This is a genomic window from Marivivens sp. ABH4_498, from assembly GCF_056160585.1.
Genome location: NZ_JBSWXL010000001.1, coordinates 1 through 453,356, shown reverse-complemented (window position 1 = coordinate 453,356; position 453,356 = coordinate 1). Strand labels below are relative to the sequence as shown.

At 56.0% G+C, this 453,356-nt stretch carries 453 protein-coding genes, 8 tRNA genes, 1 other RNA gene and 1 riboswitch (1 of these 463 running past the window's edge); of the genes, 254 read left to right on the top strand and 208 right to left on the bottom strand.

Annotation, left to right across the window (positions count from 1 at the left end; genetic code table 11):
- Positions 1–450, top strand: partial view of a 5-formyltetrahydrofolate cyclo-ligase gene (locus ACXAGA_RS02310; RefSeq protein ID WP_475115896.1) — the 3' portion only. Its footprint begins 108 nt before the window's first position; only the last 450 of its 558 coding nucleotides appear in the window; its start codon lies beyond the left edge, outside the window; the stop codon is at positions 448–450.
- Here ACXAGA_RS02310 and ACXAGA_RS02305 read toward each other — a convergent pair.
- Positions 447–1,298: an AraC family transcriptional regulator gene (locus ACXAGA_RS02305; RefSeq protein WP_475115895.1), complete on the bottom strand. Its 852-nt coding sequence runs from the start codon at positions 1,296–1,298 to the stop codon at positions 447–449. The two genes, ACXAGA_RS02310 and ACXAGA_RS02305, sit on opposite strands and share 4 nt — an antisense overlap.
- 127 nt (positions 1,299–1,425) lie before the next feature.
- On the opposite strand from ACXAGA_RS02305, the gene rpe reads away from it, so the two are divergent.
- The 5 genes from rpe (at position 1,426) to ACXAGA_RS02280 (ending at position 5,624) form a co-directional block, all read left to right on the top strand.
- The gene (rpe, locus tag ACXAGA_RS02300; RefSeq protein WP_475115894.1) at positions 1,426–2,115 is read left to right on the top strand and encodes a ribulose-phosphate 3-epimerase; all 690 of its coding nucleotides are present in this window, start codon (positions 1,426–1,428) and stop codon (positions 2,113–2,115) included.
- Positions 2,116–2,316: 201 nt separating this feature from the next.
- Positions 2,317–3,231: a UDP-2,3-diacylglucosamine diphosphatase gene (locus ACXAGA_RS02295; protein ID WP_475115893.1), complete on the top strand. Its 915-nt coding sequence runs from the start codon at positions 2,317–2,319 to the stop codon at positions 3,229–3,231.
- Between the two features lie 6 nt (positions 3,232–3,237).
- Complete coding sequence (locus tag ACXAGA_RS02290) at positions 3,238–4,362, top strand: ceramide glucosyltransferase (RefSeq protein WP_475115892.1); 1,125 nt, start codon at positions 3,238–3,240, stop codon at positions 4,360–4,362.
- 3 nt (positions 4,363–4,365) lie between these two features.
- Positions 4,366–4,950, top strand: a complete 585-nt coding sequence (locus tag ACXAGA_RS02285; RefSeq protein ID WP_475115891.1) for a DedA family protein — start codon at positions 4,366–4,368, stop codon at positions 4,948–4,950.
- On the top strand, positions 4,947–5,624 hold the full coding sequence (locus tag ACXAGA_RS02280) for a glycosyltransferase family 2 protein (protein ID WP_475115890.1): 678 nt from the start codon (positions 4,947–4,949) through the stop codon (positions 5,622–5,624). The genes ACXAGA_RS02285 and ACXAGA_RS02280 overlap by 4 nt, the downstream gene beginning before the upstream one ends.
- Here ACXAGA_RS02280 and ACXAGA_RS02275 read toward each other — a convergent pair whose 3' ends face one another.
- Entirely contained in the window at positions 5,625–6,320 is a 696-nt protein-coding gene (locus ACXAGA_RS02275; protein WP_475115889.1) for a glutathione S-transferase N-terminal domain-containing protein, read from the bottom strand. It abuts the gene before it with no gap.
- Between the two features lie 145 nt (positions 6,321–6,465).
- Here ACXAGA_RS02275 and mscL point away from each other — a divergent pair, with 145 nt between their 5' ends.
- Positions 6,466–6,894 (top strand): large conductance mechanosensitive channel protein MscL, encoded by a 429-nt coding sequence (gene mscL / locus ACXAGA_RS02270; protein ID WP_475115888.1) that lies wholly within the window; start codon positions 6,466–6,468, stop codon positions 6,892–6,894.
- Between the two features lie 67 nt (positions 6,895–6,961).
- Here mscL and ald read toward each other — a convergent pair whose 3' ends face one another.
- Complete coding sequence (ald, locus tag ACXAGA_RS02265) at positions 6,962–8,074, bottom strand: alanine dehydrogenase (RefSeq protein ID WP_475115887.1); 1,113 nt, start codon at positions 8,072–8,074, stop codon at positions 6,962–6,964.
- 120 nt (positions 8,075–8,194) lie between these two features.
- Here ald and ACXAGA_RS02260 point away from each other — a divergent pair, with 120 nt between their 5' ends.
- Positions 8,195–8,668 (top strand): Lrp/AsnC family transcriptional regulator, encoded by a 474-nt coding sequence (locus tag ACXAGA_RS02260; protein WP_475115886.1) that lies wholly within the window; start codon positions 8,195–8,197, stop codon positions 8,666–8,668.
- Here ACXAGA_RS02260 and ACXAGA_RS02255 read toward each other — a convergent pair.
- Both ACXAGA_RS02255 and rpsU read right to left on the bottom strand, forming a co-directional pair.
- Entirely contained in the window at positions 8,665–9,567 is a 903-nt protein-coding gene (locus ACXAGA_RS02255; protein ID WP_475115885.1) for an alpha/beta hydrolase, read from the bottom strand. The two genes, ACXAGA_RS02260 and ACXAGA_RS02255, sit on opposite strands and share 4 nt — an antisense overlap.
- A gap of 120 nt (positions 9,568–9,687) precedes the next feature.
- Entirely contained in the window at positions 9,688–9,894 is a 207-nt protein-coding gene (gene rpsU / locus ACXAGA_RS02250) for a 30S ribosomal protein S21 (RefSeq protein WP_086451606.1), read from the bottom strand.
- Between the two features lie 105 nt (positions 9,895–9,999).
- Between rpsU and ACXAGA_RS02245 the strand changes: the two genes are divergently transcribed.
- Positions 10,000–10,677, top strand: a complete 678-nt coding sequence (locus tag ACXAGA_RS02245) for a COQ9 family protein (RefSeq protein ID WP_475115884.1) — start codon at positions 10,000–10,002, stop codon at positions 10,675–10,677.
- Positions 10,678–10,687: 10 nt separating this feature from the next.
- The gene (locus ACXAGA_RS02240; RefSeq protein WP_475115883.1) at positions 10,688–11,668 is read left to right on the top strand and encodes an NAD(P)H-quinone oxidoreductase; all 981 of its coding nucleotides are present in this window, start codon (positions 10,688–10,690) and stop codon (positions 11,666–11,668) included.
- On the opposite strand, the gene ACXAGA_RS02235 is transcribed toward ACXAGA_RS02240, so the two are convergent.
- Positions 11,665–12,300, bottom strand: a complete 636-nt coding sequence (locus tag ACXAGA_RS02235) for a ribonuclease T2 family protein (protein WP_475115882.1) — start codon at positions 12,298–12,300, stop codon at positions 11,665–11,667. The genes ACXAGA_RS02240 and ACXAGA_RS02235 overlap by 4 nt on opposite strands.
- Positions 12,301–12,432: 132 nt before the next feature.
- On the opposite strand from ACXAGA_RS02235, the gene ACXAGA_RS02230 reads away from it, so the two are divergent.
- Positions 12,433–13,191: a DUF1013 domain-containing protein gene (locus tag ACXAGA_RS02230; RefSeq protein WP_475115881.1), complete on the top strand. Its 759-nt coding sequence runs from the start codon at positions 12,433–12,435 to the stop codon at positions 13,189–13,191.
- Between the two features lie 54 nt (positions 13,192–13,245).
- Here the strand turns inward: ACXAGA_RS02230 and recR are convergent, their stop codons facing one another.
- The 4 genes from recR to ACXAGA_RS02210 are packed head-to-tail and all read right to left on the bottom strand — an operon-like array spanning position 13,246 to position 16,334.
- Entirely contained in the window at positions 13,246–13,839 is a 594-nt protein-coding gene (recR, locus tag ACXAGA_RS02225) for a recombination mediator RecR (protein WP_475115880.1), read from the bottom strand.
- 3 nt (positions 13,840–13,842) lie between these two features.
- Positions 13,843–14,187 (bottom strand): YbaB/EbfC family nucleoid-associated protein, encoded by a 345-nt coding sequence (locus tag ACXAGA_RS02220; protein WP_086451612.1) that lies wholly within the window; start codon positions 14,185–14,187, stop codon positions 13,843–13,845.
- 3 nt (positions 14,188–14,190) lie between these two features.
- Positions 14,191–14,601: a hypothetical protein gene (locus tag ACXAGA_RS02215; RefSeq protein ID WP_475115879.1), complete on the bottom strand. Its 411-nt coding sequence runs from the start codon at positions 14,599–14,601 to the stop codon at positions 14,191–14,193.
- On the bottom strand, positions 14,577–16,334 hold the full coding sequence (locus tag ACXAGA_RS02210; RefSeq protein WP_475115878.1) for a DNA polymerase III subunit gamma/tau: 1,758 nt from the start codon (positions 16,332–16,334) through the stop codon (positions 14,577–14,579). Before ACXAGA_RS02210 ends, ACXAGA_RS02215 begins: the two co-directional genes overlap by 25 nt.
- 135 nt (positions 16,335–16,469) lie before the next feature.
- Here ACXAGA_RS02210 and ACXAGA_RS02205 point away from each other — a divergent pair, with 135 nt between their 5' ends.
- Positions 16,470–16,820, top strand: coding sequence for a DUF6404 family protein (locus tag ACXAGA_RS02205; protein WP_475115877.1), 351 nt, complete (start codon positions 16,470–16,472; stop codon positions 16,818–16,820).
- Positions 16,821–16,834: 14 nt separating this feature from the next.
- On the opposite strand, the gene ffs is transcribed toward ACXAGA_RS02205, so the two are convergent.
- From ffs to ACXAGA_RS02180, 5 genes are all read right to left on the bottom strand, one after another.
- An RNA gene (gene ffs / locus ACXAGA_RS02200) (signal recognition particle sRNA small type) lies at positions 16,835–16,931 on the bottom strand.
- Positions 16,932–16,963: 32 nt separating this feature from the next.
- On the bottom strand, positions 16,964–17,551 hold the full coding sequence (locus ACXAGA_RS02195) for a thermonuclease family protein (protein WP_475115876.1): 588 nt from the start codon (positions 17,549–17,551) through the stop codon (positions 16,964–16,966).
- A 91-nt stretch (positions 17,552–17,642) separates the two neighbouring features.
- A tRNA-Glu gene (locus tag ACXAGA_RS02190) sits at positions 17,643–17,717 on the bottom strand.
- 54 nt (positions 17,718–17,771) lie between these two features.
- Positions 17,772–18,200: a DMT family transporter gene (locus ACXAGA_RS02185; RefSeq protein WP_475115875.1), complete on the bottom strand. Its 429-nt coding sequence runs from the start codon at positions 18,198–18,200 to the stop codon at positions 17,772–17,774.
- Positions 18,201–18,203: 3 nt separating this feature from the next.
- Positions 18,204–18,662 carry a DMT family transporter gene (locus ACXAGA_RS02180; protein ID WP_475115874.1) on the bottom strand — a complete coding sequence of 153 codons (459 nt, stop codon included), beginning with the start codon at positions 18,660–18,662 and terminating at the stop codon, positions 18,204–18,206.
- Between the two features lie 145 nt (positions 18,663–18,807).
- On the opposite strand from ACXAGA_RS02180, the gene ACXAGA_RS02175 reads away from it, so the two are divergent.
- The 4 genes from ACXAGA_RS02175 to ACXAGA_RS02160 all read left to right on the top strand — a co-directional run bounded on the left by ACXAGA_RS02175 (position 18,808) and on the right by ACXAGA_RS02160 (position 22,251).
- A complete protein-coding gene (locus ACXAGA_RS02175) occupies positions 18,808–19,719 on the top strand; it encodes a lipid A-modifier LpxR family protein (RefSeq protein WP_475115873.1) in 912 nt (303 codons plus the stop codon).
- Positions 19,720–19,836: 117 nt separating this feature from the next.
- Positions 19,837–20,910, top strand: a complete 1,074-nt coding sequence (locus ACXAGA_RS02170; RefSeq protein WP_475115872.1) for a Hint domain-containing protein — start codon at positions 19,837–19,839, stop codon at positions 20,908–20,910.
- 156 nt (positions 20,911–21,066) lie between these two features.
- The gene (rpsD, locus tag ACXAGA_RS02165; RefSeq protein ID WP_475115871.1) at positions 21,067–21,687 is read left to right on the top strand and encodes a 30S ribosomal protein S4; all 621 of its coding nucleotides are present in this window, start codon (positions 21,067–21,069) and stop codon (positions 21,685–21,687) included.
- 114 nt (positions 21,688–21,801) lie between these two features.
- Entirely contained in the window at positions 21,802–22,251 is a 450-nt protein-coding gene (locus ACXAGA_RS02160; RefSeq protein ID WP_475115870.1) for a hypothetical protein, read from the top strand.
- Positions 22,252–22,277: 26 nt separating this feature from the next.
- Here the strand turns inward: ACXAGA_RS02160 and ACXAGA_RS02155 are convergent, their stop codons facing one another.
- The gene (locus ACXAGA_RS02155) at positions 22,278–23,330 is read right to left on the bottom strand and encodes a bifunctional transcriptional activator/DNA repair enzyme AdaA (protein ID WP_475115869.1); all 1,053 of its coding nucleotides are present in this window, start codon (positions 23,328–23,330) and stop codon (positions 22,278–22,280) included.
- A gap of 120 nt (positions 23,331–23,450) precedes the next feature.
- On the opposite strand from ACXAGA_RS02155, the gene hisC reads away from it, so the two are divergent.
- From hisC to ACXAGA_RS02140, 3 genes are read left to right on the top strand one after another with little or no spacing between them, the layout of a single operon-like run.
- The gene (gene hisC, locus ACXAGA_RS02150) at positions 23,451–24,536 is read left to right on the top strand and encodes a histidinol-phosphate transaminase (protein WP_475115868.1); all 1,086 of its coding nucleotides are present in this window, start codon (positions 23,451–23,453) and stop codon (positions 24,534–24,536) included.
- A complete protein-coding gene (locus ACXAGA_RS02145; RefSeq protein WP_475115867.1) occupies positions 24,536–25,456 on the top strand; it encodes a prephenate/arogenate dehydrogenase family protein in 921 nt (306 codons plus the stop codon). Before hisC ends, ACXAGA_RS02145 begins: the two co-directional genes overlap by 1 nt.
- A complete protein-coding gene (locus ACXAGA_RS02140; RefSeq protein ID WP_475115866.1) occupies positions 25,453–26,271 on the top strand; it encodes an extensin-like domain-containing protein in 819 nt (272 codons plus the stop codon). The genes ACXAGA_RS02145 and ACXAGA_RS02140 overlap by 4 nt, the downstream gene beginning before the upstream one ends.
- On the opposite strand, the gene ACXAGA_RS02135 is transcribed toward ACXAGA_RS02140, so the two are convergent.
- Positions 26,268–27,191, bottom strand: a complete 924-nt coding sequence (locus ACXAGA_RS02135; RefSeq protein ID WP_475115865.1) for a DUF2125 domain-containing protein — start codon at positions 27,189–27,191, stop codon at positions 26,268–26,270. The two genes, ACXAGA_RS02140 and ACXAGA_RS02135, sit on opposite strands and share 4 nt — an antisense overlap.
- Before the next feature lie 46 nt (positions 27,192–27,237).
- Between ACXAGA_RS02135 and ACXAGA_RS02130 the strand changes: the two genes are divergently transcribed.
- From ACXAGA_RS02130 to ACXAGA_RS02120, 3 genes are all read left to right on the top strand, one after another.
- Positions 27,238–27,786, top strand: coding sequence for a gamma-glutamylcyclotransferase (locus ACXAGA_RS02130; RefSeq protein ID WP_475115864.1), 549 nt, complete (start codon positions 27,238–27,240; stop codon positions 27,784–27,786).
- A gap of 143 nt (positions 27,787–27,929) precedes the next feature.
- A complete protein-coding gene (locus ACXAGA_RS02125; protein WP_475116217.1) occupies positions 27,930–28,997 on the top strand; it encodes a biopolymer transporter ExbB in 1,068 nt (355 codons plus the stop codon).
- Positions 28,998–29,000: 3 nt separating this feature from the next.
- Positions 29,001–31,160 carry a peptidoglycan -binding protein gene (locus ACXAGA_RS02120; RefSeq protein ID WP_475115863.1) on the top strand — a complete coding sequence of 720 codons (2,160 nt, stop codon included), beginning with the start codon at positions 29,001–29,003 and terminating at the stop codon, positions 31,158–31,160.
- Here ACXAGA_RS02120 and ACXAGA_RS02115 read toward each other — a convergent pair.
- The 3 genes from ACXAGA_RS02115 to gloB all read right to left on the bottom strand — a co-directional run bounded on the left by ACXAGA_RS02115 (position 31,147) and on the right by gloB (position 35,386).
- Positions 31,147–32,037: a M23 family metallopeptidase gene (locus ACXAGA_RS02115; protein ID WP_475115862.1), complete on the bottom strand. Its 891-nt coding sequence runs from the start codon at positions 32,035–32,037 to the stop codon at positions 31,147–31,149. The two genes, ACXAGA_RS02120 and ACXAGA_RS02115, sit on opposite strands and share 14 nt — an antisense overlap.
- A gap of 65 nt (positions 32,038–32,102) precedes the next feature.
- Positions 32,103–34,442, bottom strand: a complete 2,340-nt coding sequence (gene clpA / locus ACXAGA_RS02110) for an ATP-dependent Clp protease ATP-binding subunit ClpA (RefSeq protein ID WP_475115861.1) — start codon at positions 34,440–34,442, stop codon at positions 32,103–32,105.
- Positions 34,443–34,624: 182 nt separating this feature from the next.
- A complete protein-coding gene (gene gloB, locus ACXAGA_RS02105; RefSeq protein WP_475115860.1) occupies positions 34,625–35,386 on the bottom strand; it encodes a hydroxyacylglutathione hydrolase in 762 nt (253 codons plus the stop codon).
- Positions 35,387–35,447: 61 nt separating this feature from the next.
- On the opposite strand from gloB, the gene ACXAGA_RS02100 reads away from it, so the two are divergent.
- The 7 genes from ACXAGA_RS02100 (at position 35,448) to ACXAGA_RS02070 (ending at position 41,843) form a co-directional block, all read left to right on the top strand.
- A complete protein-coding gene (locus ACXAGA_RS02100) occupies positions 35,448–36,215 on the top strand; it encodes a methyltransferase domain-containing protein (RefSeq protein ID WP_475115859.1) in 768 nt (255 codons plus the stop codon).
- A gap of 288 nt (positions 36,216–36,503) precedes the next feature.
- Positions 36,504–37,064, top strand: a complete 561-nt coding sequence (locus tag ACXAGA_RS02095; protein WP_475115858.1) for a F0F1 ATP synthase subunit delta — start codon at positions 36,504–36,506, stop codon at positions 37,062–37,064.
- Complete coding sequence (atpA, locus tag ACXAGA_RS02090) at positions 37,064–38,602, top strand: F0F1 ATP synthase subunit alpha (protein ID WP_475115857.1); 1,539 nt, start codon at positions 37,064–37,066, stop codon at positions 38,600–38,602. Before ACXAGA_RS02095 ends, atpA begins: the two co-directional genes overlap by 1 nt.
- A gap of 25 nt (positions 38,603–38,627) precedes the next feature.
- Positions 38,628–39,500: a F0F1 ATP synthase subunit gamma gene (locus ACXAGA_RS02085; RefSeq protein ID WP_086451634.1), complete on the top strand. Its 873-nt coding sequence runs from the start codon at positions 38,628–38,630 to the stop codon at positions 39,498–39,500.
- A gap of 18 nt (positions 39,501–39,518) precedes the next feature.
- Positions 39,519–40,943: a F0F1 ATP synthase subunit beta gene (atpD, locus tag ACXAGA_RS02080; protein WP_086451635.1), complete on the top strand. Its 1,425-nt coding sequence runs from the start codon at positions 39,519–39,521 to the stop codon at positions 40,941–40,943.
- A gap of 11 nt (positions 40,944–40,954) precedes the next feature.
- Complete coding sequence (locus ACXAGA_RS02075; RefSeq protein ID WP_475115856.1) at positions 40,955–41,383, top strand: F0F1 ATP synthase subunit epsilon; 429 nt, start codon at positions 40,955–40,957, stop codon at positions 41,381–41,383.
- Positions 41,384–41,492: 109 nt separating this feature from the next.
- A complete protein-coding gene (locus tag ACXAGA_RS02070) occupies positions 41,493–41,843 on the top strand; it encodes an H-type lectin domain-containing protein (protein WP_475115855.1) in 351 nt (116 codons plus the stop codon).
- Positions 41,844–41,899: 56 nt separating this feature from the next.
- Here the strand turns inward: ACXAGA_RS02070 and ACXAGA_RS02065 are convergent, their stop codons facing one another.
- From ACXAGA_RS02065 to ACXAGA_RS02025, 9 genes are all read right to left on the bottom strand, one after another.
- On the bottom strand, positions 41,900–42,916 hold the full coding sequence (locus ACXAGA_RS02065) for a ribose-phosphate pyrophosphokinase (protein WP_475115854.1): 1,017 nt from the start codon (positions 42,914–42,916) through the stop codon (positions 41,900–41,902).
- Between the two features lie 231 nt (positions 42,917–43,147).
- Complete coding sequence (locus ACXAGA_RS02060) at positions 43,148–43,546, bottom strand: hypothetical protein (RefSeq protein WP_475115853.1); 399 nt, start codon at positions 43,544–43,546, stop codon at positions 43,148–43,150.
- A gap of 79 nt (positions 43,547–43,625) precedes the next feature.
- Positions 43,626–44,672, bottom strand: coding sequence for a threonine aldolase family protein (locus tag ACXAGA_RS02055; RefSeq protein ID WP_475115852.1), 1,047 nt, complete (start codon positions 44,670–44,672; stop codon positions 43,626–43,628).
- The gene (locus tag ACXAGA_RS02050) at positions 44,672–45,139 is read right to left on the bottom strand and encodes a YcgN family cysteine cluster protein (RefSeq protein WP_475115851.1); all 468 of its coding nucleotides are present in this window, start codon (positions 45,137–45,139) and stop codon (positions 44,672–44,674) included. Before ACXAGA_RS02050 ends, ACXAGA_RS02055 begins: the two co-directional genes overlap by 1 nt.
- Complete coding sequence (locus ACXAGA_RS02045; RefSeq protein WP_475116216.1) at positions 45,132–46,070, bottom strand: bifunctional riboflavin kinase/FAD synthetase; 939 nt, start codon at positions 46,068–46,070, stop codon at positions 45,132–45,134. The genes ACXAGA_RS02050 and ACXAGA_RS02045 overlap by 8 nt, the downstream gene beginning before the upstream one ends.
- Before the next feature lie 37 nt (positions 46,071–46,107).
- A complete protein-coding gene (locus ACXAGA_RS02040) occupies positions 46,108–46,551 on the bottom strand; it encodes a MaoC family dehydratase (RefSeq protein ID WP_475115850.1) in 444 nt (147 codons plus the stop codon).
- A 93-nt stretch (positions 46,552–46,644) separates the two neighbouring features.
- Positions 46,645–47,517 (bottom strand): TIGR01459 family HAD-type hydrolase, encoded by an 873-nt coding sequence (locus tag ACXAGA_RS02035; RefSeq protein WP_475115849.1) that lies wholly within the window; start codon positions 47,515–47,517, stop codon positions 46,645–46,647.
- A 63-nt stretch (positions 47,518–47,580) separates the two neighbouring features.
- Positions 47,581–48,054, bottom strand: a complete 474-nt coding sequence (locus ACXAGA_RS02030; RefSeq protein ID WP_475115848.1) for a GNAT family N-acetyltransferase — start codon at positions 48,052–48,054, stop codon at positions 47,581–47,583.
- A 58-nt stretch (positions 48,055–48,112) separates the two neighbouring features.
- Positions 48,113–49,033 (bottom strand): manganese-dependent inorganic pyrophosphatase, encoded by a 921-nt coding sequence (locus ACXAGA_RS02025; protein ID WP_475115847.1) that lies wholly within the window; start codon positions 49,031–49,033, stop codon positions 48,113–48,115.
- Positions 49,034–49,169: 136 nt separating this feature from the next.
- Here ACXAGA_RS02025 and ACXAGA_RS02020 point away from each other — a divergent pair, with 136 nt between their 5' ends.
- Positions 49,170–49,838 carry a DUF2161 domain-containing phosphodiesterase gene (locus ACXAGA_RS02020; protein ID WP_475115846.1) on the top strand — a complete coding sequence of 223 codons (669 nt, stop codon included), beginning with the start codon at positions 49,170–49,172 and terminating at the stop codon, positions 49,836–49,838.
- Here the strand turns inward: ACXAGA_RS02020 and ACXAGA_RS02015 are convergent.
- Complete coding sequence (locus ACXAGA_RS02015) at positions 49,789–50,814, bottom strand: TraB/GumN family protein (RefSeq protein WP_475115845.1); 1,026 nt, start codon at positions 50,812–50,814, stop codon at positions 49,789–49,791. The genes ACXAGA_RS02020 and ACXAGA_RS02015 overlap by 50 nt on opposite strands.
- A 252-nt stretch (positions 50,815–51,066) precedes the next feature.
- On the opposite strand from ACXAGA_RS02015, the gene groES reads away from it, so the two are divergent.
- The 3 genes from groES (at position 51,067) to ACXAGA_RS02000 (ending at position 53,943) form a co-directional block, all read left to right on the top strand.
- Positions 51,067–51,354 carry a co-chaperone GroES gene (groES, locus tag ACXAGA_RS02010; protein ID WP_086451646.1) on the top strand — a complete coding sequence of 96 codons (288 nt, stop codon included), beginning with the start codon at positions 51,067–51,069 and terminating at the stop codon, positions 51,352–51,354.
- 40 nt (positions 51,355–51,394) lie between these two features.
- Complete coding sequence (gene groL, locus ACXAGA_RS02005; protein ID WP_475115844.1) at positions 51,395–53,032, top strand: chaperonin GroEL; 1,638 nt, start codon at positions 51,395–51,397, stop codon at positions 53,030–53,032.
- A gap of 68 nt (positions 53,033–53,100) precedes the next feature.
- Positions 53,101–53,943, top strand: a complete 843-nt coding sequence (locus ACXAGA_RS02000) for a DMT family transporter (RefSeq protein ID WP_475115843.1) — start codon at positions 53,101–53,103, stop codon at positions 53,941–53,943.
- 12 nt (positions 53,944–53,955) lie between these two features.
- Here ACXAGA_RS02000 and ACXAGA_RS01995 read toward each other — a convergent pair whose 3' ends face one another.
- The 7 genes from ACXAGA_RS01995 to ACXAGA_RS01965 form a co-directional block, all read right to left on the bottom strand.
- Positions 53,956–55,425: a mannitol dehydrogenase family protein gene (locus tag ACXAGA_RS01995; protein ID WP_475115842.1), complete on the bottom strand. Its 1,470-nt coding sequence runs from the start codon at positions 55,423–55,425 to the stop codon at positions 53,956–53,958.
- A 126-nt stretch (positions 55,426–55,551) separates the two neighbouring features.
- Positions 55,552–56,556, bottom strand: coding sequence for an ABC transporter ATP-binding protein (locus tag ACXAGA_RS01990; RefSeq protein WP_475115841.1), 1,005 nt, complete (start codon positions 56,554–56,556; stop codon positions 55,552–55,554).
- Between the two features lie 12 nt (positions 56,557–56,568).
- The gene (locus ACXAGA_RS01985; protein WP_475115840.1) at positions 56,569–57,399 is read right to left on the bottom strand and encodes a carbohydrate ABC transporter permease; all 831 of its coding nucleotides are present in this window, start codon (positions 57,397–57,399) and stop codon (positions 56,569–56,571) included.
- A gap of 10 nt (positions 57,400–57,409) precedes the next feature.
- Positions 57,410–58,273: a carbohydrate ABC transporter permease gene (locus ACXAGA_RS01980; protein ID WP_475115839.1), complete on the bottom strand. Its 864-nt coding sequence runs from the start codon at positions 58,271–58,273 to the stop codon at positions 57,410–57,412.
- Positions 58,274–58,390: 117 nt separating this feature from the next.
- Complete coding sequence (locus tag ACXAGA_RS01975; protein WP_475115838.1) at positions 58,391–59,695, bottom strand: ABC transporter substrate-binding protein; 1,305 nt, start codon at positions 59,693–59,695, stop codon at positions 58,391–58,393.
- A 244-nt stretch (positions 59,696–59,939) separates the two neighbouring features.
- Positions 59,940–60,899, bottom strand: coding sequence for a sugar-binding transcriptional regulator (locus tag ACXAGA_RS01970; protein ID WP_475115837.1), 960 nt, complete (start codon positions 60,897–60,899; stop codon positions 59,940–59,942).
- A gap of 15 nt (positions 60,900–60,914) precedes the next feature.
- Entirely contained in the window at positions 60,915–61,562 is a 648-nt protein-coding gene (locus ACXAGA_RS01965) for an HAD family hydrolase (protein ID WP_475115836.1), read from the bottom strand.
- Between the two features lie 101 nt (positions 61,563–61,663).
- On the opposite strand from ACXAGA_RS01965, the gene ACXAGA_RS01960 reads away from it, so the two are divergent.
- The 9 genes from ACXAGA_RS01960 (at position 61,664) to ACXAGA_RS01920 (ending at position 72,742) form a co-directional block, all read left to right on the top strand.
- Positions 61,664–62,725 (top strand): dipeptidase, encoded by a 1,062-nt coding sequence (locus ACXAGA_RS01960; protein ID WP_475115835.1) that lies wholly within the window; start codon positions 61,664–61,666, stop codon positions 62,723–62,725.
- A 184-nt stretch (positions 62,726–62,909) separates the two neighbouring features.
- On the top strand, positions 62,910–64,133 hold the full coding sequence (hemA, locus tag ACXAGA_RS01955; RefSeq protein ID WP_475115834.1) for a 5-aminolevulinate synthase: 1,224 nt from the start codon (positions 62,910–62,912) through the stop codon (positions 64,131–64,133).
- An 87-nt stretch (positions 64,134–64,220) separates the two neighbouring features.
- Positions 64,221–64,308, top strand: a riboswitch (glycine riboswitch).
- 108 nt (positions 64,309–64,416) lie between these two features.
- Entirely contained in the window at positions 64,417–65,544 is a 1,128-nt protein-coding gene (gene gcvT / locus ACXAGA_RS01950; RefSeq protein WP_475115833.1) for a glycine cleavage system aminomethyltransferase GcvT, read from the top strand.
- A 24-nt stretch (positions 65,545–65,568) separates the two neighbouring features.
- Positions 65,569–65,928, top strand: coding sequence for a glycine cleavage system protein GcvH (gcvH, locus tag ACXAGA_RS01945; protein WP_086451658.1), 360 nt, complete (start codon positions 65,569–65,571; stop codon positions 65,926–65,928).
- 93 nt (positions 65,929–66,021) lie between these two features.
- A complete protein-coding gene (gcvP, locus tag ACXAGA_RS01940; RefSeq protein ID WP_475115832.1) occupies positions 66,022–68,862 on the top strand; it encodes an aminomethyl-transferring glycine dehydrogenase in 2,841 nt (946 codons plus the stop codon).
- A gap of 221 nt (positions 68,863–69,083) precedes the next feature.
- Complete coding sequence (locus tag ACXAGA_RS01935; RefSeq protein ID WP_475115831.1) at positions 69,084–69,797, top strand: Crp/Fnr family transcriptional regulator; 714 nt, start codon at positions 69,084–69,086, stop codon at positions 69,795–69,797.
- 87 nt (positions 69,798–69,884) lie between these two features.
- Positions 69,885–70,976 (top strand): carboxynorspermidine decarboxylase, encoded by a 1,092-nt coding sequence (locus ACXAGA_RS01930; RefSeq protein ID WP_475116215.1) that lies wholly within the window; start codon positions 69,885–69,887, stop codon positions 70,974–70,976.
- A gap of 57 nt (positions 70,977–71,033) precedes the next feature.
- On the top strand, positions 71,034–72,278 hold the full coding sequence (locus ACXAGA_RS01925) for a saccharopine dehydrogenase family protein (protein WP_475115830.1): 1,245 nt from the start codon (positions 71,034–71,036) through the stop codon (positions 72,276–72,278).
- A 68-nt stretch (positions 72,279–72,346) separates the two neighbouring features.
- The gene (locus ACXAGA_RS01920; RefSeq protein ID WP_475115829.1) at positions 72,347–72,742 is read left to right on the top strand and encodes a PaaI family thioesterase; all 396 of its coding nucleotides are present in this window, start codon (positions 72,347–72,349) and stop codon (positions 72,740–72,742) included.
- Between the two features lie 15 nt (positions 72,743–72,757).
- Here ACXAGA_RS01920 and ACXAGA_RS01915 read toward each other — a convergent pair.
- The 9 genes from ACXAGA_RS01915 to ACXAGA_RS01875 all read right to left on the bottom strand — a co-directional run bounded on the left by ACXAGA_RS01915 (position 72,758) and on the right by ACXAGA_RS01875 (position 81,149).
- A tRNA-Glu gene (locus tag ACXAGA_RS01915) sits at positions 72,758–72,832 on the bottom strand.
- A 90-nt stretch (positions 72,833–72,922) separates the two neighbouring features.
- Complete coding sequence (gene recJ / locus ACXAGA_RS01910; RefSeq protein WP_475115828.1) at positions 72,923–74,671, bottom strand: single-stranded-DNA-specific exonuclease RecJ; 1,749 nt, start codon at positions 74,669–74,671, stop codon at positions 72,923–72,925.
- Between the two features lie 83 nt (positions 74,672–74,754).
- On the bottom strand, positions 74,755–75,717 hold the full coding sequence (gene glpX / locus ACXAGA_RS01905; protein WP_475115827.1) for a class II fructose-bisphosphatase: 963 nt from the start codon (positions 75,715–75,717) through the stop codon (positions 74,755–74,757).
- Between the two features lie 211 nt (positions 75,718–75,928).
- Entirely contained in the window at positions 75,929–77,215 is a 1,287-nt protein-coding gene (locus ACXAGA_RS01900) for a homoserine dehydrogenase (RefSeq protein ID WP_475115826.1), read from the bottom strand.
- 75 nt (positions 77,216–77,290) lie between these two features.
- On the bottom strand, positions 77,291–77,509 hold the full coding sequence (locus ACXAGA_RS01895; protein ID WP_475115825.1) for a hypothetical protein: 219 nt from the start codon (positions 77,507–77,509) through the stop codon (positions 77,291–77,293).
- A gap of 81 nt (positions 77,510–77,590) precedes the next feature.
- Positions 77,591–78,502, bottom strand: coding sequence for a pirin family protein (locus ACXAGA_RS01890; RefSeq protein ID WP_475115824.1), 912 nt, complete (start codon positions 78,500–78,502; stop codon positions 77,591–77,593).
- Between the two features lie 99 nt (positions 78,503–78,601).
- Positions 78,602–79,186: a TadE/TadG family type IV pilus assembly protein gene (locus ACXAGA_RS01885; protein WP_475115823.1), complete on the bottom strand. Its 585-nt coding sequence runs from the start codon at positions 79,184–79,186 to the stop codon at positions 78,602–78,604.
- Positions 79,186–79,731 carry a TadE/TadG family type IV pilus assembly protein gene (locus ACXAGA_RS01880; protein ID WP_475115822.1) on the bottom strand — a complete coding sequence of 182 codons (546 nt, stop codon included), beginning with the start codon at positions 79,729–79,731 and terminating at the stop codon, positions 79,186–79,188. Before ACXAGA_RS01880 ends, ACXAGA_RS01885 begins: the two co-directional genes overlap by 1 nt.
- Positions 79,732–79,742: 11 nt before the next feature.
- Positions 79,743–81,149, bottom strand: a complete 1,407-nt coding sequence (locus tag ACXAGA_RS01875) for a TadE/TadG family type IV pilus assembly protein (protein WP_475115821.1) — start codon at positions 81,147–81,149, stop codon at positions 79,743–79,745.
- A 413-nt stretch (positions 81,150–81,562) separates the two neighbouring features.
- Here ACXAGA_RS01875 and ACXAGA_RS01870 point away from each other — a divergent pair, with 413 nt between their 5' ends.
- A complete protein-coding gene (locus tag ACXAGA_RS01870) occupies positions 81,563–82,948 on the top strand; it encodes a Glu/Leu/Phe/Val family dehydrogenase (RefSeq protein WP_475116214.1) in 1,386 nt (461 codons plus the stop codon).
- A 33-nt stretch (positions 82,949–82,981) separates the two neighbouring features.
- Here the strand turns inward: ACXAGA_RS01870 and choV are convergent, their stop codons facing one another.
- From choV to choX, 3 genes are all read right to left on the bottom strand, one after another.
- Positions 82,982–83,995, bottom strand: coding sequence for a choline ABC transporter ATP-binding protein (gene choV, locus ACXAGA_RS01865; protein ID WP_475115820.1), 1,014 nt, complete (start codon positions 83,993–83,995; stop codon positions 82,982–82,984).
- Complete coding sequence (choW, locus tag ACXAGA_RS01860; protein ID WP_475115819.1) at positions 83,995–84,828, bottom strand: choline ABC transporter permease subunit; 834 nt, start codon at positions 84,826–84,828, stop codon at positions 83,995–83,997. The genes choV and choW overlap by 1 nt, the downstream gene beginning before the upstream one ends.
- A 96-nt stretch (positions 84,829–84,924) precedes the next feature.
- Positions 84,925–85,842, bottom strand: coding sequence for a choline ABC transporter substrate-binding protein (gene choX / locus ACXAGA_RS01855; RefSeq protein ID WP_475115818.1), 918 nt, complete (start codon positions 85,840–85,842; stop codon positions 84,925–84,927).
- A 92-nt stretch (positions 85,843–85,934) separates the two neighbouring features.
- On the opposite strand from choX, the gene betI reads away from it, so the two are divergent.
- Genes betI through betA form a run of 4 tightly spaced genes read left to right on the top strand, consistent with a single transcriptional unit; the run spans position 85,935 to position 91,147 of the window.
- Positions 85,935–86,516 (top strand): choline-binding transcriptional repressor BetI, encoded by a 582-nt coding sequence (betI, locus tag ACXAGA_RS01850; RefSeq protein WP_475115817.1) that lies wholly within the window; start codon positions 85,935–85,937, stop codon positions 86,514–86,516.
- Complete coding sequence (betC, locus tag ACXAGA_RS01845; RefSeq protein WP_475115816.1) at positions 86,513–88,027, top strand: choline-sulfatase; 1,515 nt, start codon at positions 86,513–86,515, stop codon at positions 88,025–88,027. The genes betI and betC overlap by 4 nt, the downstream gene beginning before the upstream one ends.
- A 1-nt stretch (position 88,028) precedes the next feature.
- Positions 88,029–89,489, top strand: coding sequence for a betaine-aldehyde dehydrogenase (gene betB / locus ACXAGA_RS01840; protein WP_475115815.1), 1,461 nt, complete (start codon positions 88,029–88,031; stop codon positions 89,487–89,489).
- Positions 89,489–91,147 (top strand): choline dehydrogenase, encoded by a 1,659-nt coding sequence (gene betA, locus ACXAGA_RS01835; RefSeq protein ID WP_475116213.1) that lies wholly within the window; start codon positions 89,489–89,491, stop codon positions 91,145–91,147. Before betB ends, betA begins: the two co-directional genes overlap by 1 nt.
- A 31-nt stretch (positions 91,148–91,178) precedes the next feature.
- Here betA and ACXAGA_RS01830 read toward each other — a convergent pair whose 3' ends face one another.
- Positions 91,179–91,634, bottom strand: a complete 456-nt coding sequence (locus ACXAGA_RS01830) for a hypothetical protein (RefSeq protein WP_475115814.1) — start codon at positions 91,632–91,634, stop codon at positions 91,179–91,181.
- Between the two features lie 169 nt (positions 91,635–91,803).
- Between ACXAGA_RS01830 and ACXAGA_RS01825 the strand changes: the two genes are divergently transcribed.
- Entirely contained in the window at positions 91,804–92,052 is a 249-nt protein-coding gene (locus ACXAGA_RS01825; RefSeq protein WP_475115813.1) for an HP1242/YdcH family protein, read from the top strand.
- On the opposite strand, the gene ACXAGA_RS01820 is transcribed toward ACXAGA_RS01825, so the two are convergent.
- Together ACXAGA_RS01820 and ACXAGA_RS01815 are read right to left on the bottom strand one after the other, a co-directional pair.
- A complete protein-coding gene (locus ACXAGA_RS01820; RefSeq protein ID WP_475115812.1) occupies positions 92,053–93,450 on the bottom strand; it encodes a helix-turn-helix domain-containing protein in 1,398 nt (465 codons plus the stop codon).
- Positions 93,451–93,502: 52 nt separating this feature from the next.
- Positions 93,503–94,714, bottom strand: a complete 1,212-nt coding sequence (locus ACXAGA_RS01815; RefSeq protein WP_475115811.1) for a multidrug effflux MFS transporter — start codon at positions 94,712–94,714, stop codon at positions 93,503–93,505.
- Positions 94,715–94,896: 182 nt separating this feature from the next.
- Between ACXAGA_RS01815 and ACXAGA_RS01810 the strand changes: the two genes are divergently transcribed.
- From ACXAGA_RS01810 to scpA, 7 genes are all read left to right on the top strand, one after another.
- A complete protein-coding gene (locus ACXAGA_RS01810; RefSeq protein ID WP_475115810.1) occupies positions 94,897–96,429 on the top strand; it encodes an acyl-CoA carboxylase subunit beta in 1,533 nt (510 codons plus the stop codon).
- 25 nt (positions 96,430–96,454) lie between these two features.
- Positions 96,455–96,790 carry a hypothetical protein gene (locus ACXAGA_RS01805; RefSeq protein ID WP_475115809.1) on the top strand — a complete coding sequence of 112 codons (336 nt, stop codon included), beginning with the start codon at positions 96,455–96,457 and terminating at the stop codon, positions 96,788–96,790.
- Positions 96,791–96,979: 189 nt separating this feature from the next.
- Entirely contained in the window at positions 96,980–97,348 is a 369-nt protein-coding gene (locus ACXAGA_RS01800) for a hypothetical protein (protein WP_475115808.1), read from the top strand.
- Between the two features lie 335 nt (positions 97,349–97,683).
- Positions 97,684–97,890, top strand: coding sequence for a hypothetical protein (locus ACXAGA_RS01795; RefSeq protein ID WP_475115807.1), 207 nt, complete (start codon positions 97,684–97,686; stop codon positions 97,888–97,890).
- A 96-nt stretch (positions 97,891–97,986) separates the two neighbouring features.
- Complete coding sequence (locus ACXAGA_RS01790; RefSeq protein ID WP_475115806.1) at positions 97,987–99,987, top strand: acetyl-CoA carboxylase biotin carboxylase subunit; 2,001 nt, start codon at positions 97,987–97,989, stop codon at positions 99,985–99,987.
- A gap of 100 nt (positions 99,988–100,087) precedes the next feature.
- Positions 100,088–101,113 carry a hypothetical protein gene (locus tag ACXAGA_RS01785; protein WP_475115805.1) on the top strand — a complete coding sequence of 342 codons (1,026 nt, stop codon included), beginning with the start codon at positions 100,088–100,090 and terminating at the stop codon, positions 101,111–101,113.
- Entirely contained in the window at positions 101,088–103,214 is a 2,127-nt protein-coding gene (scpA, locus tag ACXAGA_RS01780) for a methylmalonyl-CoA mutase (RefSeq protein ID WP_475115804.1), read from the top strand. The genes ACXAGA_RS01785 and scpA overlap by 26 nt, the downstream gene beginning before the upstream one ends.
- A 36-nt stretch (positions 103,215–103,250) precedes the next feature.
- Here the strand turns inward: scpA and ACXAGA_RS01775 are convergent, their stop codons facing one another.
- The 3 genes from ACXAGA_RS01775 to ACXAGA_RS01765 are packed head-to-tail and all read right to left on the bottom strand — an operon-like array spanning position 103,251 to position 106,340.
- Complete coding sequence (locus ACXAGA_RS01775; RefSeq protein WP_475115803.1) at positions 103,251–104,282, bottom strand: ABC transporter substrate-binding protein; 1,032 nt, start codon at positions 104,280–104,282, stop codon at positions 103,251–103,253.
- Positions 104,279–105,676, bottom strand: a complete 1,398-nt coding sequence (locus ACXAGA_RS01770; RefSeq protein WP_475115802.1) for a sensor histidine kinase — start codon at positions 105,674–105,676, stop codon at positions 104,279–104,281. Before ACXAGA_RS01770 ends, ACXAGA_RS01775 begins: the two co-directional genes overlap by 4 nt.
- Positions 105,669–106,340 (bottom strand): response regulator transcription factor, encoded by a 672-nt coding sequence (locus tag ACXAGA_RS01765; RefSeq protein ID WP_475115801.1) that lies wholly within the window; start codon positions 106,338–106,340, stop codon positions 105,669–105,671. The genes ACXAGA_RS01770 and ACXAGA_RS01765 overlap by 8 nt, the downstream gene beginning before the upstream one ends.
- A gap of 194 nt (positions 106,341–106,534) precedes the next feature.
- Here ACXAGA_RS01765 and ACXAGA_RS01760 point away from each other — a divergent pair, with 194 nt between their 5' ends.
- From ACXAGA_RS01760 to ACXAGA_RS01750, 3 genes are all read left to right on the top strand, one after another.
- On the top strand, positions 106,535–107,521 hold the full coding sequence (locus ACXAGA_RS01760; RefSeq protein WP_475115800.1) for a Bug family tripartite tricarboxylate transporter substrate binding protein: 987 nt from the start codon (positions 106,535–106,537) through the stop codon (positions 107,519–107,521).
- A 79-nt stretch (positions 107,522–107,600) separates the two neighbouring features.
- Positions 107,601–108,032 (top strand): tripartite tricarboxylate transporter TctB family protein, encoded by a 432-nt coding sequence (locus ACXAGA_RS01755; protein WP_475115799.1) that lies wholly within the window; start codon positions 107,601–107,603, stop codon positions 108,030–108,032.
- A gap of 10 nt (positions 108,033–108,042) precedes the next feature.
- The gene (locus ACXAGA_RS01750) at positions 108,043–109,575 is read left to right on the top strand and encodes a tripartite tricarboxylate transporter permease (RefSeq protein WP_475115798.1); all 1,533 of its coding nucleotides are present in this window, start codon (positions 108,043–108,045) and stop codon (positions 109,573–109,575) included.
- A gap of 58 nt (positions 109,576–109,633) precedes the next feature.
- Here the strand turns inward: ACXAGA_RS01750 and ACXAGA_RS01745 are convergent, their stop codons facing one another.
- On the bottom strand, positions 109,634–111,823 hold the full coding sequence (locus ACXAGA_RS01745) for a primosomal protein N' (RefSeq protein ID WP_475115797.1): 2,190 nt from the start codon (positions 111,821–111,823) through the stop codon (positions 109,634–109,636).
- A gap of 89 nt (positions 111,824–111,912) precedes the next feature.
- Between ACXAGA_RS01745 and fsa the strand changes: the two genes are divergently transcribed.
- The 4 genes from fsa to ACXAGA_RS01725 all read left to right on the top strand — a co-directional run bounded on the left by fsa (position 111,913) and on the right by ACXAGA_RS01725 (position 115,114).
- Positions 111,913–112,566, top strand: coding sequence for a fructose-6-phosphate aldolase (gene fsa / locus ACXAGA_RS01740; RefSeq protein WP_086451693.1), 654 nt, complete (start codon positions 111,913–111,915; stop codon positions 112,564–112,566).
- A gap of 179 nt (positions 112,567–112,745) precedes the next feature.
- A complete protein-coding gene (locus ACXAGA_RS01735; protein WP_475116212.1) occupies positions 112,746–113,453 on the top strand; it encodes a DUF484 family protein in 708 nt (235 codons plus the stop codon).
- Positions 113,450–114,376, top strand: coding sequence for a tyrosine recombinase XerC (locus ACXAGA_RS01730; RefSeq protein ID WP_475115796.1), 927 nt, complete (start codon positions 113,450–113,452; stop codon positions 114,374–114,376). Before ACXAGA_RS01735 ends, ACXAGA_RS01730 begins: the two co-directional genes overlap by 4 nt.
- A 39-nt stretch (positions 114,377–114,415) precedes the next feature.
- Complete coding sequence (locus ACXAGA_RS01725; RefSeq protein WP_475115795.1) at positions 114,416–115,114, top strand: CDP-alcohol phosphatidyltransferase family protein; 699 nt, start codon at positions 114,416–114,418, stop codon at positions 115,112–115,114.
- Here ACXAGA_RS01725 and ACXAGA_RS01720 read toward each other — a convergent pair.
- A complete protein-coding gene (locus tag ACXAGA_RS01720) occupies positions 115,111–115,536 on the bottom strand; it encodes a GNAT family N-acetyltransferase (RefSeq protein WP_475115794.1) in 426 nt (141 codons plus the stop codon). The genes ACXAGA_RS01725 and ACXAGA_RS01720 overlap by 4 nt on opposite strands.
- A gap of 62 nt (positions 115,537–115,598) precedes the next feature.
- Positions 115,599–118,496: an isoleucine--tRNA ligase gene (ileS, locus tag ACXAGA_RS01715; RefSeq protein ID WP_475115793.1), complete on the bottom strand. Its 2,898-nt coding sequence runs from the start codon at positions 118,494–118,496 to the stop codon at positions 115,599–115,601.
- A gap of 315 nt (positions 118,497–118,811) precedes the next feature.
- On the opposite strand from ileS, the gene ACXAGA_RS01710 reads away from it, so the two are divergent.
- The 4 genes from ACXAGA_RS01710 to ACXAGA_RS01695 all read left to right on the top strand — a co-directional run bounded on the left by ACXAGA_RS01710 (position 118,812) and on the right by ACXAGA_RS01695 (position 121,840).
- Positions 118,812–119,210, top strand: a complete 399-nt coding sequence (locus ACXAGA_RS01710; protein ID WP_475115792.1) for a cupin domain-containing protein — start codon at positions 118,812–118,814, stop codon at positions 119,208–119,210.
- A gap of 38 nt (positions 119,211–119,248) precedes the next feature.
- Entirely contained in the window at positions 119,249–120,481 is a 1,233-nt protein-coding gene (locus ACXAGA_RS01705) for an MFS transporter (RefSeq protein ID WP_475115791.1), read from the top strand.
- Positions 120,482–120,486: 5 nt separating this feature from the next.
- Positions 120,487–121,365, top strand: a complete 879-nt coding sequence (locus ACXAGA_RS01700; RefSeq protein ID WP_475115790.1) for a 50S ribosomal protein L11 methyltransferase — start codon at positions 120,487–120,489, stop codon at positions 121,363–121,365.
- A gap of 271 nt (positions 121,366–121,636) precedes the next feature.
- Positions 121,637–121,840 carry a hypothetical protein gene (locus tag ACXAGA_RS01695; protein WP_475115789.1) on the top strand — a complete coding sequence of 68 codons (204 nt, stop codon included), beginning with the start codon at positions 121,637–121,639 and terminating at the stop codon, positions 121,838–121,840.
- A gap of 55 nt (positions 121,841–121,895) precedes the next feature.
- On the opposite strand, the gene ACXAGA_RS01690 is transcribed toward ACXAGA_RS01695, so the two are convergent.
- A complete protein-coding gene (locus tag ACXAGA_RS01690; RefSeq protein WP_475115788.1) occupies positions 121,896–122,126 on the bottom strand; it encodes a DUF1127 domain-containing protein in 231 nt (76 codons plus the stop codon).
- Between the two features lie 287 nt (positions 122,127–122,413).
- On the opposite strand from ACXAGA_RS01690, the gene ruvC reads away from it, so the two are divergent.
- The 17 genes from ruvC to ACXAGA_RS01605 all read left to right on the top strand — a co-directional run bounded on the left by ruvC (position 122,414) and on the right by ACXAGA_RS01605 (position 137,614).
- The gene (ruvC, locus tag ACXAGA_RS01685) at positions 122,414–122,923 is read left to right on the top strand and encodes a crossover junction endodeoxyribonuclease RuvC (RefSeq protein ID WP_086451704.1); all 510 of its coding nucleotides are present in this window, start codon (positions 122,414–122,416) and stop codon (positions 122,921–122,923) included.
- Complete coding sequence (gene ruvA / locus ACXAGA_RS01680; protein WP_475115787.1) at positions 122,920–123,579, top strand: Holliday junction branch migration protein RuvA; 660 nt, start codon at positions 122,920–122,922, stop codon at positions 123,577–123,579. Before ruvC ends, ruvA begins: the two co-directional genes overlap by 4 nt.
- A 3-nt stretch (positions 123,580–123,582) precedes the next feature.
- The gene (gene ruvB / locus ACXAGA_RS01675) at positions 123,583–124,599 is read left to right on the top strand and encodes a Holliday junction branch migration DNA helicase RuvB (protein ID WP_475115786.1); all 1,017 of its coding nucleotides are present in this window, start codon (positions 123,583–123,585) and stop codon (positions 124,597–124,599) included.
- Between the two features lie 31 nt (positions 124,600–124,630).
- On the top strand, positions 124,631–125,248 hold the full coding sequence (locus ACXAGA_RS01670) for a hypothetical protein (protein ID WP_475115785.1): 618 nt from the start codon (positions 124,631–124,633) through the stop codon (positions 125,246–125,248).
- A complete protein-coding gene (gene ybgC, locus ACXAGA_RS01665) occupies positions 125,245–125,634 on the top strand; it encodes a tol-pal system-associated acyl-CoA thioesterase (RefSeq protein WP_475115784.1) in 390 nt (129 codons plus the stop codon). Before ACXAGA_RS01670 ends, ybgC begins: the two co-directional genes overlap by 4 nt.
- Positions 125,635–125,776: 142 nt before the next feature.
- Positions 125,777–126,451: a protein TolQ gene (gene tolQ / locus ACXAGA_RS01660; protein WP_475115783.1), complete on the top strand. Its 675-nt coding sequence runs from the start codon at positions 125,777–125,779 to the stop codon at positions 126,449–126,451.
- A 3-nt stretch (positions 126,452–126,454) separates the two neighbouring features.
- Positions 126,455–126,925: a protein TolR gene (gene tolR / locus ACXAGA_RS01655; protein WP_475115782.1), complete on the top strand. Its 471-nt coding sequence runs from the start codon at positions 126,455–126,457 to the stop codon at positions 126,923–126,925.
- 4 nt (positions 126,926–126,929) lie between these two features.
- Entirely contained in the window at positions 126,930–128,093 is a 1,164-nt protein-coding gene (locus ACXAGA_RS01650) for a hypothetical protein (protein ID WP_475115781.1), read from the top strand.
- 147 nt (positions 128,094–128,240) lie between these two features.
- Positions 128,241–129,566, top strand: a complete 1,326-nt coding sequence (tolB, locus tag ACXAGA_RS01645; protein ID WP_475115780.1) for a Tol-Pal system beta propeller repeat protein TolB — start codon at positions 128,241–128,243, stop codon at positions 129,564–129,566.
- Positions 129,567–129,643: 77 nt separating this feature from the next.
- The gene (pal, locus tag ACXAGA_RS01640) at positions 129,644–130,174 is read left to right on the top strand and encodes a peptidoglycan-associated lipoprotein Pal (RefSeq protein WP_475115779.1); all 531 of its coding nucleotides are present in this window, start codon (positions 129,644–129,646) and stop codon (positions 130,172–130,174) included.
- Between the two features lie 20 nt (positions 130,175–130,194).
- Positions 130,195–131,019, top strand: a complete 825-nt coding sequence (gene ybgF / locus ACXAGA_RS01635; protein WP_475115778.1) for a tol-pal system protein YbgF — start codon at positions 130,195–130,197, stop codon at positions 131,017–131,019.
- Complete coding sequence (tilS, locus tag ACXAGA_RS01630; RefSeq protein WP_475115777.1) at positions 131,010–132,284, top strand: tRNA lysidine(34) synthetase TilS; 1,275 nt, start codon at positions 131,010–131,012, stop codon at positions 132,282–132,284. The genes ybgF and tilS overlap by 10 nt, the downstream gene beginning before the upstream one ends.
- Positions 132,285–132,355: 71 nt before the next feature.
- Positions 132,356–134,254, top strand: a complete 1,899-nt coding sequence (gene ftsH, locus ACXAGA_RS01625) for an ATP-dependent zinc metalloprotease FtsH (protein WP_475115776.1) — start codon at positions 132,356–132,358, stop codon at positions 134,252–134,254.
- Entirely contained in the window at positions 134,251–135,033 is a 783-nt protein-coding gene (locus tag ACXAGA_RS01620) for a methyltransferase domain-containing protein (protein ID WP_475115775.1), read from the top strand. Before ftsH ends, ACXAGA_RS01620 begins: the two co-directional genes overlap by 4 nt.
- Positions 135,034–135,633 (top strand): MOSC domain-containing protein, encoded by a 600-nt coding sequence (locus ACXAGA_RS01615; RefSeq protein WP_475115774.1) that lies wholly within the window; start codon positions 135,034–135,036, stop codon positions 135,631–135,633.
- A 169-nt stretch (positions 135,634–135,802) separates the two neighbouring features.
- Positions 135,803–136,696 (top strand): bifunctional methylenetetrahydrofolate dehydrogenase/methenyltetrahydrofolate cyclohydrolase FolD, encoded by an 894-nt coding sequence (folD, locus tag ACXAGA_RS01610; RefSeq protein WP_475116211.1) that lies wholly within the window; start codon positions 135,803–135,805, stop codon positions 136,694–136,696.
- Positions 136,697–136,834: 138 nt separating this feature from the next.
- The gene (locus tag ACXAGA_RS01605) at positions 136,835–137,614 is read left to right on the top strand and encodes a LytTR family DNA-binding domain-containing protein (protein ID WP_475115773.1); all 780 of its coding nucleotides are present in this window, start codon (positions 136,835–136,837) and stop codon (positions 137,612–137,614) included.
- Here the strand turns inward: ACXAGA_RS01605 and pdeM are convergent.
- Positions 137,580–138,227: a ligase-associated DNA damage response endonuclease PdeM gene (pdeM, locus tag ACXAGA_RS01600; RefSeq protein WP_475115772.1), complete on the bottom strand. Its 648-nt coding sequence runs from the start codon at positions 138,225–138,227 to the stop codon at positions 137,580–137,582. The two genes, ACXAGA_RS01605 and pdeM, sit on opposite strands and share 35 nt — an antisense overlap.
- Before the next feature lie 42 nt (positions 138,228–138,269).
- Positions 138,270–140,675 (bottom strand): ligase-associated DNA damage response DEXH box helicase, encoded by a 2,406-nt coding sequence (locus ACXAGA_RS01595; protein ID WP_475115771.1) that lies wholly within the window; start codon positions 140,673–140,675, stop codon positions 138,270–138,272.
- Positions 140,676–140,768: 93 nt separating this feature from the next.
- Between ACXAGA_RS01595 and meaB the strand changes: the two genes are divergently transcribed.
- From meaB to ACXAGA_RS01570, 5 genes are all read left to right on the top strand, one after another.
- Positions 140,769–141,758: a methylmalonyl Co-A mutase-associated GTPase MeaB gene (gene meaB, locus ACXAGA_RS01590; protein WP_475115770.1), complete on the top strand. Its 990-nt coding sequence runs from the start codon at positions 140,769–140,771 to the stop codon at positions 141,756–141,758.
- Between the two features lie 144 nt (positions 141,759–141,902).
- Positions 141,903–142,184, top strand: coding sequence for a 50S ribosomal protein L28 (gene rpmB / locus ACXAGA_RS01585; protein WP_086451719.1), 282 nt, complete (start codon positions 141,903–141,905; stop codon positions 142,182–142,184).
- A 217-nt stretch (positions 142,185–142,401) separates the two neighbouring features.
- Positions 142,402–142,719 (top strand): hypothetical protein, encoded by a 318-nt coding sequence (locus tag ACXAGA_RS01580; protein WP_475115769.1) that lies wholly within the window; start codon positions 142,402–142,404, stop codon positions 142,717–142,719.
- A 39-nt stretch (positions 142,720–142,758) separates the two neighbouring features.
- The gene (locus ACXAGA_RS01575) at positions 142,759–143,235 is read left to right on the top strand and encodes a copper chaperone PCu(A)C (protein ID WP_475115768.1); all 477 of its coding nucleotides are present in this window, start codon (positions 142,759–142,761) and stop codon (positions 143,233–143,235) included.
- 111 nt (positions 143,236–143,346) lie between these two features.
- Positions 143,347–144,480 carry an MFS transporter gene (locus tag ACXAGA_RS01570; RefSeq protein ID WP_475115767.1) on the top strand — a complete coding sequence of 378 codons (1,134 nt, stop codon included), beginning with the start codon at positions 143,347–143,349 and terminating at the stop codon, positions 144,478–144,480.
- On the opposite strand, the gene ACXAGA_RS01565 is transcribed toward ACXAGA_RS01570, so the two are convergent.
- The 3 genes from ACXAGA_RS01565 to ACXAGA_RS01555 are packed head-to-tail and all read right to left on the bottom strand — an operon-like array spanning position 144,446 to position 145,793.
- Positions 144,446–145,099 (bottom strand): DUF2306 domain-containing protein, encoded by a 654-nt coding sequence (locus ACXAGA_RS01565; RefSeq protein WP_475115766.1) that lies wholly within the window; start codon positions 145,097–145,099, stop codon positions 144,446–144,448. The two genes, ACXAGA_RS01570 and ACXAGA_RS01565, sit on opposite strands and share 35 nt — an antisense overlap.
- A gap of 34 nt (positions 145,100–145,133) precedes the next feature.
- Positions 145,134–145,346 (bottom strand): helix-turn-helix transcriptional regulator, encoded by a 213-nt coding sequence (locus ACXAGA_RS01560; protein WP_475115765.1) that lies wholly within the window; start codon positions 145,344–145,346, stop codon positions 145,134–145,136.
- A gap of 3 nt (positions 145,347–145,349) precedes the next feature.
- Positions 145,350–145,793, bottom strand: coding sequence for a hypothetical protein (locus tag ACXAGA_RS01555; protein ID WP_475115764.1), 444 nt, complete (start codon positions 145,791–145,793; stop codon positions 145,350–145,352).
- 169 nt (positions 145,794–145,962) lie between these two features.
- Between ACXAGA_RS01555 and ACXAGA_RS01550 the strand changes: the two genes are divergently transcribed.
- Complete coding sequence (locus tag ACXAGA_RS01550) at positions 145,963–147,255, top strand: ABC transporter permease (RefSeq protein ID WP_475115763.1); 1,293 nt, start codon at positions 145,963–145,965, stop codon at positions 147,253–147,255.
- Positions 147,248–147,925, top strand: coding sequence for an ABC transporter ATP-binding protein (locus ACXAGA_RS01545; RefSeq protein WP_475115762.1), 678 nt, complete (start codon positions 147,248–147,250; stop codon positions 147,923–147,925). Before ACXAGA_RS01550 ends, ACXAGA_RS01545 begins: the two co-directional genes overlap by 8 nt.
- Here the strand turns inward: ACXAGA_RS01545 and ACXAGA_RS01540 are convergent, their stop codons facing one another.
- Positions 147,926–148,363 carry a CBS domain-containing protein gene (locus ACXAGA_RS01540; RefSeq protein WP_475115761.1) on the bottom strand — a complete coding sequence of 146 codons (438 nt, stop codon included), beginning with the start codon at positions 148,361–148,363 and terminating at the stop codon, positions 147,926–147,928.
- A 192-nt stretch (positions 148,364–148,555) separates the two neighbouring features.
- On the opposite strand from ACXAGA_RS01540, the gene ACXAGA_RS01535 reads away from it, so the two are divergent.
- From ACXAGA_RS01535 to ACXAGA_RS01525, 3 genes are read left to right on the top strand one after another with little or no spacing between them, the layout of a single operon-like run.
- The gene (locus tag ACXAGA_RS01535; RefSeq protein WP_475115760.1) at positions 148,556–148,924 is read left to right on the top strand and encodes a c-type cytochrome; all 369 of its coding nucleotides are present in this window, start codon (positions 148,556–148,558) and stop codon (positions 148,922–148,924) included.
- Positions 148,925–148,977: 53 nt separating this feature from the next.
- Positions 148,978–149,187, top strand: coding sequence for a TIGR03643 family protein (locus tag ACXAGA_RS01530; protein WP_475115759.1), 210 nt, complete (start codon positions 148,978–148,980; stop codon positions 149,185–149,187).
- A gap of 42 nt (positions 149,188–149,229) precedes the next feature.
- Positions 149,230–149,520 carry a hypothetical protein gene (locus ACXAGA_RS01525; protein ID WP_475115758.1) on the top strand — a complete coding sequence of 97 codons (291 nt, stop codon included), beginning with the start codon at positions 149,230–149,232 and terminating at the stop codon, positions 149,518–149,520.
- Positions 149,521–149,534: 14 nt separating this feature from the next.
- Here the strand turns inward: ACXAGA_RS01525 and ACXAGA_RS01520 are convergent, their stop codons facing one another.
- Both ACXAGA_RS01520 and parE read right to left on the bottom strand, forming a co-directional pair.
- Positions 149,535–150,131: a hypothetical protein gene (locus ACXAGA_RS01520; protein ID WP_475115757.1), complete on the bottom strand. Its 597-nt coding sequence runs from the start codon at positions 150,129–150,131 to the stop codon at positions 149,535–149,537.
- Positions 150,128–152,086 carry a DNA topoisomerase IV subunit B gene (parE, locus tag ACXAGA_RS01515; protein ID WP_475115756.1) on the bottom strand — a complete coding sequence of 653 codons (1,959 nt, stop codon included), beginning with the start codon at positions 152,084–152,086 and terminating at the stop codon, positions 150,128–150,130. Before parE ends, ACXAGA_RS01520 begins: the two co-directional genes overlap by 4 nt.
- Positions 152,087–152,250: 164 nt before the next feature.
- Between parE and ACXAGA_RS01510 the strand changes: the two genes are divergently transcribed.
- A complete protein-coding gene (locus ACXAGA_RS01510; RefSeq protein ID WP_475115755.1) occupies positions 152,251–152,790 on the top strand; it encodes a hypothetical protein in 540 nt (179 codons plus the stop codon).
- On the opposite strand, the gene ACXAGA_RS01505 is transcribed toward ACXAGA_RS01510, so the two are convergent.
- Positions 152,753–153,625 carry a LysR family transcriptional regulator gene (locus ACXAGA_RS01505; RefSeq protein ID WP_475115754.1) on the bottom strand — a complete coding sequence of 291 codons (873 nt, stop codon included), beginning with the start codon at positions 153,623–153,625 and terminating at the stop codon, positions 152,753–152,755. The two genes, ACXAGA_RS01510 and ACXAGA_RS01505, sit on opposite strands and share 38 nt — an antisense overlap.
- A gap of 131 nt (positions 153,626–153,756) precedes the next feature.
- On the opposite strand from ACXAGA_RS01505, the gene ACXAGA_RS01500 reads away from it, so the two are divergent.
- On the top strand, positions 153,757–155,109 hold the full coding sequence (locus ACXAGA_RS01500) for an MATE family efflux transporter (RefSeq protein ID WP_475115753.1): 1,353 nt from the start codon (positions 153,757–153,759) through the stop codon (positions 155,107–155,109).
- Here the strand turns inward: ACXAGA_RS01500 and ACXAGA_RS01495 are convergent.
- Together ACXAGA_RS01495 and ACXAGA_RS01490 are read right to left on the bottom strand one after the other, a co-directional pair.
- On the bottom strand, positions 155,106–155,519 hold the full coding sequence (locus ACXAGA_RS01495) for a hypothetical protein (RefSeq protein ID WP_475115752.1): 414 nt from the start codon (positions 155,517–155,519) through the stop codon (positions 155,106–155,108). The two genes, ACXAGA_RS01500 and ACXAGA_RS01495, sit on opposite strands and share 4 nt — an antisense overlap.
- A 12-nt stretch (positions 155,520–155,531) precedes the next feature.
- Positions 155,532–156,734 (bottom strand): pyridoxal phosphate-dependent aminotransferase, encoded by a 1,203-nt coding sequence (locus ACXAGA_RS01490; RefSeq protein ID WP_475115751.1) that lies wholly within the window; start codon positions 156,732–156,734, stop codon positions 155,532–155,534.
- Positions 156,735–156,811: 77 nt separating this feature from the next.
- On the opposite strand from ACXAGA_RS01490, the gene ACXAGA_RS01485 reads away from it, so the two are divergent.
- From ACXAGA_RS01485 to ACXAGA_RS01475, 3 genes are all read left to right on the top strand, one after another.
- Positions 156,812–157,204: a helix-turn-helix domain-containing protein gene (locus ACXAGA_RS01485; protein ID WP_475115750.1), complete on the top strand. Its 393-nt coding sequence runs from the start codon at positions 156,812–156,814 to the stop codon at positions 157,202–157,204.
- Positions 157,205–157,206: 2 nt separating this feature from the next.
- Positions 157,207–157,479 (top strand): succinate dehydrogenase assembly factor 2, encoded by a 273-nt coding sequence (locus ACXAGA_RS01480; RefSeq protein ID WP_475115749.1) that lies wholly within the window; start codon positions 157,207–157,209, stop codon positions 157,477–157,479.
- Positions 157,480–157,578: 99 nt separating this feature from the next.
- The gene (locus tag ACXAGA_RS01475; protein WP_475116210.1) at positions 157,579–158,091 is read left to right on the top strand and encodes a MarR family winged helix-turn-helix transcriptional regulator; all 513 of its coding nucleotides are present in this window, start codon (positions 157,579–157,581) and stop codon (positions 158,089–158,091) included.
- A 40-nt stretch (positions 158,092–158,131) separates the two neighbouring features.
- On the opposite strand, the gene ACXAGA_RS01470 is transcribed toward ACXAGA_RS01475, so the two are convergent.
- The 3 genes from ACXAGA_RS01470 to ACXAGA_RS01460 form a co-directional block, all read right to left on the bottom strand.
- Positions 158,132–158,560, bottom strand: coding sequence for a VOC family protein (locus tag ACXAGA_RS01470; RefSeq protein WP_475115748.1), 429 nt, complete (start codon positions 158,558–158,560; stop codon positions 158,132–158,134).
- Positions 158,561–158,624: 64 nt separating this feature from the next.
- Positions 158,625–159,962, bottom strand: a complete 1,338-nt coding sequence (locus ACXAGA_RS01465; RefSeq protein WP_475115747.1) for a tetratricopeptide repeat protein — start codon at positions 159,960–159,962, stop codon at positions 158,625–158,627.
- Between the two features lie 51 nt (positions 159,963–160,013).
- Positions 160,014–161,021 (bottom strand): hypothetical protein, encoded by a 1,008-nt coding sequence (locus ACXAGA_RS01460; RefSeq protein WP_475115746.1) that lies wholly within the window; start codon positions 161,019–161,021, stop codon positions 160,014–160,016.
- 195 nt (positions 161,022–161,216) lie between these two features.
- On the opposite strand from ACXAGA_RS01460, the gene thyX reads away from it, so the two are divergent.
- On the top strand, positions 161,217–162,125 hold the full coding sequence (gene thyX / locus ACXAGA_RS01455) for an FAD-dependent thymidylate synthase (protein WP_475115745.1): 909 nt from the start codon (positions 161,217–161,219) through the stop codon (positions 162,123–162,125).
- 172 nt (positions 162,126–162,297) lie between these two features.
- Entirely contained in the window at positions 162,298–162,735 is a 438-nt protein-coding gene (locus ACXAGA_RS01450) for a BLUF domain-containing protein (protein ID WP_475115744.1), read from the top strand.
- A 2-nt stretch (positions 162,736–162,737) separates the two neighbouring features.
- Here the strand turns inward: ACXAGA_RS01450 and ACXAGA_RS01445 are convergent, their stop codons facing one another.
- Positions 162,738–162,947 (bottom strand): cold-shock protein, encoded by a 210-nt coding sequence (locus tag ACXAGA_RS01445; protein ID WP_475115743.1) that lies wholly within the window; start codon positions 162,945–162,947, stop codon positions 162,738–162,740.
- Positions 162,948–163,126: 179 nt separating this feature from the next.
- Here ACXAGA_RS01445 and ACXAGA_RS01440 point away from each other — a divergent pair, with 179 nt between their 5' ends.
- The gene (locus ACXAGA_RS01440; protein ID WP_475115742.1) at positions 163,127–163,456 is read left to right on the top strand and encodes an arsenate reductase family protein; all 330 of its coding nucleotides are present in this window, start codon (positions 163,127–163,129) and stop codon (positions 163,454–163,456) included.
- On the opposite strand, the gene ACXAGA_RS01435 is transcribed toward ACXAGA_RS01440, so the two are convergent.
- Genes ACXAGA_RS01435 through ACXAGA_RS01420 form a run of 4 tightly spaced genes read right to left on the bottom strand, consistent with a single transcriptional unit; the run spans position 163,392 to position 165,825 of the window.
- The gene (locus ACXAGA_RS01435) at positions 163,392–163,958 is read right to left on the bottom strand and encodes a DoxX family protein (protein WP_475115741.1); all 567 of its coding nucleotides are present in this window, start codon (positions 163,956–163,958) and stop codon (positions 163,392–163,394) included. The two genes, ACXAGA_RS01440 and ACXAGA_RS01435, sit on opposite strands and share 65 nt — an antisense overlap.
- On the bottom strand, positions 163,945–164,646 hold the full coding sequence (locus tag ACXAGA_RS01430) for an HvfC/BufC family peptide modification chaperone (RefSeq protein ID WP_475115740.1): 702 nt from the start codon (positions 164,644–164,646) through the stop codon (positions 163,945–163,947). The genes ACXAGA_RS01435 and ACXAGA_RS01430 overlap by 14 nt, the downstream gene beginning before the upstream one ends.
- Positions 164,639–165,469 carry an MNIO family bufferin maturase gene (bufB, locus tag ACXAGA_RS01425; protein ID WP_475115739.1) on the bottom strand — a complete coding sequence of 277 codons (831 nt, stop codon included), beginning with the start codon at positions 165,467–165,469 and terminating at the stop codon, positions 164,639–164,641. The genes ACXAGA_RS01430 and bufB overlap by 8 nt, the downstream gene beginning before the upstream one ends.
- Before the next feature lie 53 nt (positions 165,470–165,522).
- On the bottom strand, positions 165,523–165,825 hold the full coding sequence (locus tag ACXAGA_RS01420) for a BufA1 family periplasmic bufferin-type metallophore (RefSeq protein WP_475115738.1): 303 nt from the start codon (positions 165,823–165,825) through the stop codon (positions 165,523–165,525).
- A gap of 352 nt (positions 165,826–166,177) precedes the next feature.
- Between ACXAGA_RS01420 and ACXAGA_RS01415 the strand changes: the two genes are divergently transcribed.
- Positions 166,178–166,546 (top strand): hypothetical protein, encoded by a 369-nt coding sequence (locus tag ACXAGA_RS01415; protein ID WP_475115737.1) that lies wholly within the window; start codon positions 166,178–166,180, stop codon positions 166,544–166,546.
- A gap of 18 nt (positions 166,547–166,564) precedes the next feature.
- Here ACXAGA_RS01415 and thrS read toward each other — a convergent pair whose 3' ends face one another.
- The gene (gene thrS, locus ACXAGA_RS01410) at positions 166,565–168,511 is read right to left on the bottom strand and encodes a threonine--tRNA ligase (RefSeq protein ID WP_475115736.1); all 1,947 of its coding nucleotides are present in this window, start codon (positions 168,509–168,511) and stop codon (positions 166,565–166,567) included.
- Positions 168,512–168,665: 154 nt separating this feature from the next.
- Between thrS and ACXAGA_RS01405 the strand changes: the two genes are divergently transcribed.
- The 3 genes from ACXAGA_RS01405 to ACXAGA_RS01395 all read left to right on the top strand — a co-directional run bounded on the left by ACXAGA_RS01405 (position 168,666) and on the right by ACXAGA_RS01395 (position 171,488).
- Positions 168,666–169,943 carry an MFS transporter gene (locus ACXAGA_RS01405; RefSeq protein ID WP_475115735.1) on the top strand — a complete coding sequence of 426 codons (1,278 nt, stop codon included), beginning with the start codon at positions 168,666–168,668 and terminating at the stop codon, positions 169,941–169,943.
- Entirely contained in the window at positions 169,936–170,676 is a 741-nt protein-coding gene (locus ACXAGA_RS01400; RefSeq protein ID WP_475115734.1) for an alpha/beta hydrolase, read from the top strand. The genes ACXAGA_RS01405 and ACXAGA_RS01400 overlap by 8 nt, the downstream gene beginning before the upstream one ends.
- A 104-nt stretch (positions 170,677–170,780) precedes the next feature.
- Positions 170,781–171,488, top strand: a complete 708-nt coding sequence (locus ACXAGA_RS01395; protein ID WP_475115733.1) for an alpha/beta fold hydrolase — start codon at positions 170,781–170,783, stop codon at positions 171,486–171,488.
- 9 nt (positions 171,489–171,497) lie between these two features.
- Here ACXAGA_RS01395 and phaZ read toward each other — a convergent pair whose 3' ends face one another.
- Positions 171,498–172,787 (bottom strand): polyhydroxyalkanoate depolymerase, encoded by a 1,290-nt coding sequence (phaZ, locus tag ACXAGA_RS01390; protein WP_475115732.1) that lies wholly within the window; start codon positions 172,785–172,787, stop codon positions 171,498–171,500.
- 102 nt (positions 172,788–172,889) lie between these two features.
- Between phaZ and ACXAGA_RS01385 the strand changes: the two genes are divergently transcribed.
- From ACXAGA_RS01385 to ACXAGA_RS01370, 4 genes are all read left to right on the top strand, one after another.
- Entirely contained in the window at positions 172,890–174,692 is a 1,803-nt protein-coding gene (locus tag ACXAGA_RS01385; protein ID WP_475115731.1) for a PHA/PHB synthase family protein, read from the top strand.
- 168 nt (positions 174,693–174,860) lie between these two features.
- Entirely contained in the window at positions 174,861–175,310 is a 450-nt protein-coding gene (locus tag ACXAGA_RS01380; protein WP_475115730.1) for a phasin family protein, read from the top strand.
- A 132-nt stretch (positions 175,311–175,442) separates the two neighbouring features.
- The gene (phaR, locus tag ACXAGA_RS01375; protein WP_475115729.1) at positions 175,443–175,994 is read left to right on the top strand and encodes a polyhydroxyalkanoate synthesis repressor PhaR; all 552 of its coding nucleotides are present in this window, start codon (positions 175,443–175,445) and stop codon (positions 175,992–175,994) included.
- 97 nt (positions 175,995–176,091) lie between these two features.
- Positions 176,092–177,057 (top strand): LysR family transcriptional regulator, encoded by a 966-nt coding sequence (locus ACXAGA_RS01370; protein ID WP_475115728.1) that lies wholly within the window; start codon positions 176,092–176,094, stop codon positions 177,055–177,057.
- Positions 177,058–177,100: 43 nt separating this feature from the next.
- Here ACXAGA_RS01370 and ACXAGA_RS01365 read toward each other — a convergent pair whose 3' ends face one another.
- From ACXAGA_RS01365 to secG, 13 genes are all read right to left on the bottom strand, one after another.
- Positions 177,101–178,291, bottom strand: a complete 1,191-nt coding sequence (locus ACXAGA_RS01365; protein ID WP_475115727.1) for a DegT/DnrJ/EryC1/StrS family aminotransferase — start codon at positions 178,289–178,291, stop codon at positions 177,101–177,103.
- Positions 178,292–178,373: 82 nt separating this feature from the next.
- Positions 178,374–179,705 carry an NAD(P)/FAD-dependent oxidoreductase gene (locus ACXAGA_RS01360; protein ID WP_475115726.1) on the bottom strand — a complete coding sequence of 444 codons (1,332 nt, stop codon included), beginning with the start codon at positions 179,703–179,705 and terminating at the stop codon, positions 178,374–178,376.
- Complete coding sequence (locus ACXAGA_RS01355; RefSeq protein WP_475115725.1) at positions 179,672–181,033, bottom strand: glutamine synthetase family protein; 1,362 nt, start codon at positions 181,031–181,033, stop codon at positions 179,672–179,674. Before ACXAGA_RS01355 ends, ACXAGA_RS01360 begins: the two co-directional genes overlap by 34 nt.
- Complete coding sequence (locus tag ACXAGA_RS01350; protein ID WP_475115724.1) at positions 181,030–181,716, bottom strand: type 1 glutamine amidotransferase; 687 nt, start codon at positions 181,714–181,716, stop codon at positions 181,030–181,032. The genes ACXAGA_RS01355 and ACXAGA_RS01350 overlap by 4 nt, the downstream gene beginning before the upstream one ends.
- A gap of 4 nt (positions 181,717–181,720) precedes the next feature.
- The gene (locus tag ACXAGA_RS01345) at positions 181,721–183,055 is read right to left on the bottom strand and encodes a glutamine synthetase family protein (RefSeq protein WP_475115723.1); all 1,335 of its coding nucleotides are present in this window, start codon (positions 183,053–183,055) and stop codon (positions 181,721–181,723) included.
- A gap of 162 nt (positions 183,056–183,217) precedes the next feature.
- Positions 183,218–184,024: an ABC transporter permease gene (locus ACXAGA_RS01340; protein WP_475115722.1), complete on the bottom strand. Its 807-nt coding sequence runs from the start codon at positions 184,022–184,024 to the stop codon at positions 183,218–183,220.
- Positions 184,021–184,905: an ABC transporter permease gene (locus tag ACXAGA_RS01335; RefSeq protein ID WP_475116209.1), complete on the bottom strand. Its 885-nt coding sequence runs from the start codon at positions 184,903–184,905 to the stop codon at positions 184,021–184,023. Before ACXAGA_RS01335 ends, ACXAGA_RS01340 begins: the two co-directional genes overlap by 4 nt.
- Before the next feature lie 75 nt (positions 184,906–184,980).
- Entirely contained in the window at positions 184,981–185,706 is a 726-nt protein-coding gene (locus ACXAGA_RS01330) for a transporter substrate-binding domain-containing protein (RefSeq protein WP_475115721.1), read from the bottom strand.
- A gap of 121 nt (positions 185,707–185,827) precedes the next feature.
- Positions 185,828–186,598 carry an ABC transporter ATP-binding protein gene (locus tag ACXAGA_RS01325; RefSeq protein WP_475115720.1) on the bottom strand — a complete coding sequence of 257 codons (771 nt, stop codon included), beginning with the start codon at positions 186,596–186,598 and terminating at the stop codon, positions 185,828–185,830.
- A gap of 134 nt (positions 186,599–186,732) precedes the next feature.
- Positions 186,733–187,170 carry a tellurite resistance TerB family protein gene (locus ACXAGA_RS01320; RefSeq protein ID WP_475115719.1) on the bottom strand — a complete coding sequence of 146 codons (438 nt, stop codon included), beginning with the start codon at positions 187,168–187,170 and terminating at the stop codon, positions 186,733–186,735.
- 42 nt (positions 187,171–187,212) lie between these two features.
- Complete coding sequence (gene rlmJ / locus ACXAGA_RS01315; RefSeq protein ID WP_475115718.1) at positions 187,213–187,995, bottom strand: 23S rRNA (adenine(2030)-N(6))-methyltransferase RlmJ; 783 nt, start codon at positions 187,993–187,995, stop codon at positions 187,213–187,215.
- Between the two features lie 44 nt (positions 187,996–188,039).
- A complete protein-coding gene (locus tag ACXAGA_RS01310) occupies positions 188,040–189,683 on the bottom strand; it encodes a CTP synthase (protein WP_475115717.1) in 1,644 nt (547 codons plus the stop codon).
- 171 nt (positions 189,684–189,854) lie between these two features.
- Complete coding sequence (secG, locus tag ACXAGA_RS01305; RefSeq protein ID WP_475115716.1) at positions 189,855–190,199, bottom strand: preprotein translocase subunit SecG; 345 nt, start codon at positions 190,197–190,199, stop codon at positions 189,855–189,857.
- Positions 190,200–190,333: 134 nt separating this feature from the next.
- Here secG and ACXAGA_RS01300 point away from each other — a divergent pair, with 134 nt between their 5' ends.
- The 4 genes from ACXAGA_RS01300 (at position 190,334) to ACXAGA_RS01285 (ending at position 194,421) form a co-directional block, all read left to right on the top strand.
- Positions 190,334–190,894 carry an N-acetyltransferase family protein gene (locus tag ACXAGA_RS01300; RefSeq protein ID WP_475115715.1) on the top strand — a complete coding sequence of 187 codons (561 nt, stop codon included), beginning with the start codon at positions 190,334–190,336 and terminating at the stop codon, positions 190,892–190,894.
- A gap of 113 nt (positions 190,895–191,007) precedes the next feature.
- Entirely contained in the window at positions 191,008–192,303 is a 1,296-nt protein-coding gene (locus ACXAGA_RS01295; RefSeq protein WP_475115714.1) for an adenylosuccinate synthase, read from the top strand.
- Positions 192,303–192,527: a DUF2842 domain-containing protein gene (locus ACXAGA_RS01290; RefSeq protein WP_475115713.1), complete on the top strand. Its 225-nt coding sequence runs from the start codon at positions 192,303–192,305 to the stop codon at positions 192,525–192,527. Before ACXAGA_RS01295 ends, ACXAGA_RS01290 begins: the two co-directional genes overlap by 1 nt.
- 247 nt (positions 192,528–192,774) lie before the next feature.
- The gene (locus tag ACXAGA_RS01285; RefSeq protein WP_475115712.1) at positions 192,775–194,421 is read left to right on the top strand and encodes a BCCT family transporter; all 1,647 of its coding nucleotides are present in this window, start codon (positions 192,775–192,777) and stop codon (positions 194,419–194,421) included.
- Between the two features lie 78 nt (positions 194,422–194,499).
- Here ACXAGA_RS01285 and ACXAGA_RS01280 read toward each other — a convergent pair whose 3' ends face one another.
- Positions 194,500–196,395: a hypothetical protein gene (locus ACXAGA_RS01280; RefSeq protein ID WP_475115711.1), complete on the bottom strand. Its 1,896-nt coding sequence runs from the start codon at positions 196,393–196,395 to the stop codon at positions 194,500–194,502.
- A gap of 150 nt (positions 196,396–196,545) precedes the next feature.
- Between ACXAGA_RS01280 and ACXAGA_RS01275 the strand changes: the two genes are divergently transcribed.
- A complete protein-coding gene (locus ACXAGA_RS01275; RefSeq protein WP_475115710.1) occupies positions 196,546–197,190 on the top strand; it encodes a thiamine diphosphokinase in 645 nt (214 codons plus the stop codon).
- Here ACXAGA_RS01275 and ACXAGA_RS01270 read toward each other — a convergent pair.
- Positions 197,187–198,560 (bottom strand): L-serine ammonia-lyase, encoded by a 1,374-nt coding sequence (locus ACXAGA_RS01270; protein ID WP_475115709.1) that lies wholly within the window; start codon positions 198,558–198,560, stop codon positions 197,187–197,189. The genes ACXAGA_RS01275 and ACXAGA_RS01270 overlap by 4 nt on opposite strands.
- 205 nt (positions 198,561–198,765) lie before the next feature.
- Between ACXAGA_RS01270 and rpiA the strand changes: the two genes are divergently transcribed.
- From rpiA to ACXAGA_RS01240, 6 genes are all read left to right on the top strand, one after another.
- Complete coding sequence (gene rpiA / locus ACXAGA_RS01265; RefSeq protein ID WP_086451776.1) at positions 198,766–199,554, top strand: ribose-5-phosphate isomerase RpiA; 789 nt, start codon at positions 198,766–198,768, stop codon at positions 199,552–199,554.
- Positions 199,555–199,643: 89 nt separating this feature from the next.
- Positions 199,644–200,999, top strand: a complete 1,356-nt coding sequence (gene gor / locus ACXAGA_RS01260) for a glutathione-disulfide reductase (protein ID WP_475115708.1) — start codon at positions 199,644–199,646, stop codon at positions 200,997–200,999.
- A gap of 75 nt (positions 201,000–201,074) precedes the next feature.
- Positions 201,075–202,226 carry an FtsH protease activity modulator HflK gene (hflK, locus tag ACXAGA_RS01255; RefSeq protein WP_475115707.1) on the top strand — a complete coding sequence of 384 codons (1,152 nt, stop codon included), beginning with the start codon at positions 201,075–201,077 and terminating at the stop codon, positions 202,224–202,226.
- Positions 202,226–203,095, top strand: a complete 870-nt coding sequence (hflC, locus tag ACXAGA_RS01250; RefSeq protein ID WP_475115706.1) for a protease modulator HflC — start codon at positions 202,226–202,228, stop codon at positions 203,093–203,095. The genes hflK and hflC overlap by 1 nt, the downstream gene beginning before the upstream one ends.
- Positions 203,096–203,293 (top strand): DUF2065 domain-containing protein, encoded by a 198-nt coding sequence (locus tag ACXAGA_RS01245; protein WP_475115705.1) that lies wholly within the window; start codon positions 203,096–203,098, stop codon positions 203,291–203,293.
- Positions 203,294–203,454: 161 nt separating this feature from the next.
- Entirely contained in the window at positions 203,455–204,864 is a 1,410-nt protein-coding gene (locus ACXAGA_RS01240; RefSeq protein ID WP_475116208.1) for a Do family serine endopeptidase, read from the top strand.
- A 45-nt stretch (positions 204,865–204,909) separates the two neighbouring features.
- Here ACXAGA_RS01240 and ACXAGA_RS01235 read toward each other — a convergent pair whose 3' ends face one another.
- On the bottom strand, positions 204,910–205,443 hold the full coding sequence (locus ACXAGA_RS01235; RefSeq protein ID WP_475115704.1) for a peptidoglycan-binding domain-containing protein: 534 nt from the start codon (positions 205,441–205,443) through the stop codon (positions 204,910–204,912).
- Positions 205,444–205,590: 147 nt separating this feature from the next.
- Here ACXAGA_RS01235 and ACXAGA_RS01230 point away from each other — a divergent pair, with 147 nt between their 5' ends.
- Together ACXAGA_RS01230 and ACXAGA_RS01225 are read left to right on the top strand one after the other, a co-directional pair.
- Positions 205,591–205,914, top strand: a complete 324-nt coding sequence (locus tag ACXAGA_RS01230; RefSeq protein WP_475115703.1) for a 2Fe-2S iron-sulfur cluster-binding protein — start codon at positions 205,591–205,593, stop codon at positions 205,912–205,914.
- On the top strand, positions 205,914–206,609 hold the full coding sequence (locus ACXAGA_RS01225; protein WP_475115702.1) for an FG-GAP repeat domain-containing protein: 696 nt from the start codon (positions 205,914–205,916) through the stop codon (positions 206,607–206,609). The genes ACXAGA_RS01230 and ACXAGA_RS01225 overlap by 1 nt, the downstream gene beginning before the upstream one ends.
- Here ACXAGA_RS01225 and ACXAGA_RS01220 read toward each other — a convergent pair.
- Positions 206,595–207,365 (bottom strand): adenosylcobinamide-GDP ribazoletransferase, encoded by a 771-nt coding sequence (locus tag ACXAGA_RS01220; protein WP_475115701.1) that lies wholly within the window; start codon positions 207,363–207,365, stop codon positions 206,595–206,597. The genes ACXAGA_RS01225 and ACXAGA_RS01220 overlap by 15 nt on opposite strands.
- A gap of 77 nt (positions 207,366–207,442) precedes the next feature.
- Between ACXAGA_RS01220 and cobT (ACXAGA_RS01215) the strand changes: the two genes are divergently transcribed.
- On the top strand, positions 207,443–208,459 hold the full coding sequence (gene cobT, locus ACXAGA_RS01215; RefSeq protein ID WP_475115700.1) for a nicotinate-nucleotide--dimethylbenzimidazole phosphoribosyltransferase: 1,017 nt from the start codon (positions 207,443–207,445) through the stop codon (positions 208,457–208,459).
- Here the strand turns inward: cobT (ACXAGA_RS01215) and ACXAGA_RS01210 are convergent.
- Together ACXAGA_RS01210 and ACXAGA_RS01205 are read right to left on the bottom strand one after the other, a co-directional pair.
- Positions 208,456–210,396 (bottom strand): monovalent cation:proton antiporter-2 (CPA2) family protein, encoded by a 1,941-nt coding sequence (locus ACXAGA_RS01210; protein ID WP_475115699.1) that lies wholly within the window; start codon positions 210,394–210,396, stop codon positions 208,456–208,458. The genes cobT (ACXAGA_RS01215) and ACXAGA_RS01210 overlap by 4 nt on opposite strands.
- A gap of 91 nt (positions 210,397–210,487) precedes the next feature.
- On the bottom strand, positions 210,488–212,671 hold the full coding sequence (locus tag ACXAGA_RS01205) for a hypothetical protein (protein WP_475115698.1): 2,184 nt from the start codon (positions 212,669–212,671) through the stop codon (positions 210,488–210,490).
- A gap of 206 nt (positions 212,672–212,877) precedes the next feature.
- On the opposite strand from ACXAGA_RS01205, the gene ACXAGA_RS01200 reads away from it, so the two are divergent.
- The gene (locus tag ACXAGA_RS01200; protein ID WP_475115697.1) at positions 212,878–213,594 is read left to right on the top strand and encodes an SIMPL domain-containing protein; all 717 of its coding nucleotides are present in this window, start codon (positions 212,878–212,880) and stop codon (positions 213,592–213,594) included.
- Between the two features lie 29 nt (positions 213,595–213,623).
- On the opposite strand, the gene ACXAGA_RS01195 is transcribed toward ACXAGA_RS01200, so the two are convergent.
- The gene (locus ACXAGA_RS01195; RefSeq protein WP_475115696.1) at positions 213,624–214,613 is read right to left on the bottom strand and encodes a hypothetical protein; all 990 of its coding nucleotides are present in this window, start codon (positions 214,611–214,613) and stop codon (positions 213,624–213,626) included.
- Between the two features lie 151 nt (positions 214,614–214,764).
- A tRNA-Tyr gene (locus ACXAGA_RS01190) sits at positions 214,765–214,848 on the bottom strand.
- A 142-nt stretch (positions 214,849–214,990) separates the two neighbouring features.
- Between ACXAGA_RS01190 and rlmB the strand changes: the two genes are divergently transcribed.
- On the top strand, positions 214,991–215,764 hold the full coding sequence (gene rlmB / locus ACXAGA_RS01185) for a 23S rRNA (guanosine(2251)-2'-O)-methyltransferase RlmB (protein WP_475115695.1): 774 nt from the start codon (positions 214,991–214,993) through the stop codon (positions 215,762–215,764).
- Between the two features lie 210 nt (positions 215,765–215,974).
- Entirely contained in the window at positions 215,975–216,394 is a 420-nt protein-coding gene (locus ACXAGA_RS01180; protein WP_475116207.1) for a CoA-binding protein, read from the top strand.
- Between the two features lie 31 nt (positions 216,395–216,425).
- Here ACXAGA_RS01180 and ACXAGA_RS01175 read toward each other — a convergent pair whose 3' ends face one another.
- The 4 genes from ACXAGA_RS01175 to hisF form a co-directional block, all read right to left on the bottom strand.
- The gene (locus tag ACXAGA_RS01175; protein WP_475115694.1) at positions 216,426–216,746 is read right to left on the bottom strand and encodes a delta-class carbonic anhydrase; all 321 of its coding nucleotides are present in this window, start codon (positions 216,744–216,746) and stop codon (positions 216,426–216,428) included.
- Positions 216,737–217,111: a delta-class carbonic anhydrase gene (locus tag ACXAGA_RS01170; RefSeq protein ID WP_475115693.1), complete on the bottom strand. Its 375-nt coding sequence runs from the start codon at positions 217,109–217,111 to the stop codon at positions 216,737–216,739. The genes ACXAGA_RS01175 and ACXAGA_RS01170 overlap by 10 nt, the downstream gene beginning before the upstream one ends.
- A 292-nt stretch (positions 217,112–217,403) precedes the next feature.
- Positions 217,404–217,715, bottom strand: a complete 312-nt coding sequence (locus ACXAGA_RS01165) for a phosphoribosyl-ATP diphosphatase (protein WP_475116206.1) — start codon at positions 217,713–217,715, stop codon at positions 217,404–217,406.
- Positions 217,712–218,470, bottom strand: a complete 759-nt coding sequence (gene hisF, locus ACXAGA_RS01160; protein WP_475115692.1) for an imidazole glycerol phosphate synthase subunit HisF — start codon at positions 218,468–218,470, stop codon at positions 217,712–217,714. Before hisF ends, ACXAGA_RS01165 begins: the two co-directional genes overlap by 4 nt.
- A 73-nt stretch (positions 218,471–218,543) precedes the next feature.
- Between hisF and ACXAGA_RS01155 the strand changes: the two genes are divergently transcribed.
- Positions 218,544–219,296: an SDR family NAD(P)-dependent oxidoreductase gene (locus ACXAGA_RS01155; protein ID WP_475115691.1), complete on the top strand. Its 753-nt coding sequence runs from the start codon at positions 218,544–218,546 to the stop codon at positions 219,294–219,296.
- Here the strand turns inward: ACXAGA_RS01155 and queF are convergent.
- From queF to hisA, 5 genes are all read right to left on the bottom strand, one after another.
- Complete coding sequence (queF, locus tag ACXAGA_RS01150) at positions 219,293–219,757, bottom strand: preQ(1) synthase (RefSeq protein ID WP_475115690.1); 465 nt, start codon at positions 219,755–219,757, stop codon at positions 219,293–219,295. The two genes, ACXAGA_RS01155 and queF, sit on opposite strands and share 4 nt — an antisense overlap.
- Positions 219,758–219,769: 12 nt before the next feature.
- Positions 219,770–220,477, bottom strand: coding sequence for a 7-carboxy-7-deazaguanine synthase QueE (gene queE, locus ACXAGA_RS01145; RefSeq protein ID WP_475115689.1), 708 nt, complete (start codon positions 220,475–220,477; stop codon positions 219,770–219,772).
- Positions 220,474–220,827 (bottom strand): 6-carboxytetrahydropterin synthase QueD, encoded by a 354-nt coding sequence (gene queD / locus ACXAGA_RS01140; protein WP_475115688.1) that lies wholly within the window; start codon positions 220,825–220,827, stop codon positions 220,474–220,476. The genes queE and queD overlap by 4 nt, the downstream gene beginning before the upstream one ends.
- Complete coding sequence (gene queC / locus ACXAGA_RS01135) at positions 220,827–221,528, bottom strand: 7-cyano-7-deazaguanine synthase QueC (protein WP_475115687.1); 702 nt, start codon at positions 221,526–221,528, stop codon at positions 220,827–220,829. Before queC ends, queD begins: the two co-directional genes overlap by 1 nt.
- A 134-nt stretch (positions 221,529–221,662) precedes the next feature.
- Complete coding sequence (hisA, locus tag ACXAGA_RS01130; RefSeq protein ID WP_475115686.1) at positions 221,663–222,385, bottom strand: 1-(5-phosphoribosyl)-5-[(5-phosphoribosylamino)methylideneamino]imidazole-4-carboxamide isomerase; 723 nt, start codon at positions 222,383–222,385, stop codon at positions 221,663–221,665.
- A 140-nt stretch (positions 222,386–222,525) separates the two neighbouring features.
- On the opposite strand from hisA, the gene ACXAGA_RS01125 reads away from it, so the two are divergent.
- Positions 222,526–222,912, top strand: a complete 387-nt coding sequence (locus tag ACXAGA_RS01125; protein WP_475115685.1) for a DUF2147 domain-containing protein — start codon at positions 222,526–222,528, stop codon at positions 222,910–222,912.
- A gap of 41 nt (positions 222,913–222,953) precedes the next feature.
- On the opposite strand, the gene ACXAGA_RS01120 is transcribed toward ACXAGA_RS01125, so the two are convergent.
- From ACXAGA_RS01120 to ACXAGA_RS01085, 8 genes are all read right to left on the bottom strand, one after another.
- Entirely contained in the window at positions 222,954–223,109 is a 156-nt protein-coding gene (locus ACXAGA_RS01120; RefSeq protein ID WP_475115684.1) for a hypothetical protein, read from the bottom strand.
- 222 nt (positions 223,110–223,331) lie between these two features.
- Positions 223,332–223,973 carry an imidazole glycerol phosphate synthase subunit HisH gene (gene hisH, locus ACXAGA_RS01115; RefSeq protein ID WP_475115683.1) on the bottom strand — a complete coding sequence of 214 codons (642 nt, stop codon included), beginning with the start codon at positions 223,971–223,973 and terminating at the stop codon, positions 223,332–223,334.
- Positions 223,970–224,557, bottom strand: coding sequence for an imidazoleglycerol-phosphate dehydratase HisB (gene hisB, locus ACXAGA_RS01110; protein ID WP_475115682.1), 588 nt, complete (start codon positions 224,555–224,557; stop codon positions 223,970–223,972). Before hisB ends, hisH begins: the two co-directional genes overlap by 4 nt.
- A 147-nt stretch (positions 224,558–224,704) precedes the next feature.
- Positions 224,705–224,779, bottom strand: a tRNA-Gly gene (locus ACXAGA_RS01105).
- Positions 224,780–224,804: 25 nt separating this feature from the next.
- Positions 224,805–224,879, bottom strand: a tRNA-Gly gene (locus ACXAGA_RS01100).
- Between the two features lie 76 nt (positions 224,880–224,955).
- Complete coding sequence (locus ACXAGA_RS01095) at positions 224,956–225,348, bottom strand: rhodanese-like domain-containing protein (protein WP_475115681.1); 393 nt, start codon at positions 225,346–225,348, stop codon at positions 224,956–224,958.
- A 92-nt stretch (positions 225,349–225,440) separates the two neighbouring features.
- The gene (locus tag ACXAGA_RS01090; RefSeq protein ID WP_475115680.1) at positions 225,441–228,887 is read right to left on the bottom strand and encodes a pyruvate carboxylase; all 3,447 of its coding nucleotides are present in this window, start codon (positions 228,885–228,887) and stop codon (positions 225,441–225,443) included.
- Between the two features lie 136 nt (positions 228,888–229,023).
- Positions 229,024–230,514, bottom strand: coding sequence for an MDR family MFS transporter (locus ACXAGA_RS01085; protein WP_475115679.1), 1,491 nt, complete (start codon positions 230,512–230,514; stop codon positions 229,024–229,026).
- A 124-nt stretch (positions 230,515–230,638) separates the two neighbouring features.
- Between ACXAGA_RS01085 and ACXAGA_RS01080 the strand changes: the two genes are divergently transcribed.
- A complete protein-coding gene (locus tag ACXAGA_RS01080; RefSeq protein WP_475115678.1) occupies positions 230,639–231,193 on the top strand; it encodes a MarR family winged helix-turn-helix transcriptional regulator in 555 nt (184 codons plus the stop codon).
- Positions 231,194–231,252: 59 nt separating this feature from the next.
- Positions 231,253–233,928, top strand: a complete 2,676-nt coding sequence (locus ACXAGA_RS01075; RefSeq protein WP_475115677.1) for an ATP-dependent helicase — start codon at positions 231,253–231,255, stop codon at positions 233,926–233,928.
- Here ACXAGA_RS01075 and ACXAGA_RS01070 read toward each other — a convergent pair.
- Positions 233,925–234,527 (bottom strand): LysE family translocator, encoded by a 603-nt coding sequence (locus ACXAGA_RS01070; RefSeq protein WP_475115676.1) that lies wholly within the window; start codon positions 234,525–234,527, stop codon positions 233,925–233,927. The two genes, ACXAGA_RS01075 and ACXAGA_RS01070, sit on opposite strands and share 4 nt — an antisense overlap.
- Before the next feature lie 73 nt (positions 234,528–234,600).
- On the opposite strand from ACXAGA_RS01070, the gene ACXAGA_RS01065 reads away from it, so the two are divergent.
- Positions 234,601–235,053 carry an Lrp/AsnC family transcriptional regulator gene (locus tag ACXAGA_RS01065; RefSeq protein WP_475115675.1) on the top strand — a complete coding sequence of 151 codons (453 nt, stop codon included), beginning with the start codon at positions 234,601–234,603 and terminating at the stop codon, positions 235,051–235,053.
- Positions 235,054–235,466: 413 nt separating this feature from the next.
- On the opposite strand, the gene ACXAGA_RS01060 is transcribed toward ACXAGA_RS01065, so the two are convergent.
- Complete coding sequence (locus ACXAGA_RS01060; RefSeq protein WP_475115674.1) at positions 235,467–235,676, bottom strand: DUF1127 domain-containing protein; 210 nt, start codon at positions 235,674–235,676, stop codon at positions 235,467–235,469.
- Positions 235,677–235,954: 278 nt separating this feature from the next.
- Here ACXAGA_RS01060 and ACXAGA_RS01055 point away from each other — a divergent pair, with 278 nt between their 5' ends.
- The 9 genes from ACXAGA_RS01055 to murD all read left to right on the top strand — a co-directional run bounded on the left by ACXAGA_RS01055 (position 235,955) and on the right by murD (position 246,831).
- Complete coding sequence (locus tag ACXAGA_RS01055) at positions 235,955–237,016, top strand: Mrp/NBP35 family ATP-binding protein (RefSeq protein ID WP_475115673.1); 1,062 nt, start codon at positions 235,955–235,957, stop codon at positions 237,014–237,016.
- A 692-nt stretch (positions 237,017–237,708) separates the two neighbouring features.
- The gene (locus ACXAGA_RS01050) at positions 237,709–238,209 is read left to right on the top strand and encodes a division/cell wall cluster transcriptional repressor MraZ (RefSeq protein WP_475115672.1); all 501 of its coding nucleotides are present in this window, start codon (positions 237,709–237,711) and stop codon (positions 238,207–238,209) included.
- A complete protein-coding gene (gene rsmH, locus ACXAGA_RS01045; RefSeq protein WP_475115671.1) occupies positions 238,209–239,177 on the top strand; it encodes a 16S rRNA (cytosine(1402)-N(4))-methyltransferase RsmH in 969 nt (322 codons plus the stop codon). The genes ACXAGA_RS01050 and rsmH overlap by 1 nt, the downstream gene beginning before the upstream one ends.
- Positions 239,177–239,524, top strand: coding sequence for a cell division protein FtsL (ftsL, locus tag ACXAGA_RS01040; RefSeq protein WP_475115670.1), 348 nt, complete (start codon positions 239,177–239,179; stop codon positions 239,522–239,524). The genes rsmH and ftsL overlap by 1 nt, the downstream gene beginning before the upstream one ends.
- Positions 239,521–241,302 (top strand): peptidoglycan D,D-transpeptidase FtsI family protein, encoded by a 1,782-nt coding sequence (locus ACXAGA_RS01035; protein ID WP_475115669.1) that lies wholly within the window; start codon positions 239,521–239,523, stop codon positions 241,300–241,302. The genes ftsL and ACXAGA_RS01035 overlap by 4 nt, the downstream gene beginning before the upstream one ends.
- An 18-nt stretch (positions 241,303–241,320) precedes the next feature.
- Positions 241,321–242,805 carry a UDP-N-acetylmuramoyl-L-alanyl-D-glutamate--2,6-diaminopimelate ligase gene (locus ACXAGA_RS01030; RefSeq protein WP_475115668.1) on the top strand — a complete coding sequence of 495 codons (1,485 nt, stop codon included), beginning with the start codon at positions 241,321–241,323 and terminating at the stop codon, positions 242,803–242,805.
- The gene (locus tag ACXAGA_RS01025; RefSeq protein WP_475115667.1) at positions 242,805–244,250 is read left to right on the top strand and encodes a UDP-N-acetylmuramoyl-tripeptide--D-alanyl-D-alanine ligase; all 1,446 of its coding nucleotides are present in this window, start codon (positions 242,805–242,807) and stop codon (positions 244,248–244,250) included. The genes ACXAGA_RS01030 and ACXAGA_RS01025 overlap by 1 nt, the downstream gene beginning before the upstream one ends.
- A 3-nt stretch (positions 244,251–244,253) precedes the next feature.
- The gene (gene mraY, locus ACXAGA_RS01020) at positions 244,254–245,336 is read left to right on the top strand and encodes a phospho-N-acetylmuramoyl-pentapeptide-transferase (RefSeq protein ID WP_475115666.1); all 1,083 of its coding nucleotides are present in this window, start codon (positions 244,254–244,256) and stop codon (positions 245,334–245,336) included.
- A 94-nt stretch (positions 245,337–245,430) separates the two neighbouring features.
- Positions 245,431–246,831: a UDP-N-acetylmuramoyl-L-alanine--D-glutamate ligase gene (murD, locus tag ACXAGA_RS01015; protein ID WP_475115665.1), complete on the top strand. Its 1,401-nt coding sequence runs from the start codon at positions 245,431–245,433 to the stop codon at positions 246,829–246,831.
- On the opposite strand, the gene ACXAGA_RS01010 is transcribed toward murD, so the two are convergent.
- From ACXAGA_RS01010 to ACXAGA_RS01000, 3 genes are read right to left on the bottom strand one after another with little or no spacing between them, the layout of a single operon-like run.
- Positions 246,824–247,327 carry an NUDIX hydrolase gene (locus tag ACXAGA_RS01010; RefSeq protein WP_475115664.1) on the bottom strand — a complete coding sequence of 168 codons (504 nt, stop codon included), beginning with the start codon at positions 247,325–247,327 and terminating at the stop codon, positions 246,824–246,826. The genes murD and ACXAGA_RS01010 overlap by 8 nt on opposite strands.
- Positions 247,324–248,217, bottom strand: coding sequence for a hypothetical protein (locus tag ACXAGA_RS01005; RefSeq protein WP_475115663.1), 894 nt, complete (start codon positions 248,215–248,217; stop codon positions 247,324–247,326). Before ACXAGA_RS01005 ends, ACXAGA_RS01010 begins: the two co-directional genes overlap by 4 nt.
- A 52-nt stretch (positions 248,218–248,269) precedes the next feature.
- The gene (locus ACXAGA_RS01000; protein WP_475115662.1) at positions 248,270–249,448 is read right to left on the bottom strand and encodes a BaiN/RdsA family NAD(P)/FAD-dependent oxidoreductase; all 1,179 of its coding nucleotides are present in this window, start codon (positions 249,446–249,448) and stop codon (positions 248,270–248,272) included.
- A gap of 144 nt (positions 249,449–249,592) precedes the next feature.
- Between ACXAGA_RS01000 and ftsW the strand changes: the two genes are divergently transcribed.
- The 13 genes from ftsW (at position 249,593) to ACXAGA_RS00935 (ending at position 265,221) form a co-directional block, all read left to right on the top strand.
- Positions 249,593–250,759 carry a putative lipid II flippase FtsW gene (ftsW, locus tag ACXAGA_RS00995; protein WP_475115661.1) on the top strand — a complete coding sequence of 389 codons (1,167 nt, stop codon included), beginning with the start codon at positions 249,593–249,595 and terminating at the stop codon, positions 250,757–250,759.
- A 2-nt stretch (positions 250,760–250,761) separates the two neighbouring features.
- A complete protein-coding gene (gene murG, locus ACXAGA_RS00990; protein WP_475115660.1) occupies positions 250,762–251,862 on the top strand; it encodes an undecaprenyldiphospho-muramoylpentapeptide beta-N-acetylglucosaminyltransferase in 1,101 nt (366 codons plus the stop codon).
- A complete protein-coding gene (gene murC, locus ACXAGA_RS00985) occupies positions 251,859–253,262 on the top strand; it encodes a UDP-N-acetylmuramate--L-alanine ligase (protein ID WP_475115659.1) in 1,404 nt (467 codons plus the stop codon). Before murG ends, murC begins: the two co-directional genes overlap by 4 nt.
- Before the next feature lie 3 nt (positions 253,263–253,265).
- On the top strand, positions 253,266–253,532 hold the full coding sequence (locus ACXAGA_RS00980; RefSeq protein WP_475115658.1) for a DUF2484 family protein: 267 nt from the start codon (positions 253,266–253,268) through the stop codon (positions 253,530–253,532).
- An 8-nt stretch (positions 253,533–253,540) separates the two neighbouring features.
- The gene (gene murB, locus ACXAGA_RS00975) at positions 253,541–254,482 is read left to right on the top strand and encodes a UDP-N-acetylmuramate dehydrogenase (RefSeq protein WP_475115657.1); all 942 of its coding nucleotides are present in this window, start codon (positions 253,541–253,543) and stop codon (positions 254,480–254,482) included.
- 95 nt (positions 254,483–254,577) lie between these two features.
- A complete protein-coding gene (locus tag ACXAGA_RS00970; RefSeq protein ID WP_475115656.1) occupies positions 254,578–255,492 on the top strand; it encodes a D-alanine--D-alanine ligase in 915 nt (304 codons plus the stop codon).
- Complete coding sequence (locus ACXAGA_RS00965) at positions 255,480–256,370, top strand: cell division protein FtsQ/DivIB (protein WP_475115655.1); 891 nt, start codon at positions 255,480–255,482, stop codon at positions 256,368–256,370. Before ACXAGA_RS00970 ends, ACXAGA_RS00965 begins: the two co-directional genes overlap by 13 nt.
- Entirely contained in the window at positions 256,370–257,704 is a 1,335-nt protein-coding gene (gene ftsA, locus ACXAGA_RS00960; RefSeq protein ID WP_475115654.1) for a cell division protein FtsA, read from the top strand. Before ACXAGA_RS00965 ends, ftsA begins: the two co-directional genes overlap by 1 nt.
- A 176-nt stretch (positions 257,705–257,880) precedes the next feature.
- Positions 257,881–259,491 carry a cell division protein FtsZ gene (gene ftsZ, locus ACXAGA_RS00955; protein WP_475115653.1) on the top strand — a complete coding sequence of 537 codons (1,611 nt, stop codon included), beginning with the start codon at positions 257,881–257,883 and terminating at the stop codon, positions 259,489–259,491.
- 162 nt (positions 259,492–259,653) lie between these two features.
- The gene (gene lpxC / locus ACXAGA_RS00950; protein ID WP_475115652.1) at positions 259,654–260,571 is read left to right on the top strand and encodes a UDP-3-O-acyl-N-acetylglucosamine deacetylase; all 918 of its coding nucleotides are present in this window, start codon (positions 259,654–259,656) and stop codon (positions 260,569–260,571) included.
- A gap of 116 nt (positions 260,572–260,687) precedes the next feature.
- The gene (locus ACXAGA_RS00945) at positions 260,688–261,542 is read left to right on the top strand and encodes an outer membrane protein assembly factor BamD (protein ID WP_475115651.1); all 855 of its coding nucleotides are present in this window, start codon (positions 260,688–260,690) and stop codon (positions 261,540–261,542) included.
- A 15-nt stretch (positions 261,543–261,557) separates the two neighbouring features.
- Complete coding sequence (gene recN / locus ACXAGA_RS00940) at positions 261,558–263,216, top strand: DNA repair protein RecN (RefSeq protein ID WP_475115650.1); 1,659 nt, start codon at positions 261,558–261,560, stop codon at positions 263,214–263,216.
- Positions 263,217–263,535: 319 nt separating this feature from the next.
- Positions 263,536–265,221: a chloride channel protein gene (locus ACXAGA_RS00935; RefSeq protein WP_475115649.1), complete on the top strand. Its 1,686-nt coding sequence runs from the start codon at positions 263,536–263,538 to the stop codon at positions 265,219–265,221.
- Here ACXAGA_RS00935 and ACXAGA_RS00930 read toward each other — a convergent pair.
- The 5 genes from ACXAGA_RS00930 to cobS all read right to left on the bottom strand — a co-directional run bounded on the left by ACXAGA_RS00930 (position 265,218) and on the right by cobS (position 270,866).
- A complete protein-coding gene (locus ACXAGA_RS00930) occupies positions 265,218–265,559 on the bottom strand; it encodes a DUF427 domain-containing protein (protein ID WP_475115648.1) in 342 nt (113 codons plus the stop codon). The two genes, ACXAGA_RS00935 and ACXAGA_RS00930, sit on opposite strands and share 4 nt — an antisense overlap.
- A gap of 60 nt (positions 265,560–265,619) precedes the next feature.
- On the bottom strand, positions 265,620–267,395 hold the full coding sequence (locus ACXAGA_RS00925) for an aminopeptidase P family protein (protein ID WP_475115647.1): 1,776 nt from the start codon (positions 267,393–267,395) through the stop codon (positions 265,620–265,622).
- A gap of 27 nt (positions 267,396–267,422) precedes the next feature.
- The gene (gene cobT, locus ACXAGA_RS00920; RefSeq protein WP_475115646.1) at positions 267,423–269,294 is read right to left on the bottom strand and encodes a cobaltochelatase subunit CobT; all 1,872 of its coding nucleotides are present in this window, start codon (positions 269,292–269,294) and stop codon (positions 267,423–267,425) included.
- A gap of 67 nt (positions 269,295–269,361) precedes the next feature.
- A complete protein-coding gene (locus tag ACXAGA_RS00915) occupies positions 269,362–269,706 on the bottom strand; it encodes a hypothetical protein (protein WP_475115645.1) in 345 nt (114 codons plus the stop codon).
- A gap of 188 nt (positions 269,707–269,894) precedes the next feature.
- Positions 269,895–270,866 (bottom strand): cobaltochelatase subunit CobS, encoded by a 972-nt coding sequence (gene cobS, locus ACXAGA_RS00910; RefSeq protein ID WP_086452015.1) that lies wholly within the window; start codon positions 270,864–270,866, stop codon positions 269,895–269,897.
- Between the two features lie 175 nt (positions 270,867–271,041).
- Between cobS and ACXAGA_RS00905 the strand changes: the two genes are divergently transcribed.
- Positions 271,042–271,542: a hypothetical protein gene (locus tag ACXAGA_RS00905; RefSeq protein WP_475115644.1), complete on the top strand. Its 501-nt coding sequence runs from the start codon at positions 271,042–271,044 to the stop codon at positions 271,540–271,542.
- Here ACXAGA_RS00905 and ACXAGA_RS00900 read toward each other — a convergent pair whose 3' ends face one another.
- Positions 271,543–272,175 carry a J domain-containing protein gene (locus ACXAGA_RS00900; protein WP_475115643.1) on the bottom strand — a complete coding sequence of 211 codons (633 nt, stop codon included), beginning with the start codon at positions 272,173–272,175 and terminating at the stop codon, positions 271,543–271,545.
- A gap of 78 nt (positions 272,176–272,253) precedes the next feature.
- Between ACXAGA_RS00900 and ACXAGA_RS00895 the strand changes: the two genes are divergently transcribed.
- Entirely contained in the window at positions 272,254–272,508 is a 255-nt protein-coding gene (locus tag ACXAGA_RS00895) for a BolA family protein (protein WP_475115642.1), read from the top strand.
- On the opposite strand, the gene ACXAGA_RS00890 is transcribed toward ACXAGA_RS00895, so the two are convergent.
- Complete coding sequence (locus tag ACXAGA_RS00890) at positions 272,509–272,826, bottom strand: DUF4177 domain-containing protein (RefSeq protein WP_475115641.1); 318 nt, start codon at positions 272,824–272,826, stop codon at positions 272,509–272,511.
- Positions 272,827–272,952: 126 nt separating this feature from the next.
- Complete coding sequence (locus ACXAGA_RS00885; RefSeq protein ID WP_475115640.1) at positions 272,953–273,381, bottom strand: c-type cytochrome; 429 nt, start codon at positions 273,379–273,381, stop codon at positions 272,953–272,955.
- A 170-nt stretch (positions 273,382–273,551) separates the two neighbouring features.
- Between ACXAGA_RS00885 and idi the strand changes: the two genes are divergently transcribed.
- From idi to ACXAGA_RS00870, 3 genes are all read left to right on the top strand, one after another.
- Positions 273,552–274,061, top strand: a complete 510-nt coding sequence (gene idi / locus ACXAGA_RS00880; RefSeq protein WP_475115639.1) for an isopentenyl-diphosphate delta-isomerase — start codon at positions 273,552–273,554, stop codon at positions 274,059–274,061.
- Between the two features lie 70 nt (positions 274,062–274,131).
- Positions 274,132–274,686, top strand: a complete 555-nt coding sequence (locus ACXAGA_RS00875; RefSeq protein ID WP_475115638.1) for a sigma-70 family RNA polymerase sigma factor — start codon at positions 274,132–274,134, stop codon at positions 274,684–274,686.
- Positions 274,683–275,021 (top strand): hypothetical protein, encoded by a 339-nt coding sequence (locus ACXAGA_RS00870; protein ID WP_475115637.1) that lies wholly within the window; start codon positions 274,683–274,685, stop codon positions 275,019–275,021. Before ACXAGA_RS00875 ends, ACXAGA_RS00870 begins: the two co-directional genes overlap by 4 nt.
- Before the next feature lie 472 nt (positions 275,022–275,493).
- Here the strand turns inward: ACXAGA_RS00870 and ACXAGA_RS00865 are convergent, their stop codons facing one another.
- Together ACXAGA_RS00865 and gatB are read right to left on the bottom strand one after the other, a co-directional pair.
- The gene (locus tag ACXAGA_RS00865; RefSeq protein WP_475115636.1) at positions 275,494–275,712 is read right to left on the bottom strand and encodes a hypothetical protein; all 219 of its coding nucleotides are present in this window, start codon (positions 275,710–275,712) and stop codon (positions 275,494–275,496) included.
- 161 nt (positions 275,713–275,873) lie between these two features.
- Positions 275,874–277,385, bottom strand: coding sequence for an Asp-tRNA(Asn)/Glu-tRNA(Gln) amidotransferase subunit GatB (gene gatB, locus ACXAGA_RS00860; RefSeq protein ID WP_475115635.1), 1,512 nt, complete (start codon positions 277,383–277,385; stop codon positions 275,874–275,876).
- 169 nt (positions 277,386–277,554) lie between these two features.
- Here gatB and ACXAGA_RS00855 point away from each other — a divergent pair, with 169 nt between their 5' ends.
- On the top strand, positions 277,555–278,145 hold the full coding sequence (locus ACXAGA_RS00855; RefSeq protein WP_475115634.1) for a transglycosylase SLT domain-containing protein: 591 nt from the start codon (positions 277,555–277,557) through the stop codon (positions 278,143–278,145).
- Between the two features lie 30 nt (positions 278,146–278,175).
- On the opposite strand, the gene pepN is transcribed toward ACXAGA_RS00855, so the two are convergent.
- A complete protein-coding gene (gene pepN / locus ACXAGA_RS00850) occupies positions 278,176–280,725 on the bottom strand; it encodes an aminopeptidase N (protein ID WP_475115633.1) in 2,550 nt (849 codons plus the stop codon).
- 110 nt (positions 280,726–280,835) lie between these two features.
- Here pepN and ACXAGA_RS00845 point away from each other — a divergent pair, with 110 nt between their 5' ends.
- The 3 genes from ACXAGA_RS00845 to ACXAGA_RS00835 are packed head-to-tail and all read left to right on the top strand — an operon-like array spanning position 280,836 to position 282,609.
- Positions 280,836–281,009 (top strand): hypothetical protein, encoded by a 174-nt coding sequence (locus ACXAGA_RS00845; protein WP_475115632.1) that lies wholly within the window; start codon positions 280,836–280,838, stop codon positions 281,007–281,009.
- A 5-nt stretch (positions 281,010–281,014) separates the two neighbouring features.
- Positions 281,015–282,469: an FAD-binding domain-containing protein gene (locus ACXAGA_RS00840; RefSeq protein WP_475115631.1), complete on the top strand. Its 1,455-nt coding sequence runs from the start codon at positions 281,015–281,017 to the stop codon at positions 282,467–282,469.
- Positions 282,469–282,609 (top strand): DUF2256 domain-containing protein, encoded by a 141-nt coding sequence (locus tag ACXAGA_RS00835; protein ID WP_475115630.1) that lies wholly within the window; start codon positions 282,469–282,471, stop codon positions 282,607–282,609. The genes ACXAGA_RS00840 and ACXAGA_RS00835 overlap by 1 nt, the downstream gene beginning before the upstream one ends.
- On the opposite strand, the gene ACXAGA_RS00830 is transcribed toward ACXAGA_RS00835, so the two are convergent.
- Positions 282,598–283,062 carry an SRPBCC family protein gene (locus tag ACXAGA_RS00830; RefSeq protein ID WP_475115629.1) on the bottom strand — a complete coding sequence of 155 codons (465 nt, stop codon included), beginning with the start codon at positions 283,060–283,062 and terminating at the stop codon, positions 282,598–282,600. The genes ACXAGA_RS00835 and ACXAGA_RS00830 overlap by 12 nt on opposite strands.
- 146 nt (positions 283,063–283,208) lie before the next feature.
- Between ACXAGA_RS00830 and ACXAGA_RS00825 the strand changes: the two genes are divergently transcribed.
- Together ACXAGA_RS00825 and ACXAGA_RS00820 are read left to right on the top strand one after the other, a co-directional pair.
- On the top strand, positions 283,209–283,982 hold the full coding sequence (locus ACXAGA_RS00825) for a gamma-glutamyl-gamma-aminobutyrate hydrolase family protein (RefSeq protein ID WP_475115628.1): 774 nt from the start codon (positions 283,209–283,211) through the stop codon (positions 283,980–283,982).
- Positions 283,983–284,043: 61 nt separating this feature from the next.
- On the top strand, positions 284,044–284,730 hold the full coding sequence (locus tag ACXAGA_RS00820) for a D-lyxose/D-mannose family sugar isomerase (protein ID WP_475115627.1): 687 nt from the start codon (positions 284,044–284,046) through the stop codon (positions 284,728–284,730).
- Positions 284,731–284,757: 27 nt separating this feature from the next.
- Here the strand turns inward: ACXAGA_RS00820 and ACXAGA_RS00815 are convergent, their stop codons facing one another.
- The 4 genes from ACXAGA_RS00815 to kynU all read right to left on the bottom strand — a co-directional run bounded on the left by ACXAGA_RS00815 (position 284,758) and on the right by kynU (position 294,412).
- Entirely contained in the window at positions 284,758–290,253 is a 5,496-nt protein-coding gene (locus ACXAGA_RS00815) for a Hint domain-containing protein (RefSeq protein ID WP_475115626.1), read from the bottom strand.
- Positions 290,254–290,451: 198 nt separating this feature from the next.
- Positions 290,452–292,677, bottom strand: a complete 2,226-nt coding sequence (locus tag ACXAGA_RS00810) for a xanthine dehydrogenase family protein molybdopterin-binding subunit (RefSeq protein WP_475115625.1) — start codon at positions 292,675–292,677, stop codon at positions 290,452–290,454.
- Positions 292,678–292,680: 3 nt separating this feature from the next.
- Entirely contained in the window at positions 292,681–293,145 is a 465-nt protein-coding gene (locus tag ACXAGA_RS00805) for a (2Fe-2S)-binding protein (protein ID WP_475115624.1), read from the bottom strand.
- A 73-nt stretch (positions 293,146–293,218) separates the two neighbouring features.
- Positions 293,219–294,412 (bottom strand): kynureninase, encoded by a 1,194-nt coding sequence (gene kynU, locus ACXAGA_RS00800; protein WP_475115623.1) that lies wholly within the window; start codon positions 294,410–294,412, stop codon positions 293,219–293,221.
- A gap of 92 nt (positions 294,413–294,504) precedes the next feature.
- On the opposite strand from kynU, the gene ACXAGA_RS00795 reads away from it, so the two are divergent.
- From ACXAGA_RS00795 to ACXAGA_RS00780, 4 genes are all read left to right on the top strand, one after another.
- On the top strand, positions 294,505–294,957 hold the full coding sequence (locus ACXAGA_RS00795; RefSeq protein WP_475115622.1) for a methyltransferase family protein: 453 nt from the start codon (positions 294,505–294,507) through the stop codon (positions 294,955–294,957).
- A gap of 130 nt (positions 294,958–295,087) precedes the next feature.
- Entirely contained in the window at positions 295,088–296,659 is a 1,572-nt protein-coding gene (locus ACXAGA_RS00790) for a Re/Si-specific NAD(P)(+) transhydrogenase subunit alpha (protein WP_475115621.1), read from the top strand.
- Between the two features lie 13 nt (positions 296,660–296,672).
- Positions 296,673–298,106: an NAD(P)(+) transhydrogenase (Re/Si-specific) subunit beta gene (locus tag ACXAGA_RS00785; RefSeq protein ID WP_475115620.1), complete on the top strand. Its 1,434-nt coding sequence runs from the start codon at positions 296,673–296,675 to the stop codon at positions 298,104–298,106.
- 174 nt (positions 298,107–298,280) lie between these two features.
- Positions 298,281–298,856 carry a YceI family protein gene (locus ACXAGA_RS00780; protein WP_475115619.1) on the top strand — a complete coding sequence of 192 codons (576 nt, stop codon included), beginning with the start codon at positions 298,281–298,283 and terminating at the stop codon, positions 298,854–298,856.
- Positions 298,857–298,909: 53 nt separating this feature from the next.
- Here the strand turns inward: ACXAGA_RS00780 and ACXAGA_RS00775 are convergent, their stop codons facing one another.
- The 6 genes from ACXAGA_RS00775 to ACXAGA_RS00750 all read right to left on the bottom strand — a co-directional run bounded on the left by ACXAGA_RS00775 (position 298,910) and on the right by ACXAGA_RS00750 (position 303,185).
- The gene (locus tag ACXAGA_RS00775) at positions 298,910–299,767 is read right to left on the bottom strand and encodes an energy transducer TonB (protein ID WP_475115618.1); all 858 of its coding nucleotides are present in this window, start codon (positions 299,765–299,767) and stop codon (positions 298,910–298,912) included.
- Complete coding sequence (locus ACXAGA_RS00770) at positions 299,764–300,153, bottom strand: ExbD/TolR family protein (RefSeq protein WP_475115617.1); 390 nt, start codon at positions 300,151–300,153, stop codon at positions 299,764–299,766. Before ACXAGA_RS00770 ends, ACXAGA_RS00775 begins: the two co-directional genes overlap by 4 nt.
- Positions 300,154–300,157: 4 nt before the next feature.
- Positions 300,158–300,538: an ExbD/TolR family protein gene (locus ACXAGA_RS00765; protein ID WP_475115616.1), complete on the bottom strand. Its 381-nt coding sequence runs from the start codon at positions 300,536–300,538 to the stop codon at positions 300,158–300,160.
- Positions 300,538–301,179, bottom strand: a complete 642-nt coding sequence (locus ACXAGA_RS00760) for a MotA/TolQ/ExbB proton channel family protein (protein ID WP_475115615.1) — start codon at positions 301,177–301,179, stop codon at positions 300,538–300,540. The genes ACXAGA_RS00765 and ACXAGA_RS00760 overlap by 1 nt, the downstream gene beginning before the upstream one ends.
- 136 nt (positions 301,180–301,315) lie before the next feature.
- The gene (locus tag ACXAGA_RS00755; protein WP_475115614.1) at positions 301,316–302,500 is read right to left on the bottom strand and encodes a cytochrome b/b6 domain-containing protein; all 1,185 of its coding nucleotides are present in this window, start codon (positions 302,498–302,500) and stop codon (positions 301,316–301,318) included.
- Positions 302,501–302,591: 91 nt separating this feature from the next.
- Positions 302,592–303,185: a pseudouridine synthase gene (locus tag ACXAGA_RS00750; RefSeq protein WP_475115613.1), complete on the bottom strand. Its 594-nt coding sequence runs from the start codon at positions 303,183–303,185 to the stop codon at positions 302,592–302,594.
- Between the two features lie 289 nt (positions 303,186–303,474).
- Between ACXAGA_RS00750 and ACXAGA_RS00745 the strand changes: the two genes are divergently transcribed.
- The 5 genes from ACXAGA_RS00745 to ACXAGA_RS00725 all read left to right on the top strand — a co-directional run bounded on the left by ACXAGA_RS00745 (position 303,475) and on the right by ACXAGA_RS00725 (position 309,368).
- Positions 303,475–304,647 carry a type III PLP-dependent enzyme gene (locus ACXAGA_RS00745; RefSeq protein WP_475115612.1) on the top strand — a complete coding sequence of 391 codons (1,173 nt, stop codon included), beginning with the start codon at positions 303,475–303,477 and terminating at the stop codon, positions 304,645–304,647.
- Between the two features lie 134 nt (positions 304,648–304,781).
- Complete coding sequence (locus tag ACXAGA_RS00740) at positions 304,782–306,065, top strand: DUF3422 family protein (RefSeq protein WP_475115611.1); 1,284 nt, start codon at positions 304,782–304,784, stop codon at positions 306,063–306,065.
- Positions 306,066–306,132: 67 nt separating this feature from the next.
- The gene (locus ACXAGA_RS00735; RefSeq protein ID WP_475115610.1) at positions 306,133–307,296 is read left to right on the top strand and encodes a M20 aminoacylase family protein; all 1,164 of its coding nucleotides are present in this window, start codon (positions 306,133–306,135) and stop codon (positions 307,294–307,296) included.
- A 101-nt stretch (positions 307,297–307,397) separates the two neighbouring features.
- Positions 307,398–308,096 (top strand): phosphatase domain-containing putative toxin, encoded by a 699-nt coding sequence (locus ACXAGA_RS00730; protein ID WP_475115609.1) that lies wholly within the window; start codon positions 307,398–307,400, stop codon positions 308,094–308,096.
- 81 nt (positions 308,097–308,177) lie between these two features.
- A complete protein-coding gene (locus ACXAGA_RS00725; RefSeq protein WP_475115608.1) occupies positions 308,178–309,368 on the top strand; it encodes a 3-deoxy-D-manno-octulosonic acid transferase in 1,191 nt (396 codons plus the stop codon).
- Here ACXAGA_RS00725 and moaA read toward each other — a convergent pair.
- Positions 309,365–310,366 (bottom strand): GTP 3',8-cyclase MoaA, encoded by a 1,002-nt coding sequence (gene moaA, locus ACXAGA_RS00720; protein WP_475115607.1) that lies wholly within the window; start codon positions 310,364–310,366, stop codon positions 309,365–309,367. The two genes, ACXAGA_RS00725 and moaA, sit on opposite strands and share 4 nt — an antisense overlap.
- Before the next feature lie 109 nt (positions 310,367–310,475).
- Between moaA and ACXAGA_RS00715 the strand changes: the two genes are divergently transcribed.
- On the top strand, positions 310,476–310,922 hold the full coding sequence (locus ACXAGA_RS00715) for a D-galactarate dehydratase (protein WP_475115606.1): 447 nt from the start codon (positions 310,476–310,478) through the stop codon (positions 310,920–310,922).
- Here ACXAGA_RS00715 and ACXAGA_RS00710 read toward each other — a convergent pair whose 3' ends face one another.
- Genes ACXAGA_RS00710 through glmU form a run of 4 tightly spaced genes read right to left on the bottom strand, consistent with a single transcriptional unit; the run spans position 310,923 to position 315,368 of the window.
- Positions 310,923–311,603, bottom strand: a complete 681-nt coding sequence (locus ACXAGA_RS00710; protein WP_475115605.1) for a DNA alkylation repair protein — start codon at positions 311,601–311,603, stop codon at positions 310,923–310,925.
- The gene (locus ACXAGA_RS00705) at positions 311,603–312,196 is read right to left on the bottom strand and encodes a GNAT family N-acetyltransferase (RefSeq protein WP_475115604.1); all 594 of its coding nucleotides are present in this window, start codon (positions 312,194–312,196) and stop codon (positions 311,603–311,605) included. The genes ACXAGA_RS00710 and ACXAGA_RS00705 overlap by 1 nt, the downstream gene beginning before the upstream one ends.
- The gene (glmS, locus tag ACXAGA_RS00700; protein ID WP_475115603.1) at positions 312,193–314,010 is read right to left on the bottom strand and encodes a glutamine--fructose-6-phosphate transaminase (isomerizing); all 1,818 of its coding nucleotides are present in this window, start codon (positions 314,008–314,010) and stop codon (positions 312,193–312,195) included. Before glmS ends, ACXAGA_RS00705 begins: the two co-directional genes overlap by 4 nt.
- A gap of 2 nt (positions 314,011–314,012) precedes the next feature.
- Positions 314,013–315,368 (bottom strand): bifunctional UDP-N-acetylglucosamine diphosphorylase/glucosamine-1-phosphate N-acetyltransferase GlmU, encoded by a 1,356-nt coding sequence (gene glmU / locus ACXAGA_RS00695; RefSeq protein WP_475115602.1) that lies wholly within the window; start codon positions 315,366–315,368, stop codon positions 314,013–314,015.
- A gap of 117 nt (positions 315,369–315,485) precedes the next feature.
- On the opposite strand from glmU, the gene ACXAGA_RS00690 reads away from it, so the two are divergent.
- The 28 genes from ACXAGA_RS00690 to ACXAGA_RS00555 all read left to right on the top strand — a co-directional run bounded on the left by ACXAGA_RS00690 (position 315,486) and on the right by ACXAGA_RS00555 (position 341,013).
- Complete coding sequence (locus ACXAGA_RS00690; RefSeq protein WP_475115601.1) at positions 315,486–316,148, top strand: HAD-IA family hydrolase; 663 nt, start codon at positions 315,486–315,488, stop codon at positions 316,146–316,148.
- Between the two features lie 39 nt (positions 316,149–316,187).
- A complete protein-coding gene (locus ACXAGA_RS00685; protein WP_475115600.1) occupies positions 316,188–317,393 on the top strand; it encodes a DegT/DnrJ/EryC1/StrS family aminotransferase in 1,206 nt (401 codons plus the stop codon).
- The gene (locus tag ACXAGA_RS00680; RefSeq protein ID WP_475115599.1) at positions 317,390–317,893 is read left to right on the top strand and encodes a hypothetical protein; all 504 of its coding nucleotides are present in this window, start codon (positions 317,390–317,392) and stop codon (positions 317,891–317,893) included. The genes ACXAGA_RS00685 and ACXAGA_RS00680 overlap by 4 nt, the downstream gene beginning before the upstream one ends.
- A gap of 75 nt (positions 317,894–317,968) precedes the next feature.
- On the top strand, positions 317,969–318,457 hold the full coding sequence (locus ACXAGA_RS00675; protein ID WP_475115598.1) for a hypothetical protein: 489 nt from the start codon (positions 317,969–317,971) through the stop codon (positions 318,455–318,457).
- Positions 318,458–318,686: 229 nt separating this feature from the next.
- Positions 318,687–319,052 (top strand): NADH-quinone oxidoreductase subunit A, encoded by a 366-nt coding sequence (locus ACXAGA_RS00670; RefSeq protein WP_086451975.1) that lies wholly within the window; start codon positions 318,687–318,689, stop codon positions 319,050–319,052.
- On the top strand, positions 319,052–319,576 hold the full coding sequence (locus ACXAGA_RS00665) for a NuoB/complex I 20 kDa subunit family protein (protein ID WP_475116205.1): 525 nt from the start codon (positions 319,052–319,054) through the stop codon (positions 319,574–319,576). Before ACXAGA_RS00670 ends, ACXAGA_RS00665 begins: the two co-directional genes overlap by 1 nt.
- 9 nt (positions 319,577–319,585) lie before the next feature.
- Complete coding sequence (locus tag ACXAGA_RS00660; RefSeq protein ID WP_475115597.1) at positions 319,586–320,194, top strand: NADH-quinone oxidoreductase subunit C; 609 nt, start codon at positions 319,586–319,588, stop codon at positions 320,192–320,194.
- A 3-nt stretch (positions 320,195–320,197) separates the two neighbouring features.
- Positions 320,198–321,094, top strand: coding sequence for a sulfotransferase (locus ACXAGA_RS00655; RefSeq protein WP_475115596.1), 897 nt, complete (start codon positions 320,198–320,200; stop codon positions 321,092–321,094).
- Entirely contained in the window at positions 321,094–322,308 is a 1,215-nt protein-coding gene (locus ACXAGA_RS00650; protein ID WP_475116204.1) for an NADH-quinone oxidoreductase subunit D, read from the top strand. The genes ACXAGA_RS00655 and ACXAGA_RS00650 overlap by 1 nt, the downstream gene beginning before the upstream one ends.
- A 21-nt stretch (positions 322,309–322,329) precedes the next feature.
- Positions 322,330–322,611, top strand: a complete 282-nt coding sequence (locus ACXAGA_RS00645) for a hypothetical protein (RefSeq protein WP_475115595.1) — start codon at positions 322,330–322,332, stop codon at positions 322,609–322,611.
- A gap of 49 nt (positions 322,612–322,660) precedes the next feature.
- Positions 322,661–323,797, top strand: a complete 1,137-nt coding sequence (locus ACXAGA_RS00640) for an NADH-quinone oxidoreductase subunit E (RefSeq protein WP_475116203.1) — start codon at positions 322,661–322,663, stop codon at positions 323,795–323,797.
- 170 nt (positions 323,798–323,967) lie between these two features.
- Entirely contained in the window at positions 323,968–324,711 is a 744-nt protein-coding gene (locus tag ACXAGA_RS00635) for a hypothetical protein (protein ID WP_475115594.1), read from the top strand.
- Between the two features lie 8 nt (positions 324,712–324,719).
- Complete coding sequence (locus ACXAGA_RS00630) at positions 324,720–324,944, top strand: DUF5337 domain-containing protein (RefSeq protein WP_086451969.1); 225 nt, start codon at positions 324,720–324,722, stop codon at positions 324,942–324,944.
- 3 nt (positions 324,945–324,947) lie between these two features.
- Positions 324,948–326,228: an NADH-quinone oxidoreductase subunit NuoF gene (gene nuoF / locus ACXAGA_RS00625; RefSeq protein ID WP_475115593.1), complete on the top strand. Its 1,281-nt coding sequence runs from the start codon at positions 324,948–324,950 to the stop codon at positions 326,226–326,228.
- A gap of 389 nt (positions 326,229–326,617) precedes the next feature.
- Positions 326,618–327,016, top strand: coding sequence for a DUF5333 domain-containing protein (locus ACXAGA_RS00620; RefSeq protein ID WP_475115592.1), 399 nt, complete (start codon positions 326,618–326,620; stop codon positions 327,014–327,016).
- A gap of 353 nt (positions 327,017–327,369) precedes the next feature.
- The gene (gene nuoG, locus ACXAGA_RS00615; RefSeq protein ID WP_475115591.1) at positions 327,370–329,391 is read left to right on the top strand and encodes an NADH-quinone oxidoreductase subunit NuoG; all 2,022 of its coding nucleotides are present in this window, start codon (positions 327,370–327,372) and stop codon (positions 329,389–329,391) included.
- A gap of 50 nt (positions 329,392–329,441) precedes the next feature.
- Positions 329,442–329,783, top strand: coding sequence for a hypothetical protein (locus tag ACXAGA_RS00610; RefSeq protein ID WP_475116202.1), 342 nt, complete (start codon positions 329,442–329,444; stop codon positions 329,781–329,783).
- A gap of 10 nt (positions 329,784–329,793) precedes the next feature.
- A complete protein-coding gene (gene nuoH / locus ACXAGA_RS00605; protein ID WP_475115590.1) occupies positions 329,794–330,831 on the top strand; it encodes an NADH-quinone oxidoreductase subunit NuoH in 1,038 nt (345 codons plus the stop codon).
- 2 nt (positions 330,832–330,833) lie between these two features.
- Positions 330,834–331,328: an NADH-quinone oxidoreductase subunit NuoI gene (gene nuoI / locus ACXAGA_RS00600; protein WP_475115589.1), complete on the top strand. Its 495-nt coding sequence runs from the start codon at positions 330,834–330,836 to the stop codon at positions 331,326–331,328.
- Positions 331,325–331,738, top strand: a complete 414-nt coding sequence (locus ACXAGA_RS00595; protein ID WP_086451962.1) for a carboxymuconolactone decarboxylase family protein — start codon at positions 331,325–331,327, stop codon at positions 331,736–331,738. The genes nuoI and ACXAGA_RS00595 overlap by 4 nt, the downstream gene beginning before the upstream one ends.
- On the top strand, positions 331,735–332,343 hold the full coding sequence (locus ACXAGA_RS00590) for an NADH-quinone oxidoreductase subunit J (protein WP_475115588.1): 609 nt from the start codon (positions 331,735–331,737) through the stop codon (positions 332,341–332,343). The genes ACXAGA_RS00595 and ACXAGA_RS00590 overlap by 4 nt, the downstream gene beginning before the upstream one ends.
- A 40-nt stretch (positions 332,344–332,383) precedes the next feature.
- On the top strand, positions 332,384–332,689 hold the full coding sequence (nuoK, locus tag ACXAGA_RS00585; protein WP_086451960.1) for an NADH-quinone oxidoreductase subunit NuoK: 306 nt from the start codon (positions 332,384–332,386) through the stop codon (positions 332,687–332,689).
- Positions 332,690–332,695: 6 nt separating this feature from the next.
- Positions 332,696–334,816, top strand: a complete 2,121-nt coding sequence (gene nuoL, locus ACXAGA_RS00580) for an NADH-quinone oxidoreductase subunit L (RefSeq protein ID WP_475115587.1) — start codon at positions 332,696–332,698, stop codon at positions 334,814–334,816.
- On the top strand, positions 334,816–336,369 hold the full coding sequence (locus tag ACXAGA_RS00575; RefSeq protein WP_475115586.1) for an NADH-quinone oxidoreductase subunit M: 1,554 nt from the start codon (positions 334,816–334,818) through the stop codon (positions 336,367–336,369). The genes nuoL and ACXAGA_RS00575 overlap by 1 nt, the downstream gene beginning before the upstream one ends.
- Positions 336,370–336,381: 12 nt before the next feature.
- The gene (gene nuoN / locus ACXAGA_RS00570; RefSeq protein WP_475115585.1) at positions 336,382–337,815 is read left to right on the top strand and encodes an NADH-quinone oxidoreductase subunit NuoN; all 1,434 of its coding nucleotides are present in this window, start codon (positions 336,382–336,384) and stop codon (positions 337,813–337,815) included.
- Positions 337,805–338,566 carry a biotin--[acetyl-CoA-carboxylase] ligase gene (locus ACXAGA_RS00565; RefSeq protein WP_475115584.1) on the top strand — a complete coding sequence of 254 codons (762 nt, stop codon included), beginning with the start codon at positions 337,805–337,807 and terminating at the stop codon, positions 338,564–338,566. Before nuoN ends, ACXAGA_RS00565 begins: the two co-directional genes overlap by 11 nt.
- Positions 338,567–338,575: 9 nt before the next feature.
- A complete protein-coding gene (locus ACXAGA_RS00560) occupies positions 338,576–339,349 on the top strand; it encodes a type III pantothenate kinase (RefSeq protein WP_475115583.1) in 774 nt (257 codons plus the stop codon).
- Complete coding sequence (locus ACXAGA_RS00555; protein ID WP_475115582.1) at positions 339,346–341,013, top strand: ribonuclease J; 1,668 nt, start codon at positions 339,346–339,348, stop codon at positions 341,011–341,013. Before ACXAGA_RS00560 ends, ACXAGA_RS00555 begins: the two co-directional genes overlap by 4 nt.
- Positions 341,014–341,042: 29 nt before the next feature.
- Here ACXAGA_RS00555 and ACXAGA_RS00550 read toward each other — a convergent pair whose 3' ends face one another.
- Complete coding sequence (locus tag ACXAGA_RS00550) at positions 341,043–341,666, bottom strand: hypothetical protein (protein ID WP_475115581.1); 624 nt, start codon at positions 341,664–341,666, stop codon at positions 341,043–341,045.
- On the bottom strand, positions 341,666–343,072 hold the full coding sequence (locus ACXAGA_RS00545; protein ID WP_475115580.1) for a DEAD/DEAH box helicase: 1,407 nt from the start codon (positions 343,070–343,072) through the stop codon (positions 341,666–341,668). The genes ACXAGA_RS00550 and ACXAGA_RS00545 overlap by 1 nt, the downstream gene beginning before the upstream one ends.
- 259 nt (positions 343,073–343,331) lie before the next feature.
- Here ACXAGA_RS00545 and ACXAGA_RS00540 point away from each other — a divergent pair, with 259 nt between their 5' ends.
- The 3 genes from ACXAGA_RS00540 (at position 343,332) to ACXAGA_RS00530 (ending at position 345,424) form a co-directional block, all read left to right on the top strand.
- Complete coding sequence (locus ACXAGA_RS00540) at positions 343,332–343,934, top strand: hypothetical protein (protein ID WP_475115579.1); 603 nt, start codon at positions 343,332–343,334, stop codon at positions 343,932–343,934.
- Between the two features lie 155 nt (positions 343,935–344,089).
- Positions 344,090–344,710, top strand: a complete 621-nt coding sequence (locus tag ACXAGA_RS00535) for a hypothetical protein (RefSeq protein WP_475115578.1) — start codon at positions 344,090–344,092, stop codon at positions 344,708–344,710.
- A gap of 69 nt (positions 344,711–344,779) precedes the next feature.
- Complete coding sequence (locus ACXAGA_RS00530; RefSeq protein WP_475115577.1) at positions 344,780–345,424, top strand: hypothetical protein; 645 nt, start codon at positions 344,780–344,782, stop codon at positions 345,422–345,424.
- On the opposite strand, the gene ACXAGA_RS00525 is transcribed toward ACXAGA_RS00530, so the two are convergent.
- The 3 genes from ACXAGA_RS00525 to ACXAGA_RS00515 all read right to left on the bottom strand — a co-directional run bounded on the left by ACXAGA_RS00525 (position 345,421) and on the right by ACXAGA_RS00515 (position 349,343).
- Positions 345,421–347,028, bottom strand: a complete 1,608-nt coding sequence (locus ACXAGA_RS00525; RefSeq protein WP_475115576.1) for a peptide chain release factor 3 — start codon at positions 347,026–347,028, stop codon at positions 345,421–345,423. The two genes, ACXAGA_RS00530 and ACXAGA_RS00525, sit on opposite strands and share 4 nt — an antisense overlap.
- A 45-nt stretch (positions 347,029–347,073) precedes the next feature.
- Entirely contained in the window at positions 347,074–348,264 is a 1,191-nt protein-coding gene (locus ACXAGA_RS00520; RefSeq protein ID WP_475115575.1) for a methyl-accepting chemotaxis protein, read from the bottom strand.
- 80 nt (positions 348,265–348,344) lie between these two features.
- Positions 348,345–349,343 carry a Hint domain-containing protein gene (locus ACXAGA_RS00515; protein WP_475115574.1) on the bottom strand — a complete coding sequence of 333 codons (999 nt, stop codon included), beginning with the start codon at positions 349,341–349,343 and terminating at the stop codon, positions 348,345–348,347.
- Positions 349,344–349,573: 230 nt separating this feature from the next.
- On the opposite strand from ACXAGA_RS00515, the gene ACXAGA_RS00510 reads away from it, so the two are divergent.
- A complete protein-coding gene (locus ACXAGA_RS00510; RefSeq protein WP_475115573.1) occupies positions 349,574–350,659 on the top strand; it encodes an ABC transporter ATP-binding protein in 1,086 nt (361 codons plus the stop codon).
- Here ACXAGA_RS00510 and ACXAGA_RS00505 read toward each other — a convergent pair.
- Positions 350,613–351,293 (bottom strand): helix-turn-helix transcriptional regulator, encoded by a 681-nt coding sequence (locus ACXAGA_RS00505; RefSeq protein ID WP_475115572.1) that lies wholly within the window; start codon positions 351,291–351,293, stop codon positions 350,613–350,615. The two genes, ACXAGA_RS00510 and ACXAGA_RS00505, sit on opposite strands and share 47 nt — an antisense overlap.
- A 161-nt stretch (positions 351,294–351,454) precedes the next feature.
- On the opposite strand from ACXAGA_RS00505, the gene tatA reads away from it, so the two are divergent.
- From tatA to ACXAGA_RS00485, 4 genes are read left to right on the top strand one after another with little or no spacing between them, the layout of a single operon-like run.
- Positions 351,455–351,646, top strand: coding sequence for a twin-arginine translocase TatA/TatE family subunit (gene tatA / locus ACXAGA_RS00500; RefSeq protein ID WP_475115571.1), 192 nt, complete (start codon positions 351,455–351,457; stop codon positions 351,644–351,646).
- Positions 351,647–351,670: 24 nt separating this feature from the next.
- Positions 351,671–352,129 carry a Sec-independent protein translocase protein TatB gene (gene tatB / locus ACXAGA_RS00495; RefSeq protein ID WP_475115570.1) on the top strand — a complete coding sequence of 153 codons (459 nt, stop codon included), beginning with the start codon at positions 351,671–351,673 and terminating at the stop codon, positions 352,127–352,129.
- Complete coding sequence (gene tatC, locus ACXAGA_RS00490; RefSeq protein WP_475115569.1) at positions 352,126–352,971, top strand: twin-arginine translocase subunit TatC; 846 nt, start codon at positions 352,126–352,128, stop codon at positions 352,969–352,971. Before tatB ends, tatC begins: the two co-directional genes overlap by 4 nt.
- Positions 352,968–353,810 (top strand): ATP-binding protein, encoded by an 843-nt coding sequence (locus ACXAGA_RS00485; protein ID WP_475115568.1) that lies wholly within the window; start codon positions 352,968–352,970, stop codon positions 353,808–353,810. The genes tatC and ACXAGA_RS00485 overlap by 4 nt, the downstream gene beginning before the upstream one ends.
- A 29-nt stretch (positions 353,811–353,839) precedes the next feature.
- Here ACXAGA_RS00485 and ACXAGA_RS00480 read toward each other — a convergent pair whose 3' ends face one another.
- The 17 genes from ACXAGA_RS00480 to infC form a co-directional block, all read right to left on the bottom strand.
- Positions 353,840–355,042, bottom strand: a complete 1,203-nt coding sequence (locus ACXAGA_RS00480; protein ID WP_475115567.1) for a LysM peptidoglycan-binding domain-containing protein — start codon at positions 355,040–355,042, stop codon at positions 353,840–353,842.
- Positions 355,043–355,088: 46 nt separating this feature from the next.
- On the bottom strand, positions 355,089–355,727 hold the full coding sequence (locus tag ACXAGA_RS00475) for a protein-L-isoaspartate(D-aspartate) O-methyltransferase (RefSeq protein WP_475115566.1): 639 nt from the start codon (positions 355,725–355,727) through the stop codon (positions 355,089–355,091).
- Complete coding sequence (gene surE, locus ACXAGA_RS00470) at positions 355,724–356,509, bottom strand: 5'/3'-nucleotidase SurE (protein ID WP_475115565.1); 786 nt, start codon at positions 356,507–356,509, stop codon at positions 355,724–355,726. Before surE ends, ACXAGA_RS00475 begins: the two co-directional genes overlap by 4 nt.
- 144 nt (positions 356,510–356,653) lie before the next feature.
- Positions 356,654–357,307 (bottom strand): SDR family NAD(P)-dependent oxidoreductase, encoded by a 654-nt coding sequence (locus tag ACXAGA_RS00465; protein WP_475115564.1) that lies wholly within the window; start codon positions 357,305–357,307, stop codon positions 356,654–356,656.
- A gap of 45 nt (positions 357,308–357,352) precedes the next feature.
- Positions 357,353–357,610, bottom strand: coding sequence for an amidophosphoribosyltransferase (locus ACXAGA_RS00460; protein ID WP_475115563.1), 258 nt, complete (start codon positions 357,608–357,610; stop codon positions 357,353–357,355).
- A gap of 188 nt (positions 357,611–357,798) precedes the next feature.
- Entirely contained in the window at positions 357,799–359,268 is a 1,470-nt protein-coding gene (purF, locus tag ACXAGA_RS00455; protein ID WP_475115562.1) for an amidophosphoribosyltransferase, read from the bottom strand.
- Between the two features lie 102 nt (positions 359,269–359,370).
- Positions 359,371–359,925 (bottom strand): CvpA family protein, encoded by a 555-nt coding sequence (locus tag ACXAGA_RS00450; protein WP_475115561.1) that lies wholly within the window; start codon positions 359,923–359,925, stop codon positions 359,371–359,373.
- A 10-nt stretch (positions 359,926–359,935) separates the two neighbouring features.
- Positions 359,936–361,312, bottom strand: coding sequence for a DNA repair protein RadA (gene radA / locus ACXAGA_RS00445; protein ID WP_475115560.1), 1,377 nt, complete (start codon positions 361,310–361,312; stop codon positions 359,936–359,938).
- Between the two features lie 43 nt (positions 361,313–361,355).
- Entirely contained in the window at positions 361,356–361,811 is a 456-nt protein-coding gene (locus tag ACXAGA_RS00440) for a paraquat-inducible protein A (RefSeq protein ID WP_475115559.1), read from the bottom strand.
- Positions 361,811–362,557, bottom strand: coding sequence for an ABC transporter ATP-binding protein (locus ACXAGA_RS00435; protein WP_475115558.1), 747 nt, complete (start codon positions 362,555–362,557; stop codon positions 361,811–361,813). Before ACXAGA_RS00435 ends, ACXAGA_RS00440 begins: the two co-directional genes overlap by 1 nt.
- Positions 362,554–363,327, bottom strand: a complete 774-nt coding sequence (locus tag ACXAGA_RS00430; RefSeq protein WP_475115557.1) for an MlaE family ABC transporter permease — start codon at positions 363,325–363,327, stop codon at positions 362,554–362,556. The genes ACXAGA_RS00435 and ACXAGA_RS00430 overlap by 4 nt, the downstream gene beginning before the upstream one ends.
- A complete protein-coding gene (alr, locus tag ACXAGA_RS00425) occupies positions 363,324–364,361 on the bottom strand; it encodes an alanine racemase (protein WP_475115556.1) in 1,038 nt (345 codons plus the stop codon). The genes ACXAGA_RS00430 and alr overlap by 4 nt, the downstream gene beginning before the upstream one ends.
- 43 nt (positions 364,362–364,404) lie before the next feature.
- Positions 364,405–365,895, bottom strand: coding sequence for a replicative DNA helicase (locus tag ACXAGA_RS00420; RefSeq protein ID WP_475115555.1), 1,491 nt, complete (start codon positions 365,893–365,895; stop codon positions 364,405–364,407).
- A 159-nt stretch (positions 365,896–366,054) separates the two neighbouring features.
- The gene (locus ACXAGA_RS00415; protein ID WP_475115554.1) at positions 366,055–366,729 is read right to left on the bottom strand and encodes an orotate phosphoribosyltransferase; all 675 of its coding nucleotides are present in this window, start codon (positions 366,727–366,729) and stop codon (positions 366,055–366,057) included.
- 15 nt (positions 366,730–366,744) lie between these two features.
- Positions 366,745–367,794: a dihydroorotase gene (pyrC, locus tag ACXAGA_RS00410; RefSeq protein ID WP_475115553.1), complete on the bottom strand. Its 1,050-nt coding sequence runs from the start codon at positions 367,792–367,794 to the stop codon at positions 366,745–366,747.
- Between the two features lie 43 nt (positions 367,795–367,837).
- On the bottom strand, positions 367,838–368,782 hold the full coding sequence (locus ACXAGA_RS00405; protein WP_475115552.1) for a hypothetical protein: 945 nt from the start codon (positions 368,780–368,782) through the stop codon (positions 367,838–367,840).
- A 287-nt stretch (positions 368,783–369,069) separates the two neighbouring features.
- The gene (gene infC, locus ACXAGA_RS00400) at positions 369,070–369,585 is read right to left on the bottom strand and encodes a translation initiation factor IF-3 (RefSeq protein ID WP_475115551.1); all 516 of its coding nucleotides are present in this window, start codon (positions 369,583–369,585) and stop codon (positions 369,070–369,072) included.
- A 222-nt stretch (positions 369,586–369,807) separates the two neighbouring features.
- Here infC and ACXAGA_RS00395 point away from each other — a divergent pair, with 222 nt between their 5' ends.
- From ACXAGA_RS00395 to ACXAGA_RS00380, 4 genes are all read left to right on the top strand, one after another.
- Positions 369,808–370,791, top strand: a complete 984-nt coding sequence (locus ACXAGA_RS00395; protein WP_475115550.1) for a hypothetical protein — start codon at positions 369,808–369,810, stop codon at positions 370,789–370,791.
- A 168-nt stretch (positions 370,792–370,959) separates the two neighbouring features.
- Positions 370,960–371,036, top strand: a tRNA-Asp gene (locus ACXAGA_RS00390).
- Positions 371,037–371,068: 32 nt separating this feature from the next.
- A tRNA-Asp gene (locus ACXAGA_RS00385) sits at positions 371,069–371,145 on the top strand.
- A gap of 97 nt (positions 371,146–371,242) precedes the next feature.
- Positions 371,243–371,464 (top strand): RND transporter, encoded by a 222-nt coding sequence (locus ACXAGA_RS00380; RefSeq protein ID WP_475115549.1) that lies wholly within the window; start codon positions 371,243–371,245, stop codon positions 371,462–371,464.
- An 89-nt stretch (positions 371,465–371,553) separates the two neighbouring features.
- On the opposite strand, the gene ACXAGA_RS00375 is transcribed toward ACXAGA_RS00380, so the two are convergent.
- Positions 371,554–372,930: a M20/M25/M40 family metallo-hydrolase gene (locus ACXAGA_RS00375; protein ID WP_475115548.1), complete on the bottom strand. Its 1,377-nt coding sequence runs from the start codon at positions 372,928–372,930 to the stop codon at positions 371,554–371,556.
- A gap of 184 nt (positions 372,931–373,114) precedes the next feature.
- On the opposite strand from ACXAGA_RS00375, the gene hemA (ACXAGA_RS00370) reads away from it, so the two are divergent.
- From hemA (ACXAGA_RS00370) to ispG, 3 genes are all read left to right on the top strand, one after another.
- The gene (hemA, locus tag ACXAGA_RS00370) at positions 373,115–374,338 is read left to right on the top strand and encodes a 5-aminolevulinate synthase (RefSeq protein WP_475115547.1); all 1,224 of its coding nucleotides are present in this window, start codon (positions 373,115–373,117) and stop codon (positions 374,336–374,338) included.
- Positions 374,339–374,449: 111 nt separating this feature from the next.
- Positions 374,450–375,640: a helix-turn-helix domain-containing protein gene (locus tag ACXAGA_RS00365; protein ID WP_475115546.1), complete on the top strand. Its 1,191-nt coding sequence runs from the start codon at positions 374,450–374,452 to the stop codon at positions 375,638–375,640.
- A gap of 79 nt (positions 375,641–375,719) precedes the next feature.
- Positions 375,720–376,841 (top strand): flavodoxin-dependent (E)-4-hydroxy-3-methylbut-2-enyl-diphosphate synthase, encoded by a 1,122-nt coding sequence (gene ispG, locus ACXAGA_RS00360; protein ID WP_475115545.1) that lies wholly within the window; start codon positions 375,720–375,722, stop codon positions 376,839–376,841.
- Positions 376,842–376,910: 69 nt separating this feature from the next.
- Here the strand turns inward: ispG and ACXAGA_RS00355 are convergent, their stop codons facing one another.
- Positions 376,911–377,651 (bottom strand): DsbA family protein, encoded by a 741-nt coding sequence (locus ACXAGA_RS00355; RefSeq protein ID WP_475115544.1) that lies wholly within the window; start codon positions 377,649–377,651, stop codon positions 376,911–376,913.
- Positions 377,652–377,777: 126 nt separating this feature from the next.
- Here ACXAGA_RS00355 and ACXAGA_RS00350 point away from each other — a divergent pair, with 126 nt between their 5' ends.
- Positions 377,778–378,926, top strand: a complete 1,149-nt coding sequence (locus ACXAGA_RS00350; protein ID WP_475115543.1) for a pyridoxal phosphate-dependent aminotransferase — start codon at positions 377,778–377,780, stop codon at positions 378,924–378,926.
- On the top strand, positions 378,923–380,143 hold the full coding sequence (locus tag ACXAGA_RS00345) for an N-acetylmuramoyl-L-alanine amidase (RefSeq protein WP_475115542.1): 1,221 nt from the start codon (positions 378,923–378,925) through the stop codon (positions 380,141–380,143). Before ACXAGA_RS00350 ends, ACXAGA_RS00345 begins: the two co-directional genes overlap by 4 nt.
- Here ACXAGA_RS00345 and ACXAGA_RS00340 read toward each other — a convergent pair.
- On the bottom strand, positions 380,137–380,757 hold the full coding sequence (locus ACXAGA_RS00340; protein ID WP_475115541.1) for a class I SAM-dependent DNA methyltransferase: 621 nt from the start codon (positions 380,755–380,757) through the stop codon (positions 380,137–380,139). The genes ACXAGA_RS00345 and ACXAGA_RS00340 overlap by 7 nt on opposite strands.
- Positions 380,758–380,913: 156 nt before the next feature.
- Between ACXAGA_RS00340 and ACXAGA_RS00335 the strand changes: the two genes are divergently transcribed.
- From ACXAGA_RS00335 to ACXAGA_RS00325, 3 genes are all read left to right on the top strand, one after another.
- Positions 380,914–383,421: a penicillin-binding protein 1A gene (locus ACXAGA_RS00335; RefSeq protein ID WP_475115540.1), complete on the top strand. Its 2,508-nt coding sequence runs from the start codon at positions 380,914–380,916 to the stop codon at positions 383,419–383,421.
- A gap of 92 nt (positions 383,422–383,513) precedes the next feature.
- Positions 383,514–384,641 (top strand): peptide chain release factor 2, encoded by a 1,128-nt coding sequence (gene prfB / locus ACXAGA_RS00330; protein ID WP_475115539.1) that lies wholly within the window; start codon positions 383,514–383,516, stop codon positions 384,639–384,641.
- A gap of 128 nt (positions 384,642–384,769) precedes the next feature.
- Positions 384,770–385,549 (top strand): DUF2189 domain-containing protein, encoded by a 780-nt coding sequence (locus ACXAGA_RS00325; protein ID WP_475115538.1) that lies wholly within the window; start codon positions 384,770–384,772, stop codon positions 385,547–385,549.
- A gap of 56 nt (positions 385,550–385,605) precedes the next feature.
- Here ACXAGA_RS00325 and ACXAGA_RS00320 read toward each other — a convergent pair whose 3' ends face one another.
- The 4 genes from ACXAGA_RS00320 to bcp form a co-directional block, all read right to left on the bottom strand.
- On the bottom strand, positions 385,606–386,100 hold the full coding sequence (locus ACXAGA_RS00320; protein WP_475115537.1) for a bactofilin family protein: 495 nt from the start codon (positions 386,098–386,100) through the stop codon (positions 385,606–385,608).
- Positions 386,090–387,391, bottom strand: coding sequence for a DUF5930 domain-containing protein (locus ACXAGA_RS00315; RefSeq protein WP_475116201.1), 1,302 nt, complete (start codon positions 387,389–387,391; stop codon positions 386,090–386,092). The genes ACXAGA_RS00320 and ACXAGA_RS00315 overlap by 11 nt, the downstream gene beginning before the upstream one ends.
- A gap of 192 nt (positions 387,392–387,583) precedes the next feature.
- Entirely contained in the window at positions 387,584–388,405 is an 822-nt protein-coding gene (locus ACXAGA_RS00310; RefSeq protein ID WP_475115536.1) for a ferritin-like domain-containing protein, read from the bottom strand.
- Positions 388,406–388,466: 61 nt separating this feature from the next.
- The gene (gene bcp / locus ACXAGA_RS00305) at positions 388,467–388,940 is read right to left on the bottom strand and encodes a thioredoxin-dependent thiol peroxidase (protein WP_475115535.1); all 474 of its coding nucleotides are present in this window, start codon (positions 388,938–388,940) and stop codon (positions 388,467–388,469) included.
- A 93-nt stretch (positions 388,941–389,033) separates the two neighbouring features.
- Here bcp and ACXAGA_RS00300 point away from each other — a divergent pair, with 93 nt between their 5' ends.
- The 6 genes from ACXAGA_RS00300 (at position 389,034) to lpdA (ending at position 398,394) form a co-directional block, all read left to right on the top strand.
- Positions 389,034–392,318 carry a DUF3971 domain-containing protein gene (locus ACXAGA_RS00300; RefSeq protein WP_475115534.1) on the top strand — a complete coding sequence of 1,095 codons (3,285 nt, stop codon included), beginning with the start codon at positions 389,034–389,036 and terminating at the stop codon, positions 392,316–392,318.
- 8 nt (positions 392,319–392,326) lie between these two features.
- On the top strand, positions 392,327–393,376 hold the full coding sequence (queA, locus tag ACXAGA_RS00295; protein WP_475115533.1) for a tRNA preQ1(34) S-adenosylmethionine ribosyltransferase-isomerase QueA: 1,050 nt from the start codon (positions 392,327–392,329) through the stop codon (positions 393,374–393,376).
- 153 nt (positions 393,377–393,529) lie between these two features.
- On the top strand, positions 393,530–394,789 hold the full coding sequence (locus tag ACXAGA_RS00290; protein WP_475115532.1) for an MFS transporter: 1,260 nt from the start codon (positions 393,530–393,532) through the stop codon (positions 394,787–394,789).
- On the top strand, positions 394,786–395,364 hold the full coding sequence (locus tag ACXAGA_RS00285; protein WP_475115531.1) for a DUF924 family protein: 579 nt from the start codon (positions 394,786–394,788) through the stop codon (positions 395,362–395,364). The genes ACXAGA_RS00290 and ACXAGA_RS00285 overlap by 4 nt, the downstream gene beginning before the upstream one ends.
- Before the next feature lie 57 nt (positions 395,365–395,421).
- A complete protein-coding gene (locus tag ACXAGA_RS00280; protein WP_475115530.1) occupies positions 395,422–396,882 on the top strand; it encodes a sensor domain-containing diguanylate cyclase in 1,461 nt (486 codons plus the stop codon).
- Positions 396,883–396,999: 117 nt separating this feature from the next.
- A complete protein-coding gene (gene lpdA / locus ACXAGA_RS00275) occupies positions 397,000–398,394 on the top strand; it encodes a dihydrolipoyl dehydrogenase (RefSeq protein WP_475115529.1) in 1,395 nt (464 codons plus the stop codon).
- Positions 398,395–398,445: 51 nt separating this feature from the next.
- Here the strand turns inward: lpdA and ACXAGA_RS00270 are convergent, their stop codons facing one another.
- On the bottom strand, positions 398,446–398,802 hold the full coding sequence (locus ACXAGA_RS00270) for a rhodanese-like domain-containing protein (protein ID WP_475115528.1): 357 nt from the start codon (positions 398,800–398,802) through the stop codon (positions 398,446–398,448).
- A gap of 183 nt (positions 398,803–398,985) precedes the next feature.
- Between ACXAGA_RS00270 and uvrA the strand changes: the two genes are divergently transcribed.
- Positions 398,986–401,841, top strand: coding sequence for an excinuclease ABC subunit UvrA (gene uvrA, locus ACXAGA_RS00265; RefSeq protein WP_475115527.1), 2,856 nt, complete (start codon positions 398,986–398,988; stop codon positions 401,839–401,841).
- A gap of 107 nt (positions 401,842–401,948) precedes the next feature.
- On the opposite strand, the gene ACXAGA_RS00260 is transcribed toward uvrA, so the two are convergent.
- Positions 401,949–403,448: a CoA-acylating methylmalonate-semialdehyde dehydrogenase gene (locus ACXAGA_RS00260; protein WP_475115526.1), complete on the bottom strand. Its 1,500-nt coding sequence runs from the start codon at positions 403,446–403,448 to the stop codon at positions 401,949–401,951.
- Positions 403,449–403,554: 106 nt separating this feature from the next.
- Here ACXAGA_RS00260 and ACXAGA_RS00255 point away from each other — a divergent pair, with 106 nt between their 5' ends.
- From ACXAGA_RS00255 to coaD, 3 genes are all read left to right on the top strand, one after another.
- Complete coding sequence (locus ACXAGA_RS00255) at positions 403,555–404,424, top strand: LysR family transcriptional regulator (protein ID WP_475115525.1); 870 nt, start codon at positions 403,555–403,557, stop codon at positions 404,422–404,424.
- Positions 404,425–404,479: 55 nt separating this feature from the next.
- Positions 404,480–404,914 (top strand): CBS domain-containing protein, encoded by a 435-nt coding sequence (locus ACXAGA_RS00250; protein WP_475115524.1) that lies wholly within the window; start codon positions 404,480–404,482, stop codon positions 404,912–404,914.
- 65 nt (positions 404,915–404,979) lie between these two features.
- Positions 404,980–405,471 (top strand): pantetheine-phosphate adenylyltransferase, encoded by a 492-nt coding sequence (gene coaD, locus ACXAGA_RS00245; protein WP_475115523.1) that lies wholly within the window; start codon positions 404,980–404,982, stop codon positions 405,469–405,471.
- Here the strand turns inward: coaD and ACXAGA_RS00240 are convergent.
- The 4 genes from ACXAGA_RS00240 to gap (ACXAGA_RS00225) form a co-directional block, all read right to left on the bottom strand.
- Positions 405,440–406,084, bottom strand: coding sequence for a MarC family protein (locus ACXAGA_RS00240; protein WP_475115522.1), 645 nt, complete (start codon positions 406,082–406,084; stop codon positions 405,440–405,442). The genes coaD and ACXAGA_RS00240 overlap by 32 nt on opposite strands.
- A gap of 166 nt (positions 406,085–406,250) precedes the next feature.
- Entirely contained in the window at positions 406,251–406,610 is a 360-nt protein-coding gene (locus tag ACXAGA_RS00235; protein WP_475115521.1) for a hypothetical protein, read from the bottom strand.
- Between the two features lie 140 nt (positions 406,611–406,750).
- Positions 406,751–407,752, bottom strand: coding sequence for a type I glyceraldehyde-3-phosphate dehydrogenase (gene gap, locus ACXAGA_RS00230; RefSeq protein ID WP_475115520.1), 1,002 nt, complete (start codon positions 407,750–407,752; stop codon positions 406,751–406,753).
- Positions 407,753–408,034: 282 nt separating this feature from the next.
- Complete coding sequence (gap, locus tag ACXAGA_RS00225) at positions 408,035–409,036, bottom strand: type I glyceraldehyde-3-phosphate dehydrogenase (RefSeq protein ID WP_475115519.1); 1,002 nt, start codon at positions 409,034–409,036, stop codon at positions 408,035–408,037.
- 210 nt (positions 409,037–409,246) lie between these two features.
- On the opposite strand from gap (ACXAGA_RS00225), the gene ACXAGA_RS00220 reads away from it, so the two are divergent.
- Complete coding sequence (locus tag ACXAGA_RS00220; RefSeq protein WP_475115518.1) at positions 409,247–410,215, top strand: DUF808 domain-containing protein; 969 nt, start codon at positions 409,247–409,249, stop codon at positions 410,213–410,215.
- A gap of 28 nt (positions 410,216–410,243) precedes the next feature.
- On the opposite strand, the gene ACXAGA_RS00215 is transcribed toward ACXAGA_RS00220, so the two are convergent.
- Positions 410,244–411,260, bottom strand: a complete 1,017-nt coding sequence (locus tag ACXAGA_RS00215) for a hypothetical protein (protein ID WP_475115517.1) — start codon at positions 411,258–411,260, stop codon at positions 410,244–410,246.
- A gap of 78 nt (positions 411,261–411,338) precedes the next feature.
- Positions 411,339–413,357, bottom strand: coding sequence for a transketolase (tkt, locus tag ACXAGA_RS00210; RefSeq protein WP_475115516.1), 2,019 nt, complete (start codon positions 413,355–413,357; stop codon positions 411,339–411,341).
- A gap of 235 nt (positions 413,358–413,592) precedes the next feature.
- Between tkt and ACXAGA_RS00205 the strand changes: the two genes are divergently transcribed.
- The 3 genes from ACXAGA_RS00205 to ACXAGA_RS00195 are packed head-to-tail and all read left to right on the top strand — an operon-like array spanning position 413,593 to position 414,802.
- Positions 413,593–414,096 carry a hypothetical protein gene (locus ACXAGA_RS00205; protein WP_475115515.1) on the top strand — a complete coding sequence of 168 codons (504 nt, stop codon included), beginning with the start codon at positions 413,593–413,595 and terminating at the stop codon, positions 414,094–414,096.
- On the top strand, positions 414,096–414,467 hold the full coding sequence (locus ACXAGA_RS00200) for a cell division protein ZapA (protein ID WP_475115514.1): 372 nt from the start codon (positions 414,096–414,098) through the stop codon (positions 414,465–414,467). Before ACXAGA_RS00205 ends, ACXAGA_RS00200 begins: the two co-directional genes overlap by 1 nt.
- Positions 414,464–414,802, top strand: a complete 339-nt coding sequence (locus ACXAGA_RS00195; RefSeq protein ID WP_475115513.1) for an MliC family protein — start codon at positions 414,464–414,466, stop codon at positions 414,800–414,802. The genes ACXAGA_RS00200 and ACXAGA_RS00195 overlap by 4 nt, the downstream gene beginning before the upstream one ends.
- 51 nt (positions 414,803–414,853) lie before the next feature.
- Here ACXAGA_RS00195 and grxD read toward each other — a convergent pair whose 3' ends face one another.
- The 5 genes from grxD to ACXAGA_RS00170 form a co-directional block, all read right to left on the bottom strand.
- A complete protein-coding gene (gene grxD, locus ACXAGA_RS00190) occupies positions 414,854–415,216 on the bottom strand; it encodes a Grx4 family monothiol glutaredoxin (protein WP_475115512.1) in 363 nt (120 codons plus the stop codon).
- 10 nt (positions 415,217–415,226) lie between these two features.
- Complete coding sequence (locus ACXAGA_RS00185) at positions 415,227–415,463, bottom strand: BolA/IbaG family iron-sulfur metabolism protein (protein WP_475115511.1); 237 nt, start codon at positions 415,461–415,463, stop codon at positions 415,227–415,229.
- A 65-nt stretch (positions 415,464–415,528) separates the two neighbouring features.
- On the bottom strand, positions 415,529–416,011 hold the full coding sequence (locus ACXAGA_RS00180; RefSeq protein WP_475115510.1) for a hypothetical protein: 483 nt from the start codon (positions 416,009–416,011) through the stop codon (positions 415,529–415,531).
- Between the two features lie 35 nt (positions 416,012–416,046).
- On the bottom strand, positions 416,047–418,206 hold the full coding sequence (gene purL / locus ACXAGA_RS00175) for a phosphoribosylformylglycinamidine synthase subunit PurL (RefSeq protein WP_475115509.1): 2,160 nt from the start codon (positions 418,204–418,206) through the stop codon (positions 416,047–416,049).
- A 253-nt stretch (positions 418,207–418,459) separates the two neighbouring features.
- Positions 418,460–419,368: a LysR family transcriptional regulator gene (locus ACXAGA_RS00170; RefSeq protein WP_475115508.1), complete on the bottom strand. Its 909-nt coding sequence runs from the start codon at positions 419,366–419,368 to the stop codon at positions 418,460–418,462.
- A 210-nt stretch (positions 419,369–419,578) separates the two neighbouring features.
- On the opposite strand from ACXAGA_RS00170, the gene ACXAGA_RS00165 reads away from it, so the two are divergent.
- The 11 genes from ACXAGA_RS00165 to ACXAGA_RS00115 all read left to right on the top strand — a co-directional run bounded on the left by ACXAGA_RS00165 (position 419,579) and on the right by ACXAGA_RS00115 (position 428,555).
- Positions 419,579–420,454 carry a lysophospholipid acyltransferase family protein gene (locus tag ACXAGA_RS00165; RefSeq protein WP_475115507.1) on the top strand — a complete coding sequence of 292 codons (876 nt, stop codon included), beginning with the start codon at positions 419,579–419,581 and terminating at the stop codon, positions 420,452–420,454.
- Positions 420,454–421,266, top strand: a complete 813-nt coding sequence (murI, locus tag ACXAGA_RS00160) for a glutamate racemase (RefSeq protein WP_475115506.1) — start codon at positions 420,454–420,456, stop codon at positions 421,264–421,266. Before ACXAGA_RS00165 ends, murI begins: the two co-directional genes overlap by 1 nt.
- 67 nt (positions 421,267–421,333) lie before the next feature.
- Positions 421,334–422,362, top strand: a complete 1,029-nt coding sequence (gene argC / locus ACXAGA_RS00155) for an N-acetyl-gamma-glutamyl-phosphate reductase (protein WP_475115505.1) — start codon at positions 421,334–421,336, stop codon at positions 422,360–422,362.
- 5 nt (positions 422,363–422,367) lie between these two features.
- Entirely contained in the window at positions 422,368–422,826 is a 459-nt protein-coding gene (ccmE, locus tag ACXAGA_RS00150) for a cytochrome c maturation protein CcmE (protein ID WP_475116200.1), read from the top strand.
- A gap of 45 nt (positions 422,827–422,871) precedes the next feature.
- The gene (locus tag ACXAGA_RS00145; protein ID WP_475115504.1) at positions 422,872–423,483 is read left to right on the top strand and encodes a holin-associated N-acetylmuramidase; all 612 of its coding nucleotides are present in this window, start codon (positions 422,872–422,874) and stop codon (positions 423,481–423,483) included.
- Positions 423,474–424,016 carry a holin family protein gene (locus tag ACXAGA_RS00140; RefSeq protein WP_475115503.1) on the top strand — a complete coding sequence of 181 codons (543 nt, stop codon included), beginning with the start codon at positions 423,474–423,476 and terminating at the stop codon, positions 424,014–424,016. The genes ACXAGA_RS00145 and ACXAGA_RS00140 overlap by 10 nt, the downstream gene beginning before the upstream one ends.
- Complete coding sequence (locus tag ACXAGA_RS00135; protein ID WP_475115502.1) at positions 424,006–424,209, top strand: pseudouridine synthase; 204 nt, start codon at positions 424,006–424,008, stop codon at positions 424,207–424,209. The genes ACXAGA_RS00140 and ACXAGA_RS00135 overlap by 11 nt, the downstream gene beginning before the upstream one ends.
- Positions 424,210–424,281: 72 nt before the next feature.
- Positions 424,282–426,270, top strand: a complete 1,989-nt coding sequence (locus ACXAGA_RS00130) for a heme lyase CcmF/NrfE family subunit (RefSeq protein ID WP_475115501.1) — start codon at positions 424,282–424,284, stop codon at positions 426,268–426,270.
- Positions 426,267–426,923 carry a cytochrome c-type biogenesis protein gene (locus ACXAGA_RS00125; protein WP_475115500.1) on the top strand — a complete coding sequence of 219 codons (657 nt, stop codon included), beginning with the start codon at positions 426,267–426,269 and terminating at the stop codon, positions 426,921–426,923. Before ACXAGA_RS00130 ends, ACXAGA_RS00125 begins: the two co-directional genes overlap by 4 nt.
- 66 nt (positions 426,924–426,989) lie before the next feature.
- The gene (locus tag ACXAGA_RS00120; RefSeq protein WP_475115499.1) at positions 426,990–427,766 is read left to right on the top strand and encodes an enoyl-CoA hydratase-related protein; all 777 of its coding nucleotides are present in this window, start codon (positions 426,990–426,992) and stop codon (positions 427,764–427,766) included.
- Between the two features lie 72 nt (positions 427,767–427,838).
- Entirely contained in the window at positions 427,839–428,555 is a 717-nt protein-coding gene (locus ACXAGA_RS00115) for a hypothetical protein (protein ID WP_475115498.1), read from the top strand.
- Positions 428,556–428,589: 34 nt separating this feature from the next.
- Here the strand turns inward: ACXAGA_RS00115 and gltA are convergent, their stop codons facing one another.
- Both gltA and gltX read right to left on the bottom strand, forming a co-directional pair.
- Positions 428,590–429,885, bottom strand: coding sequence for a citrate synthase (gene gltA, locus ACXAGA_RS00110; RefSeq protein WP_475115497.1), 1,296 nt, complete (start codon positions 429,883–429,885; stop codon positions 428,590–428,592).
- A gap of 93 nt (positions 429,886–429,978) precedes the next feature.
- Positions 429,979–431,382 (bottom strand): glutamate--tRNA ligase, encoded by a 1,404-nt coding sequence (gene gltX, locus ACXAGA_RS00105; protein ID WP_475115496.1) that lies wholly within the window; start codon positions 431,380–431,382, stop codon positions 429,979–429,981.
- Between the two features lie 71 nt (positions 431,383–431,453).
- Here gltX and ACXAGA_RS00100 point away from each other — a divergent pair, with 71 nt between their 5' ends.
- On the top strand, positions 431,454–433,490 hold the full coding sequence (locus tag ACXAGA_RS00100) for a ComEC/Rec2 family competence protein (protein ID WP_475115495.1): 2,037 nt from the start codon (positions 431,454–431,456) through the stop codon (positions 433,488–433,490).
- Here the strand turns inward: ACXAGA_RS00100 and lexA are convergent.
- From lexA to ACXAGA_RS00070, 6 genes are all read right to left on the bottom strand, one after another.
- On the bottom strand, positions 433,484–434,173 hold the full coding sequence (gene lexA, locus ACXAGA_RS00095; protein WP_475115494.1) for a transcriptional repressor LexA: 690 nt from the start codon (positions 434,171–434,173) through the stop codon (positions 433,484–433,486). The genes ACXAGA_RS00100 and lexA overlap by 7 nt on opposite strands.
- Positions 434,174–434,256: 83 nt before the next feature.
- Positions 434,257–435,429: a molybdopterin molybdotransferase MoeA gene (locus ACXAGA_RS00090; RefSeq protein ID WP_475115493.1), complete on the bottom strand. Its 1,173-nt coding sequence runs from the start codon at positions 435,427–435,429 to the stop codon at positions 434,257–434,259.
- Positions 435,426–435,896: a cyclic pyranopterin monophosphate synthase MoaC gene (moaC, locus tag ACXAGA_RS00085; protein WP_475115492.1), complete on the bottom strand. Its 471-nt coding sequence runs from the start codon at positions 435,894–435,896 to the stop codon at positions 435,426–435,428. The genes ACXAGA_RS00090 and moaC overlap by 4 nt, the downstream gene beginning before the upstream one ends.
- The gene (gene trpC, locus ACXAGA_RS00080; protein ID WP_475115491.1) at positions 435,896–436,702 is read right to left on the bottom strand and encodes an indole-3-glycerol phosphate synthase TrpC; all 807 of its coding nucleotides are present in this window, start codon (positions 436,700–436,702) and stop codon (positions 435,896–435,898) included. Before trpC ends, moaC begins: the two co-directional genes overlap by 1 nt.
- Before the next feature lie 9 nt (positions 436,703–436,711).
- The gene (gene trpD / locus ACXAGA_RS00075; protein ID WP_475115490.1) at positions 436,712–437,728 is read right to left on the bottom strand and encodes an anthranilate phosphoribosyltransferase; all 1,017 of its coding nucleotides are present in this window, start codon (positions 437,726–437,728) and stop codon (positions 436,712–436,714) included.
- Positions 437,725–438,312 (bottom strand): aminodeoxychorismate/anthranilate synthase component II, encoded by a 588-nt coding sequence (locus tag ACXAGA_RS00070; protein ID WP_475115489.1) that lies wholly within the window; start codon positions 438,310–438,312, stop codon positions 437,725–437,727. The genes trpD and ACXAGA_RS00070 overlap by 4 nt, the downstream gene beginning before the upstream one ends.
- Positions 438,313–438,468: 156 nt before the next feature.
- On the opposite strand from ACXAGA_RS00070, the gene ACXAGA_RS00065 reads away from it, so the two are divergent.
- On the top strand, positions 438,469–439,938 hold the full coding sequence (locus ACXAGA_RS00065; RefSeq protein ID WP_475115488.1) for a divergent polysaccharide deacetylase family protein: 1,470 nt from the start codon (positions 438,469–438,471) through the stop codon (positions 439,936–439,938).
- 41 nt (positions 439,939–439,979) lie between these two features.
- Here ACXAGA_RS00065 and trpE read toward each other — a convergent pair whose 3' ends face one another.
- From trpE to fabI, 5 genes are all read right to left on the bottom strand, one after another.
- Positions 439,980–441,485, bottom strand: a complete 1,506-nt coding sequence (gene trpE / locus ACXAGA_RS00060; protein WP_475115487.1) for an anthranilate synthase component I — start codon at positions 441,483–441,485, stop codon at positions 439,980–439,982.
- Between the two features lie 11 nt (positions 441,486–441,496).
- A complete protein-coding gene (locus ACXAGA_RS00055; protein WP_475115486.1) occupies positions 441,497–443,335 on the bottom strand; it encodes a peptidylprolyl isomerase in 1,839 nt (612 codons plus the stop codon).
- A 157-nt stretch (positions 443,336–443,492) separates the two neighbouring features.
- The gene (gpt, locus tag ACXAGA_RS00050) at positions 443,493–444,005 is read right to left on the bottom strand and encodes a xanthine phosphoribosyltransferase (RefSeq protein ID WP_475115485.1); all 513 of its coding nucleotides are present in this window, start codon (positions 444,003–444,005) and stop codon (positions 443,493–443,495) included.
- A gap of 10 nt (positions 444,006–444,015) precedes the next feature.
- The gene (locus tag ACXAGA_RS00045; protein WP_475115484.1) at positions 444,016–444,630 is read right to left on the bottom strand and encodes a LysE family translocator; all 615 of its coding nucleotides are present in this window, start codon (positions 444,628–444,630) and stop codon (positions 444,016–444,018) included.
- Between the two features lie 5 nt (positions 444,631–444,635).
- Positions 444,636–445,442, bottom strand: coding sequence for an enoyl-ACP reductase FabI (gene fabI / locus ACXAGA_RS00040; RefSeq protein WP_475115483.1), 807 nt, complete (start codon positions 445,440–445,442; stop codon positions 444,636–444,638).
- Between the two features lie 161 nt (positions 445,443–445,603).
- Here fabI and pdxH point away from each other — a divergent pair, with 161 nt between their 5' ends.
- The 5 genes from pdxH (at position 445,604) to ACXAGA_RS00015 (ending at position 451,557) form a co-directional block, all read left to right on the top strand.
- Positions 445,604–446,209 (top strand): pyridoxamine 5'-phosphate oxidase, encoded by a 606-nt coding sequence (gene pdxH / locus ACXAGA_RS00035; protein ID WP_475115482.1) that lies wholly within the window; start codon positions 445,604–445,606, stop codon positions 446,207–446,209.
- 120 nt (positions 446,210–446,329) lie between these two features.
- A complete protein-coding gene (locus ACXAGA_RS00030; protein WP_475116199.1) occupies positions 446,330–446,866 on the top strand; it encodes a cold-shock protein in 537 nt (178 codons plus the stop codon).
- Positions 446,836–447,315, top strand: coding sequence for a DUF192 domain-containing protein (locus tag ACXAGA_RS00025; RefSeq protein WP_475115481.1), 480 nt, complete (start codon positions 446,836–446,838; stop codon positions 447,313–447,315). Before ACXAGA_RS00030 ends, ACXAGA_RS00025 begins: the two co-directional genes overlap by 31 nt.
- Positions 447,316–447,385: 70 nt before the next feature.
- Positions 447,386–447,462: transfer RNA gene (locus tag ACXAGA_RS00020), tRNA-Pro, on the top strand.
- 477 nt (positions 447,463–447,939) lie between these two features.
- Entirely contained in the window at positions 447,940–451,557 is a 3,618-nt protein-coding gene (locus ACXAGA_RS00015) for a vitamin B12-dependent ribonucleotide reductase (protein WP_475115480.1), read from the top strand.
- A gap of 123 nt (positions 451,558–451,680) precedes the next feature.
- On the opposite strand, the gene ACXAGA_RS00010 is transcribed toward ACXAGA_RS00015, so the two are convergent.
- Positions 451,681–452,613 (bottom strand): asparaginase, encoded by a 933-nt coding sequence (locus ACXAGA_RS00010; protein ID WP_475115479.1) that lies wholly within the window; start codon positions 452,611–452,613, stop codon positions 451,681–451,683.
- A 42-nt stretch (positions 452,614–452,655) separates the two neighbouring features.
- Positions 452,656–452,976, bottom strand: coding sequence for a chalcone isomerase family protein (locus ACXAGA_RS00005; protein WP_475115478.1), 321 nt, complete (start codon positions 452,974–452,976; stop codon positions 452,656–452,658).
- Positions 452,977–453,356 lie beyond the last annotated feature (380 nt).

Genomic DNA, 453,356 nt, shown 5'->3' with positions numbered 1-453,356 from the left:
GGTTACCGCGGTGTTCCTATCGCGGGCTACATGCCGATGCGTACCGAAATCGACCCGCTGCCCGCGATGGCCGAAGCTGCGGCCCATGGTCCCGTCTGTGTGCCCGTCATCATCGAAAATGACGCGCCATTACGGTTTCGCCAATGGGAACCCGATTGCGCATTGGAAACAGGGGCATTCGGCGCGCAAATACCCGTGGATGGGGACTGGATCGAACCTGAAATCGTCATCGTCCCAATGGTCGGTTTTTCCCGCGATGGCGGTCGGTTGGGATACGGCGGCGGGTTTTATGACCGCACGCTAGAATTGCTGCGGTCCAAACGTGCGACGTTGGCGATTGGTTTCGCATATGACGCGCAAGAGGACGCAGATCTGCCAATTGAGGATTGGGATCAGCCGTTGGACATGATCGTGACCGAAACGCGCATCATCGACGTGAAACGCGGTTAAATCGCTGGTTGGATCACATTGCGCTGTCTGGCGCGCCGGAACTGTGCAGGCGTTTGGCCGTGGTGTGCCAAAAATAGTTTATGGAAATGCGACAGGTTGGGAATCCCGCATTCCGCCGCGATTTCGCCGAGTGATTCCGAACTGCCGACCAATTGACGGGCCGCGTATTCCATGCGGATGCGGTTTACGTATTCGGATGGGCTTTGTTTCAAATACTGGCGGCACGTGCGGCTGACATGGGCATGAGCGCGCCCCGAAACCCGGACAAACCCTGCTGCGCCATCGCGGAACACCTCTGGATCGCGCACAGCGTGACAGGCGGTGATCAACCATGCGGGTGCAGAGTCGGCTATCGGCTGCACGTCCTCTAACAAATCCGTCAGCAATGGCACCAACAGCGCCGATGCGGTCAACGCGTTAGGCGTGCGCCGTTCCATCGCAACGGCGGCATGGTTCAACGTCGCAAGTTGCTGAATGGATAGCTGATATTCGGCGATTGTATCTGGCGCATCCCAAAAAAAATGCCCATCCAAATCAGGGTAATCGCGCCCCAATTCGGCAATGAATTGCGGGGCAAATGCGACGGATACGATCATCGCATCTTTGCCGCGGCCTTGGATCGCATGCGCCGCAGTCGGAGGCACAAAAATCAACGCGCCTTCGGTTAGGTCGTCCTGCGTGCCGTCCTGTTTGTAATGGCGGATTTTACCGTTCTGCACCCACAGCAATTCATAGAAATCGTGCTGGTGCAGCATTTTGGGTCGACTATTCGCTAAGGCCGCCCGCGTCAGTTGGACCGCAGTGCCATCAGGTAAAAACTCACTATGGCGAATATCAACAATTTCCATAGGTTGTATCTTAGCATGGATTCGGCGATCGGTCTTTAGCGAAATGCCGCAGGTGCAAACAAACGGGTGACGTGATCGCGATTTCTAGCTAGAAGGCGACACGCTGCTGTAAAAGGGACTACACGCTATGACGTTTGATCGCTCTATCAAGATTGCCCCATCGATCCTGTCCGCCGATTTCGCCAATTTTGGCGCTGAAATCCGCGCGATCGAAGATCAAGGTGCTGATTGGGTCCACGTAGATGTTATGGACGGCCATTTTGTGCCTAACCTGACATTCGGCCCACCCGCCGTCAAAGCGTTCCGCCCGCACGTCAAAACATTCATGGATGTGCACCTGATGATCGCGCCTGTTGATCAATATATCGAAGCCTACGCCGAAGCGGGCGCCGATATGATCACTGCCCATATCGAAGCAGGCCCGCACATTCACCGCACATTGCAAGCGATCAAGGCGCAAGGCGTCAAAGCAGGCGTTGCCCTAAACCCAGGCACCCCCGCCGAGGCTGTGGCCGACGTGCTGGATCTGGTGGACATGGTTCTGGTTATGACCGTGAACCCCGGTTTTGGCGGCCAGAAATTTATCCATTCGGGCGTTGATAAAACCCGCAAGGTCCGCGAAATGATCGGTGATCGGGACATCCATATTCAGATTGATGGCGGCGTGACCACTGAAACTGCGCCGCTGGTGGCGGCGGCTGGTGCCGATGTGTTGGTCGCCGGTTCCGCCGTTTTCAAAGGCGGGTCGGTCGATAAACCAGATGTCTATGGACAAAATATCAAAGACATCCGAACCGCTGCTCAGTCGGTTCTATAAACCAAAAGGTGCTTCGGCACCTTTTTTCATTTTTTAGCGACGGATTGATTTGGCTCGTTCGTATACTAACTGAACTGGTAGGGCCCCGTTTATTTTGTGTGGCCGATTTTATTCGAACAGTTATTTGGAATCGAGACGAAGTTGTCACATTCGGATGGTAGCGACCTGCGTAACGGACGAATTATTCGTGGAACCGCAGGCATGAACACGCAACGCGAAACTGAAATCCCCGCCCAAGTTATCCCCGCAGATTTGTTAGCGCGCGCGATGTCGCCGTTTTCCGATCAGGATGCTTTGAAATCGACGCAGTATCCAAACGCGCGGTATTTTCCGGTGTTGTTTATCTCTGACATGCATCTGGGCGCGCATAGTTGTCAGGCAGAGGCGTTGCTGGATTTCCTAAAATCCCATGTGGCCGATGCGATTTATCTGGTTGGGGATATTTTCGATAACTGGCGTCCGATGGGCGCCAATTGGAAACCAGCCCACCACGAAGTCGTTAACCTGCTGCTGGAACGCATGAAAAGCGGCGTGAAACTGATCTATACTCCGGGCAATCACGACGCCTTTTTCCGCAAATATTTCGGCGAATATTTCGACAATTTGATTGTGGCCGATCACGTGTACCACACGACAGCTGATGGCACCCGTTTTCTGGTGATCCATGGCGATTCCTGTGACGTGTTTGAACGCCGTGCACCCATTTTGTCGAAAATCGGCGCCCATTGCGAAAGCCTGCTGCGCTGTGTCCAATTGATGACGAACCACGTTTTGCGCGCATTCGACAAACCTGAATGGTCTGGTGTCGATCACGTTCTAAGCTACGCAAATTCAATGATCCGGTCGCAGGACCGTTTTCAGGAACGCCTGTCCGATCTTGCCGTTGCCCACAAAGCCGATGGGATCATTTGCGGCCATTTTCACCAATCAGCCCTGCATAGCGATTTTGGTGTGATCTACGCAAACTGCGGGGATTGGACTGAAAACTGCACGGCTTTGGCGGAAACAGACAGTGGTCGTTTGGTGATGATTGACTGGGCAGGGCATAGCGTTCGCGGGGTCTCTGGTGATACAGTTGCTGAAATCGAAGACACCCCAGCGACTGTTCAGGCCTAGCGTAAGATGACATTTTTGGAAATTCTGGCGTCAGGGACGGTGATCTCTGTCGCGGCGGTTCATGCGGCGACTGTTGGTGCATCAATCTGGGCTGTGCACCGCCCGTTGGCGCAAACCGACATTTCGGGCCAGCCAGGCGTGACGGTTCTGCGTCCTGTGTGTGGGTTGGAAAACAATCTGGCCGAAACGCTGCGCAGCACGTTCACATTTAGCTACGAAGGTGCGGTTCAGCTGGTTTTTTGCTGTGACGATGCCGATGATCCTGTCGTCCCTTTGGTCAACGACCTGATTGCAGAGTTTCCGAACGTCGATGCACAGCTATTGATTGGTCGCGATACCGTTAGTGGCAACCCGAAACTGAACAATCTGGTCAAAGGCTGGAATGCGACGCGTCACGATTACGTCCTGATGGCAGACAGCAATGTTTTGCTGCCGCATGATTACATTCAGCGGCTGTTTGCGCGTTGGACCCCAGACACGGGGCTAGTGACGTCGCCGCCTGTGGGTATCCGCCCAACAAACGCAGCGGGGCATCTAGAGGCTGCGTTTCTGAACACCTATCAGGACCGTTGGCAACTGACGTCGGATGTGTTCGGAAATGGATTTGCCCAAGGTAAAATTCTGTTCTGGCGCCGCGATGTTCTAGAGGCCGCAGGCGGGTTGGAAAAACTGGGCCGCGATATGGCCGAAGACGTGGCATCGACCAAAGCGGTGCGCGGGCAGGGCCTGCATGTGCGTCTATTGGGTGATCTAATGCCGCAACCGATTGGGGAGCGCACATTTAAAGACGTTTGGAAACGGCAAGTGCGCTGGGCCATGGTGCGGCGTATGGGGTTCCCTGCGCTATATGCCGCTGAAATACTGTCGTCCTCGGCTGTGCCGTTGATCTTGACCATCATTCTGGCGGCTGTTTGCGCGATCCCTTGGGGCTGCGTTTTGGCTTTGGCCGTGTTCTGGTTCGGATTGGAATGGCTGCTGGCATGGGCTGCGCGTTGGCCGCATGGGCTGCGTGATGTGGGCGCGATGATCTGGCGTGACGCGCTGTTGCCTGCCGTGTGGATCGCAGGATGGCGCGGCAAAGAATTTGAATGGCGCGGCAACGCGATGTCGTCGGACGATACGACGGGATAAGCCATGGATTTTTCGACGCTTCAGCAGTTGGTTCAGGACCACGGGTTATGGTTATTGGCGCCTGTATCTGTGATCGAAGGGCCCATCGTGACCGTGATCGCGGCCTATATGGCGTCGTTGGGATTACTGAACGTTTACGCTGTTTATGTGATCTGCGTATTGGGCGATCTGGTGGGTGATGCGATCATTTATTCGATTGGCCGTTTCGGTCCCAAAAGCCTGCCAGGCCGATGGCAAGTGCGTTTGGGCCTGAACCGAACCCGCCGCCGTGGGTTGCGGACCCATTTCAACGAAACGGGTGGCCGGACATTGATCATCGGCAAACTGACCCATTCGGCGGGGGCTGCGGTGCTGTTCGCTGCGGGCACTGGCAAAATGCCGATCGGGCAATTCCTGTGGTACAATCTATTGGGAACCTTGCCGAAAACGCTGCTGTTTGTCGTGTTGGGGTATGTGTTCGGCTATGCCTATTCGACGATTGATCATTATATTTTCCGCGCGTCGCTGATCCTGTTGGTCGTTGCGTTGGTCGGATTTGGCATCTGGTATTACTGGGGGCCGACAAAATCGCAGGAAGATGCGAAATGACGAAACTTAGCTGTATTATCCCCGCCTATAACGAACAAAGCCGTATCCGCGCTGTTCTGGATTCGGTCATCGGCCATCCGCATATCGACGAAATTATCGTGGTGGATGACGGGTCCGCCGATGGCACCGCCGAAGTGGTCGAATCCATCGACGGTGTGCGCCTGATCCGCATGCCTGAAAACCGCGGGAAAACATGGGCTGTGACCGTTGGGATCGAACAGGCGCAGGGCAGCCATCTGATGTTTGTGGACGCTGATTTGCTAGGGTTAGAACAATCGCATTTGACCGATCTGATCACACCCGTTGTGGGCGGGCATGCTGATATTTCGATCAGTCTGCGCACGAATGCGCCGCGCTTTTGGCATTGGATTGGTATCGATTACATCTCGGGCGAACGGGTGATGTCGCGCGATTTGCTGCTTTCGCGTATCGATGAAATGCGAGCGCTGCCGAAATTCGGGCTAGAGGTGTTTATGAATTCGCTGCTGGTGCGTGACCGTGCCCGCGTGGCGGTGGTGAAATGGCCCGGCGTTGAAAGCCCGTTTAAAAACGCGAAATACGGATGGCGTGCGGGCGTTGTGGCGGACGTCAAAATGATCCGCGATATGTGCCGCGCTGTGCCTCCGTGGGGGTTAGCGGCGCAGATTTACCAAATGCGCCGCCAACGGGTGTGATTAGACGGTAACTTCGACGCCGCGCTGAACCGCTGGGCGATCGTAGAAACGCTGTTCATAGGCTGCGACGTTTTTGTAGGTGTCGTATTCCAGAACGTCTTTGGCGTCATAGAATTCCAGCGTTTTCAGCCATGGGGCAATCGCCATATCCGCGATGGAATAATCGCCCGCGACCCAATCGCGGCCAGTTAGCTGCGTGTTTAGAACGTTCAGGATGCGTTTGCCTTCGCCGATGTAACGATTGCGCGCGGTCGGATCCTCCATCGAGGCGCCAGCGAATTTGTAAAAGAAACCCAACTGCCCGAACATTGGGCCCTGACCTGCCATTTGCCACATCAGCCACTGGTACACGGTGAATTTTTCAGACGCTGTGCTGCCCGCGAATTTGCCCGACTTTTCCGCCAGATATTGCAGGATCGCGCCCGATTCAAACAGGGTGATCGGTGCGCCGTCCGGTCCGTTCGGGTCTAGGATCGCAGGGATTTTGTTGTTCGGGCTGACCGACAGAAATTCGGGGCTGCGCATGATGTCGTCAGACAGGCCGCCGGTGGAGTGATATTCATATGCGATGCCCATTTCCTCTAACGCGATGGGCACCTTGCGGCCGTTTGGCGTGCCATAGGCGTAGACCTGCAAAATATCAGGGTTTTGTGCGGGCCAGCGTTTCGTCACTGGGAATTGGGATAAATCGGCCATGGTGCCCTCGTGCTGCAAATAAACATATAGGGGGAACTAGCGCGAAAAATACTCCATAGAAACCGCCGCAAACTGGGGTATGAGTGTGCATACCTGCGCAGCTGCGACAATTTGTGCAGGGATTGGGACATAAAGGGGCATTCAAATGCTGGAAGAATTCAAAAAGTTTATCGCCAAAGGCAACGTCATGGACATGGCCGTTGGTATCATCGTCGGTGCAGCGTTCACCGCAATCGTGAAATCCATGGTCGACGACCTGATCAACCCATTCATCGGTCTGATCATCGGTGGCATCGATTTTTCGAACCTATACGTCGTCCTAAGCGGCGACGTGCCTGAAGGTTCGAGCCTAGAGGCAGCACGCGAAGCAGGCGCTGCCGTATTCGCATACGGTTCGTTCCTGATGGCTGTGATCAACTTCCTGATCATTGCATTCGTTGTGTTCATGCTGGTTCGTCAGGTCAACGCGATCAAAGAAAAAACCAAAAAAGAGGAAGAAGCAGCGCCAGAGGCTCCAAAGGGTCCAAGCGAACTGGACGTTCTGCTGGAAATCCGCGACAGCCTGAAAAAATAAGGTTAACGCCACTCACGGAAAAGGCCCGCTAAATTGGCGGGCCTTTTTTGTTTGTCTGGGGCGCTGATTACAGCAGGGTCGCAGGATCGACGGTTTCGATACCCAACGCTTCGCCAACGGCGGCGTAGGTCAGTTTGCCGTCGTGGACGTTCAGACCGTTCAGCAGGTGTTTGTCGTCTTTGCAGGCCTGTTTCCAACCTTTGTTCGCCAGCGCGATCATGAACGGCAGCGTCGCGTTACCCAGCGCCAGCGTCGATGTGCGCGCAACAGCGCCCGGCATGTTCGCCACGCAGTAATGCATCACGCCGTCGACTTCGTAGATTGGGTCTTGGTGCGTTGTGGCTTTGGACGTTTCAAAACAACCGCCTTGGTCGATGGCGACGTCCACCAGAACAGCGCCTGGTTTCAGTTCGGACAACTGCGCGCGGCTGATCAGTTTTGGCGCGGCTGCACCTGGGATCAGGACGGCGCCGATGATCATGTCGGCTTCGCGGGCAAGTTCGATGGTATTTGCGGCCGATGCGTAAGCGGTTTTGAATTCTTTGCCGAATACGTCATCCAAATAGCGCAGACGCGGGATCGAACGGTCCAGAACGGTCACATCCGCGCCCATGCCAGCAGCAATGCGCGCCGCGTGGGTGCCGACGACACCGCCGCCAATCACAACCACGCGGCCCGGAGCGACGCCTGGCACGCCGCCCAATAGCACCCCGCGACCACCATTCGCTTTTTGCAGCGTGTAGGCGCCAACTTGTGGTGCCAAACGGCCAGCGACTTCGGACATTGGCGCAAGCAGGGGAAGACCGCCACGGTCGTCAGTCACAGTTTCATAAGCGATACAGGTCGCGCCCGATTCGATCAGGTCTTTGGTCTGTTCTGGATCTGGGGCAAGGTGCAGATAGGTGAACAACAGTTGGCCCTTGCGCAGCATTTTGCGTTCAACGGCCTGAGGCTCTTTTACTTTGACGATCATGTCGGCCTTGGCGAAAACATCCGCTGCGGTCGGCTGGATGGTCGCGCCTTCGGCGATGTAATCTTCGTCGGCAAAGCCAGCGCCGATGCCAGCGCCGGTTTCCACGATCACCTCGTGACCGTTAACGATTGCTTCGTGCGCAGCCGCTGGGGTCAGGCCGACACGGAATTCTTGGGGTTTAATTTCTTTCGGGCAGCCGATGATCATTGGAAGTCTCCTGTTGTCTTTCCAATAAGATCGCCCAGCGTTGACGCAAATGTTTGGACATTTGCATGATCATTGGTATTAATTTTCGAAGAATATTCGAATGATGATCGGTATAGCGCGATGAATTACCAAGAAGTCGGATTGGATTCGATAGATTGCCGAATCCTAGAGGTACTGCAAAAGGACGGCCGCCTGTCCAACGCGGAATTGTCCGAACGGGTGAACCTATCCGCATCCGCCTGCCATCGCCGTGTGCAGCGGTTGGAAAAAGACGGGTTTATCGTGGGCTATGTCGCGCTGGTCGATCCGCGTAAAATCGGGCGCAAGACGACCGTGTTCGTGGAAATCACCCTGTCGGGCCAATCGGACGAGGTGCTGAGCGCGTTCGAACGTGCGGTTTCACTGATTCCCGATGTGTTGGAATGCCATCTGATGGCGGGGTCTGCGGATTACCTGCTGAAAGTCGTGGCCGAAGACGCCGAAGATTTCGCCCGCATCCACCGCCGACATCTGGCGGGCCTGCCGGGGGTGCAAACCCTGCAATCGTCGTTTTCGTTGAAAAAGGTGCGCCAGACCACAGCGCTGCCAATCTAGTCGGCTGACTGGATATAGGTGGCAATCGCATTGGCTAAATCAGGGTGGAGCGGGATATTTGGATCGTAATACGTTGCCATAGGCTGGCCCGACACGTCTGGTTTCAGCATATGGGTCGCTGACGGCAGGACAACCAGTTGCGCATCTGGGGCGGCGTCGGTCAAATTTGTCGCGTCGATCATGGTGATCTGAATATCGCGATCCCCTTGGATGACGATCATCGGGCCGTTCCATCCAGCCGCCAGCGCGATGGGGTCAGTTGCAAACAGATCGATCATAAACGGCTGGATCGCTGGGGCAAAGAAACCGCGGAGCTCGGGTGGCATGTCGTGGCTTTCGACCAATATTCCGTCTGATAGCTGATCGATAACGTTTTGAATATCGGGCATGAATGGCGCGTTGTCTGGATTGGTTGCCAATTGTTCTAACAGGATTTCTGCGGGTTTTCGCCCAGGTGCGGCCAGCAATATCAGACCGCACAATGCCTCGGGCTGCTGGGTTGCCGCGATAAGACCGACCAACGCGCCTTCGGAATGGCCAGCGACCCAAATGCAATCCGCGTGTCGGGTCCCATAGTCGGCCCAGTTCAACACATCATCGGCATAGTCCGCCAAGGTGACGTTATTTGCGTCGGCGATAGCGTCTGCGCTGGAAAATAGCCCGCGTTTATCTATGCGGATCGACGGTATGCCGCGTTCAAACAGTTCTATGGCCAAAAGTTTGTATAGATCGCTGTTCAGCCCGCCCATCGGCCCGTTTCCATCGCGATCAATATTGCCAGAACCGGGAACGATGATGACCAAATCGTCGGCATCATCGACGGGTGTAAATTCACCGCCCAATGGTCCGTCGGGCCCGTCGATATAGACGGTTTCTGCCACTGCCACGGATCGAAGCAATGCAAACACCAATGAACATAGGAAACACAACCGAACCATGTTTGCACGATATCCGGTTCGCCCAATAAAAAAACCCCCGCTGAAAACAGCGGGGGTTAATTCATCGCAATGGGGTGCTAATTAAAGCAGACCTTCGCGTTGCAGCTTCTTACGAGCCAGTTTGCGCTGACGACGAATCGCTTCAGCTTTCTCACGGGCTTTCTGAACGGATGGCTTTTCGAAATGTTGCTTTAGCTTCATTTCGCGGAATACGCCTTCACGCTGCAGTTTTTTCTTAAGGGCACGAAGTGCCTGTTCTACGTTATTATCGCGAACACTAACCTGCATGTGGTTTTCACCACCTTTCTAAGTTGGATTTGCAAATAGTTGCAGGAGTGGCGCGTATAGCAAACCGTCCTAGATTTGTCTAGTGTACCCCCAAAGGAGACCGCCATGACCGATTTGCAGCAGCAATTGCTAGACGCGATTATTCCGAACGTAGTGTTTGATGGCTGGACAGATGCCGCATTTGAACGCGCCGCCGAAGATGTCGGCGTGTCCGTTCAGGCTGCACGCGCTGTTTGTCCGCGCGGCGCGACCGATCTGGCGGTGGCCTATCACAAACACGGCGATGACCTGATGCTGGCGCGGATTGCGGATGCCGATATGTCCGCCCTGCGCTACAGCGAAAAGGTCGCCGCCGCGATCCGTTTTCGGCTAGAGGTCGCGGACAAAGAATTGGTGCGCCGCGGCACGACGTTGTTTTCGCTGCCGCATTTGGCGCCTGTGGGCGGTCAGTTGATTTGGGGCACAGCTGACGCGATCTGGAATGCGCTGGGCGACACGTCGGACGATTATAACTGGTATTCGAAACGCACCATCCTATCTGGCGTTTATGGGTCATGCGTTCTGTTCTGGTTGGGCGATGATACGGGCGGAGAAGCCACCCGCGAATTCATCGACCGCCGTATTGAAAACGTGATGCAATTTGAAAAATTCAAAACCTCGGTTAAATCGACGCCCATTGTGGGGCAGTTTGCCAGCGGGTTGGAAAAAATGTTGTCGGGGATCAAACGCCCTTCGGCGGCGACGCGGGATGATTTGCCCGGTCGCTGGACGATAAACGATTAAGGATATTTCCATGACTGAAATGATGCGCGCGGTGGAAATCACCCAATCGGGCGGCCCAGACGTGTTGGCCCCGACTCAGCGTCCTGTGCCCACCCCGAACAAGGGCGAGGTCGTGATCAAAGTCGCCTACGCTGGCGTTAACCGCCCTGACGCGCTGCAACGGGCTGGCCTATACGCGCCGCCCCCCACAGCCAGCGATCTACCGGGGCTAGAGGCATCGGGCGTTGTCACGGCCGTTGGCGAAGGCGTCAAAGACGTTGAAATCGGCGACGAGGTATGCGCCCTGTTGCCGGGTGGCGGCTATGCCGAATATGTGGCGATCCCAGCCGCGCATTGCCTGCCGATCCCTGCGGGGATGTCGATGCGCGATGCGGCCTGTTTGCCCGAAACCTTTTTCACGGTCTGGTCGAATGTTTTCATGCGCGGCGGCCTGAAACGCGGCGAAACATTTCTGGTGCACGGCGGATCGTCTGGCATCGGCACGACCGCGATTCAGTTGGCCAAGGCGCGCGGCGCCCGCGTGTTCGCAACGGCAGGGTCGGACGAAAAATGCGCGGCCTGCGTCGATCTGGGCGCCGAGGCTTGTTTCAACTATCGCACCACCGAATTCGTGGACGAAATGAAAAAGCTGGGCCGCGCCAATGTCATTCTGGATATGGTTGGCGGGTCCTATATCGCACGCAATATCAAAGCCTTGGCGGATGAGGGCCGATTGGTCCAGATCGCATTCCTGCAAGGATCAAAGGTCGAAGTGAACTTGGCCGCGATCATGATGCGCCGCCTGACGTTCACAGGATCCACGCTGCGCCCGCAGTCTGACGCAGCCAAGGCCGAGATTGCCAAACAGCTGAATCACCACGTCTGGCCGCTGATCGCATCAGGTCAAATTGCGCCCGTGATTTTCAAAGAATTCCCACTGGAGCAGGCCGCCGCCGCCCACGAATTGATGGAAAGCAGCGCCCATATTGGGAAAATCGTTCTGGCGGTTTAACGCACCGGATCAAACAGCGCGTCATCCAGCGAACAGTCGCGGATGACGTCGCTGCCGCAACGGCGGAATTCCAGATCGGTGGTCAGGCAGATGCGGACCTCTTGGATATAACCAGAACGGCAGGTAACGGTGATTTCATCCGTGTCCAAACCTTCGTTTTGATCCATGAATGCCTCTTCGATCAGGGACGCGGGTAGGCTGACCTGATTGGTCAGTTTGCGGAAAGCCTGCGGGATGACAAAGGTTTCATAGGCTTCGCGGGCCAGTGCGTAATATTGCGTTGAATTCAGCCCCGAACAGACGCCGTGTTTGTTCCACTGATACCACGCCAAACCTGACGTCCCCATGATGTCGGCCATGTCGGATGTCTGGCGGCGGGTCGGGTTAGGGACGGTCGTCGGGCAATAGTCAGGCCAGCCGTTTTCATACTGCGGCCACAACCCGTGCAGAACCCATCCGAAATCTTCGCTTTCGTCGCATTGGGGGGAATCGCGGCTGTCGCCTTCTAGCGCGCACCAGTTTGGCGACCACGACAGCGCCATCACGTAATAATCGAAATCGCCTGCTGTCCCGTCCGCGATTGCAGCAGCAGGGGTTAGGGCAAGGCATAGCGCAGAAATCAGTCGTTTCATATTTGATCTTTTCTTAAAGGGTCAGCGCGACTATATAGGACCAGAGTTCCCCTACAATGTGAACTGGACTGGAAAATTCCCAGTCCGCCCTTAGCGGGGCAGCGGGGAAGATTTGCGTTAGGAGTAGCTGAGATGGCTGATAAACCGATTATGGCGAAAGCCACCGCTGTTTGGCTGATCGACAACACAACGATCAGCTTTAAACAGATTGCCGATTTCGTTGGCATGCACGAACTGGAAATTCAGGGCATCGCTGATGGTGATGTTGCGCCGGGCGTCAAAGGTTTTGACCCTGTTGCAAACAACCAGCTGACCCAAGAAACCATCGACAAAGCTGAACAGGATCCTCTGTACAAGCTGAAGCTAAAGTTTAACCCATCCGCAGCAGGCGAAGAAAAACGCCGCGGCCCACGGTACACTCCGCTGTCGAAACGTCAGGACCGTCCGAATTCGATCCTGTGGCTGGTGAAATTCCACCCAGAGCTGGCAGACGCCCAGATCGCGAAACTGGTTGGCACCACGAAACCAACCATTCAGGCGATCCGCGAACGCACCCACTGGAACATCCAGAACATGCAGCCGATCGACCCTGTTGCGCTGGGCCTGTGTAAACAATCCGAACTGGACGCTGCTGTTCAAAAGGCAAATGCGAAACGCGCTGCCGAAGGTACCGCAATGACCGACGATGAACGCCGCAAACTGGTGTCGACCGAACAGTCGCTGGATATGCCTGCAGAGCCGAAAATCCCTGCCGCTATCGCAGGTTTGGAAGCGTTCAGCCTGAGCGAAGACAACAACGACGAAGATCCACGCGGCGACGAAGATTTCGCTGATGCGGACAGCTTCTTTAACCTGCCAGGTGATGCTGGTGACGACGAAGACGACAAATAAGTCGTTGGATCGATGAATTAGAAAACGCCTCGCAATGTGCGGGGCGTTTTTTGTTTACAGGCTGCGGCGGGCGCGTAGGGCTGCGGTGATGGTGCCGTCGTCCAGATAATCCAATTCGCCGCCCACAGGCACGCCTTGGGCCAGCGATGTCACCGTCACATGGCCCAGTTGATCGGCGATGTAATGCGCCGTGGTTTGCCCGTCGATGGTGGCGGATAGGGCTAGGATCACTTCGGTCACGTTTTCGGATGTGACGCGGTCGATCAGTTTGGGGATGTGCAGGTCTTCGGGGCCGACAGCGTCCAGCGCGGATAGGGTCCCGCCCAGCACATGATAACGGCCGCGGAACACGCCAGACCGTTCCATCGCCCACAGGTCGGCCACGTCTTCGACCACGCAAATTTCGCCAGTGGCGCGGCGGTCGTCGTCGCAGATTTTGCAGATATCGGACGTGCCGATGTTGCCGCAGTTCAGGCATTCACGGGCGGATTGGCCGACGCGCATCATCGCGTCCGCCAATGGGATCATCTGCTGTTTGCGTTTCTTGATCAGATGCAAAACAGCACGCCGCGCCGACCGAGGCCCAAGCCCCGGCAGTTTGGACAAAAGACCGATCAGGTCTTCGATATCCTGTGGCCCGTCAGCCATAAATCAGAACGGCAGGTCCATGCCCGGAGGCAGGCCAAGTTCGCTGGTGATTTTTTCCATTTCCTGGCGCGACCGTTCGGATGCGCGCGACTGCGCGTCTTTGATCGCGGCCAAAATCAGGTCTTCGACCATTTCTTTGTCGTCGCCCGAAAAAATCGACGGGTCGATGTCCAGCGATTTCAGCTCGCCCTTGGCCGATGCCACGGCTTTGACCAGACCTGCGCCTGCTTCGCCGGTGACGGTGATGTTGTTCAGGTCATCCTGCATTTGTTGCATTTTGCCCTGCATTTCTTGTGCTTTTTTCATCATCTTGGCCATATCGCCAAGACCGCCCATACCTTTGAACATTGTCTAAACCCTTGGTTTTCTGATGCGCCGAATGGCGCGAATGATGGCAAACGCCGCAACGATCGCGGCAAATCCAGCGGACACATAAGGCGGAGCGATACAGCCTTCGGCGCGGGCCAATGCCCAAATGCCGTCCGTATCCGCCGCCCATAGCCGCGTTGATGTAAACATAAGCAGGAACGTCGCCGAAATCACCCCCAGCACCTGAAATGCGATGGGGCGGAAAAACGATCCGGGCAGCACGGCCAAAACCAGCAGCATTAGGATCGGGTTGGCAAATGTATACAGCGGTTCGGTCCAGATCGTGACCGCGCCTTTGTCGGCGTCCCACATGGGGCGCACGTATTGGCACACTTCTGCGAATGACGCGGTCGGGATCAGGGACAGGATCAATCCTCTTCGAAGGGGTCCCATTCGTCCTCTACTTCTTCCAATGCCTCTACGGCGGCTTCTTGTTGCAATTCTTTGGCGGTGCGAACCTTGGCGATCTTTGCCTTTGGGAACTGCGCCAGAACGGCCTGAACGATCGGCAGGGTTGCGGCCTCGGCCTTGCGGGCGTTGTCTGCGGCGATGTTCTGTTCGGTGATCGACGGTTCAGCGCCTTCGCTGACCAAAGTGATCACCCAACGGTTGCCTGTCCAACTTTGCAGGCGAGAGCCCAGTTTTTGCACCAAATCCTGCGGCGCGTTCGGGGCCAGATCACATTCGATCCGTCCGGGGCGATAGTCGGCCAGACGGATGAAATTTTCGACCTCGACCAGCAATTGCACATCGCGGTGTGCGCGGATCAGATCAAGAACAGACGCAAAGGTCGCATAGCGGGCCAGCGCATGTTCCGCCAACTGCGGTGCGGCGGATGCCATAGGGCCGGATGGGCCGCTGTGGGTTGGGGCAGGCGTGCCTGAATAGGCGTTTGTGTTGCCGCCGCCCGATGGCGCCATGCGCGGGCCGCCGCCGCCACCACCACCCGAAGGGGGCGGGGACGCGTTTTGCAGTTTGCGCACCAGTTCGTCGGGCGTGGGCAATTCGGCCACGTGGGTCATGCGGATCACGGCCATTTCGGCGGCCATCATCGCGTTTGGCGCTTGGGCGACTTCTTCGATCGCTTTTAGCAGCATTTGCCACATGCGGGTCAGAACGCGCATCGGCAATTGGCCCGCCATCGCCTGTCCGCGTGCGCGTTCATCGGGCGAAATGGTGGGGTCTTCGGCCGCGTCGGGCGTGATTTTGATGACGGACACCCAGTGGGTGATTTCCGCCAGATCGCGCAGGATCGCCATCGGGTCCGCGCCGTCAGAATATTGGGCCGATAGTTCGTTCAATGCCTCTGCCGCGTCGCCGCGTAGAATCATGTCGAACAGATCAAACACGCGGCCACGGTCGGCCAGACCCAGCATCGCGCGGACCTGTTCGGCGGTGGTTTCGCCTGCACCGTGGGAAATCGCCTGATCCAGCAGGGATGTCGCGTCACGGGCCGACCCTTCGGCCGCGCGTGTGATTAGGGCCAGCGCGTCTTCGGAAATTTGCGCGCCTTCGCCGCCTGCGATTTTCTTTAGCAGGCCGATCATCACTTCGGGTTCGATGCGGCGCAGGTCGAAACGCTGACAGCGCGATAGAACGGTGACGGGCACCTTGCGAATTTCGGTGGTCGCAAAGATGAATTTCACATGCGCTGGCGGTTCTTCCAACGTTTTCAGCAGCGCGTTGAACGCGCCGGTCGACAGCATGTGAACTTCGTCGATGATGTAGACTTTGTACCGGGCCGATGCCGCGCGGTAATGCACGCTGTCGATGATTTCGCGGATGTTCGCGACGCCCGTGTTCGATGCCGCGTCCATTTCGATGACATCGACGTGGCGGCCTTCGATAATTGCGGTGCAATGTTCGCACTGACCGCAGGGTTCTGTCGTCGGGCCGCCGTTTCCATCTGGGCCGATACAGTTCATGCCTTTGGCGATGATCCGCGCGGTCGTGGTTTTACCCGTTCCGCGAATCCCCGTCATGATGAACGCTTGGGCAATGCGGCCCGCGTCGAACGCGTTTTTCAGCGTGCGCACCATCGCGTCTTGCCCCACCAAATCGGCAAAGGTTTCAGGGCGATATTTGCGGGCGAGAACCTGATAGTTCTTTTGCGGGGCGTCAGTCATGGCGTCCTATGGATTCTGTCGTTGCGGGCAGAGTAGGGCCCCGCGCCGCCAAGGTCCACCACCGATCACCCATTTCGGGTTGATGTTGCGGGCGGGCGCGTCCAATCTGCGGCCATTAAAAATTAGGGACGCTGAATGACCACCTTTGACGAAAAATACGCCCGTGCTGTTGAAATTCTGGAACAGCAGGGAATTACCCGCACTGCTTATGAACCGCCCGTTGCACGCCTACTACGCCGTTTCGGCAAACCCGTGCGCCCACTGCATTTTATGGATTTGCAACAACTGGCCATTTTTCAGGGCGCAACATTCGGCGTGATGTGGGGCCTGTTCATGTGGGTCTTTATGTGGAGCCGCGGTTCCATGCCGATTTCGGTGATCATTTTCGCGATCATGGTCGCGGGCGTCACTTTTGGTTTGGGGTCGGCCTATGTAATCTTGCGCCGCGCAGCGCGCGCCGAACTGCCCAAATGGGATGATCTATAAGACAGGGGGGGTAAGGTGAGAGGCTGGACAACGACCCAAGCGGGGCTCGTTACGGCTGCTTCCTTCCGGACCTGACCGGGTTGGCGAGGCGCTCGCCCGCGCCAACCTCTCGATGCGTCAGATATGTGACATTGTCGATAAGATCAAGAGGTGGTTTCTTTCTCAAAGAATTTGCCACGATGCTTTGCATCGACGCGCCATAATTTCTTGCGCACGCCATCCTCTTCTAAGTGGCTGTATATGCCACCTGAAAATTTGGGCCAGTCCAAAGCTAAGCCACGTTTGACCATTTCAGCACTTAGGTCAGTGCCGTCTTCTAGGGTACATTTTGCGACTACACGATCATAGGATGCCTCGGGTAGTAGTTCTGCGATGACCTTTTGTCCTTTGCAGATCTTGACCAATTCAAATTTGGCCTTTTTTCCCCATGGGTGGTTCAGCTCAGGGGCATCGATACCGAAAAGCCTGATCGATTGACCGTTAATCCTAATCGTATCGCCGTCGACAACATAACACTTGCCGCTTAGGCGCGTGTCCACTGTTTTAGCTACAACTTTTGTTGTTGAGGTGCTGGCTGCTAAGTGCGTTTCGTTCTGACTTACCGTTGTTGTAACTGTCGTACGCGTTTCGCGGTAAGTCGTGATTTTTTTTGGCTGAACGTCTGGTTTGCGCTCTACTGGGTGTCCTTTGGCAAAATTGCGTCCAAGGAAATACAATAATTTTCTAAACATCGGCTCGCGGAAATTTATTCCAGATGAGAATGCAATGCCACGATGCTCTAATCAAGCGATCAATTAAATTTAGAGATATGCGGGGGAAAAGTGGCAGCCCGTAGGGGAATCGAACCCCTCTTTCCAGGTTGAAAACCTGGCGTCCTAACCGATAGACGAACGGGCCACTGTGTGTGAGGCGGCTTCTAATCTTGGTCGCGCGTCAGCGCAAGAGACAAAATCAATTCTTTTTGCGTCTGCCTAAAAAAATTCCTGTCAGGATCAGCGCAACGCCAGCCGTTCGCGCGATCGGGTTGCCGGCGTTTCCCAATATGATGTCCAGCACAACGCCTGATACCATTTGCCCCGCGATCACCAATACGGCGGTTTGTGCCGCCCCAATGCGGGCGATGATCCAGCTGCTGGCGGCAATGAAAATAACCCCGACCATACCGCCCGCATAGGCGATCAACGGCACGTCAAAGGCGTGCTGTGTCGGCATCAAGCCGCCAAAGATCAGGACGATCACGCATAAAAAGACAAAGCCGACCGCGTGATTCCAGAACGACGATTCCATTGCGCTGGTCGATAGCGCCAACCGCCCGTTAATCTGACGGCTAAGGCCGACCAAAATACCGCCCGCAAAGGCCATGATGGCAAATAGGATCATGGGCTATGCGTTCCCCATGAAAATGATGATCAGGCTGCCCAACACGATGCAGGCAAACGACAGCAGTTCGTTAAACGTCGGCATTCGCCGTTTTAACCCGAACAGCCCGATCATATCCGCGCCTAGCCCGAACACCATTTGCCCCGCCAAACCCAGTGCAATTGTGCCCGACAGGGCCAGCGGTGTGTTTACGGTGAACGACGTCAGTATGACCGTCACAGCGCCGGCCAAGCCCGCAAGATAGGCCCAAATGGGCGGTTTGCTGCGCTGTTCTTTGGGTTTGCGCCCCATCGCGACCAGCAGGACCAGTGCAGTCACCGTTCCAACGCCATGCGCGAGCCAAGACGAAAATAACGGCGTTGCGCCAGCTGCGGCCATGCCATTCAGCAATGTCATGATCGTCAGTAGACCGCCGATACCCAGTGCGATGATTGAGTAAAGTGGCACGTTTTTTGAATTCATAGTCAAATCTATGTCAGCCCGCCCCAGTCAATGCAACCTTTGAGTGCAAAAGGAACTGAATTTGCGGGCTTAACCTTTTCTTTGCCGAATTCTGGACATGATTAATGTGTACCTCGGTGCGGAATAATTCCGAATGGATGTCGCTATGCGCTGTATGTTTATTGCAATGACTTTGTCTGCCCTTGCGGGTTCGGCCGCAGCTGATGGCGCGTGGGCTGGATACAGCTATGTTGGTCAGGGGCGGTTGCTGAACAATGATTTCTTTGGCGACGGACATGATCGTTGGCGCACAGGCAGCTATCTGCTCGGTCTGGGGTTCGAAAATCCGCAGGCGCCGACAGCGATCCGTTCGCTAGAGCTGCGTCTGCGCGGCGAATCTATTGCGCCGCGCGGTGTCACGGGATCGATGGCGACAGATCGTGCTTATGCTGGAATTTGGTCAATGGGCCTGCATAGCCATCTAAACAACGAAAATACCGACCTAAGCTTTGGCGCTGATGTGGTCGTTGTCGGACCGCAAACAGGCATTTTGGGAATGCAGGAAACCTTGCACGACATTCTGGGTGCGCAACCGATTGATCAAAGCGTGAGTGACAATCAGGTCGTGAATGGTGTCTTTCCAACAGTCACAGCAGAATTGGGTCATGACTTTGTCGTTGGCAAAGGCGTGGCCGTGCGTCCATTCGGCGAAGCGTCCTATGGCGTCGAAGATTTCTTGCGTGTAGGTGTCGATGTGTCCATCGGCGACCAAGGGCAAGACGTTGTTTACGGGCGCGATCCCGTGACGGGCCATAGGTACAAGATCGGCGAATCTCATCAGACCGGTTTTGGCGTCATTCTGGGGGCCGATTATGCCTATGTGGATGACAGCGAATATTTTCCGCCGGATTTCGGCACGGTGATGGAAAATGAACGTCTGCGCGCACGGGCAGGGGTCGCGTGGCAATTTACGCCTGAAATGTCAGCCTATTACGGCATCACCTATTTATCCGAAGAATACGAAGGCCAGTCCGAAGGCCAGTTTGTGGGCTCTCTTAAACTCAATCTGAACTTCTAGCTGCAACACTTTGATATTTTTAAATCTAAAGGGTTGATTCGACGGCTTTCGCACGTCTAGATTGCCTACGTACCTGCGCGACAAAGACGCGGGACACATTGAAGGCATGAGGCAGGCATGAAAACGGGCTATCAAGGCACGTTTGTCATTTCCTGGTCGCAAAGTGAATTAGACGGCAGCTGGGCTGCGCCGATCGACCATCTAAGAGTCGGGGCGAGCTGGGCGTGGACAGGTGAGCCCATCCGTGTGGATGGCGCGAATTCTGTTTTGCTATTGGGCGAAGCGACCGGAGAGGCGGACATTAGAAAACGCGCGGCACAATCCGTGCGGCGTTTGTTATCGGCAGCAGTGTTGCCGAACGAAAAAGGTTTGGATGAACACCTCCAGGCACCTTTGTTCGAAAAAAGTTTCAATATCACCGATGGGCGGGGCACTTGGACGGTCACAGTGATCGATTTGGGTCGGTCGCGTCCGCCTTTGTTGATGTTTGTGGGCGAACTGCCACCGAAACACCGCGAAATGTGGGTGGTGTCGCACAACATCGATCTGGAACGCCCAGATCAGATCAGTGATGCACCGGGCGGCGTTATTTGTTTCACGCCGGGAACGACGATCCTGACAGACAGCGGGCCGCGTCAGGTGGAAACGCTGGTCGAAGGTGACCGCGTTCAGACCAAAGACAACGGCTGTCAGGAAATCCTGTGGATCGGAACCCGCCGCGTCACGGGCGCGCGCCTGTTTGCGATGCCGCATTACGCGCCCGTTCGTATGGCGGCAGGCGCATTGGACAAAGACGTCCCCGACGAAGGTTTGCTGGTGTCCCCAGATCACCGCATGGTTCTGAAAGGTCCGCGCGCCAGAGCGTTGTTTAATGCAGACGAAGTGTTGGTGACGGCCCGCGATCTTGTGAATGACCACAATATATATGTGGATCGTTCCGTGCGCGAAGTGACCTACATTCACATGCTGTTGCCATCGCACGAAGTGGTCTTTGCCAACAACGTCGAAACCGAAAGCTTTCACCCCGCCAGCGCCGCGCTGTCGCATCTGGGGGAAATGGATCGGACGCGTCTGTTTGATCGTGTGCCCGAATTGGGCGGCAACCCACAGGCCTATGGCGCATTTGCGCGCCGCGTGCTGACCTCTAGCGATGTTGCGATCCTTAGCCACGATTATGGAAGGCGCGTGTAATTGGGCTGTTGACTCTGACGCCCGCGCTTTTATAAGCCGCCCATTCATTGGTGTTGGTGGGCCCCGCAAGGGGATTCCTGTCATGGCTTCGGCCAAGAGGACAACGCCCTTCATAGTCGCCCGTTCGGGCGTCGTTAAAATCGAAGGATATCAGCTGTGACCAAACGCACATCTGCCAAGTACAAAATCGACCGCCGTATGGGCGAAAACATCTGGGGCCGCCCAAAGTCGCCAGTAAACAAACGTGAATACGGCCCAGGCCAGCACGGTCAGCGCCGCAAAGCGAAAATCTCGGACTTCGGTCTGCAGCTGCGCGCAAAACAGAAGCTGAAAGGCTACTACGGCGACATGACTGAGAAACAGTTCCGTCGTATCTACGCAGAAGCTGAGCGTGTAAAAGGCGACACCGGTGAAAACCTGATCGGCCTGCTGGAGCGCCGTCTGGACGCAGTTGTTTACCGCGCGAAATTCGTTGCGACCGTATTCGCTGCACGTCAGTTCGTAAACCACGGCCACGTTCTGGTTAACGGCAAGCCTGTGAACATCCCATCCTACCGCGTCAAAGAAGGCGACGTTGTAGAAGTTCGCGCAAAGTCCAAGCAACTGACCGTTCTGCTGGAAGCTGTTCAGCTGACCGAGCGTGATGTTCCTGACTACATCGAAGCAGACCACAACAAAATGACCGCGACTTTCGTTCGCACTCCTGGTCTGTCGGACGTTCCATACCCAGTTGTTATGGAACCGAACCTGGTGGTCGAATTCTACGCGAAGAACTAATCTTCGCCGATCTACAGAATCTCAGGAAAGGGTCGCCCGATTGGGCGGCCCTTTTCGTTTGCCGAGGGTCGATCCAGTGCTACCTTCATCCTAAAGTTGATTTTGGAGAAGAGTATGAAGGTTCTGATTTTCGGTGCGATCAGTGCGGTGGGTCTTATGGCTTGCACGATGGAGGGTGGGTCCACCATTTCAACGCGCAGCTATGCGCAGGTTTCGAATTCATTGGCGCAGGGCGCGGCGCAGTGTCTGAACGGGACCTTTGCAGCGTCCAGCATGACGACTGGCGGCGGCATGGTCAGTAATAGTGCATGGACTGTCGGTTTGGATACGTCGGTATCAACGTCGGGTGGTCAGACGGTTTTGACAACGCAGCGGACTTTGCTGACGGGCGCGATCGGCGCGGGGCCAGACAATACGGGCACTTGGGTTACCGCGACCGCATCGCCTGCCGCTGGTGGCGGGGCTGATTTGCAGGTGTCGGGCCGATGGGGATCCGAGCCCATTCAGCGGGCCATTCGTAGCTGGGCGAGCACGGGCCAAATTTCCTGTCCCAACATAGAATAACCCAAGCCGTCCCAAGGGGCGGCTTTCTATTTCTGGGCATAGGCGGCTTCGGTGGCGATCAGCGATTGTTTGCGCCAAAGCCCACCAGCATAACCGGTCATGGACCCGTCTGCGCCAATGACGCGGTGGCACGGAATAATCAGCGCGATTTGATTTGCCCCATTGGCCGCGGCAACCGCACGGACGGCTGTCGGGTTTCCGATGCTTTGTGCCAAATCGCCATAACTGACGGTGTGACCGGCAGGAATGTTGCGCAGGGCGGCCCAAACGGTCCGTTGAAATTGGGTGCCATAGGTGTTTGCCAACGGAACGGTGAATTGCGTTCGACCGCCCGCGAAATATTCCGCAAGTTCGGTTTCCGTTTGGTCGGTGATTGACGTCCGGCCAAATGACAACGCGTCGGTTTTCGCCAGTCGCTGTAGATTGGTAGCCAATGATTTGCGGTCGGGGAATTCCAACATGCGCAGCGCGGTATCATCCGCGATGGCGATCATCGGGCCCAGCGGCGTGTCTATGAAATCCACCTTTAGCGCGCTATCCGTCCGCAAATCGGCTGGCGACACCCCCAGCATCGCGGCAAAGCTGCTGCGGAAAGCCGCTGGGGAATCGTATCCTGCGTCTAATTGCGCCTCAATCACTTTGCCCCCTTTGGCCAATGTCGCGGCCCCTGTGCGCAGCCGCCGTTGCCGCGCCATTTGAATGAACGTCATGCCGAAATGACGGCGAAACAGGCGGCGGACCGTGGATGGATCCAGGCCCATGTCTGCCACGTCGCCTTCGGTCCAGCGTCTGTCAGGTTCGGTATCCAGCGTGGCCAATAGCCGCGTGATGACAGGGTCAGCTGCCGCGCTGGTGCCAATCGGATGGCACCGTTTGCAGGGCCGATACCCCGCCGCAGCGCAAGCGGCTGTTGTTTCAAAGAATTCACAGTTTTCCCGCAGCGGTTTTCGCGCGGGGCAGGTTAACCGACAGAATATCCCCGTAGACCGCACACCAACGAACGCGCGGCCCTCAAAACTGGGATCGCGGGCCAGTAGGGCGTCGTACAGGGTGTTGTCGTCTGGTAAAGTAAACAGCATGGGGCAATTATAGCGGCACAGTTGCACACATACCGCCTGAAAACGGGCAGCTAATCAACTGCGGTCTGGAAACGGCCCACCAGCAAGGGTAAGGAAGGGCACCAACCCAAGGGGCCTAAAATGACGAAATCGCCACAGCCACAGCCGGGCATCATGGACATCGCGCTATACGTCAGCGGTGAAAGCACGGTCGCTGGCAAATCGGATGTTCTGAAACTGTCGTCGAACGAAAATCCATTTGGATTTTCTGACTCTGTTCGCGATGCGTTTGTGCGGACGGTTGGTGAATTGCATCGTTATCCAAACACGGATCACGGCCCCCTGCGCCGCGCTATTGGCGAAATGCATAATGTTGATCCTGACCGCGTTATTTGTGGCGTTGGATCGGACGAAGTTCTGCAATTCGTGACCACCGCTTATGCGGGCGTGGGCGATGAAATCATCACCACCGAACACGGGTTTTCGATGTATCCGATTTTGGCAAAACAGGCGGGCGCTGTGCCTGTTACTGTCGCTGAAAAGGACCGCGTTGTAGACGTTGACGCCATTTTGGCCGCCGTCACCGATAAAACCCGTATCGTGTTTATCGCCAATCCAGCGAACCCAACGGGCACGATGGTTGAAAATGGTGAATTGATCAGATTGATCGAAAACCTGCCAACAGATGTGCTGTTTGTGCACGACGGGGCCTATACCGAATACGTCGATGATTTTGATGGCGGGCGCGCACTCGTGGATCAGTACCCGAATGTCATCATGACCCGCACGTTTTCGAAAATTTACGGGTTGGGCGGTTTGCGCATTGGCTGGGGCTATGCGTCCCGCGATATCATCGATGTGCTGAACCGTTTGCGCCAGCCGTTCAACCTAAGCCAGACCCAAATGGCCGCCGCCGAAGCCGCTGTTCGCGACCGCGCTTTTGTCGAAAAATGTCGGACCGAAAATGCGAAATGGCGGGCGTGGCTGACCAATGCGTTGCGTCAAATGGGCGTGGGCTGCGATGACAGCTATGCCAATTTTGTTCTGGCCCGTTTTGCCGACGCCGACGAAGCCGCCGCTATGGATGCCGCGCTAAAGGCCGATGGAATTATCGTGCGCCGCGTCGCGGGCTATGGCATCGCCGAAGGTCTGCGCATCACCGTCGGCGACGAAGCCGCCTGCCGCCGCGTCGTTCATGTTATTGCCACACAAAAGGGCGTGCGCTGATGGTCATGTACAACAAAGTCGCGCTGATCGGTTTGGGTCTGATCGCTGGGTCCATGTCGTTGGCAATGCGCCGCGGTAAACTGGCTGGCGAAATTGTCGGCTATGCCCGCAGCCAAGAAACCCGCGACATCGCGCGCGAAATCAACCTAGTCGATCGCGTCTGTGATACCGCCGAAGACGCTGTGAAAGACGCCGATCTGGTCGTTCTGGCCGTGCCCGTCGGCGCGATGGGCCCCGTGATGGAGGCGATCGCACCGCATCTGAAAAAAGGCGCGGTCGTGACTGACGTCGGGTCGGTCAAACGGTCCGTCTTTGACGCTGTGATCCCGCATATGCCCGAAGGCTGTCATTTCATCGGCTGTCACCCGATGGCGGGTACCGAGCATTCGGGGCCGCATTCGGGCTTTGCCACGTTGTTCGATAAACGCTGGTGTCTGGTCGTCCCACCCGAAGACGCCGATCAGGCCGAAGTTGACCGCATCTGCGATTTCTGGCGCGGGATTGGCGCGGAGATCGAAATTATGGAACCCGATCACCACGATCTCGTTTGTGCCGTCGTATCGCATGCGCCGCACCTGATCGCCTACACCATGGTTGGCGTGGCCGACGATCTGCGCCGCGTCACCGACCAAGAGGTCATTAAATTCTCTGCCGCTGGTTTTCGTGATTTCACCCGTATCGCTGCGTCCGATCCGACGATGTGGCGCGATGTGTTCCTAACGAACAAAGACGCGACACTGGAAATTCTGGGTCGCTTTACCGAAGAATTGTTCGCGCTTCAGCGCGCTATTCGGACGGGCGATGGGGATACTCTGTTCGACTATTTCACTCGTACCCGCGCCATTCGTCGCGGCATTATCGAGGCGGGTCAGGATACTTCGGCGCCGGACTTTGGCCGCACACCGACCAAATCGGAATGATCAAGGCGGGGGCGCTGATCTGTCTGGTCTTCTGGGCCAGTATTGCACAGGCCGAAGCGCCCGTAGACGCGCCCGCGCCCGCGGTGCGCCCGACGTCAGCACCGGAAGCGTTGCCACGTCCGTTCGCGCGGCCTGATGGGTTAATTGTTGCGCCGTCCACGCCGGAAACGGACAACGCGCGCGACAGTATGGCCGTCCCAGCTAGCCAATATGCGGTTGAAACGTCGGCTCCGCCGATGGCACGCACGGCTCGCGTCGAACGTCGCGCGGCCGAAGCGATCGCGGCCCGTGCGCGCGGCATGGTGTGCAATGATCCCGATATTCAGGGGGAATACATCGCGCCGATTAACGGGGCGGGGGCCTGCGGCGTGGATCAACCCGTGCGGCTGCGGTCTGTTGCTGGCGTGACCTTTAGTGACCGCCCGACGATCGATTGCACGACGGCTGTTGCGTTGAAAAACTGGGTAGAACGCAGCGCAATCCCCGCGATCGGCAGCGAAGGTGGCGGGTTAGAGCGGCTCAACCTGATGGGCCATTATTCCTGTCGCAACCGTAACGGAGCGGCGTCTGGACGATTGTCCGAACATGCTTTTGGTCGGGCGATTGATATCGGCGGTTTCAGGTTGCGCGACGGTAGTGTAATTTCCGTTCTAAATGGTTGGGGTACCCGCGCAGATGGTCGCCAGTTACGCGAAATGCACCGCGGAGCCTGTGGAATTTTTGGCACCGTGTTGGGGCCAGAGGCAAACGCCGCACATCGAAACCATTTCCATTTTGACACCGCCCGTTATCGCAGCGGCAGCTATTGCCGCTAACGCAGACGCGGGGCGGGGCCTAATGGGAACGGCCCCAGTTTGATTTGCCCACCAGCAAAGATCAGCGGCAAATTTACCCGCCCGTTTTCATCGGCCATCCCGCCAATCATCGCGCTGTATCCGAATACCGTTCCGCGATCGATCACGCCCGCGTCGGCCAGCAGCTTCACCAACATTTGCCAACCGCTGGCCGATAAATCGAGCCGTCCAGTTGGGGTGCCGAATGCGTCGATTTCCAGATCGCCAGCCACGGTCACATCCAATTCGCCCCAGTTCATTTGCAGCGGTGCAAATGCGATGGATTGCAGCGGGTTAGGAGCCTGATCCGTGGCCGACAACACGCGATCAAACGTGACCGTTCCGTCGAAATCGACCAGTTCAACGTTTTGTAGGTTCGGATTGTCGATGATTTGGGCGGGCAATTGAATGTCTGTGCCCGACGCGCTCAACGCATAAGTCGGCAGGTCGGTGCCCTGTAGGTCGATCATTAGCGCCCCGAACGCCATCTGCAAACGGCCAGTGATTTCGGCGTTTGTCATCTGGGTCCGCAGCGAGCCGATTTCGGCATTCGGGTTTAGGCGAAAACCAACATCGATCCATTGATCATCGGCTGATTGCGTGAAGCCTGCGATCGACACCGCGCCTGTGATATCTGCGCGAACGTGATTTGGCGCGAACAATGGGGTCGAAATGCCGATGTTTTCCACCGTTGTGCCGCTGCGAAATGACATGTCGGTAACGGTCGATCCGACGCGCAGCGGGTTCAGCATCCAACGCGGATCATCATGGGTCACCAGATCGCCGTTGGCCGATAAATCCGTTAGGACCGAGGTCGCCAATTTAGAATACCCATAGCTGCCCAGACCCCAAATCGTTGCATAGGCAATGCCCAACCCGATCACCCAACGACGTGCACCCATTTTCGGCCCCTTCACCTTTATTCTGAAACTGTTTAGTCAATGCGCTATGGATGAAAAAGAACAATCGCAGCTTTGGGTCTTTGGCTACGGATCACTTTTGTGGAATCCGGGATTTGATCCCGTCGAAGCGGTCCCCGCAACGTTGCCCGATTTCCATCGGTCGTTTTGTATGCTGTCCATCCACCATCGTGGCACGGTCGAACATCCTGGGCTGGTTTTGGCACTGGATGCACAGGTCGGCGCGCAGTGTACCGGCATCGCGTTCCGCGTTGCAGACCCCGACCGCGAAAAGGTCATCGCCGATTTGCGGGAACGCGAATTGGTATCATCGGCCTATTTGGAACGGGTGCTGCCGCTGACGCTGCGGGATGGGCGAGCTGTGAATGCGGTGACGTATATTATCGATCCCGATCATGAACAGTATTGCCATTTCCCGTTGGAAACTCAGGCGCAAATGATCGCATCGGCGGTTGGTGGTCGCGGGCCGAATGTTGAATATCTGGAACGTACGGCGCTGCATTTGATCGATATGGGGATCAAAGACCCCGATATGGAATGGCTCCTGTCTAGAGTAAGACTATTGTGTACCCAATAGGGGCATAATTCATTTGCGAACTGCCCTTTTGGCTGCATATGGTTGGGGGAACTGAATAAAGACGAGGAACCCAACCCGTGGTGGACATCAGGGAACCCGAGGCCGAGCCATATTTTTCGCAACCGACACGCCAGATCACCTTTATGATGATCGCGCTGGGTCTGATTTGTGCGGGCATCTATTTTGCGTTTTCGACGCTGGAATCCATATTCCTGTCGAACCCCTATCTGAACGGTTTGATCCTGACGGTCTTTGTGATCGGTGTTGTGTCCTGTTTCGGGCAGGTGGTTCAGCTGGTTCGGTCTGTCGGGTGGATCAAAAAATTCGCGCGTGATTTGGATGTGCAGGGCGCGCCTGTTTTGCTGGCGCCTTTGGCGACTTTGCTGCGGTCACGCGGGGCGCGGATGCAAATTTCCAGCACCTCGGCGCGGTCCATTTTGGATTCGGTTGCCAGCCGCATCGACGAAGACCGTGAAATCACCAAATACCTGGGAAATACGCTGATCTTTCTGGGGCTGCTGGGCACGTTTTACGGCCTTGCGACCACTGTTCCGGCGCTGGTCGACACGATCCGCAGTCTGAATGCGGACGAAGGCGCATCAGGCGCGGATGTTTTTGCCAAACTGCAGGTCGGATTAGAAAGCCAGCTGGGCGGCATGGGCACAGCGTTTTCGTCGTCATTGCTGGGTCTGGCGGGGTCTTTGATCGTTGGCCTGCTGGAACTATTTGCGGGTCACGGCCAGAACCGATTTTACCGCGAATTAGAAGAATGGCTATCGTCGATCACGCGGCTGGGCTTTGCCACCGGTGACGAAGGCGGGGTGGAATTTGCGGGCGGCGGATCGAATGATCAACTGGTCGCCCTGATCCGCGCATCCGAAGAAGGCCGGTTGCGCACCGACGAACAAATCGCCCAACTGAGCGCAACAGTTGCCCAATTGGCGGCGCGGATGGACGATCAGGACATCAGGCCTGCGTTGGCGCAAGCCGCCGCCGCGCAACAGGCGATGGCCCAAAAGCTGGCCGATAGCGGTGTGGATGGGATCGATGCCGAAAGCCGTATGCGCCTGCGGTCGATAGACGTCCAATTGCTGCGCATCCTAGAGGAGCTGTCGGCAGGTCGTCAGGAAACGATCACCGAATTGCGCGGCGAATTGGGCAATATCAGTCGCGCCTTGCGCCAGATGAAACGCAATTCGGGGCAGGAGTGATCTATGGCGATCTCTCGCCGCAGTACGAATAGGTTCAACGCGTCGATCTGGCCCGGTTTTGTGGATGCTATGACGGGGCTGTTGCTGGTTCTGATGTTTGTTCTGACCATCTTTATGGTCTTACAATTTGTGCTGCGCGAAAAAATCGAAGGCCAAGAAGATCGGTTAAATGAACTGACAGCCGAAGTGTCATCGCTTGCCCAAGCGTTAGGATTGGAACAGGTCCGATCGTCTCAGCTGGCTGGGCAGGTCGGGCAATTGACCACCGATCTGACGGCTGCGAATGATGAACGGTCCGCTCAGGCCGCATTGATCACCCGCCTGACCCAAGAACGCGACGCAAATGCCGCTGCGTTGGTCGAAGCACAGAACCGCATCACCGGATTTGAAGCGCAGGTCGCGGGATTGTTGTCGGATCGGTCTGATTTGCGGACCCAAGTCGCTGATCTGGAAACGGCCCGTGATACATTGATGTCACAGCAAGAAGCACTGAACCTTGCATTGGCCCAAGCGCGTGATGAAATCGACGCTGCTGCCGAAGAGGCGCGTTTGGCCGCTGCGCGCCGCGAAGCGCTAGAGGCGATGATCGCCGAATTGGAAACTGATAAATCGGATGCTCTTGCTTCGGTCGATGCGTTAGAGGCGCAGCAATTGGTTGATGCCGCCGCATTGGACAGCCTGCGCGAACGGTTGGCGAATGCGGATTCCGAAATCACAGCGATGACGCTGGCGTTGGAACAACAGCGCCGCCGCGCCGAAGAAATGCTCACGCTTCTTGCTGCGGCAGAGGCAGCACGTGATGATCTGGACATGCGATTGGCCGCGGCGTTGTTGGCGAAAACCCAGCTGGAAAATGATCTGACTAGCGCGCTAAGTGACGGTCAGGATTTAGATGCGCGGTTGCTGGCCGCATTGGATTTGCAGCGCACAACGAATGCCGATCTTGCCGCCGCCCAAGATGCACTGGCCGCCGCCGAAGCCTCTAATCAGGATTTGACCACCCGTTTGGCCGCTGCCATAGCCGCACAGGAATTGGCCCAAGGCGATTTAGAAGCGGCCCAGCAAGCGTTAGAGCAAGCACTGGCCGACGGTGACGCGGCGCAGTCCGATATTCAGGAACAATTGGCCGCCGCGCTGCTGGCGAAACAAGCCGCCGAGGCCGAATTGCAAGCAGCCCAAGATGCAGGCGCAGATGCGAATGCCGCGCGACTGACATTAGAGGAACGACTGGCCGAGGCATTGATCGCGCGTCAGGCTCTGGAACAGCAAGTGCAATCGCTGTCGGAAAATCGCAGTGAAACCGAAAATGATCGCGCCACGTTAGAAGCGCGTTTGGCCGAAGCTTTGGCCGCCCAAGCCGCGGCGCAGGCCAATTTGACCCAGCAAATGACCGAAGCTGAACGACAGGCGGCCCTGCTGGCCACTGCGAATGCGGCACTGGCCGAAGAAGAGGCGCTTTCGGCAGAAAGTCAGCGACAGATCGCGGCCCTGAATGCCAATGTTGCTGAATTGCGCGCGCAGGTCAGTCAATTGCAAAACCTGCTGAATTTGGCCGAAATCGCAGACAGCGATGCGAAGGTCCAAATATCGAATCTATCATCGCAGTTGAACCAAGCCCTAGCGCGCGCCGCCGCAGAAAGCCGCCGCCGCCTAGAGTTGGAAGAAGCAGAGCGCGCGCGCCTAGAAGCCGAAGCGCAAAATCTGGCGCGGTATCGTTCTGAATTCTTTGGCGAACTACGCAGCATTCTAGAGGGTCAGCAAGGTGTTCGCATTGAAGGCGACCGTTTCGTATTTTCATCCGAAGTTCTGTTTGCCCCCGGCAGCGCGACCCTGTCTGGCCAAGGCCAACAAGAGATCGCCAAGGTCGCCGATATTTTGCGCCAGATTTCGGACAGCATCCCCGATAATATCGATTGGATCATCCGCGTAGATGGCCATACCGATAATCTGCCGTTGTCGGGGCAGGGGGAGTTTGCGGATAACTGGGAATTGTCGCAGGCGCGGGCGTTGTCTGTGGTGCGCTATATGTCCCAAACCCAAGGCATCGCGCCAAACCGTTTGTCTGCAAATGGGTTCGGTGAATATCAGCCTGTGAATACAGACGACACGCCGGCCGCGCGTGCGCAGAACCGACGGATCGAACTGAAACTTACTGAACGGTGATGGTGACTGATTGGGTGTCGATGACCTGATCGCCGCGCGTGTGGGTGACGGTTCCAACGTAGGTGCCGCCGGTCCAGCCCGTGATCGGCGCACGTTTTCCACCCGCGCGGAACCACAGGGCTTGGGCGCGATCAATCACCACAGAGTTCGTGAAAATCGATCCGTGTGGCCCTGTGATATCGAAATCCATCGTATCACCCGCCAATCCGCCAAAGGCGTAGCCCCATAATACCATGTCCTGATAGGCCGATAGGGTCGGGCGGTCCGGCATGCCTTGTTTGATTTCGTCGTATGCGGGGACGTTTGGTGCAAACCCCGATGTGATGATCCCGCCCGGCGAAATCGGCGGTACATCGATCCATAGCGTATCATCAGCAATGCCGCAGGTGTCGGCGTTTGGCGCAAAGGGATCGATGACTTCGCCGTTTTTTCGAACCGACAGATGAACATGTGGGAACTGGGTCTGGCCAGACAATCCGACGCGTCCCAGAATTTGCCCCATCGCAACGCGGTCACCGCTGCGAACGGTCACTGATCCTTTCGCCAGATGGCAATACTGCGTTTCCCATCCGTCCCCATGGCTGATCACCACGCCATTGCCGCATTCACGGCCCGACACATCAGGCGCCGACGTGCCTGTCTGCAACACGTCATCCATATCATTGCGCACGCCGCGCACTGTACCGGGGGCAGAGGCGATGACGTCGACGCCTTGTGCCTGTTGGTTCAGCGACGATAGCGCGAAATCGGTGCCTTTGTGGGTGTCATAGGTCAGTGTGCCACAGGTGAAATCGCGGATTCCATCGGTCGCGTCCAGATCAACGAACTGTTGGATGTAACAATCGGTTTCCAGATCGCAGGCGATTGGTAGTCCCAAAAGAATATCCCCCGCCATGACAGGCATGGCGAGGGACGACAGTATAGCAGTCGCTAAGACGCGCATTACTCTGCGGTCAAAAGCGGTGGTTTGTTGCCAGACAGTTTGGCCTGTTCGGGCGGCAGGATTTGTAGATCCAGTTCGCCATCTTTCACAGCCACGCGGACAACGCCGCCTTTGGTCAGTTTGCCAAACAGCAACTCTTCGGCCAGAGGTTTTTTGATGTGTTCCTGAATGACGCGGCCCAGCGGACGCGCACCCATTTTCGCATCGTACCCTTTGTCGCCCAGCCAACCTGCGGCTTCGACGGTCAGTTCGATGTGGACGTTGCGGTCCATCAACTGTGCCTCTAGCTGCAGAACAAACTTTTCGACGACTTGCAGGATTACCTCTTTCGGCAATGGCTGGAACGGGATCACCGCGTCCAGACGGTTGCGGAATTCCGGCGTAAAGGTGCGTTCGATTGCGGCGGTGTCTTCGCCTTCGCGGCGATCGCGGCCGAAACCGATGGCTTCTTTGGCTTGCTCTGCCGCGCCTGCATTCGACGTCATGATCAGGATCACGTTACGGAAATCTGTGGTCCGGCCGTTGTGGTCGGTCAGTTTGCCGTGGTCCATCACCTGAAGCAGGATGTTGTAGACGTCAGGGTGTGCCTTTTCCATTTCGTCCAGCAACAGAACACAGTGCGGGTTCTGGTCGATGCTGTCGGTCAACATGCCACCCTGATCGAACCCGACATAGCCCGGAGGGGCACCAATCAGACGCGATACAGCGTGTTTTTCCATGTATTCGGACATATCGAACCGGATCAGTTCCACGCCCAGCGTATCGGCCAACTGTTTCGCGACCTCGGTTTTACCGACACCGGTTGGGCCTGCGAACAGGTAGTTACCGATGGGTTTTTCAGGTTCACGCAGACCAGCACGGGCCAGTTTGATCGCGGACGACAGGGCCTCGATTGCGGGGTCCTGACCGAACACAACGCGTTTCAGCGATTTTTCCAGATCCTTAAGAGTCTCTGCATCGTCTTTGCTGACGCTTTTCGGCGGGATGCGCGCGATTTTCGCAACGACGGCTTCGATCTCTTTTACGCCGATGGTTTTGCGGCGTTTGGATTCTGCGACCAGATGCTGCGCGGCGCCTGCTTCGTCGATGACGTCGATGGCTTTGTCCGGCAGTTTGCGGTCGTTGATATAACGTGCCGACAGTTCAACAGCCGATTTGATCGCATCAGCGGTGTAACGGATCGCGTGGTGATCTTCGAAGTAGGGTTTCAAACCTTGCAGGATTTTCACCGCATCTTCGACCGATGGTTCGTTCACGTCGATTTTCTGGAAACGACGGGACAAAGCACGGTCTTTTTCGAAATGCTGGCGGAACTCTTTATATGTGGTCGACCCCATGCAACGCAGTTTGCCGCCCTGCAACGCAGGTTTCAGCAGGTTGGATGCGTCCATAGCACCGCCCGACGTTGCGCCCGCACCGATTACTGTGTGGATTTCGTCGATAAACAGAACGGCGTCGGGGTGGTCTTCCAATTCGGTGACGACCGCCTTTAGGCGTTCTTCGAAATCGCCGCGGTAACGGGTGCCGGCTAGCAGCGCGCCCATGTCTAGGCTAAAGATCGTCGTGCCCGACAGGACCTCTGGCACTTCGTCGTTGACGATTTTGCGTGCCAGACCTTCAGCGATGGCGGTTTTACCAACGCCCGGATCACCAACCAGCAGAGGGTTGTTTTTGCGGCGGCGGCACAGAACCTGAATGCAGCGTTCGACCTCGTGGGCGCGGCCGATCAGCGGGTCTACGTCGCCTTTGCGCGATTTTTTGTTCAGATCGACACAGTATTTCGCCAACGCGGATTCGCGGTTTTCGCCGTTACCTTCGGGCGATGCCGACGAAGAAGAGGAGGAGGCATCTTCGTCATCTTCGGACCCAACGATGGGGCGGCTTTCGCCGAATGCAGGGTCTTTGGCGACGCCGTGCGCGATGAAATTGACCGCGTCGTAACGGGTCATGTCCTGATCTTGTAGGAAATAGGCGGCGTTGCTTTCGCGTTCGGCAAAGATCGCAACCAGAACGTTCGCGCCCGTCACTTCGGTGCGGCCCGATGATTGGACGTGGATCGCGGCGCGTTGGATCACGCGTTGGAACGCGGCTGTTGGGACTGCCTCGGAACCGTCGACGTCTGTGACCAGCGTGGACAGGTCCTCTTCGATATAATCTTCAAGGTTCTTTCGCAGCTCATCCAGATCCACGGCGCAGGCTTTCATCACGCGGGCGGCGTCTGGTTCGTCGATCAGCGCCAGCAGTAGGTGTTCAAGCGTTGCAAGTTCGTGGCGGCGCGCATTTGCTAATGCCAGTGCCGCGTGGATGGACTGCTCTAGAGTGGTCGAAAAAGATGGCACCTGCGTGCTCCTTTCTTTCGGGGGGTCTTTCGGGGCTTATGCCTCGTCCGACCGTGGCCTCCTAACCTTAATGATTGGTTTTCCGCGCCAACCTTCAAGGCCTATTTTATACATTCCTGTTACTTTCGCCTTCGTTGAGTCATTTACGGTACGTAAAAGCGAAATGTTTGGGCACCTATTCGTTAGAAGTTGTCCTTTCTGCTACGAATGGTTGCGAAACTCTCAACATCCGTTGCATTTTCCATGCCGACTGCACGTTTCAGGGACAGGTCATCTGCCCGCAGAAACGGATTTGTTTGTTTTTCATCCGATAAAACGGACGGGACTGTGGGGATGTTGGCCGCGCGGGCCGATTGGATGCGTTCATTTCTTTCTACCAGATGGGGATTGTCCGGTTCGATTGAAAGGGCAAAGCGCATATTTGATGCCGTGTATTCATGCCCGGAACACACGATCGTGTTATCGGGCAGGGCGCGCAGGCGCTGCATCGTCGTCCACATTTGATCTGGGGTGCCTTCAAACAGACGTCCGCAGCCCATGGCCATCAGGCTATCGGCGGAAAACAGGATGCCGCTGACAGGGAAATAGAATGCAACATGCCCAATCGTGTGGCCGTATACGTCCATGACGCGGCAGGGCTCTCCGCAGATTGTTAATTCGTCGCCGTCACGAACCTGTTCGGACAAATCAGGCAGGCGGTGCGCGTCGGCGGCGGCCCCGATAACCCGCGCTGTGCCGCGCCAATTATCCACGCCGTCGATGTGATCATGGTGGTGGTGGGTGATGAGGATATCCGACAGGGTCCAACCGCGGCGTTCCAGTTCTGCCTTGATCGGGGCAGATTCCGGCGCATCGATCAGGGCTGTTTCGCCTGTATCGTCATTATGCAGCAAAAATGCGTAGTTGTCGGTCAAACAGGGCACTGTGATCAAATTTAAAGGCATGGCATTGTCGTCGCGTTTGGGTAATCTACCTGTAGCGTGACCGATTGGACCAAGACCCGCAATGCATTTAGACGTGTTAGACCTGCGCAACTTTTATTACCGCAGCGCATTGGGGCGAGCCGCACAGAAAGTGGTGCGCGATCATTTGGTCGATCTATGGCCCGAAGCAACCAAACAAACTGTCGTCGGTTTCGGTTTCGCGGCGCCGTTGTTGCGCCCGTATCTGACCGACGCGCGCCGCGTTGTGGCGTTGATGCCTGGCCCTCAGGGGGTGATGCCGTGGCCGCCCGGGCAGCCGAACGTCAGCGTGCTGTGCGAAGAAGTGATGTGGCCGCTGGAAACCGGCATCGCGGATAAACTGGTGGTGATGCACGGGTTGGAAACATCCGAAAACCCCAGCGCGTTGTTGGACGAATCTTGGCGAGTACTGGGCCCCGGTGGCAAGGCTGTGTTCATTGTGCCAAATCGCGCGGGTTTATGGTGCCGTTCGGATCGTACGCCTTTTGGTTATGGGCGGCCTTATTCGCTGGGCCAGTTGGAATCGCAGCTCAAGCAGCACAACTTTGTTGTCGAACGGGCGAGCTCTGCCCTGTATCAGCCGCCGTCGATCCGCAAGATTTGGCGCAAGATGGGCGGGTTTTTGGAAAAGATTGGCCACGACATCCCGTATCTGGCCGCAGGTGGTGTTTTGATTGTCGAGGTGACCAAACAGGTTCCCGCGTCGCGCCGCCCAGGTTTGGGCGAGGCCGTGAAACGCCCCTTGCGCGTGTTAGAAGGCGTGAGCCGACCGGTCCGAGAGCCGGGACTGACCAGCGGGCGTCATACTTAAGTACGATATCCACAGATTCGTTCGGTTATGGGCCATTTTGTCTCAAGCGGATCAAAACCCCATAAATACGGGCCAAAAATTGGGGCGAATGGTCGCACGATATATATATGTGCGCATTCTACCCCCCAACAATCGATTTTCTTGACGCTAAGGCGGTTGCGACACGCATACCTGTCTGCTACATCCCCCGTGATTTTGGCGCCCACGTATAACGGGGGCCGTTCAAGCTGCCCGAACTGGATGTCTATTAGACATGTGGTGACGGCCCAAAACATCGGAAGGGTGGACGTGTCCGAACCAGCTTCGATTTCAACCAGCATTGCCTCGCGCTATGCTTCTGCAGTGTTTGACCTTGCCAAAGACGGCAATGCGATCGCTGCTCTTGAGTCCGATATTGATGCCATCGACGCTGCCTTGGCAGGCAGTGCAGAGCTGAACGCTCTGATCAATTCGCCGCTGTATAGCCGCGAAGAGCAAGCAACCGCCATTTCGGCGATTGCAGCCAAGATGGGTCTTTCGGAAATTTTTGCTAACACACTGAGCCTTCTGGCCCAGAAGCGTCGTCTGTTTGTGCTACCGCACCTGCTGTCGTCGCTGCGTGCTCTGCTTGCAGAGGAAAAAGGCGAAGTGACTGCCGAAGTGATCAGCGCAAAAGCACTGACCAAGACGCAGTCGGACAAACTAGCCAAAACTCTGTCGGCAAAAATCGGCAAAGACGTAAAAATTAATGCGACCGTTGATGACGCACTTATCGGCGGTCTTGTTGTTAAGGTGGGCTCGAAAATGATCGATACGTCGATCGCTTCCAAGCTCAGCGCTCTCCAGAACACCATGAAAGAGGTCGGATAATGGCGATCCAAGCTGCAGAAATTTCTGCGATCCTAAAGGACCAGATCAAAAACTTCGGTCAGGAAGCCGAAGTGGCCGAAATCGGCCGTGTGCTCTCGGTCGGTGACGGTATCGCACGCGTATACGGTCTGGACAATGTTCAGGCTGGTGAAATGGTCGAATTCCCAGGCGGTATCCGCGGGATGGCACTGAACCTTGAAGCTGACAACGTTGGTGTTGTTATCTTTGGTTCCGACCGTGAGATCAAAGAAGGTGACACTGTTAAGCGCACCAACTCGATCGTGGACGTCCCTGCGGGTGACGAACTGCTGGGCCGCGTTGTAGACGGTCTGGGCAACCCAATCGACGGCAAAGGTCCAATCAACGCGTCCAAGCGTCTGGTTGCTGACGTTAAAGCGCCTGGCATTATCCCACGTAAATCGGTTCACGAACCGATGGCAACCGGCCTGAAATCGGTTGACGCGATGATCCCAATCGGCCGTGGCCAGCGTGAGCTGATCATTGGTGACCGTCAGACCGGTAAAACCGCTGTTGCTCTGGACGCGATCCTGAACCAGAAATCGTACAACGAAGCTGCAGGCGACGACGAGTCGAAGAAACTGTACTGCGTATACGTTGCTGTTGGTCAGAAACGTTCGACCGTTGCTCAGCTGGTTAAAAAGCTGGAAGAAAACGGTGCGATGGAATACTCGATCGTTGTTGCTGCGACCGCTTCGGATCCTGCACCTATGCAGTTCTTGGCGCCATACGCTGCAACCGCGATGGCAGAACACTTCCGTGACAACGGCCGCCACGCACTGATCATCTACGATGACCTGTCGAAACAGGCTGTGTCGTATCGTCAGATGTCGCTGCTGCTGCGCCGCCCACCAGGCCGCGAAGCTTACCCAGGTGACGTTTTCTATCTTCACTCGCGTCTGCTGGAACGTTCGGCAAAGCTGAACGAAGATTTCGGTGCAGGCTCGCTGACCGCGCTGCCAATCATCGAAACCCAAGGTGGCGACGTTTCCGCGTTTATTCCTACCAACGTGATTTCGATCACCGACGGTCAGATCTTCTTGGAAACCGAACTGTTCTACCAAGGTATCCGTCCTGCTGTGAACACCGGTCTGTCGGTTTCGCGTGTGGGCTCCTCGGCTCAGACCAAGGCGATGTCGTCGGTAGCAGGTCCTGTTAAACTGTCGCTGGCTCAGTACCGCGAAATGGCTGCATTCGCTCAGTTCGGTTCCGATCTGGACGCTGCAACCCAAAAGCTGCTGAACCGTGGTGCACGCCTGACCGAGCTGATGAAACAGCCTCAGTATTCGCCACTGACCAACGCCGAAATCGTCTGCATCATCTTTGCAGGCACCAACGGCTACTTGGACGACCTGCCAGTTTCCGACGTTGCTCGTTTCGAAGACGCTATGCTGAACTTCCTGCGCAACAAGCGTTCGGACATTCTGGAGTGGATCGCAAACGAGGATCCAAAGATCAAAGGCGACGCTGCAGACAAATTGAAAGCGGCTCTTGACGAGTTCGCAGCAGACTTCGCCTAAGTTCACCGGATAAGGAGACAAGGCAGTGCCAAGTCTTAAGGACCTAAAAAACAGGATCTCGTCGGTCAAATCGACCCGCAAGATCACCAAGGCGATGCAGATGGTCGCGGCAGCAAAATTGCGCCGCGCCCAGGACGCCGCCGAGGCAGCACGTCCGTATGCCGAGCGTTTTAACGCTGTGGTATCGACGCTGGCCGCTTCGGTTGGTTCGTCCGACACTGCACCGCTGCTGCTGCGCGGCACCGGAAGCGATCAGGTCCACCTGCTGGTGGTCATGACCTCTGAACGTGGTCTGTGTGGCGGTTTCAATTCTTCGATCGTGAAGAAAGCACGCACACATGCGCTGGACCTACAGGCCCAGGGCAAAACGGTGAAAATCCTGACGGTTGGCAAAAAAGGCCGCGAACAGCTGCGCCGTGATTTCGGTGATCTGCTCGTCGACCACGTCGACCTTTCGGAAGTAAAGCGTATCGACTACGCAACCGCACGCGGCATTGGTCAAGACCTGCTGAAGCGGTTCGAAGCCGGTGAATTCGATGTTGCGACGATCTTCTTTGCGCAGTTCCAATCTGTGATTTCGCAGATTCCGACTGCTCAGCAGGTGATCCCAGCAAAATTCGAAGCAGCAGAAGACGCTGTTGTCGCCGACTACGATTACGAACCGAACGAAGAGGCCATTCTGGACGATCTGCTGCCTAGCAGTGTATCGACCGCGATTTTTGCGGCTCTTCTGGAAAACGCTGCATCCGAACAGGGTGCGCGGATGAGCGCGATGGACAACGCAACCCGCAACGCAGGCGATATGATCGACAAGCTAACCATCGAATTCAACCGTTCGCGTCAGGCTGTAATCACCAGCGAACTGATCGAAATTATTTCGGGCGCGGAAGCGCTCTAAGAACCGGAGTAACGAAACATGGCAAACGCAAAAGGCAAAATCACGCAGGTGATTGGCGCCGTTGTCGACGTGCAGTTCGAAGATGGCCTGCCGGCTATCCTCAACGCGCTGACCACCGACAACAACGGCAAACAGCTGGTTCTTGAAGTGTCCCAGCACCTTGGCGAAAACACAGTACGTACCATCGCTATGGACGCGACCGAAGGTCTAGTCCGTGGTCAAGACGTTGCAGACACTGGCGCACCGATCTCGGTTCCAGTTGGTAAAGCAACACTGGGTCGTATTTTGAACGTTGTTGGCGAACCAGTGGACGAAAAAGGCCCTGTAAACGCTGACGAGTTCCGCCCAATCCACGCAGAAGCACCAGAATTCGCTGACCAGTCCACTGGCACCGAAATCCTGGTCACCGGCATCAAAGTTATCGACCTTCTGGCACCATATTCCAAAGGTGGTAAAATTGGTCTGTTCGGCGGTGCGGGCGTTGGTAAAACCGTTCTGATCATGGAACTGATCAACAACATCGCAAAAGTGCACTCGGGTTATTCCGTGTTCGCAGGTGTTGGTGAACGTACCCGTGAAGGTAACGACCTTTACCACGAGATGATCGAATCGAACGTTATTAAGCCTGACAACCTGGAAGAATCGCAGGTTGCTCTGGTGTACGGTCAGATGAACGAACCTCCAGGTGCACGTGCTCGTGTTGCTCTGACTGGTCTGACTCTGGCAGAACAGTTCCGCGACGCTTCGGGTACTGACGTTTTGTTCTTCGTCGACAACATCTTCCGCTTCACTCAGGCAGGTTCCGAGGTGTCGGCGCTTCTGGGTCGTATCCCTTCGGCAGTGGGCTACCAGCCAACACTGGCAACCGACATGGGCGCGATGCAGGAACGTATTACTTCGACCAAAAACGGTTCGATTACGTCGATTCAGGCCGTGTACGTACCTGCGGACGACCTTACCGACCCTGCACCAGCAACCACCTTTGCTCACTTGGACGCGACCACCGTTCTTAACCGTGCGATCTCCGAGCTTGGCATCTACCCTGCTGTGGACCCTCTGGACTCCTCGTCCCGTATTCTGGACCCACAGATCGTTGGTGAAGAGCACTATCAGGTTGCTCGCGACGTTCAGAACATTCTTCAGCGCTACAAATCGCTGCAGGACATCATCGCCATCTTGGGCATGGACGAACTGAGCGAAGAAGACAAACTGACCGTGTCCCGCGCACGTAAGATCCAGCGTTTCCTGTCGCAGCCATTCGACGTTGCGAAAGTATTCACTGGTTCGGACGGTGTTCAGGTTCCTCTGGAAGATACCATTTCGTCGTTCAAGGCTGTTGTGGCTGGTGAATACGACCACCTGCCAGAGTCGGCGTTCTACATGGTAGGCGGCATCGACGAAGTTCTGGCCAAAGCCGAAAAACTGGCAGCTGAAGCTGCCTAAGGAGAGGCGTAATGGCTGATAACCTGCAATTCGATCTAGTGTCCCCTGAACGGAAGCTTGCTTCTGTTCAGGCCACCGAGATCCAGATCCCGGCCGCCGAAGGTGCGATGACGGCGATGGCTGGCCACGCGCCAACCATCACCACACTGCGCCCCGGCATCCTGCGGGTCGTTCATGCGGGTGGCACCGACGAATACGTCGTATCGGGTGGCTTTGCTGAAATCGGCGCTGAAAGCGTTTCGGTTCTGGCAGAACGCGCGTTGCCAACCGCAGAGGTAACCCAGGAAGCGTTCCAAGAGATGGTTGCAGAATACCGCGCCGCTCACGAGAAAGCTCTGGAGAACTTCAAGAACGAACCAGGTCCGGTTGACGATGCAGCCCGCCTGTTGGCCGATATGGTCGCAGTCGGTACGCACATGGGTCTGTCCTATCAGGACTAATCCGGCGTCACGGAGTGAAATTATGAAAGGGGGCCAAATTTTGGCCCCTTTTCTCTTATAAGGTGCAGAACCTAGCCGTAGTGTCCCAAAGTCAAGAGGCGCGTTGAGTATGAAGAAAATGCAAAATCACCTGATCGGCATCGATCAGGGCGAGGTTATTCTGTTTTCAGATTTTGAAAGCGGGGGGCCTATGTGGGCAGACGAAGGCCCGCGAGAGGTCAGCAAGATCGTCAAATTCTCATCCGCGTTTCGCAAAGAACCATCAGTGACGGTTCGGCTGGGGATGTTGGATATGTCCAATAAATCCTTCACCCGCTGGGATTTGCGGGCTCATAAAGTCACAGAAACACAATTTGAAATCCTGTTTCAGACGTGGGCGGATAGTAAAATTGCTCGTGTGCGGGTCGCTTGGCAGGCCATAGGCGAAGTGGCACATGACGACGATTGGGACATCTTCTAAACAAAACGCCCCGTTCTGATGAACGGGGCGTTTGTTATTTCAGCGGTGCGATCTGATTAGGTGTTGTACAGACCTTCGTAGATCGGAACCAATGTGTTGTCTTCGAACAGGGACGAAACCGAAGTCCCGTTCCACGTGTTCAGGATCGCCTGAGTGAACATCGGTGCGGTTGGCACGATGCGGATGTTTGGCGTTGCCAGAACAGCTTCGGTCGGTTGGATCGAATCTGTCAGAACCAGTGTTTTCAGGTGCGAATTCTTCACACGCTCGACCGCAGGGCCGGACATGACACCGTGAGAGATGTAGGCGTGCACTTCGGATGCGCCAGCGTCGATCAGATGCTCTGCGGCTTTGCATAGGGTGCCAGCGGTGTCGCAAAGGTCATCTACGATGATACATTTTTTGCCTTCGACCGAACCGATGACGGTCATTTCAGCAACTTCACCTGGCTTTTCACGGCGTTTGTCGACGATCGACAATGGCGCGTCGATGCGTTTCGCCAATTCGCGGGCACGGGCAACGCCGCCAACGTCTGGCGATACGACCATGATGTCGTCCATCGCGCCTTTGAAATGGTGTTTGATGTCCAGCGCAAAAATCGGCGCGGCGTACAGGTTGTCCACCGGCATATCAAAGAAGCCCTGAATCTGCGCTGCGTGCAGATCCATGGTCAGAACGCGGTCAACGCCGGCTTCGGCGATCAGGTTCGCAACCAGTTTCGCGCTGATAGGCGTGCGCGCTTTGGTGCGGCGGTCCTGACGGGCGTAGCCGAAATAAGGGATAACTGCGGTAATGCGGCCAGCCGACGAACGTTTCAGCGCGTCAGTGATGATCAGCAATTCCATCAGGTTGTCGTTTGCTGGATTCGACGTTGGCTGGATGATGAACATATCTTCGCCGCGGACGTTTTCGTAGCATTCGACGAAAATCTCTTGGTCGTTGAAACGTTCGACGCGGGCGTCGACCAGATCAACATTCATGCCGCGGTGCATGGACATGCGGCGGGCAATAGCAGTGGCAAGTGGACGGTTAGCGTTCCCCGAAATCAGTTTCGGTTCAGTGATCGTGGGCATGTGGCAGGGTTCCCCGGATGTGGCCCGTCTATGTGACGGATTCGTGACGCAGGGGTGCCGTAGCACAGCGGGGCCATTTGGCAAACATCTAGGAAATGAAATCGTTTCGATTTGTGCCAAACAGCGTCATGTTAGCGTTAGCACTTGGTGCGGGTCGCCATTGGTTGCTCAGACTGGTTGACGCAATTGCGATCGCGTCAACCAAAGCTTTGACTAATCACCGTTGCCAATTCATTTTCGTGGGTCGGATGACTCCAGCATTAGGTCAGGTTCTTGTCTGTCGATTTCTTCAAATAACTTTTCTTCGGCCTTGTTCAGGCGGGCGGCAACACGTTCGGCTTTTTCAAGTGTCTTATATTCACCAATTTTAACGCCGCCTTTTGAAACCACGGCAAATTTCCCATTCAACATTTTGCTTACCCAAAACGCTTTGTTTTCGCTCGGGTTCTTGATTGGGCTGTCGTTGTCACTTTCGTTTTCGCTGGTCAGAATTTTATTTAATTCGTCGGCTTTCTTTTGCGCTTCTTTGCGCGATTGATGACCTTCGCCGATCGCGTCAACGTCGTTCGTTGATGTGCGTGCGACCACGTAATGGCTATGGCCATCTGATTTTACGGAAAAAATAGGCATTACTCTTACTCCAATTACTCATCCAATTGTCAGAGTATGTCGGAGTGAAGTTTCTTCAGTAAGTAAGGTATGCCGGTAATTATCGTGCGATAATCGTCAAAAAAGCCTGCACATCGCCCATCGTTGTCGACCAGCTGGTGACGAACCGCCCGACCGCGGTGCCGTCTCCGTCAAAATTGGCGGTATCGGGCCATGGATAATAATGCGCACCATGGGTTAATCCGTGACGGTGCATGGCGCATGGCATTGAGGCAAAGACCATATTGGCGTCCGCTGGGTGGGCGAGAGTGACGCCGTCGATCTGCGACAGCCCCCGCGCCAGTTCTGCGCCCACAGCGTTCGCGTGGGTGGCAAGGTCGATCCACAGGCCATCCGTCACAAACGCGTCCATCTGCGCAGACAGGTAACGGTGTTTGGAAAACAGGTGCCCACCGCGTTTGCGGCGCAGTTCGAATTCCCACGCGCGTTTGGGGTCGAATATGATGACAGCTTCGCAGCCCATTAGGCCGTTTTTGGTGCCGCCGAACGATAGAACATCGATCCCCGCTTGCCACGTCATTTCGGCGGGCGTTGCGCCTGAAGCGGCGATGGCATTGGCGAACCGCGCGCCGTCCATGTGGCAGGGCAGACCGTATTCGCGGGCTACGGCCGTCAGGGCGGCAACCTCGGCCGCGCTATAGACAGCGCCTTGTTCGGTGACGTTGGTGATCGACACGGCGCCGCGTTGCATCCCGTGAACGCCGCCACAGCCTGTGGCGCTGATCACGGCGCGCAGGGTATCTGGTGTCATTTTGGCGTGGTCGCCGTCCACAAGCGCCAGTTTGCCGCCGTTCATATAGAATTCGGGGGCGCCGCATTCGTCCTCTTCGATGTGGGCGTTGCGGTGGCAAAAAACGGTTTGATAGGATGCGTTTAGGATCGACAGCGACAGCGCATTTGCAGCCGACCCCGTAGCGACCAGATAAACGGCGGCTTCGGGCGCGTCGAACAGGTCGCGGATTTTCGTGCGCAGGCTGTCCATGATGGGGTCGTTGCCATAGGACGGCATGTAGCCAGAGTTCGCCTTTGACAGGGCCTCCATCACTTTGGGGTGGACGGGGCTGGTGTTGTCAGAGGCGAAAAACATTAGATTGGCTCTTCTATTATGTGGTCTTCCCATTCATCGTCGCCGATTTCGGCTTCGGACACGGTGCGATATTGCATCGACACGCCGGCGGTGTGAACGGTGTCTGGCGATCCTGAAATCAGTGGATGCCAGTCATATAGTGTGTCGCCCTGATGCAGCAATTTATACGCGCAGGTTTCTGGCAACCAATACATATGGTCCAGAATGGTTTTGGGAGTCATGACGATGCATTCGGGCACGAATTGGTGGCGGATGGGGTACTGGCTGCATAGGCAGGTTTCGTCATCCAGCAGGCGGCAAGCCACGCGGGTCAGGGCAACCTGACCTGTGTCTTCGTCCTCTAGTTTGTTCAGGCAGCATTTGCCGCAGCCATCGCACAATGCCTCCCATTCGGGGCGAGTCATCTTGTCCAGAGGGATCTTTTCCCAGAATTTTGGGCGTAGGCCGCTGCGGTCGATTTTAGGCATTGCGCAGGATCTCTCGGGCCTGTTGGCAATCGGCGTCCATTTGGGTGATCAGCGCGTCCAGGCCGTCGAATTTCAGTTCGGGCCGCAGATATTCGACCAGCGCGACCGACAGATGCGTGCCGTATAGGTCGCCTTTGAAATCAAAGATAAAGGTTTCGATGTTGGGCACGTTGTCTTCGCCGAACATCGGGCGGACACCGATGGATGCGGCGCCGTTGTAGCTGCCTGCATGGGGGCCTTCTAGCACGTCGACTTTGACCGCATAGACGCCCAGTTTGGGCTGATGCAGGCCGGTGATCGACATGTTCGCGGTAGGGTATCCCAAATCGCGGCCACGTTGATCGCCACGGATTACGGGGCCTTCGATGCGGTGCAGGTGGCCCAGCATTTTTGCGGCATCCTGCGGGCGGCCTTCGGTCAGCGCGTTGCGGATGTTGGTCGAGGAAACTTCCTCTTCGAATTTTAGCAGGGGCGCGACAGTCACGCCGAACCCCAGTTCGTCGCCCAATTCGCGCAACGTATTCACGTCGCCCGCGCGTTTTGCGCCGAAATAGAAATCTTCGCCAACGACGACATGGACCAACCCCAGACGGTTCATGATCACATCCACAGCAAATTCGCGGGGCGTCAGTTTGGCCAATGCGGCGTTGAACGGCACTTCGTACAGTTTTTGAACGCCCAGTTTGCGCAGGCGATGCATCTTTGCTTCGGCGTTCATCAGGCGGAACGCGGGAGCATCAGGCGCAAAAAACTGGCGCGGGTGCGGTTCAAACGTCATCACGCCCAAAGGCGCGCCCGCATCGAATGCCGCCTTGCGCGCAAGGTCGATCACCGATTGGTGGCCCAGATGGACGCCGTCGAAATTGCCAATGGCCGCAGCAGCGCCGCGGTCATTTGGATCGATAAAGAGTGTGTCGCGGATAATACGCATGTGCGATGCGTAACGGCCCGCGCGGGCCGTTGCAAGGTCAGTCGAACTTACGCGACGGCGCAAGAACGGTTGCTTCGCCGATTAGCACCTTTTTGTTGTTCACAAGACAACGGGTTTCCATCACCACGCGGCGTTTTGCGTGATCGATGCCTGTGACTTCGACCTCGGCCAGAACCATGTCGCCAGGGCGCACAGGGGCCATGAATTTCAGGGTTTGACCCAGATAGACGGTGCCGTGACCCGGCAATTGTTCACCAATCACAGCCGAGATCAGACCAGCGGTCAGCATGCCGTGGGCGATGCGGCCTTCGAAAATGGTGTCTTGGGCGTAGTCATCGTCCAAATGCACAGGGTTACGGTCGGTCGATACTTCGGCGAATAGTTCGATGTCTCGGTCGGTCACGACCTTGCGCAACGACCGGACCATACCGATTTCGATGTCTTCGATGCAAATCGTGCCGCGGGGGGCGTTATCCAGCATGTCGCGCTCCATAAGGTAACAAACGATCCAGTATTTGGGTCAGGTTGAAACTTTATTACTTTGCGACTGCAGAAAAAACAACCCCCTTTGCGGTTAACGTAGGAACCCTATGGCGTAGGTTGGGTTCTGCATCTCTTTGGAAACATAGGATTTTAGCAGGTCTGCGTCGGGGTGTACTTTGGTCGCAGTCTCGGCCGCGGCCAGTCCGCCGGTGATGAACAGAGAATCATACCCTTCGCCTTCGGCGCCCAAGATGTCCGTTTTGATTCCATCGCCAATGCACAGGATGCGGGCCTGATCCGCGTTTGGATCGATCTGCGCCAGTCGGCGGCGGGCCAGATCATAGATGGGCGGATGGGGTTTGCCGAAATACAGGCTTTCCCCGCCCATTTCGGTATAAAGCTGCGCCAAAGCGCCCGCGCACCATTCGCGTTCTTCGCCGCGGTCGATGATGATGTCTGGGTTGAAACACAGCATCGGTAGGCCCATTTGTTTGGCCTGCAGGAATTCGGGGCGCATGACGGCTGGGTCAGCTTTGGTATCAAACGGGCCGCAGTTCACGATGCCTTCGGCTTCGTCCAATGGGACGATTTCCACCGATACGGGGTTTTCGACAACGTTGATCGGTTCGAACACGGTTTTGTCGCGCTCTTCGCCGATGAACCACACCTTTTTGCCAGCGGCACCTGTGTGCAACGCAACGCGGGCCGCATCGCCCGATGTGGAAATGGCGTCATAGCTGTCTTTGGTCACGCCAAAGCCGTGCATCTGTTCGGATACCAGATGCCATGCGCGCGGCGCGTTGGTGACGTAAATCACTTTGCCACCTTTGGCGCGGTAATCTTCCATGGCTTTGACGGCGTCAGGATAGGCGGTCAGGCCGTTATGCATGCAGCCCCATAGGTCCACAAACAGCGCGTCGTAATTGTCGGCGATTTCGGAAAAGGTTTCGATAATCTGGGTCATTGGTCGCCCCTTTGGTCAGGTTTAACCCCTGCCTATAGAGCGCCAATGTAAAAGAAAAGCGTCTTAGCCAAAGGCCTGCGGATAGCGCAGTTCTAGTGACTTAGCCTTGGCCGGACCCGCGACCAGCGTGTGATCGACAGGATAGGGCGATGTCAGCCCATCAGGCGCGGTGCGAAACCCGCAGCGGGCGTAAAACGCGGGATCGCCCAACACGACCAGCGTTTGGTTTGTCATTTTGGCCCATTCGGTAATCATGCCGACCATGCGGCGGCCGTATCCCATGCGCTGCACATCAGGGTGGATCGCGACAGGCGCCAAACACAGCCAGTTTTTAGGCGCGATCATTTTGGACAGGGCCAGATAGCCGATGATCCCATGTTCGGACGGTAGCACCATTTCGCCCGCCATTGCGCGGGATTTGCGCAGCTTGGCGATCAGTTTGACTTCGTCCTGACCGCCGAACGCATGGGCAAGCAAGGCGTCAACTGCGGGTTCTTCGCCGCGTTGCATTTCGCGCAGGAAATCAGGTGAAAACATCGGTGCCCCCAAATGAAAAAGGCCCGCGCGATGGCGGGCCTTTGGAAATAGTCAAACCTTACAGTTTCAGGTTTGGAATGATCTGTTTTTTGCGGGACATGATGCCCGGCAGAACAACGCTGTCGCCTTCTACGGTTGCGCCGAACGATTTTTCAGCAACGGTTTTCACCAGATCGTTTGGAACGAACAGAGTTGCTTCTTCGTTCAAGATGTCCACGACGAACAGCAGAACCTGATCAACGCCGTCTTCGGTTGCAACGGTGGTCATGGTGTCCATGATCGACGCTTTGCGGTCCAGAACCAGTTTCGGCGCGGTGGTTTCCAGAACCGATACGCGGAATTTGGTGCCTTCTACGGCGTATTCTTTGGAATCCATGCGGATCAGTTCAGCGTCCGAAAATTCCGAGATGTCGGATTTTGCTTCGAACATTTCCGATGCATATGCGTTTAGATCTAGGTTCAGTTCGGACGCCAGTTTTTCAGCCAGCGCTTTGTCCACGTCGGTGGTGGTCGGGCTGCGGAATTCCAGCGTGTCGGACAGGATGCAGGACAGCATCGCGCCTTTGATGTTGTCTGGCATTTTCGCAGCGTCGTCGCCCATCAGGTCGTGCATGATGGTTGCAGTACAGGCCAGCGGACGGATGGTGATGTCGATCGGACCTTTGGTTTCCAGACCGCCAACCAGTTTGTGGTGGTCGATGATCGCGGTGATGTTCGCGTCATTGATCGCGTCAGGCAGTTCGGCAGGGTTGTTGGTGTCAACGATGACAACGTCCTGATCCGCTTCTACGCCGGAAATGATCTCTGGCTTTTCAAAGCCCCATTTTTCAACAACGAATGCGGCTTCGGTGTTTGGTTCGCCCAGCAGGACTGCTTTGGCGTCGATGCCTTTAATTTCGTTCAGATACCAAGCCCAAATAATAGGAGAGCCGGTGGAATCGGTGTCAGGGGATTTATGGCCAAAAACAAGCGTAGTCATGGGAGGATGCCTCTGCGGAATAATGTTTCGCGGGCCTTATAGGGGGCGGTTGGGCGCTTGTCACCTGTCTGCAACGCCGCAAGGGGCGTAGAAATGGTCTAATTGCATGGGACAGGATGCCAAGCTAGGGGATGGTATGGCTGCAATCCGCGAAACTGACCTGTATCTGCCGCTCAAGTCCTATCTTGAGGCGCAAGGCTATGAGGTAAAGGCCGAAATCGCGTCGGCCGATGTTGTGGCGATCCGCGCGGGCGATGCACCTGTGATTGTCGAACTGAAAACGGGGTTTTCGCTGGCCTTGCTGCATCAGGCGGTGGCGCGGCTATCTGTCACGGATGCCGTCTATGTCTGCGTGCCGCGTCCCAAAGGGCGGGCAGGGTACAAGGCGATGTTGGCCAACATCAAACTATGCCGCCGTTTGGGGCTGGGTGTTCTGACGGTGCGGTTGCCTGATGGCGTGGTCGAACCGCACTGCGATCCCGTTCCCTATGCGCCGCGCAAATCCAAACCGAAATCCGCCGCGCTGATCCGTGAATTTCAGGCGCGTCAGGGTGATCCCAATCTGGGCGGCACGCGCGGCGGGATCGTCACGGCCTACAGGCAAGACGCCGTGCGCTGTGCTGCGCATCTGGCTGAACACGGCCCGACCAAAGGCGCGGCGGTGGCCAAGGCAACAGGCGTCACCCGTGCCACGGCAATTATGGCCGCAAACCATTACGGTTGGTTCGAACGCGTGGAAAAAGGGATCTACGCGATCACTCAGGACGGTTTGCAGGCAAATCCACGGCCCAAGGATGTGGGGTAACCGTCCACCCGTTCTGCGCCAGCAGGTTCAGCACGCCATATTCCCCCGGCAAATGTGCCGCCCCGAACAAAGCCAGCGTTTTGCCATTCGCGGCGGCCTCTTCGATCACGGGTATCCACGCGATGTTGCGGTCGACCAATAACTCTTGGGTTAAGGCTTCGAATGTTTCAGTGGCCTCTGGCGTGGTGCCGTCTGGCGTCAGCGCCAGCGCGGCGCGCGACAATTCCCAAACACGCGCGGTTTCACCGTTAAAATAGCTGTCCAGCGTGGACATGAATAACGCATTTTCAAATTCGCTACCGACCAGTGATAATTTCATCAGATCGATCTGATCTTCGACGGATGGCCCCGACAGGATTTCTAACGTTGTACGCCAATCCTCTAGGCTGGTCGTCGGGATGTCCAATGTGACCGCGTCCTGCATGACCATAGCGTCCAGTCCGTTCAGGCCATTTACAATATCCTGCATCGCGCAGGGCGGAGTGCCGATCATCACCAGCAGGTACCACGGCTGTAATCGGGCCGCCATCACCGTTGGTAACCCGCGTGCGATGGCGGCCTCCTTTATCAATTCCCACGTCGGTTCATCTACCAATTCGATCAAGGTCTGACCTTCGGGCAGCAATAGTTTCGACGGATCGGCAACCATTTCGGATTGCATGACCGCCTGATCGTCCAGCGTCATTTCCACAAGCAGATGATCAACCGTTGCCAGATCGTGTTGAACCATCCCGTTAATGAACGACAGGCGCGGGTCCCAGATGTGCACGGATCCCCACAGAATGACCTCTTTATCGTCCCGAGTCGCCTTCCACGTGATGCCTTGGGCGTATGGAATTGCGTCGACGGCCTGATCAACGGCTGCCAGCGTTTCCGCAGATAAATGGGTTTCTATGCCGTCGCCGATGCAAAACGCTTGCACGGCCACAGGGCAGGTTGAAATCAGAAATCCGGCTACGATCGCACGCAAGGACATCAATAAACTCCGATACTTATTGATTTTGCAGCATAGGGTTCAGCCCACCCTGCTGCCAGCGGCAATTTCCGCGCCCGCAGTGATCGGCGGTAAAATGACGAAAATCGGTTGGTTTTTTTATCAGGGGCCCTGTTGACAGGTCTGATTACGTTGCCTAACTCTTTGCCGTTAGCACTCGAACCGAGTGAGTGCTAATAGCCCCAGAGGAGGGGCTTGGTAACAGAAATTACAGATAGCTAGGGAGCTACCGAAATGGCTTTTAAACCGCTGCATGACCGCGTTCTGGTCCGCCGTGTCCAAAGCGACGAAAAAACTGCGGGTGGTCTGATCATCCCAGATAGCGCCAAAGAAAAACCAGCCGAAGGCCAAGTTGTGGCTTGTGGCGAAGGCGCACGCAAAGATTCTGGTGAGCTGATCGCAATGGCTGTGAAAGAAGGCGACACCATTCTGTTCGGCAAATGGTCCGGCACCGAAGTCACCGTTGACGGTGAAGAGCTACTCATCATGAAAGAAAGCGACATCCTCGGCATCATCGCCTGAGATCGCATCTTTTCACGAAAAATAAGTAAGGATTACAGCAATGGCTGCTAAAGACGTAAAATTCGGCACCGAAGCCCGTAACCGCATGCTGCAGGGTGTAAACATCCTGGCAGACGCAGTTAAGGTAACGCTGGGCCCAAAAGGCCGTAACGTTGTTCTGGAAAAATCGTTCGGTGCTCCACGCATCACCAAAGACGGTGTTTCCGTAGCAAAAGAGATCGAACTGGAAGACAAGTTCGAAAACATGGGCGCGCAGATGGTCAAAGAAGTGGCTTCGCGCACTAACGACGAAGCTGGTGACGGCACCACTACCGCAACCGTTCTGGCACAGGCAATCGTCAAAGAAGGTCTGAAGCAAGTTGCAGCTGGTCTGAACCCAATGGACCTGAAGCGCGGCATCGATCTGGCAACTTCGAAAGTTGTTGAGCAGATCAAAGCAATGGCTCGCGAAGTTGCAGATTCGGACGAAGTTGCACAGGTCGGCACCATTTCGGCAAACGGCGAAGCAACCATCGGTCGTCAGATCGCAGACGCTATGCAAAAAGTTGGCAACGACGGCGTTATCACCGTTGAAGAAAACAAAGGCATGGAAACCGAAGTAGAAGTCGTCGAAGGCATGCAGTTCGACCGTGGCTTCTTGTCGCCATACTTTGTCACCAACCCAGACAAAATGATCGCAGAGCTGGAAGACGCTGTCATCCTGCTGCACGAAAAGAAACTGTCGTCGCTACAGCCAATGGTTCCTCTGCTGGAATCGGTGATCCAGTCGCAAAAGCCACTGATCATCATCGCTGAAGACGTAGAAGGCGAAGCGCTGGCAACTTTGGTTGTGAACAAACTGCGCGGCGGCCTGAAAATTGCAGCTGTCAAAGCACCTGGTTTCGGCGATCGCCGCAAAGCAATGCTGCAGGACATCGCAATTCTGACCGGCGGTCAGGTCATCTCCGAAGACCTGGGTATGAAGCTGGAAAACGTCACCATGGACATGCTGGGTTCGGCTAAGAAAGTTCAGATCTCCAAAGACAACACCACCATCGTTGACGGCGCTGGCGAAAAGGCAGAGATCGAAGCACGCGTTGCACAGATCCGCACCCAGATCGAAGAAACTTCGTCCGACTACGACCGTGAAAAACTGCAGGAACGCGTTGCGAAACTGGCAGGCGGTGTTGCGGTTATCCGCGTTGGCGGCCTGACCGAAGTCGAAGTGAAAGAGCGTAAAGACCGCGTTGATGACGCACTGAACGCAACCCGCGCAGCTGTCCAAGAGGGCATCGTTGTTGGCGGTGGTGTTGCTCTGGTTCAGGCAGCAAAAGGCCTGGAAGGTCTGGAAGGCGTGAACGCTGACCAGAACGCAGGTATCGCACTGGTTCGTCGCGCACTAGAGGCTCCTCTGCGTCAGATCGCAGAAAACGCTGGTGTTGACGGTGCAGTTGTTGCTGGCAAAGTTCGCGAATCCGACGACAAAAACTTTGGTTTCAACGCTCAGTCCGAAGAATATGGCGACATGTTCAAATTCGGCGTGATCGACCCAGCAAAAGTAACCCGTACCGCGTTGGAAGACGCAGCATCGGTTGCTGGCCTGCTGATCACCACCGAAGCAATGGTTGCTGACAAACCAGCCAAAGAAGGCGCTGCACCAGCAATGCCTGACATGGGCGGCATGGGCGGCATGATGTAATCATCGCCAACCGGCAGTATAAGGACGGGGTCGCCATTTGGCGGCCCCGTTTTTCTTTGGGGGAATAGATGCCTTTTGTTGTGATCGCAGTCTTTGCTATTTGTGCGTTGGCTGCCAATTCGGTCCTAATTCGTATGGCCGTTGTAGATTTCGGCGCGGACCCTGCGCAGTTTGCTGTGGTGCGCGTGGCGGCAGGTGCGTTGGTGCTGATGTCGCTTGCGACCCGTGGGCGCGCAATGGAATGGCCCAAGCCGGCCCGCGTGGCCAAAGGCGCGGTTGCCTTGGCCGGATATATCATCGGGTTTTCGATTGCGTACCGCAGTTTGGATACGGGGCTGGGCGCGCTGATCCTGTTTGGATCGGTGCAGCTGACGATCTTTGCTGCCGTGGTGATCGGCGGCGCGTCTATTCATCGTTTGCAATGGGCCGGCACGGCCATCGCGTTGGGCGGACTGGCGTATTTGCTGCGGCCTGATGGATCGGATGTGTCTTATATCGATGTGGCGCTGATGATTGGCGCGGGTGCGGCGTGGGGCGCGTATACGTTGCTGGGGCGCGGAGCCTCTGACCCCATCCAGAACAACGCGGTGAATTTTGCCTTTGCGCTGCCTTTGGTTGCGCCGTTGTTATTGATTTCAAACGGTGAATTGGGGGCAGGGGGGCTGATCTGCGCCGTGCTGTCTGGCGCGATTGCGTCGGGCTTGGGCTATGCCGCGTGGTACACGGTTGTCGCGCGGATCGATGCGGCCACAGCGGGCATTGTGCAGTTGTCTGTGCCGGTGATCGCGGCCTTTGGCGGGCTGCTGATCGTGGATGAACCAATCACGTTGCGCCTGATGATCGGGGCTGCGTTGGTTCTGGGCGGTATCGCCGTATCGATGATCCCCCAGATGCGAAAACGGCGCCCGTAGGCGCCGATTTCTTTATGCGTTGATGTAGGCCGTCAGTGTCGCCGCGACGCCGTTTTCATACAGGCTATTCAATGCCTTGCTGAATGCGGCGACAAAGGTTTCGTTCTGCCCCAGATCGCCGAATACGGCGGTGTTTTCCAAGAACGCGGCTGGGCGTTCTTTGGCCTCTTCGGCGTATTCTTTTAGCGCGACATGGTTGTCATCGTTTGGTTCGATGACATTGCCAGCTTCGTCCACGCGGGTGCAGTAGCGGCACCACAAAGCGACCTCGAGAGCTAGGCCGTAGACATCCGCGCCATTGGCCAGCGCGTCGCGCAGGGTTGGTAGGATGAATTTCGGCTGGCGGTTCGATCCGTCCAGACATAGGCGCGGGATGGTGTCGCCAATTTCTGGGTTGGAAAAACGTTGGATGATCGTTTTGCGGTATTTTTGATAATCCACGCCTTCGATCGGGTCCAATGTCGGGATTACTTCGCGCTGTTCCAATGCGTCTAGCCAGCCGCTGATCAGCGGATCGGCCATCGCATCATGCACAAAGTGGTGACCCAGCAGAGCCGATGGATAGGCGATCGCCGCGTGGCCGCCGTTTAGAATGCGCAGCTTCATCAGTTCGTATTTCGCGACATCCGCCACAAATTCTGCACCGACTTCTTCCAATGCTGGGCGACCTTGGGGGAAGTTGTCCTCTAGCACCCATTGGCGGAATGGCTCGCACGCCACTGGGGCTGCGTCGCAGATGCCGAATTTGTCGCGCACCAGATGGCGTTCGCGTTCCGACGTTGCGGGCGTGATGCAATCAACCATCGAATTTGGAAATGCAACGTTTGCTTCGACCCATGCAGCGAATTCCGGATCGGACAGTTTCGCCAGACCAACGACGGTCTGTTTCGCAACGTGGCCGTTTTCCGGCAGGTTGTCACAGGACATCACGGTGAACGGCTGTTCGCCCGCGTCGCGGCGTAGGCGCAATGCCTTTAGGATCATGCCGAATACGGTCGATGGGTTGTCGGGGTTTTCCGCATCTGCCACGATATCGGGGTGCTGCGTGTCAAACCCATCGGTTAGGGCATCGACGTAGTAACCGCCTTCGGTGATGGTGGTAGAGACGATTTTAATCTGCGGGTTGGCCATCGCGGCAACGGTGGCGTCTGGGCAGATTTCAACGAAATCAGCCATGGACCCGATGACTTGCGCCGTTAGGCCCGATGGGTCCAGTTCGACGACGGTTGTCAGCCAATCCTGTTCCGCCAGAACATCGCGCATGCGTGCATCGCCCTGACGAACGCCGGCGCCTTGGATGGCCCAGTCGTGATCGCGCCCCAAAGCGAACAGACGGTCCAGATAAACAGCCATGTGGGCGCGGTGAAAGTTACCGATGCCAACGTGCAGGATGCCGCAGGTCAATCCGCTGCGGTCATATTTCGGAGCAGCAACATTTTGACCAAGGTCGGCCAAAGCTGCGGAGTTCAAGTTGATAGCCATAGTGTGCCATCCAATTACTGCCGCATCGACGCGCGCGCCTAGCGGTGGGGGGTCAACAAAACAGGGGCATCGCCCCCGCACGGGAAGGAGAGCCGCGCCAAACAGATCGGCGCGACCCAATTGCCCTTAGGCGATGCGCAGACCTGCGCTGTCAAAGCGGTGGATTTTGTCCGCTTGTGGGGTCAGGTAAACGGTGTCGCCGTGGCGCAGACCGAATTCGCCGTTCACGCGTACAGTCAATGTTTCTGCCAGACCAGTGTCATGAACGTGCAAGAACGTATCGGAACCCAAGTGTTCGGAAACGCCAACCTTGCCGGACCATGTGCCTTCGGTGGCCGATGCGTCCAGATGTTCTGGGCGGATACCGATGGTTGCAGCGTTGTGTTTGGCGGCTTCGTCGCCTTCGATGAAATTCATCTTTGGCGAACCGATGAAACCAGCAACAAACAGGTTGCGTGGTTCGCGGTACAGATCCAAAGGCGATCCCACCTGTTCGATGTTACCCGCGTTCAGAACAACGATTTTATCTGCCATGGTCATGGCTTCGACTTGGTCGTGCGTCACATAGATCATGGTGGTTTTCAGACGTTCGTGCAGTTCCGAAATTTCCAGACGCATGCCAACGCGCAGCGCCGCGTCCAAGTTCGACAGTGGTTCGTCGAACAAGAATGCCGACGGTTCACGAACAATCGCACGGCCGATTGCCACACGCTGACGCTGACCACCCGATAGCTGACCAGGGCGGCGATCAATGTAGCTGTCCAGGTTCAGAACTTCGGCGGCTTTGTTCACGCGTTTGTCGATTTCGGCCTGATCCATCTTCGCCATCTTCAAAGGGAAGGCGATGTTTTTACGCACCGACATATGCGGGTACAGCGCGTAAGACTGGAACACCATCGCCAGACCGCGTTTTGCGGGTGGCAGTTCGGTTGCGTCGTTGCCGTCGATGCGGATCTGACCCGAGGATACGTCCTCTAGGCCTGCGATCAGGCGCAGCAGCGTGGATTTACCGCAGCCCGATGGACCTACGAATACAACGAATTCGCCGTCTTCGATTGTCAGGTCCAGCGGAGGGATGACGTTTACGTCGCCAAAAGATTTGGTGACTTTATCAAGAGTAATGCGTCCCATATTCGTATTCCCTTACTTCACGGCGCCAAAGGTCAGGCCGCGGACAAGTTGTTTCTGGCTGAACCAGCCCATGATCAGGATCGGTGCGATCGCCATGGTCGAGGCAGCAGATAGTTTTGCGTAGAACAGGCCTTCGGGGCTGGAATAGCTTGCGATAAAGGCTGTCAGTGGAGCTGCTTTGGTGACGGTCAGGTTGATCGTCCAGAACGCTTCGTTCCAGGCGAGGATGATGTTCAGCAGCATTGTGGATGCGATGCCCGGAATGGCCATCGGCGTCAGGATATAGATGATCTCTTCCTTGAGCGATGCGCCGTCCATGCGTGCGGCTTCTAGGATTTCACCCGGAATTTCGCGGAAATAGGTGTACAGCATCCAGATAATGATCGGCAGGTTGATCAGCATGATGACCAGAACCAGCGCAACGTGGCTGTCCATCAGGCCCATTTTGGTTGCACCGATATAGATCGGGTACAGAACGCCAACTGCCGGCAGCATCTTTGTCGATAGCATCCACATCAGGATATCTTTGGTGCGTTTCGACGGGGTGAATGCCATCGACCATGCTGCAGGAATTGCCACGATCAGGCCCAGTACGGTCGACCCGACAGAGATGATGATCGAGTTCCACAAGAAGCTTGTGTAGTTCGAACGTTCCTGCACAACGGCATAGTTTTCCAGCGTCCAGTCAAAGAACAAGAAGATGGGCGGATCAGCGATGGCCTGACCTTCGGTTTTGAAACTGGTCAGGATGGTCCACAAGATCGGGAAAAAGATCAGCAGACCAATTGTCCATGCGATGGCGGTATTCAGCGCTTTTTGCTGTTTGGTAACAGAACGTGCCATTGTCGCCCCCTTAGTCCAGGTTTTTGCCGACGATGCGCATCAAGAAGATCGCAACGATGTTGGCAAGAATGATTGCGTATACGCCACCTGCAGAGCCCAGACCGACAGCTTGGCTTTCGATAATGCGCTGGAAAATCAGGTAGGTCAGAGTTTTGGTGCCAAAGGCGCCGCCGGTCGTCACGAAGATTTCTGCAAAGATCGACAGAAGGAAGATCGTCTGGATCAGCAGAACGATTGTGATTGCGCGGCTTAGGTGTGGCAGAATGATGTACCAGAAACGTGCCAGCGTCGGTGCGCCGTCCATTTCGGATGCTTCTAGTTGTTCACCGTCCAGCGATTGGATCGCGGTCAGTAGGATCAGCGTTGCAAACGGCAGCCACTGCCAACTGACGATGATGATGATGGACAGCAGCGACTGTTCGGACATCCATACCACCGGCTCTGCGCCGAAAAAGCGCCACAGGTGGGACAAAAGACCGTTGGTCGGGTCCATGAACATGTTCTTCCAAACCAGTGCCGAAACGGTTGGCATGACAAAGAACGGAGCGATGACCATGATGCGGACTATGCCTTGCCCCCACATCGGACGGTCAAGAAGCAGCGCAAGCAGGACACCAAAAACAATAGTGATGGCAAGAACGCCACCAACAATGATCAAAGTGGTAACAATGCTTGGCCAGAAAGAGCTACTGCTAATAAAGCGGGTATAGTTTTCGAACCCAGCGAAGCCTAGATCGCCGCCGCGCATTGGCCTGTAGTCGCGAAACGATAGGTACAGCGTGGCAGTCAGCGGAACGAGCATCCATCCCAGAAGGAGGGTGACCGCAGGCGCCATCATGAGGCGGGCAGCTGAGCGAGAGTGTTGTGTTGCCATGATACACTTCCTCTGTTGGCAGTAATGACACCACCTGAAAATTTATTGAGTTGTGCGGGGTGTTAGTAAAACACAGGGGGCAGCCATTGCTGACCGCCCCCTGCTTTGGAGGATTGCTTAGCGGTAGCCAGCAGCTTCCATTGCGTCGTTGGTGATCGCCTGTGCTTTTGCCAGTGCTTCTTCAACAGTTTGCTGACCTGCGTAAGCTGCCGAGAACTCTTGGCTTACTTCGGTTGCGATACCTGCGAATTCTGGGATCGCTGCGAACTGAACGCCAACGTATGGCGATTCTTCAACAGTCGAGTTCAGAGGATCAGCCGACAGGATCGAATCCAGGGTCATCTGAGCGAATGGAACTTCCATGTAGTTCGGGTTTTCGTACAGCGAGGTACGTGCGCCCGGAGGAACGTTTGCCCAACCTTCGTTCGCTGCTACCAGTTCGATGTAGTCGGTCGAGGTTGCCCATTCGATGAACTGTTTCGCAGCATCAGCTTTTTGCGAACCTGCTGGGATCGCCAGAGCCCATGCCCACAGCCAGTTCGAACGTTTGCCCAGGCCGTTGTCTGGTGCCAGTGCGAAACCGACCGAGTCAGCGACTTCGGAGTCGTTCGGGTTGGTTACGAAGGATGCCGCAACAGTTGCGTCGATCCACATGCCACATTTGCCTTGCTGGAACAGCGACAGGTTTTCGTTGAAACCGTTGGTCGCGTAACCGGCTGGGCCGGATTCATCCATCATGCCTTTGTAGAAGTTCAGGGTGTTTGCCCATGCTTCGGTGTCGAACTGAGCGTTCCAGTCCATGTCGAACCAGCGAGCGCCGAACGAGTTGGACATCGCAGTGATGAACGCGCCGCCTTCACCCCAGCCTGCTTTACCGCGCAGACAGATACCGTTGATGTCTGCATCACGGTCGGTCATTGCTGCTGCTGCTTCGCGGATGAATTCCCAAGTTGGGGCCGCTGGCATTTCCAGACCTGCTGCTTCCATCAGGTCGGTGCGGTACATAACCATCGACGATTCACCGTAGAATGGTGCCGCGTACAGGGTGCCGTCATAGGACAGACCACCAGCCATTGCTGGCAGGATGTCTGCAGCGTTGTATTCTTCGGACAGATCATCCAGCGGGACCAGCCAGCCGTTCGCGCCCCAGATCGGGGTTTCGTACATGCCGATGGTCATGATGTCGAATGCGCCACCGTTGGTCGAAATGTCGGTGGTTACGCGCTGACGCAGAACGTTCTCCTCCAGAGTGACCCACTCCAGCTCGATGCCGGTTTTCGCAGTGAAGTCGTCGTCCAGACCCTGCATGCGGATCATGTCGCCGTTGTTAACGGTCGCGATGGTCAGCGTATCTGCATTTGCTGCAACAGCAACAGAACACAGGGCAGTCGCGCCAAGAAGCGCGCGCACAGATTTATTCATGATTTTCCTCCCAATGCCCAAGTTTGGGCAATTGCTACGTTAGTGAGCAAATGTTCATCCATGCGGGGGTAATTTGTCAATACCCCTTATCCGCCGCACTGCCGCATTTGGGTAAGTGGTTGAATTAATTTATTTATTTTGTGTTTTTGGAAATATCGTTTTTATCTGGTCGACAACGAAATCAGGGGGCCGTCGATGTGTCGACGGCCCCCTGGCAATTGTAACGTCATGTAACAAATGGTTTTTAGCCGGCCAGAATCGCCTCGGCGGTAGATTCGTTGGTAAAGAGCCCGCTAATCAAATTACCGCGCAGTGCAGCACTGATTGCGCGTACCTTTGACGGACCGACAGCGACCGCTAGGAAATTGCTAGGGTGAACCGTTTTCAGCGGGGCAGAGGCAACGCGCGAATTGAACGCGCAGTCCAGAATTTCGCCGTTGTCGTCATAAATCCAGCTGGTGATTTCGCCCGCAGCACCCAAGGCCTGACATTCGGCCATTTCAGCGTCGGTTAGGAAACCGTCCACGTAAATAGGGGCTGTTTTATCCATCTGGCCAATGCCCACCAGCGTCAGATCCGCGTTTTCACACAGCGACAGCGTGTTACGCACGGCCTCTTGTTTGTGGAGCATCTGCAATTCTTCGGGCGATGTCGCAAGGCAAGGCAGCGGGTAGGGGTATTGCACCGCGCCCACGCGGTCGGCCAGTTGGATCGTCGCGTTATAGGGCGTTGCAGACCCGTCGGCCATCATGTTGCCCAACCGCGAAACGACACGGTGGTGGGGGCAATTCATGCGCGGGACTTGTTCAACTGTTGCCTTCAGCGCGCGGCCCGTGCCCAAGGCGATGATTTTGCCGTCTTTCGAATTTAGCGTGCGTTCCATGACGGCGGCGGCCGCGATCGCCGCGCCTGTCAGCAAATTCGGTGCATCAGGGTCGGACGGAACGATTTCGCAAAATTCGATACCGAACCGATCCTTGATCGCTTGGGCCAAATCCATGCAGCGGGCAATCGGATGATCTAAACGGACTTTCACCAGTTTTTCACTGACGGCCATCGCCACTAGACGCTGAGCCGACTGGCGCGACACGCCCAGTTTGCGCGCAATTTCGTCTTGGGTATTGCCCGCAACATAATACAGCCAACCTGCGCGTGCTGCGTCATCCAGACGGCTGGTTTCAGGGGTAAAGCGTCCGTTCGCCATGAGTGCCAATTCTACTTATTCTTTTCCAATCAGGTGCGCGAAATCCGACCATTTGTCAAAACATTGCACATCATGGGGTGGGCTGTACGGCATCCCGATCAGGTGGCTTGCACCGGTGTAGGCGTAGTGCTGCATTCCTGCTGCACGTGCAGCAATTAGGCCGGGTGGGCTGTCTTCGATCACCAATGCGCGGGATGGTTCAACGCCCATTTTTTCGGCCGCGAACAGAAACAAATCCGGCGCAGGTTTTCCGTTTTGAACCTGACTGGCCGTAAATACATTGTCGCCGAAAAAGGTTTTCAAACCAGTGAGTTCCAGCGACCGCGCAACACGTGGCGGACTGGATGACGTTGCCACGCAAAACGGTACGTCCAATGCGGCCAACACATCGGCAATCCCATCGGTTGTTTGCAACTGTGTTTCAAATCGCTGCAACAGCGAACTGCGGTACCGTTGTTCAAAGTCCGCGGGCAGTGGTTTGTCGAAACTTTCGCGGATGTTTTTTGCAACCGTAGGAAAGCTGCGCCCCAAACATTTTGTGCGTACATAGTCATAATCAATGTCGATTCCCAGAATCGCCAGTTCGTCGATCAAGGTATCAGCGCTGATGATTTCGCTATCGATCAACACGCCGTCGCAGTCAAAAATGATGAGGTCGAACATTGGGGCCTCTTGTGGTGGTCGGCTACGCGTATCACGAATGATATTGCGTTGCACATAGGCATCGTCGCGCTAGGGTGAGCGCGCAATATTTAGGTGATCCAATGACCAGCTTTTCTTTTTTCGACGGCCATAATGATTTTCTGTATCGGTATTATGCAAAAACCGCCGATCAGCGCCGCGCCATGTGGTTGACGGGCGAAGGTGCGCATCACTTAGATTTGCCTCGTATGCAAATGGCGGGATTTGCAGGCGGTTTTTTCGCCATTTGGGTTCCGTCCCCCGATGATGGATCTGGTCTGGATTTCGAAGCGTTAATGACAACGCTGCCATATGAATTGCCGCTGCCGCCGATGGTGGAGCAGGATGCAGCACTGCCCATCGCCATCGCCCAAGCCTCTTGTTTGCTGGAAATGGAACGTTTGTCGCAAGGCGCGTTAACCGTCTGCCGGACCGGGGAACAGGTATCGAAAACCGTTGCGAACCAAGGCGTCGCCGCGATCATGCACATGGAAGGCGCCGAAGCGATCGGAACTGACCTGTCGCAATTGCATCTGTGGCATCAGATGGGGTTACGGTCGCTTGGGCCGGTTTGGTCGCGGCCGACCCATTTCGGCGAAGGTGTGCCATTTGCATTTCCATCAACGCCCGATCATGGCGGCGGTTTGACCGCCTTGGGCAAAGATTTGGTGCGCGAATGCGATGCGCTGGGCATTTTGATCGACCTGTCGCACCTGAACGAAAAGGGGTTCGATGATGTGGCGGCGGTGTCATCGCGTCCGCTGATCGCGACCCATTCCAACGCGCACCACATCACGCCGTCCACCCGCAATCTGACCGACCGCCAGCTGCGGATGATTGCGGACAGCGATGGCATCGTTGGCGTCAATTTTGGCTGTGCGTTTCTGCGCGACGATGGTCAGCGCAATTCGGACACGGGGCTGGATGCTGTTCTACGCCATATGGATCACCTGTTGTCGATCCTTGGCGAAGACCGCGTCGCGTTGGGGTCCGATTTCGACGGGGCAGTGATCCCTGATGCGATTGGCGATGTTTTGGGCCTGCAGGATTTGGCCGAAGCAATGATGGCACATGGTTTTGGCACAGAACTGACCACAAAAATCACATCGCAAAACTGGATCGGGTTCTTGGCCCGTAACCTGTAATTTCATGATCCATGTCAAAGCCGTAACAACCCGCTCGGGGTAGCAAAGGGCCAATACACCATAAATCGGGGCTGCAACCTTAGACTTTTTGGTGTGGTGCCGCCTATGGGGGTGGACGTTAAACTACAGCCGAATGCACGAGGGGGAGCGATCCCGCGCGCGCACAGCAGACGGAGACTTTGACATGGATTATCAGACCTATTTCCGGTCGGAACTGGATCACCTACGCGAACAGGGTAACTATCGCGTTTTTGCTGATCTAGAACGTGAGCGCGGGAATTTCCCCAATGCTGACAATCACATCAAAGACGCCGTTCGCAAAGTCACCATCTGGTGTTCCAACGACTACCTAGGCATGGGGCAGCATCCAACCGTCCTGAACGCGATGCATGACGCGATTGACCGCGTCGGCGCGGGTGCGGGCGGGACACGCAATATTTCGGGCACCACGCACCACCACGTCCTGTTGGAACGCGAACTGGCTGACCTGCACGGCAAAGAATCGGCGCTGCTGTTCACGTCTGGGTACGTGTCGAACTGGGCCGCGCTGGGCACTTTGGCCGCGAAAATCCCGAACTGTTTGGTCATTTCCGACAGCCTGAACCACGCATCCATGATCGAAGGCATCCGCCATTCCAAAGCGGAACGGAAAATCTGGAAACACAACGATTTGGCCGATCTGGAACGTCTGCTGGCCGAACAGCCGTTGGACCGTCCGAAGCTGATCGCTTTTGAATCGGTGTATTCGATGGACGGTGATATCGCACCGATCCGCGAAATTTGCGATCTGGCCGATAAATACAACGCGATGACCTATCTGGACGAAGTCCACGCCGTCGGCATGTACGGCCCGCGCGGCGGCGGCATTGCCGAACGCGAAGGCCTGATGGATCGCCTGACCGTGATCGAAGGCACCTTGGGCAAAGCATTCGGCGTCATGGGCGGCTATATCGCCGCGTCCCGCGATCTGGTGGATTTCGTGCGGTCGTTTGCGTCTGGTTTCATCTTTACCACCGCGCTGCCGCCTGCTGTGGCGGCAGGGGCCTGCGCCGCGATCAAACATCTGAAAACGTCCCAAACCGAACGCGACAGCCAACAGGCCAAAGTGGCCGAGGTCCGCGCGCGTCTGGACGCCGCTGGCATCCCGCATATCGAAAACCCCAGCCATATTATTCCTGTGATGGTGGGCGATCCTGTGAAATGTAAATGGATTTCGGACGTGTTGATGGATCGCTATGGCATCTACATTCAGCCGATTAACTATCCGACCGTCCCCAAAGGCACCGAACGTTTGCGCATCACCCCATCGCCCGTGCACAGCGCGGCAGACATCGATCACCTTATCGACGCGCTGGACGAACTATGGGCGCAATGCCAGTCGGCGCAGATGCCAATGGCGGCCCAATAGCGACGCGCCTGTCGTTTTAAGACGCAAATGAATCGTGGATAGTCGCAATTCTGCTATTTACATAGCGGAAGAAGTTTCTTATCGGAAACCTACGTGCACGGGAGAGCGAGAAAAACTCGCGCCGAAGGAGCAACCGCCCCGGTAAACTCTCAGGCAAACGGACCGGCACGTGTAAAACTCTGGAGAGAGGCGCGAAAGCGTCCGCCGACGGGATAACGATCTCAGGCAACAAGGACAGAGGGGGCATCTTGGATCGGGTTCACGCCCGAAAGCTGTCTACGGGATGACCGATATGAAACGCACGGGGCTATACGACCTACACATTGAACTGGGCGCCAAAATGGTGCCTTTCGCTGGCTATGAAATGCCCGTCCAATATCCGTTGGGCGTGATGAAAGAACACCAATGGACCCGCGAACACGCGGGCCTGTTCGACGTCAGCCATATGGGTCAGGTCAACCTGCGTCCGAAATCGGGTGATGTGGCCGATGCGGCGCGGGCGCTGGAAACGCTGGTGCCTGTCGATGTTCTGGGTCTGGCCCATGGCCGTCAGCGGTACGCGTTTTTCACCAACGCAAAGGGCGGCATTCTGGACGATCTGATGATTGTGAACTTGAATGACGATCGTGCGCTGTTTCTGGTCGTAAACGCCGCCTGCAAAGATGCCGATATCGCACACCTGAGCGCCCACCTGTCCGATACCTGCGAAATCGAGGTTCTGACCGATCGCGCCCTGATCGCGTTGCAGGGTCCAAAAGCCGAACAGGCGCTGGCGCGTTTGTATCCAGCTGTGACCGACATGCGTTTCATGGATCACGCGTGGTTCGACGGCGATCAGGTTTGGGTGTCCCGTTCGGGCTATAGCGGCGAAGACGGTTTTGAAATCTCGGTCCCTGCGGCAGGTGCGGATGCGTTCGTCCGCCAGCTATTGGCGATGGAAGAGGTCGAACCGATTGGCCTAGGCGCGCGTGACAGCCTGCGGCTAGAGGCAGGTCTGTGCCTATACGGGTCCGATCTGGATGAAACCACGACCCCCGTTGCGGCGGATCTGAAATGGGCAATCCAGAAATCGCGCCGCACTGGCGACCGCGCGGGCGGTTTCCCTGGTGCGGATATTATCCTGAACGAATTTGAAAACGGTGCGGCCACCAAACGTGTTGGCCTACGCCCCGAAGGCCGCGCGCCGATGCGTGCGCAAACGCCTCTGTTTGATGCCGCCGAAGGTGGCGCCCAGATTGGCGAAGTTACCTCGGGCGCGTTTGGTCCATCCATTCAGGCGCCAATGTCGATGGGGTATATCCCGTCGGAACTGGCTGCCGAAGGCACCACCGTTTGGGGCGAGGTGCGCGGAAAACGCCTGCCCGCTAAAGTGACGGCTCTGCCGTTCCGTCCTGCTAACTATAAACGCTGAAGTTCCGACAGGAGACATAGGGACATGAAATACACCGAAGAACACGAATGGCTGCGCGTCGAAGGCGATCTGGTTGTTGTCGGCATTACCGAACACGCGACCGAACAGCTGGGTGATATCGTCTTTGTTGAACTGCCCGAAGAAGGCACCGAAGTCGCTAAAGACGACGAAGTTGTTGTGATTGAATCGGTCAAAGCAGCGTCCGACATTTTGGCACCGTTGGATGGCGAAATCGTCGAAGTGAACGACGTTCTGTCCGACAACCCCGCGCTGGTAAACGAAGACCCGTTGAACGACGGCTGGTTCTTTAAAATGAAGATCGAGGACCTGTCGGCCCTTGATGACTACATGGACGAAGCCGAATACAAAGATCACATCGGCTGATCCACTGACATCGCCCTGATGGGCATCTGAAACCTAATGCTGCGGCGGGGCGACCTGCCGCAATCGACCCTTTGTATCCAATAGGCTGCGATCATGTCCTTTAAACCGACCGACTACCGCCCTTATGATTTTGCGAACCGCCGTCACATCGGCCCCAGCCCTGCGGAAATGTCCGAAATGCTGGCTGTTGTCGGGGCAGATAGCCTAGAGGATCTGATCGATCAAACGATCCCTGCGTCCTTGCGTCAGGCCGAACCGCTGGATTTCGGCAAACCCAAATCCGAAGGCGAATTGCTGTATTTTCTGGGCGAAGTTGCCAAGAAAAACAAACAGATGACGTCTCTGATCGGGCAGGGGTTTTACGGCACGGTCACGCCGCCTGCGATCCAGCGGAACATTCTGGAAAACCCAGCGTGGTACACGGCCTATACGCCGTATCAGCCTGAAATTTCGCAGGGCCGACTAGAGGCATTGCTGAACTACCAGACCATGGTGTGCGACCTGACGGGCATGGAAATCGCCAACGCATCCCTATTGGACGAAGCCACCGCCGCTGCCGAAGCCATGACCATGGCGCAGCGGTCCGCCAAATCCAAAGCCAAAGCGTTTTTCATCGACGAAAACTGCCATCCGCAGAACATCGAGGTTATGAAAACCCGCGCCGCGCCGCTGGATATCGACATCATCGTGGGCAACCCAGATGATCTGGTCGCCGAAGACGTCTTTGCCGCGATTTTTCAGTATCCGGGCACCTATGGTCACGTCCGTGATTTCACCGCGCAGATGGACGCGCTGCACGCTGCCAAAGCGCTGGGCATTGTGATCGCCGACCCGTTGGCTCTGACCCTGCTAAAAGAACCAGGCGCGATGGGCGCGGATATCGCCGTGGGATCGACCCAGCGTTTCGGCGTTCCGCTGGGCTATGGCGGCCCGCACGCAGCATATTTTGCATGTAAAGACGCCTACAAACGGTCCATGCCGGGCCGTATCGTTGGCGTATCCGTCGATAGCCGTGGCGGCAAAGCGTTGCGCCTGTCCCTGCAAACCCGCGAACAGCACATCCGCCGCGAAAAGGCGACGTCGAACGTCTGTACCGCGCAGGCATTGTTGGCTGTCATGGCGTCGATGTATGCCGTGTTCCACGGTCCTGTTGGGCTCAAGGCGATTGCCCAGCGTATTCACCGCAAAACCGTGCGCATGGTGCGCGGGCTAGAGGCGGCAGGGTTCACCGTCGAACCTGATGCCTATTTCGACACCGTCACGGTCGAGGTCGGAGCGTTGCAAGCCACTGTCATGAAATCCGCGGTCGAAGAGGGCATTAACCTACGCAAAGTCGGCGAAACCAAGGTCGGCATCAGCCTAGACGAACGCACCCGCCGTTCGACGATCGAAGCCGTCTGGCGCGCCTTTGGCATCACCAAACAAGACGACGACCTGACCCATCACTATGTGATCCCAGAAAACATGGTGCGTCAGTCCGATTACCTGAACCACCCGATTTTCCACATGAACCGCGCTGAAACCGAAATGATGCGCTATATGCGTCGTCTGTCGGATCGTGACCTTGCGCTGGATCGCGCGATGATCCCGCTGGGGTCGTGCACCATGAAACTGAACGCGGCGGCGGAAATGATGCCGATCACGTGGCCCGAATTTGCGTTCCTGCACCCGTTTGCCCCTGTGGATCAGGCGGCTGGTTATCAGCAGATGATCGCGGACCTGTCGCAAAAACTTTGCGTCATCACGGGCTATGACGATATGTCGATGCAGCCGAATTCTGGCGCTCAGGGTGAATATGCGGGTCTGCTGACGATTTTGGCCTACCACCGCGCGAACGGTGACGATCAGCGCAAAATTTGCCTGATCCCGATGTCTGCCCACGGCACCAACCCTGCCACCGCGCAGATGTGCGGCATGGATGTGGTTGTGGTGAAATCAGCGCCGAACGGTGACATCGACGTCGCGGATTTCCGTGCCAAGGCGGAAAAGGCGGGCGATAAACTGGGCGCTTGCATGATCACCTATCCGTCCACCCACGGCGTGTTCGAAGAAACCGTTCGCGAAGTGTGCCAGATCACGCATGATTTCGGCGGACAGGTCTATATCGACGGCGCGAACCTGAACGCGATGGTCGGTCTGGTCAGACCGGGTGACATCGGCGGTGACGTCAGCCATTTGAACTTGCACAAAACCTTTGCCATTCCGCACGGCGGCGGCGGCCCGGGCATGGGCCCGATCGGTGTCAAATCGCACCTTGCGCCGTTCCTGCCGGGTCACCCTGAAACGGGCGGTATCACGGGGCCTGTGTCGGCCGCGCCATGGGGGTCTGCATCGATCCTGCTGATTTCGTGGGCCTATGTGTTGATGATGGGTGGTCAGGGCCTGACCCAAGCCACCAAAGTCGCGATCCTGAACGCCAACTACATCGCCAAACGGCTAGAGGGCGCTTTTGACATCCTGTTCAAAGGCACCAATGGCCGCATCGCGCATGAATGCATTCTGGACACGCGTCCGTTCAATGATGACCACCATGTCACCGTAGACGATATCGCCAAACGCCTGATCGATAACGGGTTCCATGCCCCAACTATGAGCTGGCCCGTCGCGGGCACCCTGATGGTCGAACCGACGGAATCCGAAACCAAGGCTGAACTGGACCGTTTCTGCGATGCCATGCTGTCGATCCGCACGGAAATCGACAAAATCGCATCGGGCACATGGCCTGCGGATAACAACCCGCTGAAACACGCGCCGCACACGGTCGAAGACCTGATTGGCGATTGGGACCGCCCCTATTCTCGCGAAGAGGCCTGTTATCCCGCCGGATCGTTCCGCGTGGACAAATACTGGGCGCCTGTGAACCGCGTTGATAACGTATGGGGTGACCGCAATTTGATGTGTATCTGTCCGCCGTTGGCCAACTACGCATCCTGATTTTTTGGACCCCCGGGGGCAGAACGCCTGCCGGGGTTTCCTTTTGGGTAAAGTTGACCTAACGTCAATTAAATCTTAACTTGGGGGTATTCCCCACTATGATTTTTTGAACAAACCTGTTCAATTTAAGGGGCAATAATCTTTTTAAATGTGAATTGGGCGCTCATTCTGTTCGGGGAGGGACTAGGCGTCTATGGGTGAATTTGTGTTAGGGGATTGATATGGTTGCATTAACCGCGATGGGAGCGGCGCAATTGAAAGGTCTGAAAAATACGCAACGGTTTCCGCAAATGATGCGGGCGCCGATTTTGGATGGCTTTACTGATTCGGAAAAATACGAAATCATCAACGACGCGCGGTTGCTGTTTTTCCGCGAAGCGGGTGATTTCCTACATCAAGACGTGGTTCCTGATGCGATGTACATCGTCGCACAAGGCCAAGCAGAGGTCATTTTCATCACCGACCGCGGCGCACGATCGCCGGTCCTGTTGGCCAATGTCGGAATGACCTTGGGCGTGACAGAAACGATTGGTGATTTGCCTTGCGCCGCGTCCTGCCGCGCCAGCGCGGGCACTTGCCTGTTGATGCTTGAAAAATCGACGGTTCAGCGGCTCATTCGTGATCTGCGGTTTTTACGCAATATCGCCCGCAACATGCACGAGGTGATGATCCGCTATAACAACTTCCGCGCAGCGGAAAAGGATCTGCCGGTGTCGCAACGCGTTGCGCATTATTTGTTGGAATTGCGCAACAGCGACAATTCGATCCGCCACAGTCAGGCGTTTCTGGGCGAAGCGGTCGGTTGTTCGCGCCAAACGATCAACAAAATCCTAGGACGCATGCGATCCTGCGGTGTGGTCACAATCGAAAAGGGTGTCATCCATATCGAAGACCCTGACGCGCTGAATCACTGGGCTGACCACGACGAAGGTTAATCGCGAAACAGGGTTGTCGGGTAGGGTCAAAGGCCCTATGTGGCGTGGTTCTAGGTTGCGTTTTTCTACGCCAGTGGGGGACACATGATCGACACGCCATATTACCTGATCGACAAAGCACGCCTGACGCCAAACATGGAAAAAATCGCGTGGTTACGCGAAGAGTCCGGTGCCAAGGCACTGCTGGCTTTGAAATGTTTTGCGACTTGGTCTGTGTTTGATTTCATGTCCGAATACATGGACGGCACCACGTCCAGTTCCCTGTTCGAGGTAAAGCTGGGCCGCGAAAAATTCCCCGGTGAAACCCACGCCTATTCCGTTGCGTGGAAAGACGATGAAATCGACGACGTTCTGGCCAATTCGGACAAGGTGATTTTCAACACCGTCGGCCAGCTGTCGCGTTTCAATGACGTCAGCCGCAATCACACGCGCGGTCTGCGCGTAAACCCAGGTGTGTCCACGTCAGGTTTCGATCTGGCCGACCCTGCGCGCCCGTTCAGCCGTTTGGGCGAACATGACCCCGCCAACATCGAACCTGTTCTGGATCAGATCACTGGGTTCATGTTCCACAACAACTGTGAAAATGCGGATTTCGAACGCTTTGACGCGATGCTGAACAGCATTGAACAGCGGTTCGGCCACCTGATCCGCCAGATGGATTGGATCAGCCTTGGCGGCGGTATCCATTTCACGGGCGAAGGGTACCCATTGGACAAACTGGCCGAACGTTTGAAACGTTTTGCTGGTCAAAACGACGTGCAGGTCTATCTGGAACCGGGTGAGGCTGCGATCACGAAATCGACGACGCTGGAACTGACCGTTCTGGACACGCTGCACAACGGTAAAAATCTGGCCATCGTGGACAGCAGCATCGAGGCGCACATGCTGGACCTGCTGATCTACCGCGAAAGCGCCAAAATGAACGAATCCGGCGATCAGGATTGGATGATCTGCGGTAAATCCTGCCTTGCGGGCGATATTTTCGGCGAATTCAAATTCGACGCCCCGCTAAAGGCTGGTGACCGCATCAGCATTCAGGACGCCGCCGGATATACGATGGTGAAAAAGAACTGGTTCAACGGCGTGAAAATGCCCGCGATTGCCATTCGCGAATTGGACGGATCGACCCGTCTGGTCAAAGATTTCACCTATGATGATTTTTCGGCTGCTTTGTCGTAAAACCTTGCCCTTGTGGGCGCAAACTCACTGAAACTGGACTGTAGGAGGTCTCTTGAGTTGAAACAGAACGTACTCATCATCGGCGCCGGTGGCGTCGCTCAGGTCGTAGCGCATAAATGCGCGCAAAATAACGATGTGCTAGGCGATATCCATATCGCGAGCCGGACCGTTTCCAAATGCGAAGCGATCCTTGAGTCCGTCCGTGAAAAGGGCGCAATGAAAAATGATGGCGTTCTAAAGGCTCATCAGGTCGACGCGATGGATACCGCCGCAGTGGCGCAGCTGATCCGCGACACAGGCGTTGAAATCGTGATCAACGTGGGGTCGGCGTTTGTGAACATGTATGTGCTGGATGCGTGCATCGAAACAGGCGTTGCCTATATCGACACCGCGATCCACGAAGATCCGGCAAAAATTTGCGAAACGCCACCATGGTACGCAAACTATGAATGGAAAAAACGCGATCTTTGCGCTGAAAAAGGCGTGACCGCGATTTTGGGCGCTGGTTTCGACCCGGGCGTCGTGAACGCATTTGCGCGTTTCGCTGTTGATATGATGGACGAAGTGAAATCGATCGACATCGTCGACATCAACGCAGGCAGCCACGGCAAATATTTCGCGACCAATTTCGATCCAGAGATTAACTTCCGCGAATTCACTGGCGTCGTCTACTATTGGGAAGACCAGCAGTGGAAAGAAACCACCATGTTCGCATCGGGCCACGATTGGGAACTGCCTGTCGTCGGCACCTGCCGCGCGTATCAGTCCGGCCACGACGAAGTGCATTCGCTGGCGGCGAACTATCCGCAAGCCGACGTGCGTTTCTGGATGGGCTTTGGCGATCACTACATCAACGTGTTCACCGTGCTGAAAAATCTGGGCCTGTTGTCCGAACAACCTGTTGTCACCGCCGAGGGCCAAGAGGTCGTGCCGCTGAAAGTGGTCAAGGCGGTTCTGCCTGACCCCGCATCGCTGGCTCCGAACTACACTGGTAAAACCTGCATCGGCGATTTAGTCAAAGGCACCAAAGACGGCAAAGATTACGAAGTCTTTGTCTACAACGTGGCCGACCACAAAGAGGCGTATGAAGAGGTTGGTAGCCAAGGTATTTCCTATACCGCAGGTGTGCCGCCTGTGGCTGCGGCGATGCTGGTTGCGACCGGTGAATGGGACGCCAAGACGATGAAAAACGTCGAAGAGCTGGACCCGAAACCGTTCTTTACCATTCTTGACCGCATCGGTCTGCCGACCCGTAAACGCGTTGGCGGCTTGCATGGCGTCGACACCGCCTGGAACGAATAACAACAAAAGGCGGGCCATGGCCCGCCTTTTTCGCTTGTGGTCGCTGGGGGCGCTGACATTCTGGCCCCATGGAAAAATTTGGTAGCGACAGTCCCTTTATTTCATTTCTTGGCCCCGACCTGATCGAATGGCGAGACGGGTATATTCAGGTCGGATTCGATTTGCGGCCCGAATTGATGAACCGCGCGGGCATTTTGCATGGCGGGGTGACATCAGCCATTCTGGACCACGTGGGCGGTATGTGCGGGTTATACAGCGATGACCCCGACAATCCCGTTTACGGCGTCACATTAAACCTGAACGTCAATTTCCTGTCCCCAGGCGGAACGGGCCGCGTGATTGCCACAGGCACCCGCGTGAAATCGGGGCGGTCGGTATTCTTTTCGGAAATGACATTGATGGACGGCGATACGCTGATCGCGACGGCAACGGGCGTGTTCAAATTGAACAAGTCACATCGTTGAAATATAAGGGAAAAGTGGCAGCCCGTAGGGGAATCGAACCCCTCTTTCCAGGTTGAAAACCTGGCGTCCTAACCGATAGACGAACGGGCCACTCTTGGTGTGAGGGGGCTTTTATTGTTGGTTCGGCCCAAGCGCAAGAGGGCAAATCATCTTTTTTCAAAAAATAATGAAATGGCCCGATTAGTCATGCGCTGGGGCGGCGTCCTCTAACCGTAATTGGACGGATTGGCGGCCTTGCCAGATGTTGATGTCCAGTTTGCCTGCCAGATGGAACCGTTTGCCGTTGTGCTGTTCCAACATTGGCCCCATCGGGCCATCGAATGCACCAAAGGCGATTCCGTCGATCCGTGTGCCCAGACCATCACCGAACGTGATTTTCAGGTGGTTCGCGCCAACCCGTTTCGCAAAATGGATCTGCATGTCGGGAAACGCGAATCTAGGGGCCGAAGCAGAGGCACCAAACGGCCCCGCCTGTTCGATCTGATTGACCAATTCTACCGTTGCCGCGCCGGGCATCAGCACGCCATCCAAACGCAGATCAGCGGGGCCGATTTTGTCCGCCCCCTGTTTCGCCAGAAGTTCGGCCAGACGGTCCATCGCGGGTTCCAGTTTGTCGCGCGCAACGGTCAGGCCAGCGGCCATTTTGTGCCCGCCGCCTTTGATCAGCAAACCTTCCATGGCAAGCTTTTGGATCGATGCGCCCAGATCAATACCAGCGACCGAACGGCCCGACCCTTTGCCGATGTCGCCGTCGAACCCGATGACGATGGCGGGGCGGTTTGTAGCCTCTTTCATGCGGCTGGCGACGATGCCGACAACACCGGGGTGCCAGCCGTCTTCGGCAGCCCAGACCAGCGGGGCGTCCAGCCCGCGCGCCTCGGCTTGCGCCATGGCTTCTTCGCGGACGGCGGATTCAATTTCTCGGCGGTCGCGGTTCAACTGGTCCAGTTGTTCGGCCAGAACTTGCGCTTCGCGCGGGTCATTGGTGGCCAGCAGTTTCGCGCCGATGTCGGCCTGACCAATACGCCCGCCCGCATTCACGCGCGGCCCCAGCAGGAACCCCAGATGATAGGACGTGGGCGCGTTGTCCATGCCCGCCACATCCGCCAGCGCGGTCAGGCCGATGCGGTCGCGGTTCGCCATCACCTTTAGCCCCTGACGCACGAACGCGCGGTTCACCCCGATCAGAGGCGCGACATCGGCCACAGTGGCCAGCGCGACCAGATCAAGGAACCCCATCAGGTTCGGCCCCTGCACACCTTTTTCGCGCAGCAGGCGGTTCACCTCGACCAGCATCAGGAACACGACGCCAGCGGCGCACAGATGGGCCAGTTCGCCCGTTTCGTCCTGACGGTTCGGGTTCACCACAGCCACGCAATCGGGCAGGGTTTCACCGCCCAAATGGTGATCCAACACAACCACATCCGCGCCTTTGGCGGCGGCAATTGGGCCGTGGGATAGGGTGCCGCAGTCCACGCAGATGATCAGGTCGTGGTTGGCTGCCAGTTGGGCCATCGCTTCGTCGTTGGGGCCGTAGCCTTCGTCGATGCGGTCGGGGATGTATAGCGTCGCGTTGCGGCCCATCATGCGCAGCCAGACGATCAACAGCGCGGCAGATGATCCGCCATCCACGTCATAGTCGCCGAAAACAGCAATGCGATCGTTGCGGTCCAGCGCCTGAATGAAACGGGTGGCGGCGCGGTCCATATCCAGCATTGATCGCGGGTCGGGCAGCATTTCGCGCAAAGTGGGGTTTAGAAACCCGTCGGCTTCGTGCGGTTCAACGCCGCGGCGGGCCAGCGTGCGGCACACAGGTGCTGGCAGGGCGGTGGCCTGTTCGATGGCTTCGGATAGGCGGTCAACCTCGATCGTGGGACCAACCCAGCGGCGCCCCGTGACAGAGCAATCTACATTCAGAAAAGACGTCATAGCCTGCTTATCCGCCATTCTGTGAAACTGTGCAACGGATAGCAAAAGGGCCGGTGCATGAACACCGGCCCCTATCGGCAACCTTAGACTGGGTTGCGGTATGTCATGCGGCGGATCGACCCTGTTTTCGACCGCATCAGGATCGTTTCAGTGGTCAGGAAACCCGGTTCGCGTTTGATGCCAGCCACCAGCGATCCGTCGGTTACGCCCGTCGCGGCAAAGATAACGTCGCCTTGGACCAATTCGTCGCGGGTGTAGACGCGGTCGAAATCGGTGATGCCTGCTTTGGTCGCGCGGCCACGTTCGTCATCGTTACGGAACAACAGTTTGCCGTAGAACTGACCGCCCATGCATTTCAGCGCGGCTGCTGCCAGAACGCCTTCGGGGGCGCCGCCGGAACCCATGTACATGTCGATGCCGGTTTTTTCGGCGTCTGCGCAGTGCATCACGCCAGCAACGTCGCCGTCGGTGATCAGGCGGATCGCAGCGCCCGTGGTGCGCAGTTCGGCGATCATAGCGTCGTGGCGTGGGCGTTCCAGAACGCAAACGGTGATGTCTTTGGCATCGCAACCCTTGGCCGCAGCCAGCGCATTCACGCGTTCGGCTGGGGTCATGTCCATGGTCACGGTGTCAGCGGCATAGCCTGGGCCAATCGCCAGTTTTTCCATGTAAACGTCTGGCGCGTGCAGCATGGTGCCGCGTGGGCCCATGGCGATCACGGTCAATGCGTTTGGCATGTCTTTCGCGGTCAGGGTGGTGCCCTCTAGCGGGTCCAGCGCGATGTCGACGGCGGGGCCTTCGCCCGAACCAACCTCTTCGCCGATGTACAGCATTGGGGCTTCGTCGCGTTCGCCTTCGCCGATGACAACCACGCCTTGGATTGCCAGTTTGTTCAGCTGATCGCGCATCGCGTTAACGGCTGCCTGATCTGCCGCTTTTTCGTCGCCGTGACCGATCAGGCCTGCCGAAGCAATGGCCGCCTGTTCGGATACGCGGGCAAGGCCCAGCGACAGCATGCGGTCGTGAAATTCAGGAATAGTCGCCATAATAGTGTCCCCAAGGTCAAATTCGGGGCCATGTAGGCGCAACGCTTTGGGGGGCTCAAGCCTGATGGCGCTAACGAACGCATTGTTCGCGCTAACGAAAATCAAAACCTGTCAAAGCGTATCAAAACGAATGCAATCTGCATCAAAAATGATGTTTTTATGATGCAGCCTTCCCAAAACGAAAAGGCCGCCCGTAGGCGACCCAATGTTGTTAGACCCGTTCGATCCGTAGGGCGATGGGCGTTCCATCGACAACGCCCGTGGCGGCGAAACCTTCGATGGCTTGGTCCAGTGCCTGACGGGTGATTTTATGCGTTACGATGACCACTGGAGCATAGGTGCCTTCTTCGTGGTCGTGCTGGCGCATGCGGTGGATCGATACGCCTGCATCGCCCAAGGCCGATGCGATTTTGCCCATGGCGCCGGGTTTATCCAGCAGGTTCAGGCGGATGTAATATGGCGCAGGCACGGCCGCGCGTGCCGATGGGGCCTGACGCAGCGAGGTTGCTGGCTGACCAAAGGTCGGGATCATCAGGCCGCGCGCGATATCGCAGACGTCGCCCATCACCGCGCTTGCGGTTGGGCCTTCGCCAGCGCCAGCACCGCGCAGAACGATCTGGCCTACGGCGTCGCCCTCTAGCACGACCATGTTCGTACCGCCGACCAATTGGCCCAGCGGGGACGTCGCAGGCACAAGGCAAGGCGACATGCGCTGTTCCAAACCGCGGCCCGTCATCTGTGCAACGCCCAGCAGTTTGATTTTGTAACCCATGTCGGCTGCGTTACGGATGTCTTCGATGGTGACGTTGCCGATGCCTTCCAGCTCGACTCCGTCGAAATCGACCTGAGTGCCAAAGGCAATCGACGACAGGATCGCCAGTTTGTGGCCCGCATCAATGCCGCCAACGTCCAGATTTGGATCTGCCTCTAGGTAGCCCAGACCGTCCGCTTCGGCGAATGCTTCGTCGTAGGACAGGCCAGCGTCTTCCATGCGGGTCAGGATATAGTTGCAGGTGCCGTTCATCACGCCGATGACGCGTTCGATGCGGTTCGCTGCCAGACCTTCGGTCAGGGATTTGATCACGGGGATGCCGCCCGCAACGGCGGCTTCAAAACGCACGGCAACGCCTGCGGCTTCGGCGGCTTCGGCAACGGATTGACCGTAATGGGCCAGCAGCGCCTTATTCGCGGTGACAACATGTTTGCCAGCGGCGATGGCGGCTTCGATCGAATCTTTGGCGGGGCCGTTTTCGCCGCCCATCAGTTCGACATAAACATCCACGTCATCGCGAGTGGCCAGTGCTACGGCGTCGTCTTCCCATGCGTAAGCAGACAGATCGACACCGCGATCTTTTTGGCTGCGGGCGCAAACGGCGGAAATCGTGATGTCGCGGCCAGTGCGTGCAGACAGCAGTTCAGCCTGATTTTGCACGATGCGGATCACACCGACACCAACAGTGCCAAGACCAGCAATACCAAGGCGAAGAGGCGACGACATATGAGGCTCCGTAGAATTCTTTGAACGGTCCGCTGTTACCCCGTCCGGCGACGCGGCGCAACGCGAACTACGTAATTAGGGGGTGGTATTGCGCAATGCGGCAGCGCGGGCACGCAAATTCGCGGCGCGCTGTTCCAGCAATGTGGTGTCTGTGGGCGCGGCAGAGGGGATCTGATCAAACGGAATAAACGACGGATAATCAGGCACAGTGACCGAGTCGTTCAGCGCATCCAGTTGCGGAAAATCCGCGCAAGCCGTCAGGGTCAAACAAAATAGAATAATGGAAAATCGCATGAACCCGTAACCACGTTGATGCGCGGACAATAAACGCGCGGGCAGGGCGGTCGCAAGGGGCGCAAAACGCGCCCCCGCAAATTAGTGGGCCGGTTTGATAAAGGTGCCGTTGCGCAGCTCTTTCATCGCTTGTTGAATTTCGGCCTGCGTGTTCATCACGATAGGGCCGTGCCAAGCAACGGGCTCTTCGATCGGTGCGCCCGAAATCAGCAGGAACCGAATGCCTTCTTCGCCAGCTTGGACCGTGACTTCGTCGCCGGTGCCAAAACGGATCAGGGTGCGGTTGCCCGACATATCGCGGATGTTGACCTCTTCGCCCATGACCTCTTTTTCCAGCAGAACGCCAGACGGGGCAGAGGCATCGGCAAAGGCGCCTTTGCCTTGGAATACATAGGCGAACGCGCGGCGGTAGGTATCGACCTTAAACGTCTTTTTCACGCCCGCAGGTACGAAAATATCCAGATACTGCGGATCAGCCGCGATGCCGTCCACAGGGCCGCGTTTGCCCCAGAATTCGCCAACGATGACTTTGACCCGAGTGCCGTCGTCATCGATGATTTCGGGGATTTCTTTGCCTTTGACGTCCTGATAGCGCGGCGCGGTCATTTTCAGGCTGCTGGGCAAATTCGCCCAAAGCTGAAACCCGTGCATCTGGCCCGCGATGTTACCTTTGGGCATTTCTTGGTGCAAAATGCCGGACCCTGCGGTCATCCACTGAACATCGCCCGCGCCCAGCGTGCCAGTGTTACCCAGACTGTCGCCGTGATCAACGGTGCCGTTCAGAACATAGGTGATGGTTTCGATGCCGCGGTGGGGGTGCCACGGAAACCCGCGGATGTAATCATCTGGATGATCGCCGCGAAAATCGTCGAACATCAGAAACGGGTCCAGCTCGCTTGGGTCCTGAAAACCGAATGCACGGTGTAGGCGGACGCCTGCGCCTTCCATGTGGGGCGTGGCTTTGCGGGTTTCTAATGTGGGTCTGATGGACATGGCTGTGTCTCCTTTGTCTATTAGACATAGGAAAACAAAAATGCACCGGCAATTGGTCAAACCCTTCGCCGGTGCACATGATGTCTGCGTAAACGCGCCTTAGCAGGTCGCCGAGGACGTGTTTCCAGTTTCGCTATCGTTCCAGCACACTTGCGCCGAATTGAAACGAGGGCGGGTTACGATCAGGTTTTCAAAGGTGAAATCACCCAGACCTACGTTGAATGCAGGTTCGTACGCCAACCAGTTTTCGACGACCAGAACCACTTCGTTATTTGGCATAACGGGCAGCTGATCTTCGATGCTGGTCAGTGTCGTTGCATCCATCGCGTTCACTTCGCCGCGGGTTTTCGACCAGCGGACTTCGTAACCGTTGTCGTCTGTGTAACGAACAACGCTGACGCGCAGGTCGGTATCCTGGTTCGACGTGGTCAGGAATTCGTGCAAACGGTACACCGCGTCCAGATAGCTAGGCGTGATATAGTTGGTTTCACGGCTTAGCTGGTCGCTGACTGTATAGGCGGCTTTGGCGGTCGTGCTTTGGACGCGGAATGCATCGAAATAAACGAACGTCGCCAGATAGGCCCAGCACAGGATCGGGAAAACCAGAACGGTTTCGACTGCGATGCCGCCTTCTTCGTTTGACAGGAACCGGCCCAGAAACGGGATATTCTTTAGGCGTTTCATTATAGCGGCTCCTTCACGAATGCGGACATTGCAACCAGCGCATATTCATCGCCGCTTTCGCGCGGGATTTTTGCGCCCAGACCGATTGTCGGGAACACAGGGTTGAACAAGGCGCATGCACGCACAACAACCATCTGGTTCGCGCCACCTTCGCTAAAGGCCGTCAGTGGCGCCGCAGGGTCATCACGGTCGATACAGTCTGGTGCACCCGGAATGTCGGTCCAGTTTTTCATGTCGACAGGGCGCATTTCGATCTTCAGCGACGTGTCACATTCAGGCAGCATACCGGCATAGTCGCAGATCGCGCCACGCAGGGTTGTGTGATCAACCGATGTCATGGTGCCGATGCGCACATCACGGATGGCCATATCCAGTCCGCGTTCCAGCATCACCTGACGTGCCATCAGGATGCCGGATTCGAACGCGGATAGCATTAGAACAAGGTAGATCGGAAAGACGAGCGCGAATTCGACAGTTGCCGAACCGCTTTCGTTCCGGGCGAACCGGCCAAAGGGCCGTGCCAAGAGTGAAAGGATATTGGTCATAATACGTCTCATTAGCGTGTCAGTTTCAGGTTATTGATCTGCGTTGCGATCGCCGAGAATGCCGACGAAATTTCAACGCCGTCTACGTCAAAGAAATGGCTGGGCGACGTTGCGCAGTTGCGCAGAACAGTGTTGCCCGCATCGGATGGAACTTCGAACCCGATGGTCCAGATGATGATGCCGTTGTCTTTGGCTGCCGAACAGATGTTAGACGTCAGCTGGTTCATCGTCGCAGCGTCGTATTTCCACCAGTAAAACTGCGAATGGTAACGGGAATCTACGTAGCGTTGCAGGTAGTACTGCAGGTTGTAGTTGTTCCAGTGGTTACGGTCGCTGTCACTGTCATAGGCCCAATCTTGCAGGCGCAGGGACGATGTGTTTTCGCCGTCGGACATCAGAATGATGAATTTCAGCGTTTCGTTGTCGTCGTAGCTGGCAGGACGTCCCGCAAAAGCGGAATCTACATTGCCTCGGCCAATCAGTCCGGCCAATTGCGGACGTGTCGATGGGTCCAGCAGGCCAGCGCCCCATTTCATACCCAGATGGATTGAGGTCTGAATGGTTCCGTTCAGCTGCGATATCTGGCTAAGCAGTTCGTTGCGGTCTTGGCTCCATGGGGTGATGGTCTGGTTCGAATAACGTGGGCAAACTGTGCGTGTGCGGTCGTTATTGCGGCCATCATATGCCCACTGGAAATGCTGAACTTGTTCATAACGCGAACCGCGCGACATCGAAGTGGTCGAAAAGTCGCCGTTATCGAATTCCAGACAGTGCGAATAGCTGTGCTGTTGGTTCACGTTGAACTGATTGAACAGATCTTCGCCTGCGCTGACGTGTTCCGAATATGGGATCAAAGAAACGGAAATCAGATCTTCGTTTGCATCGGCCAGAACGGTGTTCACGAATTCAGATGCTGCATTACGCAGGTTGCCGATGCGGTTGTTCGAATTCATCGAACCCGAAATATCCAACACCATCGAAATTTCGACTTTCGAGACGCGCTCTTCTGCCGTGGCGCTGGCCGGAACGGTCAGGCTTTCGTGGTAGGACGAACCTGGATTGGTGACAGCGGCCAGACCCGAAAACAGCATCGGTACTTCGACTGCAGCGGATGCAGATACTTCACTATAGTTCAGGCCTTCGTCGACTGTGGCATTTCCAACCAAAGCATCTGCTAGGTTGGCTTTGGCCATGTAGTCGGCGACGACTTCGTCGCGTGGCAATGATTGATCCAGGTCTGCCGCAGCCAAAACTGCGCGGTCCAGCGTTGCTTGTACGCGTGTTCGAGTGGTTTCAACACGCATGAAATCTACGGCCATGCCAGTGACCAATAGGATCATGATGAACACAAAAACCGCAAAGATGACCATGCTGCCATCTTCACGTTGACCAAACAACGTGAGCCGTTCCCGGATCATCCGGTTATGCCGGATAAGCTGAGCGCTCTTTTTTTCCATCTTCGAACCTTTCTTGGTCGATGTCAGTCTCCAATTGGTGGTTTTCCCACCTTATTGGGGTCCGTTATACCTATCCGAGAATGGCAAAAATGGGGCAGGATGGTGCCCAAATTGGTTTGTTTGTAAGGGGTTCGTATGTAATCGCCTGCGATTTGGGGGCATTGTTCGCAGCCACGCGACAAATGCGGCGTGGCTAAACTTATCCACACCCTTTGCCGTCTACGACTATACGGTGCTTCCGAGGGGAACGGGCGGACCGAGTCGGCCCTGCGAATCTGGACCGACATATCACCGTAGCAGGCTGAATGGAGGTTTTAGCCGTGAGTGTTAATAATACGTTAAACGAACCAGGTTTTCGCGAATCTGTAGAGATTATGTTCAATCGCGCGGTCGCGTTGATGGACCTGCCAACCGGCATCGAAGAAAAAATTCGTGTTTGTAATTCGACCTATACCGTCCGTTTTGGCGTGCGTCTGCGCGGTGAAATGCACACGTTCACGGGCTATCGGTCTGTTCATTCCGAACACATGGAACCGGTAAAGGGCGGTATCCGTTACGCCTTGGCCGTGGATCAGGACGAAGTCGAGGCGCTGGCTGCGCTGATGACCTATAAATGCGCATTGGTCGAGGCACCGTTTGGCGGATCAAAGGGCGGTCTGTGTATCGACCCGCGTGAATGGAACGAAGCCGAACTGGAACAGATCACGCGCCGCTTTGCGTTTGAATTGATCAAACGTGACCTGATTAACCCGTCGCAAAACGTGCCTGCGCCTGACATGGGGACGGGCGAACGCGAAATGGCGTGGATCGCGGACCAGTATCGCCGCATGAACACCACAGATATTAACGCCGCAGCCTGCGTGACCGGCAAACCGCGCAACGCAGGCGGCATCGCTGGCCGCGTCGAGGCTACAGGCCGCGGTGTGCAATACGCCTTGCGCGAATTTTTCCGCCACCCCGACGATATGGCCGCAGCGGGTCTGTCAGGCACTCTCAAGGACAAACGCGTCATTGTTCAGGGTCTGGGCAACGTGGGCTATCACGCAGCGAAATTCTTGCAAGAGGAAGACGGCTCGATCATCACCGGCATCATCGAACGGGATGGCGCGCTGTTTAACCCCAACGGTCTGAACGTCGAAAAAGTCCGCGAATGGATCGTGAAACACGGCGGCGTGTCGGGCTATCCCGATGCCACGCACCACGCCGAAGGCGGTTCCGTTTTAGAAGAAGAATGCGACATCCTGATCCCCGCCGCGCTAGAGGGCGTGATCAACATGGGCAATGCTGACCGCATCAAGGCCCCACTGATCATCGAAGCCGCGAACGGCCCCGTCACCGCGGGTGCAGACGAAGTGCTGCGCAACAAAGGCGTGGTTATCATTCCCGACATGTATGCCAACGCGGGCGGTGTGACCGTGTCGTATTTTGAATGGGTGAAAAACCTGTCGCACATCCGTTTCGGCCGTATGGGCCGCCGCCAAGAAGAGGCGCGCCACCAGCTGGTCGTCGATGAACTGTCGCGGCTGGATGAATATCTGGGCGATAAATGGTCGATGACCCCTGATTTCAAAGAAAAATACCTGCGCGGCGCGGACGAATTGGAACTGGTGCGGTCCGGTTTGGATGACACCATGCGGACGGCCTATCAGGCGATGCGCGAAATCTGGCACAGCCGCGACGATGTACAGGACCTGCGAACCGCCGCCTATCTGGTGGCCATCGACAAAGTTGTACAAAGTTATCGGGCCAAAGGTCTGTAAACTGAAAGGGGCCGCATCAGCGGCCCCTTTGTTTTAGCGTGACAGGCGGGTCAGAACGGACCCTTCGGTGATCACCCCGATGGGGGTGCCTGCCTCGATCACGGACAGTTCTTTTTCCGATTGCAGCTGCGCGATGATCGATTTGATCGGCGTTTCCACGTCCACAGGCGATCCGGTGCTGGACCCCGTTGTCATCACGTCGCGCGCTGTCAGAACGCCCAGAGGGTTCATATGCGCCACGAAATCCTGCACGTAATCGTTCACAGGGTTCGCGATGATTTCGCGGGCGGTGCCCGTTTGAACGATGCGGCCGCCTTCCATCAGGGCGATGCGGTTGCCGATTTTGAACGCTTCGTCCAGATCGTGAGACACAAAGATGATGGTGCGTTTCAGTTTCGATTGCAGGTCCAGCAGTTCGTCCTGCAATTTCGCACGGATCAGAGGGTCCAGCGCCGAAAACGGTTCGTCCATCAGCAGGATCGGGGCTTCGGTCGCGAATGCGCGGGCAAGGCCGACGCGTTGCTGCATACCGCCCGACAGTTCGCCCACCTTGCGTTCGGCCCAATCGGCCAGACCAACCAGTTCTAGCTGAGTGTCCACGGCGTCTTTGCGTTCGGCTGGCGTTTGACCGGCCAGTTCCAAACCCAGACCCACGTTTTCACGCACGGTCCGCCACGGCAGTAGGCCGAATTGCTGGAACACCATCGCCACGTTTTTCTGGCGAATGCGGCGCAGCTCGGCAGGTTTGGCGTGGGTGACATCGACGTGTGATTGCCCGTCCCATACCTTGACCGATCCGCGCACCACAGGGTTCAGCGCGTTCACCGCCCGTAGCAGGGTGGATTTGCCAGACCCCGAAAGGCCCATGAGCACGAGGATTTCACCTTCGGCGACAGACAGCGAACAGTCATGCACGCCCAGCACTTGGCCTGTGGCCTCTTGGATTTCAGGGCGTGTTTGGCCTTGGTCCATGAGGGGCAGGGCCACGTTGGGTTTTTCACCGAAAACGATGGATACGTTATCAAATTCTACGGCTGTTCTAGTCATTATTTACGCTCCATCCGTAGCATGCGGTCCAGAATGATCGCGACGACCACGATGACCAGACCCGATTCAAACCCTAGGTCGGTACGTACCTGACCCAATGCGCGCATCACAGGAACACCCAGACCATTTGCACCAACCAGCGCGGCCACAACGACCATCGACAGAGACAGCATGATGGTTTGGTTCAGACCTGCCATGATTTGTGGCAGGGCAGAGGGCAGTTCGACTTTCCACAGAACCTGACGGTTCGTTGCGCCGAATGCGCGTGCGGCCTCTAGCAATGCCTGAGGCGTGGAGGAAATGCCCAAATGCGTCAGACGGATCGGGGCGGGCAGAACAAAGATCACTGTTGCCAGCAGACCCGGAACCATGCCGATGCCAAAGAACACGATCGCAGGGATCAGATACACAAACGCAGGCAGCGTCTGCATCAGGTCCAACACTGGTGTCAGATAGCGATAGAATTTAGGGCGGTGCGCCGCATAGATGCCGATCGGCACGCCAACGCCCATACAAACCACACAAGACGACAGGACCAGCGTCAGGCTTTCCAGCGTTTCGTCCCAATAGTCTTGGTTCAGAATAAACAGGAAACCGATTGCCACAAACAGGCAGGTTTTCCAGCTGCGCTGCAGAACCCAAGTCAGCGCTACGAACAAAGCAATAATGATCAGCGGGTGGGGCCATTCCAGAACGGCCAGAATGCCGTCGATCAGGCTCTCCATCAGCCACGCAAGCCAATCAAAAACAAATTCAAAGTTATCTTGCAGCCAATCAAAGCCAGACTTGGCCAGTTTGCCTACCGGGATTTTATTGTCGGTCAACCAATCCACGTTTGGGTCTCCGTTGATGAATGCAGCCAGCCCGATGTCAGCGACGATCGGACGTAAACGAAAGGCCCCGCGAACGGGGCCTTTGTTAGGGGTGGATTAGTAACCGAAAGCTTCGGTCAGGGCGGCGGTCGCGTCGCCACCGTCCATGGTGGTCACGCCGTCAACCCATGCCAGTACGGCCTCTGGGTTCGACTGGATCCACGCCATGGTCGCCTCATCGGGGTCCATGCCTTCGTCCAGAATCTGGCCCATGATCATGTTTTCCATTTCCAGCGTGAAACCGATTTGGCTGAACAGTTTGCCGGTGTTTGGGCATTCTGCTGCGTAATCAGCGCGCGACAGAGTTTGAACGGTACCGATTCCGCCAAAGAATTCTTCACCGCCAGGCAGGTAGGACAGTTCAAAGTTCGCGTTCATTGGGTGCGGTGCCCAGCCCAGGAATACAACGTCTTCGCCTTTGTCGTAGGCGCGTGCAACCTGTGCCAGCATGCCCTGTTCGGACGATTCGATGACTTCCATACCGTCTAGGCCGGAACCGTCTGTTTCGGTCAGCGATACCAGGTAGGCGTTGCCTTCGTTGCCTGGTTCGATGCCATAGATTTTGCCGTCCAGTTCATCTTCGAATTTGTTGATGTCGGCAAAGTTCTGCAGACCTTTTTCAAAGGTGTAGGTCGGAACGGCCAGCGTGTAGACGGTGCCTTCTAGGTTGGTCGCCAGAACATCGATTTCGCCTGCTTCGACGTATGGGTCTAGGTTACCCGACTGCGCAGGGATCCAAGCGCCCAGGAAAATGTCCAGATCGTCCGATTCCAGCGACGCGTAGGTCACAGGCACGGACAGGATTTTCACGTCTACGTCGTAACCCAGTGCTTCCAGCACGTGTTTCGCGGTCGAAGTGGTGGTGGTGATGTCGGTCCAGCCCACGTCGGACATGGTGACGGTGCCGCAATCGGCGAATGCAGGCGCAGCTGCTGCGCACAGCGCGATAACGGACAGTGCAGATTTGATCTTCATTTTTTGTCTCCTGTTGGTCTAGATATTTTTGTTGATTGACGAGTCAATAAACAACCACCTAGGTTCGAATAGCAAGCAGTTTTGGAGATACTATGCCTAAAGTCGGGATGGAACCTATTCGCCGTGCGGCCCTGGTTCAGGCGACGATCGATGAGATCGGGGCCTCGGGCTCTTTGGATGTTACGGTCTCACAGATTGCCAAAAGGGCAGGTATGTCTTCGGCGCTTGCGCACCACTACTTCGGTGGCAAAGAACAGATTTTTCTAGCTGCAATGCGACATACTTTGGCCGTTTACGCCGCCGAAGTGCGCGGCGCGCTGGGCATGGCCGATGGCCCCCGCAGCCGAATCGAGGCGATTGTTCGCGCTGGATTCGGCACGACAAACTTCCGCCGAGAGGTCGTTTCGGCGTGGCTTAATTTTTACGTACTTGCACAAACTTCAGGCGAAGCGGGCAGGCTCCTGAACGTTTATCAGCGCCGTTTGCATGCGAATCTGTTGTACAACTTGCGCCCCTTGGTCGGCGACAAAGCCCAGGAGGTCGCCCAACGGATCGGCGGCCTGATCGACGGAATTTATCTACGCGAAGCATTGGGCACCTCGGCGCCCAACGGGTCCAAAGCGACCGCCTTGGTTCTGGCGGCGCTGGATTTGGAATTAGGACAGGGAAAATGACGAAACCAAACATTCTGATTATTATGGTCGATCAGCTGAACGGTACGCTGTTCCCTGATGGCCCTGCGGATTGGCTGCATACGCCGCACATCAAAAAACTGGCTGAACGGTCGACCCGTTTTCAGAACGCATACACCGGATCGCCGCTGTGTGCGCCTGCACGTGCGGCATATATGGCGGGCCAATTGCCCAGCCGTACCCGTGTGTATGACAACGCTGCCGAATATGCGTCGGACATTCCGACCTATGCGCACCACCTGCGCCGCGCGGGGTATCAAACGACCCTGTCAGGCAAAATGCATTTCGTCGGCCCCGACCAAATGCACGGGTTCGAAGAGCGCCTAACCACCGACATCTACCCCGCCGATTTCGGCTGGACCCCTGATTACCGCAAACCCGGCGAACGGATCGATTGGTGGTATCATAACATGGGTTCGGTCACGGGCGCTGGCGTTGCCGAAATTTCCAACCAGATGGAATACGATGACGAAGTCGCCTATAACGCGACCCGTAAACTGTATGATCTGGCGCGCGGTCATGACGAACGCCCATGGTGTTTGACCGTGTCGTTTACGCACCCACATGATCCCTATGTGGCGCGCAAAAAATACTGGGATCTGTACGAAGATTGCGAACATCTGGAACCGCAGATCGGTCCGATCCCTTACGAAGACTTGGACAATCACAACAAACGCATCATGGATGCAAATGATTGGCGCAGCTTTGATATCACGACTGAGGACGTTCGCCGTTCGCGCCGCGCCTATTTCGCGAACATCAGCTATCTGGATGATAAGGTTGGCGAAATCATGGATGTGCTGGAACGCACGCGCATGGCCGACAACACGATTGTTGTGTTTGTATCCGACCACGGCGACATGCTGGGCGAACGCGGCATGTGGTTCAAAATGTCATTTTTCGAAGGTTCGGCCCGTGTTCCCCTGATGATCGCTGCGCCGAATATGGAACCGGGTCTGATCACCGCGCCCGTGTCCACAATCGACGTTTGCCCGACCTTGTGTGATCTGGCTGGCGTGTCGATGAAAGCGGTCGAACCATGGACCGACGGCGAAACGCTGGTGCCTTTGGGGCAGGGGGTCGAACGCGTGTCACCCGTTCTGATGGAATACGCCGCCGAAGGGTCCTATGCCCCGCTCGTGTCGATCCGCGAAGGTGACTATAAATATACCCGCTGCAATTTGGACCCTGACCAGCTGTTCAATCTGGCCGAAGACCCTAACGAATTGCACAATCTGGCGGACGATCCTGCGCATTCGGAAACTCTGGCACGTTTGCGTGAAAAATCGCTGCTGCGCTGGGATCTGGATGCCTATGACGCTGCCGTCCGCGAAAGCCAAGCCCGCCGCTGGGTCGTTTACGAAGCCCTGCGCAACGGCGCGTATTTCCCATGGGATTACCAGCCGCTTCAGCTCGCCTCTGAACGATACATGCGCAACCACATGGACCTGAATGTGGTCGAAGAAAACCAACGCTACCCGCGTGGAGAATAATATGCCTTACGATACCCAACCCATCGCATCCCATTTCATTGACGGCGAATACGTCGAAGACACCGCAGGAGAGGTGATCGAGGTCATCTATCCTGCCACCGGCGAAGTCATCGCCAAAGTCCACGCAGCCACCCCCGCAATTGTGTACCGCGCGCTGGCATCGGCCAAAGCGGCCCATGCCGAATGGGCGGCAATGTCTGGCACCGAACGTGGCCGCATTTTGCGCCGTGCGGCGGATATCATCCGCGAACGTAACCACGATCTGTCGATTTTGGAAACCTATGACACGGGCAAACCGATGTCGGAAACCACCATTGCTGATGCGACTTCGGGCGCGGATGCGTTGGAGTATTTCGGCGGTCTGGCGGGCGCATTGACGGGCGAACATATCCCGCTGGCGGGCGGCGATTTCGTCTATACCCGCCGTGAATCGTTGGGTGTTTGCGTTGGTATCGGCGCGTGGAACTATCCAACCCAGATCGCATGCTGGAAAGGCGCGCCAGCGCTGGCCTGCGGCAATACCATGGTGTTCAAACCGTCCGAAGTCACCCCGCTATGCGCGTTGAAAGTCGCCGAAATTCTGGTCGAAGCGGGCGCCCCCAAAGGCGTTTACAACGTGATCCAAGGCATGGGCGCTGTTGGCGCATCGCTGGTCACTGACCCGCGCGTGGCCAAGGTGTCGCTGACGGGGTCCGTGCCAACGGGCAAAAAGGTATACGCCGCCGCCGCCGCAGAAATGAAACACGTCACAATGGAATTGGGCGGCAAATCCCCGATCATCATCTTTGACGACGCCGATCTGGAAAGCGCCGTATCGGGCGCGATCAATGGCAATTTCTATTCCACTGGTCAGGTTTGTTCCAACGGCACCCGCGTGTTTGTTCAAAAAGGGATCAAGGAAAAATTCCTATCCCGCATGGCCGAACGCATGGGCGACGCGGTGATTGGCGATCCGATGGATATGGAAACCACCATCGGCCCGATGGCGTCCGAACGCCAAATGCAAATCGTCGAAGGTTACATCGCCAAAGGCATTGAGGAAGGCGCGCGCCTGATCAAAGGCGGTAAACGTCTGGACAAAGACGGCTATTGGATTGAACCAACCCTTTTCGCCGATGTGACAGATGACATGACCATCGCCCGCGAAGAAATCTTTGGCCCTGTGCTGTCCGTTCTGGATTTCGACACCGAAGAAGAAGCCATGGAGCGCGCCAATGCCACCGATTTCGGTCTGGCGGCTGGCGTCTTTACCTCTGATCTGACCCGCGCCCACCGCGTTGTGGCTGGGTTCGAGGCAGGCACCTGCTACATCAACACCTATAACCTAGCCCCGGTCGAGGCGCCTTTCGGCGGGTCCAAAGCATCGGGTGTTGGCCGCGAAAATTCGAAAGAGGCGATCAACCATTATTCCGAGGTTAAAACCGTCTACGTGTCGATGAACCCATGCGAGGCTCCGTTCTGATGCAAGCTGATTATGTAATCGTCGGGGCTGGCAGCGCGGGCTGCGCCATGGCCTATCGCCTGTCCGAGGCAAGCAAATCCGTTATCGTCATCGAATACGGCGGAACGGACGCGGGCCCGTTCATCCAGATGCCTGGCGCGTTGTCGTATCCGATGAACATGAAAATGTACGACTGGGGTTTTCAATCCGAACCCGAACCGCATCTGGGCGGACGCCGCATGGCAACCCCGCGCGGCAAGGTGATTGGCGGATCGTCGTCGATCAACGGCATGATCTATGTGCGCGGCCACGCCAAGGATTATGAAACATGGTCCGACATGGGCGCGGCGGGTTGGAACTATGCCGATGTGCTGCCCTATTTCAAACGCATGGAAAATTGGGACAGCGGCGGACACGGGGGCGATCCAGATTGGCGCGGCAAATCCGGCCCGCTGCATGTGTCGCGCGGATCGCGCACAAACCCACTGACCCGCGCCTTTGTCGAAGCAGGCCGACAAGCGGGTTACCCCGTCACGGGCGACTACAACGGCGAACAGCAAGAAGGCTTTGGCCCGTTTGATTCCACGATCTACAAAGGTCAGCGGTGGTCGGCGGCGAATGCCTATTTGAAACCTGCGCTGAAACGCGAAAACTGCACGCTGGTGCGCGGCATGGCCGAAAAGGTCGTGATCGAAAATGGCCGCGCCGTTGGTGTTCAGCTGAACAAAGGCGGCAAATCCGAAATCATCCGCGCCAACGCCGAAGTCATCATTGCCGCATCGTCGATCAATTCGCCGAAACTGTTGATGCTGTCGGGCATTGGCTCTGCGGCGCATCTGGCCGAACACGGCATCGACGTGGTCGCAGATCGCCAAGGCGTGGGTAAAAACCTGCAAGACCATTTGGAAATGTACATCCAGATGGCCGCAACCCAGCCTGTGTCGCTGTACAAATACTGGAACCTGTTCATGAAGGGCGTCGTAGGCGCCCAATGGTTGTTCACCAAAACAGGTGTCGGTGCGTCGAACCAGTTCGAAAGCGCGGCTTTTGTACGGTCTCAGGCGGGTGTGGAATATCCTGATATTCAGTACCATTTCCTGCCCATCGCGGTCCGCTACGATGGCAAAGCCGCCGCCGAAGGCCACGGTTTCCAAGCGCACGTAGGCCCCATGCGGTCGCCGTCGCGCGGTGAAATCACCCTGCGCAGCGCCAACCCCGCCGAAGCGCCGAAAATCGTGTTCAACTACATGTCCCACGAAAAGGACTGGGAAGATTTCCGTAAATGCATCCGCCTGACCCGCGAAATTTTCGCGCAGGATGCGTTCAAACCCTATGCGGGCAAGGAAATTCAACCGGGCAAGGATTGCCAGACCGACGACGAATTGGATGATTTCACCCGCCAGCACGTCGAATCCGCCTACCACCCCTGCGGCACTTGTAAAATGGGTGCCAAAGACGATCCGATGGCGGTGGTTGATCCAGAATGCCGCGTGATCGGGGTGGATGGTCTGCGCGTGGCCGACAGTTCGATTTTCCCGCAGATCACCAACGGCAACCTGAATGCGCCGTCGATCATGACGGGCGAAAAAGCGTCGGATCATATTCTGGGCCGCACGCCGCTGGCCGCGGAAAATGCGATGCCGTGGATCAACCCGAATTGGGAAACATCACAGCGTTAAAGAAAAAGGGCCGCGATTGCGGCCCTTTGTTTTAGTAGGTTTCGACCAGCAGCTTTGCTTCGCAATAGCTGCCGTCTGTGGTGCCGACCCAGACATTATACAGACCATCCAGCCCGATCAGGTCCAGCATGGGATCAACGGTCATAACCGCCACATTCGCGTCGTCGTTATAGTGCCATTCGCCCATCGGATCATTCACCAGCAAAACGGTGTCGCAGTCGCTGACCGCACTGAAATTGATGGATAGGCCGTCCATTTCTTCGACGTTGAAACCAAAATCGGACGGAGTCGCGACCCAGCCCAATTCGCCCGGCCCGCAGTTTTCCAGATTGTTGTCGCCGCCTGCGATCACGTCAAACGCGGCCTCTACGCCCAGATCGTAACCGGTGAACCAATGCGTTTCCGTGGATGGCGAAAAATCGGGACAGTTGGCAAATGCGGTTGTGCCCATTGCGCAAAAAGCAATCGTTAGGATTTTAGAATACATATTTTACTACTTATTTTGTGTTTGAATGCCGGCAGGTTAAAAAACCAGCAGTGTCTGTTTAAGGGGAAATAATTGATCGGTCGGTCAAAAATGTGACTTTGATCAGGATCAATGCGAACCATGGGGTGCAGGCTAATCTGGTCTCAACGATTGGATAAAGGAGAGACTCATGTCCCACACACCACATCAGCTGCCCGACGAATTTCCAGAGTTTGCAAAAACACTGCAGGCGCTAAAACAGGTCGACGCGCATTTCGCAAAATTGGTCGATCAATATGACGAAGCGAACCAGAAAATCCATCTGGCAGAAACCAACGTCACCCCGATGGATGACATCGGAATCATCGAACTGCGCAAGGAACGCATGGCGTTAAAAGACGACATCGCCGCGCGTCTGAAATCGGCTGCAGAGGCCTGATTATTCGACCTTATACGGCAAAGTAGAACGCAAATTCGGATCAACGGTCAGGCGACGTTCCAATGGCGGCACTGACCGTTGGTGGCAATCTTTGCGTTCACAGATGCGGCAGGAAATGCCGATCGGTTCATAGGCGGCCGCTGAATCGATATCCATGTGATCGGCATAGACCAGCGATTTGGCGTGTTTGACTTCGCAGCCTAAGCCAATTGCAAATCGACGGGTGGGTGCGTGATAGGACCCGCCCGATTTTGTTGCGTCCCGCGCCAGACAGAAAAACCGCACGCCATCGGGGGTTTCAGCCAATTGGCGCAGCCAGCGGTTCGGGCTTTCGAATGCGCGGTGGACGTTCCACAACGGGCACGCGCCGCCGTAGCGGGCGAATTGCAGTTGCGTTGATGAATGTCGTTTGGTGATCGTCCCCGCTGGGTCAACGCGGACGAAATAGAACGGGATGCCTTTGTTCCCTGGGCGTTGCATCGTCGACAGGCGGTGGGCGACCTGTTCCACGGATGCCCCGAACCAATCGGCCAAACGTTCCAGATCGTGGCGGCAATCTTTGGCGGCGTCCAGAAAACGGCCATAGGGCATCATCGCGGCCCCCGCGAAATAGTTTGCAAGGCCCAGTTTCGCGATGGAACGCGCCTCGGGTGTTTGAAAACGGCCCAAATCCAATGTCGCCTCTAGCAGCGGGTCTTTGGTCAGTAGGGCCATTTGCAGGATCAATTGGAACGTCTGCGTTGCAACCGTCTGGCGGCGCGACAGAGTCAGGCGGCGGCTGTCTTTGTCGTAGTGGCGGATGGCATCCGTGTCGGCAAAGACGATGGAAATCCCGCGCGCCTCTAGCGTTTTGATCGCCATATCGCGGATGTTCAGCCCGCCCGCTTGTTGCGCGAAAATTTCGGCGGCGCGGTCGACAGCATCGATGTAATTGTCGCAATAGTGAAAGAAATCGCGCACCTCTTCCCAAGGGGAGGGCTGTAGGCGAGCGTCTTCGCGACCTAACGCTTCGTCCAAACTGGCAAGGCGTTCGTGCGTCTGTCGGTAGGCGGCATGTAGGTCCAACAACGCGCGGGCCAGCGCGGGCGCATTACTGGCCGCAAGTCGCAAATCTGAAAGCGACGGCGCGCTGCCTGTGAACACCGGATCGGCCAAGGCTTCTTTCATATCGGAAATCAGGCGGGCTTCGTCACCTGATTGCAGTTCGGTTACGTCGAACCCGAATTCTTGGGCCAGTGACAGAACCACCCCCGTTGAAATCGGGCGGTTGTTGTTTTCCATCTGGTTCAGATAGGGCAGGGACACGCCCAGTTTTTCGGCGAATGCCTTTTGAGTTAGGCCCAATCGCCCGCGCAATTCGCGCAGTTTTACTCCGGCATATAATTTCTGTACGGCCATGGGCGCACCTTTGCAGAATGGGTTAGCTGCAAAGTTACGTTTGCAAAGTCATTCAGGCAAGTGTGGCTTCGCGCCGCATGACTAAAAGAATGGATAGCAATGATAGGGCGCCGCAGGTCACCATAAGGATCGACAGCGGTAATTCGCCATAGTCTGGGTTCAGCATGGACCCTGCAAAGGCCGAAATCGCGGCGCCTCCGCCCATCATGATCGCTGCGCCCAAACCCGACGCGGTGCCCGCCAATTCGGGGCGCACGGACAGCGATCCCGCCGTAGCATTAGGCATCGTCAGGCCATTTCCCAGCCCCATGAATGTGATCAGTCCGAAAAATACCAGCGCGCTGGATAGGTCGAGGATGGACAGGATCATAGAAACGACCAACCCGAACAGTGTGACGCTGCACCCGATCAGGATCAGCAGATTGATACCCGCCCGAACCGAATATCGTCCTGACAGAAAATTCCCGACCAGATAGCCCGTTGTTGGTGCGGCCAATGCCAAACCTGTTTGCGTTGGTGTTAGGTGAAACACCACGCCCGCCACAAACGACGCGCCACCCAGCAGCGCATAGTAGGCCCCCGCGGTAAAGGTCGTGCAGGCGACATAGCCCCAGAAACGAACCGATCGGAACAGTTCGGGATAGTTCGCGGCCTGTTGGCGGAACGTCAGGCCGGTGCCTTTTGCGGTTTCACCCTGATCGAAATAGCTCAGCGACCAGATGCCAATCGCGCAGGCTGCTAGAAAGGTAAAGCTGGCCTGCCATCCCGCGACCTGATCCAATGCGCCACCTATGACTGGGCCGACCATTGGGACCACAGCCATTCCCATCGTCACATATCCCAATTTTGATGCAGCTTGATCGGTCGGGTAAATGTCGCGGATAACCGCACGGCTGATCGTCATGCACGCGGCGACCGCGGCTTGAACCATGCGGCACAGCAGGAAAACCCAAACGTTCGGCGCAAAAATGGCGGCAACAGTTGCGGCAATGAAAATGCCCAGCGACCACAACACGATGGGGCGGCGTCCATACCGGTCGGACAGAGGCCCGACGAACAGCATCAAAATCGCAGTCATCAGGAAATATCCCGACACTGCAAACTGCATCACGCTGTAATCTGTCGCAAAGTGCTGCGTCATCCCATTCAGGGACGGCAGGAAAATCGACATGTTCAAGGCTGAAATGCCCGCCAGCATAATAAGCGTAGACACATGCGGCGGCGTGTTTCGGTCCAATAATTTTATGGGTGCTGAAATGGTCATGGTGGATCGTTAGATCGTTTGGTCAAATCTGTCTATCAAGTTGGTTTCACAAACGCGTATTTGCATTTTTGCAAAAATCAAATGCTGCAAATGCAAAAATTTGCAAATTTGCCCATTTTCGTTTGCTCGGTAATTTTATTGCGTCTACAACGCTGTCAACGATCGTTCGGAAGGGAACCAATATGACCGATATTCTGGCTGAACTCCAAAACCGCCGTGACGTGGCCCGTTTGGGTGGTGGTCAAAAAAGGATCGACGCGCAGCACGCCAAAGGTAAGCTGACCGCGCGTGAACGTATTGAACTGCTGTTGGACGAAGGCAGCTTTGAAGAGTTTGATATGTTCAAAGCGCACCGCTGCACCGAATTCGGCATGCAGGAACAGCAAATTCCGGGCGATGGCGTTGTGACCGGTTGGGGCACAATCAACGGCCGTATGGTTTACGTATTTTCCCAAGACTTCACCGTGTTCGGCGGATCGTTGTCGGAAACCCACGCTGAAAAAATCTGCAAGATCATGGATATGGCCATGCAGAACGGCGCGCCTGTCATCGGTCTGAACGATTCCGGCGGCGCACGTATCCAAGAAGGCGTTGCATCGCTGGCAGGCTACGCAGACGTATTCCAGCGCAACATCATGGCGTCGGGCGTTGTTCCGCAGATTTCGGTGATCATGGGGCCATGTGCGGGCGGCGCGGTGTATTCGCCTGCGATGACCGACTTTATCTTTATGGTGCGCGACAGTTCCTACATGTTCGTGACCGGCCCTGACGTCGTGAAAACCGTGACCAACGAGCAGGTCACCGCCGAAGAATTGGGCGGCGCGTCGACTCACACCAAAAAATCGTCCGTTGCCGATGGCGCGTTTGAAAACGACGTCGAAGCGTTGGCTGAGGTCCGCCGTTTGGTCGATTTCCTGCCGCTCAACAACCGCGAAAAACCGCCCGTTCGTCCGTTCTTTGACGAAGTGGACCGTGTCGAGGATTCGCTGGATACGCTGATCCCCGATAACCCGAACACGCCTTACGATATGAAGGAACTGATCCATAAGATCGCCGACGAAGGTGATTTCTTTGAGATCCAAGAAGACTACGCCAAAAACATCCTGACCGGTTTCATCCGCATGGAAGGCCAGACCGTAGGCGTTGTTGCGAACCAGCCGATGGTTCTGGCGGGCTGTCTGGACATCGATTCGTCGCGTAAAGCGGCACGTTTCGTGCGTTTCTGTGATGCTTTCGAAATTCCAATCCTGACGCTGGTCGACGTTCCTGGTTTCCTGCCGGGCACGAGCCAAGAATATAACGGCGTTATCAAACACGGCGCGAAACTGCTGTTCGCCTATGGCGAAGCAACCGTTCCAAAGGTCACTGTGATCACGCGCAAAGCCTATGGTGGTGCCTATGACGTTATGGCGTCCAAACACCTGCGCGGCGATTTCAACTATGCTTGGCCGACTGCGGAAATCGCGGTGATGGGTGCCAAGGGCGCGGTTGAAATTCTGTACCGTAACGAATTGGGCGACCCTGACAAAATCGCGGCCCGCACCAAAGATTACGAAGACCGTTTTGCCAACCCGTTTGTGGCGGCTGAAAAAGGGTTCATTGACGAAGTGATCCAGCCGCATTCCACACGTCGCCGCGTTTCCCGTGCCTTCGCCAGCTTGCGCAACAAAAAGCTGACGAACCCATGGAAAAAGCACGACAATATTCCGCTGTAATTCAATGACGCAGCGGGCATGGAAAATGGTGCGGGATGGCGACACGCTGATTTATGGGCGGCGTTTTCCTGCACGTTTCGATGTCTCGGCGCAGTCGTCGTTTCCGATGCTGCGTCGCGGTCGACTGGCGATGCAAATCCGTCAGGACCTGTGGCGAGAGCTGCAATCCTTGCGTGGATTTTCCCCAGCGATCGAAGTTCGCACGATGGACGGAGGGGTTATCGTGCGGGCAGGAGGGTCGGTCGATGGCAGATTTCCGAAATCTTCCACGGCCGACCGTATCCAACAGCTGTTGGATGACCCGAAAAAACGTGTGCGTTGGATCAACAACGCGCGTCTGACTGAACAAACTGAAACCTGATTTGATTGACCCAATGATTGCCCTGATGACCATAGCCACACTCACCGCGCCGATCGGCGCGGGCTATGCCATGGCGGTTTGGTGCGATGGTGTTTCACAAATCCGCAGTGATGCGGCATATGGAACCAGAACAACCACCAAACATGGGGCAATTATGACCAAGTTTACACAAAACGGGGGGCGCGTCTGATGATCAAACATCGCGGTTTCCCATCCCGTTTCCCAGGCACCGAACACCAGTTCACCATCCGCCGCGCCAACCCCAAAGGCGTCACGCCGCTGAAAGCGCGCGAACGCTATCGCGACCGTAAATCCGTCGATAAAAAGGTCGATGGGGCGTTCATGGCGGCGCTATGGCACCATTTTGGTGATCAGGAATTCGAACGTGGCAATCTGGACGCTGGCCGTCTGAATTGGCTGCTGGGCCGCGAAGTCGTGCCTGCCGACCCCGAAAATTTCGACCCCGAAGATTACGAAGCGCTGCTGCGTATCGACGTGGACAAAGCGATGGTTTCGTTCCCCGAAGCCTTCGACCCTGACAACCCGATGTTCGACTAAGGGACCTTTGGGATGGTTTTGATCGGCATGAAATTGCGCAACGCATCGCCCGTTTGGCAGGAATTGGCCCACATTGGCCAGCCTGCAAACGATGGCCTATGCAGTGGCGCATCTTCGTGTCACGACGCAGGTATTCCGATGACGGCTTACCTCGTGTCGGAATGTTTTGGTTCAGACCAAACCCCTTCCTCATGTCGGTTCGGACGTCCCCAGACCGAACCGGCAGCGGGGAGGGCACATCATGTGCGCCCGCGGATCACGCGTATTTTTGTTGCAACCTCGGGTCAGAAGGCGAATTCTGAACCCAATGATAATGTAACAAAGGGCAGTACATCATGTTCAAAAAATTCTGGATCCTTCCAATCGTTGCGATCACGGGCCTGTCGGCCTGTCTGGACACCGATTTGGAACGCGGCTTTGCAGGTGCGGCCGCAGGCGCAATCACGGCTGACATTTTGGGCGCAGACCCCATCGTTGGCGCCGCGCTTGGCGGTACTGCGGGTGTCGTTTGTGACGACATGCGCGTCTCTGCCTGCCAATAAAACATTCGGCCCCTTTTTGGGGCGATCAAACCATCTGGACCGCCGTCGGGTGCATTGCACCCGCACGGCGGTTTTGCATTCAAAGGACCCTTGCAGATGTTCAAAAAGATCCTGATCGCTAACCGCGGCGAAATTGCCTGCCGCGTGATTAAGACCGCCCGCAATATGGGCATTCAAACGGTCGCTGTCTATTCGGACGCGGATAAGAACGCTCTGCACGTGCGCATGGCGGACGAAGCCGTTCACATCGGTCCGGCCCCTGCGAACCAGTCCTACATCGTGATTGATAAAATCATGCAGGCGATCAAAGATACCGGCGCCGAAGCGGTTCACCCCGGTTACGGTTTCCTGTCTGAAAACGCCAAATTCGCCGAAGCCCTAGAGGCCGCAGGCGTTGCATTCATTGGCCCACCAGTTGGCGCGATTGAATCGATGGGTGATAAAATCACGTCGAAAAAGATCGCTCAGGAAGCGAAAGTAAACACCGTCCCAGGCTACATGGGCCTGATCGAAGACGCGGATGAAGCCGTCAAGATTTCCAACGAAATCGGCTATCCCGTGATGATCAAAGCGTCGGCAGGCGGCGGCGGTAAAGGTATGCGTATCGCATGGAACGACCAAGAAGCCCGCGAAGGTTTCCAGTCGTCCAAAAACGAGGCCGCGAACAGCTTTGGTGATGACCGTATTTTCATCGAAAAGTTCGTCACCCAGCCGCGCCACATCGAAATTCAGGTTCTGGCCGATACCCACGGCAACGCGGTTTATCTGCACGAACGCGAATGTTCGATCCAGCGCCGTAACCAAAAAGTCGTCGAAGAAGCCCCTTCGCCATTCTTGGACGAAGCCACCCGCAAAGCGATGGGTGAACAGTCGGTCGCGCTGGCCAAAGCGGTGGGCTACGCATCCGCAGGCACCGTGGAATTCATCGTCGATGGTGACCGCAATTTCTATTTCTTGGAAATGAACACCCGTTTGCAGGTGGAACACCCTGTGACCGAATTGATCACCGGTATCGACCTTGTTGAACAGATGATCCGCGTTGCAGCAGGTGAAACCCTGCCGATGAAACAAGAAGACCTGAAAATCAACGGCTGGGCGATTGAAAACCGTCTGTACGCCGAAGACCCATATCGCAATTTCCTGCCGTCGATTGGTCGTCTGACTGCGTATCGCCCACCTGTCGAAGGCAAAACCGCAACCGGCGGCATCGTGCGCAACGACACGGGCGTGTTCGAAGGCGGCGAAATTTCGATGTACTATGACCCGATGATCGCCAAACTGTGTACATGGGGTGAAACCCGCGCAGACGCGATCGAAGAAATGCGCGTCGCCCTAGACACGTTCGAGGTTGAAGGCATCGGTCACAACCTGCCGTTCGTTGCAGCTGTTATGGATCACGAACGTTTCACCAGCGGCAACATGACCACCGCGTTCATCGCCGAAGAATACCCCGAAGGTTTCGAAGGCGTGACCCTGCCGAAAGAGGCTTTGGTCAAACTGGCAGCGGCTGCCGCAGCCATGAACCGCGTCGCCGAAATTCGCCGCACGCAGGTATCGGGCCGTTTGGGCAACCATGAACGCCGCGTTGGCACCGATTGGGCTGTGTCGCTGCAGGGCGAAGAATTCGCCGTGTCGATCGACGCGGATCGCGATGGGTCGACCGTATCCATCGATGGTCAAACCCTGCGCGTTGAATCGGATTGGACCCCTGGTGATAGCTTGGCCCGTCTGACGGTTGGCGGTGAACCTTTGGTCGTCAAGGTCGGTAAAATCACCCAAGGTTTCCGCATGCGTTTCCGCGGCGCCGACCTAAAGGTCCACGTGCGCAGTCCGCGTCAGGCCGAACTGGCGAAACTGATGCCGGAAAAACTGCCGCCTGATACGTCGAAACTGCTGCTGTGCCCAATGCCGGGTCTGATCGTGAAAATCGACGTGGCTGTTGGTGATGAGGTCCAAGAAGGCCAAGCCCTGTGCACTGTTGAGGCGATGAAGATGGAAAACATCCTGCGTGCAGAACGCAAGGGCGTTGTGAAATCGGTCAACGCAGCGGCGGGCGACAGTCTGGCTGTGGATGATGTGATCATCGAATTCGAATGATCGCATCGGGTGCCCATATGCACCTGAATTCACCATGCGAATGCGCGGCATTTGTTGTGAATTTTATGGTTAAACCCTTGGAAACATTGGGGTGGTGAGGATGGCCTATGCAATCCACACCGCGCCCCTATGCGCGGCCCTGATAGAAAAGGTTTCGCGCATTATGGACAAGGTTCTGCATCTGGGTGCCCATCGCACGGGTACGACGTCGTTCCAAACGTTTCTGAAACGCAATCGCGCGGCGTTGTCGCAGCGCGGGGTAGCGGTGTGGGAACCCGATCAAATTCGGTCGGGCCTGTTTCAGGGCGTTTTGCACGATCCGGCGCAAATCACTGCGGATGTCGCGCGATTGGCGGAACGGTCGCGCGGGCGGATCAACATGGAACAATCGCGCCTGTCCAAAATGGGATCGAACACCCTGTTGATCAGCGAAGAAAACCTGATCGGCGCACCGATGAAAAACCTTCGGTCTGGGCGTTTGTATGACGATGCGATCTTGCGGCTGATGCGGTTGCGCACGGCAATCGGACGCGTGCGGTCGGTGACGTTGCTGGTGCGGTCCTACGACAGCTACTGGTCGTCTATCCTGTCGTTTGGGGTGCTGCGCGGGCGTGATGTTCCGACTTCAGGCGATCTGGATCGGTTGGTCACACAGCCGCGCCGTTGGCGGGATTTGATTGCGGATGTGGCGCAGGTGTTTCCAGATGCGCGCCTGATCGTTGCGCCGTTTGAAACCTTTGTAGCCGCGCCAAAATCATTGGCTGAACAGGTTTTGGACGCGGATTTATCTGGCGACGATCTGGATACGACGCCGATCTGGAAAAATGCTTCGGCCAATTGTGGCCGGTTGGCGCAGGTCATCGATGATCGCGGCTGTGGCGGCGATATCAACGGGTCTGCCAGTGATCGCTGGATGCCGTTTGATGCGCATCAACGCGCCGCATTGGCAGGGCAATATGCTGATGATCTGATGTGGTTAAAATCGGGCGCGGATGGCGTGGCCGAATTCATAGATACCGCTGACGCGCCTTTGCGTCGGCACAACAAATTGACTGGGATCGGGGCCATGGGATGGTCACCGACAATCGGAGGAACCGAGGATGGCAAACAAAGATATCTGGTCTGAACTGGCCGCCAAAGAATTGCGCGGTCGTTCGGTCGAAGATCTGGAATGGACCACGCTAGAGGGCATCAAGGTTAAACCTCTGTACACAGAGGAAGACATCGAAGGCCTGCCGCATCTGGGCACCGTCCCGGGCGAGGCACCGTTCACGCGCGGTCCACGCGCCACGATGTATGCAGGGCGCCCTTGGACGATCCGCCAGTACGCAGGTTTTTCGACCGCCGAAGAATCCAACGCGTTTTATCGCAAAGCTTTGGCCGCAGGTCAGCAAGGCGTGTCGGTCGCATTCGACCTAGCAACCCACCGTGGTTACGATTCCGATCACCCCCGCGTCGAAGGTGACGTAGGCAAAGCTGGCGTTGCGATCGACAGCGTCGAAGACATGAAAATCCTGTTCGACGGTATCCCGCTGGATCAGGTGTCTGTTTCGATGACCATGAACGGCGCGGTTATTCCGATTTTGGCGAACTTTATCGTCACCGGCGAAGAACAAGGCCACGATAAATCGGTTCTATCGGGCACCATTCAGAACGACATTTTGAAAGAGTTCATGGTGCGCAACACCTATGTGTATCCGCCTGAACCGTCGATGCGCATCATCTCGGATATTATTGGGTATACCTCTGATAACATGCCGAAATTTAACTCGATTTCGATTTCGGGTTACCACATGCAAGAGGCAGGCGCGAACCTGGTTCAAGAGCTGGCCTACACGCTGGCCGATGGCCGTGAATACGTGCGCACCGCGATTGCTGCGGGCATGGACGTGGACAAATTCGCGCCTCGCCTGTCGTTCTTTTTCGCGATTGGCATGAATTTCTTTATGGAGGCCGCGAAACTGCGCGCCGCACGTCTGCTGTGGCACCGCATCATGTCGGAATTCAACCCGCAGAAACCGGGATCGTCGATGCTGCGGACGCACTGCCAAACCTCGGGCGTGTCGTTGCAGGAACAGGACCCATACAACAACGTGGTCCGCACAGCGTACGAAGCGATGGCCGCTGCATTGGGCGGCACCCAGTCCCTGCACACCAACGCATTGGACGAAGCGATCGCGCTGCCGACCGAATTTTCGGCGCGTATCGCCCGTAACACGCAGCTGATCCTGCAAGAGGAAACAGGCATCACCAATGTCGTCGATCCGCTGGCTGGATCGTACTACGTTGAAACCCTGACCCATCAGTTGGCCGAAGAGGCATGGAAACTGATCGAAGAGGTCGAAGAAATGGGTGGCATGACCAAAGCTGTCGCCTCGGGGATGCCAAAACTGCGGATCGAAGAATCCGCCGCCAAACGTCAGGCCAATATCGACCGCGGCGAAGAGGTGATCGTGGGCGTGAACAAATACCGCCTGACGAAAGAAGACCCGATCGACATTCTAGACATCGACAACAATGCGGTGCGTGAATCGCAGGTCGCGCGTATCAACAAAATTCGCGAAACCCGTGACAATGATGCGTGTCAGGCCGCGCTGGCCGAAATCACCCGCCGCGCCAAAGAAGGCGGCAACCTGTTGGAAGCCGCAGTCGAAGCCGCCCGCGCCCGCGCAACCGTCGGAGAGATCAGCATGGCAATGGAAGAAGAATTCGGTCGTCACCGCGCCGAAGTGAAAACCTTGGCCGGTGTGTACGGCGCAGCCTATGAAGGCGACGAAGGGTTCGCAGCGATCCAGAAATCGGTCGAACAATTCGCCGAAGAAGAAGGCCGCCGCCCACGTATGTTGGTCGTTAAAATGGGCCAAGACGGCCATGATCGCGGCGCCAAAGTGATCGCGACCGCATTCGCAGACATCGGTTTTGACGTGGACGTGGGTCCATTGTTCCAAACCCCTGCCGAAGCTGCGCAAGATGCGATTGACAACGACGTGCATGTCATCGGTATTTCGTCGCAGGCAGCGGGCCACAAAACGCTGGCGCCTCAGTTGATCAAAGCGTTGAAAGAAGCAGGCGCAGAGGACGTGATCGTTATCTGTGGCGGCGTTATCCCGCAGCAGGATTATCAGTTCCTGTATGACGCTGGCGTCAAAGCGATCTTTGGTCCGGGCACCAACATCCCATCCGCAGCGCAGGATATTCTGAACCTGATCCGCGAAGCGCAGGGTTAAAATTTAGGGGCGTCGGGGAAACCTGACGCCCTTTTTCTATGGCAGGAACAGCAGCGCGGCGAATGTATCGCGCCAGTAGTCGATGAACCGTTCTTTGGCGTGTTGATCGACAGCGACCAGCAGGGGCAGCGACAGCGGAATAAACCGCTTCGCACTGGGCAGCAGCCCATTTTCCGCTGGATCATCAGGATAGATCAGGCCCATCCGCGAAATGACCCTTTGGCCCGTGTTCGACAGTAGAAAATCCAGCAACCTTTGGGCGGCGTCCGTGTGGCGCGCCTGTTTTGGGATCATATACCCGCGCGACAGGAACAGGGTGTAATCTTCGGGCAATACAACGCCGACATTTGGGATGTTCGCGTTTTGCACGTATGACCCCAACACGTTGTAAGCGATAAGAAATTCACCATCAGACACAGCGCGGATAATGCGTGCGGAACAACAGGTCGCAACTGCGCCAGACCGTGCGAAACCTTCTAGCATGGCGCCGAACGTGGTGGCTTCGGTACTGTCGGAAAAGGCAAATAGATACCCTAGACCAGAGGCTTCGATGTCATAGGTTGCGATGCGGCCCAGATATGAATTTGGGTTCTGACGCATCAGGTCCAGAAATTCGAAACGACTGTTTGGGACGTCTTCGGGGGCGACCAAATCTGTGTTGTAGATAATTACTGCGGGTTCTTCGGTCAGGCCCCACAATTCATCGCGCCAGCGGCGGGTTTCGGGTAGCCGCGCGGTTAATTCCGACCGATAGCTATGGGCGCAATTGCTGTTCACCAGATCGACCAATTGATGCACGGCGGACGACAAAATCGCGTCGGCGGGCGCTGTGCCTGCGGCGCAGTCAGACAGGCTCTGATCATATAAATCGTTCGATCCCCACTGTTCATAGACGACGGACAGGTCAGGGTTGGACGCGACAAAGGATTCGATGACAGGTCCAAAAATGGTCATGTCGGTCGTGGATCGGAACACCAATTCGGTCGGACCAGAGCCGAATGTCGCGGTTGCCTCTTGGGCGGAAACAGGCGCAGCGACCAGAGCAAGCGCGGTGATCAGGCGTTTCATGAAAAGGCCTCGTAGCTGCGGGGGAACACCAGCGCGGCGCGGAACCCGTCTGCGGTTTTTTCATATTTGAGTTCGCCATCAAACGCTTGGGCCACGGCGATGACAATCGACAGGCCGATACCTGCGCTGTCCTCTTTCGATGATGTGGTGCGTTCAAACCGTGATCCCAGTCGGGCCAGAACGGCATCGTCTGGGCCGTTTCCTGCGTCTTTGATCCATAGGGTGGCGTGGGTCGGGGTATAGCTGACGCCGATTTCGACAGGCGGAACACCGTGTTTCAGGGCGTTCGACAACAGGTTTTTGGCGGCTTGGGTCAGCGAAAATGCGTCGCCCAGAACATATGCAGGGTCTTCGGAAATATTCAGCGACACTTCGACATTCGGAGCAAGCAATTCGTGGTCGCGGGAATCCAGAATATCCAACGCTATATCGCGCAGATCGACCATTTGGCGGGGGATACTGTCGGACCTGTGTATGACCATGGCGCGGTTCAGCATTTGATCCAGCAAAACGCCCAATGACCGCGTCCGCGACAGCAGCCGTTCCAATGCGGCACGACTGCGATCTGTATCGGGTTCTGCCGTCACCATTTCGGCCTGCGCGCGGATAACGGCCACGGGTGTGCGCAGTTGATGGGCGGTGTCCGAAATCAGGTTTCGCATTGAATCCATCTGCCGTTCGGATCGCTGCATAAACCGGTTTACCTGCCGCAAAACGACATCAATTTCGGCAGGGGTGCCGGTCGTATTCATGGGCGTCAGGTCATAGGGATCACGGTCGATCAATGTTTGGGTCATGTCCTCTAGGCGTTTCATGGACGACCGGATAAGGATCAGTGCGACAACCAATAGCCCCAGACCGACAAACGCGGCGGGCACCAATGTATCGACCGTAACATCCCACGCCATCGCATCCCGCGCGCTGCGGGTTTGACCAACGGTCACCGATACAACGCCCGAAAATTCCCGTTCCGAAAAACGGCGTAGAACTGTCACGAACCGCGCTGGGTCGCCTTGCATCATGCCATCGTAGAAAAACGGACCAGAGCCGCGCAGCGAATTGGGTAGGGGCGCGTCATCGTGTCCGGTCAGTAGCGATTTATCCGATCCGCGCACGGCGTAGGAAACGCGGTCATCTGTGGCCAGCGACAACAGTTCAAACGCAGAGACAGGCAAATCCGCGATGGGGCGGCCATTCACGATGCGGATCGAATCCGCGATGTCGATTGCGGCGCCTTGGATCAGCCTGTCGTAGGATTGCCGCGCGGCTTGCCGTCCATTTTCAAACGACGCCAAGGCCACCAATAACCCGCCCAGTGCCATGATGGTCAGAACACCGGCCAGCACGCGCGAAAACAGCGACATGCTTTGGATTTTGCGCAGCAGGCTATCCATCCAGCGCAATCCGATACCCAACGCCGCGGCGGGTCGAAATGCTGACGTTCGATCCGCCAAGTTTTTTGCGCAATCGCGCGATGTAGAGTTCAATCGCGTTCAAACCGACGTCCGCATCATTGAAGGCGAACAGGCCGTCATACAAACGTTCTTTGTTCAGGTATTGCCCCTGATTTCGTAGCAACAGACCTAGTAGTGCGGCTTCGCGGCGGGTCAGGTCCAAACGGTTTCCGTTCAATTCAGCGGTTAACTGCGCAGGTGAAAACCGCAGTGACCCAAGGGCGATATGATCGGATTTTTGGTCGGAATCGCGACGCACTAGGGCGCGTAGGCGGGCTTCTAATTCGCGCTGGTCAAAGGGTTTGACCAGATAGTCATCCGCCCCCAAATCCAATGCGCCAACACGGTCATCAACGGACAAAAGCGCGGTTAGCATCAACACGGGGGTTCGGTCGCCGTTAGCCCGCAAACCGCGTAGCAAATCGGTGCCTGTTCCGTCGGGTAAATTGATGTCCAGAACCAGCGCGTCATAGGATTGAACGGCCAAAAAATCTTTGGCAGATTCGACGCCTTCGGCCCAATCACAGGCCATCCCAGACCGATTCAGACCGGCGGTCACGGCTTCGGCCAGATCAGCGGCATCCTCTACCATCAATACGCGCATTCTGTGATTCTCCTCCCTCAAGTCCATGAATTTGCGGCACAAAACTTATGACAGGTTCGTGACAGCTTATGGCTCTAGGGTCTTGTCTTAACCCGCAAGGAGGATGCTGCATAGGGTAGCATAAGAACGCGGGGAGAAGACGTCGGGTGGGTCAGACTACCGAAATTTGCCCGACACCTGTGGAGGAAAACAAAATGATTAAAGCAACCCGTTTGACCGCGGCAGCAATCCTGCTGGGCGCATCGGCTCTGTCCGTTTCGGCCGAAGGTTTCACCCCTGAAAACCCAGAATGTATCGCACCTGCAAACCCAGGTGGTGGTTGGGATTTCACCTGCCGTCAGGTAGGCAAGTCGATGCAGGATCTGGGCCTGATTGATCAGACCATGCAGGTTGTGAACTTGGCCGGTGGCGGCGGCGGCGTTGCATTCGCCGAAGTCGTGAATAAACGCGGCGACGACAACGACCTGATCGTTGCAGCATCCACCGCAACCGCGACCCGTCTGGCACAGGGTGCATACCCGGGTAACACCATGGATCAGGTGCGTTGGCTGGCGACGATCGGCGCAGACTACGGCGTGATCGCAGTGGCTGCAGACAGCGAAGTTGACGACCTGCCAGAACTGCTGGACATGATCAAAGCGGACCCAACATCGGTTTCCGTTGCTGGCGGTTCAGCTGTTGGCGGCTGGGACCACCTAAAGGTTCTGATCGCAGCAAACGCATACGGCATCGAAGACGTGCGCACCGTGAAATACATCGCATTCGATGGCGGCGGCGAAGCGGTTACTCAACTGCTGGGCGGTTCGGTTCAGGCATTCACCGGTGACATTTCCGAAGCCAAAGGTTTCGTAGATTCCGGCGATATCCGCGTGATCGCAGTTCTGTCGCCAGAGCGTCTGGACGGTGAATTTGCTGCGTTCCCAACGGCACGTGAACAGGGCATCGAAGCCATCGGCGCAAACTGGCGCGGTTTCTACGCACCTGGCGATATGTCGGACGAAGCATATGACGCTTGGGTCGGTCAGATCGCTGCGCTGTATGCATCGGACGAATGGAAAGACATCATGGCGAACAACGGTCTGGCTCCACTGGACCTGCAAGGCGCTGAATTCGAAGCTTTCGTGTCCGACTCTGTTGCGCAGATCCAAACCATTTCGCGTGAAATCGGCATCATTCAGTAATTCTGCTGAATTTCAAATACAGGACGCCGCACGGGTTGCGGCGTCCTGACCTTATCCGCTTGTTGAATAGGAGATCCCAATGAGTGATCGTATATTCGGCATCGTCGGAATTATCCTGTCTATCGCGTTTGCCATGTCGGCCTTTGCAATTCAGGAAAGTTTCCTATCTGACGCTGTCGGCCCCAAAGCCTTTCCTTTGATCATCGCGACCATCTTGGGTGTGTCGAGCCTGGTCATCGCCATCAAACCTGATCCCGAACCCCATTGGCCGCCGTTCGCGCGCATGGCCGAAGTGTTCGCGGCAATCGTTGTGTTGGCTCTGTATGCACAAATGTTGCCTGTAATCGGTTTCGTCATCGCGACTGCAATTGCAGCTGCGTATCTATCGTGGCGTTTGGGTTCGTCGGTTGTTGCCTCTGTCCTGACGGGCATTGGCACGTCGGTCGGTATCTACGCGATTTTCCATCTGGTTCTGGGCCTGTCATTGGCCAAAGGCCCATTGGGTTTCTAAGGGGGCAAAAATGGAAATCCTTGCACAACTTGGCGACGGTTTTGCTGTCGCGCTGACTTGGGAAAACCTGCTGCTGGCGCTGCTGGGCTGTTTTCTGGGCACCATCATGGGCGCATTGCCGGGCCTTGGGCCATCGAACGGCGTTGCGATCCTGATCCCGCTGGCGTTCACCTTGGGGCTGGGGGCGACGCCATCGTTGATCCTGCTGACGTCCGTTTATTACGGGGCGATGTACGGGGGGCGGATCAGTTCGATCCTATTGAACATCCCCGGCGATGAACCTGCGATGATGACCTGTTTAGACGGGTATCCCATGGCGAAAAAAGGTATGGCAGGCGAAGCGCTGTCCCTGTCCGGCATCGCGTCTTTCGTGGGTGCGTTCCTTGCGACTTGGGGTCTGATCCTGCTGGCGCCTCAGCTGGTGAAAATCGCGCTGCTGTTCGGCCCTGCGGAATATTTTGCGCTGTTTGCGCTGGCGTTCATGACGCTGGGCGGCGTGTCGTCGACCAATCAGGCGAAATCGGCCTTTGCGGCTGCGCTGGGTCTGGGTCTGGCGATGATCGGTGTGGACACACAAACCGGCGTGCCGCGTTTCACCTTTGGCGAAGTCCACCTGTACGACGGTCTGGATTTCCTAGTCGCCATCGTGGGTCTGTTCGCTCTGTCCGAAGTGTTCATCTTTCTTGAAGAACGCCACGGCAATTCCAGCGCCGACAACAGCAAGCTAAAAGTAAAACGCCTGACGCCACCGTTGTCGATGATCAAAGCCTGTACGCCAACCATGCTGCGCACGTCCTTTTTGGGCTTTATCGCGGGTGTTCTGCCAGGTGCGGGTGCATCGCTGGGGTCTTTCATCAGCTATTCGATGGAAAAACGTCTGGTCGACAAAGAAGGCACATTTGGCACGGGCGACCCACGCGGGGTTGCCGCACCAGAGGCTGGCAACAACGCAGCCGCAGGTGGCGCGCTGGTGCCTATGCTGGCGCTAGGCGTTCCGGGTTCGGGTACAACGGCCGTTTTGCTGGCGGTTCTGCTGTCGCTGAACATCACCCCTGGTCCGCTGTTGTTCACTCAAAACCCTGATGTGGTTTGGGGCCTGATCGCGGCGCTGTTCATTGCGAACTTTATGCTGTTGGCGATGAACATCCCGATGGTTGGCCTGTTCACCCGTCTGTTGATGGTGCCGCCAAAGATCCTGATGCCAATCGTGGCGATGGTCAGCTTTGTCGGTATCTACGGCATTTCGGGGTCGTCGTTCGACCTGATGGTGATGATCGGTTTCGGCATCATGGGTTGGATCTTGCGTAAACTGGATGTTCCGCTGGTGCCGATCATTCTGGGTACGCTGCTGGGCAACACGATGGAAAACAACCTGCGTCGCGCAATCACCATCGATAATGGCGATTGGTTCACCCTGATCGATAGCCCCTTGGCTATTGGCCTGTGGGCGATTGCGATCATCGGTTTCATCCTGCCGCTGATCGTGGGCCGTCGCGTCAAAGCGAAAATGCGCCGCGACGAAGAGGGCGCCATCAGCGACTAATCCCCCGCTGACAACGTTTCCTCCTGAAAGGGGCCGGTGCGCTACGCCGGTCCCTTTTTTAATAGAAACTTTGCGGATCGATATCGATTTGCAGACGCACGTTATTCGGCAGACGCAGGTTCGACGTCCACCGTGATAGCGCCTGTTGAATGGGGGCTGTCTTTTCTGCCTTCACCAACAAACGCACGCGGTGCCGCCCGCGCACCCGCGCAATCGGGGCAGGCGCAGGGCCAAAGACCTGCGCGCCGATCTGTTGCAACGGCCCAGCCGTGCGGGCCAGATGGTTGGCCAGATCGAACACCTCTTCGATGTTGGGGCCTGACACGACGATACCCGCCATACGGCCAAAGGGCGGCATGCCAGCGGCCTGACGTTCGGCGGCCTCGGCTGCCCAAAATTGCTCTTCGTCGCCTGACAGGATCGCGCGGATCACGTGGTGTTCGGGCTGATAGGTTTGCAGTAGCGCGACACCGGGTTTGTCGGCGCGGCCCGCGCGGCCTGCTACCTGACGCATCAATTGGAATGTCCGTTCCGCCGCCCGCAAATCCGATCCCTGCAGGCCCAGATCCGCGTCGATCACGCCAACCAGCGTCAGACGTGGAAAGTTGTGCCCCTTGGCGACCAATTGCGTGCCGATGATGATGTCGATGTCGCCGTTTGCGATCTCTTCTATCTTTTCTTTGATCGCGCGGGCGGACCCGAACAGGTCAGACGACAGCACGGCGATTTTGGCGTCGGGGAACAGCTCGGCGACCTCTTCGGCCATGCGTTCAACACCGGGGCCGACGGGGTTCAGTTTACCCTCGGCTTCGCATTTCGGGCAGGTTTCGGGCATTGGTTTGGTTTCGCCGCACTGGTGGCACATCAGGCGTTTTAGGAACCTGTGTTCCACCATCCGCGCGTCGCAATGATCGCACGCAATTTGATGCCCGCAGGCGCGGCAGATCGTCAGCGGCGCGTACCCGCGGCGGTTCAAAAACACGAGCGATTGTTCGCCTTTGGCAATCCGATCGGTGATCGCCGCGCGCAAGGCGGGCGAAATCCAGCGGCCAGACGGGACATCCTGATCGCGCATGTCGATGGCCTGCATGTCCGGCAGAACGGAATCGCCGAAACGGGACGTCAGCGTGATGCGGCTGTATTTGCCCTGTTCGGCGTTGGCCCAGCTTTCCAAACTGGGGGTCGCCGATGCCAGAACGACCTGCGCCGCGTTCAGCGACGCCCGCAGCACCGCCATATCGCGCGCATTATATAGAACGCCGTCATCTTGTTTATAGGATGTGTCGTGTTCTTCATCGACGATGATCAGGCCCAGATCGCGATAGGGCAGGAACAGCGCCGACCGCGCGCCAACGATCAGCTGCGCGTCGCCATTGCCCACCATTTTCCAACAGCGGCGGCGTTCGGTCATGGTCACGCCCGAATGCCATTCGGCAGGCTTCATCCTGAACCGTGCCTCGACCCGCGTTATAAATTCAGACGTCAGCGCGATTTCAGGCAACAGGACCAACGCCTGACGGTTTTGGCGCAGGCATTCGGCGACAGCCTCTAGGTAGACCTCGGTTTTGCCCGATCCTGTGACGCCCTTTAGCAATGTCGTGCCATATTGGCCCGAACGGATGCCCGTCCGCAGTTGTTCGGCGGCGGCGGCCTGATCGTCGGACAATTCTTTGCCGCCGTAGTCTGGGTCCAGCTGCGGATAGGGCAGGTCGCGTGGCGTGTCCTCTTCGCTGACGGCGCCTTGTTTGACCAACCCTTTGATCACGGATGACGACGTGCCCGCCATTTCGGCCAGTTCGGACAAAGTGAACGACAGCCCGCCGTATTCATCCAGCACGTTTAATACCCGCTGGCGCGCATCGGTCATGCGGTCGGGGTCGCGGTCGCCCATGCGGTAGACTTTGCGCATCGACGGCGCATCGCCCAATCCGGGGGCACGGGTGGCCAGCCGCATCATCGCGTTCATCGGCGTCAGGGTATAGGCGCCGACCTTTTGCAGGAACTGGCGCATTTCGTCCCGCATCGGGGCCACATCCAATACGCGGTTGATTGACCGCGCCTTTGACAGATCAAACCCACCGATTCCATCGCCCCAGACGCAACCCAGCACTTTGCGTGGGCCCAAAGGCACCTCGACATAGGCGCCCAGCCAACAGCCACCTTCGGGCGCCTTGTAATCCAAGGGCCGATCTAGGGGCTGCGCTGTTAGAACGCTGACCAATTCACCTTCTGCGTAGAATTCTGCCACGGGGGTCCGTTGTTTTGGGTTTTCGTATCTTACCTTCTGAGGTAAACGCTGGCCTAAGCAACGCCAACCCACAACATGAGGCAATTGTCATGAAATTCTTCCTAGATACCGCCGAAGTCGACGCAATCCGCGAATTGAACGATTTGGGCATGGTCGACGGCGTGACCACCAACCCGTCGCTGATCCTGAAATCGGGCCGTGACATTCTGGAAGTCACCAAAGAAATCGCAGACATGGTCGAAGGTCCAGTTTCCGCCGAAGCCGTTTCGATGGATTTCGAATCCATGCTGGCCGAAGGCGAAAAGCTGGCGAAAATCGCTGACAACATCGCGGTTAAGGTGCCTTTGACTTGGGCAGGTCTGCAAACCTGTAAAATCCTGTCGTCGCGCGGCATCAAGGTCAACGTGACCCTGTGTTTCTCGGTGAACCAAGCGATTCTGGCTGCCAAAGCTGGCGCTACGTTCATTTCGCCATTCATCGGCCGTCTGGACGACATCAACTTGGATGGTCTGCAACTGATCGAAGACATCCGCACCGTTTACGACAACTACGGTTTCGAAACCCAGATTCTGGCGGCATCCGTGCGTAACGCAAACCACATTTCGGAATGCGCCAAAATCGGTGCTGACGTTGTGACTGCGCCTCCTGCGGTTATCAAAGCAATGGCTAACCACGTTCTGACCGACAAAGGTCTGGCTCAGTTCGAAGCTGACTGGGCAAAAACTGGCCAGAAAATCGTCTAATCTATCTGATTTTACCAAAGGGGGCGGCCGATTTCGGCGGCCCCCTTTGTCGTTTTTATGGGGGCCCGTTTCCGCCTAAAGCTGCACAAATGGGGCGTTATTCTTGCGGGAATCTAAGCGGTGTGTCATTGTTGCGCCATATTATTTTTTAGGTGATTACGAGTATGGGCGAGGAAGAAATGAAATCCGGTTCGCAAATTGATCCGAAATTACGCGACATGATCCTGTCCGATCCCGAAATTTTGCTGGACGATACCGATGTGATGAGCGCGCTTGTCACCGCAAATGAAAAAGCGATGGGGACCAATATTGTGGACCTGCGCGGGATTGCGATGTCGCGTCTGGAAAACCGTCTGGACCGCCTAGAGGATACCCACCGCAACGTGATTGCGGCGGCGTATGACAATCTGGCGGGAACCAATCAAATCCACCGCGCTGTTTTGCGCATGATGGAACCCGTTCAGTTCGAAACATTCCTGACCGATCTGGGCGGCGAAGTTGCCGAAATTCTGCGCGTCGACGCGATGCGTTTGGTTCTGGAAACCGACGCCGAAGACGGTCAAGCCACCGCGCGCCGCGTGGGCGAAGTGCTGCATGTCGCGAACCCCGGATTTGTTCAGGATTACCTGACCCAAGGCCGCAATGTCCCGCTGCGTCAGGTCACGCTGCGCCAGACCCAAGGCGGAGAAGACACGCTGTACGGCGATAAAGCGGATTACATCCGGTCCGAGGCTTGCCTGCGTTTGGATTTCGGGCCGGGTCGCCGTCCGGGGATGTTGGTCATGGGCGCCGAAGATCCACATCAGTTTTCACCGCAACAGGGCACCGATCTGCTGGGGTTCTTTGCGGGCGTGTTTGAACGCGCGATGCGCCGCTGGTTGGAATGATATCGCCCGCCCTGACAGATGCGTTGGCGCGTTGGCTGGACCATGTGCGCGCAATTGACGGGGCGGCTGAAAACACGGTCAAAGCCTATCAAAACGATGTTTTGGCGTTTTTGGCGTTTATCCAAAATCATCACGGGCAGGCGTCAGGCCTGAATGCGATCAAAGGCCTGACGGTTTCAGACATGCGGTCTTGGATGGCGCACGAACGGGGCAGGGGCGTTGCGGCGCGATCATTGGCGCGCATGCTATCGGCGGTCAAATCGTTCATCCGCTATATGGCTGAACGCCATGATTTTGACCCTTCGGCCGTTCTGATGACCCGCGCACCGAAATTTCAGAAAAAACTGCCGCGTCCGTTGGCCGTTGATGCGGCCAAGGCGATGATTGAAACGGCAGAGTTTCAGGCCCGCGAACACTGGGCCGCGTTGCGCGATGTGGCGGCTATTACGCTGATGTACGGCTGCGGCCTGCGCATATCCGAAGCGTTGGGTCTAAAGGGCCGTGATGCGCCGTTGGCGGATGTTATCCGCATCACTGGTAAGGGCGGCAAAGAACGCATCGTGCCTGTGGTCCCCGCTGCCCGCAATGCGGTCGAATCTTATCGCGCGGCCTGTCCCCATGATTTGGCGGACGATCTGCCGCTGTTCCGCGGGATCCGCGGGGGTGCGCTGAATGCGGCGCAATTGCAAAAAACGGTTGCGCAAACGCGGATGCAGCTGGGTTTGCCTGCAACAGCGACGCCCCACGCGCTGCGTCACAGTTTTGCGACGCATCTGTTGAATGCTGGCGGTGATTTGCGTGCGATTCAGGAACTATTGGGGCACGCATCGTTAAATACGACCCAGATGTATACCGCTGTGGATACGGCCCGTTTGATGGAGGTGTATAAATCTGCCCATCCTCGCGCCACTGGGCAAAAATAAACGGTTGAGCGAAGCTGCCGTTTGGGCCATGAACATCGGATGAAAATCACACACAAAGCGCTCGGCGTTCATCTACTGACCGCATCCGGAGCGATCTTCGCCCTTCTTGCCATGCTTGCGGCTGTCGATGGTCAGTGGAGCGTTATGTTCCTGTGGCTGGTCGTTGCCTTTTTTGTGGATGGCATCGACGGACCGTTGGCCCGTAAATATGACGTCAAAAAGAATAGCCCCGTTTACGATGGCGTTCTGCTGGATCTGATTATTGACTACCTGACCTATGTGTTTGTCCCTGCAATCGCGCTGTTCAAACACCCTGAATTGCTGCCCGGATGGGGCGGCTGGTTTGCGATCATGGTGATTGTCTTTACGTCTGCGCTGTATTTCGCGGATACGCGGATGAAAACCAAAGACTATTCATTCTCTGGCTTTCCAGGGTGCTGGAACATGTTCGTCTTGGTCGTCTTCGCAATTAAACCCGATTACTACGTGATCTTGGGGCTGGTTGTGGCGCTGTCGATTGCCATGTTCCTGCCGATCAAATTCATTCACCCAACCCGTACGCGTCGCTGGCGCAAACTATCGCTGCCGATTGCGATCGCGTGGACAGGCTTTGCCGGTTGGGCAGCGTGGGTCGATTTCCACCCCGAAAGCTGGGCCCATTACGGGCTGGTCATCACCTCTGTCTATCTGATCGCGGTTGGCGCTTTGCAGCAGCTGATCTACGGCAAAGAAGGTTAAAGAGCCTTAATCATCAGGCGATGCTGGATGCCGGCATCGTCGAATTCGGGGCCAGTCGCTGTGTACCCCAGTTTTTCGTAGAACGGGATCGCCGATAGCTGCGCATCCAGACGCGATTCCGAAAACCCGTTTGCCGCAGCGTACTCTAGCACTGCCAGCATCAGGTCGCGGCCAATCCGAGTGCCGCGCGCATCGCGCAGGACCGCAACGCGCTGAACCTTGGCATACCCTTTGTCTAGTAGCCGCGCGGTGCCCATCGGGACACCGTTGACCCGCGCCAGAAAATGCACGCAGGCATCCTCTAGATCGTCCAGTTCCAATTCGGGCGGGACGTTCTGTTCATTCACGAAAACAGTGGTGCGGATGTCATAGCAGGCTTGGCGGTCCTGCGGCGTGTCGACGATGGTGATGGTATTGGTCATGCGCCAATCTGTGACACCAGTCTGCGCAAAAGAAAAGGGCGCCCGAAGGCGCCCCAAACTGTTTATCCCAGTGCCGCGTCACAGCGTCCGCAGACGCCTGCGTGGCTGTGGGTGCCAACGTCCGGCAGGATTTTCCAGCAGCGCTGGCATTTCTCTCCGGTGGCTTTGTCGAACACGACCGCAACGCCTTCGATGTCGTTCAGGCGGAACGCGTCTTCGGGGGCTGCGGCGTTGGTCAGGGTGATGCCTGATGTGATGCACAGGTCCTCGAACGCGACGGTTTTCAGTGCCTCTAGGATCGCGGTGTCCGCCACGTAAACGGTTGGCGCTGCCTCTAGCGATGCGCCGATCACCTTTTCTCGGCGCTGGATTTCCAGTGCTGCGGTGACAACGCGGCGAACCTTGCGGATGCCGGCCCATTTCGCGGCCAGCTCTGGGTTTTTCCAGTCGGCTGGGGTGTCAGGGAAATCGACCAGATGGACCGATGCGCCGTCTTCTTTGTGACGCTCTAGCCAGACCTCTTCCATGGTAAAGGTCAAGATCGGCGCCAGCCAAGTTGTCAGGCGGCTGAACAGGATATCCAGAACGGTGCGCGATGCGCGGCGTTGCAGGGTATCGCCGTCACAGTACAGCGCGTCCTTGCGGATGTCGAAATAGTAGGCCGACAGGTCCACGGTGGCAAAGTTGAACAGCGCTTGGAACACACCTTGGAAATCGTATTCGGTGTAACCTTTGCGAACGACGTCGTCCAATTCGGCCAGACGGTGCAGAACCCATTGTTCCAGTTCTGGCATATCTTCGGGCGCGGTGCGGTCGGATTCGGTGAAATCGTTCAGCGATCCCAGCATGAAACGCATGGTGTTGCGCAGGCGGCGATAGCTGTCTGCTACGCCTTTGATGATTTTGTCACCGATGCGCAGGTCCGTTGTGTAATCCGACTGCGCCACCCACAGACGCAGGATGTCTGCGCCGAACTGGTTGCACACGTCTTCGGGCGCGACGGTGTTGCCGATGGATTTGGACATCTTCATGCCCTTTTCATCCAACGTGAAACCGTGGGTCAGCACGCCTTTGTACGGGGCGCGACCTTTGGTGCCGCAGGCCTGAAGCATCGACGAATGGAACCAACCGCGGTGTTGGTCGGTGCCTTCTAGGTACAGATCCGCGATGCCGTCTGCTGCGCCGTCTGGGCGGTCACGCAGAACGAAAGCGTGGGTCGAACCGGAATCGAACCAAACGTCCAGAACGTCGAACACCTGTTCGTAATCGTCAGGGTTGGCCGCGTTGCCGAATACCTTTTCCTTGAACCCGTCGGTGTACCAGACGTCCGCGCCGTGTTCTTCGAACTCGGCCGCGATGCGAGCGTTGATTTCCGCGTTGCGCAGCAGGAAATTTTCGTCGGTCGGCAATACGCCTTTGCGAACGAAACAGGTCAAAGGAACGCCCCACGCGCGTTGACGCGACAGAACCCAATCTGGGCGCGCTTCGATCATCGAATACAGACGGTTGCGGCCCGTTTGCGGGGTCCATTTCACCAGCTGATCGATGGATGTCAGCGCACGTTCACGGATGGTTTTGCCATAGGTGTCTTGGCCATCGTTCACGTCTTTGTCGATCGCGGCAAACCATTGCGGCGTGTTGCGATAGATCACTGGTGCTTTGGACCGCCACGAATGCGGGTACGAGTGTTTCAGCTTTGCCTTACCGAACAGGGCGCTGACGTAGGCCATCTGTTTGATGTTCGCGACGTTTGCCGGGCCTTCTTTGCCGTCAGGTGCAACAACGTGCATACCTGCAAAGATCGGCAGATCCGAACGATAGCTGGAATCTTCGGTGATGTTATAGGTCATTTGCAGACCGTATTTCAGACCGACCTGATAGTCGTCGTCACCGTGGCTAGGCGCTGTGTGAACGAAACCTGTACCTGCCTCTTCGGTGACGTGGTCACCTGGCAGCATTGGTACGTCATAGTCCCATTCGCCATTGCCGTTTTCAACGCCGCGATAGGGGTGCGCAAGGATCATGCCGTCCAGAGCGTCCGCCGCAACATCGCCCACGCGTTCGAACGCCGTGACCCGCACGCCCTGCATGACACTTTCTGCCAATGCGTCGGCCAGCAGAACAACTTCGCCGACGGTGGCGGCGGAATGTTCGTGAACCTCGGTCACTTTATATAGGCCGTAGTTGATCGACGGGCCAAAGCAGACCGCGCGGTTTTGCGGGATAGTCCACGGGGTGGTGGTCCAGATCACAACGCTGAAATCATCGGCAGACACTTTTTCGCCGCCCGACACAGGTTTGAAACGCACCCAAACCTGATGGCTGGTGTGATCGTGATATTCGACCTCTGCCTCTGCCAATGCGGTTTTTTCAACGGGCGACCACATCACAGGTTTCGAACCTTGATACAGGGTGCCGTTCATCAGCAGTTTCATGAACTCTTCGGCGATCACGCGTTCGGCGTGATAGTTCATGGTCAGATACGGATCAGCCCAGTTGCCGGTGATGCCCAGACGTTTGAATTCTTCGCGCTGGATGTCGATCCAACCTTCGGCGAATTTGCGGCATTCCTGACGGAAATCGATGACTGGAACTTCGTCTTTGTTTTTGCCGTCGGCGCGGTATTTTTCTTCGATCTTCCATTCGATCGGCAGGCCGTGACAATCCCAGCCCGGAACATAGCGCGCATCGCGGCCCAGCATCTGCTGCGAACGGACGATGAAATCTTTTAGGATTTTGTTCAGCGCGTGGCCGATGTGCAGGTGGCCGTTCGCATACGGAGGGCCATCGTGCAGGATGAATGGTTCGCGGCCCGTTTTTTCGCGCAGGCGGTCGTAGATGCCGATTTCGTTCCAACGGGCCAGCCATTCAGGTTCGCGCTGGGGCAGGCCCGCGCGCATTGGGAAATCGGTCTCTGGTAGGTTCAGTGTGTCTTTGTAGTCAGGCGTATCGGCGCACATAGGGGCGTCCTTTGTCACGTGTATATCTGGGATTGGGTCGGTGCGAAGCGTCATACACCTTTGCCCGGCGTCTCTGGTCGTCAGAGCGCCGGGGATATAATTCGAATGATGATCGGGTTGCGTGACATCATGAGGCGCTTATAGGCCCTGTAAAATTGGGCGTAAACCCGTCTGAGGGGGCCCATAGCGGCCAACCCACCTGTTGGCCCAAAAATTCCATTCGTATAGTGCCTAATTTTTGGGCGAAAGCGACATGTGGGTGTCGAAAATGGCAAAGCGAGTCGGGCTATTAGGCTTCAGCGTGGGCCTATGGACATGAGCTTTATCAAACCGTTTATGGTCGATGCGACCCAAGTCCCGCAGGATAGCGGCGACGCGGACGTGTTCGGCACGGTCAAATGGCGCACCCTGATTTGCGGCGATGTGACGCCCGCAGCGGGGACGGTCATGGGGATCGCTGAATTTGATGCTGGCGGAACGCTTCGCCTGCATCGGCATGAACCGTCCGAAATTTATTTCGGTTTGTCGGGATCGGGGACCGTGACGATTGACGGCATCCCACATGAAATCCGTCAGGGCGTGACGATCCTGATCCCTGAAAACGCGCTGCATGAAACGGTCGCGGGGCCGGGTGGGCTGAGTTTCCTATATACCTTCCCCAAGGATCGTTTTTCGGACGTCCAGTATCGGTTTGCAGGCACTGACAGCGAATAGTTCTGTGCAGGGGGCACATATTTTCGTAATGGTGCGGCATGACAAAAATCGTGCCTCTTGATTCCGCTGGATCATTGCCCCTGTGGCGACGCCCCATTTCGTTGCTGTTTCTGATATCGATGGCATTGCCGATCGCGTTTTCGACGTGGAATGCTTTGCTGAATAACTTTGTGATCGAGGTCGCGAATTTCGAAGGCGACGACATCGGCCTGCTGCATACAGTCCGTGAAATTCCGGGGTTTCTGGCGATTGGCGTGATCGTGTTGTTGCTGTTTATCCGCGAACAGCGGCTGGGGCTGATGTCGCTGCTGTTGTTGGGCGTGTCCACGGGCGTTACCGCGTGGTTCCCGACCTTGGGCGGCATTTTGATGATCACGACCTTTAGTTCGATCGGGTTCCACTATTTCGAAACGGTGAACCAGTCGCTGCAGTTGCAGTGGATCGACAAAGCCAAGGCGCCGCAAACCTTGGGCTGGATCATGGCGGCGGGGTCGGGGGCGACCTTTGTGGCCTATGTCCTGCTGGTGCTGACGTGGAAAACGCTGGGGCTGTCATATAACACTGTCTACATGGTGTCTGGCGGCATAACTGCCCTGATCGCGCTGTTCTGCCTGATCGCCTATCCGCAATTCGAGGCCCCAAATCCCCAAGTTAAATCTTTCGTCCTGCGGCGTCGCTATTGGCTGTATTACGCGCTGCAATTCATGTCGGGCGCACGCCGCCAAATTTTTGTGGTGTTCGCAGGGTTCATGATGGTCGAACGGTTCGGGTTCGAAGTCCACGAAGTCACGAGCCTGTTTCTGCTGACGCTGATCGTCAACATGGTTTTCGCGCCGTTTCTGGGCAAAGCGGTGGCCATATGGGGCGAACGCCGCGCGCTGGCGTTCGAATATACGGGATTGGTGGCCGTGTTCTTGTGTTATGGCGGCGTGTTTTATTTTGGCTGGGGCGTGGCGATCGCGGCGGCGCTCTATGTGATCGACCATATCTTTTTCGCGCTGGCGCTGGCGCTGAAAACCTATTTCCAGAAAATCGCGGATCCGGGTGATATTGCGCCAACGGCGGCGGTGGCCTTTACCATCAACCACGTCGCGGCGGTGTTCTTGCCGGTGCTGTTGGGCCTGCTGTGGCTGAAATCCCCGCTCTTGGTCTTTTTGCTTGCGGCTGGTATGGCAGCGGTGTCCCTGTGTCTGGCGCTGCTGATCCCGCGCCATCCGACCGAAGGGTATGAAACAATTTTGACGCGCCCTCGGGCTGCCCCTGCCGAATAAAGCTTATGACCGACCTGACCTATTCCGCCATTGCCGTTGTCCCATCTCTTGATCAGGCCGAGGCGTTGGCGCTGGCTTGCGAAAATCTGTACCCCGAACCAACGGGCGTCGGCAGTTTCGAAATCGAAGACGGTTCGGGCCTGTTCGAAGTCGCCGCCTATTTCGTGGAAAAACCGGATCAGGCGGGTCTGGCGCTGCTGTCCGCAATGCACGGGGCCAAAGATTTCGTTATCTCTGAGGTGCCGCAAATCGACTGGGTTGCGCATGTGAAACGCGAATTGGCCCCCGTCGAAGCTGGCCGTTTCTTTGTTTACGGCAGCCACGACGCGGACAAGGTGCCATCGGATAAGATCGCCCTGCTGATCGAAGCGGCGATGGCATTCGGCACAGGGCACCATGGAACCACATTGGGTTGCCTGCGCGCGCTGGACCGGATCGCGTCCGAAGGCGCCGCACCGAAAAAGGCAATTGATGTTGGCTGCGGCACGGCAGTTTTGGCGATGGGCGCGGCGCGCGTTTGGCCAGATGCGACGGTATTGGCATCCGATATTGATCAGGTGGCCGTGAATGTCGCTGAAACCAATTTGGCAGCGAACGGGATGTCTGGGTCGGTCTTGTGCCTAGAGGCCGCAGGTTTCGATGCGCCAGAAATCGGGCAAGCTGGGCCATACGACCTGATTTTTGCCAATATTCTAAAAGGCCCGCTCATTTCCATCGCGCCTGATATGGCCGATCACGCAGCGCCTGGGGCGCATGCGATTCTTTCGGGAATCCTGAACGAACAGGCCGATAGCGTACTTTCGGTCTATAACGGACAGGGTTTTATCCTAAAGTATCGCGAGGTTGTCGGAGATTGGACAACACTGACCCTAACATTTGGATAATGTTTCCAAATCGGGGAAGTTTGCCCCGATTTTGTCATGGTTTTTTTGACAAAGGTTAAAAGTTTGTTAATGCCCGCATTAGTACGGTGGGGGCTGTACGCGTAAGGTGTATGTTATGGGTCAAAATGAGAGTGCGTTTGAGGCCCGCGTTGATAGAATTGAACGGTCTTACGAAATGCGCACTGCGAATGGCGTAAGACACGAAATTCTAAGTGACGGGTTAATTGTTGCACGGCCGCGCAGACGCGCGCCGCGGTTTCCCTGGAGAGGGTTGGCTATTTGCGGGGTTGCATTGGTTGGGTTCAAGGTTCTGGTGTTGATGAATCTGGGGCCGAATGTGTATGCGCAACGTGTTGATATGCTGGCTGACGGCACCGTCTTTGAACGGGCAGGTGCATGGTTTATGCAGGTTGATGTGGTCACGAAATGGACCGCCGATAACTTGACGGCGCTGATTAAAACGGCGCTGCGATAACAAAAAGGACCGCCCGATTGGGCGGTCCTTTTGCATTACGTCAAATGACAGTGGATCAGTTGAATGCGCCTTTGCGCGCGATTTCGTTGATCTGGCCACGGGTCAGGCCGATGTCGTTCAGTTCGTGGTCTGACAAACCGTCCAGCGTTTTCAGGGTTTTGCGCAGTTCGATCCAGTTCTGGATGCGGGCGATCTGGTCATAGATGAACGATACTGCCTGATAAGCGGCGCGGGACGATGCTGCGGTGTCTGGCGACAGCGCAATCGGTGCAGCAACTAGTGCCATTTTAGTTCCTCATTACTCTGTTGCCGCAGTGCGGCATGATGTGTGTTCTGAGGCCCACGTAATCCGCCCGAATTGCAAAAACCATCGCCAGTTTTGCATAGTAATTATGCGTTTTTGGAATGGCTAATTTTTGTGCAAATAGATCGTTTTTTAATCATGTGATCTGTCGCAAATCGTCGCCGGCTGTTCGCTTTTGGGGTAATGTAGGTTGAGTGATCGCAAAAGCGGCTTGGCGTTTGTTCGCGTTTTGTGCTATTTGTCGAAAAAGAGCAGAATAAGGCACAGCAATGCGCGTGATCGGAATCGATCCGGGGCTGCGAAATATGGGCTGGGGAATCATCGATGTATCGGGGTCCCGACTGGCGCATGTGGCGAACGGAATATGCAAATCTGACGGCAAGGCCGATCTATCAAACCGATTGCTGGACCTGCATGATCAGCTGACCGCTGTTTTTTCCGAATACAAACCTGACGCCGCTGCGGTCGAACAGACGTTTGTCAACAAGGACGCTGTTGCGACCCTGAAACTGGGGCAGGCACGGGGGATCGCGCTGTTGGTGCCTGCACAGGCGGGGCTGACCGTTGGGGAATATCTGCCGAACGCGGTGAAAAAGGCTGTGGTGGGTGTGGGTCACGCCGATAAAAAACAGATCGACCATATGGTGCGTCTGCAATTGCCCGGCGTGAAAATTAACGGCGTCGATGCGGCGGATGCCTTGGCCATTGCGATTTGTCATTCGCACCACTGTCAATCTGCGGGCCATCTGTCCCGCGCAATCGCAAAGGCCGCAGGATGATCGGTAAACTGTCTGGTATCGTCGATTACAAAGGTCTGGATCACGTCATGATCGACGTGCGCGGCGTGGGCTATATCGTCTATTGTTCCGACCGCGTTATGGCCGCCATCCCGCCCGTGGGCGAAGCAGTTGCGTTATACACCGACCTATTGGTGCGCGAAGATTTGATGCAGCTGTTCGGGTTTTCGACGCTGGTCGAAAAGGAATGGCACCGCCTGCTGACGGGCGTTCAGGGCATCGGGCCAAAGGCGTCTTTGGCGATTTTGGGCACGCTAGGCCCCGAAGGCGTGAGCCGCGCGATTGCGCTGGGTGATGCGTCGGCGGTTGCCCGTGCCAAAGGCGTTGGCCCGAAAACGGCGCAGCGCGTGGTGCTAGAGCTGAAGAACAAAGCGCCGTCCGTCATGGCGATGTCAGGACAAGAAGCGACCGTTTCGGACGACGTGGTTGAGGCCGAAACGCCAACGAAAAAGCCGCGCAAAACCGCGCCGCCGAAACAGAACACCGCCCAGCCAGAGGCGTTGTCCGCCCTGCAAAATCTGGGCTACGGCCCGTCGGATGCGGCGTCGGCTGTGGCAACCGCGCTAGAGGCGGATCCCGATCTGGACACTGGCGCGTTGATCAAATCCGCGCTGAAACTGCTGGCGCCGAAAGGGTAATCGATGGACCGCACCGAAGATCTGTCGCCCGAACGGCAATCGTCAGATAACGACCGCGCTCTGCGTCCGCAGGGGTTGGATGAATTCATCGGTCAAGCCGAAGCCCGCGCCAACCTGCGCGTGTTCATCGAATCCGCCAAACGGCGCGGCGAAGCGATGGATCACACGTTGTTCCACGGCCCACCCGGATTGGGCAAAACGACCCTTGCGCAGATTATGTCGCGCGAATTGGGCGTGAATTTCCGCATGACATCGGGCCCTGTGCTGGCCAAAGCGGGCGATCTGGCCGCGATCCTGACAAACCTTGAGGCGCGGGACGTTCTGTTCATCGACGAAATCCACCGCATGAACCCCGCGGTCGAAGAGGTTCTCTATCCCGCGATGGAGGACTACGAACTGGATTTGGTCATTGGCGAAGGCCCCGCCGCGCGGACCGTTCGGATCGAATTGCAGCCCTTTACGTTGGTCGGCGCGACGACACGTTTGGGCCTACTGACCACGCCGCTGCGGGACCGTTTCGGCATTCCGACACGGCTCGAATTCTATAACGTCGATGAATTGCATCAGATCGTCACGCGTGGTGCGCGGCTGCTGGGTGCGCCTGCGGATGACGATGGGGCGCATGAAATTGCAAAACGGGCGCGCGGCACACCGCGTATTGCGGGCCGTTTGCTGCGCCGAGTCGTCGATTTCGCCGTTGTCGAAGGTGACGGCCGGGTGACCCAAGCCATCGCTGACCGTGCGCTGACCCGTTTGGGTGTGGATAGTCTGGGGCTGGATAGCGCCGACCGTCGATATATGCGTCTAATGGCCGAAAGTTACGGCGGCGGCCCCGTGGGGATCGAAACGCTATCCGCAGCCCTGTCCGAAAGCCGCGACGCGCTAGAGGAAGTGATCGAACCCTATCTGCTGCAACAGGGCCTGATCCAGCGAACGCCGCGCGGGCGGATGTTGGCGGCTGCGGCATGGCGGCATCTGGGATTGGACGCACCGCGCAGCGAACAGGATTTGTTCGGTTGAAACGCGGGGCAGGGGCGGCTATCGAAACGGCATGACACCTGAACAGATTACACAGCTATTCACCCGCGCCGATGGCACGTATCTATGCGCTCGTTGGGGACGCCCCATTGTGCCCGTCGTTTTCGGAGTAGAAGAGGAAACTCTGAAAATCCTGAAAGGCGCGATCGAAGCAACCGTCGGTATGGCAGGCCACAAAATGGCCGAAACGGATACCGAACTGGGCGCGAACCTGATGATCTTTTTCTGCCGCGAATGGGATGATCTGCTGGGTGTGCCCAATCTGGAAAAACTGCTGGATGGTCTGCCCGATCTGGTGACGCGCCTGGACGGATCACATGCGAACCAGTACCGCACTTTCCGTTTTGACAAAGACGGCGCGATCAATTCCTGCGTTGTGGTTTTGCGCATGGACGGCGATCTGGCGAAACAGCCCGCTGCCGACATCGCATTGGCCCAAGCCGCGCAGATGTTGCTGACGTGGGGCGATGGCTCGTTTGCAGAACAATCGCCATTGGCGATTGCGGGCGACACGACCGTTTTACGCCCTGACATCGGCGCGCTGATCCGCGCGGCCTATGATCCGGTTCTGCCCGCCTGTGACCGCGATGCATCGCATAGTTACCGTTTATTTGCACGGATGTCCCAATGACCCATCGTTTTGAATGCCACGTCTATTACGAAGACACCGATCTGGCTGGCATCGTTTATTACGCCAATTACATGAAATTCATCGAACGCGCCCGCACCGAATGGGTGCGCACGCGCGGTGTGGATCAGGTCGCGTTGAAAGAAAACGAAGGTATCGTTTTCGCGGTCCGCAGGGTCGAAGCCGACTATCTGCACCCCGCCAAATTCGACGATGATCTGGTGGTTGAGACCAAGGTCGAATCCATGACGGGTGCGCGGATCACGTTGCAGCAGGACGTTTTGCGCGATGGGGAATTGCTGTTTACGTCGCATGTTACGCTGGTTGCGATTGGCCCGAACGGGTCTCCGGCGCGATTGCCACAGGAATTGCGCCGCGCTTTGCACTGATAAATCGGCCAAACTGGCTGAAAATCGCGTATTTCAGTGCTGAAACGCAACCGTGATAGCAAGTCTATTGGCAAATCGCCTGTGGATAATGTATTTCGGTTTCCAACAGCGGGAAAACCGCGCGACAGTACAGAGCAGGCACATGGAAGCAGCAACCGACTACACGATGTGGGCGTTATTCGCCCGCGCGACGATCCTTGTTAAATTAGTGATGATCATGTTGGTCCTTGCATCCGTTTGGTGCTGGGCTGTGATCGTTGATAAAATCGTTCAATACCGCAAAGCCCGCGCCGAAGCCGCCGTGTTCGATCGTGCGTTCTGGTCGGGCGAGCCATTGAACGACCTGTTTGACAAAATCGGCACCACGCCAACCGGCCCCAGCGAACGGATTTTCGTCGCGGGTATGATGGAATGGCAGCGCAGCATCAAAGGCGACGGTGGTTTCATCGCAAACGCCCATGCCCGCATTGACCGTTCAATGGATGTCGCCATCGCGAAAGAGGCAGCCAAGCTGCAAAAAGGTCTGCCCGTTCTGGCGACCGTTGGTTCGACCGCGCCGTTCGTTGGTCTGTTCGGTACGGTTTGGGGAATCATGAATTCGTTCATCGAAATCGCCGAGGCCCAAACAACCAATTTGGCCGTTGTTGCCCCCGGTATTTCCGAAGCGTTGCTGGCAACCGGTCTGGGCCTTTTGGCCGCGATCCCTGCTGTTGTGTTCTACAACAAACTAACCAACGACAGCGACCATATTGTTGCTGGGTACGAAGCATTCGCCGATGAATTTTCGACCATCCTTGGTCGTCAGTTGGACAGCTAAGCGATGGGTGCGGGCGTTACGAAAAAGGCATCGGGCGGCGGGTCTCGTCGTCGTCGCCGCGTGCGCGGCGGCAGTGCTGCTATGTCTGAAATCAACATCACGCCATTTGTGGACGTGATGCTGGTTTTGCTGATAATTTTCATGGTGGCTGCGCCGTTGATGACGGTGGGCGTGCCTGTTGAACTGCCTAAAACGCAGGCCTCGGCGCTGCCTACCGATGACGAAGAGCCGCTGACAGTGACCATCACCGCCGAAGGTCAGGTTATGATCCAGAATTCCGAAACCGATCAGGCCGAATTGGTGACCAAGCTACAGGCGATTGCCGCCGAACGGACCAGCGACCGTATTTATCTGCGCGCGGATGGGGCCAACAATTGGAACCGCGTGGCCGAGATCATGGGCCTGTTGAACGCGGGTGGGTTTTCGAACATCGGTCTGGTGACCGACATCGCGACCTCGGGGTCGAACGGATAACGCCGTGGATTTTCAACGCTACAGCGTCGGAACATGGGTGTCGGGGGTCGGCCACGCGGGTCTGATCCTATGGCTTGTCGTCGGCTGGGGAATGAATAACGAACCGATGGAATTCGAAGTGGCCGATGTGTCGGTCATTTCGGGGGCGGAATATGATGCCTTGGTCGCGGCGACATCCCCGCAGACCACCACCGATCCGTTGCCTGACATGATTGCGCCCACGGTCGATGACACGCCGCCAGATGCGGTGCCGTTGGAACCCGAACCCGCCCCAGCAGAACCGGCACCCCAGGCGCCCGCCGCACCTGTGGAAGACACGCCGCCGCCCGCGCCGCCCGCACGCCCCGAACCGGTTGAGCCGCCCGTCGAAACCGTGGCCGAACCCACGCCTCCATCGCCAGACGTCGGCGCGCAGGATTTACCTATTTCGCCGCGCCCGATGGAACGGCCTGCGGATCGTATCGCATCCGTGCCGACGCCGTCGCAGCCTGAATTGGACGTGGCGCCCGAACCCGTGGCCCCGGTGACCCAAGCCGAGGCTGAACAAACGCCCGAAGTGGTCGAAGAAGAACGCGACGCCGCAGCCCCCGAAGAAACCGCGACGCGCATCGTGTCGGCGGACGAAACCCCTGCAGCTGCTGCGCCAACATCGTCGCCGCGCCCACCTGCGCGCCCATCGGCATTGCGTACGCAGCCAGCGCCAACGCCCGAACCTGCCGAAACGCAGACAGCCGCTGCGCCTGAACCCGCCGAAGAACCTGCGCGCGACGCCGAAGCCGACGCAATCGCCGCCGCATTGGCCGCTGCGACTTCGTCGGCGGCTGCAAATCAGGGCCCAGCGACCTCTGGCCCGCCATTGTCCAGCGGCGAAGAAAGCGCATTTAAAAACGCCGTCAGCGCCTGTTGGGTTGTCGATAGCGGTGCGCAGTCCGCGAATGTGACTGTGACGGTTGCCTTTTCGCTGACCCGCGAAGGCCGCATTGATGGGGATGTTCGTCAGATTGGCGTTTCGGGCGGCGATAGCAGCGCGGCCAGCGCAGCGTTTGAATCGGCCCGCCGTGCGATTTTGCGGTGCCAGTCGTCTGGCTATCCTTTGCCCCCCGAAAAATACGAAACATGGAAAGACGTGGAACTGACGTTTGATCCTGCATCCATGAGCCTAAGGTGATCGTCATGCCGAATGTTCGCGCTGTTGTGATCCCGATTTGGCACCTTTCCGCCCAATTTCCCCATGCTTTCGCGGGAAATATGGTAAATGACCTATCAAATATTCCATGCTGTCGTTCGATTGGAACGCCCGCTTATGAGGACCTGAATGTTTAAGAAACTATTGATCCTTTTGGCCGCCATTATTTTGGCTGGCCCTGTGGCGGCTCAGCCGTTGCGATTGACCATTACGGATGGTGTCATTGAACCGCTGCCCTATGCGCTGCCGTCCTTTGACGCTGAAACCGCTGGCTCCGAGGCGATGGCCGCACAGATCAGCCAAGTCATTGCCGACGATTTGTCGGGCACGGGCCTGTTCCGCCAGATCCCTTCGTCCGCGTTCATCAGCCGTCATGTGTTTAACACCACGCCTGCCTATGCGGATTGGCGCGCGATTAACGCGCAGGCGTTGATCACGGGCGCAGTGGCTGTGACCGGCGATCAGGTTGTCGTCAAATTCCGCCTGTTCGACGTGTTTACGGGCGCTGAAATGGGTGACGGCCAGCAATTGGTTGCCAGCGCGTCTGGCAACGGGTGGCGCCGTTTGGCACACAAGGTCGCCGATCAGGTTTATAGCCGTATCACAGGCGAAGCAGGCTATTTCGACAGCCGCGTGATCTATGTTGCGGAAACGGGCCCCAAAGATAACCGCCGCAAGGTTATTTCGATCATGGACTACGATGGCCGCAACGCCGAGGCGCTGACGTCGGGCGGCGACATCGTGTTCGCTCCGCGTTTTTCGCCATCGGGTGACCGCGTTTTGTATACGTCGTTGCAGCCCGGTGTTGGCACGCGGATCGTTATGCTGGACGTAAATTCCGCATCGGCGCGCCCAATCACCACGGCCCCTGGCAACATGGCGTTTTCGCCGCGATTTAACCGCGACGGCACCAAGGTGATTTATTCTCTGGAAACAGGTGGGAACACCGATATCTGGATGACCGATATCGCAACGGGTCAGCACACGCGCCTGACCAGCGCGCCGTCGATTGAAACTGGCCCCAGCTTTTCGCCAGATGGATCGCAGATCGTGTTTGAATCGGACCGTTCGGGTGGTCAGCAGCTATATGTGATGTCCGTCAATGGCGGCGAAGCGCGCCGTATTTCATTCGGCGACGGCCGCTACGGCACACCCGTTTGGTCGCCGCGCGGTGATATGATCGCGTTCACCAAACAAAACGCGGGCCGTTTCCATATTGGCGTGATGCGCACGGATGGATCGAATGAACGCCTGCTGTCGTCGGCTTCGGGCGGGTATCTGGACGAAAGCCCGACATGGGCGCCCAATGGCCGCGTGATTATGTTCTTCCGCGAAACGCTGGGCGAAAACGGTGGTCCTTCGTTGTATTCGGTGGATATTTCGGGCCGCAATTTGCGTCAGGTTCCGCTGGGCGGGTTCGCATCCGACCCGTCGTGGGGCCCGTTGCTACGCTAAACTTTCGGGCGGATTCCCAACTGGGGCCGCCCGTGTTATCATCTGACCAAGAGCAGTCATAATTAGGATAAAAATCCATGCACACCCTAACCAAAGCCGCAGCGATCATCGCCCTGATGACCACCGCCGCCTGTACGAACCCTGATCGGTTCGGTGCAGGGGCCAACGGAAACTCGGTCGATCTGAACGGCGCCAATGGCGCATTTGGATCGGACGCAATGAACAGCGCGTCGAACCCGAACAGCCCAGCCTATTTCAACCAGACCATCGGTGACCGCGTTCTGTTCGCCGTTGACCAATCGACGCTGTCCACTGCCGCAATGGCAACGTTGGATGGTCAGGCGGGTTGGCTGATGGCAAACCCTGATTACACAGCCGTGATCGAAGGCCACGCCGACGAACAAGGCACGCGCGAATACAACCTTGCGCTGGGGGCCCGCCGTTCGAACGCTGTATACGAATACCTGATTTCCAAAGGTATCCCAGCGTCGCGGATCCGCACTATTTCCTACGGCAAAGAACGCCCGATCGCGACCTGCGCGCAGGCAGCATGCTATGAACAAAACCGCCGTGCTGTGACCGTGATCAGCATTGCTTCGATGATGTAATCTGAAACTAGGGGGCTGTTATGATGCGCAAGGCGTTGATTTCTTTTGCCGTTGCGGCTGCGTTGCCGTTTTCTGCGAATGCTCAGGATCAATCTTTGGCCGATATACGGCAGCAGCTAACGGCCCTTTATGTGCAGGTTCAGCAGCTAAACACCGAATTGTCGACCACGGGGTCGGCGATGGGCACCAGCGTTGGCGGCGGATCGGCGCTGGAACGGTTGTCGTCGATCGAAGCCGAACTGCAGCGCCTGACGTCCAAGACCGAAGAGCTGGAATTCCAAATCACCCAAGTCGTGCGCGACGGCACCAATCGCATCGGCGATCTGGAATTCCGTTTGTGCGAATTGGAAACGAATTGCGACATCGGATCGTTGGGCGACACGCCGACATTGGGCGGGGTGGAAACGGGATCGGCTGCTGCGCCTACGCCCGTTGTGCCGAATACTGCGGGGCCACAATTGGCCGTTGGCGAACAGGCCGATTTTGACGCCGCGCGTTCGGCGATGGAATCGGGTGATTTCCGCACCGCTGTTGCAGGTTTCGACAATTTCGTCATGGCATATCCCGGCAGCCCATTGGCCCAACAGGCCCATTACCTAAGCGGCGAAGCTTACGAATCGCTGGGCGAGGTTACGAACGCGGCCCGCGCCTATCTGGGCAGTTTTTCGGCGGACCCAGCGGGTGAAATCGCCCCTGACGCGCTGTTTAAATTGGGCTTTTCGCTGGGCGCATTGGGCCAGACCCAAGACGCCTGTACGACCCTGATGCAGGTTGGCGTGCGGTTCCCGAATTCTGACGCCGCTTTGGATGCCCAAAGCGCGATGCGCAATTTCGGATGTTCCTAAATTCCGACTGGCTGATGCAGCAGGGGCCTGATGCCATGTTGCTGCAGGCCGTTGGTGCGGCATTTGCGCGGCGACCTGATAGGGTCGCCGTTGCGGTATCTGGCGGGGGCGACTCAATGGCTTTGCTGGATTTGGCGATCCGTGCTGCCGCCCAACAAAATCAAACGGTGCTGGCTGTCACCGTCGATCATGGACTGCGCCCCGAGGCCGCGGATGAGGCCCGCATGGTTGCCGCGTTCTGCGCCGAACGGGGTGTGCACCATGACACTTTGCAATGGGACGGGCAGGCCGATGGTAACCTGATGGCCGCCGCCCGCGAGGCCCGATATCGCCTGATCGCCAAATGGGCGCAGGATCACGATTGCACGCATGTCATTCTGGGCCACACCCAAGACGACGAAGCAGAAACATTTCTGATGTCTTTGGCGCGTGGGGCAGGGGTAAACGGTCTGGCTGGTATGGATCTGTCCCCTGTTTATGGCGGGGTTAAATGGCGGCGTCCGTTGATGTCTGTATCGCGGGCAGAACTGCGCGAATACCTGAGGCGTCACAATATTAAATGGGTCGATGATCCGTCGAATGACAACGATCAATACCTGCGCGTGCGCACCCGAAAACTTTTGCCGCAGTTGGATGGTATTGGCCTGAATGCCGATCAAATATCGTCCTCTGTGTATGCCATGAAAATGGCGCGCAGCGCGTTGGAACATTACACGATGAAAGAGGCCGACGACCACGTCACCGTATCTGGCGGTGATGTGATTTTGCCGCGCGGGTTCAATCAACTGATGCCGGTTGAAATTCAACGGCGGCTTTGGATTTCGATTTTGCAGTGGATCGGCGGCGGGCAATATGCGCCGCGCACTTCGGCGTTGTCGGAACTGGATGCCGCAATTGCGGATGGGCGAAACCACACGCTGAACGGCTGCGCGATTATTGTGAAAGGTGATGAAATCCGCGTGACGCGCGAATGGGGCGCCGTGCGCGATGTGACCTGCGCGACCGATCAAATCTGGGATCGCCGTTGGCAATTCGTTGGGCCGCATGACCCCGCGCTGACCATCGCGCCGGTTGGCGAACAGGGGATTCGCACACTAACGGATTGGCGAGACGCTGATTTGCCGCGTCCCACAATTATTTCATCGCCAGCGGTTTGGCATGAAAAAACGCTTATTGCTGCACCATTGGCGGGTTTTAATGACAATTGGACGGCACAGATCGTCGCGCCATGGCATCCTGTTGCGAAACACGCATTGAACCTCTGACATTACTGCCTATTTTAAGGGGAAATCTGCCGCCAGCCGAACTGGTGGCATGAACGTCAGAGGAGTCCCCCTTGGGCAACGCACGCAATATCGTATTTTGGGTCGTCCTGTTTTTGCTGGTCGTCTCGCTTTTCAACGTATTCTCGTCGGGTACGTCGAGCCTGCAATCCACAACACAGAGCTATTCGGATTTCATCCAAGCAGTTGAGAACGACGAAGTTCAGTCTGTCACGCTGGACGGTGAAAAAGTGTTCTACACTGGCACCGACAGCCGCGAATACCTGACCATCCGTCCGGACGACGCCGAAGTAACCGCGCTGTTGATCGCGAATGACATTCCGGTGACCGCAGATGCGCAGGAACAATCCACGTTCCAGGCGATCCTGCTGTCGCTGTTGCCATTCCTGCTGCTGATTGGTGTGTGGGTCTATTTCATGAACCGCATGCAGGGCGGTGGCCGTGGCGGCGCGATGGGCTTTGGGAAATCCAAGGCAAAGCTGCTGACCGAAAAACATGGCCGCGTGACCTTTGATGACGTTGCTGGCATCGACGAAGCCAAAGAAGAACTGCAAGAGATCGTTGAATTCCTGCGCAACCCGCAAAAATTCAGCCGTCTGGGCGGTAAAATCCCCAAAGGCGCATTGCTGGTGGGCCCTCCTGGTACGGGTAAAACGTTGCTGGCACGCGCCATCGCGGGCGAAGCGGGCGTTCCGTTCTTTACCATTTCGGGTTCTGACTTTGTTGAAATGTTCGTGGGTGTTGGTGCGTCCCGTGTCCGCGACATGTTCGAACAGGCGAAAAAGAACGCGCCATGTATCGTATTCATCGACGAAATCGACGCTGTGGGCCGCGCACGTGGCCAAGGTTACGGCGGCGGTAACGACGAACGCGAACAGACGTTGAACCAGTTGCTGGTTGAAATGGACGGCTTTGAAGCGAACGAAGGCGTAATCATCGTGGCTGCAACCAACCGCCGTGATGTTCTGGACCCTGCGTTGCTGCGTCCGGGCCGTTTTGACCGTCAGGTCACCGTTCCAAACCCAGACATCAAAGGCCGTGAAAAAATTCTGGCAGTCCATGCCAAGAAAACGCCGCTGGGCCCAGATGTTGACCTGCGCATCATCGCGCGTGGTTCCCCCGGTTTTTCGGGTGCTGATCTGGCCAACCTAGTGAACGAGGCCGCATTGATGGCTGCACGTGTTGGCCGCCGTTTCGTCACCATGGTCGATTTCGAAAACGCCAAAGACAAAGTGATGATGGGCGCAGAACGTCGTTCGATGGTTCTGACACCTGATCAGAAAGAAAAAACCGCCTATCACGAAGCTGGCCACGCCGTTGTTGGCCTGGCGCTGCCTGAATGTGACCCTGTTTATAAGGCGACGATCATTCCACGCGGTGGCGCGTTGGGTATGGTTGTATCCTTGCCTGAAATGGATCGCCTGAACTGGCACAAATCCGAATGTCAGCAGAAACTGGCGATGACCATGGCGGGTAAAGCGGCCGAGATTATCAAATACGGTGCCGATCACGTATCGAACGGTCCCGCAGGCGATATCCAGCAAGCCAGCCAACTGGCCCGCGCGATGGTTCTGCGCTGGGGTATGTCGGACAAGGTCGGCAACGTGGATTATTCCGAAGCTGCCGAAGGCTATTCGGGTAACACCGCTGGTTTCTCAGTTTCGGCGCAAACCAAAGAAATGATCGAGGAAGAGGTTCGTAACTTTATCCAAGAAGGTTACGACACCGCCTATCGTATTCTGACCGAACAGAACGCCGAATGGGAACGTCTGGCCGAAGGTCTGTTGGAATATGAAACCCTGACAGGTGCCGAAATCCAGCGCGTCATGAAAGGCGAACCACCCCAAGGCGACGGCAAAGAGGAAGAGGATACCTCGGTCACTCATATGCCAACGGTTGGCAAAAAGGCGAAACCAGCTGCCGAAGAGCAGCCAGAGGACCCTAAAGAGTGAGCCCCTCTCAATCAAAAGATTGGAACCCCGAAACCTATGCCAGGTTTCGGGGTTTGCGTTTGCGGCCTGCGATTGATCTGATCCACCAGATCGGCGTGGTCCCTAATGGCGATATTATCGACCTTGGCTGCGGCAATGGCGCCGTGGGCGAAGCGTTGGCCGAACGGTTTGACGGTCATAAATTGATCGGCGTCGACAGTTCGGAAACGATGCTGGTCAAAGCATCGGAAACGCGCAACTACGATGATCTGGTGCATGCCGACATCACGCATTTCCAGCCCAGCAAATCGCCTGCGGTGATTTTTTCCAATGCCGCGCTGAATTGGTTGCCCGACCATGAAACGCTGATGCCGATGATCGCGGGCCAATTGGCCGATGGCGGCGTTTTGGCGGTGCAAATGCCGGGGCAGCACGATGGGCCCAGCCATGCGCTGGCGCGGTCGGTTGCTGTTGAAATGTTCCCTGAACGATTTGCCGATGGGGGATGGAACGCCGATGTTCTTGACCCCGCCGATTACTACCGCATCCTGTCGCCACATGGGGATGTAACCGCGTGGGAAACGTCTTACCTGCAACCGCTTGCCCCTGAGGATGGCCACCCCGTGCGTCATTTCACGCAGTCCACATATCTGCGGCCCATCATGGCCAAAATGGATGAAACCGAACAGGCCGATTATCTGCAGCGCTACGAAACCGCGCTGCACGCGGCCTATCCTTTGGCGGATGACGGATCAGCGATGTTCACGTTCCGCCGCGTGTTTTTTGTACTGAGACGATAAATGCCTGCTTTAAAACGTACCGATTATACCGCCCGTATTGTGCATCTGGGGTATATGCCCGCCACGTCCGACGACAGCGGTTTGGTCGAATCCCACGCGCTGGACGCGATGACGCTGGAATTTGGTGGCAACCGCAAAGACGCGCATTTCGGCATTACCCGCCCGTCGTGCAGCCGCGTCACGCAGCAATATGAACGGGGCACCGAAATCGGGAACGTACGGCAATTGTCCATTCTTTCCGCCGAAGAAATGGCGCAGATCGCGGGCGGTTTGGATTTGGCGCAACTGGACCCGCTGTGGCTGGGCGCATCTATCGTGATCGAAGGCATCCCCGATTTTAGCCACATCCCGCCGTCATCGCGCCTGCAATGTGAACGCACGGGCGCGACCGTGGTTATTGATATGCAGAACCGCCCCTGCCATGTGGTCGCGAAAACCATCGAACAGGTCGAACCTGGTCATGGTAAATCGTTCAAATCCAAGGCGAACGGAAAACGCGGCGTGACGGCATGGGTTGAACACCCTGGCGCGATGGTGCTGGGCGACTCGCTACGGCTGCACATTCCTGATCAACGGGCATGGGCGCCGACGCTATTGTGATTTTGCGTTCCTATCGGCGGAATTCGTTCTTTATCGGTCGCATTCACGTAGATATCGCGCATTTAAATTACCTAGCGTAGCGCCAACAGTGGGGGCGGGGCTGTGCTTTGGCCCCAATACGGTGTAGGAGGCGCGCAAAAGCGTGGACATCAGCAAAGGGGATTGGCCGATGACAGCCAAGGTGATCGACGGCAAAGCGTTCGCAGCAACCGTTCGGGAAAAGGTCGCAGGCCATGTGGCCCGCCTGAAAGAAGAACACGGTATCACTCCGGGTTTGGCGGTGGTTCTGGTTGGCGAAGACCCAGCAAGTCAGGTCTATGTCCGTTCCAAGGGCAAACAGACCATCGAAGCGGGCATGAACTCCTATGAATACAAACTGCCTGCCGAAACGACCGAAGACGAACTGCTGGCTGTTGTCGAAAAACTGAACAACGATCCACAAGTCCACGGCATTCTGGTTCAATTGCCTTTGCCGAACCACATGAATTCGGATCTGGTGATCAACGCGATTGACCCTGCCAAAGACGTTGATGGTTTCCACATTTCGAACGTTGGCCTGTTGGGCACAGGTCAGAAATCGATGGTGCCTTGTACGCCTCTGGGCTGTTTGATGATGCTGCGCGATCACCACGGATCGCTGTCGGGCCTGAATGCTGTTGTCGTGGGCCGTTCGAACATTGTTGGCAAACCGATGGCGCAATTGTTGCTGGGCGATAGCTGCACCGTCACCATCGCGCACAGCCGTACCAAAAACATCCAAGACATCGTGCGTGCCGCCGACATCGTGGTTGCCGCCGTTGGCCGCCCTGAAATGGTCACTGGCGATTGGATCAAACCGGGCGCGACGGTGATTGACGTAGGTATCAACCGTATCGATGCGGGCGAAGGTAAAACCAAATTGGTTGGCGATTGCGAATACGCATCTTGCGCCGACGTCGCGGGCGCAATCACCCCAGTACCGGGCGGAGTTGGTCCGATGACCATCGCGTGCCTGCTGGCCAACACGGTCACGGCCTGTTGCCGCGCCAACGGATTGCCAGAGCCCAAAGGCCTAACAGCATAAATGACGTGACGGCGCCAACCTTGGCGCCGTTTTTTTACGGTTCACAATCGTAAGTTTAATTGCGACAATTGGGACGTGTTTGTTGCCCTGTTGTCTTTTGTTTGATCATCCCTAGCCAAACCGTTCGAGTTACAGCCAATGGATCGTCAAGAACCGAATTTAGCCATATTGTTTATGGGTATCGGAACCGGTTTAACCGTGTTACTGGCCATTTTGGGCCCTTTTGATACCTATAGCGATTTTAGCTTTGGGCGTCGCCTGTTCGCCTGGGGCATTGTCGTCGCGCTATCGATGTCTGTAGTGTATACGCTGCGCCGTTTTTTTGCGGATCGGATCAAACATTTCATTGTCCGCGAACTGGTTGTTTTCACCCTATTCAGCCCGATTATCAGCGGCGCGGCTTGGGTGTTGTTTTTGCGCGATCAGGAAACAGATTCGATCTGGCAGAACAGTCCTCTGTTTATCCTAAAGGTGTTTGCAATCGCGATCACTGTCGCTTTTGTGCGTCATTCAATCACGGCTGGTTTGGGGCTGCTTTCCACAGGGCAGGACATCAAATCGCAACCGCGTTTGTTTGACCGGCTTGTTGAACGCGGCGATGCTGACCTGATGTACCTTAGCAGTGATGACCACTACGTGGTTGCGGGATATTCAAACGGACAAAGCGAACGCGTTCTAATTCGGATGGCCGATGCGATTGCTGAACTGGATGATTACAAAGGTCTAAGAGTCCACCGCAGCCATTGGGTCAATGAAGCCGCGATTGACGGGTTCGGTCGAAAATCAGGCCGCGAATATCTGGTTCTGAAAACGGGTGATCTGGTGCCAGTATCACGCAGCTATCGGGATGGCGTGTTGGCGTTGTCACCGCAGAACGTGAATATCACAAAGGAACGGCTAGACATTGCCGCCCAGTAACGATCGCAAAGGCACGTTCGTCAAACAAAGGCCGAATGGGATCTTTGGTCGCCGGAATACCGCCTGTGTAGGTGCCATAGGCAGGCATAATCAAACGGTGATCATCATAGACGAAACAGGGGCGCGGGGCGCCTGTGATGCTGTGTTTGGGGTGGTAGTGGCCTGATACCTCGCCAGCGTCGGTTGTATCTTCGGCGATGTGGCGGAATGTCAGGTTCCCAACCCGTGTTTCCAGCACATATTCCCCGCCCAATTCAACAGGCCCCGCATCGTGGTTGCCCGCGATCCAGATCCATTCGCGCCCTGCCTGCATCCGCGCAAGCCACAGTTTTTCTGCATCGCCCATGTGTTCGATAGCTTCGACGTCATCGAAACTATCGCCCAAACAGATCACGCGGGCGGGGGTCAGATTGGTGATGTCCTGATCCAGACGGGTCAGCGTGTCGCGCGTTTCATAGGGCGGCAGTAATGCGCGGCCTTTGCGTGCGAAACGTTCTGATTTGCACAGGTGCAGGTCGGATACGATCAGAGTTTGGTCCGCAGCCATCCATAATCCACCCGATGGCAGAGCGGTCAATTCAGTGTCGCAAAAGGTAAAAACATGGGTCGTCATGGGCGTTTCTTTGGCCTTCGACGCACGCAGGGTCAACCCCCGCTATTGGGATTTCAGACCAGCCTTTTGCATCAATTCGGCGGCCTTTTCTGCCTCTAGCCTATCACGGCCCGAACCGATGACGGGGATTTTCCCGACCTCTAGCAGCATTGGCGCGGCCAAGGGGGGCAGGCGGTCCAGCGCGACGTGATCAATCGCGCCGCCTGTGCGGGTGAGCATATCCTCGATCCGTGAAAAATCGACCAGACCCTGCATCGCCTCGATCCGCGTGATCCGCATCATCAAGTGGTCGGGGTCGTACCGTAGCAACGTGTCGTACAGAATGTCCGATGAAAACGTGACCTGTTTGCCCGATTTGCGCGTTCCGGGGCTGTTGCGTTCGGTCAGCATGGCGATGTTGGCGGCGGTGCGGAACGTGCGTTTCATCACCATGTTGCCCGCCAGCCATTCATCCAGCCCATCGCGCAGCCCATCGGGGCGCAACAGGGCCTGAGGGTCGGTGACGGGTTCCAGCCCCCACAGCAGGGTCGCATAGTCGGTTGACACAAACCCCAGCGGGTCCAGCCCCGCCTGTTCCATCCGTTGCGACAGGATCAGGCCCAGCGTTTGCTGCGCATTGCGGCCCGCGAACCCGTAGACACAGGTGTAGTGGCGGCTGTCATTGGGAAAGGTTTCCACCAAAATGCGGTCGCGTTCGGGCAGTTTGGACACCTCGCGTTGCAGGGTCAGCCAGTCTGCGGTGTGGTCGGGCAGGTCCGGCCACGCGCCCATAGCGAACATCGATAAAATACGGTCCGACAACTGTGTCGAGGTCGCGAATTTCGTCCCGTTGAATGTCGCCACCTTGGGCGTTTGGGATTGGGATTTCGTGACCTCGACCACCAGATCGCGGATGCCCTGATACCGCACGATTTTGCCGCCGATCAGGAATGTATCGCCTGCGGTCAGCGTGCTGGCAAAGCCTTCTTCGACCTCGCCCAACGGTTTGCCCGCGCCGCGCATCCGCACCTTGAGCGTATCGGTGTCCTGAATCGTTCCGATGTTCATGCGTATCCGCGCGGCTGATCGTGGATCGCGCAGCTGCCATTGACCGTCGGGTCGCTGCATCAGGCGCTGCCATTTGTCATAGGCGCGCAGGGCGTAGCCGCCCGTCGCCACAAAATCCAGACAGTCATCGAATTCGGCGCGGGTCAGATCAGCATAGGCCCCAACGCTGCGAATTTCGTCCAGCAGGTCGGTTTCATCAAACGGGCCGGCGCAGGCGCGGATTAGGATGTGCTGGCACAACACATCGCGCGGCCCGCTGTTTTTGCGCGTTTCATCCAGATCACCCGCTAGGGCGGCGTCGATGGCGGCTTGGCATTCGATCACTTCGAACCTGTTAGCGGGGACCAGCATCGCCTTGGACGGGGCGTTGTAGCGGTGGTTCGCGCGGCCGATCCGCTGGACCAACCGTTTGACGTTTTTGGGCGCGCCGACTTGAATCACCAAATCGACATCGCCCCAGTCGATCCCCAAATCCAAACTGCCCGTGCACACGACCGCGCGCAGCGCGCCGCGTGTCATGGCGGCCTCGACCGCTTCGCGTTGGTCGCGCGATAGCGATCCGTGGTGAATGCCGATGGGCAGGTCGTCGGTGTTTTCCAGCCATAGATTATGGAAAAAGATTTCGGCCTGCGCGCGGGTGTTGTGAAAAATCAGGGTGGTTTTGTGTTTCTTGACCTGTTCCAGCACTGCAGGGATCGCATATTTCGCCCCGCCGCCCGCCCAAGGCGGCGGGGTATCGGTGACCAGCATCGAAATGTCAGGCGCGGGGCCGGGATCGGCATGGATAATGTCACAGGCCGTGCCGCTGTGCGCCAATTCGCGGCCAATTGCGTCGGGGTCGTCAACTGTCGCGGATAGCCCAACGCGGCGCAGGTTGGGCGCCATCGCTTGCAGGCGGGAAACGGCCAGCATCAGCTGATCGCCGCGCTTGCTTTCGCTGAGCGCATGGATTTCATCAACGATGATGCGGCTGACACCTGCGAACATGCGCGGCGCGTCTTCGTATGATGTCAGTAGGGCAAGGCTTTCTGGGGTGGTCAGTAGGATATGGGGCGGGTCGACGCGCTGGCGGCGTTTTTGGGTATATGACGTGTCGCCTGTGCGGTCCTCGATCCGTATGGGCAGGTCCATTTCCTGAACGGGGCGGGTCAAGTTGCGTCGGATGTCCGCGGCCAATGCCTTGAGCGGGGAAACATAGATCGTATGCAGGCCTTTGTGTGCGCCATCGGCCAATTCGACCAGTGTAGGCAGAAACCCCGCCAAAGTTTTGCCGCCGCCCGTCGGTGCGATCAGGACCAATGCGGCGGCATCCTTGCGGTCGAACATAGCGCTTTGGTGGGGGTGGATGTCCCAACCTTGGCCTGTGAACCAGTCGATAAATGTCTGTGGTAGCGCGCTCATACGCCCAATCTGTGCGGAACGCGCGCAGGGTCAAGCCGATAGGTGACACCCTGTCGCGCTGGACAGAACCCAAACACACGTTAAGAAGGTGCCATGAGCCGTAAGATCGACATTCCCGCTACCGCTGCCGCGCTGAAAAACGGTGAACGCCGTGCGCTGGCCCGTGCCATCACTTTGGTCGAAAGCGGCCGTGCAGATCACCGCCAGCAGGCGCTGGAATTGATCGACGCGCTGGGATCGGATCGTCAGGCGTTGCGCATCGGGCTGTCGGGCACGCCGGGCGTTGGCAAATCCACGTTTATCGAAACCTTTGGCCTGTTTTTGACAGGGCAGGGCCTGCGCGTTGCTGTATTGGCGGTTGATCCGTCATCGGCGCGGTCGGGTGGGTCCATCTTGGGCGACAAAACGCGGATGGAGCATTTGTCTCGTGATCCCAACGCTTTTATCCGTCCGTCCCCGTCGCAGGCGCAAATGGGCGGCGTTGCCCGCCGAACACGCGAAGCCGTCGCATTGTGCGAAGCTGCTGGTTTCGACGTGGTTCTGATTGAAACCGTGGGCGTTGGTCAGTCAGAGACCATGGTTGCCGAAATGTGCGATATCTTCACGCTGCTGCTCGCGCCTGCGGGCGGCGATGAATTGCAGGGTGTGAAACGCGGCATCATGGAAATCGCCGATCTGATTTTGGTGAACAAAGCGGATGGTGATCTGAAACCTCAGGCAACGCGGACGTGTGCGGATTATGCGGGTGCGCTGCGGCTATTGCGTAAACGCCCGCAAGATCCCAGCGATTTCCCCAAAGCGATGACTGTTTCAGCCTATGAAGGCGCGGGCGTCGAACAGGCGTGGGGTGAAATCTGCGCGCTGGCTGATTGGCGCAAGGAAAACGGTCATTTCGCGGGGCGCCGCGCAGAACAAGCGCGGTATTGGTTCCACGAAGAGGTCCGTTTGCAGTTGCTGGAACGGCTATCGGCGGATGCGGAATTATCCGCGAAATTGGCAACGGCAGAGGCCGCGCTGTCACGCGGAGAGATTACTCCCGCCAGCGCTGCGGCGCAGGTGTTGGACGGGTTTATGGCGGGGTAAACCCTGAAAAGCTTGACCGATGTGGGGAATCCGACTAAGGGCTGCCCATTCGTTTCGCGCACGGTGCACGATGCGATCGGGCGTTAGCCCACAATCACCGATAACCGGCCCTGGTGGCTGGACACAATAACGAAGGAATATCCTATGTCGCGTAAATGCGAATTGACTGGCAAAGGCCCGATGTCGGGCAACAACGTAAGCCACGCAAAAAACAAAACTCGCCGTCGCTGGCTGCCAAACCTGCAAGACGTAACTCTGGCCTCTGACGTTCTGGGCCGTTCGTTCCGTTTCCGCATTTCGTCGGCTGCGCTGCGTACTGTTGACCACCGTGGCGGTCTGGACGCTTTCTTGCTGAAAGCAAAAGACGCTGAGCTGTCGAACGCAGCTTTGAAGATCAAAAAAGAGGTTGTTAAAGCTTCGGCTTAATCACCCCCTTTCGATCACCGGAATAGGAAAGCCCAGAGCATCGCTCTGGGCTTTTGCTGTTAAAAGGTGCGCGGGCTGTGGCTCGCGCGTTGCTATTGTGGGTACCCAGTTTATCTGTTGCGGTTTCGCGCGACTGGCGGGGCAAATTGACCACTTTCGCCCATCACCTAATTTTGCTACGCCGCGATGCATGGCGATGGGTCGGATCATAGGGTTTATGCTGATTTTGCTGGTGATGGTGACATCACAGCAAATGGCGGTATTGCGTGGTCAAACGCAGCCCGTTGGTTTGGCCGTTCTGTGTTTGGGCGAAGCCGCTGTCGAAGTGCCCGTTGGGCCGGATGGGGAACCGGTCGGGCACCCACACATCTGCCCCGACTGCGCATTGAACGTGATTGTCGCCATTGAACAGCCGTCTACCGCCTGCCGCGCAATCGAGGGCCATAAAATCGCTTATGGCTATGGCAGTGATGTCGAACTTGCATTTGTGCGCATCTTGCGGGCGTCGGCGCGGGGGCCGCCTGTGTTTGGGTAAATTCAATAACTGAAAACTCCAAACACAAAGGTACACACTATGTTTAAATCCACCGTTTTTGCCGGCCTAATGGCGTCGGCCCTATTTGCGTCCTCTGCTGCAGCCGAGAGCATGATCGAAATTCACGATGCCTATGCCCGTGCGTCGGGTATGTCGGCGGTTGCTGGCGCGGCTTTCATGACGATCCACAACAGTGGTGATCAGGATGATCAACTGATTGATGCCCGATCTGACGTTTCGGCGCGTGTAGAGCTGCACACGCACATCATGGAAGATGGCATTGCAAAGATGCGCCGCATCGAAGGCGGTTTTACCATTCCTGCGGGCGGCGAACATATTTTGGAACGTGGCGCGGATCACGTGATGTTCATGGGGCTGACGCAGCCGTTTGAACAAGGCGCGGAAATCCCTGTGACGCTGGTGTTCGAACACGCCGGTGAGATCGAGGTAGTCATCCCTGTCGATTTGGAACGCACCAACCAAGAGATGCAGCACCAAGAGATGCACAATCACTAATTCGCAAATCCGCCTTTGAAACGGCCCGTGTCCATCGCGGGCCGTTTTTCGTTGCAAAGCGCTTTGGAAAACTGTTCTGGTTATCTGTAACGATTTAGGGAGGTCGGAAACATGCTTTTGCGTGCATGGGGCGCCATTATGGCGATGTTTTTCTTTAGTGGTGGCGTCTTTGGTCTTTGGGCGGCGCGCATTCCCAGCTTTGTCGACAAATTTGACCTGAGCCCTGGTCAGTTAGGTGTTTTGCTTTTGTTGATCGCGGGGGGCGCAATTGTCGCGTTTCCGGTTGCGGGACGTTGGGTTGATCGTTGGGGCGCGCGATTGGCATCATTGATGTTCATGTGCGTCGTGACTGTGATCGCTGCGTTGTTGCCGCTGATGCCGAATGTCTGGTTGTTAGGGGCAACCCTATTGGCGCTGGGCGCGTCGTTCGGTGCCAAAGATGTGGCGATGAACGCATGGGGCGCCGAAGTTGAAAAGCGGATGGAGCGGGCTGTTATGTCGGGATTTCATGCAAGCTTTTCTTTGGGCGGTGCGCTGGGGGCGTTGTCGGGGTATTGGGCGCTGCAGATGGACATGGGGATCGCGTTGCATTTCTGGCTGGCGCTGGTCGTCATGGTGATCATCTGCGGACCGCTGGTTTACATCCCATGGGACAGCAAAAAATCCGCGCCACAGGGTAAGGCGCAGTTGTTCGCCATTCCCAAAGGGGCGTTGTTGTTTGTGGGGATTGTCGGGTTTTCATCAGCCTTGGGCGAAGGGGCGATGATCGACTGGTCCGCCCTGATCATGCACGACCTAAAAGGCGCGGATGCGGCGACGGCGGCGCTGGCTGTGACGGCGTTTTCTGTGGCGATGGTTGTGACGCGGTTGTCTGGTAGCGTCATTATCCGATTGGCGGGACCTGTCGGAACCGTGCGGTTGTCTGCTGTGATGGCGTTTTGCGGTGGCCTGACGGTACTATTTGCCCCGAACATTTCGATGTCTTTGATCGGTTTTTGCCTATTCGGGTTGGGCTATGCGATGATTGTGCCGTTGGCATTTTCCCGCGCCGCGAACGACCCTGACGTATCGGCAGGTGTCGGGATCGCCAGTGTGGCGACATTGACCTATGGGGGGATGTTGATGGGCCCGCCCATCATTGGCGCAGTGGCGGAACTGACGTCTCTTGCGGGCGGGCTGTGGTTGTTGATCGCGCTGTCGTTGGTGACGTTCAGTTTTGCTGGGGCGCTAAGGTCGCAGGACTAGACCGCCGTTTGCCGTGAATAACCCGTTCGGCGATGGCAATGTTGATGCCCCATGCCGTTATGAACAATAGGTCCGAGGCATAGCCCGATCCCTCGGACCCTGTGATCAGCAAGTAGGGGATAAATAAAAACACCACAGTCGCAGAGCCCATGCCGACAGCGTAGGCGCGGATCATCCATGCGAGGTGGGCGGGTAGGTTGCGCCGTAGAATCGCACTTATGGCGATTGCCAGAGAGATGATCACGGCAATGGCGGCGACAAAACGAGCGGAATTCAGGATCACGGTCGCTGTATCGGTATGCGTCAGCAACAACATCAAAGAGCTAACCGACAGCCCTATGCCCGCAACCACAAAAACGTATCCCGAAATTTTGTGCAAACGGCCAAAGCGGCGTTTCAGCACGTTGGTAAATTGCAGCGGCCCTATGATGCCAAAGGCCGCGCCGCCCAAGCTGTGCAGCCATAACGATATGGGCGTGTCGGTCAGGTGGCTGCCTTCGGTCGGGACGGCGCCCATGGGAACCTGAACCACGCGCATCAGACCGACGATGATCGGAACAGCAGTCAAAAAGAACAGTAAATAGGCAAGCCGGTTGGGGGCTGCAGTCATGGGTTTCATGGCAGATACTCTTTAATAATAATGGTTTAGGTCGTTATTCGGTGTAGGTGAAAACGTCTTCTAACGGTTTGTCGAACGCCCGCGCGATTTTAAAGGCAAGCTCTAGCGTGGGCGCGTATTTCGCATTTTCAATCGCGATAATGGTTTGCCGCGTGACGCCGACTTTTTCGGCCAGCGCCTTTTGTGTCATTTCGTCTGCGTCAAACCGCAGCCTGCGGATCGTATTGGTGATCTGGATTTTGGCCACGGGTTAAATCAATCCTCGGTATGATGCGAATTTATGCAGGTTTCCTGCCAGATCGCCCAAGGCATAGGAATAGAAAACCAAGATAAATCCGAAAACAGGGGCAAATCCCATCGCCACCATGATCATCGCGGTGATAAATCCAGCGCCGCCCGCGACCATGACGACCATATTGCCGCGATTAGTGAATAGTCTGTCCCGTTCGTCCGTTCGGAAATCTGTATCGTCCGTGATGATCGCCATGATGATAATGAAAAGGACCGTCAAAACGATCGTCGCGACGATCGTGATGCCCATCGCCCATAGGGCCGATTTCGCCCAGATCATAGCGCCGTTTGGGCCCAGCAACGTGCCGTCCGACCACAGGCCAAACAGTTTGATTGCCAGCATTCCGTTTACGATCACGTTCACAATGATCGAAACGATCGTACATTTTTCCTCTTGTGACATCACTCTTATCCAAATCCGAGTCGTGTTTATATGACATTGGGTAATTGATTCTATACTTTGAGTAAAGTATCTTTTACACAGTGTAAGGTTTTCAATACGTTAGGCGGGTTTGCGCTGCTTGACGTTTGGGGGGGATGTCATAATGTCCGCTCAAATCGTAGGAGCAGTCATGTCAAACCCTGGATCAACGCCGCCGTTTTCGCGGTTCGAATGGATGATCGCTTGGCGCTATGTGCGTGCCAAACGCGCCGAAGGCGGCGTGAGCGTGATGACATGGATCAGCCTGATCGGGATCACTTTGGCTGTGTTCGCGTTGGTCGCGACAATGTCGATCCGCGCGGGGTTCCGTACCGATTTCGTCGATACCATTCTGGGCGCAAACGCGCATGTGACCGTTTATCAAACGCTGGTGGCCGATGAACGCGGGAACGTGTCGCGGGTGATCGATAACCCCGATGAAATGGCCGCGGCCCTGCGCGATGTTGATGGCGTCACGCGCGCCGCGCCCCTGATCCGCAGTCAGGTGATGGCCAACCACGCATCCGCCAACGCAGGGGTCGAAGTCTACGGCATCACCTTTGACGACCTGATGACCATCCCCCGTATCGTCGAACCCGAAGAATCGCTGGGCGATATCACTCAGTTCGAAAACGGGATCGCGATCGGGTCGGGCGTTGCGCGTGAATTGGGAGTAACCTTGGGCGATAAAATCAAAATCATTTCGCCCAACGGCACACGCACCGCGTTTGGCACCAGCCCGCGGGTCAGCGCCTATGACGTGGTCTATATTTTTACCGCTGGCCGCTATGACATTGATCGCACCCGCGTGTATCTGCCCATGGCCGAAGCTCAGCTGTTTTTCGACAAAGACGGCGTTGCCGACGAAATCGAAGTCATGGTCGAAGACCCAGAGGCCGTCGATGATTACCTACGCGACATCCTGCTGGCAGCAGGTGATCGCGGTCTGGTCTGGACTTGGCGCGATAGTGCGGGCGCGTTCCTGCGGGCCCTGACGGTCGAAGACAACGTGATGTTCGTGCTGATGGCGATCCTAGTTCTGATCGCGTCGATGAACATTATTTCGGGCCTGATTATGTTGGTCAAAAACAAAGGCCGCGATATCGGCATTCTGCGCACCATGGGCCTGACCGAAGGGTCGGTTATGCGCGTGTTTTTCATCTGCGGCGCATCGATTGGCACCGCTGGCACGATCATGGGCGTGATATTGGGTTGTTTATTCGTGATCTACATCGATCCGATTTTCAGCATGATCAACTATTTCTCGGGCGGGGGCGTTTGGGATCCGTCTATTCGCGGGATTTACCATCTGCCTGCCGAATTGAATTTGAAAAACGTTTTGGCGTCTATGGCGCTGTCTTTGGGGCTGTCGTGGACAATCACGCTGCTACCTGCGCGCCGTGCGGCCCGCATGAACCCGGTCGAGGCTTTGCGCTATGAATAACACTCTGTCTCTGACTGATATCCGCAAAGGGTATAACCACGGCAAACCGAACGAAGTTCAGGTTCTGCGCGGCGTTGATCTGACCGTGGGGCAGGGCGAAGTTGTCGCGCTGGTCGCGCCATCAGGTGCAGGCAAATCCACCCTGCTGCATATCGCGGGTCTGTTGGACACCGCAGACGAAGGCCGCGTTGAAATCGCAGGTCAGGACGTGACGGACCTGTCCGACCGCAAACGCACCGCAATGCGCCGCGCGGATGTCGGGTTTATCTATCAGTTCCACCACCTGCTGCCCGAATTTTCGGCGGCAGAAAATATTATCCTGCCCCAATTGGCGAACGGCGTGTCGCAGGCCGATGCACACTCCCAAGCGATTGCACTGATGGATACGGTTGGCGTCGCGCACCGCGCCGAACACCGCCCTGCAGCGTTATCTGGCGGCGAACAGCAGCGCGTCGCATTCTGCCGCGCCTTGGCTAATAAACCACGGCTGTTGCTGGCGGATGAACCGACCGGCAATCTTGACCCTGACACATCAGACCGCGTGTTCGACGCTTTGATGACGCTGGTGCGGTCCACGGGGTTGTCTGCATTGATCGCTACCCACAATCTGGAACTGGCCGCGCGAATGGACCGCACGGTGAAATTGGACGCAGGTCAAATCATCGCCTGATTATTCCGCAGCGATCCCCAGTATCGATGTTTCCAATCCGCGGCGGTATTCTTCGACGACGCGGCGGATGGACACCATGCCCAGCACCTTTTCGCGCTGCATGACAGGCAGATGGCGGATGCCGTTTTCGATCATCACCATCGCCGCAACGCCGATCGACATATTGCGGTCAATCGTAATAGGCGGAGCCGACATGATCTGACGCACCCAGCTGGTTTCTGGGCTAAACCCTTCGCGGGCGACGCAGCGGCGCACGATATCACGTTCACTTACGATTCCGATCAAACGGTCGTCTTCGACCACGGCCAGCGCGCCAATATCCTCTTTCAGCATCAAGGCCGAAGCTTCGGCCACAGACGCCTTTGGGCCGATCCAGACCAAATCGCGGCCGCCAATCAAATGTTTGATTTTCGTGGTGGAAATTTTGTTGAACTTCATCTTTGCACCCTCACTCGTGGTAACCTAACCAACTAACGGTTGGTCTAACGACCGATGGGATACGCCGTGTTAGGCGCAAAATGGCCTATCTACCCCTTCGCGATTTCCGCCTATCCCAATGGTTCGTCAATTTTTCAACTGGACCTAGACACGGCAGGGTGGGAATATCATCCCAATAAAAGGAGAGCAGTCATGCGCGCTTTGATCGTGTTAGCCACTCTGGCCCTTGCGGCCTGCGTAGAACAAAAAACCGTGGACGGCGCGGCGCTATTTGCCGAAAACTGTGCGTCCTGCCACGGCGCGAACGCCAAAGGCGACGCCGACATGGCCGCTGCCTTGGGCAAATCGATCCCCGACCTGACCCAAATCGCGGCCCGTAACGGCGGCGTGTTTGATCGCGACGCGGTCATGAGCACCATCGACGGCCTGCACCGCAGCGACGACAACCCGATGCCTGAATTCGGTGATGGCGACTTGGGCGAAACCATCATGGTCGGCAGCACGCCGATCCCTGCCGAGCTGTACGCGCTGGCGGGATACCTAGAAAGCATTCAGGAATAACGTGCCTTTGGCCTTGCGCGTCCTATCTTGCGGATCAACGCAGAAAGGATGCCATGACCAACACCCTGACCGATGCCGACCGCAGCGCCATCATCGAAATGGCGCTGTCCGATCACACCAGCTTTGCCGATATTGAAACCGAATTTGGCCTGTCCGAAAAACAGGTCAAAGACCTGATGCGCGCATCCCTAAAACGGGGCAGCTATACCGCGTGGCGCAAACGCGTGCGCAAATTCGGCGACCGCCGCGAACATTACAAATGACCGTTTAACCATTCGCTAACCATGTTCTGAGACGTTCAGTCCATGAAATACGCGATTGTTCTGAAACTGACCTGCCTGACCGCCTGTTCAGGCCCCACCGTGGCGTTCATGGGGGCCCAAGGCACGTCTATCGACGTGAACGGCAGCACCTACACCATCTACCGCAAAGACAACCGAATAGAGGCCGTCCGTACCGGCCCCGACTGGCGCCCAAACCTGATCAGCGTCGCCGCAGATTCGATCTATGCGATGGAAACCGTCACCGGCTGCAAAGTCGCCGACAGCACCTTTGACGGAGACGCCGCCGTTCAAAGGGCGCGGGTGAGGTGTTGACATTTCAGCGTGTGTTATAGGTTAACATTGGCATACCGTTTAAAGACCAGTCGCAAGTGTTCGACATCGTAACGTTCAGAAAACCTATAGCACTCTGATTTAGGTATCCTAATGGTTGGTTGAAAGCCTAAACGTTCTGCACTCAAATCCTTCAGGCAATCAAAAAAAGCCCGTTGCGCGTGCCTACCACCTTCAAACGGAAAATCTTTTGTCGGCTTCCCGAACCCTCCTCTGGTTTGACTGTTTTTCGCGCCGCTTAGATTGCATTCGGTTAGATAGAGTGCGCTGTCGTAGCCAAATCTAAAATTTTCTGGATAGAGCTTTAACGACTTAGCTCTCTCAACAGTGAAATGCTGCTTCTCGTCAAATTCGATGATGCAGTTAAATTGGGGCAAAAAGCCGTCAATCTGCAGTCTCGTCTTGCGCTTCGCTCGCAAACCATCCCAATCGCCACCAAGTTCTTGGAAAATGACGTTCAACGTAGAACAGTCGCCGAAGTCCAAATCCCATCTGGAGTGAAATTCTTTCAACTGCGGCGAAGTAGTCAGTGTGGTCAGCTTGGATAGCTGACCTAAAAAATAGGCCTCAGCACTATCGGCCCGTTTGCTCAAACATCCAACTCTTCAACAAACCGCGCGTTTTCCTGAATATACTGGAACCGTAGCTCTGGTTTTTTGCCCATCAGGCGTTCGACCAGATCTCCGGTTTCGCCAGGTTCGTCCTCGTCGATCGTCACGCGGATCAGTTTGCGGGATGCGGGGTCCATGGTGGTTTCTTTCAGGTCTTTGGCGTCCATTTCGCCCAGACCTTTGAATCGGGACACATCCATGCGGCCTTTGCCGCCCAGACCTTTTTCCAGCACCGCGTTCTTTTCCGCCTCGTCCAGACAATAGACGCGTTTGGCGCCTTGGGTGACGCGGAACAGGGGCGGGCAGGCCAGATACAGGTGGCCCTGATCGATCATCGGGCGCATCTGCGTGAAAAAGAACGTCATCAGCAGGGATGCAATGTGCGCCCCGTCCACGTCCGCATCGGTCATGATGATGATTTTGTCATAGCGCAGGTCGTCGATGTTGAATTTCGCGCCCAGACCCACGCCCAACGCTTGGGCCAGATCGTTGATTTCTTGGTTCGATCCCAATTTGCTGGACGCCGCGCCCAACACGTTCAGGATTTTACCGCGCAGCGGCAACAGCGCCTGCGTTTTGCGGTCACGCGCCATTTTCGCAGACCCGCCCGCCGAGTCGCCCTCGACGATGAACAATTCGGTGCCCGCGCGGTTGGAGGCGGAACAGTCCACCAATTTGCCAGGCAGACGCAGTTTTTTCGTCGCCGATTTACGCTGGGTTTCTTTTTCCTGACGGCGGCGCAGGCGCTCTTCGGCGCGGAGGATAAGGAAATCCAGAATCGCGCCCGCCGATTTGGTGTCAGCGGCCAGCCAGTTGTCGAAATGGTCACGGACCGAATTTTCGACCCATTTGGTCGCCTCTTCGGTGGATAGGCGGTCTTTGGTCTGGCCCACGAATGACGGTTCGCGGACAAAGATCGACAGCAGCGCCACACCGCCCGTGATCAGGTCATCGCGGGTGATCTGCGACGCTTTTTTGTTGTTCACCAATTCGCCGTAGGCGCGGATGCCTTTCAGAATCGCGGCCCAGAAACCGGTTTCATGCGTGCCGCCTTCGGGGGTGGGGACGGTGTTGGTGTAGGACAGGATCGACCCGTCGCGCATCGGCGTCCAGTTGATAGCCCATTCGACGGACCCAGGGACGCCAAATTTTTCTTCAAAGCTGACTTTGCCAGCGAAAGGTTTGTCTGAATACACGCTGACGTCTTTGAGCGTTTCGTTCAAGAAATCCGCCAGACCGTTGGGGAAATGGAACGACGCTTGGGTCGGGGTTTCGCCGTCGTCGATGGCCGATTTCCAACGGATTTCTACGCCCGAAAACAGATATGCCTTGGACCGCACCATTTTGAATAGGCGCGCGGGCTTCAGTTTTTGCGACCCGAAAATTTCGGGGTCAGCGTGGAATGTTACGGTCGTGCCGCGGCGGTTCGGGGCTGCGCCGATAACTTCGATCGGGCCCAATGGTTTGCCGCGGGAAAAACGCTGTTCATACAGTTCTTTGTTGCGGGCCACCTGAACGACCATCGAATCCGACAGCGCGTTCACAACGGACGATCCCACGCCGTTCAAACCGCCAGAGGTTGAATAGGCCTTGTTCGAAAATTTACCGCCCGCGTGCAGCACGGTAAGGATAACCTCTAGCGCGGATTTGTCGGGGAATTTCGGGTGCGGGTCCACAGGCATGCCGCGGCCGTTGTCGCGCACGGAAATGGACAGGTCTTCGTGCAGTTCAACCTCGATCCGGTTGGCGTGGCCAGCGACCGCTTCGTCCATCGAGTTGTCTAGGATTTCCGCCACCATGTGGTGCAGGGCGCGTTCATCGGTACCGCCGATATACATGCCGGGGCGTTTGCGAACGGGTTCCAGACCCTCTAGCACCTCAATCGAGGAAGCATCGTAATCGGTTGGCTCTGCGCCGGAAAGAAGATCGTCGGACATTTGTGCTGCTCTGTCTTGTTTGGCCTATATTGTGGCGCAACGCAGCGTTAGGGGCAATCTCTGGATTGATTTTTTAGTTGCTGTGGATAACCTTGTGGACAGGATGTGGGAAACCTAATGCGCGAATGCGCCGAGGGCAAAAATTGGAACCAAAAGACCAACACTTGCTGAAACACAGGCATCCGCATTTTCATCCAACGCAAGACATGCTTGTCGCTGACGAAAAAGAATTATCCATGTTGGCTGTTATGGGATCACAATTGCCGGGCCCAATGACCGCTTTTCAGGTTTGGTCAATCGCTGCATCAGCGTCATCCAAATACCTTGTTTTTCTTTTGCGGGTGCGGAATGGGATCAGCCGCATTTTGGGCGGCAAAGCGTCACGTGGGTTTGACACGATCAAAGACGTGAATTTGCAGGCGCGACCGCCCAAAGCCGGAGAGACCGTGTTTGGGCTGCGTGTGATTGAATGTAACGACCACGTTCTGAAATTAGAAACCGAAGATAGGCTGCGTAAAGCGATAGTTTATGTCGCTATGTCTAGGGATCAAATGACGACCAATATTATCGTATCGGGCGTAGGCAAAGGTAAGGTCGGCAATGTCTTTATGACCGTTTCGGGCAAAATTTTCGAAAGCGCGGTTATCGATATAATGGTCGAACGTTTCAAAGACTATGGGCTAACCCTAACAACGCGTTTGTAAGCGGCGGTAGGGGATCACGATCGGGCACGATCAGCCCGACCCTTTGTTTCTGGGATCCTTTTAGCGCGATCTGAACGATCGGGCGCCCTGTTGTTAAAAATTCGGCCATATGCACCGGCAAAACGGTGACCCAGCGACCCGTTTCCACATGAGACGCCAAAACGACTGTCGAATTGCTTTGAATGGACGCGGACGGCGTGACGCCAGCGGAGATCAGCATTTGATCAATGATCTGGCGGTTTTGCATATCGGGTGTCAAAAGACATAAATTTTCGGACGCCAAATCAGCCCAATCCACATGGCCCCGTTGGGCGATTGGCGCGTCTTTGTGGCAGACCACGGCGTAATCTTCGTCGAACAGGGGAACGGTTTTGACGCGACCCAAAAGAGCGTGATCCAGATATGTGATCCCGCCGTCAATTTGCAGGTTGTCCATCATCGCCTGCATCCCAGCCGAAGATTGGGATAAAATGGAAAACCGGACGTTTGGATGTTTTGCGCAAAATTTTTCTGTTAAATCCGCCACCATCGGCAATGCCGTGGGGATGACCGCCAGCCTGATTTCGCCGCTTAATCCTTTTTTGGAACTGCGCATTTCCTGTTTGAATGTGCGCGTATCACTGACAATGCGCAGGGCCCATTCCAACGCGCGTTCACCTTCGGTCGTTAACCCGCCAAAGCGTGATCCACGGTTCACCAATTGAACGCCCAGCTGTGCCTCTAGTTGTTTGATACCGGCCGACAGGGTGGGCTGCGTGATACCCAATTCTTCGGCTGCGCGGCCAAAATGGCGAATGCGACACAGGGCAATGAACATTTCAAGTTTATCAATCATCGCGCAAACCTGACTTTGCCCCGGTTAATGTGTCGCCAAAGCGATGATGCGTGTAAGGAAAGTCACTGTCCAGAGATGATAAAAATTTGATCATATAGACAGAAAATCATTTCGCAGGTATTGGCCGAAGTATGATGAACAAGATGACCATACGCGGCGATATGCTGCCCCTGATCAAACTGGGCCTGCCGCTGGTGGGTAGCAGCGTCGCAGGGTTCCTGATCCATATGACCGACACGATGATGTTGGGCTGGTATGATGTGACTGCTTTGGCGGCTGTTACATTGGCAACCTCTGCTTGGTTTGTCGTATTTATGCTGGGCGCAGGTTTCGGGTTTGCCGTTGTGCCGCTGGTGGCCTCTGCCCATGCGGCGGGGGATGAAACGCGCGCACGCCGTGTTACCCGAATGGCGTTTTGGCTATCGATTTTGTATTTCGCGCTGGTGATGCCGCTGTTCTGGTGGTCTGGGCCGCTGTTCCGCCTGATCGGCCAAGAGCACATCATTAGCGCCGAGGCGCAGCTATATCTGCGTATCGCGGCCTTTGGGACTGCGCCCGCACTATTGACAATGGTTTTGCGCAGCTATCTGTCTGCGCTGCATTTTACCGGCGTTCTGTTGGTGGTGACGTTGGGCGGCGTGATTGTGAACGCGGCGCTGAACTATACCTTGATCTTTGGTAATCTGGGCCTGCCTGAAATGGGTATTCGCGGTGCGGCCATCGCATCTGTCATTGTCGAAGGTGGCACAATGGTGGTCTTGGGCATTTATGCCCATGCCAAATTGCCTGAAATCCATTTGTTTCAGCGCATTTGGAAACCCGATTGGGAAGCGTTTTTTCAAGTCTTGCGCATGGGTTTCCCCATTGGCCTGACATCGGTCGCTGAAGGCGGTCTGTTTTCAGCATCCGCCGTGATGATGGGCTGGATCGGGGAAATCGAATTGGCGGGCCACGGTATCGCGCTGCAGTTGGCGGCTTTGGCCTTTATGTTCCACGTCGGCATGAGCCAAGCCGCAACCATTCGGGCGGGCGGCGCCTATGGACGCAAAGACGAATTGGAACTGCGTCGCACGGCGTGGGCCGCTATCACCATCGCGCTGTCATTCGGCGTTTTGGTCATCATCACGTTCTTATCCGCGCCCGATTTTTTGGTCGGTCTGTTTGTGGATGTAAACGACCCGGATCGCGATGCGGTTATTGCGGTCGGCGCAACATTATTGATGTTTGCGACGCTGTTTCAATTCGTGGATGCGGGGCAAATCGTGGCGGTATCGTTGCTGCGCGGTGTGCATGACACCACGGTCCCGATGTGGTTGGCGACGATCAGTTATTGGATCATCGGTCTGCCAGCGAGCTACATTTTCGCCTTTGTCATCGGCTGGGGCGCAAGCGGGCTGTGGTTGGGATTGGTTGTCGGTTTGGCGATGGCGGCATTGACGCTGATGACCCGTTTCTGGACCAAAGGCGTTAAAATCGGCGCTTAGTCTTCGGTCTTTTGACCGGCCAACATGCGGTCGGCCTTTTTGCGAACCAACACCGACCGTAGGTCGTGCATGGCCAGCAATAGGGCGTCGGTGACGTCCTCTAGCTGGTCGTCGGTTGCTTTGGATTGAACCCATTGCGTGGTGATATTCATGTAATCAACAGCGCGGTGGATGTCATCGATATCGCGCTGGGCCAGTAGCGCGATACGATTTTCCATCCAGGTTTTGATCTCTTCAAATTCGTCAGGCAGCAATTCGCGGCCGCCATGCGGTTTGATTTCGCCGTTTTTGACGTTCACGACAGCGATCTGGTTCATTTCGATCCGTCGCTGCCGATTCTCGGTATCCACACGAAATACCACGGCACCATTTTCGCGGATGCGGAAATAGAATTCTGGCAATTCGGTCATGGACTGTCCTGTTTACTTCAGGCCTGCGCAAAACGTTTGGATACGTGTGCAGGCGTCGGTGAGTTCGCTTTCCGATGTAGCGTAGCTGACCCGAAAGTTAGGCGAAAGCCCAAATGCCGCACCGAACACCACGGCGACGCCTGTCTCTTCTAACAGGGCGATGGCGAAATCTTCGTCGTTGGTGATGGTTTTGCCGCCCGCGCTGGTTTTGCCGATGCAGGCCGAAATATCGGGATAGACGTAAAACGCGCCTTCGGGCGTGGGGCACGTGATGCCAGCAGCATCGTTCAGCATCGACACGACCAAATCGCGGCGTTTCTGAAACAGCGCCTTGTTCGGTTCGATGTAATCTTGAGTGCCGTTCAGTGCCTCGACTGCGGCCCATTGGCTGATGGTGCAGGGGTTCGACGTCGATTGCGACTGAACCTTGCGCATGCCTTTGATGATGTCCTCTGGCCCGCCTGCGTAGCCAATACGCCAGCCGGTCATCGCGTAGGCTTTGGACACGCCGTTCACTGTTAGGGTCCGGTCATACAGCGCCGGTTCGACCTGTGCGGGGGTGCAGAATTCAAAATCGTCAAACACCAGATGTTCATACATATCGTCGGTCATGACGTAGACATGTGGATGACGCATCAGAACGTCGGTCAGCGCCTTGAGTTCATTCCACGAATATCCCGCGCCCGATGGGTTGGACGGAGAGTTGAACAAAAACCATTTGGTTTTCGGCGTGATCGCGGATTCCAGCTGTTCGGCGGTGATTTTGAAACTGTTGTCCATCGACGTTTCGACCACCACAGGCGTGCCGCCGCCCAGCAGGACCATATCAGGATAGGACACCCAATAGGGGGCAGGGATGATGACTTCGTCCCCTGCGTTCAGAGTGGCCATGAATGCGTTATACAAAACCTGTTTGCCGCCCGATGCGACGCTGATCTGGTCCACGGAATAGGTCAGGTCATTGTCGCGTTTGAATTTGGCGCAGATCGCCTGTTTCAATTCTGGGATACCGTCAACGGCCGTATAACGGGTTTTGCCTTCGGTGATGGCGCGAATGCCGGCGTCTTTGATGTTTTGCGGCGTGTCAAAATCAGGCTCGCCTGCCGATAGGCCAATAATATCGCGGCCTTTCGCCTTTAGGTCTTGGGCAATTGCTGTCATCGTCATGGTCGGCGATGGTTTCACACGTGAAAGTGTCGTTGATAGAACGGACATGCCGCCTCCGATGATCTAATAGTGCGGAAGTGTCATAAGATGGGCCCAGACCCTGATCAAGCAGCAAGGAGATGACGATGGATCATTCGACCGAAGAAAACTGGTACAGCGACGATCAAGCCACATTCGGCGACCGTTTGGCAGGCGCCCGTGACAATGCTGCGATGACTCAGAAAGAATTGTCAGCAAAGCTGGGCATCAAACTGAAAACGCTAAAGGCGTGGGAAAATGATCTGACCGAACCGCGCGCCAACAAACTGTCGATGGTCAGCGGCCTGTTGGGCGTGTCCATGACATGGCTATTGACCGGCGAAGGTGACGGCCCGACCGAACCCTCTGAAAACGCAGATATTGCCCCCGACGTGCTGAACCTGCTATCCGAAGTCCGAGACCTGCGCGTGCAGATGACCCGCAATGCGGAACGTCTGGGACAGTTGGAAAAAAGGCTTCGCGCGGCCCTAAAGGAATAGTGATGCAAGAAACCAGAGACGTCCGTATCAAACGTTTGGCCATGCGGTCTATGCGCCGTGGGATCAAAGAAATGGATCTGATCCTGTCCGATTTCGCCAACCGCGAATTGCAGGGCATGACGGACGCCGAACTGGATCACTACGAAACCTTTATGGAGGAAGCCGATCTGGACCTGTACCGCTGGATCAGCGGACAGGACGCCGCGCCGGCAGAATTCAGCGGTTTGGTTGCCAAAATCGCATCGGGCGCGACGGGGCTGACCGCGCCAAACTAAGAAAGTTTGATTTAGGCTGGCGCTATTAACGTTTTCTTCGGGTCTGGGACGCTACACATAATCCCAGATGACCGAAGAGGAGCCAATGGCATGAGCCTAATGTCCGAACTCGGGGTCCAGAAGGAAACCTCCACCAAACCCGCGCAGAATGCCGCATTTATGTCCAGCTATCTGGATTCATTGACCATGGTCGAACGATTGCATCGACTGTTGCTTGATGTGATCAAAGATGAATTTGAACGGCTGGGAATTCTAGAACTGAACTCTGTTCAGGCGCTGTTGCTGTTCAATGTGGGCGACAATGAAGTCACCGCAGGCGAATTAAAATCGCGCGGCTATTATCAGGGGTCCAACGTCAGTTATAACCTGAAAAAGCTGGTCGAGATGGGGTTCATGCACCATGAACGCTGTCACGTGGATCGGCGATCGGTGCGGGTGCGCCTGACCGAAAAAGGCCGCAAAATCCGCGATATCGTATCCAATCTGTTCATGGCCCATGCTCAAGGGTTGCAAGACCGCAATGTCGTGGATCTGGACGGTATCGATAGTATCGCAACGACTCTGCGGCGGATCGAACGGTATTGGGCGAACCAAATCCGTTACATTTATTGAAAAAATGGGCTGCGACCATGGTGGACGCAGCCCGTTTTTTTTACCAGTGGCCAGTGTTTTCCATGCTGGCCCAAGGTTCGGCAGGGGGCAGGGCGTCGCCCTCTTGCAGCAGTTCGATCGACACGTTGTCGGGCGACCGCACGAATGCCATGTGCCCATCACGCGGCGGCCTATTGATTGTCACGCCTGCGTCCATCAATTTTTGGCACATGTCGTAGATGTTCGGCACGCGGTAAGCCAAATGGCCGAAATGGCGGCTGTCTGACGGCAGCCCTTCGTCGCCATCCCAGTTATAGGTCAGTTCGACTGGGCATTCCTCTTGGCCTTCTGGGGCCATAAAAACCAGCGAAAATCGCCCGGCGTCATTATCGATACGGCGCGTTTCGTTTAGGCCCAAAAGCTGGAAAAATTTCATCGTCGCGTCCAGATCTTTGACGCGGACCATGGTGTGTAAATAACGGATTGGCATCAATGCCCCCTTTCGTTTCTGACCGAATGGTAGATGTTTGTGGGCGATCCGCCAGTCCGTCGGGTTAGAAAGTCGACCTTAGCCCGAATTCGATACCCGAAGCCGAACGATCAAAACGGCTGACGTTGCTTTCCGTCCATTGACCGGTGACCGTTATGACAGGGGCAAATCCGGCAAACGATTGGTTGGGAAATGTGAAATCAATCGACGCGAATGTGGTATCGTCGCTGCGCCCACCGGGAACGGGTACGATGATGGTGTATTCAGGATAATCTGCCCACGTGCGGCCCAGCTGCGCGGTAATCTGCGCGGGTCCAACAGGATTGGCAAAGCTGTAGTTCATCGCAATACCCCGAACGTCGCCATTGCGATTGGGGTTGGAACTGTTGGTGTCCGACTGCGAAAACGTCAATCGGCCCCGACCCGCAAACATACCGTCGGCAAACCGTTTGTGCAGGCTGAATGCGTATGACGTCACATCATCCGACCAATCGCTGTCATTGCGGCCAAATCGGTTTTCGCGGCTGGCGTTCAGGCTCACTCCGAAACCATTTTCTGCCCGCCAATCAAATCCTGCCCCGTATTTCGCGAAATCGAAATACGGATCGCCTGCTGCAAATCGGCGACCTGTTTTGAATTGCCACAACGTGCTGACGTCACCGATATTTTGGCGGTAGGTCGCACCCAAGGTCACGCGGGCCGAAGAAAAGTCGCTGTTTTCGCTGTCGGGCGATGCGTCTTGCGCTTCGTTCGATAGGAAAACGGACGTTCCGTCGATATGGCCGTTCAGTTCAAACAGCGAGTCAGATGTTTGCGCAACGCGGTAATTGGCGGTGGCCGCATATCCGACCCGAAACCCTGACAAAGCCTGAGCGTCAGGGCTGAGCGTTCCAACGGTCGTTAGTCCGTCAATGATGTTGTATTCGCTTTCCGATCCGCCGTTCACATTGTCAGATTTGGAAAACGACAGATCGAAATTCAGGCGCAGCGGGTTTTGCTGGGCGATGCGTCGATAGTCTTGGGCGATTTGCGATTGGGTCTGCGGAGCGGGCGCGTGGATAGCCGCGCGGCGCAGCCACAACTGGCTGGCGGTCAGGCGGCCGTTTTGAAATGCAGCAATCGACGCAATCCGCGCCAAGGCCAGATGCTGCGTATCGTCCGTTGCGGTGCGGTAACCCAATCTGGCGGCGCGATATGCGGATTGGGTGTCGCCTGATTTTAACAACGCGCTGGCCAAAATCGCATGCGCTTCGGTGTCATCGGGGTTGGCGCGTAGCAGCTGCGTTGCGATATCTACCGCGACTTGTGTGTCACCTGCGCGCACAGCCTGAGCCGCGATATTTCGGGCGGATTGAAAATCCAGTTGTACCAATTGTTGCGCGTGACTAGGCGTAGCGGTCATCAGCCAAAAAGAGGCCGCACAGGTTAAAACAGTTTTGAACATAGCAATGATTTACGGGTTCACGATGTCACAAATCGCGGCATCATCAGGCAATCCGCACTGAGTCAGAACAAAGATACCGTATTCTTCTTCTTGTTCGGCTTCTAGGATGTGCTGCGTGACGTAAACAGCGCCTGCCATTGCCGATCCATCCGTACCTGTTAGCACGCCGCCATAGGTGCCAGAGCCCAATTCAACCCAAGCTTCGGCTTCTTCGTCGTAGTCTTCGCCGATAACGTTGCCGGTAAATGTCCCGGTGCTGTCAATGGTGCCAGGTTCCAACAATAGATCTGCCACAGGGAATGTGGTTCCGCCGAATGCCACCACCGGATAGCCGGACAAATGCACGAACTCGCGGTTCACAATAGCGCCGTTAATCGCGTTGTTGCTGAAGTCGACGTTCATAAACGCTTCGCCTTGAACGATGATTGGCTGTGTCGGCCAAAGGTTGGTGTAGACTTCATCGTCGTATGGGGCTGGGATGACCAGAATTTCGTCGCCCCGATAAACAAGGTTCGTGATGCCGACATAGCCACCAGCATAACTGACCAGCCCCAGTTCAGGCCCGCCAGTATAGTCCTGACGTGCGAACATCTGTGTGCCGCCGAAATATTCGTCAAACTGGCCGCCATCCATGACCAAAGTCCCCTGCGCTGTGCCATCAGGGGACTGCGCGACGTAGGCCACAAAATAGCGATCTAATGGGTCGTCCTGATACGTGTATGCTTCGTATCCGGGCACATCCAAATCGGCGTTTCGTGTATATTGTTCTAGCGGATAATCTTCTCCGACCCGATCCAGCGCATACATATCGACATATAGCGTTTCGGTATCGGGGTCATAAACCGCAGTGGTAAGGTTGTTTTCCAGTTCACTCAGATCAATGGGTGTCTCTTCTTCAACGGTTTCTTCGGTTGTTTCTTCGACAACCTCTTCGGGATCGTTGAAATACAGCGGGTTTTCGCCTTGGCATCCTGCCAGCATAGCAAAAACAACGGATGCGGCGGCGTACCGGTACATGAAATAACCCTGCTCTTTGACTGTTCTTTGTTTTGGTGAAAATCCAATGTCTGGGGGGACGTGTCAACTATTGGTATAGCGGCGTTCGCATTTTGTCGTAATTGCGCCACGAGCCCGCCAACACGAAATCTGGGGCTGTCCATGGCCGCGATGGCGTATATAGTCCCCGCGAAACGAGTCCCACAGGAGATGCAGATGCCCGTAACGCCCGAACAAGAAGCCGAAATTGCAGAGCTTCGTGCGACCCCGCGCCAAACATTGCGTGCCGTGTCCGAGGGCATGGAAAAACATCTGTACGAAGTAAAGCCAGTGCTGGACCACGGATTTGTCCGCGTTATCGACTATATGGGTGACGATGCGGCGATCTGTCAGGCGGCGCGCGTGTCCTATGGCAAAGGCACCAAATCGGTGCAAAACGATGCGGGTCTGATCCGTTACCTGATGCGCCACTGGCATTCGACTCCGTTTGAGATGTGCGAAATCAAACTGCACGTGAAACTGCCCGTTTTTGTTGCGCGCCAGTGGATCCGCCACCGCACGGCAAACGTGAACGAATATTCCGCGCGTTATTCGATCATGGACCGCGAATTCTATATCCCAGAGCCCGAAGTTTTGGCCGCACAGTCGGTCATCAACAACCAAGGCCGCGGCGACATCCTGCAAGGCGAAGAAGCCGCCCGCGTTCTGGAATATCTGAAAACCGATGCGGCCCGCGCGTATGACCATTACGAAGAAATGATCAGCCAAGACGGCCAGCAGGGCCTTGCCCGCGAATTGGCGCGCATGAACCTGCCCGCGAACATCTATACCCAGTGGTACTGGAAAGTGGACCTGCACAACCTGTTCCATTTCCTGCGCCTGCGTGCCGACAGCCACGCGCAATATGAAATCCGCGTTTATGCAGACGAGATTTGCAAAGTGGTCGCGGACTGGGTGCCCGCCGCATACCAAGCGTTCGAAGATTACCGCATGGGTGGCGCGACATTGTCTGGCAAAGCGTTGGACTGTTTGCGCCTGATGCTAAAAGGCGAAGATGTGACGCAAGAAACTAGCGGAATGAGCGCCGGCGAATGGCGCGAATTCCAATCCGTTCTGAACGGTTAAGTCCGCGATATTAGACTGAAAAGCCCCAAAACCTGACTGTGATTTGGGGCTTTTTGTATTTTAGGCTATACTTAACGGTAGAGACCGCCGAGTCACCTAAATCGGGACGTGGTGTGGCCGTTATCTCCTTCAGCACATGCCTACGTACTGCGGGCGTACAATGGAGGATTCTTTGGGAAGTATTGTCAGGCTGATTTACGTCAGCATCGCCAAGCCAGATCTAAAGGCTGACGATGTCGTCCATATTTTGGACAACGCCAAACGTCGGAACGAGGTCAATGGCCTAACAGGGATGCTGTTGTTTGACGAAGGACAGTTCTGGCAAGTGTTAGAAGGCGAGGCATTATTCGTTCAACGGACGTATGAACGGATATGTATGGATAAACGGCACACCAATGTCACAACGCTTTCGTTCGAAGAAAACATTGAACCAAAGTTCAAAGATTTCAGTATGGGGCATCCCGTGGATTTAACGACGATCCATGAACCCGTGTTGTCCCAGACGCTGAAATCAGCAGGTGATAGCGACAAAGACGCTGCAAAAACCGCGAGTGATAAAATCCTCCGCGGTTTCCAGTCTGGTGGAAAATGGCGTGGGCTACTGACCTAGGGTCAGTCTTGTTTGGCTAAATTGCCTGCCATTTTGCGGCCATCGCGGCCTTCGATCAGGTCGAATGAAACTTTTTCATTGTCGGCCAGCCCTGTCATGCCTGCCTGTTCAACTGCTGAAATATGTACGAAAACGTCGCTACCGCCGGTATCTGGTGCGATAAAGCCGTAGCCTTTGGTGGTGTTAAACCATTTTACGGTGCCTGTCGGCATCTTGAAAACTCCTTCTACGTCTTGGCCCGCGTTGAGGCCGATGCAGGTTTGCAAGCCTCAGCCAAAATCGCTGTGATCCTGATACCTGTTAGGCAAACGTTAGCATGATTCCCGAAAATCCAAATCACAACCTTGCCTTGCGGCCAGTTTCTGCGACAAATGCCAAAAAAGGAGGCATCATGAAGGTCTATTCCCTGAAAACCTGCGATACCTGTCGCAAAACGATCAAAGAATTGGCAGCCGCTGGTTACGAATTTGACGTGGTGGACATCCGTGCCGACGGTCTGACCGATCAGGATATAGCTGATATTGTTGCCGCTTTCGCCGATAAATCGGTGAACAAAGCATCGGCGACATGGCGCAATTTATCCGATGCGGACAAAGCCAAATCGCCTGCTGAAATCATCGCAGAACACCCCACCGCGATGAAGCGTCCTGTGATTGTCAAAGACGGGCAGTTCTATCAGGGGTGGACCGCTGCAACCAAATCGGCGCTATTGCCCGACTAAACCAGCGATCGACCGAAATTGGCCCTGCGCCCGTCAGGGCCAAGCTGATCAGGATGAAACTCCACATCAGGCGTTGATCCAGAATGATCCCATCCGGCATCCGGTCAAATAGGGTGCCAAGTGTCGCGGCATCAACGCCGTGGCCTATTATGTCGGTCAGGCTTTGCACGATGATGAAACCGATCATACCGATCGCGGCAGGGCGCGTCGCCGCGCCGAGGATGATCAGGGCCGGCAAGACGAATTCGGCCAATGTGCCAGCCACAACGATCAACATCGGAATGATCCCTAATGCTGTTGGGTCATAGCCTGCTTGTTCGATCAGCCTAGGAAATATCTGAAAATAGGCACCTGCGCTGGGCGTAAATGGCCCTAACGGCGCGCCGACCTTGGTCATGGCCGAAGCCCAAAAATAGGGGGCTAGCGTTGCGGCAAACACGAACCGCGCCAAAGTGCCGATGGTGGGCGCAGCAATGCGATTGATAGGGTCATAAACGGTCATGGGACAGGCCTGTAATTGCGTTTCGGGAAATCAATAAGCTTAGCAAATCCGGCAGGTCGTCGGCGGTGTCCGCCATCAAAACCCCCAAAGGTTTTCCCGCGGCGATTGCGTCCATCATGTCGGCCTGCGCGGTGGTGATCGGGTCAACCATCGGATCAAACTGTGGTCTGCTGATCAGCGCGTTTTGTGCGTGGCGGCCTATCACCTGATCAGGTGCGCCTGTGTTTTTGCGCCAGATATCAAAGACTGGATAATCTGACCTGACGACATGCACAGCAGGGGCCAATGTGACGTACAGGCTGTGTAGGTTCGTGACCTGACCCATCGTGGCGGGCATCGCATCAGCGGCATGATACGCGCGTCGCTGCATCAATTCGATCAATGCGACATCGGCCAAATAGCGCAGGTGCGCAACGGGCTGAAATCGGCGCAGGAATTGCGGAAATTCAACGCCATATTGCATCATCATGGGTGATTTGGGGGGATGAATGCGCACAAAAGCCCCAGCCATCGCACGGAAAAACGGGATGCCGACGATACGCTGCACGGCAGGAAATCCGGTCGCCAGCGCGTCGATCAGCCCAACGACGATATTGTTGCGGTAGACGTTGAATCGACCCGAATGATCGGACATCCCCACGGGTGGTTGGTCTGGGTTCAGGGCGGCAGAGACAAAATCGTTATGCATCGATCATCAACGCCTGTTCTGCGCGCACCGTTTCAGCCCGCAAAGTTGCCCAGTCAGGCACATTGTTGTCCCATTCGACCAAAATCGGCTGCGGCCCTGTTTGGCGCAGCGCATAGTCCAGCAGCGCCCAAACCGGCTCAGACGTCGGTGCGCCGTGGCTGTCGATCAGCAACGGGTTACCTGCATCATCGTGGTCAACGGCGTGACCCGCGACGTGGATTTCGCGTACATGCTGTGTGGGGAATGCATCGATATAGTCGCGCGGCGAAAACCCTAGGTTATGGGCCGAAACAAAGACGTTGTTCACATCCAGTAACAGGCCGCACCCTGTACGATCCGCGATGTGTTGGATGAATTCGGTCTCGGACCAGTCCGAGGCATCAAAGCGTAGGTAGCTGGATGGATTTTCCAACAATAGTTGGCGGCCCAATGCCTCTTGGGCTTGATCAATGTGGTCTACAACGTGGCCCAATGTTTGGGCGGTGTAGGGCAGGGGCAATAGATCGTTCAGAAATAGATCGTCATGGGTTGACCATGCCAGATGTTCGGAAAATTGGGCAGGCTGCAGCCAATCCAGCAATTTACGCAACCGCTGTAGATGATCTGTGTCCAGTGGTGCAGCGCCACCCAGCGATAGGGCGACACCGTGGACTGAAATGGGAAACCGTTCTGCCAATGCCCGCAGCTGCGCCAAAGGGCGACCGCCGTCACCCATATAGTTTTCGGCGTGAATTTCGATCCAACGGACGGGGGTAGGATGGGACATCAGATCGGTGAAATGTTGGGGTTTGTATCCAACACCAGGGGCTGCGGGCAAAGACATGGGGGATCCTTTCGGTTGGGGTGGTGCGCGCCTATTCAGACGCGCAACCAATGTTAGCTGGCCATGTCGCGCTCTAGCGGGGACAGCGATCCCATGCGTTTCATGTCGCCGTCCATCATGCCGACCTCCATGGTTTCGCAGGTTCCTGCGGGCACTAGGCTCCATGCGTTGCCTTGGTAATCGACGGTGGATGTGCCGGCGCATGTGGTGCCCGGACCTGCAGCGCAATCGTTTTCACCTGCCAGCGCAACGCCATAACATTTTTCCATTTCCTGCGCGGCAGCCTGATGGGCGATGCCGGTCAGCGCGGTTGCAACGGCGGACGCAATAACGACGGATTTCGAAACTTTGGACATGAGTTAACCCTCTGATAAAATTTGTTTTCTGCCGATTTTGGCTTCGGCGTCATCAGGTTAAATTCATGTTCGGTGTTTGATCCATTCACAGGATCGTTGTTGACGGATGCGTGAGGTTTCGTGATTTGGACGGCCCGTTTTGTTTGGCAAAATGCATGTTCGGCGGCGTCAATGTTTCAAATGCTGCGCCCGCGAAAATCGGATTTTGGTTGGTTTTGTTTCAACCTAATGGGGTGAATATGGGGGCTGTAACATTTGCAGACGGGGTATTTCGCGCGATTTTCCCCGCATCTTGTTTGTTGGAATCCCGATGTGCCGTTATTAGGTGTTCCCTGAATGACAGGAGGACGCCATGCGAAACGCGGCAAAAACTTTGGGTATTATTGGCGGGATCATCGGGATGATCGTCGGCTTTTTCAGCTTTGGCTATGTCACGCTGACGCAGAACCATTCCCAAGTGGCCGAAATTTTCGGCGCTGTGGCTAACCCCGACTTTATCAAAGCGGCCAGTTTTCTAGGCCCAATTCTGGCAATCGCAGGCGGCGCGATGGCGGTGCATCGGGCGTTGATTGGCGGAATTTTGATGCTGGTGTCGGCGGGCATGATGTATGCCGCGTTCGGGTTCGGCTTTGCCACGATGTTCCCGATTGGGATGGTTGGGCTGGCCGGAGTTCTGGCATTGGCTGCGGGCAAACCAGATGAAGAAAAGGCCCACTTTTAACAGCGGGCCTTTGTGATCTTATTTCAGGTCTGGCGCGAGCGCTTCGTCCTTTAGCTGGGCGACGATGTCATCCAAGCTAACGGTCGAGGTGCGGTTTTCACCCAGACGGCGGGCCGAAACGGTGCGTTCCTCAACCTCGCGGGCGCCGATGGCCAGAATGACAGGCACCTTGCCCAGCGAATGTTCGCGGACCTTGTAGTTGATCTTTTCGTTGCGTTTGTCAGCCTCGGCGCGGACGCCAACGGCGCGCAGGGCGGCAACGACTTCGTCAACGTAACCGTCTGCTTCGGATACGATGGACGCCACAACCACCTGACGCGGTGCTAGCCAGAACGGCAGTTTACCTGCGTGTTCTTCGATCAGGATGCCGATGAAACGTTCAAACGAACCCAGAACCGCGCGGTGTAGCATAACGGGGCGGTGTTTGTCGCCATCTGCGCCGATGTAGGTTGCCGACAGGCGTTCGGGCAGGTTGGGGTCAACCTGCAACGTGCCGCACTGCCATTGACGGCCAATCGCGTCGGTCAGCGTAAATTCCAGCTTTGGACCATAGAACGCGCCTTCGCCTTCTTGGATTTCGTATTCGTATCCAGCGGCGTTACACGCATCGCCCAATGCCTTTTCCACGCGGTCCCAGCTTTCTTCGGAACCGATGCGTTTTTCGGGGCGGGTCGACAGTTTGATGGTCCAGTCGTTGAACCCTAGGTCGGCATAGATTTTCGCCAAGAATTCGATGAATTTCTTGGTCTCCGCTTCGATCTGGTCGTCGGTGCAGAAAATATGCGCGTCATCTTGGGTAAAGCCGCGCACGCGCATAATGCCGTGCAGCGCGCCCGATGGTTCGTAACGGGCACAGGACCCGAATTCAGCCATACGCAGCGGCAGGTCGCGATAGGATTTCAGGCCCGAGTTGAACACCTGCACGTGGCACGGGCAGTTCATTGGTTTCAGCGCGTTGATCGCTTTTTCGCGGGCGTGCTCTTCGTCGACTTCGACGATGAACATGTTTTCCTGATAGTTGTCCCAGTGACCCGATTTTTCCCACAGTTTGCGGTCTACGACCTGAGGGGTGTTCACTTCGACGTAGCCGTCTACCTCTTGCATGCGGCGCATATAGTCCTGCAGCGTGGTGTAGATTTTCCAGCCGTTCGGGTGCCAGAAGATTTGGCCAGGGGCCTCTTCTTGCATGTGGAACAGGTCCATTTCGCGGCCCAGTTTGCGGTGATCGCGTTTGGCCGCTTCCTCCATCATGGTTTCCCATGCTTTCAGGTCTTTGCGGTTTTTGAACGCAACGCCGTAGATACGTTGCAGCATCGGGCGCGAACTGTCGCCTAGGAAATACGCGCCGGCCACGTGGGTCAGTTTGAAACCGTCCGCAGGCACCTGACCGGTGTGTTGCAGGTGCGGGCCGCGACACAGATCCTGCCAATCGCCGTGCCAATACATGCGCAGGTCTTCGCCTTCGGGGATGCGGTTTACCAGTTCGATTTTATAAGGTTCGTTGTTGTCCTCATAAAATTTGATCGCATCGGCGCGGGACCAGATTTCGGTTTTCACCGCGTCACGGGCGTTGATGATGTCTTTCATCTTCGCTTCGATCTGACCCAGATCTTCTGGTGTGAATGGTTCGGTGCGGTCGAAATCGTAGAACCAGCCGTTGTCACGAACAGGGCCGATGGTGACTTTGACGTCGGGCCAGATTTCCTGAACCGCGCGGGCCATGATGTGCGCCAGATCGTGGCGGATCAGTTCCAGCGCAGGTTCATCGTCCTGCATGGTGTTGATGGCGATTTTGGCGTCTTCGGTGATCGGCCACTGCAAATCCCAATGCGCACCATTCACGGTCGCAGAGATTGCTTTTTTCGCAAGAGAAGTAGCGATGGATGCAGCGACTTCGGCAGGGGTAACACCTGCGTCATAGTCACGCGAATTGCCATCAGGGAAAGTCAGGGAAATTTGGCTCATTTTGCCAGTCTCCTCGTCAGTTTGGCGCCCACGGAACGCCCGGTTGCGGGTTAATATGTTCGAGTGCTGTTTGAAACCGATGATGCGGTGGTGTCAACCCTAACCACCGCGCTATATGCGAGTTATTGTTTTATAGGTTTCACAAGGCACAGGCATGACGACGTTGGTTGATCGCGCGTTCGGGGCGCTGGTTGCGGATCGCAGCAAAAAGGGCGGGTTATCGGACGCAGAACATCAGGCAGAGCCCGCGAATTTTTTCCGCCATGTGGGTGCGCTGATCGGCAGTAAAATCGCTGATGGATTGGTTGATCCGAAACTGGTGCTTAGCTGGTTGTTGACCCATTTGGGCGCGGGGGCTGGCGTCACGGGCATGTTGGTGCCGATCCGCGAATCCGGTGCGTTGTTGCCTCAGCTATTCACTGCAGGATACGTCGCGCAAATGCGGCACCGCAAATGGGCGTGGGTCGCGGGCGCCGCGGGGCAAGCGATCGCAGCAGCGGGCATGGTGCTGGCCGCGCTGTCGCTATCGGGCGCTGCGGCGGGTTGGACGATTTTAGCGCTGCTGGCCGTTTTGGCCGTATCGCGGTCGGTCTGTTCTGTCAGTTTCAAAGATATCTTGGGCAAAACCATCGGGTCCAGCCGACGCGGCACGGTCGCGGGCGCGGCAGCAACGGTGGCATCGTCGGCAGTGATCATATTCGCGCTGCTGCTGATCTGGGATGGTTTCGATCGGTTTACACTGGTGGTGTCGGCCTTGGGCATCGCGGTGATCGGCTGGATCGTTGCCGCAATTTCCATGGCGTCGCTGAACGAAATGGACAGTGATATTGGCGACCGCCCCGCGATCCCGAACCCTTGGGCCGTTTTGAAAAACAATCCGCAACTGGCGTGGTTTGTCACCGCCCGCAGCCTTATGGTCGGGACGGCTTTGGCACCGCCCTATCTGGTGCTGCTGTCGGCGAACGGCACGCAACAGGTGGCAGAGATTGGCGGGTTGGTCCTTGCCTCGGCCGTTGCATCATTTTTGTCGTCCTATGTCTGGGGCCGATTTTCAGACCGATCATCACGTCAGGTTTTGATCGTCGCGGGGATCGCTGCCGCCATCGCGTTGGGCCTTGCGCTTGGACTAGAGGCATTGGGCATCGCGGACACCGTTTGGGCCATGCCTGTCGTGCTGTTTGGCCTGATGATCGCCTATCACGGCGTGCGTCAGGGCCGGTCGACCCATCTGGTCGATATGGCCGGTGAAAAAGACCGCGCCGATTTCACAGCCGTATCCAACACGGTCGTTGGCCTGTTTCTGCTGGGGGCAGGGGCCGTCTGTTCGGCGATTGCGACGATCAGTGTGCCCCTTGTCATTTGGGTGTTTATTGTGATGTCTATTGCCGGATCTATCGCCGCATATCGACTGAACGAGGTTCAAAGTGACTGAATACCTGACCACACCGCAAAACCGCCGCATCGCCTATAACCTGACTGCAGGGACGGGGCCGACCGTTGTGTTCTGTGGTGGTCTGAAATCCGATATGGAGGGCACTAAAGCCATCGCATTGGAAGAATGGGCGAAAAAGACAGGCCACGGTTTCCTGCGGTTCGACTATTCGGGTCACGGCATCAGCGATGGCAAATTCGAAGACGGCTGTATCGGCGATTGGTTCGAAGACGCCAGCGCCGCTATTGATCTGATCGAAGGCAAAGTTCTGCTGGTCGGATCATCCATGGGCGGATGGGTGTCGCTGCTGTTGTCACGCGAACGCGCCGAAAAGGTTGCGGGGCTGGTCACTATCGCAGGCGCGCCAGATTTCACCGAAGACGGCTATTGGGCCGGTTTTTCGGACGAGGAAAAGGATCAGGTCATGACCCAAGGTCGCATCGAAATTCCCAATGAATACGTCGAACCCTATGTGATCACCCGCCGCCTGATCGAAGACGGGCGCGACCGTTTGATCCTGCGCAGCCCGCTGTCGTTTGATTTCCCCGTGCGCATCTTGCAGGGCAGCGCTGATGATGTTGTGAAACAGGATGTCGCCGAACGTCTGTTCGCCCATGCTAAGGGCGATGATATTCAGCTAACGGTCGTCAAAGGGGCGGATCATCGGTTTTCTGACGACACATGTTTGGCCGTGATCGAACACGCCGTCAGCGATATTTTGCAGCGGGTATAAAACAGTCTTTTCCTATGCGAATGGATAGGTCATGATGCAGGAAAAGCGTGCCAAAGATGCGCTAAACCGAGCTATTGGCCCAAATTTCGGGTTACAGGACAAACATGTTTGAACCATTGGTTTTATTGCCCGGCATTCTGTCGGATATGCGGTTATTTTTGCCTCAGATCACAACGCTTAGCCGCGAAATGCCGGTTATGGTGGCCCCTACGATGTTGGGCGAACGTGTCGATGAAATCGCATCGGGTTTGCTGCCGACCTTGCCGCAAAAATTCGCTCTGATGGGACATGGGTTTGGCGGTATCATCGCAATGGAACTGGCCCGCCGCGCACCCGAACGCATTACGCGATTGGCCCTATCATCCACGTCGCCATTGCCTGAAACGCCCCAAGATTCAGGTGAACGTGAATTGCGGATTGTCGGCGCACGCGCAGGACGGTTTGAAGACGTCATCGCCAAAGAAATCCCGCCCGAGGCTTTGGGCGCGGCGCAGCGTGCATCTGTTTATCCCAAACTGCAAACGATGGCCCGAACAGGCGGGGCAGAGGCCTATGTCCGTCAGTCCCGTGCCATGCAGCGGCGCCGAGATCAGCAATCAACAATGCGTCGTTTGAAAATGCCTGTCATGGTCATTTGCGGCGAACATGATCCGATTTTTCCGGTCAAACGCCACGAATTCATGGCGTCGTTGATCCCGTATGCAGAACTGTCGGTCATCCCCGGCGCCGGTCATCTACCAACGCTCGAGGCGCCGACCGTCATGACAGATGTCATCCGTAAATGGATGGCGCAGCCTTTGGTGCTGCGCTAGGCGCGGCGGTTATTTAACCGCCACGACCTTTGGTTTCATCGGAGTCGCCTTTGGGGCCGGTTTTTCATCGGACGCGTTGTCGTCGATGAAATCCAGAACCAACGGACGGATATTGTCGCGCCAGCTGCGGCCCGCAAAAATACCATAGTGACCCGCGTCCGGTTCGACGTGGAACGCTTTCTTGTTTTCTGGCAGGCTGGTCAGCAGATCCAGCGCGGCTTTGCATTGGCCGGGTGCGGAAATGTCGTCTTTTTCGCCTTCGACGGTTTTTACCGCGACTGTCGTGATTTTGCTGATGTCGACCTGTTTGCCATCCACCACGAAAATATTCTGGGCGATTTCACGGTTTTTGAACACGCGTTCAACCGTCGACAGGTAGAATTCCGCAGTCATATCCATCACGGCAAGGTATTCATCATAAAAGATGTTGTGTTTGTCGTGATCCGATGCTTCGCCTTTGGCAGCACGGAAAATCTGGTCTTGGAATGCGGTGGCGTGGGTTTCGGCGTTCATGGAAATGAACGATGCCAATTGCAGCAGGCCCGGATAAACCAGACGACCAACGCCACTATATTTGTAACCGACGCGCTGGATCATGGTCTGTTCCAGCTGGCCCATCGTGACCGAACGGCCAAAATCAGTGACTTCGGTGTGGTTTGCTTCGGGGTCGATCGGACCGCCGATCAGCGTTAGAGTTTTTGGCTGGGCATCAGGCTCTTCTGCGGCCAGATAGGCGGTCGCGGCCAAGGTCAGCGGCGCTGGCTGACAGACTGCGATCACGTTCAGGTCGCTGCCTAGATGTTTCATGAAATCGACCAGATACAGCGTGTAATCTTCGACGTCGAATTTACCGGCGCTGACTGGGATGTCGCGGGCGTTGTGCCAATCTGTGATGTAAACTTCGCAATCAGGCAAAAGGCTGATGACGGTTTTGCGCAGCAATGTGGCGTAGTGGCCAGACATCGGCGCCACCAACAGAACGCGGCGTTTCATTGGTTTGCGACCAACGACGGAAAAATGGATCAGATCGCCGAACGGGCGCGAAACTTCGGTTTCGATGCGCACGATGTGGTCTTTGCCATCTTCCATCGCAATGGACGGAATGCCCCAGTCGGGCTTTGCCACCATACGCGCGAAAGTCCGTTCGGTCACTTCGCCCCACGCGCCGATCCATTGAACCATCGGGTTGGCTGTTGCAGCCATCGCGGGATAAGCGGCAAAAGCACGCGCAGACGCGCCGAGCCACTGATTAGTGTTACGAACGCTTTCCATAACGTCATATGTGTACATATACTTCACTTGGCGTCTCCTGTTCGCGGACAGCTGGATAGCGGGGCACCGACAAATTTTAAGTGAATAAACCGATGCTGCATGTGCAAAGGTTACGTGGAGGGCGAGAATATGACAACTGAAGAATTAGTCGTAAATGACGCAGGTAAGGCGGAATTGGCGAAATTCGAAGCGAACATGGCCCGAATAGAAGAACTGACCAAGCGGATTTTGGCCGCTTTTTCCCATAAAAAACAGGTTCCTCAGGCTCTTCAGGGGCCGGGGTCGGATTTGTACATGAAAGCCGCGACCGCCATGTGGGCGGAATGGTTGAACCACCCGTCAAAGTTATTTGAGCAACAAATTGAATATTGGGGCAAAACCCTAAAACACTTTACCGAAGCACAAGAAGGGCTGGCAAAAGGCACTTTTCAGGTGCCGAAAGATGAAACAGGCGATGATCGCCGGTTTTCGAATCCTTTGTGGAAATCGAATCCCTATTTCAACTTTGTCAAACAGCAGTACATGATGAACTCCGAAGCGATCATGAAAGGCGTTGACGAATTAGAGGGGCTCAGCGACCTGGAACGCGGCCGTCTGCGGTATTTTAGCGGTCAGATCGTGGATATGATGTGCCCCACGAATTTCCTGCCAACCAACCCTGACGCGTTGCAGCGTGCCATCGAAACCGAAGGCCAAAGTCTGGTCGACGGTTTGGAAAACCTTGTGCGCGACCTAGAGGCGCATGACGGCGAATTGGTCGTGTCTCTGGCGGACGGAACAGCGTTTCAGCTGGGCAATAACATCGCGACGACCAAAGGCGACGTCGTATTCCGCAATGAAATGTTCGAACTGATCCAATACGCGCCGACCACAGATCAGGTGCACAAGACGCCATTGGTTCTGTTCCCGCCTTGGATCAACAAATTTTACATCCTTGATCTGAAAGAAAAGAACAGTCTGGTGAAATACATCGTGGATCAGGGGTTCACTTTGTTTGTTGTGTCTTGGGTCAATCCAGATGCGTCGATGGCTGACACGGGGTTAGAAGACTACATCGCCAAAGGATACCGCACCGCCATTAACGAAGTGAAAGCGATCTGCGGGACCGAAACGGTGAACGCTGTTGGCTATTGCATCGCCGGTACGACCCTGTCCGTGACGTTGTCGCAAATGGAACAAGAGGGCGACGCGTCGGTCAATTCGGCGACATTCTTTACCACGCTTACCGATTTTTCCGATCAGGGCGAATTCCGTGTGTTCCTGACAGATGACTTTGTTGATGGCATCGAAGAGGAATGTAACCGCACAGGCGTTCTGGAATCGTTTTATATGGCGCGCACCTTTAGCTATCTACGGTCTCGCGATCTGATTTATCAGCCAGCAATCAAAAGCTATATGATGGGGGAAACGCCGCCCGCATTTGACCTGCTGTACTGGAACGGCGACGGAACCAACCTGCCTGCGAAAATGGCGGTGCAGTATTTGCGCCACCTGTGTCAGAAAGACGAATTCGCCCAAGGCATTTTTGAATTGGACGGCATGACCCATTCCGTGGCCAATGTGAATGTCCCAGTTTGCGCGATTGCCTGTGAAACGGATCACATCGCGGCATGGAAATCATCCTTCCGCGGTGTCCAGAAAATGGGGTCCAAAGACAAAACCTTTATCCTGTCCGAAAGCGGGCACATCGCGGGCATCGTCAATCCACCATCTAAAAAGAAATACGGTCATTGGACTAATCCCGATCTGGGATTAGACCCTGACGACTGGAAAGACAGCGCCGACAAACACGAAGGGTCATGGTGGCCGCGTTGGGCAAAATGGCTGTCTGCACGGTCTGGTGAGATGGTTGAAGCACGAAAACCAGGCGATTCGTCCCATCCGTCGCTATGCCCAGCACCCGGAACCTACGTACAGCGGATAACGCTATAAGAAAGTCGACTTACGACTTTCGGCTAAGTCCCTGATTTTGCTGCGTCGCAAAAAATTCACATGCTGCACTGCAGAAAAAGCTTGAAATGCTGCGGTGCAGCATCCATAGTTTATGTATGAGATTTGAAAGCGGCCAAGGTGGTCGCGAACTGTTGAAAGGTTAAGACTATGGCTACCGCTACCGACTTCACCGCTGTGTTTAAAGACATGATGGGTTCGTTCCCGGTTGATACGAAATCGATGGAAGACGCTTACAAAACCCAGACTGATCTGGCAGAAAAAATGTCGGCTGTGGCTATCGACGCCGCAAAAAAATCGACCGATCTGTCGGCAAAATGGACCCAAGACACTCTGGTCAAACTGACCGAAATGTCCAAAGCCAAAGCAGAACCAGCTGATTACGCAAAATCGATCACCGATTTCGCAACCGCTTCGGCTGAAAGCGCTGCAGAGCACATGGCTGCTTTCGCTGAGATCGCGAAAAAAGTTCAGACCGAATCCATCGAACTGATGATGGCTGCTGGCAAAGCTGCGGGCGAAGACATGACCGCTGCTGCGAAAAAAGCGACTGAAACAGCAACTGCGACCGCTAAAAAAGCGACCGCTGCTGCGAAGTAAAATACCCTTACCGACCTTCCTCCTCCCTCTGGTCGGAAAAATGAGCGGGCTGCCTAGTGCAGCTCGCTCTTTCTTTTTGCTGCAACCCGTCTTAGGCTTTCTGCATTGCCGCACTCGTTCTGGGAGGATTACGTGGCCGAAGCAAATAAACCATTACTCATCAAACGGTATGCAAGCCGTCGGTTGTACAACACTGAAACCAGTGACTACGTCACATTAGAAGATATCGCCGTCTTCATCCGCGAAGGCCGCGAGGTTCAAATCGTGGACCTCAAGTCGGGCGATGATCTGACTCGTCAATATCTGCTGCAAATCATTGCAGAGCATGAAAGCCGCGGCGAAAATGTTTTGCCCGTCGATGTTCTGACCGATCTGGTCCGCAGCTACACGACCCAAGCGTCATCGGTCGTACCACAGGTATTGGCCGCATCTTTTGAAATGCTACGTCAAAGCCAGACCCAAATGATGGAAAACATGGCCAAAGCGTCGCCAGTCGCATCCATGCCTGGGCTAGAGGCGATCCAAGCGCAACAGGCTGCGTTTCTAAAGGCGATGACAGGCGGTTTGATGGGCAGTTCCGGTCCGACACCTGAAATGGCCGAAGACGCCAAAGGCGATGATCTGGACACGATCAAAAAACAGTTGGCTGACCTACAGGCCAAACTGTCGGCGATGACCAAATAATGGATTTGGGTCGCGGTGTATCGCGGCCCGACTTTACGAAACAGGGCGGGCATTGCCCGCTTTTTATGTGCCTACACCTGCGAAAGGACGATCAGATATGGCGGCGACGGCTGGACGTATCACCTTATGGGGTGTCGAGGTTTTTGTCGCGACCGCAGAAGAGGCGTCAATCTCTGCGGCGGCGCGGCGTTTGGGTGCGTCGGCTGCTACGGTCAGTCAGCAATTGACCAATTTGGAAACGAATATTGGCGCAATATTGCTGAACCGCAGCGAACGCCCCATCACGAAAACCGCTGCGGGCGAAATGTTTCTGCGCCGCGCATATGCCATTCTGAACGAAGCCGATCAGGCGCGATTAGAATTGGCGACAGCCGATATGGGACTGACCCGATTGCGGCTGGGTATGATCGAAGATTTCGAAACAGACGTCACGCCGCGATTGTTGGCTGGCATGGGGGACATGTTGAAATCCTGTCAGTTCCTGTTGGAAACGGGGGCGTCTCATCGTTTGCACGATCTATTAGAGGCGCGTGCCTTGGACGTGATCGTCGCCGCCGATGTGGGACCTCCGGCGGATGGGATCGAACATTTTCCATTGATGGAAGAACCGTTCATCATCGCCGCGCCCAAAGGCATGTTTGATCCGTCTACGATCACATCCGATTTGCGGAAAACGCCGATGATCCAATACACCACGCGTCATCACATGGGGCAGGTCATCGCCACCCATCTTGCGCGCGAAGATTTCACTTTGGCCCATCGGTTCGAACTGGACAGTTACCACGCGATCATGGCGATGGTTGCAAATGGTGCAGGCTGGACGATCCTGACGCCGTTGGGGTGGCTGCGAGCGCAACGGTTCCGCGATGCTGTTGATGTGTTTCCATTGCCGTTTGCACCTTTGTCGCGGCGCATTTCGCTATGTGCACGGCGTGGTGCGTTGGGGGACAAGCCTGCAGAAATCGCGATTCATTTGCGCGGGCTTTTGCGCGCGTCTATCGAACAACCCGTTGCGGATTTGCTGCCCTGTCTACAAGGGCAGTTGTCCGTCCTAAACAAATGACGCCGCCCAATAGGCGGCGTTATCGTTTCGTGAATGGTGGTTTTTATTCGGCGGCCACGCCAGCCGCATTTTCCATAACTTCCGCTGCGGCTGCGGTCAGAGCGCCAGCAACGATGTCGCATTCATCCAGCGTCAGGCGTGCCGGTAAACGCACATCACAGGCGTTCATCAGCATGTCGCGCGTTTGTGGTAGTTCTGGAACATCACCAATAAACTGCCAGTTCCAATAGGCTCGTGCGTTATCTTGGCTGCGGCCAAAGACCTGCACCTTGATCCCGCGTTTTGCTGCGGCATCTACGAATGCTTTGACGGAATTATCGCCCATGCCAACCAGATTGAACTGGATCGAATCTGGTGCGCGTTCTTCCGGAGCCAGCTTTTCAGGGACTTTGATCCAGTTGGATTGGTTCAATTGATCGGCCACGTGGTCATGGTTGCGGCGACCATCTGTGATGCGTCGTTCTATTTCTGGGATCTGTGCGCGGATCAATGCAGCGGACAGGTTGTTCAGGCGCACGTTGTACAGCGGCAGTTTGTTTTGCCACCGTTCAAAGGCCGCCTGAAGGCCCATGTTTTTCTTCCACATATGTTCGTAGGCGCCTGACATGATCACGGCGCGGGCGATCAGATCGTCATCGTCGGTGATCAGAATGCCGCCTTCGCCCGAATTCAGCATCTTGTAGCTTTGGAAACTGAAACAGCCGATTTGACCCAAAGTGCCGATCTTTTTGCCGTGCCAAGTGGTGCCAAGGCTGTGGGCGGCGTCTTCGACCACTGGGATGCCGGCTTCGTCGCAGGCCTGCATGATCGCGTCCATGTCGCTGGTGTGGCCGCGCATGTGCGAAATGATTACGGCCTGAACGCCAGGCAGTTTGGCGCGGAAATCGTCCATATCGATGCGGTAGTTGTCGCTGCATTCACACAAGACAGGCACGCAATCGGCGTGAACGATCGATGACGGAACAGCCGCAAATGTAAACGCAGGGATCATAACGCGGCAATCACGCGGCAGGCCCAACGCCTTTAGCGAAATGAACAACGCCGCAGAACAGGACGACACTGCCAACGCGTATTTTGCGCCCATATGCGCGGCGAATTCCTGTTCCAGCAATTGGGCTGGGGAATTCTCGTTCGTGTAGCGGAACAAATCGCCTGTTTCTAATAGGCGTTTTACTTCGTCCAGCGCGGCGACAGGGATCGATTCAGCGTCATATACGTTCGGCGGTAGCGTCATTTTGGGTTTCCCGAAAACTAATTTCGGAAAGCCCTAACATATTTTCTATGACAAATCTATGAATGCGTTAACCATTTAGCAATTAAATGCCGATCCGATCCCGCAGCGAAAACCACGCCATCGCCAGTGGCAACATGGCGCTTTGTCCATAGGGGCCTAATGGCATGGGCCACTGAGGAAGGGATGACAGGGTTTCAAATCGGCTGGCTTGTCCTGCGACGGCTTCGCCCATGACGCGGCCTGCAAGGCCCGCCAGCGCAACGCCGTGCCCTGAATATCCGCCCGCTGACAACACATTAGGCGCAATTCGGCGCACGACGGGCAAACGGTTGACCGATATGCCCAGCGTGCCGCCCCACACATGGCTAAACGGCACATGGGCGATTTGCGGGAACATGTCGCCCATACGTTTGTGCAAAGCGCTGCCCATATCCGCAGGAAACGTCAGCGAATAATTTGCGCGGCCACCAAACAGCAAACGCCCGTCGTGCGTCATCCGAAAATAGTTCACGACATTTGATGAATCGCAGACGGCGATGTCGTCGCGAATGACGGCGGCTTGATCGCCCAACGGTTCCGTAGCCCCGATAAAGCTGTTCACAGGCATGACCCGGGCATCATTCGCGCGGGCAAGGCCGCGGATATATCCATTGCCTGCCAGAATAACTTGGTCCGCAGTCAAAATGGATTTGGGCGTCGTCAGTTTGACCCTAGAGCCATGCGCAATCGCCGTGACGGGCGTGGTTTCGTAAATTTGGGCGCCCAGCGCCTCGGCCCGATTGGCAAGAGCGATCACATATCGCAGCGGGTGCACATGACCCGCACGCATGTTCAGTGTGCCGCCCTGATACAGGTCCGTTTTGACCAGATCGCGAAAGTCGTTTCGACCCAGAACCGTCGTCTGATGGTTTGGATAATATTTATCCATGTGATCGATTAACCGGCGTTCGTCGTCCAGATCGGCGGCTGAGAAATCACCATGTGCGATGCCATTTTTGAACATCGCATCGGGGGCGTGGTCGGCACAGAAATCTGCGACCACATCAGTCGCTTCGCCCGCCAGCGCCCATAATGATTGGGCCGTGTCGCGGCCCATACGTTTTTCGATCCACAGTTGGGATTTGTTGAAATCGCTGCCCACTTGACCACCGTTGCGGCCAGATGCGCCCCAACCTGCGCGGTGCGCATCGACAACGGCAACGGATAGGCCACGCTGGCGCAAAGTGATCGCGGCATGCAGGCCAGTAAATCCTGCCCCGACGATCGCCACATCAACGGTGGTGTCCTGTTCCAGCGCCGCGCGGGGCGCTGGCAGGTCGGTGGTTGCCACGTACCACGATTGGGGAAATTCCCCGACAGCGTCGTTGCGGTACAGCGGCATCAGACGTTCAGCAGCAGGTGTTCGCGTTCCCAAGGAGAGATCACTTGCAAGAACTCTTCGTATTCGGATCGTTTGACGATGGAATAGACACGCGCAAATTCTTTGCCCAATACTTCGTGCAGGGCGGTTGCGTCGTCGAACAATTCCAGCGCTTCGCCCATGACACGGGGCAGGTCGCTTTCGCTGTCTTCATAGGCGTCGCCTTTGAACGACGGGCCCGCGCGGTGTTCTTCCATCAGGCCCAAATAGCCACAGGCCAGTGATGCGGCGATGCCCAGATAGGGGTTGCAATCCATGCCCGCCAAACGGTTTTCAACGCGGCGCGATTGCGGCCCGGACAGCGGCACGCGAATGCCCGTGGTGCGGTTGTCGCGGCCCCAGTTCAGGTTAATCGGCGCTGCGTGATCGCGCACGTAACGGCGATAGCTGTTCACATAAGGCGCAAGCACAGCGATGGCCGATGGCAGGTGTTTCTGCATGCCGCCGATGAAATGGTAGAACGCATCGGTTTCCCCGCCCTGAGGCCCCGAGAAAATGTTTTCGCCCGTTTCGATATCCATCACCGAATGGTGGATATGCATCGCGCTGCCAGGTTCGTCCGCAATTGGTTTCGCCATAAAGGTCGCAAAACAGTTGTGACGAATGGCGGCTTCGCGGATCAGGCGTTTGAAATAGAACACTTCGTCGGCCAGTTTCACCGGATCGCCGTGGCGTAGGTTGATTTCCAACTGACCTGCGCCGCCTTCTTGGGTGATGCCGTCGATTTCGAACCCTTGGGCTTCGGCGAAATCGTAGATGTCATCGATCACGGGGCCGAATTCATCGACCGCCGTCATCGAATAGGCCTGACGCGCCGCCGCCGGACGGCCCGAACGGCCCATCATCGGTTCAATTGATTTGGCAGGGTCCAGATTGCGGGCGACCAGATAGAATTCCATCTCTGGCGCGACAACGGGTTCCCAGCCTTGTTTGCGGTACAATTCAACAACGCGTTTCAGGATGTTGCGCGGCGCGTATTCGATCGGGTTGCCTTTGCGGTCAAAGGCATCGTGGATCACTTGCAGCGTCCAGTCACCCGTCCATGGCGCGGCAGAGGCCGTTTCCAGATCGGGTTTCATGATCATATCGCGTTCGATAAACCCGTCGTCCCCAGCCGCATCGCCCCATTCGCCCGTGATGGTCTGATAAAAGATGCTGTCGGGCAGGTGGAAATATTCTTGTTTCGCGAATTTCGATGCTGGCACAGCTTTGCCGCGGGCAATCCCAGGCATGTCAGAGATGATGCATTCCACCTCGTCCAGGCGATTGTCGCCCAGATATTCGTGCACAGCTTCGGGGAGTTTGGATAACCAGTCGGTCATACCGTCCTGTCTTTCTTTTTGAAAAATGCGCCAATGCGGCGGGCCAAGACACCGTTATCGGTGGGGCGGTTTAAATTATCTAGGGCGACCTTTAGCTGATCGTCAGGCACAACGCCCGGACCGCGTGTCGTCGCAAGGCCATGGATGAAATCAGGACCAAATTCAGGGTGCGGCTGAACGGTAAAAATGCGGTCGCCGTACACCAGCGCGGCGTTTTCGCAAAATGGCGAACTGCCCGCGATTTCTGCATCGGCAGGTTTTTCAACCACCTGATCCTGATGCCATGCGTTCAGCGCAATTTTTTCGCCGCCGAAATCATATTCGGTGCGGCCCACGGACCAGCCGTTTTTGAACTTTTCGACCTTGCCGCCCATGGCTTGCGCGATGATCTGATGGCCGAAACAGATGCCCACCTGCGGGATATCTGCGGCATAGGCGGCGCGGATGAAATCCTCTAGCGGGGGGATGAATGGGTGGTCTTCGTAGGCGCCGTGGCGGGATCCTGTGATCAGCCAACCGTCCGCGTCATTCACGCTGTCTGGGAATTCCATATCGACGACGTTGTAGGTTTCAAACGTGAAATCCTGCCCGCCCAAAAGGCGGTGGAACAGCGCGTCATAGTCACCTGTTTCATCAATGATGGTGTCAGGCGCGTGGCCGGTTTGCAAAATGCCGATTTTCATAGGGTCACACGGTATCCAGATATAGGTCCAGCTTTTCCTGTTCGGATAGCTCGCCCAAGTAATGAAGCTCTTGTCGTTTGGTTGCTACCAAATTGTCGATCAACTGACGCGGAAAAATGCGTTCCGTCATAAAGCTGTTTTCGAAACGGTCGATGGCTTGGGCCCAAGTGTCGGGGATCTGCGCCATTTCCTGTTCGTATGCGTTGCCCGAAATCGGGGGCGGGGGAACCAGCTGATCCTCAATCCCTGTCAAGGCAGACCCCAAAACGGCGGCAAGGAATAGATACGGGTTCACATCACCGCCCGCGACGCGGTGTTCGATGCGCCGCGCCTTTAGGCTGCCGCCGGGCACGCGGATCGATGCGGTCCGGTTTTCATAAGCCCAGCAGATGCCCGTAGGGGCGTGGCTTTCGGGAACCAGACGGGCATAGCTGTTTTCATGCGGCGCAAAGATCAACGCCATATCCGGAATGCCGCGCAGACAGCCCGCAATCGCGTGGCGCAGCATGTCTGTGCCTTCGAAGGTGTCATTGGCAAAGACGTTGTTGCCGTCATTATCGACGACCGAAAAATGGACGTGCAGGCCGTTGCCTGCGTATTCTTCGTATGGTTTCGCCATGAACGACGCCGCCATGCCGTGTTTGCGGGCCAAACCGCGCACCAGCATCTTGAACAGATAGGCGTCATCGGCGGCCTTTAGGGCGTCTTCGATATGGCACAGGTTGATTTCGAACTGACCGATGCCGACCTCGGACGTGGCGGCTTCGGTGTCGATGTCCATCGCGTCACAGGCGTCATACAGATCATTAAAAAAGTTATCGAAGGCATCCAGCGCCCGCAGCGACAGGATTTCCCCGCCCATGCGGCGTTTGCCCGAACGGGGGCTTTTGGGTTGCTGGATTTCTTTGCCGCTGTCGTCAATCAGATAGAATTCCATTTCGAACGCGACAACGGGTTTCAGGCCCAGTTCGGCGTAACGTTTGACAACGCGGGCCAACGCATGACGTGGGTCGCCGTCGAATGGGGCGCCGTCTTCGGTGAACATCCATAGGGGCAATAGGGCCGATGGGCTGTCTAGCCATGGCATCGGCACATAGCCGCGTTCGGTGGGGTACAGAATGCCGTCGGGATCGCCGACTTCGAACACCAATGGGCTGTCTTCGACGTCTTCGCCCCAGATATCCAAATTCAGCGCAGACTGAGGGAACCGCATGCCATCCTGTTCAATCTTGCGCGCAAAACGGACAGGCACGCGTTTGCCGCGCGGTTGCCCGTTTAGATCAGCGGCGCCTGCGCGGATGCTGCGGATATGTGTGTTTTCGTCCAGCCAACTGCTCATTCATCACCTGTTTTGCAGGCCATAGGCAGTCAAAGCGGCGCGTCATTGCGCAGAGTGAACCATGCCCTTGGCCCAAAGTATTCTGATTCAAATTTTCTGAAACCAGGCCTGTAGCGACCGCAAAAGCGGGATGGGCCAAATAATTTGATCAAAAATTTTATACTACCGGATCAGATTTAAACGCAAGCGTAATTTGCCGCGATTTTGCTGGGGCAGATGGCGGTTCAACCGTGCGTTTATCAAACCGAAAATTCCGATCACGATCAGGGTCAGGATGATGAAATAACAGGCAAGGATTGGATAAGGCACGAACGGGTTGAACGTTTTATCCGCAAAATAGTTCGCGTAATACAGCGCGTCGCCCATCTGTCCGCGCGACGGAAAGCCCGAGAAAAACACCAGAGTCGTCGCGTGGAACAGAAAGATCGCCTCGTTCGTGTAGCTGGGCCACGCAAGGCGCATCATGGTCGGGAATGTGATGCGGCGAAACCGTTTCCAGCCCGTCATGCCGTATGCGTCGGCGGCCTCGATATCGCCTTTGGGGATCGACATCAGCGCGCCATAGAAAATCTCGGCTGAATAGGCGGCGGTGTTCAGGAACAGAACGATCACAGCGCCCAGCCATGCCGCCGTCAGCCCGCCCAGTGCAGGCACCGCGCCCTTGAGCGAGACAAAAGCGAAGTAGGCGAAAAAGAATTGGATGAACAACGGCGATCCGCGGAACACGAAAATGAACCATTCCGCAGGTTTGCGGATCAGCGGGTTTGCCGATGCTTTGGCCACAGCCGTGCCGATGGCCATAAAGAACCCCGCCAGCAGCGCGACTGTGCCGAAATACACGTTCCAAATCATGCCCGAACCGATCAAAACGACCTGTTTACAGATCGTGAAATCGTCACGCGGCAGCAACCGTTCGCCAAAGCCCAAGCTGCGCAGGCCATAGTCCGAAATAACGTCCCAACAGGTCATGCGGCTGCCTTTCTTTGGGCTTCGCCAGCGGCGGTGGCCTGACCCAATGTCAGGCGGCGGTTGATCCGGTCCAGCACGATTTCAGACAGTTTGGTAAAGCACAGGTAAAACACCAACAGCGCAAGGAAATACCACATGCGCCAATCGCCGTGCGGGTAGTCGGTAAATTTCGGCGTCTTGGTCGCGCCCAGGTCACGGGCCCAGTAAACGATGTCTTCGATGCCCAGCAAGAACAGCAATGGGGTCGCTTTGATCAGGACCATCCATAGGTTCGACAGGCCGGGCAGGGCATAGACCCACATTTGCGGGACCATGATGCGCCAGAATGTCTGGCGTTCGGTCATGCCATAGGCTTCGCCCGTTTCGATCTGCGCACGCGGCACAGCGCGCATCGCGCCCGTCAAAACGTTGGCCGCAAAGGCGCCGAACACGATCGAAAACGTCAGCACAGCTAGAAAAAAGGCATAGGTGTCATGGACCCACGCCGCGGCATTGCCCAACGGCAGTTTTGCCTCGGTACAGACGACGAAATCATTGCCCTGACGAATTGGATCGGTCCAGTCGGGGCATTTCACCTCGTGACGGATCCATTCGAACAACTGGTCTAAGGCAATGACGAAAAACAGGAAAAACGCGATGTCAGGGACGCCGCGCACGATGGCGGTATAGCCTTTGCCGATCCACGATACAGGCGCGATGCGTGACCGCGCGGCCGTCGCCCCCGCAAAACCGAACGCCAAAGCGGTCGGCGCAGTGATGGCCAGCAGCAAAAGCACGGTCAAAAACGACCAATACATGCTGATGTGTTTGCCTGTGGTCAGGTAGCACGACAGCCATTTCAGGCCTTCGATTGTGCTGGGATCGGAACAATAGCTAAAAATGGTCGCCCCCATCGGGTCTTGTGCGAAACGGGGCGGAATGATCCGCCCCGTCCGTTTTGGTCAGTTAACCAGCGATTAGAACAGTTCGCCGATTTCCCATTCTTCGATCAGCGCGTTCAGCGAACCGTCGGCTTTCATCGACTGGATCGCAGCGGTGAATTTGTCGCGCAGTTCGGTGTCCGACTTACGGATACCCATGCCAACGCCGCCGCCGATCAGAACGTTTTCGCCGGTGAACTCCAGATCAGCCTCTGCCTCGGCCAGTGGGGCCAGATACGCGCGGTCAGCCAGAACGGCGTCTGCTTCGCCTGCGCGAACGGCTGCGACGGATTCTTCTGGGGTTGCGAATTCCAGAACGGTCATGCCTGCGCCTGCGGCATAGGATGCCTGAATGGTCGCGGCCTGCGCTGCGATCACTGCCGACGACAGATCAACGTCAGCGTCTGCCAGCGCCAGATATGCCGATGGATCAGGCTGGGTGTAGTTTTCGGTGAAATCGATCACTTCTAGGCGTTCGTCGGTGATCGACATGCCTGCGATGATCGCATCATAGTTGCCCGAAACCAGGTTAGGGATGATCGAATCCCAGTCGTTGGTGACCCATTCACAGGTCAGTTCAGCGCGTGCGCACAGTTCGTCGCCCAATGCGCGTTCGAAACCGTCAACTTCGCCAGCGTCGTTGATAAAGTTGTATGGAGGGTAGGCGCCTTCGGTGCCCAGACGGACAACCGAATGACCTTCGGCCATTGCTGCGCCAGCGGTCAGCGCGGCAATCGCGGTGCCTAGAATTAGTTTTTTCATCGTTTTCTCCCGATATTGGTGACCCCGCTAGGGCCATAGAATCGCCTGATTGGTTCAGGCTTTGGGGTGGTGAGCGTATCGTGACAAAATTGACCTGTTGGTCAATCTATTTCACGGACCGCTAGTGAACCGAATGCGACAGGAACTGCTGCAAACGTTCGGATTTTGGTGCGCCGAATACCTGATCGGGTGATCCTTGTTCTTCGATCAGACCCTGATGCAGGAACACGACATGGTCGGATATATCGCGCGCCATGCGCATGTCATGGGTCACGATCATCATTGTGCGGCCTTCGGCGGCTAGGCCTTTGATAACCTTGACGACTTCTTGTTCCAACTCTGGGTCCAGCGCCGATGTGGGTTCATCGAACAACAGCGCTTCGGGCTCCATACACAGGGCGCGGGCAATCGCGGCGCGTTGTTGTTGGCCGCCTGACATTTGCGCAGGATAAACGTCGCATTTGTCGCCGATGCCGACCTTGGCCAGATATTCGCGGGCTTTGGTTTCGGTTTCGGCTTTGTCGCGGCCCAGAACGGTGATCGGGGCCTCCATCACGTTTTCCAGAATGGTCATATGGGACCACAGGTTGAACTGTTGGAACACCATCGACAGGTTCGTACGGATGCGCAGCAATTGTTTCTGGTTGGCAGGGCGGCGGTTCAGGCCGGTGCCTTTCCATTCCACAGGTTCGCCCGAAAACAGGATGTCGCCTTGCTGGCTGTCCTCTAACAAATTGGCACAGCGCAGCAGCGTGGATTTTCCCGATCCCGACGATCCGATCAGTGAAATAACTTGGCCTTTTTCAGCGGAGATGCTGACACCTTTCAGCACTTTTAGGGAGCCGTACGCTTTGTGAAGGTTGCGAATTTCAATGACAGGAGTGTTTGACACGTCAGAATGGCCCACGTTGTTTAGTCAGGTAATAGGCCTAATAACGCAGTCCGATGCAACGGGTCTGACGGGCATTCATCAAAAAAATTGACTATTTGTTCAAGTTTTGAGAGAGCGAATGGGCGCGCGGCAACTTAGGATTGAGAAACTTCGATCCGGATGCGGTTGCTGTCCTGATCCGTTAGGCCCAGCAATGGCGCAACCATACGCATCAATGCGTCTTCGTTCTGGTCGCGGTGGCCGTCTGTCATCACCACTTGCCACATGGCGCGAATGATTGCTTCGCGGTCTTCCAGAGTGACCGCGTCTTTGATCGCGCGGGTGAAACGGACGGTGTCTGGGGCTTCGGCTTCGATGCCTTCGCATTCGGCGCGTAGTTTGGCGGCCTCGACCACGTTCAGATCAAAACGGTTGGCCAGAATGCGGTCGATCCGTGCGATTTCGTCGGGGGCGTAATGCCCGTCTGATTTCGCGATCCGAACCAGCAACGCCCCAATCGCGCGGCGCGCATCGGTTTCATCCAAGATATCTTTGGTCGGGGCGGTCAGGCGCCGCAGGAAATCAGCAAACATAATAATGGTATAGGTCCAGATCGGCCCTACGAAAAGACCCCATCACGCCAACGTGCGAAACAGGCGCGACAGGCGGTCCGCCTCGGATTGCAGGCCGTAGGGCGGGTTGACGATGAACATGCCCGATCCGATCATGCGGTGTTGTTTGCGGGCAGGGGGGAATGTGACTTCATGCCGGATGGCGTCTGGGAACGCGCCGGACAGTTTGGACATCATCGGTTTATGCGTGCCGTCCCGCAGGATCGGATACCAAAGCATCAGAACGCCCACATTCCATTTGCGGTTCACCTGAACGAACAGATCCGCCATGGTTTTGTAGTCGTCTTTCACCTCGTACGGGGGATCAACCAGCAAAACACCGCGGCGGGGTTCGGGCGGCAACACGGAACGCGCATACTCAACGCCGTTGCGTTTCACGCGAACAGCGCGGCCCGCCATGACCTGATCTAACGCTTCGAATTCTTGGGGATGCAATTCGGCCAGCAACAGGTTGTCCATATCGCGCAGCGCGTTTGCGGCAACCAGCGGCGATCCGGGGTAGGCGGTTGTGCCATGTTCGGCACGGACAGAATTCAGAACGCGCGCATAGGGGTGATCGGGGGCAAACCATTTGGCGTTTTCCGCCACGGAAATGCCTGCGGCCGCTTCGCCCGTTTTCAGAGATTCAAACGATTCCAGATCATAGAGACCGCGCCCCGCGTGGGTTTCCACATAGGTGATCGGTTTGTCCTTGCGGGTCATGTAATCCAGAACCCACGCCAGCAGGCTGTGTTTCTGCACGTCGGCCAAATTGCCTGCGTGATATGCGTGTTGATAGCTAAGCATCCCGATCCCCAAAACAAAGCGGCGCCCGCAGGCGCCGCAATTGATTATACCAAACGCGAAGTTTCGACCGCCGCGCGGACGAAATCCGCAAACAACGGGTGCGGTTCGAACGGTTTGGATTTCAGTTCAGGGTGGAACTGAACGCCGATGAACCATGGGTGGTCTTTCCATTCCACGATTTCAGGCAAACGGCCATCCGGCGACATCCCCGAGAAGCACAGGCCAGCGGCCTCTAGCTGTTCGCGGTATTTGCCGTCGACTTCGTAACGGTGACGGTGGCGTTCTTCGATTTCGGTCGAACCATAAACGTTGGCAACGCGCGAACCCGACATCAGCGCTGCATCATATGCGCCCAAACGCATGGTGCCGCCTTTGTCGTCGCTTTCTTTGCGTTTCACGGTGTGGTTGCCCTGAACCCATTCTTTCAGGTGGTAGACAACGGGTTCAAACCGTTTCTGGCCTGCTTCGTGGTCGAATTCTTCGGAACCGGCTTTGGTGATGCCTGCAACGTTACGTGCGGCTTCGATAACGGCCATTTGCATGCCCAGACAGATGCCCAGATACGGGATTTTCTGTTCGCGCGCGAATTGAGCCGCTTTGATTTTGCCTTCGGTACCGCGTTCGCCGAAACCACCAGGAACCAGAATCGCGTGGTAACCGGACAGATGTTCGCCCACGTCGTCGCGGTCGAAATCTTCGGCGTCGACCCAGTTTACGTTCACTTTGACACGGTTGGCCATGCCGCCGTGAACCAACGCTTCTTTGATCGATTTATAGGCGTCTTCCAGCTGGATGTATTTGCCGACGATCGCGATGTTCACTTCGCCATCGGTGTTGTGGATGCGGTCCTGTACGTCCAACCAGCGTTCCAGATTCGGCTTTGGCGCAGGTGCGATGCCGAAACAATCCAGAACGGCCTGATCCAGACCCTGTTCGTGATAGGCCAGTGGGGCCTCGTAGATCGATTTCAGGTCGTATGCGGCGACAACGTGTTCTTTGCGTACGTTACAGAACAGCGCGATTTTTTCGCGTTCGCGTTCTGGGATTTCCTGTTCGGAACGGCAGACCAGAACGTCTGGTGCCAGACCGATGGATTGCAGTTCCTTGACCGAGTGCTGGGTCGGTTTGGTTTTCAATTCGCCCGAAGCCGCCAGATACGGCAGCAGCGTCAGGTGCATTAGAATGCATTCGCCGCGTGGTTTTTCGTGGGTGAACTGACGGATTGCCTCAAAGAATGGCAGGCCTTCGATGTCGCCCACGGTGCCGCCGATTTCGCATAGCATGAAATCAACTTCGTCTTCGCCAATGCGGATAAAGTCTTTGATTTCGTTGGTGACGTGCGGAACCACCTGAATGGTTTTGCCCAGATAATCGCCGCGGCGTTCTTTTTCCAAGACGTTGGAATAAATGCGGCCCGACGAAATAGAATCGGTGTTGCGTGCAGGAACGCCGGTGAAGCGTTCGTAGTGACCCAAGTCGAGGTCGGTTTCCGCACCATCGTCGGTCACGAAAACTTCGCCATGTTCAAACGGGGACATCGTGCCCGGATCGACGTTCAGATACGGATCCAGTTTGCGCAGACGGACAGAATATCCACGCGCTTGCAGCAACGATCCCAGCGCAGCAGAGGCCAGGCCTTTGCCCAGCGACGATACCACACCACCAGTAATGAAAATGAATCGCGCCATCGGCAGGCAACCCCCGTGAGTTTGGTCAGTCTACAAAGAAAAAAGCGTTTCAGATAGCAGCACCCAAAACGCATCATCACGGGGTTTAAGTATAACCGGATTCGCCCCGCGAACGCAACCGGATACGCAAGATAGTGTTGGGGCAAATGCCCCATCGCCTATACGTTGTGATTAGTTGTCCAGCGAAGGTGGCGGCAGAAGGTCGCCGCCCAGGCCAGGAACTTCTGGTGTGGTGTCTTCGGTCGCAGCAGGTGGTAACAGGTCAGTGGTGTCCAGTGCGGACGATACGCCGGCCTCTTGTTTTGCGATGATGGTCAGTGCCAGCGACGTGATAATGAACGCAATCGCCAGACCCCAGGTCACTTTGCCCAGAGCGGTCGCAGCGCCTCGTGCGGACACAGCACCGTTGCCGCCGCCCGACATGCCCAGGCCTCCGCCATCGGATTTCTGCATCAGAACGACGCCGATCAGCGCCAGTGCAAGGATCATGTGGATGACTAGGACAATGCTTTCCATCGGGCTCTTCTCTGCCTTTTATGAACGGTGGGTGTCTAAAAGGTCATAGGGCTGCCCGCAACCCCCTTTACCAGATGTGGGCGATGTTTTTCCTGTGGCTTGTGCGCGGGGCGCGTGTCGGTCAAAAGCGGGGCATGACGAATTCCCATGATATACGTACTGCCGTTGCGTCCGACGCCGCCGCCATCGCCGAAGTTCAGGTCACCAGCTGGCAATCCAGCTACAAAGGCATCGTGCCTGATCCGCTGATCGAACAGCTGACCATCCAAAATAGGACCCAAGCGTGGGAACGGATTATCCCTGCATTGGCCGAAAACGGGCAGGGCGAAGTGTTCGTCTGGACGCTGGATGGTCGAATCGTCGGGTTCGCCAGTATGGGCCCCCAGCGCGAAACGGAATTGCGCGATATGGGATATGTGGCAGAGGTCACGGCTATATATATCGTTGATGCAGCAAAACGCCGTGGCGGTGGCCGCGCGTTGATGTCGGCCTGTGCCGGAGCGGCGGTTGCGCGCGGCCATGGACAGATGTCGGTGTGGGTATTGACCGAAAACTGGGGCGGGCGTGGGTTCTATGAATCCTTGGGCGGGCAGGAATTGATTCAGCGCGAATCCGAAGACCGCACCGCGCCAATCGATGAAACCGCCTATGGCTGGACGGATTTGCAGGCGTTAATCGCGAATAATCCACAGTAAATCGCGGCCCAAGGCGTCTCTGTTACGAAAACATGACAGTTTGCGGTTTCCTGCCCGCGCAGGGGTCGCTATACGGGCGCGGGTTTTACGCCAGAAATCGAGGAGACTCAGATATGGCCAACGTTGTTGTCGTCGGCGCCCAGTGGGGTGACGAAGGTAAAGGCAAGATTGTAGACTGGTTGTCGGAACGCGCAGACGTGATCGCGCGTTTTCAGGGCGGTCACAACGCGGGCCATACGCTCGTTATCGATGGTAAAGTATACAAGCTGCATGTGCTGCCTTCGGGTGTTGTGCGCGGCGGCAAGCTGTCGGTGATCGGCAACGGTGTGGTTCTGGATCCTTGGCACCTGGTCAAAGAGATCGCCACCGTGCGCGAACAGGGCGTCGATATTTCCAAAGAAACGCTGATGATCGCGGAAAACACGCCGCTCATTCTGCCGATCCACGGTGAATTGGACCGCGCCCGCGAAGAGGCCGCATCCAAAGGCACCAAAATCGGCACCACGGGCCGCGGTATCGGCCCTTGCTACGAAGATAAAGTCGGTCGCCGCGCTATCCGCGTTGCTGACCTAGCTGACCCTGCAACCCTAGAAGCCCGCGTTGATCGCGCGCTGCAGCACCACAACCCGCTGCGCAAGGGTCTGGGCATGCCAGAGGTAAACCGCGAAGAGCTGATCGCGCAACTGGCTGACATCGCGCCTCAGGTTCTGGAATTTGCGGCACCCGTTTGGAAGGTTCTAAACGAAAAACGCAAAGCCGGTAAACGCATCCTGTTCGAAGGTGCGCAAGGCGCGCTGCTGGACATCGATTTCGGCACCTATCCGTTTGTAACCTCGTCCAACGTGATCGCAGGTCAGGCGGCAACCGGTGTTGGTATCGGCCCAGGGTCGATCGATTACGTTCTGGGCATCGTCAAAGCCTACACCACCCGCGTTGGTGAAGGCCCATTCCCGACCGAGCTGGACGACGCTGATGGCGAACGTCTGGGCACTCGTGGCCATGAATTTGGCACCACCACCGGCCGTAAACGCCGCTGTGGCTGGTTCGACGCCGCGCTGGTCCGTCAGACCTGTGCGACTTCGGGCATCACCGGTATTTCGCTGACCAAACTGGACGTTCTGGACGGTTTTGAAACGCTGAAAATCTGTGTTGGCTATGAACTGGACGGTGAACGTCTGGATTACCTGCCAACAGCAGCGGATCAGCAGGCACGTTGCAAACCGATCTACGAAGAAATGGACGGCTGGTCGGAATCGACCGAAGGCGCCCGTTCGTGGAACGATCTGCCAGCGGCAGCTATCAAATACGTCAAACGCGTCGAAGAGTTGATCGAGTGCCCAGTTGCGCTACTTTCCACTTCGCCCGAGCGCGACGACACAATCCTGGTAACGGACCCGTTTGCTGACTGATGACCTATAAGACGCGAAAACGACTGGCTTTGTTCATCCTCGTTGTGGGGATGCCTGCCTATGTCGCTTTCGCTGTCACGGTTATGTCGAACATTGACCGGCTGCCTAAATGGTTAGAGCTGCCGGTCTACATCACCCTAGGCGTTGTGTGGATTTTGCCATTCCGCTGGGTGTTTTTGGGGATCGGACAAGACGATCCCGACGCGAAATCTGACGATTCGTAAGAAATTTTCTCAAAACATTTGATCAAATCGTGATGCGCCCTAGATGGGTCCGTCATGGGTAAAGCAGCCGTGCGGGGCGACTTGCGCGGCCGTTTAATGTCGGTGTTTGGGGATACAGTGTCTGTATCAGCCGATGGGTTTACCCTGCGTCCGCTACGCTATTCTGGCGTATAGGCGCTGCGATTGGGGCTGTGCGCTGCAATTTTGCAAAAATCAAAAACGAGGAAAAGAGGAAGGGGGGCTGCCCATGGCAGACAACGAACTCAATCCCGGGATTCCTGCGCCCGAAGGCAACGCAGGTCTGATCGACACCGATTACGAGGTCGGTCAGGATAACATTGAAAAACGGATCGCCGGGTTCGGGATGGATATCCATAATCCGGTATTCGCAATCTCGGCGATCGCTGTTGTGGCGTTTGTGTTTTACACGCTGGCGCTGCCTGATCAGGCGGGTGCTGCGTTTAGCTGGATGTTCAGCAAAGTCACCAAAGGATTCGATTGGTTTTTCCTAGGTGCGGCAAACGTGTTTGTTCTGTTTTGTCTGGCGCTGATCGTTTTGCCTGTGGGCAAGGTCCGTCTGGGCGGAACCGAGGCGACGCCGGACTATTCCTATGCGGGCTGGTTCGCGATGTTGTTCGCGGCAGGCATGGGCATCGGTCTGATGTTCTATGGCGTATCCGAACCATTGTCGCATTTCGCATCGTCTCTGGCGGGCACCAGCGTGGGCGAAGACGGCATTCGCACCGACTGGGCGCCTTTGGGTGCTGCGGGCGGTAACGAAGAACAAGCCATCCGTTTGGCCATGGCGGCAACCATTTTCCACTGGGGGCTGCACCCTTGGGCGATTTACGCGGTTGTTGCGCTGGCGCTGGCGCTGTTCAGCTATAACAAAGGCCTGCCACTGACCCTGCGGTCGGCGTTCTATCCGATCTTGGGCGAACGCGTTTGGGGCTGGCCCGGTCACGTGATCGACATTCTGGCTGTGTTTGCGACCTTGTTTGGTCTGGCAACATCGCTGGGGTTCGGCGCGACCCAAGCCAACGCTGGTCTGAACGAACTGTTCGGCATTCCTGTTGGTCCAACGACCGAAGTCATTCTGATCTCATCCATCACTGCGATCGCGCTGATATCGGTTGTTCGCGGTCTGGATGGCGGCGTCAAAGTGCTGTCGGAAATCAACATGGGCCTTGCGTTGGTTCTGTTGTTGTTCGTTCTGATCGCAGGTCCGACCGTGGCAATCTTAACGGGCTTTGCCGATAATCTGGGCGCGTACCTGCAGTATTTGCCTGCGCTGTCGAACCCCGTTGGCCGCGAGGACGTGAACTTTAGCCAGGGCTGGACGTCGTTCTATTGGGCGTGGTGGATCAGTTGGTCACCATTTGTGGGCATGTTCATTGCACGCGTCAGCCGTGGCCGCACTGTGCGTGAATTCGTGATTTGCGTGCTGCTGATTCCATCGATGGTGTGCGTTTTGTGGATGTCGGTATTCGGCGGTGTTGCGATCGAACAGATGCTGCGCGATGGATACACCGCAGCGGTCGATGCGAGCCTGGAGCTGAAGCTGTTCAAAATGCTGGACGCATTGCCGCTAACGCAGATCACATCAATCGTTGGTATCGTTCTGGTCATCGTGTTCTTTGTCACGTCGTCGGATTCGGGGTCGTTGGTTATTGATACGATCACCGCAGGCGGCAAAGTCGATGCGCCACTGCCGCAACGCGTGTTCTGGTGCGTGTTCGAAGGTGCAGTTGCGATTGTGCTGCTGTTGTCGGCAGGCGGATTGGGATCGCTTCAATCCATGGTCATTTCGACAGGTTTGCCATTCACCGTGGTTCTGTTGGTGATGTGTTGGGCGATCTATCGTGGATTGCAGTCCGAACGTCGCGCGAAATAATCAGCGCCGGTTATGAAAAGGAAAAAGGCGGAGCATTGCTCCGCCTTTTGTTGTTTTAGTTTGATTGGCGCCCAGCCATCACGCGCGGCGTAATTCCGGACGGAACCGCGTTTGGTCAGATACCTGGAACCGACCGTTGCGGACCTTGGAAATGCGACCTTCGCGCAGGAGCGTGCCGAAAACGCGTAGGCCGTCTTCTCGGTTGAAGTCGTCTTCGTAGATTTCACGCACTTTTCTCATGACTTGAGGGCGCGAAAAATCCTCTAGACCTTCAACAAACGAGGTATAAGCCGCTGCCGCTTCGAGAAGTTCAGGCAAGCTGTGCGCGCCCATGCCTTCTGCGAATTCGGCAAAGCTTTGTGCGTTTTGGACCGCAGGTGTTGCCGCCAATTCGGCAGCAGCGATGCGGCGCGGGCGCACCGGCGCTGCGGGCTCTGCCGGTTTTGTCGGTGCGACGTCGATACGCTGTGATGCGACCAGTTTCAAAGGCGCGGGGCGGGGACGTTCAGTGCGGCCAGCAGGCGCCGCACGACGCGGCTGTACCGGTTGGCCTTTTGGAGCGTCATCACGGACAACTTTGGAAAGGTCATCGCGAAACCGGGTCTTTTCTTCTTCCGCCTTTTCTTGTTCGTCGTCGCCCATGCGGCGCGCGGCTTCGGTTGCTGCAACAGCCGCCTTTAGGTGGCTTAGGGTGTTGCGGCGTTGGTTGGTTTCTGGCGCGCTAAGCTGTTCGTCTGTGCGGTCCAGCAAACGCGATACGTCTTGGTCATCGGACAAACCGTTCAGCAGTTCGCGACCAAGTTTTTCGGTGCGTTCGGCAGGAGTTTGTTCCGCTACAGGTTCGTCTTCGTCCAGAATGTCGTCCAGATTGAAATCATCATCCATCGAAAACGCGTTTTCGTCGGCGTCTTCGATTTCGATATCATCCGAATCTTCGTCCAGATCTGCCAAATCAGCCAGCAGTTCGGCTTCTTCCTCTGCCGAAAGCGTGCTTTCGCCAGCTTCGAATTCATCCAAACCGTCCAGATCAGCCAGATCTTCGACCGTGTCCTGAACCTGCTTTGGTTCTTCGGCTTTGGGGTCTTCGATTTCTTCGATGTGGCCTTGTTTGACCGCATCTGCGATTTGCGACCGTTTTGCGCGGATCACGCGGATTGTGCGTGGCGCTGGACGCGCAGCGGGCTCGGCGACCTCGGCGGTTTCTGGTTCCGGTTCGGCTGCGGTTTCTGGTTCAGGTTCGGCTGCGGTTTCCGGTTCGGTTGGTTCAACAGCGTCATCAGATTGTTCCAGCACCGCAGACATATCGATGTCTTCTGCAACCGGTTCTTGTTCGGTTGGCAGTTCGATTTCCGCGGTGACGGGTTCGTCTTCAATAATATCAGCGGCATCCAGAACGGCACCCAGATCGAAATCATCCGAGACGTCGTTTGCGTGCGCGTCTTCGATGAAATCGGAAGTGGGTTCATCTTCGGCTTTACCGACCACGGCACGAATGCGCTGTAGTTTTGCCGCGACGCTGTCTGTCGGCGCTGCGGGGGCAGGGGCGACGGGTTCCGCAACGGGGGGCGGCATGACAGGGTCGGCGGGTGCTGACTCGGCGATGACTTCGGGTGCTGCCTCGAGTTCTGGCGTTTCGGCCAGTTCGGGTTCTGCGGCCTGTGTTTGTTCAGGTTCTGCTTTTGGCGCGGGGGCTTCGACAGAACGTTCGGCCGCCAAAGCGGCGGCAGGGCGCAGGACGATGCCCGATGATTCCATGTGCGCCTCGACACGGCGCGCAATTTCCTTTTCAGCGATGCGGGCAAGCATCTCTGCGTCTGGTGTCGGGGGTTCCGCCCCGAAGTACCGGTCGTCTGCGGCCAAATCACGGAAATATTCCGCAATCGCCTTCATCGTATCAAAGGATTCATCGAACCCCTCAAGTGTACACGAGAAGGTGCCGTAGCCGACGGTTAAAATCTTGCTCGATCCAACCATATCAACAATCGCTCACTTTCTTACTCGGTCTGACTTTGAGTCATTGTCCCTTATTGGTTCGCAATCCGGAACGAAAACAGGTTATGGACGGTATTATTTCGTGACCCTTTTGGGGCACGTCCAGTCATATTGCCACATTTCGGGGACAAGATGCACATCTTTGAACATCAACAACCGGTGACTTTGGTTGGCGGAGCGGATTGCGACATCGCCCTTATTCACAAGGCTTTGGCGATGGCGCCTGTTTGTGTAGCGGCGGATGGCGGTGCAGAGCGCGCGATGGATGCGGGCGTGCGGCCAACGCGGGTCATTGGCGATATGGACAGCCTGTCGCCCGATTTGGTCACAATTCTGTCGGATGTGATTGATTCTGTCGCTGAACAGGAAACAACCGATTTTGAAAAATGCCTGACGCGGGTGCAAAGCCCAAGGGTATTGGCGGTTGGATTCATGGGTGGGCGGATCGATCACCAGTTGGCGGTGCTGAATGTGATGTCACGCTATGCGGATCGTAAATTAATCATGCTGAGCGATGATGACGTGGCGATGATGGTGCCACAGGGCGGTATTTGCGTCGATGTGATGGCGGGCAGTCGTTTTGCTGTCATGCCATTGGCCACAGCGCGGGTTTGGTCCACGGGCCTGCGTTGGAATTTGGATGGGCAGGTCATGGCGCCTACGGGCATGATCAGCAGTTCGAACGAAGCGACCGGCCCTGTGACGCTGCGTGCAGAGGGGGCCGTTTTGATGGCCGCCGCTGCGCAGGAATTGCCCGCGTTCTGGGACGCGATTTAACAGTTCGGCACGTTGACGGCCAAACCGCCCAGCGATGTTTCTTTGTATTTGGCGTTCATGTCTTCGCCCGTTTGACGCATTGTTTCGATCGCGGCGTCCAATGGCACCAGATGCGTGCCGTCACCGCGTAGGGCGAGCGACGCGGCTGATACGGCCTTGATCGCGCCCAGACCGTTGCGTTCGATGCATGGCACCTGAACCAATCCGCGCACGGGATCGCAGGTCATGCCCAGATGGTGTTCTAATGCGATTTCAGCGGCATTTTCTATTTGTTCAGGGGTTCCGCCCAGCACAGCGGCCAAACCTGCGGCGGCCATGGCAGAGGCGCTGCCGACTTCGGCCTGACAGCCGCATTCTGCACCTGATATGGACGCGTTGTATTTGATCAGCCCCCCGATGGCGGCGGCGGTTAGCAGGAATTCGGGGATTTTGTCGGCGGTCGCGCCGCCGATGTGGTCCAGCCAGTAGCGGATGACTGCAGGCATCACGCCCGCCGCGCCGTTGGTGGGGGCGGTGACGACCTGACCGCCTGCTGCGTTTTCTTCGTTCACGGCCATGGCATAGGTCGCCATCCAGTCGTTAATCAAATGCGGCGCGGCTAGGTTCACGCCGCGTTCGGCCTGTAGGGAATCGTGGATCGCTTTTGCTCGCCGTTTGACATGCAGACCGCCCGGCAGTTCGCCGTCTGTGACCAGCCCGCGTTCGATGCAGTTGTTCATGACCTCCCAAATGCGGGTCAGGCCGCGATCCAGATCGTTGAACCCACGGCGCGACAATTCGTTTTTACGTTTCATCGCCGCGATGGACAGGCCGCTTTCTGCGGACATATCTAGCATTTGTTTCGCGGTTTGAAACGGGAACGGGACCGATGGGCCGTCATCTACGGCTTTGCCTGCGGCCAATTCTTCGGCCGTTAGGACGAAACCGCCACCGACGGAATAATAGGTCACCTCGGTCACCACGTCGCCTTGGGCATCTAGGCCGCGCAGGATCAGGCCGTTGGCGTGTCCGGGCAGGTTCGGGCCGTAGTCGAATTGCAGATCGTTCGCAGGGTCAAACGTCAAAACGGGCAGGCCATCGGGGCGAATGGTGTTGTCGGCTTTGATGCGTGACAGCTCTGTTTCGGCCCGATCGGCGTCGTATTCGTCCGGCGTGAACCCAGCCAGCCCAAGGATGACCGCGCGGTCAGACGCATGGCCCACACCAGTAAAGGCAAGCGATCCGTGCAGCGACGCGCGCACGCCCGCAACGCCAAACGGCTGGGCGCGCAGATGATCCAGAAACAGGCCGCCCGCAACCATAGGCCCCATGGTGTGCGATGACGACGGGCCAACGCCCACTTTGAACATATCAAACACCGATAGAAACATGATGCGCCATCCTTTGGCAGAATTCGAAATCTGCCTTATCATGGCGCATCTATGACCGATCAGTCAGCAACGAACGGCACGATACGGTTCAAATGCGTCTTTGCTGGTCATGCGCGACGATTTTCCTGCCTTTTCGCCTATCGATGGACTCGTGCTTTGGCCTAATCAGCCCTATAAGCCGCACAAGAGTGTTAAGGAGCTGCCCATGCCCATCGATCTATCGCCTGTAGAAAAAGCAAAATTCGTTTGCGCCAAACGTGCCACCCAATTTGTCGAAAGCGGCATGAAAGTCGGTTTGGGGACCGGCTCGACCGCCAGCTGGTTGGTGAAATGTCTGGGCGAAATGGTCCGCGAAGAAGGCCTGAAAATCAAAGGCGTTCCCACATCGACCCGTACGGCTGAATTGGCCCGCGAAGTCGGCATCGAAGTCATCACGCTGGACGAAGCCAAATGGCTGGACGTCACAATTGACGGCGCGGATGAATTCGACCCCAACCTGAACCTGATCAAAGGCGGCGGCGGCGCGCACCTGCAGGAAAAAATCGTAGCAACCGCGTCTGATCAGATGATCGTCATTACGGACGCGTCGAAATCGGTCGAAACGCTGGGCGCATTCCCTTTGCCGATCGAGGTGATCCCATTTGGCTGGCAGACCACCAAAAACATCGTCGAAGAGGCGTTGGTCGGTATGGACGTGATGGGCCGCGACGTGACCCTGCGCATGAACGGCGATCAGCCATTCATCTCCGACGAAGGGAACCACATTCTGGATCTGCACCTGAAACGCATCGGCAATGCGCGTCAAATTTCGATGGTGCTGAACCAGATCCCAGGCGTTGTTGAAAACGGTCTGTTCCTAGACATCTGTGACGCTGTGGTGATCGGCTACGGCGATGGCCGTGTAGAGGTCCGCGATATCAACAACGGGTCGGTGGAAGAGGAAAAATACGATTTCCTAGACAACGACAACCTGTTCACAAATATCGCTGATTAAGCGTCTGGCCTGTGCGCTGGGGCAGGTTGACCCTGCCTTGGCGCTGGCCCACATATTCCGCGATAAACTATTAAAACCGGAGAATTCACATGTCCTTTGACTACGATCTATTTGTAATTGGGGGCGGTTCCGGCGGCGTGCGCGCGGCGCGCGTGGCAGCGGCAACAGGTGCCAAAGTGGCGCTGGCCGAAGAATACCGCATGGGCGGCACCTGCGTGATCCGTGGCTGTGTTCCCAAAAAACTGATGGTTTTCGCATCCGAATTCCCGAATGCAGTGCAGGACGCAGCGGCTTACGGTTGGGACGTGTCGAACGGCGATTTCAACTGGACCGATTTCCGCGGAAAAATGCACGCTGAACTGGACCGACTAGAGGGCATCTATCGCCGCCTGCTGGATGGGTCCGAAGTCACTGCATACGACGCGCGCGCAACGATCAAAGACGCCCACACCGTGACATTGTCCACGGGCGAAGACATCACCGCAAAACATATTCTGGTCGCTGTTGGTGGCCGCCCAACGGTGCCTGATCTGCCGAACGCGCATCTGGGCATCACGTCGAACGATATTTTCCTACTGGATGAACTGCCCAAATCGATCCTGATTATCGGCGGCGGCTATATCGCATGTGAATTTGCGGGCATCCTGAACGGTCTGGGCGTCGAAGTGACCCAATACTATCGCGGCGAACAAATCCTGCGCGGTTTCGACGGCGAAGCGCGCGGCCTGATCGCCGATCAGATGCGCGAAAAAGGCGTCGATCTGCATTGCGGCACCAACATTGTAGAAATGGAAGAACGCGACGGTAAAATCTGGACCAAAGCGACCAACGGCACCGAACGCAGCTTTGATCAGGTCATGCTGGCCACGGGCCGCAGCCCGAACACAGACGGTTTGGGTCTGGAAAACGCTGGCGTTGAAATGGGCCGCTATGGTCAGATCATCGTTGACGAATACAACCAGACCAACATCCCATCGATCTATGCTGTGGGTGACGTGACCGACCGCGTTCAGCTGACCCCAGTCGCGATCCGCGAAGCGATGGCATTTGTGGAAACCGTGTTCAAAGGCAACCCAACGCCTGTCGATCACGACCTGATCCCATCGGCTGTGTTCACCCAACCTGAATTCGGCACCGTCGGCCTAAGCGAAGAGGACGCGCGCGAAATCGAACCGATTGAAGTGTATTCCACATCGTTCCGTCCGATGCAGACTTTGTTCGCTGGCCGCGAAGACCGCGTAATGATGAAATTGATCGTGTCCCAAGAAACCCGCAAGGTGCTGGGCTGTCATATCGTCGCGCCGCAGGCAGGCGAAATGATCCAAATGGTCGGCATCGCAGTAAAAATGGGTGCAACCAAAGAAGACTTTGATCGCGTCTGTGCCGTTCATCCAACCATGGCCGAAGAACTGGTTACGATGAAATCTCCGGTGCGGACGTCTTGAAATTATAGGCAAACTGCCCAAATCTGAACGAAAGCCTCCAGAGGAGGGGGCACAACACAGGGAAAATCACGGCGCATGGCTGGAAATAACGGAGGCCCTTGGGGCGGCGGCGGAAACAGAGGTGGCTCTGGCGGAAGCGGCAATGATGACCGCAATAATCGACCGAATAACGGCGGACCACGTCGCCCCGGGGATAACCAAATCCCCGAAATCGATGAACTGCTGAACAAAGGCCGCGAACAGTTTCGCGTGCTGATGGGTGGCGGCAATGGTGGTAATGGCGGCAATTCCGGCGGTCAGGGACCATCGTTTAACCGCAGCACCATCGGTCTGGCGGCACTGGCGGCTGTCGGTCTGTGGGCCTACGCTTCGTTCTACACGGTCAAGCCCGAAGAACAGTCCGTTGAACTGTTCCTTGGTGAATTCAGCCAGATCGGTAATCCCGGTCTGAACTTTGCGCCTTGGCCTGTGGTGACGCGCGAAATCGTGGCCGTGTCGACCGAACGTAATATCGAAATCGGTACATCCAATTCTGGCACGGACGCAGGTTTGATGCTGACCGGCGACGAAAACATCGTCGATATCGATTTCCAAGTTGTTTGGAACATCAACGACCCTCAGAAATACCTGTTCAACCTAGCCGATCCGGGTGCGACCATTGCGGCTGTGTCTGAATCGGCGATGCGCGAAATTATTGCGCAATCCGAACTGGCCCCGATCCTGAACGTCAGCCGCGAAGCGATCGCCCAGCAGTTGACCGATCTGGTTCAGACCACATTGGACAGCTATGACAGCGGCGTTGATATTATCCGTATCAACTTTGACCGCGCTGACCCGCCTGAACCCGTGATCGAAGCGTTCCGTTCGGTACAAGACGCTGAACAAGAACGCGATCGTGTCCAGTCGGTTGCGGATGCCTATGCGAACCGCGTCGTTGCCGAAGCCCGTGGTCAGGCCGAACAGATCCTGCAAGGTGCCGAAGCGTACCGCGCACAAGTGGTCAACGCTGCAAAAGGTGACGCCAGCCGTTTCACCGCAATTTTGCAAGAATATCAGGCAGCCCCTGACGTGACCCGCCGCCGTATGTATCTGGAAACCATGGAACAGGTTCTGGGCGGATCGGACATTACGATCCTACAGGGCGAAGATGCGGGCGTTGTCCCGTACCTGCCGTTGCCAGAGGTGCGCCGCACCACAACTGACACTTCGAACGGAGGAGCAAACTAATGCGTTTTTCCGCTATTGCTATCCCCGCTGTTGTTGCGCTGGGCGCGATTGGCCTGTCGTCGCTGTTTATCGTTGATGAACGCGAAAAGGCGCTGGTTCTGCAGTTCGGTCAGATCGTCCGCGTACAAGAAGAACCAGGACTGGGGTTCAAAATCCCATTCATCCAAGAGGTCGTTTCCTATGACGACCGTATCCTTAGCCGCGATATGGCCAGCCTAGAGGTGACCGCATCGGACAACCGCCGCGTTGTTGTTGATGCCTTTGCTCGTTACCGCATCATGGACGTCGAAACCTTCCGCCGTGCGGTTGGTGCTGGCGGCGAACGCGCGGCTGCGTCGCGTCTGGATTCGATCTTGCGCGCTGAAACACGTCAGGTTCTGGGTTCGGTGACATCGAACGACATTTTGTCGTCCGACCGTGCCGCGCTGATGCTGCGTATCCGTAACGGTGCCATCGACGAGGCGCGCGCCCTAGGCCTGCAAATCATCGACGTGCGTCTGAAACGGACCGACCTGCCGCCAGAAAACTTGGCCGCGACCTATGATCGTATGACCGCTGAACGCGAACGCGAAGCCGCCGACGAAATCGCCCGTGGTAACGAAGCCGCTCAGCGTATCCGCGCGACTGCGGATCGTCAGGTGACCGAACTGGTGTCGGATGCTGAACGTCAGGCGCAGATCATTCGCGGTGAGGCTGACGCCGAACGCAACAACATTCTGGCCGACGCTTATGGCGCTGATCCTGAATTCTTTGAATTCGAACGCACCATGAATGCCTATAGCCGCATGTTGGAAAATGGCCGCCCTGCGATGGTTCTATCCCCTGACGGTGAATTCCTGCGTTACCTGAATTCGGCAACGGGTGAATAAATGATCGACACCTTGCTTTATGGTCTAGGTGTCGTCTGTGTAGTAGAGGGGCTGGCCTATGTGCTGGCCCCTTCTTTCGTGAAAAAGCTGATGATGGCGTTCAGCGATATTCCCGTGACCCAACGGCGGCTGATCGGCGCCGCGGTCTTTTTGCTGGGCGTCGTTTTGATCGGCCTGACTACACAGCCCATACACTAACCTTCACAGCTGTTTGAACGCGCCCATCGAAGGGTTGTGTTCACGAAATCGCTGTCTAATGTTTACGCTACCCCTACGTCCCGCCTGAAAGAGGAGAGGCCAACGTGAAATCTGAATCTGTTGCTATTGTCCGTGATAATCGTCGCGAAACGGGAATCGTGATGGCGCTGATGTTGTCAGCGTTCATGGTAATGATGTCCGCGCTAGGCGCAGCGGCCCAAGAGCGACCGACAAGTTTTGCCGATTTGGCAGAAAAGATTAGCCCCGCGGTTGTGAATATCACCACAACCACAGTTGTATCGACGAATGCCGGCCCCCAAGGCATGGTGCCCGAAGGCAGCCCATTCGAAGATTTCTTTCGCGATTTTCAGGATCAAGGCCCGCGTGAATCGTCCGCTTTGGGGTCTGGTTTCGTCATTTCCGACGATGGTTATATCGTGACCAACAACCACGTCATCGAAGGCGCGGATGAAATCCTGATCGAATTTTTCCCAGGTGGCGGCACCCCGATGGAGGCCGAACTGGTTGGCACCGACCCGAACACCGATATTGCGCTACTAAAAGTGGACGCGACCGATCTGCCGTTCGTCAGCTTTGGCGACAGTGACACCGCCCGCGTAGGCGATTGGGTCATGGCGATGGGTAACCCGCTGGGCCAAGGTTTTTCGGTTTCCGCAGGTATCGTGTCGGCCCGTAACCGTTCGCTGTCGGGCACCTATGATGACTATATCCAAACCGACGCTGCGATTAACCGCGGTAACTCGGGCGGGCCGCTGTTCAACATGGACGGCGATGTTGTCGGCGTGAACACCGCGATCCTGTCGCCAAACGGCGGGTCGATCGGCATCGGGTTTTCGATGGCGTCCAATGTTGTAACCAAAGTTGTCGATCAGCTGCGCGAATTCGGTGAAACCCGCCGTGGTTGGCTGGGCGTGCAGATCCAAGACGTGACCCCAGATATGGTCGACGGTATCGAAGGTCTGGATGTTGCCACCGGCGCGCTGGTCAATGCCGTGCCTGATGGCCCTGCAAAAGACGCAGGCGTGATGGCTGGTGATGTGATCCTATCGTTCGACGGTGTTGAAATCGAAAACACACGCGAATTGGTTCAGATCGTGGCAGAGGCACCCGTAGGCCAAGAAGTCATTCTGGACATTCTGCGCCGTGGTGAAACCGTTGATATCACAGTGACACTGGGTCGCCGTGAAACTGCGCAGGCATCCATGCCGGGCAACGAACCCCCGATGGAGTCTGAAGCCCCAGCTGCCGAAGAAACCGAACTGTTGGGTCTGACCCTGTCGGAAATCAACAAATCGGTGATCGCGGAATATGGTCTGGCACCGAACGCGACAGGTCTGGTCGTTCTGGACGTGGCACCCCTGTCTGATGCCGATAGCAAAGGCCTGATGGCTGGCGACCTGATCACCCAAGTGAACCAACAGGACGTCAATTCGATCGCGGATTTCAGCGCGATTGTCGCAGAGGCTGAAGACGGCGGCCGCAAATCCGTGCTGGTGTTTGTGAACCGCGAAGGCGTGAACCGCTTTATGTCGCTTAGCCTTGTGGATTAATCCCGTCACACTCATGCAAAAGGGCGCCCATCGCGGCGCCCTTTTTTATTCGACGATACCCAATTGTTCGGGCGTCAGGGCAACCAGACCCAAAATACGGGCGGTTTGAATGGCCAATAGCGGGCTATCGATGTTGGTTTGCTGCTGTTGGTACAGGCGCACCGCGCTTTTCGTGTGGGCGTCCAGAACGCCCGTGATGCGGGCCTGATAATAGCCGCGTGTCGCCAATGCCCGCTGCAAGGAAGCAATAAATTCGGGCGTCATCTGATCAGGGCAAACGGTTTCGAACAATACCTCGCGCCGTTCGCGCAGGATCGTTTGGTTGGTGACCGTTTGATACGTTGCCTGTTGTATCACGGTCCCGTCCGCACCAACGATTTCAGGGCCAGTCTGCAACTGGTTGGTTTCGGTGTTGGTCAGGGCAGGGGTCACATCGCGCCCGTAGCAATTGCCATAATAATCGCGTTCGATATCTGCGGCGATGAATTCGGGCGGATTGGAATAGGGCACATCATATCCGGTCGTGCATGCCGTTAGCATCACGCCCCATAGGGTGACGGAAATGATCTGCCTGTGCATTAGGCTGCTCTGCCCATGTTGTTTTTTGTTTTCTATCGCATTTTTCTGCCTATCGCGCAAATTTTATGAAATCGTGCGAATGTAAACTGGAACGGTGGTGCCGAACCGCCTACATAAACGCAAAAGATAAACGCAAGAGGGCGGACAATGGCCAAAATCACCTATGTTGAATTCAACGGCACCGAACACACCGTAGACGTAAAACCAGGCATGACCGTCATGGAAGGCGCGCGCGACAACGGCATTCCGGGAATCGAGGCTGACTGCGGTGGCGCATGCGCCTGTTCGACCTGCCACGTCTATGTGCCTGCCGATTGGTCCGCTAAAATCCCATCGATGGAACCAATGGAAGAGGACATGCTGGATTTCGCCTATGAGGTAAAACCAGATCAGTCGCGTCTGTCCTGCCAGATCAAAGTGACCGACGATCTGGACGGCCTGACCGTGAACTTGCCAGAACGTCAGATCTAATGCGGCTTTGGCCCCTTTTGGTGGTGCTGCCTATGGCGGCATGTGCCGAACCCCAAACGTGGTTCGAGGGGCCAACCGATTATTACGGTCACGGCGCTGTCGCGGACGGGGAATACAGCACCCTTCGGTTTAAATCTGGCGTCTTTGACGAAGCGATCCGTAACACCAACGCCGTGTTCGAAGACACGCATCCGCGGCTGGTGGATATGAACGGCGATGGCGTGCTGGATGTTGTGACGGTCGTGTCCGATCATCAGAACGGCGCGAAAATCACGGTTTTTGGTTTGAACCAAAGCCGCTTTGAAACTTTTGCTTGGGGCACGCCGACTGGACGGAAAAACCGCTGGTATGCCATTGCGGGCGCCGCTGATTTTGATGGCGATGGACATATAGAGGTCGCCTATGTCGACCGCCCCCATTTGGCCAAAATCCTAAGGTTCGAAGAATTCGTGCCTGACCGCCCTTTCTGGCGCGTCTCAATCGAGGCCGAAGTGCCCGGCCTGACCAACCACCACTACGGTTCCCCCATCATCGAAGGCGGCCTGCGTGATTGCGGCCAGCCCGAAGTGGTGACCGCAGATGCGGATTGGCAGCGGATTATGATCACCGGCTATGACGGAACGGGCTATGTCACCCGCGATGCGGGGCCATATACTGGCCCCGATAGCCTGCAGGCTGCGTTAAACTGCGATTGACGCCAGAACGCCCAAAATCGTGATTTCGGCCAATTGTTGGGTTGCACCCAGAATGTCACCCGTTTGCCCGCCGATTTTGGTTTGGGCGATCCACATCGCTTTGATCGTGGTCAAGCCGACAAAGATAAAGATCGGGATGATCATCCAGCCTGTAATCAATGCTGTGATGACCAGTCCGATGGTGATCGACGCGGCGACGGCCTGACGATCTGGTTGGCCTACCGAACGCGACAAACCGCCAGCGCGTGCAAATGGCAATTTGTTCATCAGGATCGTCATCGGAACACGCGATAGGACCGCAGCCGCGATGACGGCGCACCACATCCAGCCTGCCTCGATCACTGTGGTCAGTGCCACCCAGCGCACGATCAGCGACAAACCCAATGCCAAAACACCATAGGTGCCAATGTGGCTGTCTTTCATAATCTCGAGCCGTTTTTCGCGATTCCAGCCGCCCCACAGCCCATCGGCGCTATCGGCTAGGCCGTCTTCGTGCATGGCACCTGTGATGACGATTTGCGCGGTCAACACAACAGCGGCGACCATGCCAGCCGGCAACCCGAACCATGACCAGATGGTTGCAATCACGGACACGATAATGCCGATGATCAGGCCCGCAATGGGGTAGGCCCAAACAGCCTGACGGCTGCGTTCGCCCGCACGGTCATGGTCAATCGGCAGAGGGATACGGCTAAGCAATGCCAGCGCGGTGTATACATCGTGTAATTCGTAACGTCCTTTGACGGAATTTAGCATCGCTGCGACCTTTCTGACCTTTCATTCTTTGTTATGCGGGGTATGCAAGGATAAAGAAAAACGCAATGAGGACTGAAATGACTGCGCCTTTTTCCACAAAAGATGGTTTTCGCGACCTACTTGGCGCTATGCCATCCGTAAACCAAACGGCTGTTGATGGCGCTGCGGAACGTAATGGTCAGTTGACCAAACCGCCGGGCGCATTGGGCCGATTGGAAAATCTGGCGATTTGGTACGCAGGATGGCGGGGAAATCCGCGTCCTGACCTGACCGCGCCGCAGGTGGTTATTTTTGCAGGCAACCACGGCGTTTGCGCACGCGGAGTTTCTGCGTTTCCTGCCGAAGTGACCCAGCAAATGGTGGCGAATTTCGAACACGACGGTGCAGCAATCAATCAGCTATCCAAAGCGTTCGGCGCATCTATGTCCGTCGTTCCATTGGATTTGGACACGCCCACCGCAGATTTCACCCAAGCGCCCGCAATGACGGACGATGAACTGGTTGCGGCATTGGCGGCTGGCTGGACATCCGTTGATCCTGCGGCTGACCTGTTGGTTGTGGGCGAAATGGGCATTGGCAACACGACCGCTGCGGCTGCGATTTCGGCCGCGATCTATGGCGGAGACGCCAGCAGCTGGACGGGCCGCGGCACAGGCGTCGATGAGGATGGCCTTGCGCGTAAAACCGAAGCGGTCGAATTGGCGTTGGAACGTCACGCGGACATTCTGGATGATCCTTTGGCCGTTTTGGGCGCCATGGGCGGGCGCGAATTGGCGGCGATGGCCGGTGCGATTGCCGCCGCCCGTCACCATTCGATCCCTGTCATTCTGGATGGTTTCATCTGTACAGCATCTGCTGCGGTCCTAGAGGCCGTACAGAAAGGCGCATTGGATCACTGCATCGCAGGCCACGTCAGCGCAGAAAACGCGCATATCCGCCTGCTGGTTCAGCTGGACAAAGAACCGTTGCTGAAACTGGGCCTGCGACTGGGCGAAGGATCGGGTGCAGCGCTTGCGATCGGTATCCTAAAAGGCGCGGTGGCCTGCCATTCGGGCATGTCCACCTTTGCCGAAGCAGGCGTGAGCGACGGTTAACCGTCGCCCGCTTCGCTTTTCTTCAATAGTGCGCTGTCACTTTGGCGGCGCCCTAGACCCAGATCGCCGCGTTTTTCGACCTCGCGTTGGGCGTCTTCGCGGGATGCCAAAGACAGCTCCAGATCCGAATTCAATTCGCGCGCGCGTTTCAGGTAGGCTTCGTTTTGGGCGCTGGGGACATCGGCGCGCCATAGATCTGCCAATTCTTTCATCGTGCCGCGGTCGTGATGATAGAACATGGTCTCGGCCTCGGCGGCTTCGTATTCGCTCATCCCTAGATTTTCCAAGGCATAGCGCCCCGCACGCAGCGAACTGTCGAACAGTTCGCGCACGATGTCATTCGCACCAGCGGCATAGAGTTCATACACATGTTGGCGGTCACGCGCACGGGCGACGATATGGATGTCAGGACGCAATTTGCGGGCGTATTTGACCAGCGTTGTGGCTTTGTCTTTGCCATCAACGGCGACGACCAGAACTTTGGCTTTGTCGATACCTGCGGCCTTTAACAGATCAGGGCGCGTTGGGTCGCCAAAGAACCCTTTGAACCCAAATTTGCGCATTGTTTGAACCGTTTCTAGGTTGGCATCCAACACAACCGTGCTGAACCCAGCCGATTGCACAAGCCGGTTCACGATTTGCCCGAAACGCCCGATCCCCGCGATAATAACGGTGCCGGTTTCGTCAATTTCATCAGCCGGAGTGTCATCGGATTTGCCCGATTTTTTGCGGCGGTGTTCGTAGTAAATGAACAATAGCGGCGTGATCAGCATGGACAGGGCGATGATCAGCAGCAACTTTTGTCCCAAGGCAGGGGACAAACCGCCCAAACCCAAGGCAAAAGAAATCAGCACAAACCCGAATTCACCCGCCTGACCCAAGCTAAGTGTAAATAGCCAGCGGTCATTCGCAGGCAGGCGCCACAGGCGGGCCAGCACATACAAAATACCGCATTTGACGGCGATCATCAGCAGCGTCAGCGCAATGATACGGAATGGATCGGCAAAGAACGCGGCGAAATCGAAACCTGCGCCAACAGTGATGAAAAACAGGCCCAATAGCAGGCCCTTGAACGGTTCAAGGTCGCTTTCCAATTCATGACGGAATTCGCTGTTCGCCAAAACGACGCCCGCCAAAAACGTGCCCAATGCAGGCGATAGGCCGACCATTTCCATCAGCACGGCGATAGATACGACCATCAGCAGCGCCAACGCCGTATACATTTCCCGCAGCTTGGCTTGATGGATGTAACGGAATACAGGGCGGGTCAGGAAAACGCCGACGACAATGATTGCGGCAACTGCGGCCAATGTGACCAATGTCACGCCCCAGCCGGGCAATCCGTCGACCAGCGAAAAACTGCCGTGGTGTTCTTCGATCGGGTTTAGGGAAATAGAGCCATCGGCGCTAAAGCTAATGGGGGTCACGGTCACCAACAGCGGCAGGACCGCCAGCATGGGGATCACTGCGATATCTTGGGTCAATAGAACGCTGAAAACGTTTCGACCGCCTTGGGTCTGGACCAGTCCCTTTTCGGACAAGGTTTGCAGAACGATCGCGGTCGATGACAACGCCAGGATCATACCAATCGCGATGGAATCCTGCAGCGTTTCGTTCATCATATACGACAACCACGTAATCGCCGCCATCGACAGGACAACCTGCGCACCGCCAAGCCCCAGCAATTTGTGCCGCATTTTCCACAGGGTTTTGGGCTCTAGTTCGAGGCCAATCAGGAACAGCATCATCACAACGCCGAATTCGGCAAAATGTTGGATGTCTTTGGATTCAGAACCGACAAGCCCAAAGATCGGGCCAATGACAATACCGGCCAGCAAATAGCCCAGTACCGACCCTAATCCCAATCGTGATGCCAAAGGCACCGCAATAACGGCTGCACCTAAATAAATTGTCGCCTGAAATAGAAAGCTTTCCATTGTCCCTGTCGATTCGTACGCGTTTGTTCTTATCCCCTATTAAATGGGGCTATTTGAACAAGATGCCACAGGGAAAAACGGTTTTAGCCCGTCACGGCAGGTCTAATGTAATCACCCGCCCGCGTTTCGAATAATTCAAAGACCGTTCGCTGATCGCGGTCACCTGACCTCCGTCCAGTCTGTCACCGACGCGGACGCTTTGGATGCGGCCATTGCCCAAACGGACGATCGCTGTGCGGCTAGAGCTGGTGCCCGAAACCCCGATCAGCGAAACCTGACGCATGCTGATCACGTTGCGATCTGTGGCTGCGGTGGCGACGCTGTTTGGAACAGGGCCAGTGGGTTGAACAACAGCGTTGCGCGCGGTGGGAACGGGTGTGTTGGCTTCGTCTGTGCGGGATACAACGCGGTCGAAATTGCGCGGGCGCACGGGCGGTTCGGGCGATTGCGCGACGGCTTGGGGCGTTGCGTTATCGACCGGCACACGCGGCGCAGCCGATGCAACGGCGGCTGCGATGGCGGCAACATCGGCTTGGGGGACAACGACGGGTTCTTGTACCGCGGCTGCTGCTTTTTCTTCGATCGATGCTGGGCGGACGCGCGGGCGCAAACCGGCCAGTTCATTTGCGGTAAATCCGCCCAAAGCGCCGCGTTCAATTTGTTCGGCCAGCCCTTCGGGACGTGCGGTCGGGCGCACGGATGCCAGCGCTACGCCGCTGCTGGTGGTCAACGTACTGCCGTCTGGAATGGCGTTTTCGGTGTTGGGGGCCAATCCTTCGGGACGGTTTGGCACAATCGGGGATGGGCGACCTGCATAGACAACAACGCCAGACGGCAGAACCGTGCCTTCGATGGTTGCGGCGATGAAACCACGCGCATCCCGTTGGAATTCGGTGCCGGGTGTCGGAGGCGATAATGGCGACAGGTAGGACAGATCGGGTTGCATTGCCGCCAAGGTTGGCAATGCAACCGCATCTGTCCCATGGGTCACTGGATCGATCGCGGCGATCGTGACGTTATCTGACGTTTGTGGTTGTGGAACATAGGCAAAAGCTGGTGATTTTTGCCAAACCCCTGTTGCTGCATACAGACGCTGTGCTTCGGCAGGGGACATGACTTGGCCATTGGGCAGATCGGTTGGCGGCAAAAGCGTTCCGTCTTCGGCCAGTAGGGTGTCCATGACCGGATCAAGTTCGGTCATGTCTGCGTCTTCGATAAGATCTGCCAACATCTCGTCGTCTTCGGATGGGGCATCAGTGCCGATCAAATCAACGTCCGTTACGACGATCTGGTTATCGTTTGATCCACCCCACAGGCGCGACACGTCGACATCCGTGACCGCCGCCCAAACCGCGACCGCCGCCATAAAGGCGATCAATAGCCCCATCAGGATCAGCAGCAAGAAACGAGGTTTCTTTCGATTGTCGTCTACCGCGACTTGGACCTTTGGTTCTGGCTCGGACGTTTTCGGTTCGGTTTTTGGCGGTTGTGGCGCGATGACGGGGTCGGGCGGCGTTACCGGCGCTGCAATCGTCGGCGTTGTGACCGCTGCGGGCGTATCGTTCGGCACAATCGAAGAAATGCGCGACGGAACTGCCGAAACAGTTGGCGCAATCGCAGAAAATTCGGGCAGTTTTGGCCCATCTTTTGGCGCGCTGGTTTCAAAAACGACCGCGTCATCTGCGGGTTCGGCAGGGGGCGCGGGTGGCGGCGCAAGTGGAACCGAAATTTCAGAAAAATCTATGTCAGACTGGGGCGTTTCAGGTTCTGGGTCGTTGGGCGCGATTTGCAAATCTGCAACGCCGGTCACCTCAACAGCCTGCATTTCGCGTTCTACCGAAATATTCTGCGCTTCGGCCAATTTCGAACGGCCAAAGAAAGGTTCGCCAACAAACGTGCCTTGTGATGGGATCGCAGCAAAGGATAGCGGCGAAAACCGATATTCGTTTGCGAAATCTTCGGCTTCTTGCAGGGTGTCGCGGGCGACAGCTGCGATATAGGTGCGATCATTATCGCGGCTGTAATCATAGGCCAGTTCGGCCGCGCGATAGGGCGTTGCGGCCTCTAGCGCGGCTTCGATGTCTTCGGTGCCGACCCGCGGGTCATCCAAAGTCATGTATTTGATCTGGTCGTTCGGGATCAAAAGTTTGGTCCAAATCGGGCTGCTGTCCAAAATCACGGCAGCATCTAACATTTGGTTCAATTCATTCGGTAATTCGGGATTGTCGAGCGCAGTTTCCGACACAAACAACCACCCGTTCGGCGCCCGTTTCAAAAAACGGATACCTTCGTGTGATAGTGAAAGCGCAAAATTCGATAGCATAGACCGGCACTAGCATGATTTCATTAGGCGTGGAATGTAGCGACACGTTCCACCCGCGGCTATAGCAACTTCCCGCCCATAGACAAAATGTGTTTTCGCAAACGCGCGTAAATAGGCCACAACCTGTTCAAACACATTCGATCCGAAAGGAAATTTCGATGACAGTTAATTTCATGCGGGCCGCCGCCGTTGCCATGGCGCTATGTGCCCCGTTGCCCGTATTCGCCCAAACCGTATCGCAGCCCACAATCATCGTCACCGGCGAAGCAGAGGTGACGGCCCCTGCCGACATGGCAACGGTCACAGTGGGGGTGCGCCATGATGCGCCCACGTCGGCCGATGCGATGGATGCGGCAAGCATGGGCATGCAAAATGTTTTGGCGACGTTAGAGGCCGCTGCCGTAGCCCCAGGTCATGTTCAAACGGGCCGCGTCAATCTGATCCCGCAGTATGGGCGGACGATGACGGGGCAGATCGATTACGAAAAGATCGAATCCTACACGGCAACGGTTCAGATCAGTTTTGAATCCCATGATCTGCCAGGGTTGGGTGGGCTGATTTCCGATCTGATCGCTGCGGGCGCCAATACTGTGAATGGTGTGAACTTTGGCCTGAATGATCCGGACGCGTTAACTGACGAAGCCCGCAAACTGGCCGTGGCTGATGCGCGCCACCGTGCCGAAGTCTACGCGCAAGCTGCGGGGCGTGACGTTGGGGCCGTTTTGATGATTAGCGAAACGGCAGGGGGGGGATATCAGCCCATGTTCGCAATGGCCGAAGCCCGAGTTGGCGGGCCTGAAATGGATGTGCCTTTGGCGCCGGGGTCTATTTCGGTGCATGCATCGATAACGATGCATTTTGCCATCGCCGAATAATAAAAGGGCCCGCAAATTGCGGGCCTTTTTTATCGCATCCAAAAACCGTTGGATTTGATTTTGTTTCTGATCTGACGTTCACGGCGGGGCAGGTCATTTTGATCAAACAAATCGCGCACTTTTTGACCTCGGCCCTGATAGACCATGCGTTTGATCGGGTCGTATTGTTTCAGGACTTTTTTCACCTTGTTCGGCGCAGAGACGGTTTCCAGCGCGTTTACAACCAGATCGGATTCACGGGCGTATAGCATCGGGAATAGGCGATAATGGCAGGTCACATCGCCATCCAGCCCGTCCAATTCGGGGCCCGGACGCCCACCGCCAAAGGAATGAATAACCAAAGGCAAAACGATTTGATCCAGCCAAGGATCAATGGATTGCACAACCATTTCTTCAGGACGGTCATCGCGCACCTGAACAGCCCAGTCGGTGAAACGCTGTCCGAATTCTGCGGGGTCTTTGTAGAAAAACCAACCAGCGTTGAAATACAGATATCGCTGCCAGTATTCGTCGGGTTTGCTTAGGTCCAAACTGGTTTCGAATTCCAACCCGAATTTGTCATACAGAGATTTCCAAATCGCCGTATAGCCGGGCCAGTACAGCTCTTCTTCGGGCCAAGTGCCTTCGCGGCGCATCGATGCGGCGGGTTTGTCGAAATCAAACGGAACCTGTGTGATGTCGCCCGTTATCAACGTGTCCGTGTCAAAAAAGACAAAAGGTTCACCAGCGGGCAGGGCGCTGATCGCTTCGATTTTATTGCCGTAGGGGTAATAGGCCCCGAAATGACGGTTTTCAAAAGGCAAAATCGTTGCGCCCAGTTCTGTCAGCGCCTCTTTTACGGGGGCGGACATTCGGGGATCGTTCGGCCAACGATCATTTGGTTGGGGTTCCGCGACAAATAATGTGCCGCTGAATTTCGGCGAATAATGCCGTAGCGACGCGGCAAACAAAACAGCCTCGTATCCGAGCCGTCCTGATTGGCCGATAATCAAAATGTTAAATTTTTTCTTTTTGCTCATGGCGTTATGTTTGCTGCCTGCACGAAATATATGTGCAGACTATAACAGCGTCACGCGCAGACAAAACCCATAGGGTGACAGATAGCGGAATTTCGCAAAACGAACGCACACATCATTGATGTGTGTCCACCAGTTCCATCATGTAGGGAAGTGGTGGGCGACCCTGGAATCGAACCAGGCATGGGTCTCCCCGGCGGAGTTACAGTCCGCTGCCGCACCTTGCAGCACGTCGCCCAAACGAAGCGTTGTTTCGTTCGTGTGGCGGTGAATATGGCGAACCCGCAGGGGCGTCAACAGGAAAATCGCACTTTTTTACGCCACTTGTGCTGACGCCCCTTTTCGCGCATTGAAGGAACAAGTTTGAAAGGATGATCGTCATGAAAAAACCAAAGTGGGTGGTCGAAAAAGAAAAAGCCAAACGTGCAGCGGCCGCTGAAACGGTATGGCTGTTCGGCCTTCACGCGGTGCGGGACGCATTGATGAACCCGTCGCGCGAAAAACTGCGGTTGGTTGTGACGAAAAACGCTTATGACAAATTGGCAGATGCCATCGACGCAAGCGGGGTCGAACCTGAAGTCGTCGATCCGCGCAAATTCGATGTGCCGATTGACCCAAGTTCGGTGCACCAAGGTGCGGCCCTAGAGGTAAAACCGCTGAATTGGGGCGACCTGAAAGATGTCGCGCTAAGTGGCGGCGTTGATCCTGCGCGTCTTGTTCTGTTGGACCGCGTGACAGATCCACATAACGTGGGCGCGATTTTGCGTTCGGCTGAAGTATTCGGTGCCCGCGCGGTGATCGCGGTGCAACGCCATTCCGCGCCTGAAACGGGCGCTTTGGCGAAAACGGCAAGCGGCGCGTTGGAACGTCAGCCCTATTTGCGAATCCGCAATCTGGCCGATGCGATGGAAGAGCTGAAAGAGCTGGGCTATATTGTGTTGGGTTTGGCAGGCGAGGCCGAGCAGACGATTGAACAAGCGCTAGAGGGCCGCAAGGATCGCCCCGTTGCGTTGGTTCTGGGGGCCGAAGGGCCAGGGTTGCGCGATAAGACCCGCGATACCTGTGACGCATTGGTGCGCATCGATTTCGCAGGCGGTTTCGGATCGCTGAACGTATCAAACGCGGCTGCTGTTGCGCTGTACGCATCGCGTTAGGCCGGGGCGACTGCGCCTGCGGCGACACCCGCCCACCCGGCCAACGCTGTTCACGAAATCATGAGCGGGGGTTTTCTTGGGTAAAACTGCGCCTATTTATTTTCGTGAGGCGAGACACTGGAACTGTCTTGCGATTACTCACTGTCCCTCGTTCCATACCTACGCCCGAGTGAGCAAATCCTCGGGCGTTTTTTTATGAAGAGAAGAATGATGATTTATAGCGACGATACATTCAAAGATATTTTTGCGACTGTGAAAACGATCGCTTTGGTTGGGGCGTCGGCCAAGCCTGACCGGCCATCGCATCAGGTGATGGCGTTTTTGCAAAGCAAGGGGTTTCGCGTGATACCGGTGAACCCAGGGTTGGCGGGGCAGGAATTGCTGGGCGAACCTGTCTTTGCAGAATTAGGTGCAATTGATGATCACGTGGATATGGTTGATATCTTCCGCAATTCCGAAGCTGTGCCGCAGATCACCGAAGAGGCGATGGCAGCCTTTCCTAAGTTGAAGTTGATCTGGATGCAGTTGGGCGTTTCGCATGACGAGGCCGCTAAAGTGGCCGAAGATGCGGGCGTGACGGTGATTCAGGATCGGTGTCCGAAAATCGAAATCACCCGTTTGGGATTGTGATAAAGGGCGGCAATGGCCGCCCTTTGGTTTTTTAGTTCGCGATAGGCGACAGCAATGCTGGGTCGTTGACCAGATTGCGCACGCCGTGTGCATGATTTTCGGCAAAGATGTTGCCGTCATACCAAGCCGCGATCGAATTGATGTCGACTTTGATGACTTCGGGGCGCACGGACCACGTGACTTGGAACGGCGATGCGATTTCGTTGTAGGATGGGCTCGTGGTCGAGCCTGTGTAAACGATTGGTTCGCCGGTGTTCGCTGGAACGTTTGGCGCCTGCCAGTAGCCTTCGATTTCTTCGACTGCGGCCAGTTCAATGAAATCCATTGCTGCGGCATCGTTGATCAGAACCATGACTTGGGTTTCGACGCGCAGTTGCGGGTTGCCCGTAGCGCGTCCGATAGGCACGACCCCAAGGTCGGGCCAGGGGTCACGTCTGCGGTGGTGTGGACAAAGTGGACTTCGATCGTTGCGCCGGGAACCAGCAGACCGTGAACGCCGCTGCCGATTGGTGCGTCCAGTGGTGCCAGTTCTGCATCGGTCAGGTCGCCGTCGTAGCCGAAACCGGTGCCAAAGCCGTGGCCGTCGCCATTGCCCAGATAGGTGGTGAATTCACCGCCGGCGTGTTCTGCGCCTTCGTGGAAGTGGATGTTGCACAGGTTCATTTGGGTTGCCGCTGGTGCAATCGAGAATGCGCGCGGGTTGGTGCCTTCGGCCACGCGCAAATCGCGTGGGGCCTGAGGGCCGAAACCAGCGTCAGCAGAGCTGGCCGATAGGGCCGCGTTTTGTGCCGCGATGACGTCGTCGGCGACTTCTTCGGTCGATGCGTCCAGTGCGAATGCCGCAGTGGAAGCAAGGCATGCAATAACGCTTGCGGTTGTAAGGATGTTTTACCTTAGGAATTATCGTATTTTTGATATGGGTTTTGGTCAAACGCACGCCTGTAAGATGAGCAAAAAAACCGCGCATAAAAATGCGCGGTTTTCTGAAGTTGCGTATTTTGGGTGCGACTTAACCGCGAGAGGCTTTTTCAGCGATGCCTGACTGGCCGGTGCGTTTGTCCAGCTCTGCTTCGATGTCGGTCAGCGTGATGTCGCGGGCGGCGCACATGACCAGCAGGTGGTATAGGCTGTCGGCTGCTTCGCCGATCAGTTTTTCGCGGTCACCTTTGACGGCTTCGATGATGGCCTCTACTGCCTCTTCACCGAATTTTTCGGCGCATTTTTCGGGGCCTTTGGCGAATAGTTTCGCGGTCCACGAACTGTCTGGGTCTGCGGTTTTGCGCGACTGGATGGTTTTATCTAGATCATACAGCGACATCAGAGCCTCATTGGGATGCCAGCATCCGCCATGTATTGTTTGGCTTCGCCGATGGTGTAGGTGCCAAAGTGGAAGATGGAGGCCGCCAGAACAGCAGATGCGCCGCCGTGGGTCACGCCTTCGACAAGGTGGTCCAGATTGCCAACGCCGCCCGATGCGATCACGGGGATGTCGACGGCGTCCGAAATGGCTTTGGTCAGGGGCAGGTTAAAGCCCGCTTTGGTCCCGTCACGGTCCATCGAGGTCAGCAGGATTTCACCCGCGCCTTTTTCCATCGCGGTGATGGCGAATTCGACTGCATCAATGCCTGTGGGTTTGCGACCGCCGTGGGTGAAAATTTCCCAGCGGCCCGGTTCAACCGTTTTGGCGTCGATCGCGCAGACAATGCACTGTGATCCGAACCGCATTGCGGCATCGGTCAGCACATTCGGGTCAGCCACAGCGGCAGAGTTGAACGATACCTTGTCCGCGCCTGCCAGCAGCAATGCGCGCACGTCTTCGTGGGTGCGAACGCCGCCGCCGACGGTGAGCGGCATGAAACATGCCTCTGCCGTGCGGGTGACCAGATCAAACATGGTGCCACGGTTTTCATGGGTCGCATGGATGTCTAGAAAACACAATTCGTCCGCGCCAGCAGCATCATAGGCTTTGGCGGCTTCGACAGGATCGCCAGCATCAACTAGGCCAACGAAATTGACGCCTTTGACAACGCGGCCGTCGGCCACATCTAGGCAAGGTATGATACGGGTCTTTAGCATGGGGCCTGAATACGCGGGGAACGGTTGCTGGGCAAGCGATCCTTCGCGCAAGATATGAAAAAGGGAGGCAGTTATGGAATTCGCAAACTATCCAAGCCTAAAGGATAAAGTCGTCTACATCACAGGCGGGGCATCAGGCATTGGCGCAGAAATGGTGCGTGCCTTTGCGCAGCAAGGCGCGCGGGTCGGATTTGTGGATCGCGACGTGGACGCGGCGATTGCGTTGATGGACGGCGTCGATGGGGATGTGACCTTTGCCGATGCGGATCTGACGGATATCGACGCGCTGCGCGGTGCGCTGGTTGCGCTGAAATCCGAAGTCGGCCCTGCTGATGTGTTGGTCAACAACGCCGCCCGTGATGATCGCCACAATTGGCGCGATGTAACGCCCGAATACTGGGACGAACGTCAGGCCACAAACCTGCGCCATATGTTTTTTGCCATTCAGGCGGTCGCCGATGACATGATCGAAAAGGGCGCAGGATCGATCATCAATATGGGGTCGAATAGTTGGTGGGAATCCGCGGGCGGCATGCCGTCCTACACAACGGCGAAATCGGCGGTGCATGGATTGACGCGCGGGATGGCCCGCGATCTGGGGCCGCACCGTATCCGCGTTAATACGGTCGTCCCCGGCTGGATCATGACCGACCGCCAGAAAGACCTGTGGGCCACGCCCGAAGCGTTAGAGGCGCACCGCGCGAACCAATGCCTGCCCGATCTGATCGAACCGGTCTATGTCGCCCGCATGGTGCTGTTTTTGGCGTCGGACGATGCCGCGATGTGCACCGCCCAGAATTTCTTTGTCGAAGCGGGGTCGGTTTAACCGCGGCCACGGTAGGGCGGTACGCCCTGATCGGGGATCCAAACGCCGGCGGGCATTTCGCCCGTCTGCCAAAAGACGTCGATCGGGATGCCGCCGCGTGGGTACCAGTACCCACCAATGCGCAGCCATTTCGGGTCTAGGAATTCGACCAGTCGGCGGGCAATGGAAATGGTGCAATCTTCGTGGAATGCGCCATGGTTGCGGAACGATCCCAAAAACAGTTTCAGCGATTTCGATTCCACCAGCCATTCACCGGGCACGTAATCGATGCACAGATGCGCGAAATCAGGCTGGCCCGTCATTGGGCACAGCGATGTGAATTCAGGCGCGGTAAAGCGGACGTTGTATTCGATATCCGCCTGAGGGTTCTGAACGCGTTCCAGAACGGCCTCTTCTGGGTTTTGTGGCACAACGGTTGCGCCGCCCAATTGCTGTAGGTTGCTGTAGATGCTGTCAGTCATATCAGTTTCCTTTCAAACGCCGTGTTTGTTGCCCCAGATCAGGACATGTAGCTGCGGCAGGATACGCGGGGCGAACCATTTGTCGTCCATCGTTTTTTCAGTGAGCCATAGCAGGCGATCGGCCAATCCTTGGGGATCGACGGGCACGTCTGGGTCAACCTCGGGGTTGCCGGGTTGCAGGTACAGCGCCATGTCAGGATAGCGGGCGTGCGCGTCTTTGGCCCATGCGTAATCGGTGTCGTCGAAAATGACGATCTTCATCACCGTTTGGCCTGCTGATTTGCCCGCTGTCACGCAGGCATCGAACGCATCCCAATCCAACGTTTCACCGCTGCTGGGCGGTTTGGGGGATAGAACCAGAGTGTCCAAATCGCCGAACCACGGCTTTGCCAACGACCCTTGGGTTTCGCAGGCGAATTTATAGCCTTCGGATTTGCCTCGCGCGATCACGCCGCTGAAATCCTGAATGGCGGGATTGCCGCCCGAAATCGAAATCGTCAGGGGCGTACCGCCTGTCAGCGCCGTCACCTGTTCCCACACTTGATCGTCGGACAGTGGTTTCCACGTGTGGCGAAATTCGCTGTCGACGGCGTGCAGACTGTCGCACCAGCTGCACCGATAGTCACAGCCGCCCGCGCGGATGAACACGGTCGGTTCCCCGATCAAGGCGCCTTCGCCTTGGATCGTTGGGCCGAAAATTTCGACGATGCGCAGGGTCATGGACGGTACTCTGCCCATGTTTTGGGGGTTTCCGATACCTTAACGGCAGACGTTTCAGGCCAGCGCGCTTTGCACCAGTCGTAGAAATGTTTCGCCATGTTTTCGGCCGTCGAATAGCCGTCCATTACGTCGTTCAGGTGACGGTGGTCAAAGTTGTCGTCGATATAGGATTTCAGCGGTTTCAGTTCGTGATAATCGCGCAGGAACCCATCGCTGTTCAGATCCGCGCCCGACAGTTCCACCACGACGATATAGTTATGCCCATGCAGACGCGCACATTGGTGATCGTCGGGCAGGTGGGTCAACTGGTGAGAGGCCGAAAAATGGAATTCTTTGCTGATACGAAACATTAGGCGTTCCCCCGTTCGGCAATCGCCTGTTTCCAGTAATCGGGATCGTCATAAATGGTTGGATCGGTGACGCCCGCCAGATGGAACGCTTCGCGGCGTTCAACGCAGGTGCCGCAGCGGCCGCAATGGTTTTCGCCGCCTTTATAACACGACCAAGTGTCCGCGAATGGCGTGTTCACAGCTGCACCCGCGGTGACGATTTCCGCCTTGGATCCGTGAACGAACGGCGTGTACAGCGTCACGTCCGCATATCCGTCCAATGCGGCCTTTTGCATGGCGTTGAACGATTCCGTGAATGCAGGGCGGCAGTCAGGATAGATGAAATGGTCGCCGCCGTGAACGGCGGTCGCCACGGCGTCATCCTGATTTGCGGCTGCGATCCCGAATGCAATCGTCAGCATGATCGCATTGCGGTTCGGCACAACGGTGATGCGCATGGTTTCTTCGGCATAGTGACCGTCCGGCACGTCGATATCGTCGGTCAACGCGGACCCCGTCAGGGTCGCACCGATGTTGCGCATATCGATAACAGTGTGCGGCACTTTCAGCGCCTGCGCCGCGCGGGCGGCATAGTCGATTTCTTTGGCGTGGCGCTGACCGTAGTCGAACGACACCAGGCGGGTCAGAGTATTCTCAGCCGCGACTTTGTAGGCAAGCGAAACAGAATCCAGCCCGCCAGAGCAGATAACGATAGTCTTCATAATGTGTCCCTTGTTTTGATGACCGGGTAGGCTGCGACCGGTTGGGGGCCTGATAGACCCGCATAGTTTTCACCGCAAGGAAAAAGAAAACGGGGCCCGATTGGACCCCGCGTTCTTACCGATATGTGAACGGATCAGGCTTTTAGCACGGACAGCGCCTCGGCCAGATCAATCGCGCCGTCATATAGCGCGCGGCCCGAAATCGCGCCGTTCAATGCCGCGCCGCAGTTTTTCAGATTGCGCAGATCATCCAACGACGACACGCCGCCCGATGCGATCACGGGGATGGAGACTGCGTTGGCCAGCTCTGCCGTTGCTTCGACGTTAGGGCCCTGCATCGCGCCGTCGCGGTTGATGTCAGTATAGATGATCGCAGACACGCCCGCGTCTTCGAACGATTTTGCCAGATCGATGACCATAACGTCGGTTTCTTCGGCCCAGCCTTTGGTCGCAACGCGGCCATTGCGTGCGTCGATGCCAACGGCCACGTGACCTGCGAATTCTTTGCAGGCTTCGCGCACCAGATCAGGGTTTTCCACCGCAACTGTGCCTAGGATCACGCGCGACAGACCTTTGTCCAACCAGCGTTCGATCGTTGCCATGTCGCGAATGCCGCCGCCCAGCTGCGCAGGCACTTTGCACTGTTTCAGAATTGCTTCGACGGGGGCGGCGTTCACAGGTTCGCCCGCAAAGGCACCGTTCAGGTCAACCAGATGCAGCCATTCGCAGCCCGCGTTCACAAATTCCAACGCTTGGGCGGCTGGGTTTTCGTTGAAAACGGTCGCTTGATCCATTTCGCCTTTGTACAGGCGAACCGCGTTACCATCTTTTAAATCAATCGCAGGATATAGGATCATCTGGGCACCTTTGTTTTCGTGTTGCCGCCCTTATGCACGGGCAGGGGGCAAATGCAACAAAGGCCGCCCCGACCCAACGTCAATGTTGCGCGGAATCAAACAAGAAGCGCAGGATCAAACCAATGAAACGGGAGGATCATATGAAAAAACTACTACTCGGGGCCGCATTCGCTGTTTTGTCCGCTGGCGCGGCATTTGCTGACCCGCTCGAAGGAAACTGGCGCACAGCCCCTGATGACAACGGCAATTCGGGCCTGATCACGGTTGCCCCATGCGGCGCCATGTTGTGCGGAACTCTGGTCAAAGCGTTCGATGCATCCGGCGCTGAAATCGCATCGGAAAATGTTGGTCGCCAGTTGATCTGGGATACCACTGCGAATGGTGACGGCACCTATGCGGGCAAAGTCTATTCGCCGGATCGCGACAAAACCTACAATTCGAAACTGGTCTTGTCGGGCAACAGCCTGTCAGTTTCGGGCTGCGTTTTGGGTATTTGCCGCGAAGGCGGAACCTGGACCCGCAACTAAAAACGATAAAGGGGCGCGATCAGCGCCCCTTTGCAATTTAATTATTCGCCCTGATGCGTTAGCGCTTCGGCGGCGGCTAGATCGCTGACCAATGTAATGTCTGCGACTTCGGCCATGCGAACGGACAGCGCCCTGAAATCTGGGTGGTGCATGGCGCGTTCGTTGTTGTCGTCCGACCATTCCAGCGTTTCAATCATCGTGCGTTGATCTGACCAGCGCTGCTCAGATCTGTCTGTTACGTACCCCAGTCTGCGTAAAATTGGCAGCCGACTTTGGGAAAGTTCATGCATTCGGGCACGCATGCCCGGTCGTGCGCGGTATACCGCGATCTCTATATGTTGCATTGATCTCCTCCTGCCGGCGCAGGTTAGCAGCATAAAGGATTCGCTCCAAATAGCCGTTCCGCAGGTGCAGAAAGATCAGGGTTTCCAGCGCAGGAAATTGGCGATGATCCGCAGGCCGGTGGCTTGGGATTTTTCGGGGTGGAACTGTGCGCCAACGATGTTGTCGCGACCGACCAATGCCGTGATGTCGCCTGCGTAATCCACATGGGCAATGCGGTGGGCAGGGTTTGCCACTTTCATCTGGTACGAGTGCACGAAATACGCGTGTTCACCCGATTGGACGCCGTCCAAAATGGGGTGAGGGTTGTCGATTACCAGATCGTTCCAGCCCATGTGCGGGATTTTCAGCGACGCATCCGATGGCGCGATTTTCACGATCTCACCGCCGATCCAGTCAAAGCCTGCGGTTTCTTTGTATTCATGCCCAACAGTCGCCAGCATCTGCATGCCGACGCAGATGCCCATGAATGGTTTCCCATCCTTTTCAACGGCTTGGGTGATCGCCTCGGCCAATCCGCCCGCGTTGGATAGCGCCTCGCGGCAATGCGGAAATGCGCCGTCGCCAGGCAGAACAATGCGGTCTGCCTTGGCTACGACGTCTGGTTCGGACGTGACAACAACGGTGCCTGTGCCCACTTCGGCGGCCATGCGTTCGAACGCTTTGTGCGCCGAATGCAGGTTGCCGCCGTCATAATCGACTAGCGCGATCAGGCTCATAGCGCACCTTTGGTCGAAGGCAGGCTGTTCGCCATACGCGGGTCTGTTTCCACGGCCATGCGTAGCGCTTTGGCGACCGCTTTGAACGCGGATTCTGCGATGTGGTGGCTGTTTACGCCGTGCACCAAATCGATGTGCAGCGTGATGCCGCCGTGCAGCGATAGCGCCTGAAAAAATTCACGCACAAGTTCAGTGTCAAATGTGCCGATCTTCTCTGCGGTGAAGGGGCAATTCCAGACAAGGAACGAACGGCCCGACAGGTCCAGCGCCGCACGCACCTGCGTGTCATCCATCGCCAGCGCAAAGTGGCCGTAACGGTTGATGCCTTTTTTGTCGCCCAAGGCTTTGACCAATGCCTGACCGATGGCGATACCTGTGTCTTCGACGGTGTGGTGATCGTCGATGTGGTAATCGCCTTTGGCGCGGATGGTCATGTCGATCAGCGAATGGCGCGACAGTTGGTCCAGCATGTGGTCAAAGAAACCAACGCCGGTTTGGTTGTCGTATTTGCCGGTGCCATCAAGGTTCAGTTCAACCTCGATTGACGTCTCGTGTGTGTTACGCGTGATCGATGCGGTGCGCATGGGGCCTCCGATTAAAGTCACGGCTTTATAGGCGCGCGGGCAGGGCAGGCCAAGCCGCGAAAATAACGCAGGGAAATTCGGTTGTCGGGCTGCATCAGTTACAAACAAAAAAAGGCGTCCCGAAGGACGCCGTTTTTTGATACTTACTGGAGCGGGCGAGGCGATTCGAACGCCCGACCCTAACCTTGGCAAGGTTATGCTCTACCCCTGAGCTACGCCCGCGACCGGTAAGTATATGTTTCGAAACTGGAGCGGGCGAGGCGATTCGAACGCCCGACCCTAACCTTGGCAAGGTTATGCTCTACCCCTGAGCTACGCCCGCTTCCGTTTCGGTGGGCGTGATTTAGGAAATGTAGCGGGGGGCCGCAAGTGGAAAATGCACGGTTGTGATGTTTTTTTTATTCCAGCCCTTCGACAGGCCCGTCTTTGGCAACCCAGTCGGTGAACCCATCCCGCAGGTGCGCCGCATCAAACCCCATATTTGCAAGGGTTTCGACCGTCAGTGCCGACCGCCAGCCCGAAGCGCAGTGAAATACAAAGGTTTTCGTGTCATCGGCAAAAATTGTTTTGTGATAGGGGCTTGTTGGGTCGATCCAAAATTCGATCATGCCGCGCGGGGCGTGAAATGACCCTGGAATATAGCCAGATCGCTGTCTTTCGCGCACATCACGGATGTCGACAATCACCAAATCGGAATCGCCCAACCGTTCGATCAGGTCTGCGGTTTCGATTTCGCGAATCCGTTCGCGGGCGCGGGCCACCATTTCGGCGGCGGTGGTGTTTAGTGGCATAGGCTCCTCCGATTTTGTCAGCGTAACGAGGCCATCACAAAAAGAAAGGGCGGGAACATGTCCCGCCCTTTGATCGCGTCAATTTGAAACGTTTATTCCAGTTCGATCATCAGATCTTTGGCGTCGATTTGGCCGCCTGCGGTGACGTGAACGGCTTTGATCACCGCGTCGCGTTCCGCGTGGATGCCCGTTTCCATTTTCATCGCTTCGATGGTCAGCAGCAGATCGCCTGCTTTGACCTCTTTGCCGGCAACGGCTGCAACGGTGGCCACAACGCCCGGCATTGGGGCGCCGATGTGGTTTGCGTTGCCTGCCTCGGCCTTTGGTCGGGCGACTTTGTTCGCGGTTGCTGCGCGGTTTGGAACGCGGATGGTGCGTGGCTGGCCGTTGAGTTCGAAGAACACTTTGACTTCGCCGTTTTCATCCATTTCGCCCACAGCCTGCAAACGAACCTCGAGCGTTTTGCCCGGATCGATTTCAGCGCTGATTTCTTCGCCCGGTTCCATGCCGTAGAAGAATGTTTTGGTCGGCAGGGTGCGAACCGGACCATAGGTGCGGTGACGGCCCATGTAGTCCAGGAAAACCTTTGGATACATCAGGTAACCGTTCAGGTCTTCGTCATCGATGGTTTTGCCGTCCAGCTGTTTGGACAGGTCTGCGCGGACGTCCTCTAGGTCAACAGGTTTCAGGTGTTTGCCTGGGCGATCGGTGAACCCTTTTTCGCCTTTCAGAACCTTGCCCTGAATATCTGCTGGCCAACCACCCGGAGGCTGACCAAGGCTGCCTTTCATCATGTCGATGACCGAATCTGGGAATGCCACATCGGTTTTCGGGTCCATCACCTGTGCAGTCGACAGGTTCTGCGACACCATCATCAGGGCCATATCGCCGACAACTTTGGACGAAGGGGTCACTTTGACAATGTCACCGAACATCATATTCACGTCAGCATAGGCCTGTGCGACCTCGTGCCAGCGTTCTTCGAGCCCTAAGCTGCGCGCCTGCGCCTTGAGGTTGGTGAACTGACCGCCTGGCATTTCGTGCAGGTACACTTCGGATGCGGGCGATTGCAGGCCGGATTCGAACGCGGTGTATTGGCCGCGCACCTGTTCCCAGTAGTTCGAAATTTCGCGGATCGATGCGATATCCAGACCTGTGTCACGGTCGGAACCGCGCAGGGCTTCGACGATGGAACCCAGTGTCGGCTGCGATGTGCCGCCCGAAAATGCGTCCATTGCAGCATCAACAACGTCAACACCAGCAGCGGATGCCGCCAGAACGGTTGCGATCGATGCGCCCGATGTGTCGTGCGTGTGGAAATGGACGGGCAGGCCGACCTCTTCCTTTAGGGCTTTGACCAGAACGGTCGCAGCGGCGGGTTTCAACAGACCTGCCATGTCTTTCAGGCCCAGAACATGGGCGCCAGCGGCCTCGAGTTCCTTGGCCATGCCGACATAGTATTTCAGGTCGTATTTCGAACGCGCAGGGTCCAGCAGGTCGCCGGTGTAGCAAATGGTGCCTTCGCAGACTTTGTTTGCTTCGATCACGGCGTCCATCGCCACGCGCATGTTTTCGACCCAGTTCAGGGAATCGAACACGCGGAACACATCGACGCCCGAAACGGCCGCCTGTCGCACAAATTCCTGCACCACGTTGTCAGGGTAGTTGGTGTAGCCAACGCCGTTCGACGCACGCAGCAACATTTGCGTCATGATGTTTGGCATTTTTTCGCGGATGTCGCGCAGGCGCTGCCATGGGCATTCCTGCAAGAAACGATAGGCCACATCGAACGTCGCGCCGCCCCAGCATTCAACCGAGAACAGGCCAGACATGTTTTGCGCATAGGCAGGGGCCGCGTTGATCATGTCGATCGAACGCATACGGGTTGCCAGCAGCGATTGGTGGCCGTCACGCATGGTGGTGTCGGTGATCAGCAGTTGTTTTTGCTGGTGCATCCAGTCGGCAATCGCCTCTGGGCCGAATTGGTCCAGAATTTGGCGGGTGCCGCTTGGCGCTTCGCCCTTGCCAGGCAGGACAGGGGGCTTTGGCGCTTTGGCTTCGGCATGAGGTTTGGCGCGGCCAGCGGTTTCTGGGTGGCCGTTGACGGTGATGTCGGCGACGTAGGTTAGAATTTTGGTCGCGCGGTCACGGCGTTTGTGGAACTGGAACAGGTCCGGCGTCGTGTCGATGAATTTCGTGGTGTATTCGTAATTCAGGAACGTCGGGTGTTTCAGCAGGTTGATCACGAATTCGATGTTCGTGGACACGCCGCGGATACGGAATTCGCGCAGGGCGCGGTCCATACGCGCAATCGCCATTTCAGGCGTTGGCGCGCGCGCGGTGATTTTGGTCAGCAGCGAATCGTAATAGCGGGTGATCACAGCGCCTGAATAGGCGGTGCCGCCGTCCAGACGGATGCCCGGACCGGTCGCAGAGCGGTATGTCTGGATGCGGCCATAGTCAGGGATAAAGTTGTTGGACGGGTCTTCGGTCGTGACGCGGCACTGCAATGCGTGGCCGTCCAGCTGAACGTCGTATTGCGATGCGCAGCCTGTTGCCTCGACAATGGATTTGCCTTCGGCGATCAGGATTTGCGCGCGCACGATGTCGATGCCGGTGACTTCTTCGGTGACGGTGTGTTCGACCTGAACGCGTGGGTTCACCTCGATGAAATAGAATTCGCCTGAATCCATATCCATCAGGAATTCAACAGTGCCTGCGCATTCGTAATTCACGTGTTCGCAGATCTTTTTGCCCAAATTACACAGTTTTTCACGCTGCGCGGCGGACAGATATGGGGCAGGGGCGCGTTCCACGACCTTTTGGTTGCGGCGCTGTACCGAACAGTCGCGTTCCCACAGGTGATAGATGTTGCCTTTTTTGTCGCCCAGAATCTGGACTTCGACGTGGCGGGCGCGGGTGATCATCTTTTCCAGATAACCTTCGCCGTTGCCGAAAGCGGCTTCCGCTTCGCGACGGCCTTCGCGGACCTTTTCCTCGAGCTCCTCCTCGGAAAGGATCGGACGCATACCGCGCCCGCCACCGCCCCAAGAGGCCTTGAGCATCAAGGGGTAACCAACTTCCGACGCTTGCGCGCGGATGATGTCCATATCTTCGCCCAGCACTTCGGTCGCTGGGATAACGGGAATGCCTGCTTCGATTGCGACGCGGCGCGCGCTGGCTTTGTCGCCCAGTTTGCGCATGGTTTCCGCTTTGGGGCCGATGAACGTGATGCCGTTCTTTTTGCAGGCGTCAACGAATTCAGGGTTTTCCGACAGCAGGCCGTAGCCTGGGTGGATCGCATCAGCGCCGGACATTTTCGCAACCCGGATCATTTCGTCTATCGACAGGTAGGCGGCGACAGGGCCCAATCCTTCGCCAATGCGATAGGCTTCGTCCGCTTTGAAACGGTGCAGGCCCAGTTTGTCCTCTTCGGCGTAAACAGCGACGGTTTTCTTACCCATCTCGTTTGCTGCACGCATAATACGGATCGCGATTTCGCCACGGTTGGCGATCAAAATCTTTTTAAATTCGGCCATAAAAACCCGCTCCTCTTTGCAGATGCAGAATCGGTCTAGGAGATTTGACCAGCGGCGTAAATCAATTTTTGACGATATGTTAGCGCCAACAAATATATTTGGTAAGATAATCGATTATATGCCGCTGGTCTGGTTTTTAGTGATTATGCGTTTTCAGGGGAACCTCTCGCAAAATCAAAGAGATAAGCAGCGCAAGGACACCCAAACCAGCCGCACACCAGAATACGGGGTGGATGGCGTGCACCACGGCGCCTGCGATCATATCTTGGGCATCGGTTGGTAATTCTTTGAGCATCTGTGGTCCGATCTCTCCGCCTATGTTGACTTCGGTCCCCAGCGAGGCTGCCAAGCGTGCGGCGAATAGGGCGCCAAATGCCGCAACTGCAAGCGATCCACCAACCTGACGGAACATCAGGCCAGCAGCGGTCGCAGTGCCCAGCGTTTCGCGCGGGACAGCGTTTTGCACGGCCGTTGTCAGAACAGGGAATGTGGTGCCCATGCCCATGCCGAAAATGGCTAGGTAGATACTAAAGGTAATCGTTGGCGTTGTTTGGTCGATGGTTGTCAGTAGCGACATACCCACAATGATGAATACTGCGCCCATGATCGGCAGAATGCGGTATTTGCCTGTTCGGCCCATGACTTGGCCCGATGCGGTCGATGCGATCAGGATGCCAAAGGTCATTGGGATCAACATAAGGCCGGAAATAGTGGGCGTGACGCCGATAGCGATCTGTAGGTAGATCGGCAGGAACGTAACCGATCCGAACATAGCCGCGCCGACGATGAAACTGATCACCGATGTCGTCCAAAAGACGTTCATTTTGAACAGATGCAGCGGGATGATGGGTTCTTGTGCGCGGCGTTCGATCCATATGAAAGCGACCAAAGCGATAGCGGCGATTGCGATCAGCCCAAAGAATTGCGGCGAATCCCATGCGATCGTTGAACCGCCCAGCGATGTGGCCAATGTCAGCGTGGCCAAAGTGACCGACAGCGCAGCAGCCCCCCACCAGTCAATCGCGTGTTTGGTGCGTTTACCCGTTGGTTTGAATGCCGATGCAAATCCGATGACGGCCAGAATACCGAACGGCAGGTTGATGTAGAAAATCCAATGCCAGCTGAAGGCTTCGACGAACCAGCCGCCGATCAGCGGGCCAACGACCGACGACATGGAAAAGACAGCGGCGAAAATGCCCTGAACTTTGCCGCGTTCACGTGGGGGGATAACGTCTCCGATCACCGACAGAGCCAGAACGAACAGGCCCCCGCCACCTAGGCCCTGTAGGGCACGCGCCAGAATCAGGAACGTCATCGAGGTCGCCAATCCGCACAGCGCAGACCCCAGCAGGAACAGGCCCACCGACACGAACACGGTATTTCGTCGGCCATAAAGATCGCCGATTTTACCGTACAATGGTGCGACAATGGTGGAGGCCAGCATATAGGCTGTCACGACCCAGCTTAGGTGCTCTAACCCGCCCAAATCTGAAACGATTGTTGGCAGTGCGGTGGAAACGATGGTCTGGTCTAATGCGGCCAGTAACAAAAGGATGCCGATTGATCCGATGATCAATCGCGTTGAACCTTCGTGAGGTTTTGTTGTGGGGGCGGGAATGTCAGTCATGGCGGTCAATTCGATTTGGAAAACTGTTGTTTCTAAATAAAGCGCGATTTAAATATGTGTCAATCGCACATAAATGTGCATGGCATGTATTTGACATGTGCGTATTTACGGGCAAAGAAGGCTTATGATGAAATTACCGCCCCATTTTCACGCCGATGTTCCTGAAACCCTGACTGCTGCGGGGTTTGGACCTGATGCTATTGAAAACCTGCTGGAACTGGACGCCATCATTTTCCAATGGCACCGCATGTCGTCCAAAGGCGAGGTGCCGCGCAAGTTGTTGGCGGAAATGGATTCGGACGTCGATATTGGCCAGTTCTATGCAATGACGGCGGTTGCGCGGATCATTTACGGCATTGGCCGTGATGCCCCGCAAGAGGCGACAATCGGCCTGCTGGCCGAAGAATTGAACATCGATCCGTCCCGCGCCAGCCGCGTGGCCAGTGATCTGATCAAACGCGGCCTGGTCCGCCGCCGCGCGTCTCAGGGCGACGGGCGCAAATCCATCCTAGAGTTTACACAAGAAGCGATTGACCTGCTGTCCGCCTATCGCGACCTGAAATGGACCAAAGCGATCGAGGTCTACAAAGATTGGCCCGCCGAAGATATCGCCGCCTTTTCCCGCCTGCTGGGGCGCTATGTTGATAGTGTGGGTAAGGCGCTGCACGGAAAAGAATAGTAGAACATAATGCGAACAGACGCTTTCCCAGCGATCTGATTTGCGCTATTTGTTCGACCATGACCAGCTATTCCGATGATGACGCCTTTGAGGCGGCCGAAATGTCCCTGTCGCAGCGCGCTATGATGGCGTCGCGCCCCACACCCTATTTGGATGATCTGAACCCCGCTCAACGCGAAGCGGTCGAAGCGTTGGATGGTCCGGTTTTGATGTTGGCGGGCGCGGGTACGGGCAAAACAAAGGCGCTGACAACGCGCATCGCGCATCTGTTGGTCATGGGCAAAGCGCGCCCAAACGAAATCTTGTCGGTGACATTCACGAACAAAGCCGCCCGCGAAATGAAAGAACGCGTTGGCCGTTTGTTGGGCGATACTGTCGAAGGCATGCCTTGGATGGGGACGTTCCATTCGATCTGTGTGAAACTGCTGCGCCGCCATGCGGAATTGATCGGCGCGTCAGATCGAAACGAAGTGATCGAGGGCCGCCCCCAGCTGCACCTGAAATCCAATTTCACGATTCTGGACACTGACGATCAGATACGCCTCATGAAACAGCTGATCGAAGCGAACGGGATGGACGTCAAACGTTGGCCCGCGCGGATGCTGTCGGGGATCATCGATAACTGGAAAAACCGCGCGTGGACTCCGCATCAGGTGCCAACTTCTGAAGCGTCCGCATTCGATGGGCGCGGGGTTGAGCTGTATGATCAATATCAGCGCCGTTTGTTGGAACTAAACGCCGTGGATTTCGGCGATCTGCTGCTGCATGTCGTCACGATTTTCCAACAGCACCCCGATGTGTTGGCGCAATATCAGCGTTGGTTTCGCTACGTTTTGGTCGACGAATATCAAGATACCAACGTCGCGCAGTATTTATGGCTGCGCCTTTTGGCTTCGGGCCACAAAAACATCTGCTGCGTTGGCGATGATGACCAATCCATCTATGGCTGGCGCGGGGCAGAGGTCGGCAACATCCTGCGGTTCGAAAAGGATTTCCCAGGCGCCAAGGTGGTCAGGCTGGAACAGAACTATCGTTCGACCCACCATATCCTTGCCGCTGCATCGGGGGTGATCGCGGGGAACAAAGGCCGTTTGGGCAAAACACTATGGACCGAAAGCCAAGACGGCGAAAAAGTCCGCCTGATCGGCCATTGGGATGGCGAAGAAGAAGCCCGTTGGATCGGCGAAGAGATTGAGGCAATGCAGCGCGGCACCCGCGGAAACGACCGTATGTCGCTGGATAGCATGGCGATTCTGGTGCGTGCGTCCCATCAGATGCGCAGCTTTGAAGACCGGTTTCTGACCATCGGCTTGCCCTATCGCGTCATCGGCGGCCCCCGTTTCTACGAACGGATGGAAATTCGCGACGCCATGGCCTATTTCCGTTTGGCCGTATCGCAAGACGATGATCTGGCGTTCGAACGCATCGTGAATACGCCGAAACGCGGACTGGGTGACAAAGCGGTGCAGACCATCCAGAAAATGGCCCGCAGCAACGGCGTATCATTGATCGAAGGCGCGCGTTTGTGCGTCGAATCCGGCCTGATCAAAGGTAAAGGCGGCAAGGCGCTGGGCGAATTGGTTCAGGGGCTGGACCGCTGGCATTATTTCGTCGTTTACGCATTGGATGAAAATGAAATTTCCCAACAGGAAGGCAGAGTGCAACAAGCCAAGTTGGAGGTTCTCGACTCCGAAGCGTACGTGATGAGTTGTCAAAGTGCTTTAACGGCAGTTCAGTCGGAGACCGACGCTGTCGAGAGAGTGGAAGAATCTAGCCAGGCTCTTAATGAAGCTATTCAAGAACTTGCGTCGGCTAAGTCTAGGCTATCTATCTGTGAGCGTGATCTCGACATCTTAAATGGTGACCATATCAAGTTAGCCGAAATGATTCTGGACGAATCTGGCTACACGACCATGTGGCAGAACGACAAAACGCCCGAGGCTCCGGGGCGGTTGGAAAACCTCAAGGAATTGGTCAAAGCGCTGGAAAACTTTGATAACCTTCAGGGTTTTCTGGAACACATCGCCCTCATTATGGACAACGATTCCGAAGATGCCGAAGAAAAGGTCAGCATCATGACCTTGCACGCGGCCAAAGGTTTGGAATTCCCCGCCGTGTTCCTGCCAGGGTGGGAGGACGGCCTGTTCCCGTCGCAGCGATCCATGGACGAAAGCGGCGTCAAAGGATTAGAGGAAGAACGCCGTCTGGCCTATGTCGGCATCACCCGTGCGGAACAGATCTGCACCATTTCCTTTACCGCGAACCGCCGCGTTTATGGCCAATGGCAAAGCCAGCTACCCAGCCGTTTCATCGACGAATTACCCGAAGAGCACGTGGATGTTCTGACACCGCCCGGATTGTACGGCGGTGGATATGGCGCGGCGGGTATGTCCGCATCCGCGTCGCCTGCCTATGCTATGAAATCGGCCAGCACGATCGAACAACGCGTGCAAAAGGCCGATGTTTATAACTCGCCTGGCTGGAAACGGATGCAGAATCAGTCGCAAAAACGTGGGTTTGCGCAGCCGAATGAATCGCGGGGACTGACCATTGATGCAACAGCGACGTCGTCGTTCACCATCGGGGATCGCGTGTTCCACCAAAAATTCGGCTACGGCGAGGTGATGGAGATCGAAGGCGACAAGCTGGCGATCGAATTTGACAAGGCGGGATCGAAAAAGGTTGTCGCCAAATTCATCGTTCCCGCCGAAAACGCCAATGACGTTCCGTTTTAATGTCCGCGGAAAATTGGGACCAATGTCAGCACCAGTAACACCGCCATCGTGATGTTGAATGCGCGCAGGCGGGTGGGGCTGTTCAGGAATCGGCGCGCTTGTTGGCCCAAAACCGTCCAGACGGAAATCGATGGCATGTTGGTCAGCAGGAAAATCAGCGCGACCAATGCGACTTGGGTGAATGATTGATCCACTGTGTAGGCGCTGATCGCGGTTAACGCCATGAACCAGCCCTTTGGGTTGACCCATTGGAACGCGGCGGCCTGAAAAAACGTGAATGGTTTGGATTCGGGCTGCGCCAGATCGGGCGATTTCGGCGCGGCGTTGGCGATTTTCCACGATAGATACAGCAGATAGGCCACCGATCCCCATTTCATCGCGACCAAAGTCATGGGGAACCGTTCGAACAAAGTGACCAGCCCCGCGCCGATGATTAGAATCATAAACGAATGCCCGATCCCAACACCCAGCATATGGGGCAGGGACCGGCGCAGGCCAAAATTGGCGCCAGAGGCCATGAGCATCATGTTATTCGGGCCCGGAGTGATCGAGCTAACAAAGGCAAAGCCGACAAGGGCAAGGATCAATTCTATCGTCATGGCGCGATAATTGACCCAAAATGCACGCAATGTGATTGCTTTGTTGTGGTATAATGCCTAAATTTCGCAACTAATGGCGAAAGAAGATCAGATAAACCAAAAAATATTGCGCGAACTAACGCGTGATGGGCGGATCAGCAACCTTGCCTTGGCGGAAAAGGTTGGGTTGTCGCCATCGGCCTGTTTACGCCGCGTTCAGGATTTGGAATCGCGCGGGGTGATCACGGGCTACCGTGCGCAATTGGCCCCTGCTCAGATGGGGCGTGGTTTCGTGGTTTATGTGACGGTCGGCCTGTCCGAACACACGAAAGAGGCGCAGCTGAATTTCGAACGCGCGATGGACCGCGCGGACGAAGTGACCGAATGCCACAATGTGGCGGGCGCGTTCGAATATCTGCTGCGTGTCGAATGCGCCGATCTGGCGTCCTACAAAGCATTCCACACAGACACATTGGGCACCGTCCCGCATGTGCGGTCGATCACCAGCTATATGGTCATGGGATCACCCAAGGACCTGCGCGCCTAACATCTACATTTCCAGAAAAAGCAAACGGCGGCACCCAGGGAGGAGGAGAGGGTGCCGCCGTGCTATTTGTGCGAACGCTCAGGGAGGAGGAGAGAGCATTCGCTATGTGCGAAACGAGGTGGTCAGGGAGGAGGAGAGACCAGATCGTTTCTGTCACAAGACCCTCAGGGAGGAGGAGAGAGGGCCTCGTAATTCTGTATGCGGCGGGATCAGGGAGGAGGAGAGATCCCGCCGCTAGCTTCTGAACCTTCAGGGAGGAGGAGGAAGGTTCAAAACCGGTTATGTCAATGCGGCAGCACCAGGGAGGAGGAGAGGTGCTGCCGCTTTTGGTACGGCCCAGCTCAGGGAGGAGGAGAGAGCGGACCGTGGGCGAAGGTTCTAGGGAGGAGGAGAAGAACCTTCGTTTTCTATTCTTATGCGCCGTAGGCGGTTTCGATCGCGATGCGTTTGATCATCGAACGCGAGATGCCCAGATCAGCCAATTCACGGTCGGTCAGGTCCGACAGTTCGTTGATTGTTGCGCGGTATGTTTTGTACTGTGCAAAACGTTCTGCCAGTTTAGCGACCAGACCTGCGTTTGCGGTGCCTGCGAAACCGTTGCGTACTTCGTGTGCGTAAGCCATTACATAACTCTCTTCGTATCGTTGCCTAGTGGCAGTCTTTAACTTTGCCCCAGTGTCGGGGTTGGCTGTGTTGCCGTTGAGTTCAATTTGATGTTTTTGCTGCAATCGCACAATTGGGGTTTTCGTCATTGCCGCCATGCAGCAAATGCATACGAAACGCTGACCTATTGTCGCAAAAGCGTATCAAAGGGTGCTGTTCAGCAACTTTACCTTGTGATTTGCTAGGTCAGGACCAGATTTCGCCCATGATTTGGGCGATTTGAAAAATAGGAGCCAGGATGACCCTAAGTAATGCAAATGTTCGCGCGATTCTGAATCAGGTGAAGTCGCCCAGCGGACAAGGGTTGATAGATTCGGACCTGGTGCGAGCGTTAACAGTCGATGCGGATGCAATCCGTTTCGTGATCGAAGCCGCTACGCCCGAGGATGCGCAAGCGCTAGAGCCTGTCCGCCAAGCGGCCGTTGCCGCACTGCAGGCGCAGACGACCATACCTATATCTGCCGTGTTGACGGCGCATGGTCCGTCAAAACCAGCCCCCAGCCTAAAGGTTGGTCGACACCCGACGCCGCAGGCTGGTCCGCAGTCTGTCCCAGGTGTGAAACGCATTATTGCTATTGGTTCGGGTAAAGGTGGGGTCGGTAAATCGACGGTTTCGTCCAACTTGGCGGTCGCATTGGCGCGCAAAGGTAAAAAGGTGGGGCTGCTGGATGCTGACCTATATGGTCCCAGCCAGCCGCGCATGATGGGTGTGTCGGGAAAACCTAAATCCAACGGCAATGATATGATCGAACCCCTGCATGCCCATGGGGTCACTATTATGTCCTTGGGTTTGATGGTCGATCCGGACAAAGCCGTCATTTGGCGCGGCCCAATGTTGATGGGGGCGCTGCAGCAGTTGCTGGGGCAGGTCGAGTGGGGCGAATTGGATGTCCTATTAATAGACCTGCCGCCCGGAACAGGTGATGTGCAGCTGTCATTGTGCCAGAAAACCAACCTGTCGGGCGCGGTCGTCGTGTCCACGCCGCAGGACGTTGCACTATTAGATGCGCGCAAGGCACTGGATATGTTCAAGACACTAAAGACGCCTGTTTTGGGGTTGGTCGAAAACATGTCGACCTTCCATTGTCCGAATTGCGGACACGAGGCGCATATCTTTGGTCACGGCGGGGTCGCTGATGCCGCAAAAGAGCTGGACCTGCCGTTCTTGGGGGCTTTGCCGATTGATTTGGATACGCGATTGGCAGGCGATAGCGGTACGCCTATCGCGATGGGTGACAGTGATATGGCGAAATCCTATGCCGATCTGGCCCAGCGGTTTATCGACGGTGGTATCGTCTAAAATTACACTTTTCGAACATTAGGTTCATGGCGCCGTTCAGAGAAATCTGGGCGGCGCTATTCGTTTGCATAGAATCTGTATCTGAATGAGTAGTCTGGAATCTCATGGAATCTGAGTGGGAAAATCCGAGACTCTCCGAATCACTACGCCGTGATTTTCCGTGATTTATAGGAACGATTGGGGAACATCTTGGGGTGCTGGGGCGCTGTAGGGAAAAACTGGGAAAAAAACTGAATCTTGTGGAACCCCGCGGTTTTGACACCCTATTTACTACATCTAGTGATGCATCGGGATGGTTAATCAAGGTTTCGGTTTGGTTTCTATCCGTGAATCCCCGTGATGGAACCGTGATGTCCATGAATTCCCCAAAAGGTTCCATGAGATTCCAAAAAGTTGTTGCCAGCGCCCAGATCGTCCTGCATATTCATCCCATCGAAAGAGACGTGAATAAAAATACCAAGGGCCGCACTAAATAAGAGCCCAGAGGCGAAATTGCAGGTTTCATACAGGCACACGCTTTTTCGATAGAACATCCGGCGCGCGAGCGAGCAGACATCCCCCCAGGTGGCGCGCGGTGCTGGATTTGCCCGAAAGGGACGGTGGCGGCGGATTGAACAGTGGCAGCAGTTCAATCCGCCGTGCCCATTTCAGGGGCTTGGTTTTAACGGGGGCAGGGAAAGGACCGCAGGACAGTGGTTCAGGCGTTTGAAGGCGAACACCTCCAGAAGGTGGATAAAAAGGGACGCATGTCGATCCCCGCCGATTTCCGTCGCGTCCTGCTGGCTGGCGATCCAGAATCCGCATCCCGCCAGAATCCACGTATGAAAATTGTTTACGGTCAACATCTTAAGCGTCACGTTCAGGTCTACACCATGGACGAACACCAGCGCATTGTTGACGATATCTATGCGATGCCGCGCGAAAAGGCGTTGGATCAAAAACGCATGGCACATCTATATGTGACCCAGTCGCAAACCCTAGAGGCCGACAAAGACGGCCGCGTGATTCTACCCAAATCGATCCGCGAAAAATTGGAAATCGAAGAAGGCGACGTGTATTTCCGTGGCCTTATTTCCAATTTTGAAATGTGGAACGACGACATCTTTAAATCGACCGTTAACGCGGACATTGATGATTGGTTGGGCGATATGGGCGATGATTTCGATCCGCTGTCGTTGTTGGGCGGTGTCTGATGTCAGCGCCGGGTAAACCACATATTCCAGTTTTGATCAGGCCGCTCATTCGGGCGGTCTCTCCTGTTTCGGGTGTTTGGTTGGACGGCACGTTTGGGGCAGGGGGCTATACCCGCGAATTGCTAAAGGCGGGCGCGGACAAAGTGATCGGTGTTGATCGCGATCCGCTGGCCTTTGAAATGGCGGCGCCTTGGGTCGGGGAATACGGTGACCGCATCGAAATGGTGCAGGGCACGTTTTCGAAATTGGACCAATACGCATCGGATCTGGACGGAATCGTTTTGGATTTGGGCGTGTCGTCGATGCAGTTGGATCAGGCCGAGCGCGGTTTTTCGTTTATGAAAGACGGCCCGCTGGACATGCGGATGAGCCAATCGGGCACTTCCGCCGCCGATCTGTGCAACGAAATGGACGAAGCCGATCTGGCCAGCATCATTTATCTATACGGCGAAGAACGCGCATCGCGCCGCATTGCCAAAGCGATCGTTGCTGCGCGTCCTTTGACCACGACCTTGGAGCTGGCAAAGGTTGTTGAATCCTGCCTGCCGCGCCAAAAACCGGGGCAAAGCCATCCCGCGACCCGCACATTCCAAGCGCTGCGCATCGCCGTAAACGACGAATATGGCGAACTGGCCGAAGGTTTGATGGCCGCTGAACGCGCCCTGCGTCCGGGCGGATTGCTTGCCGTTGTGACATTCCATTCCGTCGAAGACCGCATGACCAAACGGTTTTTTCAGGCGCGGTCGGGTCGTACAGCGAACGCGAACCGCTATGCCCCTGAAACGCAACGCGAAAAACCAGCGTTCGACATGGTCGAGAAGAAGGCGATTGGCCCAGATGCCGAAGAGCTAGAGGATAATCCGCGCTCTCGTTCGGCTAAGCTGCGTGTCGCCCGCCGCACGGATGCGCCATCAGGTAACGTAGATCGCAAATCATTGGGCATGCCGATGCTCAAAGGGGAACGTTAATGCGTAGTTTGTTATATGTTCTGGCCGCTTTGGCCGTCATTGGGTCCGCGTTTTGGGCCTATCAGGAAAATTACCAGACCCAAGATTCAATCAAACACGTGCGTCAGTTAAACCGTGATATCGCGACGGCGAATGCGCGGTTGCGGACATTGAACGCGGAATGGGCCTATCAGAACCGTCCTGACCGTTTGCGCGATCTGGTGAACCTGAATTTTGATCGTTTGGGTTTGTTGCCGCTGATGCCCGATGGGTTCGGCCGCGTTGATCAAGTCGCCTATCCGATCGAAGATTTATTGCCGGTCACGGGCCGTATTATCGAAGTGTCCTCTGACGGAGGCGAGTCATGATCCGCACGCCGCTGCGTCCACTGGCCCGTATTCTGAACGCCCGACAACTGGGTCAAAACCCAGACGTGATCGAGGCCGAAAATAAACGCATCCGCAACGAAGCCGTTCGCGACACAGATAAGATTCGCGCAGAAAGCCGCCTGATTGTTCTGTCTGGCTTCTTTCTATGTGCCTTTGTTGCGATCTTGGTCAAAATGGCGGGCATCGCGACCACAGCCCCCGAAGAACCACAGGTGTCGCGCGGCGGTGATCCGATCCTGTCGATCCGCGCTGATATCACCGACCGTCAGGGCCGCGTGTTGGCGACCAACTTTGACACCTATTCGGTCTATGCGCATCCGCGCGACATGATTGATCCGGTGAATGCAGCGGATCGTCTGGCTGAAATTTTCCCTGAACTGGATCACGAACGACTGGTCAAAGATTTCACAGGTGATCGCGCCTTTGTGTGGGTGCGTCGTCAGATCAGCCCTGAACAAATGCAAGCCGTGCATGACATCGGCGAACCGGGCCTGCTGTTTGGGCCGCGCGAAATGCGTCTGTATCCGAACGGGCCTGTCGCGTCGCATATTTTGGGCGGTGCCAGCTATGGCCGCGAAGGCGTAGCATCGGCGGAAATCGTCGGTGTTGCGGGCGTTGAACGTGTGTTTGACGAATTCCTGCGCGATCCCGCGAACGAAGGCGCGCCGCTGCAATTGTCGATCGATTTGTCGGTACAGGCCGCAGCCGAACGTGTTTTGGCTGGCGGTATGACCCTGATGAACGCCAAAGGGGCCGCCGCCATTTTGATGGACGTGCACACTGGCGAAATTCTGTCTTTGGTATCGTTGCCAGACTTTGATCCAAACGACCGCCCAACCGTTTTGACAACAGGTGACCAATCGGACAGCCCATTGTTTAACCGCGCGGTTCAGGGCGTGTATGAATTGGGATCGACCTTTAAAATTCTGGCCGTCGCGCAGGCGATGGATTTGGGGCTGGTGAACCCAGACACGATGATCCAAACGGCACCTGCTATTCGCACAGGTGGCCACACCATCAACGATTTCCATCATTATGGCCGTGAAAATTCGGTCACCGATGTGATCGTCAAATCGTCGAACATCGGCACAGCGCATATCGCTGAAATGATTGGCCCTGAACGCCAGCAGGACTACATGCGCCAGTTGGGTTTTCTGGATATGTCGCCGGTTGAGCTGATCGAAGCATCAGCAGGTCGTCCGCAGTATCCGCGCGACTGGACCATGCTGAACACGATGACGATTTCCTATGGCCACGGTATTGCGGCGTCTCCGTTGCATTTGGCGGTGGCCTATGCGGCGATGGGCAATGGCGGCCGCATGGTGACCCCAACGTTGATCCATGACCCGAACAACCAACCCGGCGAACGCGTCATGACCGAAGCCGCTGCCGCGGCATCTGTCGATATGTTGCGTCAGGTTGTGACCCGCGGCACCGCGTCCTTTGGCGAAGTTGCCGGATACGAGGTCGCAGGCAAAACGGGCACCGCAGACAAGGTGCGCCCGCAGGGTGGATATTACGACGACAAGGTGATCGCGACCTTCGCGTCGGTGTTTCCTGCGTCAAACCCGCAATATGCGCTGATCGTCACTTTGGACGAACCCGAGGATACATCCGGCAGCGAACCGCGCCGCACGGCAGGTTGGACCGCTGTTCCTGTGGCCGCCGAAATGATCCGCCGCGTTGCGCCTTTGTTGGGGCTGCGTCCGATTGTTGAAACTCCTCAGCTTACTGGTGTATCGCTAGAAGCCAACTAATAGGGGGCTGCGATAGCTATGGTAACTTTGGCCGATCTTGGGCTTGCGGGGCAGTCAGCATTTCAGACGGAAATCACGGGTATTACGCTAGATAGCCGCGAAGTCATGCCCGGATTTCTGTTTGGCGCAATGCCCGGCAGCAATGTTCACGGGGCCGAATTTGCGCAAACGGCTGTCGAGAATGGCGCTGCCGCGATTCTGACGGACCGCGCGGGCGAAGCGCGTGCGCGAGAAGCCGCCGAAGGCACCAGCACGGTCATCGTTTTGACCGAAGACCCCCGTCAGGCTTTATCGCGGGCCGCGGCGCTATTTTTCGGCCCGCAACCTGAAACGGCTGTTGCGGTCACAGGCACCAACGGGAAAACATCTGTATCAACATTCTGTCGCCAGATTTGGGGTGAACTGGATTTGGCTGCGGTCAATCTGGGCACCACTGGCGTCGAAGGTGTCTGGTCTCATCCTTTGCGTCATACCACGCCTGACCCAATTACGTTGCAACGCGTTCTGGCCGAGGCGGCGAAAAACGGTGTGACCCATGTCGCCATGGAAGCATCCAGTCACGGTTTGGATCAAAAACGTCTGGATGGTGTGGTGTTGTCGGCTGGTGGTTTCACCAATTTCACACAAGACCATTTGGATTATCACAAAACATTCGAAGCCTATTTTAACGCCAAAATGGGCCTGTTTACTCGTGTCCTCCCGCCAGAGTCGGTCGCGGTCATCAACCTTGATGATCCCAAAGGCGTGGATGTCATGGAAATCTGCGAAATGCGCGGGTTAGAGATTTTGGGCGTCGGGCGCGGGCCATTGGCGCGGCTACAGTTGTTATCCCAACGATTTGACGCGACAGGGCAGGACCTACGATTTGCGTGGCAGGGCAAAACGCATCTGACCCGCCTGAATTTGATCGGCGGGTTTCAGGCCGAAAACGTTATGCTGGCGGCGGGTCTGGTGATCGGCGCGGGCGCAGATCCTGATGACGTGTTCGATGTTTTGCCGCATCTGACTACTGTGCGCGGACGGATGCAGCTGGCCGCGACGCGTGACAATGGTGCCGCTGTTTACGTTGATTATGCGCATACGCCTGATGCTGTGAAAACGGCGCTGCAGGCCATCCGCCCGCATGTGATCGGCCGCATCATTGCCATCGTGGGGGCTGGCGGTGACCGTGACACAACCAAACGTCCGTTGATGGGGCAGGCCGCTGCGGAAAACGCCGATGTCGTTATTATCACAGACGATAATCCCCGATCGGAAGACCCTGCGACGATCCGCAATGCCGTTTTGCAAGGCGCAGAATCCGTGCGCAGTCATGACATCCACAACATTGGCGATCGCGCCGAGGCGATTTTGCGCGCGGTAGATATGTTGGAACCTGGGGATGCTTTGCTGGTCGCGGGCAAAGGGCACGAAACAGGCCAGATCATAGGCACTGATATTCTGGATTTTGATGATGTCGAGGTCGCGTCTCAATGCGTTCTCGCTTTGGATGGAAAAATTTAATGACGCCGTTATGGACAGCAGCCGATGCCGCGCAGGCAACAGGCGGGACCGCGACACATGATTGGTCGGCTTATGGTGTGTCGATCGACACGCGCACAATCAAAAAGGGCGATTTGTTTATCGCGCTTTCCGCCGCGCGCGACGGCCATGATTTTGTCGCCCAAGCGCTGGAAAAAGGGGCCGCTGCCGCAATGGTCACGCATCGTCCTGACGGGGTTGCAGATGACGCTCCGCTGTTGATTGTCGATGATGTCCTGCCAGCGTTGGAAAAATTGGGCATGGCCGCCCGCGCTAGAACAAAGGCGCGCGTCGTTGCGATCACGGGGTCGGTGGGCAAAACCTCGACCAAAGAAATGTTGCGTGACGCGTTATCGCCCCAAGGCAAAACCCACGCCGCAGAGGCATCCTATAACAACCACTGGGGCGTGCCGCTGACTTTGGCGCGGATGCCTGCTGATACCGAATATGCGGTCATCGAAATCGGTATGAACCACCCCGGTGAAATTTCACCTTTGGCAAAAATGGCGCGTCCGCATGTGGCGATGATCACCACCGTTGCCGCCGCTCATCTAGAGGCGTTCGAAGATATCAACGGTATCGCTCGTGAAAAGGCGGCGATCTTCGATGGGCTGGAACCCAAAGGTGTTGCGGTGATTAACGGCGATCTGGACACCACGCCCATCTTGCGTGCCGCGGCTGTGGCGCATGGCGCAAAAATTATTACTTTTGGCGAAATACCTGCAAATCACCACCGCCTGACGGATGTACGCATTCGCGGCGGTGCAACCGTTGCGCAGGGCCGCGCGTGGCGCACGCCAATCATTTTAAAAGTCGGTACCGAAGGTCGCCATTTTGCCACCAACGCCATGGGCGTTGTTGCTGTTGTTGGCGCGTTGGGGGCTGATCGTGTCCGCGCGATGCTGGATATCGGACAGTGGACCCCGCCCGAAGGCCGCGGTACCGCCGAAGAAATCCATTTGGATGCCGCGCGTAGCGGCGAATATTTTGATCTGATCGATGATGCATTCAATGCAAACCCGACGTCCATGACCGCGAGCCTAGAGGTGTTGGCCTCTCGTGATCCGCGCCACGGCATTGGCCGCATTTCCAAAGGCCGTCGGATTGCGATTCTTGGCGACATGCTAGAGTTGGGGTCGGACGAGTTGAAACTGCACGCGGCATTGGCGGACGATCCGTCGATGGGTGAAATCGATGTTGTCCATTGTGTTGGCCCGCGCATGCGCAGCCTGTTTGACGCGCTGACAGATGAACAGCGCGGTCATTGGGTGGAAAAACCGGAAAAGCTGGTCAAAGACCTATCCCGTATCGTCGATAGTGGCGATGTTGTCCTAGTCAAAGGGTCAAAGGGCAGCAAAGTCAGCACTCTCGTTGACGCGCTGCGCAAATTGGGGCAACGCAAATCCAAAGACGAAAACGAGGGCTGAGACATGTTGTACCTGCTAACGGCGCTTTCTGACGGCGGCGATTTTTTTAACCTGTTCCGGTACATCACCTTTCGTGCGGGCGGCGCGTTTATGACGGCTCTGATCTTTGGTTTTGTGTTCGGCAAACCATTGATCAACGTGCTGCGCCGCAAACAAGGCAAAGGCCAACCCATCCGCGCTGACGGCCCCGAAGGCCACTTTGCCAAGGCAGGCACCCCCACCATGGGCGGTCTGTTGATCGTTGGCGCGTTGACGTTTTCGACCGTTTTGTGGGCCCGTATGGACAACCCATTTGTGCTGATGGTGCTGTTTGTAACCCTGTGTTATGCGGCCATCGGGTTCACCGATGACTACGCCAAGGTCACAAAACAATCGACCGATGGCCTGTCGGGCAAGGCGCGATTGATCGCTGGTTTCCTGGTCGCAGCCATCGCCGGTTTCTGGGCAGCTAGCTACCACCCCGAAGGCCTTTCTAACCAACTGGCATTCCCGATTTTCAAAGACATGTTGCTGAACCTGTCGTTCCTATTCGTGCCATTCGCGATGCTGGTTATCGTGGGCGCGGCGAATGCTGTGAACTTTACCGATGGTTTGGATGGTTTGGCTGTGATGCCTGTGATGATCGCTGCTGCAACGTTCGGGATCATTGCGTATTTCGTTGGCCGTGCCGACTTTACCGAATATCTGGACGTGCACTACGTCGATGGTACGGGCGAGATTACGATTTTCTGCGCGGCTCTGATCGGCGGCGGTTTGGGGTTCCTGTGGTACAACGCCCCGCCTGCGGCTGTGTTCATGGGCGACACCGGATCGCTGGCATTGGGCGGCGCTTTGGGCGCAATTGCTGTGGCCACGAAACACGAAATCGTGCTGGCGATTGTTGGCGGTCTGTTCGTGATGGAAACCCTGTCGGTGATTATTCAGGTGGCGTATTTCAAACGCACAGGCAAACGCGTTTTCCTGATGGCGCCGATCCACCACCACTACGAAAAGAAAGGCTGGAGCGAGCCGCAGATCGTGATCCGGTTCTGGATCATCTCGCTGATCCTCGCGATGATCGGCCTTGCGACACTGAAAATTCGTTAATCAGATTGGGCGGCCCTTGGGTCGCCTTTTTCTTGTCCTTGCGCGGGCAGGGACGGGGCGGTAATTGCATCGGTAACTAATCAGGGGATGCGGCATGATACCAGTTTCGGGATACGGCGGACAAACAGTTGGAGTTCTGGGGCTGGGCCGTTCGGGCCGCGCCACGGCCAAGGCATTGGTCGCAGGCGGCGCGCAGGTTATCGCGTGGGACGACAGCGCAACTGGCCGCGACGCAGCCGAGGCTGAGGGCATCGAAATCCGCGATCTGACGAAATCAGGTGCTTATGATGGCGTGTCGGCTCTGATCGTATCGCCTGGCATTCCGCATCTGTACCCCGCGCCGAACCCCGCCATTGCGGCGGCTTGGGATGCAGGCGTGCCTGTCGACAACGACATTGGCCTGTTTTTCCAATCCTATGCGACCGACGATTGGGACGGGTTCGATATCACACCCAAAGTCATCGCAGTTACAGGATCGAACGGGAAATCCACGACCTCGGCCCTGATCCATCACATCCTGACGTCGGTTGGCCGCCCGACCCAGTTGGCGGGCAACATAGGGCGCGGCGTGCTGGACATCGACCCTGCCGTTGACGGCGAAGTCGTCGTGCTGGAACTGTCGTCCTATCAAACCGATCTGGCGCGGTCGCTGACCCCTGATGTGGCGATCCTGACCAACCTGTCGCCTGATCATCTGGACCGTCACGGCGGTCTGGGCGGGTATTTCGCCGCCAAACGCCGCCTGTTCGCCGAAGGCGGCCCCGACCGCGCGATCGTCGGCGTTGATGAAAACGAAGGCCGTTATCTGGCAAACCAACTGGCCACCGCGATGTCGGACGACCGCGTGATCCGCATTTCGTCTGGTCAGAAACTGGATAACGACGGCTGGAACGTCTTCGCTCGCAAAGGTTTCCTAAGCGAATACCGCAAAGGCCGTCAGGTCGCGAATATCGATCTGCGCCCGATCGCTGGCCTGCCTGGTGCGCATAACCACCAAAACGCCTGCGCGGCCTATGCCGCCTGCCGCACGCTGGGCATTGCGCCACGCGTTATTGAAAACGCGATGCAGACCTATCCCGGCCTTGCGCACCGCAGCCAATTGATCGCCGAACGCAACGGCGTGCGCGTGATCAACGATTCCAAAGCGACGAATGTGGACAGCGCGGCAAAGGCATTGCAAGCGTTCAAAAACATTCGCTGGATCTGCGGCGGCCTGCAAAAAGAGGGCGGACTAGACGCGCTAACCCCGCATCTGGGGAACGTCGCCAAAGCCTATGTCATAGGCCGCGAGGCCGAAGAATTCGCGCGTCAGTTAACGGGCGTTGATGCCGAAATCTGCACCACAATGGACCGCGCTGTCGCTAGCGCATTGGCCGAGGCACAAAGCGGCGACACCGTCCTGCTGGCCCCCGCCTGCGCAAGTTTCGACCAATACGACAATTTCGAAAAACGCGGCGATGCGTTTGTGGACGCGGTGAATGATCTAATCAAATAAATCCCTTGGCTTTGGCCAAAGTAATAGTCGCGAGCGTAAACCCGTCTTCGATCTGTCCCGATGCAATGTCTGTCCACAGCTGACGAAGTGGAACAAACAGTACCTCTTGGGCTTCGTTCGTATGGGGGGCGACTGGCGTATCTGCTGGGATTGAAACGAAAAAAGCTGATATTCGCGATGACAATATAGCCGTGTTTGGGCGTAGGTGACCGATGTATTCAAACAGCGTTTCATCTACGTTTAATCCGGTCTCTTCCAGCAATTCACGTTGTGCGCATTGCACGGCCGTTTCGCCTGAATCCGCGTATCCTCGCGGAATTTCGAACGTAGATGGCTCTGCATGTTCAAATTGGGCGGGGCGTTGCATTTTTAATGCCGCTACGGTGTCGCCGCGCAGGCAAAGAACGACAGCGCCCTGCGTGCTGTTGGGTTCTTCTAACCAATGGTAATTGCCTTCACGCCGTACGCGGAACCAATTGTTTTCGTAGAGGATCATTTGATTTCTACTCCGATCTTGCGGCTAATCACTTTGTTCAATCCGAACCAATTTTTCCGAGAGGCCCAATCGTGGCCCTTTTCAGTTGCTTTGTCTTCAATGTAACTGATCGCTTCGTCCGTTAGGAATTTCATCAGCTGGCCCGCCCCCATGGCGGTGATCAGATCAAAGGCTTTCATGCCGTAACCGATATATTCATATTGTTTGCGTAAGCTGCGCAAACGAATTCCGGTGTCCAAAAATGCAGCCGGAATAGTTTCGATGCCCGCCATCTGGTCCAGCGCAAAGGCTTCGCCGTGGTCAATGAATAGCCCGTGATAGGCGGTATCGATCACCTCTAGCTTGAACGACGATTGCATCTCATGTGGTAATTCTTCGGCGGCCTGATACCACATGGATCTAGAGTTCAAGGCAGGTGCCATCTGCAACAGATGTTCTAAAGGCTCCTGATATTCTGGGCTTTTTTGTTGGAAATCCTTCAGCGTGCTGCTGGTTATGATGCTATCGCTTAGGGCCGTTGGCTGCAGGGATATGTTGCCGATTTTCAGGCCATAGCCCCGTATAATTCCGTCGAGCGTGGACAATTCATCCTTTAAATCCCAACGTTCCAGCCGTGATAGCTGACCCTTGGGGGTGCCTTTGTAACGGTTAAGGATGTAACCTTCGGGCAAGGAGTCAAAAAAGGCAGAGATGCTTTCAGAGCCATTCGACCATGGCGACCTGATTTGCAGCGTTCCTGCGCCATCCCCGTCGAACCAGCGCCGTACATTGGGGCGGGACAGGACCTCGATAAACGCTGGGTTGTCGAGCAGCAGCGAAGGCGTCAGCACCACGCCGCCGGTCAACAAAACCCCAAGCATGAAACGTTTTTCGATTTCTTGTATAGCCAAGCGCCGCACAGGGTCGCAATTGGCAAGAAACATGGGTGATTTTAACAGCATTCTATGCGCCGCTGATCGCGGTTCCCGCAGCATAGGCCGATGCCCATGCCCATTGGAAATTATAACCGCCTAGCCAGCCGGTGACATCGACGCATTCGCCGATGAAATACAGGCCTTTGTGGGTTTTGGATTCCATGGTCTTCGATGACAGGTAATCGGTGTCGACGCCGCCCAATGTGACCTCGGCGGTGCGGTAGCCTTCGGTGCCGGATGGTTTGACGTGCCATTGGCGCAAGGCCGTTGCCAGATCGTCAATCCGTTTGTCGGACCATTGGGCGCAGACGTCCGTCAGTGCAAATTCATCTGCCAGATGGTCGATCAGGCGGGACGGTAGGACGCTGCCCAAAACCGTGGTGACCGCCCTGCGCGGGTGATCAGTGCGCGCCTTTTTCATATGGGCGACGATGTCGATTGTGGGGATCAGGTTGATGGTGATGTCTTCGCCTTCGTGCCAATAGCTGGACACCTGCAGCATCGCGGGGCCGGACAGACCGCGGTGGGTGCACAGCAGCGCGTCGGCGAATTCCGGCCCATCGTTTGCGCGCGCCAGCACAGGCGCCGAAATGCCCGAGATGTCCGCGAACCGCGCGTCCGAAAATGTGAACGGGACCAATGCAGGGCGGGTGTCTGTCACAGGAATTCCGAAATCTTCGGCGATTTTGTATCCGATGCCCGTCGCGCCCATTTTCGGGATCGATTTACCGCCCGTTGCCACGACCAGATTGTCGGATGTGATCACCATGTCCTGCCCGTCTCGGGTCACGCGGGTGCGGTATTGGCCGTCAAACGTCACGTCGATCACGGCGGTTTTCAGCCACAGTTTCGCGCCTACTTTGTCCATCTCAGACCGCAGCATGTTGATGATATCTTTGGCAGAATTGTCGCAAAACAACTGGCCTTGGGTCTTTTCGTGCCACGCGATGCCATAGCCCGATACCAGCCCGACGAAATCCCACGGCGTATATCGCGCCAGCGCCGATTTGCAGAAATGCGGGTTTTGCGACAGATAGTTTTTCGCGGTGGTTTCCAGATGCGTGAAATTGCACCGACCACCGCCCGAAATGCGGATTTTATCGCCTGCGGTTTTGGAATGATCCACAACCAGCACGTCATCGCCTGCGTGGGCCGCGCAGAACATACCGGCGGCACCGGCACCCAATATCAGCGTTTTAACTTTCATAATCGTCAAGTCGCGCGAATTGCCCGCCAAATCAAGCGCCGATTTCCCCGTTATTTTCCCTAGCGTTTGTAGCTCTGCGTTGCTAGAATCACCCTCAGATCCGGCAAACGGACGATTTTGAGGCAATTAGCGGTAATTAGGTCCATGACAGAGATGGTTTATGGGTCGATCCCAGTGCAAACTGGTGATCCGATCCTTCCTCGTTGGTGGCGCACCATTGATAAATGGACGCTGACCTGTGTGATGATGTTGTTTGGCGTTGGCCTATTGTTGGGCTTTGCGGCGTCGCCGCCGTTGGCTGCGCGCAACAATCTGGACCCGTTCTATTACGTGATGAAACAGGCCCAATTCGGCGGTCTGGCGATGATCGTGATGTTTGTCACATCGATGATGTCGCCCAAATTGGTGCGCCGTCTGGCGACATTGGGGTTCATCGCGGCGTTCATCGCGATCATGCTGCTGCCCTTTATCGGTACCGATTTCGGCAAAGGCGCGACGCGCTGGTTGTCGCTGGGCGGTATGTCGGTGCAGCCATCTGAATTCCTGAAACCCGGTTTTATCATTGTCGCGGCGTGGCTTATGGCTGCCTCGACCGAGGTTGCGGGCCCTCCGGGGAAACAATATTCGTTTGTTTTGACGGCGGTGATCTGTCTGATCCTAGCGTTGCAGCCTGATTTCGGTCAGGCCTGTCTGATCTTGTTCGGATGGTGCGTCATGTTCTTTGTCGCGGGGGCACCGATGCTGTTGCTTGTGGGCGTGGCTGGTGCGACCGTTTTGGCGGGCAGCTTTGCCTATATGAATTCCGAACACTTTGCGCGCCGGATCGACGGGTTCCTAAACCCCGAAGTCGACCCGCGTACCCAGCTGGGTTACGCCACAAACGCCATCCGCGAAGGCGGCCTGTTCGGCGTTGGTGTCGGCGAAGGTCAGGTTAAAATGAGCCTGCCTGACGCGCATACCGATTTCATCATCGCCGTTGCTGCCGAAGAATACGGTATGATCCTAGTTCTGGCGATTGTCTCGCTATATGCGGTGATCGTGATCCGGTCGCTGTTTCGCCTGACCAAAGAACGCGATCCGTTCATCCGTCTGGCGGGCACGGGTCTGGCCTGCATGTTTGCGGTTCAGGCGATGATCAACATGGGCGTTGCAGTGCGTTTGCTGCCTGCGAAAGGCATGACTTTGCCGTTTGTGTCCTATGGCGGGTCGTCTGTTATCGCATCGGGTATTGTCTGCGGCATGCTTTTGGCGTTTACCCGCAGCCGTCCTCAGGGACAGATTGGTGATATTCTGATGAGAAGGGGCCGCTAAGTATGGCACCACTATTGGTCATCGCCGCCGGAGGCACCGGCGGCCATATGTTCCCTGCCCAAGCCCTAGCCGAAGCGATGCTGGCAAAGGGGTGGCGGGTACAGCTGACCACCGACGCGCGGGGCGCCCGATATGCGGGCGGTTTCCCTGATGCGGTCGAAATTATTGAACTGAAATCGGGCACCTTTGCCCGTGGCGGCGCGGCTGCGAAACTAATGGTGCCGTTCCAGATTGCGGGCGGCGTTGTTTCGGCCGCGTTCCGTATGATGCGCAGCAAACCTGCGGTGGTTGTCGGCTTTGGCGGGTATCCGTCGATCCCTGCGATTGCGGCGGCGACCCTGCTGGGCAAACCGCGCATGATCCACGAACAAAACGGTGTTCTGGGCCGTGTGAACCAGATTTTCGCCAAACGCGTGGATGCGATTGCCTGTGGCACATGGCCAACGACATTGCCCGAAGGCGTCGAAGGTCAGCACACCGGCAACCCCGTGCGCAGCGCCGTTCTGGACCGCGCGGGGGCAGGGTATATTGAGCCGGGTGACTACCCGATGTCGATCCTGATTATGGGCGGATCGCAGGGCGCGCGCGTTCTGTCTGATCACGTGCCGGCGGCGATCACGTCCCTGCCTGAACACATCCGCCAATACGTCCGCGTCATCCAACAGGCCCGCCCCGAAGACATGGATCGCGTCACTGCGGCCTATGCAGATGCTGGCATGCAGGCCGATGTGGAACCGTTTATTCACGACGTTCCAGAAAAAATGGCCGAAGCGCAGTTGGTTATCAGCCGCTCGGGCGCGTCATCCGTTGCGGATATTTCCGTTATCGGGCGTCCTGCGATTTTGGTGCCTTATGCTGCCGCGACCGCAGATCACCAAACCGCCAACGCCCGCGCGCTGGTCCAATCGGGCGGAGCCATCTTGATGCCCGAAAGCCAGCTGACCACCGACAGCCTGCGCGAACAAATCGAATTGGTTCTGTCGAACCCCCAAGGCGCCGCGCAAATGGCCGCAGCCGCGCTGTCGTGCGGTATGCCCGACGCCACAGAAAGACTTGTCAGCCTCGTAGAAGAGCTGGCCAATAAAAAGAAAGTACAGTCATGAACGCAGCACGTACCAAACTGCCCACCGATGTGGGTGCCATCCATTTTGTCGGCATTGGCGGTATCGGTATGTCGGGTATTGCCGAAGTTCTGGTGAACTTTGGCTACACCGTTCAGGGCTCTGACGCGAAAACATCGAAAATCACAGATCGTCTGGCATCCATGGGCGTCACCATTTTCGAAGGTCAGTCATCGCAAAACCTGAACGACGCGCAGGTTGTTGTGATTTCGTCGGCGATCAAACCAGGCAACCCCGAACTGGACGAAGCCCGCCGTCGCGGCCTTCCGATTGTGCGCCGCGCCGAAATGCTGGCCGAACTGATGCGCTTGAAATCTAACGTGGCTGTTGCGGGCACCCACGGCAAGACGACGACCACAACGATGGTGTCGGCGCTGCTGGACCACGGCCAACTGGACCCGACCGTTGTGAACGGCGGTATCATTCACGCCTATGGGTCGAACGCGCGCGTTGGCGAAGGCGAATGGATGGTGGTCGAAGCGGACGAATCCGACGGCACGTTCAACCGTCTGCCCGCGACCATCGCGATTGTGACCAACATCGATCCTGAACACATGGAACACTGGGGCAGCATCGAAAACCTGCGCCAAGGGTTCTATGATTTCGTGTCGAACATCCCATTCTACGGCGTTGCGGTTTGCTGCACCGACCACCCAGAGGTTCAGTCGCTGGTCGGGAAAATCAGCGACCGCCGCGTGATCACCTATGGTTTTAACGCGCAGGCTGATGTGCGCGCCGTGAACCTGACCTACAAAAAAGGCGTGGCGCATTTCGACGTGGCCCTTCAGGCCGAAGATGACGTGATCGAAGGTTGCACCCTGCCGATGCCGGGCGACCACAACGTATCGAACGCATTGTCGGCAGTTGCCGTTGCCCGCCATCTGGGCATGAAAAAGGATGAAATCCGCGAAGCTTTGGCCAAATTCGGCGGCGTGAACCGTCGTTTCACCAAAGTCGGCGAAGTTTTGGGCGGCGTGACCATCATCGACGATTACGGTCACCACCCTGTCGAAATCGCTGCCGTGCTAAAGGCCGCGCGCCAAGCGTCCGAAGGCCGCGTGATCGCCGTGCACCAGCCGCACCGTTATAGCCGTTTGCATTCGCTGTTTGATGATTTTTGCGCCTGTTTTAACGAAGCCGACGTTGTCGCCATCGCCGAAGTGTTCGCAGCGGGCGAAGACGTGATCGAAGGCGCAACGCGCGACGATCTGGTTGCGGGTTTGATCCGCCACGGTCACCGCCACGCCCGCGCGATTATTTCCGAGGATGATCTGGAACGTCTGGTGCGCGAACAGGCCCGCCCCGGTGACATGGTCGTATGTCTGGGCGCAGGAACAATCAGCGCATGGGCCAATAACTTGCCGAAACGGATCAAGGACTAATCAATGACAGGATCGATCTGGGCGGCACTGATTTGGCTATTGGCGGCGAATGTCGCTGGTTTGCTGCCCAGTCGTGATAATCATTGGACGCGCGCCTATGCGCTGATCGGGGTAGGTGTGCCAATCCTGATCTGGCTGATGTTTGATGGCCAATGGCTGGCGGCCGCTGGGTTTTTCGTCAGCGCTTTGTCGGTTCTTCGCTGGCCTGTGATTTATTTGGGTCGGTGGCTGCGTGCCCGCGTGGTTGGCTCTGGCGCAAAGACGGATTAAACGAACCTATGACTGTTGAATTTACCCTACCCGAAACCCGCGGCACCCTTACGCCGAACCGCCCGTTGGATAACCTGACATGGATGCGCGTTGGCGGGCCTGCGGATGTTCTGTTCCAACCTGCTGACGCGGATGATCTGGCCGATTTTCTGGCCACGTTGGATCCGTCGGTGCCTGTGTTCACGATGGGCGTCGGGTCAAACCTGATCGTGCGCGATGGCGGCATTCGCGGCGTGGTTATCCGTTTGGGGCGTGGGTTCAACGGTATCGAAATCGACGGCACAACCGTGCGGGCAGGGGCGGCGGCGCTTGATGCGCATGTGGCCCGCCGTGCGGCGGATCAGGGCGTGAACCTGACGTTCCTGCGTACCATTCCGGGGTCTATCGGCGGCGCCGTGCGCATGAACGCGGGCTGCTATGGTGAATATGTGGCCGATACGTTGGTTAGCGTCGATGTGATCCACCGCGATGGCAGCCGCGAAACATTGCCTGCGGCATCGCTGAACCTGCGCTATCGCCAGTCTGATTTGCCTGATGGCGCTGTGATCATCGGCGCTGAATTTGCGGCGACTGCGGGTGATCCTGCCGAATTGGTCACGAAAATGGATGCGCAGCTGCAAAAACGCGATGAAACCCAACCGACCAAAGACCGCACAGCCGGATCGACGTTCCGCAATCCTGCTGGTTTTTCCAGTACAGGGCAGGCCGATGACACCCACGAATTAAAGGCGTGGAAGGTCATCGATGACGCGGGAATGCGCGGCGCTACGCGGGGCGGGGCGGTGATGAACGTCAAACATTCGAACTTTTTGACCAATGCAGGCGGGGCAACTGCCGCTGATTTAGAAGGTTTGGGCGAAGACGTGCGGAAAAAGGTTTACGATTCCAGCGGGATCACGCTAGAATGGGAAATCATGCGGGTCGGTGAACCGTCCGCATCGAGCAAATAAAAATAACAGGCGGTCAAGCACCCATAAAAATGGGGCTGATCATATATAATAGAACTGACGCACTACTAATAAGGTGCGCAATTTGAGGCTAGGGAATGTCGAGCGGGACACATCCCACAGTTGCTGTATTGATGGGCGGCCCATCTGCAGAGCGCGAGGTATCGTTATCCTCGGGGCGTGAATGCGCGAACGCGCTGCGCACCGCAGGTTTTGCTGTTGTCGAAATCGACGCAGGGGCGGATCTGGCTGCGCAATTGGCAGAGGCAAAACCCGATGTCGTGTTCAACGCGCTGCATGGCCGTTGGGGCGAAGATGGCTGTGTTCAGGGTCTGCTGGAATGGCATTGCCTGCCTTATACTCATTCAGGTGTCCTGGCTTCGGCGCTGGCTATGGACAAAGAAAAGACCAAAGAGGCGTATCGCGCCGCTGGTCTGCCTGTCGCTTCTTCGGTTCTAGCAACAAAATCCGAAGTCGCTAAGCGCCACATTTTATCCCCGCCCTACGTTGTGAAACCCTACAACGAAGGGTCATCCGTTGGTGTCTATCTGGTGCACGAGGCCGCAAATGCGCCGCCGCAGTTGTCCGATGACATGCCAGACACGGTGATGGTCGAAACCTTTGTGCCGGGGCGCGAATTGACCTGCGCTGTGATGGGTGATCGTGCGCTGGCCGTGACGGACATTCTGACCGACGGTTGGTACGACTACGACGCCAAATACAAAACCGGCGGATCGCGCCATGTGATCCCTGCCGAATTGCCTCAAGATATCTATGACGCCTGCATGGATTACGCCCTGCGCGCGCATCAGGCGTTGGGGTGCCGCGGCATGTCGCGCACCGATTTCCGCTGGGACGAAAGCCGCGGTTTGGACGGCCTGATCCTGCTGGAAACGAACACTCAGCCCGGTATGACGCCAACGTCGCTGGCGCCTGAACAGGCGGCCTATGCTGGCATCGATTTCCCATCGCTTTGCGCATGGTTGGTGGAGGACGCCTCATGCGGTCGGTAATTCGGTTTATCCTGCGCGGCATGGGCCGCGATCACTGGATCGAAAAATGGGACTACCGTTACGAACGCTGGATGCTGACGCCGCTGTATCGGACGCTGATCCGCAAAGGTATTCCGCTGGCGATTGGCGCAACGGCCGTCGCTATCGTATTTTCTGATGATGCGCGCCGTCAGTCGGTCGCTGATCTGTATGCAAATACCAAACGCGAATTTCAGCAGCGCCCCGAATTTATGTTGTCGGCGATGGCCGTCGATGGCGTTTCGGCGGAACTGGCGGCCGATGTGCGTGCGGTTCTGCCCTATGATTTTCCGCTGTCGTCCTTTGATGTCGATCTAGAGGACGGACGTGCCCGCGTCGAAGCGATCCCTGCTGTGCAGGATGCCACTCTGCGGATCAAACCGGGTGGCGTGATCGAGGTGTCAATCGTTGCGCGCGTCCCTGTCGCGGTGTGGCGTCAGAACGAAAGCCTGTTCCTGATTGATGGGGACGGGATGGTGATTGACGAAATCGCCAGCCGTGCGGACCGCCCTGATTTGCCATTGATCGCGGGTGACGGCGCCAAAGATGCGTTGGACGAAGCGTTGGAAATTTTTGCGGCGGCTGGTCCGGTGACATCCCGTATGCGTGGGCTTGTCCGTATGGGGGAACGCCGCTGGGATGTGATCATGGATCACGATCAACGGATTTTGCTGCCGACCGATGATGCGGTCACAGCATTTGAAAGAGTTATCGTCATGCAGCAGTCGCAGGACCTGCTGCAGCGCGATGTAGTAGTTGTAGACATGCGAAATGACGACCGGCCGACATTGCGGCTGGGCGAAACCGGTGTGGCCGAAATGCGCCGGATCAACGCTGTCGTAGCAGGGGCAGGTAGGTAATGAAGCAGTTGTACGAAACCCAACGCGCCATGCGGAATATGCGCAAAGCGGCGCTTCAGCGTGGTTTGATCGCGATTTTGGACATCGGAACGCACAAGGTGACCTGCCTTGTTTTGCGGTTTGACGGCCCTGAACGGTTCCGTGGTGCAGACGGTGTTGGGTCGCTGGCTGGCCAATCGTCTTTCCGTGTTATCGGTGCGGCGACAACGCAATCGCGCGGCGTGCGTTTCGGCGAAGTCGACGCCATGCAGGAAACCGAACGTTCGGTTCGCACCGCCGTGCAAGCAGCGCAGAAAATGGCGGGCGAACGTGTGGATCACGTGATTGCCTGTTTGTCTGGTGCGCGCCCACGGTCGTACGGCGTTGCGGGCGAGGTCGCTATCAACGGCGATACCGTTACGGATGCGGACATTGGCCGCGTTCTGGCAGCCTGTGATGTGCCTGACATCGGCGAAGGCCGCGAGGCACTGCACGCCCAGCCCATCAATTTCAATCTGGACCATCGCACCGGCATGACCGATCCGCGCGGCCACGCGGGCAACAGCCTGTCGACCGATTTGCACCTGCTGACGGTCGAACAATCGGCGCTGCAGAACCTGTTCCACTGTATCCGCCGCTGTGATCTGGAATTGGCTGGTATCGCGTCCTCTGCCTATGCGTCGGGGATTTCGTCGCTGGTCGAAGACGAACAAGAATTGGGTGCAGCCTGTATCGACATGGGCGCAGGATCGACCGGCGTGTCGATTTTCATGAAAAAGCACATGATCTTTGCCGATAGCGTTCGTATGGGCGGGCAGCATGTGACCTCTGACATTTCGATGGGCTTGCAAGTTCCGCAAACTTTGGCCGAACGGATCAAGACCGTGCATGGCGGCGTTGTCGCCACGGGCAAAGACGACCGCGAGAGGATCGAAATCGGCGGCAACACCGGCGATTGGGAACACGACCGCCGTACGGTGACCCGCGCGGAACTGATCGGGATCATGCGGCCTCGGGTCGAAGAAATCCTAGAGGACGTGCGCGAACGTTTGGACGGCGCTGGTTTCGAATATCTGCCGAACCAGCAGATCGTTTTGACGGGCGGTGCGTCGCTGATCCCTGGGCTGGACGGTCTGGCATCCCGCATTCTGGGCCAACAGGTGCGTCTGGGTCGCCCGATGCGCGTTCAGGGGCTGCCTCAGGCCGCAACAGGCGCCGCATTTGCCGCCGCCGTGGGCCTGTCGCTGTTCGCTGCGAACCCGCAAGACGAATGGTGGGATTTCGAAGTTCCAATGGACAGCTACCCGTCCAGATCGCTGCGGCGCGCGTTTAAGTGGTTTAAAGACAACTGGTAATACGCAAGATTTCGCCGATCACCCTACATCCAGCGATCAAAGCCCGCAAATCGTCGATATTTTGCGGGTTTTTGACGTTTTTCTGATGACGTTGCCTTTATGGCACGTTACTGTGGGGGGTAATTAGTGAAGAGTGCCCGATGGGACGGGCCCCATAACATACAGGCGGACAGAGTATGGCATTGAATCTCTCCATGCCCGGGAATGAAGAGTTAAAACCCCGGATCACCGTTTTCGGTGTAGGCGGCGCTGGCGGCAATGCCGTCAACAACATGATTGAACAGCAGCTGGAAGGCGTCGAATTCGTTGTTGCGAATACCGACGCGCAGGCGCTGCAGCAATCGCGCGCTGTATCGAAAATTCAGATGGGCATCAAAGTAACCGAAGGTTTGGGCGCAGGCGCGCGTCCTTCTGTCGGTTCTGCAGCTGCCGAAGAAAGCATCGAACAAATCGTCGATCATCTGGCTGGTGCACATATGTGTTTCATCACCGCTGGTATGGGCGGCGGCACCGGCACCGGTGCGGCTCCGATTATCGCGCAGGCTGCGCGTGAACTGGGCGTTCTGACCGTTGGCGTTGTGACCAAACCGTTCCAGTTCGAGGGCGGCAAGCGCATGAAGCAAGCTGAAGCAGGCGTTGAAGCCCTGCAAAAGGTTGTTGATACGCTGATCATCATTCCGAACCAGAACCTGTTCCGTCTGGCGACTGAAAAAACCACCTTTACCGAAGCTTTCGCAATGGCGGACGACGTTCTGTATCAAGGTGTAAAAGGCGTGACCGACCTGATGGTTCGCCCTGGTCTGATCAACCTAGACTTTGCTGACGTTCGTTCCGTCATGGACGAAATGGGCAAGGCGATGATGGGTACCGGCGAAGCCTCTGGCGAAGATCGCGCAGTAGAAGCCGCCGAACAGGCCATCGCAAACCCGCTGCTGGACGAAATCAGCCTAGAGGGTGCACGCGGCGTTCTGATCAACATCACCGGTGGTTACGACCTGACCCTGTTCGAACTGGACGAAGCAGCGAACAAAATTCGCGAAAAAGTCGATCCAGACGCGAACATCATCGTTGGTTCCACGCTGGATCCAAACATGGAAGGCAACATGCGCGTTTCGGTCGTTGCGACTGGTATCGACGCGTCGGTTGGCGTTGCGGATACTCCGCTGCCACGTCGTTCGATGTCGGCACCACTGACCAACACCGTATCGGCCGAAGCACCAGCCGCACAGCCAGCACCTGCGCCTGCACCTGCTCCGGCAGCAGCACCTATTGCGGCGGCAGCGGCAGCACCTGCAGCGGCGCCTGTTCAGGCGGCACAAGAACGCACATTGTTCGACGACCAGTTCCAAGCGCCAGAAGCTGTGGAAGAGGAATTTGACGCGTTCGAAGATACTTCGGATGATCTGCCTCCTCCTGCGTATACGCCGCGCGCAGAACCAACAATGGCACCTGCGGAATCGTTTGTTGCACCACGCGCACCAGCGCCAGGTACACCAAGCCAAGAGGCTTTGGCGCGTCTGCAAGCGGCGGTTAACAAAACCCCGTCGGCTGAACAGCCAGCTGCACCTGCGGCGACCCGCCCAGCGGCAGAGCCTGAGCAGCGCCGTGGTTTTGGCCTGAATTCGTTGATCGGTCGCATGACCGGTGGCGCACAAGAGGCTGAACAGCCAGCGCCGCGCGCACAGCCGCAGCCACAGGTTCAGCCAGCCCGCGAAGAGGCAAAACAAGCTGATCCAGAGCAGGAAAAGATCGAGATTCCCGCGTTCCTGCGCCGCCAAGCAAACTAAGTTTGGTGAAATATTAGTCAAAAGGCCGTCCGATTGGGCGGCCTTTTCGCTTTGTATACAGTGTTTTACTTCATCCAGCCCGAATGTTTCAGTCCGTTGCAAAGAGTGAGTTGAGGGTTTCGCCCCAAGATTTTACTTAATCTGTAACGAAAGGTGGCATACGTGCAGACTACTCTGAATACTCAAATTGCATTTGATGGTGTGGGGCTTCATTCGGGCCAACCCGCCCGTTTGGTGCTGCGTCCTGCAATTGCGGGAACGGGTATCGTTTTCCGCCGTGTTGATTTGTCGGGCGATACGACGATCCCCGCGATTTGGTCAAATGTCATTCAAGAGCCGCTAAATACCCGCCTTGAAAATGCCTCTGGCGTCAGTGTGTCGACAATCGAACACGTGATGGCAGCGCTGGCAGGAACGGGCGTTCACAACGTCATCTGTGATATTGACGGGCCAGAGGTTCCTATTCTGGACGGCAGTTCGGTGGAATTTGTGCGCAAAATCGTGACGACTGGTTTGCGCCGTCTGGGCGCACCATTGCGCGCCATTGAAATTCGCGAAGTTGTCGAAGTTGCACACGGTGACGCATTTGCGCGTTTGTCGCCCGCAACATCGTTGCAGATCGATTTCGAAATCGATTTCCCTGATGCTGCGATCGGCCATCAGGAAAAAACGCTGAACATGGCGAATGGTGCGTTTGTCCGCGAATTGTGCGATAGCCGTACGTTCTGTCGGAATTCGGATGTTGATGCGATGCACAAGGCTGGTTTGGCTTTGGGCGGAACCTATGAAAACGCGGTCGTCGTTGATGGGGATCGCGTGTTGTCGCCGGGTGGTTTACGCCACAGCGACGAAGCTGTTCGTCATAAAATGCTGGATGCTTTGGGCGACCTATACACCGCCGGCGCGCCTATTTTGGGCCGTTACACGGGGCATCGCGCAGGACATGCGTTGACCAACAAATTGCTATGCGCATTGTTTGACACACCGACCGCGTGGCGCTGGGTCAACTGTGATAGCTCGATCGCGGCGCGTCTGCCCGGAATGGGCGTGAATATTGCCGATCTGTCGGTTGTTGCCTGAACTGTGACCACGTCATAGGCAAAAGGCATTTTGCACCGCATTTTTCTATGCTAGACCATGTGCAAAGGGCGGGTTCAACACCGCCCCAATGTCGAGCAATAACGTCGAGGATCGTCATGGCACAGCTGAAAACGGGCCCATTGAAGCGGACCATTTTTGGATTGGCGGTTCTGTCTGTGACAGCCATTGCAGGGTGTTCGGGGTACGATCCCCGCGCCGAAGGTGCGTTGGAAACCTATACAGCCGAAGAAATTTATCAGCGCGGCGAATTCGAACTGGACCGCAATCAGGCGGATGATGCTGCGTTTTATTTCGGTGAAATTGAACGCCTGTATCCCTATTCGGAATGGGCGAAACGTGCGCTGATTATGCAGGCCTATTCGTATCACAAAGACAAAGATTACGAAAACAGCCGGTCAGCGGCGCAACGGTATCTGGATGTCTATCCGGCCTCTGATGATGCGGCCTATGCGCAATATCTGCTGGCGCTGTCATACTACGATCAAATCGACGAAATCGGCCGCGATCAGGGTCTGACGTTCCAGGCGCTACAGGCGCTGCGTGCCGTTATCGAACTCTATCCCGATAGCGACTACGCACAATCCGCGATCCTGAAATTCGATCTGGCGTTCGACCATCTGGCCGCCAAGGAAATGGAAATTGGTCGGTATTATCTAAAACGTGGTCATTATCAGGCCGCGATCAACCGGTTCCGCGTCGTGGTAGAGGCATTCCAAACAACCAGCCACACACCAGAGGCGCTGCATCGTTTGGTCGAAAGCTATCTGTCGTTGGGCCTGATCGACGAAGCCCAAACCGCAGGTGCGATTCTGGGGCATAATTATCAGTCCACCGAATGGTACGCGGATACTTACGCTTTGCTGACTGAAAACGGGCTGCAACCGAACCTCATCGGGGATAGCTGGCTGGCAGCCGTTTATCGCCAGATGATCCGTGGTGAATGGCTATAATCCAATAGGCGACCCATGCTGCGCGGACTAGATATTCGTGATATGTTGATTATCGACCGGTTGGAGCTTGAATTCCAACCCGGTCTAAACGTGCTGACCGGTGAAACGGGTGCGGGTAAATCGATCCTGCTGGATTCGCTCGGGTTCGTTTTGGGCTGGCGCGGACGTGCCGATCTGGTGCGACAGGGGGCGGCACAGGGCGAAGTCATCGCGCAATTCGACATAGGCCCCGATCATCCTGCTAATCCGATTTTGGCCGAAGCTGGAATCGAAGCCGACGATGAATTGATTCTGCGCCGCGTGAATACCGCCGAAGGCCGCAAAACCGCGTGGGTCAATGATCGCCGCGTTTCGGGCGAGGTATTGCGCAAACTGTCCGAGGTGTTGATCGAATTGCACGGTCAGCACGATGATCGTGGGCTGCTGAACCCGCGGGGTCATCGCGTTTTGTTAGATAGTTTTGCCAAGGTTGATACGCTTTTGTCCGCAACCCGTTCGGCATGGCGGGGCGTTGCTGCTGCACGCAAGGCATTAGAGGCCGCAGAGGCAAAGATCGCCGAAACCCGCGCCGAAGAGGAATTCTTGCGCCATGCGGTGGGCGAGTTGGACAAACTTGACCCTCAACCGGGTGAAGAGGCCGAACTGGATACCAAACGCCGGCTGATGCAAGGTGCCGAAAAGATTCGTAATGACGTGGCGCAGGCTTTGAATGCGTTGAGCTATGACGGGGCAGAGGGCGCTATGTCGAATGCCATGCGCTGGCTCGATGGCGCCGCCGACAAAGCCGAAGGCCGTCTGGATACTCCTCTCGCGGCTCTTGCTCGCGCGATGGACGAATTGGGCAATGCCCAACGCGGCGTCGAAGATTGCCTTGATGCTTTGGAATTTAATCCCGCCGATTTGGAACTGACAGAAGAACGGTTGTTCGCCATTCGTGGTCTGGCCCGCAAATATAATGTTCAGCCCGATGATCTGGCCGAACATGCAAATGGATTGCGGGCAAAGCTCGAGCTGCTTGATGGCGGCGAACGTGACCTCGCGGCGTTGAAAACCGCTATGGCGGCGGCTCAGGCGGCGTATGATGCCGCAGCGACGGAATTGACTGCCGCACGTACGGCTGCTGCGGCGCGGCTTGATGCTGCGATGGCAACAGAACTGGCGCCACTGAAAATGGAACGCGCTGTGTTCGTGACGACTGTCACGGCGACCGAGGAGGGGCCAGAGGGCCGCGACGAGGTCGCCTTTACCGTTGCAACAAACCCAGGTGCGCCGGCAGGGCCGCTGAATAAAATCGCGTCTGGTGGCGAACTCAGCCGTTTTCTATTGGCGCTCAAGGTGTGCCTGACCGACGAAGACAGCAGCGTCACGATGATTTTCGATGAAATCGACCGCGGTGTTGGCGGATCCACGGCAGATGCCGTTGGTCGCCGTTTGGCCAGCATTGCCAAAGCCGGGCAGGTGTTGGTGGTCACGCATTCGCCGCAGGTTGCAGCATTGGGTCAGCACCATTGGCGCGTTGAAAAACGGCAGACAGACACGCAAACCCTGTCGACGGTTGTGCCATTGGATGATGATGCGCGCGTTGATGAAATCGCGCGCATGATTTCGGGCGATCGCATCACGACAGAGGCGCGCGCGGCGGCCAATGCGCTTATTTCCGCAGCAACGAACTGATCCAAAGAAAATAGGCGGGCACTAGGCCCGCCTGATATTTCTGGAAAAAAGAACCAACAGCCACTCACGATTGTCAGAACGCACTATGTGTTTTGGACCCGAAGGTCAGAAGGAATAACTCTCTTTAATACCCCTTCAGGGTACCCCCGACGTGTAACGGTTTGTTAAAGTTTCTGGCTAATTTCGGAACAGATGCGAAAAACATCCCTGTTTTTGATTAATTTATGTGCACCCTGCCGTTTAAAGATGAGGCAATTGTCGGTTTGAACATGATCTTGGCCATGTGAATCGGTTAACACAGGCGCAAAAGGGCAGGAAAATGGCGCAAGGCAGTAATCGATTCTGGGGTGACGTTTGGTCTGTATCCGTCAATGACGCCAGACGCGCATGGGGTGGAATGCGATTTCGTGGCCCTGCTGCGGTCAAAATATGGATCGTTGCCTTATGTATTGGGATCGCCGGCGGTTTGATTGCCGTTGGGTTTCGGGTCGGCATCGAATCTTTGCAGTCCTTTTTGTATCAAACCGACCACATTCAAACGCTACATCGGTCTGCGGCGAGCCTGTCATGGTATTGGGTGATTTTGATCCCGATCGTCGGCGGACTGATCGTGGGATTGGTTCTGGATAGATTTACCCCAGATGGCCGTGTCCGCGCGGTGGCGGACGTCATCCAAGGCGCCGCACTGGACGATGGGCGCGTCGAACGCAAAGAGGGCATCGCCTCGGCCGTGGCAAGCTTTGTTACCTTGGCTATGGGCGGATCCTCTGGTCGCGAAGGTCCGGTTGTCCACCTTGCCGCTGTGATGTCGACGACGGCGGCCAAATGGCTAAAGGCGGATGGCATAACGGGGCGCGATTTGTTGGGCTGTGCCGTCGCAGCGGGCGTCTCAGCCAGCTTTAACGTGCCCATCGCCGGTGCCTTATTCGCGCTAGAGGTCGTGTTGCGCCATTTCGCGGTTCGGGCCTTTGCACCGATTGTGTTGGCCTCTGTGACCGGCACCGTGGTGAGCCGCATCATTCTGGGCGATGTGACCGAATATACATTGCCGTCAACGACCGCTTTGGAATTTTATGTCGAATTGCCCGCCTTTCTGCTGCTGGGTTTGATGTCCGGCATTGTTGGTTTCGCCCTGATCCGCAGCATTTTCTTTGCCGAGGCTGTCGGAACCGAATTGCAAAAGAAATTTGGCATCCCGCGGTATTTACGCCCTGCCTTTGCGGGCGCGCTGCTGGGCGTTATCGCGTTGAAATTTCCGCACATTATCGGCGTTGGGTATGGGATCACATCCGACGCTTTGGCGGGGCAGTTGATTTTCTGGCAAGCTGTCGTTTTTACGGTGGTCAAGGTGATCGCCGTCGCTGTCACCTTTGGTGGGCGCATGGGGGGCGGTATTTTTTCGCCTTCTTTGGTCGTTGGGGCGCTGTCTGGGTTGGCCTTTGGGCTGGTCGCGACTGCATTATTCCCGTCCATGTCCGGCAGCGCGACGCTGTATGCTTTGGCAGGAATGGGCGCGGTTGCGGCGGCTGTGTTAGGGGCGCCGATATCCACCGCTGTTATCGTTTTTGAATTTACGGGCGACTGGCAGACAGGTTTGGCGGTTTTGGTGGCTGTTGCCGCATCGACGGCGCTGACATCGCGGTTGGTGTCACGGTCATTTTTCCTGACGCAGTTGAACCGCCGCGGCGTGGCCATCGCGGCAGGGCCGCAGGCCTATCTGTTGTCCACCTTTGCCATTGCGTCCGTGATGCGGTCAAACGATCACCCTCGCGCGGCGGATTTCGACGCCTGTCAGGAATTGGTTCAGCAGGGCATCTATGTCGACATCGACGCAACGTTGGACACGGCCATGCCGCTGTTCGAAACAGCCGGTCAAAGCTTTGTTCCCGTGGTCAGAATGCAAAAAGACGCCCAACCGGATGTGCAGGGCGCCTTGTTTCATGTGGATGCGTTGCGTGCGTTTAACCGTGCCCTATCGGCGGTCACGGCCGAAGAACACGCTTAGACTTGTTCGACGGCAACTTTGCTGGTGTAGAACGCCAAATAGTCTTTGATCTGTGCGACATCCGCAGATGGCGATTCATAGGTCCATGCGGCGTCTTTGATCGGGCCGGATTTGGCGACGATGTTGAAATATTTGGCATCGCCTTTGTAGGGGCAGTGGCTGGTCGCGTCGGACGCATCCAGAAATGCCATAGCGATATCGCTGCGTGGGAAATAGATTACGGGCGCCATGTCGCCTTCGATCAATTCGAGCGCGTCAGAGCTTTCTCCCAATACTGCGCCACCGGCGCGCACGACCCAGGTTCCGCCAGCTGGACGGATGGTGATGTGATCGGCCATGTTGGCTTCTCCTTTAAAAAATGTGTCGCCACCATACGGGCGACATATGACAATCAGGCGTCAAAGCGGCGCACATGCCGCTTCGAGCCAGACTTTGACGGCAGGTGACAGGTTTGGTGCAACCTTGTCCAGTACCGTCGCGTGATAACTGTTAATCCACGTCAATTCGTCGCGGGACAACATGGCGGTGTTAATCAACCGCCGATCTAATGGAACCCAAGTCAGCGTTTCAAAACACAGCTGGCTGCGATGCGCATCGCCTGTGTCTAGCTGCGGTGCAGGCTGCACGGCGATCAGGTTCTCGATGCGTATACCAAAGGCGCCAGCGCGATAATAGCCCGGTTCGTTAGAAAGGATCATACCTTCGGTCAAAGGCGTTTCTGCGCGGCGGGACAACCCTTGGGGGCCTTCGTGAACGCACAAGAACGATCCGACACCGTGTCCCGTTCCGTGGTCGTAATCCAGCCCCGCCATCCACAACGGCGCCCGCGCCAAAGCGTCCAGATGATTTCCCCCAACGCCATGGGGGAAACGTGCGCGGCTGATCGCAATCATGCCCTGTAGCACGCGGGTATAGCAATCGCGTTCATCATCGCCCACGGTGCCAATGGCAATCGTCCGTGTGATATCCGTTGTGCCGTCGATATACTGTCCGCCGCTGTCCACGACGATCAGATCACCGTCTTGCAGTTCGCGGTTCGTGTCGCGCGTAACGCGGTAATGGATGATGGCGCCATTCGGGCCTGATCCTGCAATGGTATCAAAGGACACATCGCGCAGCGCATTGGTATCGCGGCGGAATGTTTCCAGTTTGCTGACCACGTCAATTTCCGTAATGCCCGCCGCGCCATCTAACCAATGTAGGAATTGGCACATCGCCACAGCATCGCGCAGATGTGCATCGCGTGCGCCCTGCAATTCAGCCGCGTTTTTGCAGGCTTTGGGCAGAACGCAGGGATCGCTGCCAATCTGCGCAATATCACCCAAACTGTTGCGGATGATGTCAGGACAGGTGGCTGGGTCGATCAAAACCGGGCCGTCCAAATCGGCAAGTGACGCGATAAACGCGTTTTGCGGTAGGACTGCGATGTCTGGGCCCAGATGATCCATGATATGGGTAGTTTTGGCGGGATCACAGAACAGGTGGCATGTGCCGTCGGCAAATAGCAGGGCAAAGCATTGCGGGACGGGATTGTGGTGAATGTCCGCGCCGCGAATGTTCAATATCCACGCGATTGAATCGGGCTGGGTCAGGACGGCTGCACGCACATTCGCGTCCCGCAACTCTGCTGCGATGCGTGCCCGTTTCGATGCGTGATCTTCGCCTGCGTATTCCAACGGTTGGACAAAAAACGCGGCGGTAGGGGCATCGGGGCGGTCGGTCCAAATGGCGTCGACCAAATTGGGCACATACTTCAACGTCACGTTTTTCGCGGTTTGGCGCAGGGCGTCGACATCGCGGACGGTATGTAGCCAAGGGTCAATGCCGATCACCGCCGATGGGGCATGTTCATTCAGCCAGCCGGCCAATGTGACCTCTGGCCAGTCGACGGGCGTAAACACATCCGCAACCTGATCGCGGACCTGCAAACGATAGCGGCCATCGACGAACACGCCGGCAATGTCAGACAGGATCGCAGCGAAACCCGCAGATCCGGTAAATCCAGTCAGCCATGCCAGCCGTTCATCGCAGGGCGCAACATATTCGCCCATATATTTATCGCTACGGGGTACCAGAAACCCGTCGATTTCGTGATCAGAAAATTGCGCACGCAGGGCCGCCAAACGCGATGGACCTTGGGCGCCGGAAAACGGCACGTCGAATGTTTGAAACACGGCTACGCGTTCCTTTCTGAATATGAATTAACCAGCGCGTTTCATGCCCATCACGCGGGCCCGCGCCCGCGGGTCGCTGTCAAACAAGCTGGCCAGTTGTTCAGTGATGGCACCAGCCAATTGGTCTGCATCCGTAATGGTCACTGCGCGGTCGTAGTAACGGGTCACGTCGTGGCCGATGCCGATGGCGATCAGTTCGACGGCTTTGCGTTTTTCGACCATGGCGATGACGTCGCGCAGGTGTTTTTCCAGATAATTGGCTGGGTTCACCGATAGGGTGGAATCGTCCACAGGCGCCCCGTCAGAAATCACCATCAGGATTTTGCGCTGTTCGGGGCGGGCCATGATGCGGCGGTGTGCCCATTCCAACGCCTCGCCGTCGATGTTTTCTTTTAGCAAACCCTCTTTCATCATCAGGCCCAGATTGTCGCGGGTGCGGCGCATTGGGGCGTCTGCGGATTTGTAAACGATGTGGCGCAGGTCGTTCAGACGGCCAGGCTGCAAGGGCCGTCCGTTGTTCAGCCATTGTTCACGCGATTGGCCGCCTTTCCACGCTTTGGTGGTGAAGCCCAGCACCTCGACCTTGACCGCGCAGCGTTCCAGCGTGCGGGCCAGAACGTCGGCGCAGATCGCCGCGATAGAAATCGGGCGACCCCGCATGGACCCTGAATTGTCCAGCAATAGCGTCACGACAGTATCGCGGAATTCGGTGTCTTTTTCGACTTTGAACGACAAAGGAGTCGTCGGGTTCGCAACCACACGCGCCAAACGGCCTGCGTCCAAAATGCCTTCTTCGCGGTCGAATTCCCAACTGCGGCTTTGCTGCGCCTGTAGGCGGCGCTGTAGTTTGTTGGCCAGACGCGAAACCGCGCCCTTTAGCGGTTCCAGCTGTTGGTCCAGATAGGCGCGCAGGCGTTCCAGTTCGGCGGGTTCTGCCAAATCTTCTGCGCCGACCTCTTCGTCGAATTCGCTGTTGTAGACCAGATAATCAGGGTCAGCGTCCGACACAGGCGGAGGAGGGGGTGGATCCATCGGGGCTTCGCCCTCTGGCATCTCGGTTTCTTCGCTCAGCTCGTCTTCGGCCATGTCATCGGCGCTGACTTGGGCCTGTTGTTGGTCCTGCTGCTGTTCCTGTTGTTGTTCGGGGGATGCTTCGGATTCTTGATCCTCTTGTTCATCCTCGCCGGTGGAATCTGGGTTTTCTTCTTCTTCGGCGTCTTCTTCAGCGCCGTCGTCCTGATCGTCTTCTTGATCGGGGTCATCGCCCAGCTGATCGCCGTACCCCAAATCGTCGATGATCTGGCGGGCGAATTTCGCAAACATTTTCTGATCGTCCAGCGCATCGGCCAGATTTTCCAGAGTGCCGCCTGCCTGATCTTCGATATAGCCGCGCCACAGGTCCATGACGTTTTCCGCGCCTTTCGGCAGCGGACGGCCCGTGGCCAGATGGCGGATCAGATAGCCAGCGGCGACGGCCAGCGGGGCCTCGCTCATGTTGGTGATCTGGTCGTAACCTTTGCGCGATGCTTCGACTTCGATTTTGGCGTCGATGTTGCTGGCGGTGCCGGGCATGTATTTTGCGCCGACCGCTTCGGTGCGGGCGATTTCCATGGCGTCGAAAATATCGCGGGCCAATTGGCCCTGCGGCGCATAGCGTGCCGCAACCGACGGGTCGTGGAATTTATGGCGCAGCGCCAGCGCATCCGCGGTGCCACGTGCCAGCAAAACCTCGGCTTTGGTCATGCGGCGGCTGACCTGCGGTAGACGCATGGAATCTTTGGTCAAACCCGGAGGGTCGACCGTAAAGTTGACCGCTAATTCGGCATCGTCCGCCATCACCTTGGTTGCTTCAACCAAAGCCTTTTTGAACGGGTCGGCGGGGTTGTCTGATTGCTTCATCTTTGCGGTCCACTTTGTCGTCGGGGGTAATCTAGACCGCGATATATCGGATGACCAGTGGGGGATGTCAGTTCAGCATCAGACCAAGGCAGGATTCCACTTCTTCTTGGGCACGTTTTAGCGCCCAATCCGCTGCTTCGGGGTCAAATGAAAAACTGGCCTGCGTCAACAGGCGGGCATGCGCGTGTTTTGCATTGATGCGCCAGTTCAAAACGTCTGATGCCGTTTCGTCGCTAAGCAGCGTGAAAATCAGCGCATTCATTTGATCGCGCTGTGATTGTTCGATCCGTGGTTCCAGATCATTTGCCAGCCACTGATGTTCCCAATGCGCGGACAACCGACCCGAACAGGTCGCAAACAGACGCAAAGGGTCTTCGGACATCGCACTTGCGGCATGGGATGGGGTCGTCATCGTCAGCCACAAAAGGGTCACTAAGAGAGTTTTCAAAGTGGTCATGTTTTAAGCAAACATGACAGTTTTGTGACGATCAACGTAAACGTGCCAAACCTATCCGCCTGCACCCGTGGGGTGATCCGAACGGAAAACGGCCCACACCCGAAAGTGTAGGCCGTTCTAAGATTTTGTTCTGATCTACTGTTTTAGATCGCGATGCTTGCCGCGCTTTCAGGCAGTTCCTGATCGAAACAGCGCTGGAAAAACTCTGCAACGGTCTGGCGTTCCAGTTCGTCACATTTGTTCATAAAGGTGAGTCGGAACGCATACCCAACATCACGGAAGATTTCCGCGTTCTGAGCCCACGCAATCACGGTACGTGGCGACATAACGGTCGACAGATCACCGTTCATAAACGCGGTGCGGGTCAGGTCCGCAACGGTGACCATCTGGCTGATGGTTTTGCGGCCTTCTTCGTTGTTGTAGTGCGGCGCCTTGGACAGGATGATCGCCGATTCCGCGTCGTGCGATAGATAGTTCAGCGTGGCGACCAGCGACCAACGGTCCATTTGGGCTTGGTTGATTTGCTGGGTGCCGTGGTACAGGCCCGTGGTGTCGCCCAGACCTACGGTGTTCGCGGTGGCGAACAGGCGGAAGAACGGGTTCGGCGTGATGATTTCGTTCTGGTCCAGCAGGGTCAGTTTGCCGTCGGTTTCCAGAACGCGCTGGATCACGAACATCACGTCTGCGCGGCCCGCGTCGTATTCGTCGAATACAATCGCGGTCGGGTTGCGCAGCGCCCAAGGCAGGATGCCTTCGTGGAATTCGGTGACCTGTTTGCCGTCTTTCAGTTTGATCGCGTCTTTGCCGATCAGGTCGATACGGGAAATGTGGCTGTCTAGGTTGACGCGCACGGTGGGCCAATTCAGGCGGGCAGCGACCTGTTCGATGTGGGTCGATTTACCTGTGCCGTGATAACCCTGAACCATGACGCGGCGATTGTAGCCGAAACCGGCCAAAATGGCCAAAGTCGTATCACGGTCGAATTTATACGTCGGGTCGATGGCAGGAACGCGGTCGGTACGTTCGGCAAAGCCCTTGATCTTCATATTGCTGTCGATGCCAAAGACTTCGCGTACATCGATTTCTTCGGTCGGCTTTGCGTTTTGGTCGAGCATTTCAACCTTCCTTGCGTCTCAAATATCTTTGCCAGCAACATAGCCGGAGTTGCGCTGAGTAAAAGGGGGCATTGTCATGTTTTCCGTATCCTGCGCGAATGGTCGCAAAGGTGAAACAGTCCGTTTCTAAGATTTTGGTCGCAGTTGACCCTGCAATCTGTCACAGAAAACCGACATGGACTGGAATTTGCGCCATAGGGTCGCCCCGACCATCGCAAACCTGCAGGGGTTTGTTCCGCTGACATTAGGTGACCGCAATCTTGCGTGCGCCTTTGTCACCGCGATTGGGCTAAGCGCAATTATGGGATTACAGGCTATCGAAACATTCGGTGCCGATCACGCTTGGGTCCAATATCGCATCTGGATCGTCGCTGTGTCGTTGTCAGGCGGGTATATGGCGCTGCGTATCGCCAGCGATTTATTCGGTCATTGCGGCCTGCGCGGCGTGGCAAAGGCAATCGTTGGCGGTCTGTGGTTCACCGCATTGGTCGGACTGATCGCCGGATCATTCATGTTGCCGGTATTCGGCACAATGTTTGGCCCGTTTGCGATTGTGATGCTGATTATCGGATCACCATGGGCGGCGTCCATGTGGATCGCGGGCCTGTGGGCAATACATCTGATGATGCGGTGCTGGCGGACGGAACAGGATCGCCTGTTCGCCCGCCTGCGGTGATTATTTATCTTTGAAACTACGGCTGACCTTGATCTGGTCCCATGCCCAGACAACTTCGCCCAATTGTTCCTCTTGGCTGCGGTCGCCGCCGTTCATGTCGGGGTGCAGCACTTTGATCAACGCTTTGTAAATCTTGCGGATTTCGGCCTTGGTCATTGTGTCTTTGGCGTCCAGCACCTCTAGCGCACGGCGTTCGGTCGCGGGCAGTCGGCGGGTCGCGCCACCGTTTTTCGCAGGGTTACGCGTTGCATTGCCGCCCAGAACCTGATGCGCATCGTCAATGCCCAGACGTTCCCAAGCTTTTTCCTCGACCGATTTTTTGAACGGTTTGGTTTCGCGTTCCCACACCTTGTCTTTGGACATCTGGGCATTCAGTTCGGCTTCGGTTGTGCCGTCAAAGAAATTCCATTTCAGGTTATATTCGCGAATGTGTTCTTTGCAGAACCACAGGAATTCATCCAACACATCGGGCGATTTGGGCGCGCGATATTTTCCTGCTTCTTCGCAACCGTCATGGTCGCAGACGCGATTAGAGGATTCCACGGCGCCAGACATGCTGCGGCGGCCACGTGGATTTTTCTTTTTTGCGGCTGACACGGACATGTCAAAGCCAAAGGGATCTGGTTTGGGCATTCTATAGCCTTATCTTTCCGACTCGGACGTGGCAGTTTAAATCGTAGAACGACAGATTGAAGGGGGTCGTAAAAAAATATGTCGCTTGCAGAGCAAATCAAATCTCGTCTTGAAACCGGTCTGAACCCCGAGTCGGTCGAAGTGATCGACGAAAGCGAACAGCACATCGGTCATGCAGGATATCAGGACGGCGGCGAAAGCCATTGGCGCGTTATCATCAAAGCCTCGGCTTTGGATGAAATGACGCGCGTTGCCCGTCATCGTGCCATCCATTCGGCCATTGGCGCAGATATCATCGGTAAAATCCACGCATTGGCCATTGATATCCGTTGATCATTCAGCGGCGACATCCGGATCGTTCTGAACGGGCGTTTGGGGTGTCGCTGTGATCGTTGGCTGGCCGGATGAAACGGCGGCTTCTTTTTCGCGGCGAAAGACCAAAACAGACCGTTGAACGGTGGTTTTTTTCGCAAGGCCAGACCGTTCTTCGGCAGGCAGGGTGTCGGTGCGTTGGTATTCCCAACCGTCACGGCCCATTTCATTCATAACGTCTTGTAAGGCATGAGCAAAACGATCGTGTGCGGTTTTCACGCCTTTGACCTTTATCCCTTTTGATGGTGCAGGGATTACACGGTATTCAAAAACAGGCATCAGGGCCCCCCAATTTGTCGGCAAGCACTATAGCCTGATCCATGGCCAAGTCCAATAAGCCTGAAGCGTTGCAAAATAAAAAAGGCGGCTGATTGCCGCCTTTTGGAAACATTGTACTACAACCGATTATTCGGAAAAGGTTCCGATGTAGGCTGCGATGTTTGCCGCATCTTCTGGGCTGCGCACTTTGAACGACATGCGCGAACGTGCGCCGCCGTTGCCGGTTGTATCGCGAATCCATGCTGTAGGATCCATGATGTACTGCGCCAACGATTCTTCGGTCCATGGGCCCGAGGCTTCGCCTGCGGCAACCAGATCAGGGCCATAGCGGAAACCATCAACGGTGCCGGGGGTCTGGCCGATCATGCCATACAGATTCGGACCCGTTTTTGCGGCGCGGCCTGCCAAAACGTTGCCGTCAGCGTCGGCAATCACATGGCAAGATACACATTGGCGACCGAACGCGGTTTCGCCTTCGGATGCGTCTGCGTGGCCTTCGGCCAAAACGGACGTGCCTGTCAGGGCAAGGATCGATGCCATTTTAAGGAATTTCATGAGGTTAGCTCCTTTTGCTGTACCCGCGTCTGTGCGGGCTTGGCTGCTGCGGGCGATATTAGTCATATATTGCGCAAGGGAGAAGCCCCCCGCGCCAATCCGTCGCGTAATCCATATACGGGATGCAATGCGCTATGGATCATTTGACGGAAATTTGGCAAAGGGCCGCCATGGAAAATTTAATCCCTGCATGGATCGATGGTGTCTTAACGCCCGTGGACAAATTAGACGTCCACCAGCGCGGTTTGCGTCACCCTGCTGTCAGCGTGTTCATCACCAGCGACAAAGGGGTTTTGCTGCAGCAACGTGCATTGTCGAAATATCATACGCCAGGATTATGGGCGAACACCTGTTGCACGCATCCGCATTGGGGGGAACAGTCTTTGGACTGTGCCTATCGGCGGTTGGAACAGGAACTTGGCATTACAGGCGTGACGCTGGATCTGCGGGAACATGTCGAATACCGCGCTGATGTAGGCGGCGGGCTGACGGAACATGAATGTGTTGATGTGTTCGTGGGGCAGGGCGATCCGAACATCACTCTAAATCCAGACGAGGTCGAAGCGACGCAGTGGATGACCTTTGACGCGTTAGAGCGCGCAATTGAACAGGCTCCCGATACGTTTACGCCGTGGTTGCGCATTTATCTGGCCGATCATAAAGACGCGATTTTCGGCTAACGTCATAATGTGTATCTAACGCTGGACGTCGGTCCGATCCGCTGCATAATACGGTGTTCGGAGGACACACATGACGCAGGGACAGGACGACACGTCCGACAAGCTGTTAAAAGAGGTCGCGTCAGGATCACGCGCCGCTTTTAAACTGTTTTACGAACAACATTCGTCTTTGGTTTTCGGTGTTTTGTTGCGCATCACCCGCGACCGCGCCGCAGCGGAGGATTTGCTGCAAGAGGTGTTCGTCAAAGTGTGGCGGTACGCGCCAAAGTTTGATCCGTCAAAGGCCAAGGCGACCACATGGGTGATTTCGATCGCGCGCAATACCGCGATTGATAGCATCCGCAAACAAAACCGCCGCCCGCAAACTGATTTGATTGATGAACGGAACGGCGGCACGACCACATCCTCCGAAGACCTTGCGCTGAACGCCGATGTTGGGCGGAATCTGGCCCATTGTTTATCGCTTTTGGATGACAAACACAGCTGGGCTGTGCGCAAAGCCTATTTGGACGGCTATAGTTATCAAGAAATTTCCGATGCCTTGGGCACGCCGCTGAATACGGTGCGTTCTTGGCTTCGCCGGTCGCTAAAGCGGCTACGGGATTGTATGGATACCAAAGAATGACAGATCAAACCGATGATATCGCGCTTGCCGCTGAATATTCTTTGGGCCTGCTGGACGGGAATGCCCGCGATGAATTTGCGGCGCGTATGGTCAATGACCCAGCGCTAGCCGCATTGGTTGAAGATCTGGACGCTCAATTTGCAGGGCTGAATTACGAATTCCAACCCGTCCCTGCGCCGAATGTATTGCCGCAAATCGAACAACAATTGTTCGGAGACATCCGCAAACCGTTGATCGAACGGTTGTTCGCTGGATTTGCCTTGTGGAAATTGGCGCTGATTGGTGGTCTGGCTTTGGTTTTGGTCAAAGCAATACTGATCGTTACGTTAAAATAAAAAAACGTCGCGTCCACGCAACTAACCCCGCGTCCCCCGCGTATCTAGGATTGTAACTTCGCTTACACCTAACTCCGCCCGCGGGATCAACCCCCACCCACACACAACCGCGGGCGGCTTTTCTTTCATGGGGAAGGTCGGTCATGCACGAAGATTTGTCAGTACTTGCGGGCGAACATGTGTTGCGTCTGCATTCCCCCGTGACAAGGCGCATAATTTTCGTACGTTCGTTGTTTGATCATCGGCTAAGGGCCGAAATCCAGTCATGGGAATGCCGGATGGCCCGTCTGGATGAGGATTTTACGCCATGCCCGCCACCATTGGCTGCGTTTCAGAAAATCGAAGACCGTTTATTCAAACGGCCTTGGTACAGGCGGTTAGGATTTCCACATCTGTCACCAGTCCAGTGGATTGGCATTATCATCACTGGACTGATTGCTTTGAAATTAGGGCTGTTGTTCGTAATTGGCCGCTAAAGAGCAGCCGACATACGGTTAAAGATCGAATTCACGCCGTATAACGCGCCCATCGTCCCAACGAGCGTCGAAATAAGCGTGGTGATAAGCACCGTTTCCAGTCCCGCAAACCCGTTCAGCACAGCATAGAAACACAGCACAGTTAGTGGAATGTGAACGCCGACAAAACAAATCCCCATCGTTTTTAGGCGCATCGTACGCAGTGACTGTTCCATGAACATCTCCCCTAGTTCAAATCGTCCTTGATGATACTACGCCCGAATCCGCAAATTGGACGCGGACCCTATACGAAAGAGATGAAAAGATTCTGATGTGATTAGCAGTCACAAAAAAGGCGGCCACCGGGGCCGCCTTTTGTCGTCTATTTTGGTCCGTGTTACTGGGCCAGTTTTTTCATGACCAGTTCGTTGACCGTTTTCGGGTTCGCCTTGCCGCCCGTGGCTTTCATCACCTGACCGACGAACCAACCTGCCAATTTCGGGTTGGCTTTGGCTTTTTCAACCTGATCAGGGTTGTTGGCGATCACGTCGTCAACGGCGGCTTCGATCGCGCCGGTGTCGGTGACCTGTTTCATGCCGCGTTCTTCGACGATGGCTTCGGGGTCGCCGCCTTCGGTGTAGACGATTTCAAACAGGTCTTTTGCGATTTTGCCCGAAATGGCGTCGGACTGGATCAGACCGATGATTTTGCCCAGCTGTTCTGGCGAAACAGGGCTGTCGGTGATGTCTTTGTCGTCTTTTTTCAGGCGGCCAAACAATTCGTTGATGACCCAGTTCGCCGACAGTTTGCCATCGCGGCCTTCGGCGACTTTTTCGAAAAAGTCAGCGTTGGCCACGTCAGCCGTCAGGACCGATGCGTCATAGTCCGACAGGCCCATGTCGTTGATGAATCGGGCTTTTTTGTCGTCCGGTAGTTCTGGCAGCGATGCGGCGATATCATCGACCCACGCCTGTTCGATTTCCAGCGGCAGCAGGTCGGGATCAGGGAAATAACGATAGTCGTGCGCTTCTTCTTTGGAACGCATCGAACGGGTTTCGTTTTTGTCCGCGTCGTACAGACGGGTTTCCTGCACGATGGAACCGCCGTCCTCTAGGATCGCGATCTGGCGGCGCGCTTCGTAATCGATCGCGGCCTGAATGAACCGCATAGAGTTCATGTTTTTAATCTCGCAGCGGGTGCCCAGAACGCCAAAGTCGCCGGTTTCCATGAATTTTTCATAGTCGCCCGGTTTGCAGACCGATACGTTGACGTCGGCGCGCAGGTTACCGTTTTGCATGTTGCCGTCACAGGTGCCCAGATAGCGCATGATCTGGCGCAGTTTGCCGACATATGCTGCGGCCTCTTCTGGGCCCCGGATGTCTGGGCGCGACACGATTTCCATCAGCGCAACGCCGGTACGGTTCAGGTCAACGAACGACATGTTCGGATCCATGTCGTGGATCGATTTGCCTGCGTCCTGTTCCAAATGGATGCGTTCAATGCGGACACGTCGCGCGGTGCCGTTGCCCAGTTCAACCAGAACTTCGCCTTCGCCCACGATGGGGTGGTACAGCTGCGAAATCTGATAGCCCTGCGGAAGGTCAGGGTAGAAATAGTTTTTGCGGTCGAATGCGGACCACAGGTTGATTTCTGCCTTTAGGCCCAGACCTGTGCGAACGGCCTGTTCAACACAGCCTTCGTTGATGACAGGCAGCATGCCGGGCATGCCTGCGTCCACGAATGCCACGTTGGAATTCGGTTCGGCGCCGAACTGGGTCGAGGCACCGGAAAACAGTTTTGCTTTGGTCGCGACTTGCGCGTGCACTTCGAGGCCAATCACCAGTTCCCAATCGCCGGTCGCGCCAGCAATCGTTTTGGGTTTTGGGGCGTCATAAGTGAGGTCGAGCATATTCAGATCCCTTTTCGGCAACGGCCCTGTGTTATGGTTTTTGGCGCGGCGCGGCAAGGGGCGGTAGGCGCAAGTTGGCCGAAAATGACGCGGTTGATTCAAATGACTCGACTCAACACGGCCTGATTGGCACAGCTTTGGCCGTTATCAACAGTTTTGGTGTCGAAAGATGCGGGTATTTGGTTTGGTTCCTGTCTTGGCTTTGATGGGGTGTGCGGGGTTCGCGAACCCTACGATTGAAATAGAGCCAGAGCCGGCAGCGTTGCCGCTGATGCAATGGGACCACCGTCCCGAAGCCGAAGAATGGACAGAAACCACTCTGACCGCGATATCCACCATGGGCAGCCCGCTATTGGAATTGGTGCCCGAAGATATCGATGAATGGTGCCCCAATTATCCAGACGCGACAGAACCTGAACGCGCCGCATTCTGGGCGGGTCTTTTGTCGTCGCTGGCAAAACACGAAAGCACATGGAACCCCCGCGCATCTGGCGGCGGCGGTGCTTGGATCGGATTGGTGCAAATTGATCCGCGTACAGCGCGTGGGTACGGCTGTAACGCCCAAACCGTCGAAGAACTAAAGGATGGCTCTGCCAATTTGTCCTGCGCTGTGCGCATCGCCGCCGTAACAGTGCCGCGTGATGGATATGTCGGCACTGGCCGCAAAGGTCTGGCCGCCGATTGGGGCCCGTTTGTCAGTGATCGAAAACGGCAGGACATGGTCGATTGGACCAGCAGCCAGCCCTATTGCCAAGGATGAAAAAAGGCGCCCGCTGGGGCGCCTTTCGTTTTAGGCTTTGGCCATGCGGCCGACCATTTCGGCCATATCTGGGCTGATACCATCGGTTGCCAGAATGCGGTCCAGCTGCGTTTTGATGATCAGCTTGCGGCCTTCGTCATAGCGGGTCCAAGTGTCAAAGGCGGACGATACGCGCGCCGCCGTCTGCGGGTTGGCGGCGTCCAGTTTGATCAACCAATCGGTCAACAGGATATAGGCGCTGCCGTCTGCGGCGTGGAACCCAGCGGTGTTGGAAATCAAACCGCCGAACAACGACCGGAAACGGTTCGGGTTTTTCCAGTCGAAATCGGCGTGTTTGGTTAGGCCTTCGGCGATTTTGGCGGCATCTTGGGGTTGGCACAGCGCGGTTTGCAGGCTGAACCATTTGTCCATGACCAAACGGTCGTCTTTCCAACTATCCGCGAAATCGGCCAGCTCAGTTTCCGCCGCGCCGATTTGGATCAACGCGGATAGGGCTGCCAATTCTTGGGTCATGTTGTCGGCGGCTGCATATTGGGCGCGGGCGGCATCGCCGTTATCCATCAGACTGATCAGAGACAGCGCGGCATTGGTCAGCGCCCGTTTGCCGCCCGTTTCGGAGTCGGGTACATAGGCGCCTGTCACCTGATGCGTTTGATACAGCGTTTTCAATGTATCACCGCAGTGACGCGCAATCGCGCCGCGCAGGGCAAGACGGGCATCGTAAATCGCGGTTGGATCGGGAATGCCGCCTTTGGCTGCGATTTCTTGGCTTAGGTCGTCAATCGTTGGCAGCGCCAGCAGCAACGCGCGGAACGCAGGATCGGTGGTTTCGTCGTTCAACGCACGGTCCAAAGCGGCCAGATAATTGGCGTTTGGCGCGGCGCCATTTTCGATCATATCCAGCAGGGTTCCCCGCGCCAGCATGCGGCCCGATTCCCATTTGTTGAACGGGTCAGTGTCATTCGCCAGCAGGAATTCGCGATCCGCGTCCGATTGATCCTGATGCAGAACCACAGGCGCCGAAAAATCACGCAGGATCGACGGGATCGGTTTCGACGATAGCCCGTCAAAGGTGAACGTTTGTTCGCCTTCGGTCAGTTCCAACACTTGGGTCGGCAGAACTTCGTCCCCGTTTGGCGACAACAGTCCCACAGCGACAGGGATCACCATCGGCTGTTTTTCGTCCTGACCGGGGCTGGGTTTGTGGGATTGGCGCAGGGTCAGCGCATAGGTGCCGTTGTCATAGCTGTCGGTCACATGCAGATGCGGGGTGCCCGCCTGCGAATACCACAGTTTGAACTGCGACAGATCGCGGCCTGTGACATCCTCGAACACCTGTAGCCAGTCTTCGATCGTGGCCGCATCGCCATCGTGGCGGTCAAAATACAGGTTCAGCGCTTTTTTATAGGCCGCATCGCCAACCAGCCGTTTCAGCATGCCGATCACTTCTGCGCCTTTTTCATAGACGGTGACGGTGTAGAAATTGTTGATCTCGACAAAGCTTTCTGGCCGGACGGGGTGGGCCAAAGGCCCTTGATCTTCGCGGAATTGGCGCGCGCGCAGAGTGATCACGTCGTCAATGCGTTTGACTGCATGGGACCGCATGTCGCCCGTGAATGTCTGGTCGCGGAAAACGGTCAGACCTTCCTTTAGGCACAGCTGGAACCAATCGCGGCAGGTGATGCGGTTGCCTGTCCAGTTGTGGAAATATTCGTGGGCGATGATCGCTTCGATCCGTTCAAAATTCGCGTCGGTCGATGTTTCGGGGGATGCCAAAACGCAGGACGAATTAAAGATGTTCAGACCCTTGTTTTCCATCGCGCCCATGTTGAAATCATCAACGGCGACAATGTTGAACACGTCCAAATCGTATTCGCGGCCATAGACGTCTTCGTCCCATTTCATGGACCGGATCAGCGCACCCATGCCGAATTCACATTTGTTGATATCGGCGGGGCGGACCCAGATGTTCAGTTCCACATCCTTGCCCGACATGGTGGTGAACTGACCCGCGTGGTTGACCAATTCGCCCGCGACCAGCGCAAACAGATACGCAGGTTTCGGCCAAGGGTCGTGCCATTCTGCCCACCCGTCGCCAGATCCCTGCGGGTTGCCGTTCGACAGCAGCACAGGCATGTCCGATTCAATGCGCACGGTGAACGGCGCCATCACATCAGGACGGTCGGGATAATAGGTGATTTTGCGGAACCCTTCGGCCTCGCATTGGGTGCAGTACATGCCGCTGGACATATACAGACCCTCTAGCGCGGTGTTGGTCGACGGGCTGATTTCAACCTCGGCCTGCCACGTGAACGGACCATCGGGCACGTCAACTTCGATACCGCCCGAAACGGTGCGATAGCTGGCCGGTTCACCGTCAATCGCCGCACTGATCAGCGCCAGATCTTCGCCATGCAGAAACATCACGCCATCCGCCGCGTCCGTCGGCGCGAATTGGATCCGCGACACCACGCGCGTCGCCGTTGGATGCAGCGCAAAGGTCAGATGAACATCCTCAACGACGTAAGCGAAGGGTTTGTAATCCTTCAGATAAATGGTCTGCTTTGCGTCGTCTTTCATCGCCGTCTCCAAAGTCGTGAATTGAATATCAGTGCAACTGTTCTAGCTAGGTATGTCGAAGAGCAATAGGCTTCAACGCTTTTGATCAAATTAACTGAAAGGATAGACATATGTCCGCTCCTGATACCAATATTGAAAAACAGGAACGTCAACACAAACCATCGCTGTGGGGTATCAAACTGGCCGCTGCGGTCGGTATTTTGATGCTGGTCGCCGTTTTGGGCGGCGCGTTTTCCAACGCCGAAGGCCCAGATGCCGAACCCGCGGCAGTCGCGACCTATTAACCCCCATGACAGCAATCGTTTGGTTTAAACGTGACTTGCGATTGCACGATCATCCGGCGCTGGCCCATGCTGGCGCCGGAGCCGTTTGTACATATATTTTCGAACCCGAATACTGGACGCTGCCCGATACCTCGGGGCGGCAATATCGGTTTCTGGTGCAATCCATTTTGGACTTACGAGGTGAATTGCGTGCACGCGGTGCCGACCTGATCATTCGCGTGGGCGATGCGGTCGAACAATTGGCAAAACTGGTGCGCGAAACGGGCGCCGATCGGGTCGTCGCGCACGAAGAAACCGGAAACGCGTGGACCTATGCCCGCGATCTGCGCGTGATCGATTGGGCCCGTGCGAATGGGGTGCAGTTCGATGAATACACCCAATGCGGCGTCAAACGGCGGCTAGGCGGGCGTGGCCGATGGCAGACGCAACGCGATCAGTTCGTGGCGCAGCCCATTTTGCGTGAACCCGCTGTGTTGCGCTGTGATCTACCCTCTGATCCGATCCCTGATGGCCCGCATGATCCCTGCAATCCGCAATCGGGTGGTCGCGCCGCGGGGCTGGACCTGATGGACAGTTTCCTGACCCGCCGCGGTCGTAATTACCAACGCGCCATGAGCAGCCCTTTGGACGGCGAATGGGCCTGTTCGCGGCTTTCGCCCCACATCGCGCTGGGCACCTTGTCGATCCGCGAAATCGTGCAAACCACGGCACGCCATCAGGCAGGCGCTGGGGCAGGGTGGGCAAATAGTTATCGGTCGTTTCAGTCGCGGCTCGCGTGGCGCGATCATTTCGTCCAGAAACTAGAAGACGAACCAGAAATCGAAACCCGCTGCATGAACCCCGCGTTCGAAGGTCTGCGCGAACCCAACCCCGACCGATTGCAGGCATGGGCGGCGGGCGAAACGGGCCTGCCTTTTGTTGATGCCTGCATGCGATCGCTGAATGCCACGGGCTGGCTGAATTTCCGGATGCGATCCATGGTCATGAGCGTCGCCAGCTATCACCTGTGGATGGACTGGCGCGCCCCCGCGTTGCATCTGGCGCGGATGTTCACCGATTATGAACCGGGCATTCACTGGTCACAGGTGCAGATGCAATCGGGCACGACGGGCATTAATACGCCCCGTATCTATAACCCCATCAAACAGGGCAAAGATCAGGATCCAACGGGGGCCTTTACCCGCCGCTGGGTGCCCGAATTGCGCGATGTCCCTGATGCCTACCTGCAGGAACCTTGGCTATGGGCCGATGCAGGCCAAATTCTGGGGCGGACCTATCCAAACGCGATCGTTGATCCCGTGCGCGCCGCCCGCGAGGCGCGCGATCGCATCTGGTCGGTCAGGCGCAGCGGTGACGCGCGCCACCATTCCGCCGCTGTGATCCGCAAACACGCCAGTAGAAAAATGCGCAGCCCGCGCCGCAAACCTGTCGATAAAAATCAACTAAGTTTCGATCTGTAATGCCCAAAGCCGTCAAAAAATCCGACCTACCGCAAAAAACCTGCGCAACCTGCGGACGTCCATTCACGTGGCGCAAAAAATGGGCAAAAGTCTGGGACGAGGTCAAATATTGCTCTGACCGCTGCCGATCAAAGCGTTAGGGCATAGGCGTCCAGTTGTTGGGCCACGATCCCCCAGCCTTCGAAAAATCCCATTTCTTTGTGGCTCTGTGCGGCCTCTTTCGTGCGATGACGGGCCGTCGCCGTATACAATGTGCCGCCCTGTGGATGATCCGCAAATTCAACGATCGCGGTCAGAAATGGATTTTCTGACGGTACCCAGCCTTCGCTGTATCCGTCGGTCGTCACCAGCCGTATTTGGGGGATGAGTTCCAGAAAAACACCATTGTTCTCTATGGTATTACCGTCAACCTCAAAGGTGGTGTTGAACCTACCGCCAACGGTCAGGTTCAGATCGCAGGCGGTGATCTTATGTGGTTTCGGGATGAACCAATGGGGGATGTGTTCGGGCGTTGTCCATGCCGCCCACAGCTGCGCACGCGATGATTTCAGATGAACGGTAAAGCTAAGGTCAAGGTCGTCGCGCAGGGTCATGTTCCACCTATTGGTTTGCTAACCTCAGCTTGGTCACAGCATCATCGCCCGCTCAAGTGCAAAAACGCAGAGGTTGATGTTCTTTCACGGGCTCTTTTCAATTCGTGGGGTCCGCCATATCGTTAATACGAAAGGCAAGGTGACCCATGACGCGACCCGTAATCGGTATTATCGGCAACCCAGCGATGTTGAATGAAACCTATCCGACCCACGCGGGCGGTACGATGAATTCATGTGCCGTTGCAAATGTGTCGGGCGGGATCCCCATGATCATTCCAGCGGACCCCGATTATGTCCGAGTCGAGGATCTATTGGATGTCTGCGATGGATTTTTGCTGACGGGCGGACGCCCCAACGTGCACCCCACAGAATACGGCGAAGAACCAACCCCAGCCCACGGCGAATTCGACCAATGCCGCGATGCTGTGACCCTGCCGTTGATCCGCGCCTGCGTTGAACGTGGTCAGCCCGTTTTCGGTATTTGCCGCGGGTTCCAAGAGGTCAACGTCGCAATGGGCGGCACCCTTTATCCCGAAATCCGTGATCTGCCGGGCCGCGACAACCACCGCATGCCCCCCGATGGCACGATCGAAGAAAAATTTGCCCTGCGCCATATCGTGACCGTGACCGAAGGCGGCCCGTTCCACAAACTGTTCGGCACGACCCAAGTGATGACGAATACGTTGCACGGGCAGGGGATCAAGGATGCGGGCAAACGGATCGTGATCGACGGCTACGCGCCCGATGGCACACCCGAAGCGATCTATGTCAAAGACGCGCCCGGTTTCACCATGTCAGTCCAATGGCACCCCGAATGGAACGCGGACAATGATCCCGTGTCTCGGCCGTTGTTCACTGCATTCGGCGACGCGGCACGTGCGTGGAAATCGGCCAAAGAACACCGCCGATCCGTCGCTTGATCCTATGGTCAAAATCGATCTGTTAGCGTAATCATTTCCCAACCGGTGGGAGGAGACACGCATGAAACGGTCACGGATCAACGATATTATGGCACATGCGGATGATATGATCCGCAGCTACGGATTCACTTTGCCGCCGTTTGCCTATTGGACGCCCAGCGAATTTCAGCAAAACGCAGATAGTGCGCGGCACGTAATTGATGCGCGTTGCGGGTGGGATATCACCGATTACGGCGATGGCGAATTCGACCGTATGGGCCTGTTTTTGTTTACCCTGCGCAACGGCCTATTGTCTGATCTGCAGCGGGGCGGGGGAATGTGTTATGCCGAAAAGCTGCTGATTTCGCGTCAGGACCAGCTGTCACCAATGCACACCCATGTCATCAAAGCCGAAGATATCATTAACCGCGGCGGCGCGATGTTGGTGATCGAACTGTTCGGGTCCGATGACAACGGCAATTTCGCCGATGACCGTGGCGGCACGGTGTATTGCGACGGCATCCGCGTGGATTATGCGCCGGGGCAAAAACTGGTCCTAGCCCCGGGCGAAAGCGTGACTTTGCGCCCGGGTGACTGGCATGCGTTCTGGGGCGAAGGCGGCGATGTCCTGATCGGAGAGGTGTCGACCGTTAACGACGACGAAACCGACAATATTTTCCGCGAACCCATTGGCCGATTTGCCGACATCGAAGAAGACGTCGATCCGACCCATTTGCTGGTCAGCGATTATGCCAACTGGCTGAAATAAAAAAGGCGGGGATTTCCCCGCCTTTTCTTATGCGTTCAGCAGCAACGCTTCGTGTTTTTTCAGGCAGCGGCGGGCGGTGTCGCCATAGCTGCCTGGCATTGACCGCAGATCTGGGAAAATCTGGAACAGTTCATCGCGTGCTTCGTCTGTGATCGCCGAAAGGCCGATATCACCTGGGTGGAAACTTTCGGATGCGGCGCCTTCGGCGAATACGATTTCGTGCTGGTCGAACAGCATGTGAACGTAGGTGACCATGCCGCCTTCTTCGCGGGTGACCAGTTTGTCGTCGACCAGATGTTTGGCCGAAATCAGAACCTCGCTATCGCCGAACAGCAGTTCGGAACGGTAGCCTTGGAACAGCATGCGGTGCTGCGGGGATACCAGCAGATCGCGTTCCTGACCTGACACCACACCCGGACGGATGCGGATCGGCGCAAAGCGATCAACCGCAGGCACGGTGCGCTGTTGGATCCAACGGATTGGCTGCAGACCGTGGTCGCGGGTGACAACCAGATCACCGACTTTCAGCGTTTCAATCGGACGAGCGCCCTGCGGGGTCACAATGCGCGTACCCGGTGTAAAGCAGATGATGTTTTCGATTTCCGAAAAGTTCAGGATCGTGCCGTCGTCCAGCGTGATCGAACCCGAATAGCTGCCTGTGCCGTCGTCGGTGGCGTTCAGGGTCGACCAATCGCCCAGCGTGCCCAACTGTAGGGTGTCGCCGCCAGTTTCGGAACCCGCGCCACCGTCGATGGTGATCGTGCCGTTCGACGTTTCGGCGTAATCGGCCAAGATGAATGTATCGTCGCCTGCGCCGCCCGAAACATCATCGCCTTCGGCAAAGGTGACGGTGTCATTGCCGTCGCCAGCGTTCAGAGTGTCTGCACCCGCGCCGCCAACAATTACGTCGTCACCTGCGCCCGAGTCGATCGATTCATCGCCCGCGCCGCCAGTGATGGCGTCATTGCCGCTGCCTGTGCGAACCTGTTCGATTTCGCTAAAGGTCGTGGTGTTGGTGCCATCGGTCAGCGTACCTGCCTCTGCGCCTGTAAAGGTCACAGTGGTATCGGCGGTCATGGCCGATCCGTCCAGCAGGTCGCCGTTTGTTTCGCCCGTTTCGCCGCCGACAACGGTGTCATTACCCGCGCTGACGGCAATCGTGTCATCGCCGTCTTCGCCGTAGATCGTGTCGTTGCCCGCGCCGCCGTCGATGCGGTCTGCACCTGTGCCGCCGTAGACTTCGTCGTCGCCATAGCCTGCGATGATCAAATCGTCGCCTGCGCCTGCTTCGATCAGGTCGTCGTTGCCGGTGTCGCCGGGCAAGTGCGCGTCATTGTCATCGACCATGTCGCCATCAGGGTCGCCAATATAGACGCCGTCGATGATGTCATTGCCAGCGGTGCCCGAAACGGTGCCGTCCGACAGAGGGATGCCAATCGCATTCAACGCCAGAGGGTTCGACAGGGTCGCCGCGCTGACGCCGTGCAGATAAATGGATTCGCCGTTCGGAAATTCCAGACGTGCGCCATCGCCCGTATCTACGACGGTGACGTCATTGGTGTTGACCAGATTGCCTTCGGCATCGTGCAGATCGGTGACGTCCAGAACATCAACGCCGGTCCAGGTGCCATCGCCGTTATCGATAGGCGTTTGGAACCCGTAAACCGTGTCCGCACCATCGCCATCGCCGAACACAACCGTGTCAGCATCGCTGTCAGGCGTGCCGGTATTGTATGTGCCCAGTTCGTACAAATCGTCGCCAGCGCCCGCATCGATCGTGTCCGAACCTGCGCCAGTTGCAAAGGTGTCATTGCCGGACGAACCGATGATGCTGTCATCGCCGGTTCCTGTGACGACGGCTTCGATTTCGCTGAAGGTCGCGGTGTTGGTGCCGTCTGTCAGAGTGCCGGTTTCAGGTGCCGACAGATTTACGGTCAGGTTTTCGGTCAGGGTCGACGCGTTCAGAACATCGCCGTAGCCCGATTCAGCCGTTTCGCCGCCAACGATGGTGTCGTTGCCAAACCCGCTGTCCAAATTGAACGTGTCGTTGCCCGCATCGCCGTACAGCGTATCATCGCCCGCGCCGCCGTTCAGCTGATCCGCGCCGTCGCCGCCATAAACGGTGTCGTTGCCGATGCCAGACAGAACCACGTCGTCGCCTGCGCCTGCTTCGACGATATCGTCGTTGTCTGCGTTGCCGATGATGACGTTGTCGGTGCCGTCGATCATATCGCCGTCAGGATCACCGATATATGTGCTGTCGATAACATCGTTGCCTGCGGTGCCCGATACGGTGCCATCAGGCAGCGGAATACCAATAGCAGCCAGCGCCTGAGGGTCCGACAGTAGAACAGGATCAACGCCAGACAGGAAAATGGTTTCGCCGTTCGGGAATACCAGACGCGCGCCCGAACCAGTGTCTTCGACCAAGACGTCGTGGGTGTTGACGGGGTTGCCCTGCGCGTCGGTCAGGCCCGATACGTCCAGAACGTCGATGCCAGTGTAGGTGCCGTCGCCGTTCGCGGTAGGGGAATCGAAACCGTAAACGGTGTCAGCGCCGTCACCATCGGCAAAGACGATTGTGTCAGCGTCGCCATCTGGCGCGCCAGTGCCTGTGGTGCCGATTTCATAGGTGTCATCCCCAGCGCCCGCATCAATCGTGTCTGCGCCTGCGCCCGAGGAAAAGAATTCGTTCCCAGCCGAACCAATGATGGTGTCTGCGCCGGACCCTGTGGAAACAGCTTCGATTTCGCTAAAGGTAGCGGTGCTGGTGCCGTCGGAAACGGTGCCTGCTTCGGTGCCGGTATAGGTGACGGTGACGCCATCAGTGATGGAGGTCGTATCCAGAATATCGCCGTAACCGGTTTCGCCCGTTTCGCCGCCAACAATGGTGTCATTGCCGAAACCGGATTCCAGATTGAACGTATCCGAACCGTCGCCGCCATACATGACGTCGTCGCCGGTGCCGCCGTAGATCTGGTCAATGCCAGCGCCCGCATCGATGGTGTCGTTACCAGCGCCCGAAATGATGGTGTCGTCGCCTGCGCCTGCTTCGACGATGTCATCGTTGGCCTGATTGCCGACAATAACGTTGTCGGCGTCATCGATCATGTCGCCGTCAGGATCGCCAGTGTAGGTGCTGTCGATAATATCGTTGCCCGCGGTGCCCGAAACCGTGCCGTCGGACGCAGGAACACCAACAGCGATCAGCGCCAATGGGTCGGTCATGACCGTTGGGCTGACACCGTCCAAAGTGACCGAAGTGCCATCTGGGAACGTCAGAACAGCATTGCCCGCGCCATCATCAGACACAACCACATCGTGCACGTTCACTGGGTTGCCGGATGCATCGGTCAGGCCCGAAACGTCCAACTGGTCAATCGCAGTATAGCTGCCGTCTGGGTTCAGGGTCGGTTCGGCGAAGTCATAGACGATATCGTTGCCGTCACCGTCGGACATAACCACCGTATCAACATCGGTGTCCGTGCCCAAAGTGATGGTATCGTCGCCTGTGCCGGCGTCTACCGTGTCGGCGCCAACACCCAAATCTATTGCATCATTGCCTTGGGAACCGATGACGCTATCGTCGCCGGCGTTGGTATTGATGGTCGTGGAGGTCGTCGCTGCGCTTGCGTCGACAACATCGTCGGCATTGGTCGTGCTGACACCTTCGATTTCGTAGAAATTACCGGTGGATGTGCCCGTGCCGAAATCAAACGTACCGGTTTCGTCACCGGTATATGTAACCGTCGCACCTTGGCCCGAAGTGTCGTTGCTTAGGTTCAGTTCGTCCCAGTCGCCGGTGCTTTCGCCGCCAATGACGTTGGTGATGTCATCGTCACCGTCGACGTTGAACGTGTCGCTGCCTTCGGCGCCATATAGGTTATCGGTGCCGCTGCCGCCCGACATGACGTCGTCGCCGATTTCGCCGAACAGGTTATCGTTGCCCGCGCCGCCGTCCAGCATATCGTCGCCCGACGTACCATAGGCCAAATCGTTGCCGTCGCCAGCATAGATAGTAGAGCCCGTCAGAAAGGCCGTGCCGCCGATATCGTCGATAACGTCATCGCCTGCACCGCCGTAGACCACGTCGGCGCCATCGCCGTATTCGATGTAGTCGTTACCGTCGCCACCATACATGGTGTCAGCGCCGTCGCCGCCATACATGGAATCGTTGCCGTCGCCACCTGTAATGGTGTCGTCGCCCGTGCCGCCGTACAGAAAATCGTCGCCGCCCATCCCGTCGATGTTATCGTTGCCAGCGCCGCCGTCGATCGTGTCAGAGCTGCCGTTATCAACAACAGTCGTGAAAGAAATGTCTGTGACGTAGATGACGTTCTGCGCAACCTGACCCGACGTCTGGTTGAATTCGATTTCAATGCTGTGAACCGGTCCCGCGATTTCGACCAGGATCGACCCTTCGGCATCAACCTGAGAGTTGCTGCCGTCCGCCGCAGTGATGGTCGCGTTGGTGCCATCGGTTACGTTGTCGGCGCCCGCTGCCGTCAGATCAACGTTGATCAGGTTTCCGTTGATGTCATAGGCACGCACAATGACGTTATCGCGCCACGAACCGGCGTCGATATCGTTGATGCGGAACGACACATTCGAAACGGTGTCCGTTAGGCCAGAGCCGTCGTTCGCATTGAATTCAATGGTAGATGTCGAAACGTTCGCGTTGCCGTTACCGACGATTCCAACCGACGAATAGGTCTGCGATGCGCCGTTGTAGTTTTCCGTGGTGGTCGCGACCGTTTGGGTCAATGCGCCGTCGTTCGCTTGGGTGAACGACACGGTCATTGTGCCCGTATCTTGGGTCAGGCCATTGGTCAGGTCGGTGCCCGATGCAATCGAACCGTTGCCTGTCCAGCTAAACGTTTCACTCGTTGCGGTGACGCCGCTGTTGTCATTGTCGCCAACGATGGTGTCGTTGCCGTCGCCGCCCAGAATGGAATCGCTGCCGCCGCCGCCTTGGATCGTGTCGTCGCCGGTGCCGCCGTTGATGGTGTCATTGCCGTTGCCGCCATCGATGCTGTCCGCGCCTGCGCCGCCTTCGATATAGTCCGCGCCGCTGCCGCCATAAATAACGTCATCGCCATCGCGCGCGTAAACGCTGTCGTCGCCAGCGCCAGCATAGATGGTGTCGTTGCCGGTGCCGGTGGTCGCCGTGGTGGTGTTGGTGTCGAAAATCAGGTCGTCGTTGTCCGACCCGTTGATGGACGCGTCGCTGTTCGTCGTGCCCATAACGACGCTGAATTCAGGGTGGTTTGCGACGTTGTGATTGTATGCGCCGCTACGGATTGTGACGCCAGAGTCTGGTACGAAATAGACCTGACCATCGGTGCCTAGTTGATAGGTACCCTGCACCGTTTCCGTCCGTGAACCACGGCTGGTGTTATATGTGTACTGCAGGCTGCCAGCGCCCAGAGTGCGATCTGTGGTAAAATTTGCGGAACTGGAATTGACGCCGTCATCTGTGTCCAGAGACGTGTTTCCCAAATTTACCAAATAACCTGTTGGCATCGCGCTCTCACTCTTTCAGCTGTGCGCGATTCGATACGCGCAACTATCCGTTTGAGTTGGTTATGCCTATTCGGTTGGGCGGTACTTTGGGCCTTAGGTGGCGAATTTGGGGCAGCGCCCGCCCGAATGTGGCAACAATAAGTCGGTGAAGCCAAAACATTGCGGGCGGACGTAAATAAACTGTTTCCAAAACAGTGGTTAAATCAAAAGCGAATAATCTAATCCCAGAGGCAACCTGCGGGCGCGTTGGCCGGTAAGATCGAACAGCGCATTCGCCAATGCTGGGGCCGCAGGTGGCGTCCCCGGTTCGCCAACACCGCTAATGCCATCGGCATTTTCTAGAATGGCGACTTCAATTGCGGGGGTGTTGTGCATCCGCAACCCGTCGTAGTCGGGGAAATTCCATTGATCGACTTCGCCGTCTGTGAATGTGATCTGACCGTTCACGGCGGCCGATAGCCCGAAAATGCTGCCGCCCATCATTTGTGCCTGAATGATGTTGGGATCCAGCGCCGTGCCAGGATCGCACGCAATCCACATCTTTTCGATTTTGATGCCAGCATCGGTATCGCGCACTTCGACGACTTGGGCGACGGGCGTGCCAAAGCTGTAGGTAAAGCTTACGCCTCGTCCGATGCCATTGGGCGTTTGACCCGTCCAGCCAGACATGTCGCGCACCTTTTCGATCACCGCAGCGCTGGGCGCGTGTTCGCGGCGGGCCAGTTCCAACCGGACGTCTAGCGGGTCGCGGCCCGCGGCATGGGCCAGTTCATCGACGAAACAGTCAAAGAAAAATCCGCCATAGGATGCGCCGACAGACCGCCAGAACCCGACGGGCACATCCAAATCGGCCAGATAACCGCGGGTGCGATAGTTGGGAATGCCATAGGGTTGATCGGCCACACCCGCCGTCAGTTCGGCATCAGGACCACCCATTTCACGGCCCAGCCAGCGCGCCATTGCCTGATGCGATGGCGAAGGCGCCGCAATCTGTGCATCCAGCGCGGTGATTTCGCCACCATCCACTTTGCCCGTCATGCGGGCCATCGCGGCGGGGCGGTAAAAATCGTGGCGCATGTCTTCTTCGCGGCTCCACGTCACCAGAACAGGTGTATCGGGAACCTCGCGGGCGACGCGGGCGGCCAGAACGGCAAAATCGACCTCGCCTCGGCGACCAAAGCCGCCGCCCATCAGCATCGTGTGGACGGTGACCTGTTCGGGGTCCAGCCCAACGGCATCGGCGCACCAGTTACGGATCAATATCGGGCCTTGGTTAGGGGACCAGACCTCTAACGCGTCGCCTGTGAATTTGGCAGCGGTGGTCATCGGCTCCATCGTGGCGTGGGCCAGAAACGGGACCGAATATTCCGCGCTGATCGTATCGCCAGATGCCGCGTCGATATCGCCATCGTTACGGCCCGTGCTGTTGGGGGATGTATCGAATGCCTCGGCTATTTTTGCCATCTGCGCGTCGGTGTCCGCAGGGTAGGGCGCATCGTCCCATTCGACGCGCACGGCGTCAGCCGCCTGAAATGCGAGCCAAGTGTTCGTCGCAACCACCGCAAACCCTGTGCCTAGATCGATGATCTTTTCCACGCCATCCATCAAAATCGCGTCCGATGGATCAAAGCTGCGCATGGTGCTGCGTTTGGGGGACATTTTCACGGTTGCGAATTTCATTCCCGGCGCGCGGAAATCTATGCCGAATGTCGCCGTGCCCGTGGATTTGCCGACCATATCGGTGCGCGGCTGCGATTTGCCCAAGGTTTTCCATTCAGATGGGTCGCGCAGGGTCACGTTGCGCGGTTTCAACTGCGCGGCTGCGGGCGCAAGATCGATATAGGCTAGCCGAGTGCCATCAGGGGCAATGACGGCCCCGTTTTCCGTTGTCAGGTCTGCGGATTTGACGCCCAGTTGGTCGGCGGCGGCGTCTTTTAGCATTTCGCGGGCGGCGGCGCCTGCTTCGCGCATTTTGACGAAACCATCGCGGGTAGAGGTCGAACCGCCGGTGACCTGTAGGTCTAGGAATTTCGCGGCGTTGCCTAGGAAATGCGCGGCGTCGTCTTGCCACGGTTTGCGTTTGTAATCCGTCACAGGAAACGCGGCACCTAATAGAGCCTGATTGAAATACGCTTTGGCGGCGGGTCCGTGGATGACTTTGATGTCTGACAAAGCGACATCCAATTCTTCTGCCACTAGGGCGGGCAGGGTCGTGTGAACGCCTTGGCCCATTTCGGCACGCGGCGCGACCAGAGTGATTCCGTCTGCGTTGATAATCACAAACGGGTTCAGCGCACCGTCGTCTGGGTTTAGCGGGTTGGGCGGCGTTTGGGTCAATTTATAAAACCCGAATGCCGCGCCGCCCGTGACGGCGACGGCCCCAAACAGAAACGTGCGGCGGGCGATTTTACCGATGTTGGCCATGTCTTACGCCCCCTGAATACGCGCGGCGGCGTCTTTGATCGCGGCGCGAATGCGCGGGTAAGTGCCACAGCGGCACAAGTTGCCCATCATGGCATCGTCGATGTCCTGATCGGTTGGTGTTGGGATTTGCTCCAACAGGCTGGCGGCCTGCATGATCTGGCCCGACTGGCAATATCCGCATTGCGCAACCTGATGATCAATCCATGCGGCCTGAATATGCGCTAGGTTGTCAGGGGTTCCGACGCCTTCGATCGTGGTGATATCGCCCCACACGTCGGCAACGGCGACTTGGCAGGACCGAACGGCCTCTCCATCTATGTGGACGGTGCAGGCGCCGCAAGCTGCAACGCCGCAGCCGAATTTCGTGCCTGTCATGTTCAGTTCATCGCGCAGCACCCACAATAGCGGGACGGTGTCGGGCGATGTGACGGTCTGGGTTTTGCCGTTGATCGTCAGTGTGCGGGCCATCTTTGCCTCCGTTGCCTAGATCCAATGGCAAAGATGGTGCGCCTAATGCATTACGTCAATCTGACGGCGCGTTTCACGTAACGGCAGCCTTGTTCTGATATTTCGGATCGTCCCATGCGCGGGTGGCCATGACCTCTGCGATGATATCAATCGCCGCGGCAATGTCCGTGTCATTGATATATAACGGAGTGATCCCGAACCGCATGATATTCGGCGCACGGAAATCGCCGACCACGCCGCGATCAATCAGAGCCTGAATGGCGGCATACCCATGTTCAAAGGCGAATGACACTTGGCTACCGCGCTGTTGCGGGTCGGATGGGCTGTATAGCGTCAGGTCAGGGCAACGTTGCAGAACGCCATCTATAAACTGCTGCGACAGTTCAATGGACCGCGCGCGCAGGTCGTACATATCGACACCGTCCCAAACGTCCAATGCGGCGTCCAATGCTGCCAGCGCCAAAACAGGGGGCGTGCCACAGCGCATGCGATCAATGCCGTCGCCCGCGCGATAATCCAAATCGAACGCAAAGGGCGATTCATGTCCCATCCATCCCGACAGGGCAGGGCGGCAGTGTTCGGCCAAATCGGGGCGCACATAGATAAAGGCAGGCGCACCGGGTCCGCCGTTCAGGAATTTATAGGTGCATCCCACCGCGAAATCTGCGGGCACTGCCGTGACATCAACAGGAACCGCGCCCGCAGAATGGGCCAGATCCCAGATCACCATTGCGCCTTTTTGGTGGGCGCGTTCCACAATGGCGGCCATGTCATGACGGCGGCCTGATCTGTAATCAACCTCGGTTATCATGACGACGGCGACATCGGTGTCGATCCTGTCCAACACGTCCGTAGGGGCGGGCGTTTCCAAAAGGTGGCCTTGGTTCAGGGTGTCGATGATGCCTTGGGCCATGTAGAGATCGGACGGGAAATTCCCGCTGTCTGATAAAATCACGCGGCGATCTGGACGCAACGCCAGCGCAGAGGCCAGCGCCTGATGCACCTTGATCGACAGCGTGTCGCCCATGACGACCGATCCCGCTGGCGCTCCGATCAAACGGCCAACACGGTCGCCGATTGTGCGCGGTTCCATGAACCAGCCCGCTTTGTTCCAGCCAGTGATCAACATCTGCCCCCATTCGTTTTGCAAACGGTGGGCCATGCGGTCTGTGGCGGCGCGTGGCAGCGGCCCCAATGAATTGCCATCCAGATAGATGACGCCATCGGGCAGATCGAACATGTCGCGGGTGTGTGAAAAATCAGTCATACCGAATGGAAATATCGCCCGCGTCAAAAAGACAACCCATCACATCGCGGAAAATAGGTGACTTTGGCGTCATCTACGGACAATCGTTGGGTATGTTAAAACAATTAGATATTCCCCCCGTCTGGTTTGCCATCGCGTTGTCGATTGTTGCAACCATCGCCCGTTTCGATCCTGACGATTTGTCGATCAAACACCCCGTCACCGATCTGATCGCGGGGCTATGTATCGGCGCAGGGTTGATCCTGATTATTTTGGCCTTGATCGAGATGCGGAAACACAAAACGACCTTTATGCCGCACGGACAACCAGAGGCCTTGGTACAAAATGGAATATTCCGACGTAGCCGAAACCCAATTTATTTGGGGGATACTTTGGTCTTGCTAGGTTTAACGCTACGTTTTGATGCCGCCGTGGCAATGCCGATCGTTCCGCTATTCGCGCTGTTCATAGAAAAACGTTTTATTTTGAAGGAAGAAGAACGCCTTCGCAGAAAATTTCGTGCTGCATATGCAGCATATTGCAACAAAGTCCGCCGCTGGTTGTGAGCGGTAACGTATCTAATGTGAGCGCTAAACCTCCGTTGTATACAAATGCATACGTTAAATAGGGTGCTTGTGAAATATTATTGCTTTGGGTATGCGGTTCGGGATGAGGAAATTTTAAGGGGGATTGTCCGTGAAAATCGGCGCACCTAAAGAGATACTCGAAGGCGAAAACCGTGTCGCAATGACACCAGCCTCGGCCAAAGATCTCCAAAAGCTTGGATATGAATGTGTTATTGAATCCGGAGCTGGCGTAAACGCCGGCTTTGCGGATGCCATGTACGAAGCTGCAGGCGTAGAAGTCGTTAAGACTGCGGCAGCGTTGTTCAAGGCAGTAGACATTGTTGCAAAGGTTCGTATTCCGACCGACGCAGAACTGAAACGCCTGCGCAAAGACCAGACGTTGATCACGTTCTTCAACCCTGGCGCGAACGAAGAAGGCCTGAAACTGGCTGCCGAAAAAGGCGCAAGCGTTATCGCGATGGAAATGGTTCCACGTATTTCGCGCGCGCAGAAAATGGATGCTTTGTCGTCCATGGCAAACATCGCCGGCTACCGCGCTGTAATTGAGGCGGGCAACAACTTTGGTCGTTTCTTCACCGGTCAGGTGACTGCTGCGGGTAAAGTTCCACCAGCCAAAGTTCTGATCGTGGGTGCAGGTGTTGCCGGTCTGGCAGCCATCGGTACCTCGACGTCGCTGGGCGCAATTACGCTGGCATTTGATGTTCGCCCCGAAGTGGCCGAACAAGTCGAATCGATGGGCGCTGAATTCGTTTATCTGGACTTCGAAGAAGAACAGCAGGACGGCGCAGCAACGGGTGGTTACGCATCGGTTCAGTCCGAAGAATTCCGTAACGCTCAGCTGAAAAAGTTCCGCGAACTGGCCCCAGAGGTCGATATCGTGATCACCACCGCGCTGATCCCGAACCGCGAAGCCCCAGAGCTGTGGACCGAAGACATGGTTCAGGCCATGAAACCGGGTTCGGTTATTGTTGACCTTGCGGCTGAAAAAGGCGGCAACTGTAAACTGACCGTCAAAGACGAAAAAATCGTGACCGAAAACGGCGTGACCATCATTGGCTACACCGATTTCCCATCGCGTATGGCTGCACAGGCATCGACTCTGTACGCAACCAACATTCGTCACATGATGACCGACCTGACGCCAGAAAAAGACGGCGTTGTGAACCACAACATGGAAGACGACGTTATCCGTTCGTCCACCGTGACCCATCAGGGCGAAATCACATTCCCACCGCCTCCTTTGAAAGTTCAGGCAATCGCGGCGAAAAGCCAAGAAAAGCCAAAAGAGCTGACTCCAGAGGAAAAGAAAGCTAAAGAAGCCGCTGCGTTCAAAGCGCAGACCAAACAGCAGGCAATCCTGCTGGGTGTTGGCGGCGCGCTGATGCTGTTCGCGGGTCTGTTCGCACCTGCGTCGTTCATGCAGCACTTTATCGTGTTCGTTCTGTCCGTATTCATCGGTTTCCAAGTTATTTGGAACGTAGCGCATTCGCTGCACACACCGCTGATGGCTGTGACCAACGCGATTTCGTCGATCATCATTCTGGGCGCCCTGATGCAAATCGGATCGGGTTCGGCTCTCGTGATTATCTTGGCTGCCCTGTCGGTCTTTATGGCTGGCATCAACATCTTTGGCGGCTTCCTTGTGACTCGACGCATGCTTGCCATGTTCCAGAAATCCTAAGGAGTAGAGGACTATGGATTACGGATTTACTATTGCGGCCTACGTCGTCGCAGCTGTTCTTTTCATCCTTTCCTTGGGTGGTTTGTCTGGCCAAGAAAGCGCAAAGCGCGCTGTTTGGTATGGTATCGTCGGTATGGCGCTGGCCGTTGCGGCAACGCTGGTTGGCCCGGGCTCCGGCTTGTGGCTGCTGTCGATCGTTCTGATCGCGGCAGGCGGTGTGATCGGTTACTACGTTGCGAAAAAGGTCCAGATGACCGAAATGCCGCAACTGGTTGCTGCGATGCACAGTCTTGTTGGTCTGGCCGCGGTTTTCGTTGGCTTTATCGCGCACATCGAACTGGGCCGCGTTGCGGCAATGGACGATACCGCACGCAAAGCATTGGAAGGTTTCGCAGCGCTGATCGCAAAGAAAGACGCTGTCGAAATCAACATCCTGCGTGTTGAACTGTTCCTTGGTATCTTTATCGGTGCTGTCACCTTTACCGGTTCGGTCATCGCCTATGGCAAACTGGCTGGCAAAGTGACGTCGAAAGCAGAAAAACTGCCGGGTGGTCACATCCTGAACGCTGGCGCGGCTGCTCTGTCGGTTATCTGCCTTGTTTGGTACTTCAACACTGGCGCGATGTTGCCACTCGCGATCATGACTGCGGCTGCCCTGTTCATCGGTTACCACCTGATCATGGGTATCGGCGGCGCTGACATGCCTGTTGTTGTGTCGATGCTGAACTCGTATTCGGGTTGGGCTGCGGCTGCGATTGGTTTCAGCCTTGGCAACGACCTGCTGATCGTTGTTGGTGCGCTGGTTGGTTCGTCCGGTGCGATCCTGTCCTACATCATGTGTAAGGCGATGAACCGTTCGTTCGTTTCGGTTATCCTTGGTGGTTTCGGCGGTACTGCAGGCCCAGCAATGGAAGTCGAAGGCGAACAGGTTGCAATCGACTCTGACGGTGTTGCACAGGCTCTGGATGATGCAGACAGCATCATCATCATCCCAGGCTACGGTATGGCCGTTGCTCAGGCTCAGCAGTCGGTTTCCGAACTGACCAAACGTCTGCGCGCCAAAGGCAAAAACGTTCGCTTTGCAATCCACCCTGTTGCGGGTCGTCTGCCAGGCCACATGAACGTTCTGCTGGCCGAAGCCAAAGTGCCTTACGACATCGTTCTGGAAATGGACGAAATCAACGAAGATTTCCCAGAAACAGACGTAGCGATCGTTATCGGTTCGAACGACATCGTGAACCCAGCGGCCCAAGAGGATCCGAATTCCCCAATCGCGGGTATGCCGGTTCTGGAATGCTGGAAAGCGAAACAGGTGTTCGTATCCAAACGTGGTCAGGGCACTGGCTATTCGGGCATCGAAAACCCGCTGTTCTACAAAGAGAACACCCGCATGTTCTATGGCGACGCGAAAAAGTCGCTGGATGAATTGCTGACCAAAATTCAGTAAATCACCTGCAAATCGAAAAAGCCCCGCAATCGCGGGGCTTTTTTATGCGCAACGAAATATTGGTCGCGCTATTGTGCATTGTTCAACAGAAGTTGTTATTTCTAGCCAATTGAGTGAACAGGTCTTTTGATACATCCTTTGGTCATACCCTCTTCCAAATGGATAGTTAGTAAAATGAAAAAACTTCTTCTGACCTCGGCTGTGTTTGCCGGCCTGACCACTGCAGCCTTTGCTGAAACCGTAGAATACACCGTAGACAGCAGCCACGCGCAGGTTGTGTTTGACTACAACCACCTTGGTTTCTCGACCACCACTGGCATGTTCTCGGGCTTTACCGGCACCATCAACTTTGACGCCGAAGATCCTGCAGCATCGTCTGTTGCCATCGAAATCCCAGCGGCTAGCCTGATCACTGGTTGGGACGCACGCGACGCCCACTTCCTGACCGACGATTTCTTTGGTGCCGAAGCTGCGCCTCTGATCACTTTCGTGTCGACTGGCATCGAAGTGACCGGCGAAAACACTGGCCTGATCACTGGCGACCTGACCGTAAACGGTATGACCAAAGAGGTCGTTCTGGACACCGTGATGACCCAGATGGCGGATCACCCAATGCAGAACGTTCCATGGGTTGGCTTTAACGCGACCACCACTTTGGTTCGTTCTGATTTCGACATGGGCAACTTTGCACCATACGTCAGCGACGAAGTCGAAGTCGCGATCTCGATCGAGGCAATGGCTGCAGAATAATCTGCGAACCATCTGATTTTAGGCCGTCCAAAGCGATGCTTTGGGCGGTCTTTTTATTCAAAGGCGATGGGCAAATTGAAACTGTAGACAGGATCGGTCAAAACATCGGGCGCTGACCGATATCGGGCCGATTGCGCGGCGTTGACGGCGGCTTGATCCAGTGCTGCGTTGCCAGAGCTTTGTTTGATCGAGACCGATTGCAGGGCCCCCGTCCGCGAAATGCTAAGCGTCAGGACAACGCGCCCTGTGACCCCGCGTGCATTGCTGGGTACCCGTTTTCGGCGTTCGACGGCATTGCGAATCCTTGCGCCCCAATCCGCCATCGCGCTGGCCCGTTCGGCATTCGATATTGCCGGTGCGTCGTTGGCGATTGTGCCTGCGTTCGTTCCTCCACCCGAACCCGAGGCCGTTTGCGATACATTCGGCGCGGCTGGCCGTTGCGGCGTCGGCGCGGTCCGTTGCGGCGTTGGGTCGGGGCGTTCCATCAAATTTGCGGGACGCGCAGCAGGACGAGGGTCATCCGCCGTGGCCGTATTTACGGTTGGCCGCTGCGGCGTGCTGGGCTGGGTTGCGATGGTCGGCGCTGTTGGTAACGGCAAAACGTTCATCGGCGCGGTTGGCGCTGCGGGGGCAGTGGGCGCTACCATTGGTGTCATCGGGGCATTGGCCGCAAAATCAGGGGCGGTGAACTGCGGCATTTGCGGGGTGATTGCAGGGTCAGGCGGGGTTTCCCATTCCGCGACCAATTCCACTATGTTTTCCCCAGCAGACACCAGCGTTATCGCCGTGGTGCCGTCCGAACCAGATGACATTTGACCACCAATGTCATCGTGCAAAATCCAGGATGCAGCGCCCAGATGCAGCCCCAATGCTGTCGTGCCCCAAAACAAAAAACGCGCTGTGGTTTTCATCGCGCTGTGACCACTTCGATCGATGACATGCCATGCTGGGCCATGCGTGCCAGAAACCGCGCCACTTCAACGGCTGCGGTGTTTTTATCCGCGCGCAATGTGCCAGTATCGCATGTGTCGCCCGCGCATAGGGCGGCCACATAGGCATTTTCGGCCTCTGTGCCGATTAGGGTGTCGAAATAGATCGTCCCAGCCTGATCCATATACAGCGTTGTGTCTTGGGCCGCTTTTTCGTCGGAGTTGGATGTGGGCAGCTCCACATCCACCACATGCTGCGGCGCGATGCGGGCGGTTAACAGGAAAAAGATCAGCAGCAAAAACACCACGTTGATCATAGGGATCACGCTTTCAAACGGTCGGCGTTTTGGGGGCTGGGCAAATTTCATTGATCTATTCCACCAAAACCACGTTGGTAAAATTGGCCGTGCCCAAAGCATCGATGATTTGGAGGACGCGTTCTAGATCCGCACCGTCCACGGGGCGCAGTACGATCACATCGTTCGGCGCTGAAACAAGGCCGGCGATTTGGCTATTCAGAACGTCTAGGGTCGTATCGATCCCGTTTAACTGGATGCGATCGGTGGTGACCGAAATCAGACGCGGCGGGCCGGAATAGGATGATGTCCCGCCCGAAGACAGCCCCAAAGGTACCGCCATATCCAACCCGAACCGCGACACCAGCATGAAAAAGATCAGCAGCAAAAACACCACATCAATCATGGGTGTCAGGCTGATTTTTCTACGGGGTCTGGGTTGGGCGAAATCGAACATCAGGTGCCTGATTTGCTGGCGTAGACAAAGACGCGTGTGGCGCCGTCTTCGATTTCGTGACGAATACGGTCAGAGATGCCTTCGAACCACGTTAGGAAAATGGACGCAGGAATTGCGATGCCCATGCCGAAGGCGGTGGTCAACAGGGCCTCCCAGATGCCGCCAGCCAGATCGGATGGATCGGCTGATGATCCGGCCTGTTGCAGCGCCTGAAAGGCGTCGATCATGCCGACGACTGTGCCCAATAGCCCCAGCAACGGCGCGATCGTAGCGATCAGTTCCAATGGGCGCAGTCCCGAACGGGTCCGTTCCAGATATGAAACGGCAAATCGTTCGGTTTCTTCGCGGGCGGCTGTTTCGGACAATTCGGCGGATAGCCTAGTTTTCATCGCGTAATGGATGATCCGTGCCCGCAATGTGCTGCGCGTTGCCAATGTGGCCAAGGCTTGATCGACATTGCCTGCCTCCATGGCGGCAAGCGATTGCGATGTTATGCGGCTACCGGACCATGCGCCCAGTGTGACCAGTTGGGACACTTTCCACAGAATGATCGCGACCATGGCGACCGATAGTGCAGTTAAGGCCCAGATCGATGGTCCAGCGTCAAAAAGTCGGGATAAAACGTCAGAGATATTGGCCATTGTCGCGCCTGTTTAGGTGGGGACTTTGGGGGGCTTTGCCCAAAGAAAACGGTCATTTGGCGCGGACCTTAACGGCTTGATCTGTCCCTGTACAGAAGCGACGGGGCAAAGCGGCGGCGCCTTGCCCCTGTCATGATTATCGGGTTGCGGTGACGTTTACATCAACGATGACGGCGAACCCCACGGTGCCTTCGTCGGTGTATCCTGCGCCCATGCCGAAATCGCGGCGATCCAGCGCGGCGGTGCCTGTCATTTGTGCCTGATCGCCATCGACTGTCAGGTCGAATTCCAACTCAACCGGCACCGTTTGACCAACCAAAGTCAGTGTTCCAGTCGCGATATGCGCAGTCCCGTCAACGCGTGAAATATCGGCGGTAAAGACAGCTGTTTGATAGTTTGACGTATCAAAGAATTCCGCGCCTTTTGCCTGATCGGTGACAGATCCCAACGTCAGCGTGGACGTGTCGATGGTCACTTCGGTCTGGCCGATGCCTGTGGTTGGATCGTAGTCGATGCTGGCGGTCCAGTCAGGCAATTGGCCCGTGACCTGCGCGCCCATCTGGATCACGGTAAAATCGATGGTGCCCGATTGGACTTGCCATTCGCCAGCGGTTTCGGCGGACGCCATGGGGGCAGGCGCAGCGTTGGTTTCTTCGGCGGTGATGAACGGGATTGCGATAATCGCGGCAAACACAGCCAACGTTGCTGCAGCGGATACCGTGTGGATCCATCCTGCAGGCTTTGCACCAGATGTCGGGGCGGCTGATTTGCCATGTGCCATGCGCGCCAATGTTGCATCGCGGTCGATGATCGCGTGTTTCAATGCACCGAGGATATGTGCAGCAAGGCTGGCATACAGGACATAAGATGCAAGCATGTGGATAAAGCCCGCGCTATGCGCAACGGTTTCCGATTTAGGCACAAACGGCAGGTTCTGACCAAATGGCCATAGAATAGGGGCAAAGCCTGTTTCCGCAGCATGCATGATCCAGCCCGACAAAGGCATCACAAACATCGCCGCATATAGCGCCCAGTGCACGGTTTCTGCGGCCAGCGTTTCTAATGTGCGGTCAGGGTGCAGGGCCGCTGGTTTCGGTTGGCTGATTGCCCAGACGACGCGGATAATGGCCAAAAACAGAACCGTTATTCCGATCGTTTTATGAACCGAATACAAACGTTGCAGGAATTCGGCGGTATCGGCGGACCTTTCGGTATTGCCACCGATCAGGCCCAACACCAGCGCGATTATAATCAGCAAAGCTATCGTCCAATGCAGCGCTCGGGAAACGCTGCCATATTGGGATGGGGAATTTGTAATCATCGGAGGGACTCGGGTTATGAAAATACCCCTTAACGATAGCCCAAATCCGTTATTCTGACACCTTGCGCTTATTCACAGCGCCTGTGCGCGGTCAGTATTTGCGTTTGAAAGGACGGCGGATTTTGGCGGCTGGCGCGGGTACAGTGATTTCGCGCCATTCGCCCGGGGCGAGGCTGGTAACAGTCCAGTCCGCTATTGACCAACGGACCAACCGCAGCGTTGGAAACCCGATGGCGGCGGTCATGCGGCGGACCTGACGGTTGCGGCCTTCGGTGATGGTCAGTTCGATCCATGTGTCGGGCACTGATTTGCGATACCGCACAGGGGGATCGCGTTCCCACAATGTCGGCGGCGTGATCAACCGCACCGCCGCGGGGCGGCAGGGGCCGTCTTTCAGTGTGATCCCGTCGCGCAGCGGCTGTAGGTCCGCGTCCGTTGGCGCCCCTTCGACCAAAGCCAGATAGGTTTTCGGCTCTTTGTATTTGGGATTGCTGATCGCGGCCTGTAGCGGGCCGTTGTCCGTCAGCAACAATAACCCTTCGCTATCACGGTCCAATCGGCCCGCAGGGTAGACGCGCGAGGGCAATCCGAATTCCGATAGCGTTCGGCGCGGCGTTGGATTTTTCGCATCCGTGAACTGCGTCAGAACGTCGAAGGGTTTGTTAAATAGGATCAATCTGGCCATGGGGGTCTTGTATCCGAAACCCATATGAATGGCGAGAATTCGATTTGATCAAAAGTCCCTTAAAAACAAGGGATTTTGATCAAATTCAGTCTTTCGAAAAATAATTTGGTGTCGGATGAAAATAATCCTTGAAACGATTCACCAAATGCCCCAAATGCCCCCGCATAGACGCCAACGCACGCGCCTCTGGCCATGAGTAAATCCTCATGTGTTTACGTAGCGACGGTAACGTCTCCTAGAAAACTGGTCGGGACCAAAATTGGGACCGGGTCTTTTGGAGAGATGACCGATGACTGCAATGTTCGCTGGCGTTGTGCCGGCTTCCCGTATTTATGATCCTGCTCGTTTGGACGCATATGTTGCGTCGCGCGAATTCGACCGTCCGACCCTTGTGGTTGATGTTGACCGTGTCGAACTGCAGTACAACGCGCTGAAAGCAGGCCTGGGCCGCGCTGACATCCACTATGCTGTCAAAGCAAACCCAGCGACCGACGTTATTCACCGTCTGGTTCAGATCGGGTCGCACTTTGACGCCGCATCGCGTGCAGAAATCGAAATCTGCATGGGTCAGGGCGCGCGTCCTGAAACCATTTCGTTCGGCAACACCATCAAACGTGTCACCGACATCGCATGGGCATACGAGGCAGGCATCACCCTGTTCGCTGCCGACAGCGAAGAAGAGCTGGAAAAAATCGCAGAGCACGCGCCGAATTCGGACGTCTACATCCGTCTGATCGTCGAGGTTTCCCAAGCTGACTGGCCTCTGACCCGCAAATTCGGCTGCGACGGCGACACCGCGCTGCGTCTGCTGGACTATGCTAAATCGCTGGGCCTGAACCCTGTTGGTTTTTCGTTCCACGTTGGTTCGCAAACCCGTCAGGCGTCGATGTGGGCACCATCATTGGATGCGCTGGCGAAAATCTGGCACGCAGCAAAAGACGCAGGCCACGACCTGTCCTTGCTGAACATCGGCGGCGGTTTCCCTGCGTTCTATGACGAACCAATTCAGGCGCCGACCGATTATGCAGCGGCTGTTATGCAGATGGTCACCGAAAAATTCGGCCACGTCGAACGCATCATGGCAGAGCCAGGCCGCGGCATGGTTGCCGAAGCAGGCGTGATCGTATCCGAGGTTATGCTGGTGTCCCGTAAATCCGACCGTGACATGCACCGTTGGGTGTACCTGTCGATCGGCCGTTTCTCGGGTCTGGCAGAAACCGAAGGCGAAGCAATCCGCTATCGTTTCGAAACCGAACGTGATGGCGACCCGATGGGTCCATGCATTATGGCGGGTCCTTCGTGCGACAGCGCGGACGTTCTGTATGAAAAACGTCCGATGCCAATGCCAATGACCCTTAAATCGGGTGACCGCGTTTTGATCCGCAACACGGGCGCGTACACCTCTACCTACAGCTCGGTTTGCTTTAACGGCTTTCCCCCGCTGGACGTGGTTTGCATCTAACCACGAGACTGATCAAATCGGCACGCGGTATACCACCGTGTGCCGATAAACCATTGTAAATGCGACTTTATTACACTTGATTGACCTCGATTGTGGGGTACTGTGCATGCCTATATCTATAGGTAATGCAGCCCATGAATACCCCGATCCAAGACCACCCAATGCGCTATGCGCTGGCCAATGAACTCCATGCGCGCCCATTTCCCGTGGTCGAAGCGCCCGGTCGTGCGGCCTATCTGGCGCTAAAACCTGCCCAAAATGCAGCGGGCCGTGATCGCGACGCAGATCGGGCGCATCTGCTGGCATTGCTGGATCGTTTTGGCGTGGCGCACCCTGCGCCGGACGCGACCCATTATTTCGGACAAATCGGGCGTCATTGGCTGAAATGGGAAAGCCACACAGAATTCGTAACCTATACGATTTTCGGTCATGGCGTGGCGGATCGTCCCTATGATGCGGCGACCTTTAATATGTTTCCCGAAGACTGGTTACAGTCCGCACCGGGAACACGCATCACATCGGCGCTCATCCGGATTGAACCGATGAAAACCGACGTAGAAATCGCCGCTAAAACGAATGAATGGTTCGTACCCGAAAGCCTGGCCCTGAGCCGCGTTTTGGATGGCGAACTGGTTATCGCGGCTGATTTCAGGATCGATTCTGCGGGCCATATGCGGTTTGCGATATTCGCTGATCCCGACTGCGGGGCGCGCCGCATCGGCCGCGTGATGCAGCGTTTGTGCGAAATCGAAACCTATAAAACCATGTCCATGTTGGGGCTTGCCCGCGCGCGGCAGATCAGCGGCGAATTGGGCCGCCAAGAGGTCCGCCTGTCGGAACTGGTGACTGGCATGGCAAACGAAGAAATCGATGCCGCCGAAACATTGCAAGAATTGCTAGAGGTCTCGGCTGGGTTGGAACGTATGGTCGCCGAAACGTCGTTCCGTTTCGGGGCAACGGGGGCGTATGAAACCATCGTGCACCAGCGCATCGGTATTTTGCGTGAAGAACGGTTTGGTGGTCGGCAGACGTTTAGCGAATTTATGATGCGCCGTTTTGACCCGGCAATGCGCACCGTCAAATCCACCGAGGCGCGGCTGCATAGTTTGTCGGCACGGGCCATTCGTGCGGGCGAACTATTGCGGACCCGTGTCGATGTGGAACGATCCGCACAGAACCAAGCATTATTGAAAAGCATGGATGAACGGTCCGACGTGCAGTTGCGCCTACAGCGCACCGTCGAAGGTCTGTCCGTTGTCGCGATCAGCTATTACGCTGTGTCGTTGGTTTTATATGTTGTGGGGCCTGCTGAAAAAGTATTCGGGATCGCCAAATATTGGTTGGCTGCGGGGGTGACGCCTGTGGTCGTGATCTGCGTTTGGCTGATGTTGCGCCGCATCCAGAAAACGATGCACTGATGGGGCTTGCCCTTGGCTGGGCTTTCGGTCAGCCTGTGGAAAATTACGCGATAACCCGAGCCTGACTATGCCTGTAAAGAACAGATTTTCCGAATTGCACCGCGATATTACGTCGTGGCGCCGCGATCTGCATGAACACCCTGAAATTCTGTTTGAAACCCATCGCACGGCCAAAGTTGTGGCCGAAAAGCTGGCGGAATTCGGCTGTGATGACATTGTAACAGGGCTGGGCCGCACGGGTGTGGTTGGCGTGATCAAAGGCAAAACCGATACCAAAGGTATGGTCGTCGGGCTGCGCGCTGATATGGATGCTCTGCCCATTCTGGAAGAAACGGGTTTGCCATATGCGTCGAAAACCAAAGGCGCGATGCACGCCTGTGGCCACGATGGGCACACCGCGATGTTGTTGGGGGCGGCCCGTTATCTGGCCGAAACCCGCAATTTCGATGGGACTGTCGTGGTGATTTTCCAACCCGCCGAAGAAGGCGGCGGCGGCGGGCGCGAAATGTGCGAAGACGGTTTGATGGACCGCTGGAACATCCAAGAAGTCTATGGAATGCACAATTGGCCAGGTATTGAAACGGGACGGTTTGCCATTCGTTCGGGGTCGTTTTTTGCGGCAACAGATCAATTTACCATTCAAATTAATGGCCGCGGTGGACATGCTGCAAAACCGCATGAAACGGCTGATCCTGTGGTCGCATCGGCTCAAATCATTTCCGCGCTACAGTCGATTTCATCCCGAAATGTGGATCCTGTCGATCAGGTCGTTGTATCGGTCACGTCGGTTGAAACATCGTCCAAGGCATATAACGTGATCCCGTCTTCGGTCGAATTGCGCGGCACCGTGCGCACCCTGTCCAAAGATGTGCGCAAACTGGCCGAACAGCGTTTAACAGAAATCACAGAGCTGACCGCGCGTGCGATGGGGACCTCGGCCAACGTGAAATATCACCACGGCTATCCTGTGATGGTAAACCATGACGCTCAGACGGAATTCGCGGCAGATGTCGCGCGATCCGTAACGGGCGCATGTGATGAGGCGCCGTTGATCATGGGCGGAGAAGATTTCGCCTATATGTTAGAAGAACGCCCAGGGGCCTACATATTGGTCGGAAACGGCGATAGCGCGCCAGTGCACCATCCCGAATATAACTTTAATGACGACGCGATATTGGCAGGCTGTAGCTGGTGGGCCGAAATCGTTGAACAGCGCATGCCCGCAGCATGAGCCAAGGTTGCGCATTATTGTCGATAGTGGTTAACACACGCGGGGCCTGATTGGCCCCGTTCTATTTCGGCCGACTGCAGGCCTTTACCAAAGGAACCGCTATGGCGTCGTGGCTGCACAAACGGATCAAAGATTGGGAACGCAAGCAGCGTGAAAAATACACCCATGATTTGACCGAACCAGATCAACGCAAGCTGTCCCAGCGGTATTTCGATTGGGTGGATCACGGTATCTTACGCTATCAATGGCACAACTTTGCCAAGGTGGCGGATGGTGTTTACCGGTCCAATCACCCAAACCGCGCCCGTTTCGAAGATTACGCAAAGATGGGGATCAAAACGATCCTGAATTTGCGTGGCGCCAATCGTTTGTCGCCCTACAAATTCGAAAAAGAGGCCTGTGACGCATTGGGCCTGACGCTGATAGACCAGCCGTTTACCGCCCGCAAAGCCCCCCCAAAACAGCGGTTGCTGGAAATCATCGACGTGATGGGCACGATTGAAAAGCCGTTTTTGATGCACTGTAAATCAGGCGCGGATCGAACGGGCCTTATGGCGGCGATCTATCTTTTGGCGATCGAAGGCCGCCCCGTAGAAGAGGCGCAAAAACAATTATCGGTACGCTTTGTACATCTTAACTTCACCAAAACTGGTATTTTAGATTACGTTATTGATAGTTATGCCCAACGCCTAAAGCAGGGCGATATTTCATTTCGCGACTGGGTCGCTACAGAGTACGATCAAGACGCCACGCAAGAAGCCTTTGATAATATGGGGTTCTGGCAGCGTATCAAATTGTGAGGCCCAAGGTTTATGTTTCCGCCGATTGTTCAGGGGTATCTGGCCTTAACACACCTATTAGGCCCGGTTTACAGGCGCGTCTTGGACCGTCGTGCAGATCAGGGCAAAGAAGATCGGCAGCGATTGGGCGAACGGTTCGGGTTTTCGCGGCGCAGTCGTCCAGAGGGGCGGTTGGTCTGGTTTCACGCGGCCTCTGTCGGTGAAAGCCTATCGTTAGAGCCTGTGATCAAAGAAATCTTGGCGCAATGGGATGATGTTTCGGTTCTGGTAACGTCGGGGACATTGACCTCGGCCAAAGTGCTGGCCGAAACGTTGCCAGCTAGGGCGTTTCACCAATTCGCCCCTGTCGACACACCCAGCGCGATGCGCAGGTTTCTGAGCCATTGGAAACCTGATTTGGCGATTTGGACAGAAAGCGAAATTTGGCCACGCATGATCGTTGAAACCCATCGGGCCAAGGTGCCTATGGCACTAATTAACGCGCGTGTGTCGGAAAAAACAGCGCTGCAATGGCAAAAATTCCCGCGCAGCATCGCATCATTGTTAAATCTGTTCGACATAGTCCTAAGCCAAGAAGAACCAGTCGCTGAAACCATCCGTGCCATTGGTGTGAAAAAAGCCCGCGCAATCGGGTCAACCAAACAGGATGCTGCGCCGCTGCCTGTCGATAAGGATGTATTGCAGGCGATCCAGCACAGTATCGGTGATCGTGATGTGTGGTTGGCGGCATCGACCCATCTATCCGAAGAAGAACATGTTGTATCGGCGCAAAAATTTCTGGGGCAGGGCGCACCATTTCTAATTGTTGCGCCGCGTCATCCAGACCGCGGCGATGACGTCACCCAGATGTTCCGCGATGCCGGTTTCCGCGTGGCACAAAGATCAAAGTCGGAACCGATCAACGATCAGGTGCAGGTCTATATCGCCGATACCGTTGGCGAAATGGGGCTGTGGTATCGCATCGCGCGGTATTCTTTTGTCGGTGGATCTTTTGCGCCTGTCGGCGGGCACAACCCGTTTGAACCCGTGGCATTGGGGTCGGCAGTGATGTCAGGGACCAAAGTGTTCAACTTTGACGCCGTATACGAACGTCTGGACCGCGCACATGGCTATGTGTCGATCGCTGACCCGTCCGAATTGGGATACGCTGTTCAGGCGCTGATCAATAACCCTGATGAACGGGACCAGATGGTGCAACGCGCATTGGAATCAACGCGTTTGGACGGCACAGCAACCGAACGCGTCATCGCGGCTATTCGCGGTTATCTTTAACCGCCCGTATGGCTCATATGGCGGCTTACGCGGCCATCGACGGTTTGCCGAGAATAATCGAAATCATGGCCTTTGGGTTTTAGACCGATGGCTTTGTGAATCGCTTGTTCCAGAACGGCATCGTCGCCTGATGCGCGTAGCGGCGCGCGTAGATCGGAATGGCCTTCTTGTCCCAGACAGGTGAAAATTTCGCCGGTGCAGGTGATCCGCACGCGGTTACAGCTTTCGCAGAAATTATGGGACATCGGTGTGATGAAACCGATTTTCTGACCCGTTTCGGCCAGTTGAATATAGCGGGCAGGGCCGCCGCTGCGTTCCGCCAGATCCGAAACGGTAAATCGTTCGGCCAGTCGCGCCCGTAAATCCGATAGCGACCAATACTGCCCTAATCTGTCTTCGTTACCGATGTCGCCCATGGGCATGACTTCGATAAAGGTAAGGTCCATGTCGCGATCCGCGCACCAGCTTTGAAGGGTGAAAAGTTCGTCTTCGTTGAACCCCTTAAGAGCGACAGTGTTGATTTTTACCCGTAGGCCCGCGCGTTGAGCGGCGTCGATGCCTTGGATAACTTGGGGCAGGCGGCCCCAGCGGGTGATATCGGCGAATTTCTGGTCGTCCAGCGTATCCAGCGACACGTTTACACGGCGCACGCCAGCGGCATACAGATCATCAGCGTATTTCGCCAATTGGCTGCCATTCGTTGTCAGTGTCAGCTCTTTCAGAGCGCCGCTATCTAGGTGCCGTGTCATGGCGTTGAAAAACGTCATGATACCGCGGCGTACCAACGGTTCGCCGCCCGTGATACGCAGTTTTTCGACGCCAAGCCGGATGAATGCGCTGCACATTCGATCCAGTTCTTCCAACGTCAATAGATCCTTTTTGGGCAGGAACTGCATGTTTTCGGACATGCAATATACACAGCGAAAATCGCAGCGGTCCGTGACGGATACCCGCAGATATTTGATAGCGCGCGCAAATGGATCAATAAGCTGGGTCATGGATCGACCCTAAGGGGCGGCGAAGACTCGCGCAAGGTGGATCACATAGGGTTGTTTGGCGGTCGTTGTGATCTACAGTCTAACCAAGTGAATAAAAAAGGTATTTAGCATGTCCCTACGTGTTGTTTTGACATCATTTTGTGTATTGGTTGCAGCGGGATGCGCCGAATTACCAATCGAACAGGCCGCCCCCGACGAAATGCCCGAAGTCGAACAGCCAACGCAAACCGTTGCGCCTCCGCCGCCGATGGCGCGCACAGCCGAACAATTTGACACCACATCAGCCACAGATCGCGCCAAAGCGGTTGAGGCCGCAACGGGCGGTGCAAAATTGGGGACTGTTACGGCAACATTGGGTTCGCCGACCGACCCCGGGATTTGGGTGAAAACGCCATTGGTCGATGCCGTGACGATGGGCAAAGTGAATTACAATGGCACAACCATCAATGTCGAATTGCGCCCTGCCGATGGGGCGACGCAAATCAGCCTACCCGCGATGCGATTGTTGAATGCACCGCTGGCAGGGTTGATTACTATTGATGTGTTTGGCGGCTGATTATTTCAGGTATCTGGCTGCTTCGCGGCGCGCGAATGGTTTCATCTGTGCGCCGTGTTCGTCCAGAAAAATGCGGACACGTTCGGGGTCGCGTTTCGACAGATCGCGCAGCCACCAACCGATCGATTTTTGGATGAACCAATCGCGATCCGGAACATACGTCGCGGCCCATCCCAAAACACGTTCGCGAATGGCGATATCAGGCTCTTTGGGAAATGCCATTTTGGTCCAAGGCAGGGTGATGACCATCGCGGCTCTGCGGGTGCACATGTGATCCGATGTGATCCACGTTTCAACCGTGTCCAAACGGGTCGGATCAGCCACCAGACGTTTTTCGCCTGATTTGCACACGTGATCGGCAATCGCCCAGCCGTCAAAATCGGGCACCCAAGACACGATCAAATCCCACGCCGCCTGATCATCAGGACGAATGCGCGCCTGTTCCAACAGTTTCGCAGCCAAAATACGAGTTTCGTGAATGTCCGCTTTCCACAGCGCATCACACAACGACAGCCGTTCGTCCAAATCAACGGCGGCACGAATTTCGCGGGATAGGTCGGTTAGAACAGGGACTTTGATGCCCAGCACGCGCCGCGTTGTTTTATGGTATGCGGCCATCTCGGCTGCAACCTTGGGGTCGGCCTGTGCCTCTAGCGATGCAATAATATCGGAGTAGTCCATCAGTCCCGCGGTTTTGTCAGTTGCCAATCCAGATGAGCCCGTACCATAGGCCATTCATGGGCCACAATCGAATAGACGCATGTATCGCGTAGCGATCCATCTTTCATCACCATATGACTGCGTAACACACCGTCCAGTTTTGCCCCCAAACGTTCAATCGCGCGGCGGCTTTGGTGATTCATAAAATGAGTGCGCAGCTCGACCGCGTTACAGCCCAAAACGTCAAAGGCATGGGCCAGCAATAGGCGTTTGGCTTGGGTGTTCAGCGGGCCGCGCTGCGCAGATTTGCAAATCCAAGTCGACCCGATTTCAACGCGTTTGTTGGGCGCGTCGATATTCATATAGGTCGTCATACCGACCGCGCGGCCAGATGCATCCAGCACCACAAATGGCAGCATGGACCCTGTTTGTTGCAGCGACAGACGGCGTTCGATTTCGGCCGGAACTCCGTCGGGGTGTGGAATGGATGTATACCACAGTTTCCACATTTCGCCGTCCGCGGCAGCGGTTTTCAAAGCGTCAGCATGATGAGCAGACAGCGGCGCCAAAGTGACGGCGCTGTCTGACAATGTGACTGGCGCTGGCCAAATCATTCCACTGTGACCGATTTGGCAAGGTTACGCGGCTGGTCCACATCGGTGCCTTTGGCGACGGCTGTGTAATAGGCCAACATCTGCGCTGGCACCGCATACAGGATCGGCGCGAAAAATGCGTCGACCTCTGGCATGATCAAGGTTTCCCAAACGCCGTCTCCAGCCTCTTCTGCGCCTTTTTGATCGGTCACCAACAGGACGCGGCCACCACGTGCCATTACCTCTTGCATGTTGCTGATCGTTTTGTCGAACAGATCATCGCGTGGGGCCATGACAATGACGGGTACGTGTTTGTCGACCAGCGCAATGGGGCCGTGTTTCAATTCGCCCGAGGCATAAGCTTCGGCGTGGATATAGCTGATTTCTTTGAGCTTTAGCGCGCCTTCTAGTGCCAGAGGATACATGCGACCACGGCCTAAGAACAGGATGTCGCGCGCTTCGGCCAGCTTGATCGAGATTTCTTCGCAGCGGGTTTCGATGCCTAGGGCTGTGTTCAGGATGCCCGGTAGCGACCGCAAGTTCGACAGGTAATCGCACAATTCCGCATCGGTCAGGCGTCCGCGCTGGTGAGCGGCCTCTAGCGCCAGAACGGCCAAGGTCATCAGCTGGTTGGTGAACGCTTTGGTCGATGCAACGCCGACTTCGACGCCAGCAAGGATCGGCAACACCACATCGCTTTCGCGCGCGATCGAGCTTTCGGGTACGTTCACAACAGCGATGATTTTATCCGCTTTGCCTGCGCAATACCGCAGGGCGGCCAATGTGTCGGCGGTTTCGCCCGATTGGCTGACGAACAACGCAGCTGTACCCGATGTGATGGGCGGTTCGCGGTAGCGGAATTCGGACGCCACATCGATTTCAACGGGCAGTCCTGCCAGCTGTTCAAACCAGTATTTGGCGACGAAACACGCATAATAGGCCGTGCCGCAGGCAACCATGGTCAGGCGATTGATGGCTTTGAAATCAACGTCTTGGTTCGGGAACTGAATACCGTCCGCTTTGACGTAGTGGCCCAGAACTTCGGTCATGACGACGGGCTGTTCGGCGATTTCTTTGGCCATAAAGTGTTTATAGCCGCCTTTGTCCACGCGCGCGGCGTCGATGTTGACGGTTTTGACTTCGCGGTTGACCTGTTCGCCAGCCTCGTTTCGGATTTCCAGACTGGTGCGGGTGATGATCGCCCAGTCGCCTTCGTCCAGATAGGTGATGGTGTTGGTCAATGGCGCCAGCGCAATCGCGTCGGACCCGACGAACATTTCGCCTTGGCCGTGGCCGATTGCCAAAGGCGACCCTTTGCGGGCTGCGATCAGCAGGTCCTCTTCGCCTTCGAACAGCAGGCATAGGGCATAGGCGCCCTCTAGCTGAGCAATAGTTTTTTGCGCGGCTTCGCGTGGGGCCATGCCCTGATCCAGATAAAAACCCGCCAACAAAGCCACGGTTTCGGTATCGGTTTCAGTTTCGTGTGCAATGCCCTGTTCGGCCAAGAAAATACGCAGTTCGCGGAAATTTTCGATGATGCCGTTGTGGACCACCGCGACCTTGCCCGCGCGGTGCGGGTGGGCGTTGGTTTCGGTCGCTGCGCCGTGGGTTGCCCAACGGGTGTGGCCGATGCCAGCCTTACCAGCCAGCGGTTCATGGACCAGACGGTCCGATAGATTGACGAGTTTGCCAACCGCACGGCGACGGTCCAGAACGCCGTCGTTTACAGTCGCAATACCAGCGGAGTCATAGCCGCGATATTCCAACCGTTTTAGGGCCTCAACCAGAATTGGCGCTGCTTCGTGATTGCCCAATACACCTACAATACCGCACATTTTCAGGCTCCTTTCGCCTGTTTGGCCTTTTTAGCCTTTAATATTTCGAACATTTTGGTTGCAAAGCCGGGTTTGTTTTCCTGCTTTGTCCGGCCAATGGCCATTGCATCATTTTCGATGTCCTTGGTCACCACGGTGCCTGTCGCTGTCATGGCGCGGTGGCCAACGGTGACGGGGGCAACCAGCATGGTGTTGGACCCGATAAAGGCATTCGCGCCAATCGTGGTTTTGTGTTTGAACACGCCGTCATAGTTACAGGTGATTGTGCCTGCGCCGATGTTCGTGGCTTTGCCCACGGACGCATCACCGATGTAGGACAGGTGGTTCACCTTTGCGCCTTCGTCGATGGTGGCGTTTTTGATTTCGACAAAGTTGCCAATGTGCACATCCTCGGCCAGTTCAGCGCCGGGGCGTAGGCGGGCGAATGGGCCAACGGTTGCGCCGCGGCTGACGTGGCAGCCCTCTAGATGGGAAAATGCGCGAATGGTGACGCCCGATTCAATGGTCGCGTTCGGGCCGAACACCACATTTGGTTCGATGATCGCGTCGCGGCCAATCACGGTGTCATGGGCGAAAATCACGGTGTCAGGCGCATATAGGGTCACGCCGTTTTCCATCGCGTCATTCCGCATGGCGTTTTGGAACATTTGTTCAGCGCGGGCCAGTTCGGCGCGGGTGTTCACGCCCAGCGTTTCGGATTCGTCGCAGCGCACGACGGTTGCCGTTTTGCCCACGGCGCGGCCGATCGCGACGATATCAGGCAGGTAATATTCGCCCGACGCGTTGTCATTGCCAACCTGATCCAGCAGATCAAACAGGACCTGAACATCGGCGCAGATCACACCGGAATTACACAAAGAAATGGCGCGTTGTTCGTCGCTGGCGTCTTTGAATTCAACGATGCCGGTTAGGTCATCGCCGTCCATCATCAGGCGACCGTAGCGGACGGTTGGATCAAAGACGTCGAAACCCAATACAATAATATCGTGGGTTTTGCGTGCAGCCAGCATCAATTCCAGCGTTTCGGGGCGGATAAATGGCGTGTCGCCAAAAGCTACGAATACATCGCCTGTGACATCGGCCAGCGCGGCGCGCGCCTGCAATGCGGCGTGACCTGTGCCAAGCTGTTCTTCTTGGGTGACAACGGTCGCATCTGGGTTCCAGTCGGTCACAGCTTTGGCGACAGCTTCGCCGCCATGGCCAACGACCACCACGGTTTTATCGACGCCAACGGCTTCGCCTGATTTCATCGCGTGAACAACCAGCGGAGCACCTGCGATTTTATGCAGAACCTTTGGCAGGTCGGAATTCATCCGTGTGCCCATGCCGGCTGCCAAAATAATATGGGAGATACTCATATTCGCCTCTTAAAAACTTTTGCGCCTGTATGTCGTTGGCTGGGTCATAACTCAAGTTTTAGGGGTTCACATTACCTTTCGGTTCGTTACACGGGGAAAAAAGCAGTTGGAGGCCCCATGCGCACCGTGATTTTCGATCTGGATGGAACTTTGGCAGACACAAGCGTCGATTTGATCAACGCCGCCAACAGTTGTTTTCGGTCGCTGGGTTTGGGCGATGTGCTGGATCCTGTGGCGGATGCCGCTGTCGCCGTGCGCGGCGGGCGCATGATGCTGACCACGGGCTTTGATCGGGTCGGCTGGGACGACGCCGCAGAAATTGATCGCCAATACCCGCGTCTGCTGTCGGCCTATGAACGTGATGTGGCAACGCATACCTATTTGTACGATGGCGCGATGGAGGCTGTGGAAACGTTGAAAACAAACGGGTTCGCGGTGGGTATCTGTACGAACAAACCTGAAAAGCTGGCCCAGATGGTGTTGACGCACTTGGGTGTGCGCGATGCCTTTGGGTCGTTGATCGGTGCAGATACGTTGCCCGTGCGCAAACCCGATCCAGAGCCTTTGGTTCAAGCGGCGCTGCGGGCGGGCGGGGATCCAGAACGGTGCCTGTTGGTTGGCGATAGCGTTACAGACCTAAATACGTCTCGGGCGTTGGGGGTGCCATCGGTGATGGTTGGATTTGGACCCGCCGGAAATGCCGTGGCAGACCTGAAACCCGATGCAATCATTCAGCATTTCAACGATTTGCCCAAAGTTGCGAATGCGTTATTGGGGTAACCCATTGACGTTAAACCGCCAATCGTTCACCGTCTTGCCATGACCGATAAATTCACAGGCTCTTTCACGCAACAGGAACCGATCCCCGAAGAGGCGATCGACGCCGCCGTGCGCATCATGCAAACGGGGCGGCTGCATCGTTACAACACGGTTGGCGATGAAATCGCAGAAGCCGCTGTATTAGAAGAAGAGTTCGCCAAATTCGTTGGGTCGAAATACTGCCTTGCTGTTGCATCGGGCGGATATGCGATCACCACGGCGCTGCGGGCGGTTGGTGTTCAACCTGGCGATCCGGTTTTGACCAATGCGTTCACGCTGGCCCCTGTGCCTGGCGCGATTGCGTCGGTTGGGGCAAAACCGATTTATGTCGGCGTGACCGAAGGGTTGGTCATCGATTTGAACGACCTGCGCACAAAGGTGAAACAGGCCAAGGTTCTGCTGCTGTCCCATATGCGCGGCCACATCTGCGATATGGATGAATTGATGCGGATCTGTGGTGCTGCGGGTGTTATCGTGATCGAAGATTGCGCACATACGATGGGCGCGACATGGCACACGATTCCTTCGGGACGGTTTGGTCACGTCGGATGTTATTCGACGCAGACATACAAACACATGAATTCGGGCGAAGGCGGTTTGCTGGTCACGGACGACGATGAAATCATGGCGCGGTCGGTGATGTTGTCGGGCAGCTATATGATGTTCGAACGCCATCGGGCCGGACCACCTGCGGCCACCTATAAACGTATAAAATACGAAACGCCCAATGTGTCTGGCCGCATGGATAACCTGCGCGCGGCGATTTTGCGGCCCCAGCTATCACGACTGTCCGAACAGTGCGGAAAATGGAACGCGCGTTACCGCGTGGTCGAGGCCGGATTGCGCGACACGCCGGGCATGACGCTGATTGATCGCCCCGAAGAAGAGGGATTCGTCGCCTCTAGTTTTCAATTCCTTTTGCTGGATTGGGCGCCAAGCCAGATCAAAGAGGTCGTTGCCCGCTGCGCAGCGCGCGGTGTCGAATTGAAATGGTTTGGCGCTGATGAACCAGTTGGGTTCACGTCGAAATATGACAGCTGGCAATATGCCGACCATCCCCGGATGCCCGCGACCGACAGGATTTTGGCGGGAATCATGGATATGCGTTTGCCGCTGACCTTTACACTAGAAGACTGCGATTTGATTGCCCGTATCATCAAATCCGAAGTCAGCGCTGTTTGGCAGCAGGAGGCCGCAAATCCGTGACACGTGGCGAAGTCGAGGAGGAGATTCGTCAAAAACTGACCATGTTGCGCGTACCGCAGCATGACTTTCGTTTGCCGGTCGCATTCCAGAACGACAGCATGCCATTCGTCGAAGGCGACGGCCCATATTTCAAATGGCTGCGCCGCTTGGATGGCAAAACGATTGACGAATTGGTCGTCGAAGGGCCCGAATTGGTTTTTTTGACGATGGAACATCTGACCATGGGAATGGCGCGTCAGGCGGAAAAACAAACCCGTACCCGCAAAAAAGCAGGGCTACTGACGCGGTGGCGTGCCAAAGGTGAATATGGAGCGGGGCTGGATGATTATTCGCGCAAAACATGGATGGATGCCCATGTGCGGCTTATGGCTGCCATCCACGAAGGATGGGGCACGCGTGTGCGTTTGAAATACGACATGATGCTGAAAAAATATCCTCTGACCAAAGATGAACGGTCGGACGCCCGCGTGGTCGATTTGACGCAATTCGGTATCGACTAAGCGCCCTATATGGGTTGCAAGCAAGGGCCCGTTACGGGCAATTAGCGCCCAAACCACTGATCGTCGGAGGCTGATGTGTCACAAATGCCGAAAGAAGGCCGTTTCGAATACGGCAAAATGGATCGCCAAACTGGCGCGCAATGGGTCCATGTGACCCCCGAAATGGCGCGCGCCCACCCCCAAGGCAAAGTGAACATCCCGATCATTGTTATCGGTTTGATTTTTGCGGGTACCGGCATTTGGAAAGTCTGGGGCTATCTAGAGTTCGGGTATCTGTCGCTATTGCTGGGCGGTGCGTTACAGTTGTTGACCGCGCTAACCCTGCTGATCCGCGCGCCGATTGCATTGTTTTTTGCGGGCGGTCAGTTGCTGCTATCGCTGTTTTTCACTGTCACGGGCGGCGCGATGAAAACACTGGCGGTTAGCGGCCCTGCCGATTCTCTGTTTACTTTGGGATTTCTGATCTTTTCGGCGTTATCACTGTTTTATTTGTTCGAAGGCGATCGCCCGAACCTGATCTATCGCCATCGCTATCGCAGTTTTGCGAAAAGAACCGAAAACTAAGGCCCGAAAGGGTATGTTTGCCAACCAATGCTGGACAGATAAACGCCGCCGTGCACATCATCATTCAGCGCCTTGGGGCAAAAAACACATCTGTCTGGCTGATTTGAACGTAAAAACCGCATCTGGAAACCTTACGTTCGGTTGACCCTCTGACGTGGCAGGGGTAAAGCCATGACAAACCAACGGACCTGTCACAAAGACGGTTGAGTCCTGTAGGAAAGGAACTGTCGTGGAAGAAATGCTTCGCGAATACCTCCCCATCATTGTTTTTCTGGGATTGGCCATTGTTCTGGGCCTGATTCTTGTTCTGGCTGCGGTGATCGTCGCTGTACGTAACCCAGACCCTGAAAAAGTGTCGGCCTACGAATGTGGTTTCAACGCCTTTGACGATGCGCGTATGAAATTCGACGTGCGTTTCTATCTGGTGTCGATCCTGTTCATCATCTTTGACCTTGAAGTCGCGTTCCTGTTCCCATGGGCCGTGGCATTCAAAGACCTAAGCATGGTCGGTTTCTGGTCGATGATGGTGTTCCTTGCGGTTCTGACCGCAGGCTTTGCATACGAATGGAAGAAAGGCGCACTGGAATGGGAATGATGACCGGTTCCAACACCGCTGGTGTTGATAAAGAAGTCGTAACCCAAGCGATCAACGCGGAACTGCAGGACAAGGGTTTCCTTGTGACCTCGACCGCGGACATCATCAACTGGGCGCGTACGGGTTCGCTGCACTGGATGACCTTTGGTCTGGCGTGCTGCGCTGTTGAAATGATGCACACCTCGATGCCGCGTTACGACGTTGAACGTTTCGGCACCGCGCCACGTGCGTCCCCGCGTCAGTCTGACCTGATGATCGTTGCGGGTACCCTGACCAACAAAATGGCTCCTGCGCTGCGCAAAGTGTACGACCAGATGCCAGAGCCACGCTATGTGATCTCTATGGGATCCTGCGCGAACGGCGGTGGATATTACCACTATTCCTATTCGGTTGTGCGCGGCTGTGACCGTATCGTTCCTGTGGACGTATACATTCCTGGCTGCCCTCCAACAGCCGAGGCGCTGCTATACGGTCTGCTACAGTTGCAACGTAAAATCCGCCGCACCGGCACCATCATTCGCTAAGGGGGCCTTATGTCTGACGCACTCAAAGAACTCGGTGCTCTGCTAGAGCTGAAACAAGCGGATGCTGTTCTGGGCTACGAAGTGGCATTTGGCGAACTGACCGTTGATGTGGCCCTGCCGCAGATCGCGTCGTTTGTGGAATTCCTGAAAAACGATCAGTCGTGCCAGTTTTCGTCGTTGGTTGACATCACCGCCGTTGATTACCCAGGCCGCGCGAAACGTTTCGACGTTGTGTATCATTTCCTATCGATGTACCAAAACCACCGCATCCGTCTGCGCGTGGCCGTCCGCGAAGACGAAATGGTCCCATCGATCATCGAAATTCACCCGTCTGCAAACTGGTTCGAACGCGAAGTGTTCGACATGTTCGGCATCATCTTTTCGGGTCACCCAGACCTGCGCCGCATCCTGACTGACTATGGTTTCCGTGGTCACCCGCTGCGCAAGGATTTCCCGACCACCGGTTACACCGAAGTCCGCTATGACGAAGCCGAAAAGCGCGTTGTATACGAGCCCGTCAAATTGACCCAAGAATATCGTCAGTTTGATTTCATGTCCCCATGGGAAGGTGCCGAATACATCCTGCCTGGCGACGACAAGGCAGAGGCCAAAGGCTAAGCGATGACTGGGCAGACGCTCTTGTATTGTGTGGGTGCGACAAAGGCGGGTACGTCCTGGCTTTATCGTATGTTGCACGATCATGACGACTGCCACGTTCGCGCGGTAAAAGAGGCGCATTATTGGGACACCTTCGGCCCAAAGCGCCGTGACCGTCAGGTCGCCGCATTTGAAAACCGCCTGAATGCGATGGTTCGCCAACGCGGGCAGGCAATGCAGAACGGAAATCAGCGCCGCGTTGGCAATCTGACACGTCAGATTGATGATATGGTTGGCCTGATTGATGTGCTAAAGTCCGACCGCACGGGTGACGTTGGGTATTGGAATTGGCTGTCGCAGGGCAGCAAAGACGCCAATGTGGTGGCAGAGATGACACCGGCTTATTCGTTGTTGGACGGTGATCTGCTGAAACGCATGGTCGCGTTACGTCCGATGACCAAAATGGTTTATCTGATGCGCGACCCGCTGGACCGCCTATGGAGCCACATCCGCATGGATGTCGCCCGCGAAAGCGGCGAAGCCAATCTAGAGGCCAACGCCAACGCGCGTTTGGATCAGATTGTGTCGGGGCAGGGCGATAGCAACATCTTGCCGCGCGGTGATTACCGTACTGCGGTACAAAAATTACAACAGGTGATCGCGCCCGCGAACTTGTTGATCGAATTTACCGAACGGATGATGACATCCGCCGGTTGGAAAGGCATCTGCGCTTTTCTGGGTATCCAGCACAAGGATGCCAACGACGAACGTAAAGTCCACGAAGGCGCCAAAGCCAAAATGGACGAAGATCTAGCGGCGAAAGCCGTTCGGTTTTTGAAAGATCAATACGACTGGGTCGCCGGAAACGTCGGCCCTCTGCCGGATAGATGGCAGGCTAACCTATTGAGGGCACACGCATGATGGATGGTGGCAAAGGGTTCGAGGACGCACTGACCGGCGAACAAAAGATCCGCAACTTTAACATCAACTTCGGCCCGCAGCACCCTGCGGCCCACGGCGTTTTGCGTCTGGTTCTGGAACTGGACGGTGAAATTGTGGAACGTTGCGACCCGCACATCGGCCTGCTGCACCGCGGCACCGAAAAGCTGATGGAATCGCGTACGTATCTGCAGAACCTGCCGTATTTTGACCGCCTGGACTATGTTGCGCCGATGAACCAAGAGCACGCTTGGTGTCTGGCGATCGAACGCCTGACCGGCGTCGAGGTTCCACGCCGCGCGTCCCTGATCCGCGTTCTGTATTCGGAAATCGGCCGTGTTCTGAACCACCTGCTGAACGTTACCACGCAAGCGATGGACGTTGGTGCTCTGACGCCGCCCCTGTGGGGCTTTGAAGAGCGTGAAAAGCTGATGGTGTTCTATGAACGCGCATGTGGTGCACGTCTGCACGCAGCCTATTTCCGTCCGGGCGGTGTTCACCAGGATCTGCCTGACGCGCTGTTGGACGATATCGAACAGTGGGCAAACGAATTCCCGCAGTTCCTAGAGGACTGTGATGGCCTGCTGACCGAAAACCGCATCTTTAAACAGCGTAACGTTGATATCGGCGTTGTGACCGAAGACGACATTCAGAAATACGGTTTCTCGGGTGTTATGGTCCGTGGTTCCGGTTTCGCATGGGATTTGCGTCGTTCGCAGCCATACGAATGCTACGACGAATTTGATTTCCAAGTTCCAGTTGGCAAAAACGGTGACTGCTACGACCGTTATCTGGTCCGCATGGAAGAAATGCGCCAGTCGATTTCGATCATCAAACAAGCGATTGCAAAGCTGCGCGTAGAAGGCGGCGATGTTCTGGCGCGTGGTAAACTGACGCCGCCAAAACGCGGTGACATGAAAACTTCGATGGAATCGCTGATCCACCACTTCAAACTATACACCGAAGGGTTCCACGTTCCCGAAGGTGAAGTTTACGCAGCCGTTGAAGCACCTAAAGGTGAATTCGGCGTGTATCTGAAATCGGATGGTTCGAACAAACCGTACCGCGCGAAACTGCGCGCACCGGGGTATCTGCACCTGCAGGCGATGGACCACGTTGCGACCGGCCACCAGTTGGCGGACGTTGCTGCGATCATCGGGACCATGGACATCGTGTTCGGCGAGGTTGACCGTTAATTCCGCATACCGGAGCGAGTGATGCGTTTTTTAGTACCTGTGTTTTTTGTTACGTCTCTTGCTCCGATGTCGGCCATGGCTGACACACATGATCAAAACGCCGCGTTGATCCAAGCCATCGAAGATGCGGGTTGCGTGGTTGATACTGAAAACGGCGACGCCGTTCTGGCCGCTTCGGGCCTGTCCGAAGAAGAGGTGTTTGCCGCCGTGCAATCGCTTTACGAGGCTGGGCTTGCCGTTCTTGAACCAGACGGGAGCATGATGCTCCAGACAGAGGCCTGCCTGCAGGCCGCAACGAATTGAAACCTCGGCCAGGGAAACCCCAGCCGCACAAGACCGGAGCTTGACGCCGATGCTGCGCCGTTTGCACCACGAACAGCCCGAATCCTTCGCCTTTACGCCTGCAAACCAGGCTTGGGCCGAAGCGCAGATCACCAAATATCCCGAGGGCCGTCAGGCTTCGGCGATCATTCCACTGTTGTGGCGTGCGCAAGAACAAGAGGGTTGGTTGTCGCGTCCTGCGATCGAAACCGTCGCTGACATGTTGGGCATGGCCTACATTCGCGCGCTAGAGGTTGCATCGTTCTATTTCATGTTCCAACTGCGCCCAACGGGTTCGGTTGCGCACATTCAGATTTGCGGCACCTTGTCGTGCATGATCTGCGGCGCCGAAGATCTGGTTGCGGTTTGCAAAGACGTGATCAACGAAAAACCGCATGAATTGTCCGCTGACGGCAAATTCACATGGGAAGAGGTCGAATGTCTGGGCGCCTGTACCAATGCGCCAATGGCACAGATCGGCAAAGACTATTACGAAGACCTGACCGCTGACGGCCTGCGCAAGATGCTGGCTGACATGGCAGCAGGTCAGGTACCTGTGCCTGGCCCACAAAATGGCCGTTATGCCGCAGAGCCTCTGTCCGGTCTGACATCGCTGACCGACCACGAAAGCGGCAAGCAGCAGTACAATGCAAGCGCACAGCTGGCGACCGATATCGGCGATAGCATCAAACGCATCGACGGCACCGAAGTACCACTGCTGACGCCTTGGTTGAAATCGGGTGCATCGGCAACCGCGCCAAAACCGCCAGCGGAAAAAGCGCGCCCTAAATCGGCCGTTCAGCAAGAAAAAGCTGCCAAAGCAGAATCCAAGGCAAAGCCAAAGGCAGAGCCAGCAGCGAAACCTGCCAAAGCAGCTGCAAAGCCAGCACCAGCCGCGAAAGAAGAACCAGCCGCAGCCGTTGACGAAAAACAGCCCGAAGTCCTGACTGCCGCACGTGCCGGCGGTGCGGATGACCTGAAACAAATCTCGGGTGTTGGTCCGAAATTGGAAGGCGTTCTGAACGAACTGGGCTTCTATCATTTCGATCAAATCGCGAAATGGACCGACGCAGAAGTCGCGTGGGTTGATGCACGATTGAAGTTCAAAGGTCGTATCGAACGCGACAATTGGATCGCTCAGGCCGCGGAACTGGCGAAAAAATCGTAATCAAAACGCCACAGGGGCCAAAAACTTGCGCTGTTTTTGCGCATTTGGCCCCTAATCGCGCGAAAAAACGATCATCGGTACAAATTTTTGTAGTCTAACTCACAGAAGGGCAGTGAAGTCTCTGGCGTAAAAAAGGGACAATTTCACGGGACATTGAAGGAGTTTAGATTATGACAAATTCGAAAGATGGATGGGGTTGCCGCGAAACGTCGTGGCTTGCAGCTGGTATTATCGGCCTAGTTGCTGCGATCATTTTGGGCGTAGGCGCTGATTGGGCGTGGCTGTTGGCCATTTTGGGCGGTGCTGTTGTTGCCGTTTTGATGGGGCTGATCCTGCTGAATTTCTTTTGTAAAGATGCCGACGTCGCCGACAGCGTTGTTGCTGCGCCTGCCGCTGATCCAATGCCTGCGGTTGCGCCATTGGCCGCACCAGAGCCAGTCGTAACCGAAACGGCGCCAGAGCCAGTCGCTACGACCGAAGCGCAAGAGGCGGAACCAGTGGTTGTTGAAACCGCACCAGAGCCTGTGGTCGAACCAGAACCAGCACCGGCTGCGCCTGTTGAACCTGCGCCGGCACCTGCTGCGCCCGTCGAACCCGCGCCGGCACCTGTTGCGCCATCCGTCGAAGGCGGCGAAAAACCGGTCGCAATGACTTCTGCACGTGGCGGACAGCCTGATGATTTGAAAGTCATTCAAGGCATCGGGCCAAAGTTAGAAGAACTGTGCCATTCGCTAGGTATCTATCATTTCGATCAGATTGCCGGATGGGGACCAAATGAAGTAGCGTGGATGGACAGCAACCTGCCACGCTTTAAAGGGCGCGTAACCCGTGATAATTGGGTGGCCCAAGCAAAAGAAATCGTTGAACTAGGCGTTGACGTTTACGTAGAACGCGCCAAAAACAGCGGTAAATAAGAGATACTATGACCAACGATCCAAAGCCAAATAGCCAAACGGATGGTCGGCGCCCTGCGCTGTTCCTAGCTGGTGTTGGTGTGTTTTGGGTCGTTGCGACTTGGATCGGAGGTCAACTGGGCCTGTCCATGCGGACCCGCGCCCTGTTTGATCTTATAGCCCTTGCCGGTTTTGGCTGGGCTTTATGGATGACTTATGGCATCTGGCGGTCACGCCAGAATGATGAAAGGTGAGCCATGCTCAAGGATCAGGACCGGATTTTCACCAACCTTTACGGTATGCACGAACGCACACTTGCGGGCGCTAAGGCACGTGGCCACTGGGATGGCACGGGCGATATCATCAAAAAGGGCCGTGATTGGATCATTGATGAAATGAAGGCTTCGGGCCTACGCGGACGCGGTGGTGCGGGTTTCCCGACCGGTCTGAAATGGTCGTTCATGCCAAAAGAATCGGACGGTCGTCCGGCCTATCTGGTGATCAACGCCGACGAATCGGAACCAGGTACCTGTAAAGACCGCGAAATCATGCGCCACGATCCGCATACGCTGATCGAAGGTGCGTTGATCGCGTCGTTCGCTATGAATGCGCACACCTGCTATATCTACCTGCGCGGCGAATACATTCGCGAACGCGAAGCGCTGCAGGCAGCCATTGACGAAGCTTATGACAGCGGACTGCTGGGCAAAAACGCAGCTGGGTCGGGCTGGGATTTCGATCTGTATCTGCATCACGGTGCAGGCGCATACATCTGCGGCGAAGAAACCGCATTGATCGAAAGCCTAGAAGGCAAAAAGGGCATGCCGCGTATGAAACCGCCATTCCCTGCCGGTGCTGGTCTGTATGGATGCCCAACCACGGTGAACAACGTCGAATCGATTGCTGTTGTTCCAACGATCTTGCGCCGCGGTGCATCTTGGTTTGCGGGTTTCGGCCGTCAAAATAACGCAGGCACCAAATTGTTCGCGATCTCGGGTCACGTGAATAACCCTTGCGTCGTCGAAGAAGAAATGTCGATTTCCTTTGAAGAGCTGATTGAAAAACACTGCGGCGGCATTCGCGGCGGTTGGGACAATCTGCTGGCGGTCATTCCAGGCGGTTCGTCCGTGCCATGTGTGCGCGGTGAATTGATGAAAGACGCGATCATGGACTTTGACTACTTGCGCGGTGAACTGGGCTCGGGCCTAGGTACTGCGGCGGTTATCGTCATGGATAAATCGGTTGATATCGTCAAAGCGATCTGGCGCCTGTCGAAATTCTACAAACATGAATCCTGTGGTCAGTGTACCCCGTGCCGTGAAGGTACAGGCTGGATGATGCGCGTGATGGAACGTTTGGTTCAGGGCAACGCATCGGTCGAAGAAATCGACATGCTGTGGGACGTGACCAAGCAGGTCGAAGGCCATACCATTTGCGCACTGGGTGACGCGGCGGCTTGGCCAATTCAGGGTCTGATCCGCAACTTCCGTCCAGAGATTGAAGAGCGAATCAAATCGCGTTCGATCGCTGCGGAATAAGATCAGCGCTTAGAAACAATGAAAGAGGCAGCCCTTTGGGGCTGTCTTTTTGTATAAACCATTGAGTGATAGGGCGGCGGTCGTCCGCTGTAGGTCACTTTTTTCCTATTCAAAGCGCATTGGGCGGTGTTAGGCAGACTGCCAACCGAACCGCCAATTCAGTGGTTCGATAGATGTGACAGAGGTCGCCACTCACGGAAAGCTGTCGACATAAAAACGGCGGCACCCGACATCGTCACATTTTGCGCGCTCAAGGTGGTAACAACCTTGGGCGCGTCGCTTTTCCAGCAATTCCCCCTAGTTGTTATTGAATAACCACGCCAGACTTTCCACATCTGGTCTAACGCGCCGCGATAATAGCGGGGCAGAGCAGAACAAAGGAACTGGCTGTGAAGAAACCTTTTGGCGCTATAACGACCGTTGCCGTCCTGTTTGCAGGTGCTTCTAGCGCCGCAGGGAATTTGGCAGCCGAGACGGAGATTTCCGGCGGGTTGATTAACGCGGGAATCGCGATCGAAATCGCAACCCAATGCGATTCAATCGACGTACGCATGATCCGCGGCGCGTTGTATTTGCGTGGCTTGGAACAAAAAGCCGCCGATATGGGCTATTCCGAGGCAGAGATCGATGACTACATCCATGATTCCGATGAAAAGAAGCGCCTAGAACGTGTCGCGCGGGCGCAGTTGGTCGAAATGGGGGCGGTCGTGGGTAACGCTGATTCATATTGCGCCGTCGGACAGGCCGAGATTTCGTCGGGCACCGAAATTGGGCGGTTACTGCGATGACAGAGGGTGGAAAGTCGATTTGCATCGACTGTGGCGCGGTGTCACAGCAGCAAGATTTCTGTGAAAAATGCGCTGGTAACGCACAAATAGCGCCTTTTCCGCCATTTGCATCGGTTCTGATCATCGCATTGATGCCGGTTGTGGTGGCCGTGCCGGTGATCTTTTGGATCTTGCGGGTCTGATATTTTTGACAAAAATGGTCAGGTTTAAAACCTGAAAAATCCGTGACTTTTGGTGTCGTTCGCGCTGGTATCAAACGAAAAGCCGCGTTAGAACGCCCGCGACTATACGTAACTGCGTGCTATAACTGCGTGGAACGAAACGTCGTTGCGACAAGAACCAAAAGGCTGGCCATGTCCGATCTTAAGAAAATCATCATCGACGGGATTGAACTGGAAGTGCCCGGCGCCATGACGCTGATTCAGGCTTGTGAAGAAGCCGGAGTCGAGGTGCCTCGCTTCTGTTACCACGAACGACTGTCCATCGCAGGCAACTGCCGTATGTGTCTGGTCGAAGTCGTAGGTGGCCCGCCCAAGCCAGCCGCATCCTGCGCGATGCAGGTTCGCGACCTTCGTCCTGGCCCAGAAGGTCAGGCGCCTGTCGTAAAGACCACGTCGCCCATGGTCAAAAAAGCACGCGAAGGCGTGATGGAATTCATGCTGATCAACCACCCGCTGGATTGCCCAATCTGCGACCAGGGCGGTGAATGTGACCTGCAAGACCAAGCGATGGCCTATGGCGTCGATTTCAGCCGTTTCCGCGAACCAAAGCGTGCGGTTGATGACCTGAACCTAGGACCATTGGTTGAAACCCACATGACCCGCTGCATCAGCTGCACGCGTTGTGTTCGTTTCACCACCGAAGTCGCCGGCATCACGCAGATGGGCCAAACTGGCCGCGGCGAAGATGCAGAGATCACCAGCTATCTGAACGAAACGCTTGATTCGAACCTGCAAGGTAACATCGTTGACCTGTGCCCAGTTGGTGCGCTGGTTTCGAAACCTTATTCGTTCACTGCGCGTCCTTGGGAACTGACCAAGACCGAAACCATCGACGTCATGGACGCTCTGGGTTCGAACATCCGCGTTGATACCAAAGGCCGCAAGGTCATGCGTATCCTGCCGCGTAACCACGACGGCGTGAACGAAGAGTGGCTGTCGGATAAGTCCCGCTACGTTTGGGACGGCCTAAGCCGCCAGCGTCTGGACACCCCATACATCCGTGAGAACGGCAAACTGCGCAAAGCATCCTGGGGCGAGGCGCTGACCGCTGCCGCTGCTGCGATGAACGGTAAAAAGGTTGCTGGTCTGATCGGTGATCTGGTCAACGTTGAATCGGCATTCAGCCTGAAACAACTGATCGAAGGTTTGGGCGGCAACGTTGAATGCCGTACCGACAAATCACGTCTGCCTGCGGACAACCGTTCGGCATATGCCGGTACTGCGTCGATCGAAGATCTGGATGATGCGGATATGATCCAAATCATCGGTTCGAACCCTCGTATCGAAGCACCAGTTCTGAACGCGCGTATCCGCAAAGCATGGCTGCGCGGCGCAACCGTTGGTCTGGTCGGCGAAGCGGCTGATCTGACATACGACTACACCCACGTCGGCACCGACCGCGCTGCACTGGCTGAGCTGTCGTCGAAAACCATCGGCGCTGCGAAAGACCTGAAAACCGTTGTGATCATCGGGCAGGGCGCGCTGAACGAAGCGGACGGTTTGGCTGTTCTGGGCCACGCGATGCAGTTGGCTGAAAATTCGAACTCCAAATTCATGGTTCTGCACACCGCAGCCAGCCGCGTTGGCGCGCTGGATGTGAACGCAGTCACCGAAGGCGGCGTCGAGGCAGCAACCAACGGTGCCGAAGTGATCTACAACTTGGGCGCGGACGAAGTCGAAATCGGCGAAGGTCCTTTTGTGATCTACCAAGGTTCGCATGGTGACCGCGGCGCAATGCGCGCTGACATCATCCTGCCAGCCGCTGCCTACACCGAAGAAAACGGTCTGTTCGTGAACACCGAAGGTCGCCCTCAGTTGGCGATGCGTGCGGCATTCGCACCAGGTGACGCGAAAGAAAACTGGGCCGTTCTGCGCGCACTGTCGGCTGAACTGGGCAACGCGCTGCCATGGGATAGCCTTGCGCAACTGCGTCAAGCACTGGTTGCAGCTGTTCCGCATCTGGCACAAATCGACGAGGTTCCATCGAACGAATGGACCCCGCTGCCGGCAGAAAAAATGGGCAACGCGACCTTCCGTCCTGCGTTCCGCGATTTCTACCTGACCAACCCGATCGCTCGCGCGTCGGCTTTGATGGCGGAACTGTCCGCTAACGCCAAAGCTCGCGCCGAATCGAACAAGGTCGCGGCAGAATAAGAACCATGAGAGCCTTCGTCATTATCTTGGCGGTGGCTCTTTCGGGGTGCATGGCATCCCCGACCACAACAGGGGCAGGGGGCAACCCCGAATACCTAGGGGTCGAAACACGGCTTTTGGATGGTGACCTTGTTGGTTTCAGGGTCGCGATGACAGGGGCCAGCAGTGCAGAGGACGTTGAACGTTACGCCCGATGCGCCGCAGCACAATACGCGCTGATCCGTGGATACGGGTTCGCGAGGCACATTCGCACACTGACCGACCAGAATGGTGGTGTTTGGACTGCGGATGCTGTTTACACAATCTCGCCTGCGCTGCCGCGTGGGCTAAGAACAATAGACGCCGAAGTCACGGTCGCCGATTGCGGCGTATCTGGCATACCGACGGTTTGAGGGAACGAATATGGTTGAATTCTTCACCACAACCAACCTAGGGATCTTGCTGCTGACGCTGGGGCAGTGCCTTTTGGTTCTGGTTCCGCTTTTGGTCGCATTGGCATTTCTGATGTACGCTGACCGCAAAGTCTGGGCTGCGGTCCAGATGCGCAAAGGTCCGAACATCGTTGGTGCTTTTGGCCTGCTGCAATCCTTTGCTGACTTTATCAAATACATCGTGAAAGAGGTCGTCGTACCTGCCGGTGCTGATAAATTCGTCTTTTTCCTGGCACCGATGATTTCGTTCATCATGGCTGTGATCGCTTGGGCGGTTATCCCGTTCAACGACGGCTGGGTTCTGGCAGACATCAACGTGGCCATTCTGTACGTCTTCGCGATTTCGTCGCTTGAAGTATACGGAGTGATCATGGGCGGTTGGGCTTCCAACTCTAAATACCCGTTCCTTGGTTCGCTGCGTTCGGCGGCTCAGATGATTTCCTACGAAGTGTCGATCGGCCTGATCATCATCGGTGTGATCATTTCGACCGGTTCGATGAACTTTGGCGATATCGTTGCAGCGCAAAACGGTCACGGCATCCTGTCGTGGTATTTCCTGCCGCACTTCCCGATGTTGTTCCTGTTCTTCATCTCGGCCTTGGCTGAAACCAACCGTCCTCCGTTCGATTTGCCCGAAGCTGAATCCGAACTGGTTGCTGGTTATCAGGTTGAATATTCGTCCACACCGTTCCTTCTGTTCATGATCGGCGAACTGACCGCAGTCGTTCTGATGTGCGCGCTGGTATCGCTGTTGTTCTTGGGCGGTTGGCTGTCGCCAGTTGAATTCCTGCCGGATGGTTTCTTCTGGATGTTCATCAAAATGGTGTTCTGCTTCTTCATCTTCGCGATGGTCAAAGCAATCACCCCACGCTACCGCTATGACCAGCTGATGCGCTTAGGTTGGAAAGTATTCCTACCACTGTCGCTGGCTTGGGTCGTGTTGGTATCGTTCCTTGCTAAATTCGAAGTGCTTGGCGGCTTCTGGGCTCGCTGGGCGATTGGAGGCTGATCATGACGCAGATCGATTACGGCCGCGCCGCGAAATATTTCCTGCTGGCTGACTTTATCAAAGGTTTCCAGCTGGGTCTGAAATACTTCTTCGCGCCCAAAGCAACGCTGAACTACCCGCACGAAAAGGGCCCATTGTCCCCACGTTTCCGTGGTGAACACGCCCTGCGCCGGTATCCAAATGGCGAAGAGCGCTGCATCGCGTGTAAACTGTGCGAGGCGATCTGCCCTGCACAGGCGATCACCATCGACGCAGAGCCACGCGAAGACGGTTCGCGCCGCACCACGCGTTACGACATCGACATGACCAAATGCATCTACTGCGGTTTCTGCCAAGAAGCCTGTCCAGTAGACGCGATTGTCGAAGGCCCGAATTTCGAATTCTCGACCGAAACCCGCGAAGAGCTGTTCTACGATAAAGAAAAGCTGCTTTCGAACGGCGAACGTTGGGAAGCAGAAATCGCGCGTAACCTTGAACTGGACGCACCATACCGATGACTGATCCTAAGAACCCTTTTGACGCGATGATGCGTGCCGGACAGGAATGGGCCAAATCCATGAACCCTGCGCTGGAATCGTTCATGCCGAAAGGGTTCGAAGGCATGTGGCCGACCCTGTCGGCTGACATGATGGAAGCGACAATGGGCAAGACCTTTAATCCCGAAGGTCTGGATGCCAAAACCCGCCTGTTACTGACCCTGACTGGTTTGACCATCATGGGCGCGCAGGCAGAAACACAGATCCGCCTAACGGTTCGCCACGCACGCGAAGCCGGGGCAACGAAACAAGAGGTCGCCGAGACCATCGCCCAAGCGGCAATGTTCGGAGGCGTCCCCGCAATGACCAAAGCCATGACCCTAGCAAACGAGGTTATGGAAGAGGACAGCAACAAGGACAGCGACGTATGAGTGTAGCAGATATCGCCTTTTATTGCTTTGCACTGACGACCGTAGCGGGTGGTCTATTCACCGTAATCGGGCGCAACCCGGTACACTCTGTACTCTGGCTGATCCTGGCGTTCCTGTCGTCGGCGGGCCTGTTCGTCCTGTTGGGCGCGGAATTCATCGCGATGCTGTTGATCATCGTGTATGTGGGCGCGGTTGCGGTTCTGTTCTTGTTCGTTGTGATGATGCTGGACATCGACTTTGCCGAACTCAAGGCAGAAATGTCGCGCTATATGCCGCTGGCTCTGCTGATCGGCGTGGTTTTGTTGCTGCAACTGGCAATGGCTTACGGCGCTTGGAACTTCTCGGACGGTGTTGATACCCGTCTAGCCGCACCGGTCGAGGGCGGCATCCACAACACGCAAGGTCTGGGTTACCTGATCTACGACAAATATATCATGCTCTTCCAATTGGCTGGTCTGGTTCTGTTGGTCGCGATGGTTGGTGCCATCGTTCTGACCCTGCGCCATCGCCAGAACATCAAACGTCAGGACATTCTGGCGCAGATGTACCGCGATCCAGCCAAGGCGATGGAGCTTAAGGACGTTAAACCGGGGCAGGGTCTGTAATGCCACTATTCGCAAAAGAATATAGCGAGGGACGGAACACATGATCGGAATTGAACATTATCTCGTGGTGGCGGCAGCACTGTTCGTCATCGGAATCTTCGGGCTGTTCCTGAACCGCAAGAACATCATCATCCTGCTGATGTCGATCGAACTGATCTTGCTGTCGGTGAACATCAACTTTGTCGCGTTTTCGTCATTCCTGAATGACATGGTGGGCCAAGTGTTCACTCTGTTCGTTCTGACAGTGGCAGCAGCAGAAGCGGCGATCGGTCTGGCGATCCTCGTATGTTTCTTCCGCAACCGCGGTACCATCGACGTTGAAGACGTCAACGTGATGAAAGGCTAATCGGACATGGTTAAGTTCATCCTTCTTGCACCGCTTGTCGGCGCGATCATTGGCGGCTTTGGCTGGCGTCTGATCGGTGAAAAGACCGCTCAGTGGTTGACCACCGGCATCCTGTTCGTCTGTGCATTGTTCAGCTGGATCACATTCCTAAGCTTTGACGGTCACACCCAATACATTCCTTTGCTGGACTGGATTGAATCGGGCGTTCTAGAAACTCAGTGGGGCATCCGTCTGGACCGACTGACCGCGATCATGCTGATCGTTGTGACCTCGGTTTCGGCTTTGGTTCACCTGTATTCGATGGGCTACATGGCGCATGACGAAAACTGGACCGAAAAAGAAAGCTACCGCGCACGTTTCTTTGCTTACCTGTCGTTCTTCACCTTTGCGATGTTGATGCTGGTGACCTCGGACAACCTGGTTCAAATGTTCTTTGGCTGGGAAGGCGTGGGTGTCGCATCCTATCTGTTGATCGGGTTCTACTACAAAAAACCATCGGCGAACGCGGCTGCGATGAAAGCATTCGTTGTGAACCGTGTTGGTGACTTTGGTTTCGCGCTGGGTATCTTTGGCCTGTTCATGCTGACCGACAGCATCCAGTTCGACGTCATCTTTGGCGAAGCGTCGCATCTGGCGGAAACCCAACTGCATTTCCTGTGGACCGAATGGAACGCGGCGAACCTGCTGGCATTCCTGTTGTTCGTTGGCGCGATGGGTAAATCGGCGCAGTTGATCCTGCACACATGGCTGCCGGACGCGATGGAAGGCCCGACACCTGTGTCGGCTCTGATCCACGCGGCGACCATGGTTACCGCAGGTGTATTCCTGGTTTGCCGTATGTCGCCGCTGTTCGAATACGCACCAGAGACCAAAAACTTTATCATGTACTTGGGCGCAGCGACTGCATTCTTTGCAGCAACCGTTGGTCTGGTACAAAACGACATCAAACGCGTGATCGCGTATTCGACCTGTTCGCAGCTGGGCTATATGTTCGTTGCTGCTGGCGCAGGTATCTACGGCGCAGCGATGTTCCACCTGTTCACGCACGCTTTCTTTAAGGCGATGTTGTTCTTGGGCGCGGGTTCTGTGATCCACGCGATGCACCACGAACAAGACATGCGTAACTATGGCGGTCTGCGCAAAAAGATCCCTCTGACGTTCTGGGCGATGATTATTGGTACGCTGGCAATCACCGGTGTTGGTATCCCGCTGACTTACTTTGGTTTCGCTGGCTTCCTGTCCAAAGACGCGATCATCGAATCCGCTTTCGCTTCGGGTAACGGTTTTGCCTTCTGGGCATTGGTTATCGCGGCACTGTTCACGTCGTTCTATTCGTGGCGCCTGATTTTCCTGACCTTCTTTGGTGAGGAACGCGGTGATCACCACGCACATGAACACGCACACGAAAGCCCGCTGGTCATGACCCTACCTTTGGGTATTCTGGCCTTGGGTGCGATTTTCGCTGGTATGATCTGGTACAAGCCGTTCTTTGGCGATCACGACAAGATGGTCGACTTCTTTGGCATGCCGCACCACGTCGAAGCATCGGTTGATGGCCATGCAGAGGCGGGCGATCACGGCGCTGCTGACGACCACGGCGTCGTTGCCGCAATGGACGATCACGCTGTTGCTGCAGACGAAGGTCACATTGTTGCCGACGATCACGCAGCTGAAATTGGCGCGATCTACATGTCGGCAGAATCCGAACAGATCTTGGACGACGCTCACCACAGCCCAGCATGGGTCAAGGCAAGCCCGTTCATCGCGATGCTGATCGGTTTCATCACCGCATGGTACATGTACATCCGTAACCCTGCGTTCCCTGCCAAACTGGCCGAGAACCAGCGCCCGCTGTACAACTTCCTGCTGAACAAATGGTACTTTGACGAACTGTACGACGCTGTTTTCGTACGTCCTTCGTTGGCTATCGGCCGGTTCCTGTGGAAACGCGGTGACGAAAACACAATCGATGGCGGGATCAACGGTCTGGCACTGGGTGTTATTCCCTTCCTGACCAAACTCGCAGGCCGCGCCCAGTCCGGCTACGTCTTTACTTACGCCTTCGCGATGGTTCTGGGCATCGTAGGCATCCTAACCTGGGTCACGCTCACCGGGGGATCGCACTAATGGATAACCTTCTTTCCATCGTAACCTTTATTCCTGCGCTTGCGGCTATCATTCTGGCTGTGTTCCTGCGCGGAAATGACGAAGGTGCACAGCGCAACGCGAAATGGGTGGCAATTATCGCCACCGTCGCAACCTTTTTTGTGTCGCTGTTCATTCTGTTCGGCTTTGACTCATCGAACACAGACATGCAGTTCGTCGAAGACGCTGAATGGCTGTTCGGTCTGCACTACAAAATGGGTGTTGACGGTATCTCGATCCTGTTCGTGATGCTGACAACTTTCCTGATGCCACTGGTGATCTGGTCGGCATGGGACGTCAAAGTCCGCACCAAAGAATACATGATCGCGTTCCTGATGCTGGAAACGCTGATGCTGGGCGTGTTCATGGCGCTGGATCTGGTCCTGTTCTACATCTTCTTCGAAGCAGGCCTAATTCCGATGTTCCTGATCATTGGTATCTGGGGTGGTAAGAACCGCATCTACGCGTCGTTCAAATTCTTCCTCTATACCTTCTTGGGTTCGGTCCTGATGCTGGTCGCCATGGTTCTGATGTATGCAGACGCCGGCACCACAGACATCCCAACGCTGATGACCCACACCTTCTCGACCTCGTCGTTCTCGGTTCTGGGGATCACTGTGGTTGGCGGTCTGCAGACCATGCTGTTCTTGGCGTTCTTTGCATCGTTCGCAGTGAAAATGCCAATGTGGCCTGTCCACACGTGGTTGCCTGACGCGCACGTTCAGGCGCCGACCGCGGGTTCGGTTGTTCTGGCGGCTATCCTGCTGAAAATGGGCGGCTACGGTTTCTTGCGTTTCTCGCTGCCGATGTTCCCAGTTGGCACCGAAGTCCTGTCCGATCTGGTTCTGTGGATGTCCGCAATCGCGATCGTCTACACTTCGCTGGTCGCACTGGTCCAAGAAGACATGAAAAAGCTGATCGCCTATTCGTCGGTTGCGCACATGGGTTACGTGACCATGGGTATCTTTGCTGCGAACCAGCAGGGTATCGACGGTGCGATCTTCCAGATGATTTCGCACGGCTTCATCTCTGGCGCGCTGTTCCTGTGCGTTGGCGTGATCTACGACCGTATGCACACACGTGACATCGACGCCTATGGTGGTCTGGTGAACCGTATGCCTGGTTATGCGCTGATCTTTATGTTCTTCACGATGGCGAACGTTGGTCTGCCTGGCACCTCTGGCTTCGTTGGCGAATTCCTGACCCTGATGGGCGTATTCAAAGTCAACACTTGGGTTGCTGCTGTTGCGGCTCTGGGCGTTATCTTCTCGGCGGCTTATGCGCTGTGGCTGTACCGCCGCGTTGTCATGGGCGAACTGATCAAAGAAAGCCTGAAGTCCATCACCGACATGACCAACCGCGAAAAAATGATCTTTGCACCGCTGGTGTTCATGACCTTGTTGCTGGGTATCTACCCATCGGTCGTGACCGACATCATTGGGCCTAGCGTTTCCGCGCTGGTCGAAAACTACCACACCGCTGTTGACGCAAGCGACCTGACCGTCGCTGTCGCAGCACCTGCTACCGCACACTAAGGAGCCGGATTAATGATCTCGAACGATATTCAAATCGTCTTGCCGGAAATCATCCTCGCACTCTATGCGATGGGTGGCCTACTGTTCGCGGTATACACCGGCAAAGATAAACTAGCCCCGATGTTGATGTGGGTCACCGCTGCGGTGTTCGTGGTACTGGCTGCGTGGATCGGCCTTAGCGGTTCGGACGCAACTGCGTTTGACGGCATGTTCACCAACGATGGTTTTGCGCGTTTCGCCAAAGTCACCATCTTGTTGTCCACCGCCGCCGTACTGGTCCTAAGCCAAGAATTCCTGTCGCGCCGCGATCTGCTGCGTTTCGAATACCCAATGCTGGTTGTGCTGGCCGTTGTCGGCATGATGGTCATGGTTTCGGCCGGCGACCTGATGGCGCTGTACATGGGTCTGGAACTGCAATCGCTGGCGCTATACGTTGTGGCGTCGCTGCGCCGTGACAGTGTGAAATCCACCGAAGCAGGTCTGAAGTATTTCGTGCTGGGCGCACTGTCGTCCGGTCTGATGCTGTACGGTGCATCGCTGGTCTACGGTTTCACCGGCACCACGCTGTTCTCGGGCATCTATGACGCTGTTGGCCACGACATTTCGATCGGTCTGCTGTTCGGTCTGGTATTCCTGTTCGCAGGTTTCGCATTCAAAGTATCGGCAGCACCGTTCCACATGTGGACACCTGACGTTTACGAAGGTTCGCCAACCCCAGTGACCGCGCTGTTCGCAACCGCGCCAAAGGTTGCTGCGATGGGTCTGTTTGCACGCGTTGCATTCGACGCATTCGGCGGCATCACTTCGGATTGGACACAGATCATTGCCCTGCTGGCGATCCTGTCGATGTTCGTTGGTGCGATCGCTGCGATTGGTCAGACAAACATCAAACGTCTGATGGCCTATTCGTCGATCGCGCACATGGGCTTTGCCCTGATGGGACTGGCTGCCGGCACCGCATTGGGTGTCGAGGCAATGCTGGTTTACATGGCGATCTACGTCACCATGAACATCGGTACCTTTGCGTTCATCCTGTCGATGGAAAAAGACGGCAAACCAGTCACCGACATCCGTTCGATGGGCATGCTGTCCAAACGTGAACCACTGAAAGCCTACGCTTTGCTGGCGCTGTTCTTCAGCCTTGCTGGTGTGCCGCCGTTCGTTGGTTTCTTTGGTAAACTGGGCGTGTTCCGCGCGGCTTTGGACGCTGGTCTGGTCTGGCTAACAGTTGCAGCTGGTATCGCGTCGGTGATCGGTGCGTTCTACTACCTGCGCGTCGTTTACTACATGTTCTTTGGTGAAGACACCGACAAGATGGACAGCAAAATGTCGCCAGTTGCATGGGGCATTATGATGGCATCGGCAGCGATCATGCTGGTGGGTATCATCAACCTGTTCGGCATCGTGCCTGCAGCGGCTGACGCGGCGCTGGCGCTTGTTAACTAACGAAAACAGCGGGCCGCGCTGGCCCGAAGGTGTCGACCTTGTTGTTATGGACGAGGTCGACAGCACCATGAACGAGGCTGCCCGTCGGGCGGCCTCGATCCGTGTTCCGACATGGATTATGGCCAAACGCCAGACCGCAGGGCGGGGCAGGCGTGGCAAAGCGTGGGTCGATCCAACAGGCAATCTGGCCGCGACGCTGGTCCTGCGGCCTGACCTGACGCCTCAAGACGCATCATTACGGTCCTTTCTGGCGGCGGTCGCGTTGTTCGAAAGCCTTGCGTTGTTCATTGATCGGTCGCGCCTTGCGCTGAAATGGCCGAACGATGTGTTGCTGGACGGCGGCAAGGTCGCCGGCATCCTGTTGGAAAGCAGCACCAAAGGCGACAAGGTGGATTGGTTGACCATCGGCATAGGCGTCAATCTGGCAAATGTGCCTGACGCCGTGGCCGATGCTGCGTTCCCGCCCGTCAGCGTTGCTGGCGCAATAGGCAAACGGATTGGGCGGCGCGACTTTTTGACCGTTTTGGCTGCGAACTACGTGACGCAGGAAAGCAAACTGGCGTATTTCGGTTTTGAACGGATCAGAGAAGACTGGATGCGGCACGCGGCACGTTTGGGCGAAGTTATCACCGCCAAAACAGCGCGAGAGACGTATACAGGCATCTTTGACAGCATTGATTTGGACGGCAACCTGGTGCTGATCACGGGGCGCGGCCCGCAGGTGATCCCAGCTGCCGACGTTTATTTTTAGGGGGCGGGGATGCTTCTTTGTATTGATTGCGGAAACACGAACACGGTGTTTTCGATCTGGAACGGGTCCGATTTCATAACGACGTGGCGGACTGCGACCGACCATCAGCGGACGGCTGATCAGTATTTCGTCTGGCTGTCTACGCTGATGGCGCACCAAGACATGAAACTGGACATCAATCAGGTGATTATCAGTTCGACGGTGCCGCGCGTTGTGTTCAACCTGCGTGTTCTGGCGGATCGGTATTTCAACTGTCGGCCGCTGGTCGTTGGCAAACCCGATTGTGCACTGCCGACCGCGCCGCGCGTTGACGCGGGAACCACTGTTGGCCCTGACCGTTTGGTGAATTCGGCGGGCGCGTTTTCCCGCCATGGCGGAGACCTGATTGTCGTCGATTTTGGCACTGCGACCACATTCGACGTTGTTGCATCCGATGGCGCCTATGTTGGCGGCGTGATCGCCCCCGGTGTGAACCTGAGCCTAGAGGCGCTGCACCATGCGGCGGCGGCCCTGCCGCATGTCGATATCAGTCACCCAGATCGGGTGATCGGAACAAATACCGTTGCCTGTATGCAATCAGGCGTGTTTTGGGGCTATGTCGGCCTTGTGAAAGAAATCTGCGCGCGCATCCGCGACGAATATGATGCGCCGATGAAAGTCATCGGGACAGGCGGGCTTGCCCGTCTATTTGAACAGGTAGATCAGCTATTCGACGTGATCGAAGATGATCTGACAATGCACGGTTTAACCGTGATCAATGATTTTAATAAGGATCTGAAATGACCAAAGAACGATTGATCTATATGCCTTTGGGCGGTGCTGGCGAAATCGGCATGAATGCCTACGTCTACGGCTATGGCGCGCCAGACAAAGAACGGCTGATCGTCGTTGATCTGGGCGTGACCTTCCCTGACATGGATACCACGCCGGGCGTTGATCTGATCATGCCAGACATCGCGTGGCTAGAGGCCCGCAAAGAACAGATCGAAGGCATCTTTATCACCCATGCCCACGAAGACCACGTAGGCGCTGTTGGCCTGCTGTGGGAACGTCTGGGTGCTCCTATCTATGCGCGGACCTTTACCGCCAATATCGCGTCGCGCAAATTGCAGGAAAAACACCTGCCTGATGGCATCGTGAAAACCGTCGGCGCGTACCCTGCGCGCACTCAGGTTGGCCCGTTCGAAGTGTCGTTCGCCCCGATTTCGCATTCCATCCCAGAAAGCAGCGGTTTGGTCATCGACACGCCAAAGGGCCGCGTTGTTCATTCGGGCGATTTCAAAATCGACCGCACGCCAGTTGTGGGCGAACCGTTTGATGACGATATGTGGGCCGAAATCGCGAAACCAGGGGTTAAGGCCCTGATGTGCGACAGTACCAACGTCTTTTCGCCAGCCCCCGGTCGGTCCGAAGCCGAGCTGAACGACCCACTGGTCGAATTGATCGCGAACCAGCCTGCGATGGTCGTGGCGACCACCTTTGCGTCGAACATCGCGCGTGTAAAAACGCTGGCAATGGCAGGCGAAAAAGCAGGGCGTTCGATTGTTCTGCTGGGCCGCGCGATGCGCCGTATGGTCGAAGCAGGTCTGGAAACCGGCGTGTTGTCCAGTTTCCCATCCGTGATCAGCCCGGAGGACGCACAGCACCTGCCGCGCGAAAACCTGATGTTGCTGGTAACTGGGTCCCAAGGCGAACGCCGCGCCGCCAGCGCGCAACTGTCCCAAGGCAAATATCTGGGCCTGTCGTTAAAAGAGGGCGATACATTTCTGTTTTCGTCCAAAGTCATCCCCGGCAACGAACGCGGGGTGATCCGCATCATGAACAATCTGTCGGAAATGGGCGTAGATGTGATCGATGATCGCGGCGGTCTGTATCACGTATCGGGTCACGCAAACCGTCCTGACCTGAAAACGCTGCATGAAATCATTAAACCGCAGATGGTCGTTCCAATGCACGGCGAACACCGCCATCTGCGCGAACACATTAAACTGGCGGCCGAAAACGGGATCACTGGCGTCTTGGCGGTCAACGGTACGATGGTTGATATCACAGGCGATCAGCCGCAGGTCTGCGGGTTCATCGAAACGGGCCGTACCTATTTGGATGGTAGCGTCCAGATCGGCCAGTTTGATGGCATCGTGCGCGACCGTATCCGCATGGCGCTGAACGGTCATGTGGTCGTAACCATGATCATCGACGAACATGACGAACCACTGGGCGATCCGTGGTGTGAAACCATGGGCTTGGCCGAAATGGGCCGCAACAACGCGCCGTTGGTCGATGTGTTAGAGGAAGACCTGAGCCAATACATCAACCGCGCAGACGACAAAACGCTACTGGATGATGACGCATTGGACAAAGAACTGCGCCGCGTGGTCCGCAATTCGTGCCAGAATGAAATTGGTAAAAAACCCGAAGTGACGGTGATCGTCAGTCGGCTAAGCTAAAGAGACGGGCGGCCAATTGGCCGCCTTTTTCAATCGTGACACAGAAACGCAGCGCCCTGTAGGGCCACGACCGTTACCGTTGAGGCCGCCAATATTTCTGGCGCGCCCAACGCGGTGAAAATTGCAGTTGTCGCGATGTTGTTTAATTGTCCGCGCAGCAGCCTGTCGCTGCCTTTGATCGCCATAGCCCCTAACGTTTCGGTGCGCGCGATTTCTTCGAAACTGGGGGGACGACCAAAGATGCTGCGCATCTGCGTGTTGATGGCCGACACTTCCTCTGCGGCCGCGTTCACACGTTTGCAGGTTGTTTTTTCGCAGTGACCGCGAAAATTTCTGGTGCCAGGCAGTAATAAATACCCCGCATCATTGTCGCCGAATTCCAGACAATACCCGTTGGGGGTGTAGGTTTCCATCAAGCTGGCCATAAAGGTCAGCGTGGTATTTGATGAACAGGGGGGCAGGGTCCCACGCAGGGTCGCCCACATTTGTTTGGGCGCTGTCATCAACTGTTCGCCCGTCGAAACCGCCAAATCATCATCCGTGAATTGTGCCGAGTCGATCGTAATGTCCATCGCGTGGACACGTACGGTGCAAACCTCTGCCGCTGCCGATAAGGGCAGCAGCAGAAATAGTAATGCCAACAGGCGGGTCATTAGCTGGCCGCCCGACGCTCCGCAAAGGAAAGGCGGATGAACGCTGGGGCATCGTCGCCCATGCCAATAACGTCTTCGTCGCGGTCACGGCGCTGCGAACGGCCACGCGCGGGGCGTGGTTTCTGTTCAGGCTGTTTTTCAACCTTTGGCGCGGCTTCTTGGGTGACCTCTGCCACAGGTTCGTCGGATTTTTTACGACGGCTGCGCGTGCGCTTTGGCTTTTCTGCTTTGTCGGCTTCTGGCTTTGGCTCTTCGGCATTGACAGGGTTGTCCAAACGCGGAATTTCTTTTTCGATCAGTTTTTCAACGGCATCGAAATTCTTTTCGTCACGTGGTTCAACGATCATGATCGCCTTGCCATCACGGCCCGCGCGGCCTGTGCGGCCGATGCGGTGAACGTAGTCTTCGGGGTGGCCAGGCACGTCGTAGTTAAACACGTGGGTCACCGAAGGCACATCCAAACCGCGCGCAGCCACATCGGATGCGACCAGCAGTTTGATTTCGCCAGCGCGGAATTTATCCAGCGTTGCGTTACGCTGCGACTGGTCCAGATCGCCATGGATCGGAGCCGCGTCATAACCGTATTTCGACAGGCTTTTGTAACAGATATCCACGTCGGATTTACGGTTGCAGAAAATCACCGCGTTTTGCAGCGTGTCGCCCTGTGCGTCGATCAATGCGCGCAGAACTTTGCGTTTTTCGCTAGAAGCGCGATCCTTGCGCGATGCTTTGAACATAACGGCGTTTTGTTCGATACGTTCGGACGCGGTGGCCTGACGGGCGATTTCCACCTTGGCCGGAGCCTGCAGGAAGGTATTGGTGATGCGTTCGATTTCCGGCGCCATGGTGGCCGAAAAGAACAGCGTCTGACGGGTGAACGGTGTCAGGTTAAAGATGCGTTCGATGTCAGGGATGAAACCCATGTCCAGCATACGGTCGGCTTCGTCGACGACCATAACCTGAACGCCGGTTAGCAACAATTTACCGCGTTCAAAATGGTCGATCAAACGACCAGGCGTGGCGATCAGAACATCAACGCCGCGGTCAATGGCAGCATCCTGTTCTTTGAACGACACGCCGCCGATCAGTAGCGCTTTGGTCAGTTTGGTGTGTTTTGCGTAGACATCGAAATTTTCAGCGACCTGTGCAGCCAATTCGCGTGTCGGGCACAAAACTAACGACCGCGGCATGCGTGCACGGGCACGGCCACGTTTCAGCAGGGTAATCATTGGCAACGTAAACGAAGCGGTTTTTCCGGTGCCCGTTTGGGCAATGCCCAGAACGTCGCGACCCTCTAGTGCGGGGGGAATTGCGCCCGCTTGAATTGGGGTCGGGCTTTCATAGCCGGCTTCGGCAATTGCTTTTAGTACCTTGGCATCAAGGTTAAGATCGGTGAATTTCGTCATGTGCGTCCAATATGCGACCCACCCTTGGGTCGGGGGTTCTGGGACACAGAAATTTACCAAAGCGTCCCCGTCATAATCCCTGGTTGGGATTGGGCGCTGTCTATCGTGTTCGGGGGCTATGGTCAATGTTTGCGCGACGGATCGGTTATTTCGTCGGAATCTCGACGCATGGACTCTTTCGTATAGGGCTTGCGGATAAGCGTATAAAACTTTTCCTTCCGTGCTAGGGTTTCGGCCAATGGTTGTGCGGGGTGCTGTTATGCAAGGTTCTAGGGTAATCGACTACACAGGCGCCTTTGTTGCGATCTATGGCGTGGTCGCGCTATTGATCGGATGGGGTATGGGAATAGACCCAATCGTGCGCGGTGCCACCAATTCGGTTGCGATGGTCCCATCAACAGCTTTGTGTTTCATAATGCTAGACAGTTGCATGATGACGGTGCGTTTGCAGTCCATGGTCGAACAATTGATTTTTGTAATATCTCTGATTGGAATATTCGTTTTATTTGGATCCATCGCGGGCCAGAATTTTAGCCTGCCGACCCAGAACTTTGTCGATGTTGTGAATTTTGACCTTCGCGCTACCGACGGGATGGCGTGGGGTACGGGTTTGGGAATTACGCTGCTTGCTGTATCGCTCGTTATTATGGCAATCGGACAGTCGCAGGTCAGAAACTATGTGCTGGCTTTGGTATCTGTCGCCGCGTTTATGTTGTTCATCGCCGCCATTGTAAAAATGTGGAGCCCAGACATCGCATTTGCGATTACGTTATACGGCCAGATGTCTATTCCTACACTGGTTTTGTTATTTGCTGCGACCGCGGGATTGGCGGCATTTTCCCTGACCGCAACTGCCAGATAATCAAAGCCGATTGCACCTGTCGCCAAGGGTACAATTCAGGGTAGTAAACTGAACGATTTGGTTCATAATTGTTGCGAATATCGTATAGTTACGTCTAACATTAGGGTGATTGATGACGTTCAATTGAGTGAAGATTTTCCTATAGGGCTAGGTCAATGAATATGAATGCCCACCAAAAAGTGCTGATAGAATATGCAGGCGCATTTATTGCGCTGTACGGCTTTGTCGGGCTTTGCGCGGGTTGGGGGCTGGATGTTCAATTTCTGGTGCGTTGGGGTGGGGTGAATGCTGCGATGGTCCCATCAACGTCATTTTCTTTTATGCTGCTTGGCATTGGTTTGATGACCTCGCGTTTACGCAGCAGTTTTGACGTCATCACCTTTTCGGTATCGCTGTTGTGGCTTGTATCGCTGTGCGGGTTCGGGCTTGCGTTAAAATTAACCAGTCCGAATTGGCAACTGGACAACATTTTTGGTTTCAATCTTCTTCCAACAGACGGCATGTCGTACATGACGACATTTGGCTTTATTGTGTTGTCTTTGGCATTGCTTAGCGCGGCATTAGGTAAACAAAAGGTCAGGTATTTCGCCTTTGGTTTGACCGTTGTCAGTTGGGCGATGTTGGGGGCAATCGGGATTTTGAAAATTGGCAATCAATCCATTCCCAAGATTGAAAAACTGTATAATCAAATGTCCTACCCAACGATGACATTGATGTTCTTAGCCGCTTGCGCGATTTTTGCGTATTGTGCGGAGCGCGCAAAAGACCAGTCCTGATTTTTTTTACAGATTTTTGCGCGATTGTCTGATAGCATAACGCGCAAAATTTGGGTTTTGGATATTTCTATGCCGGATGCTGCGTATGTCCAAAAGGCACTCCGGATTAGGAATGTCTGCGGGCTATTTTTGATTACTTATACTTTACTGGCCGCCACTTATTCGATCGCCGCTGATAGCACTTTGCTTTTATCGTGGCATCCTGACCTGCCTGCTATGTCAGGCGTGATTTTGGTCTGTATGATTTTTATAACAGTCAGCCTTTTCACCGTATGGATTCACACGATTCCAGAGCTGGTCATTTTTTCGGTTTCGATAGTATGGAGCGTGTCGATATGCCTGACGAACGTATATCTGCGCCTAACGCATTCCGAATTTGATTTGGAATTTTTGTTTGGATTACAGCGCTCTGCGCAAATGCGTATGTCATTGCTATCGACATTTGTGATCCTGCTGATCCACTGGATAACACTTGCCGTTGCTTTCGATTTTAGGGGGACAGAAAAATTAACCCACTATGCATTTTTGTTAGTGGTATTCGTCATGATCGTTGGCCAGTTTCTGCAATTTTTGGCTATGAACGGCGCCTTCACCCTGAACGAAAACTTACTGATTTCTTTGCCCGAGGCCGTGATTTACGTCGGCGTTTTATTAGGTCTGAAAGTCATTTTTAAATTAAAAAACAAGCGCCCGAAAAGGGCGCTTGCGTTTTAAACCATCATTTCTTTGGTCGCAGACAATGTCACGTCCGGATAGTCGCGTGCGACCCTGTCGATGTCCCATTGCAATCGGGTCAGGAACACCACGTCGCCGTCGTTATCGTGGCTGATGTGCTGTTTGTTGGCGTTGATGAATTTATCGACCGCCGTTTTGTCGCCCTGTACCCAGCGCGCGCTGGTGAACTGGGATGGTTCAAAACGAACGGGCAGGCCGTATTCCAATTCGATGCGGCTGGCCAATACTTCGAACTGTAGCGCGCCCACAACGCCCACGATGAAACCGGAGCCAAAGGCGGGTTTGAACACCTTTGCTGCGCCTTCTTCGGCGAATTGCATCAGCGCCTTTTCCAGGTGCTTGGCTTTCATCGGGTCGCCCGCGCGGCAGTTTTGCAGCAATTCAGGCGCAAAGGAGGGGATGCCCGTGACCTTGAGCGCCTCGCCCTCGGTCAGCGTGTCGCCGATGCGCAGCTGGCCGTGGTTCGGAATGCCGATGATGTCGCCGGCCCATGCCTCTTCGGCCAATTCACGGTCCGAGGCAAGGAACAGCACGGGGTTCGAAATCGCCATCGGTTTTTTCGTGCGGACGTGAGTCAATTTCATGCCGCGGTTAAAATGGCCCGATGCCAGACGCACAAACGCCACGCGGTCGCGGTGTTTGGGGTCCATGTTTGCCTGAACCTTGAACACGAAACCCGACACTTTCTTTTCTTCGGGGTTCACGATGCGCGGGTCGGCGTTTTGCGGCTGTGGTTCGGGGCCGTATTTGCCGATGCCGTCCATCAATTCTTTGACGCCGAACGAATTGATCGCGGATCCGAACCAGATCGGGGTCATCGTGCCGTCCATGACCGCCTGAGGGTCCAGCGCAGGCAGCAATTCGCGCGCCATTTCGATTTCTTCTAGGAACTGTTCCAGCAGGTGGGCAGGCACCAATTCTTTTAGCTTTGGATCGTCGAGGCCTTTGATTTCGACGCTGTCAGAAACCACGTTACGGTCTGCGCGGTCCATCAATTCCAAACGGTCGTTCAGGATGTCGTAGCAGCCAACGAAATCTTTGCCGACGCCGATGGGCCAGCTGGCCGGCGTCACGTCGATCGCCAGATTTTCCTGAATTTCGTCGATGATTTCAAATGTATCGCGGCTTTCGCGGTCCATTTTGTTACAGAACGTCAGGATCGGCAGGTCGCGCAGACGGCAAACTTCGAACAGTTTTTGGGTCTGGCTTTCCACACCTTTTGCGCCGTCGATCACCATAACGGCCGCGTCCACGGCCGTTAGCGTGCGATACGTATCTTCGGAAAAATCCGAGTGGCCGGGCGTATCAACTAGGTTGAACCGATAGGTGCGAAAATCGAATGACATCGCGGATGCGGACACCGAAATGCCGCGGTCCTTTTCCATCTGCATAAAGTCTGACCGCGTCCGGCGGGCTTCGCCTTTGGCGCGGACCTGACCAGCCATCTGGATTGCGCCACCGAAAAGCAGGAACTTTTCCGTCAGAGTCGTCTTACCAGCGTCCGGGTGCGAAATGATCGCAAACGTACGACGACGCGCAATTTCAGCGGGCAGGGCGGGGCGATTTTCGTTCGTATCCAACATGACGCTGGCTATATTCCGCCCTGCTTGCGCTGACAAGGTAATCCGTCAGTTGCGGCCCAGCGAAACGATGCCTTTTAGGAACCGTTCAGCTGTCTGGCGCAAAGAATTGGCCTGTTCGGCCACATTCTGGCTGCCGATGCGCGATTGATCTACGCTGGTGCGGATGATTGTGCCCAGTCGTGTACCTTGTTCGGTCAGAGCATGCTTTACCGTTTCCGATGCATGCGTCATTTCATTTACTTGTCTTAGAATACAGTTCACGTTGTTAACGGCCTGATCTGTTTCTTTGCGAATGGATGCGATTTGACCGTTGATTTTTTCGGTCACTTGGGTGGTCTGCGCGGCTAGGTTTTTCACTTCGCCTGCGACCACATTAAACCCGCGTCCGACGGTGCCTGCGCGGGCAGCTTCGATCGATGCGTTCAGCGCCAGCAGATTGGTTTTATTCGCGATTTCGCTGATCATGTGGACGGCTTCGGAAATTGTATCGACCTTTTCAGCCAGTCTGGTGACCTGATTATTGGCACTGTCAGCCAGCGATGCCGCTGTTTCGGAAACGGACGCAGCATGGCCCATTTTTTCGCGAATGTCGTTCATCGACGCAAACAGCTCTGTTGCGGCTTCGGATGCTTCTTGCACGCTGCTAGACGTCTGCTGAGCCGATCCCGCAAGTGTGTCCACGATCCCGCCCAATGTCTGGCTGAAATCGTTCGACAGTTGTCTGCGTAGCTCTTGGTTTTCGTTGGTTTTGGATTCCAGAAACAGCGACAAAGACAAATCCATGTCCAACGTTACAACGCGGCTGATCGCATCAGCCAATTTATGATTGCGTCGTCCAAACATGCCGTGGCCCGCAGTATGTTTGATAAATGCAGCGCGCATGTGCGTGTATCCGGCCATCTGCAGGTGCGGATCCAAATTGATACGGGTGTGGATCGACGCGATGCGTTTTACCGATGCGACGTATCCATCGTTAAAGTCGCATTTGGCAACATAGGTCCAATGCTCGGCCAAACGTTGGCCGGTTTTTTCCAACGCCTGCGGGTTCTTGTCAAAATGACTGCCGTATTTTTCGTGCTGTCCGACAACCGCCAGCAATGCTTCGATTGCTTTGGGGATGGCCGCGATGAATTTTGTGCTGTTGCGGCGCAGCAAAGCGACTTCTTGATCTGTTAGGCCGTGCATAGCCAAACGTGTCTGGATGAGGTCTTTGTTGATGTGGCCTGTATCGAGCATAGTTTTCCCGCGCTTTTTCTCGGTCTGATCCCGTAGACGGAAAGCGGCGTGAAAAAATTAGAGGCCCTATACGTTTAGTGTCACCTAGTTGACGCACTGCGCAGCAGATCGGCTGCATTGCCCGATTTGAGCAGTTTTTCCTGCACTTCGTAATCCATGTGGTGACGGTGCGCGTGACGGTAAGCTTCGGCTGTTTTGGGCAGCGCGTTGCGGGTCCGTTCATCCAGCAATAGCGATTCCGCGGCGATACCTTCGGCATAGATGATCTGATGGTCGTCAAACAGCAGCTGGAAATAATCGATATATCCGCCGTCAATTTGCTGCACCGTATCACCATTTATCAAATGGCGTGCACGCACCAATAGCTCGGACCGCCCTGCGCCCAATTTGTCTTCGCGTTGGTAGACAAAAATGCGGTGGTCAGGGGACAGGATCAGGTCGTGCGTGTTATGCAGCGTGCCTGCTTTGATCAGGACAGGGGCGAATTCACCCGTCGCGCGCAGGGTGTTCTGACCAATCCAGCGGATTTCCTGCTGGCCGTCGTCGCGGGTCAAAACTTTGTCCCCGACCTTTAGGTCTTCGATTTTGCGCTGTTCGCCGGACCCCAGCGTAATATGGGTGCCTTTGGCAAAGGACACACAGCTCATTTCTGCAAAACGGGTCAGGGCGTCGTCGCGGCCAACGCCAACCAAACGATAATCTGCCTGCGCCGACATTTGCGACAATGGCATAAAGAATATGTCTTCGACGCCGCCATCTTCGACTTCGACGATCACGATTCCTTCGTGGGTAGTCCCGTCCGACGCCATGAACGTAATAACGCAATCCAGATACAAAGCGTTGCCAGCTTTGCCCATGTCGGATCCGGCGCCGACCGCCATTTTGGAAATCGATCCGTCGATGTGCAGGGCCAAACGATGCCGCGTTGCGGTGGGTTTGATCTGATACACATCGTCAAACACCAATTCATCGGCAAAGGACAGCCCGTCCCCTTCGGCTACGCCATTCGATACAAATATATCATCGGCGTGATATACGCTCAGTACCTGAGCAGAGCTTTGACGTTTGGAGTGGGGCATTCGCGTTTCTTTTTTGCGGCCAGTCAGTAAATTTCTGGCCTGATTATTACAGACAAAGACCAACTGAAAAGTCTTATGTCAAAATTACTCATTCCTATTCCGGTATATATACGGCGAACCGACCAAAACGTAAACGCCCGCAGTGATACTTTGCGCACCCTTGCCCCAAAGGCGTCAGATTGATAATGCCTGTCTAAATCCGATCAATCCTGTCGGAAAAGAGAAGTAGATTGTTGCCCAATACTCCGCGCTTAGAAATCCAGAATATCAAACGTCAGTTCGACGGGCTGAATGTCGTTGATGATGTATCGCTGCAGGTGCAACCGGGTCAGGTGACCTGTTTGTTGGGGCCATCGGGCTGCGGCAAATCCACGACGCTGCGCATTATCGCAGGCGTTGATATGCAAGACAGCGGCAAGATTTTCGTCGACGGAAATCTGGTGTGCGACACTGTTTTCCGTGTCCCGCCAGAAGGGCGTTCGATCGGCCTGATGTTTCAGGATTTTGCGTTGTTCCCGCATTTGTCCGTCGCACAGAACGTCGCATTCGGCCTAAAGGGGGGATATTCCAACAATAAACCTCGGGTCGACGCCTTGTTGGACAAGGTGGACATGCTGCGCCACGTCGACAGCTATCCACATGAATTGTCGGGTGGTGAACAGCAACGTGTTGCGCTGGCGCGGGCACTGGCGCCGCGTCCACGGATTATGTTGATGGACGAACCGTTTTCGGGGCTGGACAACCGTCTGCGCGATGGCATCCGCGACCAAACGCTAGAAGTGCTAAAGGACGAAGGCGCGGCCGTTTTGCTGGTCACCCACGAACCTGCCGAAGCCATGCGCATGGCCGATGAAATCGCCCTGATGCGCCGCGGTAAAATCGTGCAGCAAGGCGCGCCCTATAACGTCTACAACACGCCCGTCGATCGCGCCGCGGCCGCATTTTTCAGCGATGTGAATGTGATCCGCAGTCAGGTCCATAATGCGCAGGCCGAAACGCCGTTTGGGCGGTTTTTGTGCCCAGGTCAGCAAAACGGCCGTTTGGTCGACATCGTGATTCGTCCGCAGCATTTGCGCATTGATTTCGACCGTGATGGTCGCGGCCCAAACCCAACACCCCAAGACGGCGTGCCGGCACGCGGCGTTGTGACCCGTGCGCGATTTATGGGATCGGAAAGCCTGGTCGAATTCCGCATGGATTACGATGGGTCGATCCTAAAGGCGCAGGTCCCAAACGTTTTCTTGCCGCAGGTGGGCACCGCGTTGTGGCTTATGATCCGCCGCGACCGGTGTTTCGTGTTTCCCTCTGACGTTTGAAATCGTCCAGCGTTTTCCCTGCCTCTTGCACAAACAAAGACGGCAGTTTGCGCAAGCTTTCGATCTGATCGACACGGAATTCGGCAAAGGCGCGGTCGGTTTCGTTCCACCCTGCACAGGTCCAGACGCGGCCCCAATAATCGACTGACAACGGGCGCAGGGTAAATTGCCTGTCACCCAACGAAATATCCACCTTTTGACGGGCGCGAATGGATTGGCGCAAGGCAGGCAAGTGCCGCAACGCGCGGCCGGTTTCGGCATAGGGTTTCAGCGCCAACCCTTGCACCGATGTTTCGATGTCTTCGGACAAAACGGCGTCCAATTTATCCGCCAGTGATTGTGCGGCGTCTTGCAGGTCCTCTTCGCCACTTTGCGCGACGGCCATCAGGCCGATATGCAGCGCCTCTAGTTCCGTCATGGTCAGGTTGATCGGGGGCAGGGTCACAGGGGCGGTGATGTAATAACCTGTGCCGCGTTCACCGACCACAGGCACACCGGATTGTCGCAGCGTATCCATATCGCGGTAAATCGTGCGGACGGTGACCCCCAGCTGTGCGGCGATATCTTCGGCCAGATGCGGGCCTGTTTGGCGCAGTAAGGTGATAATGGACAGCAATCGGTCAGAGCGTTTCATGGGCTGAATATACCCTCCTGACAGTTTTCTGTCACAAGCTTTGTGCCTTGCTTGCTAATTTTGAACAATTTGGCGTTTTGCGGCTTTCGCGCAGGCATCTGCATTCATAGCGTCAGGGTAACAGTTACACGCGCCACTCGCGCAACGTTGGGAGATACAAAATGCTAAACAACATCGGTCCTATGGGTCTTATCCTGATCGCAGTCGTCGTTCTGGTTCTATTCGGTCGCGGCAAAATCAGCTCGGTCATGGGCGAAGTCGGCAAAGGCATCACATCGTTCAAAAAAGGCATGAACGAAGAGATCGAAAACGCCAAAACCGAGTCGGAAGAGACCGACAAAGACAAAGCCTAATCACCAAACATAAGGAAAACAGCTATGTTTGGCATGGGCTGGAGCGAAATGGTCGTGATCGGCATCGTCGCGCTGATCGTTGTTGGGCCGCAGGAATTGCCCGGACTGTTTCGCACTGTCGGGCAATACGTCGGCAAAGCCAAAGGCATGGCGCGGGAATTTAGCCGCGCGATGGATCAGGCTGCGGATCAGGCCGGCGTAAAGGAAATTAAACAGGGCCTTAATGCGGCATCAAACCCGACCAAATTCGCCAAAGATTCGGTGAAAAAACAGGTCATGGGTGATGCCGAAACGCTGACGCCGGAACGTCAAGCAACCAAAGAAAAGCTAAGCGACGCGATGGCGCAAGCTGCAATCAAACGCCAAGAGGCCGAAGCCGCGGCACAGCAAACCGCGACCGAAGCCGAGGCCGACGCAGAATGGGCCGAACTGGAAAAAGAAATGGGTCACGCCCCAGCAGAAAAAACGGAGGCCAGTAAATGAGCACCGCTGACGAACTAGAGGATAGCTCGGCCCCGTTGATCGAACACCTGACGGAATTGCGCAATCGCCTGATCCGGTCGCTGCTGGCCTTTATCGTGGCGATGGTGGTCTGCTTTACCATCTGGAACCCGATCTTTGATTTTCTGACCCAACCTTTGTGTTCGGCGTTGGCAGATCAGGGGCAAGCCGATTGCGGATTGGTCATGATCGCCCTGCAAGAAGGTTTCTTTGTCGCTGTATCGATTTCGATGCTGGGTGGTTTGGTATTGTCGTTCCCAGTGATCAGCTACCAACTGTGGCGGTTCGTGGCGCCGGGTTTGTACAAGAACGAAAAGAACGCGTTCCTGCCGTTCCTTTTGGCCTCGCCGATCATGTTCCTATTGGGTGCAGCATTTGCGTATTATGTAATCACGCCAATGGCTTTCACCTTTTTCTTGAACTTCCAACAAGCGGGCGAGGCGACCACTTCGGCGGATGCATCTGCGGGCATCGCATTCTTGGGTTCGGCCAAAGAATACCTGTCGCTGACCATCAAATTCATCATCGCATTTGGTCTGTGTTTCCAATTGCCGGTTCTGTTGACGCTGATGGGCAAAGCCGGGCTGGTTTCGGCCAAAGGTCTAAAGGCCGTCCGCAAATATGCAGTGGTGGCAATTTTGGTCTTGGCCGCGCTGGCGACGCCGCCGGATGTGATCAGTCAGGTCATTTTGTTCACCGTTGTTTACGGCCTATACGAAGTGTCCATTCAGTTGGTGGGCCGCGTCGAAAAGAAACGTATCGCCAAACTAAAGGCCGAAGGTCTGTGGTTTGAAGAGGACGAAGACGAGGAAGAAAAGTCGTGAATGACGACACACTGAAACGCATTGCAGAGGCGTTGGAGCGTATTGCTCCGGCGCCTTTGGCTGCTCCGGATTTTGCATCGGCACCGGGTTTTGTGTGGAAAACCGATCCTGATCATCTGGCCCCTGTGAAAACCGTGTCAAAGGTTGATGTGGATTTGTTGGTCGGCGTGAACAGATCGCGCGATACGCTGATGGCAAACACCGTTCAATTCGCGCGGGGCATGCCAGCGAACAACGCTCTTTTGTGGGGCGCGCGCGGCATGGGAAAATCCAGTTTGGTCAAAGCGATACACGCCAAAGTTTCTGTGGATTTCCCAACGCTCAAGATTATTGAAATTCAACGCGAAGATTTGCCCAGTATCACGCGCTGTCTGAACCTGCTGCGGGGGCGTCCCGAACGGTTCATCCTGTTTTGCGATGACCTGTCGTTTAGCCACGATGACGCGCATTACAAATCGCTCAAGGCGATTTTGGATGGCGGGATCGAAGGGCGGCCCGACAACGTCGTGCTATATGCGACCTCCAATCGCCGCCATCTGATGCCGCGTGATATGATCGAAAACGAACGCGCATCGGCCATCAATCCAGCCGAGGCCGTCGAGGAAAAGGTATCTTTGTCTGATCGGTTCGGGCTGTGGTTGGGTTTCCATCCCTGCAGCCAAGACGATTATCTGGACATGATCCGCGGGTATTGTCGCGCCTATGGCGTTCTGATCGACGAAGACCAGATGCGCGCCGAAGCCATCGAATGGCAGGCAACCCGTGGCAGCCGATCAGGCCGCGTGGCATGGCAATATTTTACGGATCTTGCGGGGCGCGTTGGCGTCACCCTGAATTGAAAAGGCGGGCCCAGCGGCCCGCCTTTTGATTAGGGGAGGTAATCTTCGGGATCGGCTGATTTCATGCCCGATAGGCGGACCTCGAAATGGACGACCGCCGGATCACCGGATTTTACGACACCGATTTTTTGGCCTTGGCTAACGGTCGCGCCTTCGCTGACCGATACGCTGTCGACGTTTGTGTAAACGGTTAGCAAATCTGTGGCGTGGCGGATCACGACAATGGCGACGTTGTTGGTGTCTTTGGTGATTGCTGCGACCGACCCCGCAGCAGCGGCGACAACATCGGAACCGGCTGTTGTCGAAATATCAATGCCGTCATTTGTACCAGCGGAATAGGCGCGCACGATCGTACCGCGCACGGGGTAGATCAGCGGTGCATCCGATGCGACAGCGGGCGCTGTGGTCGGCAAAACGGGGGCCGCAACGGGTGCTGCGGCGACGGTTGTAGCGGCGGCAGGTGTTTCAGTTGGCAACGGTGTTGCGGCCGATGGCGGCGTAGGCGTTTGCGTACCTTGGCCCGGTGCGGATGTTTCTATTTCGGTCGCCGTTGCCACACCAGACTGCGGGATCAGCAGCGATTGGCCTTCGCGCACCGACAGGTCAGCGCCTAGGCCGTTCCATTCCGCAACCGTGCGCACAGGCAGATTGTACAGACGGGCGATCGTGTAGGCGGTTTCGCCGCTTTGCACGGTGTGGCGCAGCGGTTCGACGCCGCCTTGGACGATTGGGGTGGATGTGACGACGGGCGCGGCTGTTGTGCTAGCGGTTTGTGGGCCTGCACGGTCGATGGCGGCCGCAGCCAAAGAGGTCACATCAATTTCACCCGTTGCTAGGGATGCGCCCGGTGCGATTGTCGCGCCGGTCGCCAAAGTGGGTTCTGACACGCGACCAGGCAATACCAGAACTGCGCCTTGGTTTAATGAAGTATCGACGGACAACGCGTTGGCCCGTGCCAATTCGCCTGGGTTAATCGACAGACGTTGGGCAATTGTGGTGACGGTATCGCCACGCGTTGCCACAGCGACCTGATAGTTCGGGTATGAAATCACGCCGCGATCATCTGGCATCGGGCGCGCAGGCAGATTTTGCGCAGCAGACGAAGTGTCCAACGTGCTGCCACCTAAATCGCGCAGGTCAAAATCGAACCCACCTTCCATACACCCCGACAGCAGTGTCGCAGCGGTGCCAGCCATGAAAACGGCACGCAGGCCTGTGAAACTGTTCATCATACTCAAACCTCGTTTACTGCCCTGTTTGTCAGAGCCTTTTTGCGGGTCAGTCGCCCATTCCCTCGACCAAGGGAACAAAGCGGACTGAACGTAATTCATCATAATCAAAACCATCCTCGGTGCGGGTGACGCGGATCAGGCTTTGAACGGTATCGGACTGACCGACAGGTAGCACCATAATACCGCCAACGCGCAATTGGGCCAATAGGGGGCCGGGTGGGTCTTCGGCGGCTGCGGTACATAGGATACGGTCAAACGGCGCGTGGTCAGGCAAGCCAAAGCTGCCGTCGCCTGCAAAACTGATAACATTGGTCAGATCCAGCCGATCAAAGACCGATTTTGCATCCGCAACCAAACGGCGGAAACGGTCGATGGTATACACGCGGCGGGCCAATTGGCTAAGGATCGCGGCCTGATAGCCCGATCCTGTGCCGACCTCTAACACCTTGTCGCGGCTGGTGACCTGCAACGCTTGGGTCATCAGGCCAACCACGGACGGCTGGCTGATTGTCTGGCCGCAGGAAATCGGCAGGGGCATGTCTTCGTAGGCGCGTTCGGCAAAGATACCGCGCAGGAAATCCGCGCGGTCGATGCGTTCCATTGCGGTCAGAACGCGTGCATCCGTCACGCCCTTGGATCGCAGGGCGTATAGGAATTGCATCTTTGCTTCGGCGTCGAATGTCACTCCAGCGCGTCCCGTAGTTGGTCCAGAACGGTATGGTCGGTCAGTTCGGCGCGCATGGGGGTCACGCTGATGTAGCCGTCCAAATTCAGCGCAACGTCCGATCCGGGCAGGGTGGGAACATGCTGATTGCCGCCCTTGACCCATAGGAACCGACGGCCCGAAGGCGACTGGTGCGGTTCAACACTGAACGAAGTGCCACGGCGGAACCCTTGGGGGCCGACGCGCAGACCTTTGACGTTGGCGGCGGCGACGGGCGGGAAATTCACGTTATAGAACAGGCGAAAATCGCCATCATCCCAAATGCCGTGGTCCAGCAATTTGCGAACGGTGGCCGCGCCGTGCTGAACAGCCGTTTCAAACGGATCGTCCAGCGCGTTGTTTTCAGGGCCGAAAAACTGCGACATGGCGATAGATGGCACGCCTTGTAATGACGCTTCGATCGTGGCGCCAATGGTGCCCGAATACATGACGTTTTCGCCCGCGTTATTGCCGCGGTTCACGCCAGACAGAACCAGATCAGGGCGGTTGTCTGCCATCACATCATACAGACCCGCCAGAACGCAGTCAGCTGGCGATCCTTCGGCGGCATAGCGGCGTTCGCCCAATTTGGCGATCATCGTGGGGTGGGTATAGCTGATGCAGTGGCCAACGCCCGACTGTTCAAAAGCGGGCGCGACAACCCATACTTCGCCCGATGGACCTGCGATTTCTGCGGCAATCGCCTCTAGCACCTTTAGGCCAGGTGCGTTGATGCCATCGTCGTTCGTAATAAGAATGCGCATGTTCGGTCCTTTCGCATCTTTCCTACGGAAATGGCGCGTTTGCAGCAAGCATATCCCGCCGTAATTCCCGATCTGTGGCGTCAAAACTATGTAATGAAAAAGGCGGCCCAGTGGACCGCCCAATTTTTGGATTGTTTGATCGGCTTAGCCCAGAATTTCGGGCAATAGGCGATCCGCCTCGTCGCGGATATCGGCCAGACCTTCGCGGCTTTCGCCTGGGAAAAATCGAGCGCGCACAGCGGTGGGCATTGGGTTGGGTTCCAGCACCTTAACCACAGGGCCGATTTTCGCGGTTTCGGTCTGCCAGCTGCGTGCCATTGCGATTTGTGCGGCTTTGGATGCGCCATAGCTGCCAAAGAACGCTTCGCCTGCGCGGGGATCGTCAAAGAAAACGGCGCGGCCTTCGGTGCCCAATAGGGGCGCGATGTAACCGATCAGGCGCTGGGTCGCTTTGACGTTGGTGTTGAACGCCTTGTCGAAATCTTTTTCCGGCATGTCGGGCGCGGGCGACAGGGGCGGCGAAAACACCGCCGCGTGGATCCACAGGTCCAGTTTGCCCCAGCGGTCGAAAATCGACCGGCACAGCTGCTGCATTGCAGCCTCGACCGTGATGTCCATTGGGGCCAGCGTGGATTGCCCACCTTTGGCCTGAATGCGATCATCCAGTTCCTCTAGCGCGCCGGTGGTTTTGCCGACGGCGATGATGTGATGCGTTTCGGCCAGTCGTTCAGCCAAAGCAGAGCCAAGGCCGCGCGAAGCGCCAGTGATCAGGGCGGTGGGGCGTGTGTCTGTCGTCATGTCACCCCTTTGGCAGTTTGCGCGCCGCCGCGCAAGGGCGCGTCGCTATCCGCTGGGCATATCCAGCACTGTTTGCCCCACCAACCCGTTCAGGATCACGCGGGTTTCGCCGATGGCGACGACCTGACCGTTGAACGTGCGGTCGCCGACTGCAACGGTACGCACATGTCCATTGCTGGTACGCAGGATGGCGCGCGGGCCAGTTGGGGTCATCAACGTGCCCAGTACCGACAGCTGATCGGTGGGCAAAACGTCATTTTGCGTTGCCGCAGATGCGACAACGGTATTGGTGTCCTGGGTCATGGATGCCTCTTTTGGGGCGTGAGTGGTGGCGCGTTGATGCCATGACCAATGGGGTGATGTAACGGGGGCTGACCTTCAGGATATTGTGATTGCGCGGGAAATTGCTTGCGCGGAAAATTGCCAATATTCCCAATAAAATAAGGGCCGCCCGATAGGCGACCCTTGTATTCTTTCGTGCAAAGCGGCTGTTAGCCAGCGGGTTTCAGTTCGAACCCTTTTGCAACCATATCGGTCGGCGTGATCGGATATTCACCCGAGAAACACGCGTCGCAATATTGTGGGCAGCTGTTGTCGCGACCCTGTTCAATGCCGTTCGCGCGGTACAGACCATCCAGCGAAATGAATTTCAGACTGTCGACGCCTAGGTGCGCGCACATTTCGTCTTCGTTCATTTGGGCAGCCAGCAGTTTTTCGCGCTGCGGAGTGTCCACACCGTAGAAACATGGCCACGCGGTGGGCGGGGACGCGATGCGGAAATGCACCTCGGCTGCGCCTGCGTCCAGCAGCATGTCTTTGATCTTGCGGGTGGTGGTGCCGCGCACAACAGAATCGTCGACCAGAATGATCCGTTTGCCAGCGATCAGCGCGCGGTTCACGTTCAATTTCAGACGCACACCCATGTTACGGATCGCGTCGGTCGGTTCGATGAACGTACGGCCCATGTATTGGTTACGGATGATGCCCATGCCGTATGGGATGCCGCTTTCGTGGCTATAACCGATGGCCGCTGGGGTGCCTGAATCCGGAACTGGGCACACCAGATCCGCCTCAACGGGGCTTTCTTTGGCCAGTTCGACACCGATCTGACGGCGGGTTTCGTACACCGAACGGCCGCCATAGATGGAATCAGGACGCGAGAAATAGACCTGTTCAAAGATGCAGAAACTGGACGGCTGCGGGCGGAATGGGAAATGGCTTTGCACGCCTTTTTCCGCTGAAATCACAACCATTTCACCCGGTTCGATTTCGCGGATGAATTCCGCGCCGACGATATCCAGCGCACAGGTTTCAGACGCCAGCGCATAACCGTCACCCAGTTTGCCCAGAACCAACGGACGCACGCCGCGCGGATCACGCACACCGATCAGTTTGGTGCGGGTCATCGCGACAACGGAAAACGCACCTTCGGCTTTGCGCAGCGCTTCTTCCATGCGGTCAGGGATGGTGCGGCCCATCGAACGGGCCATCAGGTGAATGATGCATTCCGAATCCGAACTGGATTGGAAAATCGCACCACGATCAATCAGGTCACGGCGCAAGGCCGCAGCGTTGGTCAGGTTGCCGTTGTGGGCAATCGCCGCACCACCCATCGAAAATTCGCCAAAGAATGGCTGAACGTCGCGGATCGCGGTTTGCCCTTTGTTACCGGCAGTCGAATATCGGACGTGTCCGATACCTACGTTGCCGGGCAGCGTTTTGATCACGTCTGCGCTGGTGAAATTATCGCGGACATAACCCATGCGGCGGGCCGAGTTGAAACCATGTTCAGGATCGTGAACCACGATCCCGCCGGCTTCTTGGCCACGGTGTTGCAGGGCATGTAGGCCTAGGGCCAGAAAGTTGGCAGCATCGGCAACGCCAACGACGCCGAAAATGCCACACTCCTCTTTCAGTTTATCATCGTCGAAAGGGTGTGCAGGGGGCAGCTGTTTGGACACGCGTTTGGCTCCGAATCCAGTAAAGGGAGGATGCGGCCCCCTGATACTGTGTCGGGGGCCAACTGTCACGAAACTATCATACAATTTTTTGAGAAGGGCGCGTTACGCGCTGCAGCTACCCAAAAGATCGTTGTAACGACCGGTTAGCCAACCCAAAGCTTCGTCTGGGTTCTGTTCTTCGATTTGGCTGGTCATACCGTTAAAGATTTTGGCCGAACGGCTGTCGTCAACGATGTCAAAATTCTGGCTGGCAAGGATCGTGTTGTACAGGAAAAATCCAACCGCAACCAACAGGATGCCGCGTCCAACGCCGAACAGAAAACCCAGCGCCTGATCGATTGGGTCCAGCGCGGTTTTGCGAACCAGCGACGACAGAAGCGGGGTAAAGATCGACACAACCGCCAGCGCGACAGCAAATACTGCGGCGAAACCAACGATGATCGACAATTCGCATGTCCCGTCGATGATGCCGCCGATGACCGGAAAGGTGCTGATCAATTCGCCAGCGGGTGCCGCAAACATGAATGCCAAAATGGCAGCAACGATCCAGCCCAGAATGGCCAATGTTTCGCGCACGATACCGCGGCTATAGGCCAACAGCGCTGAAATAACGATAATACCGGCAACAACGCCGTCGATAATGGTAAAGCTATCCATCAATCTGTCCTTATCCCGCCTGATCGCGCGGCCCGAAAATGTCGTTCACAAATCCCGCAAGGTCCTGCATTTGTTTCAGATCCATTGCGGGGGCCGACGCCCGTTTGGACAGTTCCGGCATGATTGCGGTCGTGAAACCAAGTTTTTGGGCTTCTTTCAACCGGTTTTCGGCCTGAACCACCTGTCGAATGGTGCCATTTAGGCTGATTTCGCCAAAGAAGACACAGTCAGCGCCCATTGCCGCGTCTTCGCGTGCGGAAATCAGCGCGGCTGCGACGGCCAAATCGGCGGCGGGTTCGTTGATCCGCATGCCGCCAGCCACGTTCAAATAGACGTCCAATCCGGCAAAAGCGATCCCGCAGCGCGATTCCAGAACGGCCAAAATCATCGCCAATCGGCTACCGTCCCAGCCCACGACCGAACGGCGCGGTTGGGCGGTGGGGGATGGTGCGACCAAAGCCTGAATTTCGCACAAGACGGGGCGCGACCCTTCGATGCCTGCAAAAACGACCGACCCAGGGGTGGGTTTGCCGCGTTCGGACAGGAAAAGGGCGGACGGGTTTTTCACCTCAATCAACCCTTTGCCGGTCATTTCAAAAACGCCGATTTCGGATGCGGGGCCAAAACGGTTTTTCACCGCGCGCAGCAGGCGGAATTGGTGGCCGCGTTCGCCTTCGAAATATAGGACGGTGTCGACCATATGTTCGACGACGCGGGGGCCTGCCAATGCGCCTTCTTTGGTGACGTGACCCACCATGATCACGGCGATGCCGTTCTTTTTCGCGAAATTGGTCAATTCATGCGCCGATGCGCGGACCTGAGACACCGAACCGGGGGCGCTGTCGACTGTATCGGCCCACATGGTCTGGATGGAATCGATGATGACCAGATCGGGTTTTTCGGCCTCTAGCGTGGTCAGGATGTCGCGCAGATTGGATTCGGAGGCCAGTTGAACAGGGCTTTGTTCCAATCCCAGACGGCGCGCCCGCATTTGAACCTGCGCGGCGGATTCTTCGCCAGAGATATAGATGACCTTTAGCCCGTTGCGGGCAAAACGCGCGGCAGCCTGTAGGAGTAGGGTGGATTTGCCGATGCCCGGATCGCCGCCGACCAATAGCGCCGAGGCTTTGACCAAACCGCCGCCCAAAACGCGGTCAAGTTCGGCAACGCCTGCTTCGGTGCGGGGTGGTTCGGCCTCTTGCGTGGCCAGATCGGTCAGTTCAATGGTTTGCCCGCGGCGCCCAGACAGGCTTTTGCTGCCGTGGCTCGCCGCCAGTGGTTTGCGTTCTGTGATGCTGTTCCACGCACCGCATGCGTCGCATTTGCCCGACCATTTAGAAAAGGCCGCATTGCATTCGGAACAAACGAAATTCTGATCTTTTGCCATGGCGGTTGTTTTGCCCGATCAGGCCCTGTGCGGCAAGCGGTGATTACTGCGGTTCGCGTTTCGGCGCGATGGATAGGCCGATTGATGCTAGCACGCAGAACGTAAACAAATACAGGCCCCACGCGGTTTCGATACGGCCCACGCCGATGCCTTTGATCACGACGATATATAGGGACAGCAGGAAAATATCCGCCATCGCCAACCGCGCAAGGAATTGGAGCGCCGGTTTCACTTTGCCGTCCAGCAGCCCGAACTGGTACAAGGCCAGCCCGATGGTTTTCAGATAGGGCGCGAAAACGGCCAGAATGGTGACCAATAGAGCCAGCAGGATGTCTTCGCCCCATAGGGATTGAAGGCCCGTCATCACGGAAATTTCCGACATACCGAACAGCGGCAGAAACGCGGCCCGCATCAGGGGCGCAAACCACGCGATGGGGAATAGAACCAATAGGGACAGGTTCAGAACCTTGAATGCGATTTGCCCCGTTTGATTGGTCATCAGCGCAGCGTTTCAATCGGGCCGGTGGGGCGACCGTGAATGAATTGATCGACATAAGGATCGCCGCAATCGTCCAGTTCGCCAATCGCGCCTTCCCAGCGGACTTTCCCACGGTGGAGCATCGCCACGCGGTCCGCAATCGCGCGAACGCTGGTCATGTCGTGGGTGATGGTGATCGCGGTTGCGCCCATTTCGGTGACGATTTCGCGGATCAGATCGTTGATAACGCCAGACATGATCGGGTCCAGACCCGTGGTCGGTTCGTCAAAGAAAATGATTTCAGGGTTCGCGGCAATCGCACGGGCCAGCGACACACGTTTTTGCATCCCGCCCGACAATTCGGCGGGCAGACGATCCGCCACGTCAGGGCCCAAACCCACGCGGCGCAGTTTTTCGATGGCGATGTCGCGGGCCTCGGCCTTGGGCCGTTTTAATTCGCCGCGCATCAGGCGAAAGGCCACGTTTTGCCAGACGGGCATACTGTCGAACAAGGCTCCGCCCTGAAACAGCATTCCGAAACGCGCAAGGAACGCATCGCGCGGCTGTTCTAAAATGTTTGTTCCATCAACCTTGATCGTGCCCGCGTCCGGCGTGACCAATCCCAGAACGGATTTCAGCAGAACCGATTTGCCCGTGCCCGATCCGCCGATGACAACCATCGATTGGCCCTTTGGCACAAACAGGTCCACGCCGCGCAATACGTCATTGGAACCAAAGGATTTATATACGCCCGATAGTTCGATCATATCGCAAAGAACGCCTGAGTTAGGATAAAGTTCGCCGCCAAAATCAACACAGCTGCGGCCACGACGGATGTTTTCGTTGCTTGGCCCACGCCTTGGGCGCCGCGACCCGAATTCATGCCGTAGAAGCAGCCCATCAATGCTGCGATGAACCCGAACACCGCGCCTTTGGTCAGGGACGAAATGATATCGAACGGTTCCAGAAAATCGACGGTGTTTTTAACGTATGTTGCCGCGTTGAAGCCTAGCGTTTCAGTGCCAACAACAAAGCCGCCAAAGATGCCGACGATATCGCCAACGCCAACCAGCACGGGCATGACCAGCGTCGCCGCCAAAACGCGGGGCAGGGTCAGGTATTTCATCGGATCGGTGGACAGCGTGACCAAAGCATCAATCTGTTCGGTCACGCGCATGGTCGCAATTTCTGCCGCAACCGAAGACGTCACACGCGCCGCGATCATCAGGCCAACCAAAACGGGGCCCAATTCGCGCACCATTCCGATGGCCACGATTTGCGGCACGACAGCCTCGGCGCTGAAACGCGCACCGCCCGCGTAGATTTGCAGGGCCAGCGCGCCGCCTGTGAAAATCGCCGTCAGACCAACGACGGGCAAGGAATAGTACCCGATGTGCAGAACCGCGATCCAGAATTCGCGCAGGTAAAACGGCGGGCGAACAATGTTCAGCACCGTCGTTCCCGCAAAAATCGACAGTCGCCCAACAAAGGCGAGGGACGCGATGACAGCACGGCCTAGATGCGCAATTGGGTTCACGGCTGCACGTATTTTCGTTTGTACCGCGCCGCCAACGAAGTGAGTATTTCATACCCGATGGTTCCGGCGACATCGGCCAGATCATCGACGGATTGGTGTGGCCCGATCAAGGTCAATGCATCTGGGATGTGTTCTAGATCGGTCACATCAACGGTGATCAAATCCATGGACACACGGCCGACGATCGGGCAGCGGGTCGATCCGGCCCACATTGCGCCTCGGTTCGAAATGGCACGCAGGATACCATCGGCATAGCCGCCGGCAACGGTTGCGATGATCGACGGGCGGGTCGCCTGCCAGCTGTTGCCGTATCCGACGACTTCGCCTTCGGCCAAATCGCGGGTCTGGATGATAGGAAGGTCCAATTTTACGACGGCCGATGCATCGCTAAATGGCGCCGCGCCGTACAGGCCGATGCCAGGGCGGGTCACATCGAAATGATATTCTTTGCCCAACAAAATGCCGCCAGTAGCGGCCAACGACCGTGGCACGGTGATCCCGTCGGTCATTTTTTTGAACACATCCAATTGATAGGCGTTCATCGGGTGATCCGGTTCATCCGCACAGGCAAGGTGCGACATGACCAGTTTCGGCCCCTGTTCCAGTGCGATCGGGGCGACGGCCTGCCATTCCGACATTTCCATGCCCAGACGGTTCATCCCCGAATCCAGCTGAATACCGAAAGGATGACCAGCCAGCGTTTCAAAATGACGTGTCATTTGATCCAGCGAATTGATCATCGGGATCAGGTTTTGTTCGGCGATCATACCTGTGTCGTTCGGACCGTGGCCCGAGAATAGATAGATTTCTGCGTCTTGACCCACGGCCTGACGCACTTTGGCGCCTTCTTCGGCGGCCGCGATGAAAAATTTCGTGACGCCAGCCGCGGCCAAAGCGGTTGATACGCGGCCTGCGCCCAGGCCATACCCGTTCGCTTTGACAACGGCGCCCGCCTTGCCATCACATTTTGTATTCAGCGCCTGCCAATTCGAGACGAGCGCACCAAGGTCGATATTCAGAAATCCAGTAGCCATAGGCGTCTTGTGATATGCAGAGCCGTTCTGAGCAAGGGAAAAATCAGTACTCTTCGGCGGCGTCCTGTTGCCATTGTTTCGCAAGGTTGCCGAAACGGGTGAATTTGCCTTCGAACGACAGGTCTACGGAACCAATCGGGCCGTGACGCTGTTTGCCGATGATGACTTCGGCCTTGCCGTGCAGACGCGACATGCGTTCCTGCCAATCGGCATAGGTTGGGCTGTCTTCGGACGGTTTTTCACGTTCGACATAATATTCTTCGCGGAACACGAACATAACAACGTCGGCGTCCTGTTCGATCGAACCCGATTCACGCAGGTCCGACAGTTGCGGGCGTTTATCGTCACGGCTTTCGACCGTACGCGACAGCTGGGACAGGGCGATGACGGGGATGTTCAATTCCTTGGCGATCGCCTTTAGGCCCATCGAAATTTCCGCGATTTCCTGCACGCGGTTGTCGCCTTTGCCCGTGCCGCGCAGTAGCTGAAGGTAGTCGACCATCAAAACGTCCAACCCGTGCTGGCGTTTCAGGCGGCGGGAACGCGCAGCGACCTGCGAAATCGGCAGGGCGGGGGTGTCATCGATGAACAGAGGGCAGGATTCCAACTGCGTCGCGGCATCCACGAAACGGCGGAATTCGGATTCGGTCATGTCACCGCGGCGGATCTGTTCGGATGGCACCTCGGACGCTTCGGACAGAATACGCGCGGCCAGCTGTTCGGCGCTCATCTCTAGGCTAAAGAACCCGACGATGCCGCCTTCGACTGTGCCTTCGGTGCCGTCAGGTTTGCGGCCTTTTTTATAAGCTTTGGCGATGTTAAACGCCACGTTGGTGGCAAGCGACGTTTTACCCATCGACGGACGACCCGCGAGGATCAAAAGGTCCGAAGGGTGCAAGCCGCCCAGTTTCTTGTCCAGATCGATCAGGCCCGTCGAAATACCCGACAAACCGCCGCCGCGCTGATAGGCGGCGTTGGCGGTGGATACCGCTTCGGTCACCGCTTTGACGAACGATGTGAACCCTGTTTCGCTTTTGCCTTTTTCGGCCAGTTTAAACAGGTCTTGTTCGGCTTCGGTGATCAATGTGCCTGCTTCGGCGCCGACTTCGACCTTGGATGCGCGGTCGGTGATGTTTTTACCGACCTTGATCAATTCGCGGCGGACGGCGAAATCATAGATTATCTGCGCGTAATCACGGGCCGCAAAGGACGAAATCGCAGAGCCAGCCAGTTTCACCAGATACGACGGGCCGCCCAGTTCCTGTAGGCCAGCGTCATCTTTCATATACGCCTTGAGCGTAACGGGCGACGCCAGCGCGTTCGCCGTAATTCGCGCACGCGCGATTTCGTAGATGCGTTGGTGGACGGGGTCGTAAAAATGGTCGGCGGTGATGACCTCGGCCACTTTGTCAAAGATGTCGTTGTTCGTCAGGATTGCGCCCAGCAGCTGCTGTTCCGCCTCAATCGAATGCGGGATCGGGTCTGCTGCTGCTTCTTCGACGCCGTTTGGATTGAACCCTGCGATTTCGTTCATCTGACTTCCGCCTGCTGTGATTTTTCCCCGATTTGGACGTTGTAACGATCCGGTTTGGTCAGGGCAAAATGTATAACTCTGTGGATAACCTGTGAGTCATTTGCCGCCCACCATATATGGCAGACGGCAAATAATCGAACTCAAAATATATGGGTGCGCTTATGCGCGGGCTTCTGCCCAACCGGCGGGATCCCGCAGATAGGCTTCGACCTCGGTCAGGGTGTTGGTGTCGAAAGCGCCGCGTTCCTTGGCGACCTCTAGCACGTCCCACCATGTGCACAGGTGAATCAGTTGCACGCCGTGGTCTGCCAGCGTTTTTTCGACGCCTTCAAAGATGCCGTAATAGAAAATCACAGCCGTTGCCGAACAGGTCGCGCCGGTTTCGCGGATCGCATCAACGAACGACAGTTTCGAACCGCCATCGGTGGTCAGGTCTTCGACCAGCAGGGCGCGCTGGCCTTCGGTCATTGCGCCTTCGATGCGGGCGTTACGGCCATAGCCTTTGGGCTTTTTGCGGACGTAGGTCATTGGCAGGGCCATGCGTTCCGCAACCAATGCTGCGAACGGGATACCTGCGGTTTCGCCGCCTGCGATGTTGTCGAACGCTTCGAAACCTGCTTCGCGCATGATCGATACGGTCAGGAAATCCATCAGGGTCGAACGGATGCGCGGGAACGAAATCAATTTGCGGCAGTCGATATAGGTCGGCGCCTTTTTGCCCGAAGCATGGGTAAACGGTTCGTCCGCGTTAAAATGGATCGCACCGATTTCCAGCAGCATGCCAGCGGTCAGTTTGGCCATTTCGGCCTTGGTCGGGTAAGAGGATGGGATCATTGTCTGTTCCTTCGTTTATTCAACGCGCCAGTGCAGCGGGAAACCGGGGTCAAAGACGGTCACATCGCCTGCGCCCGTGTGGATTTTTTCGGGGTACTGAACTGGATCGCCTTTGACCAATGTGATAGTTTGTTCGGATGCCGGCAGTTTGTAGAACGCAGGGCCGTTCAGCGATGCGAATGCCTCTAGCTTTTTCAATTTGCCAGCGGCTTCGAACACTTCGGCAAGGCAGGACATGGTGTTTGGCGCGGTAAAGATGCCTGCGCAGCCGCACGCCTGCAGTTTGTTCGGGTCCGAATGCGGGGCCGAGTCGGTGCCAAGGAAGAACCGTGGATCGCCCGAAGTCGCGGCCTCGACCAATGCGATGCGGTGTTTTTCGCGTTTCGCAACGGGTAGGCAGTAGAAATGCGGTTTGATCCCGCTCGCAAGGATGTGATTGCGGTTGATGATCAGGTGGTGCGTGGTGATCGTCGCGCCCAGATTTTTGTGATTGTCGCGCACGTAATCAACGGCGTCTTGGGTCGTCACGTGTTCCATCACAACGCGCAGGTCAGGCACCTTTTTGCGGATCGGGTGCAGGACGCGGTCGATGAACACGGCCTCGCGGTCGAAAATGTCGATGTCGCTGTCAGTGACTTCACCGTGAACGCACAAAGGCATCCCGATTTCGGCCATTTTTTCCAGCACAGGGCGGACTTTGTCAAAATCGCGCACGCCCGAAGACGAATTGGTAGTCGCGCCCGCAGGATACAGTTTGACGGATGTCGCGATGCCCGCTTTGTGTGCGGCGGCGACGTCCTCTGGGTCGGTGTCTTCGGTCAGATACAGAACCATCAGCGGATCAAATGACATACCTTCGGGCAGGGCGGCCATGATGCGTTCGCGATAGGCCGCTGCCATCGCGCCCGTGGTCACAGGCGGCACAAGGTTCGGCATGATGATCGCACGGCCAAAATGCGCGGCAGTATGGGGCAGAACGCCAGCCAGCATGTCACCATCACGCAGGTGAAGGTGCCAATCATCAGGGCGGCGGATGGTCAGGCGGGTAGGGGCTGTATCTGTCATGTGCCCCGTTTACACATTTGTATCACGGGGCGCCATAGCGTGATTACTCGGCAGGTTCGTCTACCGACAACATTTCATCAAATGCGGCCAATTTTCGTGCAAAAAATGGACGTTGGCGTTCGCGCAGCACCTGACGGCACACATGAGACGCGCGTTCGATTTCACCACGTGATTCCAACAGCATGACCAACGACCGCAGGTACGGGATGTAATAGCGGCGCGCGCGATAGATTTCGGCAAACACATCAGGGGTCAAGGTGCCTGCCATCGCGTGGCCGACCATCTGGTTCAGCGCCTTCATATCGTCCAGCGATACATCGATGCGGTCACCCAAACCACGCAGGCGGAATTTTGTGGTGTTGCGCCGCGTGAATAGCGCGGCATGCATCGCATCTGCATCTTCGCGTGGGTCAAACAGAACATAGCAGTGATCTGCGGCTTCGATCATATCGGGGGCATAGCCAAAGCGGTCGGTGAAATTGATGCGGCGATCCGCCAGATATCGGCGATCCCACGATGCGATATCAGGGTCCAGCGTTGCGACCGGACGGATGGCGATCACTCGCGCGCCCGGCGCGGCGACCGAATAGGCCGCGGCTGCATAGCCGCCACGATGTGCGCCGTAGAACAGAACTTCGTCAAAATCTTCAAAGAATCCGTCGTCGATCAGGCGATCAATATAGCCGTAGATGGATTTTTCGCGGAACCAGCTGTCGTTGCGGGATATGATCGACAGCTGCGACCAGCCAAAGGCACGGACAAAATCAAAGCCGCGCGGTTCATTGCGTTCCGAATGCGCCTCGATTTCTGCAAAGGATTCGAAGGTGACGACCAGTTTTTTGCCGGCATCCAGAAATGCAGCAACGTGGTCATTGCCCAAAGGTTCGAAAGTTCCGTATTTTTCGGCAAATTCGTCTAACGCATCAAACCATTCATCCCCCTCGAGATCTTCGAGGTTGGTTTCAAAATCACTCGGTAAATCCTGCATATCCTGCCTTTCGCAGCCTTTGACCTCTTCCCACCTTGGGGTGGTATATCCATCGTTTAAGGCAGAAATATGCGCATCGATGGCCCGTTTTGCGGAATTGACGTGTCTCAAGGCCTAAAGAATGAATGAAACATTAAAATTGTAAGGGCTGGTTTAGTGCGACGCTGAAAGATGCCTGTCCGCAGGCTGACAAAGAACGAAAATTCTAAAACGCCGATTCCCAGTGCATTGCGTCAAGAAAAAGGGCCACCCGAAGGGCGGCCCTGATGATTTCGCAGATGGATCGATTATTTAGGCTGCGGCCCGATCATCATGATCATTTGGCGGCCTTCCATCTTTGGCATGTTCTCGATCTTGCCGTGTTCTTTGACGTCCTCGGCGATCTGTTCCAGCAATTGACGGCCCAAATCCTGGTGCGCCATTTCGCGGCCACGGAAACGCAAGGTCACTTTGACTTTGTCGCCGTTGTCCAAGAATTTCAGGACCGAACGCATTTTCACGTCATAGTCGTGTTTGTCAGTGCCGGGACGGAATTTAACTTCTTTGATCTCAATGACCTTTTGTTTCTTCCGTGCTTCGGCTTCTTTCTTTTGCTGTTCGTATTTGAACTTGCCAAAGTCCATAATCTTACAAACGGGCGGGGTCGCGTTGGGCGAAATCTCGACTAGGTCGAGCCCGGCTTCGTCGGCAAGAGCCATTGCGCGTTGAGGGGTCACGACACCGATGTTTTCACCTTCGGCGCCGATCAAGCGGATTTCTGGTGCCCGGATGCGTTCGTTTGTCCGGGGTCCTGTTTCACGCACTGGAGGTGCGTTATGCGGTCTGCGGGCTATGGCCTTGGTCCTTTGTCTATTGGAATTTCGCGTGCAACCTAAGCATCTAGGCCAAATTCTGCAAGCGGCAAAAGCATTGGACAATTTTACGCATAATTCCCCGTTGCTTGTGACTTTTAAGTTGTGCGGACTCGTGCCATTAACCAGCCATCTGCCCTGATTTGGGCCCCTGTATGAGTGGAAGGACAGGTTATGAGAGCGACTATTATTCTAGTTATTGCAGCGATTCTGGGTTTTTTCGGATACCAGTACGTTGCCAAAGACCGTAACCCGCTAGAGGCGATTGGCGAAGCGTCGGAAACTGCAACAACCGTTGCGGACGATGCTGTTGCTGCAGCTGGTGATGCTGTAGACGCTGCTGCCGAAGCATCGACTGACGCAATGGATGCCGTCACCGAAGCTGCTGGCGACGCAGTAGACGCAGCAGGCGACGCTGTTGATGCAGCAGCAGACGCAGCAACAGATGCTGTTGACGCAGCAACCGAAGCCGCTGGTGACGCAGTTGACGCAGCGGCAGATGCAGCAACTGACACAGTTGATGCCGCAACCGAAGCTGCGACCGACGCAGCAGGGGTAGCAGCAGACGTTGCAACCGAAGCAGCAGAGACCGCAGCAGAAGCCGCAGACGCAGCAGCAGATGCAGCGACTGACGCAGCAGCTGCAGCAACCGACATGGCAACCGACGCAGCGGACGCAGCAGCAGATGTTGCAGCAGACGCAGCAGACACCGCAGCAGAGGCCGCCGATGCGGCAACTGACGCTGCAATCGAAGCAGGCGAAGCAGCTGCGGACGCAACCGAAGCGGCAATCGACGCAGGCACCGAAGCAGCAGCAGATGTTGCTGACACTGCAATGGACGCAGCAGACACCGCAGTCGAAGCGGCTGGTGAAGCAGCGACCGACGCGGCAGAGGCAGCAGATAGCGCGACTGACGCAGCTGGCAGCGCAATGAGCGGCCTGGTTGGTGCAGCATCGGGCATGCTGGGTGACATGGATCCATCGTCGCTATTGTCGGTCGAAAACTTTGACGCAGAGAAAGTTACCGCGATGCTAGAGAACGCACCGGTATCTGATGCGATCAAAGAACAGCTGACCAAAGCGGTAGAGATGGCTGGCAACAATCCAGAAGCCATCCAAGGCGTGATCGATCAAATCAAATCCGCACTGGGTATGTAATTTTTCATCCCATAAGTATCTGGAAACGGGGCGGTTTTTCCGCCCCGTTTTGTTTTTTGCACATGTTTTTTCAAAGTCTTTCATTTTTTTGCCAGAGGGCGCTTGACGCCGTCCGACACTGGCCTTAGAAGCCCCAACACGTTCGGTGAAACGCCGAAAAGAAGATACGCGGTTGTAGCTCAGTTGGTTAGAGTACCGGCCTGTCACGCCGGGGGTCGCGGGTTCGAGCCCCGTCAACCGCGCCACTTCTTTTCGATACGTCACAGGATGCCAGAGTGCGGTTGTAGCTCAGTTGGTTAGAGTACCGGCCTGTCACGCCGGGGGTCGCGGGTTCGAGCCCCGTCAACCGCGCCACTTTTACCCGATGGGTAAAAAAGAAAAGACGTCAGTTCGCTGGCGTCTTTCTTTTTTATCTAATATATCTCATTTCTGTTATATTTAAGGGGGCACCATGGCATTTATTGATTCTATCCCGTTGCAGATTCTGGTGATTGCGTCGCTGACATTAGGGCTCGCGCCGTTCGCGCCAGAGCCGCACATCTGGGAAAAGCTGAAGATGTTGGCGGCGGGAGAGTTGGTCAAACCGATCGATATCTTTGATCTGGTTCTGCACGGCACCCCATGGGTGTTGCTGGCGGCAAAGATTGTGCGCGAATTTATCTATAAGTCCTGACAGTAAAAAGCGCCGCGAAGATCGCGGCGCGCTGCCGGTGGCGCCTGCGGCGGGCAGGGGGCGTTGCCCCCTCTGGCCCAAAGGGCCATTCACCCCTTGTTCAGTGCGTCCAGAATGCGTGCCCAGCTACGCATACCTTTGTGAAAGCTGCGCAGGTCGTATTTTTCGTTCGGCGAATGGATCGCATCGTCATCGTTCGCGAATCCGATCAGCATCGAATCCATTCCCAGAATCGTTTTGAAATAGCCAGCGACGGGAATCGATCCGCCTGCGCCGATAAACGCAGCAGGGTTCGGCCATTCGTCGGATAGGGCAAGGCGGGCGGTTTCAAAGGCGGGGTTCGTTGTGGCCATCACGCTGGCAGGGCCTGCACCGTGATCGTGGAATTCGACGGTGCAGTCGGCGGGCAGTTGCGATGACACCCATGCCTGAAAATTGTCGCGAATCTTTTCTGGGTTCTGTTCGCCGACCAAACGAAAGCTGACTTTGGCCGAGGCTTGGGCGGGGAGCACAGTTTTGAACCCGTCGCCAGTATAACCGCCTGATATGCCGTTTACCTCGGCTGTGGGGCGGGCCCAGATTTGTTCCAGAACGGTTTTGCCGGTTTCCCCTGCGGGCACGGATAGGCCAACGTCAGACAGGAAAGCGGTGTCGTCGAACCCCAACGCGTCCCACTGGGCGCGCAGTTCGTCCGACAGGTCGGGCACACCGTCATAAAAATCGGGGACAGTGACGCGGCCGTTGTCGTCATGCAGGTTGCCCATGATTTTCGACAGCACGCGGATTGGGTTGATCGCGGGGCCGCCGTACATGCCAGAGTGCAGGTCTTTGTTTGGGCCGTGGATTGTGACCTCTTGCCCGACAAGGCCGCGCAGCATGGTCGTAATGGCGGGCGTATTATAGTCGAACAGCCCCGTGTCGCAGATCAGGGCCACGTCAGCGGTCAGTTCGTTCGCATTTTCCTGCATAAACGGCACCAGCGATGGGGAACCTGATTCTTCTTCGCCTTCTAGAAAGATCGTGATCTTGCAGGGCAGGGTGCCGTTTTCCGCGACAAAGGCGCGGCAGGCTTCGATAAAGGTCATCAGTTGGCCTTTGTCATCGGACGCGCCGCGGGCGCGGATGACTTTGCCATTGGGCGTGTCTTCGATCGCGGGATCGAACGGGTCGCGGTGCCACAGGTTCAATGGATCGACGGGTTGGACGTCGTAGTGACCATAAAACAGAACATGCGGCCCGCCAGAGCCGCCATGGGCCACAATCATCGGGTGACCGGGTGTTGTGCGGACGGTGGCGTCAAATCCAATGCCGGTTAGGTCTTTGGCGATCCATTCGGCGGTTTTGGCGCAGTCGTCTTTGAATGCTGGGTCCGTGCTGATCGATGGAATGCGCAGCAGGTCGAACAAACGGTCTGTCGCTGCGTCAAGATCGCTGTCGATACGGTTCAAAACCTGAGAAAGAGTCATTATATATCCTATCGCTATTGCGGATGACCTTAGGCCAGTGGTTTCGGGTGTCCAGAGGCGGGTTTGATCGAACAAATGTGACCCGTGTCAAAAGGTAGCGTATTGTTAGAAGCGTTCTAAGGCTATAAGACCTGACGAATGCGCCGTTAGCGACCTACGCTTGCCAGACGATAAGGAAGATGACGTGGATTATAACGCCCACCTAGATGCAGCGATCGGTAAACTACACGAAGAAGGCCGTTATCGGACCTTTATCGATATCGAACGCCGCAAAGGCCATTACCCTCACGCTGTATGGCGTAAAGACGATGGATCGGAACAGTCGATCACAGTCTGGTGCGGTAATGACTATTTAGGCATGGGGCAGCACCCTGTCGTTCTGGCCGCAATGAAAGAGGCGTTGGACGCAACCGGCGCGGGTTCTGGCGGCACGCGCAATATTTCTGGCACCACGGTTTACCACAAACGCCTAGAGGCCGAACTGGCGGACCTGCACCAGAAAGAGGCATCGCTGCTGTTCACCAGCGCGTATATCGCCAATGACGCGACCCTTTCGACGCTGCCGAAATTGTTTCCTGGCCTGATCATCTATTCGGACGAGCTGAATCACGCATCGATGATCGAAGGTATCCGCCGTAATGGTGGGGCTAAGCGTGTGTTCAAACACAACGATCTGGACGATCTGCGTGCCAAACTGGCGGCGGATGATCCTGCGGCTCCGAAACTGATTGCATTCGAATCCGTTTATTCGATGGATGGCGATTTTGGTCCGATCAAAGAAATCTGTGATTTGGCGGATGAATTTGGCGCGCTGACCTATCTGGACGAAGTCCACGCAGTGGGCATGTACGGCCCGCGCGGCGGCGGCGTTGCGGAACGTGACGGCCTGCTGGACCGTATCGACATCATCAACGGCACCTTGGGCAAAGCATTCGGGGTCCACGGCGGTTACATCGCAGCATCCGCGAAAATGTGTGACGCTGTGCGGTCCTATGCGCCTGGATTTATCTTTACCACATCGTTGCCGCCTGTTGTGGCAGCGGGTGCGGCCGCATCCGTGGCACATCTGAAAACCGATCAGGCGCTGCGCGATCTGCATCAGGAACGTGCCGCTGCGCTGAAACTGCGCCTAAAGGGGCTGGGCCTGCCGATCATCGATCACGGATCGCACATCGTGCCGGTGGTTGTGGGCAACCCCGTGCACACCAAAATCCTGTCCGATCACCTATTGGAAGATTTTGGAATTTACGTTCAGCCGATCAATTTCCCGACCGTGCCACGCGGCACAGAACGTCTGCGTTTCACGCCGTCGCCTGTCCATGGGCCAAAGGAAATCGACAAACTGGTGCACGCGATGGACAACCTATGGAGCCACTGTGCGCTGAATCGCGCCGAAATGGCAGGTTAACTAATTTATGCACATGCATGGTTGTTTCGTGTATGCTAACGCTTAGCAAGGCGCTGACGAGGGGACGAATCGTATAAAGCGCCAAGGCATTGAGGGCAGCGGGACAGCCACATGATTGGTTTGAACTTCAGACGCAAATCTGCGCCAGAAGGCGAAGAAGCCAAAGGCTTTGACGCCTATGATCTTCGTCTTGGGGATCTGATGCGTGGTGAACGCGCGACAATGGGCAAAAGCCTGTTGGACGTTCAGCGTGAACTGAAGATCAAAGCTGCCTACATCGCTGCCATCGAAAACGCAGATCCGTCCGCGTTCGAAACCCCAGGTTTTATCGCAGGTTATGTCCGGTCTTATGCGCGCTATCTGAATTTGGATGGCGACTGGGCCTATGAATGTTTCTGCAAAGAAAGCGGTTTCACCACCGCGCATGGCATGTCTGCCGCCGCATCGTCGCCCAAAGCGGCAAAGCCTGCGTTCGAAGACAAACAGCCAAACAAAGATATCTTTGCCTCTCCGCGTACGCCTTTCGTGCCCGCTGGCGAAAGCATGTTTGCCAACATCGAACCGGGTGCTGTTGGGTCGGTCATGGTTTTGGCTGCTCTGATCTGCGGATTGGGTTTTGGTGGATGGACCGTTTTGCAAGAGGTGCAAAAAGTCCGTTTCGCGCCCGTTGAAAACACGCCTATCGTAACGGCGGATCTGGATCCGCTGTCTGGCGTTGGTGTGATCGGCGATGATGCCGGTGCAACAACCGCCGTATTTGAGGCGCCCGCGCTGGATGGTTTGGATCGCCTGTACCGTCCGCAAGCGTTGGACGTTCCCGTGATGATCGCGCGTGACGGCCCGATTTCGTCGCTGAACCCATCGGCGATTGGCGTTCTGGCGCCCGAAATCGTTGAAGAAACAGTCGTCGCAGATGCTGGTTTGGCTATCGAAACCCCTGTTGCCGGAACCGTTCAGGTCACCGAAGGCCCCGCGCCAGAGCTGGCCATGGTTGCCGTGCGTCCCGCATGGGTGCGTGTTCGTGCAGCGGATGGATCCGTTCTGTTCGAAGGCATTATGAACGCAGGCGACACGTGGACTGTGCCATCGACCGAAGAACCGCCCACCTTGCGCGTTGGCGAATCCGGTGCGGTGTATTTCCAGATCAACGGCACGCCTTACGGTCCAGTTGGGGATCGCGGTGTCGTGACGTCTAATCTGGCGCTGTCGGCTGATACGCTGTCCGAAACCTATTCGGTTGCCGATCTATCCTATGACGAAGATTTGGCGCGCGTTGTGAACGTGGCCGAGGTTCAGCAGTAACCTTTCTTTGTGCTGTCAGCCGTTGCCTGTTTGCGTGTAGCGAATTAGGTAAGGGACAGACTGCAATGATAGGTGTCTGATGTCACATAATCCGATCCGTCCATGGCGTAATATTGAACGCCGTAAATCCCGTCAGATCATGGTGGGGAACGTACCGGTTGGTGGCGACGCGCCGATTACCGTTCAGACGATGACAAATACGCTGACCCACGACGTCAAAGGCACGTTGGGTCAGATTATCGCAGCAGCAGAGGCCGGCGCAGATATCGTTCGCGTTTCCGTGCCCGACGTCGAATCCAGCGCCGCAATGAAAGAAATTTGCCGCGAAAGCCCAGTGCCAATCGTCGCGGATATTCATTTTCATTATAAACGCGGTATCGAAGCGGCCGAGGCCGGCGCGGCCTGTTTGCGGATTAATCCGGGCAATATCGGCGATGAATCGCGCGTCAAAGAGGTCATCAAAGCTGCGCGGGACAACAATTGTTCGATCCGCATTGGTGTGAATGCAGGATCGTTGGAAAAACATCTGCTGGAAAAATACGGCGAACCGACCCCTGATGCGATGGTCGAATCCGGTTTGGAACACATCAAAATCCTTCAGGATAATGATTTCCACGAATTCAAAATCAGCTGCAAAGCGTCTGATGTTTTCATGGCCACGGCGGCCTATCAAATGTTGGCGGATGCCACGGATGCGCCGATCCATTTGGGGATCACCGAAGCGGGTGGTCTGATGTCGGGAACGATCAAATCGGCGATCGGATTGGGCAATCTGTTGTGGGCAGGCATCGGTGATACGATCCGCGTCAGTCTATCGGCCGATCCGGTCGAAGAGGTGAAAGTTGGCTATGAAATCCTGAAATCGTTGGGATTGCGCCATCGCGGTGTGAATATCATTTCGTGCCCCAGCTGCGCACGCCAAGGTTTCGATGTGATTAAAACGGTCGAAATACTAGAGGATCGTCTGGCCCATATTAAGACGCCGATGAGCCTGTCGATTATTGGCTGCGTTGTGAACGGCCCTGGTGAGGCGTTGTTGACGGATGTTGGTTTTACGGGCGGCGGTAACGGCGCCGGGATGGTGTATCTGGCTGGTAAGCAAAGCCACAAGATGAGCAACGACCAGATGATCGACCACATCGTTGAAGAGGTCGAAAAGAAAGCCGCCCAGATTGATGCGCAATCTGAAGCGGCAGAATAATGGGTATTAAAATGTGCGGGGCCTGCGGGCCCCGCGTTGTTTCATGACCGCTGCGCGGTCGGTGGGTGCTTAGTCCGCGCGTTGCGCTTCGACCATGGCCATCATCGTGTCCAACGGGACGTAGCCGCGCACCAATTCGTCCTCGATGACAAACGTGGGGGTGCCCGAGATGTTTAGGCGTTGGGCAAGTTCCATGTTTGCGCGCAAGACGTTTGTTACGTCGTCTGATGACATGTGTTCGAAGATCGGGGCAGGGTCGAGGCCGACGGTCGCTGCAATTTGCGACAGGGTTTCTGGAGTGATATCGCTGCGTATCGTCATGAGCGTGTCATGCACGAATTTATAGGTATCATCGCCGTGGAGTTGCAGCACTGCGACCGCAAACTGTGATGCGAGGGTCGATTGTTCGCCTAGGATCGGGAATTCCTTGACCACAAAGCGGATGTTGCCATCGGTCGAGATCAGTTGTTCAACCTCGTCAAAGGCGCGTTTGCAATAGCCGCATTTGTAATCCAAAAATTCAACGACGGTGATGTCGCCTTCGGGGTTGCCGCCAACCCACGAACCAGGATCGTTTTGGATCAGGTCCAGATTATTGATCGCCATTTGCTGGTCCGCTGCGGCTTCGGCTGCGGCTTGACGGTTTTCTAGGACGCCGATGGCTTCCATCAGGACCTCGGGGTTGTCCAACAGGTAGGCGCGAATTTCAGCGCGAAATGCATCGCGTTCGGCATCCGACATCGCAGTCAGATCGGTTGCAAGCGCCGGCGTGGCGAGGCCAAGAGCGAGGGCGAAGGCGAGGCGTTTCATATAGGTCTCCGATTTTTCGTCCGGCAGAGTTCTGCACATCGCGGCGCAGTTGCCAAGGGTCTGATTGACGCGGGGCGTTTGGGGCGGCAAACACGTACCAAGCATAAAGACAATACGAGGCATGTCATGCGGGTATCAAGACGAAGCGCGGTCGATCCCTTTATCGTGATGGATGTCATGGAGGCCGCCCGCAAGGCTGAAGCGGCAGGGCGTCATATCATTCATATGGAGGTTGGCCAGCCGTCGACAGGGGCGCCGCAGGCGGCTTTGGACCGTTTGGCACGCGATATGGCAGATGGGCCGCTGGGGTATACGGTGGCTTTGGGCATGCCAGAACTGCGCCGCAGGATCGCGCAACATTATGGCGAATGGTATGATGTGGATTTGAACCCTGACCGTGTTGTTGTGACGGCTGGTGCCTCGGGCGCGTTTTTGCTGGCGTTCACGGCGCTGTTCGATACCGGCGATCGGGTTGGTTTGGGCGCGCCGTGTTACCCGTCGTATCGTCAGATTTTGCGGTCGTTCGATATTAACGCGGTCGATATTCCAACGACGTATGACGCAAATTTTCAGCCCGTTCCCTCCGATATTGACCAATATGACCTAAAGGGATTGATTGTCGCATCACCAGCAAACCCGACGGGCACAATGTTGGGGAAATCAGAGCTGCAGTTGCTATCGGATGCATGCACTGTGCATGATACGTCGTTGATTTCAGATGAAATTTACCACGGGCTAGATTACGGGGTGCCCGCCGTTACAGCCGTGTCTGTGACAGATGATGTTTATGTCGTGAATTCGTTTTCGAAATATTTCAGCATGACGGGGTGGCGTGTCGGTTGGATGGTTGTCCCCGAAGATCATGTTCGCGTCATCGAACGGATCGCGCAGAACCAATTTATTTGTCCCAGCCATGCGGCGCAGCGTTTGGCGCTGTATTCGATGGACTGCCGCGATGAATTGCAGGCCAATATCGACGTGTACGCAGCCAACCGAAAAGCGATGATCGAAGGTTTGCCAAAAGCAGGATTTACCGTCTTTGCGCCGCCCGATGGTGCATTTTATGTGTATGCAGATGTGTCTGCCTATACCGATGACAGCCTAAGCTTTGCGGCAGAGATTTTGGATAAGGCCGGCGTTGCTGTGACGCCCGGTTTGGATTTCGATGGGGTGCAGGGGCATAAATGGATACGGTTTTCCTATGCGCGCGCCCATGCGGATATTTTAGAAGGTTTGCGCCGGTTGGCTGATTTCATGGCGCAGAGGACAACATGAAAAAAATCCTATCCATCGTTTTTGCGGTCTGCGCCTCCTTTGCCTCGGCGCATGATTTCACAGGTCTTGCGCGTCTTGACGTGACCAATTCCGAAATTCGTGATGTGCGGCGCGGGGTCGAGGTCGATCTGTTTTTGTCGCAGCCTGTGCCATATCGTGTCTACACCTTGGTCGATCCGATGCGATTGATCATGGATTTTCGCGAAATCGACTGGCGCGGCGCTGAACGCGAACAGCTGCTGCAAGCGGACCGCGTTGACGATCTGCGGTTCGGTGCGTTGCGTCCCGGATGGTCGCGCATGGTGGTGGATTTGGCCGAACCCATGACCGTCGAAGAGGCGGGGATGTCCGTGAATACCATCGACGGGACGGCGCATTTATTGGTGCGGCTGCGTCGGGCAAGTTTGGATGAATATGTCCAGAAATCTGGGGCGCCTGCCGATCCGGGGTGGGACATGATGGCGGCGGTTGATCCAACGACTACGGCGCATATCCCTGCCAATGATGATGGGGTGTTTACGGTGGTTTTGGACCCCGGGCACGGTGGCATTGACCCGGGCGCGGTGCGCGGCGGCCTGAAAGAAGCCGATCTTATGCTGCGATTGGCATCCGAGGTGGCGGAAACGATCAACCGGATTGGCGGAATGCGCGCGGTGTTGACCCGCACGAGCGATATTTTCGTACCGCTGGAGGAAAGGATGACAATCGCGCGGGCGGCAGGTGCGGATGTATTCCTTTCGCTGCATGCCGATGCCTTAGACGGAGACGAAGTGACATCGGGCGCGTCTGTTTATACGTTATCGCAAGACGCGCAGGACACGGCATCGCAGCGGATGGCAGAACGCCATGAACGCGGTGATTTGTTGGCTGGGGTCGATTTGTCGGGCCAAGATGACACCGTGGCGACTATTTTGATGGACCTTGCGCGACTGGACACAGCCCCAGAAAGCAAGAATTTGGCGCAGGAATTGGTCACGGCTTTGACCGACACAAAGGCGCGCGTGAATTCCAATCCTGAACGCGAGGCATTATTGGCTGTTCTGAACGCGGCCGATTTTCCATCCGCCTTGGTCGAAGTTGGATTTTTGTCGAACCCAGCGGACCGCGAAGCGTTGCAAGACCCAGAGCGTCGCGCTCGGGTCGTTGCGGGGATTGTTTTGGGGCTACAGCGATGGGCCGCCGATGCAGCGGCCCGCGATGAATTGCGCCGTCAGTGATCTGCTGATTTGTAGCGGGCCAGCCAGATGGTGCGCCCGCCGCATTCCGGATCTTCGGGGACGAATGCCAATTCGGTAAATCCGTTTTCGGCCAACAGGGCGCGATATTCGTCTGGCGACAGGGACGCGTGATAGACCGCTTCGCCTTCGACTTCGCCGATTTCGACGCCCTCATATGGGCCGGATGTGAACATCAGAGCAGCGTTTTCGGCAGCATGGGCTGCGAATACCGGAAACATGGCGCGCTGATCGGCAGGGGATAGATGAAAGAAACTGTCCCACGCCAAAATCGCATCATAGGTTTGGCCCAACGACAGTCCGCGCATGTCGCGGTGTATTGCGGTCTGGTTTGGCAATACGTTGCGAAACAGTGCGATCATGCTTTGCGCGCCATCAACGCCCGTAACGGCGATGCCGCGATCCGCCAGATATTCGGCAATTGGGCGGCCTGCGCCACACCCCAAATCCAACACTCGACGGCGGCCCTGATGATGCGGGGCGGCCGATATCATTTTGTCCAGCCATTTGCGTTCTTGCAGGCGGCGGTCACGACGTTGCGCCCATGCTGGGCCGACTCGGTCGTAGGTAGCTAGAATATTTTCAGGCGTGCTCATGACGCGCATTTGATCGGGATTTGAAGGCAGGGCAATACGATTGCGTTTCGGCGCCCCCAAAGCGGCATTTCCTTGCCGAAATCGCTGTTTGGTGTTTTGACCTGCCCAAATAGTGACCGTATAAGCGACCCAACTATCCAAAGGGGTTATCCGCCAGTGCTGCGTTTTATCATGTCCTTCTTCGGGGCTATCTTTACGATGGTCACTCTTGGTCTTGTTATGGTGGCGCTGGGCATCGGCGGTATCTTTTCGTTCTACAGCAAAGATTTGCCATCGACAGAAACCCTGTCGCGATACCAACCTGCGACGATCAGCCGTGTGTATTCGGGCGAAGGCGCGATCATCGACGAATTCGCCCGCGAACGCCGTTTGTTCACACCAATCGAAGAAATTCCCGAAATCGTCCAATACGCCTTTGTGTCGGCCGAGGACCAGAATTTCTTTACTCACCCTGGCTATGACATTCGCGGTATCGCCGCGGCTGCGCTAGAGGCGATCCAGTCGCGCGGATCGGACGTTCGCGGTGCATCGACCATCACCCAGCAGGTTATGAAAAACTTTCTGCTGTCGTCCGAACGCAGCGCCGAACGCAAAATCCGCGAATTGATTTTGGCTGTGCGCATCGAACGCGTGATGGACAAAAGCCAGATTTTGGAACTGTACCTGAACGAAATTTTTCTGGGTCAGAATTCATCGGGCGTAACGGCTGCGGCGCAAAGTTATTTCAACAAACCACTGTCGAACCTAACCCCGGGCGAAGCAGCATATTTGGCGGCGCTAGCGCAGCGCCCCGGTAACCTGCACCCCGTTCGCCAATACGAAGATTCCGTTGCCCGCCGTAACTACGTTCTGGGGCGTTTGGCCGAAGACGGTTATATCACCGAAGAGGTAGCCGCAGCCGAAAAAGCGTTGCCTTTGCGGACGGTTCAATCGGGCGATTATGACAGTTTCCGGTCGCAACTGCCGCCGCGCAACTATTTCACCGATGAAATTCGTCGCCAGCTGTCGCGCAACTTTGGCGAAGAAGAGTTCTTTACCGGTGGTCTGTCTATCCGTGCGACGATTGACGCAGACATGCAGATCGTTGCCGAACATGCGCTGCAACAAGCGCTAGAGGAATACGACCGTAATCTGGGCCAGTGGCGTGGAACGGGGAAAACGATTGCCGCCGATCAGCTGGAAACCGAAGAGTTGTGGCGTGCCGCGCTGTCGTCTGTTTCGGTGCCGCGCGATATCACGTTGGTGAACGACTGGCTGCCTGCCGTTGTTCTAAACGTCGAAGATCAGCAGCTAACCGTTGGCATCGAAGGTGTCGATGGAACGCAAACCGTCCCGCGCGAAGATATCCGTTGGCTGGTTGGCGATTTCTTTGACAACTTTGACATTGGCGATGTGGTGCATGTGCGCCGCATGACCGAAGGCGGCGAATTCGTTCGTTGGTCTTTGCGTCAGGTGCCCAGCGTTCAGGGCGCGTTTATGGCGATGGACGTCAACACAGGCCGCGTGATCGCGATGCAGGGTGGTTTCAGCTATCAGGCGACCGAATTGAACCGCGCGACGCAATCGTTCCGCCAGCCTGGTTCGGCGTTCAAACCATTCGTCTATGCGTCGGCATTGGATAGCGGCTATTCGCCAGCGACCATCGTTGTTGATGCTCCGATTGAAATCAACACACCGCAGGGCCTGTGGCGTCCGCAAAACTCGTCCAACCAGTTCTATGGTCCGACCCCGCTGCGCACAGGTATCGAACAATCGCGTAACCTTATGACCATCCGTCTGGCCCAAGAGGTTGGGATGGACGTCATCGCCGATTATGCCGAACGCTTTGGCGTTTATGACGAAAACCAGATGGGTGAATACCTGTCGGCATCGCTGGGCTCCGAAGAAACGACCCTGTTCCGTTTGGTGGCGGCCTATTCGATGTTCGCAAACGGCGGCGAGGTGGTCGAACCAACGCTGGTTGACCGCGTTCAGAACCGATTTGGCGAAACTGTTTACCAACACGACACACGGACCTGCGTTGATTGTTCGATTGCTGCATTGCCTGCGGGCGAAGCACCGACCATCCAGTCGAACCGCGAACGCATCATGAATGCAGTCACCGCGTACCAGCTGACATCGATGATGGAAGGCGTGGTAAAACGCGGCACCGCCAGCAGCGTGATCAACCTGCCTGTTCCGATTGCCGGTAAAACCGGTACGACCAACGACGCCAAAGATGTCTGGTTCGTGGGCTTTTCGTCCAATATCGCGGCGGGCTGTTACATTGGTTACGACACGCCAACCCCGTTGGGACGCGGCGTATACGGCGGCACCACCTGTGGCCCTGTGTTCCAGCGTTTCATGGTCGAAGCGATCAAAGAATACGGTGGCGGCCCGTTCAATGTGCCTGATGATTGTCAGTTCATTAATATCGACCGCTTTACCGGTGCGCGTTTGCCTGACGGATCGTCTGGTCCAAATGTGATTTCTGAATGTTTCCGCGTTGGCGAAGAACCGATTTTCGGTATCATGTTCGATGGCGGCTTTGCCATGTCGGCTGATCTGCCGTTGTTCGAAGAGGTCCAGCAGGAAACCCGCAGCGTGACCACATCGGATGGTAACACCGCGACCGTTGGCCCGAATGCGTCCTTTGGTACGTTGTCGTCGGGCGGCCTGTACTAACGGCCCATACTCTCGGCTTGCCCGCACAGCGGGCAAGCGGTATGACCCCAAGAAATTCGCGGCCCCGCCGCAAGAAATAAGCGAGTAGTCATATGCGCGCCGAAACGCAGAACGTTGTAAATGCCATCGAAAAATCGCTAGAGCTGTTGGCTCAGCGTATGGATTGGGAAACGGCGGAATACCGTCTAGAGGAATTCAACGCCCGCGTTGAAGACCCTGACCTGTGGAACGATGCCGAAGGCGCGCAGAAACTGATGCGCGAACGCCAGATGCTGGTGGATGCGATCGACGGCTACAAATCGCTCAAGCAAGAGTTGGATGACAACATCGAACTGATCGAGCTGGGCGAAATGGAAGGCGATGACGACGTTATCAAAGAGGCCGAGGCCGCTTTGAAAACGTTGAAAGAAACCGCCGCCAAGAAAGAGATCGAAGCCCTGCTGGATGGTGAAGCGGACGGCAACGATACCTTCCTTGAAATCAACTCTGGCGCGGGCGGCACCGAAAGCTGTGACTGGGCATCGATCCTTGCGCGTATGTATGTCCGCTGGGCCGAGAAAAAGGGCTACAAAGTCGAACTACAGGCCGAAAGCGCGGGCGAAGAGGCGGGTATCAAATCCGCGTCCTATAAAATCAGCGGCCCGAATGCTTATGGCTGGCTGAAATCGGAATCGGGCGTGCATCGTCTGGTGCGTATTTCGCCATATGATTCCGCCGCACGCCGCCACACATCGTTTTCGTCGGTTTGGGTTTATCCTGTTGTTGATGACAACATCGAAATCGATATCCAGCCGAATGACATCCGCATCGATACGTACCGTTCGTCGGGTGCAGGCGGTCAGCACGTGAACACGACCGACTCGGCTGTTCGTATCACGCACATTCCAACTGGGATCGTGACCACCAGTTCGGAAAAATCGCAGCACCAGAACCGCGACATCGCGATGAAGGCGCTGAAATCCCGTCTGTACCAGATGGAGCTGGACCGCCGTAACGCCGACATCAACGCCGCCCACGAAGCCAAAGGCGATGCAGGCTGGGGCAACCAGATCCGTTCCTATGTTCTGCAGCCCTATCAGATGGTCAAAGACCTGCGGACGGGGTTTGAAACATCCGATAGCCAAGGCGTGTTGGACGGTGATCTGGACGGCCTGATGGCGGCGACATTGGCCCACGGCGCGTCGGGTAAATCCCGCGCCGACGCCAACGCCGAAGACTGATCCAAAGGCTCCGGTTCGGGGCCTTTTTCATGTCGCCACCTTTTTAAAATCCAATATCTAAAATACTATTTTGTGTTTTTGCGTCAGCGTCCTAGCCTTTGATCATGGTCAAGGGGAGAAGGCCGCGCATGACACAATTAACAGATTCACAGCCATCACAAATTCCGCTGGTCGGGCGGCTGACTTTGGCCGATATTTTCGTGTCATTGTCCGCAGGGTGGCATGATTTTCGGCAGGCCCCGCAGTTTGGTCTGTTTTTTTCGGCTGTCTATGTCGTGATCGGATTCGGGTTGGTCATGGTCGGGGCAGGGCATGTCAGCTGGGTGTTGACCATATCGCTTGCCTTTCCGCTGGCTGCACCATTCGCCGCCGTGGGGCTATACGAAGTCAGCCGCCGTTTGGAAAATGGAACGCCCCTGATCTGGTCGCAAATCTTGGGCGTTGTGTGGAACGAACGCACACGTCAGGTGCCATGGATCGGCGCCATCATCGTCATTTATGTGCTGTTCTGGACGTTCCTGGCCCATATGATTTTCGCCTTGTTTATGGGGCTAAGCGTCATGAAAAATGTGACGACCAGTTTCGATATTTTCCTAACGCCCCAAGGCATGACCATGGTCGCTGTGGAATTGGTCGTCGGTGCGATTTTAGCGTTTTTGCTGTTTGGCCTGACGGTCGTCAGCCTGCCGCTGCTGTTGGAAAAAGAAATCGACTTTGTGACCGCGATGTTGGTGTCGCTGCGCGCAGTGTTTGAAAATCTGACCACGATGCTGGTTTGGGCCGTGATCATCGCGGTTCTGTCGGTCGTCGCGTTGGTGCCTGTTTTTCTGGGCCTGTTTATCGTTTTGCCGATCTTGGGCCATGCGACGTGGCATTTGTATCGGCGGGTTTTGTATGATCCCGTGTAGCCAACAAAAAAGGCGCTGAAACATCAGCGCCTTTCGTCATTTCAGTTTTGAAATGATTATTCTTCTTTTGCCGCAGGCATTTTAGGTTTCGCAGCACCGGATGCCGACAGTGGGTCGTCCTGACGCTGAACCGAACCTTCGAAATGTGCGCCGGATTCGATTGCGATGGTTTTGTGGATGATGTCGCCTTCGACGCGGGCGGTCGATGTCAGGCGGACCTTTAGGCCACGCACGCGGCCAATGATACGGCCGTTGATGACCACGTCGTCTGCGATCACTTCGCCGCGGACGGTTGCCGATTCACCGATCGTCAGCAGGTGCGCGCGGATATCGCCGTCTACTTCGCCTTCGATCTGGATGTCACCAGTGGTTTTCAGGTTGCCCTTGATGTGCAGGTCAGACGACAGGATCGACGCTGGTGGTTTTGCTTTAGGTGCAGACACTTTCAAATCTGCCGGAGCAGGGGTCGGTGCAGGGGCAGGTGCGGGCACAGGCGCTTTGGCTTCGGTTGGCTTTGCGCTCGGCTCGTTGATTTTGCTCTTAGAAAACATCTTGTCCAGCTCTTATGTAAATCATCGGGTTCACAGGTTCACCGCCTACGCGGACCTCATAGTGTAGATGCGGCCCGGTGGAACGTCCAGAATTGCCCATATCACCAATCCGGTCGCCACGCGAGACTCTTTGGCCGACTTCGACGCGAATAGCGTTCAAATGTGCATAACGCGTTTCGATTCCGGCTTCGTGTTGGATTTTAATCAACCGACCATAGCCTGTCGACCATCCTGCATGTGTCACAACGCCGTCTGCAGTCGCGTGAATTGGCGTGCCGATAGGGCCAGCAAAGTCGGTGCCATAGTGCATCCGGCCCCAGCGCATGCCGTAGCCCGACGTAAAGCGATAGTTTTCAAACACAGGCATCGCAAATGGCGTGCGTTCGGCTGCGATGCGGTACAGGTTGATGCGGTCCATTTCGGACAGGATGCCGTTTGCACGGGCTGCGTCCGGGTCGATGTCGGTGCTGCCACGGGTCGACATCTGGAATGGCATCATCGGGCCGCCCATGCCGGAATATCCCTGACGGACCTGATCCAGCAAACGGTCCGTATCCAGTCCAGCGGCGCGGAACATATTGTCCAGCGGTTCGACCGAAACCATCATCGCTTCTTCTAGCTGACGAAAGATTTCGTCGTTTTTGTCTTCCATCAGGCGCAATTCAAGCTCGAGCTCTTGCGCGCGCTCAATCGCGTCTTGGGCGTTGGCTTCGATGATGTCGCGCTCTGCGGCGGTGTCGGCCAAAGCGGCAGCCAGCAAATCCAGCGTTTCGTCGGTGCCAGCTGCGCCAACACCTGCTGTGCCTTCGCCCGATGCAATTGCGGCTTGCAACGTGTCCATGCGGTCGGACAGGGCTTCGCGTTCTTGCATGGTGCGGCGCAGGGTGGATTGGATGACCTCGATGCCCGTTTCCAATTCGCGGCGGCGGTCTTCGGAATGCAGCAGTTCGGACTGCATCATGGAAATCTGTTCCAAAGCAGATCCAAATCGCGCGGATGCGGCGGCGGCTTCTTCGGCGCGGCGGTCACGTTCGGTTGCAAGTGCCTGCAGGCGGCTTTCGTATTCGATCTGTTCGCGTTGCGCCTGAGCGCGGAAATTGCCAGCGCCAATGGAATCCATCAGCACAATCGCAGTCGCGATAATGGTCCATGCAACAACGATGGATCCCGTGACCCATACAAACATCTGTGTTTCTGACCGAAGCCGCACAAAGCGTGTTTCAGTGTCCGAGCGTAAATACAGCCGTTTTTCTGGAAAATAACGTTCCAATACGGCGTGCAGTCGAGCCATAACCCGTAGTCGCACGTGCGTTTTCCTTCGTTCCGTCCCAATCGTATGAGTGTTCCCATCCACTCTTGGCGCGGAGTGTTAACTACCTGATAGGGGTGTCGCAACAGTTTTGCGCATTTTTGCTGCAATGCACGGGTTTTAGGCAGGGTTCTGCGCGGTTTTTCGCCTAAAGCCTTGGCATTTGGGCAAAGTTTAGCGTTTTGCGCCGGCTTCTTCGGCTAGGGGCCAATAGAAATCCGGTGGGATGCCGGCCTCTGCGCGCTTTTCTTCGTTAAACGGGGGGCGCAGTTGGCTAAAGAAATAGCGTTTGACCAGATCGTGAAACGCGACCTTTGGGTCTAGATCGTGGCGACCGCATAGAAAATGGAACCATTTTGATCCATAGGACACGTGATGGACTTCTTCGGCGTAGATAACCTTTAGAGCTTGGACGGTTTCTTTGTCTTTGGCCTGTTTGAAAATGTTGATCATGCCGGGCGTCACGTCCAGACCGCGTGCCTCTAGGACCATTGGAACAACGGCCAAACGGCCCATCAGGTCTTTGGCGGTGTCTTCGGCTGCGCGCCACATGCCGGCGTGGGCCGGCAACGCGCCATAATAGCTGCCTAACGCTTCAAGCCTGTCGCATATCAGATTGAAATGTTTGGATTCTTCGTCTGCGGATTTCACCCAGTCATCAAAGAACCCAATCGGCATCGGGGTATCTGAAAACCGTGCGATAATATCCCAGTGCAGATCGACGGCGTTCAGTTCGATGTGGGCAACCGCGTGTAATATCGCAATGCGGCCTTCGATTGTGCCTGGTTTGCGGTGGGGAACATCCCGAGGGTCCAGCAATTCGGGTTTGCCGGGGCGCGATGGTTGTAGGGGTGGATGTGCCGTGCCGATGTCGATTTGCGTCCCCGATTGGCGCGACGCGAACCATTCAGCGGCATATCTGCGCGATAGAGCGGCTTTGCCCCGCCCATCTGCCGTTTCCAGAACGTCACATGCCATTTGTGCCAGCGTTTTCATCGCGCATCCCCATTTGTCTTTGCGCGGTGTCCTGCCGCGTGATGCGGCAGGGGTCAACCGATTACAGGTTTTTCGCAGCTTCCAATACGGCTTCGACGTGGCCGGGGACTTTGACCTTTGGCCAGACCTGCGCAATTTTGCCATCCGCACCGATCAGGAATGTGGTGCGTTCGATCCCCATGAATTTTTTACCGTACATGGATTTTTCTTTCCACACGCCATAGCGTTCGCAGACGTCGCTGTCTTCGTCGGATAGCAGGGCAAAGGACAGGTTGTTTTTGGCGATGAATTTTTCATGCTTCGCAACCGAGTCTTTCGACACGCCCAGAATGGCAACGCCTGCTTCTTCGAATGCGTGGGCAAGGTCGGTAAATCCAATGGCCTGTTTGGTGCAGCCTGGCGTCGCGTCTTTGGGGTAGAAATACAAAACCACGGGCTGACCTGCGTAATCGGCTAGGTTAACGATTTCTCCGCCGTCACGTGGCAGGCTGATGGCAGGGGCGATTTGTCCAACTTCGGGTAGGGCGGTTGTCATTCTATCCTCTATCGAATTGAAAAATGGGTTGGCACGCGGCACAGTTCCGTTTTAGGGCAGCCACACAAAGAATAAAGGGACCATCGGGCGAAAATGGATCAGGGGCAAGGTGATACCGACCAAACATCAGGTCGGCGCCGGATTGGTAAAGGGTGGCTGCTGCGCGTATCGATTGCGCTGATCGTTGCCCCGCTGGTCGTTGCGGTTGTTGGCGTCCTTGCCATTTTGGATCGCGAAATCAGCGCGCCCGATTGGATTGAACACAGGTTAGAACAGTCCGGCGCGCAAATGATGTCGGGCGGATCGGTCGAAATCGGCCAAGTGTGGCTTACTCTGGGTCGAGATTTGCACCTGCGGGCGCGTGTCGAAAATGCGCAGCTTAGGGATCATGATGGCCAAACAATCGCCGTTCTACCTGTTGCAGAAACGCTGATTTCGCCGCGTGGTTTGTTGTTTAAGCAAGAGGTGTTGGTTCAAGAGGTCGTATTGCGCGGTGCACAAATCGGTTTGCTGCGATCAGCGGACGGATCGGTCGAGGTATCGTTTCAGTCGAACGGCCCCCGCGCCGGTGCCGCAGAAAACTGGGTCGATCTGCTGGATATGGTCGATCAGTTATTAGAAGAGCCATCCCTAGAGGCACTGGAATCAGTGCGCGCCGAAGGCGTTATCGTCAACTATTCAGACCTGCGATCCGCCCGCAGCTATACGGTTGATGGCGGTTTGATCAGTCTTGATCTGCGCGGCAGTGTCGTATCGCTGCGCGGGGAATTTGCACTGTTGTCAGGGCGTCCGTTCGTCACAACAATCGATATGTCATATGACAGCCCCAAAGGTCGCCGCGCCGCGACGTTGGGTCTGACGGTCGCGAACGGGATCGCGGCAGATTTGGCGGCGCAGGTGCCTGCCTTGGGGTGGATGACGGTGGTCGATGCGCCAATCAATGCATCCATCCGTGCAAGCGTAAAAGATGACGCTCAGCTGGGGCCGATGTTTGCGTCTTTTGAAATTCAGAACGGTGTCATTCAGCCCACACCCGAAAGCCGCCCCATACCGATCCGCCATGCGCGCAGCTATTTGTCCTATGACCCGCAAACCAGCACTGTTTTGTTTGATCGCGTGACGGCTGATACGTCTTGGGGCGGATTTGCGGCGACGGGGCGGGCTTATCTGCGCGATTGGAACGACGCGGGTTGGCCGCAAAGTTTCGAAGGCCAGTTCGAGGCGCGTGATATCGGGATCGCGATCGAAGACGTTTATGATGCGCCACGCGTCATCGATACGGCTGCTGCTGATATGCGACTGCGGCTATCCCCGTTTCAGATTGATATCGGTCAGTTCAATATCTCTGCTGGAGAACAGGTGTTGAATGGGGGCGGAACGATCACCGCAGACCAAGACGGTTGGGGCGTCGCGTTAGATGTATCTTCGGACGCCTTTGATGCCATGACGTTGATGCCGTTCTGGCCGGAAACCGTCAAAACGCCTGCGCGAAATTGGTTCGTCGATAATATGACTGCGTTGGATGTGCGTGATTTGACGCTGGCGCTGCGTATGGGCGGGGCCGAAGAAACGCGCGTTGGTGGCACAACTTGGGTCGATCACGCTCGTTTCCGTCCAAATCCACAGATGCCTTACATTGATAATGTCTCTGGCTTTGTCAGCCTGTTTGATAACCGGTTGGGCATTGAACTGGATCAGGGGCAATCCGCGTCCCCCCAAGGCGGGGTTATTGATATCGCTGGGTCCACCATGGTCATGCCGGATATCACCATGCATGAACCCCGTGCGGAATTTGATTTGAAAACGCAAAGCACACTGACCTCTGCGCTTGCGTACCTAGACCTTCCGCAGTGGCAATTCCTGACCAAAGCGGGGCGGCCCGTCACTTTGGCCGATGGCCGTGCCGTTGGTGATTTTCAAATCGCGTTGCCGTTCATGAAACAGATGCCACCAACCGCCGTCGAATACGAAGGCAGCGCAGTGGTGCGTGATTTGCGGTCTGACCAGATTGTACCGAATAAAACGATCACAGCCGCGCAAGTCACCGTGGATTTTGATCGCGACACGCTAGCGATCAGCGGACCTATTAAAGTGGGCGCTGTCCCGATGACGGTTCAGTGGTCGCGCGCGATTGGTCCTGACGCGCCCAAGGTCAGTTTCTTAGAAGGAACGGCAGTTGTGTCCGAACTGTTCTTGGATGAATTCAACATCGGTCTGCCGCCCGGATCCATTTCTGGCGAAACCAACGCCCAAATTTCGCTGCGTTTGGAAAATGGAGAAGCACCTGAATTTTTGGCCACCTCTGATCTGCAAGGTGCGGGTATCCGGATTGATGCGCTAAACTGGTCAAAATCGCCGCAAACAGCGGGGGATTTTGAAATTGCGGGCAGTTTGGGGCCAATTCCACAGATCGATCGCATCGCGCTGCTGGCGCCCGGATTGAACCTGTCTGGCTCTATCGCGCTGGGCGAAGGCGGCGTGTTGACCCGTGCGCGGTTCGATCGTTTACAGGCGGGGCGCTGGCTGAATGGGGCCGTCACCTTAACCGGACGCGGCGCCAACACAGCTGCCGCCGTGGCAGTGACCAGCGGGACCATCGATTTGCGGCAAATCGATCTATCAGGGTCCAAAAATGGCGGTGCGCCCATGTCGGTGTCATTGGACCGCATGATCATCGCGGATGGTATCGAACTGAGCCAATTCGATGGCGAGTTTGATAGCAGAGGCGGGTTCTCGGGCGATTTCAGCGGCTATTTAAACGGACAGGCCGCGGTTATTGGGCGCGTTGATCCGCATAACGGTGGCAGCCGCATTCATCTGACGTCCTCCGATGGCGGCGCAGTTGCCATGGCTGCGGGATTGTTACCCAACGCGTCAGGCGAAGATTTTTCTTTGACCCTGACACCCGTTGGCCAACCAGGCATTTACGATGGAGCGCTGACCATCAAAAACCTGCAGGTCCGCGAAGCGCCGGCGCTTGCTGAATTGCTAAACGCGGTCAGTGTCGTTGGATTGCTGCAGCAATTAAGCGGACAGGGATTGATGTTTGTCGATGTTCTGGCGGAATTTCGTTTGACGCCGGATCAAATTATCGTGGCGCAGTCCAGCGCGGCGGGTCCGGGGCTTGGCATTTCGTTGGACGGCATTTACACGCTGGCAACCAAAGAGATGGATTTTCAAGGCGTGCTATCACCGCTGTATTTGCTAAATGGGATCGGTTCGGTGCTGACGCGAAAAGGCGAAGGGCTGATCGGGTTCAATTTCACCCTGCGCGGCAGCAAAGATGCCATGCAAGTCGGTGTGAACCCGCTGTCGGCGCTGACACCCGGTATGTTCCGCGAAATTTTCCGTCGACCACCGCCCGATTTGACCGAATAGGACCGACCGTGAAACTAAGCGATTTTGACTTCGATCTACCCGAATCCCTGATTGCAACGCGCCCCGCCAAACCGCGGTCTTCGGCCCGATTGTTGGTTGCACAGGATGGCCGGATTTCTGATCTGTCCGTCATGGATTTGGTCGACCAGCTGGGCGCGGGGGATCGGTTGGTTTTGAACGATACTCGTGTGATCCCCGCGCGGCTGACAGGTCAACGCCATAGGGCCAGCGCGCAAGGCGATGTTTCGGCAAAGATCGAAGTCACCCTGTTAGAGCCGCGTGCGGATGGCACATGGTCCGCGCTGATCAAGCCGTTGAAGAAAGTGAAAAACGGCGAAGATATCGTCTTTTCGGGCGATTTGTCAGCCAAGGTCGAAGGGCGAGACGAAGGTCAGGCGCATATTCGTTTTAATCTGACGGGTGATGATTTTGATGCGGCTTTGGCGGCTGCGGGGGCCATGCCGTTGCCGCCCTATATTGCCGCCTTGCGGGCCCCAGATGATCAGGACAAAGAAGATTATCAGACCGTCTGGGCGCGGAACACAGGTGCGGTGGCGGCTCCGACGGCGTCGCTGCATTTCGATGATAGGCTTTTGGCCGCCCTGCGGGATCGGGGCGTCGAATTTACCTATGTAACGCTGCACGTCGGGGCGGGTACGTTTTTGCCGGTTAAGGTCGACGATATTAGCGACCATAAAATGCATTCGGAATGGGGGCATGTCAGCGAACAGGCTGCTGCGGAAATCAATGCGACCAAAGCGGCTGGAAAACGCGTTGTTCCTGTGGGGACAACCGCGCTGCGTCTGATTGAAAGTGCGGCAAAAGACGGGGCGATTGCGCCATGGACAGGGCCGACCGATATTTTCATCACCCCTGGTTTTGAATTCCAGATTGCGGATGGGTTGATGACCAATTTCCATTTGCCCAAATCAACCTTGATGATGCTGGTGTCGGCCTTGGCTGGGGTGCAGGACATAAAAGACATTTATGCCCACGCCATATCGCAGGGATACCGTTTCTTTTCGTATGGTGATGCGTCGTTGCTATGGCGTAAATGATGGCTTTAGTGCCGTAAAACGCCAGCGCGCCGTCGTATAAATTTCATACAACCGCCATCTAATTGTAGCGTATGCGCTATCTTTTCCCATGACCATTGGACGCCGTTGTTTTTCCACCTACTGTAGTGGGCAGACAACGCAAAGGAGCCAAAATTGATACAGGTACTAGGCAGCTCTTGGGCGCTCTTGATCGGGGTGTTCATGTTGATGATTGGCAACGGTTTGCAGGGCACTCTGCTAGGGTTGCGGGGCGAACTGGAAGGGTTTTCGACCCTTTCGATGTCGATCGTCATGTCGGCCTATTTCGTTGGCTTTCTGTTTGCGTCCCGCGCCGTGCCTGAACTGATCCGCCGCGTCGGTCACGTTCGCGTCTTTGCGGCGTTGGGGTCAACCATTTCGGCGATCCTAATTCTGTATCCAGCGTTGACTGAACCTTGGGCGTGGACCTTGGGCCGTTTGTGCATCGGGTTCTGTTTCTGCGGCGTGTACGTCACGGCAGAAAGTTGGCTGAACGACAGCACGGACAATGCGAACCGCGGTAAGGCGTTGTCGCTGTATATGATCACGCAGATGGCGGGCATTGTTCTGGCGCAATACATCGTCGTTCTGGGCGACGTCAGCGGTTTCGTTTTGTTCATCGTCCCGTCGGTTCTGGTTTCGATGTCGTTTGCGCCGATCCTTTTGTCGATCCGTCCGACGCCAGCCTTTGAAACCACCAAACCGTTGTCGATCAAACGTCTGATCGAAGCGTCTCCGCTTGCTTGTATGGGGATGTTTTTGCTGGGCGGGATTTTCGCGGCGCAATTCGGGATGTCGGCGGTGTTCGGTATTCGTGCCGGTCTAACCGTTCCGCAAATCTCATTCATGGTATCGGCGATTTATACCGCGGCCTTGTTGGCGCAGTTTCCAATCGGCTGGTTGTCCGACCGTATGGATCGTCGCCGTTTGATCCTAGCCTTGGCTGTTCTGGGCGGGCTAGGCGCGTTGATTCCCACGTTTGTGTCAACGTTCCCGGCCTTTGTTCTAGGCGCGGCATTGATCGGTGCGGCATCTAATCCGCTATACGCGCTGCTGTTGGCCTACGCGAACGATTTTCTGGAACGCGATGATATGGCTGCAGCGTCGGGTGGTTTTCTGTTTATTAACGGCGTCGGAGCAATCTCTGGCCCGCTGATCGTGGGCTTTGCAATGGATACGGTCGGGCCCCAAGGCTATTGGGGCTACATGGCGATCTTGATGATCAGCATGGCATTATATGCGCTGTACCGTATGACCCAGCGCAGCACCGGCACCCCTGTAGAAGACACAGTTGCCTATGCGCCAATTTTGGCATCGGCAACACCTGTCGCGCTAGAGGTGGCCCAAGAAGTCTACATCGAAGCCGAAGAAAACGCACAAGAGGATGAGGAATGACCCACGATCAGATCCAAGGTATCTGGGATTTCTGGTTCAATGAATTGTCGCCAAAGGATTGGTATTCTGGCGACGACGGGATCGATACTTTGATCCGTGATCGGTTCCTGTCCACATGGATCGAGGCGCGAGACGGCGCATTCGGGCATTGGTTGACAGATGCCCGTGGCGCGATGGCCTACATCCTTTTGACGGATCAATTCCCGCGCAACATGTTTCGCGGTCAGGGGGATGCGTTTTTGATGGATGCCAATGCGCGTGCAACGGCAAAACTGGCCATTGATCAGGGGTGGGACAAACAGGTCGAAGAACCGAAAAGGCAATTTTTCTACCTGCCTTTGATGCATTCCGAAAATAACGTGGATCAGGATCGTTCGGTATCCTGCTTTCGCCATTTTATGCCGGAAACCGGTGATGACAATCTGGGCCACGCCATTGCGCATCGTTGGATTATTCGTCAATTCGGCCGCTTTCCTTATCGAAATCAGGCGCTCAGCCGCGAAAGTTCGCCCGCAGAAATTCAGTTTTTGAATAAAGGTGGCTATAAATTGGCCTTGGACCTGACACGCGGTTAAAGGTCCCGAAACCAATCAATCGTATCGTCCTCGTGCGTGATGTAACAGGAGGCGGGTATGATGGATGGTGGTTTAACATCTGCTGGGCACGATCTGGCGGCGGATGTTTTAAACATGATGGAACAGGGCATTCTGGTCTGGTCCGAAGGCGGCATCTGCGAGATGCACAACCTACGCATTTTTGATGTTCTTGAGTTAGAACGCGATGATCTGCGTGTTGGTATGTCGTGGCTGGAATTTCGCGAACGCGGGCGTGAACGCGGTGAAATTTCGGATGCGGACAATCAGATGTCCGAACGTAAAATCGCGTCGCGTGAATCCTACTCTTATGACCGTCACTTGCCATCGGGCCGTGTTGTGCTGACCAGTGCGCGCCCTGCGCGAGGCGGTGCCTACATCGTCACCTTTACGGATGTGACCAACGCCCGCCGTGCGGCCCGAGATATTGTCGAAGCCAAACATGCCGCCGAAGAAGCCGAAGCCCGCGCCAGAGAGGTTTTGGAAACCGAACGCGCAAGGCAAGCCGAAGCAGGGCTATTGGCGCGTCTGGATGAATGGTTACAATCGTGCAAATCGCTAGAGGAGCTGTATCTGGTCGTGACGCGATTTATGGAAAAATTGCTGCCCGGATCCAAAGGCGAACTCTACATCTATTCCAATTCACGCGACGCACTGGATGGCACCTGCAATTGGAATACCGATGACCTACATCACGCGATTGCGGCTGACAGTTGCTGGGCATTGCGGCGGGGGCGGTACTACGCCTATGGCGTGCAGGAAATCAGTTTCATGTGCGACCACGTCACCGAACATAATCATGGCGTTGATGTCGATGAATATATCTGCGTGCCGATTGTTGCGCATGGGGATACGGTTGGTCTGCTGCACATCCGATTTGCAACTGCGGTCGAAATGCATTCCAAAGTGACGGACCATATCCAGTTCGCGAAACGTTGCGGCGAACATATTTCGATGGCCATCGCGAACGTAAAACTGCGCGACGAATTACACGACCAATCCATCCGCGATCCGCTGACCGGGCTATACAACAGGCGCTATTTTCTGGATGCGATCCGCAGACAGATCGCTGTGGCTGAACGTCTGCAAACACCGTTTAGCGTCATCGCATTTGACGCCGATAAATTCAAAATGTTCAACGATAACCACGGGCATGATGCGGGCGATGCTGTGCTGCGGTCTTTGGGCGGTGCGATGATGGAGGTCATGGAAGAAGACGCAATTTGCGCCCGTTTCGGCGGAGAGGAATTCTGCATTCTTTTGCCTGACCGAACCACGACCGCCGCCGTCACGGCGGCAGAAAAATTGCGCAAGGCCGTTCAGGAAATGCAGGTGCGGTATCTGGATGTGGTGCTACCGCCCGTGACGGTTTCATTGGGTGTTGCAAGTTATCCAGACTGCGGTTCGCAGCCTCAGCAAATTATGCGACGGGCTGATGATGCGTTGTATCGGGCCAAAGATGCGGGTCGAAATCGGGTTGAATCCTGCGTAGTTGATTGAAATCGTTTGTATAAAGTAGAGTTGCAATAAACCCATGGCAGCCATGATAGAACCAAGGTAGATTGGTTTGAAAAAATAGTTTAACGTCAAACTAATTTCTGACCGGAGGAGAATCCCATGGCCGCTAAGAATTTTGACCTGATCGTTATCGGCGCGGGCCCAGGCGGCTATGTGGCCGCTATCCGTGCCGCGCAGTTGGGTCTGTCTGTAGCATGTGTTGAACGTGAACATCTGGGCGGTATCTGCCTGAACTGGGGCTGTATCCCGACCAAAGCGCTGCTGCGTTCCGCCGAAGTGCTGAGCCTGATGAAGCGCGCCAAAGAATTCGGCCTAAAGGCTGATGGCATCGGTTACGATTTGGACTCTGTTGTTCAGCGGTCGCGCGGCGTTGCGAAACAATTGTCGGGCGGTATTGGCCACCTGTTCAAAAAGAACAAAATCACCAGCATCATGGGCGAAGCCAAAGTCGTCGCCAAAGGCAAAGTTTCGGTAAAGACCGACAAAGGCACCGAAGAACTGACCGCGAAAAACGTGATCGTCGCGACAGGCGCGCGTGCACGCGAATTGCCCGGTCTAGAGGCGGACGGCGATTTGGTTTGGACGTATAAACACGCGCTGCAACCTGTTCGTATGCCAAAGAAATTGCTGGTCATCGGTTCGGGCGCAATCGGCATCGAATTCGCCAGCTTTTACAATACTCTGGGCGCTGACACGACCGTGGTCGAGGTCATGGACCGCGTTCTGCCCGTCGAAGACGCAGAAATCAGCGCCTTTGCGAAAAAGCAGTTCGTGAAACACGGGCTGAAGATCATGGAAAAAGCCATGGTCAAAAAGCTGGATCGCGCCAAAGGCAAAGTCACCGCGCATATCGAAGTGGGCGGCAAGGTTGAACAGCACGAATTCGACACCGTGATTTCTGCCGTTGGCATCGTCGGCAACGTCGAAGGTCTGGGCCTAGAAGAACTGGGCGTCAAAATCGACCGCACCCATGTTGTGACCGATGAATATTGCCGCACTGGCGTTGACGGCCTGTTCGCAATTGGCGATATCGCGGGCGCGCCGTGGCTGGCCCACAAAGCATCGCACGAAGGCGTCATGGTCGCTGAACTGATCGCGGGAAAGCATCCGCATCCGATCAAGCCGAATTCGATCGCGGGCTGCACCTATTGTCACCCTCAGGTCGCATCGGTTGGTCTAACCGAAGCCAAAGCGAAAGAAGCTGGTTACGAACTCAAGGTCGGCCGTTTCCCATTCATCGGCAACGGCAAAGCCATCGCGCTGGGGGAACCAGAGGGCATGATCAAAACCGTGTTCGACGCGAAAACCGGCGAATTGCTGGGCGCACATATGGTCGGCCCAGAGGTCACCGAATTGATCCAAGGTTACGTTGTGGGCCGCCAGCTGGAAACCACCGAAGAAGACCTGATGGAAACAGTGTTCCCGCACCCAACCCTGTCCGAAGCCATGCACGAAGCTGTGCTGGACGCTTATGGACGTGCGCTGCATTTCTAATTGGCAGTGATCCAATAAAAAAGGCCCGCGAATTTCGCGGGCCTTTTTTGTTTATTCGGTCGGGCCGCCTGCCTGAACCCAGTGGCCGAAACCGCCGATGTTATGCACGTCGGCGTAGCCCAGGTTTTCCAGATATTGTTTCGCCTGCGAAGAACGCCCGCCCGATGCACAGAAAACTGCGATTGGTTTGCCCGATTTCAGATCATCATGACATTCGGGGCTGCGCGGATCGACGCGCATTTGGAATGTGGACAGCGGAATGTTGATGGCCCCTTTGGCCGTGCCCGAGGCTTTCAGCTCCATTGGGTCACGGACATCAACAACAACGATGTCGCCATTTGCATGTTGTGCGATTGCGTCAGCAGGCGACAACCCGGGCGCAGCGGTGCGTTGGAACAGATTGATCATTGCCAGTCTCCTTAGGCAAACATGATGTGTTGATAGGAATATATATTAGAAAAATGAAATATAAAGGGGGTAGTTGAAATCTTTAGTAGTGTATCGCTGCGTGTTCTATTATTGTTCCGTTAATTTCCATTGAGACTCGGCCACGAACACCTATCTGTTGCGTGGAATTAATCGGGGGGCAGTATGCCTGAATTAAAACAGATCGAAGTCCGCGGCGCACGTGAACACAACCTAAAGAACATCGATGTTGATATTCCGCGCGATGAATTGGTGGTTATCACGGGTTTGTCTGGGTCGGGCAAATCGTCGCTCGCGTTTGATACCATCTATGCCGAAGGCCAGCGCCGCTATGTGGAATCGTTGTCCGCATATGCCCGCCAGTTTTTGGATATGATGGAAAAGCCGGATGTGGATCACATCTCTGGTCTGTCGCCTGCGATTTCGATTGAACAAAAAACCACGTCGAAAAACCCCCGTTCGACTGTGGGTACGGTCACCGAAATCTACGACTATATGCGTCTGCTATTCGCGCGCGTCGGCACCCCATACAGCCCCGCAACCGGCCAACCGATCGAAGCGCAGCAGGTCCAAGACATGGTCGATCGCGTCATGATGATGGAGGAGGGCACGCGCGGCTATCTGTTGGCCCCCATCGTGCGCGACCGCAAAGGTGAATACCGCAAAGAAATGCTGGAACTGCGCAAGCAAGGTTTTCAGCGGGTCAAAGTGGACGGTGAGTTCTACGAACTGGATTCCCCGCCCGAATTGGACAAAAAATTCCGCCACGATATTGATGTGGTTGTTGACCGTATCGTTGTCCGCGAAGGTTTGGAAACCCGCCTAGCCGACAGTTTCCGCACCGCTTTGGATTTGGCCGATGGCATCGCGATTTTGGAAACCGCCCCGCGCGAAGGCGATCCAGAACGGTTTACGTTCAGTGAAAAATTTGCCTGTCCTGTTTCTGGTTTCACCATTCCAGAAATCGAACCGCGCCTGTTTTCGTTCAACGCGCCATTTGGGGCGTGCCCATCCTGTGACGGTTTGGGGGTTGAACTGTTCTTTGACGAACGTCTGGTCGTGCCTGATGTGACGCTGAAAATCGCGGACGGGGCGATTGCGCCGTGGCGCAAAGGAAAATCGCCGTATTTCCTGCAAACGATCGAAGCAATCGCCAAACATTACGGGTTTGATAAAAATGCCCGTTGGAAAGATCTGGATCCAAAGATTCAGCAGGTGTTTCTATACGGATCGGGCAAAGAGGAAATCAAATTCCGCTACGACGAAGGTGGCCGCGTTTATCAAGTTGAACGCTCATTCGAAGGCGTGATCCGCAACATGGAACGCCGCTATCGCGAAACCGACAGCAACTGGGTCCGCGAAGATTTCGAACAATATCAAAACAATCGCCCATGCGGGACTTGCGGCGGATACCGCCTGCGCGAAGAAGCCCGCGCTGTTAAGATTGATCATATCCATGTTGGTCAAGTCGTTGAAAAATCGATCAAAGAGGCGCTGGAATGGATTAACGGCGTCATGCCGACCCTGTCGAAACAGAAACAGGAAATTGCCCGCGCAATTGTCAAAGAGATCAGCGAACGGTTGGGGTTTCTTAACAACGTTGGTCTGGATTACCTGACGCTCAGCCGCAATGCGGGGACTCTGTCGGGCGGGGAAAGCCAGCGGATCAGGCTGGCGTCGCAGATTGGATCGGGTTTGACGGGCGTTTTGTATGTGCTGGACGAACCGTCGATTGGTTTGCACCAGCGTGACAACGACCGCCTGATCGGAACGCTGAAAAACCTGCGTGATCAGGGCAATACCGTCATCGTGGTCGAACACGACGAAGATATGATCCGTCAGGCCGACTATGTTTTCGATATCGGCCCAGGTGCAGGTGTGCATGGTGGGCAGGTCGTGGCCAAAGGCACGCCGCCAGAACTGCAAGCGGACGAAAATTCGATCACGGGTCAGTATCTATCGGGCAAACGCGAGATTTCTGTTCCAACCGTGCGCCGCGATGGAAACGGTAAAACGCTAAGCGTGATCAAGGCGACGGGGAACAACCTTAAAAATATCTCGGTCGATTTTCCGTTGGGCAAATTCGTTTGTGTGACGGGGGTGTCTGGTGGTGGTAAATCGACGCTGACGATCGAAACGCTGTATAAAAACGCCGCGATGAAATTGAATGGCGCGCGCGAAACGCCTGCGCCTTGCGAAACGATTAAAGGGTTCGAACATCTGGATAAGGTGATCGACATTGACCAACGCCCGATTGGACGGACTCCGCGGTCGAACCCTGCGACGTATACAGGCGCGTTCACGCCTATCCGCGAATGGTTTGCGGGCCTGCCAGAGTCCAAAGCGCGCGGGTACAAACCGGGGCGTTTTTCGTTCAACGTCAAAGGTGGCCGTTGCGAGGCGTGTCAGGGTGACGGCGTTATCAAGATCGAGATGCATTTCCTGCCCGATGTTTATGTCGAATGCGAAACCTGCAAGGGCAAACGGTACAACCGCGAAACGCTAGAGGTTCAGTTCAAGGGCAAATCGATCTCTGACGTGTTGGATATGACCGTCGAGGAGGCACAGGATTTTTTCCGCGCGGTGCCGAGCATCCGCGAGAAGATGGATGCGCTGATGCGCGTGGGCCTGAGCTATATCAAGGTGGGCCAGCAAGCGACGACGTTGTCCGGAGGCGAGGCGCAGCGGGTCAAGCTGTCGAAAGAGTTGTCAAAACGGTCGACGGGTCGGACGCTGTATATTCTGGACGAACCGACAACGGGTCTGCATTTCGAAGATGTGCGCAAGTTGTTGGAAGTGCTGCATGAATTGGTCGAACAGGGCAACACGGTGGTCGTGATTGAACACAATCTGGATGTGGTCAAAACAGCAGATTGGGTGATCGATATCGGCCCAGAAGGCGGCGATGGCGGCGGTACTGTTGTCGGCTGTGGTACGCCCGAGGATGTTGCCGCGATCGAGGCGTCGCACACGGGGCGGTACCTTGCGCCGATGTTGGGGGTGCAGATTGCGGCGGAATAAATCCGCCGCAATCTGGCTGTTGTTAAAATGAAAAACGCCCCCGAAATCGGGGGCGTTTTGTTGTTTTTGGTAGGCAAAGGGCGCGGGGCGCCCTTTGGTCCCGGACGTTAGTCCATCGCTTTGAAGTTTAGGGCAGCACCGTCTTTGATGCCCGAGAACCAGCGTGCGGTCACGGTTTTGGTTTTGGTGTAGAAACGCAGAGCGTCTGGACCGTATTGGTTCAGGTCGCCGAATGCGGATTTTTTCCAACCGCCAAAGGTGAAGTAGGACAGAGGCACAGGGATCGGGAAGTTGATGCCGACCATGCCTACGTTCACGCGGGATGCAAAGTCACGCGCAACGTCGCCGTCTGCGGTGTAGATCGCCGTGCCGTTGCCGTACTGGTTTTTCATGATCAGTTGCAGCGCATCTTCGTAGTTGTCTTTGCGCACAGTTGTTAGAACTGGGCCAAAGATTTCCTCTTGGTAGATGTCCATGTCTTCGGTTGCGTTGTCGAAGTAGGATGGGCCAACGAAGAAGCCGTTTTCATAGCCTTGCAGTTCAAAGCCGCGACCGTCGATGACCAGCTCTGCGCCTTGGTCTACGCCCGATGCGATCAGGCCTTCGATGCGGTTTTTCGATGCTTCGGTGATGACAGGGCCGTAGTCCACGTCGTCGCCGCCGGTGTATGGGCCGACTTTCAGCGCTTCGATCCGTGGGATCAGTTTTTCGCGCAGTTTGTCCGCAGTTTCCTGACCAACAGGAACAGCAACCGAAATCGCCATGCAGCGTTCGCCAGCTGCGCCAAAGCCTGCGCCGATCAGCGCGTCTGCAGCTTTGTCCAGGTCAGCGTCTGGCATGATGATCATGTGGTTTTTCGCACCGCCAAAGCACTGTGCGCGTTTGCCGTTGGTTGCCGCGCGGCCATAGATGTATTGCGCGATTGGGGTCGAACCAACAAAGCCAACAGCCTGAATGGTTTCGTTGTCCAGAATGCCGTCTACGACTTCTTTGTCTCCGTTGATGACCTGCAGAACGCCGTCAGGCAGGCCTGCTTCTTTCAGCAGTTCAGCCAGACGCAGCGCGGTCGATGGGCAGCGTTCGGATGGTTTCAGGATCATTGCGTTGCCCGAAACGATCGCAGGAGCCATTTTCCACAGAGGGATCATCGCAGGGAAGTTGAATGGCGTGATGCCAGCAACAACGCCCAAGGCCTGACGCATGGAGTACAGGTCGATGCCTGGGCCAGCGGAATCCATGAATTCGCCTTTGAGCATGTGCGGCGCGCCCATGCAAACTTCGACGACTTCCAGACCACGCTGAACGTCACCGCGACCGTCGGGCAGGGTTTTACCGTGTTCTTTGGAAACCAGTTCGGCCAGTTCATCCATGTGCTGGTTGATCAGGTCGCCGAATTTCATCATCACGCGTGCACGGCGCTGAGGGTTGGTTGCACCCCATTTTACCTGTGCTTCTTCGGCGGCGTCGATCGCTGCGGTCAGTTCGTCCAACGTCGCCAGCGGAACTTTGGCGATGGCTTCGCCAGTTGCTGGGTTGAACACGTCCTGAAAATGGCCCGAAGTGCCTTTGACGTGCTGACCGTTAATCCAATGTGTCAGTTCCTGCATGGAATCCTCCCAAGGTGCATTTGAATTTGGCGGCAGAATAGTCTTGCATTTTGCGGGCAAGAACAGAATGTTTGCCAAAATCATTTTGCAAAAATGCAGGGGTGCCATGAATTGGGATGATATGCGGGTGTTTCTGGCGGTGGCCCGTGCAGAAAGCCTTTCGGGGGCGGCTCCGGTTTTGAAAATGGATCCGGCGACGGTTGGGCGACGTGTTGCGCGGCTAGAGGAGCAGGTCGGAACGCCGCTGTTCGTGAAATCACCGCAGGGATATGCGTTGACCGAACAGGGGCTGCGGATGCGGGACCATGCGGCGCAGGCCGAAACCGCGTTGAACATGGCGATGGACGAAGGCCAGTCCGCCGACGAAGGCCTGTCAGGGCAGATACGGATCGGTGCGCCTGATGGCTGTGCTAATTTCGTGTTGCCGCAGGTTTGCGCGGCCATTCAGCGCGACAATCCAGGGTTAGAGGTGCAGATCCTATCCTTGCCGCGCGTCGTGAACCTGTCAAAACGAGAAGCCGATTTGGCCGTGACCGTGTCCGCGCCCGATGCTGGCCGTTTAACCGTCCAAAAAATCAGCGATTATCATTTGCATCTGGCCACTGCGGAAAACGTCACGTCATTGGATCGGAAAAATTTGCCACCTATTGTCGGCTATATTCCAGACATGATTTTCGACAAAGAACTGGATTATCTGGGTGATCTGGATCTGAACGGGGTGCAGCTGGCGTCTAATTCGGCAGCCGTGCAGCTGCAGATGCTGCGCCAAGGCGGGGTTGGAATTGTGCACGATTTTGCAATGCCTTACGCGCCAGAGCTGCGGCGGATCATGGTCGATCAGGTTTCTTTCACGCGTAGTTTTTATTTGGTGCGCCATTTGGCGGATCGAAAATCGGACCGTTTGAACCGATTTGTGGAAGCTTTGTTATCAGGAATGAAAGCTGAAATTGCACGCTTGGAATCTCTTGCGACTTGACACATAGGGGCGAATGGGAGGACGCTGAGTGTAGGAGAAGTAGAGGAGGCTTGAAGTGCTGGTTCAGAACATTCTGAAAACAAAGGAAAAATCGTCTATCTACTGGCTAAAAGAGGACGAGCCGGTATCAAAGGCGGTCGAAATCATGGCCCGCGAACGGATCGGGACAATCATCATTTCGGAAACAGGAGAAGAGCCCTCAGGCATTTTGTCTGAACGCGATATTGTGCGCGAAATGGGCAAACAAGGCCTGTCCATTGTGAACGGTTCGATTGCTAAAATCATGACGGCGAACCCTGTGACGATCACGGGCGACAAAACCCCTGATGAGGCGTTGCAGATCATGACCGACGGTCGTTTCCGCCATTTGCCCGTAATGGAGGACGGCAAATTGGTGGGTCTGATTTCCATCGGTGACGTGGTCAAAGCGCGGCTATCGCAGCTGGCGATGGAAAAAGATGCGTTAGAAGGCATGGTAATGGGGCGCTAACAGCCCTTGCATTCCCGCGCGCAATATAGTTGCGTGCGGGCAATGTAAAAGGAGGGGCTAGAGCCATGCGCATTGGATTGTATCCGGGAACTTTTGACCCGATCACGAACGGGCATATCGATATCATCCGCCGCGCGTGTTCGTTGGTTGATCGACTGGTGATCGGTGTTGCGATCAACCGTGACAAAGGCCCTTTGTTCAGTTTGGAAGAGCGGGTCGCCATGATCCGGTCCGAAGTCGCTGAAATCGCCGAAACGACCGGCACCGAAATTGTCGCACATCCATTCGAAAACCTGCTGATCGATTGCGCAGCCGAAGTCAACGCGACCGTCATCGTGCGCGGTTTGCGCGCTGTTGCTGATTTCGAATATGAATTCCAGATGGTTGGCATGAACCGTTCGCTGGATAACAGCATCGAAACCGTGTTCCTGATGGCGGACGCCAAAAATCAGGCGATCGCGTCAAAACTGGTCAAAGAGATCTGCCGTCTGAACGGGGACGTCACCAAATTTGTGCCTCCCAGTATTAAAACGGCCCTAGAAGAGCGGTTACGTTAAACACGCCGACACGGGCGAACCCATTCAGCATCGCGTCGACCGCAACGGCGGCCAAAATCATGCCCATGACGCGGCTGATGATGCTGGCGCCTGCCAATCCGATGACTTTGTAAATCGGGTTGGCCAGTAACATGATAATCAACGCGCACAGCAAAACAAAGGCCATCACGGTCGCCGTCATGGTTTGATGTGCGACCGAAAACCGGTCGTTATCCGTCAGAATGACCACCGCCAACATCGCACCGGGTGATGCAATAGACGGGATAGCGATGGGAAAAATCGCGCGTTCGCTGGTGGATTGTGCCGATTTCAGTTCGGATTCGGGTTTGGATTCCCCAAATATCATGTTCAGCGAAAACAATAGCAGTACCAGACCGCCCGCGATCTGAAATGCGCCTAATGATAGGCCCAATGCCTCTAGCACGATTTGGCCCGCAAGGATGAACACCATCAGAACGCCAAAGGCCACGGCGATGGCTTTGAACGCGACCTCGCGGCGGGCAGCAGGTGATAGGCCCACCGTCACCGCCAGAAAAACGGGCAGGGTGCCAATCGGGTCGATGACCACCCATAGGGTAATCAATTCTTGGATAATTTGATCGATGGAAAACATGTAGGCCTCTAATTCGGCTCATGTAATCATTGGTTTAAGCTTTACAACTGACCCAAAAAATAAAGCCGCCCTTTTGAAAAGGGCGGCCCAATATTTTTGCGTAATGTTGGTCTGATCAGTTCCGTTTAGCCTTGGGTAAGCGCCTTTCGGCACCAAACGGTTCGTTTTAGGCAGTGCAGACAAAGGACATGGTGTGATCTTTGTATGTTTGCAGCATTGTTTGCACCATTCCGGCTACCGGATATTGAATTCGAATGGTCCGAGGCTCAGAACTAGTCACATCAACAATGTCATATTTCGCAGCGCCACAACGGTTCTCGGCTTCAGTGATGCAATTTCCATATTCGTGGAATATTTCGCCGTTCAGAATGTTGCGCGAGCCAATTGTCGATTGTTCGACTTCGCAAACTGACTGATATAGAACGCGCCCTTGGTATTGGCCGACCTCGACACCTTCGCCGACCATACAGGCCGATAGTGTAAAAATCCCGAACACAGATATTAGTTTGAAAACGACGTTTTTCATAAAAATACTTCCTATAGTTGTGGGGAGTATATTCAATGTGCCAAGCCTTTCAAGGAAGGTTTTGGGATGTAAAAATGCCTCGGGCATTGGCCCGAGGCATCAGAATTTTAATTAGGGTGCTGCAACAGCAATCTAAACGATTAGATCAGTTTGCCCATCGCAACCGCGGTGTCTGCCATACGGTTCGAGAAGCCCCATTCGTTGTCGTACCATGTCAGGATACGGCACATGGTGCCTTCCATGACTTTGGTCTGGTCCAAAGCAAAGGTCGACGAATGTGGATCGTGGTTAAAGTCGATCGACACGTTTGGAACGTCGGTGAAGCCCAGAACGCCTTTTAGTGCACCGTTGGATGCTGCGACAATTGCGTTGTTGATTTCTTCAACGGTGGTTTCGCGTGCGGCTTCGAAGGTCAGGTCAACAACCGACACGTTCGGGGTAGGGACGCGAATTGCAACGCCGTCCAGTTTGCCGTTCAGCTCTGGCAGAACAAGACCAACAGCTTTGGCAGCGCCGGTCGAGGTTGGGATCATGGACATCGCTGCAGCGCGGGCGCGGTACAGGTCTTTGTGCATGGTATCCAGCGTTGGCTGGTCGCCGGTGTAGCTGTGGATGGTGGTCATGAAACCTTTGACGATGCCGATTTCATCGTTCAGCACTTTGGCAACTGGCGATAGGCAGTTGGTGGTGCACGATGCGTTCGACACGACAACCTGATCGCTGGTCAGGGTTTCGTGGTTCACGCCGTAAACGATGGTGTTGTCAGCGCCTTTGGACGGAGCCGAAACCAAAACGCGTTTCGAACCGTTTTCCAGATGCAGCGCTGCTTTTTCACGGTCGGTGAAAATGCCTGTGCATTCCAGCGCGATATCGACATCACCCCAAGGCAATTCACGTGGATCACGGATTGCGGTCACTTTGATCGGGCCACGGCCCACATCAATGGTGTCTTCGGTGGTGGTAACTTCACCAGGGAAACGGCCATGAACAGAATCGAAACGGATCAGGTGTGCGTTGGTTTCAACAGGGCCCAGATCGTTGATTGCGACGACCTCGATATCGGTGCGACCCGATTCAACGATTGCGCGCAATACGTTACGACCAATGCGACCAAAACCGTTGATTGCCACTTTGACTGCCATGCTATTGTCCTCCGACTGCAAATGTTGGCGGTATCAGTTGGCGCTAACATTGCGATTTGTCAGAAAAGGTCAACCGTTCATTGCTGAAAGTGTCAAAAAGGGTCAGCGCCAGATTGAAACGTATTCAATCAAATCAGCGAATTTGCGGAGAAGGAAAAGAGAAGCACCAAGGTCGAGCGTCAAATCTATCGCGAAAAACGCGATGATGATACCGGCGAGCCAAATGGTCAAAGTGTTGGTCATGGCAACGGGATAACGCGCTGCCATGACCAGAGCAATGGTTTAGTGAACCAAACGGCCCATCGCGGCGGCTACATCGGCCATACGTGCCGAGAAACCCCATTCATTGTCGTACCACGCCATCACGCGGACCAGTTTGCCCATGACTTTGGTCTGGTCGGGCGCAAAGATCGACGATTCAGTGGTGTGGTTGAAATCGATCGATACCTTTGGTTCGTCGTCGTACCCCAGAACCATGCCCATGTATCCTTGGGCGGCTTCGCGCACGATTTCGTTAACTTCGGCTTCGGTCACCGATTTTTCGGCAACGAACGACAGATCAACTGCCGATACGTTCGGGGTAGGGACGCGGATCGCAGAGCCGTCCAGTTTGCCGCGCATTTCGGGCAGAACTTCGCCCAATGCTTTGGCGGCGCCTGTCGATGTTGGGATCATCGCCATCGCTGCAGCGCGGGCGCGATACAGGTCTTTGTGGCGGCGGTCCAACGTTGGCTGGTCGCCGGTGTAGCTGTGGATCGTGGTCATGATGCCCGATTCAATGCCAATGGCGTCGTTCAAAACTTTGGCCAGCGGGGCCAAACAGTTGGTGGTGCACGAACCGTTCGATACGATCTGGTCTTCGGCCAGCAGGTCGCGGTGGTTAACGCCATAGACAACAGTGCGCTGAACGTTCGACGCTGGTGCCGAGATCAGAACCTTTTTCGCGCCGCGTTCTAGGTGAACCGCCGATTTGTGACCGTCATTGAATTTACCGGTGCATTCCAGAACAACGTCAACACCCGACCAATCCAGTTCCTGCGGCTCGTAGGTCGACATGACCTCGATCGGGCCGCGACCCAGATCCATTGTGTTGCCGGATACATTGACCGGATTTGAAAAACGGCCGTGCACGCTGTCGTATTTCAACAGGTGAGCGTTCGTTTCAATCGGGCCAGTGGCGTTGATTTTGACAACCTGCACATCGTTGCGCGCGGCTTCGGTAATATGGGCGAGGGTGCAGCGTCCAATGCGGCCGAACCCGTTAATGCCGACGGTGACAGTCATGTCTCTAACATCCTCTGCGTTGTCGTTGTGTGGTTGGGTCTATGCGTATTGTGCCTTTAGGTTAAGGAAAAAAGTACATAATTACCAATATGTTAGCGATAAATATTGTGGTAGCGAAAACGGTTGCGCTAACGGTTTGCGCCAACATGCCAAGGTTGCCATAAGAGGCCAATCAGGGTCCAATGGCCTAGCGAATCTTTGGGGGTATTTATGAGCGGACTTTTAGCTCTTTTGGACGACGTTGCAGGCATTGCCAAAGTGGCAGCCGCAAGCGTCGATGATGTGGCAGCCGCAGCTGCCAAAGCGGGTAGTAAAACAGCGGGCGTTTTGATTGATGACGCAGCTGTCACCCCCAGCTACGTGACAGGGTTCAAACCCGATCGCGAATTGCCAATGATTTGGAAAATCACCCGCGGGTCGTTTTTCAATAAATTGGTCATTTTGCTGCCTGTCGCGCTGTTGCTGTCTAATTTCCTTCCGCAGGCGATAACACCTTTGTTGATGCTGGGCGGATCGTATCTGTGTTTCGAAGGGGCAGAAAAAGTATTCCACAAACTATTTCCGCATGGCGACCATCTGGTCGAACAGGACATGGATACCAAAGACCCCGCCCACCTAGAGGAAGAAAAGGTAGCGGGCGCGATCAAAACAGATTTTATCCTGTCCGCAGAAATCATGACCTTGGCGCTTTCAACCATCGAAGCAGGAAGCTTTTGGATGGAGGCTGCGACATTGGCAGTGGTGGCCATTGGCGTGACGATTGCGGTTTACGGCACTGTTGCTTTGATCGTCAAAGCCGACGATGTCGGGCTGCATCTGGCCTCAACAGCACGTTTGGGCCTGACCCGCGCGATTGGTCGCGGTTTGGTCAAGGGTATGCCGTATCTTCTCAAGGTGCTTAGCTTTGTCGGGACATTGGCGATGCTGTGGGTTGGCGGAAATATTGTGATCCACGGCCTGCATGATTTTGGCCTGCATTGGCCGTATGAGCCGATCAAACATCTGGCTGAACAGGCCGCCTATGCGGTTTCGACGGGCGCTGGTTTCGTCAAATGGTTCGTGACGGCACTGTTCGACGGTATCTTTGGATTGATCTACGGCCTGCTGTTGATCCCCGTAGCGACGCGTGTCGTTGGGCCTTTGATTGCCAAGGTGACAGGTAAATCAGCAAGTCACTAAATAAAAAGAAGGGGCAGAAATGCCCCTTTTATTTTATGTATTTGTCAAAGGCCTCAGCCGCGTCTGTTGCAACCTCGGCCCCCTGAGGGCGGCCCGATCGGTTTTGTTTCCAGCTGGTTGATGTCGAAAAACAGTGCCAGTATTTCAGCGCGTCCGTTTTCGTAAATGGCGCAAAGATGCCCCCCGGGCGATGAACCGCCCAGCTAAATTTGGCAACGCCCTTATTCGGCACCGCGCACCATTTTGGATTTTTACAGGTCCTGCCGGCGACGCGCAGATTATGGTGTTTTTGCAGCTGCGGACCATCGTGTTCGGTAAACAGCCATTCGCCAGTAAAGGATACAATCCCCAGCTTTGATTGCCGCGCCATATCAAAGATCGTGGTACCGCCGGACGGTTCCAGCATTTCGTCGACATCCAGCGACAGAACGCCATTGGCCCGACCAAAGAACCGCAGTCGCCCGATGTTCAGGATAGCGGTTTGTAGAAATTTCGTAGGCGTCACAAAACGCCCGCCTGCTTTGTCCCCATAGGGGAAAGGCGTTGAGATAACGACCGTTGTCTGAATGCCATCGACCGCGCGCAAGGCGTGTTGAATGTCGGCGGGCGCGACGGTGGTTGATCCGTTGTCGTATAGCAAAACGCCAGAGACGCCGTGGGTCTGCACGTGATACCGCGCCCAGTCGGTGATCCATTCAATCGGTGTGTCTTTGCACTGCGTGACCAGCACGTTTTGGCCGTCAAATAGATCCGTGCAAATCGGGTTCACTGGCACGGGCAGGGGGCCATCTTCGCATTCGATCGTCACGACAGACGATAAGTTGCCCTTTATGCGCAGTTCTTCGTAGCGCAGGAATTTTTTGCGGTGGATGCGGGGGCGTTTGCCATCAACGCGCAGGCCATCGCGGACCAGCGGCCATAGGTTCAACAATCGCGGACAGACCAGCGTCAGCGTGTCGCCGTTCGCAAAGCAATCGTAAATCAGGGTGTGCGCATCAAACGACTGAATGTAACGTTCGGTTCGTTTTTCGGGCGCTAGGGGCATCTCTCTGGCAATTCGGCCCCCCGAAGGGAGCCGAACGCCTGAAAGACTGAGTAATTCAGGATTACTCACGCGGCTGCCTTACAGCAGCGCTTTGACTTGATCCGCAACGTTCTGTGCGGTGATGCCGTATTTTGCGTACAGTTCATCGGCAGGCGCGGACGAGCCGAAACCGGTCATGCCGACAAAGCCGGCTTTTTGTTCGCGGCCACGTTCGCCCAGCAGGTATTTATCCCAACCTTGGCGAACTGCAGCTTCGACAGCGACGCGCACTGGGCCAGCTGGCAGAACCTTTTTGCGGTAGGTTTCGTCCTGTGCGTCGAACAGTTCCATGCAAGGCACGGAAACAACGCGGGTGCCGATACCTTCGGCTTCTAGGATGTCACGCGCAGCCAGAGCGATCTCTACCTCGGAACCGGTTGCCATGATGATGGCCTGACGTTTGCCTGCTTCGGCATCTTTCAGGACATATGCACCGCCTGCGACCAGGTTTTTGGTTTTGTGATCGGTACGAACAGTTGCCAGGTTTTGACGCGACAGGGCCAGAACCGAAGGTGTTTCGGTTTGGGTCAGTGCGATTTCCCATGCCTCTGCGGTTTCAACGGTGTCTGCAGGGCGGAACACCAGTGTGTTCGGGGTCGCGCGCAGCATTGCTAGATGTTCAACAGGCTGGTGCGTTGGACCGTCTTCGCCCAGACCGATGGAATCGTGGGTCATCACGTAGACAACCGACTGTTTCATCAGCGCCGACAGACGCATCGCGCCGCGTGCGTAGTCGGTGAAACACATGAACGTGCCGCCGTATGGGCGAACGCCGCCGTGCAGCGCCATACCGTTCATTGCAGCCGCCATACCGTGTTCACGGATGCCGTAGTACACGTAACGACCTGCGCGGTTTTCTGGATCAAAGATGCCTAGATCGCCGGTTTTGGTGTTGTTCGAACCGGTCAAGTCAGCCGAACCGCCAACGGTTTCAGGCATGATCGGGTTCACGACTTCCAGAACCATTTCAGACGCTTTGCGGGTCGCGACTTTGGGCTGTTCTTCGGAGATCTGTTTTTTCAGCGCGCGGATAACGGCCGACAGTTTCTTTGGTGCTTCGCCAGCCAGCTGACGGTTGAATTCCGCCTGCTTGTTCGCCGACAGACCAGCAAAGGTGGTTTCCCATGCTGCGCGAGCCTCTGCGCCGCGGGTGCCCATCGATTCCCACTGCGATTTGATGTCGGCAGGGATTTCGAACGGAGCCCATTCTGCGCCGTAGTTTTTCTTGGCTTCAGCCAGTTGTTCGGCGTTGGTCAGTGCGCCGTGGCCTTTGGATGTGTCTTGTGCTGCGTGGCCCAGAGCGATGTGGGTTTTGCATGCGATCATCGAAGGCAGTTTCGATTTCTTTGCAGCAACGATTGCCGCATCGATTTCTGCTGGGTTGTGACCGTCGATTTCCTGAACGTGCCAGCCCGACGCTTTGAAACGGGCGACCTGATCGGTTTTGTCGGACAGGTCTACGGTGCCGTCGATGGTGATGTTGTTGTTGTCCCAGAACACGATCAGTTTCGACAATTCGTGTTTGCCGGCCAGACCGATGGCCTCTTGGGATACGCCTTCCATCAGGCAGCCGTCGCCAGCGATCACATAGGTGTAGTGATCAACGACTTTTTTGCCGAAACGCGCGCGCTGGATTTCTTCGGCCATGGCGAAACCGACAGAATTCGAAATGCCCTGACCCAGTGGGCCGGTGGTGACTTCGACGCCGTCCAGTAGGAAGTTTTCTGGGTGACCAGCCGTTTTCGCGCCCATCTGGCGGAAGTTTTTGATCTGCTCCAGTGGGACTTCTTCGTAGCCGGTAAGATACAGCAGCGAATAGATCAGCATCGAACCGTGGCCTGCGGACAGGATGAAACGGTCACGGTTTGGCCACAGCGGCGCCTTTGGGTCGAAATTCAGGTGGTTCTGGAACAGAACGGTTGCAACGTCTGCCATGCCGATCGGCATACCCGAGTGACCCGAGTTCGCGGCAGCAACAGCGTCCAGTGTCAGCGTGCGAATGGCAGCCGCTTTCATCCAATGTTCAGGGTGCGCGGCGCGCAGTGCAGCAATATCCATGATCCAATCCTTTGCATCTGTGCGTTAGGTTTGAAAGCGTCATATCAGCCATAGCCCCAAGATCAAGTTAGACTCTTGCGTCAGGCCCTGTTCTTGCGCGTTCTGGCGCAGGACTTTGCGGCCCGAAGGCAATAAATTACGCTGAGAAAAATAACTTTCGATTCGTACCCTTGGCAGGGGATGCTTAAGTAAGCGGTAACAGGGCGCATCGCCCGTTGCGGAAAAGGACAGGCAGATGACAGAAATCAGCGAACTAGAAAGCCGGATTACAGCCGCGCTGGATCGTATTCGGGCAGGTGTGAAAGATTTATCCGTGGCGGCACCCGCCGCAGAGGCCGCGCCAGTTGAAGTCGACGATCAGTCAGACCGAATTGCCGAGCTAGAAGCCCAATTGGCTGCTGAAAAAGACGCGAAATCCCAATTAGAGGAGCGCGTCAAAGCCTTGAAAGACCGCCAAGACGGCATGGTCGCTGATTTAACGGCCAAGGTTGAAGCCGCAAAAACGCAATCCGCCACGTTCGAAGAAAAACTGGAAGAGTTGCGCATCCGTCAGGTGGATTTGTCGGAGGCGTCTCAAAAATTGCGGATCGCTGCCGTTAACGGATCAACCGAGGCAGAGCTGATCAACCGCGCTATGGCCGCCGAATTGGACGCGATCAAAGCGTTGCGTTCCGCCGAAGCAGAAGAAGTCGGAGCGATTTTGAACGAGCTGAAACCGATCATCGAGGGGGCGAAATAATGCCGCAGGTAGATATCACCGTTGGTGGCCGTAAATTTCAGGTCGCATGCCAGTCCGGCGAAGAAGATTTCTTGAAAACCGCGGCTTCGATTCTGGATGTCGAAGCATCAGCCATCGTGGCGCAATCGCAGCGTATGCCAGAACCGCAAATGTTGCTGATGGCGGGGTTGTTGCTGGCGGACAAAACTGTCGCAATCGAAGACCGCCTGCGCGCGGCCGAGGCGAAGGTGGCTGAGCTGGAAGCGAAAGTCGCCGACCCAGTGAAGGTAGAGGTGCCTGTCGTGCCGACAGCGGTGACAGACTCGCTCAAGGAATTGGCTGCGCGCGCAGAGGCGTTGGCCGATGAAGTAGAGGAAAAAGTAAACACATGATCAAAGCAATTGCTGCATTTACCGTTTTATTAGGGACCGCTGCGCAAGCAGCAGAAATAGAACATGTTCACTATCGCTGTGAACGCGATGTAGCGATTGATGTGGTTTACGTTGAATCGAGCGGGCCTGATCAAGTTGTCCTGCGCGCCGAGGAACATTTTACAATTTTGACCGCAACCCCATCCGCGCAAGGCAAACGGTATCAAAATTCGCCTGTGCTGTCTGACTATGTTTGGTGGGTCGAGGACGATCGCGCAATGCTGGGGTGGTTTGACGCCGACAAAGGCAGCGAAGCGACCCTGTTTCGCGAATGTCGTGAACGTCGATTGGATTAACCAACGGTTACCGAATGGACAAAGGGCGCCCCGATGGGCGCCCTTTGTCGTTTATTGTTGATTTGCCGCCCGGATCTGGTCGGCTTTCTCTTTATCGAAGGTCACGCCGGATTTTTCGAACAGGTCATCCAATTCACCCGACAGGGTCATTTCTGTGATAATGTCGCAGCCGCCGACGAATTCGCCTTTGACGTATAGCTGCGGGATGGTTGGCCAATCCGAATAATCTTTGATGCCTTGGCGGATTTCTTCGTCGGCCAAAACGTTAACGTCGGCATAGTCGACGCCCATGAAATTCAAAACGCCAGCAACGCGGGACGAAAAACCGCACTGAGGCATGGTTTTGGTGCCTTTCATGTATAGCACGACGTCGTTGTTGGTGACTGTTTCGGTGATTTTGTCTGCAGCGGACATTTGTATTTCCTTATTCCGGAGCTTTGGTGGTCAGCGCCAGTGCGTGTAGTTCGCCGTGGGAGCCGTCCATTTTACCTTTGAGAGCAGCATAAACAGCGCGCTGTTGTTGCACGCGGTTCATGTCGCGAAAGCTTTCGTCTACGACCATTGCCGCGAAATGCTGACCGTCGTCGCCCTGAACCTGAATCTGGGCGTTCGGAAAGGTTTCGCGGATTAGCGTTTCAATCTGTTCTGCTGTGATCGCCATGCGGGCCTCCTGTATTACCTATAGAAATAGGCGCTGCGGATAACCGCTGCAAGCTGAATGCAGCCCTAGGCGCGGGCAATCGGCCGCAGTTTTTCCAAGAAGGCGTCGAAATCAGCAGACATTTGCGGTGTATCGGCCCAAGACCGCGACAGTTTGCGCAGCAGTTTCTGGCGCATTTGTTCCAATTCGTCGGGCAAAGGATATTTTTCAGCCGCGACCAACATCGTCATGCGTTCGTGCAGGGGGCGCAGATTGGCAAAGTCACGCATCATCGCGGGCAGTAATTCGGGCGCATCACGCCAGCTTTCGCCGTTGAACCGCATTTGCGTCACGCGCTGGCCTGCGCCTGCGCATTCATAATTGATACAGCCCTGAAACCCGCGATCCTTTAGATCGTCGTGGATGGTACACAGGTGGCCGCCCAGATTGGGGCAGGGTTTACCTGCCTCTTTGTCGATGGCGAACATTTTGCCTTTGTCCAAAACAAGGCTGACGCAGCACAAGGCCGCGCAGTTCATGCAATCGGATTTGAGGTCGGGCAGGTCCATAGGCAAAAAGGCCCGCGCGAGGCGGGCCATTTTCGTTAGTGGATCGAGGTGTAGAACGATGTGCGGAATGTGTCCGCCAGTTCTGCCAGCGGTGCAGATACGCCGCCGAACGACACGTCGGTGCCGCCGAATTTACCAACCATCGCGATCGGCACGCCAGCAGCACCCGCAGCGGTCATCAGAGCCTCAGCTTTGTCAAAGCTGGTTGAGATTAGGTAGCGGCCTTGATCTTCGCCGAATAGGGTCGGGGTGTCGCCCGCGTCCAAAGTCACGCCTATGCCCGCGGTTTCCGCCATTTCGAATGCTGCCAGTGCCAGACCGCCATCGGACAGGTCGGTACATGCGCCGATCAGGTCGCGGTTTGCGCGGATGAAATCGCCGTTTGCAACTTCGGCTGCCAGATCAACGGCAGGCGCGTCGCCTTCTTCGCGGTTGAACACTTCGGCCAGCAGAGCCGATTGGCCAAGGTGACCGTTGGTGGTGCCAACGACCAGCGCAACGTGGCCATCGCGGGCAGTGCCGGTGATCGCATCGTTGATGTTTTCGATCAGGCCCACGGCGCAGATGGTTGGGGTTGGCAGGATGCCTTCGCCGTCGGTTTCGTTATACAGCGACACGTTGCCCGACACGATAGGGGTGTCCAGCGCGATGCAGGCTTCGCCGATACCTTTTAGCGCGCCAACGAATTGGCCCATGACGTCTGGCTTTTCAGGGTTGCCAAAGTTCAGGTTGTCGGTGGTGGCCAGTGGTTTCGCACCAACCGAGGTCAGGTTGCGGTACACTTCGGCAACGGCCTGTTTGCCGCCTTCGATTGGGTTCGCTTTGACGTAGCGCGGGGTCACGTCAGCGGCGAAAGCAACTGCTTTGTCGGTGCCGTGGATGCGCACGATGCCAGCGCCCAGACCAGGTTTGCGGACGGTGTCGCCCATAACTTGGCTGTCGTATTGTTCGTAGACCCACTGTTTGCCAGCGTAGTTTGGCGACGAAATCAGCGCGCGCAGGCCGTCGATTGGGTCAACGCCAGGAACGTCGGCCAGTGGTTCTGCCGCTGGGGTTTCGACCCAAGGGCGATCATATTCAGGTGCCGACGACGACAGTTTCGACAGCGGCAGGTCTGCTTTGATTTCGTTGCCGTGAACGATCAGGAAACGGTCTTCGGCGATGGTTTCGCCTACGATTGCGAAATCCAGATCCCATTTGACGAAAACGGCGCGCGCTTCGGCTTCTAGTTCTGGGTTCAGAACCATCAGCATGCGTTCTTGGGATTCGGACAGCATCATTTCATATGCTGTCATGTTTTCTTCGCGCTGAGGAACACGGTCCAGTTCCAGTTTGATGCCTAGACCGCCTTTGTCGCCCATTTCAACAGCGGAACAGGTCAGACCTGCAGCGCCCATGTCTTGGATCGAAATGACAGCGCCGGTTTTCATCAGCTCTAGGCAGGCTTCCATCAGGCGTTTTTCGGTGAACGGGTCACCGACCTGAACGGTTGGGCGTTTTTCTTCGATGGTGTCATCGAATTCAGCGGAGGACATGGTCGCGCCGCCAACGCCGTCACGGCCGGTTTTCGCGCCTAGGTACACAACAGGCATACCAACGCCCGACGCAGCCGAGTAGAAGATTTTGTCCGCATCAGCCAGACCAGCAGCAAATGCGTTCACCAGACAGTTGCCGTTATAGGCAGGGTGGAAGCGGACTTCGCCGCCGACGGTTGGAACGCCGAAACAGTTACCATAGCCGCCGACGCCTTCGACGACGCCGTTAACCAGCTGTTTGGTTTTCGGGTGGGATGGTTCACCGAACGAGAGCGAGTTCATCGCTGCAATCGGACGGGCGCCCATAGTGAATACGTCGCGCAGGATGCCGCCAACACCGGTTGCCGCGCCTTGGTACGGTTCGATGTAGGACGGGTGGTTGTGCGATTCCATTTTGAAAACGATGGCCTGACCGTCGCCGATATCGACAACACCCGCATTTTCACCTGGACCGCAGATAACCTGTGGGCCTTCGGTTGGCAGTGTGCGCAGCCATTTTTTCGACGACTTATAAGAACAGTGTTCGTTCCACATCGCCGAAAAGATGCCCATTTCGGTGAAAGTTGGTTCGCGTCCAATAATCTCGAGGATGCTTTGATATTCGTCCGGCTTTAGGCCGTGCGCTGCAATCAGGTCTTCGGTGATTTTTGGATCTTCCATGGAAACTTTCCCCGCTGGCATAGAATGCCGCCCTATTAGGGCAGGAACGCCTTGGGGGGAAGGCCTGCCGGTGCCGTTAGGGCAAAAAAAATCGCCGGGACAATGCCCGGCGAAGTCCAACAGGGAGGTATGAAGTGCCAAGCGTATAAGCATCAGCGCCTTCAAGGGTGCAGATAGAGATTGATTTTTGAGCAATCAAGAAAAAACGCGGCGCAAAGTGCGCATGTCCGCTATGCGCTCAGCGCATGTCAACTTACTCTGGTATCAGCTGATCCCGAATTTTTCGGCGGTGGGCAAAGATTTCTTCTTGGACGAAATCACGGAATGCAGCGACGCGTTTGGATTGCCGCAGTTCTTCGGGATATGCCAAGAAAACAGGGACTTCGCCGGATTCTGTGTCAGGCAAAACGCGGACCAGTTGCGGGAAATCTTCGGTCAGGTAATCGGGCAAAACGCCGACGCCTAGGTTCGCTAGAACGGCCTGAAGCGCCCCAAAGTAGTTGTTGACGGTCAGGGTGTTTTGCACGTCGTTGCTAAGTAGGTGTGATACCAATGTCGCACCTGCTGCGACCTGCGCGGCATTTGGATTTTGGCAAATTAGGCGGTGCGACGCGATATCGTCCAGTTTTTCGATTGGCGAATGGCTGTCGATATAATCCTGCGTCGCGTATAGACGCATGCGAATGTTCATCAGGCGTTTGCGGATCAAATCGGCCTGTGATGGTTCCTTCATGCGGATCGCGACGTCGGCTTCGCGCATGGGGAGGTCCAAAACCCGTTCCTCCAACATCAGGTCGATTTTCAGATCGGGGTACTTTTCGTACAGTTTCGACAAACGCGGGGCCAGCCACATGGTGCCAAATCCCGTGGTCGTCGTGACCTTTAGTTCGCCAAACACCTCTTCTTCGCTGTCGCGAATGCGGGCGGCGGCGGCCTCTAGGCGTTTGTTCATGGCGCGGGTGGCGTCGAACAGCAATTCGCCCTGTTCGGTCAGGATCAAACCGCGGGCATGGCGGTGAAACAGCGTTGTGTTCAGCGAATCTTCAAGCGAACGGATTTGGCGGCTCACGGCCGATTGGGACAGGTGCAGTGTGTCGCCCGCGTGAGTCAAAGACCCAGCGTCGGCAACTGCGTGAAATATGCGGAGCTTGTCCCAATCCATTATTCAGACTTTCGTTCACTGCTTCGTTTTTGGTTTTGCGGCTCATTACTAACGTGCATAGGAGCTATGCAACCACAGTGTTGCACAAATTACGGATTTTCCACATTTGATTTTATAATCGCTGGATTAATCGCCTGTAAATGATGCAGCAGTGTGACGAAATTTGCCTTTCTTGGCTAAGGTTAGCAAGAATCGTTCAAAGGGTTTGAAATGCGACATGTCGCCAAAGATATCAGTTACGCCTCTGCGATGTCGTCCAAAGGGGGGCGTGCCGTCGTTCGTATTATGGAGAACGCGACCGGTCGCCTTCGATTGATCCGGCGCGCCAAAGGATATGATGCCGAAGTCGCACAGGGCCGCGATTTTTGGCAGGTCATGGCCGAACGGTATCATCTGGATGTAGATGTCTTTCGCGGCGATCTGGCGAATATTCCCAGCACAGGGCCGTTGGTTGTGGTGGCAAATCATCCGTTTGGCATTCTGGACGGATTGATGATGGGGCGCATTTTGTCCGAACGGCGCGGCGGTGATTTCAAAGTCATGGCGCATCAGGTGTTTCGTCGTGCCGAAGATTTGGAACGGGTCATTCTGCCAATCCATTTCGACGAAACCAAAGAGGCTATGCGCGCGAATTTGCAAACCCGCGCTGCGGCGGTCGAATACGTCAAATCAGGCGGCTGTGTTGGTATTTTTCCCGGGGGAACGGTTTCAACAGCCGTCAGCACCTTTGCCCGTCCGCTAGATCCGATGTGGCGGAATTTTACAGCGAAAATGGTTGCCAAATCGGGGGCGACGGTCGTGCCCATCTATTTCGACGGGCATAACAGCCGATTGTTCCAGATGGCCAGCCGCATGAATTACACGTTGCGCATGGGGATGCTGATCCGTGAATTCAAAGCGCGGGTCGGTTCCAAGGTTAAAATCGCTGTCGGTGAACCGATTTCGCCCGACGTTTTGGCGCAATTCCGTTCAGACCCCAAAGCGATGATGGATTTCCTGCGCAAAGCAACGTATGACCTAAGCCCAAGGCCTGTTTCAACAAATACGACAGGCTTCGAATTTGAGGCCAAATACAGGAAACGCTAATGGCGGTCGGGGTTTTTGATAGCGGTTTGGGTGGATTGACGGTTCTGGATGCATGCCAGAAACGCCTGCCTGACGTTCCCTTTGTTTATTTCGGTGATAACGCGCATGCGCCATATGGCGTGCGCGATGCCGAAGATATTTATAACCTCACCACCGCAGCGGTTGAACGTATGTGGGCCGAAGGCTGTGATCTGGTGATCATCGCCTGTAACACCGCCTCTGCAGCCGCGCTGCGCCGTATGCAAGAAAGCTGGGTGCCGAAAAACAAACGCGTGCTGGGTGTGTTCGTTCCCCTGATCGAGGCCCTGACCGAGCGCCAGTGGGGCGATAATTCGCCGCCCCGCGAGGTCGAGGTGAAACACGTGGCCCTATTCGCGACCCCTGCGACCGTGCGCAGCCGCGCGTTCCAGCGCGAACTGGCGTTCCGCGCCATCGGTGTCGACGTCGAAGCGCAAGCCTGCGGCGGTGTTGTGGACGCGATCGAAGATGGCGACATGATCCTAGCCGAAGCTTTGGTGCGCAGCCACGTTGACGCATTGATGCGCAAGATGCCCGAACCAGATGCTGCGATCCTTGGGTGCACCCATTATCCGATTATGGAAAAAGAATTCCAAAGCGCGCTTGGCCCTGATGTCAAAGTGTTCTCTCAGGCCAATCTGGTTGCTGCCAGCCTAGAGGATTACCTGAAACGCCGCCCTGAAATGTTGGGCGCGGGCACGGAAACCAAATATCTGACGACGGGTAACCCATCCAAAGTGTCGGATCGTGCGACCCAATTCTTGCGACGTTCTGTCGAATTCGTCGCAGCCTAAAGTGGCATTGCAGCGGTTGCGCTGCTTTGCCAGACTTCCTATCTCATCTCCTAAGTAGGAGCCTATCATGACTTATAACGTCGCTATCCTAGGCGCGTCAGGATATACTGGCGCAGAACTGGTTCGCATCATTGCGACCCATCCATCCATGCGTGTTGCGGCCCTGTCGGCTGATCGCAAGGCTGGTATGGAAATGTCGGACGTCTATCCGCATTTGCGCCATCTGGACCTGCCGAAACTATGCACGATCGAAGAAATCGATTTCGATCAGATCGATCTGGCGTTTGCTGCGCTGCCTCATGGCCTAAGCCAAGCGTTGGTGCGTGATCTGCCTGCGAACGTCAAAGTCGTTGATCTGGGCGCGGATTTCCGTCTGCGTGATCCAAAAAAATATGAATTCTGGTATGGCGCCGAACACGTTGCCCCAGAACTGCAGAAAGAGGCTGTTTACGGCCTGACCGAATTCTACCGTGAAGATATCAAAAACGCGCGTCTGGTGGCCGGTACGGGCTGTAACGCGGCGACTGTTCAGTTTGCGCTGCGTCCGTTGATTGCGGGCGGGTTGATCGATCTGGATGATATTATTTGTGACCTGAAAAATGGCCTGTCCGGTGCTGGCCGCAGCGTCAAAGAAAACATGCTGTTCACCGAACGCGCCACAAACGTCGAAGGCTACGCACAGGGCGGTAAACACCGCCATTTGGGTGAATTCGATCAGGAATTCAGCGCGATTGCGGGCCGTCCCGTGGAAATCATGTTCACGCCGCATCTGGTGCCTGCCAGCCGCGGTATTCTGGCATCGTGCTACGTCAAAGGCGACGCCGCTGCGATCCACGCAGCCCTAGAGTCACAGTACAAAGACGAGCCATTCATCGTCGTGCTGCCATTCGGCAAAGCGCCAGGCATGGGCCATGTCACGGGATCGAATTTCTGTCACATCGGCGTGGTCGGCGACCGTAAAACTGGCCGCGCTTTGGTCGTATCAACCCTAGACAACCTGAACAAAGGATCGTCGGGTCAGGCCGTACAGAACGCCAACCTTATGTTGGGTCTGCCTGAAACCGAAGGCCTGATGCTATCACCGGTGTTCCCATGAGCGGTTTGAAGAGCCTGAAAAAGAAACGTCGTATCCAGATTATCATCATCACTTTGGTGGCGGTTGTTTTGGCGGGTGGATTGATCGGGTTCGGATTCCGTGACGGGATCAATTTTTACCGTGACCCTTCGGATGTGATCGCAGAACCGCCCCAACCAACGGAAACGTTTCGTTTGGGCGGTTTGGTGGTCGAAGGCACTTTGATCCGCGGCGAAAGCGAAGAAATCACCTTTAGCGTATCGGACGGTGCCGAGGTCATTCCAGTAACCTACACGGGCATCTTGCCGGATCTGTTTGGCGAAAATCAGGGCATGATCGGTACGGGTAAATACATCAATGGTGTATTCGAAGCCTCTGAAATCCTTGCTAAACATGACGAAGAGTACATGCCCAAAGAGGTCATGGACAGCCTGAAGGAAACAGGCGTTTACGTTGATCCGAACGCTGCTGAGGCGTCGAATTAACAAACCACTGCCAGTCTGGTCCCGAGCAGAATTCGGGGCCAAGACATGCAGACAATCCAATCCATTGCACAAGACATCGTCGCCCGTGAGGGTGGGTATGTAAACGATCCCGCCGATCCGGGCGGGCCAACCAAATATGGCGTCACGCTGGGAACGCTACGGCGATTGGGCCGTGATAAAAATGTTGACGGCCAGATTGATGACCGCGACGTTCGGGCGTTGAACCGCCAAGATGCGATCGACATTTTTATCGAACATTATTTCGAAAGACCAATGATCCGCGATTTGCCCGAACCGATGTGGGCGACCGTGTTCGATATGTATGTGAACGCAGGGTCGAACGCGATTGTGATCCTGCAACGATTGCTATGCGATATGCGGATCGCCGTTACGGTCGATGGCGTTTTAGGGCCGCAAACGATTGCCGCCACCCATCGCGCCTATGATGCTGCGCCGTCGCATCTGGTCGATGCCTATGGGATCGCGCGGCGCAATTATTACTACGGTCTGGGGGATTCTCGGCCTAGCCTGCGCAAATTTGCCCGTCGCCGTGACGGAGGCAAAGGGGGCTGGATTACCCGCGCAGAAAGCTTCATCTCGGCCAAATATCATCTTAGCGATGACGCTCATCAGGCGCGGGTGGCGACATGGGGCTGATCAATCAAATCGCAGTTTTGTTATTCGGCGAAGGCCGCAACGTGGTCACAGAAACCATGGGTGCCTTTGTTGAAAATGCCGAAAACGCAGCAACGCGAGAAGCGGATGGCAAAAGCCGTGCGTTGCAGCAATACGCGGCAGAATTCGGAGGAACCAACAAGGGAGCGTTCGACCGGGTGATAGACGGAGCCAACCGTCTGCCCCGTCCCTTGTTGGCCTTTGGGACGTTGGGATTGTTCGTCATGGCGATGGTCGATCCGATTTGGTTCGCAGCGCGGATGCAGGGGATTGCGTTGGTGCCGGAACCGTTATGGTGGCTGATGGGCGCGATCGTGTCGTTCTATTTTGGCGCACGTCATCAGGCCAAAGCGCATGAATTCCAACAATCGGTTGCAAACACGGCTGCACAAGCGGTCGAAGTAACGCAGCGCGTTCGCGCAATCGAGGCATTGGGGGCAGGGGCGGCGTTGACCGCTCCGACCGCAAACGACAATCCCGCATTAGACGCATGGAGGCAGGAACATGACGGATGAATGGGCGCAGCAAATCGACAGGCGTCTATCGCAGTTAGAAACGCGCCATGCCGTCGAACAGGTCGTGCGTAGCACAGTCGAAACGCGGCTTCATGCGATTGAAGACATGCTAAAATGGTTGGTGCGCCTGGTTTTGGGCGCGTTGATTATGGCCGTGACTGGCTATGCCATCGCAGGCGGTTTTTCCGTATAGGTGCGTCAATCCGACTATGGTTCTAACCGGCTTTTGATTTGGCCTCGGGCGCTGATCGGTTAGAACAGGGGCATGATTACTGAACTCGGACACTTCGCGCTGATTCTGGCGTTCGGCATTGCGCTGATCCAGATGATTATCCCCATGATTGGGGCCCACAAAGGTTGGACAAACTGGATGGCCGTCGCGGACCCCGCGGCGACATCGCAATTTATACTGGTGGCCTTCAGTTTTGCCGCACTTACATATGCGTTTGTGACGTCAGATTTTTCGGTGCTTTTGGTGCTGGAAAATTCGAACAGCGCGAAACCGATGCTTTACAAAGTGTCGGGCGTCTGGGGTAACCACGAAGGGTCGATGCTGTTGTGGCTGTTGATCCTGACGCTATTCGGCGCCTGTGCCAGCTGGTTTGGCGGGTATCTGCCCCAAACGCTAAAGGCGCGCGTTTTGGCCGTACAATCAGCGGTATCCGTGGCGTTTTTCGCGTTTATCCTGTTCACGTCAAACCCGTTTATCCGCATCGAAAACCCGCCGTTTGACGGGTATGACCTGAACCCGCTGCTGCAAGACCCCGGTTTGGCGTTTCACCCGCCGTTCCTGTATCTGGGCTATGTTGGGTTATCGATGGCGTTTTCCTTTGCCGTCGCTGCCCTGATCGAAGGCCGCGTGGACGCAGCTTGGGCGCGCTGGGTGCGTCCGTGGACCTTGGCCGCGTGGATGTTCCTGACCGTAGGGATCGGGCTTGGGTCGTGGTGGGCGTACTACGAACTGGGCTGGGGTGGCTTTTGGTTCTGGGATCCGGTCGAAAACGCATCGCTGATGCCGTGGTTGTTGGCGGCCGCGCTGTTGCATTCGGCTGTTGTTACGGAAAAACGCGAAAGCCTGAAAAGCTGGACCATTCTGTTGGCCATTCTGGCGTTTGGGTTTTCGCTGTTGGGGACGTTCCTTGTGCGTTCGGGCGTCATTACGTCTGTCCACGCGTTTGCCAACGATCCTGAACGCGGTGTCTTTATCCTTGCGATCCTTGTGTTCTTTGTCGGAGGGGCGCTAACGCTATTCGCGGCGCGGGCAAATGCGCTAGAGGCAAAAGGCGTATTTTCCACCATCAGCCGCGAAAGCGCATTGGTCGCCAACAACGTGCTGCTGGCTGTGTCGGCATTCGTTGTGTTTATCGGCACGATTTGGCCACTGGTCGCTGAAATGACGATGGGGCGCACGCTGTCCGTCGGTGCGCCGTTCTTTAACCAAGCCTTCACGCCATTCTTTGTCGGATTGGCCCTGATTTTGCCGCCGGGCGCTATGCTGGCATGGAAACGGGGAACGGTGGGTCGAGTCCTGAAATCGCTTTGGGCTGCGGGTCTATTGGCCGTTGCTTTGGCGTTGCTGGCTTTTGCATTGCAAACGGGTCGTTCTGCGTTGGGGCCGATCGGTGTTTTGCTGGGGGCTTGGGTCGTGTTTGGCGCAATGGTTGATCTGTGGATGCGCGCAGGCCGTGCATCGATCGTTGACCGTTTGTCGCGTATTCGCCGCCTGCCGCGTGCTGATTGGGGAAAATTCACGGCGCACAGTGGTTTGGGTATCGTGATGTTTGCGATTGCCACTATGCTGGCTTGGCAGACCGAAGATATCCGTACTGTGGACATCGGCGGGTCCTATGAATTGGGCGCCTATGAATTCACGTTGGAAAACGTTGAAACATTGGAATTCGACCCGACCCAAGGCCGCAACTATATCGCGCAGCATGGCACGATTGCGGTGTCTAAAAATGGTCAATTTATCGCAACGCTTCACCCTGAAAAACGCAACTATCCGGTCGCCGGAATGCCAACAACCGAAGCCGGCATCGATAACGGGTTTTGGCGCGATATCTATGTGGTCTTAGGCGATCAGCAGGATAGCGGAGCCTGGGCTGTACGCAGCTATGTCAAACCCTTTGCCAATTGGATTTGGGGTGGGTCGATCCTGATGGCGATTGGCGGCCTGTTGTCGCTGACGGATCGCCGCATGCGGGTTGCTGCCGGCGCGCGGAAAAAACCGACAGGGGCGGTGCCAGCAGAATGAAACATGTCTTAATCGCCCTATTCCTAATATTCGCAGGCAGCGCCCAAGCGGTCCAGCCTGATGAAATTTTGGAAAATTCATTACTGGAAAGCACCGCGCGCGACATTTCGCAGGGGCTGCGGTGTCCGGTTTGCCAAAATGAAAACATTGACGATTCCAATGCTCCGATCAGCCGTGATTTGCGAATTTTGGTTCGTGATTTGTTGCTGGTCGGCTATTTGGATGCATTGATCGCCGAGATTAATACCCCCGCGATGGACCCCACAATTGCCACAGCGCAGCGGGATATTATGGCGTCGTTGGATGTGGCAAACGATGATTTTTTGATTGATGAGCCCTATATCCAACGGTTTCTTGACGCCGCTGATAATGCGGGACTGGATATCGGCGCGTTGATCGAACGTGCCGACGATCGTTTCGTATCGGCCAATCCGAAACAAAGCGTCATTGACTACGTCGTTGATAAATACGGTGAATATGTTTTGCTCAGACCGCAGGCGGATGGCGCAAATATCATCCTTTGGATCGCACCGATTGCGGTTTTAATCTTGGCCATGATGTTCGGGGCCTTGGCCATTCGCCGCAAACCCGAACCACAGTCTGGATTGACCGACGCAGAGAAGGCCCGTCTGGACGAAATTTTGAAATCGTGACGCTGGGTTTCGCTTTTTAATCGGTCGGCGTTTAGTAACCTTTGCCCAAAGCGAAGAGGAGCGCCAATGGATTACGCAGCCATTAAATTGGAAATTTCGGACGATGTCGCAGTGATTACGCTGAATCGTCCGGACAAAATGAATGCGCTGAATTCGCAGATGCGTGCGGAAATCACTCATGCGATCAAAGACGCGCAAACCCGTTCGCGGGTCATCGTTTTGACGGGGGCAGGACCCGCGTTTTGTTCCGGTCAGGATTTGGGCGACGGCGGTAATGCTGCAAATCTGGATCTGGCCCGCGTTTTGCGCGACGAATACGTGCCGATGCTGAATGCGATGTATGATTGCCCTGTGCCGGTGATCTCTGCGGTGAATGGTCCGGCTGTTGGGGCAGGGGCGAACCTTGCTTTGGGGGCGGATGTGGTGATTGCGACCGAAAGCAGCTATTTCATGCAGGCCTTTGCCAATATCGGGTTGATCCCTGATGCCGGCGGAACATGGTTTTTGCCGCGTCAGATCGGTCTGGCCAAAGCCATGGGTGCCGCGCTGTTTGCCGACAAAATCCCTGCACGCAAGGCTGCGGATTGGGGCATGATCTACGAGTCTATTCCAGACGAAGGGTTTGACGCCTATTGGCGCACCCGCGCGGCGCAACTGGCCCAAGGTCCAACCGAAACATATCTGTATATCAAACAAGCATTGCGGGCGTCGCAGGGAAACAGTTTGAACGACCAATTGGACCTAGAGGCAAAGCTACAGGGCAAATGTGGTCGCACCCGTGATTTCCGCGAAGGCGTCATGGCATTTCTGGAAAAACGCAAACCGCAGTTCGAAGGCCGGTAAGGTTTTCCTGTAGTGACGGACTGTACGGCGGCAGGCATCCTGTCGCCGTATTTGTTTCCGAGTGTTTATTCTATGTCCGAGGTAACCCGCGAAGAGCTGGTTCATTCGTATTTCCGTGTCCGGCAGTCGCTGGGATATTTGGGTATCCTGCTGCCTGTGTTTTTGATCGTTGGCGGTCTGTTACCCCTGCGCCATATCGAACCCTCAATTTCTGATTATTATCATACGGTTCTACGTGATGTGTTTGTTGGCATCATGTGCGCGGTCGCGTTTTTCCTCATCACACATGGTGGTGGCGCGGTTCGGACGTCTCCGGATGATTTCGTCTATCGAATCGCTGGGTTTGCAGCCGTCGGGATCGCAATGTTCCCAAACGAAGGCCCGCAGGCGGCTGGTTTTTCGACGTTATTGCAAATTATTCTGGGCAAAGATGTCGCCACCACCGGCCACTATCTGTCGGCGATCATCTTTTTCGTCAGCCTTGCCTATATGTGCATCATTAAATTCCCGCGGTTTTGCGACCCGTTACGGGGGCGGATTTATCGGATGTGCGGGGGGACAATTGTCGTGATGACGGTTCTGATTATCGCAGCGTCCACGGTCAAGGTCCATGGATCAGGCACAGCGCAGCGCATGGTGATGGACCTGCGCATTGTCCTATGGTTCGAATCTATTGCGATATGGGCGTTTTGTGCTGCGTGGCTGATGAAAGGGCGCGACGAATTGGGGCTAGAGCCGCGTCCGTGGTGGCCAAAATCCACAGTGCAGATTTCCGCGCCCGCAGAATGAAAAGGCCGCCCGATTGGGGCGGCCTTTTGTAGTATTAGCGTTCGTCGACAGGGACGTAGTCGCGGGCGGCTTCGCCTTTGTACAACTGACGAGGACGGCCGATTTTCATGCCTGGGTCGCCCAGCTGTTCTTTCCACTGGCTGACCCAGCCAACGGTACGCGACAGCGCAAAGATCGGAGTGAACATCGAGGTTGGGAAACCCATCGCCTCTAGGATGATGCCCGAATAGAAATCGACGTTCGGGAACAGTTTCTTCTCTGCGAAATATGGATCGGACAGAGCCTGTTTTTCCAGTTCCTTCGCAACCTGCAGGATTGGGTTATCTTCGACGCCCAGCAGATCCAGAACTTCGTCAGCGGACTGTTTCATCACAGTCGCGCGTGGGTCAAAGTTTTTGTAAACGCGGTGGCCAAAGCCCATCAGACGGAACGGATCGTTCTTGTCTTTTGCACGAGCGATGAATTCTGGAATGCGGTCTACAGAACCGATTTCTTTCAGCATTTCCAGACACGCTTGGTTTGCGCCGCCGTGTGCAGGGCCCCACAGACAGGCGATGCCTGCTGCGATACATGCGAACGGGTTTGCGCCCGACGACGATGCCAGACGCACGGTCGATGTCGATGCGTTCTGTTCGTGGTCTGCGTGCAGGGTGAAAATGCGGTCCATTGCGCGCGACAGGATCGGATCGACTTTGTATTCCTCGGCAGGAACGGCAAAGCACATGTGCAAGAAGTTTGCAGCGTAATCCAGATCGTTGCGTGGGTACACGAACGGCTGGCCGATCGAATATTTATACGCCATCGCAGCGATGGTTGGCATTTTCGCGATCAGGCGGTGCGACGCGATTTCGCGCTGACGTGGGTCAGTGATATCGGTCGAATCGTGGTAGAACGCGGACATTGCGCCAACAACACCAACCATGGTTGCCATTGGGTGTGCGTCACGGCGGAAACCACGGAAGAACCCATGCATTTGTTCATGGATCATGGTGTGCATGGTGATGGTTTTTTCGAACTTTTCGAGTTCGGTTTTCGACGGCAGGTTGCCGTACAGCAGCAGGTAGCAAACTTCTAGATAGTGCGAGTCGCCAGCCAGCTGGTCGATTGGGTAACCGCGGTGCAGCAGTTCGCCTTTGTCGCCATCAATATAGGTGATGGTGGAATCACAGGCCGCAGTCGAGGTGAAGCCAGGGTCGTAAGTGAATACGCCAGCCTGACCATACAGTTTGCGGATGTCGATGACGTCCGGGCCAACGGTAGGCGAATGAATCGGTAGTTCATACGACTGCCCGTCGATGGTCAGCGTAGCGGTTTTTTGTGTATCGGCCATTTAAAATCCCCTGTTAGAGTCCCGCGGGGCGCGCTACGCCCCTTCGGGATGGTCCTGAATTCCGTCCTATAACGACCGATTGTAACAGTCGGTTTAGGCGGCTGCGTCTTGTAGTCGGGAAATGGTTTCATCTTTCCCTAGGACAAGCATCATATCGAAAACGCTTGGGGTTACCGACCGACCTGCCAGCGCCGCACGAAGCGGTCCTGCGAGTTTACCCAGCTTGGTATCATGGGCTTCTGCGGTGGCTGCGACAATCCCCTCTAGCGCGTCACGGTCCCAGCTAGCATTTTGCAACTGCGGCGTCAATTCGTTCAGTATACCACGGGATACAATATCCAAATTTTTTGCCGATTTCTCATCTGGGGTAATCGGGCGATCCGTTAGGATAAAGTGCGCTTTCTCAATGAGTTCTGGGAAAGTTTTCGCACGTTCCTTTAGGCAATACATGCCCCGCGCCATAGCGTCGCGCTGTGCATCCGTAAGTGGTTTTGCGTCCGTTGCAGCCAAAAATGCCTCTAGTTCTTGCAGCAGCGCAGCGTCATCCATTGCCGCGATATGCTGACCGCACAAGTTTTCGAGCTTTTTGAAATCAAAACGAGATGGCGATTTGCCACAGCCATCGAAATCGAACCATTCCATCGCTTGCGCGTCGGTAAAGAATTCGTCGTCGCCATGGCTCCAACCCAGACGCGCAAGGTAATTACGCATGCCAGCCGCCGGATAGCCCATCATCTGATATTCTTCGACGCCGGTCGCGCCGTGGCGTTTCGACAGTTTTTTGCCGTCGGGGCCGAAAATCAGCGGGATATGCGCATAAACGGGCAGGGGCCATTCCATCGCGCGGTAAACCAGCATTTGGCGCGCCGCGTTGTTCAAATGGTCGTCGCCGCGGATAACGTGGGTCACGCCCATATCATAATCGTCCACAACAACGGCCAACATATAGGTGGGCGTGCCGTCCGAACGCAGAACGATCATATCGTCCAGCTGGTTGTTTTTGATGGTGACTTTGCCTTGTACCTGATCGTCGATCACGGTTTCGCCGTCCAATGGCGCCTTAACGCGGATCACGAATGGGGCATCGGGGTGCGTTTCTGGGTCGGCATCACGCCACGGGCTGCGGAACAGGGTGGATTTGCCTTCGGCCTTGGCCGCATCGCGGAACGCCTGAATTTCGTCTTGGGTGCTGAAACATTTATAGGCATCGCCTTTTGCCAGCATGTCCATCGCAACCTCGCGGTGGCGATCGGCGCGGGCGAATTGGCTGATCGCTTCGCCGTCGTAATCCAGACCCAGCCAGTCCATGCCTTTCAGGATTGCGTCGGTTGCCTCTGGCGTGGACCGTTCGCGGTCTGTGTCTTCGATCCGCAACAGGAATTTGCCGCCGCGGGCGCGGGCATACAGCCAGCTGAACAGGGCCGTGCGGGCGGTACCAATGTGCATATAGCCAGTCGGAGACGGAGCAATGCGGGTGACAACGGGCGTATTGGACATGGGTAAATTAACCTTTCGCTAACCATGGTCGGCTCAAAAAGGGGGATATAGGCGGAACAAGGACAGGACAAGTGCGACTAGCATTGCTGTTGGCACAACATTGGGCAGCGCAGCGCGGCCATTTGTCGGTCTGGGTTCCCGTTTGCATCGGCGCAGGCGCTGTGTGGTATTTCGCCATGGGGGCGGAACCGTCTGTTCGCGCACTGGCCGTTGGGATGGCGGTAATGATTATCTGCGCGATTATCGGGCTATGGTTTCGAACGATTGGACCGCTGTTTTTGGCTGTGTCCTTTGTTTTGCTGGGCATCGGACTGTCCACACTGCGTGCGAACTATGTCGCAGAACCGCAGCTGACGTTTCGATATTACGGCCCCATCGAAGGTAGCATCAAACACATCGATCGGTCGCAATCAGGCGCGATACGATTGACGCTATCCGATGTGCGTCTGGAATGGATGGACCCCGATCGCACGCCGCGTTTGGTCCGTGTTTCGGTCCATGGCGATATTTACCCCGACGTGCCGCAAATCGGAATGCGGATTATGATGACTGGCCATCTGTCGCCGCCCTCTGGTCCGGTAGAGCCGGGGGGATATGATTTTCAAAGGGCGGCGTGGTTTTCGGGCCTAGGTGCGGTTGGGTACACGCGGACTCCGGTTTTATTGGCGGGGTCGTATGGCGATGTGCCTATGATGCCACGTCTGCGGCAATCTATTCAGCGCAGCGTTTTGGAAAAAATGCCCGAGAAAACCGCAGGGTTCGCCGCGACCATCCTGACAGGCGACCGCAGTGTGATTGATGCACAGGTCATGGCGCAATTGCGGGCCACCAACCTTGCGCATCTTTTGGCGATCTCTGGGCTACATATGGGGCTTTTGACAGGGTTTGTTTTTACGTGCTTGCGCGTGGGGGCTGCGTTGTTTCCCAGCGTGGCCATGCGGTATCCCGTCAAAAAAATCGCAGCGGCCTGCGCGATTGGCGCAGGGGCGGCTTACCTTGCGATGTCGGGGGCTGCAGTGGCGACGGAACGCGCGTTTATCATGGTCGCGGTGATGTTTGCGGCTGTCATTCTAGATCGGCGGGCCGTTACTTTGCGATCTGTCGCGATGGCCGCAACCTGCATATTGATCATCGAACCCGAAGAAGTCGTGGGTCCAGGGTTTCAGATGTCTTTTGCGGCGACGACCGCTTTGGTCGCGGCATTTTCAGCAATCCGAGGGATCGGGATCGAATACCCTAAATGGGTGCGGGCTGCATTTGGTTTGTTTTTTTCATCCTTTATCGCGGGGTTGGCCACCGCGCCGTTTGGCGCCGCGCATTTTAACCAAATTTCGCATTATGGCCTGATCGCAAATCTTTTGGCGGTGCCGGTGATGGGCATGATCGTTATGCCGGGGGCTGTTATTGCGGCCTGCCTCGCGCCGATTGGTTTGGGCGAATTAGGTTTGATTGTGATGGATATTGGGCTGCGATGGATATTGTTCGTGGCCCAAATGGTGGCGTCATGGGACGGCGCAGTGGGGCACATTGTTTCGCCAGCGCCATATGTCCTAGGCTTGATCACCATCGGCGGTTTGATTTTGGCAGCATGGCGCGGGGCCGGTCGGTTTGCCGGCGTCCCAGTTTTGGTGCTGGCGTTTTATCTGTGGTCGCAGACAGAAAGGCCAGCGATCCTGATCGCAGATAGTGGCGCAGTGTTTGGTGTAATGACTGACGAAGGCCGTTCCGTGACCAAAGAACGCGGCGATGGTTTTGCAGTGCAAAGCTGGCTGGAAAACGATGGAGATGCCGCGTCTCAGGCTGTTGCCTTCGCCCGCAAAGGTTGGCGCGTGAACGAACGGATTTTTCAAACGCAGGTGGCGGATCGAACGTTGCTGCTTGCCAGTGGTAAAACGGCATTGGGGCGCATTCAGGGATGTGACGACGCGGATATTTTAGTTACGAACCAATCCGATGATATCGAACGACCTTGCACCGTCTATGATATCGACCTGTTGAGACAGGTTGGGGCAGTCGCGATCCATCAAAACGGCACCATCGTTACCGCCCGTGATGTGACAGGGGCCCGCCTGTGGAATGGCGGGGCCTTGCCTTATCTTCATCAATAACTGCGGATTAGCCCGACCAGTCGGCCCTGCACCTTGACCTGATGGTCATGTAGGATCCGCGTTTCATAGGCTGGGTTCGCTGCCTCTAGCGCGATCATGCCATTCTGGCGTCGGAATTTTTTCAGCGTTGCTTCGGCGTCTTCGACCAATGCGACGACGATATCCCCATTGTCCGCCGATTTGGTTTCTCGAATGATCACGATATCGCCGTCGTTAATGCCGGCATCGATCATCGAATCCCCTTTGACCTCTAGTGCATAGTGTTCGCCAGCACCGATCATGGACTGAGGAACCGCAATGTTATGCGACACTTCCGATATTGCAGCGATCGGAACACCTGCTGCGATACGGCCCATAACAGGCAATTCCAATGCGGCAGAGCCCGTAACAGGTTGCGCGGCTGGTGGCGTGCTATCAGGACGATCACCGTCGATGACGCGCGGTTTGAACCCTGTTTTCGATGCAATCGCATCGGGCAAGCGGGTGATTTCCAACGCACGCGCACGGTGGGCAAGTCGCGTGATGTATCCGCGTTCTTCCAATCCTGTGATCAAACGGTGGATGCCAGATTTGGAACGCAGACCCAATTCTTCTTTCATTTCGTCGAAAGAAGGCGGAACGCCGTCTTGTTGAACCCGTTTGTGAATGAATTCAAGCAGTTGTAGCTGTTTTTTGGTCAGCATATCGGCGTCCTGTTCGGTTGCGGTTAGTTCGCATGTTCACAGGTGTTCTATAGTTGTTCTTGTTTTGTGTCAACTCTGCTGTGCTACAGCGGCAAAATTTCAACCGTATCGCCTGATTTTCGATCAGGATCGCCAATGGGCCGAATGATCAGGCAATTCGACGCCGCCATGACGGACAATAAACTGCTGTCTTGGGAATGTGCGGCTGTGACCAGTCCATTTTCATGGCTTGCACGCATGTAATGCAATCGTGGACCATTGGCAGGCAGGTCGTGGGCCAATTGGGCCGTTATCGGGGACGGCAAAATGTCGTTTCGTCCAATCATCTTTTTAATAAGAGGGACAACAAACAGTTTTGCGCAAACGATCGATGAAACAGGGTTTCCTGGCAGTCCCAAAAACGGGCGCGTTCCGAATTGGCCTGCGATCAATGGTTTGCCCGGACGCATCGCGATTTTGTAGAAACTGCGCGTTAGCCCCAGTTCGTCACCGATTTTGCCGACCAGATCATATTCGCCAACGGATGCGCCCCCGATTGTAATCGCAACATCAAACCCCATCAGGTCGCGCATCGCGGATCGCAATCCGTCTTCGGTGTCGGGCGCGATTGGCAAAATGGTTGCGGCGCCACCAGCCTCTTCGATCATCGCTTTGATCGCGAAAACATTCGATGAAATGATCTGATCAGACGTTGGCGCATCGCCGGGCATGACCAGTTCGTCACCTGTGGACAGAATGCCGACGGTAGGTTTTGCATATACCGTCACCTGCGGCACGTTCATCGCGGCAATCAGGGCAAGGTCTACGGGGCGCAAAAGGCGCGGCGCATCTAAAGTGAAACCTGCGTTGAAATCCACGCCAGCAGGGCGAATGTTTGTTCCAGTTCCAAGGTTCGGATTGATTGTGATCGTGTCGCCTTGGCGGGTGACGTCCTCTTGGATCACGACGGTGTCTGCGCCGACGGGCACAGGGGCGCCCGTGAAAATCCGAACAGATTCCCCAGCAGACAACTGGCCGTTCCACCCGTGACCAGCGGCGGATTCCCCGATGACGGTTAAGGTGCGGCCAATCACAGCATCGGATGATTGGATCGCGTATCCGTCCATCGCAGACGACGCAAAAGGCGGCTGCGCGCGCTGCGCCGCGACCGCAGAGGCAAGAACGCGGCCGTTCGCCTGTTCAATGGAAATCGTTTCGGTCCCCATAGGGGCAGCCAAAGCAAGGCATAGGTCCTGTGCTTCGGTGACGGAAATCATGCCTCGAACCGACCTGATTTACCGCCGTCTTTCAATGTGACGCGGATGCCGCCGATCACCATATCCTTTTGCACGGCTTTCACCATGTCATGAACGGTCAATGCAGCGGTCGATACGGCGGTCAATGCCTCCATTTCGACGCCTGTTTTTCCGGTCGTTTTGACCGTCGCAGAAATCCGAACGCCTGGCAGATCATGGTCAGGCGTCAAGTCCACGGATACTTTGGTAATCGGCAGGGGATGGCACAACGGGATCAGGTCGGCGGTTTTTTTCGCGCCCATGATCCCAGCCAAACGGGCGATGCCCAAAACGTCGCCTTTGTCGGCGCGGCCTTCGACGACCAAAGCCAGCGTTTCAGGCGTCATCGTGATGTAGCCTTCGGCGACGGCGATGCGGGATGTGATGTCTTTGTCCGAAACATCAACCATATGCGCCTGCCCGCTATCGTCGAAATGCGTCAGCGACATCACATGCCCCCTGCGCGCAGCGGGTTCGCAAGCAGCGTTTTGGTGGCGGTGGTCACGTCGTCCTGACGCATCAGGCTTTCGCCGATCAGGAATGTGCGCGCGCCGTAACGGGCCATATCTGCCAGATCTTCGGGTGTGAACAGGCCGCTTTCGCAGACAATCGTGCGATCTTCTGGCACCATGCGGGCCAAGGTGCGGGTCGTGTCCAGCGTCGTTTCAAAGGTTTTCAGGTTGCGGTTGTTGATGCCCATCAGCGGGGATTTCAACAGGGTCGCGCGTTCCAATTCTTCGGCGTCGTGGACCTCTAGCAGCACATCCATGCCCCATTCGAATGCAGCGGATTCCAATTCTTGGGCCTGTGCGTCGGACACGGATGCCATGATGATCAGGATACAGTCCGCGTTCAACGCGCGGGCTTCGGCGACCTGATAGGTGTCATACATGAAATCTTTGCGCAGGGCGGGCAGGTTGGTCGCTGCACGGGCCGCAACCAGATAGTCGTCAGCGCCCTGAAAGCTGGGACCGTCGGTCAGGACAGACAGGCAGGTTGCGCCGCCGTCTTCATACGCTTTGGCCAATACCGCGGGGTCGAAATCGGCGCGGATCAAACCTTTGGACGGGCTGGCCTTTTTGACTTCGGCGATCAGCCCGTACCCATCGCGTGCTGCGTTCTGCAGGTTTTCGGCAAAGCCGCGCACGGGGGACGCGGCGCGGGCGCGCTCTTCGACCTCGGCCAGTGGCGCTTTTTCTTTGCAGGCCGCAACATGTTCCAGTTTGTAGGCTTTGATTTTATCCAGAATATGCATAGCGGCCCCTTAGGCTTCTTGTGTGACTTTGGACAGCATTTTCACGGCTGCCTTGGCGCGACCCGCAGCGATGCTTTCGGCTGCGATTTCAACGCCTTCTTTTAGGTTGTTCGCGCGATCGGCAACGATCAATGCGGCGGCTGCGTTCAACAGAACCGCATCACGATATGCACCGGTTTCGCCGTCCAGCAAGGCCAGCAGAGCCTTTGCGTTTTCTTCTGGCGTGCCGCCCAAGATATCGGCCAGCTTGTGAACGGGCAGGCCTGCGTCCTCTGGGTGGATTTCGCGGGCTTCGATTTTGCCGTTTTCCAATGCAGCGACAGACGATGCGCCCGTGATCGACAGTTCGTCCATGCCGTCATGACCGTGCACCAGCCACGCCTTTTCGGATCCCAACTCCATCAGCGTTTCAGCCATCGGGAAAATCAGGTCAGGGGCAAATGCACCTGTCAGTTGACGTTTAACGCCAGCGGGATTTGTTAATGGTCCCAAGATGTTAAAGATCGTTTTGCAACCTAATTCCTGACGGACGGGCATAACGTGTTTCATCGCTGGATGGTGCATCGGTGCCATCATAAATGCGATGTTCGCTTCTTTTAGACCGCGTTCGACAACCTCGGCGCCGACCATGACGTTGATGCCCAATTGGCCCAACGCGTCAGCCGCGCCCGATTTCGACGACACGTTGCGGTTGCCGTGTTTGGCAACGGGCACGCCTGCGCCCGCAACGACAAAGGCGGTGGCGGTTGAAATGTTCAACGTGCCCAGCCCGTCGCCGCCCGTGCCGACAATATCAATTGCGCCGTCGGGCGCAGTCACAGGCACGCATTTGGCGCGCATCGTCGCAGCAGCAGCGGCATATTCCGCAACCGATTCACCGCGTGCGCGCATCGCCATCAGGAATCCCGCGATCTGGGCAGGGGTTGCCTGACCTTCGAACAGGATTTCAAACGCTTGGTTCGCCTGCGCGCGGGACAGCGGACCTTCGCTTGCGGCGTAGATCAGCGGCTTCATTGCGTCGGTCATGCGTTCACCTTCATCTTTGCGATTTCCAGAAAGTTTTGCAGCAGTTTATGACCGTGTTCGGAGGCGATGCTTTCTGGGTGGAATTGAACGCCTTGGATCGGCAGATCGCGGTGTTGCAGACCCATGATCGTACCGTCGTCCAACCATGCGGTGACCTCTAGGCAGTCGGGCAGGGTGTCGCGGTCCACGACCAGCGAATGATAACGGGTCGCTTGGAACGGGTTCGGCAGGTCAGCGAACACACCTTTTGAATTGTGGTGCATCGTGCCCATTTTGCCGTGAACGATTTCATGACAGCGCACGACATTGCCGCCAAACGCCTGACCAATGGTCTGGTGGCCTAGACAGACGCCCATCAGCGGCGTTTTAGTTTCGGCGGCGGCTTCGGTCAGGGCCAGACAAATGCCCGCCTGATCGGGGTCGCATGGACCGGGCGATAGCAGGATCGCTTCGGGGTTCAGGGCCATCGCCTCTTGGACGTTTAGGGCATCGTTGCGTTTCACGACAACATCGGCGCCCAGTTCGCCCAAATAGTGAACAAGGTTGTAGGTGAAGCTGTCGTAGTTATCGATCAAGAGCAACATGGTAGGCCCAACAAACATTTAGGGGTTTTGCCGACCGTACGGCTGGCGATATAGTCGGCCCTACATGATCCCGTATGGCAGGGATGGTCAAGGTCCGTAGGGCAATAAACGTGGTCATGTATTGGGCAGAATATAGTCAGAGCAAGGGGCAGTCTGATGCTAAAGGGATTATTTTCGGGTGTCGCGGTGGGTGCGATTCTGTCGGTCGTTGGTTTGGCGACCGCGTCACTGGTTGCGCCAATGCCTGAAATGGTCGGCGGCAGCGACCCTGAACCTGTTGTTGCACCGGTCAATGATCCAGTTGTGGCAGATGAACCTGCGCCTGCGGTCGAAACCACCGATGACGCGGCGCCGATCGTTGATACATCCGATCCCGTAGCGCCATCCCTGAACGTAGAGCCTGAAACAGGCATTCAAATCGAAGCGCCGAGCCTTGCACCCGCGCCCATCGTCGAGGTGCCAGACACAACGGCGCCCTTGGCGGATACGACCACCGCTGACCGCCCAGAGGATGTCGAGATTATCACCGATTTGACTGAGCCAGAGGCAGATGCGGCATCGGGTGTCACATCCCCTGACGTCGATCCAATTTTGCAAAGCCCGCAATCGGTACAGCCGAACCCGCCGACGGGGGAAACCGATGTTGTCGTATCGACCGATCCTGCCGTTGTAACGGTTGAAATCATTCCCGAACCCGAAACGGAAACCGAAAACGATCAACCAGCTATGCCAATGATCGAGGCCCCAGAAATGGGCATGATCATCGCACCTGATGTGGCAGAACCAGAAACCACCGCGCCAACAGAGCCGGAACCTGCGCCCATCGATACCTCGGTTCGTCCGACACCCGGTTTGACCGGTCAATCCGCATCGGCCATGCCGACGGGCGATAGCAGCGTGACAATCCGCCGTTTGGGCACCGACAGCGAACCAGCTGTTACCGAAACGGCGTCGATCAACGCGCTAAACGATTACGCAGCGCCATTTTCCAATCCAGGCAATCTGCCGTTGATGTCATTTGTGGTGATCGACGACGGCGGTTTGCCCAATGGGCCTGCTGTACTGGCGTCTATCCCGTTTGATGTGTCGGTTGCATTGTCGATCGCTGATCCCGATGCCGAAGCCAAAATGGCAGCTTATCGCAGCGCTGGGTTCGAGGTGTTGATTATGAACCCGATTCCGCAAGGCGCCACAGCCAGTGATGCGGCGCAGGTCATCCAAGGCAGCTTTGCGATCATCCCCGAAGCTATCGGGATTCTGGATCTAGGCGACACGGGCCTAGGCGCGAACCGAAATGCGGTCGAGGTCGTGATGTCGGAATTGGCGGGCGCTGGTCGCGGCTATGTGGCATTGGATTCCGGATTGAATTCTGGAATGCGCGCGGCGGAAACTGCGGACGTGCCAGCCACATTGGTGTCGCGTGATTTGGATGGCGACGGGCAGGGGTCATCTGTCATCCGCCGTTTTATCGACAATGGTGCATTTCAGGCGCGGCAGCAGTCGGGTGTTGTGATGTTGGCCCGTTTGCGTGCCGATACGGTCAGCGCCTTGACCTTGTGGTCTACAGCGAACAGAGCCAGCCAAGTCGCACTGGCCCCTGTGTCTGCTGTTCTGAAATCTCAGTAAACTAGCGAAATAAAAAAGGCCCCGATGATCGGGGCCTTTTGTTATTGATTTCCGCCTGCAAATCGCGCCGCGTCTTCGGCGGCTTTGCGGATCGCGTTCGATTTGTGAACGGTTTCCATATATTCAGCCTCGGGGTCGCTGTCGTACACAACGCCGCCGCCTGCCTGAATATACAGTTTTTGATCCTTTAGAACGGCCGTGCGTAGCGCGATGCAGATATCCATATCGCCGCCCGCGCTGAAATACCCAACACCGCCGCCGTAGACGCCGCGCTTTTCGGGCTCTAGTTCGTCGATGATTTCCATCGCGCGGACCTTTGGTGCGCCAGACACAGTGCCCGCAGGCAGACCCGCCAGCAGCGCAGACACAGCATCCTGATCGTCAGCCAGTTCGCCGACCACGTTCGACACAATATGCATCACGTGGCTATAGCGTTCGATGATGAATTCCTGTGTCGGACGGACCGTGCCGATTTTCGATACTTTGCCCGTGTCGTTGCGGCCCAGATCCAGCAGCATCAAATGCTCTGCCAGTTCTTTTTTGTCGGCCAGCAGATCGGCTTCGTTCGCTTTGTCTTCCTCTGGAGTTGCACCTCGAGGGCGGGTGCCAGCGATCGGGCGAATGGTGACCTGTTTGCCTGCGACCTGTACCAGAATTTCGGGCGACGCGCCGATGATCTGATATCCGCCAAAGTTGAAGTAGAACATATATGGCGATGGGTTCGTGCGGCGCAGCGAACGGTACAATGCGAACGGAGGTTCGATAAATTCCTGCGTCCAACGCTGGGCAGGAACGACCTGAAAAATATCGCCCGCACGAATATAGTCTTTGGCCTTTTCAACGGCGGCCTTGTACCCTTCGCGGGTAAAGTTCGACGTGGCCGGCGCGACGTCGTGCGGCGTTTGGTATTCGCGTTCGGTCGGCACGGGGCGGTCCAACGCGCGCTGAGCGTCCATCACACGTTCGGCGGCTTGGGCATAGGCGGCTTTGGCATTCAGGCCCGAATTGGCCCATGCGGGCGCAACCAGAATAACGTCGCCTTTGACGCCGTCCAACACAGCCACAACAGACGGGCGCAGCATCATCGCGTCCGGTACACCTATAGGATCGGGGTTCACGTTTGGCAGATGTTCCACCAAACGGATCATGTCGTAGCCCAGATACCCGAACAGACCCGCAGCAGAGGCAGGCAGATCATCGGGCAAATCAATTTTGCTTTCGTCAATCAATGCGCGCAGGGACGTTAGCGGATCGGCGTCCTGTTCCTGAAACGCTTGTTCGTCAAAACGGGCAGTGCGGTTCAGGCGCGCGACCGTGCCGCGGCATTCCCAGATCAGATCGGGGTTCATGCCGACGATGGAATAGCGCCCGCGCTGTTCGCCGCCAGTGACGGATTCCAGCATGAACGCATTTTTACCCGCGCCCGCCAGTTTCAGCATCAGCGACACAGGCGTGTCCAGATCGGCAGCCAGCCGCGTATAAACGACCTGATTTTCGCCTGCGTCAAAGGCGGATTTAAAGGTTTCGAAATCGGGGCTCAGAGCCATCTGCCTCGTCCTTATTGCATCTGTGCGTTCACTGCGGTGACCGCAGCTTGCACAACGTTGATTTCTGTATCAGCGGCGATGCGCGCCAGAGTGGTGGCGAAAACGTCCTGAGCGATCGAGTTCGACAGCTGTTCTGCGATGCGGTCGCGGATCGCTGCGGTGTCTTCGTCGTCCGCTGGCGATTTGATCGCTGTAACCTGCGCCAATACCGCGCCGTTGTCATACGGCATGACAAATGCGGATCCTTCGGCGGTGGCAAAGACCTGTGCCATGAAACCCTGCGGCGTGAAATCCAAGAAGGTTTGGCGCGTCACATCGGCATCAACGGTGGCGTCGATCTGCAGATCGGCAAAGGTCGCGCCATCGGTCAGCGCTGCAGCTTGGTCTTCGGCATATGCGATGACAGCCTTTTGTTGCGCATCCACGGCCCATGCGGCGGCAACGGCGTCACGCACATCTTCCAACGCTTGAACAGCGGGTTCATTGACTTGTTCGACGCGCAGAACAAACAGTCCGCCGTCCGATGTTTGGAACAGTTCTGGATAGGCGCCGATTTCCGCCTCAGCGGCTGCATTGCGGAATTCAGGGTAGGCGGCGATGCCGTCTGTGCTGTCGGCGGTCCAAGTGATGGTGTTCAGTTCCATGTTGGTGTTTGCGGCCAAATCTTCGACGCGGGCGCCGCCAGCAATCAGATCGGCCATTTGTTCGGCGGTGTCTTGAATAACGCGGCGGGCGCGGTCGCGACCCAATTCCAAACGCAGTTCATCCGACGCCTGTTCAAAGCTGATTTCTTCGGCGTCCAAAATCGCGTTCACGCGGAACAGGGCGGGACCAATCAGCGATGGCAGAGGGCCGACAACGTCACCGGTTTGAGCGGCGAAAACGGCCTCTCCTGCGGCCTCTAGGTCGGTCAATGCAACATCGCCCAGATCGACATCATCCAACGTCAAACCGCGGTCGGCAACCAATGCATCAAAATCGGTTTCGCCTGCATTGATCGAATCCAACGCAGCCTGCGCTGCGGCATCATCGGCAAAACCCAGACGTTCAACCAAACGGCGTTCTTCGCGGTTATAGTCGGCAGAGCGCGCGTCATAAAGTTCGCGGATCGCGGTTTCGTCAACGTCGATCGTCGGCAGCAGCATGTCAGGTGTCAGCGCAGCATAAACGATGGATTTGGTTTCGGGCGTCGTGAATTCAGCAGGGTTTTGTTCCAAAAACGTGGCCAATTCAGCGTCTGTTGGTTCGGTTACTGCGGCTTCGACGGCCGATGCATCAAAACGAACCCACGAAATATCGCGGCGTTCGGCGACATAGTTCGTCAGAAGATCAACATAATCGGCAGGGGCATCGTATCCAGTGACCAAACCGACCTGCAGCGCGGTGGCTGCGATTTCATCGCGAACGACGTTTTCGAAATCGGCCTCTCGGGTGCCCCAACGGCGTAGGATTTCCGCATAGGTGTCACGTTCGAATTGGCCGCTAAGGCCCTGAAAGTTCGCGTCATTGCGGATCAGAGTCGCCAAACGGTCATCGCCTGCCGAAATGCCCAGATTGGCGACTTCGTTTTGCAGAATGCGGTTGTTGACCAATTCGCCCAAAATCTCTTGGTCCAGACCTGCGGCTTGCGCTTGGGCAAAGCTGATCGGCATGCCCAACTGGCGTGAAATTGCATCCAAACCGCGCTGCATTTCCAGCGCGTATTGGTTTACGGTGATTTCTTTTTCACCCACAGTCGCCAAGGTGGTCGAGGTCGATGTCAAAGACGTTCCGCCAAAGCCGATTAGGCTGACAAAAATAAGCCCGAGGATTACCCAAACGCCTAGTTTGGTCTTTTTTTCCTGTGCCATGCGATGGCCTCCCTGTCTTTGATCGTCGCCCTTTCGGCGGTGTTGCAAATCAATAGGCATACGGTTGGCGGGGTGCAAGCGGATGCACATCGCAAACCCATGAAAAAAGGCGCAAAGCGGTCCGCCTTGCGCCTAAAATCAACGATTTCTTGTGATCTTAGTCTTCGCCGCGGAATGGCTGCACGTATTGCAGGGCCATATCCCAAGGGAAGAAAATCCAAGTATCCTGCGACACTTCGGTGATAAAGGTGTCAACCTGCGCGTTGCCTTTGGGTTTCGCGTAGACGGTTGCGAAATGCGCGTTCGGGTACAGTTTGCGGCACAGTTCCAGCGTTTTGCCCGAATCTACCAAATCGTCGATCACCAGAATGCCGGTGCCGTCGCCCATCATGTCGGCGTCTGGTGCTTTTAGAACCTGCGCTTCGGTTTGGGATTGGTGGTTGTAGGATTTGACGCTGATGGTGTCGATGGTGCGGATATCCAATTCGCGCGCCACGATCATCGCAGGGGCCATACCGCCGCGCGTGATGGCAACGATGGCTTTCCATTCGCCGTTTTCGCCTGGACCGCGTCCGTCCAAACGCCACGCCAACGCGCGGCTGTCACGGTGGATCTGGTCCCACGATACATGGAAACCTTTTTCATAGGGCAGGCGATCATTCGGAGCCATGGTCAGTCCTTTATGTCAAAGCGATCTTAAGACCCAAAAGGGCCAGAAAGCCGCCAAATACGCGATCTACGCTGGATTTCAATCGGATATAGGCGGTGCGGGCGCGTGCGTGCGAAAATACACGTGCAACGACGATATACCAAAGCGTTTCGTTGGCGAAAACCGCCCCCAGAATAGCCAGACGCCACGGAAGGGGCGTATCTGCGGGGACGAGGCCGACAAAAACGGCTCCGAAGAAGATGGCGGGTTTGGGGTTGGTCGCAAATGTCAGAAACCCGAACCAGAATGCCGCCCAAGCGCTGCGCGGTTTTTCGGATGCGGTCGTCATGTCCATGGGTTCGGATGCATGGCGCCACATTTGATAAGCAATCCACAGCAGAAAGGCCGCACCGACCAATTTCATACCGATAAACAGGGAAGGGACGATTTCGAACAGTAGGGCCAGACCTGCCATCGCGGCGGCCGCCCATAGTAGGGCGCCCATTCCAAAACCGAACGCCAATGCCACAGCGGTTCTGAACCCTTCGGAGGCTGCGACGCGGACCGACACGATAAAGCTGGGTCCGGGGGAAATCGCCGCCGCAAGGTGGATCAGGACGATCGTGACGAATGCGGCGGCGGTCATGTGTGTTACTCTTTGTTCATGTCGGGCGCGTCGACGGCTTTCATACCGACAACGTGGTAGCCCGCATCAACGTGGTGGGTTTCGCCCGTCACGCCGGTGGATAGGTCAGACAGCAAATACAGGGCCGAACCGCCGACTTCGTCGATTGTGACGTTCTTGCGCAGTGGCGAATTGTATTCGTTCCATTTCAGAATATAGCGGAAATCGCCGATACCCGATGCGGCCAGTGTTTTGATTGGACCTGCGGAAATCGCGTTCACGCGAATGCCGTCTTTGCCCAGATCTTCGGCCAGATAACGAACAGATGCTTCTAGCGCGGCCTTTGCAACGCCCATGACGTTGTAGTGTGGCATCACGCGTTCAGCGCCGTAGTAGGTAAGTGTCACGCACGAACCGCCTTCGGTCATCATTTTCGCAGCGCGCTGGGTCACAGCGGTGAACGAATAAACCGAAATATCCATGGTGGTCAGGAAATTGTCGCGGGTGGTGTCAACGTAACGGCCGCGCAGTTCGTTTTTATCCGAAAAACCAATGGCGTGAACGATAAAGTCCAATTTGCCCCATTTGGATTCCAGTTCGCCGAACAACGCGTCGATGCTGTCCATATCTGCCACGTCGCATGGCAGCACGATATCAGAACCCAGCTGTTCAGCCAGCGGACCTACGCGTTTTTTCAGCGCTTCGCCTTGATACGAAAAAGCAAGCTCTGCGCCTGCGTCTGCCAATGCTTTGGCGATGCCCCAAGCGATTGATTTATCGTTGGCCAGGCCCATGATTAGCCCGCGTTTGCCCTGCATGAGTTGCGTCGACATGTCTGTTCCTTTTGCCTAACTGGCCCAATAATTTTGCCATGGTTTAGGCGATTGGCCGTGCGGCATCAACCCTAGGCAGCTGTAAGTGATATAGATGACAAAGTGATCCGTGACTTATAAACACGCGTAAGACAAACGGTATTGAACAAAGGCAAATCCAAATGACCGATAGAACCGGAATTTTCGCAGGCGACGATCCGTTTGAAATTACCCGCCGCTGGATGGCAGAGGCCGAAAAGTCCGAGCTGAACGATCCGAACGCAATTGCGTTGTCGACAGTAGACGCAGATGGGTTGCCCAACGCGCGCATGGTGCTGTTAAAAGATGTCGAGGACGACGCGTACGTTTTCTACACCAACTACGGCAGTGCCAAAGCGTCAGAGATTGAGGCGACCGGCAAAGCGGCGTTTGTCATGCATTGGAAATCCCTGCGCCGCCAAATCCGCGTCAGAGGCATCACCGAACGCGAAGAGGGCGAAAAGGCGGATGACTATTATAACTCCCGTTCGCTCAAAAGCCGGTTGGGGGCATGGGCATCGGTCCAGTCGCAGGTTCTGGATAGCCGTGCAAAACTGATGTCCGAAGTTGCTGTTGTTACCGCCAAGAAAGGTGTTAACCCACAGCGACCAGAATTTTGGGGCGGAATCAGGATTCGCCCGGTTGAAATCGAATTCTGGGCCGATGGCGCGTTTAGGTTGCATGATCGGTTTAGGTGGTCTCGCAAAGGTATATGCGATACTTGGGATATATCACGTTTGTACCCCTAAATTTCGCGCTTCGTGAATTGCATAGCTTTGTTTTGTCTTGTTTCTTGGCTGTGAAACCTGTCTGCTAGCGCAATGAAGCCGCGGTCGGATGGGGGTCGTGGTCGGAAATTAAGAATAATGATGAACACACAAGTGACGGAAGAACGCGCCGTTCGCGGACGCGTCAAATGGTTTGACCCCGGTAAGGGGTTTGGCTTTGTAATCGCAGATGACGGTGGACCCGACATTTTGCTGCACGCGAATGTGCTGCGGAATTTCGGACAAAGTTCGGTTGCAGATGGTGCAAACATCGAACTGCTGGCGCAACGCACAGATCGCGGCCTACAAGCGGTCGAAGTCGTGGCGATTGAACCGCCTGCATCCAATGACAACGACGCGACGCTGGCAGATCTGGCAGAGATCGACCCAGAGGTGTTGCGCGCGACGCCTGTGGAACCGGCGCGTGTGAAATGGTTCGATAAGGTCAAAGGATTTGGATTTGCCAATGCCTTTGGTTCGGCAGATGATGTGTTCGTACACATCGAGGTTCTGCGTCGTTCCGGTCTGGCGGATCTACAACCCGGCGAAGCGATTGCAATGCGGACGATCGATGGCAAACGAGGCAAGTTGGCTGTTGAGGTTCTGATTTGGGAAAGCATCACCGCGTCAAGCGACTAATACTTACGACTGCATTTTGCGCCGCTGCAGGGACCGCAGCGGCGCAATGCACACCGGACCGTTTAACGGTCAAAGGCGATTTCGGGCAGGCACGTTTCCATGTATCGGTCGCGGACACCCCCCAAGAACGCGCTCAGGGCCTGATGAATGTGGCTGACATGCCATTGATGCAGGGGATGCTGTTTGCCTATGACGTCGAACAGCCCGTCGCATTCTGGATGCACAACACGCTGATTCCGTTGGATATGCTGTTTGCGGACGAAACGGGGACGATCACTCGTATTCATGAAAACGCGATTCCGCTGGATCAGACACCAATCCCCGGCGGGGACGAAGTCAAATTCGTTCTAGAGATTAACGGCGGCCTGTCTGCACGGCTTGGGATTGCCGAAGGTGACGTGTTTCAGCATCCAATTATCGGAAATTTAGCTGTTTTTTCATGTGGATAACTTTTTTTCGATTTTCTTACTTTTTGCTCTTTTCATTCCCGGAAACTAACACTAAAACCCGCCACACAGTCGGGGCGTAGCGCAGCCTGGTAGCGCGACGGTTTTGGGTACCGTAGGTCGCAAGTTCGAATCTTGCCGTCCCGACCACTTCCAAATTTGGAAACAAATAGCCGCCCCTTGGGGCGGTTTTTTGTTTTTTGGTCAAGCGCGATTCTGGTTAACAGAAACATCAAAAGAACAATGGATATCCTATAGCTGGGCCCGCCTTATTCTATCGGTGCGCAAAAATTACACACACGTATAAAGAGACTGACGTAGGAATCGACGGATTTGGTAATGTTTTCACCGTCAATAGTAATGTTCCGTTATTTAGTGTGAAAAATTCGTTGACCCCCTAGCTGTTGATTTGTCAGTTTGTGTGCATCGACGACCCGCACACCATATGTAGGTCGCGCATAGGGACAAAATCAGACGATTTCGCAATAGCGGATGCATCACGGGCCTTTGGGCCCGACCAAGGAATGTTGTCTTTTTTCTTGTGGTCCCGCTTTGGGTAGGGCGCTGTCGCGCCTTTGGGTTGTGATATTGAATGGCCGTTTGCGGGCCATGACAGGGACTTTAAAGATGAAAATTGAACGTCGCTTCACGAAATCGGGTCAAGACGCCTATGCGGACATTGAATTCCGCAAAACAGCGTCGGAAATTCGTAACCCTGATGGGACGTTGGTTTTTCAATTAAAAGAATGCGAAGTCCCCACCAGCTGGAGCCAAGTCGCCAGCGACGTCATCGCTCAGAAATATTTCCGCAAGGCAGGCATTCCTTCGGCCGTAAAAAAGGTCCGTGAAAAAGACGTTCCAGAATTCCTGTGGCGATCGGTGCCTGCGGATGGCGCGGAATTCGGCGGCGAAACCAGCGCGAAACAGGTGTTCGACCGTTTGGCGGGTGCGTGGACCTATTGGGGCTGGAAAGGCGGCTATTTCACGAACGAAGCGGACGCGCAGGCCTATTTCGACGAAATGCGTTTCATGCTGGCCCGACAAATGGCCGCGCCGAACAGCCCGCAGTGGTTTAACACCGGTCTGCATTGGGCCTATGGCATCGATGGCCCTGCACAAGGTCACCATTACGTCGACTATCAAACGGGCAAATTGGTGAAATCCAACAGCGCCTATGAACATCCGCAGCCGCACGCCTGTTTCATCCAGTCCGTATCGGATGATCTGGTGAATGACGGCGGCATTATGGACCTTTGGGTCCGCGAAGCGCGTTTGTTCAAATATGGCTCGGGGACGGGCACGAATTTCTCTTCGCTCCGCGGTGTGGGCGAAAAATTGTCGGGTGGGGGGCAATCCTCGGGCCTGATGGGATTCTTGAAAATAGGGGATCGTGCGGCTGGCGCGATCAAATCAGGCGGCACAACCCGTCGAGCAGCGAAGATGGTGATCGTAGATGCCGATCACCCCGACATCGAAGACTTTATCAACTGGAAAGTCATCGAAGAGCAAAAGGTCGCGTCCATCGTGGCTGGCTCTAAAATGCACGAAGAAAAGCTGAACGGTATTTTCGCAGCCATCGGCGCATGGGACGGCGCCGAGGCGGACGCCTATGATCCGGCAAAGAATACTGCGCTGAAATCAGCTGTGCGAGAGGCCAAAAAGGTCGCGATTCCAGAAACCTATATCAAACGTGTTCTGGACTACGCGAAACAGGGCCACACCAGCATCGAATTCCCGACCTATAACACAGATTGGGATTCCGAAGCTTATGCGTCCGTTTCGGGGCAAAACTCGAACAACTCGATCCGCGTCACCGATGCGTTTTTGCAAGCGGTCAAAGATGACGCCGATTGGGATCTGATCAACCGCAAAGACGGCACCGTTTCCAAAACCGTCAAAGCGCGCGATCTGTGGGATCAGGTTGGCCACGCCGCATGGGCCTGCGCTGACCCTGGCATTCAATTCCACGATACGGTCAACGCGTGGCACACCTGCCCGAACGACGGCGAAATCCGTGGATCGAACCCGTGTTCGGAATACATGTTCCTAGACGACACGGCCTGTAACCTTGCGTCGATGAACCTGCTGCAGTTTTACAAAAACGGCGAATTCGACATCGAAAGCTATGTGCACGCGACCCGTTTGTGGACCGTGACTTTGGAAATTTCGGTGATGATGGCGCAGTTCCCCTCCAAGGAAATCGCCCAGCGGTCCTATGATTTCCGAACCTTGGGTTTGGGATACGCGAATATCGGCGGCCTGTTGATGAACATGGGGCTGGGCTACGACAGCGACGATGGCCGCGCGATGGGCGCTGCGCTAACCGCGATCATGACGGGCGTGTCCTATGCGACATCGGCGGAAATGGCGGGCGAACTGGGCGCGTTTTCGGGATACGAACGCAACCGTGATCACATGCTGCGCGTCATTCGCAATCACCGCACAGCGGCGCATGGTTTGGATGAAGGCTATGACAATCTAGCGGTCAAACCGCTGCCATTGGATCACGCGAACTGCCCTGATCCGCGCCTGATCAGCATCGCAACCGAGGTCTGGGACGAAGCGCTCGCCTTGGGCGAAAAACACGGCTACCGCAACGCGCAGGTGTCCGTGATCGCGCCAACGGGCACCATCGGTCTGGTAATGGACTGTGACACCACGGGGATTGAGCCTGATTTCGCGCTGGTGAAATTCAAAAAGCTGGCCGGCGGCGGATATTTCAAAATCATCAACCGTTCTGTGCCGGCAGCATTGGAAAATCTGGGCTATTCCAGCGCGCAGATCGAAGAAATCATTGCCTATGCAGTGGGTCACGGATCGATCGGGCAGGCGCCAGCGTTGAATCACACGTCGTTGATTGGCCATGGCTTTGGCCAGACCGAAATCGACAAAATCGAAGCTGCGCTAAAATCGGCCTTTGATGTGCGGTTCGTGTTCAACCAATGGACGCTGGGCGAAGAGTTCTGCCAGAAAACTCTGGGCATTCCTGCGGCCAAACTGAACGATCCGTCGTTCGACCTGCTGCGCCATCTGGGATATTCCAAACAGGAAATCGACGCTGCGAACGACCATGTTTGCGGCACGATGACATTGGAAGGCGCGCCGCATCTGTTGGAACAGCACTACCACATCTTTGATTGTGCGAACCCCTGCGGCAAAAAAGGCAAACGGTATCTGTCGGTGGAAAGCCACATCAAAATGATGGCCGCCGCGCAGTCGTTCATTTCGGGCGCGATTTCCAAAACGATCAACATGCCAAATTCGGCCACGATCGAAGATTGCCAAAAGGCCTATGAGTTGTCTTGGTCGCTGGGGGTCAAGGCAAACGCGCTGTACCGTGACGGATCGAAATTGTCGCAACCTTTGGCCGCGGCGCTGATCGAAGACGATGATGAAGCCGCCGAAATTCTGGAATCGGGCACGCCGACAGAAAAGGCGACGGTTCTGGCCGAAAAGGTGATCGAAAAGGTCATCGTCAAAGAATACGTGCGCAGCCACCGCGAAAAAATGCCAGAGCGCCGCAAGGGGTACACCCAAAAGGCGGTCGTCGGCGGGCACAAGGTGTATCTGCGCACGGGCGAATATGCCGACGGTCAGCTGGGCGAAATCTTTATCGATATGCATAAAGAGGGCGCAGGGTTCCGCGCGATGATGAACAACTTTGCGATCGCGGTATCGGTCGGCCTGCAATATGGCGTCCCGCTAGAGGAATTCGTCGACGCGTTCACCTTTACCAAATTCGAACCAGCAGGGATGGTTCAGGGCAACGATTCAATCAAATCGGCGACCTCGATTCTGGACTACATTTTCCGCGAATTGGCGGTGTCCTATCTGGATCGCACCGATCTGGCGCACGTCAAACCTTCGGGCGCGTCGTTTGATGATCTGCACAAACAGGACGACACCAGCAATGTGCAGGAACCTAGTGAAACAGCGACGTCCAAGTCATTGGAAGTGTTGAAACAAATTTCATCGACTGGATACCTGCGCAAACGGGTTCCGTCCGATTTGGCGATGTTCAGCGGCCCTGGGATCGTATCGGATGGTGCGACTGTCCAAACGGCCACGGTGACCACTACGCAAGAAACCGCCACCGCAGCCGTATTGTCGATGTCGGCACGTGACAAAGCCAAAATGCAAGGCTACGAGGGCGACCCATGCGGTGATTGTGGCAACTACACATTGGTGCGGAATGGCACCTGCATGAAATGCAATACGTGCGGCGCCACATCGGGCTGCAGCTAAAGTTTCCGGGGCTGGTGCGCTGGCCCCTGACGCGGATCGGGATACAGGCAAAAAGCTAACGGGCGGTAACATAATCCACCCGATCCGTGACACTGGGGGGCCTTGCGCCCCCCTTTTTCTATTCTACATCTCGCCGCAGAATTCGGTCTGCATGAAGGCGCGCGGATCGTCGGTTTCCAGCGCGTAATGCAGTTTCACATACGCCATTTCAGCGGTCATGCTGCACCCATCAATCACGCCGCCATCACGCAGGATTTGCCCCGCCTGGTAGGTGCCGATGTTCATGCCGCCTGTTGGGCATTGCGATACGGCGACCACTGGGACGCCCCGTTCCGCCGCAATGGTTAGGGCGTCGCGCAAATCAGCGTTGTTCGGCGCGGTGCCCGATCCGTAGCAGCGCAACACCAACGCTTCGCACTGTGTTACGGCGGTTTTCAGGAAATCAAACATCGCACCGGGGGCAATTGTAAAAGACAGCACCTTGTGTGCAGTGGTTTCCGCGATCATCAGGGTAGGGGCCGCAAAGTAGGGCGGCTGTTTCGCAGGACTATCCGCAAAGGCATCCAGATCAGAAGAATGCGCTTTGTAAACGCGCGCGCCGTGTAGCAGAAGGCCGGCAAACTGCACCCAAACGCCTGACGCTGCCGTGTGACAGGCCCGCAAAGCATCGGTCAGGTTGCGCATTCCATCCGACCCATCGACAGTCAGCGGTACCATCGATCCGGTAAGGATGACAGGCGCATCCATTCCGCGCAGCGCCATTGTAATGGCCGCCGCAGAATACGACAGGCTATCGGTGCCGTGGGTGATGACAAAGGCATCATAGGTATCTTTGGCATCAAACACGGTGCGGGCAATGCGGTTCCATTCGGCGGGCGTTGCCTCGGCGCTATCAATCGCGGGGGTTAACAGCGTCAGGTCGATATCGCCGATATCAGGGTTCGCCGCTTTGATATCGTCCAGCGCCCGTTCGACCACGCCATCCAGCGGGGCGAACCCTTGGTCCGTTTGGGCCATCCCGATCGTGCCGCCGGTATGAATAACTAGGATGCGCATCTTTAACCCCTTTGTCTGGTTGATACGCGGGATAGCGCCCGATCACCCACCGCGCAACTGTCTGGATAAACGGGGAAAGCGGCTGTCGTCCGATAACCAGATCGACAGGAACCGTTTGCGCAGGTTCGGATAGGTCACATTACATGTGGTCGTTCCATTCAGGCTAAAGACGATCTGATCGGGGGTAGGGGCGTTGGCGACAAACTGATCGCCATCCGACACATCGCGCATGCAAACCGCCAAGGTGTCGATGATCCGATCCAGATCGTTTGGATTGCCTTCGATCCGTGCGATTTCTTCGCGTGTTGTTTCGGTCAAAATGTCTGCGGAAAAGTCGCGTTCATAATTGATTTCCAACGCCATTGGGGCCGTCCAATCAAGGGCCTGTCCAGAAGGGGTATATAATATAGTGTCATAGGCCTGAAACCCGAGCACACCCAGACTCGCCGATCCCAAAGGGGCGAGGGGCGCTGATTCCGCCCATGCTGGACCGCTTAGGGCGATAAATAGAATCGAAACCAAACGCATTTGAGGGCCTTTCTATGCGGTTCTGTGGATAACTCGCGGCTTATCCACAGACTACGGACGAATTTATGCCTGTCTAATTAGCGCGCCGCAGAAAAAATCAAAAAATCGGAAATTCTTTGCTTTTTCCGCTTGCGCCTCTCCTGTCTTAACCTTAGAACCCCCTTCACCGGCGGCGCTGAGGCGCGGTTGGGACTTCTGAAGCAGGACGGGCGGGG

Excerpts from the sequence above, each read along its gene's own strand:
- ACXAGA_RS02305 (WP_475115895.1), bottom strand. The coding sequence starts at position 1,298 with ATGGAAATTGTTGATATTCGCCATAGTGAGTTTTTACCTGATGGCACT.
- rpe (WP_475115894.1), top strand. The coding sequence starts at position 1,426 with ATGACGTTTGATCGCTCTATCAAGATTGCCCCATCGATCCTGTCCGCC.
- ACXAGA_RS02295 (WP_475115893.1), top strand. The coding sequence starts at position 2,317 with ATGAACACGCAACGCGAAACTGAAATCCCCGCCCAAGTTATCCCCGCA.
- ACXAGA_RS02290 (WP_475115892.1), top strand. The coding sequence starts at position 3,238 with ATGACATTTTTGGAAATTCTGGCGTCAGGGACGGTGATCTCTGTCGCG.
- ACXAGA_RS02285 (WP_475115891.1), top strand. The coding sequence starts at position 4,366 with ATGGATTTTTCGACGCTTCAGCAGTTGGTTCAGGACCACGGGTTATGG.
- ACXAGA_RS02280 (WP_475115890.1), top strand. The coding sequence starts at position 4,947 with ATGACGAAACTTAGCTGTATTATCCCCGCCTATAACGAACAAAGCCGT.
- ACXAGA_RS02275 (WP_475115889.1), bottom strand. The coding sequence starts at position 6,320 with ATGGCCGATTTATCCCAATTCCCAGTGACGAAACGCTGGCCCGCACAA.
- mscL (WP_475115888.1), top strand. The coding sequence starts at position 6,466 with ATGCTGGAAGAATTCAAAAAGTTTATCGCCAAAGGCAACGTCATGGAC.
- ald (WP_475115887.1), bottom strand. The coding sequence starts at position 8,074 with ATGATCATCGGCTGCCCGAAAGAAATTAAACCCCAAGAATTCCGTGTC.
- ACXAGA_RS02260 (WP_475115886.1), top strand. The coding sequence starts at position 8,195 with ATGAATTACCAAGAAGTCGGATTGGATTCGATAGATTGCCGAATCCTA.
- rpsU (WP_086451606.1), bottom strand. The coding sequence starts at position 9,894 with ATGCAGGTTAGTGTTCGCGATAATAACGTAGAACAGGCACTTCGTGCC.
- ACXAGA_RS02245 (WP_475115884.1), top strand. The coding sequence starts at position 10,000 with ATGACCGATTTGCAGCAGCAATTGCTAGACGCGATTATTCCGAACGTA.
- ACXAGA_RS02240 (WP_475115883.1), top strand. The coding sequence starts at position 10,688 with ATGACTGAAATGATGCGCGCGGTGGAAATCACCCAATCGGGCGGCCCA.
- ACXAGA_RS02235 (WP_475115882.1), bottom strand. The coding sequence starts at position 12,300 with ATGAAACGACTGATTTCTGCGCTATGCCTTGCCCTAACCCCTGCTGCT.
- ACXAGA_RS02230 (WP_475115881.1), top strand. The coding sequence starts at position 12,433 with ATGGCTGATAAACCGATTATGGCGAAAGCCACCGCTGTTTGGCTGATC.
- recR (WP_475115880.1), bottom strand. The coding sequence starts at position 13,839 with ATGGCTGACGGGCCACAGGATATCGAAGACCTGATCGGTCTTTTGTCC.
- ACXAGA_RS02220 (WP_086451612.1), bottom strand. The coding sequence starts at position 14,187 with ATGTTCAAAGGTATGGGCGGTCTTGGCGATATGGCCAAGATGATGAAA.
- ACXAGA_RS02215 (WP_475115879.1), bottom strand. The coding sequence starts at position 14,601 with ATGGGACCCCTTCGAAGAGGATTGATCCTGTCCCTGATCCCGACCGCG.
- ACXAGA_RS02210 (WP_475115878.1), bottom strand. The coding sequence starts at position 16,334 with ATGACTGACGCCCCGCAAAAGAACTATCAGGTTCTCGCCCGCAAATAT.
- ACXAGA_RS02205 (WP_475115877.1), top strand. The coding sequence starts at position 16,470 with ATGACCACCTTTGACGAAAAATACGCCCGTGCTGTTGAAATTCTGGAA.
- ACXAGA_RS02195 (WP_475115876.1), bottom strand. The coding sequence starts at position 17,551 with ATGTTTAGAAAATTATTGTATTTCCTTGGACGCAATTTTGCCAAAGGA.
- ACXAGA_RS02185 (WP_475115875.1), bottom strand. The coding sequence starts at position 18,200 with ATGATCCTATTTGCCATCATGGCCTTTGCGGGCGGTATTTTGGTCGGC.
- ACXAGA_RS02180 (WP_475115874.1), bottom strand. The coding sequence starts at position 18,662 with ATGAATTCAAAAAACGTGCCACTTTACTCAATCATCGCACTGGGTATC.
- ACXAGA_RS02175 (WP_475115873.1), top strand. The coding sequence starts at position 18,808 with ATGCGCTGTATGTTTATTGCAATGACTTTGTCTGCCCTTGCGGGTTCG.
- ACXAGA_RS02170 (WP_475115872.1), top strand. The coding sequence starts at position 19,837 with ATGAAAACGGGCTATCAAGGCACGTTTGTCATTTCCTGGTCGCAAAGT.
- ACXAGA_RS02160 (WP_475115870.1), top strand. The coding sequence starts at position 21,802 with ATGAAGGTTCTGATTTTCGGTGCGATCAGTGCGGTGGGTCTTATGGCT.
- ACXAGA_RS02155 (WP_475115869.1), bottom strand. The coding sequence starts at position 23,330 with ATGCTGTTTACTTTACCAGACGACAACACCCTGTACGACGCCCTACTG.
- hisC (WP_475115868.1), top strand. The coding sequence starts at position 23,451 with ATGACGAAATCGCCACAGCCACAGCCGGGCATCATGGACATCGCGCTA.
- ACXAGA_RS02145 (WP_475115867.1), top strand. The coding sequence starts at position 24,536 with ATGGTCATGTACAACAAAGTCGCGCTGATCGGTTTGGGTCTGATCGCT.
- ACXAGA_RS02140 (WP_475115866.1), top strand. The coding sequence starts at position 25,453 with ATGATCAAGGCGGGGGCGCTGATCTGTCTGGTCTTCTGGGCCAGTATT.
- ACXAGA_RS02135 (WP_475115865.1), bottom strand. The coding sequence starts at position 27,191 with ATGGGTGCACGTCGTTGGGTGATCGGGTTGGGCATTGCCTATGCAACG.
- ACXAGA_RS02130 (WP_475115864.1), top strand. The coding sequence starts at position 27,238 with ATGGATGAAAAAGAACAATCGCAGCTTTGGGTCTTTGGCTACGGATCA.
- ACXAGA_RS02125 (WP_475116217.1), top strand. The coding sequence starts at position 27,930 with ATGATGATCGCGCTGGGTCTGATTTGTGCGGGCATCTATTTTGCGTTT.
- ACXAGA_RS02120 (WP_475115863.1), top strand. The coding sequence starts at position 29,001 with ATGGCGATCTCTCGCCGCAGTACGAATAGGTTCAACGCGTCGATCTGG.
- gloB (WP_475115860.1), bottom strand. The coding sequence starts at position 35,386 with ATGCCTTTAAATTTGATCACAGTGCCCTGTTTGACCGACAACTACGCA.
- ACXAGA_RS02100 (WP_475115859.1), top strand. The coding sequence starts at position 35,448 with ATGCATTTAGACGTGTTAGACCTGCGCAACTTTTATTACCGCAGCGCA.
- atpA (WP_475115857.1), top strand. The coding sequence starts at position 37,064 with ATGGCGATCCAAGCTGCAGAAATTTCTGCGATCCTAAAGGACCAGATC.
- atpD (WP_086451635.1), top strand. The coding sequence starts at position 39,519 with ATGGCAAACGCAAAAGGCAAAATCACGCAGGTGATTGGCGCCGTTGTC.
- ACXAGA_RS02075 (WP_475115856.1), top strand. The coding sequence starts at position 40,955 with ATGGCTGATAACCTGCAATTCGATCTAGTGTCCCCTGAACGGAAGCTT.
- ACXAGA_RS02070 (WP_475115855.1), top strand. The coding sequence starts at position 41,493 with ATGAAGAAAATGCAAAATCACCTGATCGGCATCGATCAGGGCGAGGTT.
- ACXAGA_RS02065 (WP_475115854.1), bottom strand. The coding sequence starts at position 42,916 with ATGCCCACGATCACTGAACCGAAACTGATTTCGGGGAACGCTAACCGT.
- ACXAGA_RS02060 (WP_475115853.1), bottom strand. The coding sequence starts at position 43,546 with ATGCCTATTTTTTCCGTAAAATCAGATGGCCATAGCCATTACGTGGTC.
- ACXAGA_RS02055 (WP_475115852.1), bottom strand. The coding sequence starts at position 44,672 with ATGTTTTTCGCCTCTGACAACACCAGCCCCGTCCACCCCAAAGTGATG.
- ACXAGA_RS02050 (WP_475115851.1), bottom strand. The coding sequence starts at position 45,139 with ATGCCTAAAATCGACCGCAGCGGCCTACGCCCAAAATTCTGGGAAAAG.
- ACXAGA_RS02045 (WP_475116216.1), bottom strand. The coding sequence starts at position 46,070 with ATGCGTATTATCCGCGACACACTCTTTATCGATCCAAATGACCGCGGC.
- ACXAGA_RS02040 (WP_475115850.1), bottom strand. The coding sequence starts at position 46,551 with ATGCTGGATAACGCCCCCCGCGGCACGATTTGCATCGAAGACATCGAA.
- ACXAGA_RS02035 (WP_475115849.1), bottom strand. The coding sequence starts at position 47,517 with ATGACCCAGATTATCGAAACCTTTTCCGAAATCGCCGACAATTACGAC.
- ACXAGA_RS02030 (WP_475115848.1), bottom strand. The coding sequence starts at position 48,054 with ATGTTTTCACCTGATTTCCTGCGCGAAATGCAACGCGGCGAAGAACCC.
- ACXAGA_RS02025 (WP_475115847.1), bottom strand. The coding sequence starts at position 49,033 with ATGACTACGCTTGTTTTTGGCCATAAATCCCCTGACACCGATTCCACC.
- ACXAGA_RS02020 (WP_475115846.1), top strand. The coding sequence starts at position 49,170 with ATGGCTGCAATCCGCGAAACTGACCTGTATCTGCCGCTCAAGTCCTAT.
- ACXAGA_RS02015 (WP_475115845.1), bottom strand. The coding sequence starts at position 50,814 with ATGTCCTTGCGTGCGATCGTAGCCGGATTTCTGATTTCAACCTGCCCT.
- groES (WP_086451646.1), top strand. The coding sequence starts at position 51,067 with ATGGCTTTTAAACCGCTGCATGACCGCGTTCTGGTCCGCCGTGTCCAA.
- groL (WP_475115844.1), top strand. The coding sequence starts at position 51,395 with ATGGCTGCTAAAGACGTAAAATTCGGCACCGAAGCCCGTAACCGCATG.
- ACXAGA_RS02000 (WP_475115843.1), top strand. The coding sequence starts at position 53,101 with ATGCCTTTTGTTGTGATCGCAGTCTTTGCTATTTGTGCGTTGGCTGCC.
- ACXAGA_RS01995 (WP_475115842.1), bottom strand. The coding sequence starts at position 55,425 with ATGGCTATCAACTTGAACTCCGCAGCTTTGGCCGACCTTGGTCAAAAT.
- ACXAGA_RS01990 (WP_475115841.1), bottom strand. The coding sequence starts at position 56,556 with ATGGGACGCATTACTCTTGATAAAGTCACCAAATCTTTTGGCGACGTA.
- ACXAGA_RS01985 (WP_475115840.1), bottom strand. The coding sequence starts at position 57,399 with ATGGCACGTTCTGTTACCAAACAGCAAAAAGCGCTGAATACCGCCATC.
- ACXAGA_RS01980 (WP_475115839.1), bottom strand. The coding sequence starts at position 58,273 with ATGGCAACACAACACTCTCGCTCAGCTGCCCGCCTCATGATGGCGCCT.
- ACXAGA_RS01975 (WP_475115838.1), bottom strand. The coding sequence starts at position 59,695 with ATGAATAAATCTGTGCGCGCGCTTCTTGGCGCGACTGCCCTGTGTTCT.
- ACXAGA_RS01970 (WP_475115837.1), bottom strand. The coding sequence starts at position 60,899 with ATGGCGAACGGACGCTTTACCCCTGAAACCAGCCGTCTGGATGACGCA.
- ACXAGA_RS01965 (WP_475115836.1), bottom strand. The coding sequence starts at position 61,562 with ATGTTCGACCTCATCATTTTTGACTGCGACGGCGTGTTGATCGATAGC.
- ACXAGA_RS01960 (WP_475115835.1), top strand. The coding sequence starts at position 61,664 with ATGACCAGCTTTTCTTTTTTCGACGGCCATAATGATTTTCTGTATCGG.
- hemA (WP_475115834.1), top strand. The coding sequence starts at position 62,910 with ATGGATTATCAGACCTATTTCCGGTCGGAACTGGATCACCTACGCGAA.
- gcvT (WP_475115833.1), top strand. The coding sequence starts at position 64,417 with ATGACCGATATGAAACGCACGGGGCTATACGACCTACACATTGAACTG.
- gcvH (WP_086451658.1), top strand. The coding sequence starts at position 65,569 with ATGAAATACACCGAAGAACACGAATGGCTGCGCGTCGAAGGCGATCTG.
- gcvP (WP_475115832.1), top strand. The coding sequence starts at position 66,022 with ATGTCCTTTAAACCGACCGACTACCGCCCTTATGATTTTGCGAACCGC.
- ACXAGA_RS01935 (WP_475115831.1), top strand. The coding sequence starts at position 69,084 with ATGGTTGCATTAACCGCGATGGGAGCGGCGCAATTGAAAGGTCTGAAA.
- ACXAGA_RS01920 (WP_475115829.1), top strand. The coding sequence starts at position 72,347 with ATGGAAAAATTTGGTAGCGACAGTCCCTTTATTTCATTTCTTGGCCCC.
- recJ (WP_475115828.1), bottom strand. The coding sequence starts at position 74,671 with ATGACGTCTTTTCTGAATGTAGATTGCTCTGTCACGGGGCGCCGCTGG.
- glpX (WP_475115827.1), bottom strand. The coding sequence starts at position 75,717 with ATGGCGACTATTCCTGAATTTCACGACCGCATGCTGTCGCTGGGCCTT.
- ACXAGA_RS01900 (WP_475115826.1), bottom strand. The coding sequence starts at position 77,215 with ATGTCGTCGCCTCTTCGCCTTGGTATTGCTGGTCTTGGCACTGTTGGT.
- ACXAGA_RS01895 (WP_475115825.1), bottom strand. The coding sequence starts at position 77,509 with ATGCGATTTTCCATTATTCTATTTTGTTTGACCCTGACGGCTTGCGCG.
- ACXAGA_RS01890 (WP_475115824.1), bottom strand. The coding sequence starts at position 78,502 with ATGTCCATCAGACCCACATTAGAAACCCGCAAAGCCACGCCCCACATG.
- ACXAGA_RS01885 (WP_475115823.1), bottom strand. The coding sequence starts at position 79,186 with ATGAAACGCCTAAAGAATATCCCGTTTCTGGGCCGGTTCCTGTCAAAC.
- ACXAGA_RS01880 (WP_475115822.1), bottom strand. The coding sequence starts at position 79,731 with ATGACCAATATCCTTTCACTCTTGGCACGGCCCTTTGGCCGGTTCGCC.
- ACXAGA_RS01875 (WP_475115821.1), bottom strand. The coding sequence starts at position 81,149 with ATGATCCGGGAACGGCTCACGTTGTTTGGTCAACGTGAAGATGGCAGC.
- ACXAGA_RS01870 (WP_475116214.1), top strand. The coding sequence starts at position 81,563 with ATGTTCAATCGCGCGGTCGCGTTGATGGACCTGCCAACCGGCATCGAA.
- choV (WP_475115820.1), bottom strand. The coding sequence starts at position 83,995 with ATGACTAGAACAGCCGTAGAATTTGATAACGTATCCATCGTTTTCGGT.
- choX (WP_475115818.1), bottom strand. The coding sequence starts at position 85,842 with ATGAAGATCAAATCTGCACTGTCCGTTATCGCGCTGTGCGCAGCAGCT.
- betI (WP_475115817.1), top strand. The coding sequence starts at position 85,935 with ATGCCTAAAGTCGGGATGGAACCTATTCGCCGTGCGGCCCTGGTTCAG.
- betC (WP_475115816.1), top strand. The coding sequence starts at position 86,513 with ATGACGAAACCAAACATTCTGATTATTATGGTCGATCAGCTGAACGGT.
- betB (WP_475115815.1), top strand. The coding sequence starts at position 88,029 with ATGCCTTACGATACCCAACCCATCGCATCCCATTTCATTGACGGCGAA.
- betA (WP_475116213.1), top strand. The coding sequence starts at position 89,489 with ATGCAAGCTGATTATGTAATCGTCGGGGCTGGCAGCGCGGGCTGCGCC.
- ACXAGA_RS01830 (WP_475115814.1), bottom strand. The coding sequence starts at position 91,634 with ATGTATTCTAAAATCCTAACGATTGCTTTTTGCGCAATGGGCACAACC.
- ACXAGA_RS01825 (WP_475115813.1), top strand. The coding sequence starts at position 91,804 with ATGTCCCACACACCACATCAGCTGCCCGACGAATTTCCAGAGTTTGCA.
- ACXAGA_RS01820 (WP_475115812.1), bottom strand. The coding sequence starts at position 93,450 with ATGGCCGTACAGAAATTATATGCCGGAGTAAAACTGCGCGAATTGCGC.
- ACXAGA_RS01815 (WP_475115811.1), bottom strand. The coding sequence starts at position 94,714 with ATGACCATTTCAGCACCCATAAAATTATTGGACCGAAACACGCCGCCG.
- ACXAGA_RS01810 (WP_475115810.1), top strand. The coding sequence starts at position 94,897 with ATGACCGATATTCTGGCTGAACTCCAAAACCGCCGTGACGTGGCCCGT.
- ACXAGA_RS01805 (WP_475115809.1), top strand. The coding sequence starts at position 96,455 with ATGGTGCGGGATGGCGACACGCTGATTTATGGGCGGCGTTTTCCTGCA.
- ACXAGA_RS01800 (WP_475115808.1), top strand. The coding sequence starts at position 96,980 with ATGATCAAACATCGCGGTTTCCCATCCCGTTTCCCAGGCACCGAACAC.
- ACXAGA_RS01795 (WP_475115807.1), top strand. The coding sequence starts at position 97,684 with ATGTTCAAAAAATTCTGGATCCTTCCAATCGTTGCGATCACGGGCCTG.
- ACXAGA_RS01790 (WP_475115806.1), top strand. The coding sequence starts at position 97,987 with ATGTTCAAAAAGATCCTGATCGCTAACCGCGGCGAAATTGCCTGCCGC.
- ACXAGA_RS01785 (WP_475115805.1), top strand. The coding sequence starts at position 100,088 with ATGGCCTATGCAATCCACACCGCGCCCCTATGCGCGGCCCTGATAGAA.
- scpA (WP_475115804.1), top strand. The coding sequence starts at position 101,088 with ATGGCAAACAAAGATATCTGGTCTGAACTGGCCGCCAAAGAATTGCGC.
- ACXAGA_RS01775 (WP_475115803.1), bottom strand. The coding sequence starts at position 104,282 with ATGAAACGCCTGATCACCGCGCTTGCTCTGGTCGCTGCGCCTGTTTCC.
- ACXAGA_RS01770 (WP_475115802.1), bottom strand. The coding sequence starts at position 105,676 with ATGGATAGCCTGCTGCGCAAAATCCAAAGCATGTCGCTGTTTTCGCGC.
- ACXAGA_RS01765 (WP_475115801.1), bottom strand. The coding sequence starts at position 106,340 with ATGCGCGTATTGATGGTAGAGGATGCCGCTGATCTGGCCGAAGCCGTG.
- ACXAGA_RS01760 (WP_475115800.1), top strand. The coding sequence starts at position 106,535 with ATGATTAAAGCAACCCGTTTGACCGCGGCAGCAATCCTGCTGGGCGCA.
- ACXAGA_RS01755 (WP_475115799.1), top strand. The coding sequence starts at position 107,601 with ATGAGTGATCGTATATTCGGCATCGTCGGAATTATCCTGTCTATCGCG.
- ACXAGA_RS01750 (WP_475115798.1), top strand. The coding sequence starts at position 108,043 with ATGGAAATCCTTGCACAACTTGGCGACGGTTTTGCTGTCGCGCTGACT.
- fsa (WP_086451693.1), top strand. The coding sequence starts at position 111,913 with ATGAAATTCTTCCTAGATACCGCCGAAGTCGACGCAATCCGCGAATTG.
- ACXAGA_RS01735 (WP_475116212.1), top strand. The coding sequence starts at position 112,746 with ATGAAATCCGGTTCGCAAATTGATCCGAAATTACGCGACATGATCCTG.
- ACXAGA_RS01730 (WP_475115796.1), top strand. The coding sequence starts at position 113,450 with ATGATATCGCCCGCCCTGACAGATGCGTTGGCGCGTTGGCTGGACCAT.
- ACXAGA_RS01725 (WP_475115795.1), top strand. The coding sequence starts at position 114,416 with ATGAAAATCACACACAAAGCGCTCGGCGTTCATCTACTGACCGCATCC.
- ACXAGA_RS01720 (WP_475115794.1), bottom strand. The coding sequence starts at position 115,536 with ATGACCAATACCATCACCATCGTCGACACGCCGCAGGACCGCCAAGCC.
- ileS (WP_475115793.1), bottom strand. The coding sequence starts at position 118,496 with ATGTGCGCCGATACGCCTGACTACAAAGACACACTGAACCTACCAGAG.
- ACXAGA_RS01710 (WP_475115792.1), top strand. The coding sequence starts at position 118,812 with ATGAGCTTTATCAAACCGTTTATGGTCGATGCGACCCAAGTCCCGCAG.
- ACXAGA_RS01705 (WP_475115791.1), top strand. The coding sequence starts at position 119,249 with ATGACAAAAATCGTGCCTCTTGATTCCGCTGGATCATTGCCCCTGTGG.
- ACXAGA_RS01700 (WP_475115790.1), top strand. The coding sequence starts at position 120,487 with ATGACCGACCTGACCTATTCCGCCATTGCCGTTGTCCCATCTCTTGAT.
- ACXAGA_RS01690 (WP_475115788.1), bottom strand. The coding sequence starts at position 122,126 with ATGGCACTAGTTGCTGCACCGATTGCGCTGTCGCCAGACACCGCAGCA.
- ruvC (WP_086451704.1), top strand. The coding sequence starts at position 122,414 with ATGCGCGTGATCGGAATCGATCCGGGGCTGCGAAATATGGGCTGGGGA.
- ruvA (WP_475115787.1), top strand. The coding sequence starts at position 122,920 with ATGATCGGTAAACTGTCTGGTATCGTCGATTACAAAGGTCTGGATCAC.
- ruvB (WP_475115786.1), top strand. The coding sequence starts at position 123,583 with ATGGACCGCACCGAAGATCTGTCGCCCGAACGGCAATCGTCAGATAAC.
- ACXAGA_RS01670 (WP_475115785.1), top strand. The coding sequence starts at position 124,631 with ATGACACCTGAACAGATTACACAGCTATTCACCCGCGCCGATGGCACG.
- ybgC (WP_475115784.1), top strand. The coding sequence starts at position 125,245 with ATGACCCATCGTTTTGAATGCCACGTCTATTACGAAGACACCGATCTG.
- tolQ (WP_475115783.1), top strand. The coding sequence starts at position 125,777 with ATGGAAGCAGCAACCGACTACACGATGTGGGCGTTATTCGCCCGCGCG.
- tolR (WP_475115782.1), top strand. The coding sequence starts at position 126,455 with ATGGGTGCGGGCGTTACGAAAAAGGCATCGGGCGGCGGGTCTCGTCGT.
- tolB (WP_475115780.1), top strand. The coding sequence starts at position 128,241 with ATGTTTAAGAAACTATTGATCCTTTTGGCCGCCATTATTTTGGCTGGC.
- pal (WP_475115779.1), top strand. The coding sequence starts at position 129,644 with ATGCACACCCTAACCAAAGCCGCAGCGATCATCGCCCTGATGACCACC.
- ybgF (WP_475115778.1), top strand. The coding sequence starts at position 130,195 with ATGATGCGCAAGGCGTTGATTTCTTTTGCCGTTGCGGCTGCGTTGCCG.
- tilS (WP_475115777.1), top strand. The coding sequence starts at position 131,010 with ATGTTCCTAAATTCCGACTGGCTGATGCAGCAGGGGCCTGATGCCATG.
- ACXAGA_RS01615 (WP_475115774.1), top strand. The coding sequence starts at position 135,034 with ATGCCTGCTTTAAAACGTACCGATTATACCGCCCGTATTGTGCATCTG.
- folD (WP_475116211.1), top strand. The coding sequence starts at position 135,803 with ATGACAGCCAAGGTGATCGACGGCAAAGCGTTCGCAGCAACCGTTCGG.
- ACXAGA_RS01605 (WP_475115773.1), top strand. The coding sequence starts at position 136,835 with ATGGATCGTCAAGAACCGAATTTAGCCATATTGTTTATGGGTATCGGA.
- pdeM (WP_475115772.1), bottom strand. The coding sequence starts at position 138,227 with ATGACGACCCATGTTTTTACCTTTTGCGACACTGAATTGACCGCTCTG.
- ACXAGA_RS01595 (WP_475115771.1), bottom strand. The coding sequence starts at position 140,675 with ATGAGCGCGCTACCACAGACATTTATCGACTGGTTCACAGGCCAAGGT.
- meaB (WP_475115770.1), top strand. The coding sequence starts at position 140,769 with ATGAGCCGTAAGATCGACATTCCCGCTACCGCTGCCGCGCTGAAAAAC.
- rpmB (WP_086451719.1), top strand. The coding sequence starts at position 141,903 with ATGTCGCGTAAATGCGAATTGACTGGCAAAGGCCCGATGTCGGGCAAC.
- ACXAGA_RS01580 (WP_475115769.1), top strand. The coding sequence starts at position 142,402 with ATGCTGATTTTGCTGGTGATGGTGACATCACAGCAAATGGCGGTATTG.
- ACXAGA_RS01575 (WP_475115768.1), top strand. The coding sequence starts at position 142,759 with ATGTTTAAATCCACCGTTTTTGCCGGCCTAATGGCGTCGGCCCTATTT.
- ACXAGA_RS01570 (WP_475115767.1), top strand. The coding sequence starts at position 143,347 with ATGCTTTTGCGTGCATGGGGCGCCATTATGGCGATGTTTTTCTTTAGT.
- ACXAGA_RS01565 (WP_475115766.1), bottom strand. The coding sequence starts at position 145,099 with ATGAAACCCATGACTGCAGCCCCCAACCGGCTTGCCTATTTACTGTTC.
- ACXAGA_RS01555 (WP_475115764.1), bottom strand. The coding sequence starts at position 145,793 with ATGTCACAAGAGGAAAAATGTACGATCGTTTCGATCATTGTGAACGTG.
- ACXAGA_RS01550 (WP_475115763.1), top strand. The coding sequence starts at position 145,963 with ATGTCAAACCCTGGATCAACGCCGCCGTTTTCGCGGTTCGAATGGATG.
- ACXAGA_RS01545 (WP_475115762.1), top strand. The coding sequence starts at position 147,248 with ATGAATAACACTCTGTCTCTGACTGATATCCGCAAAGGGTATAACCAC.
- ACXAGA_RS01540 (WP_475115761.1), bottom strand. The coding sequence starts at position 148,363 with ATGAAGTTCAACAAAATTTCCACCACGAAAATCAAACATTTGATTGGC.
- ACXAGA_RS01535 (WP_475115760.1), top strand. The coding sequence starts at position 148,556 with ATGCGCGCTTTGATCGTGTTAGCCACTCTGGCCCTTGCGGCCTGCGTA.
- ACXAGA_RS01530 (WP_475115759.1), top strand. The coding sequence starts at position 148,978 with ATGACCAACACCCTGACCGATGCCGACCGCAGCGCCATCATCGAAATG.
- ACXAGA_RS01525 (WP_475115758.1), top strand. The coding sequence starts at position 149,230 with ATGAAATACGCGATTGTTCTGAAACTGACCTGCCTGACCGCCTGTTCA.
- parE (WP_475115756.1), bottom strand. The coding sequence starts at position 152,086 with ATGTCCGACGATCTTCTTTCCGGCGCAGAGCCAACCGATTACGATGCT.
- ACXAGA_RS01505 (WP_475115754.1), bottom strand. The coding sequence starts at position 153,625 with ATGATTGATAAACTTGAAATGTTCATTGCCCTGTGTCGCATTCGCCAT.
- ACXAGA_RS01500 (WP_475115753.1), top strand. The coding sequence starts at position 153,757 with ATGATGAACAAGATGACCATACGCGGCGATATGCTGCCCCTGATCAAA.
- ACXAGA_RS01495 (WP_475115752.1), bottom strand. The coding sequence starts at position 155,519 with ATGACCGAATTGCCAGAATTCTATTTCCGCATCCGCGAAAATGGTGCC.
- ACXAGA_RS01490 (WP_475115751.1), bottom strand. The coding sequence starts at position 156,734 with ATGTCCGTTCTATCAACGACACTTTCACGTGTGAAACCATCGCCGACC.
- ACXAGA_RS01485 (WP_475115750.1), top strand. The coding sequence starts at position 156,812 with ATGGATCATTCGACCGAAGAAAACTGGTACAGCGACGATCAAGCCACA.
- ACXAGA_RS01480 (WP_475115749.1), top strand. The coding sequence starts at position 157,207 with ATGCAAGAAACCAGAGACGTCCGTATCAAACGTTTGGCCATGCGGTCT.
- ACXAGA_RS01475 (WP_475116210.1), top strand. The coding sequence starts at position 157,579 with ATGTCCGAACTCGGGGTCCAGAAGGAAACCTCCACCAAACCCGCGCAG.
- ACXAGA_RS01470 (WP_475115748.1), bottom strand. The coding sequence starts at position 158,560 with ATGCCAATCCGTTATTTACACACCATGGTCCGCGTCAAAGATCTGGAC.
- ACXAGA_RS01465 (WP_475115747.1), bottom strand. The coding sequence starts at position 159,962 with ATGACCGCTACGCCTAGTCACGCGCAACAATTGGTACAACTGGATTTT.
- ACXAGA_RS01460 (WP_475115746.1), bottom strand. The coding sequence starts at position 161,021 with ATGTACCGGTACGCCGCCGCATCCGTTGTTTTTGCTATGCTGGCAGGA.
- thyX (WP_475115745.1), top strand. The coding sequence starts at position 161,217 with ATGCCCGTAACGCCCGAACAAGAAGCCGAAATTGCAGAGCTTCGTGCG.
- ACXAGA_RS01445 (WP_475115743.1), bottom strand. The coding sequence starts at position 162,947 with ATGCCGACAGGCACCGTAAAATGGTTTAACACCACCAAAGGCTACGGC.
- ACXAGA_RS01440 (WP_475115742.1), top strand. The coding sequence starts at position 163,127 with ATGAAGGTCTATTCCCTGAAAACCTGCGATACCTGTCGCAAAACGATC.
- ACXAGA_RS01435 (WP_475115741.1), bottom strand. The coding sequence starts at position 163,958 with ATGACCGTTTATGACCCTATCAATCGCATTGCTGCGCCCACCATCGGC.
- ACXAGA_RS01430 (WP_475115740.1), bottom strand. The coding sequence starts at position 164,646 with ATGCATAACGATTTTGTCTCTGCCGCCCTGAACCCAGACCAACCACCC.
- bufB (WP_475115739.1), bottom strand. The coding sequence starts at position 165,469 with ATGTCTTTGCCCGCAGCCCCTGGTGTTGGATACAAACCCCAACATTTC.
- ACXAGA_RS01420 (WP_475115738.1), bottom strand. The coding sequence starts at position 165,825 with ATGTCCAAAGTTTCGAAATCCGTCGTTATTGCGTCCGCCGTTGCAACC.
- ACXAGA_RS01415 (WP_475115737.1), top strand. The coding sequence starts at position 166,178 with ATGCGAAACGCGGCAAAAACTTTGGGTATTATTGGCGGGATCATCGGG.
- thrS (WP_475115736.1), bottom strand. The coding sequence starts at position 168,511 with ATGAGCCAAATTTCCCTGACTTTCCCTGATGGCAATTCGCGTGACTAT.
- ACXAGA_RS01405 (WP_475115735.1), top strand. The coding sequence starts at position 168,666 with ATGACGACGTTGGTTGATCGCGCGTTCGGGGCGCTGGTTGCGGATCGC.
- ACXAGA_RS01395 (WP_475115733.1), top strand. The coding sequence starts at position 170,781 with ATGTTTGAACCATTGGTTTTATTGCCCGGCATTCTGTCGGATATGCGG.
- ACXAGA_RS01385 (WP_475115731.1), top strand. The coding sequence starts at position 172,890 with ATGACAACTGAAGAATTAGTCGTAAATGACGCAGGTAAGGCGGAATTG.
- ACXAGA_RS01380 (WP_475115730.1), top strand. The coding sequence starts at position 174,861 with ATGGCTACCGCTACCGACTTCACCGCTGTGTTTAAAGACATGATGGGT.
- ACXAGA_RS01370 (WP_475115728.1), top strand. The coding sequence starts at position 176,092 with ATGGCGGCGACGGCTGGACGTATCACCTTATGGGGTGTCGAGGTTTTT.
- ACXAGA_RS01365 (WP_475115727.1), bottom strand. The coding sequence starts at position 178,291 with ATGACGCTACCGCCGAACGTATATGACGCTGAATCGATCCCTGTCGCC.
- ACXAGA_RS01355 (WP_475115725.1), bottom strand. The coding sequence starts at position 181,033 with ATGACCGACTGGTTATCCAAACTCCCCGAAGCTGTGCACGAATATCTG.
- ACXAGA_RS01350 (WP_475115724.1), bottom strand. The coding sequence starts at position 181,716 with ATGAAAATCGGCATTTTGCAAACCGGCCACGCGCCTGACACCATCATT.
- ACXAGA_RS01345 (WP_475115723.1), bottom strand. The coding sequence starts at position 183,055 with ATGAGCAGTTGGCTGGACGAAAACACACATATCCGCAGCATCCGCGCA.
- ACXAGA_RS01340 (WP_475115722.1), bottom strand. The coding sequence starts at position 184,024 with ATGACCTGTTGGGACGTTATTTCGGACTATGGCCTGCGCAGCTTGGGC.
- ACXAGA_RS01330 (WP_475115721.1), bottom strand. The coding sequence starts at position 185,706 with ATGAAAAAACTAATTCTAGGCACCGCGATTGCCGCGCTGACCGCTGGC.
- ACXAGA_RS01320 (WP_475115719.1), bottom strand. The coding sequence starts at position 187,170 with ATGTTTGCTGATTTCCTGCGGCGCCTGACCGCCCCGACCAAAGATATC.
- rlmJ (WP_475115718.1), bottom strand. The coding sequence starts at position 187,995 with ATGCTTAGCTATCAACACGCATATCACGCAGGCAATTTGGCCGACGTG.
- ACXAGA_RS01310 (WP_475115717.1), bottom strand. The coding sequence starts at position 189,683 with ATGGCGCGATTCATTTTCATTACTGGTGGTGTGGTATCGTCGCTGGGC.
- secG (WP_475115716.1), bottom strand. The coding sequence starts at position 190,199 with ATGGAAAGCATTGTCCTAGTCATCCACATGATCCTTGCACTGGCGCTG.
- ACXAGA_RS01300 (WP_475115715.1), top strand. The coding sequence starts at position 190,334 with ATGACGAATTCCCATGATATACGTACTGCCGTTGCGTCCGACGCCGCC.
- ACXAGA_RS01295 (WP_475115714.1), top strand. The coding sequence starts at position 191,008 with ATGGCCAACGTTGTTGTCGTCGGCGCCCAGTGGGGTGACGAAGGTAAA.
- ACXAGA_RS01290 (WP_475115713.1), top strand. The coding sequence starts at position 192,303 with ATGACCTATAAGACGCGAAAACGACTGGCTTTGTTCATCCTCGTTGTG.
- ACXAGA_RS01285 (WP_475115712.1), top strand. The coding sequence starts at position 192,775 with ATGGCAGACAACGAACTCAATCCCGGGATTCCTGCGCCCGAAGGCAAC.
- ACXAGA_RS01280 (WP_475115711.1), bottom strand. The coding sequence starts at position 196,395 with ATGGTTGGATCGAGCAAGATTTTAACCGTCGGCTACGGCACCTTCTCG.
- ACXAGA_RS01275 (WP_475115710.1), top strand. The coding sequence starts at position 196,546 with ATGCACATCTTTGAACATCAACAACCGGTGACTTTGGTTGGCGGAGCG.
- ACXAGA_RS01270 (WP_475115709.1), bottom strand. The coding sequence starts at position 198,560 with ATGTTTCTATCGGTGTTTGATATGTTCAAAGTGGGCGTTGGCCCGTCG.
- rpiA (WP_086451776.1), top strand. The coding sequence starts at position 198,766 with ATGCCCATCGATCTATCGCCTGTAGAAAAAGCAAAATTCGTTTGCGCC.
- gor (WP_475115708.1), top strand. The coding sequence starts at position 199,644 with ATGTCCTTTGACTACGATCTATTTGTAATTGGGGGCGGTTCCGGCGGC.
- hflK (WP_475115707.1), top strand. The coding sequence starts at position 201,075 with ATGGCTGGAAATAACGGAGGCCCTTGGGGCGGCGGCGGAAACAGAGGT.
- hflC (WP_475115706.1), top strand. The coding sequence starts at position 202,226 with ATGCGTTTTTCCGCTATTGCTATCCCCGCTGTTGTTGCGCTGGGCGCG.
- ACXAGA_RS01245 (WP_475115705.1), top strand. The coding sequence starts at position 203,096 with ATGATCGACACCTTGCTTTATGGTCTAGGTGTCGTCTGTGTAGTAGAG.
- ACXAGA_RS01240 (WP_475116208.1), top strand. The coding sequence starts at position 203,455 with ATGGCGCTGATGTTGTCAGCGTTCATGGTAATGATGTCCGCGCTAGGC.
- ACXAGA_RS01235 (WP_475115704.1), bottom strand. The coding sequence starts at position 205,443 with ATGCACAGGCAGATCATTTCCGTCACCCTATGGGGCGTGATGCTAACG.
- ACXAGA_RS01230 (WP_475115703.1), top strand. The coding sequence starts at position 205,591 with ATGGCCAAAATCACCTATGTTGAATTCAACGGCACCGAACACACCGTA.
- ACXAGA_RS01225 (WP_475115702.1), top strand. The coding sequence starts at position 205,914 with ATGCGGCTTTGGCCCCTTTTGGTGGTGCTGCCTATGGCGGCATGTGCC.
- ACXAGA_RS01220 (WP_475115701.1), bottom strand. The coding sequence starts at position 207,365 with ATGCTAAATTCCGTCAAAGGACGTTACGAATTACACGATGTATACACC.
- cobT (WP_475115700.1), top strand. The coding sequence starts at position 207,443 with ATGACTGCGCCTTTTTCCACAAAAGATGGTTTTCGCGACCTACTTGGC.
- ACXAGA_RS01210 (WP_475115699.1), bottom strand. The coding sequence starts at position 210,396 with ATGGAAAGCTTTCTATTTCAGGCGACAATTTATTTAGGTGCAGCCGTT.
- ACXAGA_RS01200 (WP_475115697.1), top strand. The coding sequence starts at position 212,878 with ATGACAGTTAATTTCATGCGGGCCGCCGCCGTTGCCATGGCGCTATGT.
- ACXAGA_RS01195 (WP_475115696.1), bottom strand. The coding sequence starts at position 214,613 with ATGAGCAAAAAGAAAAAATTTAACATTTTGATTATCGGCCAATCAGGA.
- rlmB (WP_475115695.1), top strand. The coding sequence starts at position 214,991 with ATGAAAAAACCAAAGTGGGTGGTCGAAAAAGAAAAAGCCAAACGTGCA.
- ACXAGA_RS01180 (WP_475116207.1), top strand. The coding sequence starts at position 215,975 with ATGATTTATAGCGACGATACATTCAAAGATATTTTTGCGACTGTGAAA.
- ACXAGA_RS01175 (WP_475115694.1), bottom strand. The coding sequence starts at position 216,746 with ATGGTTCTGATCAACGATGCCGCAGCAATGGATTTCATTGAACTGGCC.
- hisF (WP_475115692.1), bottom strand. The coding sequence starts at position 218,470 with ATGCTAAAGACCCGTATCATACCTTGCCTAGATGTGGCCGACGGCCGC.
- ACXAGA_RS01155 (WP_475115691.1), top strand. The coding sequence starts at position 218,544 with ATGGAATTCGCAAACTATCCAAGCCTAAAGGATAAAGTCGTCTACATC.
- queF (WP_475115690.1), bottom strand. The coding sequence starts at position 219,757 with ATGACTGACAGCATCTACAGCAACCTACAGCAATTGGGCGGCGCAACC.
- queE (WP_475115689.1), bottom strand. The coding sequence starts at position 220,477 with ATGACCCTGCGCATCGTCGAAATTTTCGGCCCAACGATCCAAGGCGAA.
- queD (WP_475115688.1), bottom strand. The coding sequence starts at position 220,827 with ATGTTTCGTATCAGCAAAGAATTCCATTTTTCGGCCTCTCACCAGTTG.
- queC (WP_475115687.1), bottom strand. The coding sequence starts at position 221,528 with ATGAAGACTATCGTTATCTGCTCTGGCGGGCTGGATTCTGTTTCGCTT.
- hisA (WP_475115686.1), bottom strand. The coding sequence starts at position 222,385 with ATGATCCTATATCCTGCGATTGATTTAAAAGATGGTAACGCGGTTCGC.
- ACXAGA_RS01125 (WP_475115685.1), top strand. The coding sequence starts at position 222,526 with ATGAAAAAACTACTACTCGGGGCCGCATTCGCTGTTTTGTCCGCTGGC.
- ACXAGA_RS01120 (WP_475115684.1), bottom strand. The coding sequence starts at position 223,109 with ATGATTGAAACGCTGGAATGGTCGGACGACAACAACGAACGCGCCATG.
- hisH (WP_475115683.1), bottom strand. The coding sequence starts at position 223,973 with ATGAGCCTGATCGCGCTAGTCGATTATGACGGCGGCAACCTGCATTCG.
- hisB (WP_475115682.1), bottom strand. The coding sequence starts at position 224,557 with ATGCGCACCGCATCGATCACGCGTAACACACACGAGACGTCAATCGAG.
- ACXAGA_RS01095 (WP_475115681.1), bottom strand. The coding sequence starts at position 225,348 with ATGCCACTAAACACCACCGCCGCCGAAATGGTGGCCCGCGCCCGCGAA.
- ACXAGA_RS01090 (WP_475115680.1), bottom strand. The coding sequence starts at position 228,887 with ATGGCCGAATTTAAAAAGATTTTGATCGCCAACCGTGGCGAAATCGCG.
- ACXAGA_RS01085 (WP_475115679.1), bottom strand. The coding sequence starts at position 230,514 with ATGACTGACATTCCCGCCCCCACAACAAAACCTCACGAAGGTTCAACG.
- ACXAGA_RS01080 (WP_475115678.1), top strand. The coding sequence starts at position 230,639 with ATGATGAAATTACCGCCCCATTTTCACGCCGATGTTCCTGAAACCCTG.
- ACXAGA_RS01075 (WP_475115677.1), top strand. The coding sequence starts at position 231,253 with ATGACCAGCTATTCCGATGATGACGCCTTTGAGGCGGCCGAAATGTCC.
- ACXAGA_RS01070 (WP_475115676.1), bottom strand. The coding sequence starts at position 234,527 with ATGACGATAGAATTGATCCTTGCCCTTGTCGGCTTTGCCTTTGTTAGC.
- ACXAGA_RS01065 (WP_475115675.1), top strand. The coding sequence starts at position 234,601 with ATGGCGAAAGAAGATCAGATAAACCAAAAAATATTGCGCGAACTAACG.
- ACXAGA_RS01060 (WP_475115674.1), bottom strand. The coding sequence starts at position 235,676 with ATGGCTTACGCACACGAAGTACGCAACGGTTTCGCAGGCACCGCAAAC.
- ACXAGA_RS01055 (WP_475115673.1), top strand. The coding sequence starts at position 235,955 with ATGACCCTAAGTAATGCAAATGTTCGCGCGATTCTGAATCAGGTGAAG.
- rsmH (WP_475115671.1), top strand. The coding sequence starts at position 238,209 with ATGTCAGCGCCGGGTAAACCACATATTCCAGTTTTGATCAGGCCGCTC.
- ftsL (WP_475115670.1), top strand. The coding sequence starts at position 239,177 with ATGCGTAGTTTGTTATATGTTCTGGCCGCTTTGGCCGTCATTGGGTCC.
- ACXAGA_RS01035 (WP_475115669.1), top strand. The coding sequence starts at position 239,521 with ATGATCCGCACGCCGCTGCGTCCACTGGCCCGTATTCTGAACGCCCGA.
- ACXAGA_RS01030 (WP_475115668.1), top strand. The coding sequence starts at position 241,321 with ATGGTAACTTTGGCCGATCTTGGGCTTGCGGGGCAGTCAGCATTTCAG.
- ACXAGA_RS01025 (WP_475115667.1), top strand. The coding sequence starts at position 242,805 with ATGACGCCGTTATGGACAGCAGCCGATGCCGCGCAGGCAACAGGCGGG.
- mraY (WP_475115666.1), top strand. The coding sequence starts at position 244,254 with ATGTTGTACCTGCTAACGGCGCTTTCTGACGGCGGCGATTTTTTTAAC.
- murD (WP_475115665.1), top strand. The coding sequence starts at position 245,431 with ATGATACCAGTTTCGGGATACGGCGGACAAACAGTTGGAGTTCTGGGG.
- ACXAGA_RS01010 (WP_475115664.1), bottom strand. The coding sequence starts at position 247,327 with ATGATCCTCTACGAAAACAATTGGTTCCGCGTACGGCGTGAAGGCAAT.
- ACXAGA_RS01000 (WP_475115662.1), bottom strand. The coding sequence starts at position 249,448 with ATGAAAGTTAAAACGCTGATATTGGGTGCCGGTGCCGCCGGTATGTTC.
- ftsW (WP_475115661.1), top strand. The coding sequence starts at position 249,593 with ATGACAGAGATGGTTTATGGGTCGATCCCAGTGCAAACTGGTGATCCG.
- murG (WP_475115660.1), top strand. The coding sequence starts at position 250,762 with ATGGCACCACTATTGGTCATCGCCGCCGGAGGCACCGGCGGCCATATG.
- murC (WP_475115659.1), top strand. The coding sequence starts at position 251,859 with ATGAACGCAGCACGTACCAAACTGCCCACCGATGTGGGTGCCATCCAT.
- ACXAGA_RS00980 (WP_475115658.1), top strand. The coding sequence starts at position 253,266 with ATGACAGGATCGATCTGGGCGGCACTGATTTGGCTATTGGCGGCGAAT.
- murB (WP_475115657.1), top strand. The coding sequence starts at position 253,541 with ATGACTGTTGAATTTACCCTACCCGAAACCCGCGGCACCCTTACGCCG.
- ACXAGA_RS00970 (WP_475115656.1), top strand. The coding sequence starts at position 254,578 with ATGTCGAGCGGGACACATCCCACAGTTGCTGTATTGATGGGCGGCCCA.
- ACXAGA_RS00965 (WP_475115655.1), top strand. The coding sequence starts at position 255,480 with ATGCGGTCGGTAATTCGGTTTATCCTGCGCGGCATGGGCCGCGATCAC.
- ftsA (WP_475115654.1), top strand. The coding sequence starts at position 256,370 with ATGAAGCAGTTGTACGAAACCCAACGCGCCATGCGGAATATGCGCAAA.
- ftsZ (WP_475115653.1), top strand. The coding sequence starts at position 257,881 with ATGGCATTGAATCTCTCCATGCCCGGGAATGAAGAGTTAAAACCCCGG.
- ACXAGA_RS00945 (WP_475115651.1), top strand. The coding sequence starts at position 260,688 with ATGGCACAGCTGAAAACGGGCCCATTGAAGCGGACCATTTTTGGATTG.
- recN (WP_475115650.1), top strand. The coding sequence starts at position 261,558 with ATGCTGCGCGGACTAGATATTCGTGATATGTTGATTATCGACCGGTTG.
- ACXAGA_RS00935 (WP_475115649.1), top strand. The coding sequence starts at position 263,536 with ATGGCGCAAGGCAGTAATCGATTCTGGGGTGACGTTTGGTCTGTATCC.
- ACXAGA_RS00930 (WP_475115648.1), bottom strand. The coding sequence starts at position 265,559 with ATGGCCGATCACATCACCATCCGTCCAGCTGGCGGAACCTGGGTCGTG.
- cobT (WP_475115646.1), bottom strand. The coding sequence starts at position 269,294 with ATGAAGCAATCAGACAACCCCGCCGACCCGTTCAAAAAGGCTTTGGTT.
- ACXAGA_RS00915 (WP_475115645.1), bottom strand. The coding sequence starts at position 269,706 with ATGACGACCCCATCCCATGCCGCAAGTGCGATGTCCGAAGACCCTTTG.
- cobS (WP_086452015.1), bottom strand. The coding sequence starts at position 270,866 with ATGCTCGACCAAAACGCAAAGCCGACCGAAGAAATCGATGTACGCGAA.
- ACXAGA_RS00905 (WP_475115644.1), top strand. The coding sequence starts at position 271,042 with ATGGACTGGAATTTGCGCCATAGGGTCGCCCCGACCATCGCAAACCTG.
- ACXAGA_RS00900 (WP_475115643.1), bottom strand. The coding sequence starts at position 272,175 with ATGCCCAAACCAGATCCCTTTGGCTTTGACATGTCCGTGTCAGCCGCA.
- ACXAGA_RS00895 (WP_475115642.1), top strand. The coding sequence starts at position 272,254 with ATGTCGCTTGCAGAGCAAATCAAATCTCGTCTTGAAACCGGTCTGAAC.
- ACXAGA_RS00890 (WP_475115641.1), bottom strand. The coding sequence starts at position 272,826 with ATGCCTGTTTTTGAATACCGTGTAATCCCTGCACCATCAAAAGGGATA.
- ACXAGA_RS00885 (WP_475115640.1), bottom strand. The coding sequence starts at position 273,381 with ATGAAATTCCTTAAAATGGCATCGATCCTTGCCCTGACAGGCACGTCC.
- idi (WP_475115639.1), top strand. The coding sequence starts at position 273,552 with ATGGAAAATTTAATCCCTGCATGGATCGATGGTGTCTTAACGCCCGTG.
- ACXAGA_RS00875 (WP_475115638.1), top strand. The coding sequence starts at position 274,132 with ATGACGCAGGGACAGGACGACACGTCCGACAAGCTGTTAAAAGAGGTC.
- ACXAGA_RS00870 (WP_475115637.1), top strand. The coding sequence starts at position 274,683 with ATGACAGATCAAACCGATGATATCGCGCTTGCCGCTGAATATTCTTTG.
- ACXAGA_RS00865 (WP_475115636.1), bottom strand. The coding sequence starts at position 275,712 with ATGGAACAGTCACTGCGTACGATGCGCCTAAAAACGATGGGGATTTGT.
- gatB (WP_475115635.1), bottom strand. The coding sequence starts at position 277,385 with ATGCTCGACCTCACTTATGACGCCCCAAAACCCAAAACGATTGCTGGC.
- ACXAGA_RS00855 (WP_475115634.1), top strand. The coding sequence starts at position 277,555 with ATGCGGGTATTTGGTTTGGTTCCTGTCTTGGCTTTGATGGGGTGTGCG.
- pepN (WP_475115633.1), bottom strand. The coding sequence starts at position 280,725 with ATGAAAGACGACGCAAAGCAGACCATTTATCTGAAGGATTACAAACCC.
- ACXAGA_RS00845 (WP_475115632.1), top strand. The coding sequence starts at position 280,836 with ATGTCCGCTCCTGATACCAATATTGAAAAACAGGAACGTCAACACAAA.
- ACXAGA_RS00840 (WP_475115631.1), top strand. The coding sequence starts at position 281,015 with ATGACAGCAATCGTTTGGTTTAAACGTGACTTGCGATTGCACGATCAT.
- ACXAGA_RS00835 (WP_475115630.1), top strand. The coding sequence starts at position 282,469 with ATGCCCAAAGCCGTCAAAAAATCCGACCTACCGCAAAAAACCTGCGCA.
- ACXAGA_RS00830 (WP_475115629.1), bottom strand. The coding sequence starts at position 283,062 with ATGACCCTGCGCGACGACCTTGACCTTAGCTTTACCGTTCATCTGAAA.
- ACXAGA_RS00825 (WP_475115628.1), top strand. The coding sequence starts at position 283,209 with ATGACGCGACCCGTAATCGGTATTATCGGCAACCCAGCGATGTTGAAT.
- ACXAGA_RS00820 (WP_475115627.1), top strand. The coding sequence starts at position 284,044 with ATGAAACGGTCACGGATCAACGATATTATGGCACATGCGGATGATATG.
- ACXAGA_RS00815 (WP_475115626.1), bottom strand. The coding sequence starts at position 290,253 with ATGCCAACAGGTTATTTGGTAAATTTGGGAAACACGTCTCTGGACACA.
- ACXAGA_RS00810 (WP_475115625.1), bottom strand. The coding sequence starts at position 292,677 with ATGGCCAACATCGGTAAAATCGCCCGCCGCACGTTTCTGTTTGGGGCC.
- ACXAGA_RS00805 (WP_475115624.1), bottom strand. The coding sequence starts at position 293,145 with ATGGCCCGCACACTGACGATCAACGGCAAAACCCAGACCGTCACATCG.
- kynU (WP_475115623.1), bottom strand. The coding sequence starts at position 294,412 with ATGACTGATTTTTCACACACCCGCGACATGTTCGATCTGCCCGATGGC.
- ACXAGA_RS00795 (WP_475115622.1), top strand. The coding sequence starts at position 294,505 with ATGTTAAAACAATTAGATATTCCCCCCGTCTGGTTTGCCATCGCGTTG.
- ACXAGA_RS00785 (WP_475115620.1), top strand. The coding sequence starts at position 296,673 with ATGGATTACGGATTTACTATTGCGGCCTACGTCGTCGCAGCTGTTCTT.
- ACXAGA_RS00780 (WP_475115619.1), top strand. The coding sequence starts at position 298,281 with ATGAAAAAACTTCTTCTGACCTCGGCTGTGTTTGCCGGCCTGACCACT.
- ACXAGA_RS00775 (WP_475115618.1), bottom strand. The coding sequence starts at position 299,767 with ATGAAAACCACAGCGCGTTTTTTGTTTTGGGGCACGACAGCATTGGGG.
- ACXAGA_RS00770 (WP_475115617.1), bottom strand. The coding sequence starts at position 300,153 with ATGAAATTTGCCCAGCCCCCAAAACGCCGACCGTTTGAAAGCGTGATC.
- ACXAGA_RS00765 (WP_475115616.1), bottom strand. The coding sequence starts at position 300,538 with ATGTTCGATTTCGCCCAACCCAGACCCCGTAGAAAAATCAGCCTGACA.
- ACXAGA_RS00760 (WP_475115615.1), bottom strand. The coding sequence starts at position 301,179 with ATGGCCAATATCTCTGACGTTTTATCCCGACTTTTTGACGCTGGACCA.
- ACXAGA_RS00755 (WP_475115614.1), bottom strand. The coding sequence starts at position 302,500 with ATGATTACAAATTCCCCATCCCAATATGGCAGCGTTTCCCGAGCGCTG.
- ACXAGA_RS00750 (WP_475115613.1), bottom strand. The coding sequence starts at position 303,185 with ATGGCCAGATTGATCCTATTTAACAAACCCTTCGACGTTCTGACGCAG.
- ACXAGA_RS00745 (WP_475115612.1), top strand. The coding sequence starts at position 303,475 with ATGACTGCAATGTTCGCTGGCGTTGTGCCGGCTTCCCGTATTTATGAT.
- ACXAGA_RS00740 (WP_475115611.1), top strand. The coding sequence starts at position 304,782 with ATGAATACCCCGATCCAAGACCACCCAATGCGCTATGCGCTGGCCAAT.
- ACXAGA_RS00735 (WP_475115610.1), top strand. The coding sequence starts at position 306,133 with ATGCCTGTAAAGAACAGATTTTCCGAATTGCACCGCGATATTACGTCG.
- ACXAGA_RS00730 (WP_475115609.1), top strand. The coding sequence starts at position 307,398 with ATGGCGTCGTGGCTGCACAAACGGATCAAAGATTGGGAACGCAAGCAG.
- moaA (WP_475115607.1), bottom strand. The coding sequence starts at position 310,366 with ATGACCCAGCTTATTGATCCATTTGCGCGCGCTATCAAATATCTGCGG.
- ACXAGA_RS00715 (WP_475115606.1), top strand. The coding sequence starts at position 310,476 with ATGTCCCTACGTGTTGTTTTGACATCATTTTGTGTATTGGTTGCAGCG.
- ACXAGA_RS00710 (WP_475115605.1), bottom strand. The coding sequence starts at position 311,603 with ATGGACTACTCCGATATTATTGCATCGCTAGAGGCACAGGCCGACCCC.
- ACXAGA_RS00705 (WP_475115604.1), bottom strand. The coding sequence starts at position 312,196 with ATGATTTGGCCAGCGCCAGTCACATTGTCAGACAGCGCCGTCACTTTG.
- glmS (WP_475115603.1), bottom strand. The coding sequence starts at position 314,010 with ATGTGCGGTATTGTAGGTGTATTGGGCAATCACGAAGCAGCGCCAATT.
- glmU (WP_475115602.1), bottom strand. The coding sequence starts at position 315,368 with ATGAGTATCTCCCATATTATTTTGGCAGCCGGCATGGGCACACGGATG.
- ACXAGA_RS00690 (WP_475115601.1), top strand. The coding sequence starts at position 315,486 with ATGCGCACCGTGATTTTCGATCTGGATGGAACTTTGGCAGACACAAGC.
- ACXAGA_RS00685 (WP_475115600.1), top strand. The coding sequence starts at position 316,188 with ATGACCGATAAATTCACAGGCTCTTTCACGCAACAGGAACCGATCCCC.
- ACXAGA_RS00665 (WP_475116205.1), top strand. The coding sequence starts at position 319,052 with ATGACCGGTTCCAACACCGCTGGTGTTGATAAAGAAGTCGTAACCCAA.
- ACXAGA_RS00660 (WP_475115597.1), top strand. The coding sequence starts at position 319,586 with ATGTCTGACGCACTCAAAGAACTCGGTGCTCTGCTAGAGCTGAAACAA.
- ACXAGA_RS00655 (WP_475115596.1), top strand. The coding sequence starts at position 320,198 with ATGACTGGGCAGACGCTCTTGTATTGTGTGGGTGCGACAAAGGCGGGT.
- ACXAGA_RS00650 (WP_475116204.1), top strand. The coding sequence starts at position 321,094 with ATGGATGGTGGCAAAGGGTTCGAGGACGCACTGACCGGCGAACAAAAG.
- ACXAGA_RS00645 (WP_475115595.1), top strand. The coding sequence starts at position 322,330 with ATGCGTTTTTTAGTACCTGTGTTTTTTGTTACGTCTCTTGCTCCGATG.
- ACXAGA_RS00640 (WP_475116203.1), top strand. The coding sequence starts at position 322,661 with ATGCTGCGCCGTTTGCACCACGAACAGCCCGAATCCTTCGCCTTTACG.
- ACXAGA_RS00635 (WP_475115594.1), top strand. The coding sequence starts at position 323,968 with ATGACAAATTCGAAAGATGGATGGGGTTGCCGCGAAACGTCGTGGCTT.
- ACXAGA_RS00630 (WP_086451969.1), top strand. The coding sequence starts at position 324,720 with ATGACCAACGATCCAAAGCCAAATAGCCAAACGGATGGTCGGCGCCCT.
- nuoF (WP_475115593.1), top strand. The coding sequence starts at position 324,948 with ATGCTCAAGGATCAGGACCGGATTTTCACCAACCTTTACGGTATGCAC.
- nuoG (WP_475115591.1), top strand. The coding sequence starts at position 327,370 with ATGTCCGATCTTAAGAAAATCATCATCGACGGGATTGAACTGGAAGTG.
- ACXAGA_RS00610 (WP_475116202.1), top strand. The coding sequence starts at position 329,442 with ATGGCATCCCCGACCACAACAGGGGCAGGGGGCAACCCCGAATACCTA.
- nuoH (WP_475115590.1), top strand. The coding sequence starts at position 329,794 with ATGGTTGAATTCTTCACCACAACCAACCTAGGGATCTTGCTGCTGACG.
- nuoI (WP_475115589.1), top strand. The coding sequence starts at position 330,834 with ATGACGCAGATCGATTACGGCCGCGCCGCGAAATATTTCCTGCTGGCT.
- ACXAGA_RS00595 (WP_086451962.1), top strand. The coding sequence starts at position 331,325 with ATGACTGATCCTAAGAACCCTTTTGACGCGATGATGCGTGCCGGACAG.
- ACXAGA_RS00590 (WP_475115588.1), top strand. The coding sequence starts at position 331,735 with ATGAGTGTAGCAGATATCGCCTTTTATTGCTTTGCACTGACGACCGTA.
- nuoK (WP_086451960.1), top strand. The coding sequence starts at position 332,384 with ATGATCGGAATTGAACATTATCTCGTGGTGGCGGCAGCACTGTTCGTC.
- nuoL (WP_475115587.1), top strand. The coding sequence starts at position 332,696 with ATGGTTAAGTTCATCCTTCTTGCACCGCTTGTCGGCGCGATCATTGGC.
- ACXAGA_RS00575 (WP_475115586.1), top strand. The coding sequence starts at position 334,816 with ATGGATAACCTTCTTTCCATCGTAACCTTTATTCCTGCGCTTGCGGCT.
- nuoN (WP_475115585.1), top strand. The coding sequence starts at position 336,382 with ATGATCTCGAACGATATTCAAATCGTCTTGCCGGAAATCATCCTCGCA.
- ACXAGA_RS00560 (WP_475115583.1), top strand. The coding sequence starts at position 338,576 with ATGCTTCTTTGTATTGATTGCGGAAACACGAACACGGTGTTTTCGATC.
- ACXAGA_RS00555 (WP_475115582.1), top strand. The coding sequence starts at position 339,346 with ATGACCAAAGAACGATTGATCTATATGCCTTTGGGCGGTGCTGGCGAA.
- ACXAGA_RS00550 (WP_475115581.1), bottom strand. The coding sequence starts at position 341,666 with ATGACCCGCCTGTTGGCATTACTATTTCTGCTGCTGCCCTTATCGGCA.
- ACXAGA_RS00545 (WP_475115580.1), bottom strand. The coding sequence starts at position 343,072 with ATGACGAAATTCACCGATCTTAACCTTGATGCCAAGGTACTAAAAGCA.
- ACXAGA_RS00540 (WP_475115579.1), top strand. The coding sequence starts at position 343,332 with ATGCAAGGTTCTAGGGTAATCGACTACACAGGCGCCTTTGTTGCGATC.
- ACXAGA_RS00535 (WP_475115578.1), top strand. The coding sequence starts at position 344,090 with ATGAATATGAATGCCCACCAAAAAGTGCTGATAGAATATGCAGGCGCA.
- ACXAGA_RS00530 (WP_475115577.1), top strand. The coding sequence starts at position 344,780 with ATGCCGGATGCTGCGTATGTCCAAAAGGCACTCCGGATTAGGAATGTC.
- ACXAGA_RS00525 (WP_475115576.1), bottom strand. The coding sequence starts at position 347,028 with ATGTTGGATACGAACGAAAATCGCCCCGCCCTGCCCGCTGAAATTGCG.
- ACXAGA_RS00520 (WP_475115575.1), bottom strand. The coding sequence starts at position 348,264 with ATGCTCGATACAGGCCACATCAACAAAGACCTCATCCAGACACGTTTG.
- ACXAGA_RS00515 (WP_475115574.1), bottom strand. The coding sequence starts at position 349,343 with ATGCCCCACTCCAAACGTCAAAGCTCTGCTCAGGTACTGAGCGTATAT.
- ACXAGA_RS00505 (WP_475115572.1), bottom strand. The coding sequence starts at position 351,293 with ATGAAACGCTCTGACCGATTGCTGTCCATTATCACCTTACTGCGCCAA.
- tatA (WP_475115571.1), top strand. The coding sequence starts at position 351,455 with ATGCTAAACAACATCGGTCCTATGGGTCTTATCCTGATCGCAGTCGTC.
- tatB (WP_475115570.1), top strand. The coding sequence starts at position 351,671 with ATGTTTGGCATGGGCTGGAGCGAAATGGTCGTGATCGGCATCGTCGCG.
- tatC (WP_475115569.1), top strand. The coding sequence starts at position 352,126 with ATGAGCACCGCTGACGAACTAGAGGATAGCTCGGCCCCGTTGATCGAA.
- ACXAGA_RS00480 (WP_475115567.1), bottom strand. The coding sequence starts at position 355,042 with ATGATGAACAGTTTCACAGGCCTGCGTGCCGTTTTCATGGCTGGCACC.
- surE (WP_475115565.1), bottom strand. The coding sequence starts at position 356,509 with ATGCGCATTCTTATTACGAACGACGATGGCATCAACGCACCTGGCCTA.
- ACXAGA_RS00465 (WP_475115564.1), bottom strand. The coding sequence starts at position 357,307 with ATGACGACAGACACACGCCCCACCGCCCTGATCACTGGCGCTTCGCGC.
- ACXAGA_RS00460 (WP_475115563.1), bottom strand. The coding sequence starts at position 357,610 with ATGACCCAGGACACCAATACCGTTGTCGCATCTGCGGCAACGCAAAAT.
- ACXAGA_RS00450 (WP_475115561.1), bottom strand. The coding sequence starts at position 359,925 with ATGGATAGCTTTACCATTATCGACGGCGTTGTTGCCGGTATTATCGTT.
- radA (WP_475115560.1), bottom strand. The coding sequence starts at position 361,312 with ATGGCAAAAGATCAGAATTTCGTTTGTTCCGAATGCAATGCGGCCTTT.
- ACXAGA_RS00440 (WP_475115559.1), bottom strand. The coding sequence starts at position 361,811 with ATGACCAATCAAACGGGGCAAATCGCATTCAAGGTTCTGAACCTGTCC.
- ACXAGA_RS00435 (WP_475115558.1), bottom strand. The coding sequence starts at position 362,557 with ATGATCGAACTATCGGGCGTATATAAATCCTTTGGTTCCAATGACGTA.
- alr (WP_475115556.1), bottom strand. The coding sequence starts at position 364,361 with ATGGCTACTGGATTTCTGAATATCGACCTTGGTGCGCTCGTCTCGAAT.
- ACXAGA_RS00420 (WP_475115555.1), bottom strand. The coding sequence starts at position 365,895 with ATGAACGAAATCGCAGGGTTCAATCCAAACGGCGTCGAAGAAGCAGCA.
- ACXAGA_RS00415 (WP_475115554.1), bottom strand. The coding sequence starts at position 366,729 with ATGATCCCATCCTCTTACCCGACCAAGGCCGAAATGGCCAAACTGACC.
- pyrC (WP_475115553.1), bottom strand. The coding sequence starts at position 367,794 with ATGACAGATACAGCCCCTACCCGCCTGACCATCCGCCGCCCTGATGAT.
- ACXAGA_RS00405 (WP_475115552.1), bottom strand. The coding sequence starts at position 368,782 with ATGCAGGATTTACCGAGTGATTTTGAAACCAACCTCGAAGATCTCGAG.
- ACXAGA_RS00395 (WP_475115550.1), top strand. The coding sequence starts at position 369,808 with ATGAGAGCGACTATTATTCTAGTTATTGCAGCGATTCTGGGTTTTTTC.
- ACXAGA_RS00380 (WP_475115549.1), top strand. The coding sequence starts at position 371,243 with ATGGCATTTATTGATTCTATCCCGTTGCAGATTCTGGTGATTGCGTCG.
- ACXAGA_RS00375 (WP_475115548.1), bottom strand. The coding sequence starts at position 372,930 with ATGACTCTTTCTCAGGTTTTGAACCGTATCGACAGCGATCTTGACGCA.
- ACXAGA_RS00365 (WP_475115546.1), top strand. The coding sequence starts at position 374,450 with ATGATTGGTTTGAACTTCAGACGCAAATCTGCGCCAGAAGGCGAAGAA.
- ispG (WP_475115545.1), top strand. The coding sequence starts at position 375,720 with ATGTCACATAATCCGATCCGTCCATGGCGTAATATTGAACGCCGTAAA.
- ACXAGA_RS00355 (WP_475115544.1), bottom strand. The coding sequence starts at position 377,651 with ATGAAACGCCTCGCCTTCGCCCTCGCTCTTGGCCTCGCCACGCCGGCG.
- ACXAGA_RS00350 (WP_475115543.1), top strand. The coding sequence starts at position 377,778 with ATGCGGGTATCAAGACGAAGCGCGGTCGATCCCTTTATCGTGATGGAT.
- ACXAGA_RS00345 (WP_475115542.1), top strand. The coding sequence starts at position 378,923 with ATGAAAAAAATCCTATCCATCGTTTTTGCGGTCTGCGCCTCCTTTGCC.
- ACXAGA_RS00340 (WP_475115541.1), bottom strand. The coding sequence starts at position 380,757 with ATGAGCACGCCTGAAAATATTCTAGCTACCTACGACCGAGTCGGCCCA.
- prfB (WP_475115539.1), top strand. The coding sequence starts at position 383,514 with ATGCGCGCCGAAACGCAGAACGTTGTAAATGCCATCGAAAAATCGCTA.
- ACXAGA_RS00325 (WP_475115538.1), top strand. The coding sequence starts at position 384,770 with ATGACACAATTAACAGATTCACAGCCATCACAAATTCCGCTGGTCGGG.
- ACXAGA_RS00320 (WP_475115537.1), bottom strand. The coding sequence starts at position 386,100 with ATGTTTTCTAAGAGCAAAATCAACGAGCCGAGCGCAAAGCCAACCGAA.
- ACXAGA_RS00315 (WP_475116201.1), bottom strand. The coding sequence starts at position 387,391 with ATGGCTCGACTGCACGCCGTATTGGAACGTTATTTTCCAGAAAAACGG.
- ACXAGA_RS00310 (WP_475115536.1), bottom strand. The coding sequence starts at position 388,405 with ATGAAAACGCTGGCACAAATGGCATGTGACGTTCTGGAAACGGCAGAT.
- bcp (WP_475115535.1), bottom strand. The coding sequence starts at position 388,940 with ATGACAACCGCCCTACCCGAAGTTGGACAAATCGCCCCTGCCATCAGC.
- ACXAGA_RS00300 (WP_475115534.1), top strand. The coding sequence starts at position 389,034 with ATGGATCAGGGGCAAGGTGATACCGACCAAACATCAGGTCGGCGCCGG.
- ACXAGA_RS00285 (WP_475115531.1), top strand. The coding sequence starts at position 394,786 with ATGACCCACGATCAGATCCAAGGTATCTGGGATTTCTGGTTCAATGAA.
- ACXAGA_RS00280 (WP_475115530.1), top strand. The coding sequence starts at position 395,422 with ATGATGGATGGTGGTTTAACATCTGCTGGGCACGATCTGGCGGCGGAT.
- lpdA (WP_475115529.1), top strand. The coding sequence starts at position 397,000 with ATGGCCGCTAAGAATTTTGACCTGATCGTTATCGGCGCGGGCCCAGGC.
- ACXAGA_RS00270 (WP_475115528.1), bottom strand. The coding sequence starts at position 398,802 with ATGATCAATCTGTTCCAACGCACCGCTGCGCCCGGGTTGTCGCCTGCT.
- uvrA (WP_475115527.1), top strand. The coding sequence starts at position 398,986 with ATGCCTGAATTAAAACAGATCGAAGTCCGCGGCGCACGTGAACACAAC.
- ACXAGA_RS00260 (WP_475115526.1), bottom strand. The coding sequence starts at position 403,448 with ATGCAGGAACTGACACATTGGATTAACGGTCAGCACGTCAAAGGCACT.
- ACXAGA_RS00255 (WP_475115525.1), top strand. The coding sequence starts at position 403,555 with ATGAATTGGGATGATATGCGGGTGTTTCTGGCGGTGGCCCGTGCAGAA.
- coaD (WP_475115523.1), top strand. The coding sequence starts at position 404,980 with ATGCGCATTGGATTGTATCCGGGAACTTTTGACCCGATCACGAACGGG.
- ACXAGA_RS00240 (WP_475115522.1), bottom strand. The coding sequence starts at position 406,084 with ATGTTTTCCATCGATCAAATTATCCAAGAATTGATTACCCTATGGGTG.
- ACXAGA_RS00235 (WP_475115521.1), bottom strand. The coding sequence starts at position 406,610 with ATGAAAAACGTCGTTTTCAAACTAATATCTGTGTTCGGGATTTTTACA.
- gap (WP_475115520.1), bottom strand. The coding sequence starts at position 407,752 with ATGGCAGTCAAAGTGGCAATCAACGGTTTTGGTCGCATTGGTCGTAAC.
- gap (WP_475115519.1), bottom strand. The coding sequence starts at position 409,036 with ATGACTGTCACCGTCGGCATTAACGGGTTCGGCCGCATTGGACGCTGC.
- ACXAGA_RS00220 (WP_475115518.1), top strand. The coding sequence starts at position 409,247 with ATGAGCGGACTTTTAGCTCTTTTGGACGACGTTGCAGGCATTGCCAAA.
- ACXAGA_RS00215 (WP_475115517.1), bottom strand. The coding sequence starts at position 411,260 with ATGCCCCTAGCGCCCGAAAAACGAACCGAACGTTACATTCAGTCGTTT.
- tkt (WP_475115516.1), bottom strand. The coding sequence starts at position 413,357 with ATGGATATTGCTGCACTGCGCGCCGCGCACCCTGAACATTGGATGAAA.
- ACXAGA_RS00205 (WP_475115515.1), top strand. The coding sequence starts at position 413,593 with ATGACAGAAATCAGCGAACTAGAAAGCCGGATTACAGCCGCGCTGGAT.
- ACXAGA_RS00200 (WP_475115514.1), top strand. The coding sequence starts at position 414,096 with ATGCCGCAGGTAGATATCACCGTTGGTGGCCGTAAATTTCAGGTCGCA.
- ACXAGA_RS00195 (WP_475115513.1), top strand. The coding sequence starts at position 414,464 with ATGATCAAAGCAATTGCTGCATTTACCGTTTTATTAGGGACCGCTGCG.
- grxD (WP_475115512.1), bottom strand. The coding sequence starts at position 415,216 with ATGTCCGCTGCAGACAAAATCACCGAAACAGTCACCAACAACGACGTC.
- ACXAGA_RS00185 (WP_475115511.1), bottom strand. The coding sequence starts at position 415,463 with ATGGCGATCACAGCAGAACAGATTGAAACGCTAATCCGCGAAACCTTT.
- ACXAGA_RS00180 (WP_475115510.1), bottom strand. The coding sequence starts at position 416,011 with ATGGACCTGCCCGACCTCAAATCCGATTGCATGAACTGCGCGGCCTTG.
- purL (WP_475115509.1), bottom strand. The coding sequence starts at position 418,206 with ATGGAAGATCCAAAAATCACCGAAGACCTGATTGCAGCGCACGGCCTA.
- ACXAGA_RS00170 (WP_475115508.1), bottom strand. The coding sequence starts at position 419,368 with ATGGATTGGGACAAGCTCCGCATATTTCACGCAGTTGCCGACGCTGGG.
- ACXAGA_RS00165 (WP_475115507.1), top strand. The coding sequence starts at position 419,579 with ATGCGACATGTCGCCAAAGATATCAGTTACGCCTCTGCGATGTCGTCC.
- murI (WP_475115506.1), top strand. The coding sequence starts at position 420,454 with ATGGCGGTCGGGGTTTTTGATAGCGGTTTGGGTGGATTGACGGTTCTG.
- argC (WP_475115505.1), top strand. The coding sequence starts at position 421,334 with ATGACTTATAACGTCGCTATCCTAGGCGCGTCAGGATATACTGGCGCA.
- ACXAGA_RS00145 (WP_475115504.1), top strand. The coding sequence starts at position 422,872 with ATGCAGACAATCCAATCCATTGCACAAGACATCGTCGCCCGTGAGGGT.
- ACXAGA_RS00140 (WP_475115503.1), top strand. The coding sequence starts at position 423,474 with ATGGGGCTGATCAATCAAATCGCAGTTTTGTTATTCGGCGAAGGCCGC.
- ACXAGA_RS00135 (WP_475115502.1), top strand. The coding sequence starts at position 424,006 with ATGACGGATGAATGGGCGCAGCAAATCGACAGGCGTCTATCGCAGTTA.
- ACXAGA_RS00130 (WP_475115501.1), top strand. The coding sequence starts at position 424,282 with ATGATTACTGAACTCGGACACTTCGCGCTGATTCTGGCGTTCGGCATT.
- ACXAGA_RS00125 (WP_475115500.1), top strand. The coding sequence starts at position 426,267 with ATGAAACATGTCTTAATCGCCCTATTCCTAATATTCGCAGGCAGCGCC.
- ACXAGA_RS00120 (WP_475115499.1), top strand. The coding sequence starts at position 426,990 with ATGGATTACGCAGCCATTAAATTGGAAATTTCGGACGATGTCGCAGTG.
- ACXAGA_RS00115 (WP_475115498.1), top strand. The coding sequence starts at position 427,839 with ATGTCCGAGGTAACCCGCGAAGAGCTGGTTCATTCGTATTTCCGTGTC.
- gltA (WP_475115497.1), bottom strand. The coding sequence starts at position 429,885 with ATGGCCGATACACAAAAAACCGCTACGCTGACCATCGACGGGCAGTCG.
- gltX (WP_475115496.1), bottom strand. The coding sequence starts at position 431,382 with ATGTCCAATACGCCCGTTGTCACCCGCATTGCTCCGTCTCCGACTGGC.
- lexA (WP_475115494.1), bottom strand. The coding sequence starts at position 434,173 with ATGCTGACCAAAAAACAGCTACAACTGCTTGAATTCATTCACAAACGG.
- ACXAGA_RS00090 (WP_475115493.1), bottom strand. The coding sequence starts at position 435,429 with ATGATTTCCGTCACCGAAGCACAGGACCTATGCCTTGCTTTGGCTGCC.
- moaC (WP_475115492.1), bottom strand. The coding sequence starts at position 435,896 with ATGTCGCTGACGCATTTCGACGATAGCGGGCAGGCGCATATGGTTGAT.
- trpC (WP_475115491.1), bottom strand. The coding sequence starts at position 436,702 with ATGCATATTCTGGATAAAATCAAAGCCTACAAACTGGAACATGTTGCG.
- trpD (WP_475115490.1), bottom strand. The coding sequence starts at position 437,728 with ATGACCGACGCAATGAAGCCGCTGATCTACGCCGCAAGCGAAGGTCCG.
- ACXAGA_RS00070 (WP_475115489.1), bottom strand. The coding sequence starts at position 438,312 with ATGTTGCTCTTGATCGATAACTACGACAGCTTCACCTACAACCTTGTT.
- ACXAGA_RS00065 (WP_475115488.1), top strand. The coding sequence starts at position 438,469 with ATGCTAAAGGGATTATTTTCGGGTGTCGCGGTGGGTGCGATTCTGTCG.
- trpE (WP_475115487.1), bottom strand. The coding sequence starts at position 441,485 with ATGGCTCTGAGCCCCGATTTCGAAACCTTTAAATCCGCCTTTGACGCA.
- ACXAGA_RS00055 (WP_475115486.1), bottom strand. The coding sequence starts at position 443,335 with ATGGCACAGGAAAAAAAGACCAAACTAGGCGTTTGGGTAATCCTCGGG.
- gpt (WP_475115485.1), bottom strand. The coding sequence starts at position 444,005 with ATGGCTCCGAATGATCGCCTGCCCTATGAAAAAGGTTTCCATGTATCG.
- ACXAGA_RS00045 (WP_475115484.1), bottom strand. The coding sequence starts at position 444,630 with ATGACCGCCGCCGCATTCGTCACGATCGTCCTGATCCACCTTGCGGCG.
- fabI (WP_475115483.1), bottom strand. The coding sequence starts at position 445,442 with ATGTCGACGCAACTCATGCAGGGCAAACGCGGGCTAATCATGGGCCTG.
- pdxH (WP_475115482.1), top strand. The coding sequence starts at position 445,604 with ATGACCGATAGAACCGGAATTTTCGCAGGCGACGATCCGTTTGAAATT.
- ACXAGA_RS00030 (WP_475116199.1), top strand. The coding sequence starts at position 446,330 with ATGAACACACAAGTGACGGAAGAACGCGCCGTTCGCGGACGCGTCAAA.
- ACXAGA_RS00015 (WP_475115480.1), top strand. The coding sequence starts at position 447,940 with ATGAAAATTGAACGTCGCTTCACGAAATCGGGTCAAGACGCCTATGCG.
- ACXAGA_RS00010 (WP_475115479.1), bottom strand. The coding sequence starts at position 452,613 with ATGCGCATCCTAGTTATTCATACCGGCGGCACGATCGGGATGGCCCAA.
- ACXAGA_RS00005 (WP_475115478.1), bottom strand. The coding sequence starts at position 452,976 with ATGGCGTTGGAAATCAATTATGAACGCGACTTTTCCGCAGACATTTTG.